The organism is Bacillus sp. FSL E2-0195, assembly GCF_038003645.1.
In the GTDB taxonomy this organism is placed as follows: Bacteria; Bacillota; Bacilli; order Bacillales; family Bacillaceae_G; genus Bacillus_A; species Bacillus_A mycoides.
The window spans coordinates 2208160-2669532 of the sequence record NZ_JBBOPN010000001.1 but is presented as its reverse complement, the minus strand read 5'-3'; the positions used below and the strand labels follow the sequence as shown (position 1 = coordinate 2669532).

The 461373-nt window shown below is 33.3% G+C and carries 404 protein-coding genes, 32 pseudogenes, 3 riboswitches and 3 other annotated features (2 of these 442 cut by a window edge); of the genes and pseudogenes, 168 read left to right on the top strand and 268 right to left on the bottom strand.

From position 1 onward, the window contains the following. The 6 genes in view from MHH59_RS13605 to MHH59_RS13580 are tightly spaced (at most 26 nt apart) and all read left to right on the top strand, a layout consistent with a single transcriptional unit that may run on beyond the window. A protein-coding gene (locus MHH59_RS13605; RefSeq protein ID WP_340851471.1) for a hypothetical protein crosses the window boundary here: on the top strand, window positions 1–109 show its 3' portion. 86 nt of this gene lie to the left of the window's left edge; 109 of the gene's 195 nt are visible here — the last part of the coding sequence; the start codon falls outside the window, past its left edge; the stop codon is at window positions 107–109. Between the two features lie 16 nt (window positions 110–125). Continuing rightward, the gene (locus MHH59_RS13600; RefSeq protein WP_050000408.1) at window positions 126–404 is read left to right on the top strand and encodes an AbrB/MazE/SpoVT family DNA-binding domain-containing protein; all 279 of its coding nucleotides are present in this window, start codon (window positions 126–128) and stop codon (window positions 402–404) included. Then, a complete protein-coding gene (locus MHH59_RS13595; RefSeq protein ID WP_340851468.1) occupies window positions 397–756 on the top strand; it encodes a cell division protein SepF in 360 nt (119 codons plus the stop codon). The genes MHH59_RS13600 and MHH59_RS13595 overlap by 8 nt, the downstream gene beginning before the upstream one ends. An 18-nt stretch (window positions 757–774) precedes the next feature. Further along, on the top strand, window positions 775–942 hold the full coding sequence (locus MHH59_RS13590) for a DUF3954 domain-containing protein (protein ID WP_000717825.1): 168 nt from the start codon (window positions 775–777) through the stop codon (window positions 940–942). Between the two features lie 26 nt (window positions 943–968). Then, window positions 969–1442: a sugar ABC transporter substrate-binding protein gene (locus tag MHH59_RS13585; protein WP_340851466.1), complete on the top strand. Its 474-nt coding sequence runs from the start codon at window positions 969–971 to the stop codon at window positions 1440–1442. A 26-nt stretch (window positions 1443–1468) separates the two neighbouring features. Then, window positions 1469–1924 (top strand): nucleoside triphosphate pyrophosphohydrolase family protein, encoded by a 456-nt coding sequence (locus MHH59_RS13580; protein ID WP_340851464.1) that lies wholly within the window; start codon window positions 1469–1471, stop codon window positions 1922–1924. A gap of 71 nt (window positions 1925–1995) precedes the next feature. On the opposite strand, the gene MHH59_RS13575 is transcribed toward MHH59_RS13580, so the two are convergent. Continuing rightward, the gene (locus MHH59_RS13575) at window positions 1996–2406 is read right to left on the bottom strand and encodes an S-Ena type endospore appendage (protein ID WP_340851462.1); all 411 of its coding nucleotides are present in this window, start codon (window positions 2404–2406) and stop codon (window positions 1996–1998) included. Between the two features lie 73 nt (window positions 2407–2479). Next, a complete protein-coding gene (locus tag MHH59_RS13570) occupies window positions 2480–2812 on the bottom strand; it encodes an S-Ena type endospore appendage (RefSeq protein ID WP_002088126.1) in 333 nt (110 codons plus the stop codon). Between the two features lie 214 nt (window positions 2813–3026). On the opposite strand from MHH59_RS13570, the gene MHH59_RS13565 reads away from it, so the two are divergent. From MHH59_RS13565 to ltrA, 3 genes are all read left to right on the top strand, one after another. Beyond that, a complete protein-coding gene (locus MHH59_RS13565; RefSeq protein ID WP_201052823.1) occupies window positions 3027–3626 on the top strand; it encodes a hypothetical protein in 600 nt (199 codons plus the stop codon). A 205-nt stretch (window positions 3627–3831) separates the two neighbouring features. Next, window positions 3832–4230, top strand: a complete 399-nt coding sequence (locus MHH59_RS13560; RefSeq protein WP_215599581.1) for a hypothetical protein — start codon at window positions 3832–3834, stop codon at window positions 4228–4230. 1135 nt (window positions 4231–5365) lie between these two features. Then, a complete protein-coding gene (gene ltrA, locus MHH59_RS13555) occupies window positions 5366–7165 on the top strand; it encodes a group II intron reverse transcriptase/maturase (protein ID WP_340851458.1) in 1800 nt (599 codons plus the stop codon). A 460-nt stretch (window positions 7166–7625) separates the two neighbouring features. Here ltrA and MHH59_RS13550 read toward each other — a convergent pair whose 3' ends face one another. Then, window positions 7626–7913, bottom strand: coding sequence for a hypothetical protein (locus tag MHH59_RS13550; RefSeq protein WP_016092208.1), 288 nt, complete (start codon window positions 7911–7913; stop codon window positions 7626–7628). A gap of 452 nt (window positions 7914–8365) precedes the next feature. Beyond that, entirely contained in the window at window positions 8366–9058 is a 693-nt protein-coding gene (locus MHH59_RS13545) for a BclA C-terminal domain-containing protein (RefSeq protein WP_340851455.1), read from the bottom strand. A 394-nt stretch (window positions 9059–9452) separates the two neighbouring features. On the opposite strand from MHH59_RS13545, the gene MHH59_RS13540 reads away from it, so the two are divergent. Beyond that, window positions 9453–9626, top strand: a complete 174-nt coding sequence (locus tag MHH59_RS13540; RefSeq protein WP_002088119.1) for a hypothetical protein — start codon at window positions 9453–9455, stop codon at window positions 9624–9626. A gap of 120 nt (window positions 9627–9746) precedes the next feature. Here MHH59_RS13540 and MHH59_RS13535 read toward each other — a convergent pair whose 3' ends face one another. After that, window positions 9747–9962, bottom strand: coding sequence for a spore germination protein (locus MHH59_RS13535; protein WP_002066656.1), 216 nt, complete (start codon window positions 9960–9962; stop codon window positions 9747–9749). A 254-nt stretch (window positions 9963–10216) separates the two neighbouring features. Here MHH59_RS13535 and MHH59_RS13530 point away from each other — a divergent pair, with 254 nt between their 5' ends. From MHH59_RS13530 to MHH59_RS13505, 6 genes are all read left to right on the top strand, one after another. After that, window positions 10217–10339, top strand: a complete 123-nt coding sequence (locus MHH59_RS13530) for a DUF3983 domain-containing protein (protein ID WP_085960919.1) — start codon at window positions 10217–10219, stop codon at window positions 10337–10339. 113 nt (window positions 10340–10452) lie between these two features. After that, window positions 10453–10623: a hypothetical protein gene (locus MHH59_RS13525; RefSeq protein ID WP_329764323.1), complete on the top strand. Its 171-nt coding sequence runs from the start codon at window positions 10453–10455 to the stop codon at window positions 10621–10623. Window positions 10624–10651: 28 nt separating this feature from the next. After that, window positions 10652–11134 carry an ArpU family phage packaging/lysis transcriptional regulator gene (locus MHH59_RS13520; RefSeq protein ID WP_033729031.1) on the top strand — a complete coding sequence of 161 codons (483 nt, stop codon included), beginning with the start codon at window positions 10652–10654 and terminating at the stop codon, window positions 11132–11134. Then, complete coding sequence (locus tag MHH59_RS13515) at window positions 11134–11676, top strand: site-specific integrase (RefSeq protein ID WP_002066661.1); 543 nt, start codon at window positions 11134–11136, stop codon at window positions 11674–11676. The genes MHH59_RS13520 and MHH59_RS13515 overlap by 1 nt, the downstream gene beginning before the upstream one ends. Before the next feature lie 273 nt (window positions 11677–11949). Next, a complete protein-coding gene (locus tag MHH59_RS13510) occupies window positions 11950–12825 on the top strand; it encodes a hypothetical protein (protein WP_098403607.1) in 876 nt (291 codons plus the stop codon). A 397-nt stretch (window positions 12826–13222) separates the two neighbouring features. After that, the gene (locus MHH59_RS13505) at window positions 13223–13417 is read left to right on the top strand and encodes a hypothetical protein (RefSeq protein WP_098403608.1); all 195 of its coding nucleotides are present in this window, start codon (window positions 13223–13225) and stop codon (window positions 13415–13417) included. A 4-nt stretch (window positions 13418–13421) separates the two neighbouring features. Here MHH59_RS13505 and MHH59_RS13500 read toward each other — a convergent pair whose 3' ends face one another. Beyond that, a complete protein-coding gene (locus MHH59_RS13500; RefSeq protein ID WP_098403609.1) occupies window positions 13422–13946 on the bottom strand; it encodes a hypothetical protein in 525 nt (174 codons plus the stop codon). A 94-nt stretch (window positions 13947–14040) separates the two neighbouring features. Between MHH59_RS13500 and MHH59_RS13495 the strand changes: the two genes are divergently transcribed. The 17 genes from MHH59_RS13495 (at window position 14041) to MHH59_RS13415 (ending at window position 32221) form a co-directional block, all read left to right on the top strand. Continuing rightward, on the top strand, window positions 14041–14247 hold the full coding sequence (locus MHH59_RS13495; RefSeq protein ID WP_097997751.1) for a hypothetical protein: 207 nt from the start codon (window positions 14041–14043) through the stop codon (window positions 14245–14247). Window positions 14248–14362: 115 nt separating this feature from the next. Next, on the top strand, window positions 14363–14698 hold the full coding sequence (locus MHH59_RS13490; RefSeq protein WP_098403610.1) for an HNH endonuclease: 336 nt from the start codon (window positions 14363–14365) through the stop codon (window positions 14696–14698). Window positions 14699–14822: 124 nt separating this feature from the next. Continuing rightward, a complete protein-coding gene (locus MHH59_RS13485; protein ID WP_340851450.1) occupies window positions 14823–15134 on the top strand; it encodes a P27 family phage terminase small subunit in 312 nt (103 codons plus the stop codon). Then, window positions 15131–16798, top strand: coding sequence for a terminase TerL endonuclease subunit (locus MHH59_RS13480; protein WP_340851448.1), 1668 nt, complete (start codon window positions 15131–15133; stop codon window positions 16796–16798). Before MHH59_RS13485 ends, MHH59_RS13480 begins: the two co-directional genes overlap by 4 nt. Window positions 16799–16806: 8 nt before the next feature. Further along, window positions 16807–17958, top strand: coding sequence for a phage portal protein (locus tag MHH59_RS13475; RefSeq protein WP_269481492.1), 1152 nt, complete (start codon window positions 16807–16809; stop codon window positions 17956–17958). Then, window positions 17958–18701 (top strand): head maturation protease, ClpP-related, encoded by a 744-nt coding sequence (locus tag MHH59_RS13470; protein WP_340852949.1) that lies wholly within the window; start codon window positions 17958–17960, stop codon window positions 18699–18701. Before MHH59_RS13475 ends, MHH59_RS13470 begins: the two co-directional genes overlap by 1 nt. A 3-nt stretch (window positions 18702–18704) precedes the next feature. Next, the gene (locus tag MHH59_RS13465) at window positions 18705–19856 is read left to right on the top strand and encodes a phage major capsid protein (RefSeq protein ID WP_340851446.1); all 1152 of its coding nucleotides are present in this window, start codon (window positions 18705–18707) and stop codon (window positions 19854–19856) included. 12 nt (window positions 19857–19868) lie between these two features. After that, window positions 19869–20162, top strand: a complete 294-nt coding sequence (locus MHH59_RS13460; RefSeq protein WP_340851443.1) for a hypothetical protein — start codon at window positions 19869–19871, stop codon at window positions 20160–20162. A 1-nt stretch (window position 20163) separates the two neighbouring features. Further along, window positions 20164–20514, top strand: a complete 351-nt coding sequence (locus tag MHH59_RS13455) for a phage head closure protein (RefSeq protein ID WP_340851442.1) — start codon at window positions 20164–20166, stop codon at window positions 20512–20514. A gap of 1 nt (window position 20515) precedes the next feature. Next, the gene (locus MHH59_RS13450) at window positions 20516–20860 is read left to right on the top strand and encodes an HK97 gp10 family phage protein (protein WP_340851437.1); all 345 of its coding nucleotides are present in this window, start codon (window positions 20516–20518) and stop codon (window positions 20858–20860) included. After that, on the top strand, window positions 20857–21189 hold the full coding sequence (locus MHH59_RS13445) for a hypothetical protein (RefSeq protein ID WP_002088092.1): 333 nt from the start codon (window positions 20857–20859) through the stop codon (window positions 21187–21189). Before MHH59_RS13450 ends, MHH59_RS13445 begins: the two co-directional genes overlap by 4 nt. After that, window positions 21190–21783 carry a major tail protein gene (locus MHH59_RS13440; protein WP_002088089.1) on the top strand — a complete coding sequence of 198 codons (594 nt, stop codon included), beginning with the start codon at window positions 21190–21192 and terminating at the stop codon, window positions 21781–21783. Window positions 21784–21789: 6 nt separating this feature from the next. Next, entirely contained in the window at window positions 21790–22152 is a 363-nt protein-coding gene (locus MHH59_RS13435; RefSeq protein WP_016095495.1) for a hypothetical protein, read from the top strand. Between the two features lie 230 nt (window positions 22153–22382). Next, the gene (locus MHH59_RS13430) at window positions 22383–26018 is read left to right on the top strand and encodes a DUF2207 domain-containing protein (RefSeq protein ID WP_340851433.1); all 3636 of its coding nucleotides are present in this window, start codon (window positions 22383–22385) and stop codon (window positions 26016–26018) included. 41 nt (window positions 26019–26059) lie between these two features. Further along, window positions 26060–27517: a distal tail protein Dit gene (locus MHH59_RS13425; protein ID WP_340851431.1), complete on the top strand. Its 1458-nt coding sequence runs from the start codon at window positions 26060–26062 to the stop codon at window positions 27515–27517. Next, window positions 27514–31836 carry a phage tail spike protein gene (locus MHH59_RS13420; protein WP_340851428.1) on the top strand — a complete coding sequence of 1441 codons (4323 nt, stop codon included), beginning with the start codon at window positions 27514–27516 and terminating at the stop codon, window positions 31834–31836. The genes MHH59_RS13425 and MHH59_RS13420 overlap by 4 nt, the downstream gene beginning before the upstream one ends. 16 nt (window positions 31837–31852) lie before the next feature. Then, window positions 31853–32221 (top strand): hypothetical protein, encoded by a 369-nt coding sequence (locus MHH59_RS13415; RefSeq protein ID WP_340851427.1) that lies wholly within the window; start codon window positions 31853–31855, stop codon window positions 32219–32221. A 298-nt stretch (window positions 32222–32519) separates the two neighbouring features. Here the strand turns inward: MHH59_RS13415 and MHH59_RS13410 are convergent, their stop codons facing one another. Further along, entirely contained in the window at window positions 32520–32858 is a 339-nt protein-coding gene (locus tag MHH59_RS13410) for a hypothetical protein (RefSeq protein WP_340851423.1), read from the bottom strand. A 248-nt stretch (window positions 32859–33106) separates the two neighbouring features. On the opposite strand from MHH59_RS13410, the gene MHH59_RS13405 reads away from it, so the two are divergent. Genes MHH59_RS13405 through MHH59_RS13395 form a run of 3 tightly spaced genes read left to right on the top strand, consistent with a single transcriptional unit; the run spans window position 33107 to window position 34643 of the window. Next, window positions 33107–33343 (top strand): hemolysin XhlA family protein, encoded by a 237-nt coding sequence (locus MHH59_RS13405; protein WP_078180707.1) that lies wholly within the window; start codon window positions 33107–33109, stop codon window positions 33341–33343. After that, window positions 33343–33582 carry a holin gene (locus MHH59_RS13400; protein WP_340851419.1) on the top strand — a complete coding sequence of 80 codons (240 nt, stop codon included), beginning with the start codon at window positions 33343–33345 and terminating at the stop codon, window positions 33580–33582. Before MHH59_RS13405 ends, MHH59_RS13400 begins: the two co-directional genes overlap by 1 nt. Beyond that, complete coding sequence (locus tag MHH59_RS13395) at window positions 33579–34643, top strand: N-acetylmuramoyl-L-alanine amidase (RefSeq protein WP_340851416.1); 1065 nt, start codon at window positions 33579–33581, stop codon at window positions 34641–34643. The genes MHH59_RS13400 and MHH59_RS13395 overlap by 4 nt, the downstream gene beginning before the upstream one ends. Window positions 34644–34691: 48 nt before the next feature. On the opposite strand, the gene MHH59_RS13390 is transcribed toward MHH59_RS13395, so the two are convergent. After that, window positions 34692–35858, bottom strand: a complete 1167-nt coding sequence (locus MHH59_RS13390) for an S-layer homology domain-containing protein (RefSeq protein ID WP_340851413.1) — start codon at window positions 35856–35858, stop codon at window positions 34692–34694. A gap of 542 nt (window positions 35859–36400) precedes the next feature. Next, entirely contained in the window at window positions 36401–37129 is a 729-nt protein-coding gene (locus tag MHH59_RS13385) for a hypothetical protein (protein ID WP_340851410.1), read from the bottom strand. Window positions 37130–37733: 604 nt separating this feature from the next. Between MHH59_RS13385 and MHH59_RS13380 the strand changes: the two genes are divergently transcribed. The 4 genes from MHH59_RS13380 to MHH59_RS13365 all read left to right on the top strand — a co-directional run bounded on the left by MHH59_RS13380 (window position 37734) and on the right by MHH59_RS13365 (window position 41846). Continuing rightward, window positions 37734–39407, top strand: a complete 1674-nt coding sequence (locus MHH59_RS13380) for an RNaseH domain-containing protein (protein ID WP_340852947.1) — start codon at window positions 37734–37736, stop codon at window positions 39405–39407. A 210-nt stretch (window positions 39408–39617) separates the two neighbouring features. Beyond that, a complete protein-coding gene (locus tag MHH59_RS13375; protein WP_002013140.1) occupies window positions 39618–40385 on the top strand; it encodes a DUF3959 family protein in 768 nt (255 codons plus the stop codon). Between the two features lie 1101 nt (window positions 40386–41486). Continuing rightward, window positions 41487–41669: a hypothetical protein gene (locus MHH59_RS13370; protein WP_033708104.1), complete on the top strand. Its 183-nt coding sequence runs from the start codon at window positions 41487–41489 to the stop codon at window positions 41667–41669. 39 nt (window positions 41670–41708) lie between these two features. Beyond that, window positions 41709–41846, top strand: a complete 138-nt coding sequence (locus tag MHH59_RS13365) for a hypothetical protein (protein WP_002168260.1) — start codon at window positions 41709–41711, stop codon at window positions 41844–41846. A gap of 38 nt (window positions 41847–41884) precedes the next feature. Here the strand turns inward: MHH59_RS13365 and MHH59_RS13360 are convergent, their stop codons facing one another. From MHH59_RS13360 to MHH59_RS13350, 3 genes are all read right to left on the bottom strand, one after another. Then, on the bottom strand, window positions 41885–42067 hold the full coding sequence (locus MHH59_RS13360) for a hypothetical protein (RefSeq protein ID WP_201057148.1): 183 nt from the start codon (window positions 42065–42067) through the stop codon (window positions 41885–41887). 171 nt (window positions 42068–42238) lie between these two features. Continuing rightward, window positions 42239–42694 (bottom strand): MarR family winged helix-turn-helix transcriptional regulator, encoded by a 456-nt coding sequence (locus tag MHH59_RS13355; RefSeq protein WP_340851404.1) that lies wholly within the window; start codon window positions 42692–42694, stop codon window positions 42239–42241. Between the two features lie 237 nt (window positions 42695–42931). Further along, complete coding sequence (locus MHH59_RS13350) at window positions 42932–43144, bottom strand: hypothetical protein (RefSeq protein WP_002127657.1); 213 nt, start codon at window positions 43142–43144, stop codon at window positions 42932–42934. A gap of 286 nt (window positions 43145–43430) precedes the next feature. Between MHH59_RS13350 and MHH59_RS13345 the strand changes: the two genes are divergently transcribed. The 6 genes from MHH59_RS13345 (at window position 43431) to MHH59_RS13320 (ending at window position 48790) form a co-directional block, all read left to right on the top strand. Next, window positions 43431–44435 (top strand): DUF1835 domain-containing protein, encoded by a 1005-nt coding sequence (locus tag MHH59_RS13345; RefSeq protein ID WP_002013147.1) that lies wholly within the window; start codon window positions 43431–43433, stop codon window positions 44433–44435. Between the two features lie 155 nt (window positions 44436–44590). Then, window positions 44591–44995, top strand: coding sequence for a hypothetical protein (locus tag MHH59_RS13340; protein WP_002127656.1), 405 nt, complete (start codon window positions 44591–44593; stop codon window positions 44993–44995). 160 nt (window positions 44996–45155) lie between these two features. Beyond that, window positions 45156–46391 carry a cytochrome P450 family protein gene (locus tag MHH59_RS13335; protein ID WP_002168262.1) on the top strand — a complete coding sequence of 412 codons (1236 nt, stop codon included), beginning with the start codon at window positions 45156–45158 and terminating at the stop codon, window positions 46389–46391. 267 nt (window positions 46392–46658) lie between these two features. Beyond that, window positions 46659–47942, top strand: coding sequence for an MFS transporter (locus MHH59_RS13330; RefSeq protein WP_003189501.1), 1284 nt, complete (start codon window positions 46659–46661; stop codon window positions 47940–47942). Next, window positions 47932–48561: a Vat family streptogramin A O-acetyltransferase gene (locus MHH59_RS13325; protein WP_002127653.1), complete on the top strand. Its 630-nt coding sequence runs from the start codon at window positions 47932–47934 to the stop codon at window positions 48559–48561. The genes MHH59_RS13330 and MHH59_RS13325 overlap by 11 nt, the downstream gene beginning before the upstream one ends. A gap of 73 nt (window positions 48562–48634) precedes the next feature. Continuing rightward, window positions 48635–48790: a DUF1540 domain-containing protein gene (locus tag MHH59_RS13320; protein ID WP_000046089.1), complete on the top strand. Its 156-nt coding sequence runs from the start codon at window positions 48635–48637 to the stop codon at window positions 48788–48790. A 102-nt stretch (window positions 48791–48892) separates the two neighbouring features. Here MHH59_RS13320 and MHH59_RS13315 read toward each other — a convergent pair whose 3' ends face one another. Both MHH59_RS13315 and MHH59_RS13310 read right to left on the bottom strand, forming a co-directional pair. Next, on the bottom strand, window positions 48893–49297 hold the full coding sequence (locus MHH59_RS13315; protein ID WP_087973865.1) for a PadR family transcriptional regulator: 405 nt from the start codon (window positions 49295–49297) through the stop codon (window positions 48893–48895). Window positions 49298–49515: 218 nt separating this feature from the next. Next, window positions 49516–50037 carry a DinB family protein gene (locus tag MHH59_RS13310; protein WP_000568385.1) on the bottom strand — a complete coding sequence of 174 codons (522 nt, stop codon included), beginning with the start codon at window positions 50035–50037 and terminating at the stop codon, window positions 49516–49518. Between the two features lie 256 nt (window positions 50038–50293). On the opposite strand from MHH59_RS13310, the gene MHH59_RS13305 reads away from it, so the two are divergent. The 8 genes and pseudogenes from MHH59_RS13305 (at window position 50294) to MHH59_RS13270 (ending at window position 59720) form a co-directional block, all read left to right on the top strand. Beyond that, on the top strand, window positions 50294–50596 hold the full coding sequence (locus MHH59_RS13305; RefSeq protein ID WP_000717620.1) for a hypothetical protein: 303 nt from the start codon (window positions 50294–50296) through the stop codon (window positions 50594–50596). A 93-nt stretch (window positions 50597–50689) separates the two neighbouring features. Continuing rightward, window positions 50690–51556: pseudogene (locus MHH59_RS13300) on the top strand (cytochrome P450); the annotation flags it as partial. 112 nt (window positions 51557–51668) lie between these two features. Next, a complete protein-coding gene (locus MHH59_RS13295; RefSeq protein WP_033713750.1) occupies window positions 51669–52247 on the top strand; it encodes a cysteine dioxygenase family protein in 579 nt (192 codons plus the stop codon). Between the two features lie 177 nt (window positions 52248–52424). After that, entirely contained in the window at window positions 52425–53276 is an 852-nt protein-coding gene (locus MHH59_RS13290; RefSeq protein ID WP_016127076.1) for a Cof-type HAD-IIB family hydrolase, read from the top strand. 353 nt (window positions 53277–53629) lie between these two features. Beyond that, window positions 53630–55417 (top strand): PAS domain-containing sensor histidine kinase, encoded by a 1788-nt coding sequence (locus MHH59_RS13285; RefSeq protein ID WP_002127645.1) that lies wholly within the window; start codon window positions 53630–53632, stop codon window positions 55415–55417. Between the two features lie 219 nt (window positions 55418–55636). Continuing rightward, entirely contained in the window at window positions 55637–57763 is a 2127-nt protein-coding gene (locus MHH59_RS13280) for a peptidoglycan D,D-transpeptidase FtsI family protein (RefSeq protein WP_201056575.1), read from the top strand. A gap of 77 nt (window positions 57764–57840) precedes the next feature. Then, window positions 57841–58285, top strand: a pseudogene (gene lepB / locus MHH59_RS13275) (signal peptidase I). Window positions 58286–58541: 256 nt separating this feature from the next. Further along, complete coding sequence (locus MHH59_RS13270; RefSeq protein WP_002168270.1) at window positions 58542–59720, top strand: macrolide family glycosyltransferase; 1179 nt, start codon at window positions 58542–58544, stop codon at window positions 59718–59720. A 49-nt stretch (window positions 59721–59769) separates the two neighbouring features. On the opposite strand, the gene MHH59_RS13265 is transcribed toward MHH59_RS13270, so the two are convergent. Beyond that, window positions 59770–60453, bottom strand: a complete 684-nt coding sequence (locus MHH59_RS13265; RefSeq protein ID WP_002127641.1) for an aspartate/glutamate racemase family protein — start codon at window positions 60451–60453, stop codon at window positions 59770–59772. 150 nt (window positions 60454–60603) lie between these two features. After that, window positions 60604–60719, top strand: a riboswitch (SAM riboswitch). Between the two features lie 139 nt (window positions 60720–60858). On the opposite strand from MHH59_RS13265, the gene MHH59_RS13260 reads away from it, so the two are divergent. The 4 genes from MHH59_RS13260 to MHH59_RS13245 all read left to right on the top strand — a co-directional run bounded on the left by MHH59_RS13260 (window position 60859) and on the right by MHH59_RS13245 (window position 64145). After that, window positions 60859–61407 (top strand): ECF-type riboflavin transporter substrate-binding protein, encoded by a 549-nt coding sequence (locus MHH59_RS13260; protein WP_002168272.1) that lies wholly within the window; start codon window positions 60859–60861, stop codon window positions 61405–61407. A gap of 10 nt (window positions 61408–61417) precedes the next feature. Further along, window positions 61418–63118, top strand: a complete 1701-nt coding sequence (locus MHH59_RS13255) for an ABC transporter ATP-binding protein (RefSeq protein ID WP_003189528.1) — start codon at window positions 61418–61420, stop codon at window positions 63116–63118. After that, complete coding sequence (locus MHH59_RS13250; protein WP_016127074.1) at window positions 63111–63911, top strand: energy-coupling factor transporter transmembrane component T family protein; 801 nt, start codon at window positions 63111–63113, stop codon at window positions 63909–63911. The genes MHH59_RS13255 and MHH59_RS13250 overlap by 8 nt, the downstream gene beginning before the upstream one ends. Window positions 63912–64046: 135 nt before the next feature. After that, window positions 64047–64145, top strand: coding sequence for a YjcZ family sporulation protein (locus MHH59_RS13245; protein ID WP_000007808.1), 99 nt, complete (start codon window positions 64047–64049; stop codon window positions 64143–64145). A 99-nt stretch (window positions 64146–64244) separates the two neighbouring features. Here MHH59_RS13245 and MHH59_RS13240 read toward each other — a convergent pair whose 3' ends face one another. Both MHH59_RS13240 and MHH59_RS13235 read right to left on the bottom strand, forming a co-directional pair. Further along, on the bottom strand, window positions 64245–65564 hold the full coding sequence (locus tag MHH59_RS13240; RefSeq protein ID WP_002127637.1) for a sensor histidine kinase: 1320 nt from the start codon (window positions 65562–65564) through the stop codon (window positions 64245–64247). 46 nt (window positions 65565–65610) lie between these two features. Next, window positions 65611–66492, bottom strand: a complete 882-nt coding sequence (locus MHH59_RS13235) for a serine/threonine protein kinase (RefSeq protein ID WP_340851399.1) — start codon at window positions 66490–66492, stop codon at window positions 65611–65613. Between the two features lie 126 nt (window positions 66493–66618). Between MHH59_RS13235 and MHH59_RS13230 the strand changes: the two genes are divergently transcribed. The 15 genes and pseudogenes from MHH59_RS13230 to MHH59_RS13160 all read left to right on the top strand — a co-directional run bounded on the left by MHH59_RS13230 (window position 66619) and on the right by MHH59_RS13160 (window position 82181). After that, the gene (locus MHH59_RS13230; RefSeq protein ID WP_340851398.1) at window positions 66619–67128 is read left to right on the top strand and encodes a GrpB family protein; all 510 of its coding nucleotides are present in this window, start codon (window positions 66619–66621) and stop codon (window positions 67126–67128) included. Window positions 67129–67247: 119 nt separating this feature from the next. Continuing rightward, entirely contained in the window at window positions 67248–67778 is a 531-nt protein-coding gene (locus MHH59_RS13225; protein WP_002085249.1) for a hypothetical protein, read from the top strand. Window positions 67779–67790: 12 nt separating this feature from the next. Further along, a complete protein-coding gene (locus MHH59_RS13220) occupies window positions 67791–68465 on the top strand; it encodes a response regulator transcription factor (protein WP_002032425.1) in 675 nt (224 codons plus the stop codon). Beyond that, a complete protein-coding gene (locus MHH59_RS13215; protein WP_033729364.1) occupies window positions 68462–69880 on the top strand; it encodes a HAMP domain-containing histidine kinase in 1419 nt (472 codons plus the stop codon). The genes MHH59_RS13220 and MHH59_RS13215 overlap by 4 nt, the downstream gene beginning before the upstream one ends. A gap of 144 nt (window positions 69881–70024) precedes the next feature. Further along, on the top strand, window positions 70025–71014 hold the full coding sequence (locus MHH59_RS13210; protein WP_002127633.1) for a zinc-binding dehydrogenase: 990 nt from the start codon (window positions 70025–70027) through the stop codon (window positions 71012–71014). A 273-nt stretch (window positions 71015–71287) separates the two neighbouring features. Continuing rightward, window positions 71288–71887, top strand: a complete 600-nt coding sequence (locus tag MHH59_RS13205) for an undecaprenyl-diphosphatase (protein ID WP_002127632.1) — start codon at window positions 71288–71290, stop codon at window positions 71885–71887. A 237-nt stretch (window positions 71888–72124) separates the two neighbouring features. Beyond that, window positions 72125–74263 (top strand): penicillin-binding protein, encoded by a 2139-nt coding sequence (locus MHH59_RS13200; RefSeq protein ID WP_340851396.1) that lies wholly within the window; start codon window positions 72125–72127, stop codon window positions 74261–74263. A gap of 190 nt (window positions 74264–74453) precedes the next feature. After that, window positions 74454–74711, top strand: a binding site (T-box leader). Between the two features lie 65 nt (window positions 74712–74776). Next, window positions 74777–76015: an MFS transporter gene (locus MHH59_RS13195; protein ID WP_033734007.1), complete on the top strand. Its 1239-nt coding sequence runs from the start codon at window positions 74777–74779 to the stop codon at window positions 76013–76015. Between the two features lie 111 nt (window positions 76016–76126). Continuing rightward, a complete protein-coding gene (locus MHH59_RS13190; protein WP_016120294.1) occupies window positions 76127–77152 on the top strand; it encodes a serine hydrolase domain-containing protein in 1026 nt (341 codons plus the stop codon). Window positions 77153–77216: 64 nt separating this feature from the next. After that, window positions 77217–77342: pseudogene (locus tag MHH59_RS13185) on the top strand (GNAT family acetyltransferase); the annotation flags it as partial. A gap of 143 nt (window positions 77343–77485) precedes the next feature. Continuing rightward, on the top strand, window positions 77486–77953 hold the full coding sequence (locus tag MHH59_RS13180; RefSeq protein WP_340851393.1) for a DUF1453 domain-containing protein: 468 nt from the start codon (window positions 77486–77488) through the stop codon (window positions 77951–77953). Window positions 77954–78032: 79 nt separating this feature from the next. After that, window positions 78033–78539 carry a DUF3189 family protein gene (locus tag MHH59_RS13175; protein ID WP_340851392.1) on the top strand — a complete coding sequence of 169 codons (507 nt, stop codon included), beginning with the start codon at window positions 78033–78035 and terminating at the stop codon, window positions 78537–78539. 198 nt (window positions 78540–78737) lie between these two features. Next, window positions 78738–79544, top strand: coding sequence for a DegV family protein (locus MHH59_RS13170; protein WP_340851390.1), 807 nt, complete (start codon window positions 78738–78740; stop codon window positions 79542–79544). 164 nt (window positions 79545–79708) lie between these two features. Continuing rightward, window positions 79709–80932 carry a methyltransferase domain-containing protein gene (locus MHH59_RS13165; RefSeq protein WP_002168281.1) on the top strand — a complete coding sequence of 408 codons (1224 nt, stop codon included), beginning with the start codon at window positions 79709–79711 and terminating at the stop codon, window positions 80930–80932. A gap of 113 nt (window positions 80933–81045) precedes the next feature. Continuing rightward, window positions 81046–82181: pseudogene (locus MHH59_RS13160) on the top strand (MFS transporter). Window positions 82182–82231: 50 nt separating this feature from the next. Here MHH59_RS13160 and MHH59_RS13155 read toward each other — a convergent pair. Continuing rightward, complete coding sequence (locus MHH59_RS13155) at window positions 82232–82930, bottom strand: hypothetical protein (RefSeq protein WP_340851387.1); 699 nt, start codon at window positions 82928–82930, stop codon at window positions 82232–82234. Between the two features lie 506 nt (window positions 82931–83436). Here MHH59_RS13155 and MHH59_RS13150 point away from each other — a divergent pair. Next, window positions 83437–84237, top strand: a pseudogene (locus MHH59_RS13150) (GNAT family N-acetyltransferase). A gap of 46 nt (window positions 84238–84283) precedes the next feature. Beyond that, entirely contained in the window at window positions 84284–85159 is an 876-nt protein-coding gene (locus tag MHH59_RS13145) for a glycerophosphodiester phosphodiesterase (RefSeq protein ID WP_340851385.1), read from the top strand. Between the two features lie 133 nt (window positions 85160–85292). On the opposite strand, the gene MHH59_RS13140 is transcribed toward MHH59_RS13145, so the two are convergent. The 3 genes from MHH59_RS13140 to pdxR (MHH59_RS13130) form a co-directional block, all read right to left on the bottom strand. After that, window positions 85293–85706, bottom strand: coding sequence for a hypothetical protein (locus MHH59_RS13140; RefSeq protein ID WP_340851383.1), 414 nt, complete (start codon window positions 85704–85706; stop codon window positions 85293–85295). 144 nt (window positions 85707–85850) lie between these two features. Continuing rightward, window positions 85851–86318, bottom strand: coding sequence for a hypothetical protein (locus MHH59_RS13135; RefSeq protein WP_016120287.1), 468 nt, complete (start codon window positions 86316–86318; stop codon window positions 85851–85853). Window positions 86319–86525: 207 nt separating this feature from the next. Next, a complete protein-coding gene (gene pdxR, locus MHH59_RS13130) occupies window positions 86526–87959 on the bottom strand; it encodes a MocR-like pyridoxine biosynthesis transcription factor PdxR (RefSeq protein ID WP_340851382.1) in 1434 nt (477 codons plus the stop codon). 152 nt (window positions 87960–88111) lie between these two features. Between pdxR (MHH59_RS13130) and MHH59_RS13125 the strand changes: the two genes are divergently transcribed. The 14 genes from MHH59_RS13125 (at window position 88112) to MHH59_RS13060 (ending at window position 98934) form a co-directional block, all read left to right on the top strand. Further along, window positions 88112–89023: a DMT family transporter gene (locus MHH59_RS13125; RefSeq protein ID WP_002185732.1), complete on the top strand. Its 912-nt coding sequence runs from the start codon at window positions 88112–88114 to the stop codon at window positions 89021–89023. Window positions 89024–89306: 283 nt separating this feature from the next. Next, the gene (locus tag MHH59_RS13120; RefSeq protein ID WP_002127616.1) at window positions 89307–90230 is read left to right on the top strand and encodes a nucleoside hydrolase; all 924 of its coding nucleotides are present in this window, start codon (window positions 89307–89309) and stop codon (window positions 90228–90230) included. A gap of 76 nt (window positions 90231–90306) precedes the next feature. Next, entirely contained in the window at window positions 90307–90771 is a 465-nt protein-coding gene (locus tag MHH59_RS13115) for a GNAT family N-acetyltransferase (protein ID WP_002168287.1), read from the top strand. Between the two features lie 183 nt (window positions 90772–90954). Beyond that, the gene (locus MHH59_RS13110; RefSeq protein ID WP_000665071.1) at window positions 90955–91524 is read left to right on the top strand and encodes a DUF4256 domain-containing protein; all 570 of its coding nucleotides are present in this window, start codon (window positions 90955–90957) and stop codon (window positions 91522–91524) included. 372 nt (window positions 91525–91896) lie between these two features. Further along, the gene (locus MHH59_RS13105) at window positions 91897–92343 is read left to right on the top strand and encodes an NUDIX domain-containing protein (protein ID WP_000836819.1); all 447 of its coding nucleotides are present in this window, start codon (window positions 91897–91899) and stop codon (window positions 92341–92343) included. A 199-nt stretch (window positions 92344–92542) separates the two neighbouring features. Further along, the gene (locus tag MHH59_RS13100) at window positions 92543–92818 is read left to right on the top strand and encodes a heterocycloanthracin/sonorensin family bacteriocin (protein WP_001001869.1); all 276 of its coding nucleotides are present in this window, start codon (window positions 92543–92545) and stop codon (window positions 92816–92818) included. Between the two features lie 113 nt (window positions 92819–92931). Next, window positions 92932–93960, top strand: coding sequence for a serine hydrolase domain-containing protein (locus MHH59_RS13095; protein WP_002127614.1), 1029 nt, complete (start codon window positions 92932–92934; stop codon window positions 93958–93960). 31 nt (window positions 93961–93991) lie between these two features. Next, a complete protein-coding gene (locus tag MHH59_RS13090) occupies window positions 93992–94135 on the top strand; it encodes a hypothetical protein (RefSeq protein ID WP_002013225.1) in 144 nt (47 codons plus the stop codon). Window positions 94136–94413: 278 nt separating this feature from the next. Further along, the gene (locus MHH59_RS13085) at window positions 94414–95622 is read left to right on the top strand and encodes an L-lactate MFS transporter (RefSeq protein WP_078179189.1); all 1209 of its coding nucleotides are present in this window, start codon (window positions 94414–94416) and stop codon (window positions 95620–95622) included. A 180-nt stretch (window positions 95623–95802) separates the two neighbouring features. Continuing rightward, window positions 95803–96219 carry a GNAT family N-acetyltransferase gene (locus MHH59_RS13080; protein WP_002085307.1) on the top strand — a complete coding sequence of 139 codons (417 nt, stop codon included), beginning with the start codon at window positions 95803–95805 and terminating at the stop codon, window positions 96217–96219. A 184-nt stretch (window positions 96220–96403) separates the two neighbouring features. Continuing rightward, window positions 96404–96847 carry an NUDIX hydrolase gene (locus MHH59_RS13075; protein ID WP_002085308.1) on the top strand — a complete coding sequence of 148 codons (444 nt, stop codon included), beginning with the start codon at window positions 96404–96406 and terminating at the stop codon, window positions 96845–96847. 30 nt (window positions 96848–96877) lie between these two features. After that, entirely contained in the window at window positions 96878–98008 is a 1131-nt protein-coding gene (gene dnaN, locus MHH59_RS13070; protein WP_002127610.1) for a DNA polymerase III subunit beta, read from the top strand. Window positions 98009–98030: 22 nt separating this feature from the next. Beyond that, entirely contained in the window at window positions 98031–98546 is a 516-nt protein-coding gene (locus MHH59_RS13065; RefSeq protein WP_340851379.1) for an NUDIX hydrolase, read from the top strand. Window positions 98547–98688: 142 nt separating this feature from the next. Then, complete coding sequence (locus MHH59_RS13060; RefSeq protein WP_340851377.1) at window positions 98689–98934, top strand: hypothetical protein; 246 nt, start codon at window positions 98689–98691, stop codon at window positions 98932–98934. Window positions 98935–98992: 58 nt separating this feature from the next. On the opposite strand, the gene MHH59_RS13055 is transcribed toward MHH59_RS13060, so the two are convergent. Continuing rightward, window positions 98993–99955 (bottom strand): MBL fold metallo-hydrolase, encoded by a 963-nt coding sequence (locus tag MHH59_RS13055; protein ID WP_002127606.1) that lies wholly within the window; start codon window positions 99953–99955, stop codon window positions 98993–98995. 629 nt (window positions 99956–100584) lie between these two features. Here MHH59_RS13055 and MHH59_RS13050 point away from each other — a divergent pair. Further along, window positions 100585–101542: pseudogene (locus MHH59_RS13050) on the top strand (hypothetical protein). A 140-nt stretch (window positions 101543–101682) separates the two neighbouring features. Further along, window positions 101683–102078: a RidA family protein gene (locus MHH59_RS13045; protein ID WP_340851375.1), complete on the top strand. Its 396-nt coding sequence runs from the start codon at window positions 101683–101685 to the stop codon at window positions 102076–102078. A 720-nt stretch (window positions 102079–102798) separates the two neighbouring features. Here the strand turns inward: MHH59_RS13045 and MHH59_RS13040 are convergent. The 6 genes from MHH59_RS13040 to MHH59_RS13015 form a co-directional block, all read right to left on the bottom strand. Continuing rightward, entirely contained in the window at window positions 102799–103614 is an 816-nt protein-coding gene (locus tag MHH59_RS13040; protein ID WP_340851373.1) for a YwqG family protein, read from the bottom strand. A gap of 78 nt (window positions 103615–103692) precedes the next feature. Beyond that, on the bottom strand, window positions 103693–104100 hold the full coding sequence (locus MHH59_RS13035) for a DnaJ family domain-containing protein (protein WP_003189604.1): 408 nt from the start codon (window positions 104098–104100) through the stop codon (window positions 103693–103695). A 21-nt stretch (window positions 104101–104121) separates the two neighbouring features. Then, complete coding sequence (locus MHH59_RS13030) at window positions 104122–105318, bottom strand: alpha/beta hydrolase-fold protein (protein ID WP_340851370.1); 1197 nt, start codon at window positions 105316–105318, stop codon at window positions 104122–104124. A gap of 87 nt (window positions 105319–105405) precedes the next feature. Then, window positions 105406–105768, bottom strand: coding sequence for a hypothetical protein (locus MHH59_RS13025; protein WP_002127600.1), 363 nt, complete (start codon window positions 105766–105768; stop codon window positions 105406–105408). Between the two features lie 270 nt (window positions 105769–106038). Further along, on the bottom strand, window positions 106039–106410 hold the full coding sequence (locus tag MHH59_RS13020; RefSeq protein ID WP_002127599.1) for a YxiJ-like family protein: 372 nt from the start codon (window positions 106408–106410) through the stop codon (window positions 106039–106041). A 12-nt stretch (window positions 106411–106422) separates the two neighbouring features. Further along, window positions 106423–107274: a patatin-like phospholipase family protein gene (locus MHH59_RS13015; protein WP_002013252.1), complete on the bottom strand. Its 852-nt coding sequence runs from the start codon at window positions 107272–107274 to the stop codon at window positions 106423–106425. Between the two features lie 179 nt (window positions 107275–107453). On the opposite strand from MHH59_RS13015, the gene MHH59_RS13010 reads away from it, so the two are divergent. Further along, window positions 107454–107831: a PH domain-containing protein gene (locus MHH59_RS13010; RefSeq protein WP_002065713.1), complete on the top strand. Its 378-nt coding sequence runs from the start codon at window positions 107454–107456 to the stop codon at window positions 107829–107831. Window positions 107832–107952: 121 nt separating this feature from the next. Here MHH59_RS13010 and MHH59_RS13005 read toward each other — a convergent pair whose 3' ends face one another. The 5 genes from MHH59_RS13005 to MHH59_RS12985 form a co-directional block, all read right to left on the bottom strand. Further along, on the bottom strand, window positions 107953–108477 hold the full coding sequence (locus tag MHH59_RS13005; protein WP_002085328.1) for a GNAT family N-acetyltransferase: 525 nt from the start codon (window positions 108475–108477) through the stop codon (window positions 107953–107955). Then, a complete protein-coding gene (locus MHH59_RS13000; protein ID WP_002013255.1) occupies window positions 108417–108938 on the bottom strand; it encodes a YfiT family bacillithiol transferase in 522 nt (173 codons plus the stop codon). The genes MHH59_RS13005 and MHH59_RS13000 overlap by 61 nt, the downstream gene beginning before the upstream one ends. Window positions 108939–108961: 23 nt before the next feature. Further along, a complete protein-coding gene (locus MHH59_RS12995; RefSeq protein WP_016127055.1) occupies window positions 108962–109483 on the bottom strand; it encodes a GNAT family N-acetyltransferase in 522 nt (173 codons plus the stop codon). A 63-nt stretch (window positions 109484–109546) separates the two neighbouring features. Continuing rightward, window positions 109547–110869, bottom strand: a complete 1323-nt coding sequence (locus tag MHH59_RS12990; protein WP_002013257.1) for an FAD-dependent oxidoreductase — start codon at window positions 110867–110869, stop codon at window positions 109547–109549. A gap of 80 nt (window positions 110870–110949) precedes the next feature. Then, on the bottom strand, window positions 110950–111729 hold the full coding sequence (locus MHH59_RS12985) for an undecaprenyl-diphosphate phosphatase (RefSeq protein ID WP_002013258.1): 780 nt from the start codon (window positions 111727–111729) through the stop codon (window positions 110950–110952). Between the two features lie 156 nt (window positions 111730–111885). Between MHH59_RS12985 and MHH59_RS12980 the strand changes: the two genes are divergently transcribed. Continuing rightward, window positions 111886–112092, top strand: coding sequence for a hypothetical protein (locus MHH59_RS12980; RefSeq protein WP_016127054.1), 207 nt, complete (start codon window positions 111886–111888; stop codon window positions 112090–112092). A 126-nt stretch (window positions 112093–112218) separates the two neighbouring features. Here MHH59_RS12980 and MHH59_RS12975 read toward each other — a convergent pair whose 3' ends face one another. The 8 genes from MHH59_RS12975 to MHH59_RS12940 all read right to left on the bottom strand — a co-directional run bounded on the left by MHH59_RS12975 (window position 112219) and on the right by MHH59_RS12940 (window position 122869). Further along, the gene (locus tag MHH59_RS12975) at window positions 112219–112599 is read right to left on the bottom strand and encodes a nucleotide excision repair endonuclease (protein WP_002013261.1); all 381 of its coding nucleotides are present in this window, start codon (window positions 112597–112599) and stop codon (window positions 112219–112221) included. A gap of 77 nt (window positions 112600–112676) precedes the next feature. After that, window positions 112677–113240: a GNAT family N-acetyltransferase gene (locus tag MHH59_RS12970; protein WP_016127053.1), complete on the bottom strand. Its 564-nt coding sequence runs from the start codon at window positions 113238–113240 to the stop codon at window positions 112677–112679. A gap of 68 nt (window positions 113241–113308) precedes the next feature. After that, the gene (locus MHH59_RS12965) at window positions 113309–113881 is read right to left on the bottom strand and encodes a hypothetical protein (protein WP_016127052.1); all 573 of its coding nucleotides are present in this window, start codon (window positions 113879–113881) and stop codon (window positions 113309–113311) included. Window positions 113882–114078: 197 nt separating this feature from the next. Then, the gene (locus MHH59_RS12960) at window positions 114079–115509 is read right to left on the bottom strand and encodes a PQQ-dependent sugar dehydrogenase (protein WP_016127051.1); all 1431 of its coding nucleotides are present in this window, start codon (window positions 115507–115509) and stop codon (window positions 114079–114081) included. 91 nt (window positions 115510–115600) lie between these two features. Further along, window positions 115601–117319: an alpha-keto acid decarboxylase family protein gene (locus MHH59_RS12955; RefSeq protein WP_340851365.1), complete on the bottom strand. Its 1719-nt coding sequence runs from the start codon at window positions 117317–117319 to the stop codon at window positions 115601–115603. 744 nt (window positions 117320–118063) lie between these two features. After that, on the bottom strand, window positions 118064–118258 hold the full coding sequence (locus MHH59_RS12950; protein WP_002099904.1) for a hypothetical protein: 195 nt from the start codon (window positions 118256–118258) through the stop codon (window positions 118064–118066). 493 nt (window positions 118259–118751) lie between these two features. After that, a complete protein-coding gene (locus MHH59_RS12945; RefSeq protein WP_340851364.1) occupies window positions 118752–120626 on the bottom strand; it encodes an ABC transporter ATP-binding protein in 1875 nt (624 codons plus the stop codon). Continuing rightward, complete coding sequence (locus MHH59_RS12940) at window positions 120623–122869, bottom strand: ABC transporter ATP-binding protein (protein ID WP_078422418.1); 2247 nt, start codon at window positions 122867–122869, stop codon at window positions 120623–120625. The genes MHH59_RS12945 and MHH59_RS12940 overlap by 4 nt, the downstream gene beginning before the upstream one ends. Before the next feature lie 368 nt (window positions 122870–123237). On the opposite strand from MHH59_RS12940, the gene pssA reads away from it, so the two are divergent. Beyond that, the gene (pssA, locus tag MHH59_RS12935) at window positions 123238–123729 is read left to right on the top strand and encodes a CDP-diacylglycerol--serine O-phosphatidyltransferase (RefSeq protein ID WP_002085344.1); all 492 of its coding nucleotides are present in this window, start codon (window positions 123238–123240) and stop codon (window positions 123727–123729) included. 446 nt (window positions 123730–124175) lie between these two features. On the opposite strand, the gene MHH59_RS12930 is transcribed toward pssA, so the two are convergent. Further along, a complete protein-coding gene (locus tag MHH59_RS12930) occupies window positions 124176–125291 on the bottom strand; it encodes an NAD(P)/FAD-dependent oxidoreductase (protein WP_340851361.1) in 1116 nt (371 codons plus the stop codon). 126 nt (window positions 125292–125417) lie between these two features. Then, window positions 125418–126071, bottom strand: a complete 654-nt coding sequence (locus MHH59_RS12925; protein ID WP_002085348.1) for a YdeI/OmpD-associated family protein — start codon at window positions 126069–126071, stop codon at window positions 125418–125420. A 143-nt stretch (window positions 126072–126214) separates the two neighbouring features. Between MHH59_RS12925 and MHH59_RS12920 the strand changes: the two genes are divergently transcribed. Then, window positions 126215–126397, top strand: a complete 183-nt coding sequence (locus MHH59_RS12920; RefSeq protein ID WP_201052212.1) for a hypothetical protein — start codon at window positions 126215–126217, stop codon at window positions 126395–126397. A 19-nt stretch (window positions 126398–126416) separates the two neighbouring features. On the opposite strand, the gene MHH59_RS12915 is transcribed toward MHH59_RS12920, so the two are convergent. From MHH59_RS12915 to MHH59_RS12905, 3 genes are all read right to left on the bottom strand, one after another. Next, the gene (locus MHH59_RS12915; protein WP_078214381.1) at window positions 126417–127184 is read right to left on the bottom strand and encodes an arylamine N-acetyltransferase family protein; all 768 of its coding nucleotides are present in this window, start codon (window positions 127182–127184) and stop codon (window positions 126417–126419) included. A 190-nt stretch (window positions 127185–127374) separates the two neighbouring features. Continuing rightward, entirely contained in the window at window positions 127375–127743 is a 369-nt protein-coding gene (locus MHH59_RS12910; RefSeq protein ID WP_002127579.1) for a DUF4180 domain-containing protein, read from the bottom strand. 171 nt (window positions 127744–127914) lie between these two features. Next, window positions 127915–128592: an HAD family hydrolase gene (locus MHH59_RS12905; protein ID WP_002168307.1), complete on the bottom strand. Its 678-nt coding sequence runs from the start codon at window positions 128590–128592 to the stop codon at window positions 127915–127917. Window positions 128593–129056: 464 nt separating this feature from the next. Between MHH59_RS12905 and MHH59_RS12900 the strand changes: the two genes are divergently transcribed. Together MHH59_RS12900 and MHH59_RS12895 are read left to right on the top strand one after the other, a co-directional pair. Further along, window positions 129057–129722 carry a response regulator transcription factor gene (locus MHH59_RS12900; RefSeq protein ID WP_000800741.1) on the top strand — a complete coding sequence of 222 codons (666 nt, stop codon included), beginning with the start codon at window positions 129057–129059 and terminating at the stop codon, window positions 129720–129722. Further along, on the top strand, window positions 129715–131187 hold the full coding sequence (locus MHH59_RS12895; RefSeq protein ID WP_002168308.1) for a sensor histidine kinase: 1473 nt from the start codon (window positions 129715–129717) through the stop codon (window positions 131185–131187). The genes MHH59_RS12900 and MHH59_RS12895 overlap by 8 nt, the downstream gene beginning before the upstream one ends. 57 nt (window positions 131188–131244) lie before the next feature. On the opposite strand, the gene MHH59_RS12890 is transcribed toward MHH59_RS12895, so the two are convergent. Continuing rightward, window positions 131245–132537, bottom strand: a complete 1293-nt coding sequence (locus MHH59_RS12890; protein ID WP_340852945.1) for a hypothetical protein — start codon at window positions 132535–132537, stop codon at window positions 131245–131247. A 469-nt stretch (window positions 132538–133006) separates the two neighbouring features. Here MHH59_RS12890 and bla (MHH59_RS12885) point away from each other — a divergent pair, with 469 nt between their 5' ends. Further along, window positions 133007–133942: a class A beta-lactamase gene (bla, locus tag MHH59_RS12885; protein WP_016127046.1), complete on the top strand. Its 936-nt coding sequence runs from the start codon at window positions 133007–133009 to the stop codon at window positions 133940–133942. A 240-nt stretch (window positions 133943–134182) separates the two neighbouring features. On the opposite strand, the gene MHH59_RS12880 is transcribed toward bla (MHH59_RS12885), so the two are convergent. The 5 genes from MHH59_RS12880 to MHH59_RS12860 form a co-directional block, all read right to left on the bottom strand. Further along, window positions 134183–135343 (bottom strand): Ger(x)C family spore germination protein, encoded by a 1161-nt coding sequence (locus tag MHH59_RS12880; protein ID WP_340851354.1) that lies wholly within the window; start codon window positions 135341–135343, stop codon window positions 134183–134185. After that, window positions 135330–136808 (bottom strand): spore germination protein, encoded by a 1479-nt coding sequence (locus MHH59_RS12875; RefSeq protein ID WP_016127044.1) that lies wholly within the window; start codon window positions 136806–136808, stop codon window positions 135330–135332. The genes MHH59_RS12880 and MHH59_RS12875 overlap by 14 nt, the downstream gene beginning before the upstream one ends. A gap of 56 nt (window positions 136809–136864) precedes the next feature. After that, window positions 136865–137944, bottom strand: coding sequence for an endospore germination permease (locus MHH59_RS12870; protein ID WP_340851351.1), 1080 nt, complete (start codon window positions 137942–137944; stop codon window positions 136865–136867). A gap of 441 nt (window positions 137945–138385) precedes the next feature. Continuing rightward, on the bottom strand, window positions 138386–139063 hold the full coding sequence (locus tag MHH59_RS12865) for an ABC transporter ATP-binding protein (protein WP_003189466.1): 678 nt from the start codon (window positions 139061–139063) through the stop codon (window positions 138386–138388). An 11-nt stretch (window positions 139064–139074) separates the two neighbouring features. Next, window positions 139075–140505: an ABC transporter permease gene (locus MHH59_RS12860; protein ID WP_340851349.1), complete on the bottom strand. Its 1431-nt coding sequence runs from the start codon at window positions 140503–140505 to the stop codon at window positions 139075–139077. A gap of 513 nt (window positions 140506–141018) precedes the next feature. Between MHH59_RS12860 and MHH59_RS12855 the strand changes: the two genes are divergently transcribed. The 3 genes from MHH59_RS12855 (at window position 141019) to MHH59_RS12845 (ending at window position 144682) form a co-directional block, all read left to right on the top strand. After that, window positions 141019–141480: a GNAT family N-acetyltransferase gene (locus tag MHH59_RS12855; protein ID WP_340851347.1), complete on the top strand. Its 462-nt coding sequence runs from the start codon at window positions 141019–141021 to the stop codon at window positions 141478–141480. 394 nt (window positions 141481–141874) lie between these two features. Then, the gene (locus MHH59_RS12850) at window positions 141875–142876 is read left to right on the top strand and encodes an alpha/beta hydrolase (RefSeq protein ID WP_016120263.1); all 1002 of its coding nucleotides are present in this window, start codon (window positions 141875–141877) and stop codon (window positions 142874–142876) included. A gap of 849 nt (window positions 142877–143725) precedes the next feature. After that, on the top strand, window positions 143726–144682 hold the full coding sequence (locus MHH59_RS12845) for an alpha/beta hydrolase (protein WP_002127565.1): 957 nt from the start codon (window positions 143726–143728) through the stop codon (window positions 144680–144682). Between the two features lie 88 nt (window positions 144683–144770). Here MHH59_RS12845 and MHH59_RS12840 read toward each other — a convergent pair whose 3' ends face one another. The 7 genes from MHH59_RS12840 to MHH59_RS12810 form a co-directional block, all read right to left on the bottom strand. After that, on the bottom strand, window positions 144771–146225 hold the full coding sequence (locus MHH59_RS12840; protein WP_003189459.1) for a pyridoxal phosphate-dependent decarboxylase family protein: 1455 nt from the start codon (window positions 146223–146225) through the stop codon (window positions 144771–144773). A gap of 55 nt (window positions 146226–146280) precedes the next feature. Further along, window positions 146281–153291 (bottom strand): amino acid adenylation domain-containing protein, encoded by a 7011-nt coding sequence (locus MHH59_RS12835; RefSeq protein ID WP_340851343.1) that lies wholly within the window; start codon window positions 153289–153291, stop codon window positions 146281–146283. Between the two features lie 32 nt (window positions 153292–153323). Then, entirely contained in the window at window positions 153324–154301 is a 978-nt protein-coding gene (locus tag MHH59_RS12830) for a SagB/ThcOx family dehydrogenase (protein WP_016101928.1), read from the bottom strand. 870 nt (window positions 154302–155171) lie between these two features. Beyond that, window positions 155172–157742 carry a type I pullulanase gene (pulA, locus tag MHH59_RS12825; protein WP_340851341.1) on the bottom strand — a complete coding sequence of 857 codons (2571 nt, stop codon included), beginning with the start codon at window positions 157740–157742 and terminating at the stop codon, window positions 155172–155174. Between the two features lie 516 nt (window positions 157743–158258). Then, window positions 158259–159962: a M4 family metallopeptidase gene (locus MHH59_RS12820; protein ID WP_016127039.1), complete on the bottom strand. Its 1704-nt coding sequence runs from the start codon at window positions 159960–159962 to the stop codon at window positions 158259–158261. A gap of 686 nt (window positions 159963–160648) precedes the next feature. Further along, entirely contained in the window at window positions 160649–162595 is a 1947-nt protein-coding gene (locus MHH59_RS12815; protein ID WP_002032306.1) for a bifunctional metallophosphatase/5'-nucleotidase, read from the bottom strand. A gap of 556 nt (window positions 162596–163151) precedes the next feature. Beyond that, the gene (locus tag MHH59_RS12810; protein ID WP_003189443.1) at window positions 163152–163667 is read right to left on the bottom strand and encodes a DinB family protein; all 516 of its coding nucleotides are present in this window, start codon (window positions 163665–163667) and stop codon (window positions 163152–163154) included. Window positions 163668–164203: 536 nt separating this feature from the next. Between MHH59_RS12810 and secY the strand changes: the two genes are divergently transcribed. After that, window positions 164204–165508 carry a preprotein translocase subunit SecY gene (gene secY, locus MHH59_RS12805; RefSeq protein WP_002069884.1) on the top strand — a complete coding sequence of 435 codons (1305 nt, stop codon included), beginning with the start codon at window positions 164204–164206 and terminating at the stop codon, window positions 165506–165508. A gap of 98 nt (window positions 165509–165606) precedes the next feature. Here the strand turns inward: secY and MHH59_RS12800 are convergent, their stop codons facing one another. The 4 genes from MHH59_RS12800 to MHH59_RS12785 form a co-directional block, all read right to left on the bottom strand. Next, the gene (locus MHH59_RS12800) at window positions 165607–165837 is read right to left on the bottom strand and encodes a hypothetical protein (protein WP_232294824.1); all 231 of its coding nucleotides are present in this window, start codon (window positions 165835–165837) and stop codon (window positions 165607–165609) included. A gap of 162 nt (window positions 165838–165999) precedes the next feature. Next, entirely contained in the window at window positions 166000–166665 is a 666-nt protein-coding gene (locus MHH59_RS12795) for a TetR/AcrR family transcriptional regulator (protein ID WP_003189440.1), read from the bottom strand. A 24-nt stretch (window positions 166666–166689) separates the two neighbouring features. Next, a complete protein-coding gene (locus MHH59_RS12790) occupies window positions 166690–167853 on the bottom strand; it encodes an FAD-dependent oxidoreductase (protein ID WP_340851336.1) in 1164 nt (387 codons plus the stop codon). A gap of 217 nt (window positions 167854–168070) precedes the next feature. Then, window positions 168071–168988, bottom strand: a complete 918-nt coding sequence (locus tag MHH59_RS12785) for a DMT family transporter (protein ID WP_340851334.1) — start codon at window positions 168986–168988, stop codon at window positions 168071–168073. A gap of 148 nt (window positions 168989–169136) precedes the next feature. On the opposite strand from MHH59_RS12785, the gene pdxR (MHH59_RS12780) reads away from it, so the two are divergent. Beyond that, on the top strand, window positions 169137–170576 hold the full coding sequence (gene pdxR, locus MHH59_RS12780; RefSeq protein WP_340851333.1) for a MocR-like pyridoxine biosynthesis transcription factor PdxR: 1440 nt from the start codon (window positions 169137–169139) through the stop codon (window positions 170574–170576). Window positions 170577–170913: 337 nt separating this feature from the next. On the opposite strand, the gene MHH59_RS12775 is transcribed toward pdxR (MHH59_RS12780), so the two are convergent. The 4 genes and pseudogenes from MHH59_RS12775 to MHH59_RS12760 form a co-directional block, all read right to left on the bottom strand. Then, window positions 170914–171336 (bottom strand): DUF3995 domain-containing protein, encoded by a 423-nt coding sequence (locus tag MHH59_RS12775; protein ID WP_340851331.1) that lies wholly within the window; start codon window positions 171334–171336, stop codon window positions 170914–170916. Between the two features lie 158 nt (window positions 171337–171494). Further along, window positions 171495–172028, bottom strand: a complete 534-nt coding sequence (locus MHH59_RS12770) for a TetR/AcrR family transcriptional regulator (protein ID WP_061690182.1) — start codon at window positions 172026–172028, stop codon at window positions 171495–171497. Between the two features lie 242 nt (window positions 172029–172270). Then, window positions 172271–172768: a DUF421 domain-containing protein gene (locus tag MHH59_RS12765; protein ID WP_002085380.1), complete on the bottom strand. Its 498-nt coding sequence runs from the start codon at window positions 172766–172768 to the stop codon at window positions 172271–172273. Continuing rightward, a pseudogene (locus tag MHH59_RS12760) lies at window positions 172752–173024 on the bottom strand (hypothetical protein). Before MHH59_RS12760 ends, MHH59_RS12765 begins: the two are co-directional and overlap by 17 nt. A gap of 127 nt (window positions 173025–173151) precedes the next feature. Here MHH59_RS12760 and MHH59_RS12755 point away from each other — a divergent pair. Further along, window positions 173152–173393: pseudogene (locus MHH59_RS12755) on the top strand (hypothetical protein). Between the two features lie 35 nt (window positions 173394–173428). Here the strand turns inward: MHH59_RS12755 and MHH59_RS12750 are convergent. Continuing rightward, window positions 173429–173632, bottom strand: coding sequence for a hypothetical protein (locus MHH59_RS12750; protein WP_000290880.1), 204 nt, complete (start codon window positions 173630–173632; stop codon window positions 173429–173431). A gap of 398 nt (window positions 173633–174030) precedes the next feature. Here MHH59_RS12750 and MHH59_RS12745 point away from each other — a divergent pair, with 398 nt between their 5' ends. After that, a complete protein-coding gene (locus tag MHH59_RS12745) occupies window positions 174031–174684 on the top strand; it encodes a CPBP family intramembrane glutamic endopeptidase (protein WP_340851330.1) in 654 nt (217 codons plus the stop codon). Between the two features lie 82 nt (window positions 174685–174766). Here MHH59_RS12745 and MHH59_RS12740 read toward each other — a convergent pair whose 3' ends face one another. The 3 genes from MHH59_RS12740 to MHH59_RS12730 form a co-directional block, all read right to left on the bottom strand. Continuing rightward, window positions 174767–175645, bottom strand: coding sequence for an SDR family oxidoreductase (locus tag MHH59_RS12740; RefSeq protein WP_002168316.1), 879 nt, complete (start codon window positions 175643–175645; stop codon window positions 174767–174769). Window positions 175646–175779: 134 nt separating this feature from the next. Then, window positions 175780–176196: a VOC family protein gene (locus MHH59_RS12735; protein WP_002127537.1), complete on the bottom strand. Its 417-nt coding sequence runs from the start codon at window positions 176194–176196 to the stop codon at window positions 175780–175782. Between the two features lie 243 nt (window positions 176197–176439). Continuing rightward, window positions 176440–177810, bottom strand: coding sequence for an aminotransferase-like domain-containing protein (locus tag MHH59_RS12730; RefSeq protein ID WP_016127033.1), 1371 nt, complete (start codon window positions 177808–177810; stop codon window positions 176440–176442). A 124-nt stretch (window positions 177811–177934) separates the two neighbouring features. Here MHH59_RS12730 and MHH59_RS12725 point away from each other — a divergent pair, with 124 nt between their 5' ends. Together MHH59_RS12725 and MHH59_RS12720 are read left to right on the top strand one after the other, a co-directional pair. Beyond that, complete coding sequence (locus MHH59_RS12725; RefSeq protein ID WP_000185903.1) at window positions 177935–178873, top strand: DMT family transporter; 939 nt, start codon at window positions 177935–177937, stop codon at window positions 178871–178873. A 17-nt stretch (window positions 178874–178890) separates the two neighbouring features. After that, window positions 178891–180582: a M3 family oligoendopeptidase gene (locus MHH59_RS12720; protein ID WP_340851329.1), complete on the top strand. Its 1692-nt coding sequence runs from the start codon at window positions 178891–178893 to the stop codon at window positions 180580–180582. A gap of 70 nt (window positions 180583–180652) precedes the next feature. Here MHH59_RS12720 and MHH59_RS12715 read toward each other — a convergent pair whose 3' ends face one another. After that, the gene (locus MHH59_RS12715; RefSeq protein WP_003189417.1) at window positions 180653–181729 is read right to left on the bottom strand and encodes a helix-turn-helix domain-containing protein; all 1077 of its coding nucleotides are present in this window, start codon (window positions 181727–181729) and stop codon (window positions 180653–180655) included. Between the two features lie 325 nt (window positions 181730–182054). On the opposite strand from MHH59_RS12715, the gene MHH59_RS12710 reads away from it, so the two are divergent. Continuing rightward, window positions 182055–183032, top strand: a complete 978-nt coding sequence (locus MHH59_RS12710; RefSeq protein WP_340851327.1) for a phosphotransferase enzyme family protein — start codon at window positions 182055–182057, stop codon at window positions 183030–183032. A gap of 114 nt (window positions 183033–183146) precedes the next feature. On the opposite strand, the gene MHH59_RS12705 is transcribed toward MHH59_RS12710, so the two are convergent. The 8 genes from MHH59_RS12705 to MHH59_RS12670 form a co-directional block, all read right to left on the bottom strand. Next, the gene (locus MHH59_RS12705; RefSeq protein WP_016127029.1) at window positions 183147–183602 is read right to left on the bottom strand and encodes a cupin domain-containing protein; all 456 of its coding nucleotides are present in this window, start codon (window positions 183600–183602) and stop codon (window positions 183147–183149) included. Window positions 183603–183849: 247 nt separating this feature from the next. Continuing rightward, a complete protein-coding gene (gene lpdA / locus MHH59_RS12700) occupies window positions 183850–185229 on the bottom strand; it encodes a dihydrolipoyl dehydrogenase (RefSeq protein ID WP_078179184.1) in 1380 nt (459 codons plus the stop codon). Between the two features lie 203 nt (window positions 185230–185432). Beyond that, window positions 185433–186029: a TetR/AcrR family transcriptional regulator gene (locus tag MHH59_RS12695; protein WP_002127527.1), complete on the bottom strand. Its 597-nt coding sequence runs from the start codon at window positions 186027–186029 to the stop codon at window positions 185433–185435. 156 nt (window positions 186030–186185) lie between these two features. Further along, a complete protein-coding gene (locus MHH59_RS12690) occupies window positions 186186–186893 on the bottom strand; it encodes an aminoglycoside phosphotransferase family protein (protein WP_003189412.1) in 708 nt (235 codons plus the stop codon). A gap of 116 nt (window positions 186894–187009) precedes the next feature. Next, entirely contained in the window at window positions 187010–187804 is a 795-nt protein-coding gene (locus MHH59_RS12685) for a VOC family protein (protein ID WP_003189410.1), read from the bottom strand. Between the two features lie 117 nt (window positions 187805–187921). Beyond that, on the bottom strand, window positions 187922–188755 hold the full coding sequence (locus MHH59_RS12680; protein ID WP_003189408.1) for an alpha/beta hydrolase: 834 nt from the start codon (window positions 188753–188755) through the stop codon (window positions 187922–187924). 136 nt (window positions 188756–188891) lie between these two features. Continuing rightward, on the bottom strand, window positions 188892–189644 hold the full coding sequence (locus tag MHH59_RS12675) for a class I SAM-dependent methyltransferase (protein WP_003189406.1): 753 nt from the start codon (window positions 189642–189644) through the stop codon (window positions 188892–188894). 287 nt (window positions 189645–189931) lie between these two features. Beyond that, window positions 189932–190270 carry a winged helix-turn-helix transcriptional regulator gene (locus tag MHH59_RS12670; protein ID WP_033713746.1) on the bottom strand — a complete coding sequence of 113 codons (339 nt, stop codon included), beginning with the start codon at window positions 190268–190270 and terminating at the stop codon, window positions 189932–189934. Between the two features lie 194 nt (window positions 190271–190464). Here MHH59_RS12670 and MHH59_RS12665 point away from each other — a divergent pair, with 194 nt between their 5' ends. Beyond that, the gene (locus tag MHH59_RS12665; RefSeq protein ID WP_002085411.1) at window positions 190465–191181 is read left to right on the top strand and encodes an SDR family oxidoreductase; all 717 of its coding nucleotides are present in this window, start codon (window positions 190465–190467) and stop codon (window positions 191179–191181) included. A gap of 85 nt (window positions 191182–191266) precedes the next feature. Here the strand turns inward: MHH59_RS12665 and MHH59_RS12660 are convergent, their stop codons facing one another. From MHH59_RS12660 to yqeK, 13 genes and pseudogenes are all read right to left on the bottom strand, one after another. Then, a complete protein-coding gene (locus MHH59_RS12660; RefSeq protein WP_033713794.1) occupies window positions 191267–192073 on the bottom strand; it encodes a MerR family transcriptional regulator in 807 nt (268 codons plus the stop codon). 63 nt (window positions 192074–192136) lie between these two features. After that, window positions 192137–193588: a serine hydrolase domain-containing protein gene (locus tag MHH59_RS12655; protein ID WP_340851324.1), complete on the bottom strand. Its 1452-nt coding sequence runs from the start codon at window positions 193586–193588 to the stop codon at window positions 192137–192139. Next, window positions 193588–194098, bottom strand: a pseudogene (locus MHH59_RS12650) (hypothetical protein). Before MHH59_RS12650 ends, MHH59_RS12655 begins: the two are co-directional and overlap by 1 nt. Next, complete coding sequence (locus MHH59_RS12645) at window positions 194095–194436, bottom strand: PadR family transcriptional regulator (RefSeq protein WP_002032268.1); 342 nt, start codon at window positions 194434–194436, stop codon at window positions 194095–194097. The pseudogene MHH59_RS12650 and the gene MHH59_RS12645 overlap by 4 nt, the downstream one beginning before the upstream one ends. Window positions 194437–194893: 457 nt before the next feature. Continuing rightward, complete coding sequence (locus MHH59_RS12640; RefSeq protein WP_016120250.1) at window positions 194894–198064, bottom strand: ATP-binding cassette domain-containing protein; 3171 nt, start codon at window positions 198062–198064, stop codon at window positions 194894–194896. Between the two features lie 79 nt (window positions 198065–198143). Beyond that, on the bottom strand, window positions 198144–198623 hold the full coding sequence (locus MHH59_RS12635) for an SRPBCC family protein (RefSeq protein ID WP_199662806.1): 480 nt from the start codon (window positions 198621–198623) through the stop codon (window positions 198144–198146). Window positions 198624–199039: 416 nt separating this feature from the next. Then, window positions 199040–199603 (bottom strand): class I SAM-dependent methyltransferase, encoded by a 564-nt coding sequence (locus MHH59_RS12630; RefSeq protein WP_033708111.1) that lies wholly within the window; start codon window positions 199601–199603, stop codon window positions 199040–199042. 192 nt (window positions 199604–199795) lie between these two features. Next, entirely contained in the window at window positions 199796–200644 is an 849-nt protein-coding gene (locus MHH59_RS12625) for a GNAT family N-acetyltransferase (RefSeq protein WP_002127510.1), read from the bottom strand. Window positions 200645–200671: 27 nt separating this feature from the next. Beyond that, the gene (locus MHH59_RS12620; RefSeq protein WP_340851322.1) at window positions 200672–201412 is read right to left on the bottom strand and encodes a class I SAM-dependent methyltransferase; all 741 of its coding nucleotides are present in this window, start codon (window positions 201410–201412) and stop codon (window positions 200672–200674) included. A 14-nt stretch (window positions 201413–201426) separates the two neighbouring features. Next, window positions 201427–202062: an SDR family oxidoreductase gene (locus tag MHH59_RS12615; protein WP_016120249.1), complete on the bottom strand. Its 636-nt coding sequence runs from the start codon at window positions 202060–202062 to the stop codon at window positions 201427–201429. A 16-nt stretch (window positions 202063–202078) separates the two neighbouring features. After that, window positions 202079–202789: a 5'-methylthioadenosine/S-adenosylhomocysteine nucleosidase gene (mtnN, locus tag MHH59_RS12610; RefSeq protein WP_016127019.1), complete on the bottom strand. Its 711-nt coding sequence runs from the start codon at window positions 202787–202789 to the stop codon at window positions 202079–202081. A gap of 24 nt (window positions 202790–202813) precedes the next feature. Beyond that, window positions 202814–203488 (bottom strand): DUF3885 domain-containing protein, encoded by a 675-nt coding sequence (locus MHH59_RS12605; protein ID WP_016127018.1) that lies wholly within the window; start codon window positions 203486–203488, stop codon window positions 202814–202816. A 13-nt stretch (window positions 203489–203501) separates the two neighbouring features. Further along, window positions 203502–204110, bottom strand: coding sequence for a bis(5'-nucleosyl)-tetraphosphatase (symmetrical) YqeK (yqeK, locus tag MHH59_RS12600; protein WP_016127017.1), 609 nt, complete (start codon window positions 204108–204110; stop codon window positions 203502–203504). 193 nt (window positions 204111–204303) lie between these two features. Here yqeK and MHH59_RS12595 point away from each other — a divergent pair, with 193 nt between their 5' ends. The 3 genes from MHH59_RS12595 to MHH59_RS12585 all read left to right on the top strand — a co-directional run bounded on the left by MHH59_RS12595 (window position 204304) and on the right by MHH59_RS12585 (window position 207344). Next, window positions 204304–204999: a response regulator transcription factor gene (locus tag MHH59_RS12595; RefSeq protein WP_033713793.1), complete on the top strand. Its 696-nt coding sequence runs from the start codon at window positions 204304–204306 to the stop codon at window positions 204997–204999. After that, window positions 204989–206146: a sensor histidine kinase gene (locus MHH59_RS12590; protein WP_016127015.1), complete on the top strand. Its 1158-nt coding sequence runs from the start codon at window positions 204989–204991 to the stop codon at window positions 206144–206146. Before MHH59_RS12595 ends, MHH59_RS12590 begins: the two co-directional genes overlap by 11 nt. A gap of 181 nt (window positions 206147–206327) precedes the next feature. Beyond that, on the top strand, window positions 206328–207344 hold the full coding sequence (locus MHH59_RS12585; protein WP_078214426.1) for a D-alanyl-D-alanine carboxypeptidase family protein: 1017 nt from the start codon (window positions 206328–206330) through the stop codon (window positions 207342–207344). A 58-nt stretch (window positions 207345–207402) separates the two neighbouring features. On the opposite strand, the pseudogene MHH59_RS12580 reads toward MHH59_RS12585, so the two are convergent. The 4 genes and pseudogenes from MHH59_RS12580 to MHH59_RS12565 form a co-directional block, all read right to left on the bottom strand. Continuing rightward, window positions 207403–207636: pseudogene (locus tag MHH59_RS12580) on the bottom strand (DinB family protein); the annotation flags it as partial. Window positions 207637–207656: 20 nt separating this feature from the next. Beyond that, entirely contained in the window at window positions 207657–208217 is a 561-nt protein-coding gene (locus MHH59_RS12575; protein ID WP_002127500.1) for a hypothetical protein, read from the bottom strand. Window positions 208218–208266: 49 nt separating this feature from the next. Next, the gene (locus MHH59_RS12570; RefSeq protein WP_078179295.1) at window positions 208267–208779 is read right to left on the bottom strand and encodes a GNAT family N-acetyltransferase; all 513 of its coding nucleotides are present in this window, start codon (window positions 208777–208779) and stop codon (window positions 208267–208269) included. 124 nt (window positions 208780–208903) lie between these two features. Beyond that, window positions 208904–209260, bottom strand: a complete 357-nt coding sequence (locus MHH59_RS12565; RefSeq protein WP_002032241.1) for a hypothetical protein — start codon at window positions 209258–209260, stop codon at window positions 208904–208906. 494 nt (window positions 209261–209754) lie between these two features. Between MHH59_RS12565 and MHH59_RS12560 the strand changes: the two genes are divergently transcribed. Then, on the top strand, window positions 209755–209988 hold the full coding sequence (locus MHH59_RS12560; protein ID WP_016127012.1) for a hypothetical protein: 234 nt from the start codon (window positions 209755–209757) through the stop codon (window positions 209986–209988). Window positions 209989–210095: 107 nt separating this feature from the next. Here MHH59_RS12560 and MHH59_RS12555 read toward each other — a convergent pair whose 3' ends face one another. Together MHH59_RS12555 and MHH59_RS12550 are read right to left on the bottom strand one after the other, a co-directional pair. Beyond that, window positions 210096–210476: a hypothetical protein gene (locus tag MHH59_RS12555; RefSeq protein ID WP_002127497.1), complete on the bottom strand. Its 381-nt coding sequence runs from the start codon at window positions 210474–210476 to the stop codon at window positions 210096–210098. Window positions 210477–210642: 166 nt separating this feature from the next. Next, entirely contained in the window at window positions 210643–210813 is a 171-nt protein-coding gene (locus MHH59_RS12550) for a hypothetical protein (protein ID WP_002065532.1), read from the bottom strand. Window positions 210814–211142: 329 nt separating this feature from the next. On the opposite strand from MHH59_RS12550, the gene MHH59_RS12545 reads away from it, so the two are divergent. After that, window positions 211143–211511, top strand: coding sequence for an FtsB family cell division protein (locus tag MHH59_RS12545; RefSeq protein ID WP_078179235.1), 369 nt, complete (start codon window positions 211143–211145; stop codon window positions 211509–211511). Window positions 211512–211708: 197 nt separating this feature from the next. Next, window positions 211709–211765, top strand: a pseudogene (locus MHH59_RS12540) (exosporium leader peptide-containing protein); the annotation flags it as partial. Window positions 211766–211782: 17 nt separating this feature from the next. Here MHH59_RS12540 and MHH59_RS12535 read toward each other — a convergent pair. Together MHH59_RS12535 and MHH59_RS12530 are read right to left on the bottom strand one after the other, a co-directional pair. After that, window positions 211783–212049 (bottom strand): hypothetical protein, encoded by a 267-nt coding sequence (locus tag MHH59_RS12535; protein ID WP_340851312.1) that lies wholly within the window; start codon window positions 212047–212049, stop codon window positions 211783–211785. A 45-nt stretch (window positions 212050–212094) separates the two neighbouring features. Continuing rightward, window positions 212095–212310: a hypothetical protein gene (locus MHH59_RS12530; RefSeq protein ID WP_000237377.1), complete on the bottom strand. Its 216-nt coding sequence runs from the start codon at window positions 212308–212310 to the stop codon at window positions 212095–212097. 431 nt (window positions 212311–212741) lie between these two features. Between MHH59_RS12530 and MHH59_RS12525 the strand changes: the two genes are divergently transcribed. Beyond that, window positions 212742–212939, top strand: a complete 198-nt coding sequence (locus MHH59_RS12525; protein WP_002032231.1) for a hypothetical protein — start codon at window positions 212742–212744, stop codon at window positions 212937–212939. Window positions 212940–213381: 442 nt separating this feature from the next. Here MHH59_RS12525 and MHH59_RS12520 read toward each other — a convergent pair whose 3' ends face one another. From MHH59_RS12520 to MHH59_RS12460, 13 genes are all read right to left on the bottom strand, one after another. Then, on the bottom strand, window positions 213382–215322 hold the full coding sequence (locus MHH59_RS12520) for an AMP-binding protein (protein WP_002168340.1): 1941 nt from the start codon (window positions 215320–215322) through the stop codon (window positions 213382–213384). A 48-nt stretch (window positions 215323–215370) separates the two neighbouring features. Further along, window positions 215371–216912: an acyl-CoA carboxylase subunit beta gene (locus MHH59_RS12515; protein WP_016127009.1), complete on the bottom strand. Its 1542-nt coding sequence runs from the start codon at window positions 216910–216912 to the stop codon at window positions 215371–215373. Window positions 216913–216914: 2 nt separating this feature from the next. Further along, complete coding sequence (locus tag MHH59_RS12510; RefSeq protein ID WP_002017012.1) at window positions 216915–217703, bottom strand: enoyl-CoA hydratase; 789 nt, start codon at window positions 217701–217703, stop codon at window positions 216915–216917. Window positions 217704–217707: 4 nt separating this feature from the next. Further along, complete coding sequence (gene mvaB, locus MHH59_RS12505) at window positions 217708–218619, bottom strand: hydroxymethylglutaryl-CoA lyase (protein WP_340851308.1); 912 nt, start codon at window positions 218617–218619, stop codon at window positions 217708–217710. 21 nt (window positions 218620–218640) lie between these two features. Further along, window positions 218641–218856, bottom strand: a complete 216-nt coding sequence (locus MHH59_RS12500) for an acetyl-CoA carboxylase biotin carboxyl carrier protein subunit (RefSeq protein ID WP_001985297.1) — start codon at window positions 218854–218856, stop codon at window positions 218641–218643. Between the two features lie 26 nt (window positions 218857–218882). After that, complete coding sequence (locus tag MHH59_RS12495; RefSeq protein WP_340851305.1) at window positions 218883–220220, bottom strand: acetyl-CoA carboxylase biotin carboxylase subunit; 1338 nt, start codon at window positions 220218–220220, stop codon at window positions 218883–218885. A 15-nt stretch (window positions 220221–220235) separates the two neighbouring features. Then, window positions 220236–221381 (bottom strand): acyl-CoA dehydrogenase, encoded by a 1146-nt coding sequence (locus MHH59_RS12490; RefSeq protein WP_002032227.1) that lies wholly within the window; start codon window positions 221379–221381, stop codon window positions 220236–220238. Between the two features lie 216 nt (window positions 221382–221597). Next, window positions 221598–222566, bottom strand: coding sequence for a YbgA family protein (locus MHH59_RS12485; RefSeq protein WP_002127490.1), 969 nt, complete (start codon window positions 222564–222566; stop codon window positions 221598–221600). A gap of 4 nt (window positions 222567–222570) precedes the next feature. Continuing rightward, window positions 222571–223224 (bottom strand): TetR/AcrR family transcriptional regulator, encoded by a 654-nt coding sequence (locus MHH59_RS12480; RefSeq protein WP_002032224.1) that lies wholly within the window; start codon window positions 223222–223224, stop codon window positions 222571–222573. Window positions 223225–223248: 24 nt separating this feature from the next. Continuing rightward, window positions 223249–224268, bottom strand: a complete 1020-nt coding sequence (locus tag MHH59_RS12475) for an ABC transporter permease (RefSeq protein ID WP_016127006.1) — start codon at window positions 224266–224268, stop codon at window positions 223249–223251. Then, window positions 224265–224990 carry an ABC transporter ATP-binding protein gene (locus MHH59_RS12470; RefSeq protein ID WP_016127005.1) on the bottom strand — a complete coding sequence of 242 codons (726 nt, stop codon included), beginning with the start codon at window positions 224988–224990 and terminating at the stop codon, window positions 224265–224267. Before MHH59_RS12470 ends, MHH59_RS12475 begins: the two co-directional genes overlap by 4 nt. 184 nt (window positions 224991–225174) lie before the next feature. Beyond that, window positions 225175–225426 (bottom strand): hypothetical protein, encoded by a 252-nt coding sequence (locus tag MHH59_RS12465; protein ID WP_002017002.1) that lies wholly within the window; start codon window positions 225424–225426, stop codon window positions 225175–225177. Window positions 225427–225642: 216 nt separating this feature from the next. Next, a complete protein-coding gene (locus tag MHH59_RS12460) occupies window positions 225643–226485 on the bottom strand; it encodes a metallophosphoesterase (protein ID WP_002032218.1) in 843 nt (280 codons plus the stop codon). Between the two features lie 600 nt (window positions 226486–227085). On the opposite strand from MHH59_RS12460, the gene MHH59_RS12455 reads away from it, so the two are divergent. Both MHH59_RS12455 and MHH59_RS12450 read left to right on the top strand, forming a co-directional pair. Next, entirely contained in the window at window positions 227086–227655 is a 570-nt protein-coding gene (locus MHH59_RS12455; RefSeq protein ID WP_016127004.1) for a hypothetical protein, read from the top strand. 421 nt (window positions 227656–228076) lie between these two features. After that, the gene (locus tag MHH59_RS12450) at window positions 228077–229492 is read left to right on the top strand and encodes a phosphatidylinositol-specific phospholipase C (RefSeq protein WP_016127003.1); all 1416 of its coding nucleotides are present in this window, start codon (window positions 228077–228079) and stop codon (window positions 229490–229492) included. A gap of 154 nt (window positions 229493–229646) precedes the next feature. Here MHH59_RS12450 and MHH59_RS12445 read toward each other — a convergent pair whose 3' ends face one another. Both MHH59_RS12445 and MHH59_RS12440 read right to left on the bottom strand, forming a co-directional pair. Further along, a complete protein-coding gene (locus MHH59_RS12445; RefSeq protein ID WP_002168344.1) occupies window positions 229647–231023 on the bottom strand; it encodes a lytic polysaccharide monooxygenase in 1377 nt (458 codons plus the stop codon). 289 nt (window positions 231024–231312) lie between these two features. Next, on the bottom strand, window positions 231313–231888 hold the full coding sequence (locus tag MHH59_RS12440) for a TetR/AcrR family transcriptional regulator (protein WP_002085457.1): 576 nt from the start codon (window positions 231886–231888) through the stop codon (window positions 231313–231315). 147 nt (window positions 231889–232035) lie between these two features. Here MHH59_RS12440 and MHH59_RS12435 point away from each other — a divergent pair, with 147 nt between their 5' ends. After that, entirely contained in the window at window positions 232036–233163 is a 1128-nt protein-coding gene (locus tag MHH59_RS12435; RefSeq protein WP_016127002.1) for an alpha/beta fold hydrolase, read from the top strand. Between the two features lie 210 nt (window positions 233164–233373). Here MHH59_RS12435 and MHH59_RS12430 read toward each other — a convergent pair whose 3' ends face one another. After that, a complete protein-coding gene (locus MHH59_RS12430) occupies window positions 233374–233601 on the bottom strand; it encodes a helix-turn-helix domain-containing protein (RefSeq protein WP_404476175.1) in 228 nt (75 codons plus the stop codon). A gap of 1067 nt (window positions 233602–234668) precedes the next feature. Between MHH59_RS12430 and MHH59_RS12425 the strand changes: the two genes are divergently transcribed. The 4 genes from MHH59_RS12425 to MHH59_RS12410 all read left to right on the top strand — a co-directional run bounded on the left by MHH59_RS12425 (window position 234669) and on the right by MHH59_RS12410 (window position 240285). Continuing rightward, on the top strand, window positions 234669–235712 hold the full coding sequence (locus MHH59_RS12425) for a Fic family protein (protein WP_340851298.1): 1044 nt from the start codon (window positions 234669–234671) through the stop codon (window positions 235710–235712). Between the two features lie 850 nt (window positions 235713–236562). Then, the gene (locus MHH59_RS12420) at window positions 236563–238071 is read left to right on the top strand and encodes a spore germination protein (protein ID WP_002185801.1); all 1509 of its coding nucleotides are present in this window, start codon (window positions 236563–236565) and stop codon (window positions 238069–238071) included. Next, window positions 238058–239161, top strand: a complete 1104-nt coding sequence (locus MHH59_RS12415) for a GerAB/ArcD/ProY family transporter (RefSeq protein WP_016127001.1) — start codon at window positions 238058–238060, stop codon at window positions 239159–239161. The genes MHH59_RS12420 and MHH59_RS12415 overlap by 14 nt, the downstream gene beginning before the upstream one ends. Then, window positions 239158–240285, top strand: a complete 1128-nt coding sequence (locus MHH59_RS12410; protein WP_016127000.1) for a Ger(x)C family spore germination protein — start codon at window positions 239158–239160, stop codon at window positions 240283–240285. The genes MHH59_RS12415 and MHH59_RS12410 overlap by 4 nt, the downstream gene beginning before the upstream one ends. Window positions 240286–240923: 638 nt before the next feature. Here MHH59_RS12410 and mgtA read toward each other — a convergent pair. The 5 genes and pseudogenes from mgtA to MHH59_RS12385 form a co-directional block, all read right to left on the bottom strand. Continuing rightward, the gene (mgtA, locus tag MHH59_RS12405; RefSeq protein WP_340851296.1) at window positions 240924–243617 is read right to left on the bottom strand and encodes a magnesium-translocating P-type ATPase; all 2694 of its coding nucleotides are present in this window, start codon (window positions 243615–243617) and stop codon (window positions 240924–240926) included. A 228-nt stretch (window positions 243618–243845) separates the two neighbouring features. Beyond that, window positions 243846–244385, bottom strand: a complete 540-nt coding sequence (locus MHH59_RS12400) for an undecaprenyl-diphosphatase (protein WP_033729449.1) — start codon at window positions 244383–244385, stop codon at window positions 243846–243848. Between the two features lie 22 nt (window positions 244386–244407). Continuing rightward, window positions 244408–245520 (bottom strand): annotated as a pseudogene (locus MHH59_RS12395) (FtsW/RodA/SpoVE family cell cycle protein). Window positions 245521–245609: 89 nt separating this feature from the next. Then, window positions 245610–246938, bottom strand: a complete 1329-nt coding sequence (gene mgtE / locus MHH59_RS12390) for a magnesium transporter (RefSeq protein ID WP_002185814.1) — start codon at window positions 246936–246938, stop codon at window positions 245610–245612. Window positions 246939–247149: 211 nt separating this feature from the next. Further along, window positions 247150–247326: riboswitch (M-box (ykoK) riboswitch) on the bottom strand. A gap of 563 nt (window positions 247327–247889) precedes the next feature. Further along, window positions 247890–248738 (bottom strand): annotated as a pseudogene (locus tag MHH59_RS12385) (S-layer homology domain-containing protein); the annotation flags it as partial. A gap of 697 nt (window positions 248739–249435) precedes the next feature. On the opposite strand from MHH59_RS12385, the gene brnQ reads away from it, so the two are divergent. Together brnQ and glsA are read left to right on the top strand one after the other, a co-directional pair. Continuing rightward, entirely contained in the window at window positions 249436–250761 is a 1326-nt protein-coding gene (brnQ, locus tag MHH59_RS12380) for a branched-chain amino acid transport system II carrier protein (RefSeq protein WP_003189324.1), read from the top strand. Window positions 250762–251312: 551 nt separating this feature from the next. Continuing rightward, window positions 251313–252242, top strand: a complete 930-nt coding sequence (gene glsA / locus MHH59_RS12375; protein ID WP_078214540.1) for a glutaminase A — start codon at window positions 251313–251315, stop codon at window positions 252240–252242. Window positions 252243–252829: 587 nt separating this feature from the next. On the opposite strand, the pseudogene MHH59_RS12370 reads toward glsA, so the two are convergent. The 6 genes and pseudogenes from MHH59_RS12370 to MHH59_RS12345 form a co-directional block, all read right to left on the bottom strand. Next, window positions 252830–252973 (bottom strand): annotated as a pseudogene (locus MHH59_RS12370) (ABC transporter ATP-binding protein); the annotation flags it as partial. A 154-nt stretch (window positions 252974–253127) separates the two neighbouring features. Then, window positions 253128–255608: an RICIN domain-containing protein gene (locus tag MHH59_RS12365; RefSeq protein ID WP_016126993.1), complete on the bottom strand. Its 2481-nt coding sequence runs from the start codon at window positions 255606–255608 to the stop codon at window positions 253128–253130. 36 nt (window positions 255609–255644) lie between these two features. Beyond that, on the bottom strand, window positions 255645–256298 hold the full coding sequence (locus MHH59_RS12360) for a DUF11 domain-containing protein (RefSeq protein WP_002204241.1): 654 nt from the start codon (window positions 256296–256298) through the stop codon (window positions 255645–255647). A 103-nt stretch (window positions 256299–256401) separates the two neighbouring features. Then, the gene (locus MHH59_RS12355) at window positions 256402–257127 is read right to left on the bottom strand and encodes a DUF11 domain-containing protein (protein ID WP_016126991.1); all 726 of its coding nucleotides are present in this window, start codon (window positions 257125–257127) and stop codon (window positions 256402–256404) included. A 44-nt stretch (window positions 257128–257171) separates the two neighbouring features. After that, window positions 257172–258836, bottom strand: a complete 1665-nt coding sequence (locus MHH59_RS12350; RefSeq protein ID WP_016126990.1) for a DUF11 domain-containing protein — start codon at window positions 258834–258836, stop codon at window positions 257172–257174. A 63-nt stretch (window positions 258837–258899) separates the two neighbouring features. Next, window positions 258900–260936, bottom strand: coding sequence for a DUF11 domain-containing protein (locus MHH59_RS12345; RefSeq protein ID WP_003189311.1), 2037 nt, complete (start codon window positions 260934–260936; stop codon window positions 258900–258902). Between the two features lie 675 nt (window positions 260937–261611). On the opposite strand from MHH59_RS12345, the pseudogene MHH59_RS12340 reads away from it, so the two are divergent. Continuing rightward, window positions 261612–261914 (top strand): annotated as a pseudogene (locus MHH59_RS12340) (hypothetical protein); the annotation flags it as partial. A 275-nt stretch (window positions 261915–262189) separates the two neighbouring features. Here MHH59_RS12340 and MHH59_RS12335 read toward each other — a convergent pair. Next, the gene (locus MHH59_RS12335; protein ID WP_078178614.1) at window positions 262190–263380 is read right to left on the bottom strand and encodes a serine hydrolase domain-containing protein; all 1191 of its coding nucleotides are present in this window, start codon (window positions 263378–263380) and stop codon (window positions 262190–262192) included. 293 nt (window positions 263381–263673) lie between these two features. Between MHH59_RS12335 and MHH59_RS12330 the strand changes: the two genes are divergently transcribed. Beyond that, entirely contained in the window at window positions 263674–265467 is a 1794-nt protein-coding gene (locus tag MHH59_RS12330; RefSeq protein WP_201056477.1) for a helix-turn-helix transcriptional regulator, read from the top strand. Between the two features lie 557 nt (window positions 265468–266024). On the opposite strand, the gene MHH59_RS12325 is transcribed toward MHH59_RS12330, so the two are convergent. From MHH59_RS12325 to MHH59_RS12230, 20 genes and pseudogenes are all read right to left on the bottom strand, one after another. Then, window positions 266025–267452 carry an IS4 family transposase gene (locus MHH59_RS12325; protein WP_340851287.1) on the bottom strand — a complete coding sequence of 476 codons (1428 nt, stop codon included), beginning with the start codon at window positions 267450–267452 and terminating at the stop codon, window positions 266025–266027. Window positions 267453–267688: 236 nt separating this feature from the next. Then, a complete protein-coding gene (locus MHH59_RS12320) occupies window positions 267689–267919 on the bottom strand; it encodes a DUF2187 family protein (protein WP_087944776.1) in 231 nt (76 codons plus the stop codon). A 609-nt stretch (window positions 267920–268528) separates the two neighbouring features. Next, entirely contained in the window at window positions 268529–269974 is a 1446-nt protein-coding gene (gene bglA, locus MHH59_RS12315) for a 6-phospho-beta-glucosidase BglA (protein WP_016126986.1), read from the bottom strand. A 13-nt stretch (window positions 269975–269987) separates the two neighbouring features. Continuing rightward, window positions 269988–271867, bottom strand: a pseudogene (locus MHH59_RS12310) (beta-glucoside-specific PTS transporter subunit IIABC). 296 nt (window positions 271868–272163) lie between these two features. Then, window positions 272164–272403, bottom strand: a complete 240-nt coding sequence (locus MHH59_RS12305; protein WP_233156266.1) for an NUDIX domain-containing protein — start codon at window positions 272401–272403, stop codon at window positions 272164–272166. 151 nt (window positions 272404–272554) lie between these two features. Next, window positions 272555–274384, bottom strand: a complete 1830-nt coding sequence (locus MHH59_RS12300; protein WP_340851282.1) for an ABC transporter permease — start codon at window positions 274382–274384, stop codon at window positions 272555–272557. Window positions 274385–274400: 16 nt separating this feature from the next. Next, a complete protein-coding gene (locus MHH59_RS12295) occupies window positions 274401–275162 on the bottom strand; it encodes an ABC transporter ATP-binding protein (protein WP_016126981.1) in 762 nt (253 codons plus the stop codon). Between the two features lie 256 nt (window positions 275163–275418). After that, window positions 275419–276498, bottom strand: a complete 1080-nt coding sequence (locus MHH59_RS12290; RefSeq protein ID WP_016126980.1) for a HAMP domain-containing sensor histidine kinase — start codon at window positions 276496–276498, stop codon at window positions 275419–275421. Continuing rightward, window positions 276495–277181 carry a response regulator transcription factor gene (locus tag MHH59_RS12285; protein WP_016126979.1) on the bottom strand — a complete coding sequence of 229 codons (687 nt, stop codon included), beginning with the start codon at window positions 277179–277181 and terminating at the stop codon, window positions 276495–276497. The genes MHH59_RS12290 and MHH59_RS12285 overlap by 4 nt, the downstream gene beginning before the upstream one ends. Continuing rightward, entirely contained in the window at window positions 277171–277758 is a 588-nt protein-coding gene (locus MHH59_RS12280; protein ID WP_003193211.1) for a class I SAM-dependent methyltransferase, read from the bottom strand. The genes MHH59_RS12285 and MHH59_RS12280 overlap by 11 nt, the downstream gene beginning before the upstream one ends. A 160-nt stretch (window positions 277759–277918) precedes the next feature. Further along, window positions 277919–279070, bottom strand: a complete 1152-nt coding sequence (locus MHH59_RS12275) for an ABC transporter permease (RefSeq protein WP_003193210.1) — start codon at window positions 279068–279070, stop codon at window positions 277919–277921. A gap of 26 nt (window positions 279071–279096) precedes the next feature. Beyond that, a complete protein-coding gene (locus MHH59_RS12270; RefSeq protein WP_016126976.1) occupies window positions 279097–279771 on the bottom strand; it encodes an ABC transporter ATP-binding protein in 675 nt (224 codons plus the stop codon). Continuing rightward, window positions 279768–280871, bottom strand: coding sequence for an efflux RND transporter periplasmic adaptor subunit (locus MHH59_RS12265; protein WP_340851275.1), 1104 nt, complete (start codon window positions 280869–280871; stop codon window positions 279768–279770). Before MHH59_RS12265 ends, MHH59_RS12270 begins: the two co-directional genes overlap by 4 nt. Window positions 280872–281078: 207 nt before the next feature. Next, entirely contained in the window at window positions 281079–282155 is a 1077-nt protein-coding gene (locus MHH59_RS12260; RefSeq protein ID WP_016126974.1) for a sensor histidine kinase, read from the bottom strand. Continuing rightward, complete coding sequence (locus MHH59_RS12255; RefSeq protein WP_002147746.1) at window positions 282152–282838, bottom strand: response regulator transcription factor; 687 nt, start codon at window positions 282836–282838, stop codon at window positions 282152–282154. Before MHH59_RS12255 ends, MHH59_RS12260 begins: the two co-directional genes overlap by 4 nt. A gap of 1135 nt (window positions 282839–283973) precedes the next feature. Further along, a complete protein-coding gene (locus MHH59_RS12250; RefSeq protein ID WP_340851272.1) occupies window positions 283974–286223 on the bottom strand; it encodes a transglycosylase domain-containing protein in 2250 nt (749 codons plus the stop codon). Window positions 286224–286647: 424 nt separating this feature from the next. Continuing rightward, a pseudogene (locus MHH59_RS12245) lies at window positions 286648–287514 on the bottom strand (serine hydrolase). 411 nt (window positions 287515–287925) lie between these two features. Next, a complete protein-coding gene (locus MHH59_RS12240; RefSeq protein ID WP_016126970.1) occupies window positions 287926–288189 on the bottom strand; it encodes a hypothetical protein in 264 nt (87 codons plus the stop codon). A 619-nt stretch (window positions 288190–288808) separates the two neighbouring features. Further along, window positions 288809–290245, bottom strand: coding sequence for an MBL fold metallo-hydrolase (locus MHH59_RS12235; RefSeq protein ID WP_340851269.1), 1437 nt, complete (start codon window positions 290243–290245; stop codon window positions 288809–288811). A gap of 66 nt (window positions 290246–290311) precedes the next feature. Then, complete coding sequence (locus MHH59_RS12230; RefSeq protein ID WP_016126968.1) at window positions 290312–291511, bottom strand: NAD(P)/FAD-dependent oxidoreductase; 1200 nt, start codon at window positions 291509–291511, stop codon at window positions 290312–290314. 511 nt (window positions 291512–292022) lie between these two features. Here MHH59_RS12230 and MHH59_RS12225 point away from each other — a divergent pair. Continuing rightward, entirely contained in the window at window positions 292023–292289 is a 267-nt protein-coding gene (locus tag MHH59_RS12225) for a DUF5065 family protein (RefSeq protein ID WP_087944691.1), read from the top strand. A 681-nt stretch (window positions 292290–292970) separates the two neighbouring features. Here MHH59_RS12225 and MHH59_RS12220 read toward each other — a convergent pair. The 4 genes from MHH59_RS12220 to hblC form a co-directional block, all read right to left on the bottom strand. Then, window positions 292971–295178, bottom strand: coding sequence for a M60 family metallopeptidase (locus MHH59_RS12220; protein WP_016126967.1), 2208 nt, complete (start codon window positions 295176–295178; stop codon window positions 292971–292973). A 511-nt stretch (window positions 295179–295689) separates the two neighbouring features. Continuing rightward, window positions 295690–296823 carry a hemolysin BL binding component B gene (hblA, locus tag MHH59_RS12215; protein WP_002016983.1) on the bottom strand — a complete coding sequence of 378 codons (1134 nt, stop codon included), beginning with the start codon at window positions 296821–296823 and terminating at the stop codon, window positions 295690–295692. A 31-nt stretch (window positions 296824–296854) separates the two neighbouring features. Then, window positions 296855–298084, bottom strand: coding sequence for a hemolysin BL lytic component L1 (gene hblD, locus MHH59_RS12210; RefSeq protein ID WP_142396323.1), 1230 nt, complete (start codon window positions 298082–298084; stop codon window positions 296855–296857). 62 nt (window positions 298085–298146) lie between these two features. After that, a complete protein-coding gene (gene hblC, locus MHH59_RS12205; protein ID WP_340851265.1) occupies window positions 298147–299466 on the bottom strand; it encodes a hemolysin BL lytic component L2 in 1320 nt (439 codons plus the stop codon). Between the two features lie 607 nt (window positions 299467–300073). Between hblC and MHH59_RS30840 the strand changes: the two are divergent. After that, window positions 300074–300160 (top strand): annotated as a pseudogene (locus tag MHH59_RS30840) (undecaprenyl-diphosphatase); the annotation flags it as partial. Between the two features lie 7 nt (window positions 300161–300167). On the opposite strand, the gene bla (MHH59_RS12200) reads toward MHH59_RS30840, so the two are convergent. Next, a complete protein-coding gene (bla, locus tag MHH59_RS12200; RefSeq protein WP_340852938.1) occupies window positions 300168–301094 on the bottom strand; it encodes a class A beta-lactamase Bla1 in 927 nt (308 codons plus the stop codon). Window positions 301095–301376: 282 nt separating this feature from the next. Further along, window positions 301377–303512, bottom strand: coding sequence for a peptidoglycan D,D-transpeptidase FtsI family protein (locus MHH59_RS12195; protein ID WP_003189299.1), 2136 nt, complete (start codon window positions 303510–303512; stop codon window positions 301377–301379). Between the two features lie 410 nt (window positions 303513–303922). On the opposite strand from MHH59_RS12195, the gene MHH59_RS12190 reads away from it, so the two are divergent. After that, window positions 303923–305683, top strand: coding sequence for a peptidoglycan D,D-transpeptidase FtsI family protein (locus MHH59_RS12190; protein WP_002127461.1), 1761 nt, complete (start codon window positions 303923–303925; stop codon window positions 305681–305683). Window positions 305684–305694: 11 nt separating this feature from the next. Here MHH59_RS12190 and MHH59_RS12185 read toward each other — a convergent pair whose 3' ends face one another. From MHH59_RS12185 to MHH59_RS12080, 22 genes and pseudogenes are all read right to left on the bottom strand, one after another. Next, window positions 305695–306522, bottom strand: coding sequence for an SH3 domain-containing protein (locus MHH59_RS12185; RefSeq protein ID WP_002127459.1), 828 nt, complete (start codon window positions 306520–306522; stop codon window positions 305695–305697). Then, window positions 306512–307045 carry an RNA polymerase sigma factor gene (locus tag MHH59_RS12180; protein ID WP_002127457.1) on the bottom strand — a complete coding sequence of 178 codons (534 nt, stop codon included), beginning with the start codon at window positions 307043–307045 and terminating at the stop codon, window positions 306512–306514. Before MHH59_RS12180 ends, MHH59_RS12185 begins: the two co-directional genes overlap by 11 nt. Window positions 307046–307248: 203 nt before the next feature. Next, entirely contained in the window at window positions 307249–307929 is a 681-nt protein-coding gene (locus MHH59_RS12175; protein WP_078214580.1) for a lipoprotein BA_5634 family protein, read from the bottom strand. A gap of 35 nt (window positions 307930–307964) precedes the next feature. Next, window positions 307965–309902: an FtsX-like permease family protein gene (locus MHH59_RS12170; RefSeq protein ID WP_078179072.1), complete on the bottom strand. Its 1938-nt coding sequence runs from the start codon at window positions 309900–309902 to the stop codon at window positions 307965–307967. Then, window positions 309877–310647: an ABC transporter ATP-binding protein gene (locus MHH59_RS12165; RefSeq protein ID WP_003189289.1), complete on the bottom strand. Its 771-nt coding sequence runs from the start codon at window positions 310645–310647 to the stop codon at window positions 309877–309879. The genes MHH59_RS12170 and MHH59_RS12165 overlap by 26 nt, the downstream gene beginning before the upstream one ends. A 128-nt stretch (window positions 310648–310775) precedes the next feature. After that, window positions 310776–311762: a sensor histidine kinase gene (locus MHH59_RS12160; RefSeq protein ID WP_002017026.1), complete on the bottom strand. Its 987-nt coding sequence runs from the start codon at window positions 311760–311762 to the stop codon at window positions 310776–310778. A gap of 2 nt (window positions 311763–311764) precedes the next feature. Further along, window positions 311765–312469 carry a response regulator transcription factor gene (locus tag MHH59_RS12155; protein WP_016120219.1) on the bottom strand — a complete coding sequence of 235 codons (705 nt, stop codon included), beginning with the start codon at window positions 312467–312469 and terminating at the stop codon, window positions 311765–311767. Between the two features lie 483 nt (window positions 312470–312952). Next, complete coding sequence (locus MHH59_RS12150; protein WP_002168360.1) at window positions 312953–314926, bottom strand: penicillin-binding transpeptidase domain-containing protein; 1974 nt, start codon at window positions 314924–314926, stop codon at window positions 312953–312955. A 451-nt stretch (window positions 314927–315377) separates the two neighbouring features. Next, entirely contained in the window at window positions 315378–315971 is a 594-nt protein-coding gene (locus MHH59_RS12145; RefSeq protein ID WP_002127450.1) for an SGNH/GDSL hydrolase family protein, read from the bottom strand. A 169-nt stretch (window positions 315972–316140) separates the two neighbouring features. After that, complete coding sequence (locus tag MHH59_RS12140; RefSeq protein ID WP_050001359.1) at window positions 316141–317172, bottom strand: VanZ family protein; 1032 nt, start codon at window positions 317170–317172, stop codon at window positions 316141–316143. A 162-nt stretch (window positions 317173–317334) separates the two neighbouring features. Then, window positions 317335–317466, bottom strand: a pseudogene (locus tag MHH59_RS12135) (Fic family protein); the annotation flags it as partial. 89 nt (window positions 317467–317555) lie between these two features. Then, on the bottom strand, window positions 317556–318665 hold the full coding sequence (locus MHH59_RS12130) for an acyltransferase family protein (RefSeq protein ID WP_002127447.1): 1110 nt from the start codon (window positions 318663–318665) through the stop codon (window positions 317556–317558). A gap of 190 nt (window positions 318666–318855) precedes the next feature. Continuing rightward, complete coding sequence (locus MHH59_RS12125; protein WP_016126958.1) at window positions 318856–319371, bottom strand: transglycosylase SLT domain-containing protein; 516 nt, start codon at window positions 319369–319371, stop codon at window positions 318856–318858. A gap of 754 nt (window positions 319372–320125) precedes the next feature. Then, window positions 320126–321439 (bottom strand): D-alanyl-D-alanine carboxypeptidase family protein, encoded by a 1314-nt coding sequence (locus MHH59_RS12120; RefSeq protein ID WP_078179186.1) that lies wholly within the window; start codon window positions 321437–321439, stop codon window positions 320126–320128. Window positions 321440–321960: 521 nt separating this feature from the next. Further along, a pseudogene (locus MHH59_RS12115) lies at window positions 321961–323043 on the bottom strand (HAMP domain-containing sensor histidine kinase). Further along, a pseudogene (locus tag MHH59_RS12110) lies at window positions 323040–323726 on the bottom strand (response regulator transcription factor). Before MHH59_RS12110 ends, MHH59_RS12115 begins: the two co-directional pseudogenes overlap by 4 nt. A 343-nt stretch (window positions 323727–324069) precedes the next feature. Further along, window positions 324070–325236: a hypothetical protein gene (locus MHH59_RS12105; protein WP_340851260.1), complete on the bottom strand. Its 1167-nt coding sequence runs from the start codon at window positions 325234–325236 to the stop codon at window positions 324070–324072. A 538-nt stretch (window positions 325237–325774) separates the two neighbouring features. Further along, window positions 325775–327621, bottom strand: a pseudogene (locus MHH59_RS12100) (FtsX-like permease family protein). Between the two features lie 16 nt (window positions 327622–327637). Continuing rightward, a pseudogene (locus tag MHH59_RS12095) lies at window positions 327638–328398 on the bottom strand (ABC transporter ATP-binding protein). 722 nt (window positions 328399–329120) lie between these two features. Continuing rightward, on the bottom strand, window positions 329121–329780 hold the full coding sequence (locus MHH59_RS12090; protein ID WP_078179313.1) for a CatB-related O-acetyltransferase: 660 nt from the start codon (window positions 329778–329780) through the stop codon (window positions 329121–329123). A gap of 712 nt (window positions 329781–330492) precedes the next feature. Beyond that, on the bottom strand, window positions 330493–330642 hold the full coding sequence (locus MHH59_RS12085; protein ID WP_002069316.1) for a hypothetical protein: 150 nt from the start codon (window positions 330640–330642) through the stop codon (window positions 330493–330495). 359 nt (window positions 330643–331001) lie between these two features. Next, window positions 331002–332471 carry an aminoacyl-histidine dipeptidase gene (locus MHH59_RS12080; RefSeq protein ID WP_002127427.1) on the bottom strand — a complete coding sequence of 490 codons (1470 nt, stop codon included), beginning with the start codon at window positions 332469–332471 and terminating at the stop codon, window positions 331002–331004. Window positions 332472–332722: 251 nt separating this feature from the next. Between MHH59_RS12080 and MHH59_RS12075 the strand changes: the two genes are divergently transcribed. After that, on the top strand, window positions 332723–333112 hold the full coding sequence (locus MHH59_RS12075) for a YxeA family protein (protein ID WP_078214330.1): 390 nt from the start codon (window positions 332723–332725) through the stop codon (window positions 333110–333112). A 20-nt stretch (window positions 333113–333132) separates the two neighbouring features. Here the strand turns inward: MHH59_RS12075 and spoIISB are convergent, their stop codons facing one another. The 5 genes from spoIISB to MHH59_RS12050 form a co-directional block, all read right to left on the bottom strand. After that, entirely contained in the window at window positions 333133–333309 is a 177-nt protein-coding gene (gene spoIISB, locus MHH59_RS12070) for a stage II sporulation protein SB (RefSeq protein ID WP_003189253.1), read from the bottom strand. A gap of 75 nt (window positions 333310–333384) precedes the next feature. Next, on the bottom strand, window positions 333385–333510 hold the full coding sequence (locus tag MHH59_RS12065; RefSeq protein ID WP_000588712.1) for a hypothetical protein: 126 nt from the start codon (window positions 333508–333510) through the stop codon (window positions 333385–333387). Between the two features lie 112 nt (window positions 333511–333622). Further along, window positions 333623–334363 (bottom strand): type II toxin-antitoxin system SpoIISA family toxin, encoded by a 741-nt coding sequence (locus tag MHH59_RS12060; protein ID WP_002017051.1) that lies wholly within the window; start codon window positions 334361–334363, stop codon window positions 333623–333625. A gap of 339 nt (window positions 334364–334702) precedes the next feature. Then, window positions 334703–335440 (bottom strand): 2,3-diphosphoglycerate-dependent phosphoglycerate mutase, encoded by a 738-nt coding sequence (gene gpmA, locus MHH59_RS12055; RefSeq protein WP_002032137.1) that lies wholly within the window; start codon window positions 335438–335440, stop codon window positions 334703–334705. Between the two features lie 153 nt (window positions 335441–335593). Beyond that, on the bottom strand, window positions 335594–336070 hold the full coding sequence (locus MHH59_RS12050; protein WP_002017049.1) for a MarR family winged helix-turn-helix transcriptional regulator: 477 nt from the start codon (window positions 336068–336070) through the stop codon (window positions 335594–335596). A 273-nt stretch (window positions 336071–336343) separates the two neighbouring features. On the opposite strand from MHH59_RS12050, the gene MHH59_RS12045 reads away from it, so the two are divergent. Continuing rightward, entirely contained in the window at window positions 336344–336976 is a 633-nt protein-coding gene (locus MHH59_RS12045) for a type 1 glutamine amidotransferase family protein (protein ID WP_002017047.1), read from the top strand. A 176-nt stretch (window positions 336977–337152) separates the two neighbouring features. Here MHH59_RS12045 and MHH59_RS12040 read toward each other — a convergent pair whose 3' ends face one another. The 12 genes and pseudogenes from MHH59_RS12040 to MHH59_RS11985 form a co-directional block, all read right to left on the bottom strand. Further along, window positions 337153–337566: a VOC family protein gene (locus MHH59_RS12040; RefSeq protein ID WP_002012925.1), complete on the bottom strand. Its 414-nt coding sequence runs from the start codon at window positions 337564–337566 to the stop codon at window positions 337153–337155. Window positions 337567–337684: 118 nt separating this feature from the next. Next, the gene (locus tag MHH59_RS12035) at window positions 337685–338395 is read right to left on the bottom strand and encodes a class I SAM-dependent methyltransferase (protein ID WP_002127421.1); all 711 of its coding nucleotides are present in this window, start codon (window positions 338393–338395) and stop codon (window positions 337685–337687) included. A 105-nt stretch (window positions 338396–338500) separates the two neighbouring features. After that, window positions 338501–339262 (bottom strand): ABC transporter ATP-binding protein, encoded by a 762-nt coding sequence (locus MHH59_RS12030; protein ID WP_002127420.1) that lies wholly within the window; start codon window positions 339260–339262, stop codon window positions 338501–338503. A gap of 12 nt (window positions 339263–339274) precedes the next feature. Next, entirely contained in the window at window positions 339275–341614 is a 2340-nt protein-coding gene (locus tag MHH59_RS12025; RefSeq protein WP_078178767.1) for an ABC transporter permease, read from the bottom strand. A gap of 6 nt (window positions 341615–341620) precedes the next feature. Continuing rightward, window positions 341621–342869, bottom strand: a pseudogene (locus MHH59_RS12020) (MFS transporter). Between the two features lie 64 nt (window positions 342870–342933). After that, window positions 342934–343569, bottom strand: a complete 636-nt coding sequence (locus MHH59_RS12015; RefSeq protein ID WP_002032119.1) for a TetR/AcrR family transcriptional regulator — start codon at window positions 343567–343569, stop codon at window positions 342934–342936. 251 nt (window positions 343570–343820) lie between these two features. Continuing rightward, window positions 343821–345173, bottom strand: coding sequence for a DEAD/DEAH box helicase (locus MHH59_RS12010; RefSeq protein ID WP_002012917.1), 1353 nt, complete (start codon window positions 345171–345173; stop codon window positions 343821–343823). A 73-nt stretch (window positions 345174–345246) separates the two neighbouring features. Then, window positions 345247–345516 carry a hypothetical protein gene (locus MHH59_RS12005; protein ID WP_002127415.1) on the bottom strand — a complete coding sequence of 90 codons (270 nt, stop codon included), beginning with the start codon at window positions 345514–345516 and terminating at the stop codon, window positions 345247–345249. A 423-nt stretch (window positions 345517–345939) separates the two neighbouring features. After that, window positions 345940–346141, bottom strand: a pseudogene (locus MHH59_RS12000) (N-acetylmuramoyl-L-alanine amidase); the annotation flags it as partial. A 66-nt stretch (window positions 346142–346207) separates the two neighbouring features. Then, complete coding sequence (locus tag MHH59_RS11995) at window positions 346208–346945, bottom strand: exosporium leader peptide-containing protein (protein ID WP_340852933.1); 738 nt, start codon at window positions 346943–346945, stop codon at window positions 346208–346210. Window positions 346946–346987: 42 nt separating this feature from the next. Further along, window positions 346988–347996: pseudogene (locus MHH59_RS11990) on the bottom strand (N-acetylmuramoyl-L-alanine amidase); the annotation flags it as partial. Next, window positions 347950–348204 carry a hypothetical protein gene (locus tag MHH59_RS11985; protein ID WP_002127412.1) on the bottom strand — a complete coding sequence of 85 codons (255 nt, stop codon included), beginning with the start codon at window positions 348202–348204 and terminating at the stop codon, window positions 347950–347952. The pseudogene MHH59_RS11990 and the gene MHH59_RS11985, both read right to left, overlap by 47 nt. A gap of 217 nt (window positions 348205–348421) precedes the next feature. Between MHH59_RS11985 and MHH59_RS11980 the strand changes: the two genes are divergently transcribed. Beyond that, complete coding sequence (locus MHH59_RS11980) at window positions 348422–348751, top strand: YkvA family protein (protein ID WP_002127411.1); 330 nt, start codon at window positions 348422–348424, stop codon at window positions 348749–348751. Window positions 348752–348998: 247 nt separating this feature from the next. Here the strand turns inward: MHH59_RS11980 and MHH59_RS11975 are convergent, their stop codons facing one another. Then, window positions 348999–349211 carry a hypothetical protein gene (locus MHH59_RS11975; protein ID WP_000416118.1) on the bottom strand — a complete coding sequence of 71 codons (213 nt, stop codon included), beginning with the start codon at window positions 349209–349211 and terminating at the stop codon, window positions 348999–349001. Window positions 349212–349554: 343 nt separating this feature from the next. Here MHH59_RS11975 and MHH59_RS11970 point away from each other — a divergent pair, with 343 nt between their 5' ends. Further along, window positions 349555–349692 (top strand): DUF3956 domain-containing protein, encoded by a 138-nt coding sequence (locus MHH59_RS11970; protein WP_002127410.1) that lies wholly within the window; start codon window positions 349555–349557, stop codon window positions 349690–349692. A gap of 127 nt (window positions 349693–349819) precedes the next feature. Here MHH59_RS11970 and MHH59_RS11965 read toward each other — a convergent pair whose 3' ends face one another. The 7 genes from MHH59_RS11965 to MHH59_RS11935 all read right to left on the bottom strand — a co-directional run bounded on the left by MHH59_RS11965 (window position 349820) and on the right by MHH59_RS11935 (window position 356194). Further along, window positions 349820–351403, bottom strand: a complete 1584-nt coding sequence (locus MHH59_RS11965; protein ID WP_340851256.1) for an aminotransferase class V-fold PLP-dependent enzyme — start codon at window positions 351401–351403, stop codon at window positions 349820–349822. A gap of 69 nt (window positions 351404–351472) precedes the next feature. Then, window positions 351473–352021 (bottom strand): glycerol-3-phosphate 1-O-acyltransferase PlsY, encoded by a 549-nt coding sequence (gene plsY, locus MHH59_RS11960; protein ID WP_016126939.1) that lies wholly within the window; start codon window positions 352019–352021, stop codon window positions 351473–351475. A gap of 135 nt (window positions 352022–352156) precedes the next feature. Further along, window positions 352157–353056: a BadF/BadG/BcrA/BcrD ATPase family protein gene (locus tag MHH59_RS11955; RefSeq protein ID WP_016126938.1), complete on the bottom strand. Its 900-nt coding sequence runs from the start codon at window positions 353054–353056 to the stop codon at window positions 352157–352159. A gap of 18 nt (window positions 353057–353074) precedes the next feature. Beyond that, window positions 353075–354226 (bottom strand): anhydro-N-acetylmuramic acid kinase AnmK, encoded by a 1152-nt coding sequence (anmK, locus tag MHH59_RS11950; RefSeq protein WP_340852931.1) that lies wholly within the window; start codon window positions 354224–354226, stop codon window positions 353075–353077. A 22-nt stretch (window positions 354227–354248) separates the two neighbouring features. Next, window positions 354249–354515 carry a hypothetical protein gene (locus MHH59_RS11945; RefSeq protein ID WP_016126936.1) on the bottom strand — a complete coding sequence of 89 codons (267 nt, stop codon included), beginning with the start codon at window positions 354513–354515 and terminating at the stop codon, window positions 354249–354251. 78 nt (window positions 354516–354593) lie between these two features. Further along, window positions 354594–355877: a PTS sugar transporter subunit IIC gene (locus MHH59_RS11940; protein ID WP_001032306.1), complete on the bottom strand. Its 1284-nt coding sequence runs from the start codon at window positions 355875–355877 to the stop codon at window positions 354594–354596. A gap of 11 nt (window positions 355878–355888) precedes the next feature. Further along, on the bottom strand, window positions 355889–356194 hold the full coding sequence (locus MHH59_RS11935; protein WP_000865895.1) for a PTS sugar transporter subunit IIB: 306 nt from the start codon (window positions 356192–356194) through the stop codon (window positions 355889–355891). Window positions 356195–356420: 226 nt separating this feature from the next. Between MHH59_RS11935 and MHH59_RS11930 the strand changes: the two genes are divergently transcribed. Further along, entirely contained in the window at window positions 356421–357980 is a 1560-nt protein-coding gene (locus tag MHH59_RS11930) for a glycoside hydrolase family 10 protein (RefSeq protein ID WP_340851250.1), read from the top strand. Window positions 357981–358036: 56 nt separating this feature from the next. On the opposite strand, the gene MHH59_RS11925 is transcribed toward MHH59_RS11930, so the two are convergent. The 3 genes from MHH59_RS11925 to MHH59_RS11915 all read right to left on the bottom strand — a co-directional run bounded on the left by MHH59_RS11925 (window position 358037) and on the right by MHH59_RS11915 (window position 360949). After that, complete coding sequence (locus tag MHH59_RS11925) at window positions 358037–358870, bottom strand: DUF3974 domain-containing protein (RefSeq protein WP_078178961.1); 834 nt, start codon at window positions 358868–358870, stop codon at window positions 358037–358039. A gap of 24 nt (window positions 358871–358894) precedes the next feature. Further along, entirely contained in the window at window positions 358895–360007 is a 1113-nt protein-coding gene (locus MHH59_RS11920) for a toxic anion resistance protein (protein WP_078214337.1), read from the bottom strand. Between the two features lie 348 nt (window positions 360008–360355). Continuing rightward, on the bottom strand, window positions 360356–360949 hold the full coding sequence (locus MHH59_RS11915) for an O-methyltransferase (RefSeq protein ID WP_002085565.1): 594 nt from the start codon (window positions 360947–360949) through the stop codon (window positions 360356–360358). Window positions 360950–361254: 305 nt separating this feature from the next. Between MHH59_RS11915 and MHH59_RS11910 the strand changes: the two genes are divergently transcribed. Further along, window positions 361255–361413, top strand: a complete 159-nt coding sequence (locus tag MHH59_RS11910; protein ID WP_042983742.1) for a hypothetical protein — start codon at window positions 361255–361257, stop codon at window positions 361411–361413. 35 nt (window positions 361414–361448) lie between these two features. Here MHH59_RS11910 and MHH59_RS11905 read toward each other — a convergent pair whose 3' ends face one another. The 3 genes from MHH59_RS11905 to MHH59_RS11895 form a co-directional block, all read right to left on the bottom strand. Beyond that, window positions 361449–362318, bottom strand: a complete 870-nt coding sequence (locus MHH59_RS11905; RefSeq protein WP_340851246.1) for a sigma-70 family RNA polymerase sigma factor — start codon at window positions 362316–362318, stop codon at window positions 361449–361451. Continuing rightward, window positions 362296–363606: a phytoene desaturase family protein gene (locus MHH59_RS11900; protein WP_078214338.1), complete on the bottom strand. Its 1311-nt coding sequence runs from the start codon at window positions 363604–363606 to the stop codon at window positions 362296–362298. The genes MHH59_RS11905 and MHH59_RS11900 overlap by 23 nt, the downstream gene beginning before the upstream one ends. A gap of 94 nt (window positions 363607–363700) precedes the next feature. Beyond that, complete coding sequence (locus tag MHH59_RS11895) at window positions 363701–364006, bottom strand: luciferase domain-containing protein (protein ID WP_340851244.1); 306 nt, start codon at window positions 364004–364006, stop codon at window positions 363701–363703. A 205-nt stretch (window positions 364007–364211) separates the two neighbouring features. On the opposite strand from MHH59_RS11895, the gene MHH59_RS11890 reads away from it, so the two are divergent. Beyond that, on the top strand, window positions 364212–365600 hold the full coding sequence (locus tag MHH59_RS11890) for an HD domain-containing protein (RefSeq protein WP_002185873.1): 1389 nt from the start codon (window positions 364212–364214) through the stop codon (window positions 365598–365600). Window positions 365601–365893: 293 nt separating this feature from the next. Next, window positions 365894–366526, top strand: coding sequence for a cupin domain-containing protein (locus MHH59_RS11885; protein ID WP_002085579.1), 633 nt, complete (start codon window positions 365894–365896; stop codon window positions 366524–366526). Window positions 366527–367145: 619 nt separating this feature from the next. On the opposite strand, the gene MHH59_RS11880 is transcribed toward MHH59_RS11885, so the two are convergent. After that, the gene (locus MHH59_RS11880; RefSeq protein ID WP_340851243.1) at window positions 367146–368420 is read right to left on the bottom strand and encodes an exosporium glycoprotein BclB-related protein; all 1275 of its coding nucleotides are present in this window, start codon (window positions 368418–368420) and stop codon (window positions 367146–367148) included. Between the two features lie 477 nt (window positions 368421–368897). Between MHH59_RS11880 and MHH59_RS11875 the strand changes: the two genes are divergently transcribed. Further along, window positions 368898–369188, top strand: coding sequence for a DUF4183 domain-containing protein (locus MHH59_RS11875; protein ID WP_002031992.1), 291 nt, complete (start codon window positions 368898–368900; stop codon window positions 369186–369188). A gap of 62 nt (window positions 369189–369250) precedes the next feature. On the opposite strand, the gene MHH59_RS11870 is transcribed toward MHH59_RS11875, so the two are convergent. Continuing rightward, complete coding sequence (locus tag MHH59_RS11870) at window positions 369251–369721, bottom strand: DUF4183 domain-containing protein (protein WP_340851242.1); 471 nt, start codon at window positions 369719–369721, stop codon at window positions 369251–369253. Between the two features lie 323 nt (window positions 369722–370044). Between MHH59_RS11870 and MHH59_RS11865 the strand changes: the two are divergent. Then, window positions 370045–370477: pseudogene (locus MHH59_RS11865) on the top strand (BclA C-terminal domain-containing protein). Window positions 370478–370800: 323 nt separating this feature from the next. On the opposite strand, the gene MHH59_RS11860 reads toward MHH59_RS11865, so the two are convergent. Beyond that, the gene (locus MHH59_RS11860; protein ID WP_016120192.1) at window positions 370801–371358 is read right to left on the bottom strand and encodes a helix-turn-helix domain-containing protein; all 558 of its coding nucleotides are present in this window, start codon (window positions 371356–371358) and stop codon (window positions 370801–370803) included. Between the two features lie 118 nt (window positions 371359–371476). Between MHH59_RS11860 and MHH59_RS11855 the strand changes: the two genes are divergently transcribed. The 3 genes from MHH59_RS11855 (at window position 371477) to MHH59_RS11845 (ending at window position 374059) form a co-directional block, all read left to right on the top strand. After that, window positions 371477–372061: a LysE family translocator gene (locus tag MHH59_RS11855; protein ID WP_016126928.1), complete on the top strand. Its 585-nt coding sequence runs from the start codon at window positions 371477–371479 to the stop codon at window positions 372059–372061. A gap of 142 nt (window positions 372062–372203) precedes the next feature. After that, the gene (locus MHH59_RS11850) at window positions 372204–373016 is read left to right on the top strand and encodes a glycosyltransferase family 2 protein (RefSeq protein WP_002127363.1); all 813 of its coding nucleotides are present in this window, start codon (window positions 372204–372206) and stop codon (window positions 373014–373016) included. Between the two features lie 182 nt (window positions 373017–373198). After that, window positions 373199–374059: a hypothetical protein gene (locus tag MHH59_RS11845; protein WP_002127362.1), complete on the top strand. Its 861-nt coding sequence runs from the start codon at window positions 373199–373201 to the stop codon at window positions 374057–374059. 709 nt (window positions 374060–374768) lie between these two features. Here the strand turns inward: MHH59_RS11845 and MHH59_RS11840 are convergent. Both MHH59_RS11840 and MHH59_RS11835 read right to left on the bottom strand, forming a co-directional pair. Beyond that, window positions 374769–375299 (bottom strand): hypothetical protein, encoded by a 531-nt coding sequence (locus MHH59_RS11840; protein ID WP_003189202.1) that lies wholly within the window; start codon window positions 375297–375299, stop codon window positions 374769–374771. Window positions 375300–375570: 271 nt separating this feature from the next. Beyond that, window positions 375571–376668 carry a YheC/YheD family endospore coat-associated protein gene (locus MHH59_RS11835; protein WP_002165834.1) on the bottom strand — a complete coding sequence of 366 codons (1098 nt, stop codon included), beginning with the start codon at window positions 376666–376668 and terminating at the stop codon, window positions 375571–375573. Window positions 376669–376791: 123 nt separating this feature from the next. Here MHH59_RS11835 and MHH59_RS11830 point away from each other — a divergent pair, with 123 nt between their 5' ends. Then, window positions 376792–378012, top strand: coding sequence for an ATP-grasp domain-containing protein (locus MHH59_RS11830; protein ID WP_016120191.1), 1221 nt, complete (start codon window positions 376792–376794; stop codon window positions 378010–378012). A 262-nt stretch (window positions 378013–378274) separates the two neighbouring features. Next, window positions 378275–378562 (top strand): tyrosine-type recombinase/integrase, encoded by a 288-nt coding sequence (locus MHH59_RS11825; RefSeq protein ID WP_370458391.1) that lies wholly within the window; start codon window positions 378275–378277, stop codon window positions 378560–378562. 65 nt (window positions 378563–378627) lie between these two features. Here the strand turns inward: MHH59_RS11825 and MHH59_RS11820 are convergent, their stop codons facing one another. The 6 genes and pseudogenes from MHH59_RS11820 to gabT form a co-directional block, all read right to left on the bottom strand. After that, entirely contained in the window at window positions 378628–380424 is a 1797-nt protein-coding gene (locus MHH59_RS11820) for an ABC transporter ATP-binding protein (protein WP_002165835.1), read from the bottom strand. Next, the gene (locus MHH59_RS11815) at window positions 380417–382171 is read right to left on the bottom strand and encodes an ABC transporter ATP-binding protein (protein ID WP_340851238.1); all 1755 of its coding nucleotides are present in this window, start codon (window positions 382169–382171) and stop codon (window positions 380417–380419) included. Before MHH59_RS11815 ends, MHH59_RS11820 begins: the two co-directional genes overlap by 8 nt. Before the next feature lie 262 nt (window positions 382172–382433). After that, window positions 382434–383030, bottom strand: a pseudogene (locus tag MHH59_RS11810) (DUF1349 domain-containing protein). 33 nt (window positions 383031–383063) lie between these two features. Next, window positions 383064–383948 carry a GNAT family N-acetyltransferase gene (locus MHH59_RS11805; protein WP_078179104.1) on the bottom strand — a complete coding sequence of 295 codons (885 nt, stop codon included), beginning with the start codon at window positions 383946–383948 and terminating at the stop codon, window positions 383064–383066. 262 nt (window positions 383949–384210) lie between these two features. Further along, on the bottom strand, window positions 384211–384900 hold the full coding sequence (locus MHH59_RS11800) for an MOSC domain-containing protein (RefSeq protein WP_078179071.1): 690 nt from the start codon (window positions 384898–384900) through the stop codon (window positions 384211–384213). A gap of 14 nt (window positions 384901–384914) precedes the next feature. Beyond that, window positions 384915–386206 (bottom strand): annotated as a pseudogene (gene gabT, locus MHH59_RS11795) (4-aminobutyrate--2-oxoglutarate transaminase). A 129-nt stretch (window positions 386207–386335) separates the two neighbouring features. On the opposite strand from gabT, the gene MHH59_RS11790 reads away from it, so the two are divergent. Continuing rightward, window positions 386336–387238, top strand: a complete 903-nt coding sequence (locus MHH59_RS11790; protein WP_340852926.1) for a LysR family transcriptional regulator — start codon at window positions 386336–386338, stop codon at window positions 387236–387238. Window positions 387239–387546: 308 nt separating this feature from the next. Here MHH59_RS11790 and MHH59_RS11785 read toward each other — a convergent pair whose 3' ends face one another. Next, the gene (locus tag MHH59_RS11785; RefSeq protein ID WP_016120187.1) at window positions 387547–387849 is read right to left on the bottom strand and encodes a heterocycloanthracin/sonorensin family bacteriocin; all 303 of its coding nucleotides are present in this window, start codon (window positions 387847–387849) and stop codon (window positions 387547–387549) included. Window positions 387850–388522: 673 nt separating this feature from the next. On the opposite strand from MHH59_RS11785, the pseudogene MHH59_RS11780 reads away from it, so the two are divergent. Then, window positions 388523–388761 (top strand): annotated as a pseudogene (locus tag MHH59_RS11780) (hypothetical protein); the annotation flags it as partial. Between the two features lie 109 nt (window positions 388762–388870). Here the strand turns inward: MHH59_RS11780 and MHH59_RS11775 are convergent. Next, window positions 388871–389914 (bottom strand): aspartate-semialdehyde dehydrogenase, encoded by a 1044-nt coding sequence (locus tag MHH59_RS11775; protein WP_078214613.1) that lies wholly within the window; start codon window positions 389912–389914, stop codon window positions 388871–388873. Between the two features lie 129 nt (window positions 389915–390043). Between MHH59_RS11775 and MHH59_RS11770 the strand changes: the two genes are divergently transcribed. Next, window positions 390044–390913: a LysR family transcriptional regulator gene (locus MHH59_RS11770; RefSeq protein ID WP_078214612.1), complete on the top strand. Its 870-nt coding sequence runs from the start codon at window positions 390044–390046 to the stop codon at window positions 390911–390913. A 113-nt stretch (window positions 390914–391026) separates the two neighbouring features. Here MHH59_RS11770 and MHH59_RS11765 read toward each other — a convergent pair whose 3' ends face one another. Together MHH59_RS11765 and MHH59_RS11760 are read right to left on the bottom strand one after the other, a co-directional pair. Then, on the bottom strand, window positions 391027–391632 hold the full coding sequence (locus tag MHH59_RS11765; RefSeq protein WP_016126915.1) for a PRK06770 family protein: 606 nt from the start codon (window positions 391630–391632) through the stop codon (window positions 391027–391029). Window positions 391633–391734: 102 nt separating this feature from the next. Continuing rightward, window positions 391735–392508 carry a Cof-type HAD-IIB family hydrolase gene (locus MHH59_RS11760; protein ID WP_016126914.1) on the bottom strand — a complete coding sequence of 258 codons (774 nt, stop codon included), beginning with the start codon at window positions 392506–392508 and terminating at the stop codon, window positions 391735–391737. Between the two features lie 383 nt (window positions 392509–392891). Here MHH59_RS11760 and MHH59_RS11755 point away from each other — a divergent pair. Continuing rightward, window positions 392892–393083, top strand: a pseudogene (locus tag MHH59_RS11755) (hypothetical protein); the annotation flags it as partial. 36 nt (window positions 393084–393119) lie between these two features. Here MHH59_RS11755 and MHH59_RS11750 read toward each other — a convergent pair. Together MHH59_RS11750 and MHH59_RS11745 are read right to left on the bottom strand one after the other, a co-directional pair. Further along, window positions 393120–393779: a chloramphenicol acetyltransferase gene (locus tag MHH59_RS11750; protein WP_340851237.1), complete on the bottom strand. Its 660-nt coding sequence runs from the start codon at window positions 393777–393779 to the stop codon at window positions 393120–393122. Further along, a complete protein-coding gene (locus tag MHH59_RS11745) occupies window positions 393779–394675 on the bottom strand; it encodes a CPBP family intramembrane glutamic endopeptidase (RefSeq protein WP_340851236.1) in 897 nt (298 codons plus the stop codon). The genes MHH59_RS11750 and MHH59_RS11745 overlap by 1 nt, the downstream gene beginning before the upstream one ends. A 383-nt stretch (window positions 394676–395058) precedes the next feature. On the opposite strand from MHH59_RS11745, the gene cspD reads away from it, so the two are divergent. Continuing rightward, entirely contained in the window at window positions 395059–395262 is a 204-nt protein-coding gene (gene cspD / locus MHH59_RS11740) for a cold-shock protein CspD (RefSeq protein ID WP_002012849.1), read from the top strand. Between the two features lie 86 nt (window positions 395263–395348). Beyond that, window positions 395349–395534 (top strand): cold-shock protein, encoded by a 186-nt coding sequence (locus MHH59_RS11735; RefSeq protein WP_000286202.1) that lies wholly within the window; start codon window positions 395349–395351, stop codon window positions 395532–395534. 43 nt (window positions 395535–395577) lie between these two features. On the opposite strand, the gene MHH59_RS11730 is transcribed toward MHH59_RS11735, so the two are convergent. Further along, window positions 395578–396129, bottom strand: coding sequence for a GNAT family N-acetyltransferase (locus MHH59_RS11730; protein WP_002031946.1), 552 nt, complete (start codon window positions 396127–396129; stop codon window positions 395578–395580). 230 nt (window positions 396130–396359) lie between these two features. On the opposite strand from MHH59_RS11730, the gene MHH59_RS11725 reads away from it, so the two are divergent. After that, the gene (locus MHH59_RS11725) at window positions 396360–396908 is read left to right on the top strand and encodes a hypothetical protein (protein ID WP_063226654.1); all 549 of its coding nucleotides are present in this window, start codon (window positions 396360–396362) and stop codon (window positions 396906–396908) included. A 65-nt stretch (window positions 396909–396973) separates the two neighbouring features. Here the strand turns inward: MHH59_RS11725 and MHH59_RS11720 are convergent, their stop codons facing one another. The 4 genes from MHH59_RS11720 to MHH59_RS11705 form a co-directional block, all read right to left on the bottom strand. Then, a complete protein-coding gene (locus MHH59_RS11720) occupies window positions 396974–398374 on the bottom strand; it encodes a protoporphyrinogen oxidase (protein WP_201056426.1) in 1401 nt (466 codons plus the stop codon). A 158-nt stretch (window positions 398375–398532) separates the two neighbouring features. Then, the gene (locus MHH59_RS11715) at window positions 398533–398682 is read right to left on the bottom strand and encodes an aspartyl-phosphate phosphatase Spo0E family protein (RefSeq protein ID WP_002012842.1); all 150 of its coding nucleotides are present in this window, start codon (window positions 398680–398682) and stop codon (window positions 398533–398535) included. 241 nt (window positions 398683–398923) lie between these two features. After that, window positions 398924–399874 carry a hypothetical protein gene (locus tag MHH59_RS11710; RefSeq protein WP_016126910.1) on the bottom strand — a complete coding sequence of 317 codons (951 nt, stop codon included), beginning with the start codon at window positions 399872–399874 and terminating at the stop codon, window positions 398924–398926. A gap of 486 nt (window positions 399875–400360) precedes the next feature. After that, window positions 400361–400978 carry a helix-turn-helix domain-containing protein gene (locus MHH59_RS11705; RefSeq protein ID WP_002031957.1) on the bottom strand — a complete coding sequence of 206 codons (618 nt, stop codon included), beginning with the start codon at window positions 400976–400978 and terminating at the stop codon, window positions 400361–400363. 114 nt (window positions 400979–401092) lie between these two features. Here MHH59_RS11705 and MHH59_RS11700 point away from each other — a divergent pair, with 114 nt between their 5' ends. After that, window positions 401093–401983 (top strand): DMT family transporter, encoded by an 891-nt coding sequence (locus MHH59_RS11700; protein WP_002168408.1) that lies wholly within the window; start codon window positions 401093–401095, stop codon window positions 401981–401983. Between the two features lie 201 nt (window positions 401984–402184). Here MHH59_RS11700 and MHH59_RS11695 read toward each other — a convergent pair. The 5 genes and pseudogenes from MHH59_RS11695 to catA all read right to left on the bottom strand — a co-directional run bounded on the left by MHH59_RS11695 (window position 402185) and on the right by catA (window position 406477). Further along, window positions 402185–403036 (bottom strand): annotated as a pseudogene (locus MHH59_RS11695) (DUF2935 domain-containing protein). Between the two features lie 360 nt (window positions 403037–403396). Next, a complete protein-coding gene (locus MHH59_RS11690) occupies window positions 403397–403909 on the bottom strand; it encodes a GNAT family N-acetyltransferase (RefSeq protein ID WP_016126908.1) in 513 nt (170 codons plus the stop codon). A gap of 186 nt (window positions 403910–404095) precedes the next feature. Continuing rightward, window positions 404096–405040, bottom strand: coding sequence for a GNAT family N-acetyltransferase (locus MHH59_RS11685; protein ID WP_179957901.1), 945 nt, complete (start codon window positions 405038–405040; stop codon window positions 404096–404098). A 37-nt stretch (window positions 405041–405077) separates the two neighbouring features. After that, window positions 405078–405602 carry a GNAT family N-acetyltransferase gene (locus tag MHH59_RS11680; RefSeq protein ID WP_016126906.1) on the bottom strand — a complete coding sequence of 175 codons (525 nt, stop codon included), beginning with the start codon at window positions 405600–405602 and terminating at the stop codon, window positions 405078–405080. Window positions 405603–405826: 224 nt separating this feature from the next. Next, window positions 405827–406477 (bottom strand): type A chloramphenicol O-acetyltransferase, encoded by a 651-nt coding sequence (catA, locus tag MHH59_RS11675; protein ID WP_002127330.1) that lies wholly within the window; start codon window positions 406475–406477, stop codon window positions 405827–405829. 201 nt (window positions 406478–406678) lie between these two features. Here catA and MHH59_RS11670 point away from each other — a divergent pair, with 201 nt between their 5' ends. Next, the gene (locus MHH59_RS11670; RefSeq protein ID WP_016120182.1) at window positions 406679–406861 is read left to right on the top strand and encodes a DUF4021 domain-containing protein; all 183 of its coding nucleotides are present in this window, start codon (window positions 406679–406681) and stop codon (window positions 406859–406861) included. Between the two features lie 48 nt (window positions 406862–406909). On the opposite strand, the gene MHH59_RS11665 is transcribed toward MHH59_RS11670, so the two are convergent. Then, entirely contained in the window at window positions 406910–409141 is a 2232-nt protein-coding gene (locus MHH59_RS11665) for an MMPL family transporter (RefSeq protein WP_340851232.1), read from the bottom strand. Window positions 409142–409263: 122 nt separating this feature from the next. On the opposite strand from MHH59_RS11665, the gene MHH59_RS11660 reads away from it, so the two are divergent. Then, window positions 409264–409887, top strand: a complete 624-nt coding sequence (locus MHH59_RS11660) for a TetR/AcrR family transcriptional regulator (protein WP_002127328.1) — start codon at window positions 409264–409266, stop codon at window positions 409885–409887. Window positions 409888–410013: 126 nt separating this feature from the next. Here the strand turns inward: MHH59_RS11660 and MHH59_RS11655 are convergent, their stop codons facing one another. Then, complete coding sequence (locus MHH59_RS11655; protein WP_002012823.1) at window positions 410014–410667, bottom strand: MBL fold metallo-hydrolase; 654 nt, start codon at window positions 410665–410667, stop codon at window positions 410014–410016. A gap of 82 nt (window positions 410668–410749) precedes the next feature. Continuing rightward, complete coding sequence (locus tag MHH59_RS11650; protein WP_050000738.1) at window positions 410750–411157, bottom strand: GNAT family N-acetyltransferase; 408 nt, start codon at window positions 411155–411157, stop codon at window positions 410750–410752. A 684-nt stretch (window positions 411158–411841) separates the two neighbouring features. On the opposite strand from MHH59_RS11650, the gene MHH59_RS11645 reads away from it, so the two are divergent. Next, entirely contained in the window at window positions 411842–412282 is a 441-nt protein-coding gene (locus MHH59_RS11645) for a MarR family winged helix-turn-helix transcriptional regulator (RefSeq protein ID WP_078214544.1), read from the top strand. Between the two features lie 45 nt (window positions 412283–412327). Beyond that, on the top strand, window positions 412328–413149 hold the full coding sequence (locus tag MHH59_RS11640; protein WP_002189563.1) for a class I SAM-dependent methyltransferase: 822 nt from the start codon (window positions 412328–412330) through the stop codon (window positions 413147–413149). 376 nt (window positions 413150–413525) lie between these two features. Here MHH59_RS11640 and MHH59_RS11635 read toward each other — a convergent pair whose 3' ends face one another. From MHH59_RS11635 to MHH59_RS11615, 5 genes are all read right to left on the bottom strand, one after another. After that, window positions 413526–414029, bottom strand: a complete 504-nt coding sequence (locus MHH59_RS11635) for a GNAT family N-acetyltransferase (protein ID WP_050000736.1) — start codon at window positions 414027–414029, stop codon at window positions 413526–413528. A gap of 154 nt (window positions 414030–414183) precedes the next feature. Continuing rightward, the gene (locus MHH59_RS11630; protein WP_098632283.1) at window positions 414184–414654 is read right to left on the bottom strand and encodes a DMT family transporter; all 471 of its coding nucleotides are present in this window, start codon (window positions 414652–414654) and stop codon (window positions 414184–414186) included. Window positions 414655–414673: 19 nt separating this feature from the next. Continuing rightward, complete coding sequence (locus tag MHH59_RS11625) at window positions 414674–415366, bottom strand: Crp/Fnr family transcriptional regulator (RefSeq protein ID WP_002127320.1); 693 nt, start codon at window positions 415364–415366, stop codon at window positions 414674–414676. A gap of 18 nt (window positions 415367–415384) precedes the next feature. Then, entirely contained in the window at window positions 415385–415810 is a 426-nt protein-coding gene (locus tag MHH59_RS11620; RefSeq protein WP_340851231.1) for a DMT family transporter, read from the bottom strand. A 181-nt stretch (window positions 415811–415991) separates the two neighbouring features. Beyond that, window positions 415992–416477 (bottom strand): hypothetical protein, encoded by a 486-nt coding sequence (locus MHH59_RS11615; protein WP_002185892.1) that lies wholly within the window; start codon window positions 416475–416477, stop codon window positions 415992–415994. A gap of 229 nt (window positions 416478–416706) precedes the next feature. Between MHH59_RS11615 and MHH59_RS11610 the strand changes: the two genes are divergently transcribed. The 3 genes from MHH59_RS11610 to MHH59_RS11600 all read left to right on the top strand — a co-directional run bounded on the left by MHH59_RS11610 (window position 416707) and on the right by MHH59_RS11600 (window position 419071). Next, on the top strand, window positions 416707–417309 hold the full coding sequence (locus tag MHH59_RS11610) for a DUF2441 domain-containing protein (protein WP_050000734.1): 603 nt from the start codon (window positions 416707–416709) through the stop codon (window positions 417307–417309). A 33-nt stretch (window positions 417310–417342) separates the two neighbouring features. Continuing rightward, window positions 417343–418284, top strand: a complete 942-nt coding sequence (locus tag MHH59_RS11605) for a nucleoside hydrolase (RefSeq protein ID WP_050000733.1) — start codon at window positions 417343–417345, stop codon at window positions 418282–418284. Window positions 418285–418420: 136 nt separating this feature from the next. Beyond that, window positions 418421–419071 carry an SMI1/KNR4 family protein gene (locus tag MHH59_RS11600; protein ID WP_033728062.1) on the top strand — a complete coding sequence of 217 codons (651 nt, stop codon included), beginning with the start codon at window positions 418421–418423 and terminating at the stop codon, window positions 419069–419071. A gap of 97 nt (window positions 419072–419168) precedes the next feature. Here MHH59_RS11600 and MHH59_RS11595 read toward each other — a convergent pair whose 3' ends face one another. The 3 genes from MHH59_RS11595 to MHH59_RS11585 all read right to left on the bottom strand — a co-directional run bounded on the left by MHH59_RS11595 (window position 419169) and on the right by MHH59_RS11585 (window position 423718). Beyond that, the gene (locus MHH59_RS11595) at window positions 419169–420035 is read right to left on the bottom strand and encodes an MBL fold metallo-hydrolase (protein WP_340851230.1); all 867 of its coding nucleotides are present in this window, start codon (window positions 420033–420035) and stop codon (window positions 419169–419171) included. Between the two features lie 660 nt (window positions 420036–420695). Then, window positions 420696–422051 carry an RNA-guided endonuclease TnpB family protein gene (locus tag MHH59_RS11590; RefSeq protein WP_050000731.1) on the bottom strand — a complete coding sequence of 452 codons (1356 nt, stop codon included), beginning with the start codon at window positions 422049–422051 and terminating at the stop codon, window positions 420696–420698. Between the two features lie 353 nt (window positions 422052–422404). After that, window positions 422405–423718 (bottom strand): hemolysin family protein, encoded by a 1314-nt coding sequence (locus MHH59_RS11585; protein ID WP_002189551.1) that lies wholly within the window; start codon window positions 423716–423718, stop codon window positions 422405–422407. 525 nt (window positions 423719–424243) lie between these two features. Between MHH59_RS11585 and MHH59_RS11580 the strand changes: the two genes are divergently transcribed. Together MHH59_RS11580 and MHH59_RS11575 are read left to right on the top strand one after the other, a co-directional pair. After that, window positions 424244–424591 carry an ArsR/SmtB family transcription factor gene (locus MHH59_RS11580; RefSeq protein ID WP_002109853.1) on the top strand — a complete coding sequence of 116 codons (348 nt, stop codon included), beginning with the start codon at window positions 424244–424246 and terminating at the stop codon, window positions 424589–424591. Window position 424592: 1 nt separating this feature from the next. Then, a complete protein-coding gene (locus MHH59_RS11575; RefSeq protein ID WP_340851229.1) occupies window positions 424593–427094 on the top strand; it encodes a heavy metal translocating P-type ATPase in 2502 nt (833 codons plus the stop codon). Between the two features lie 166 nt (window positions 427095–427260). On the opposite strand, the gene MHH59_RS11570 is transcribed toward MHH59_RS11575, so the two are convergent. Continuing rightward, entirely contained in the window at window positions 427261–427959 is a 699-nt protein-coding gene (locus MHH59_RS11570) for a DUF7003 family protein (RefSeq protein ID WP_002200539.1), read from the bottom strand. Window positions 427960–428395: 436 nt separating this feature from the next. Next, a complete protein-coding gene (locus tag MHH59_RS11565) occupies window positions 428396–429100 on the bottom strand; it encodes a class I SAM-dependent methyltransferase (RefSeq protein ID WP_340851228.1) in 705 nt (234 codons plus the stop codon). A 370-nt stretch (window positions 429101–429470) separates the two neighbouring features. On the opposite strand from MHH59_RS11565, the gene MHH59_RS11560 reads away from it, so the two are divergent. Together MHH59_RS11560 and MHH59_RS11555 are read left to right on the top strand one after the other, a co-directional pair. Further along, window positions 429471–430208, top strand: coding sequence for a ZIP family metal transporter (locus MHH59_RS11560; RefSeq protein WP_098632280.1), 738 nt, complete (start codon window positions 429471–429473; stop codon window positions 430206–430208). Window positions 430209–430290: 82 nt separating this feature from the next. Beyond that, complete coding sequence (locus tag MHH59_RS11555) at window positions 430291–431991, top strand: pyruvate oxidase (protein WP_016120175.1); 1701 nt, start codon at window positions 430291–430293, stop codon at window positions 431989–431991. 45 nt (window positions 431992–432036) lie between these two features. Here the strand turns inward: MHH59_RS11555 and MHH59_RS11550 are convergent, their stop codons facing one another. The 5 genes from MHH59_RS11550 to MHH59_RS11530 all read right to left on the bottom strand — a co-directional run bounded on the left by MHH59_RS11550 (window position 432037) and on the right by MHH59_RS11530 (window position 438061). Continuing rightward, window positions 432037–433038, bottom strand: a complete 1002-nt coding sequence (locus MHH59_RS11550; protein ID WP_142333412.1) for an ABC transporter permease — start codon at window positions 433036–433038, stop codon at window positions 432037–432039. Window position 433039: 1 nt separating this feature from the next. Continuing rightward, entirely contained in the window at window positions 433040–433906 is an 867-nt protein-coding gene (locus tag MHH59_RS11545) for an ABC transporter permease subunit (RefSeq protein WP_002185902.1), read from the bottom strand. A 224-nt stretch (window positions 433907–434130) separates the two neighbouring features. Beyond that, window positions 434131–435162, bottom strand: a complete 1032-nt coding sequence (locus MHH59_RS11540; protein WP_340851226.1) for an alpha/beta fold hydrolase — start codon at window positions 435160–435162, stop codon at window positions 434131–434133. Window positions 435163–435396: 234 nt separating this feature from the next. Then, a complete protein-coding gene (locus MHH59_RS11535) occupies window positions 435397–437280 on the bottom strand; it encodes an ABC transporter permease (RefSeq protein ID WP_340851225.1) in 1884 nt (627 codons plus the stop codon). A gap of 13 nt (window positions 437281–437293) precedes the next feature. Beyond that, window positions 437294–438061 (bottom strand): ABC transporter ATP-binding protein, encoded by a 768-nt coding sequence (locus MHH59_RS11530; RefSeq protein WP_002127303.1) that lies wholly within the window; start codon window positions 438059–438061, stop codon window positions 437294–437296. A gap of 389 nt (window positions 438062–438450) precedes the next feature. Here MHH59_RS11530 and MHH59_RS11525 point away from each other — a divergent pair, with 389 nt between their 5' ends. Next, window positions 438451–438933, top strand: coding sequence for a DUF2975 domain-containing protein (locus MHH59_RS11525; protein ID WP_002127302.1), 483 nt, complete (start codon window positions 438451–438453; stop codon window positions 438931–438933). Window positions 438934–438943: 10 nt separating this feature from the next. Then, entirely contained in the window at window positions 438944–439162 is a 219-nt protein-coding gene (locus MHH59_RS11520; RefSeq protein WP_002127301.1) for a helix-turn-helix domain-containing protein, read from the top strand. A 165-nt stretch (window positions 439163–439327) separates the two neighbouring features. On the opposite strand, the gene thrS is transcribed toward MHH59_RS11520, so the two are convergent. The 6 genes from thrS to MHH59_RS11485 all read right to left on the bottom strand — a co-directional run bounded on the left by thrS (window position 439328) and on the right by MHH59_RS11485 (window position 445400). Beyond that, window positions 439328–441247, bottom strand: a complete 1920-nt coding sequence (thrS, locus tag MHH59_RS11515) for a threonine--tRNA ligase (RefSeq protein ID WP_144512331.1) — start codon at window positions 441245–441247, stop codon at window positions 439328–439330. A 44-nt stretch (window positions 441248–441291) separates the two neighbouring features. Beyond that, window positions 441292–441514 (bottom strand) — a binding site (T-box leader). A gap of 37 nt (window positions 441515–441551) precedes the next feature. Then, window positions 441552–441775 (bottom strand) — a binding site (T-box leader). A 121-nt stretch (window positions 441776–441896) separates the two neighbouring features. Then, complete coding sequence (locus tag MHH59_RS11510; RefSeq protein ID WP_002085707.1) at window positions 441897–442604, bottom strand: pseudouridine synthase; 708 nt, start codon at window positions 442602–442604, stop codon at window positions 441897–441899. Between the two features lie 444 nt (window positions 442605–443048). Then, window positions 443049–443414, bottom strand: a complete 366-nt coding sequence (locus MHH59_RS11500) for a VOC family protein (RefSeq protein WP_002031902.1) — start codon at window positions 443412–443414, stop codon at window positions 443049–443051. Between the two features lie 99 nt (window positions 443415–443513). Beyond that, window positions 443514–444143, bottom strand: coding sequence for a YdbC family protein (locus tag MHH59_RS11495; RefSeq protein WP_002085712.1), 630 nt, complete (start codon window positions 444141–444143; stop codon window positions 443514–443516). A 24-nt stretch (window positions 444144–444167) separates the two neighbouring features. Beyond that, the gene (locus MHH59_RS11490; RefSeq protein WP_078178853.1) at window positions 444168–444425 is read right to left on the bottom strand and encodes a PhzF family phenazine biosynthesis protein; all 258 of its coding nucleotides are present in this window, start codon (window positions 444423–444425) and stop codon (window positions 444168–444170) included. A 156-nt stretch (window positions 444426–444581) separates the two neighbouring features. Then, a complete protein-coding gene (locus MHH59_RS11485) occupies window positions 444582–445400 on the bottom strand; it encodes a hypothetical protein (RefSeq protein WP_002168437.1) in 819 nt (272 codons plus the stop codon). Window positions 445401–445835: 435 nt separating this feature from the next. Next, window positions 445836–445955, top strand: a riboswitch (glycine riboswitch). Between the two features lie 107 nt (window positions 445956–446062). Between MHH59_RS11485 and MHH59_RS11480 the strand changes: the two genes are divergently transcribed. Next, window positions 446063–447430 carry an alanine/glycine:cation symporter family protein gene (locus MHH59_RS11480; protein ID WP_002012784.1) on the top strand — a complete coding sequence of 456 codons (1368 nt, stop codon included), beginning with the start codon at window positions 446063–446065 and terminating at the stop codon, window positions 447428–447430. Window positions 447431–447479: 49 nt separating this feature from the next. Here the strand turns inward: MHH59_RS11480 and MHH59_RS11475 are convergent, their stop codons facing one another. Together MHH59_RS11475 and MHH59_RS11470 are read right to left on the bottom strand one after the other, a co-directional pair. Then, window positions 447480–448010, bottom strand: coding sequence for a DinB family protein (locus MHH59_RS11475; protein WP_002085719.1), 531 nt, complete (start codon window positions 448008–448010; stop codon window positions 447480–447482). A 14-nt stretch (window positions 448011–448024) separates the two neighbouring features. After that, window positions 448025–448792 (bottom strand): DUF3891 family protein, encoded by a 768-nt coding sequence (locus MHH59_RS11470; RefSeq protein WP_002168438.1) that lies wholly within the window; start codon window positions 448790–448792, stop codon window positions 448025–448027. 204 nt (window positions 448793–448996) lie between these two features. Between MHH59_RS11470 and MHH59_RS11465 the strand changes: the two genes are divergently transcribed. Then, on the top strand, window positions 448997–449269 hold the full coding sequence (locus tag MHH59_RS11465) for an HU family DNA-binding protein (protein WP_002012780.1): 273 nt from the start codon (window positions 448997–448999) through the stop codon (window positions 449267–449269). Window positions 449270–449347: 78 nt separating this feature from the next. Here MHH59_RS11465 and MHH59_RS11460 read toward each other — a convergent pair whose 3' ends face one another. The 7 genes from MHH59_RS11460 to MHH59_RS11430 form a co-directional block, all read right to left on the bottom strand. Further along, window positions 449348–449890, bottom strand: coding sequence for a hypothetical protein (locus MHH59_RS11460; RefSeq protein ID WP_002012778.1), 543 nt, complete (start codon window positions 449888–449890; stop codon window positions 449348–449350). A gap of 36 nt (window positions 449891–449926) precedes the next feature. Then, window positions 449927–450676 (bottom strand): 4'-phosphopantetheinyl transferase Sfp, encoded by a 750-nt coding sequence (gene sfp / locus MHH59_RS11455; RefSeq protein ID WP_340851224.1) that lies wholly within the window; start codon window positions 450674–450676, stop codon window positions 449927–449929. A 64-nt stretch (window positions 450677–450740) separates the two neighbouring features. Then, on the bottom strand, window positions 450741–452183 hold the full coding sequence (locus MHH59_RS11450; RefSeq protein WP_002185912.1) for an MDR family MFS transporter: 1443 nt from the start codon (window positions 452181–452183) through the stop codon (window positions 450741–450743). Further along, window positions 452183–452407 (bottom strand): MbtH family protein, encoded by a 225-nt coding sequence (locus MHH59_RS11445; RefSeq protein WP_000184075.1) that lies wholly within the window; start codon window positions 452405–452407, stop codon window positions 452183–452185. The genes MHH59_RS11450 and MHH59_RS11445 overlap by 1 nt, the downstream gene beginning before the upstream one ends. Then, complete coding sequence (locus tag MHH59_RS11440; protein WP_098632273.1) at window positions 452404–459564, bottom strand: amino acid adenylation domain-containing protein; 7161 nt, start codon at window positions 459562–459564, stop codon at window positions 452404–452406. The genes MHH59_RS11445 and MHH59_RS11440 overlap by 4 nt, the downstream gene beginning before the upstream one ends. A 33-nt stretch (window positions 459565–459597) precedes the next feature. Further along, window positions 459598–460491, bottom strand: a complete 894-nt coding sequence (locus MHH59_RS11435) for an isochorismatase family protein (RefSeq protein ID WP_002012770.1) — start codon at window positions 460489–460491, stop codon at window positions 459598–459600. Window positions 460492–460515: 24 nt separating this feature from the next. Continuing rightward, window positions 460516–461373 carry the 3' portion of a (2,3-dihydroxybenzoyl)adenylate synthase gene (locus MHH59_RS11430; protein WP_340851223.1) on the bottom strand. It continues 759 nt past the right edge of the window, so the window shows 858 of its 1617 coding nt (coding positions 760–1617); the start codon falls outside the window, past its right edge; the stop codon is at window positions 460516–460518.

Genomic DNA, 461373 nt, shown 5'->3' with positions numbered 1-461373 from the left:
AGCAAAGCAACAGCAAGCAGAAAATGATAATCGTTGGCAAGCATGGTTAATAAAATTCGAATCAATGAAACAAGAGTTACAACGTAATAAACAACAAAAAGTTAGTTAACAAGGGGGAGAAAGCTATGAAAAATACAGGTGTTGCAAGAAAAGTGGACGAGCTAGGGCGTGTAGTAATTCCGGTAGAGTTACGCAGAACCTTGGGGATTGCTGAAGGAACCGCACTAGACTTTCATGTTGATGGGGAAAACATCGTTTTAAGAAAACATGAAAAGTCATGCTTTGTAACGGGTGAAGTTTCCGAATCAAACATGGAATTGCTTGATGGTCGAATGTTTTTAAGTAAGGAAGGCGCAAGTGAGTTGCTGGTCCTCATTCAGAAGAGTGGGATGACACATGCCTAAGCAGCTAAATATATTCGATGTAGAGCCAGCAATTTGTGAGTTCGATGTGATGAAAGCAAATGTGAAGAAAGGAACTGGACGCGTTACATATGCTGATGTACGTGTCCAAGTTCCAAAGAGTGCAAAGGGTACGGATGAATTACCTCGCACTACTAAACAAGATGATCGCTATGACATCTTTGAACAATATGTAATGGCAATTTGGCGATTTCAGCGCGCGTTAGATAAGTTCTTTAATTGGGATACAGCTGAAGAGTTGTGTAAGGCAGCAAGGGATAAAAAAGAAGCTATTCCTATAAGGATTTATTTAGGAAGTGGCTTTAAACCTGATGTTGTCGAGTACATGCGGTAGTAAAAGGGAGAGGGACATATGAAAAAAATAGAAATCGATGTTAGTAGCAACAAACTTTTAATAGTGAAGGACGGAAATGTAACAGCAGTAAATCCACCAATGAGCGGATTTGGTGAGCAAGTCGCTGTATGGATTAACGGTAAAGTGGATCGTGTGGATACTAAGTTTACTGAAAAGATAAAATAATTATTTTTGTGTAAGGAGTGTACCAAATGAATGAATTAAATATTCGTGTGGTATTGGAAGAAGTAAATTTTCTTTGGGACTTAAGAAAGGTATTTCACTTTCGTGAGCTATGGAATAGCAACTGTAGTTTTGCTGAGATTGTAAAAGAACTTAAAAGAAAACCAATTGAAATTGCAGTGCTTATTTTAGATCAAGTGGATAAGTACAAGATTCATAAACGCTCTATTGGATTAGGGGAAATTGGTACCGGAAATGTAAGGAGCAAATCAAATAGTGAGTTACCTCCATATGTATATATCACTTTAGAGGAAATGGACTTCCTTTGGAAAGCGACAGATATAGAACGTTTCAAAGATTTATGGGTGAAGCGGTTCAGTATTGAAGATATAGCAAACAGGCTAGGAAGGCATCAAATTGAATTAGCAGCGTTAATATTAGACCAGTTTGGTTTAGAGTACATGCTTAATAGTTTGATAAAAACAGAAAAACGGGTTTCTTAATTAAATTATTGAAGGAGCGAGTAAAAATGAAAGCAATGGAAAACGGTGTATATGTAACAGCTAAATTAGTTAGTGAATCAAAGGGTGGACAAGCTGTAATGAATATCAATCAAATTTGTGAATTAGATCAATATCAAGAAGCCGCATTACGTACATGGAATACAAATAACGATTTCGGTGGACGTGTTTTAAATGCAGCATTAGGGCTTACGGGAGAAGCTGGTGAAGTTGCTGATATTGTAAAAAAAGCAATTTTCCATGGTCATGGATTTGATCCGGCTCATTGTCCAGGAGAAGAAGAAGGGAATACGTATAAAATCGCTTTAGAGCTGGGGGACATTTTGTACTACATTTCAATCATGTCTCACGAAATGGGATACACCCTAGAAGATATCGCTCAAATGAATATATCTAAACTAACAACAAGATACCCAGACGGATTTAGTCGAGAAGCTAGTCAAAAACGTGTTGATGTGAAGTAAGACCAAATTTGAATTTTATTAAGAAACAAGGAAGAGATTTGGAGGGATATGTATAAGTCCCTTCATAATATTCATAGGGACTTTATAGTGAAATTTATATCTAAACAAAATTTTCCGCTTGCACTACCGGGTTCGGTGAGAAGAATGGTAACTACTTTGATGTCTCCAATTGTTTTGGAAATCGAATTTCCAGGAGGGATTGTGAAAAGAATTGAGTTACCAGTGTTTTGTTGCACATTAACTTCAATAAGTGAGCTTTGTATACTGTTAAAAATCGTGACAGTAGCAGTAACAGGTTGATCAATTCTCTTTTCCCAAACTTCTAGAAAGGTAATGTTGTCACTAAGTAAAAAGTTACCACAAATGTCATTGCATACAATTTTTCGTTCTTCTTGTGGTTTGGGTAATACATCACAGACTGGGATAGGAAAAGCACAAGGGACTGTAATGGAGTATTTAAAATCCCTAAATTTTTTTTTCATATATAATGCCTCATTTCTATAAATTGAAAAAGATATTAACCCAAAAATGAATTAATATCTTTTTCTTTAAAAGCTAAGCTACTTGACGGGCAGCATCAACACAAACTCTACCACTAACAGGTTGGCCAGCGGTACCAGAAAAGGCATCCAATGTTCCTATGTTTGACACAAAAACAGTTTGACTATTTCCTGGAGTTATTGGGCCAATAATGTTTGTACCATTATTCGCTAAAAAAGCAGTAATAGTACCACTTGTAGGATTATTAGTTAAAGTAACATAGCCAGAAAGGACTGGACCTCCAGTATTATTAAATACTACAGCTCCACCCACTTCATCACCTCCAGTTGTAGTGAAAGTATTGCATGTAGAAACAGATACAAATTGTGGGTCTGGACAACAACACATATACATCATCCTTTCATTTATTAGATGGTGATTATTGGAATAATAAAGATCCTTTCATTTATTAGATGCTTGTTTTTAATATAGGTCACGGCTCTTAGGAAGTTGGTTCAAATACAAGGGAAGTTACGTATTATATTGATTGCAACAAGAAGTGACTTATTACGAGTGACTTATAACAAAAGCGTTATTTGAATACAAAAGGGGGAAATGAGAAATGGAATACATTGAAAAAGCAACTAAAGATATTAGAGAAAATTGGTTTGAAGATCATGTAGCTGAAATTCAAGGTGAAGAAGGATTGCAGGTTATTTACTGGGGCAAGCCTGGAACGAATATGTATCGCACTAAATTTGTTCTTTCAGGATACAACGTGTTCGTTTCTGGTGATATTGGAGAAGCGGTGTATAACCTTACATGTCCAGCGACATTAGCAAACATCAAGGGATTCAATTTAGGATATTTCACTGAAAAGTTAACAGCATTTTGTGAGGAACGTTGGAATTTCGATGAAGAAAAGGCTAAAAAGGAACTTGATGAATATTGGAAAGAATACAACATGAATGAAACGGAAGATGGACAAGAAGTATATGACGGCATTATTTCAGCAATCGGTGAGAGTTCATCTATGGAAAGTTACCACTTTTGGTTGAGTGATGTCTATCATAATAGCTCATTAGATTCTGACACGATGGAAGATGTTTGGAATTTCGGTGAAAGGTTACCACGTCGCTTAATTGGTTATTGGTTAGGGCTGCAAATGGCAATTGAACAATTAGAGAAAAACAAACCTGCAGCAGAAGAAGTGACTTTATAACAAAATAGTTATTTAGTTATAAAAGAATAGAACACACAAATATGTGTGCTCTTAAAATGATAAGTGGTGTAAGTAAAGTGTTTTATGAGTAAATTCTTAATAGTGTATGCCTTACTTTGGAGTTATGAAGCTTGTCACTAAAGAAAATGGTTATGTGAAATCTAGAATTAATTTAAACAAAATTCTTATTTTGGAGGGGAATGGAATGGAAATTAAAGTGAACGAGCAAGCTCAACGTTTTTATCTAGCGTTTGATGAATGGGTACCTGCAGTTGGTCATGAAATTAAAGTGGGGAAATATCGTTTTTGTGCTATTCAATTAAGTGATTCTATCAATATTTCGGAAGTAACATCAGGTATACATGCTATAAGCATTCCGATTGATTCGAGGATTTTGATGGCAACAAGTACTAAAGAAGATACAATGAGGGTTTTAGCAAAAGCTGGTGAAGGTTTAAGACGAATCCTTGAGAGACAAAGCAATTTAGATGAATCACTTGCAAAAAAGAAAAAGATAGCATTTGAGCGCTTGGGAGAAATGCCACCAATTGAAGATGTTGATACTGATTGGATAACTGCTGATATCAGTGACGTGACTCATTAAGTAGTACAGAATCCTTATTTTAAATGAAAAAGCCCTAGAGTTAGGGCTCTAGGGCTTCTTGTGTTGGTATGTCTCACACGATTTTATGAAAAGAATAGAACGTACTGAAGATAACACATGAATGTTTCATAAATGTATCAAAAAAGTGAAAAAATAGTTATTTCATAACAAGCGAAAAAGAGCACACATAGTAAGTATGCTCTTTGACAAGAAAGATAGATTTCTATGAGCGGAGAGTCTCCATACAATAACATATGCTTGTCCAGTTAAAAGGTGACAAGTTTTTAATAAAAACGTTATTTTATCTTAAATAAAAAAGAGCACACTTATATGTGTGCTCTCAAATGAGAAAGGTAGAATGCTATGAATGGAAAGCTTCCATACAATAACATATGCTTGTCCGGTTTAAATGTGAGAAGTTTTTAATAAAAACGCTATTTGCGCGACACGTTTCCTTATAAGTGTGCAAACACGAAATAGGAGGGTTATCAATTTGATGACAACAACTGATTGACTGAAAGTAGGAATGAAAGCCGTCAGGTTGAGCTGAAACTACTTATCTGATACTCCTACATGCAAGGCGTGATAGTAGTCACAAATTGTATGAAGCTAGGTGAAGTTGGCTGAACAGAACCTAAGTGAGAAATCATATGGTAATGGATAGGTCGGGATGCTACAAAATATCTATGGTGAGAATGTCCTAACGGACTGGCGAACTTGCGAATGTACGGGTCTAAACGTTTAATACATCAGAAATGTGTATGTCGTCAACGACGGCGTTATCTACCGAGAAGTAAGATTAAATAGTATGAAATTCGGAACATCTAACGATGAGGATGTAAAGATAACAGGCTTAAAGCAAGCACTTAAGGAGATATGTATAGCTAAGTCAATCGGAACGTGGTAAGCAAGAAACTGTCACCAACGTCTACTAGCGGACAGATGCATATAAGGTTCTAACGAACCGAAATTGCTTAATTCTTGTGAAGGTGGGGACACAGTACCTACGAAGCATATAACAAATGTGGAGGGATAGTCCCTAGTCTTGTTCTTTGAAAACTAAATTAACTAGATGTAACTCACAGGATCGAGTAAGATGATGGGACTTTTCGTAAGAAAGGGGATTAATACATCGGTGAGTACAACATTACGACACGCAGAATATTACGACATGCAGAAAGTGTTTGATGATTTATATCAACGTAGCGTAAATAATGCCACTAAAGGTATAAATTTATATACACACATCATATCAAAAGAAAATATTTTACTGGCATATAGAAACATAAAGGCTAACACTGGTTCTAAAACTGAAGGAACAGATGGTATTACAATCGACCACTATAAAATGGAAGATGTAAATTCTTTTGTTGATAACATAAGAAAAGCTCTTGTAAACTACAAACCAAATACGGTACGTAGGGTAGAAATACCTAAACCAAATGGAAAGAAACGTCCATTAGGAATCCCTACAATGAGAGATAGATTGATTCAACAAACGTTCAAACAAGTTCTAGAACCAATATGCGAAGCAAAATTCTACAAGCATTCATATGGATTCAGACCCAACAGGTCAACACATCATGCAATGGCTAGGTGTCAATTCTTGATTAATAGAGGGGGATATAATCACGTAGTAGATATTGATATACAAGGTTTCTTTGATAACGTAAACCATTCCAAATTATTAAAACAACTATACAGCATAGGTATAACTGATAGAAGAGTACTGACAATCATCTCGAAAATGTTAAAAGCACCAATCAAAGGAGTAGGCATTCCTACAAAAGGGACTCCGCAAGGAGGAATCCTAAGTCCATTACTTAGTAATGTTGTATTAAACGATTTGGATTGGTGGATATCTAGTCAGTGGGAAAATATCAAAACAAGAAAACCACATACAGTACAAACTAAAAACTACCGTTTATCAAAAGCAAAACTGAAGAGAATGTATATAGTTAGGTATGCAGATGATTTTAAAATATTTACAAACAATCAAGAATCTGCAACTAAAATATTCCATGCAGTGGAAGGTTATCTCAAAAATCAATTAAACCTTAATATATCTAATGAAAAATCATCTATAACTAACCTGAAAAGAAAATCTTCAGATTTTCTAGGATTCTCTATCAAATCTGTTAAAAAGCGCAAAAGATATGTGGCAAACACACATATAAGTGAGAAAAAGAAAAAGGATATCCTTGAAAAAGCAAAAACAAGGATTAAAGCAATTCAAAAGAGTCCATCAGCAAAAGCAGTACAGGATTATAACTCTTATGTGCTTGGTATTAAAAACTATTACAGAATTGCAACACATGTGAATATAGATTTTGCTGAAATAGCCTTTCGTCTCTCGAAAACCTTATTTAATCGTCTAAAATCAATAGGGAAATATGAAATTCCTATCAACGCTAATACATTATACAAAAGAATTCACAGGAACAATTATAGAACCTTTGAAGTAGCGGGTAATCATGTATATCCACTAGCGGACATACAAACACGATTTCCTCAAAGTTTTAGTCAAGATATATGTAATTACACTAGAAAAGGAAGACAAAAACTCATCAAAAGCTTAAAAGGTAACATTGCCAATGAAATACAAAAAATGTTGCTATCCTCCACCAAAGGGAAAAGCATGGAGTATACAGATAACAGAATGTCGAGATATTCCATGCAAAACGGAATATGTGCTGTAACTAGAATCTTTTTGCTAGCTGATGAAGCACACTGTCATCACAAAGTACCGAAAGGTATGGGAGGAACTGACGAGTTCAATAACCTAATTATTGTACATGAATTTGTTCACAGACTAATTCACGCTACAAATGAAGAGACGATTAGAACGTATATGAGAATACTTCAGTTGAACGATAAACAATTGAAGAAAATAAACAAACTTCGTAAAGCTTGTAATCTAGTTACTTTAGTATAGAAGAATAAGATGGGGCGCTGTATGCGATGAAAGTCGCACGTACAGTGCTAAGCGGGGGAAAAGATGGAGATAACTTCAAAGTCTTACCTATCGCAACTAGTAGAAAACATTAAAAAAAGGACCCACATTGAGGGGGTGAGTCCTTTTAATAAAGCTAAGCATATAGAGATTACGTATATATTACCAAAAATGGAATCTGATTTCTATATGTTAGATGTTGAGAAAAAATCACTTGGCACAACAAAGTAGCCAGCTTAATCAGCTAACCACTTGTTGTACAAAAGAAAATTAGGCCCTACAAGTTAGTATGTGTAACTTTAAGTTACAGTTATAGTGTAAACCAGATTGGAAATGTTATAAGGAAGTGAACTTAATAAATACTTCATTTTGTAGAAATTCTCCGTACTCAAAAGAGCACTATATAGTAATGCTTTTCAAATTAAAGACTTTATTAATAACTTTAGTACGGCGTAGGAAGTTGAGTCCCTGGTGGTCTCCACCAAGACTCAACGGTTTTCCAAGCGGTATTATAATTGTAACCTCTTCCCATCAAGTATCCTATGGCAACAGCTTCTGTTAATGCATGTCGATAGCCAAGATGCTGGGCTTCTCGTAACCCATGACTAACAGCTGGAGTTATTATAGTAAGAGTTTGTTGTTGAAGGTTATGTGATTGTGGATATAAGGATTGCTGAGGCTCTCGATAATAATCAATAGGGGTATAAGATTGTTGATTGTTGATGTCCATATTAACACTCCTCTCTTTTGATTAAAATAATGATCAATTATGGATTTTAGATACTTAATAATTTATACGGGTATGGGTTGTTTGAGGAATGGGCAATAAACATGTGTTTTTAATCTTCTAAAATAAATTTATTAGAAGGTAAGTTATAGGATATAGCTATATTAAAATGAATTGGCTAAAAGAAGAAGACAAGAGGCGACATAATTGCTATAACACTTGGTGAGGATTGGTATAAAAATTTCATTTTGTAGAATAGATGAAACTAAAAAAGAGCACTTACTTACGGTGCTCTTTAGGGGAAAAGTGAAATGTTGAAAAGTAGATTAGGGTTTCTTGCTTCGAAAGAATATATGACCATTTCAACGTAATGTGAAAATGAATCACTAATGCTAAATACTTGTTGAAAAAAGAATCCTTTCTAGATTATTGACTGCCAGAGCTTCAAGGAATAATTAATTTAACTTTTCAATTACAATTGAAGCATTTATATTGGTTTGTGTTCCACCCGCTAAAGTCTGCAAAGTAACTGCAGCAGCGGAAGTATGATTATTAAGGGTAAGAATATCATCTGCGGCTAAAGTGAGAACTGTTTGCCCATTGTTTTGTTGAGTTCCTGCACCTGATCCATAAACGGAGTTGGTAACGGGAGCCCCGTTTAAAAAGAGTGCAAATTGATTAGGTTCAACTCCTGATACAGAAAAAGAAATTTTATAATCTCCCGCATTAATAACTGTCATCTGAGAAGTTCCAAGAGTATGAGTAAAACCGGATGTGATTGTGCCGTGTGAATTAAAAAGAATAGGTGCTTCTAAGGCAATAACTTGAGCTGCTGTATTGAAAACATAAGCATACTGAGATAAACCAGATGTTGTAAGCCCAGAAGGCCCGGTTGGCCCTGAAGATCCTGTCGCTCCAGTTATTCCGGTCGGTCCCGTAGGTCCTGGAGGTCCACCGGAAGATCCTGTCGCTCCAGTTATTCCGGTCGGTCCCGTAGGTCCTGGAGGTCCACCGGAAGGTCCTGTCGCTCCAGTTATTCCAGTAGGCCCTGAAGGTCCTGTCGCTCCAGTTATTCCAGTAGGCCCTATTTGAGGCAAAGGAAAGGCACATGGAAAGGGTATGTGACAATTCTTTTTAAATTTACTCATTTTTACACCTCCCTCATAAATGAACTAACGATACTATAACAACTTATGAGTAAACCGACACACAGGTGTAAGGAAAAAAACTATGAAAATCAAAATAGGCCTTAAGAGTAAGACTCTATTTCGCATCCCATACCAAAAAGAGCACTAAACATAAGTGCTCTTCGAACCAAAACTCTTAATGTAAAAGAGTACGTGATACCATATGTAATTTTTTCATGGGGCGTGAAGTATTTGAACGAAATCGCTATTTTAATTTCAAACAAAAGAGCAGCTAGCAAAAGCTAACTGCTTAATACAGAGAAGAGAAGAACTACAGGGACAGTTAAATGAGTTCTGGCTTATTGCCTGTGTATAGCATTTGCGAATTATTAAATTTTATTCAGGAGGAATGGATTTGAAAAGATATCGCGTTGAATTTAATGAAACTAAATCTTATGAAGCATTTGTGGAAGCACCTGATCTAGATAAAGCAATTGATAAAGTACGTAATGGTCTTGTGGAGGATGAAGAACTAATTGAAAAAGATGTAATTATAGATGAGATGTACTTACAGAATAAGAGCAGCTAGCAAAAGCTAACTGCTTAGTCTTAAAGAAGATCTAAATGGTTACAGTACATTAAAGATGGGTTATCTATAGTATGGACGGGATATTGAGTTTTATTCAGGGGGAGAAGGGAGTGAATAAATTTAAGCTGTCCCAACTTGATTTTGGTCTGCAACATCAGCATCAAATGTGTTTGTTGCGCTAACACCGCTAAAGGTATTGACAACAAAACCAACATTTGATGCCCCTGAACCATTATAAGATTTTGTATTCTCTTTTGGAGAAACGTTATAAAAATCGCCTAAGTTGAAAGAACCAGCACTATTTTGTACGACAAGGTTTGCTACAACTGAGGGCATAGTATTCACCTACTTTCCTAAAAAAATATTTAAATTAGCATATGGTGTATTCGTCTAGAGGTTCATTTGGATCTAAGAATTCGAAGTTATGGCTTGTGAAGATTTTAATAAAATAATCCTTTTGTGGGGAAAAGGCCTTTATAAAATAGGTACAATTCACGTTTAGATTATTTTTGAATGTAATATAGGTATCAAGAGGAGTGAAACGCTCCAAAATGGAATTGAGAGACGTTTGCATGAAAGGGATGAGAGGAATGGCAAATGCAAAGAAAAAGAAAATAAGAAAAGCTATCGCTCGTCGTGCGATAGACGTTGATAAATACCAAGTTAACAAAGCTTGGAGAAACATCTTTGTGCAGGCTGGTATTATCAAATAAATGAAAACAGAATACAGTCCGGCTAGAAAACTAGAGGATACCAATTTTTAGAGCAGCAATAGAGCTGTTTTAAGAAATGGTGTCCTTTTTATTTTGAAAAGGGAGATGGAGAAATGAAGGTGCTAAGGGATCAATTGCGTGAGTGGAATAAGCAATCAAAACAAGCGAAGAAGAAAAACAAGAAAAAACAAAAAGAGAAATTAAGCACTCGTGAAATTGAAGATTTAATGGGGATTCGTGGACCACGTTATGAACGTAGACGTGGAGCTTTAAGACAAAAGTAATTAAAAAATAAAAAGGGGTGGTCTTTACATGACTAAACAATTATCTTTCTTACCAAAAATCGATAGAACGGCAACACAAGAGGAATTAGAAGGCGTGTTGGAAAGTGTACGTATACATAGACAATTTGGGATGATGCGTAAAGAAATGAAAGTCACTCCTTCTTATGAAATGCGCGAGCACGGTCCTACACATGTAGTTGGTAAGCCATTAGAAGATGTTGCCATAGCGAATATTCAACAAAGTAAACGTGAAGAATGGCTCGAAAGAATGTCATTACGTATTGATCAATTTCTAAATCGATTAGGAAACGGACGTGCAGGAAGTATCCAAAGGGATATTATTTGTAAACGTTATTTAGAAGAAGAGGATGTATGTGATTACATGGTTTATAACGAAATCGGAATGTCAGAGCGTACTTACCGCCGTTGGAAGTCTAAAGCATTTTATAAACTAGCTTTTGCACTTGGATTAGAAGTTTACGAGACAGAAGAGACTGGAGGTAATGAATAATGAATTTTGTTCAACCAATACGTAATCCAGAGCAAATACAACAGATAAAAGAATATTTGAAAGAAAAGAGTGACCGTAATTATATCTTATTCGTGATGGGAATTAATACAGGGTTACGTATAAGTGATATTTTAAAACTAAAGGTTGGAGATTTAAAAAGCAGCCACATCTCAATGCGTGAAATGAAGACAGGTAAGCAGAAGCGTATACAGATTACAACAGCACTAAAGAGAGAGCTTAAATGGTTCAATGAAAATAGAGAAGAGGATGAGTACCTATTAAAAAGTAGACAAGGGAAGAATCGTCCGATTGGTCGCAGTATGGCATATAAGATATTAAGTGGAGCTGCAGCAGAGTTTGGATTAGATGAGATAGGGACGCATACGTTAAGAAAAACATACGGGTATCACATGTACATGCAAACGAAAAACATAGCATTACTCATGGAGATATTCAATCACTCATCAGAGAAGGTCACGTTACGTTATATAGGTGTAAACCAAGATGCAATGGATAAAGCAATGAGTAGATTTAAAATCTAAGCATTGTTTTTTCTTTTTAATCTATACAGTTACGCATAATTTTCTTACTGTGTAACTTAAAAGAGAAAGTGTTATAAAACTATGAATAGCAAGGGCTGTAGCGTTTGACTCAGTTACACAGAATATAAGATATGGGTAATTCGATTAAATATAAAATTGTTATTTGGTCTATAAAGAATACAAGAGTGAAAATGTAATATTCTAATTTTCAAAAAAAAATATTTCAACAAAGAAAAGTAGGAATTAAAACATTAATGTATAAAGAGATAAAGCATGAAAAATAAAGGAGTGATTGAATTGAGTTTTGACGGAATTATGGGGAATCTTATTGCAAGTGCGATTTATACGTTGTTGGGGATTATTGTGATTTGGATTTTTCGAACACCCAATAAAAAAAATGAAGTAGCTGCTACCACTATAAATAATTCAATTAAACACATTCAAATTATTAATCTTCCACCAAAAATTATGGAAACAAGAAAAGTAAATAGCGACATATCAAGAGAATGGTTAATTATCCATATAATAGCTTCTCTTATTTTGATTTATCTATCTTTAGTTTACAAGAATGAGATAATAGATTTTGGGTATATAACATTTTCTTTTGGCCTTATTATTACAATACTAATAATCTACGGGGTACATAAAGTAGCAATATTGCAAGAGTTACCTACGAAAGATAAGATGGGATTGTTTTTTCCGCTTGTTTATTGGTGTATGTTTCTTATAGTTAATATGAGTTTGAGTTCTCCAATAATAAGCAACTCTAATATTGATAACGCAGAGCAGTTTATAAAAACTGGAGGATGGAATGGATTGTTAGGAAGATTCTTTAACGTTTCAAGTACTTATCATCAGGAATTTATAACAATTATGTTTAAATTTTTTGGGATTGGATTACTTTATATAAGTTTGATTTGGATTATTAGATTCCAGTTGTTCTTTGTGTTAAATTGGATTGTTAATGTAAAAAATAAAGGGAATGCAAATAGCTTTATTATGTGGATGTATAGAAGGTTGTTTATTTATAAATTTACTAATTATATTATCGCGATTACATGTATGTTATTGATTTCTTTTATATTAATAAATGGATTTTTATATTTAGTAGTGCCAGACATAAATAAAATCACATTAGCGGTGTTCTAAGAAATTTAATTGTGGCAGAGTTGTGACCGCTTTTTGGCAGTAAATGCGCCGGTTGTTTTGGAAGTATCGTGTTATATTTGTATTGTGAGAAGTGGCGGAAAACACAACTCACTATGTCGTTTCTAAAATTCTAAACGGTTCGTAATGACGGCACATAAAATCCGAAACCAGCAGATGGTAGTGATTGAATGATACCGTTATTAAGGAGAGCTTTTGCTCTTCTTTGAGCTAACAACATCCTAGGTAGACAGAATGAGGGGGACCTGATAAGTTCGCCAAGAGTGTCTGTCGTGGTTGTTAGCTGAGAGAAGGATAAAACTTCACATATCGTAATTGAAAAACAAATAAGTAAATGATAGCAAAGCATCCATTCGGGTGCTTTTTATTTTGGAGGAGGATGAAAAAAGTGAAAGGTAATAATTTTAATAAAACGAAAACAAGTTTTAAGATATTGTTGCCTGTAGGAAATAATGAATCAATAAAAGAGGAAATTCAAAAATGCCTTAGAGAAATTCAAGACGTTCCTGAGTTATTAATAGAAAGTCTTGAATTTGAAATTAAATTAAATAAAACGTATGTAAGTTATTTGTAATAATTTACATTAAATGTTTGATTAAAGATTGAGCGGTATTTTGCATAGTATTTGCTGTACTATCGAGGCCGGACTGATTGACAACTTTGTAAACTAAATCTTTAGAATATCCAAAGTTGATGGTGTGAGTCTCTTTAAATAATTTTTTATTGGCATCTTCGTATGTAATTGTTACATCAATTATGTCATTCATTTGAGACGGTACGACGGTCATGAATTTTTGATTTGGTACAATGGTGGTATTAATTATTGAATCTATACTACCATTACGCCCAAGTTCGGTTAACTCTTTATTAAACTCAATGTTAATGATTCGAGCACTTGTTTTTCCGAAATTTTTAATAATGAAATATTTCGCTAAAAAACCTGTGTCTATTGCAGATATAAAGCATGTAATATAAGGTCGATTAGCATCTTCGATAGATTTTTGAGTTAATTTGAGTGATTTTACTGCAATAATAATAGATGAAATCGAAATAATTGTTGATGCGATTATTCCGGCAATTTGTATCCAATCTGTGAGTTTCATAATTTCACCTCCTTCATTCGGTATATTTCGACTTCGTGGAAGGAATTTCCTGCGAATTTGTCGAAATATGGTATGTTAGAGAGGAGAGATGGTCATGGAATATAATTATTTATACTTGATTGAAGAAGGAGAAAGAAAAGATGTTGTTTCTGCAAAAAGTTCTGTAGAAGCAATTAATCTGTGGGCAGAACACAAGCGATTAGAATGGGAAGAGGAAGGTAAGAGAGTGCGTTTTAATCCCGATAATTTTTCAATAACAAAATTAAAAAGAAAAGATTTAGTAATTAATGCATCCGAATAAAAAACGGGTGCTTTTTATTTTGAAGGAGGATAATTTGTGAGCATAAGTATGAAGTGTATTGAAATTAGATATTGGGTGAAGCGGATTGATCCAAGTGTGATTGAGGTAAAGAATAGTGAATGAATACAAAACCAAACAACAGAAGCGTAAGTTTTATGACAGTGGCGAGTGGAAGAGCATACGTGAACAAGTAAAGAAGCGTGACAACTATGAATGCCAAGAGTGTAAACGAAACGGTCGCGTTCAAATTGATACAAACGAATACAGTGAGAGTGCCAAACGTAAGAAGATACAGCTCGTTGTCCATCATATAAAAGAACTCGAACATCATCCATCACTTGCATTAGAGATAGATAATCTCGAAACAATCTGTGTGGATTGCCACAATAAAGAACACGGTAGAACATTCAAAAAGAAACCGAATAAATGGAAAGACGATGAAAAGTGGTAAAAATGATTCAGAAACAATACCCCCCCTTAAAATATTTCATCAGAAAATGATCTAAGGGGCACCGGAGGAGGGGGTTAACTGTCAGGTTTTTTTCGGAAATACGCACGTAAGGGGGGGGGGGTAGATGGCTGTTAGTATTGTAAGGTTAAAGGAACAGCTTATGAATAGTATTGATACGACAGATTTAGTTGAAGTTGAAAAAGTAGAACGCTATATTGATCTAGTTAAAGCATTTCGAAAAATTAATAAAACGATAACTAAAGAAGGGGAATCCGTAACAATTAAAAATGGAACTCAAGTTTTCGTTAAGGCCCACCCTCTTATAAGTGAGAGGAATAAAATTAACAGTTCTTTAATTGCATTAGGGAGAGATATAAAATTTGTTGTTAAGAATAATACCCCTAATGCAGGTTATAGCAAAAGTGATCTTACATGATTAAGCAAAAGTATGTGGAAGAATATACTGAACTTTATCGAAGTGGGAAAGTAAAGTTCAATAAAGAAAGAGAACTGTTAATTGAATATCTAGAAAAACATGTTTTAAACAGAGACGATTTGTATTTTGATGATGAAATGATTGAGGATTGTATCAACTTCGGTGAGAAGTGGTATTTTCCATTGCAGCCATTTCAAAAATTATTAATAGCATTCGTCTTTTTATTTTATAAGAAAAATGGACGTGTATTTTATCGAAAATTCCTATGGATGTTAGGTCGTGGCGGCGGTAAAAACGGTCTGATTTCTGTTATTATTCACTTTTTAATTAGTGAATTACATGGCATTCCAGAGTATAACATTTCAGTTGTAGCGAATAGTGAAGAACAAGCAAAAACAAGCCCTGACGAAGTTCATAAATGTGTGAAGAAGAATGAGGTCTTGAAAAGAGCCTTTAAAACAACGTTAACTCAAACAGTTTCAAAGGCTACTGAAAGTGTACTGAAATTTAGGACTTCAAATGGAGATACAAAAGATGGTTTGCGTGATGGTGCGGTTGTATTTGATGAAATACATCAATACGAAAGCAATAAAGATGTCCGTGTTCATATCAGTGGTTTAGGGAAAAAGAAAAACCCACGTGAATTTTACATTGGTACAGATGGATATGTTCGTGACGGTTTTTTAGATAAGCAAAAAGAAAAGGCAATGAAGGTATTAAACGGCGAAGCACGTTCGAATGCTGTCTTTCCTTTTATTTGTAAATTGAATGAAGAAACTGAAGTAGATGATCTTGATAATTGGGAGCTTGCGAATCCCATGTTATCTAAGCCTTTAAGTGAGTATGCTGAAGGGTTACTTGAAACAATTAAGGAAGAATATGAAGATTTAGAAGACGACCCGAGTAATAGAGAAGAGTTCATGACAAAGCGTATGAACTTACCTGTTACTAATTTAGAACGCTCTGTTGCAAAGTGGTCAGAAATTCTTGCTACAGACCGACAGTTTCCAGATTTACATGGACAAGAATGTATTGGTTCGTTGGACTTTGCAAGTATCCGGGATTTCGCAGCGTGTGGTCTTTTATTTAGGCAATCTGGTGATTATCTTTTTAAAACACATTCCTTTGTACGAAAAGAATTTGTTGATATTTATTATGGATATTCCAAAAAAGCAGGTGAGTTCAAAAAACAGAGGTTTGCGCCCATAAAAGAATGGGAAGAACAAGGTTTATTAACTGTTGTGGACGAGCCAACTATCAATCCTCAACACATCGTTGATTGGTTTGTAAAAATGCGTGAACAATATGGTGTTAAGAAAATTATTGCCGATAACTTCCGGATGGAAGCGATCAGACCTTTATTAGTTGCAGAAGGATTTGAAATAGAAGTTATAAGAAATCCTAAAGCAATTCATAGTTTATTAGCACCGCGGATTGAAATGGCATTTGCAAATGAGCAAATTGTTTTCGGCGATAATCCTCTTATGCGCTGGTATACACAAAATGTATTGGTTGTAATTAAAGGTGACGGAAACAAAATGTATGAAAAGAAAGAACCGGTGCGAAGAAAAACTGACGGATTCCAGAGCTTTGTGCACGCTCTTTATCGAGCAGATGAAATACAAGAAGCAACTGACTTTATATTAAGTGATATTAAGTTCTAATAAAGGGGGTGATAATCATTGGATGGTTAGGCTTAGGTTCAGTATTTAAAAGAAATAAAGAATTAGAATTTATGGTTGATCTGGATTTGATTGCTGATACAGCAAACAGGGTTCATATGAAACGATTAGCACTTGATACATGCGTATCTTTTCTAGGAAGAACGATTAGTCAATCTGAATTCAGAGTAAGAAACGGTAAAGCATTTGAGAAGAATGAGCTGTATTATCGATTAAACGTTAGACCGAACAAAAACATGACGGCCAGCACTTTCTGGGAAAGATTTATTCGTAAACTTATTTATGATAATGAATGCTTAGTTATACAAGCAGATGATGGCGATTTACTTATTGCCGATGGATTTCAACATAATGAGTATGCTGTGTATGAAGATACTTTTACTGATGTAATAGTAAAAGACTACATGTTTAAGAGAAGTTTTAAGCAAAGTGAAGTTATTCATTTAAAGTATCGAAATGATAAATTATCTCCGCTTATTGATGGATTATTTGCAGATTATGGGGACTTATTTAGTAGGATATTAAACTCTCAAAAACGTAAAAATCAAGTTCGTGGCACGGTCGATATGGATATGATTGGTGCCAAAACAGAAGAACAAATAACGAAGTTACAAGAGTTTATCGACAATATGTATAAGGCGATTGGTACGAAAGATATCGCTATTGTTCCACAACAAAAGGGTATTAATTATAACGAAATATATAATGGTGTTGCGAATGGGCCGAGTGTGGAAGAAATAAACAAAGTAACCAGTGGTTTTTTAAATCAAGTAGCAATGGCCATCGGTATTCCGACAGCTTTATTATATGGAGAAATGGCTGATGTAGAGAAGCAAACGAAAAATTATATGCTTTTCACAGTAAGACCGTTATTAAAAAAGCTATCTGATGAAGCAAATGTTAAATTCTTTGAAATGAATGAATATCTTTCAGGACAAAAGATTATAGTTAAGGCTGTTTCTTATCAGAGTATATTTGACCTTGCAACAAGTATTGATAAGCTTATTTCTTCAAGTGCATTTACAGGAAATGAGATTCGTTCAGAAGTAGATTATGAAGATTCTGATGATCCAAACTTAAATATCCATCATATTACAAAGAACTATAAGAAACTAAATGAATCTGAAGGAGGTGAGAAATGATGGAACATTTGAACATGAATAAACTTTTAAATTTAAAACGAGATATTCGTTTTGAGGCAAAAGGTGAAAATGAGTACAAATTAACCGTTTACGGGTCAATCGGTGGATGGTTTAGTGAAAATAACGCTGAAGCAGTAAGAAGAAAGATTCAAGATGTAAAAGCAGAAAAAATTCACGTTCATATTAATTCGGGTGGAGGTTCAGCGTTTGATGGTGTAGCAATTTGTAATCAGTTAAAGCAGCATGATGCCGAAGTTATAGTTCATATTGATGGTTGGGCAGCAAGTGCCGCATCTGTAATTGCAATGGCAGGTGATAAAATCATTATGCCTAGTAATACTATGATGATGATTCATCAAGCGAGTACCTTTGAATATGGAAATGCAGATCTATTTGAAAAAACAGCACGAGATCTACGGAAGATTGATTCAGCCTTAGCAGCATCTTATAAGAAACGGTTTGTTGGAACAGATGAAGAATTAAAACAACTTTTAAAAGATGAAACCTGGCTAACGGCAGAGGAAGCAGTTGCTCTTGGTTTAGCTGATGAAATTGCTGATGAAATTGAAATAGATGATACGCAGGAAGAGGAAGAAGAGGAAGTTGTAGAAAATTTTAAAGAAGATTTAGTAGCTAAGTATACGAAACAGCCAAATAATCAAAAATCAAAAGAGCTTATTCAAGAGCCTGTTAAAACAAAACAGAATCTGAGTACGCTCTTTTTAAATTTAGGAGGAAAATAAATTATGGTAATTAAATTTAATAACTTTGAAGATAAAAAACTAGCTTTTGCAAAAGCAACGCAGGAAGGAACGCCAGAAGAACAAACAGCGGCTTTAAATTCCATGATTGAAGCACTTGCTACAGATGTTCGTTCGGATATCTTGAATCAAGTCAATGAATCTATTGTAGACCGTTCTATTATGCAGTCTCGTGGTTCTAACGTATTAACGAGTGAGGAAATGAAATTCTTCAATGCAGTCGTTCAAGATGGTGGATTTAAAGATTCTGAAACATTACCTAAGACAACGCAAGAACGAATTTTTGATGATTTAGTTCAAGGTCATCCGTTGTTAGAACATATCGGATTAGAAAACTTAGGTGCTGTGACAGAATTTATCTATGGAGATCCAGAAGGTGCAGCTGTATGGGGACCATTATTCGGTGATATTAAAGGACAACTAAATGCTACATTCCGAAAAGAGTCTATCTCCCAACTTAAATTAACGGCATTTATCCCATTGGCAAATGACATGCTTAAACTTGGTCCAGTGTGGGTGGAACGATATGTTCGTACAATGATTTCAGAAGCTATGTCTGTAGGTTTAGAACGTGGATTTGTAATTGGTACAGGTAAAGATGAGCCTATCGGATTGTTAAAAGATCCAAGTGGAAGTGTTGTTGGAGGAGTATATCCAGATAAAAAAACAGCAGGGACTTTAACGTTTGAACCAGGTCGCAAAACAATCAATGAATTAAAAGGCGTTGTTAAATTACTGGCTAAAAAGCTAAATCCTGATGGGAAAACTGATGCAGACAGACCAAAAAATATTGCTGGGAAAGTCGTTATGGTAACAAATCCGTTTGATACTTTTGATATCCAAGCAAATGCAACAATTCAAAATGCGGCTGGAGTGTATGTGACAAGCTTACCGTTCAATCCAACTCCTACAGAATCAGTATTTGTACCTCAAGGTAAGGTCCTGTTTTTTGTTAAAGGAGAGTATATTGCAGCAATGGGTGGAACGGAGCCAATTAAAAAATATGAAGAAACATTAGCTTTAGAGGATGCAACGCTTTATATTGCTAAACAATATGCTACGGGTAAGCCGAAGGACAAATATACTTCACAAGTTTACACATTAAGCCTTGAGGAAACACCACCAGCAACTAAATAAGGAATGATGTAAATGGACAAGGTAATTTCAAATGAAATATTACAGCAATTCAAAGATAGGATGCGATTAGGTGATGATGAAGATGATAACCTAAGACGCATCCTATTTGCATCTAATAAAGATTTAGTCAGAGTTTGTGGCGATTATGATCTTAATAATGACGAGGTGTTCAAGGAGTTAGTCTTTGAACGCTCTCGTTACGTTTACAACGATGCTTTAGAGTATTTTGACAAGAATTTTTTAAGTCAGATTAATAGTTTGAGCATTGATAAAGCTTTAGAAGAAATCAAACTGGACGGTGATTAAGATGCGTCCTTTTCAGTACAAAAAACCACTGAATACAGGTGATTTTCGCAATCGAATTATTATCGAACAACCTGTAGTAACAAAAGATGAATTAAACCAGGTAATCGAAACATCTTGGCCAGAAGTAAAAAAGGCATGGACGATGATAAAAACGGTGAAAGGTTCTGAGTATATTGAAGCTTCAGCTTCACAGGCTACACGGGTGTATCGTTTTGTGATGCCATATACTTCTGGTATTACGGAAGAAATGCGAATTAATATGAAAGGCCGTATCTTTGATATTATCGAACCGCCAATGAATGATGATGAAATGTATCAAACATTGACTATTATCGCAAAGGAGCATACTTAATATGAATGATTTTGCGAGTGATCTTGCTAGGGAGTTGCAAAGGTATGCAAAAGTTGTAGAAGAAGATTTGGAAAATGAAATCGATGAAGTAGCAGATATTGCTGTAGGTAAATTAAAGCAAAATAGTCCTAAAAAAACAGGTGCTTATCGTAAAGGATGGCGTAAGAAAAAAGAAGGTAATGGTGTTGTCCTTCATAATACGCAAGGACAATTAACGCATCTTTTAGAAAAGGGACATGCGAAAGTCGGTGGTGGTCGAGTTCCAGCACAAGTTCATATTCGTCCAGTTGAAGAGTATGTAATTGATGAATTGCCAAAACGTATCGAAAGGGCGGTTCAACAATGACATTAGGAGAACTAACAAAAATTCTTGAAGCTACAGGTTATCCTGTGGCTTATTCGCATTTCACAGCAACACCAACTAATCCTGTTCCAGCACCACCTTATATTTGCTTTCTTGTGGACGGTTCTGCCAATCTCATGGCTGATAATAAGGTCTATCACAAGATAAATGATTTAAATATAGAGCTTTATACAAATAGAAAAGATTCAGTTGCAGAAGCCAAGCTTGAACAAGTCCTGGACGATCATGAAATACCTTATGATTCGCCATTCGAAGGGATTATTGAAACAGAAAAAATATATCAAAAATTTTATGAAACGAGGTTGATGTAAATGAACGAAAATAAGGTAACATTCGGTTTGAAAAATGTACATTATGTGCCATTAGATACTAAGGATTTTTTAGTTAAATTCGGGACACCAATTCCATTACCTGGTGGAGTTGAACTAACTTTTGAGCCACGCGGTGATTTAATTGAATTCTATGCAGATGACATGCTCTATTACGCGGCAAGTAATAACCAAGGTTACGATGGAGCATTAAATATTGCTACTATCCCAGAGCAATTTGCTATTGATGCACTTGGTGAGGAATTAGACGAAACGGATGGCGTATTAAATGAATTAGCTGATGCAAAAGGAAAACCATTCGCCTTATTATTTGAGTTTGATGGTGATGTGAACGCAACCCGTCATGTTATGTATAACTGTTCAGCAAGTCGTCCAACGATTGCATCTAAAACAAAAACAAGTTCTGCTGAACCAAATACAAATGAACTGAAGTTTGTTTCTAGCCCAATTGTTTTAGCGCCTGGTGGAAGACCAATGGTTAAAACGAAAACGACTGCTAAAACAACACAAGCAATTTATAACGACTGGTACAAAAAAGTATATGTAAAAACACCGGCAGCACCAAAAGGGGCGTAATTATAAATGGAAAAGACAATTACTATAGATGGAAAACAAGTTCGATTAAAAAGCACAGCGGCAACAGTTAAACGATATAAAGCACAATTCAGACGTAATTTATTTGCAGATATGATGGGGTTAGGAGCAATTAATGCGTTAACTACGCCAGATGGATCAGAACAACCTATTGATATGTCTAATGTTGATATAAGTAAAGTGGACTTTGAACTTATTTATGACTTGACTTGGTTATTTGCTAAAACGGCTGATTCAAATATTTCTGATCCTATGACGTGGTTGGATGAATTTGAAGAATTCCCAATTGAAGAAATCATGCCAGAAATCATGGAATTAGTTCAAGTCACTATGGGAGCAAAAAAAAAATAACAGGAAATGATGAAAAGCAAGGGACTTTCAGTGATGAAGAATTAACCACTGATACGTTCCTTGCTCTTTGTTATAAAGCGAAATTAACAAGTTGGGATTTAGAAGACATGACAATTGGCGATTGTTTTGATTACATTGCTGAATTCGCTGAGATGGAAAATCCAGATAAAGAAAAAATAAGAAAAGCAAATCAAAAAGACTTTGATTCATTCTAAGAAAGGGGTGAGATGATGGCAGGAGGGAAAATCAAAGGGATTACGATTGAAATCGGTGGGAACACTCAACCATTACAAAATGCCTTAAAAGATGTGAATAAACAAAGTGATTCTTTGGCTAAAGAATTAAAAGATGTTGAACGTTTATTAAAGTTTAATCCTGGTAACGTTGAGGCACTTGCTCAAAAACAACAGTTGCTTACACAACAAATTGAAAACACTACACAAAAGCTCGATAAATTAAAAGCAGCGGAGCAACAGGTTCAACAGCAATTTCAAAACGGAAAAATTTCAGAAGAACAGTACCGCTCATTTAGGCGTGAAATTGAATTTACACAAGGGTCACTTGATGGTCTGAAGAACAAGCTTGGTAATATGAAAGCCGAACAGGAGAATGTAGCGAGTTCAACACGACAACTAGAAACTTTATTTAGTGCTACAGGAAAAAGCGTTGATGATTTTGCAGGAGCATTAGGTAATCGTCTTGTAAATGCAATTAAAAGCGGATCAGCTACAAGTCGACAGTTAGAACAAGCAATTGGTCTTATTGGTCGTGAAGCATTAGGAACAGAAGCCGATATTGAAAAGTTACAACGTGCGCTTCGTTCTGTGGATGCTGGAAACTCAATACAACAAGTACGAAATGAATTAAGAGATTTACAACAAGAAGCTGGTAGAACAGAGAAGAAGTTTGAAGGTCTAAAGGTAGGATTAGAAAACGTCATAGGTGGTATGGCTGCCGGTGGTGGTATTGCAACTGCGATTGAAAAAGCAATGGATATGTCAAAGTTGAAAACTAAGATTGATATAACATTCGATGTTCCAGAGTCCTCTAAAAAATCAGTGGAAGAAGCAATAAGAGGCGTAACCGCTTATGGGGTGGATGCTGAAGAATCGCTTGCTGGTGTACGTAGACAATGGGCTTTAAATAAAAATATAAGCGACGAAGCGAATGCAGCAATTGCCAAAGGAGCAGCTGTTATATCTCAAGCTTATGAGGGTATAGACTACACAGAGTTAATTCAAGAAACATACGAAATAGGAAACGAATTAGGGATAACTCAAGAAAGTGCTCTTGGTATGGTTGATGCGTTGCTAAAAATGGGGTTTCCACCAGAGCAACTAGATATCATTGCCGAATACGGAAGTCAGCTGACTCGTGCAGGTTTTAAAGCTGAAGAAGTCCAAGCGATTATGGAAGCAGGCGTTGAAACGGGTAGTTGGAATATTGATAATCTCTTAGATGGATTGAAAGAAGGACGAGTAAAATTAACTGAATTTGCACAAGGAGCGGATAAAGCCTTAAAAGAATCGCTTAGCGGATCTGGTATTGCTACAGAACAAATAGAAAAGTGGGGCGCGGCTGTCGCTAAAGGTGGAAGTGACGGTTCTAAAGCTATGGTAGAAGTAGCTAAAGCGATTGAAGGGATAGAAGACCCGGTAAAAAGAAATCAAGTTGGGGTTAAAGTTCTAGCCACAATGTTTGAAGATCAAGGGCAAAATTTAACCAATACTTTAATAAGCGCTTCGGAAAAAACTGTAGACTTCCAAAAGAATCAGGATAACTTAAATGAATCCATAAAAAAAATGGATGCAAACCCAGCTATCAAGTTTCAAAAAGCAATGCAGGATTTACAAGTTGCGCTTAAGCCAGTTCTTAGTGTTATAGCGGATGTTATTTCCAAAGTGGCCGAATGGATTTCAAATAATCCAAAATTAACCGCTACATTGGTAGCTATCGCAACAGCTATTGGCATTATTTCAGGTGCTATTTTAGCACTCGCTCCAATAGTTTCAGTGATAATGAGTATAGTAGGGGCTGTGGAAACAGCATTAGGAGTTGGAACACTTGTTGCAGCTGGAATTGTCGCCATAGTTCCTATTATTATTGCGGCCGTAATTGCTTTAGGTGTCGTTATTTATAAAAATTGGGATGACATCAAAAAATGGACGATAGAAACATGGAATTCTATTAAGGAATATTTAATAGAACTTTGGGATGGTATAACCCAATCCTGTAGTGAAGCCTGGTCTTCATTTTTAGAAACGATGCATTCATTTTTTGATCCCATTGGTCAGTTTTTTAGCGATTTGTGGACGGGTATAGGTGAAATATGTAGTAGTACTTGGAATTCTATTGTTGAATTCTTTTCTGGGGCTTGGGCCTCGTTCAATGAAATGATGCATAGTTTCTTTGATCCGATAGGTGAATTTTTTAGTAGTTTATGGTCTGGAATTGTTGAAACAGCATTCTCTTGGTGGTCTTCTTTAGTTACAACAGCTTCAGAACTGTGGGGGACACTAGTACAGGCTTGGCAGGAAACCTGGAATACAATTCTTACTGTATTAGATCCAATTATTTCGGCGGTTTCTACCGTTTTAGAAGCGGGTTGGCTACTTATTCAAGCTGGAGCGCAAATTGCCTGGGCAGCCATTTCTCAATTTATTATTCAACCGATTCAAGAAGCTTACGACTGGGTAAGTACAAAAATCGGTGAAATGGTCACTTGGCTTGGTACACAATGGGAAATTGCAAAAGCTGTGGCACAAGTTGCGTGGGGATTATTTAAACAATATATTATTCAACCAGTCCAGGAGATTTGGATCTTGGTGAAAGAAAAGTTCAGCGATTTAGTTTCTTGGTTAAGTTCACAATGGGAGCTGGCTAAGTCTTATACGTTGGCAGGATGGAACCTGGTAAAACAGTATGTTATCCAGCCAGTGCAAGAATTGTGGAATACAACGAAAGAAAAACTTGGAGATTTAGCAAACTGGATATTAGGAAATTGGGAAAAAATAAAATCCTATACACTTTCAGCTTGGAATTTAGTGAAGCAATATGTAGTTCAACCAGCTACAGAGGCTTATAATTCAGCTAAAGAAAAGTTTGAGAGTTTGTATAATTCTGCGCGTGAGAAATTTGATGCTGTAAAGAATGCTGCACAAGAAAAATTTGAAGCAGCGAAAAGATTTATTATGGACCCAATAAGAGATGCGGTTGACGGGGTAAAGGGATTCATCGATAAAATCAAGGGATTCTTTGAAGGTTTAAAGTTGAAAATCCCAAAACCTGAAATGCCACCTCTTCCACATTTCAGCTTGGAAACAAGCACGAAAAACGTTTTAGGTAAAGATGTTACTTATCCTTCTGGAATCAATATTGATTGGCGTGCAAAAGGTGGTATTTTCACTAAACCAACTATCTTTGGAATGAATGGTGGAAACTTGCAAGGTGCTGGAGAAGCGGGACGAGAAGCAGTGCTTCCGCTGAATAAAAAGACGCTTGGAGATATTGGTGCAGGAATTGCTGCCACTATGGTTGGCACGACTGGAACTATGAATCAATTAATGGGCGATATGAGTCGTATGATGGCTAATTCTATGAGTCAGTTATCAGGTTTAAAGAGCGTTATGAGTGGTGTATATGGAAGTATGTCAAACAGTAGGCAAGCAATGACAGCTAGTGGTGCAAATCAAGTGTTTAATTATTCGTCAGGATCATCTGGCGGTAATGGAGTAATCCCAATGCTTGGAGGAGATTTAGTGGTTGAAGTACCTGTTAGTTTAGAAGGACGAGACGTGGCACGTGGTACTTATAGATATACAACTGAATATCAAGAAAGAGAAGCACAGAGAGATTCAGACTTTTAAGTTTGAGTCTCTTTTATTTTCAAACGAAATGAGGTGTCAACGTGAGCTCTTTTATATTTAACAAAATACGTAAAGATTATATTCAAATAGAAAAGGGATGGAGTCCACCAACATGGGCACCTTTAAAGCGTAATTTTTTAAAAGTACCTGGATATCCAGGTGCAAGATTATTAGGTACAGAAACGGACCCTCGTCCACTTCCTGTACCTGTAGGAATTATTGTTCCAGATGAAACGAATTTAGAAACGTTAAAGGAAGAAATATCAGCTTGGTTAATTACAGAAGAAGCGGTCGAGCTAGTTTTTGATGCAACTCCTGATAGAACATATATAGCTGTTATTGATGAAGATTTTAATCTTGATGATTTCGTTACATTAGGCAAAAGTACTTTGAAGTTTACTTGTCCTATGCCTTATAAATTAGGACCTACTCGAACGGTAGAATTTGAAATGGATGGACGCGGATTAATAGCAAATGTTCAAAACAAAGGAAGTGTGGAATCCAATCCGATTATAGAAGTTGAAGTAACGAAGCCTTCCACATTTCTTGATGTATGGAATGGAACGAATTATTTTCGCATTGGATATCCGCTTAAAGCTGATCAAATTCCTGTTGAAAGGAATCAGCGTGTATTGTGGGATGAAATGTCCACCACTGTAGGATGGACGAATGTAGCTAAAACAGAAGATATGAAAGGTGGAGGAAAGTTTAAAACAGACGGATATCGTTTTATGGCTGAATATCTGGGCGAACCTACAGTAAAAGGGTGGCATGGTTGTATAGCCAAAAAAAACATTCCACAAGGACCATTACAGGATTTCATCATGCAAGCTTATGTACAAATTAATAGTCATCATTGGGATCAAATGGGACGTGTGGAAATAGGTCTTCTCGATGAAAATAGTGATTATGTAGCTCGTATATCGATGAGTGATGTTCAATGGGAAGCCGAGCAGAATAGTGGATTTGCTAGTGTTGGGAATAGTAAAAAACCGGGTGGGCAAGTCTTTATCAACGAGCATGGAGATCATCCAGATACTTGGACTAACTTCAGAGGTCGCTTATGGCTTGCAAGAACAGGGAACAGATGGGAAGCATATATTTCTAAATTTATTTTAGGTACGGAGACTGATGACTCAGAGCGCTTTGTAGTGTGGATAGACGAAAATAACGTCAACATGAATAAAGTCACTCAAGTACAAATCAGTATTTCTCAGTTCTCTAACAACATGTTTTGTTCGCAAATGAGTATTGATGATTTGAAAATATGGAAAGTCAATATGAATACACAAGATAACCCACCGTATATTTTCGATGTTGGAGATAAAGTATCCATTGATACAGAGAGAAGCCTTGTAACGATAAATGGTAAGAGTGCTATTAATCTAAAAGATATATTTAGTGATTATCCGGTTGTTAATAAAGGTTCAAACACACTAGAGGTTATGCCTTCAAACGTAGGAAAAGCAAAGGTAATATACAGGGAGAGATTTAGATGAGAACACCTAGCGGAACACTTCATGTTGTCGATTTTCAAACAGAACAAATCGTTTCTACTATCCAATCTAAAGATTATTGGGATGATAAACGGCATTGGGAAATCAAGAACAATATTGATAAGTTTGATTTTACAACGGCTGATGGTACAGAACAAGCAGCTACACTCATGCAACAAAACTTAGTGTTAAAAGAGGTGCGTAGCGGTGTTATTGTACCGTATGTAATTACTGAAGCTGAAAAACTTTCTAATGATAGATCCGTAATTACTTATGCATCTGGTGAATGGATTTTATTAGCAAAAGCAGGTGTTATCAATCCTCAACGAATTGAAGGGAAAACGGTCAATGAGTTTATTGACATAGCTTTAACAGGGACAAAGTGGAAACGAGGTCGTACAGAATACTCTGGTTTTCATACAATGACTATCAATGAACCTATCGACCCGCTTAAATTTTTAAAGGATATCGCTTCTCTTTTTGATTTGGAAATTGTGTATCGTGCTGAAGTTGTTGGTAATCAATTCGTTGGTCGTTATGTGGATATGGTTAAGAAGCGTGGTCGAGAAATAGGCAAAGAAGTAACTCTTGGTAAAGATTTAATGGGAATCAAACGTATTGAAAACTCTCAAAATATCTGTACAGCGCTTATGGGGTTCGTTAAAGGTGAAGGAGATAAGATAATTACAGTTGAGAGTATTAATAACGGTTTGCCGTACATCGTAGATAGCGATGCGTTCCAGCGCTGGAATGAAAAAGGGCAACATAAATTCGGCTTTTATACGCCAGAAACAGAACAAGATATTACTCCAGAACGTTTAATGACTCTTATGAAAACAGAGATAAAAAAACGTGTTAATACATCTGTTTCTTATGAAGTTCAAGCGCAAAGTATCGGGCGAGTTTTTGGATTAGCGCATGAGCTAATTAATGAGGGTGACACAATCCGAATTAAAGATACAGGTTTTACACCTAAACTGTATCTAGAAGCTCGTGTTATTGCTGGTGACGAATCATTTACTGATCCTACACAAGATAAATATGTGTTTGGTGATTATCGTGAAATCATTGATCCAAACGAGGAATTACGTAAGCTCTACAATAAAGTCCTGGCTTCTCTTGGAAATAAACAAGAAATTCTAGATCAGCTAGATGAGTTGGTTAAAGAGACTGCTGAAACAGCTAACAATGCTCAAAAAGAATCTGAAGCCGCGAAGAAACTTGCTGAAAAAGTTCAGGAAAATCTAAAAAATAATACGGTTAATATTATCGAATCTAAAAATCCACCGACTGATAATCTTATAGTGGGTAAGACATTATGGCGTGATATTAGTAATGGTAAGCCGGGTGTATTGAAAGTATGGAATGGTAAGGGATGGGAATTACTTATCCCTGATCCAGAAACTATCAAGAAAGAAACCCTTGAACAAGTTAATAAAGATATTGCAGCTACAAAAAAAGAATTAAATAAAAAAGTAGAAGATGCACAAAACGAAACTTCTGGACAATTCAAGGAAGTGAAAGAAAATCTTCAAGAGGTTTCTCTAACAATTAAAAATGTACAAAACTCTCAAGGTGAAATTAATAAAACTGTCTCTGAAATGAAACAAACCAACGAAGGTTTTACTAAATCTATTGAATCGTTAACAAAAAAAGACGGTGAAATTACTGAAAAATTAAATACAGTAGTAGAGACTTCCGAAGGCACAAAAAAGATAATCTCTGAGGTACAGCAAACAACAAATGATCTAAAGAAAACCACAACTGAAAGTACAGAAAAAGCTGGGAAGATCAGTGAGAAATTAGAGAGCGTAGAAAAGAAGGTTGATAACGATAAAGCAGGAGGGCGTAACCTTCTATTAGATTCAAATATTGAATATGAAAAAACGGATTATTTAATCAATCAATATACTCTATCTGAAAGCTTTTCTGCAGGTGAGGAATATACTTTTGTAATTAAAGGTAGTGTTCCACAGGGACAGAAATTTGGCATTTGGCAGAATGGTGGTTCGAATAATGTCGGGTATGCAACAAGTGTTTATGCTAGTGGGATTACTTATGTGACATTTAAAGCTGTTGCAACGACGGTAGGTAACGAGAAGAAATTGTCTTTATACAATGCCCCTCAAAACACAACGAAAGCGATAGTTGAATGGGTTGCTTTATATAAAGGGAATAAACCGCAAGACTGGACGCCAGCACCGGAAAATCAAGTAACAAATGATGAATTCACTAAGAAAACAACTGAGATTACAAAAAGTGTGGACGGTATTAAAGAAAGTATTAAAACAGTTGAACAAACACAAGGAAAATTTAGTGAACGTGTTAACACTGTAGAAAAGAATGCAGAAGGAACAACTGCAAGTGTTAAGAAATTACAGGAAACACAAACTGAGCAAGGAAAGACGCTTAGCGAGGCTACTACAACAATAGGTCAACATAGCGAAGCATTGAAGTTAACAATGAAAAAGAAAGATGTTGAGGATTATGTAGGTGGTTTAGGTACTGTCAATGAGTTGCGTGATACTGATTTTAAGTTAGGACAGAAATACTGGATTTGGAATAATGGTAATGGGGCTGTTGGTTCTGTTGATACAAATTTAAAATACAAAGGTATGAATACATTCTCAATTACCGTTACTGGACAGACTCAAGATCGTTGGTGGGGTCTAACAAGTCAATTCATTGAGTGTCAAGTTAACGAGGAACTTGTTGCATCAGGTTATTTCAATACTGACGGGAAAACACCTATTGATAGTGGCGGTGCATTTATTGAAATTGAATGGTGGACTGCTGACAAAAAAACTCGTGTTAAAACAGCTAGAACTAATGTCAAGGTTGTAAATAATACGTGGGTTCGTGCTGTATGTACAGACCAAGCACCTGCTAATGCATCGTTTGTGAGATGGCGTTATTATGTTACAAGAAATGGGCGTTTGTGGTGTGCCGCACCTATGTTGCAACGTGGCACTATAGCAAGTGAATTTTGGTTACATCCGAAAGATCAAACTGATGTTGACAAGATGTTGGAAGATATAGCTGATAGAGTAGCAACTGAGGATTACAATAAAAAAGTAACGGACATTGAGAGGGAAATAAAAGCTACAGCAGACGGCATTGAAATAACCTCGAATAAACAAGAAAAATTTATTAATGAGACTTATGCTGCTTATGTAAAAGAAACGGGATCAAAACTTGAAGTTCTGGATGAAGGTATTCTATCAGAAGTAAAAAAAGGAAATATTATCTCAGTAATCAATCAAACAGCAGAGAAAATTACAATTGATGTCGCTAAATTAAATATTACCGCAGATACAATGGTGAAATGGTTAACTGCAAAGGGTATCGATACGAATATCATTAACGTTAATGGTGATAAAATTACCATTGATAAAAATGGTGTAACCGTTAAAATGCTAGACTTCCTATTCCAAGACGAATGGGGAACAAAAACAACTGCGGTATCCAGACGAAACTTAATAGCAGATTCCGATTTTTCTAGTGTTGGAAAGAAAAACATTGGGAATGCAGATTACTATGGGTTTGAAGGTGGATATGGTTTAACTTGGAGGTCGCAGGGCAATGTAGTGATAGAAAAAAATACATCTGTATTTGATTACGAACAAATGGTTAATGCGGCAAGGGTAGATATGTACAACTATCCAGAAGCAGTGGTTAACAATGGGATACATCCAGGAAACGAATATACATTATCTGCACATTTTAGAGCATCTATGATAAATGGTGTACGTAAGACAGCGAAACCACGCTTGCACGTATGTTGTGTGAAGTTTAGGGACAATGTTTCCTATGACATATGGAATGAACAAAAAATGGATTTCCCTGAGCCATCTAAATTCTATGGAGAAATCAGAAGATACTCATTTACATTCAAAGTACCAACAAACTATAAACCACAAGAACATGCATTGATTATTAAAGTCTGCTCTGCAAATGGACAAATAACTGGTGCACAAACAGCGGTTTGTGTTTCAGGTGTAACACTATACAGCGATAAATATGCATCTATGTATAACTGGGATCGTGCAGCAGCAGAAAGAGCCGCTGGTCTTCAGCCGTTTAATGCAATTGCTATAGGTGGTATAAATAACATATTGCAACCAGCAGCAGACGGGCAAACGTTTGATATAAATACAGAAAAAGATGTTAAGTTTTTTAGTAATATACGAGCAGTACAAGGTGTAAATCTCGGTGGGAATGCATATCAAGGTTGGGGGCATATTCGCTTTACGGATGGTAATCTCGGACCAGGTTTTTATGTTAATACCCCGAATGGTTGGAAATTTAACGCACTTGGATAGAAAGGAAGGATTGGACATGGATATTAACTATATGAAGCCTTTTCAGGAAGGTGCAACGCTTCCTTATATGGGAAGAATAGTAGACATAAAGCGAACTGAAACAGGCGTTTTTATACAAGTACCTGTTGATATGTTAGATAATGCAGGGATTGCCAATGATACTAGTAAAGTCGAGGTCTGGAGGGAAATGAATGACGGAGGAACTGTTTGTTTTAGAGTTTTAACAAAATGTGAGTTATGCGGTCGTGGATCCAGACTGTATGAATTAGATTTAGGAGTTGCTAAAAGAAACATTTGTGCAGATGATTATTTCAAACTTACAGGAAAAAATCCACCGCAAGAACCACTAGCAATCGAAAATACAACGCGAATAGAGCAGCGATAGCTGGTCTTTTTTCTTTTGAACAAAATACGGCTTTTAGAGATAAGTGTGCGATAACATGCTTTTTTATTTTTAGAAAAAGGCGAAAAAGTTTATGTTCGGGGTTTTATGATGACATGATAGGAACATGTACTGAGTATAAAGAAAAGGCGACTGTAAGTGTAATGTATATGGGCTCTAAATATTAACGAGCGGATTTGATGCAGGGTAAGTTATCTTTGTAAAAGAACTAAGGATTAAGATTAATAAAAAGTGATTTAAAAAACGTTACTCTTGATGTCGATTAAATCACTAAGTTAAATTAATCCTGTGAATCTGCGTTGTCATGATTCGCTGAATTCGAATCGTGATTATTACCTTCCGAATGATCCTGAGCGCTTTTCATAGATGCTGTAATAAAGGCTGTTGTCGTCACAGCATTCATCCAGCTTGCTTCAGCATCATTAGCATTGGTTCCTGGATCGTTCTGATTACCAATTTCTTGTGTTGAGGAATGATTTTTTAATTCTTTTTCAATAGATTTTTTATGTTTTTTCTTCCTACCAAAAATCTTCATGAATACTTGTAATATAAAGCATACAATGAAGACTATTAGAAGAAAGAAAAAGAAAATTAAAGATAAATCAATGATCTCTTCCATATGCATACCTGCTTTCTACTTTAAGTGACAATAAATATCCTTAATTGAATGAGCATTCTATATTTTTTAAATCAGTGTACCAATTAGCGAGATATATGTACTACTAAACGATAACAAAAAACGCAGTACTATAAAACATTAAGAGCAAAATAAACAATAGTAAAATCATGCTGAATAAAATATGGCATTTATTCCAAAGAGGGACGAGCAATCGTCTCTCTCTTTTTATTTTGAAAGGAGCTGAACCAATGCAAGAAATTCAAGATTTAAAGCAAGAAATCCAACAGATAAAGTTAGATCAAAAAGATATGCAACGAGATATCCGAAACATAGAAACACGTACCACTGTCAATGAAAAGGACATTGTGAATATAAACAAACAGCTTGAGAAGATTAGCGCCAATACTACCTGGATTCTCCGTATCATTATTGGTGCAATCGTAACAGCGCTTATCGGTTTATTGTTGAAGGGAGGTGGTATGTAATGATTGAGATTACTGTAATGATTGGAATTGTAGTTGGTCTTTCACAGATTGCAAAAACAATTGGATTACAAACAAAATATGCTCCGTTATTGAATTTAACGCTTGGCATTGTGCTAGGCGTTTTATTTTTGGCCGGAGATATCAAAGCAAATGTATTTCAAGGAATCATCATTGGACTATCAGCAAGTGGATTATTTGATCACACAAAAATTATGAAAAAGGATGTTGATGCTAAATGAAAAAGACAATGAAACATGTTACCTCATTTCTTATGATTCTAGCACTTGCTGGTTCTTTTGCAACAAGTGCTTTTGCCGATAGAACGCTTATTATTCCTGATTTACCAAAACAACCATACCGTTATGGTGTAGGTGCTTATGAGGGCGTTGTGGCGCATAGTACAGCAACTCCAGAAGCTCCGGCTATTAACATTCAAAAATATGAGTCTCGTACATGGAGAAATGCATTTGTTCACTATGCAGTCGATTGGGACGAAACAATCCAAATTGCTGATACAAAATACATTGCTTATGGTGGCGGTCCTGCTGCTAATAAACGATTTGTACATGTAGAATTATGCGAAACAGCGGACTATACAAAATTTAAACGCAGCTATGGCAAATACGTTAAGTTACTAGCTAAAATCTTACGTGACCGTGGGTTATCTGTAGAAAAAGGATTGTGGACACATAGCGATGTAACTCATTATCTTGGCGGTACGGATCATGAAGATCCAATTGATTACTTAAAGTCTCATGGCGTTTCAGAAGCTCAATTTAGAGCAGATGTACAACGAGCATACAATAATTCTAGTGTAGATGTTTCTGTTCCTGAGAAGCTATCTAAACCATCGGAAGTACCAACAGCAGTAACAGACGGTATCGCCTATATTGAAGGTTACAACGTTAACTTACGTAAAGGACCAGGTACAAGCTATTCTAAAATTCGTCAACTAAACAAACCAGAATCTTATATTGTGTGGGCGGAAAAGGATGGTTGGTTAAATCTTGGTGGAAATCAGTGGATTAAGAACGATCCATCTTATGTGAAGTTTAATAAGAAAAGTACAGTAGATTCTTCTATTGTTGGAAAGCGTGTTGTTTCTAAAGTTAATAATCTACGTTTCTATGATGCTCCATCTTGGCAGGATAAAGATGTTGCTGGTTCTGTTGATGCAGGATTAGGGTTCGTAATTGATGCAAAAGTAACTGTCAATGGATCGTCACAATATAAAGTGCACAATAGTAAAGGAATCACATACTATATCACAGCAAGTGAAGCCTATGTGTATGTGAAATGAAAAAAAACAAGGTCTCCAATGAGGGCCTTGTTTTTTGTTATCTATCAATTATTTTCTTTTAACGTTTATGTATATTGCTTCATAACCGTTTGATGCAGGGTTTGTGCCTAGCTCCATTTTGTAGTTACCCTTATCTAAGTAAGTATGATAATCCCGCTCGCCCGAGTTTTTGAAAGGTAATGCTACAATATCGTCAATTTCTTTATCTAGATTTAAATCTTGATTTATTAAAGTAATCCAATTTTTTGCTAACTCTACAGTGGCTTTATCAATTATAAATATAATTTTGAAATGATTTTCATTCTCACCTGTTACAAATAGTTGCCCATGTCCATAATCATAAATCTTTCCTAAATTAGGGTTAGAGGTAAGTAATTCTACCCTTTCACCATCACCCATCTTACCGCCGCTGATATATACGCTTTCGTATTTAAAATCCTCATTATAATCCTTGTTTATTTTATTAATTAGATTTTGAGCTTCATTAGATACAGAATTTTTTAGCAACGGTGAACTAATTAACCAGTTACTACTGTCGTAATGAAAATCGTTTGTAATCATAGAGCTAGGGAGATCAAACGGTGGTAATTCAGGTTTTGCTTCTACCATATTAATTGTATTATATAGAAACATTGCATATTGTTCACGAGTTACAATTTTTTTGGGTTCAAACATATTATTTCCTGTTCCAACAACAATTTTATTGTCTTGTAATGCACTGATTGCGTCAGTAGCCCAATAATTTTTTTCAACATCTTTAAATGTAGTTATAGATGTTGTTCTTAATTTGAAGGCCTTTTTTAATACAGAAGCCAACTGTTCACGAGTTAAAGTATCATCCGGGCCAAATTTACCATTACCATATCCATTCATAATTCCAGCTTTTACAATCGCTAAAATTTCTTTTTCAAACATAGTATCTTTTACATCATTGAATGGATTTTTGAAAGGAGGGGCAGTAGGATCCGTCACTGGTTCTATATAAACATATAACAATCTAGCAACTTGACCGCGTGTGATGGGATCACCAAAACCAAATATACCATTTCCATAACCAACAAAAATCTGTTTCTCTTTTAAATCCATAATTGCTTTATAAGACCAGTGATCTGAAGGAACATCGCGAAATCCAGTCTCAGCTTGTGCATTTGTTAAAGAGGTAAATGTTGATGTAGCAAGAACAGCGCCTGCTAAAATAATTTGTTTGAATTTCATTAGTAATCTCCTTTTAATTAATTTTTTGCAAATTAATTTATTTATTAATAAAAATATAACAATTAATATTATATTTAAGTTTACAAATTAAATCAATATTTAGTGATAATTGGATATTGAGATAGATGACAAATAAATTTCGATAGCTATCCATAACAGCCAGCAAAAAAATACTATGTAACAACAAATGAAGCCTATGTGTATGTGAATTGATTTTCAACAAAAGAATAGTTTTATGAATAAAAATGTTATCTGATACTATAAGTAGGTATTTATATATTGATTTTCATCTTTATAGATGTTAATGTAAAGGTACCGTTTCTTATTTATCTATGAACCAGTATCTGTAGAACGAATAGATTAATTTGAAAAAATCCCCTTCCGCACTCAGATGCAGAAGGGGATTTTTATTTTTATGAGATTTAAAATTTACTTTTAGATAATGCTTTAAGTACGGGTTTTACAATTAAACCTATTAAACGAAATCCTTTGAATATAGAGCGTACAACCTTCATAATATACCCTCCCCAAAAATGGTAATTCTATTTATTCATTTTATTTAAAGCTTTATCCATTTGGCGTTCATTTGCTTGTGTAGCACTACTTGTCGCATTTTCTACACCGCGGTAGTTGTATTTAGAGTTTTGCCAAAAATCGAAAGCGAAATCTTTTAATGGCTTTTCTAATGCGTTTTTATCGACTACTTGTGACTTGAAAAGATTAGTTAACATATATTCATGATTAGATACATCTTTAATGTAATTTTTATCTTTATATTCTTTAATAATTTCAGTACCAAAAGTGTTTACTTCATCATTAGATGGTTTGTAGCTATTAGCGTACTTACTCACTTCATCAAATTTTTCGGTTGTAGATTTATCACTTGACGCTACTTCTTTAATTTTACTTTCCCAAGTTGTTTCTACTTTAACTGTCTCTTTTGCGACTGTGTCTTCTTGTTTAGGTTGTTCTTTCTTTTGCAATAATCCAAAGTCTAAAATAACATCTACATTGCTATCGCTAAACAATATGTAAACATAACCATCTTCTTCTACACCATCTGATGCAGGATATTTATATTCAACAAGTGATGGATTGTATTGATTAACGTTTTCTTCTCCTTTTCCGCCTACAATTTTCTCGACCTCTTCCATACTCATTCCTTTTTTAATCTGTTTAAATTCTTCTTTGGAAATTTTTCCATCACCTGTGCTGCATGCTGAAAGCACAGATACTATAACGAGTAGTAATGCTATGAATAATTTTTTCAATGTTAAACCTCCTAGTTGATATTAATAACTGTATCATTATATCAAATTTTAAGGATTTTTGTATTATGCCTATTATTTAAATAAAAAAGAGCTAAATGGAAATCCAACTCTTTTCTTAACCACTGGCCACCAAATTGACCACACACTTAAAATAAATTAAATGTATTCAATGTATCAAGAAAAACGTTACATTGAATGATGTGATATAACTTTATACAGCTCATGTAAAGATGAATTTTAGCTTAAATAAAAACAGCCACAAAATAATCAAGTAGTGATATCACAAAAAACTTTATCAGATAAACGTTTTTTTGTGATGCATGAAATGTAATGAAACGAAGGTATATTTTCCGCACAAAAGTACGATGTTTTTTTAGGTATAGCAAATAGAAGAAATATAAAAAAGTGCTAACAAGTTTGCAAACGAACTTGCTAACACATTTAAGAAATAGATATAAAATATCGCTGATATGTCGTCTTTAAAAATAGACTTAATCAGTTAAATCACACTTATACGAAATGCTCATAAAAGCAGTCTTAATATCAACAATATAATCATAAAGATATCCCTATACTTTTAGGGCGAAAGCGGAGCCAAATACTGATTTCAACTCCTGAATTTGAATCAAATAATAAAAAGCAAAGATTTGTAAAGTTAAAAGTACAACAAGCTGTAAAAGGAATAAAGTGGATTAAACGTTTTAGAAATTTAAAAGATGATTATAGGATAGGGGGAGAAGTTAAATTAGAGAACATTCTCCAATGTCCGAAAGAGTATATTAGAGGAACAAAGATAAGAGTGCTTCTTCCATATAACGAAAATATATATAAAGTTCAAGGAACAAAAATAAAATTTGGTATAAAAGTAAGAGAAAAAGAGGAACTTTTTAATGAATTCCAACGAATATGCCCATATTTCACGTTACTTCCAGAATGTGAAAATGTATTAACTAATAATGAGAATGAGTTATTACCTTTATTTGCCCCAAAGGGATTAGACTCAATTACGTTAGAAGTATGGTCAGATGATATAGTAATAGAGATAGAACAAGCGTTATTAGATAGCAAAATAGTTTTAGCTCAAAACGGAGATTCCTCCTATGTATTAAATGCAGACAATCCGGTGTTGTTAAAAATAGTAAGATATAACATTAGGAAATTGTTACAAAATCCATATAGAATGCAATATAGCCATAAAAACAAAAAGAAACTAGTAGACGATGTCGTAAAAGCTGTACATGCTACGGCAGGTGAGCAAAATGAAATGAAATTAGCATTAATTGCAATAAAAAATTGTGATGGTCGCGAAAAAATTAATCCAAAGCAAATTATTCGGGAAGGATTCGCTCAAACGGAACGTATTTCAGCATTTATTAATTTATTTATCGGACAAAGTGTATCTAAAAAAGAAATTATTAATGCCATTCTTAGTTTGTTAGAACAAAAGGGGTTCTTAAAGTGTAGTTGGAATAAGATAAAATTACCGGGGATAATTGTAAATTTATCAATTGAGAAAATGTCTAAATATGATTTCTTACCTATTTTTTCAAAAATAAATGGGAGAGAAATATTATATAAATTATATGGTCAAGAAGAATGGGGCACAATTGATCATACTTTATTAAATATAGGTAATAATAAAGTGTTTTTACCACAACCATCAAAAAGGAATGATATAGGAGTCAGTTTTAAACAATTTATGTCAGAAACATTAGTTGAAATTTCACAAGATGCACATAAACAAAATAAAGAAGTTTATTTTATTGTAGATGCCAATATGAGGAAATATTGGATAGAGGAATTGCAAAATAAAAGCGTTAATATTGGGGTTTCACCTGAAATAATCTCAAATTTAAAAGAGGATATAAACATAATTAGAATTAATACTAACTCAGATGTACCGAACTATATTGTTAGAGACCAAGAACATGTTATGAATGAAACGAGATTATTTGTAGATCAAATGGGAATTTACTATAGCACGGCTGCATACGAATTAGATTGTAATGAGATAGTACAGCAGTACATACTCGAAGTTATCCCGCTTGGTGTAAAATCTGAAGAGAGAGAAGAAATCGCCAAAATGATACATTACATGTGCTGTAAATCAACCTTGCTCTCAGAACAAAATATTCATAATACGTATGTAATGCATATGGTTAAATTAATTAAAAATTATACTACCGATATTGATTCAAGGGAGTTTAAAGAATTCAATGACGAATTAGATGAAGATGTAATAATTTTAGAAAAAGAAGATACATTGATATTAATATAAATAATAGTGTACAAATCCTGCTAGTAATAATGAGCAGGATTTGTCATTTTTTCATGTAAATAAGGCTATCCTTTGTCATGTATCTTTTCTTTTACGTATTTACTTTATTTACATACAGGATTAAGATGTTTTTTAGAAATACAAAAACTACATCATATGGAAAAGCGATTTTTATTAATTGAAAAGAAAATTTGAAAGGAATGGGGAATTGTGAAGAAATTAGATGTATTATTAATGCTACTGAGCGGCCTCTTTCCAATTGCAGGAATGTTAAAGCAAATCCCTCTTGAACAATCTTTATTTATTGGAGGACTTTTATTTTTTACTAGTTTCGGTAGTTACTTTGCGAAAAAGATATATTCACGTATATGTAGCTGGATAGCGTATGCACCATTTATAACATTACTGTTAGTCATTTGGAATCAGGATATTTCAATAAGTTCAATAATAGCGAACGCGAAAATCGCCGCTTGCATTGCGTTAATTCCGTGTTTATTCCGGTTTCGTACATACGGGCTTACTTTGGGCTTATTCTCATTATGGACCGCCTTACTATGGGATATAAAAGAAGTACAGTCGTTAGTCATACTTGAGCGTATGACTAGTTTAATGACAAGCCATTACTTATATATTCTCCTTTTAGTTGGAGGACTTATATTAGGTGGATTACTTGCGATGTTATTACATCGAAAAGAAAAAGATAATAAAGTTGAAAATACAAATATATTTAAACAAAAAAAGAAACGCAACAAACCAACATTTAAAATTCGTATTCCTAGATTACCAAAGTTTAAGATAAAATTATTAAAGTTTGGTGGGAAATCTTCTAAACGAAAAACACCAGAAACAATTTATGAGCGTAATTATGATGAACCGGCTCAATCAAATCAAATGATAGAGCAAGAACCGCAATATAAAGTAGAAGCTATCCAAGGACAAACAAGGATGGAACGTCGAAGAAATAGGCATAATGCATAGTAAAATTAGTTAACCCCTTAATGATTTATCGTAGAATTGATAAATCATTAAGGGGTTTTATATATTCCTCTGTGTGCTTTTTTATCTCTCACATGTTTATTAGCAATTATCCAGTGAAATATATAAACTACTAGTAGTTACATAATACATTTTAGTAATGAGAAGAAATTAATACTTAACAAATCTTTATGTATGGCGGTTTCTGGGTAATCAGAAACTGCCTATTTTATATGGTTGCAAACATCGACTATTTGGAAAATCCCTTTGTTTTATTTGATGGAGATATAGTACCGCATATTGGTCATTCTTATTTAGGGCTATTTATTTCGATGAAGAGGATAGAGTGATTCGAAGCAGTCAAAAAAGAGCGTATGAAATATAAATAAAAAAGGACAAGCAGTCGTACCTACTGTCCACTAAAGGAGAAAAACATTTTGGTTTAGAACTACGAATAAACAGAAAATCTGCTTGTAATTATTGTTAACCTAAGTGTATTTATCTATACAATAAAAAAGGGATAAGTAAAATATACTTATCCCAAGAAAGGAAATTCAAAACACCAAAATGGCTCGTATTGGTCTACAGGTTCAAAACTAGTATATGTAAAATATAAAATCTCATACACAAAGCAGACAGCAATTTTAGTTGTCTGCCAGTTAGTCGAATGAGTTAGTCAATTGTGATAATTTGCTTTCCCATTACAAGAAGAGTGAAGTTGATAGTTCAAACAGCTTGTAGGTAGTGTTTACGATGTTTTTAAAAATATACAGAGAAAGCAGATAAGTGAAGAACCTATCTGCTTCGCTGTAACAAAAGAAAGAAGTACCAGCCGTGGATACAGCGGCTTGAAAATAGTATGTATTGTTTTTTTGAAAAGTATTCAAGGAGTGAAGTCTGGTGGAATATATTCTATATGGTGTATATGAAATCACTCAGTTAATCAGTGAAGCAAAGGGGAAAAAAATAATGAATATCACACAATTACGTGGAATATAAAAGAGGCTAACTAATCGAAAGCACTAGATATGGCGATCAAGGTAGCCTTGTAGATGAATGATATGAGACTAATAAAAGAATAACGAACTCAAGTCACATACGAAATTGACGATATCATCGAGCGAAAAGATAGACGTTGTTATTACAGTCATTCAGCTAATGAATAAAGCGTGCCCAACTGGTGAAGAGTTACACCAGTTGGATAGATCCCTTGATATACAACCGAAAAAAAGAGGTGGACAAGAAAAAATACCGATTTGGGAAGATAAAGAAGAAGTGGACAAGTGAAGGGAAACGGTATGAGAGAAATTAAATAGGATGAAGAAAATGCCTGAAACCGTTGACGTGAAAGTTATGTCGGATGATGAGTTTCTAAAGAAATATAAGGGCATATTTAAAAAGGAAAGACACCAATTCAAAAACTACTATAAAGATTGCAAGCAGAAACATAACGGTTTGTTATAGAAATTTCATTTTGGTCAGATAGATTTTTGTTTGGAGTTTTAAGACTGTTGCATTTTTTTTGTTCCCAAAACACAACTAATAATTGCAAGTAATGCACTTGAGGAGATGAAATTTACGGTCCAATAAATTCCTGTTCCAGTAATTAAGTCGATAATTACAAATTTTTTAATTGCCGAACTTTTTATTGTATGAAAAACAAATTGATTGTTATTGTTATCCAATGTTGTCACGTCCCTTATCTTTTTTAAAACATATGACAAGGTATGCTTGTTCTAGTCATTTAATCTCAAGAGAATGATAAAGAACCATAAAAAGAACAGCTAGCAAAAGCTAGCTGTTTCATAAATCAAAAACAAAAAATCAGATTGGTTTTGAAAAATGATTGAGACGAATTATTTAAAATGTTGTAGAGAATTTAGTAAGTCATTATGGATACGTAATAAGATTTGGATATCTTCTTCAGACAGTTGTTCTAGTGCTAGTTCCATTGCTTTATAAGAAGTAGAGTTTTCAATGGATCTCTTAGATATTTCTTGTCCTTTTGTTATTACTTTTAATTGTATTTCTCTACGATCTTCATGTGATTGTTTTCGCTCAATTAATCCTAAATTAACTAACTCATCTACATTTACACTCATTGTGCTTTTAGGAACTGAAAGGCGTTCTGAGATATCTTTAAGAGTAGTATTAGGAGTTGCATAAATTGAATTTAAGATGCCCATTTGTTGAACTGTTAATCCTAACGTAGAAGCGTTTTGATGAGTAAACTTTATAATTTCTTTGTTTATTTTTACAAATGAATGGACAATTTCACTGGCTTGTTTGATACCTTGTTTATGTAGACTCAAAGTAATAACTTCCTTTCATTTTAAAATAATTCAACTCGAAATTGTTCATTGATGAACTATTTTATTTTGAATCAAATTGTAGGGAAAGTCAATAAACGATATTGATAAAAAACCTAATAAAAAATTCATTTTGTAGAAATAAAAAAAGGTGATGAACGTCGCATCACCTTTTGATAAAGCAGAGCACTTTCAAAAATAAAGTATTCAAAATTAAAACAGAAGTTATCATAAATTTCTTTAATCTTTGACTTGAAACTTATCTTTAATATTAATAAATAATAAAAATAATATTATGGCAGATATTAAATTAGACAAGTAGAAATCTTGGTGGAACAGTAGTTCAAAGATGACATCGAAAGTGTATAATAAAGCAACAGCAGGTAATATGCAAATGAACATAAATCTCCAATTTTTTAAATAATGTTTGTAATAAGTATGTACTTTCTCCATAGATATTGCTCCTGTAATTTTTATTTTCTATATAAATATACATTTAAATAAAAGAATTTACAAAGCGTTTTAAAAATAAATAAAAAATATCGTGAAAGTGATGTGTAATAGAAGAAGTGTACTGAAATGTTAACATCTATACGAAATAAACATAAATTAACGCTAATATATCACTGTACTAATATGAAATTATAATTAGATATAATCTATAAAAAACTTTAAAACACCGTTACTAAAATGATACACTATAATCTACGTTATTTTAGTAATGAATAGAGGGATTTACATGATAGATAAAATCAAAAATGTTGTAGAGGATATGTACGAAGATGAAGCAAAACATTTACTGCAAAGCATTCTTATACAATTAGATTTATTAGAAGAGAACTATAGTGAAGATACGATTAAACACTTGATAAGTATACCTAAGCAACTAACGAGTAATACATCTTATAAAAAGAATGTAAAAGAAAGTACACACATTCATATCGCTTTTGATGATTCAACAACTGGGTGTTTAAAATATATGTTAAGTCAAGAAGAACTATTTGAGGAGAGTGTTGTTGCATTCTCTGAATTCTTTTCAATTGGACCGATTAATCAATTACATACGAATAAAGGGCAACTCGCAAGACAGCAATGGTTATTAAACAACTTAACTTCTTATGATAGTTATTTTGAAGAAGAATATTTACCAAAATTTATGGAAACTTTAGAAGAGCTACATTCTATTCCTAATGAAACACCGATTACCATTTGGAAGGCAGATAACGCACATGAACATGTAGGCCTTTGTTTTGTAATGGCGCAATTAAAAGGTAAGAAAAATATTCGAATCATTAATACATCTGAAATGAGTAGAGAAATATTAAACCAAGAGTATGATATACGTGGAACGGGAGAATTATCGCCCGAAAGTTTAGCTACTTTCCAAAATAGTTTTGCAGAATCACCGTTTTTAACTAAAAAAAGTAGAGTGAATCTTGAACACGAGTGGGATAGTTTATCGAATAGCATGGAATTTTTAAGAGTTTGGAAAGACAATGAAGTGCATTCTGTACAAGAAGAATATTTTGACCAATTCATTATTGAGTGTGCGAAAAAAGTAGGTGCTGATAAAGACTTCCTTAAAGCTCCGAGAGTAATTGGTGAAGCGCTTGGCCTTGTAGAGCAATTAGTTGGGGATACTTTCTTAGAGTATCGCTTGAAAGTATTAATTAAACAAGAGGTATTTGAATTTGAAGGTTTATTAGAGGAAATGCGTTTTTATAGTGTGAAGTTGAAAAAATAATAATATATTCCGTTTATAAAAAAGCTCGTATTTTTGAAAAAAAGATACGAGCTTTATTTTTTTAGTTTAATTTGGGCTATACATAAGCTTCCGATAGGTGTCATATCACATATGAATGTTAAAGGTAATGAATGAAAAGAAGGTGATTTGTTAATATGTATAACGAACAAAATTATCCATATGATCAAACGATGTATTATAATCCACAACAATACGGATATGAACCTGATATCGAAGTTAGAGAGGTTGAACTAGAAGATTATAGACCAGATGATGCGGAAGATGCTCCAACGTCACCACCACCGTCACAAGCTCCGTCTTTACCATCCACATTTGCTTCTCCAGCACAAGCAGGGAATATGAAATCATGGATGTGTAACTGTCTAGGAAGATGGGGCTATTTACGTTTGCATCGTCCTGGACCTTTCGGAAGAGACTTATGGTTTTTTCCGACAGAAGTAAGAAGAAGTGGGGTATCCGGCTACACTTGGCAAGCTGGTCGCCGCCGTAAAGTAAGTTATCGATATCAACAAATTAGTAATTTTATGTGCTTTGCATAATGGGAAGTGAGAGGGTAGAATGATTTTACTCTCTCACTTTTTTATTTTTCAATATTAGAAGTAAGATTTTAATTGAAAATTTACAATTTTTCAGTTCTTATTGAAGTATAATTCAAATATTGGGTTGATTTTTAAAAATAATTGAGAGTGAGGGAATGTAATGTCAATTAAAAATAAGGTTGGCCGAAAAATAGAAGATGGCATTAATTTAGCTTCTGCTCAGTTTAAAGAAGATGCATATGAAATTTATAAAGAGTCACGAAAAATGCAACCTATATTATTTGTAAATGAAGTTGAAATCGGTAAAGAATGGCTCATTACAAGATATGAAGATGCTCTGCCACTTTTAAAAGATAATCGTTTAAAAAAAGATATGGCAAATGTGTTTTCTCAAGATACAAAGAACATGTATCTTTCTGTTGACAATAGTGATCATTTAACAACGCACATGTTAAATTCAGATCCACCTAATCACAGTCGTTTACGATCTTTAGTTCAAAAAGCTTTTACACCAAAGATGATTTCACAATTAGACGGAAGAATTCAGAGAGTAGCGGATGATTTAATAAATGAGATAGAGCGAAAAGGTACATTAAATCTTGTGGATGATTATTCATTCCCATTACCGATTATTGTAATAAGTGAGATGCTTGGAATTCCAAAAGAGGATCAAGCGAAATTTAGAATTTGGTCTCATGCTGTCATTGCATCGCCAGAAACACCTGAAGAAATAAAAGAAACCGAAAAACAACTATCTGAGTTTATTACATATCTCCAATATATAGTTGATGTAAAACGAAAAAATCCAAAAGAAGATTTGGTTAGTGCGCTAATACTTGCAGAAAATGAAGGGCATAAACTTAGTGCTCGAGAGCTATATTCAATGATCATGTTATTAATTGTAGCAGGACATGAGACGACAGTGAATTTAATAACAAATACGGTATTAGCACTTCTTGAAAATCCGAAGCAATTACAGTTATTAAAAGAGAATCCGGAATTAATTGATTCAGCTATTGAGGAAGGATTGCGTTATTATTCTCCAGTTGAGGTGACAACTGCAAGATGGGCGGCTGAGCCGTTTCAAATTCATGACCAAACAATCCAAAAAGGAGATATGGTTATTATCGCATTAGCTTCAGCAAACCGTGATGAAACAGTATTTGAAAACCCAGAAGTATTTGATATTACACGAGAAAATAACCGTCATATTGCCTTTGGGCATGGTAGCCATTTCTGCTTAGGCGCTCCACTTGCTAGGTTGGAAGCAAAGATTGCTATTACTACTTTGTTTAAACGGATGCCATCGTTACAAATAAAAGGTGAGCGTGAAAAAATTAATTGGCAAGGTAATTATTTAATGCGTTCTTTAGAGGAATTACCATTGTCTTTTTAGAATAGTTATATTGAGACATGCATACATGACAAATGATTAACATAGAGTATGTATGTGTTATTTAAATTCGAAACGGAAGGGTGAAAACATCCCAATGATCAACTAATTCTATTTGTAAGAGATCTTCGTTAAAAAACGAAATATTCTTCTGAATAGGATTAGTATGTGCATGTATAGAAAAGGGATGTGTTTCGCACTGCGAATATATAGTCTTTTCATATGATTTGTGCTGCCTCCTGTTCAGAACACGAAATAGGAGGATTTTTTATGTCGACGACTGCAGAAACGAAACAAAATCATGGGGTATCACAAGTATTAAAAAATCGATTTGTGCAAGGGATTCTAGCATCAGCATTATTTTTACAAGTTGGTATTTGGGTTCGTAACTTTGCGATATTACTTTATGTTATGGAAATGACGAAAGGTGATGCTTTTGCTATTTCGATGATTTCGGTTGCTGAATTTGCTCCCATTTTTATTTTCTCATTCATTGGTGGAACTTTTGCTGATAGGTGGAAGCCAAAGAAGACAATGATATGGTGTGAGACGTTAAGTTCTATTTCCGTATTCGCTGTATTAATTACTCTTATGTTTGGAACGTGGAAAATCGTGTTTTTTGTGACGCTTATTTCTGCAATCCTTTCGCAGTTTTCTCAACCATCTGGTATGAAGTTGTTTAAACAGCATTTATCAACGGAACAAATTCAATTAGCGATGTCTATATATCAAACAATATTTGCGATTTTTATGGTGTTAGGACCGATTCTTGGAACATTTATTTTTCATAGTTTTGGAATTTATACTTCAATCATCATAACAGGTATCGCTTTTTTACTTGCAGCAGCTGTGTTGTTATTTCTTCCGAAAGATCTTGAGAATGATAATGAGAAGAAAGAAATTACGCTGTTACAGGAAATGCTGGATGGTATTAAATATGTAAAAAAGAAAAAAGCATTAACTTTGCTAGGGTTTTGTTTTATGGCAGCTGGACTAGGTATAGGTTTAATTCAGCCACTAGGCATTTTTATTGTGACTGAGCAGTTAGGGTTATCAAAAGAGAGTTTACAATGGTTACTAACAGTAAATGGTGCGGGAATGATTGTTGGCGGGGCTTTAGCGATGGTATTTGCGAAAAACGTTGCTCCCCAAAAGATGTTAATTGTAGGGATGCTCGGTCAGGCAATTGGAATTGGTATTATAGGCTACTCCACAAATTTATGGGTGACACTTACGGCACAACTTTTTAGTGGTTTAGCTCTTCCATGTATCCAAATTGGTATTAATACGCTCATTATTCAAAATAGCGATACCGATTTTATTGGTCGCGTGAACGGCATTTTAAGTCCACTATTCACCGGTTCAATGGTAGTAACGATGAGTATAGCTGGTTCCTTAAAGGAGATGTTTTCATTAGGTACGATGTACGAGGGGACGGCTCTACTATTTATAATTGGATTATTGTTTATTTTACCTATATACAATTTAAAGCCAGTAATAGCAGTAGAAAGTGAAATGAATGGTAAAGGAAGTGCTGTGCAACATGAATCCTAATCCAAATGTTAAATATCCTATTGAAGGAAATCAAAACGTTCATTTTATAAAAAATACAATAACGAAATCTAATATATTTGTTGGTGACTATTCTTATTATGATGCGAAAGATGGAGAAACATTTGAAGATCGAGTATTATATCATTATGAATTTATTGGGGATAGGCTTACCATTGGAAAGTTTTGTTGTATTGCAAATGGAGTTACCTTTATTATGAACGGAGCGAATCACCGGATGGATGGATTTTCGGCATATCCATTTAATATATTTGGAAATGGGTGGGAGAAATATACACCTAGTTTGTCTGATTTACCTTACAAAGGTGATACAGTTATAGGAAATGACGTTTGGATTGGTATGGATACAACTATTATGCCCGGAATAAAAATAGGGGATGGTGCAATCATTGCAGCTAAATCTGTTGTGACTAGAGATGTCGTACCATATACAATTGTTGGCGGAAACCCTGCAAATAAAATAAAGGAACGATTCACAAATACAATAATAGAAGAATTATTGCAAATTCAATGGTGGCATTTTGACATTGAAAAAATAACCGAAAATATAGATGCTATTGTACAAGGAGATATTGAACCATTAAGAAAGTTAAAAAGGTAATAAAAAATGCATGACAAAGAGTATCATACCTCCGAATTTTGTTAATGATAATAGAACAAGGAGGTGTGATACTATGGCACAAGACGTTTTATGTGAAGTAAACAACTGTAAATTTTGGGCTAACGGCAATAAATGTAGTGCAGATGCAATTTATGTAGTAAGTCATAAAGGTAAACATGCATCTACAACTGAAGAAACAGATTGCAAAACTTTTGATCCAGAAGTATAAATTTTTGAAGGGTAGCCAAATCGTGGTTGCCCTTTTATTAATTATAGTATTGATAATAAATCTCATTTTCATTCATTGTTTTTAACTTTTCTTTTTATTTTTTCATATTTTCTTCATAAGTGATGCAATCCAGAGCAATTCATGTTCAATACGTGATTTACTAAATTCAATGACTTCTGTAATAAAAGATGAGCTAACATGTAAAGATTGAATAGCAGTAAGTTGTTTATGTAGTACGTCTTGGCGTATTGTTAAAATTTCTTTTCTAGCTTCGTAATCAAGTTTTTCAAATAGCGCGATACGCACAAGGAACTCAGCGTTATTTGTCGCAATCTTTTCGGGAAACTCTCTTAACATTTCAGAAAAAATTTCTTCTCCTGTTTCAGTTATGTCGTACATATTTCGATTCGGCTTTCCGACTTGTTTATGTATTTGTTTAATTATAGCCCCCATATTTTCGAAGCGCCGAAGAGCGGGATACAGTGTATTATGGGGTTCAGCCGAGATACGTGTAAAAACGGGTCATAAGCTGCAATATATTTCCATTATTGGTTTTTTAGTTAAAAATATCTACCTCATGATTAACAAAAAGCTGATTACCTATGCGCTATAAATGAACTGCCCCCAATTGTTAAACAAAACCTAGCAATTGGGGGCAGTTCATAGTTATCATTTGACTCTTCTAGTGACTTTCTCAAGTAAAGCACCCTTTGGTTGAATAAGATTTATTTATTCATTCCCATCAATCGCTTAATTGTTCTTATTTGTCCACGATGATTAATTTCGTCTTCCATAACGTGAAACCACAAGTAGTAATTATTATAAGGCACACCATTATCCCACTTGTTTTCCTCGAATAACCAGCTATCTTGTTTTGATTTCAGATATGTTAGTGTATTTTCTCTAACTTGTGATAATTCATTCAAATAATAATCTAAAGATTGCTTTTTTATTCCTTCCCTTGCTTTGTCTCCAAGTTCTAAAGAAATTCGCCACTTTAGATATTCACTTTCAGTTAAATCTCTTTTTTCAAACGAGATAACTTGATGAACAAACTCCATCGCTGCAATATGTGATAAGAGAGAACCAATAGTGTTTGAACTACCGTTTGGTAAGAAATCTAAATCACTTTGGTTTAAATTGGAGATTTCGCTCAATGTAACATCTCTTGTATGTTCAAGCATTGTTACAAGCTCTCCAATCTTATTTGAATAGTTTTCTCTTGAAATTATTCTATAATCTATCATATATATCCCTCCAATTCATGCTAAGCATAAGTTTACCAATAAAATAAAAAAACAAAGTCTGAAAATTCATGTAAAATAATGATATAATTTAATTGAATATAAAGAAAAAGGAAACCTGTTTTTATCAGTGTTACCTTATCCAAGACTAAATTTTACCCATACATCATTTTTTTGATGTAGCTCTTGAAGATAAAAACTATTTAATTTTCAAGGAACAGTTATTAACTTAAAACTTATTATACGAGGAGGGTGTATCATGAAAAAAATATGCTTTGTATTAATTGTCGACGCTGGTATAAATTATGGTTCAATATTTTCTCTACCATTTTTAAGGAATCAGGATGATTTGAAGGGATATTTTTCTAAGTATTATGATGTTTCAATTAATTATATTAGGGATAAAAACTCAGTTGACTATTTGGTAGTTCCCAAACCGTGTCCACCTTTTGATAATGAAAATAATCTTCCAATAATTGAAGTACCAGCAATCTTATTTATGGAAAAGGATTTTGAAAAAATAAAGACTTATATAGACAATTATTTTTCTAATAACTCATAAAGAAAATAAAAGTACAGTAAAAAGAAGTCCGATAAAAAACGAGTGGCGTAGAATATTTCTATTAATCATTCGTTTTTTATTATATTTACATATCAGTCTATCGCAAATGAACTTGTACAACATATCAGAAAATATAGTGAGGTTAATATCGTTGAAGAGTTTGCTGCACCTTTACCTGTTACCGTCATATCCGATTTATTAGGAGTACCAACAACGGATCGTAAAAAGTTTAAAGAATGGTCTGATATTTTATTTATGCCATATAGTAAAGAAAAATTTAACGATTTGGATGTAGAAAAAGGAATTGCGTTAAATGAATTTAAAACGTACCTGCTTCCAATTGTTCAAGAGAAAAGATATCATTTAACCGACGATATTATTTCAGATTTAATACGAGCTGAATATGAAGGTGAAAGATTAACCGATGAAGAAATAGTTACTTTTTCTATAGGCTTATTAGCGGCAGGTAATGAAACAACTACAAATTTAATTATTAATAGCTTTTATTGCTTTTTAGTGGATTCACCTGGAATATATGAAGAGTTAAGAAAAGAACCTACATTAATTTCAAAAGCGATTGAGGAAGTATTACGCTATCGCTTTCCCGTTACATTAGCTAGGAGGATTACAGAGGACACAAATATATTTGGACCTTTTATGAAAAAGGATCAAATGATTGTTGCATGGGTAAGTGCAGCAAATGTAGATGAGAAAAAATTCTTACAAGCTTCTGAGTTTAATTTACACAGAATAGGAAATGAAAAGCATTTAACCTTTGGTAAAGGTCCTCACTTTTGCTTAGGGGCACCACTTGCACGTTTAGAAGCTGAAATTGCATTAACTACCTTTATAAATGTCTTTGAAAAAATAGAGTTATCTCCATCGTTCAATTTAGAAAAATGTATATTGGAAAATGAACAAACATTAAAATATTTACCTATTCTTTTGAAAACTAGGTAAAACGTTCAGCAAGGTACAAAATTACTGTACCTTGTTTTTAATTTCTCAATTGTAAATTTTAAGCAGGTTATTTAGTATGGAAGTGTGCGAAAAAGAGCAGAGGAGGATGTTTATGTTAATGTGTAATGGAAGTAAAACGTTTCAAACATTTATTAAAGCTGTAACGGATTTAATTGATAGTAATTTATTAGAAGATCAAATTGTTTGTGCGATTGAAAAATTATTAGAAGAACTTTTAGAAAAGAAAACATGGCTTCCACTAGAAAAACAGAAGGCGAATTCGGCTCAATATGCACGACATTTATTATATGAAGATCCTTTAAAGCGATTTGAAGTATTAGCTCTTGTATGGAAAGATGGACAATCTACACCTTTACATGATCATGATGGTACATGGGGAGTAGAAGGCGTTTTTACAGGAAGGATAATGGTGCAGAATTTTATACAAACTAAGCAGCTTGAAAATTCACTTGTTTATTTAACACATACAGGAAATCTTTATTTGGGAGAAGGAAAAACAGATAAAGTCATTCCACCAGCTGATTGTCATATTCTTGAAATAGCCGAAAATGAAAGCGTTGTCACGATTCATATTTACGGAAAACGTTTAGAAAAGTTTAAAGTATATGTCCCAACTGAAGAAAAGAATGTGTATATGTGTGAGACGAAATATATTAGTTATAGTTCATAGTTTAAAATCAAAAACTTTTCTTTAAAAAGAAAAGTTTTTGATTTTATTATTAATTATTTCTTGACCTGAAACGCTTTTCATAAATTATAAATAAGGAGTACTTCACGAGATCAGTATGAAAACGATACCTATTGTTTATAATGAACTCGTGTATTTATAGAAAGTGGTGAAGAAATAATGAAATTAATCGCAATTGATTTAGATGGAACTCTTCTTTCGGGGAATAAAATGATTAGTAAAGAGAATGCAGAAGCAATTCGAAAATGTCAGGAAGCGGGCCATGTTGTAGCAATTTGTACAGGACGTTCTATCGTCGACATTGAACGATTATTGTTAGAAGTTAATTTAGAGTGCCCAATTATCGCTGAGAATGGTGCACTTATATATAAAGATAAAAAAATGATGAAGAGATATCCAATTCAAAATATGCAAGCACTTGAGATTGTAGAATATCTTGAAGAGAATGGCTTATATTATCAGCTTTATACTAATAAAGGTGTATATGTACCAGATTATGGGGTAGAGAGTGTGCGTAATGAGATCGAATATGTGAAGAATTCAAAAGAAAATTTTGATTTGAAAGAGTTAGAAACGATTGCAGCATTATATCTCGAACATACAGCATTTCATAGTGCGGAAAGTTGTAAACCAATTGTAGAAACTGATATACATGTGCATAAGCTTTTACCATTTTCTTATGACATAGAAAAGTTAAAAAAGTTAAAAGCAGCGTTTCTGCATAATACTGATTTAGCAATTACATCTTCATATTGGCATAATTTAGAGATTAATCATCGAGATGCTCAAAAAGGAAATGGATTATATACTTTAGCAGAACATCTTAATATTCCAGTTGAAAACACTGTAGCAATAGGCGATGGCTTAAACGATGTTTCTATGATGGAGAAAGCAAATATATCAATTGCAATGGGAAATGCAGTTGAAGAAATAAAAGTGATGTGTCAATACGAAACGTTAACAAATGAAGAACATGGTGTCGCACATGCTTTATATAAATATGTAATGTAATAAAAAAAGAAAAAAAGAATCCAAATAGATTCTTTTTTTCTTTTTATTAGGGGTAAGGTATTCTATGAGATTCATAGAAGCCTTATTACAACTCATTATATAGAATATATTGGAATAAATGTTTATATTTTTCATGAAAGTTGTGAAACTTTTGTGAATTTTACGGTTATTGTATTTTTATACTGCTACTAGCAGCGCGTAACAATCCCATATTATTTTCTGTTTTTAATTGAAAAATAGAATTTGTTTGAATAATTATTCTACAGCTATATACCTAGGGGCACTTTCTTCGTATAATGAAGAAGTATGAATTTTGAATTTGTATAAATTTTACATATCGAGGTGAAAAAGGAATGAATGCGCGGCTAATGGAACTTATTGATGTGAGTACAATAGAAACCATGGCAGAACAATTTTATAAATTAACCAACATATCACATCAACTTCTTGATGCTGAAAACGAATGTATATTTTCATTTGGAATTAATGAAATGAAAGTATGTAAACTTCCCAAAATCGAAATCCCCCTTTTCTTATACAATCAATATTTAGGATCTTTTGTTGTATGGTCCAAACGAAGCGAAATTTTCAATTGCCAAAAATATTTTGAAATGCTTTCTAACCTCATTATAGCTGGGGTGAAAAAAGCAGTTCAAAGTAAAAATACATCGTTACTTTCTCGAAAAGAGGAAGAACTACATACGATCTTACAAAACATGCCTGTTATGGTTGATGCGCTTGACTATAATGGAGATTTTGTTTTGTGGAATCGAGAATGCGAGATTGTAACAGGTTATACTGCTGAAGAAATAATTGGGAATCCAAACGCTCTTCAATTACTGTATCCTGACCATAATTATCGCCATCAAATACAAAATAAATTTTTGACTCGTGGAAAAAATTTTAGAGATTGGGAAATGAGTTTAACATGTAAAAATGGTGAAATTAAAACGATAATGTGGTCCAATATATCTGAGCAGTTTCCTGTAACAGGATTTAGTTACTGGGCTGTTGGGGTAGATATTACACATTTAAAAACGATAGAAGGGCAATTAAAACAACAAACCTCTGAATTAGAATTAATTTTTAAAGCTTTACCAGATTTATGTTTTTTAACAGAAGACGATGGGACAATTATAGATTATAAAGCAGGATCTCCTACAAAATTTTACGTACCCGCAGAAGCTTTTATGGGAAAAAAGTTTTACGAAATATTACCGTCTCCAGTAGCACAGCAATTTCAAGAAGCAATTCGCCAATTGAAAGAAGAAGGAAAGAATGTAATTGTAGAATATCCTCTAACAATTAATGGAAGTATCGATTTCTTTGAAGCTAGATGTTTACCATTATTACAAGATAAAATTATGATCATTGTCCGCGATATTACAGAGCGGAAAAAGGCAGAAGAATTGCTAAATAAATCAGATACACTTGCGGCAATTGGTCAATTAGCAGCCGGTGTAGCTCATGAAGTGAGAAACCCATTAACGGTAATTAAAGGATTTATACAGTTATTCCAAATTAATAAAGAAGATCAAGAAAAATATTTTGACCTTATGCTTTCCGAAATAGAAAGAATAGAAGCAATCCTCCAAGAGTTTTTGTCGATTGCTAAAACTGATGAAATAAATACAGAAAAGAAAAATATTTATCAAATTTTTAAAAATGTCGTATCATTAATTAATACAAAAGCAATCATGACAAATATTCAAGTTGAACTATTTACAGATTCCAAAGAGATAATCATTGAATGCTCAGAAAATCAATTGAAACAAGTATTTATTAATATTTTGCAAAATTCAATTGAAGCAATGCTAAATGGGGGGGGAATTTCAATCCATATAAAAGAAATACATAAAAATGGTGTCGTTATTAGTGTAATAGATGAAGGAATAGGAATACCTGAAGAAAGAATTAAAAGATTAGGTGAACCTTTTTATAGTACGAAAGAAAAAGGTACCGGTATTGGATTGATGTTAAGTTATAAAATTATTGAAAGTCATCAAGGAACAATAAGTATAATGAGTGAGGTTGGCGTCGGGACAACTGTAACGATGTACTTGCCGAAAATTCAGAGTAAACAATCTCTATCAAATTGTGATGATAGATGTATTTCAATACGTTCTAATATTAATTCCTAAAATACCTAATACCCAATAACAAAGCTAAGCTTTTGTTATTGGGTATTTTTATATTTAATTTAGTAAACTTTACTTTTTCTTTATATTTGTTTTAATTTCTATTAAGTTTTAAACGTTATATTAATATACGTACAAAGTAATGTGTGGAAATTGTACATTACTTTTAATATAGAGAGCTAAAAAATATTTAAAATGTTGTAAGGAGGAGATTATGACAAGGTGAAAAAGAAAGAGAAAAAGAGTGGTAGAACACTACCTATACGGTTAAATATTTTATTCTTTTGCGTATTTTTATTATTTTCTGGAATTATAATCCAGTTAGGTAAAGTACAAATTTTCGATGGAGAAACATATAAGAATGAAGTAGAAAAAAGAGAGAATGCAACTGTTAGTCTTACAGTACCACGCGGCAAAATTTATGACCGTGAAGGGAATCCAGTAGTGGACAATAAGTCTTTACGTACGATTACATATACAAAGGTGAAAGGTGTAAAATCGGAAGAAATGCTAAAAACTGCAAGACAACTTGCAGAAATAATTGAAATGCCGCAAGAAGATATAGATAAGTTAACCGAGACGGATAAGAAAGATTTTTGGATGCAGTTAAATCCAAAACTTACTCAAGATTTAGTATCTAAAAAGGAAATAGATAAGTTTAGAGAAAAGGATATTAACGGAAAAGAGTTAGACAGAAAAATAGAAGAGTTAAAAAGAAAGCGAGTTACAGAAAAAAATCTTCAAGAATTAACAGCAAAAGACATAGAAGTGTTAGCTATTAAAAGTAAAATGACTTCAGGTTATCAAATGGCACCTCAAATTATTAAAAAAGATGTTAGTGAAAAGGAATATACTGTGATTAGTGAAAATTTAGCAAATCTCCCAGGTGTAGACGCATCAGTTGATTGGGAAAGGCTCTATGTAAATGATGGCTTATTCCGTTCAGTTCTTGGAAATGTTTCGAATGCTGATGAAGGATTACCACGTGAACGATTAGATTATTATTTAGTGCGTGAGTATAGCCGGAATGATCGTGTTGGGAAAAGTTACATCGAACAGCAATACGAAGATGTACTTCATGGTACGAAAAAAGAAGTAAGAAGTATTGCTGATAAACAAGGTGATACAATTAGAACAGAAACAGTTTCTGAAGGGAAAAGCGGCAAGAATTTAACGTTAACAATTGATATGGAATTACAGAAAAAAGTAGAAGAGAGCATAGAAAAAATATTAAAGGCCTATAAAGGTTCAGAATCGATGTTGGACCGTGCTTTTGTTGTAATGATGAATCCGAAAAACGGCCAAGTATTATCGATGGCTGGGAAAAGACTTGTAGAAAAAGACGGAAAAATGGAAGTAGAAGATTACGCTTTAGGTACGCTGACAAGTTCATATGAGCTTGGATCAACTGTTAAAGGTGCTACAGTATTAACCGGATTTGAAACAAAAGCTATAACACCGGGAACACATTTTTATGATGCACCTATGAAGTTTAAAGGAACTAAGGAGAAAAAGTCATGGAAAGATTTTGGAGATATAGATGACCTAAGAGCTTTACAAGTTTCCTCTAACGTTTATATGTTTAACACAGCATTAAAAATTGCTGGTGTGGATTATGTAAAGAACAGTTCACTAGATATTAAACAAGAATACTTTGATAAGATGAGATATTATTTCAGACAATTTGGTTTAGGTGTTCCAACAGGCATTGATTTACCGAATGAAACAGCGGGGCAAATTGGGAGAAAAGATAATCAGCCAGGTTTCTTATTAGACTTTTCCATTGGCCAGTATGATACGTATACACCACTTCAGCTTGCACAATATATTTCAACTATTGCAAATGGCGGGTATCGTATGAAACCACAAATTCTTCAAGAAATTAGAGAACAAACCGTTCAAAAAGATGAGGTCGGTAAAGTAGTACAATCAATAGAACCCGTTGTTTTAAATAGAATTGATATGAAAGAAGAATATATCAATCAAGTAAAAGAAGGCTTTAGGAAAGTATTCCAAGAAGGGGATGGAACGGGAGTAAAGGCGTTCCAAAAAGCACCCTATAAACCAGCTGGAAAAACAGGAACTGCACAGACTGTATACGGTGGAGAAAGTGATATTGGGAGAAATGAGAAAGGCGATCGTAGAGAATGCTATAATTTAACATTAGCAGGATATGCGCCATATGACGATCCAGAAGTAGCATTTTCTGTTGTTGTGCCATGGGTTATAAATGATAAATCAGGTATTAACTCTGATATTGGAAAAGATGTTTTAGATGCTTATTTTGATTTGAAAAATAAGCGATTAACTGGCGAAGCACCAAAAATAGATGACTCTAAAGAGAATTAAAATATACGAAACGTCTCTAGCAATTATATGAACTAGAGACGTTTTTTACATACGAATAGATTAGAAATGAGGTATCTATGAAGCAATTGATTCTAAAAGATTGGAGAAAAATATGTAGCTATATTTTAATTATAATAGGAATTATTTTTATTAATAAGTTATTTTTCTTCTTTTCATCATGGTGATGTTGTAATAATAAAAAAAGAAGACTCGCCTACATACTACGTGAAACGAATTATTGGATTACCAGGGAATAACATACAATTAAGAGACGATGAGGTATATATTAACGGTAAAAAGCGTGATGAGTCGTATATACAGTTAGATATGTCACAAGTATCAAATCGTTTTTCAAACTGTAGAGAAATGAAAGTTCCCACGCATAAATTATTTGTGTTAGGTGATAATCGAAATCATAGTAAAGATAGTAGGAATACGCTTGGACTAATTGATGAGTCAAATATAATAGGTAAAGTGAAAATGGTATATTATCCATTTGATCAAATAAAATGGATAAAATAATTCTATTAGATTTGCACGTTTTATAAAATAAATCATATATTGATAGCATAGGACAAGCAGAAAAGCTTATCCTAACCTCACAGAACACTCCTTATCACAGTTAGGCATCTACATTTTATGTAGATGCCTTTTTCAATGCCTGATAATTATTTATCAACCTAAAGTAGTAAGTATATTGGGACTATTAAGGGAAGGTTGCTTGTAATAATAACAGTACGATTAATAAGAAGATTGAATTGTAAGGAGTGAGAAATAAGTGATGAATATTTTAATAGTTAATTTCCCTGCAGAGGGACATGTAAATCCTACATTAAGTTTAGTAAAGGCCTTTACTGAAAGAGGTGATAACGTACACTATATTACAACGGAAAGCTTTAAGGAAAGGCTTGAAGTTTTGGGAGCCATTGTACATACTCATCCGGATTTATTAAAGGAGATTTCTATTGATAATGAAACTTCATATGGATTAAAATCTTTCTTTCATGTACATGTTCAAACTTCTTTATACATATTAGAAATTACGAAACGATTATGTAAAAGCATTAATTTTGATTTCGTAGTTTATGATATATTTGGTGCTGGAGAGTTAGTAAAGGAATATTTACAAGTTCCAGGCATAGTTTCCTCTCCTATATTTTTAATTCCACCAGTATTATTGGAAACCTTGCCTTTTCATCCAAATGCAGAAATACAATTCCAACCCGATGAACTCTCTGAAAAGTTACTGTATCAAATGGAACATGAATTTGGAGTAAAGCCCAAAAATAATCTTCAATTTATGCATAATAAGGGAGATATTAGTCTCGTGTATACAAGTCGTTATTTTCAACCTAATAGCGATTCGTTCGGAGAAAACAATGTTTTTATTGGACCGAGTATTATAAAGCGCAAAACAAATGTAAAGTTTCCACTTGAATTGCTTTCAAAAAAGAAAGTTATTTATATTTCAATGGGAACACTTCTCGAAGGGCTCGAACCATTTTTTAATACTTGTATTGACGCTTTTTCAAATTTCGAAGGGATTGTAGTAATGGCGATTGGTGATAGAAATGATATTTCAAAAATTAAGCAAGCGCCAGACAACTTTATTATAACCCCTTACGTACCTCAATCAGAAATATTAAGTGAAGCAGATGTTTTTATTACACATGGTGGAATGAATAGTGTGCACGATGCAATCCATTATAATGTCCCATTTGTGATAATACCGCATGATAAAGATCAACCTATGATAGCGCAAAGATTAACTGAGCTTGAGGCAGCACATAGATTATTGAAAGAGCATGTTAATGTGCAAACTTTAAAAAAGGCGGTAACAGACGTTCTTTCAAATGAAAAGTATAAACATGGCATTCGAAAACTGAATGAAAGTTTTTTAGAGTGTGGTGGTTCCAAAAGAGCCATTGCAGTTATTGATGCTCTTTTAAATAAATAGTTCGGATAATATAAAAGCATAGAGGCTCTACCTGTATGCTTTTATATTATTATCCAGCAAATTGTACAGCAGTATTCGCATGTAAATAAGCAGTATCAAAAACAGGAACAGATAGATCATTTTGGGAAATGAGCAAAGGAATTTCCGTACAGCCAAGTAGAATTCCTTCAGCCCCATTATTAATTAATGAATTGGTAATTTGTATTAGTTTTTCTTTTGATGTTTCTGAAATAATTCCTCTACTTAATTCATTTAATATGACGTGATGGATAAAAGTTCTTTCTTCGTCATTTGGGATAATTGTCTCAATGTTATATTTTGCTAGTCGTGATGTATAAAAATCTTCTTCCATTGTTTGTTTCGTTCCTAATAATCCGATCCGTTTTATATTCTGTTCTACCATTTCTTTAGCACTTACATCACCGATATGAAGAAGTGGGATTGATATTGCTTGTTCTACTTCCTCAGCAAATAGATGTACAGTATTAGAACACATTAGTAAACATTCAGCTCCAGAGTGTTCTACTTTTTTTGCTACTGCGACTAATTCATTTTTCACTTCTTCATATTGATGATTTTGTAATAATGTAGTTACTTCACCAAAGTCCATACTATATAAAACAAGCTTCGCATTTTGATCATATTGAGAGAGAGTTAGTGTATTAATATGTTTATAATATAACGATGTTGATTCCCAACTTAGTCCGCCAATTAAGCCAATTACTTTCATCATGCATTCCTCCCGTAACAATTTTGAATTTATTATTTCATAATTCCGATAAGAATACAATGATTTAGTTGAACTATTTATCGAAAAATAAAAATAGTAAGAAAAGTATTGAAATTATTTATTGTTAGTGCCATAATACAGATTACAAATACATACTTATCCAGAGAGGTAGAGGGAACGGCCCTATGAAACCTCAGCAACCCCTATGTAATTACATAGGAAGGTGCTAATTCCGCAGAGGACACTATGTGTCTTTTGAAAGATAAGGGGATTCTTGTACGTGAAAGAAAATGACCTCTTATTAAAGAGGTCATTTTTTGTTGTATAGAAAGGAAGTGTCGATGCATAATTCATTTTCAAAATAAATATAGAGTATTAAAAGTTGAATAATACGAGAGGGGAATTGTAATGAACAAATTAACGACAAAGCTAGTAGTAGCTATTGGAATTGGAGCAGCTCTATACGGGGTATTAGGGCTTTGGGGATTTTCTATCGCACCGAATACATTTATTAAACCCGCATTGGCTATTTTAACAGTTTTTGGAGCGTTATTTGGCCCGGTAGCAGGGCTTTTAATAGGACTCATCGGTCATACCGTTACAGATACGATCGCTGGTTGGGGTATTTGGTGGGGATGGGTTATTAGTTCGGGTATTATTGGTTTTGCAATGGGACTCATACAAAAAAGATTTGGTTTTAGTGTAAAACATGGAACGTATAATAACCGTGATATTTCTTATTTTGCAATTGCAGGGTTAATTGGTATTGTCATAGCTATTATATTTGCTGGAGCATTCGATATTATTGTGATGGGAGAACCGTTTGACAAAATAGTTATACAAGTACTAGGCGCAACAATTGCAGACGTTATCGTATTTTTAGTTCTTGGCTTACCAATCACGATCGGCTTAGCGAAATCAAATAAGAAACATACACATTTAAAAATTGAAAAGTAGGGATGAATACATGCAACCAATTATTTCTTTTGAACAATTTACCTTTCAATATAGGCATGCTACGCAGCCTACTTTGAAAAATATTACATTTCAAATATATCCTGGGGAAAAGGTACTTATCGCTGGACGAAGTGGTTCAGGTAAGTCAACATTAGCTCATTGTATAAATGGGCTAATCCCATTTTCTTACGAAGGGATAAGTACCGGTAACATTTTAATAGCTGGAAAGGATCCGAGAAAAGGTAGTGTTTTTGAACAGAGTAAACACGTAGGGACAATATTACAAGATCAAGATGCACAATTTATAGGCCTTACTGTCGAAGAGGATGTAGCATTTGCATTAGAAAACGATTGTGTAAATCAAATAGAAATGAGAAAGATTGTTACGGATTCTTTAAAAAAGGTAAGCATGCAGGACTTTCATACACAAAGTCCGCATGAATTATCAGGAGGTCAAAAACAGACAGTCTCTCTTGCAGGTCTGCTAACGACAAATGCAGATATATTATTATTTGATGAACCGTTAGCTAATTTGGATCCTGCATGTAGTTTGAATACAATAGAACTCATTAAAAATATACATGAGAAATATAATAAAACAATTGTAATTATTGAACATCGAATAGAAGAAATTTTAAACCTTGATTTAGATAAAATTATTTTAATAGATGAGGGAGAAGTTATTGCCGTTGGTTCACCGGATAGTATTTTAAATTCTGATATATTACCAAATATCGGACTAAGAGAACCTATTTATATAGAGGCGCTAAAGAAATTAAATTTTGATAGTAATAATGTTAAGGTATTTCCAATTGAAAATCTTCGTAATGCAGGCGTTCATATCCTATTAAAGAACTGGATGCATAAGCAAGTTTCATCAAAAAACAAATATATTAAAAAAGCTTTATGCAAGATAGAAAATTTATCATTTACGTACAATAACAAACATACAGCCTTAGAAGATATCAACCTTTCAATAGGAGAGGGAGAAATAGTAGCGTTATTGGGTCATAATGGAGCAGGGAAATCGACATTAGCTCATACTCTTATAGGAATAAATAAAACAAAGAATGGGAGAATAACATTCGATGGAGAAAATATAAATTCTTGGTCTATTCGTAAACGCGGGGAAGTTATTTCTTATGTTATGCAAAACCCAAATCAAATGATTACACAGCCTACTGTTTTAGAAGAGGTTTCATATTCATTAAAATTAAAAAAAGTTTCTAAAGATGAGATTGAGACAAGAGTCGAAAAAGCTTTAAGAATTTGTGGATTATATCCATTTCGTAACTGGCCAATTCAGGCATTAAGCTATGGACAAAAAAAGAGGCTTACTATTGCATCTGTACTTATAACAAACCCAAAACTTATTGTATTAGATGAACCGACAGCTGGACAAGATTATTACCATTACAAACAGTTTATGTCGTTTATTAGAAAACTGGCTGAAAGGGGCATATCCTTTATTATTATCACACACGATATGAATCTTGCTTTAGAATATGCAGATCGAGCGGTAGTTCTGCATGAAGGGAAAATTATTGCGGACAATACTGTATCTGCTGTTTTAGGGGATCAAGGAACGTTACAAAGAGCTAATCTACGGGAGATTTCATTAATAAAACTAGCTAAATTAAGCGGAATTCCAACTCCAGAAACATTTGTGAAACTTTATATTGAAGCTAATAGGAGGGAGGAATATGCATAATACGTATTTTTATCGTATGGATGGTGCAATTAAATTATCTTTATTTATATTTTGTATGACACTTACTTTTTTATTTTTTGATTTTCGTATATTGCTAATTTTATTTATTGTTGGATGTATTGGCCTCTTAATTGCAAAAATTCAATTGCGTAAAATTATAGTTATTTTCAGCGTTATATTTACATTTAGTTTATTAAATTCCGTTATGATTCTTTTCATTACGCCCACCCATGGATCGGAATTAACGGGATCGTATACCTCTTTTTTTTATATAGGTTATGCAACAATTACATATGAAACTTTATTTTATGCAGCTACACTTTCATTGAAATATTTTACGTTATTACCATTTACACTTCTTTTTATTTATACAACTCATCCAAGTGAATTTGTATGCAGCTTAAATAAATTTGCTGTTCCTTATAAAATTACATATGCAATAAATATTGCACTGCGTTATATACCAAGCATTCAATCTGAATATATAATCATTAGACACGCGCAGGAAGCAAGAGGCGTACCTTTTGAAAAAGGAGAAGCGAGCTTGTGGATTCGTATGAAAAACCGTGTTTTAATTTTTTGGCCACTTATTATTCATTCATTAGAAAGGATTGATACTGTTTCAAATGCAATGGATTTAAGAGGTTTTGGAAAAAAGGATATACGAACGTGGTACTATGCAAAAGACGCACAAAAGGAGGATTACATCACACTTTTTGTTGGTATTATTATTTTGATTATTGCAGTTTACTTAAAGCTGAATGTATTCCAAAGCTTCTGGTACCCATTTTAAAGCACTCTCAATAGAGTGCTTTTACTAATTTTTATGAAGACATGCTCAAAAAAGGGAGATATACATACTGTATAATACGAACCAGTTAAAATGATCAACTACCTATTAGTTTTCAAACCAAAAGGAGGAGAAAATATGAGTTTCGGCGGTTCTTGTGGTTTTGGTGGAGGTTTCGCTTTATTAGTTGTGTTATTTATTTTATTAATTATTGTTGGATGTAGCTGTTGGAGCTAAGGGTACTAATTTCTAATTAGTCTCTTCTAAATGTAAATTAAAAAAACATAGCAGATACTTTTTGTATCGAAATAAAAAAGGAGCCATTATGCTCCTTTTTTATTTATTATGCAACGTGCTCTCATTATTATATTTTGGGAATGTAATAGTTAAAGTAGTTCCTTTATTAACGATACTTCGGATTTTTAAACTGCCTCGCATCGTTTCAATAATTTTAACAGCAACCATCGTTCCTAAACCCGTACCTTTCGTTTTTGTACTAAAATATGGTTCGCCAAATCGATTAATTTGCTCTTGCGACATTCCAATTCCACTATCTTGAATCCGTATTATAACTTTATTATTACTAACAGATGCAGAAATAATAAGATCACCGCCACATGGCATTGCTTCTATACTGTTTTTTATTAAATTTAAAAAACATTGATGGAAGTGCTGTGTATTACCAATAATTGTTCCCTCTGAGAACTCTTTTGTAATATTAATATTATTCATGTTACAAAAAGGTAACATCATATTAATAACTCGATTTAACTCGTGCTCCACTGAAATATGATCTAGTTTTTCTGAAGCCGGTTTGGCAAAAGTTAAGTAATCATCAATAATTGCTTGTGCACGATTTAACTCTTCAAGAATATGTTCAATATACTCATCTTTGGATTGTTGAGTTATATTGGGTGTTTTTAAAAGTTGTGTAAATCCTTTTACAACAGTCAATGGATTCCTTACTTCATGTGAAATACTTGCAGCGAGTTGGCTGACAATCTCCATTTTTTCGACTTTTATTAATTTTGATCGCATAAATATTGCATCTTTTAAAACCTCATTAAAATAGACCATAAATAATATTAAAATAGTTGGTAATAGAATGAAATAAATAATGTACAAATTATTCACTTCAAAATCTGATAGAGTTAAAACAATTACTGTTGTAAATATTGCAAGGAAAAAAGTTAAAAACATAGATGAAGTTACTTTTATTTTCCTATTGTATGTATTAAATTTTGATGATGCGAATGCTGTAATTATTAACATCGTTCCATAAACAATGATTGTTAACAGGCTAAAACCATAAAACATAAAACGTATTATTAATAAAATCATGAGTAATGCAATACCGACTGGAAATCCACCATAAAGTGTACCAATTAAAAAGGGGATTTGTCTTAAATCGTGAATATAATTTTCATCCATATAGATGGGATACCGCATACATAAAATTAGTGGGATACTCGTACAAAGAATGATAAGTAGTTTCTTATATTTCTTCCCGAAGTACCCACTATCATAAATAAAATAAAAAACAAATATACTGCTTAAAATATAAAGAAGATTATTTAAAACATTTTGATTAATGTAAACAAAGTTCATAATACATGCCCCGTTATCCTGAATTTCAATCCCATATGTATTATACATTATAAAAGTACAAGTTTTACATGCACTTTTACAATGTATGTAGTTTTTATAGATTTTCAGTGTTATAGGCTTTTAACCATGCATTATTAAACTCTTCCATTGACGCATAGCGCTCACTACGATTTTCATTTACAGCACGGTATGCTACTTCATATAAGCCTTCACTAGCTTCCCATTTCATAAAGGAACGATCTTGCCCGCCACCTAGTAGTGCAAAAGCCATAGCCCCCATATTAAATACATTTGTTTTTCCGTCTATTATAGAGTTAAGTTGAAACTCTTCAGGTGACATAAAACGAGATGATCCCCACATTCGTCCCATCTTATTTACATACGGCTTGTTACTGTATAAATCAATATCACAAATTTTTGTTTCATTAGTTTTAAAGTTGTACAAAATACTACCGTCATAAAAATCAATAGCTACATAGTTTTTGTGTTCAACGTAAGTATGGAAATTAAAAATAGAATTTAATGAAATTAGCCTATTTTTAACGGATAATTTCTTATATTTATAAAATGGTGAGTTAGGATCATTGTATTTTGCTGGGGGTGGGAAACTCCAGTGCGGGTGAAGACATTCACTGTCAAACCAATCGAAAATTAAAACATATCCATGTTGTACAGGGTAGTGATCAATTAAACTGATAAGAGAAACGTGTTTTAATTCATTGTATATAGTAACTGAGCTTTTTAATCTTTGTATTGCTTCATTTGTAGAAGCATTATATGCGAGTGTTTGTGCCCCTGCATATTTTATAAAGTTCTTTTTCCCATTCTTTTCAACACCAAAACTTATATTACCGGAATCTTGTTGGTCAAAAACCGCAAATACTGTACCTAGTTTTGTAAGCCAATCAAAATTATGATGTTTTTTTAGTTGGAATGTTATAGTATCTAACTGAATTTTAACTGGAATATCTTTCATAATTCACCTCAAATTTAATATAATTAAGTTGTCCATTACAGTATTCGACATATTTTGTGAAATCCCTATATTTATAAACTTAAATTTTATAAATATAATAATATGCAGTTATAAGGAGGAAAGCAAATGGATGGAAAAATCATAATTAAACCGTACCAACAATATTGGCATACAGAGTTTTTAAATGAAAAAAATAAAATTGTGCCGTTACTCCATGAAGAAATTATTGCTATTGAACATATCGGAAGCACAGCCGTAGAAGGGTTAGGGGCTAAACCTCTTATTGATATGATGATCGGCGTAACAAATTTACAAATTACCGAAAATTGGTGGGAAGCCCTAGAAGAAATTGGCTATGAATATGTTCCTAAAAAAACACCTAATTGGCGTTTTTTTAGAAAAGGTAAATGGAGAGCTGGTACCCACCATTTACATGTTTATATTTATAATAGCGAGGAATGGAGGAACAACCTTTTATTTCGAGACTTTCTAATAAATCATGAGTGGGCACGTGAAGAATATAGAAAATTAAAAGAGATGATTGCTGCTACCTATCCTTTTGATCGTGTTTCATATACAAATGCAAAAGCACCGTTTATTCAAAATATATTAGAAATGGCTAAAAAAGAAAATTAACTTACTATAAGTGGTTTACAAATTTTCATTTTATTTTAATCTTTCTTTCATGTTCCTTTCTTTTTCACTTGATACACTGCTGATTATAGAGCTTTTGAGTCAAAAGGAGATTATATAAAATGGAGAAAATACTTAGAAATAAATATTTCCATATATATGTTAAAATAATTGGTATTACTATTATTGTTTGTAGTGTAGAATTGCTATTTATTAATGTTTTGTACGGGAATGTATTAAATGTACAATGGCTAAATAAGAAATTAGGTTCTTTAGGTGAATACGGGGTAATTATAGCTGCATCATTATGGTTCTTACGTCATATATGGTTATTTTTAAAGAAGAAACATATTCACGGATTTAAAATAATTAAAGAGCTATATCTTTTTATAAAACATTTTCACGTATTAATTGGATACGCTGTAATAGCTGTTGCGACTACTCACGGTGTTTACTTTTTAATAAAAGGAAGTCGTCATATAATACTAATATACAGTGGTATATTTTCTCTTTTAACCTTAATAACATTAGGGGTTGCGGGATTTGTTTTACAGAAATCTAATCAGAAAACAAAATTGAAGATGTATCGAAAAGCACATCAAATTATTGCAGTCATATTCGGAATAGGATTACTTATTCATTTAATCGTATAGGAGGAAGTATCGTTGCAACATATACTAATTATTGAGGATGAGGAAAGCTTAGCAGATTTTTTAGAATTAGAATTAAAGTATGAAGGATATATAGTAGATATACAACTTGATGGAAGAAAGGGATTAGAAGCAGCACTTGAAAAGAATTACGATCTCATATTACTTGATTTAATGTTACCAGGATTAAACGGACTGGAAGTATGTCGTCGATTAAGAGCAACTAAAAGTACACCTATTATTATGTTGACTGCTCGTGATAGTATTATGGACCGTGTGACAGGGTTAGATAGTGGAGCAGATGATTATCTTCCAAAACCGTTTGCAATTGAAGAACTTTTAGCACGTATGAGAGTGATTTTTAGGAGAGAAGAAAATACAGAGCAAAAGCACGCATCATTTCTTTCGTTTAAAGATCTACAGCTTCAGATTGAATCTCGAACTATAACTAAAGGAAATGAAGAAATTGAACTTACAAATAAAGAATTCGAGCTACTGCTTATGTTTATGAAAAATATTAATCGAGTTCTTACCCGTGATATTTTACTGGACCAAGTATGGGGTTATGATGCAATGGTTGAGACGAATATAGTCGATGTATATGTTCGTTATTTACGTAATAAGTTACATAGTGTGGATAAGGAGGAGTATATCCAAACAGTCCGCGGTGCTGGATATATAATGAAATGATAAAAAACATTGTGTACCGAATTCGAAATTTACCTATAAAGTGGAAATTAACACTTTGGTCCACTACACTAGTATTCATTTTGTTTATTTTGTATAGCACGTTACAATTCATTGTAATTAATAAGTGGACTATAGATTATGAACAGAAACAAATAAACAGACAATTGACAGAAATAGCGGCATATTTTCAAGATAAAAACGAAACGCTCTCGAGCAAAACATTTGAAAATAGTAAAGAATTTCTAAATAATATGATTGATAAACATCAAATGATTCGTATTATCGGAAATGATGGAAAGCCCATTGTTACTGTTTCTCGAGGTTTTAATGAAGCTTGGATAAAACCAAAACAGGTTACCCAAGATGAATCCTTAATAAAAAGACATATAGAAGATCGAATATTAGTTGAGCGCATACCAATTCAAACAAAAAAATTCACGGGAACTATTGAACTTACGAAAAACTTAGAGACATTTGATCATTTATTAAAAATTATCTTAGTGGTAATGGTCTTTGCAGGGATATGTGGATTAGTGTTTAGTTTTTTAGGCGGAATACTTATAACGAAAAAGCTTTTATCAAGTGTTCAAAACATAACGGATACGATGAAGCGTATTAAGAAAAACGGACTAAATGAAAGAGTTCCAGTACGAGAAAATAATGATGAACTCGCAAAATTATCGATTCTTTTTAATGAAATGATGGATGAAGTGGAAACTTCTTTTACACAGCAAAAACAGTTTGTAGAAGACGCATCGCATGAATTAAGAACACCATTAACAATTATTCAAGGGCACTTATCAATGCTGAATCGATGGGGGAAAAATGATCCAGCTATATTGGATAAATCTCTTCAATCCAGTTTAAAAGAAGTAGATCGATTAAATAAATTAGTTTCAGAATTGCTAGAGCTATCAAGGGCTGAATCAGAACAGATATATCCAATAGCAGCTGAACGAGTCCATGTTAATAGCGTATTAAAACAAATTACACAAAACTTTGCAATACTGCAAACTGACTTTCAATTTGATATGAAATTGGATGCAGATGAAGCGTATGTTTCAATACCATCATCTTACTTAGAACAAATAATTATTATTGTAATGGATAATGCAGTGAAATATACAAAAGAAGCTAATAAGTATATTTGCATTGAATCAAGTATACGGTCAGGAAAAATTAAAATCCGAATAATAGATCATGGGGCAGGAATACCTGAAGCAGATTTACCATTTGTTCTTAACCGTTTTTATAGAGTTGATAAAGCGAGAAGCCGAAAACAAGGTGGAAATGGGCTAGGCTTATCAATTGCAAAAAGGCTTGTAGAAAAATATAACGGAGCTATTCAATTAGAGAGTAAAGAAAACGAAGGAACAATTGTTGCAATTACATTTCCGGATACTACACATGAATAGTTAAAGGTAAAAAATTCTTTTTGAAAATACTATTTAAAAGGAGGAATACATTTTGTATTTCCTCCTTTTTGATGCTTAGTAATCAAATTATTTTATTTATTTCGATATTTAAAGTACATTGAAAGGATTAAGGGGGAATAATTAATGAAAGCTATTGTACATCAACATAAAAAAGGATTAGAAGGTTTAGAATATAAATTATCACCTGAGATAACTCCTAACATTGGAGAGGTTAAAGTGAAATTAAAAGCAGCAGGTTTAAATCATCGTGATTTATTTATAATGAATAATAGAAAAGAAATGGAACTACCATTAGTTTTAGGGTCAGATGGTGCAGGGATTGTTATAGAACTAGGAGAAGGAGTTTCAAATATTTCACTACATACCGAGGTTATTATTAACCCTAGTATTGGATGGAATAATACTCATGAAATACCAGAGTTACCTGAAGTACTAGGCGGACCAGCAGATGGAACATTTGCTGAATATGTTATTGTACCAGCAGAAAATGTAGTGGAAAAGCCATCATATCTTACGTGGGAAGAATCTGGCGTTTTATCTTTATCGGCATTAACTGCATATAGAGCGCTTTTTACAAAAGGTAGATTAAAACCTGAAGAACATGTCCTAATTCCGGGAATCGGCGGTGGTGTAGCTACTTATGCTATGTTATTTGCTAAAGCAATTGGAGCAAAGGTGAGTGTTACTTCAAGGATAGAGGACAAAAGAAAGGCTGCTGAAAAATATGGAGCAGACTTTTCTTTTAATAGTTCTGGTAATTGGGACGAGTGCCTACATGGAGAAAAAGTGGATTTAATTATAGATAGTATAGGTCCGGCGACTTTCTTAAAATATTTTGATATATTAAAACCAAATGGAAGAATCGTTAACTTTGGTGCAAGTTCAGGAGATAAAATCGAATTACCGTTACGAGCATTATTTTATAATCAAATTGATATTATGGGAACATCAATGGGAAGCCGTGAAGAATTTAATGAGATGGCTCATTTTATAGAGAAACATAATATTAAACCAATTATTGATAAAGTATATCCATTAGAAGAAGCAATCCAAGCTTTAAATCGAATGAAGCAAGGAGAACAATTCGGTAATATTGCCCTTCGTATGGAATAAGAATATGATTTCGTAACTAATATATTTAAATGAATATGTTATGTATTATATCCATGCATAGAGTGTTCACCATACTATTTAAAATGGTTTACAACCTTTATACATATTTAGCTCGTGTAAATAGTTACACCATTGTCAAATGAATAGTAGCAAAATGAGAATTTGATGAGAAAAGTTTAAACCCATTTTCATATTGATGTTGTATACTGTGTAAATCAAGAACGCTTGTATCTTTATTTAAAGTACAATGAGAAAAAATAAGGAGAGAGTAATATGAATTACACAGTATTTCAATGGATTAATAACTTTGCTGGATCATCCAAGCTATTAGATACGCTAATGATCGCTATTACAAATAGTGCTGCATATGTAGCTATTCTATTTATGCTTATCCTATGGTTCAATAATGGAAAGAAGGAGAATGCAATTAGAAAACAATATACAGTGTTATATACGACACTTTCAGTTAGTATTGCATTATTAGTAAATGTTCTTATACATGCGGTATATTACCATCCGCGTCCTTTTATAACACATCATGTCAATCAATTAGTACCGCATGCAGCAGATTCATCATTTGTAAGTGATCATTCTGTACTCGTATTTTCGATTGCTTTCGTATTTATTCTTAGAGGAGAAAAACTTAAATATATCGCGTTAATATGGGCAATATTAGTCGGTGTATCACGCATGTACGTAGGCGTTCATTATCCTCTAGATATACTTGGTGCTGCGTTCTTAACATTTATTACAAGTGGATTAGTAATGCAAAGTGCACGTATATTTGAACCGTTAGTTCGTTTTATTTTCAAAATGTATGCACTAGTAGCAAAACGAGTTCCTTTTTTAGCGAAATATAACCATATAGCTTAATAAAAAGAACCTACAAAAAGTAGGTTCTTTTTATTTGAAAATTCTTAAATTTCACTTACCGTATTTTATATTAAAGAACATAGAATTAATAAAAAACAAGTAGCAACAGAACTGGTTTTCTTATTGTTATAGAGGAATTAGTAAAAAAACTTCGAAAAATATAGTATCTACTATATTAAAGAACATATTTAGTAGCGCATCTTCGCATTAATGCATTGTAAAGGAAAGGAGATTAGTATGCATAAACTTCAAACGAATAAAGGCGCTCGATATATGATGATTGCTTTTATTGTTTTGTTTCTTACTATGCTTTTACGTATGTTTTATATTCAAGCGGTAGGAGTCGTGCATAATGTTAATGTAAAGGATCTTGCGAAGGAACAACAAAACAAAAATGGAGTTTTAGAGGCAAATCGCGGGACAATTTATGATCAAAACGGTAAAGTATTAGTCCAAGACTCAACGACATATCGCATCGTTGTAAACCTAAAAGGAAAAGATAAATTAAAAGATAAAGAAGATACCGCACAACGTTTAGCAGATGCGCTTGAAGTTGATAAAGAGGAGATCATGAAAAATTTTCACGAAGGACGTACGCAAGTTGAAATTGGTAAAATTGGACGTAACTTATCTAGAGAAGCGAAGGAAGAGATTAATAATTTGAAAATACCAGGTGTATCTTTCACAACAGAAAAAGCCAGAGTATACCCAAATGAAGATTTCGCCTCGTATATACTTGGTTTTGCAAGACCAGACGATAAAGGTAATGCGGTGGGGAAGTTTGGGCTTGAAGAAAGTTTGGATAAATATTTGCGCTCTACAAATGGTAATGTTTCATATGTAGGTTCAAGAAAAGGAATCCCACTTACAAATGATATAGGAAAAGTAGAACCTGCTAAAAATGGAAATAACGTATATCTTACGCTTGATAAACAAATTAATAGTTTTTTAGAAGACGCGATGAATAAAGCGGCGCAACACTATGATCCTTCTATGTTAGTAGGTATTATTGCGGATCCAAAAACAGGTAAGATTTTAGCAATGTCTAGTAAGCCTAGTTATAATCCTAACAAAGGAGACATTGAATATTTTTTAAACGATCCAATTGCGAATGCATTCGAACCAGGGTCTACAATGAAAGTTTTTACATTAGCTGCTGCAATTAATGAAGGTGTATATAACGGGAAAGAATATTTCCAATCAGGAAAATATGCAGTTGGTTCAGCAGAGATTAAAGATCATAATGGCGGCTATGGATGGGGTTCAATTACATTTGATGAAGGGTTTGAACGGTCATCGAACGTTGCTTTTTCTATTTTAGAAGATCAGTTACTGAAACCAAATAAATTCAAGCAATATATGAATTTATTTGGTTTCAATCAAAAAACAGGGATAGATTTGCCTGGAGAAAGTAAAAATACATTATTGTTAAATACTCAAATTCAACAAGTTACTACATCTTTCGGCCAAGGCTCAACTGTAACTCCTATTCAAATCGTACAAGCGGCCACAGCTATAGCAAATGACGGGAAACTGATGCAACCTTATATTGTTGATAAGGTTGTAAATCCAACAAATAAACAAGTTATTATGGAAAATCAACCTAAAGAAATAGGGAATCCGATTAAAAAAGAAACCGCAGATAAGGTAAGGAACTTAATGGAGCGTGTTATAACATCATCTAAAGGAACGGGAACGATGTATAAAATTGATGGTTATCCGATTGGTGGTAAAACAGGGACAGCGCAAATTCCGAATCCTGAAAATGGACGATATATGGAAGGGAAAGATAATTATATTTTTTCATTCTTAGGAATGGCTCCAATTGATGATCCGCAATTAGTCGTATATTTAGCCATTAAGCAACCTAAATTAAAGGGGAATGAATACGGTGCTCAGCCTCTTGCTGAAATTTTTAAACCAGTTATGAAAAATAGTCTAGAATATTTAAAAGTGAAACCATATACAGAAAAGAAAATGGCAGATGCAACAAAGCAATCTGAAATAAAAGTACAAAATTATGTAAATCAAACAATGGATACTGTAAAAAATATTGCAGAAAAAGAGAAACTTCAGCCGGTATTATTAGGAGAAGGAAAGATAATAAAACAATATCCAGAGACTGGCGAAGTAATGAGTGAAGGAGATCGCATATTTCTAGTAGGAAGTAATGTGAAAATGCCTAACCTAAAAGGTTGGTCAATGCGTGATGTTATGTATTTCTCTAAGTTGTTGAAATTAGATTTAAAAACAACAGGTACAGGGTATGTAACGAGTCAAAGCATTGAAAAGGGAGAATATATACAAGAAGGTGATACTTTAAAACTAGATTTGGAACCGCCTCTAGAACCATTAGCAGAAGCGAGTACAAATTAATATCGAATTTTGTAAGAGTCTATAGTATAATAGGCTCTTTTTTTTAGAGTTACAAGCAATTTCACGCACCGTATTTTTTAATAAATAAAAAATCAAGTTACAAAATTATAAAGGATGCTCACTTTTAAAAAAACTGATTATTCTTTTTAATTATTTACAATATAAAACCTATGTGATAATATGGAAAAAACCAAATGCAGTGAAGAGAAGAGTAAATAAAATGAATTTTTCACAGAGAGCTCTATTTAGCTGAAAAGGAGCAAAAATTCTTTATTGAACCAAGCCTCTGAGCAGCACATCGGAACCTTTTAAAAGTGGATGGTGTGACGGGAGCTCCCGTTATAGGGATAAGGTATAAGCATGAAAATAGTGCAGTACCTGATAAGGTTAATATGGTGACATATTAACAAACTAGGGTGGCACCGCGATGATAAATCTCGTCCCTAAGACTAAAAGTCTTGGGGGTGAGATTTTTTTATTGTTTTAAAACAATTTAGAAAGCGGGTGCCTAAAGTGAAAAAATTACTTGAAGATTGGAAATATCCTTTATTACTATTGTCCGGAGTTGGTATTGCGAATTTAGGTGCATGGATTTATTTAATCGCACTGAATGTACTTGTCTATAATATGGGTGGCTCAGCCTTAGCTGTCGCTACTTTATATGTGATAAAACCATTAGCCACTTTATTTACAAACGCTTGGTCAGGAAGTATGATAGATCGTTTAAATAAACGAAAATTAATGATTCACCTCGATATATATCGAGCAGTATTTATCGCTATTTTACCCTTGGTTCCATCCCTTTGGATTGTCTATCTCTTAGTATTTTTTATAAGCATGGCCAGTGCGATTTATGAACCAACTGCTATGACATATATGACGAAATTAATTCCAGTAGAGCAAAGACAACGTTTCAACTCACTACGTAGTTTAATAGGATCTGGTGCATTTTTAATTGGTCCAGCAGTAGCGGGGATATTATTAATAACTGGTACACCAGAGTTTGCTATATATATGAATGCTATAGCATTTTTGCTATCAGGGTTCATTACATTACTTTTACCTAATCTTGATAAAAAAGACGATTCTAATACATCCAATGATAAATTATCACTAACTGTATTAAAGAAAGATTGGAACATAGTTTTAAATTTTAGTAAAAAATCTATGTATATTGTTTGTGTTTACTTCTTATTTCAAGGGATGATGGTATTAGCTACCGCTATTGATTCACTTGAATTATCATTTGCGAAAGAAGTTTTATTGTTAACAGATAGTGAGTATGGCTTCCTAGTTAGTATCGCTGGAGCGGGTTTTATTTTAGGAGCCATAACAAATACAATTTTATCAAAAAAATTAGCACCTTCATTTCTAATTGGGATAGGATCATTATTCATTGCAATCGGATATTTGATTTATGCTTTTTCAAGTGAGTTTTTAATAGCTGCTATCGGATTCTTTGTTTTATCTTTCTCTATGGCATATGCAAATACGGGATTTTACACATTTTATCAAAATAACGTTCCGGTTCATATGATGGGACGAATCGGGAGTATATACGGGCTCGTTATAGCTGTTTTTACAATTTTTATAACGATTCTGTTCGGCGTTGCAACTCAATTCACTTCTATACAACTTGTAGTCATTGTAGGAGTATTGGTAATGCTACTTATTACTATCATATTGTGCGTGTTTACTTTATTACCATCGCGGTCTAAGGTATATTCCGCTGAATCAATAAATTCGAAATAGTTCCCTTGGTTTTTATTTGAAAATTAGGGGGTTGAATAGGAGGTTTCTTTCCCCTATATATGGAAAAATAATAAGAGGAAAGAACAATACCAATAAATAAGGGTGGTTATTATGATAAAAACAAAAGATCAAATAGAGAAAATTGTAAAAGAAATACATCGGAATATAGATTTTTCTGGGGTAGTCTTAATAAAAAAAGATGATGATATTATTTATGAAAATTCATTTGGATATGCTAACCGAAGTGAATGTATAAACAATACACTACAAACAAGATTTGGAATTGCCTCAGGGTGCAAATTATTTACTGCTATCAGTATCTGTCAACTTGTTGAAAGAGGTGTAATTACTTTTCATACAAAGTTAAAAGATTGTCTACATATTAAATTCCCAAACTTTAATGAAGATATTACAGTACATCAACTTTTAACGCATAGTTCGGGTATTCCAGATTATTTTGATGAAAGTATCATGGATAACTTTGAAGACCTTTGGAAACAAACTCCTATGTATCTATTAAAAAGTTTAAAAGACTTTTTACCATTATTCCAAAACAGTAATATGATGTTTACACCAGGAAGTAAGTTTTACTATAATAATGCAGGTTTTATTATACTTGGATTAATTATAGAACAGCAGACAGGACTTGAATTTACGGAATATATAGAAAGAAACATATTTGTTCCAGTTGGTATGAATGATTCAGGCTATTTCTCTTTAGATAATTTACCAAAACATACTGCTCTCGGATATATAAAGGATGTAAATAGTCAAAAATGGAGAACAAATGCATACTCTATACCCATAAAAGGAGGTTCTGATGGCGGTGCTTACATTACTGCACCAGATATGGTGAAATTTTGGGAAGCTCTATTTAACAACGAAATATTAAGCCGCGAATATACGAAGTTACTTTTAACTCCTCATATTTTGGTGAATAATAGCCAGTCTTACGGCTATGGAATATGGATTGAGAAAAGACAAGAAAATATTTTTAAATATCATGTAATGGGATATGATCCAGGCGTGAGTTTTCGCTCGGCCGTATACCCGGAATTAGGAATTACATTAGTTATTCCATCAAATAAAGGGGCAGGACCTGAAAAACTAATGGTGGAAATAGAAGGAGCTTTTTAATTACATGGATATAAAAATTAGAGCATATAAAAAAGAAGACGAAATAGGCTAGGTACGTTGCCGTGTGTTATCTTTTTTAGATACAGCATATTATGACAATGTACTTAGAGGGAAAGAAAAATATGAAAATCCCGCAATTGAACTAGTTGCTATACATGAAGAACAAGTAGTAGGAGACGTACGAGTAAAAAGTACGTCTTTTTACTTTTATAAATAATGCTTAAGGCTGATGGGAAATCACATTCCATATTATACAAATTAAAGTAGCTATCGTATTTCAAACAGAGACGAATATAATTTTCAAAGGTAAACAAGTATATAGGAGGACTCTAAATGGATATTCTATTTGTTATTCTACTTGTTATTCTTATAATTGTATTAATTCAAGGTAAGGAATACAAAGTGAATATTAATCGTATTTGGCTCATTCCGGCTTTGCTGTGCTTTGTAACAATCCAGTCCATTATTCATATGGGACAATTAAATATATTGCACGTACTACTATTCGTTGCAATGCTCGGAATGGGATTGGGTCTAGGAGTTATTAGGGGAAAAGCTTTAACATTTCGATTAGATAGTGAAACAGGTCATGTATTACGAAAAGGAAATTGGTTAAGTACAATTATTCTCCTTGTTATTTTAGGTGCAAAGGTTTTGATTAAGCAAAGTATGTTTTCTGGCAGTACTCACCACACATTAATGGTTGTAACAAATGCCTTTTTATGTATCACATTAGGTACCGTAATTAGTAGACGCTATTATATTTGGAAAAAATATAATGAATTAACACAAAAAGCGTAAATACATTCGTCCCTTGTTTAACAACGTTGTGAACGGTAATACTAAATAATATTGAACTTTTACAACAAGGGATGATAATATGATATTCATTTACACAGATTTCGGTGGAACGCATACAACCTCGCTAGCTGCAGCTTATCATTTGAATAAATTACCAACGGATCGGAAGTTAACGAAAGAAGAAATTTTAAATGTAGAGTACTTTAATAAACTGAAAACAGAAGATATGGGGAAAATTATTTTTCATGGACAAGATGAATATGGGAATCCAGTATATACAATTGGATGCGGGGCATCAAAGGTCGTTGTACCTGCCATGAAGCATTTAGGAGAGATTCTGCAAAAACATTATCAAAACAATGATAAGATTATTTTTTCTAATACATCACCAACAGTTCCATTGCCAATGACTTTAGGCGGTTTGTTTTCTAGAAGATTTCATATTGATTTTATTGGTGTACCGTTACTCGTATGGGGAGCAAAAATTTGCTGTGATAACATCCAGCGGCTTGTCAGTTATACGAAAGAAGCGGGGCGAATGACGAATGATTATGTTGTTTTTTTAGATAACGAAACATTTAAGTAATGTAATGTTAAAAGAAGGCCGGAAAATTTTGTGGTTTTCTTTTTTTTTTGATAAATAGACAAAAAACATTCACATTTATTATACATCTACTATAGCAAAAATAATAAAGTCCTGTTACTATTACAGGGGATATTCTCTTTTCGTAAGATAAATATATAGAAAAGTCAGAAAAGAGGAACAGAATAAGGGAGGAACAACATGAAGCGTGTTGCTTGGTTTACTGATAGTACAACTGCGAGTTTTACAACAGATGGTGATAACTTTGTTATCCCAATTGAAGTTATTATTGATGGAGTGTCTTATAAGGATTGTGAAGAAGGAGTTCATAAACGTCTTTATGAAGCGTTAAATGATGGAAGAACAGTTACTACTTCGCAACCTAACATAGGGGAAATGGTAGAATTATTTACTAAATGCAAAGAAGAATATGAAGAAGGCTTTGCAGTTGCTATTAGCGGAAAAGTAAGTGGGACCTATCAAAATATGAAGCTAGCTGCTGATATGGCAGGTTTCCCTTTAACTGTATTAGATAGTGAAACGACAAGTTATCCAATGGATGAACTTTTGAGAAAAGCTAAAACGTTATACAATGATGGTATGACTTTACAAGATATACATAAAACATTAGTAGATGAAAAAAGAAGGCCTTTTTATGTATTTCCAAAAAGCTTAAAAGGTTTATATGCAAGTGGTCGAGTAAAGGGAGTTCAATTTTTACTTGGAAGTTTATTAAGTGTCAACTTAATCTTAGAAGTAAAAGGCGGAGAACTTTTACTTGAAAAGAAAGTGCGTAAAATCCAAAAATGTAGAGAATACATTAAAAATGAGCTTGAAAAAGAATTACCAAAAGTACTTCATATGTTCTATGCTAACGATAAAGATGGAGCTGAAGAATGGGTTTTAGATATTAAACAAGCATTCCCTGAAATGGATTTCAAGCTTTATCCATTGCCGATTTCATTTGCTGTACATGCAGGTGAAGGTACAATAGCAATTAGTTATTAAGAGGAAAACCCGTGAATAATTCGCGGGTTTTTTATTTTTTTCTACAACAAATATGAAGTATCCATTGAATCTACCCCATACTAGATAATTATGTATAGATAAAAGGATTTCCTACTATTAGAAAAGAAGTATTTATAAACAAATACTAAAATGGTAGTGATATTATGAAAATCGGTAAATTTGGAGAAAAAAATAATTTAAGTATAGATGCGATTAGACATTATATGGATCTCGGGCTAATTATCCCCGAAAAGAAGGGTGGCCATTATTTTTTTGATGAGTATTGTCAAAAAGATGTAGAGCTTATATTAGAGTACAAATGGCTAGGATTTAGTTTGAATGAAATTAAAGAACTTTTTCTTTATAAAAGTTTAGCAAAATCTATAAATTATGAAAAAGATACTTTTTACCAATCTTTATTTAAATTGAAATATGAAAAGGTGGAACATGAAATAAAAAATTTAAAGGAAAGAAGAGATAAATTAAAGGCAGCGTTAAATGATTTATCTATAACAACTCAGATTTCTAATTCAATTTTAGGGATAGATTTAAGGGTACTTAATTTTCTTACATGTTTTAAGTGTAGCGGGAATTTAATTCTTCAAGATGGAATTATTAATAGCAATCAAATTACGGAGGGGAAATTAACTTGTAATTGTGGCGAAGAGTATGTTATTAATTCAGGGATTTTAACAGCAGGTAAATCGTTTGAAACGTCTGACAGGGCTTCTTTTGAAGATCCTATTTCAAATTATATCCATGAAACTGATTCTTCTTATTTGGAGAATATACATAGAGTAGGAGAATGGGCGAAAAAGAAACTAAAACAACTAGATTTAAATGACAAGGTAATACTTGATATAGGATCAGGTCTTGGATTCTTTTTACGAAATATTTATGAAGAGCTGCCAGAGGATTGCTTATATATTGCTGTTGATCGAGATTTGAATAAACTTCTATTTTTAAAAGATGTAATTGAAAGAAGAAATTCCAAAAGAAACATTCTTTTTATTTGCGCTGATTTTTTAAGTATACCTATTCAGAATCATTCTGTTGATATTGTAATTGATCAGTCTGGTACAAGTAATTACAGTTTTGAGCATGAAAATTTTTTATTACATGAATTAAATTCCCTTTTAAAACCTGATTGTTATTTATTAAGTTCATTTATTTTATTTAAAAATTTCAGCATAAATAGCCAAATTACAACTAGATTTCGAGATAATTTTACGTCTTCAAAAGTGAAGAGAGAAATCCAAAAGCTACAGTTTAATTCCATAGATGAAAGAACTTCAGAATATATAGAACGAGGAGGAAAATACGAGGATTTCTTTGTTCAAGGAGAAGAAATTTATACATATTCATTTTTCGGAAAAAGATGGGGTTAACCCCATCTTTTTTAATTTTTCTTTTAAAAGTTTTTAATACTAGCATATTGATATTGGGTTGACCCGAGAACTTACACTATACGTAATACAAAGTTAAGTGGGAGGGAAAAGTTATGGAGAGTTTACGAATACATTTACAAAATGAAAAAAGCAATCAAGAACTAAGAAATATTTGTCTCTATGTAATTGGGAAAACAGTATCAATATTTGGTAGCTCTATTTATAGTTTTGCATTAGGATTATATGTTTTACAAATAACCGGATCAGCATTAAATTTCGCAATTACACTCATTTTAGGAACGATTCCAATGATTGTTATGAATCCATTTGCCGGCGTAATCGCAGATAAGGTTGATAAAAAGAAGCTGGTTATTTGTATGGAAGTATTAACTCTATAAGTAAAATTATCGATTCTGTATCTTTGATTCTCGGTCCTATGTTAGGTGGCATCATTTTTGCTGTATTAGATATAAAAACTTTTATAATTATAAATGGTATTTCATATATTCTTTCGGGCATATCCATATTGTTTATTCACTTTAAATTGTTCGAGTACAACATAAAAGATGGATGTTCAAAAAGAGAAATTAATTTTATTAAAGATATAAAAGAGGGGTTTTCTTACTTAATTGAAAGGGAAAGCTTAAAAAATACGTTTCGTATTTTAACTGTACTTAATTTCTTCCTAGGTTTTGCTGTAATCGTCCCATTACCATACATAATAAACACAGCTCTCAATCTTAGTTCGAAGCAATTTGGCATGATTCATGGGACTTTTCCAGTAGGAATGATAGTTGGTGCAATATTAGTAAAAAAGATAACTGATCGTTTTTCTTATTCCTATCTTTTAAAAAAATCAAGTTTTATGTTGGCAATTTTTATGATAATTTCAGGGATTCCAATTTCATTCAAAAGTATTGAAGTAGATAATTTTGTATACGTTACTACGTATTGCATTATTATGTTCTTTTTAGGGCTAATGATAGCACTAATTGATATTCCTTTAACTTATTTCATGCAAAAAGAGATTCCCGATGAATATAGGGGAAGAGTGCTCAGTATTGGATTAAGTATAGGTAAAATGATGCAGCCAATAGCACTAGCATTATCAGGTCTATTATTAAATTATATTCCAGCCTACATGCTTCCAATTGCAGGAGGGATAGTATTTCTTATTTTAAATAAAGCTTACTCAAATAAGTTGAATTTAGAAATTCATTCAAAAGATTATAGTGTTTTGCGTAGCTAAGTGATATTGTTAAATGTTTAAAAAGCACAGGAACATCATCCTGTGCTTTTCTATCGTAATTCAGCTGTCTTTCTAATGACAATCTTATCAATATCATCATCTTCTTCACCAATAAATAACCCGCGCTCTTTTAAATATGTTTCAAAGTATAAATCTGCTTCTGCACGTTCATCATATGGCTTTACAGATAGAACGAAACCTAATTTATTTTGCTCCTCTAAATGAGAAGTGGAGATGTAAGCCGGTACATTGTGGCGTAAAAAGAGCTCTTTAACAGGAATGATCATATCTTTCATTAACTTCGTTAACATACCCATTTCAAACTCAAAATTAAAGCGATCTATACTAGATAAATCCGCGAATACTACACCAATAAAACCTGTATTAAATACTTCTTGATATTCTACTTCTTCGTTACCGTAAAAATTCTTTTCAATTAAATAATTTATAAAATAAGAAACACCATCACTTTGTTCAAAAGGTTTTGTTGAAAGAACGAAGCCGATTTTCTTTTGTTTATGTAAATACACACATGACATGTATGCAGCGGTATTATGTTCTTTAAATAATGCACTCGTTGCTCCAGATAGACCATCTAGTACGTGATGCACAATTTGAAGTTTTTTACGAGCGAAATAATAGGATTTCTTTTGTAACTCCAATGTATCAATAAAGACAGAGCCGATAAAGCCTGTATTTGAAATAATAGGTGTTTGCTTTTTTCTTCCTCTGCGCTTTGCTTGAGTCATTGTTGAAATCATCCCTTCATGTACAAATAAATTAAAAAGAACATTTGTTCGTATATTTATATTTTACTATTAAAACGCACTAAAGTAAAGGGTTTTTGACGAAAAAACAATAAAAAAGACACCTATAAAAGGTGCCTTAAACGTTGCAGGGAAGAGGTTTCATCCCATTATTTATATTAAGATACAGATACAATCTCTTCTGTATCTTCTACATCTAAATGACAGTCCATAGTACGAACATCTTGATCTTCATGACTTCCGAAATAAATAGTAATTTTCATATGTATCGCTCCTTTATTCTAGGAATACCTAAAATAATTACTAGTAATGTTAATATTTATTATATACCACTTTTTTCATTCCGACAACGTTATATCATTTTTAATTCTTTTAGGGCGCAAAGAGTGATTTATAGAGATATTTTTATAGAAATAGGTACATTTCTTATATGATATATTTAATACTGAAGGATTCGAATACGAATTTTTATGAAAGGAGCAAAATGAATGAATTATAAACAGTTACTAATAGACAATTTTACATATAAAACCTCATATATTGCGCGGCAGGTAAATGGAATGGATGTAAAAGAAACGAAGGATTACATTACTGTCGACTGCGGATTACCTGCAGATACATTTAATATTATCACACTACTAAATAGTAATGTAACGGAAGGAATCGAGAAATTATATAAGGAGGTAGAATACTATAATCAAAAGAAATTTCCAATGAGTGTTTGGTTTTGGGATGATAAGCAAGAACAGACTATAAAAAGCGAATTAATCAAACTTGGTTTAAAAGAAGCTGAAAAGAATATCGCGATGGTAGCAGAATTAAAAACAATTCATCCAAGAATAAACATGCCAGTAGGTTTTACGATACAAAAAGCATCTTCTTCAGGACAAATCAAAAAGTTTGGAGAAACGTTAGCTAATCTATTTGGTACATCAGAGGAAGGTAAAAATGTACAAGCATACTATAATCAAATTTCTTCTTTAAATTTATGGAATAGCGATAACATGAAACTATACTTAGGTCTTTATAAAGGTGAGGTAGTATCTGTTGGCTCTTTAGTATGTACGAAAGATAGTGTCGGTATTTATGATATAGCGACTAAAGAAGAAATGAGAGGACAAGGATTCGGCTCTACTATGTTTAATTTCTTGCTGCAAGAAGCTGAACAACTAAAAAATACGTATTGCGTATGACAAGCTTCACCTGATGGAATAAATATTTATAAAAAATCCGGCTTTCAAGTTGTAGGACAAATGACTGTTTTTGAAAATCGGCATTTATTTGAGTAAATCATCCAAGTCAAATTGTTTTAAATATAGGAGTTAACATACCGTTATGAAAAAAACAGCTATAATTACAATCATTTGTTTCTTCATAGTAATAAGCATCTTTGTTTTTCAACAAGTAAATGAACATAATTATATAAAAGCTACTAATCAATCAAATCATCTAAAAAACATTGCGCATAGAGGTGCTTCTGCATATGCACCAGAACATACAATAGTTGCTTATACATTAGGACAACAATTAAAAGGTGACTATATAGAAATAGATCTCCAAATGACAAAAGATGGACATTTAATAGCTATGCATGATGAAACATTAAACCGTACAACAAACGGTGCGGGCTTAGTAAAAGAGCATACATTAGAAGAAATAAAGAAACTAAATGCAGGATCTTTTTTCAATAAAAAGTATTCTAATTTAGCAAAGAAAGAATTTGAAGATGCTACAGTTCCAACAATAGAAGAAATTATTGAAACGTTTGGACATAATGCTAACTATTATATCGAAACAAAATCGCCAGATAAATATCCTGGAATGGAAGAAAAACTATTAGAAATTATTAATCATTACCAAATAAATGATAAAGTTATTATTCAATCATTTAGTGAAGAAAGTCTGCGAAAGATTCATAATTTAAATGCCAATATACCGCTAGTACAATTATTATCACATAAAAAAGCAGTTCAATTAACAGAATCAGAAATAGAAAAGTATAAAACATACTGCATAGGTCTTGGTATGAATTACAAATATATTGATGCAACCTACGTAAAAAAAATAAAGAATTATGGATTAGAAGTTCATCCATTTACAGTAGATAATGAAAAAGATATGAAAAAGTTACTAGTATGGGGTGTAGACGGCATGTTTACTAATTATCCGGATCGTTTACATTCAATATTGGATTTGAAAAATCATAAATAAAAAGAATTACCCGATAGGAAATGATGTACGGCTGTTTTCCTGATGACAACATACTTGAATACATTGAGCCGAAGTTTAAATAACTATGCAAAAGAGAAAACAAAAAGAATCCAATAAAAATATTGGATTCTTTTTATTTAGTTCTATGCACCCATCGTGAAACAATAGGATAATGAAATTCTTTATTTTGTAATTCATATAAAATCCCTTTAAGTGGTCCTAAAATTACGGCGGCTAAAAGTATTATATATAGTGGAATTGTTCCAAAAATAACAAATAAGGAATTTGTACTCAAGTCAATGTGTAATAAGGAAAGCATGATCGTACGGTTTACTACGAAGTTCCAAAGAAATACAGCGAGCCATACTCCAAATTGGAAAAGGGCTGATTCTAGATTCATCTCTTTTATACTTTGTGATTTGAAAACGAAATAAAGTATGAGCGGTATAAAGAAAAGTGTATTACCAAAGAGGAAAAAGGCCAAGAAAGATAATAAAGTAATTGCATGTATCACTAGTTTAATGTTTTTATCTTGTGATAGTAGCATTAAAATCCTCCTATATTTAATTTAGATGGTAAAAAACAATATAACCCATTATATCATAGGAAACATGAAATCTAAATAATCATACTATTCTCTGTATTGAGCATAATTTTTCATAAGATTACTCAGAAAGTAATCAAAATGCAACTAATTTTCCCTCTGTTTTTTATATTTTTTTGATACACTGGCTACGAGAGGAATGCCAATTAAGGTAGGTAAAAACCAAAACCATATAGGCGGCAGTAAATTAATAATTGGAATATGAATTCCGACGTTTACTAAAAGTGCGGTTACGGCACCGATATAGGAGCCTAACATACCTCTAATATGGTGATGAACCCAATTTTTCCAACGCTTTTTTCCTGCAAGATAACCATAAATCGCAAATGAATAAGAGAAAATTGCTACATAAAATAAATATGCGATTTTATCCCAGTTTATAATGGACAATATAATTGCAGTAAGAGTTATTACAACGTAAGATGCATGATATATTTCTCCCCATTCTGTATGTTTCCCTTTCTTTTTTTGAGCAAGCATCGCTACAATTCCCGTAATTAAACATATGGTTCCAAATAATATGTGAATGGTCAAAAGGATATTGAAAATGCTCATATTAATTTCTCCTTTTTATTCTTATAGTATTGCAGTATAGGAGAAAAGTTGAATATTATTGTTAGTTCGACTTAATATATTGAAATAAGGGTATCCGCTAAAGATTGACGGTGATTCTTATGAAGAACTCATTTTATTAGGAAACGAAATGCGATTGTGGTAAATAAGATATAACAAAAATCCTCTTTACATTAAAGAGGATTTTTGTTATTCCATCAACCCACGGATCAATTCACTTAATATATAAATTCCTCGATTGATTTCTTCAGGGGAAGCATATCCATACGATAAACGTATATATTGATCTGATTCTTCTTCATAAATACGTCCTGGATTTAAAAGAATGCCCTTCGATAATGCTTCTGAAAATAGTTTTTTCATCGAAATGTTAGGCACTACCCTTAGCCATATAAAAAATCCACCTCTAGGAATATCCCATGTAGTAATGTCAGCACAGTACATATTTAATGCTTGTATCATTATTTGTCTTCGTTCTTTTAGATGAATCCTTACATTGGCTACGTGCTCCTCATAAAAACCTCTACTCAACCATTCTGCAGCAACTCTTTGAGATAAAGAACTTGACCCATAGTCAGTTTGCATTTTTATGTCTGATAATCTCTCAATAACAGGCTCTGGTCCGATAATCCAACCAATCCTAAGTCCTGGGCTAAGTGTTTTAGATAGACTACCGATATATAAAACATGTCCATATTTATCCATCGACTTTAAAGGAGGGGGCGGTAGTTCATCCATCCATAACTCACGGTAAATATCATCTTCAATGATAGGCAATTGTTCTTTTTCGCATATTCTTAGTATTTCTTTTCGTCGATCCTTGGACATTAATACACCCGTCGGATTTTGAAAACAAGGAATCGAATATAAAATATTTTTCTTTTGACTATAATTAATTCTTCTTAACAAATCATTAGGGATAATTCCATGTTGATCCATCTGTATTCCAGAAAGGTGAATATTAGCCGATTGAAATACGTGAAGAGAATATAAGTAAGAAGGTCGTTCAAGTAAAACAGTTGACTCTCTATGTAAAAGACCGATTGATATTAATTGTAATGCCTGTAATGCACCAGAGACTATTAATATAGAGCTTGGTGATGTATTTATTCCAAATGATTTTACATAATTACTTATTGCTTCACGTAAAGGGAGATATCCTTTTTGTTCTTCATATCCGAAATAATCTAGTTCCTCACATACGTTACGCATAATGAATTGCATAGTTTCTAACGGGAAAAGATGAGGTGCAAGTTCTCCTTTACTAAGATGAATCAATTTTTTATTTGCTTCTGCTTTATTTATTTCTCGTACCATTAACTTGCTTGGTTTATGAATACCAGCCTTTACATATTCACTCCAATCGGGCGGGGGATTGGTGGCTAATAATGACCATGTATTATTCGTTACAATTGTTCCTGATCCGATTTTCCCTTGAATTAAGCCATCTGCCATAAGTTCTTCTAGTGCAATTATTACAGTACTACGATTTACATGAAATAATTTCGCTAACTGCCGCTGGCTAGGAACCTTACTTCCAATCGGCCATTCTCCGTATTCAATTTTTTCTTTCATATAGTCTATTATCTGCCGATATTTAGGCAGTTTTTTATCAGTAGACATATTAAAAACTCCCTCATTCATTTTAAAAATGCAAAGTGGTTGGTTTTTTCGAGGATTAACTGGTTGAAGACATTGTATCAACTATTAAATATGATGAAAAGAAATAATTGGTAATTAGAAAATGGCTGGTTTATTGGAGAGGGAGAGAATATATGCATAATAAAAAATGGGATTTTCGTATTGTATGTGCTCACGCTTTTACGATTCTTATATGGGGAACAGCTTTTCCAGGAATTCGGATGGGGCTTGAAGCTTACACCCCTGAACACCTTACTTTGCTACGATTATTAATCGCTTCTTTGATTCTTTTTCTGTTTTCACTTATATACAAGTTACGTTTACCTGATTTGAAAGATATTCCAGTAATTTTTATATTTGGTGCTCTTGGATTTACAATTTATCATATTGCACTGAACTACGGTGAAAAGAGTGTGAATGCTGGACCTGCTAGTTTAATTGTATCAGTAACACCTATATTAACGGCAATTCTTGCTTCTGTTTTTTTGAATGAAAGAATGAAATTAAATGGTTGGATCGGTGGTGTAATTAGTTTTGTAGGAATTGCTTTTTTATCGTTAAGTCAAGGAGATTCCATTCAATTGAATAGTGGGGGATTACTAATATTATTGGCGGCAATTTCAGAAAGTCTATTTTTCGTTTTTCAAAGGCCATACTTAAAAAAGTACGGTTTCTTGCCATTTACAATATATACAATTTGGTCTGGTACTGTATTTATGCTTATTTTTTTGCCAGGGATTTATCAAGAAATCGTAACAGCTCCTATAGAAATTACTTTGAGTGTTATATATTTAGGTGTGTTCCCGACAGTACTACCGTATATTGCATTAGCATATATTACATCCCATGCCAGTGCTTCTGAGGCAACAAGTTCTCTATATTTAACACCAGTAACTGCATGTATTATCGCTTGGATATGGTTAGGTGAGGTGCCAACCTTTGTTTCGATAATTGGAGGGGGAATTACTATACTTGGAGTTGTGATTGCTCATTTAACATTTAATAAAGATGATTATAAGCAAATTGAGAGTGAAAAGGTATGGTAAGACATCCCTACGAGTATTTGCAATTTGAATGCAAAATTTCGGATTAATAACAGGTTTTCAATTCTATAAATATAGTGAAAAAAATCTATATTAAAATCAGTTAGTCCAATATTTGTACGAGATTTAATTAAACTGGTAGATTATTTATCTGCAAAAGAACTAGCATAATGCTAGTTCTTTTTTATCAATACATTACTCACCATTAATATTTGCTTAGAACTGTATAGATTTAATTTTTTTCCACATATACATAATTATCTTACCTATGAAAGGAGTGCATTTCTTGGAGAAGGTTTTATTTTTTGGAGACCCAGGTATTGATGATTCGTTTGCAATTATGTATGGCTTACTGCATCCTGAAATTGAAATTGTTGGTATCGTAACTGGATATGGAAATGTTGAACATATACATGCCGCTCATAATGCCGCATATATTTTACAGTTAGCAAACAGACAAGATATTCCTGTAATTAGCGGTGCAACAGGCCCACTTACAAATGAAATTACAACGTATTACCCTGAAATCCATGGACCAGAAGGATTAGGGCCCATCCATGTACCGGAAAGTGTGTTATCTATTCCTATATACAATTTTGGTAGTATTGCTGCGATTCTTGTAAAGTATGGAGAAGATTTAACAATTGTCGATGTAGGAAGATCTACCTCGTTAGCGATTGCTTTTAATTTATGGAACGAATTGATGTTAAATATAAAAGGAATTTATTTTATGGGTGGTGTCTTTTTAGAAGCAGGGAATGTTACTCCATTAGCAGAGGCAAACGTGTACGGAGATCCTATAGCAAGTCAAATTGTATTTCAGCAAGCGAAAAATATAACGTTATTCCCTTTAAATGTAACAAATAAAACGGTTTTAACCCCAAGTGTATTTACTTACATTTTAGTTAATACACAAAATCCATTTAAGTCGATTATGAAACCCATGTACGATTATTATTTATCAGCATACCAAAAACTCAATCCATCTATTGAAGGGCCATTATTACACGATGTACTTGCTATAAGCGGTTTAGTGAATCCTACATTTTTAAATTATACATCCCGAAAAGTGACTGTGGATATATGTGGCGAAACGAAGGGACAAACTTTTGCTGATTTTCGCCCACACTCTAAATCTGAAGGGGCGCGTATAGCGTTACAATTAGATGAGGAAAAATTTATTCAGGATTTTATGAAAATCATGTTATAAGTTGATGTCGAAAAAGGGAATCATTTCACTCCGTTGAATATAAAAGATAAATTCTCTTTTAAAGGAGCTTAAAATAGTGAACGTTCAATTAAAAATTGTTACGAGAGAAAATTGGGAAGACGCATTAAAGTTACGAGTTAAAGAAAATCAAATCCATCTTGTTCCCGCAGTGGCAGTATCACTTGCTAAAGTATACATAAAACCAGATGGTGAAAATGTCGAATATATTCCATTCGCTATATATGATGGTGACCTTATAGTTGGTTTTATTATGCATGCTTTTGTACGAGAGTCAACAGATATGTATTGGATTAACGGATTTATCATTGATGAAAAAGAGCAAGGAAAAGGATATGGAAAAGCAGCATTACAGGAAATCATTAACTTAATAAAAAATAACTTTAAAGAGTGTGAGGAAATTAGATTAACTGTCCATAAAGATAATATTTCTGCAAAGAAACTATATGAATGTTATGATTTTAAACCATTAGGAAATGTATATGACGGTGAGGAAGTATATCGCTTATTGTTGTTGAAATAAAGATGTACTGTTTTGAAACAATAAGTTGTTCCGTTAAAGGGTCATATTGCGGAGAATTGGTTGTACTAATTCATATAAATTATCGCAAACTCAATTCACGCAATTATTTAAACATTTTATTATAAAACAGTATTTATATATACTTAAACTATCATTAACAAAAACATCAATGGAGGAACTAATATGAAAGAAAGCAATAAAAAAGAGTTGTCACTAGAGCAACGTGAAGAATTACTACAAACATTGAAAGATCGTTTTGAGAATAATATGAACCGTCATAAAGGTTTAGAATGGGCTAATGTTCAAGAAAGGCTGGATGCTAATACTGAAAAGTTGTGGTCGCTCAACGAAATGGAACGAACTGGTGGCGAACCTGATGTTGTTGATTTCGGTAAAGAAAAAGGCGAATATATTTTTTATGATTGTTCAGCAGAAAGTCCTAAAGGTCGTAGAAGTGTTTGTTACGATCTTGAAGCGCTAGAATCAAGAAAGAAACATAAACCAGAAAATAACGCTATTGATATGGCAACTGCCATGGGTATTGAACTATTAACGGAAGAAGAATATCGTACATTACATAATCTTGAAAATTTCGATATGAAGACGTCGAGTTGGGTGCAAACACCTTCTGATATTAGAGAACTTGGCGGTGCCCTTTTTTGCGATTATCGCTTTGGACATGTCTTTGTGTATCACAATGGAGCAGAATCCTACTATGCCGCAAGAGGTTTTCGGGGTTCGTTAAGAGTCTAAAATTTGTACAGGCAGGTAAATTTGAAGTAGAGAATAGATTTGCTTAGGGAATAGTAGTGATTGCATACTTTAGCTACGGCTTCGATTTTGAGGCCGCAAAGAATAGGGCTAATCAAACCTTATTGTAAAAGAATGAATCAACTAAAAATATTAAGAGTATGTTTTGATAATTTTTTTCATAAACATACTCTTTTTTAGAATCATTTATCAAAATTATTAGTTTTAATTAACGTATAAACGAGAACTTGTAAAAGGTACTCTTGCAATTATCAATGAAATTCACCCATATGAAACACCTATGATTTATATTATCCCGCTTTTAAATGAAAATTTTCGAGCAAGTATAAAGTGAATGATTAGGAGGAATACAAAATGAAAAGTAAATTCCATCATATTGTACGAGCTATCATGATAAAAGATGAAAAATTACTAGTTGCTGAATACATAGGCCATCACTATTTTTTACCCGGTGGTCATGTTGAAATTGGCGAATCAGCAGAGAATGCACTAATAAGAGAGTTACGAGAAGAACTTGGAGTAACTTACAGTATAAAACAATTTTTAGGCGTCATAGAAAATCAATGGCAAGCCAAAGAAACCCTCCACCATGAAATTAACCACATTTTTGAAATAGATTCAAATGAGTTAAAATCCGATTTCACTCCAATATCTAAAGAGTCCCATTTAGCATTTCACTGGATTGATTTTAATAAAGAAAATATAAATTCCTATACAATAATGCCGACACCTTCAGTAAAAGAATTACTAGAAAAAAAATTAAGTGATGAACTATTAACTTGCTGGATTAGTAATTTTTAATTGTCTCTATTTATATTAATTCCGTCCACTAAAAGAATATAAAGAAAATAGGCTCATAAACAAGGTACATCACCTAGTGTAAAGTCATATTTTGTTGATGTACGCATTTAGTCTATAGCCTTATTTCTACTTTATTTTTAAAAGTAAATAAACTCGAAAATTTGGACGGAATTTACATTTGTAAATGGAGGGTTTCATAATGAATGAGTTTCAACAAGAACTACAAGCGTTAAACCTTAATGCTTATCAACCTGGTAATGTTGTGTATTGGGATCAGCAACAAAATCAATATCCATATTACTACATTCAAGACGATGCACGTCGTTGTGGCGGATGCGGTGGCGGCGGACGTTGTGGCGGTTGTGGTGGTCGCTGTGGTGGTTGTGGCGGCGGACGTTGTGGCGGTTGCGTAGGTTGTGTAGGCTGTGTTGGTTGTTTCAGCTGTTCTAATTGCTGGAACTGGTGGTTTATTTAAGTATTATAGATCTATAATATTTCACATGAAAGAAAAGTGCAGATGCAAAGTTATAATGTATTGAAACTTTTCTTTCATGCTGTTATTTTTATATGTTTTAGGGGGATATTTATTTGTACAAATATGAAAAATTAATTTCATGGGTAGAAAGCATTAAAGAGACCAATCAAAGTTCTGCGGCAGCACTTTGTATTATTAAAGATAATAAGATTGTACTAGAGCATTATAGTGGAACGCATTCAAATACTCCTACTAGTAAAAAAGTAACTATATCTTCACAATTCAATGTCGCTTCCGCAAGAAAAAGCTATTTAGGATTAATGGTAGCTTATGCAGTTTATGAGGGGAAAATAAAATCTCTTGATGACGAGGCTGTAAATTATTTTAAAGAATATGATCCTTCATTACTTGGAAAGACAACGATAAGACATTTAGTAACTCATTCACACGGTTTAAATGAAACCGATGATGGGACAGCTTTTCGTGAATTTGAGCCGGGACAAGCTTGGGCGTACAGAGATATTAATGTAAGAATGGTGACGCAGCTTATTTATCAACTGTATAATAAGAGTTTTCCTGAACTATTAAAGGAGCGTGTATTCACACCTGCTGATTTCAAAAAAACTGGATGGAGAATAAAACAAGATGATAATTTAGTTAAGGTTGTTGTAAACCCAGATGAAGATGCAATAAGTAGTGTTGGTGCAGTAGATGATGGCTCCGAGAAAAATCTTTTTGTCTCTGCGAGAGAATTTGCATTTTGGGGTAACCTTCATTTAAATAAAGGGTTTTTAAATGGTAAACAAATTGTGCCAAAAGAAGTTATAGCACTTGCTACGAGCTTACAAAGTCCAGAGTATACAAATAAAGAACTACCTCAAAACGGGTTGTTTTGGTTCGTTCAAAATGAACCTGCTTTATTTAGCGAACTTGGTGAGCGAGTTCCTAAAGGTTCCTATCAAATATTAGGAATTACAGGACCAACGATATTAGTCATTCCAGAATATAATGTCGTCGTTGCTAAAATGTACAATAAAAGATACAACTATGGTGGGGATAATTATTTATATTATTTACGTGAATTTAGCAATTTAGTCGCTGATACATTTAGTAGCAGTAAAAATACTATGGTTAGGGTATAACTACTCCTATAATAAAAAGGAGTGAACTTTAATGAAAAATGAAGTGAATAAAAATAAAAAGCAAAATATAAAGGATGTAAACACAGAACAAAACGCGATTTATAGCGATCCGAAAGATGCAGCTAATATGCAAACTGTACCGCAGCCGAAAGACTTTGAGGAAATTGAATATTAATTTTCTCTCCGACTTATTTATGAAAGAAAAATACGTCTTAAGTCTCATCACTTTCAGCAAATTATTTGATAACATATATACATAAGCATTCGAAAATGTCTTATCTTAACAAAGCTTTCTTTAAATGCTGTATATAACCTACAAAAAGGCACTTCTTGATGAAGTGTCTTTTTGTGTAAGCTAACTCAATTTCCATTTTCCGTACAGTATCTTGCAATTTATCATGGATATACTAACTGTGAAAATTCATGTCATGATAAAAGAAGGGGACAGTTAGCATGAAACAAACATCTATAAATCCATTGCTAATTGTTCTAGGTACAATCATTGTTCAAATTGGCCTAGGAACAATTTACACATGGAGTTTATTTAATCAACCCCTTGTAAGTAAGTTTGGATGGAACCTCAATTCAGTCGCGATCACGTTCTCAATTACGAGTTTTTCTTTATCATTCTCAACTCTATTTGCAGGAAAGCTACAACAAAAATTTGGACTTCGTAAACTTATCGCTACTGCAGGAATTGTTTTAGGACTCGGTTTAATACTTAGTTCACAAGTTTCCTCATTACCATTACTTTATTTATTAGCCGGTGTTGTCGTTGGATACGCTGATGGAACAGCATATATTACATCACTATCTAATTTAATTAAATGGTTTCCAAACCGTAAAGGACTTATTTCTGGTATATCTGTTTCGGCATATGGAATGGGAAGCTTAATCTTTAGATATGTAAACGGAAATCTTATCAACAGTCTTGGAGTATCACAAGCATTTTTATATTGGGGTATTATCGTCTTACTATTAGTGTTGATAGGATCATTCTTCTTACGTGAAGCAATTGTAAGTAACACTGCAACTGAAACATTACACAATGATTATACGCCGCGTGAAATGATGAAAACGAAACAAGTATATCTCTTATTTTTCATGTTATTCACATCATGTATGGGCGGACTGTATTTAATCGGTATGGTAAAAGACATCGGGGTGCAGCTCGTTGGTCTTAGTGCAGCGACGGCCGCTAATGCCGTCGCAATGATTGCAATCTTTAATACAATAGGTAGAATTATTCTTGGAACGTTATCAGATAAAATAGGTCGATTAAAAATCGTCTCGGCTACATTTATTATTATTGGATTATCCGTCTTCACTTTAAGTTTTATTCCACTAAATTACGGAATTTATTTTGCTTGTGTAGCAAGTGTTGCCTTTTGCTTTGGTGGTAACATCACTATCTTCCCAGCAATTGTGGGAGACTTCTTCGGATTAAAAAATCACAGTACAAACTACGGGATTGTTTACCAAGGTTTCGGATTTGGTGCACTTGCAGGATCATTCATTGGAGCACTACTTGGCGGATTTCAGCCAACCTTCATTACAATCGGTGTTCTATGTGTTATATCTTTCGTTATCTCTATAGTAATCCGCCCTCCAAATGCAGAAAAGAAGAAGGAAATCAAATCGTTAAATCGAAAAATAGCTTAATGCTAAGAAAGAGTCCTTATACTAGGGCTCTTTTGCTTTACAAAAAAATGTATAAACAATGAATGACATTCAAAAAATCTAATTTTTTCCCTGTACTTATTTCATAATCTAACATTAAAGAAGATAGGAAATTCCGATTATTAAATTGAATAAATAATGTAAAGGGGCGTGATAGTTAAAATGCAAATAGTAAAGCAATGGGTACAAGAAGATAGTGATTACATAAGAGAAAAAGTAATTGAATATAACCAAAAACAACTTTCAAATGAAGAAAAAACACCTTCAGAAAAGATTAGTTTTATAGTGAAGAATGAAAAAGAAGAAATAGTAGGAGGGATAACGGCAATCACATTTTGGCACCATGTATATGTTGACTTCCTATGGGTTTCTGAAGAATACAGGCATGAAGGTTATGGAAGCAATTTAATGAATCTTATTGAAGAATTTGCAATAAAAAAAGAATGTAGGCTAATCAAATTAGATACTTTTAGTTTCCAAGCCCCTAATTTTTATAAGAAGCATGGATATAAAGTGATAGGGGTAAGTGAAGATTATCCTAAAGGGCATAATCATTACTATTTAGAAAAAAGGTTATAAATGAATCATTAAAGAGTGTATTATGATTAATCTTTTTCAAAATATGCTCTTTTCTTTTGTGTGTCTATGAACACGATATCGTTTCGTATTAGTTATTTACTCAAATTACTTTTTATGAATCAAAACAATTTAATGATAGAATAAAATAAAGACAGAAAATTTTCACCATTCAAGGGGGTTACATATGAAAAAAGTAAATGTTACATACGCACTTCTATATGATGAAACTCATGAAAAGCTATTAATGGTTAAAAACAAAGGGGAAAATGGTTCTTATTACACTTTACCAGGTGGAGCAGTTAAATTCGGGGAAACGTTAGAAGAGGCAGCAATTCGTGAAGTGAAAGAAGAAACAGGGCTAGACATATCCGTAAAAGGGGTTTGTTCCATTAGTGAAGCCTTTTTTGAGGAGAGAGGACATCATGCAATCTTCTTTAATTTTTTAGGAGAAATAACCGGAGGGGAAATCTGTATATCACGGCCAAAAGAGATTGAGGAGATTACCTGGATGGAATTAGATTCAGCAGAACCTTATTTACGTATACCAGAACACTTAAAAAGCCTTTTACAAAAGAAAGAAACAGTTCCTTATATTTTTAATGGAACTATTATTCATCAATCTTCATAAAGATAGTATTTCATGTAAGGCGGGGGAAAAATGGAGTTTATCGTTAATCACAAACAATTTACACAAGCTCTTTCAGAAGTAAGTAAAGCTATCTCAACAAAAACTTTAATTCCTATATTATCCGGAATAAAGATAACAGCAGATCAATCTGGAATTACTTTAATCGCAAGTAATTCGAATATTTTCATTGAAAAATTTATACCTATTTCAATTGAAGACGAACAAATTACAACTATTTTAAAAGCAGGAAGTATTGTTGTACCAGCAAAGTATTTCATTGAAATTATTAAGAAAATGCCAAGTGAGATTTTAATAAAAAGTATGAATGAGCAGTTGATTACAATTCAATCAGATGAAATTACTTTAAACTTAAATGGACTCTCGGCAAATGAATTTCCTAATGTACCATTTTTAGACTCACATACAGAAATACAAGTAGAAACGGAACAGCTGATTGAGGTATTCAAACAAACTGTCTTTGCAACTGCTAAAAATGAATCTAGACCAGTTCTTACTGGCGTACATTTCGTTATTGATCATAACAAATTAATTTGTGCTGCTACTGATTCGCACAGACTGGCTTTACGTGAAATACCCATTTCTTCACATGCGAAATTAAATTGCATTGTACCAAGTTCCACTATTAGTGAACTACTAAAATTAATGAGCAGTAATTCAAATTTAGTATACATATATCTTTCAGAGAGTCACATTATTTTTAAATTCGGTACAATTACGTTGTATTCAAGGCTTATTGAAGGGAAATATCCTAATATATCCGGCCTAATTCCAAATGAATCCCAAACGATTATTAATATAGATAGAAAAAAGATTTTACAAGGTGTAGATCGGTCAAGTTTATTGGCTAGTGAATGGGCAAACAACAACGTTAACTTAGAAATCATCGACGAATGCACAATACAAATTTCTTCCAACGCTTCTCAAATTGGTAAAATATCCGAGACACAACAAATAGATGCGATTCACGGAGAAAAGCAATTAAATATATCTTTCGACGGACGATATATGGTCGATACTTTAAAAGCAATAAAAGAAGATAGAGTTACTTTAAGTTTTGGCGGTTCCATGAGACCGATATTAATTGAAGCAGGTGAACAATCTGCAGCAGTATATTTAATATCGCCTGTTAGAACTTATTGAGAACAAAGGAAGGAATTAAATTATGTACAAGCACACTTTATGTTTTATAAAAAGAAATGAAGAAATACTTATGCTAAATAGAGAATATGATCCTGTAAAAGGATTATGGAATGGTGTAGGAGGGAAGATAGAAAAAGGAGAAACACCGTTAGAAAATGCAATTCGTGAAATAAAAGAAGAAACAAATATAGATGTTGAACAAAATCAAATTCAATTTAAAGGCATTATTAAATGGGAGGATTCCTCATATTCTGGTGGCATGTATGTCTATTTAGTAAAGCTACTTAATGAATTTACATATCACACTCCAAAAAAAGTCTCAGAAGGAATTCTAGATTGGAAAGAGGTATCTTGGATTCTAAGTGACTATAATTACGGCGTAGGAGAGATGATGCCTAAATTTTTAACTGAAGTACTTTATAATGAATTAATATTAGAGCACTCTTGCGTTTTATCAAATCATAAATTAGTAGAGTATAAGAATAAAGAATTAGCTAAGCAGACCAGCCCAATAGATTCAATACATAAATTAGTGTAAGCAGTAACAGAAAATAGCTAATGTAGTCGAAGTGAAACTAAAGATAAAATTTAACGTGAGGGAGAGTATTTTAAATAGCAGGAAAGCAAATATAGTAAAGTAGTAATTAGGGGAGATTAGTATGTAATAGAAGGAGGAGCTCATGAAAAAAGGAAATCAATTATTTTGGATATATATAACTAGTATTACTTTTATAATACCTTTAATTATTTACTTAGCATTGGCAGCCTCTAGCGAAAAAGATACTCTTACTCAAGTGAAAAAAGCTCCCAATATCCCATCGGCTATTCAAGATTCAAACGATATGGAAGACCCTACAGGATATTGGACAACAGAAAAGATGAAAAATGCAATTCCAGTAGATAAAACAAAGAATTTTAATAGATGAGTCATAAATGAATAAAAAGCGAACCATCAATATTAAATTGGTTCGCTTTTTATTATACTTACACTTCTCGCCACCAAGCAGCCGTAGGATAATCTTTAGATTGTAACGTAATAGCTTCACCGATTTGTGGCGTTGCAATATTAACCCCTAAACGATTTGCTTCTTTCGTAACACGTTCAATTGGATCACTCCATTCATGTAATGCTAGCGTAAAAGCACCCCAATGAATAGGAACAAGCAATTCTCCTTTAACGTCAATATGAGCTTGTACTGTTTCTTCTGGCAACATATGAATAGCAGACCATCTCGTATCGTACTGCCCGCATTCCATTAAAGTAAGATCGAATGGACCATATTTCTCACCAATTTCCTTAAAGTGAGGCGCATAACCGCTATCACCGCTAAAGAAGACTTTAGTTTCTTGACCAAGAATAAGCCATGAACACCATAAAGAACGATCTTTATCTGTCATACTTCGTCCAGAGAAATGCCTTGCAGGAGCGCAAACTAACTTAATATTATCAAACGTAATTTCATCCCACCAATTATGTTCACTAATTTTATTAGGTGAAACACCCCATTTAATAAGATAACGCGCAACTCCAATCGGGACATAAAAATGCTTCGCATAATCTTTTAACCGCATAATACTTTTGTAATTTAAATGATCATAGTGATTATGAGAAATGATAATCGCATCAATTTCTTGAAGTTCATCATGTTCTAAAGAAAAAGCACCACTATACCGCTTACTATTAAACACAGGAAATGGGGAAGAGGCATCTCCAAACATAGGGTCTAATAACAATTTTTTACCTTCTATTTTCAAAAGAGAAGCAGAGTGCCCAAACCATGTCACACTCTCTAAAGATTCATTATTTTTATTCGATAAAACAATAGGTAAATTCTTTACAGGACGTAGCTTTGTTTTCATTTTAAAGTAATCAGTCATTAAACCGATAATATCTTTCGGATTAAAACTTACATCAGTCGGAATTTGATTCATATATTTCTTTTTCATTAGTTCTCCTTTTTACGTTTAACAATATACGTATGTTGTTATTGTAGCTAATTGTAGTTTAAACGAAATCATTTTACCTTTCATCTTAAATGCAGTACATTTCATAAATTCTTCAAATTTATTATTTATATATAAAAAATAGAATTCATTTAGCAGCAGCTAAAACTAATATTATGTATTTGTGAATTGTTTTGTTTAAGTACATTCTTTCTTATAAACAACAAAGACCGTATGTTTCTTTATATGTTATAGAAGCAGATAGGTAACTAATTATCCACAGGAAGGAGAGTCTATAAATGCTAGAAGAAAGAAAAAAGAAGTCTAAATGTAAACTATTAAATAGCAATAATTAAATAAAGAATTCTAGATAACCTTAGTATAGGTATCAACATAGCTATACTAAGGTTTTTTATTTGAAATCATTAAAGGATACTAATTTTTATTTATAGAACATAGTAAATACATAGGTTTTACAATTAAATTACTAAAAAAGAAGGTATTTTAAAATGCTTGCTAATTATACTCCGGAGAAAATACTTAAAACAACTTATGAGACAAAAATGATTTCATAAGTTGACAATTATCCAACTTTAAAAATAAGCGGAACAAACCTTCAATATTTACTTGTAATGCTCCATCTGGGCATAGAATCAAATACTATAAAAACGAAGCTAAATTGGACTAACGAGGAATTCGAAAAACAAATGCACGCATTAGAACTAGGAGGTTTATTGAATGAGACAGAAGGGAGTTACTATCCAACATGTATGGTTATAACAGCTAATGAAGGAGAAAAACTGTATAACCTATGTGAGCCTCTAATTAAAACTGCACTTAACATAATTGAAAAGCATTCTAATCAAATTGATGCTATGTCTAAAAGAATCGAGACATTTAATCATTTACCTAAAGAATCGTATAGTCTTTTACTATATAGTGGTGTGTTATTAGATTTTGGACAAATAATTAACATTGAGGAAAACTATTTAGAAACAGAACGGCCTTTGAGAAACAATAAAAGATATTATTATGCGATTATAGAACAAGAACAAACAGACAAAGAGTCCTTTGGAATGTATGGTAATACGTATTTGGATTTAGGAGAATATCAAATTGGTCTTTATGGAAACACTCGATATACAACTTTGAATTTAATAACTGCGAATAAAGAAACGTTTGAAGAAAATTTCACGATGCTATTACTGATATTAATTATACAAAAAACAATTAGTTAAAAATTTTGTAGCAGTAGATAGACAAGTAGACTTAAATTCAAATGTATTATACGAAAAATTAGGCTTATATAAAAATTCGCAATGAATTATCCCAGTGTTTAAAGCTAAAGATTTATCTATACTTAACGAAATCGCGAACACAATCAGTAAAGATTTGATCTTATTATGTAAAGAAAATGAGAAACCTTTAAAAGAATACTTTGCAAGCAGCAGATACGCAAAAGAAATAACTTACGAAGAATTTTTTATTTGGTGGTATCACTTTTTCTATACAAAAATAACTGAAGAATTAATAAAACAAGGCATAATTAGTATCAGCACTCAAGAAAATCAAACATATATAATCTATTAAATACCTAATTTTATAAATATAAGCAGCGTATTATAACTCCACATATGTAGCAGAAGGATATGTGAAAAATCATTTGTAAAATAGATATTCATCTAAAATCAAACATGAAGAAAATACGATATAAATAGGGGAGATGCACCTTGCAAAAGAAATTTATCAACCCGGAAACTATGCCAGCAACTTTTGGATACTCACATATTGTTGAGGTTAGTAACGCTACACGGACAATTTACATATCAGGACAAGTAGCGATTAATGTTGATGGTCATATAGTTGGGCATGGAGATTTAGGTACACAAACGCGCCAAGTATTTGAAAATATTAAAGTAGCATTAGAAGCTTCAGAATTAAATTTTAATGATGTAGTAAAATTAACATTTTTCTTAACAGATATTTCTCAAATGGCCATTGTTAGATGTGTTCGAGATCAATACATTGATACTAAGAATCCACCAGCAAGTTCAGCTGTAGAAGTTAGAAAGTTAATTAACGATAACTTATTAATTGAAATCGAAGCAATTGCTGTAGCAAACTAATTTTAAAAACTTATTCTTAATCATGTCAACGCAATTCGTTCACTTTAAACGAATTGCGTTTTTTATTAACTAAAATATAAATTATACACGGAAACATTCTTATCAATAACACAACATAAATAACTTAAATAACTTAAAAAACAAATAACCACACAATCTACAACACATTATGAACCAAATTAAAAAGGGGAGCCTAACAACCATAACTAATATATAATAGGTTTATTACTTTTTACTAGTTAACATAATATATATTATACGAAGTTATATAGAGTAAGTGTTTATCTGTATCAAAAACCAAGTAAACTATACTTAATGAGACGAAACGGGGATTTTTAATGAGATTCACATAAAATCTTATCTAAATGAATTTCTACAGTTTTTATCGTTTATTTTGCTATAAATTAATCACAGCAAATCTTAATCGATTAATTATCGTTTAACGAATCAAAAATAATTTTGATTAGCACGGAATTTTTTTTATGCGAAATAAATTTTTCTATACAAATGATAAATTTCATTTTATGTTTTGCTTTATAGATTTATTGCTAATTACATATGTTTTATTATTTTATATTTTTGTTGTTATTTCTTTTATTTACGCTTGACTTTCATTGTATTCTTCATTCTAGTTAACATAACGTTTATTTTTAACGTAAAAAAATCCTCCTCACCTTCAGGAAGATTTCTTTTGCTAGCTAGTAATCCATTTATCTATTTTTAGTAACAATCCCAATTGTAAATAACATTGGAAAAATCTAGATTTAATAAATCGTCTTTCTTTATAAAGAAATTAGCAACACCAGAATCTCCCCACATAATATTTAATGAATCATCTGTATCGATTTGCAGCAATAATATATCATGTTGCTGGTATTTTTCTTCCCATTCCCTTGGATCTGTCTGTGTGAAAAATGGATAACCACCAATTTTATGCCCTTGATCTTTACATAAATCATCATACAGTTCGCCTAATTCTGTATTATTTTCTTCATCAACAATTTCTTCCCAATCAATTTCCTCACTAAACATCTTTTCAAATCGATAATCCCTTGATGTTACGGGCTGATAACCCAATTCAAACTTTAATTTCGCTGCTTCAGGTATGATAAAGTCCTCTAATCCTGAAGTGTTTAAATAACTAAAATCAGTAATAACCTTATTTAAATCTTCTATAATTGTAGAATGATAAATAATTCGAAAGTCTTTTTGGATTGTTGGATGATCAAAATCTGCTCCGTAAAGCTCATCTTCAGCACTTACGAAAAACTGTAGCATACCCTTTTGAGGCATATATTCAACATGCGGCATTTCTTCAAAGTTTAGCTGCGCAAGTAACATCATAGGTTGTCCATTTGAATCTTTAGGATGCTCTTGATTTATAGGTACATACGGATAGCCACCAAACTTACTTTCAAAAAGAGTTGTTTCTGCTTGCGTTCCAGACACTTTAATATACGGTTTCACACTTTCTTCTAAAATACTACGATACTGCTCTAGTTCTTTCGGAATTTGAAGTTGATACGTATTCTTCATTACATTTGCCTCCCCTTAATAATGAATTGAAAATGCCCTACTTAATTATATAGCAACAGATAACTTCATTGAAAATCGTTAAATATCCGTTTTAACCCTCATTTTTTGCGCACTTGGCGGACAAAGTAAATTATGTTCTGAGACCTTTTTATTAATAGTTGTAATTAACATAGCTGCTTCTACATTATCCGTTAGTTCTTTTAAATTTTCTTTTAGATGATCTATTTCCTTTGAAAGTTCAATCCACCTAGGCAAAACATGATTATTTTTCAAAGTTCTATAAAGTTGCTTGTCAGGATTATACGAAAGATTTTTATCAAGATTAAGAGGTTTCCCTTTCCCAGGTAAATCATTAAACGCTCCTGTCTTTTCTGCCTGTTTAACGATAGAGCTAATATGATCCTCATACGTGAACGACCAAACTTTTTCATCTTTAACTAAAATTTCTTGTTTTTTAAGTTTTTTATCTAGCTCATCTTGATTCATAGATTCTCTCTCCTTTTTATTTTATAGTGTGGTTTTTGTATGTTTTAATGCTTTCAACCCATCAAATAACTTTTCTCGCCACCAAACACCGTCATGACCGCCTTGAAACTCTTCATAAGTAATTCGGTATCCTTTTTCTTTTAAAGCTTTATACAGGCGTCTATTAGCCGTTAAAAGAGGTTTGTTTTCAAGTTCTCCTGCTGCTATGTAAAAATGAGGTTGACTCGTATTAGAATCTATAGATGAAATTTGATTTTCAATCCAAGGAATTTGATTTTCATAACCATCCTTTTTCCAATGCACGGATCCAGACATTGACAACACGTTTCCGAAAACATGTGGATTTTGAAGCGCTGCATAAAAAGCTGCTAAGCCACCAAGACTGAAACCAGCAATTGTTGTATGATTCTTTTCTTGATATACGTGATACCTAGCTTGAATCCATGGAAGTAGTTCCTCCGTTAAAAATGTATTCATTTTATCGTTATAAGTTAGCTCTTCTAGTCGATCAACGGGTTCTATTGCAACAGCAATACAAGATGGGATTTCTTTTTCGTATATTAAATAATTGAGTGTTCTTGCGATTGAAAGGTTATTAATGAATGAATTCCCATCAAACACAATGAGAAGTTCTTGAAGATGTGAAGTGTGAGAATAGTCATGAGGCGTATAAATATAAATTTTACGTGTGTCATTTAAAATCGTACTATGAAAAGAATATGTTTCAATTTTTCCAGATGGATAATGATCTGAAGGAAAACGACTGCTATACTGTACTTCCATTCCTATGTTTAACACAGACGCTTTATTGGCATCTTCTCCAAATGTATTTTTATTAAATCGATCTAGTTGGTACTTTTCACTGCGCTTTATCCAATCATTTTCGAAAAAATCGTTTACTGAAAAATAGTACGTTGAAATAAAACTCTCATCCGTCCTAAACGTTACATACCAAATATCTGTCTGTAACAACCGTTGTAGTTGATTTACAGACAGATCCCAACCAGGAAAACTACCGAATACATAAACGTTTTCAGTTTTTTGATCCCCTAACCATATATACGTTATAAGCTTATACTGATTTTCTACAGGACATTGTTCTATTAGTGGCGTATTATTTGACTTTATTTCATGCAAAAAAGTATAAATTGCTTTCTCGTTTCCTTTTTTTAATTGATTATTAAGCTCCTCTAACTTAGGACTAATTATTGAAGTCACCCATCTGCCTCCTTTGTATTTCTTTCTTTTCACTAGATTGCTTTTATAAAATTTAGGATTAGTATGTTATGTATTTAGATGAGTTATTTATTTAGAAGGTTTATCAATTGCCTGAATAGAAAGTTCCAACGCTTTTATTCTTCTTTCTAAAAGTGTTCTTTGAGGACTACCAGCCTTAGACTTATCATAGGCTCTCTCAATTGATGGAAGCAAACCAGCAAGGATATTACGAGCTTCTGCTAACTCTTCTTGGCTATACCGATGACTTTCTTGATTCCACACGTTCTCTAACACTGCTAGCCCTATACAAACGGCTTTAAGCCTTTTTTTCACTAAGGTAGTATTTGCTCCCTTTTGAGTCATCTGTGAAAAAGCATTTTCAAGTTTACGAATTGTCGATTGTAAAGATTTTATTGATTCCAATTTATCTATATTTGACACGTTTTCCATGTTACTATTGTTCCTCCTGGCTTAACTTATTTAATACTGGATATAATAAGTACTTGATTTCACTCGAAATATTTTATCATAAATAACTAACTATATTCGAATTGGATAATGGATTAAAGGAAAACGGTATCTAAACGCCTCTCCCTCCTTTACATCATTCTATATGTACTTCTTTCTTCGTATTAGAATCCCTATATAAACAAGGTATTAAAATTGTATTTTTTATGAACAAAAAAACGCACAAGCAGCATAACTTGTACGTTTTTATTTTTATTCAGTAAGATAATACAGTAATAGTTTCCGGGCCTTCTCATAATTCATGAAATCTCTATACAAAATGGGATACTTCACAATTTCTGTTTCTATAAAACGATATTGCGGAAACCATTCAAAAAACGATTTCTTTAGCCACTTTATTTGATCAAACACAATCTCCTTTTCGTTGTTATTAAGTATGTAACTTAAAGTACCTGCTGTATGCATCCAATAATAATTTAAATCAGCGCTTATGCAATCATCTTCTGTAAACATATTATTAAAATCTTTTCGTATTTTTCGAAGGTCACAATTCGGAAACGGTTTAAGCAGCGGACTATGCATTTTCTGCAATTCATTAAAAATAACCTTTTTACCTAATAGCAACTTTCCACCCCTTTATTTCTCTATCCAATTTAATAATTTTTCATAATGATATTGAGCATCTGTATAGCCGAGATTATATAGGTTAACAAGTTTCTCTTTATTTCTTTCTATTCCGCTTATAGGAAGCTGTGCGCTTGGCTGAATTACATAAAAATTATCTTTTTGTTCGTTGTGATTCATATAAGATACAGTTTCATTATAAAAACGATAATGTTCTACTAAATGCTCTGCGATTTTTGGATATCTTCTATATAAAATTTTAGCTAGTCCAGAAAATTTATTACGCTGCTTCTCGTATCCTTCTGGCTTTGTCATTATAACAACGTTTTTTAAATAACCATCATTTTGCGCTTTAAAAACTGGAATAGGATCTATAATCCCTCCATCTAACAATTTTCGATTATCATATTCTACAGCAGGTGCTATAAACGGCACAGAGCTTGATGCACGAATAATTTTTAAAATATCATTTCCATGTTCTGTTTTATTATAATAAACTGCCTGTCCTGATTCACAATCAGTCGTTCCGATTACAAACTGTTCATTTGAATTTAGGAATGTTTGAAAATCAAACGGTACAATTTTGTTTGGTACTTCATCAAATAAAAAATCCATTCCAAATAATTCACGTTTTTGAATTAAGTTTCGATAAGATATATACCTGTGATCTGCTACTAGCTCTGTATTCACTTTTTTATTTCTTCCTTTTTGACGTGACAAATATGTTGCTCCCATACACGCTCCGGCGGATACACCGACTACATACGGAAAGAATAAGTCCCTTTCCATAAAATATTCGAGTACTCCTGCAGTATATAATCCTTTCATTCCGCCGCCTTCTAATACTAAACCGATATTTTTCATGCTATATCCCTCTACTTCTGTTTTCTTAATTATATGTTAGCACAAGATTTTAGGATGAGGTTATATAAATTGGTTGCAATAATAACAAAAAACTATTGAAGCAATGTCATAATCTATTAGCCATTCGCATGGTACAATATAAGAAACTCATTCCACATATTATAAAGGAGGAATTTCATATGGGTTTATTTAGTGGTATTTTAGGAAATGCATCAAGTGCGAGTACAGAAAGCGTTGAACGTGATTTAGAAAAGATTATGCTAGACGATGAGAAAGTTGAGCATGCTTATAAATTAATTCGTGATTTAATCGTATTTACAAATCGTCGTCTTATTTTAGTAGATAAACAAGGAATATCAGGTAAAAAAACAGAGTATCATTCTATTCCTTATAAAAGCATTACACAATTTAGCATTGAAACAGCTGGGCATTTTGATTTAGATGCAGAGCTTAAAATTTGGGTATCTAGTATGGATGATCCAATTACGAAAGAATTTAAAGGTGACGATAGTATTTTAAGCATTCAAAAAGCGTTAGTAACATATACGACGAAATAACGCCTTTCCGCATATTTATTCATTATCGAGATTACTAACCCGAGTATTTTGGAAGAATATGCGTTGTTTTTGTATATTTAATCTAAAATAACATAAAAAGGTAAAGCGTATTTCAAATGCTTTACCTTTCTTTTTTGTAATAAATAAGTGTAGTTTTATCATTTAATTTCTTTATTACTTCTGTTCTTTTATACCCCATTTTTTCGTATAGAAAACAATTTCTTTCTTCTTCTAAAATCGTAGCAAGTTCAAAACTCCGTGCTTCTGGAAACATCTCTTCAATTAAAATAAGTACCTTCTTAGCGATTCCTTTCCCTTGATAGATTGGATGAATGAACATTGGACTGATCCAAAATTTATAAGGTCTTTCTTTTTGGGATATACATATCGCTCCAACAAGGTTCGAATCTATTATCATCTTATAAAAGTTGTTGCTCGGATTATTTATTCTTAAAATAGTTTTTTCAATAGATTCATTTGCTGGATTTGTTTCATAGTCTTTATATTTATTTAATAAAGGACTAAATGAGTCTATTTGCATTTGAAATAAAACTGCTGCATCAATTTCTGTCGCCTTCTCTAATGTTACCAATTTAAACGCTCTCTTAAAGAAGTAATATGAGCTGTATGATGACGACCGTGCCATGCATATAGTCCAATTGCAGCAGCAAGTTTTGTTTCTCCTGATTCAGGATGATTAAATGTCTTTTCTAAATCTGCCGGTTCTAAAGAATATAATAAGTTAATCCATCTTTTATGTAATGAATCTAGCATTACAAGTGAAACATCTACTGGTAATTTCGAGTCAGGTAGCTCTGCCCATTTTTCTTCTTTGTACGGTTTAATAGTTGGATTCTTTTCTGTCAGTGCTAATTTAAAGCGTATGTAGCTATTCATATGACTATCAACAACATGATGAACTACTTGGCGAACAGTCCATCCACCGACGCGATACGGTGTATCTAACTGCTTCTGATCTAAATCTTTTATCGCTCTTGCTAGTTCATTAGGTAAATCCTCTATTTCTTGAATCCATTTATCAATTATTTCTTCTGTAATAGTTCCTACGTAAGTAAATTGACCTATTGGATAACGTAAATCCTTCATGTACATGTCCCTCCCTATTATTTTTAACCCTTAGTAGTCCTCCAAATATAATGTACGAAATTTACGTTTTCTCCGTTTAAATCTACAGTAGTTGTCTCCGCTTGCTTTTCACGAGAAAATCCGTTCTTTTCTAATACAATTTGTGAAGCTATGTTATTTGTTGTTGTCATAGCATGTATTTCATTAATTTCATAGACTCTTGCTTGAGCCAAAATCAATTTTACAGATGCTGCTGCAACTCCTTTTTTAGTAAACTTCTCTCCAACTCGGTAGCCTAACGACCCAATTCGTTTTTCCTTATCTACATCAACTAAATTGATACGTCCTACAATTTCTTTTTCTGTATTACGTATGAGATGAAAATAAGAAATCCCCTCAGTTTGTTCTTTTAATAGTTCGGCAAGTTGCTTTTGAAAGTATTCATACACGTAATAATTAGAGCCACGACTTGGTACCATTGTTTCAAAAAATGATTTGTTCGTGAGTTCAAAATTAAATAAATCTTCAGCGTCTTGATTCTTTAATTGTTCTATGTATATTTCCATCCCATTTACCCCTTCTTGATTTACTAACTGTTATACATTCTTTTTTAAACGATAATTTTCCTGCTATTTCTTTCGTCTGAGTAATACAGTAAGTAATACTCTAGGATGAAAAAGATGAAATGGACTACGAATTAAGTTCATAACTCTGACTAACCGAATATAAATATCAGAATCACTTGCAGAAAGTTGATATATTTGTTTCGTATACCATTGCTGAAATTTTTGTTTCGTAGTTAATTCTTTCTGTAACTTAGGATGACGTGCTATCTCCGTTGTGGTCATTTCCCAAGGTGTTTTGATAATCATAGCAGTCTTCCTATAAAACTCTCGAGTTAATGTTTTATCAAGCCTTTTTCTCCCTTGAAGAATTAGTTGCAATTGGTGAGCTTCCATAGCTGCAACTGAAACACCTTGTCCGAAAACTGGATCAAAACGACAATGCGCATCTCCAACTACTAACAATCCTTCAGGCAAATTATTAACTAGATCAAATCGCCTGCGTACTTGATATGGAATTTTGTACGTTTTTATATCGGTAATCGCCTCAGATTTGTTTAGAAACTCTGTAACATTAGTGATTGATAGGTTTTCAGCAAAATCATAAAATTCATCATCTGTTTGCGGTGCTTTTTCATTCGCATATCCACTAAAAGTAACAAAATAACGATCATCTTCAATCGTTTGAATTAGAACACCATAAGGATTCTCAGGAAAACTTGGAGACATAAGCATATTACAGCAGTCTAATTTCTCTTTTTCTTTGAGCCTAAACATTCTAGTTGCGTAAAACAAATCAATTCTTACTTTCTCTTCTTGTACTTCGAAATTGTATTCTTGTAACCAATCTATACTTTTCGAACCAAATCCACTTGCATCAACAACAAGATCTGCATGAAATTCTTCTTTCATTCCTGTTTTCAAACATTTAGCTGTTATTCCATAGACTTTATTAAGTTTGTTATCTACTAGTAATCCTTCAACCAACATTTCATACTTCGAAGTAACATTTGAAACTTGTTCAATTCGTTTTTGAATATGCGATTCTAACAGAAGACGACTTTGTTGAATCATATTTATTTCGCCTTTGAAAGGCTGCTTCCATAGGCCGAACTGATGCCATTTTAAATCGCGAGTAAAGTTATTTACGATGCTACCCGCTTCAATTAATTCATTAGTAATGTTAGGAAACAACTCCTCAAGTGCTTCTTCGCCGCCTTTTAATAACACATGCGGATGATTACTTTGCGGAACTCTTTTTCGCGGACCATTTCCATCCCATTCTTCACCAGCTTCTACAATGATTACTTCTTCAAACGTATTTGATAAAGCCTTTGCGGCGAGTTTTCCTGCGATACTTCCACCAATAACAATAGCCTTAGTAAACATTTTTTCCCCCTTAATGAAAAGAGATCCTGTCGTGTATGAATGGAAAAGGATCTTAACTAATAATTCCTTGATAATTATATTTAAAACACCTGTGTGAATTGCAACATTAAAATTAAAATACCTAATCCCCATACGTAATACGCGAATACTTTTAAAGAATGACGTTTTAAATATTGAATCATCCATGAAACTGCTATGTAACCAAAGAACGCTGCTGATAATGTTCCGACAATTAGTGATGTACTAGAAATAGATTCAGCTTTCCCTTGAAAAACATCTGCAAATTGCAAGATGATAGCTCCGACAATAGCTGGTGTTGATAATAAAAAGGAAAAGTACGCCGCTGTTTCGCGGTCTAACTTTCTCCATAATGCAGCGACAATTGTCATTCCAGAACGGGAAATTGCTGGAAATATAGCTACTGCTTGAAATGAACCAATTATGAATGCATCTTTATATGTAATATCATTCATTTTTTTACGACCGTTCTTTTGTTTATCGGCCATATAAAGAAATAAACCCGTCACTAAAAACTCCCAACCTATTGTTATACCTGTTTTTGAAATATCTTCAAAAAAGTCTTTAAATAATAAGCCGATTACAACCGCAGGTATCGTCCCGACAATAAGTAATAGCATAAGCTTTGAAAATGGATTTTTTATTAAATAAATAAATTCTTTTCTATAATAAATAAACACCGCAAGTAACGTCCCTATATGCAGCATCGTATCTAAAAACAAACCTGCCTCATCTAACTGAAAAATATGTCGCCCTAAATATAGGTGACCTGTACTGCTTATAGGTAAAAACTCTGTCAGCCCTTGAATAATTCCTAAAATAAAAGCTTCTAGCCAATTCATGATGATCTCCTTTCTCATTTGCTTGTACCAATATATGATGCTTTAATTTTTGTTATGAAAGAAAATATATTTCTCTTGGGGATTTACTTTAACCTTTATTTAGAAGTTATGGATTGCGATAAAGATGGATATATATGTAAAAAAAGGAGGGTTTACATGGAGAAACACACAAAATTAGGCAACATATTACTTTGGATTGGACCAATTCTTGTGTTCTTAGGCTTATGTATGACAAATGTAATTACAGACATACCTTTCTTCGAAGGAAAGCATAAAACTTTTGGAATTATTATGTTATTTATAGGGGTACTTTGTTTAATTACCGCTCATTACTTTAAAATACGAAAAAATTCTGCCGATTAAATAATCTATTCCCTTATAAGGAGGAACAAATGCGAGGAAAATCATTACGGACAAAAATTACAAAGCTATATAAATAAAAACAATCCTAGTGTATGTACTAGGATTGTTTCATTTCGCTAATGTTGTTTATTTATAAAACACTTTATCAACGTTATATTTCGCTTTGTACTTATTAATGATGTATGTTTCGTAAATTTCTCTTTCAGTTGGATCTTCTACGATACATGCATCGATACGGTATACTTCATCACGATTATTTTTGATTGGTGAAACATTATCTTCAAAATGCTTTTTAATACGTTGTCTAATTTTACGAGCTTTACCTACGAAAAGAAGTTCGTCATTAATATTGTAAAACATAAAAATGCCGCCTTTATCTCTAGGGAACAAGTGGAAATCGATAAAACCGTTAATTGGAGTAATTAATGGCTCGTCTCCTTTAATAACTTGGTTACGTTCAGTAATTGAAACATCAGCTTCAGGAATATTAATTTTAATCAAGTTCATTCACGTCCTCTTTTATTATAAAGATAAATAATAGCATAAGTATGTAAGAAAAGCTATGTTAAGAGAGATATTTCATTTTATAATTCAAATATTATAGGTATATCATGTAAACTTTTTTTCCAAATCATATGATCGTTTGATTCGCCCCAATAATCCTTCAGCACATAACTAGGTTTTCCAAACTTTTTTGTCCATATACTTTGTGCTTTTTTGTATCCACTATCTAAACAGCATTCGATTATTCCTCTGCTAAGTAATGTAAGATACATTGTATTTAGTAGTAAACTCCCTATACCTTTTCTTTGATACTCCGGAAGTATAAATACAGTTCCTATTTCATACAAATCCTTAAGTACACCGTCTGTACAACTATTAATCAATGCACTTGCTGGACCGATTTCAATCGTTCCAATGATTTTATCGTTACTTGTATCTATTGCTAATAAAAAGTAACGACTTTCTCCATTACTATCAAAATCATTTTTTAAATATTTCTTTTTCGAGTTAATTTCATTTTCTATGTCATCTAATAGATGTGATAACCCTTCGTTTTTAAATGTATTAGTAATAACAAGACGAAAAAACAAATGTAATTCATCTAAATCATTCGAATTCGGCCTTCTAATTTCAATGTTATACATGGCTTACATCTCCAATTTTTAAAAATATATGAGAAAGTGTATTTGTTCAAAAAGATTTTATGCAATTGCTAAGACCACACTTTATATACTCTATTCATTATTATTCTACACAACTCTGCATAGATCCAGCAGTATAAAAAACTCAGTATAAATATTAATGTAATAACTTTTATATCCATAGTCGTATGAATAGTAGGACCAAGTACAGGAAAACGGAAGATATCGAGAATGATCATAATTCCTATAAGTAGACATATCGCTGAAAAGGAAATTACCCAAATCCTCCTCTTGAATTGTAAAAAGGATACTCCTAACGCTACACCTAATAAGCCTGTAGTAAAGGGAAAGACAATTAGTTCACTTGGCTCAATAATGAATAATAGGAAAATAGTAAGAATATAAGAAAGTACTCCCTCACGAATAGAATAACAAATAGCCAGAAAAATCGGTAGCGTCGCGAAAGGACTAATAAATAACCCAATTCCAGGGATTAAGTTCCCCGCAGATTGAAAAATAGCAGCAAATGAACCGAGTAATGCTGTAATGACTAACCTACTTGCAGGCGTCACCTTTCTTTTATGAACAAAATTCACATCCTGCTCTATCATCCATTGATACCAATAGCTTCTAAAGCGATTCATCAAATTCCCCCTAAAGAGACTTAATTCACCACTTTCTATTTTTATTCAAATACTTATTGGTTATGTTTTACTTTCTGCTTGTTAGGAATCACTATACAATAGATGTTTATCCATAGAAGGTTTTTTAAGAGGCGCTAAGTCGTGCGTTTGAAAAAGTATGAATTCCATATATTTTTAGACTAAGAGTTTATACCGTATCATGGAACAATTTCAAAAATAGTACCTTTGTTAAATTCAGTTACTTTCATAGAACCATAAACTCCTAAATATAATCTAGTTTGATCTAAGTTTGTTCCTAAACTAACATAATAAGCTGCTTGAGTCCCAAAATCATAAGTGGTTTCAATAACATGAAAATCATTACGTTTCCCGTCTAGAGCTGCTCTAGTAAAAGCTAACACTCCCTTTACTGGAGATTGAAATTCTTCTTTCTTAGCAAGATCAGTAAACACGATACTACCAGTTAAACTAGGAATTGTAGTTCCCATATATGGTTGTACTCCTGTAAGTGAGGTTCCTCCAAACTTATCTGCTCTGGAATCTTTATGAAAATAACTAATTAGGGGCTGTATGCGCCTCACTGATGTTTCTATTGTTTCATTATAATAAGCCATTGTTCTCTCATCCAAAGTAGGATTCTCAGAACAGTGCCTTATAAAAGAAGTAGGAAATTCTCCTTCCCATCCTCGCCAACCAAAATTAATAAATCCATCTTGATTGGGAGTGGATCTCATTAAATGCGTTTGAACAAGTTCGGTAACCGGTATGGGTTTATAATAAACAAACGAAAAAATAGACTCTACAATATCCTGCCCGACATTTCCAGCATATTTGATATATTGATTATAAAACCTTTGAAATGAAATACCTGTTATATTCCGAACTCCTTTCGCAATTACTGTAAGTGTTTCTTGTATAGATAAAGGAAACTCATTAAAGCGTGTAACTACTGGAGGGTTATTTATGAATGTATTTTTACTTACATCAATTTCAATTATTTTGCCCGCTATTTCTAAATCATCCTGGCTTAAATTAAATGGATCATAACCCGATCCACCATCTCCATTTGTAAAAACAAGTTTTCCACTCTCAGGTGAAAAGTTTAAACTATTGACTCCGTTATGATTAAAAAAGGGCCTTCTTATGTTAAGTAATGTCCGTCGTTTTTGAGGTTGACTATGTGATTGTAAAATCCATTCCTCAACCGTATCAATATGATCATATTGAGTATCTCTATTTACCCACTTTAAGTTTAAAGTTTTCGGATCACACGGATTAGGTTTAAAAGGTTCAGAAAGGGCACCCGGACCTTGAGTGCCAGCTACTGAATAATGAAGGTAAAATAAACCGTTTTGATAAAATTGTGGATGAAACGCTAGTCCTAGCAATCCTCGTTCATCATAACCGCTACTAGAGACACCTTCTTCAAACGTGCCTAATTTGATAATTCGCGGGCGAATATCTAAAAAAGTCCTTATAACTCCGTCTCCTATGTAAAAGATTTCTCCTACCTGGGTTGCAATAAATAACCTTTCAATTGAGTCACCTGGTAGTATAGTTGTTTTCAAAACAGTAGGTAAATTGAACTTACTTGCAATGGGTCGTAAACTAACCTTAACTTTTGTCAACTTACTTTACACCCCTTTAATTGCGTTTTATTAAAAGAATATGATTAGAACTGTTCAATTAGTATCCAATTAGGGACTAGGGAATTGGATACTAGTTCTGACTGCGCTGCTTTTCCTGCTTCTCCATATAACTACGCATCCGTCGCATATATTCAGGTGCGTCCATTCGATTCCCTGCGATCATTTCAATAATACAGAGTCTTTTGGCGCTTTCCTTTTCAGAATGGATTATAGCCTGATCAAGCTCTCCATAGGTCCGGACCGTAACGGTAAACGCGTTACCTCCAAAAGCTTCGGCTAGCTTGGTGTAAGACCATTGAGGGATTTCGTTGTACTTTTGATCCTCTGTTTTGACATTTAAATATCTCTCGATTGTATAACCATCGTTGTTCAAAACAAAGATTATAGGCTTGCAGCCGTAATAGAGCATAGAACTGATTTCCTGTGCCGTTAGCTGCAGGGCACCGTCACCTGTAAACACCAATACTCGGCGTTCCGGCGCGGCCATAATAGCACCAAACGCCGAAGGGATTGCGTAACCGATGGACTGCCATCCACCTTGTCCAATATATGTTACATTGCCCGGCAGTCTGACCTCTCCCATTCCATAATAAAGCGTTCCGGTCTCGGCGATTACAATATCCTCCTCTTTCAGCATGCGCTGAAAACGTGGATAATAGCCGTCCGCCATTAGAGGTCCGTCGGCAATAGTTGTGAATTGCTCATAAGGGAATGACAATTTTTTTGTCAAACCTTTGCCTGTATAACTCAACTTCTGCACAGCAAGTAGCATGTCGGCTGCAAGAACATTCGGATATTCCGCCTCAGCGATTTTAACTATATCTGGTTGAATATTGACAGTTATCAGTGGGTTCAGCTTTGCGGTAAAACTTGCGGTGTTTGTATCCGCCCATACCATACCAATCGCAATGATACAATCTGCATTCTCCACTGTACTTTGGACTTCAGTCCTCCCGAAAGAGCCTAAATACATTCCGATATAATTTGGATGGTTCTCGTCGAATCCGCCCTTCCCGTACATCATCGTTACAACAGGCACATTCATTGCATCGGCTAGCTGCCGAGTCGCTGTCTGAAGGCCGAATCGCATCGTTTTCACATCCACCAAGATAACTGGTCGGTGGGAACGTTCCAAAAGCAGACGGACATTATTCACTGCAGCCTGAAGGGTATTCGGGTTGGATGTTGGACGTGGTGGTGCCGGTTCTGTCCAGACTTTAATCGGCTTGATCACTAAATCATTAGCCACAACCAGGTATACCGGCTTTTTCTTTTCCTTAGCAATGCGAATCGCAGTCTGAATCTCAATCTTGGCATTTTCTGGTGTAAGCACGGCAGTATAAGCCGTTATCTGCTCATACACCTTGCGAAAGATGTCAAAATTTCCATCCATTAAGGTGTGGTGCATCAGCTTATGCTCTTTTTGATCCTTCTCAGGAGGGGCACCCACAATGTGTATTATTGGCACATGCTCGCTGTTGGCTCCCGCTATCGCATTGCATGCACTGAGCTCCCCGACCCCAAATGTCGTAATAAGAGCCGATATTCCTTTGATTCTTGCATAGCCATCTGCAGCGTAGCCCGAGTTTAGTTCATTTCGTCCTTCTATAAAACGGATGCCGTTATAACACTCCAAAGTATCAAGAAGTGTAAAATTATAGTCCCCTGCGACACCAAAAATTTCGGTTATGCCCTCCAGTTTCAGGCAATCGAACAAATACTGGCCAACCGTTTTTTGATCAGGTCCCCTTTGTAAACCAAAGCTGCCCGTATTAATCATGTTGTCCATCGCTTGCTCACTCCTTATCTATTTCTTTGGCTTGTTCTATTTTATAGTACCCTTTTTGATAATTCCCTTTAATTAAACCGGTTATCCGTTGTGCAACAATTAATGGAGAAGAAATAATCATTATCTCTGGAGAAAGTCATAAAACAGGAGAAGGAGAAGAAATACTAAAACATTACAGAATTTACGATACGGGAAAGCCCACGCAGGACTTTAGTCCGTCTTTAGACGTGGGATGAAAGCATCGTTTGTACATAGCAAAACATGGTATACTTTATTCATAGTCATGCAAAAGACGTAAAAACATTTGAGAACCTACAATCTGTACGGTATGGTAACAGTACCGTAGCCCACGAACCTATATGGTCTGTTGTGGGAGTGGTGATGACACACCGCAATCTTGCACGTCAACGATACCAGAAATGGGCTTCGCCTTTGGCCTTTGGTAGCAAGAATCCCGCTGACGTTAGTCAGCTGGCCCCTTTAGGGGTGGGAGTGTCAAACTGGACAAGATTCCTTACATCGGTGAAATCACCTCTGGTCAAAAGAATGTATTAATTAATACTCTAATGCTTTCTTTAACTCTTCTCGATCACTTTTAGCCCACTTTGTTTTACGGTGAAGATTTTTGTACAACCATATATTACAACTACATTCTTCGTATTTTATATATTATCAATAAAGAGTTCAGAAAACCCATAAATAAAAAAACGAGTGCTGTGAAGAAACGCACTCATTGAAAGAAATTTACCAATCTCGACGATTATCGCAATCACAGTCACGATCATGATTACGTCTACGACGACATTCATCACAATCACAGTCGCGGTCACGTCTACAACGACGGTTATCACAATCTCTATGTCTGCGTCTGCAAAACATTAAATCATCCCAAAATCTATCACAATCTCGGAAACGTCTGAAATTACCATTACATCCCATAAATATGATTACCTCCTCTTAACTTTAAGATTCATCATATTCTATGCTAAAAAACAAAAATAGCTTGTTTACTAGCCTGCTTTCTGCATTTTAAAGTAATAATATTATTATCTAATCTTTAAGTTTCAAATCTATTTCATCCCTTAACAACAAACAAGACGCTAAACCGATCACGGCAGCGCCTAAAACAGTAAATATAAATTTAATCAAAAATCATTTATCCTCGCATTTACTTATTCCTTTACTTCCATAGCTCATTCATGAGGTCAGCTGTATTACTAGGAACGCTATATTTCTCATTCTTTTGCTTAGCCTTTTTCTTCAGCCTTTTCTCTTCTTGAAAAGCTTGCAAATATCATGCTCCTCACTCTGTTTTGCAAATGTCTAGCTTACTTTTAAAAACTTTGTAACAGAACCTTAAAAATGATAAAAACCCACGAAGAAAATGCATTTTCTTCGTGGGTTTAGTTATTTAAATGGACTTTCACCTAACTCAAGAAGCATCCGCACCTTCAAACTGACTATTATAAAGCGAAGCATAGAAACCATCAGCTTTCAATAACTCTTCATGATTACCTTGTTCTACAATATCTCCGTCTTTCATGACAAGGATTAAATCTGCATCACGTATTGTTGATAATCTATGAGCGATAATGAAGCTTGTTCTACCTTCCATAAGGTTTTCCATCGCTTTTTGAATCAGTACTTCTGTACGAGTGTCAATGGAGCTTGTTGCTTCATCGAGTATTAATATTTTCGGATCCGCTATAAGGGCACGTGCAATTGTTAGTAGTTGCTTTTGTCCTTGGGATACGTTGCTTGCTTCTTCGTTTAGTTCCATTTGATATTTATTTGGTAATGTTTTTACGAAGTTGTGAACGTGAGCTGCTTTCGCTGCTTCAATTACTTCTTCGTCTGTAGCATCGAGTCTACCGTAACGTATATTTTCCATGATGGAGCCGTTAAATAGCCAAGTGTCTTGAAGTACCATACCAAACATGTTGCGCAGGTCTTCTCGCGTGAAGTCTTTTATATCGTGACCGTCGATACATATTGCACCGCTGTTTATGTCATAGAAACGCATTAATAGTTTTACAATCGTTGTTTTACCAGCTCCGGTTGGTCCGACGATTGCTACCTTTTGTCCAGGTTTAATGTTAGATGAGAAATTATTGATGATGATTTTATCTGGATTGTATCCAAATTGAACATCTTGGAAGGTAACTTCTCCTTGAACTTTTTGCAGCTTCACTGGATTTTCTGCTTCTGGCACTTCCTCTTCTTCTTCTAAAAATTCGAAGACTCTTTCTGCAGCAGCTGCAGTAGATTGAAGTACGTTCGCGATTTGTGCTACTTGAGCGATTGGTTGCGTAAAGCTTCTAACATATTGCACAAAGGCTAAAATGTCTCCAACTGCGATGGTTCTCTTTACCGCAAGCCACCCGCCTAAAATAGATACAGCGACGTAACCGATATTACCGATAAATGTCATAATCGGCATCATCATTCCAGATAAAAATTGAGATTTCCATGCGGAATGGTAAAGGGTATCATTTACCTTTTCGAATTTTTTCACTTCTTCTTCTTCTTTGTTGAAGGCTTTTACGATATTGTGACCACTATAAATTTCTTCGACCTGACCGTTTACGTGTCCTAAATATTCTTGCTGGGATTTGAAGTATTTTTGTGATCGTTTTACGACTGCCATGATGAGAATCATCGATACTGGCAATATTAAAAGCGCCACTAATGTCATTTGCCAGCTGATTGATAACATCATGATAAGTACACCGATGATTGTAATAACGGATGTGATGATTTGCGACATACTTTGGTTTAAAGTTTGGCTCACCGTATCTACGTCATTTGTAATTCTCGATAATACTTCGCCGTGCGTTGTTTTATCAAAGTATTTCAGCGGCATACGGTTAATTTTTTCATCGATTTCTTTTCTGAAGTTATAAGATACTTTTTGAGCTACTCCAGAAATAATGTACCCCTGGATAATACCAAACACAGTGCTCAGTATATATAATCCAAGGAGTAAAATGACAATGTTTCCGATATAGGTAAAATCAATGGCCGCACCGGGTTCTCCTGATACTTTGCTTACGAGTCCTTCGAAAAGTTTTGTTGTCGCGTTTCCTAAAATTTTTGGACCAACGATTGTAAAGGCTGCACTGCCGATTGCGAAAAGGATAACGATTAAGATTGATAATTTATAGGGCTTCAAGTATTGAAGGAGTTTATTCATCGTTCCTTTGAAGTTTTTTGCTTTCTCAATCTTTCTCATGCCGCCGCCCATAGGACCGCCACCGCCAGGACCAGGGCCGCTTTGTTTTCTATTTTCTATTTTTCTATCACTCATGATGACAACTCCTCTCTTGAAAGTTGTGATAAAGCAATTTGCTTATAAACTTCACAGTTTTCCATAAGCTCTTCATGAGTACCAGTTCCAATTATTTTTCCTTCGTCAAGTACAATAATCTTATCGGCATTCATGATTGTACTGATTCTTTGGGCAATAAGTAAAATAGTACTTCCTGTAATCTCATTGTTTAAAGCTCTGCGCAATGCTGCGTCTGTCTTAAAGTCAAGAGCTGAGAAACTATCATCGAATATGAAGATTTCCGATTTTTTCGTAAGAGCACGCGCAATAGAAAGTCTTTGTTTTTGACCACCGGAAACGTTCGTACCACCTTGTGATATTTCTGTGCGGAAGCTTTCAGGTTTCGCGTTAATAAATTCCATAGCTTGCGCGATTTCCGCCGCTTTTTTGAGTTCTTCTTCAGTCGCTTCTTTTTTACCATATTTCAAATTACTCTCGATTGTACCCGAGAAGAGAACTCCTTTTTGCGGTACATAACCAATTTTCTCTCTTAATTCCTTCTGAGATACTTCTCTAATATCCGTGCCATCTATTAATATTTGGCCACTTGTGACATCGTAAAAGCGTGGAATTAAGTTGATTAATGTTGATTTACCACTACCTGTACTTCCGATGAAAGCTGTCGTTTCACCAGGTTTTGCAGTAAAGGTGATATTGGAAAGCACATCTTCTTCTGCACCTGGGTATCTAAAGCCAACATTTTTAAATTCAACGTAACCTTTCTTGTCTGAAGCAAATGTTTTCGGCTCTTTTACATCACTAATGGTAATGTCAGTATCTAAAACTTCTGCGATACGTTGTGCGGAAACTGAAGCACGTGGAACCATAATAGATACCATTGAAATCATTAAGAAGGCCATGATGATTTGCATTGTATATTGCATAAATGCCATCAAATCACCAACTTGCATATGTCCCATATCCACTTGGTGTGATCCAACCCAAATAATAAGTACAGTAACGGCATTCATGATAAACATCATCATTGGCATCATAAATGACATTAAACGGCTTACAAATAAATTTGTTTTTGTTAAATCTTGATTTCCTTTTTCAAATTTCTTTTCTTCATGTTTTTGAGTATTAAAAGCACGAATAACTAGCATACCGGTTAAAGATTCACGAGTGATTAAGTTAATTTTATCTACTAACTTTTGGATACGCTTAAACTTAGGAATCGCGATGCTAAATAAACCAATGACTAGGCTTAAAATCGCAATTACCGCAACTGCGATAATCCATCCCATTGAAAGGTCTGTAGTAAGTACTTTAATAATGCCGCCGATACCTAAAATTGGTGCATAGAATACAATGCGAAGCATCATAACCATAAGTGTTTGAACTTGTTGGATATCATTTGTACTTCTTGTGATTAGAGATGCAGTGGAAAACTTATCAAACTCCGCATTCGAGAAGTTTGTAACTTTCCGGAATACTTTCTTTCTAAGGTCTCTGCCGAGTCCTGCAGCTACTTTTGCAGCAAGTAAACTCACGATAACGGTAGCTGCCATACTTACTAAGGATAAAAGTAGCATTTTCCCGCCGGAAGTAAGGATGAAATTGGATTGAAGCTTATCTATATTGATACCGATCTTTTTATACTCATTCTCAATGAATGAAACGGCTGATTGCGTTACCATGCTGCCTGGCATATTCTTAAACTTTTCATCTGCCTTTTCTTTCATTGCATTGATTTGATCTTGAGGAAGTTTCGCAATGATTGCAAAAGGATCTGAATTTGGCGGAAGTTTCGCTGGTGTGTTGTTGTCACCTGTCGCAGCAGGAGAGAAAGCAGATGAGCCACCTTTTTCAATTCCTTGTGTAATTAACATTGGTTTCCCAAAGATATCGTTAAGTTCGTTAATTATTTTTTTATCTTCTGTATGTAACTTATAAAGTGGCTCTTTATCAAGCTGCGGATAATCTTTTAAGTCATTTTTTAGTTCACTTTGAGAGAGGTTGTTCTTATCTAAAAGCACATAGTTGTCAGCAACTTTTTTCTTCTCATTTTCATTCATAAAGAGCGTAAGTTTATCCATTTCACTTTTACGAATAACCTCAGGTACTGCATTTTCTACACCTTTTTGTTGAATCCCTACATTGACAATGTTAGACATGTAGTCTGGCAGTGATAAATCGCATACTGCCTGTACAGTTAAAAGACATACAACTGCAATGATGGAAGCAATAAATGGTTTTAAATGTTTGATGATCTTTAACATTTAGTTCATCTCTCCATTTTCTTTGTCTAATTTTTTTAGTTTTTACTCCGCTTCTCTCCTTTATTCTTCGTATTCTCAGTAATTCATTCTAGCAGCTCTTTACGTATTTTCGACTACAGATTAATTTTATGACTATATGAAGATATGATGCACCGAAAATAGGCTCTTTTTTTCAAAAACGTTTTTTATATTCGGCAAATTAGCAGTAATAGACTTACCTTTGATCAAACATGTTTATAAACCAACATAACGTACAGGAAATCGACTTTTCTCTTGTCGAAATTTACTTAGCATACAGTGGTCATATATTTTCAAGAATAACGGAAGAATATATAGAAAATGCTACGATCAACTTAGGGGGGACAACCTTGTTCAATCAAATAGTAAAAGCTGTACCCAATTTATTTACGATTGGAAATTTATTGTGCGGTGTTTTTTCAATTACCATGAATATGAGTGACTATTTGGAAGTAGCCTCCATTTTTATTTTCTTTTCAGCTGTTTTAGATCTCCTTGATGGAAGAATTGCGAGAAAATTAAAAGTGAACAGTGAGTTTGGTGTACAATTGGATTCCTTAGCTGATATTGTTAGTTTCGGAGTTGCTCCTGCACTTTTATTTCATTCGATAGCAACACCATCTATTTTAACTTCTTTGGCATTTATCCTTTTCCCAACGATGGGTGCTTTAAGATTAGCTAAATTTAGTGTAAAACCAACCATTGGATATTTTAAGGGATTACCTATTCCAGCTGCTGGATTACCATTGGCCGGTATGGGATTGTTTTCATATAGCAATGCATGGATTACATTAATCCTCGCTCTCTTAATGGTAAGTCCAATTAGGTTTAAAAAACTTTAATTGGGATCCCGTCTATCGCTTTAATTTCATTTGTGGAACGTTTCGCTAATATCCATCAAGTTGAGGGTTTCGATGTTATTCATCATTTTACGAATGCAGCGATGGGACAGACTTTAAAGAGCTTACCTATTGTAATTGCTCATAATAGATTGTGAAATTGAATAGCCTCCAGTTTTTGGGGCTATTGTTTATATTTCTGATATGTATTTTCGCCTCTATATTGAACGAATCAATCTTTCTTCTCTAATACCTCAAACGATAAAAATGCACTTCGTTGCTATAAAGGGCAAAAAATTTTCGTTTTGTGGATTATCTATTTTCTTAGCTTGGTAACGATGTGGTGGTACCCCTTGTTTAAAAGAATTCCTACCTCCCAAAATACTTAGTTACGCCCAAATAACATAACAAAAAGATTAGGAAATCACTCCTAATCTTTTTGTTTATTACTATTCCATTGCCCCAGCAACATCATAATCATTTAAATCTAATTCAATCGGTTGCCCTAACGCAAGTTTCGCAAGTTCTGATCCTAAGTATGGACCTGCTGTTAATCCTGAAGCACCTAATCCGTTTGCAATGAGTATGCCTTCAAAATTAGGGAGTGGGCCAATAACAGGTAAGAATCCTGGCGTAAATGGCCTGAAGCCAACTCTAGTTTCAAACATTGTACCATCTTCTAAACCAGGCGCTACTGTTAACGCTTTATGGAATACTTCATGTAAACCACCAGCTGTTACACGGTGATCGAAACCAGTATCATTCTCATGCGTTGCACCAATTACGACATGGCCATTGTCAAATGTTAAAATATATTGATCGTTTGGCGGCATAACAACTGGCATATTTTCTGTTGCTGTATTTTCAATTTGCAAATGAACAATTTGTCCTTTTTGGAACGTAACTAAGAAATTAATTCCTAATGGATTCAAGATTTCGTTCGCCCATGCGCCTGCAGTTACCATTACCTTTTCTGCTAAAATTATTTCATCGTTTACTGTAACTCCAGTAATACGATTCCCTTCACGGACTAATACTGCATCTCCTTTTATAAAAGTAGCACCATGTTTTTTCGCAGCACTTATTAATGCGTTACGTAATGATCTTCCATTTACTCGTGCAGCGCCACTAATATGAACAGAACTGTATTCTTCTGATAATGCTGGGAATAATTTTTTCGTTTCTTCAGCTGATAAGCGAGTGATTTCACCGATCTCTGGTGCATCTTCACGTCGTTTATACGCTCGTTCTTCCATTTGATCTAGTTTTTTCTCGTCAGTATGTAAACTAATTGCACCTACACGGTTGTAACCTGTATCCGTTTCACCGTCTTCTTCTAATTGCTGAATTAACGAAGAATAGTAACGTGCACCGCCCTTAACGATTTTATACCATGCTTTATTACGACGTTGCGACAGCCACGGACAGACAATACCTGCTGCTGCATCAGTTGCTTGACCTAAATCTTGACGATCTACAATAGTAACCTTCGCACCAGCCTTAGCAAGATGATAGGCAGTAGATGCCCCTAAAATTCCAGATCCAACTACAATATACGATTTCATTTCAAACACCTTTTCTCTTTTGCTAATTATTTAAATATAAGAACATACTTTAGTATACTGAAAGGAATCCTTTTTTCAATGTGCAAAGTGTAATTAATTGTTGCATCATTGTGACGTTCCTAATCATTATTTTTTCTTCTTACGGAATAATTCAATTGTTTTATAGCCTTGTGAAAGGATTTCAATCATTTTCTCAAGACGTTTATCGCGTGTTTTTTCTTGTTTCACAGAAAATAAATTACGTGCCCAATCTTTTTGATAACCAGGAGTTAAACTTTGATAAAACTTAAGTTCAGCTGGATGATTAGCCAATAATGCTTCAACATCTTGAATACGGTCTGCATAATCAGCAACACATTGACTCGCTGCAGGTGTTTTCTTCGCTTTTTTCTTTTCACGTTTTAAACCTACAACTGTAAAGACATCATCCATACTTACCATTCGCGCAAATTTAATTTCGCTTTCCCCCACATATCCATCATCTCCAACGTTTAATGCCGGAAACATCTCATCACGGTGAATAAACGTACTGTAACGAGCATTACCTTTTTTCGGATATGCGAAAAACACGTAACCTTTTTCAATTAGTAATTCTTCATTACTAATAATAAAATTCGTTTGTTTCACCATTTCATCAAGTGTTTCAACAAAAATAAAAATAGCATCATGTTCTTTTGAAAATGAGGTTTCTTTACCTGTGAAAATGTCATAATCACTTGGTTCGTTAATTACGACCATATTTGTATACTTATTTAGTTTCAATTTATCAATAACTGACATTATAATCTTCCTTTGCATCCAATATTCATTTTATATACTTCTTTATACTGTTCTAGTGTATTATATCTATTAAGAAAATTAAACTTGAAATCGTATCATTCTGTTTCAATAGACCATAATTTTTTACTATAAGGAGTGGTTTTATGCCGTATGTAATCCGAGATGAAGGGCTAGTTTTGCAAGGAGATAATGGAAAAGAGCCAGTCTTTCATACATATGAAGAAGCTGAGGAAACGTTAAAAACGTTAACTATACCGCAGTTTCCGAAACATATTAGTCGAAAACCATTTAAACCAAAAATAATAAAAATAGCCGATTCTGAATAAGAACCGGCTATTTTTATATTCACAACTCAATAGCAAATAAAGTATATAAAAGCTCTTTATATTGATTTTCTGTAATTTCACGCTTCGTTTTTTCTCCATAAATAATTTCAGTTAAAATAGTATTCGTTAATGAGACATGGCCAAAGTTCGTCAATTTTACTGCAATGGGTCCTTTATTGAAAATAGATTTCTCATCTTCTATCACTCTTCTTTGAACATCGTTTACTACTGTCTCATCAATAATATGTTTATAAAAAGCATGACAAACTTTCCATTCTCCATCAACATCTATTCTTTCTAGAACATAGTTTCCTTTACTCGTATCTTTTTGTCTTACTCGATACGAACCGTTTTTAGAAGAAACAAGTTCGCCAGTAAACGGTACTGGCACAAGAGGTACTAATGAAGCAATACCTACATCAATTAAGTACCTTACGTTTTCGTAATTTAAAATAATTGTTATATGCCCATCTTCAAGTGCCCAAGCGTTTATATCATTTTTATATACGGTACCAAGTGCGAGTTGTACATCATAACCACTATCTTTTAAAAAATAGTAAAAAAGAGTATTTAATTCATAACAAAGCCCACCTCGAGAACTAGTTAAAATTTTCTCTTGTAAGTTTTTCATAGAAATTGTATTCGCATTACTTGCTATTACATTTAAATTCTCAAACGGGATTGTGTGGGCAAATGCAAAGAGTATTGTACTTAATTCTTCAAATTTTATTTCAATACGTTTTTCAAGGTTTAATCTTGTGAAAAGTTGATCTTGTAACTTTGTCATATTCAGCACCCCTTAATAAGTTATAAATTAAAATAATATATGCTGATTGTAAATTTGAAGGGATATAGTAACAATGTACATTTGCAGTTACTGTACCGGTACAAAATTTAAATATGAAAAACATATTTATATAAAAATACAAATAAGAGGCACCTTCACGGATGCCTCTTTCGAATTACATTTTATATCTTTATTTCAATGAGCTTAATTTTTCAATTGCTTGTTGCTCAGTTGCTAAGAAAAAAATATCCTTACCTTTATTACATTCATAAATGAAATCTTTTAGGCTTTTACTAGTGTACATAGAAAAATCCCCGATGATAGCAATTTTCACGCTGTAATTAATAAACTTTTGAAGAATATCACCCGCAAGACGTGTTTTTAAGTCAAAGAAACTTTCACTTATTAATGATTTATTGATAGCAATCCGCTTTGAATCCGCTTCATATTGAACTGTTGCCATGAGATCTAATGCAGATTGAACGTCGGATATTAATACTGTATCGTTTCTGACGACGGCAATATTTATTCCGCCAATTACTACTTTCTTTATTTCCATAGTCTCACCCCTCTATAATTTATAAAGTATATATTAAACATGCTGTGTAGATCTTCATTAACACACATAAATGATTTGCCCCTGGTTCGATAACCTCTATTTCATCGTAAATAAATATTGTTTTAAAACTTCTCATACGGTCAATGAAATTAAGGGTAATCTACCTTTTTACTATTTTTGGAAATTTATTTCTCCACAATAACTTAATAAATTATCAAAAGAAGTAATCTCGGCATATGGTTTAGTGTCGGTATTATTCTTAATCATATTAGGATTGAACCATATGCCCTTTATATTTGCATTTTGACAACCAGCAATATCCTTTTCTAAGTCATCTCCAACAAATAGTACATCTTCTGATTGTACATTTAGCTTATTTAATGCTAATTCAAATATGAGTTTGTCAGGTTTACTAAATCCCGCTTCTTCAGAAATAATGATTGTATCAAAATAACGATTCAAATTCGTGTTAATTATTTTTTCTTTTTGCCTCTGAGTTGAGCCATTTGTTATAATTCCAACTTTAATATGTGACTTTATAGTATTTATGATATTAATAGTTTTTTGGTTTATAGAAAAACATTTCGGGAAATTATTATTCCAAAAGTCTTGAATGCAATTGCGTGGTAATCTATATTTCGGTGGGAATTCATCAAAAAACGATTCCAAAACCTTTACTTTATCACTATGACCATAGCTTTTTTTATCATATCCCTTGAATTTCTGTAACATTTCGTTTTTTACTGCATGTTGTTCAACATCCCCATAAAACTCCTCTAAAATAATGGAAAACAGTTTATCTACTGCCTTATCCCTATCAAGTAACGTATCATCTAAATCAAATAGCATAGCTTTATAACTCCTCAAATAATTTCACAACCTTTCTCACATGATTTAAATAATCCCTTGTTCGCACCTTAGGCCTTTACTAAATTAGCAAAAAAACTACAAAGTTTGTGGCGTACGCTCTAGAATTTCGCTGGCTTCTTTTATATTTAAATTCATCTCCCTTTCCCCTTCTAGTAAAGTATCGAAAGTATATTATCAAACAGTTAAAAAAAAACTACATACAATTTACATTATTATACATTATTTTTTTGTAAATATTAATCGTTCAGCTTTTTATATGATAAGTTTTTTCAAGCACACAAATATTTCTCCATAAAAAAGGAATATGGGTAATAATCCTTTTTTACGGAGAATACACAATCTTGAAAATGGAGTTAATACGTTAAACGTCCTATGAAGTTTCCTACTGTATCTCCACATAAACTCCAGATAGTAAGGCTATAATGACTACCAGAGGTGATATTATGAAAAACTATCATATTCTCGTGGTAGAAGACGATCAAGAAATTCAGGAATTAATTAAACAATTTTTAATGACACAACAGTATACAGTTGTAGTTGCATCAGATGGATTAGAGGGTATGACACAATTTAATAAGCAATCCTTTGATTTAATTCTTCTAGATGTAATGATGCCCAATCTTAATGGATTTGAAGTATCCAAGATGATTCGAAGTCAGTCAAACGTACCAATTATTATGCTAACTGCATTGGAAGAAGAGGAAGATCAAATGAAAGGGTTCGATCTTGGAATCGATGATTATATAACAAAACCCTTTTCGTTTCATGTTTTGATTAGACGAGTCGAAGCTGTACTTAGAAGAAGTTATGATAAAAATGTAAATAATCATTTGGTATTTAAAGAAGTGCGTATCGATGTTGATGCATATAGAGTATATGTAAATGACGTTGAAATTTTATTAACGACAAAAGAGTTTGAAATTCTACAACTACTATTTCAAAATGAGAGAAAAGTACTCACAAGAGAAAATATCGTAGAAAAAGTTTGGGGGTACGATTATTTTGGAGAAACACGAATAATTGATACACATATTAAAAACCTACGTAAAAAGTTAGCTATCCCTTATATTAAAACAATAAAGGGTATTGGTTATAAAATTGATGAATAGTATTGTGAAAATCATGAAGATGAAGCAAATTACTTATAAACTCTTTATGACTACCTCTCTCATTTTGTTATCCTTTGCAGTATTGATTTATTTAACTTTATACTTCTTTCTCCCTACGTTTTATGAGCAATACAAAACAGATCAACTTCAAACAGGGATAAAAGAAATCATTGATAAATCTAAAGATCTTACGTTTCAAGATGCGATACCACTTTTTGATGAATATGCAAAAAAAAATAATGCGATGCTTTATCTTCAAAATAATGAGGGAATAATTAAATACTCTCCTTCATTTTCTTTTACTCAAAATGGTTCGCAAACAACAGTAGTTACTAGAGCCACACGGTTCGAGAATGCAGGTACCCTTAGCAATTCATATAACGTTACGAAACCAATTCAATTCCAAGATGGTAGTTTAACGCTTATAGTCTTTGCTACATTTCAACCAATTGATGAAGCTTCACAGGTTTTAGTACGCTTTCTCCCCTATATTAGTATCATTGTACTCATAATTGGTGTAGGGAGTGCTTATTTCTATTCCAGGTTTATTACAAAACCACTTATTTATATTAATGAGGGTGCACAAAAGATGGCAAATTTAGATTTCTCCGAAAAAATTGAGGTTCGCTCTACAGATGAGTTAGGAGAATTATCTAATAGTTTGAATGACATGTCTATTAACTTACAACAAGCTATGTTTGATTTAAAAAAAGCAAATCAACAATTAAAAAATGATATTGAAAAAGAACGAGAAATAGAAACAAAACGCAGAGAGTTTTTTGCGATTGTAGCACATGAATTAAAGACCCCTCTTACTGTAATGAAAGGATACTTAGAAGGGATGATATACAATATTGGCCCTTATCAAAATCGTGATCAATATTTAAAGAAAAATCATCAAATTATTGAAAGTATGGAACAATTAGTTCGTGAAATTTTAAGCATGTCGAAATTAGAACAACACACCTTTAAACTAAAAGTAGAAGAAGTTAATCTTTCGAAGTTAATAGATACAATCACAAAAGATCTCGAATTTTTTGCTTCTCAAAAAAGCATCCAAATAATAAAAGAAATTGATTCTGATCTTTCTGTTTATACAGATCGTGTTCTTTTTGAAAAAGCATGTAAAAATATTATCCATAATGCGGTTATGTATTCACCACATAATGAAAAAGTCTATATAAAGTTAAGTGAGGATTCTAAACAAGGTCAAATCAAAATGCAAATTATGAATACAGGTGTCAATATTAAAGAAGAGGATATACAACAAATTTTCAAACCATTTTATCGAATTGAAAAATCAAGGAATCGAAATACTGGAGGAAGTGGTTTGGGGCTATATATTGTTAAACAAATTCTTGAAACGTTAGATATAAAGTATTCTATAAAGAATATGGAACGTAGTGTACAATTTAGCATGAACATTCCATTATCTAAACAAAAAACAAACAAACTCCCCTCTTAGTAGGACGAGTTTGTTTGTTTTTTGTAATTTTAGTATTGATATTTTTCGAGTTACTTTTTAAGCAATATTGGGATTAGCTTTTTTACCAATCCACATACCTAAGCCCACCATGCCAAGCCAACAGCAAATTGCTAACATAAACATCAATCGTTGTACGGATAACCCTTCAATCTGCATTTGACCCTTCCCAACAATTGTTTGGAAAAGTTGCGACCATTCGACATCGTAAAACACCCCTACTCCCACAATCACAATCAATATAAAAAATTGTAAAAATATATTCCCCATATTTCTCCATGTTGTGTAAATGAGTAAAGAAAGCTCTCTATGTGTAGCATTCACCATATATACTTTCATATTATTTTGAGAAGAAATACTATTAATGGCATAGCTTCCAAATGTAACGCTAAGGACTATAAATATTGGAGAATAAAACCCGAATATCATGATTAAAGTACTTACTAAAAACAAATGGATTGGATTAACTTTCTTAGCAGCTTTGATATCTAAAAATATGGACATCAAAATCCCTAATAGGTATGGTCCAACTACAATGAAAATACAGGTTAACATGTTATAGAAAGTAAAACTATAAAAAATACCCATCAAAAATAAATATCCATTTCCTAATCCAAGTAAAAATGATTCTGCCTTTAAGCGGATTGGTAAAGAAGATGAAAGTTTATGAAAGAACTTTCCTTTCAACAAACTCAAAAACATGAAACAAATAAGCGCTATAGAAAGTAGAAAAAAATAAAAAATATATTGTTCATTATTTATGTTACGACTTGTTCGAATCAAAAGAATAAGCATTGAGACAAAAATAAACTTTCCTACAACCGATACGATGGAGATAGGTAAAAGCCCTTTGGCTAACTCTGTTCTCGGCATTTTTTTTATAGCAAAAAGGATACTGATTAAACAAATCCCATATATGCATGTTATCAGCGGCGGCGATAAAAAACTAATCGCTAACAAAACGATTATTAGTAAAAGAAAAACGATACCAATAATAATCGCTTGTTGATTTTTATTATAAACCTTTCCCCCGCCTTCCACATGTAGAAACAATAAAGTACTCGTCAGGGTAGAAATTGTACTAACTGCAAAACCAGAAACTAACGCACTTATTTCTAGCCATCTTGAACTCCATCCAAAGAAAGTAACACTAAGTAATGATACTATCAGAATAGAAACAGTCCAATATAAGGAGCGGTGAATCCCAGCCTTATTCACAATAGGTATCCAGATAAACACACCCGTCATATAAGTTGTATAAAACAGGATTGATGGCCAGTATCCCTCAAAGCCTTTCGAAATCTGTAATCCATAAACAATGTAAATAAGCATGGGTGTAAAGATAGTCGTTATTAGTAGACTAAATGTAGTTATACTTTGCACCACAAGTCTTTTTTGCTTTGTCGTATGTATCGTATAACACCTCACTTAAAATGAAATCAGTAGTTGTTATTACTTATTCTGTCCGGAACGAGGTTGTTATATATGCGCAATCCAATTGAAATTCCCATTACGAGGTAAACTCAATCTAAATCCACATTAAATTAAGTGGCGTGCAAAAAAGATGGATTTTGTGATTCTTATAAATAAAATTAATGGATATATTCAAAACCTTAATCATAAATGGAACAAATGTGTTACTTAGATTGTCTATTACGTATAAAAAAGGTGCTTTTGGTAGTTCTCTCATTTTGTAATGCAAGAAACACAAGATGAGTGCTATCCTGTGCATTTGTTAATTGTATAGGTATGTAAAATACCTATACAAAATCCATATATTCTTGAAAGAGGTTGAAAATGTATGATAGTTTCAAAGAAGTTTTTTCACATCGCACATTATAAAAAGATGCTCCCTGTAGTATTACTTTCATGTGCAACGCTTATAGGCTGTTCCAATAGTAATATTCAATCCGCACCACCGAAACAAACCAAACAAGAAAATACAAGTAATCATTCTTTTGTAAAGCTGGAAAAAGAATATGATGCTAAACTTGGTATTTATGCATTAGACACAGGTACGAATCAAACCGTTACTTATCGTTCAGATGAACGGTTTGCATACGCATCTACCCACAAAGCCCTTGCTGTGGGAGCACTGTTACAAAAGAAATCAATAGAAGATTTAGATCAAAGAATTAAGTATACTAGCAAAGATCTTGTGAATTACAATCCAATTACTGAGAAATATGTAGATACAGGTATGACTCTGAAAGAGCTTGCGGATGCTTCCATTCGATATAGTGATAATACTGCACAAAATCTTATTCTTAAACAATTAGGTGGGCCAAGTGAATTCAAAAAATCACTGAGAGAAATAGGAGATACTGTCACAAATCCTGAACGTTTTGAACCAGAATTAAACGAAGTGCAGCCAGGAGACACTCGTGATACTAGTACCCCAAAGGCATTAGCTACTAGTCTTCAAGCATACGCGCTAGGCGATATACTTTCAGTTGAGAAACGGAACTTTTTAATAGATTTGATGAAAAGAAATACAACGGGGGACAACTTAATTCGTGCTGGAGTTCCAGGAGAATGGGAAGTAGCCGATAAGACCGGCTCTGGGTCTTATGGAACAAGGAATGATATTGCAATCATTTGGCCACCAAATAAAAAGCCAATTATTCTTGCGATACTTTCTAATCATGCGAAAGAAGATGCGAAATACGATGATAAACTTATTGCAAATGCAACTAAAATAGTGTTAGACGCTTTAAAAGTAACAAATAAATCATAGTAATGAATTTAAGCTGCTCCTACTTTACGGCACATATAGTTTTAAATACTTGTACTTAATCTAAACGCTAAGAAATGTAAGCGTGTTTTCAGGCAAAGAAGGAGGCAAAAGCCTCCCTCTTCTCCTAATCGAACTCTCATCCCATTCCTAAAGAAGACGACGCCACATCGTAGTGGTCTTTCAAGTTCGAATCTCCTATTTAGAGTTAATATTTTACGTTTCCTTTTATCTTCAACCATTCTAATGCTCAATCATATTACGCATATTTTTAGATTTTCCATTTGTAGCTATATTAATCGAGACATTTAAATCTAATTCTTTATTTTGAAGGGGTATCCCCCCCTCTTTTTTATATTGTTTCCACAATTTAGAATTCTGCCGATATAAGGAATGTGATAACTGATACGTGTCAATCCCTCTTTCGATTCCTTTTCGGTACGTTTTTTTAATTTCTTTTTCAACTTGGTCCTCTGCAATTTTTTTAATATCATTTACAGGCATAGAATTTATTAACTGAAAAATATCAGCATCGAAATGGATGTTCATAAGCATACGTAACTTTCCATTTTTAATAAAATGCTTTGTATCTATCTTTGGATTTTTTAATACAATATGTCCAATGATTTTCTTGTTAAATTTTAATAGTAATGGAGCTCGTTTGGTATTTTCATCCGTCCATCGAACCCCAGCAATATCATGGCTGTTTAAATGATTTATATAGGATTTATCGTTTATAAAACCATAACCACTAAATTTTAACATTGGAAATGATGTATGTCCTTTTTTCCAATATGTTTTAGTCGTAGCTAAGAATGGAATGCGAGTTGTCATCCCAGGTTCATAATAATTTCTTTGGAATTTATATAAAGGTAAAGGATCTATTATTGTATATTGCTTGGTTATCTCTTTTGGTAAATTAATGATTGTATATAATTGAGAAATATTTAATATATTATTGTTCGCTAATATATTTTCTAAAGGCTCCTTAGTTCCAAATATCCACATAGTATCTCGAAATTGAAAAAAACGAGAAAAAAAATCATTAAATTGATTTAAGTCACCATGTTTTAGAAATCTCTCTGTTACAACAATTGTTTTGAGATGCTCCCATGAGATTTCTTGTTGAGCACCCTTATAAAAATCAAATGCTGCCTCATCTAAAATGGGGCCTTTTCCCTTTCCGATATAGGCCTGGCTATAACTACGGGTAGTGTTCCCTTCTTGTTTAGCTATGTTAGAAAAATTAATAAATTGCGGACGGATGATATAGTTATTATCTTTAAAATCGATACCTAGACTATTTATATACAAAACGTGATGCAACTCTCTTTGATCCCAACACCCTGTTAGAAACGTACACATCATAAAAAGAAATATAACTATTCTTTTATTTTTCTTCATCGGTACTCTCTCTTTTCCTTGTATTATCTTGCGTATGCAATTCTTTAGGTCTTTTTTTCATATACGTGAAAGGAAGTCTAAATGTGGCTGCTAGCATACTTTTAAACACAGGGGGTGAATATGGTGTAAAGAATGGAACTCCAAAAGAGCGTAAATTTACTACATGTATCACCATCACAAGGACACAAAAGATAAATCCTACTATGCCTAATAAAGAAGATACTAAGAATACTACATACCGCAATATACTTATTATTCCTGTTACTGACTGATTAGTTAAAGCAAATGTCGAAACAACCGAGATTGCTATTATAATGACCATAGATGCTGAAACAATTCCTGCACTAATAGCAGCTTGTCCAATAATTAATCCCCCTACAACAGATAATGTTTGACCGAATACGGCAGGAACACGCAATCCTGCTTGTCTCAAAATTTCAAATAAGGTCATCATAATTATCCCCTCTAAAGGAGCTGGAAAAGGAATCCCTTCTCTTGATAAGCTTAATGTAGCTAGCAACGTATAGGGAATCTGATCTGGATGATATGTAATTAGTGCTATCCAAATTCCTGGAAGAAATATAGAAATTGCTATCCCCAAAAGACTTACAAGTCGTACAAAGCTACCGAATATGTAGAAAAGATCTTGATCTTCAGATGTATTCACAAAAAAAGGAAATGTAACTGGTGCAATTGTCGCTGTTGGTGACCCTTCAACCAGTAAAATAAAACGCCCATATAGCAAACAATTCACAGTATAATCAGGGCGCCCTGTATATTCAACTAAAGGAAATACACTAAATTGATTGTTTGTGATTAACTCTTCAATTTGTGCACTTGAAACAACCCCGTCTATTTTAATTTGTCTTAATTTTAATCGAACTTGATTAATGATATCTTGGGATGCGACATCTTTTAAATACAGGAGTGCTACTTTAGTTTGTGTTCTTTCTCCAATAATAAATTCTTCATAACTAAGAGAACTCGTTTTTAGTCTTTTTCTAATTAATCCTATATTTGTGTTTAACTCTTCAACAAATCCATCACGTCCACCACGAATGGTCATCTCTGTATTTGTTTGTTCAACCGATCTGGTAGGTATTTGGGCAATATCAACTATATATCCATGTTTAGATTCTTCAAAAATAATAAGGAGGTTACCTTCAAATATAATCTGAGAGATAGTTTCATTCGAATTTACCATATCTAATTTCTTTACTGATAACTGGGGAATTAATGTTGAGAGGTTAAACTCTTCTATTGAGTTACTTGAAAGCTCTTTGCAAACATGGGATGATGTGGCTTGTTTTAATTTTGTATTGTCAATTAAGTTTTGACAATACATAAACAATACTGAATTCCTTTTTTCTTTCTCATCCAATTCACGCTTTATTACTTTTACATCGTTGCATCCTTCAAACCACTCTAGTATTATCTTCTCATTTATTTCTACTTGTTTGTTCATCTACGTTGTCTCCTTCAAACTCAGCAACCTTATATAAAATACATCCCCATACTCTTTTAAGAGCTTTTCTTAAATTTAGCAACCCATACAAACACTATTAGTAAGATAGAAAACAAAAATAGCCCTAAAGCTGAAACTGGTAAAATAATTTGAGATACAAACCAATAGAAACTAGAGTCACTGATGGGTAGTATACTTATTAATAAAATACATGAAAGTATTGCAAACATAATCCCATTTCTCGTTTTTTGATTTGTAATTGATAACAAATCTGGTATAAGAAAAACAACAAGTGATAGACGAATAAAGATCCCTACAAGCCACTGATACACGGAGAGAAAGTCTAAATTTTCAATGTACCTTCCTATTGACACAAGTCTCCATTCTTCAAATGCCGGATACCGTTGGTTTGCTGCTACGAAAGGTCCAAATTCTATAATAGCTGCCATAACTGGGCCTATTGTGATACCGATAATAACCATTCCCAAAGCGATCAGTTGATATAATTTGACTTTTGAACAAATGTGATGCTGTAAGAAAAGAATAAAAATCAACTCTAAAAATCCTGCTGCAGGATAAACCATTCCCTTAAATACTGGCTTCATTCCATTTTCCATCATTGGCTGAAGTAAAGAATAATCTTTATGCGGAACATTTGCAAACATTACAAAAAAACCAAGTAGGAATACAATAGGTAACAAAACACCTGTTGTAAGTGCAATAGATTGAATTCCTCTTGTAGCATTATAGAGACAAATCATTGAAAAAAGTATTCCTAATACAAAGTGAGGTGTTTCTGGTAAATAAAAAGAGAAAAAGGTTAATGTTTCTTTTAGTGCAACGACACCAATTGTTATTAAATAAATCACAACTATGAATATGATTGGATATACACTGAGTTTCCCAAAATTATTTTTTAACCACGAAAACAAGTGTTCATTTTTTATGTTTCTATATATGATGAATATTAATAAAATCCAAATCAAGTATATAATGCTTACTAATATGATAGAGATCCACGAATCTCTACCTGAGGTATCTAATAACATAGGAATCATAATGACATGATTAATTATCCCAATACTACCAATGAGTATCATAGAAACTTGAAATAAAGTAATTGTTTGCTTAGTCATACATACCACCATATTTTGTAATGAATAAATATTACATAGTATAACTGATACATTGCATCTTTATTCCAAATGGTTAGTGCTTAGAGCCATGGACAATTAAACGCTCTTATTTATAAAATCTATCACATGAGATGTAAGCTAGTTCCTTTTTACAGATAAATAATTAAACGGGACAGTATTTAGATCATACACCTAAATACTGTCCCGTTTTTTATACGCAATTCTTCAATGATATAGTAAACCGATCATAACAAAAAGAACCTGTAGAATATACTACAAGTTCTTTTTCAAAAATTGTTAAAAAGGGAATAACAAACTATCTTAACATTCAATACAGGGAGACCATTTTAATTATGGCTTGGTTATATTGTATATCAAATATAAATATTTGAAGAAACTAATTTCGAAAATTATGTGAATTAAAAAAATAGGGTGTTTATATTAAATTTCGTTTACTACCAACTTCTTCTTACTTAAATAGACTGCACGGTCTGATTTTTTAGCAACTTCCTGTGAGTGCGTCACAACAATAATACATTTATTTTCTTTATGTGCAAGTTCTTGAAACAGTTCTATTATATCCATTGCCGTTTCTTCGTCGAGGTTTCCTGTCGGCTCATCCGCAATCAGTAAATCAACATTACAAGATAACGCTCGAGCGATTGCAACACGCTGCTGTTGCCCGCCACTTAGTTGCAGAACATTTCGTTTCGCTTCTACTTCTGTAAGTCCTACTTTCTCTAATAATTCTAATGCCCTTGCCGTTTTATTTTGCACTTTAACACCTGTAATTTCCATTGCTGTTAAGACATTTTGAAGAGCACTCATATAGGTAATCAAATTATAAGATTGGAAAATTACCGATACATTTTGATTACGGTACCGATCCAAACCAATTTTTCGAATATCCTTTCCATTAAATAGTACATAACCATTTTTAGGTATATCTAGCCCACAACCCAAGCTAAGCGTAGTGGTTTTACCAGATCCGGATGGTCCTAGAATCGTGTAGAAATGTCCTTTTTGAAAAGAAAAGTTAACATTTTCTAGTATCGCTACTTTTTTTCCGTTACTTTCATAATAATAATCTAAGTTTTTAAATTGTAAAATCGTCTCCATATCGAGCCTCCTTATTCATCTTTTAAAAGAATTTGTTTTGGATTCAGGCGTAGAATAGATAATGCTGGAAGAAGCGTTGCTAATATAGCAATAGCTAGTCCAATCCCCCCCATTTTCCCTACATCTTCGCCTGTTACACTTACATTAATTCTATCAATTGGATCCTCTTTTTGATTTTGTACAGTTCCACCAGGTCCAGCTACCATTACAGTTCCATTTTGTGAGGTGTTTGTTTCTTCTCCTGCTGTAGCAATTTCACTCGAAAGTAAATTATTCCCTATGAATTGAGAAATTTTTGCTCCTGTTGTTATGGATAATCCAAATGCTAAAATAGCGATACATACTACTTCTACTACGAACTGCGCCATCAGTTTCCACTTTTTCTCTCCAATGGACAATAGAATCCCCATTTCCTTACGACGTGCTTTAATCGATAACATAATGATTAACCCTAAAATAATCGCACCTGCAATTGATACAATATAAATAATCATTTGAGAAGTTGATGAGATATTTTCGATAGGCCCAATCATTTGTTTATACAACGAATCATGTGCATCTAATTTATAATAATTAAAATCAATATCAGATTTTTTTGCTTCTTCTTTAAATGCTTCAATGTTTTGTGGATCTTTCAAGAAATACACGACTTGAATGCTACTTATACCTTGATCTATTTCTAATTTTTTCATAGTTGAATGCGGCATATATAGTTTATTAGCTGGATCCATTATAGGAGGAGCTTGTTGCCCCATTGCTTGCTCATTCGTTTCGTAAATACCGATAATTTCAACCTCCAGGGTTTCCTTCTTATCCCCTGATTGCACTTTAACTTTGTCTCCTACTTTCAAGTTGTTTAATTCCGCTAATCGTTTTTCCATTAAAGCTACATTCTGATCTTTCATCTGTTCTGTAATTGGTTTCCCATCAGTGATTTTACTTTTTCCATTCTTAAAGCTTTCTTGTAATGCAGTTTTGCGAACTCCCTCAATCATAAAAGAAGAATTCATATCTATTTCTGTACCGGAGCCTGAACCGCCTCGTACAGCCGCCATTCCCGCCTTACCTTTTCCTTCTTCTTCTCCTTCTGAAGCTCCTACTAGTTTAAGTCCGTCAGAAATTCCGAGAGTGCTAGTTATGTAATTATAGTCTTTTACATACTTTGACTTCGCTAATTGATCTGCTTCTTTTGTATTAAGCTTCGGTGGATTAGGCATCTCTCCAGTTTCCCTAGCTTGTTGACCTAATTTGTCAAAATCAAGACTTAAAGTAACATCTGCACCGAGTTTTTTTCTTGCTGCATCAGCAGCTTTTTTTGATGCATTTTGGATTGTGAATCCTGCCAACACCAAATTTGTAACAATTAGGAAAACCGCCATCAAAATTAATGATGTTCCTACTCTTTTTTTCATACTGAGAATTGCTCGTTTCATAAAGTTCATTTTTTCTTACCTCCTTGATAACTTGTATTCTATATAGGTTATCTAGAGTCTATATGGAGCTAATCGGTAGTTTATCTAGAGATATAAGGAGTTTATGTGTAGTTATTCATTGACCTGGTCAAGAAAGATCGGAACACATATTCAAAAACGTAATCGTTTTTGAATATTGGCAAGGAAGTTATGGCTTTAGATAGCATTGAATGAGAGCATACAAATCCATGCTTATTACGTAATTTCTATACAACAAATAAAAACCACCCTATTTGAATGGTTCTATGTGTGCTTGTTAAATATGAAAATTCATTAAAGAATATGGAGGTTTTTTGAAGTTGGTCGGATTTTCTAATAATAATATTGTGTTAAAAAGCCTAAATTATAATTTTATAAGTTAGGCTTTTATGCTATCTATAAGAAAAAGTTATAGAGACTCATAATATTTTATAATTTAACCTATTGTATTTAAACAAGTATAATAAAAGTAACAAGTGCATACATTAAGGAGGTTTTTTGATAGTGACAGAAACTATAACATTTAGGATTGCAACGGCAGATGATTTAGATGAAATTGTAAAAATGCTTGCTGATGATGTTTTAGGAAATAAAAGAGAGCGCTATGAAACACCACTCCCTGATAGTTATATAAGAGCATTTCATGCTATTGATTGTGATCCAAATAACGAGTTGATTGTAGCGTGTGATGGGACGGAGATTGTCGGTATTCAACAAATTACATTTACGCCTTACATTGTACGTCAAGGGTGTTGGAGAGCTACAATTGAGGGTGTACGGACAGCCTCATCAAAACGTGGTAAAGGTATAGGAAGTAAACTTATTAAATGGGCTATTCAACGTGCTAAATTACGGGGATGTCATTTAGTACAGTTAACAACAGATAAAGAACGACAAGAAGCTTTACACTTTTATAAGAAATTAGGTTTTAAAGATTCTCATGAAGGATTAAAACTCTTTCTCTAATGAATATAGCTATTTATATACCAAAAAGACGTATATTGTAAGGTTAATTAACTATAGGCTTCGAAAATTATGGTAACTATCACTGTATTAAATATACAAATTGACACATTGTCTTTCATATAAATTACGTCACTTCAAAAGGTGTACCTTTTGATACGAAAATAAGCAAGTTAATGTTCTCTTTTATGAATGAGAATATTAACTTGCTTTTTAGGTTTTTGTAAAAGATATTTATAGTTTTATTTTATTGATAGCTTTATAATATAATATACAAATTCCCCACCTGTTTTATAATTCAAGCATCTACTATTAGGAAAAGAGAATATTTTACAATTAATTTACAGCATAAATTTTGTCCATCTTTTAGACGATATGTATTTTGGAGGAGGTTAATTTGATTTTTTCAAAACTCATTGATCGATACGCCTTGTATGATTTGCACAAAAAAAGAAGTGTAAAGTTTCAGTATACTTCTCTTTCTAACACCTCACTATATATAAAGGACATAGAATTTTTTTATAAAGTAAAACCATCTCATATTCATTTTAACATTAAGCATTTAAAACAAGAAAAGGAATACATGGTTGGACAATTCAAATATAAAAGCTCGGTTCAATCTGGTGATTCACGCAACGATTCTGTCACTGGAGAATTATTTTTACATAAAAATGAAAATGCACCTCATGTCATCTTTGTTCACGGTTGGAGAATGGATTCTAACGAACGTGTAAAAAAAATATTCCACGACCATATGACCAACTTGAAGTGGAATATGTATTATTTCACTTTACCATATCATTTTGACAGAAAACCGAACCAATCCCTATACAGTGGAGAGTACATGGTAAGTGCCAATGTTGAACGAACTGTAGAAGCAACTAGACAAGCGGTAGCTGATTTACGAACTTTGATCAAATGGATAAAAGAAAATAAAAATGGTCCCTTGATTTTAATAGGAATCAGTTTAGGTGGAGTTATTACTAACTTAACATCTCTTGTTGAACCAGAAATTGATGTGTTAGCATCCATTTTCTACGCGAATCGACTCTCATATTCAATTTGGAAGACAAATCCAGGTAAATTTATTAGAGAAGATTTGGAACATCATGGTGTTACGTATGATGATTTAATAGCTTATTGGAAAATCACTGAACCGAGTCAAGCGTTACCAAAAGTAAAAAAAGAAAATATTTTATTAATTTCAGGTAAGCACGATCTATATGTGCACTCTGAGGATACGGACTATTTGTGGGAATCCTGGGAAAGACCTACGCGATATATTTATACATGCGGACATGCCGGGATTGTTCTTAAACGTAAAAAAATTGCAACTGATACTATCAATTTTATTCAGAATCGATTGAACTCCTCACACTTCCCCAAAGACATACCTTAAAGTGAGGGATTACTAAGTATAGAATCTTATACTTGTAATCTTTCATTTTATACCAAGTTCATTTCATATGGAAAAGGGTTACTCATCATTTTCACCAGGGGCTTATTTTTATAAAAAGAAATTATTGTTGTTTACCCTTTATATGCAATATTACATATAAAAATCTTTAATTGTTCTGTTATAATTTTAAGAGTAAATTATGCATCCATTAATTTACACCATCCATATCTACAGTTATGGAAACCCTAATTACATATAAAAAAGAGAAGAACTTTGGTGAGTTCTTCTCTTTTTTATATTTTTTTAAGATTACTATCCAAAGTAATTATTGCAATTACTTTAAGCTGGCTTTTGAATTATAAATTCTGATTTTCATACTTCTTCATGAGTCTAGATAAGAAAAAAGAATCTACTCCTTTTCTAGCCAAATAAAAGAAATTTTTTTAAACAGTTATTTTAATTTGTACTGTTTTCCTATATTAATGCCTGCCCATGAGTATTTCCCTGAATTATATATTAAGAAATGAAAATGGATTAATTCTTTCCGAGTATGAATTCGAATAGGTATCACTTGCAATATGTCATTAAAATAAAAAGGATTATCACTTGGTTTAATTAGAAGACTAAGTGTACATAAATACAACGACATGAAAACACTTTGCTCCTAAATCCACTACTTGTATTATTGGTTGTGTGAAACTCCTTCTTGAGAAAGGCTTTAATTTCCGAATATTCTGTTGACTGTTATCGCATATCCAATTTACAATTTAATTGTGATATTTTTTCACAATTAAACTACTTAGAATACACTTCATTTATTCGAAAACAATTACAAATAGAGGTGCTAAAATGAAAACAAGAGTAAATCCAGAGTTATTACAAGGGTTAGAGATGTTTCCAAATCTCGATTTACACCCGGAAAACTTGCAATCAATCAGAGAAGGAATAGCTCAAATGAGACCACCTACCGTTGTTGATGAATCCCTTTCGTTAACAGATGAAGTCATTGTTGGACCTGATGATAATCCGTTACCATTAAGAATTTATCGTCCAAAATCAAATAATGAACCTTTACCTGTCTTATTATGGATACATGGTGGTGGTTATATCTTAGGGTCTATAGATGATAACGATGATACTTGTATGAGGTTTGCAAAAGAAGCTGGCTGTGTGGTCGTGTCTGTAGACTACCGCTTAGCACCTGAACACCCTTACCCAGCACCAATTGAGGATTGTTATTCAGCTTTAAAATGGATTGCTGATAATGCGAAGTCATTAAACATTGATTCGAATCGAATTGGGGTTGCAGGAGTAAGCGCTGGAGGTGGACTAACAGCAGCATTATCATTATTAGCCCGAGATCGAAAATATCCTTCAATTTGTTTACAGATGCCACTCTATCCAATGATTGATGACCGAAATAATACACCTTCAGCGAATGAAATTAAAGAAGGATTTGTTTGGAATCAAAAGGCAAATGAAGCCGGTTGGAAAATGTATTTAGGAGAAATGTATGGAACAGATCAAATCCCTGTCTATGCAGCGCCTTCTCGAGCAGAGGATTATAGTGATTTACCATATACTTACACATTTGTTGGTCAATTAGATCCATTCCGCAGTGAAACATTAACCTATGTAAGCAAACTAGCGCAAGCTGGTGTTGATGTCGAGTTTCATTTATATCCAAATGCCTATCACTGGTTTGAAGGGTTAAATCCAAATGCCGATGTATCTATTTACGCTGTAAACGAAATGGTACAAGCAGTAAAGACTGGTTTCAAAAGAGTCTCTAAGGTTGAGGCTTAATCCCTTTACAAGAAAAACACTCGTAAATAGTATAATAGCCGATTCTCATTTAGAATTGGCTATTAATATGTAAAATTCACCTAATATATCAAGGTTGAGAAACAGATATAAGATGTTTAGGCGATGTGTTTATTTCCTCTGCCAACGCCTTAATGCTCATCATGATTTGAAGTATTTCTTCTAATGTTGTCCTCGGGTTGATAGAGCAAAGTCGAATTACTACTTTTTCTTTTAATTTAGTCGTACTTAGCATAGCAAATCCTCTTTGATTAATTTCTTCCACCAGTTTTTTGTTTATTTCATGAATTGTTTCTGTAGACGTTCGCTTACAAGGAATATAACGAAAAGTAACAATTCCTAATTGGGCAGGTGTTACTACTTCCCAATCTTTTTCTTTCCTTAAAAACTCTTCAACTTGTTCAGCCAACATAATGCCATGATCTATTGCCTCACGAAAAGCTGTGACTCCAAATGTTTTAAAAGAAAGCCATACCTTTAATGCCCTAAATCTACGAGAAAGTTCAATTCCACGCTCCCCAAAATTCACTTTTTCTTCTATATTAGTTTCCGTATCCTTAATATACTCTGGGATCATACGGAACGTTTTACTTAAATATTGGCTATTGCGAATGAGTACACAACCAACATCATAAGGCTGAAAAAGCCATTTATGCGGGTCTAACGTCAAAGAATCAGCACGATGAATTCCTCTTAACACCTCCCTTCCTTTTTCACTGAGAATTGCTGCAGCCCCATAAGCACCATCCGCGTGTAGCCATACATCTTCATCACCACATAGATCAGCCAATTCATCGAGGGAGTCCACCGCTCCGCAATTCGTTGTCCCTGCATTAGCAATAACACAAAATGGTTTTTTCCCTTTTAATCGATCTTCTTTTATTTGCTTTCTTAAAGTACTAACTGAAATTCTTAAATCTTCATCTGTTTCAATTCGGCAAATTTGATGATGTTTAAAACCTAATACTTTAAGTGCTCGATCTACAGAAAAATGAGTTTGGTTAGAAAAATACACAACCGCATTTTCTATGTCATTATTCAGCTTGACCTGTCTCGCTACAGTAAGTGCAGTCAAATTAGCCATGGAACCGCCACTGACAAATAGCCCTTCAGCTGAATCAGGGAATCCTAGCATTGATTTTAACCAGTTGATTGTCGTTAATTCAATTTGTTCAGCACCTGCACCTACTATCCAAGCTGTAGGAAATACATTAAACCCACTTGCTAAAAAATCTGCTATTACACCAACATAATTATTAGGACCTGGCACAAAAGCCATAAAATGAGGATGATCCACATGAGTAATTTGATTAAACACATTGTTATTAAGAAAATGAAGTAACTCTTTTGGATTGGATCCGTTTTCTGGAATCGTTTCAATTAGCTTGTCTCTAAAAATATTACTATCAATCGTTTCCGAAACTGGTTTACTTTTTAAATGATTCATATGATCAACAATCAAGTCCACCGCTTGATATCCTAACTGACGCATCTCTTCGGCTGATAACTGCAAGTTTTTTGTCATTTGGTTTACTCCTATTCTATTTAAAAAGGCGAGTTCTTGCTCGCCTTTTCATTTTTTATAATTTGTAATCACCGATTGCCTGTATTGGATTTTGAAGAATCATGTTGATTAACTGATGGATGTGATTCAATATTTCCTGTATTTTCTCCGCTTCATATACGGTTTGATCATATCCAAACTTTATTGTAAGTTTCTCTTCAGGGAAGCACATAATTCCATACTTTACATGAGGCTCATCAACAACTTCGTAATCTGTGATGGCAAAATTTCTGTTTTCATTTGAAGAAAAGATAGCTGAGTTAGTCGGATAGTTTTCAAAAACCCAAAGATGGTCAGTCAACTCAGTTTTTAATTCACTTTGTTTTTGTATATCAACAAATGAATAGTATGCATACTCATTACATTTCAATGTTTCTAGTTGTACTTTTTGCAGGAAGTCCACAAAAGATTGCGTTTCTGTCCATGCTAGTCGGATAGGCAAAATATTTGTGAACAGACCGAACATATTTTCAATCCCTTCTACTTCGGGAGGTCTGACTGATACTAGATTAGGTAATACTACTTCTCTCATTCCGTTGTATTTGCCAAGCAATATTCCCCATACAGCTAGTAATGCCGAATTCATAGTTATATTGTTTTTAGTTACAAATGTCTGTAACTGATTAGTCAAATCCTTATCTAATGTTAAATCCATAAATGTGAAATTTAACCCTTCACTTTGAGTTGGTACTTTCTTTTTAGGAATACTAATTTTCCGATTGTATCCTGATAAATAATCCCGCCAAAAATGACGTGCTTTCTCATGATCTCGTGCTACAGTCCAATCTATGAATGTCTCAAAAGGTTTCACTATAGGTAACTCTGCCGTAGTTCCCGCATTTATTGTTTCATAGAGCTGGAATAATTCGTCTATCAAAATGCTGACGCTCCAACCATCACATAATAGATGATGGGAACTCCAAACCACCCTATGCTCGTTATTTTCTAGTTGGAATATACAAAGACGGGTCATGAGTTCATCATTTTTGAATCCTTGACTTAAATTTTCATTCATCCACTGGTCTAGGAATTCTTGCTGTTCTTGTTTCGTCATCTCAATCAAGTTTTTTATCTCTGAAATCATTTGAACATCATGTAGAACAGCTTGCCAAGGTTGTGCTTGTTCATCTTGCACAATTATCGTTCTTAAAGAATCATGACGATCAACTAATTGTTGGAAACACTGAATAAAGAGATTAATATCCAGCTCCCCCTCAAGTGCCCAAATTGTTTGTTCGAAATATGCATTTGTATCAGGTTCAGTCGCAGCATGTTCATAAATAACTTCCTGGAAAGGTGCCAATGGGTAAATACGTTCTATTTTTATTTCTGGCATTTTTTCTTGTATTTTGATAAGTGTATGTTGATTAAGTTGTTTATCTTTAACATTTAGTACTGTAACTTTATTATCGTTCATTTTGTTTACATCACTTGTTTGCGAATTTGGAAGATGATCAAGCTTTTTAACAAATTGAACCATGTCTCCTAATATAGGAAATGAAAATAAATTTTTTGGCTCCAGCTCAAATCCTTGTCTATACAGTCTGACGGAAACTTGAATCGCTTTTATCGAATCTCCACCTAAGGCAAAGAAATGATCATTTACTCCAATCCGATTTACTTTGAGTACTTCTTGCCAAACACTAGTTAATATTTTTTCCATTTCCGTTTTTGGAGCAATAAATACTTCATTTGTTTGTTTCTCCGGAGTAGGGAGCGCTTTTCTATCTAATTTCCCGTTTGGAGTCAAGGGCAATTGTTCCAAATAAACAAAATAAGAAGGAATCATGTAACCTGGCAAGTGATCTCGCAAATGCTTTCGAAGTTCTGTTGTGCTAATATTTTTCTCAGTTACCACATATGCGACTAAAAACTTTATACCATACTCATCTGTCTGATCAATCACTACTGCATGTTCGACTTGTTTGTAAGTGAGAAGACAATGGGCGATTTCTTCTAACTCTACTCGATATCCTTGAATTTTGACTTGATAATCTTGGCGGCCTAAAAATTCAATATATCCCTCAGGATGCATTTTTCCACAGTCTCCTGTCTTGTAAATAAGACCAAAATCAGGATGTGATACAAATGCTTCATTTGTTTTCTGTTCATCATTTAAATATCCTTTAGCAAGGCCCACTCCCCCGATATATAAATCTCCAATTACACCAACAGGGCACATTTTCTTTTCATAGTTCAACACATAATACGTTTGGTTTGCCAAAGGAATCCCGTATGGAATACTTTTCCAATGCGATTCCACCTGTTTGACCGGATAATAAATTGACCAAATCGATGCTTCTGTTGCTCCTCCGAGTGAAACTACTTCCGCAATCGGAAAATGTCGTTTTATTTTTTCTGGTAAAGAAAGTGGAATCCAATCTCCACTATGTAAAACTAAACGCAAGGAAGAATGTTCAAAATGAGAACCTACTTGATCTAATGCCAAATCCATAATTGCAGGTACTGTATTCCAAATTGTAATTCCTCTACGTTCGACAGTATGGATTAATTCTTGCATGTCTCTTGGGTCACGAATCATTACCAACATTGCACCTGTGCTTAACGTTCCGAAAATATCGTATACAGATAAGTCAAAACACATAGAAGAAATACCAATAATACGATCATCTTCATTTACCTGATATTTTTGATTAATATCTTGAATGGTATTTGCAACCGCTTGGTGAGTAATAATTACTCCTTTCGGTTTTCCTGTACTTCCTGAAGTGTAGATAATATAGGCAAGATCTTCCGGACCAGCAATAGCAGGCATATCTTCTGTTGTGTATAATGACAAGCGGTTTTCTGCATAAAGACTAGGTTCTAATAAAAGTTTGCATGAGCTATTTTCTAAAATATATGTTTGGCGATCTGAAGGATGGTCGGGATCAATCGGAACATAAGCGGCACCTGCTTTTAAAATACCTATCATATTAACAATTGTGTCAACTCGTCTTTGTGCTAAAAGACCAACCTTGTCACCTAGACCAATTCCTTGTTCTTTTAAAAAGTGCGCAACTTGATTGGAGCGCTTATGAAGCTCCGAGTATGTTAAGTAGTCTTGTTCAAAAACTACTGCTACTTCATCCGGTGTACGTTTTACTTGGTCTGTAAATAATTGATTTAAAGTAGTCGACGGTATTTTTTCTGTTGTCTCATTGTATTGCTCAATTAAAGCATGGTCTAACTCTTTCATCTGCAAAGATGTTACGTCACTTTGTTTCACTAATTGTTCCAATAAGTCAACAAATTGGTGAAACATCGCTTCTATCACATCAACATCAAACAATTCTTCAACATAGTTCCAGCTAATTAATAACTCTCCATTTTTTTCAATTACCACATTATCCAAATGCACTTGTGGAGTCCGAGCATGAATATGGCGAAGTGAACCAAGTTGTTCCCAAGCAAAAGCCCCCGCACCTGCTAGCATCGAAGTGAAAACAATTGGCATAACTGCTTTTGGCGTCATTTGATGATATCGAGTAAAATCTCGAATGAAATTAACTCCATCGTAATGGCGATGTTCGAGACCATCTAATAAAGTAGATTGCGTTTCTTTTACTCTAGTAAAGAAAGATTGATCTGGATTCACATCAACATCCAACAAGATGAGTGAAGTGAAATCTCCCACAATTTGCTCTACTTCTTCATGAACAGGATAACGGTTAAATACAGTCAAATTAATTGCCAATCGACGTTGATTACTCCAATATGCCAATACATCACTATATATTGTACAAAGCAGAGCCGAAGGAGTTACTTCTTTCTCTTGTGCTAACTTTCGTAGCTTTGTCCATATTTCATTGTCCAGGATCTTATTAAGTGATTGGAACTTAGGAGTAGCAATCTCTGCCGGATCCTTTTTTAACAGCAAAGAAGGCGCAAACGGAAAGTCAGGAAGCTTACTTGTCCAATAATCTTTTGCTGTTTTATATTCTGTACTTTGTTCCAGTTCATCATAGATAAACATGTAATCTTGAAAATCAAAAGATAGAGGTTCTAACCTTTGCTCTGGTTTATAATAATAATGAAACAAATCCTGTCCAACGATGTTCATGCTTGCTCCGTCCATTAATAAAGCATCGTATCGAAAACATAATAAATACGTGTCTTCTTTTAAAAGAAAGGCTTTTAATTCAAACAAAGGCCATTGCCCTAAAGGAAATACATGATTAGTCATTCGAGAACGTTCTTCTTGTAAGCGAGCATTTTGATTCCTATCATCTAAATCTATGAGACTTACTATTTCAATCTCGTAATCAGGAACGCTTTGTAATATTTGCTGTTCTCCCTCTGGTAAAATTACAGCTCGTAACATCGGATGACGTTGAATTACCTTTTGAAAACTTTTTGAAAGACGATTGATATTCAATTCTGTTTCATATTCAAAATAAGTTTGAGGTGAAATACCACTTAATTCAAACTGTGAATTCCGTCCTAACATGTACGCTGTCTGAACCTCTGTTAAGGGAAATGGCTTAGACAAATCTTTAACATGGGTTGGTCTATTTTCAAAGTTTTCCGTTTTATGCTCTAACTTTACACAAGTACTAAGTTGAGCAATCGTGGGATGCTTAAAAAAATCTGTTGTACTTATTTTTAAGCAGTCTTTTCTTAATAGATTAATTACCTGAAGTGCTTTAATCGATTCTCCTTTTAAAGCAAAAAAATTATCATGAATACCGATTCCCTCAATCTCCATAACTTTTTCCCATGCATGCACCAATTTTTGTTCAATTTCATTGCGCGGGGCAACGTATGGAATTGATACATAATCTGTTTGTGTTATATCTAATAACCTTTTCCTATCTACTTTCCCATTTGGATTCAACGGAATCTCTTCCACCTGAATCATTTTTTCAGGAATCATAAACTCAGGTAATTTATCACTTAAATATTTTCTGATTTCATCAAAAGAGACCTTATTATCCGATACATAGTACGCAGCTAATAATTTCCTATTTCCATATACTTGATCAACAACGATAGCTTGGTTTATTTCTGGATATTCCCTTAACTGGCTTTCGATCTCTCTTAATTCAATCCGATATCCCCGAATTTTTACTTGATGATCCATTCGACCTAGATATTCAAGTTCTCCATTAGGCAACCAACGAACGAGATCACCCGTATGATACATCATTTCTCCTGCCGTAAAGGGACTCGGTACAAACTTTTCATCTGTCAGTTTAGATTTCCCAAGATACCCTCGTGCTACCGCCACGCCACCAATGCAGAGTTCACCCGGAATTCCAAATGGTTTTAATTGACCATACTTATTCAATATATAGGAATGATAATTCGGGTTGGGACTTCCAATCGTAACTTCTTTGGCAGAGCTCAAATCCTTTACTGTTGCACAAATGGTTGTTTCTGTAGGACCATAAATATTTAAAATTGTCGCTTCACTGATGCATCGGATTTTTTCAACCAAATCAATGGAAAATGCTTCTCCTGCTAACAAAATAGATTTTAAATCTTTTAGAAAATTTGCCCCTTCTGGATCACTCAAAATCACTTCCATTCGCGATGGCGTTGATTCCCATAAATCCACCTTATGTTCTTTGACCAAATAAGCTAATTCTTTTGTTGCGAACTGATCCTCTGTAGCAATAACTACTTTCGAACCTTGTGTTAAAGGCAGACATATTTCTAACAAGGAGATATCAAAAGATACACTAGCAAGAAACAAGAATGACTGATTATCTTTTACTTTTTCTCTCATTACACTTAAAAAATGGACAAGAGATTTCTGTTCTACCATTACCCCTTTTGGATTCCCTGTCGATCCCGATGTGTAAATAACATAAGCTAAATCATTAGGATAACTTTCTCGAACTAAATTACTTTCCTCACCTTGGAAGAGATATTCCTCATCAAGATACAGCACTTCACCCGCAAATTGCGGCAATTCTACTTCTGTTCGCTTGCTCAGTAAACATTTCGCTTGACTATCTTGTAACATATATTCAATTCGTTCATTTGGATAGTTAGGATCGATTGGTAAATACGCTGCTCCTGCTTTTAAAATCCCCACCATGCCAATGATCATTTCCAATGACCGATCTACCATAACCCCAATAATACTTTCTTTGGAAACACCTTTACTTTGAAGAATAGAGGCCAATTGATTTGCTTTCTTATTCAATTCTCTATATGTCAAAGATTGATCATTACAAACAACAGCAATTTGATCTGGGGTTTTTAACACTTGTTCCTCAAACAAATTTTGAAATGATTGAGACAATTCTATGTCCGCCTGACCTTGATTCAATTCTTCTAGCAACTCTTTCTCTTCTTCTGAAATGATACAAATATCTTTCACAGCCAAATTCGAATTTGTTGACACTTGCTTTAAAACATAAAGATATGAATTTGCAAACTGTTGCAAAGAAGAGAATGAATGAGACTTGAAAGAAATTTGAATTTCAAATTCATTATGTATTTCATTCCATTCTCTTTGTATCCAGATGGCTAAATTATTCTCTGCATATTCTTCTATCAAATTTTTATTATGTAATCCTTCCATCCCAATAACAATTTGAAAAGGAGTTAAATGGTGTTTCGCTAATAATTCAGAGAGTGGATAACTCTGATTGTCATACCCGAATAAAGTCGTTTGTTCAATCTGATTTACTACTTGTTTAAAGCTGTGATGCGGATAGATTTCACTTCCTAAAGGAATCAACTTATTAAGATTCTCGCTTTGTTCAATATTCTTTTCAATTACAGGAATACCAATAGTAATCCTTTCTTGATCTGTATAGTGTGCCAAACAAATCCTTAACGCGGCCTGTAACCAGCTAAATAATAATAAATCTTGAGACTTAATTACTTTTTGTATACTTTTACTAAACTCTACATTCATTATGACTTGAACGTGCTCGTAAGGATTTTCTTTATTTAGTTGGTAACCGCTATTAAATACAGAAAAATCGAGAACCTCGGAAGATAACTGCTCTTTCCAAAACGCCTCTACCCCTTTATTTTCATGAATCGAACTTCGATCTTTAATGTGCATTTTTATCTTTATCCCCCTAATATTCATTTCATCTATTCGTTAATTTTCAAGCCAACTTCAAGCCCATGGAGAAATACTTGATGGTTATCCAAACATAAAAATTGCTGAATCTCTTCAAATTTCATATGACCAACTGAACAAACGCCTAAATTCAATGTCTCAGCCACCATATTTAAGGTAGCAGTGATAATACCAGACTCAATACAAGCAAATAAATATCCATCTGAACCGTATTTCGGGATGGAAGCGTTCGCATTATAAACCAAATAAACTGAAAAGGCAGACTGAGTAAATAAATCTTGGTTAATTAACTCATGATCACTTTTGATTACTTGATCAATATTATTTACAATCACAAGACAGTTTTTTGCTGGGTTATAATAATAAAACCCAGCTTTCATACCTTCTATACGTTTTGGTTTTATATAAATAAAGATATCAATAGGGTAGAGTCCGCCTGCACTTGCGTAATGATAGTATATATGTTCTTTCCTAACCTGTTTTAGAGTTGATATGAATTGGGAAAATTCTAAAAAACTAATATGTTTTTTCATATCAAATTGGCGACAAGACCTACGTTCCTTGATTATAGTGGGTAACTCATTTGTTGTTTCAAGTTGAATTTCGGTTGACCGCACAGCATGGTGTGTTCGATTCAATTGTTCACTCATATACTTATCTAAATCTTCTTTAGAAAAGCGAATCTGGTTGCTATATGGATTCGGAAAAATCTTTTCTTGTGTGGAAAATACTTCTCTTGGGTGTAATATGTTACTTACTAACACACGATTTTTTATCATAAGCTCTACTGTTTTTTGTGTCTCTTCTACATTTCCTAACGAAAAGTGCTCTACTAGTTCACTAATTTTCACACCTTTTTGAGTAAAAAAATAAAACTCAGGAAACCACTCAGACAAAACGCCTGTAAATCTTGTTTCTCCTATCAAAATTTCATTATGCAACTTCTCCCAATGCTTAATAGGAGACCAGTAATAAATTTGCTCGCTCATATAACCCTCCATAAACGTTTTACTTATTTTTAAAATACAATTTTCTAATCTACAAAAATAGTCCTTAGATTCTGCCCTTTGTTTCATAGTGATTATAAATACATGTACTTCAACGTAACTTGAGAATAATGAAATAACTTTTTCTTCATTGAAATTTTTTATTTCGTCATAAAAAATGATTTTTTATTAGACATTTTACATCCTTTACCATAGTAATCCTATAAGGTATAAACCATTTGGAACATTGAGAATTTCCATGTATTTTCAATGTGAAATTATTGTAATGGATTGGAAAGCAGATGGAAATAGTTATTAAACAAAATAATATTGAGAAAGTTTTATTTGTTATAGCGATAAAATTTTCTAATGAGATTTATTACAAATAGATTAAGAAAAGAATTTGAAATTTTTCTTTAGAAGTTAGTGTAAAAATGCACATACTATTACATACAAGTGAGTTATTAACATATCGTATTTAAAATAGAGAAAAGACACCATTTTAGGTGTCTTTTCTCTATTTTAATTCCATATACTTTTACGCCTTTGTTATTTTTCGAACGATTTGTAGGAATTAATATAACTCGAACATCTAGCTCGTTAGATGTTCGAATGTATATTAAAAATTATATAAATTAAGAATGTATTTCAGATAATTTTATAAATAAATACAAAGGTACCTCCTCCCCTACTGTTACAATAGCAATAATCTCTTGTCTATTTCCGTTATTAAATTGTAATATAATTACAGTATGTGAAATTATACTACATTAACTTTAAAAGCGAAGTGAAAACAACCTTCACTTCGCTTTTTTCATTTGTAATCCCTATTCAATTTGCTCAATTCAGTATATACTTTCACATTATTTGCTTTTATTTAATCGGTTTCTCTGTTTTTAAAACTAGTGAACTTAATGCAGGAACTTTAATTTTATTGTCATGGACAACGTAAAGTGTTTTACTTCCCGCCTGATTCTCGTTTACTAGCACTTTCCATGGACCTTTCGATGGAAGTGTTATGTCAACGGCTTCCCTATTTGCATTGTGAGCCACCATAAAGTATTCGCTTTTATTCCCACTTCCCTTTCCATCTATTGTATAAGCTACAACATTTTTGGGAACATCGATAAAAGCTACATACTTTTTAATTTGCTCTGCAGAAGTCATACGAAAAGCTGGGTTTTTTTTTCGTAAATCTATTAAGCCCTTCATATACTCTACTTCATTATTAAATGCTGCACGGCGTAACCAATCCATCTGGTTAATAGAATCAGGAGATTTGTAACTATTATGATCACCATATTTTGTGCGCATAAACTCTTGTCCTGCATGTAAGAATGGAATACCTTGTGATGTTAATAAAATAGAAGAAGATAATTTATGCATTTGTTTTCGCATTTCTTCACTGTCACCTGAATTAGTCAACTCAAGTTTATCCCATAAAGTATGATTGTCATGTGCTTCCACATAAGTTAGCACCTGCTCCGGATCTTGATAAGTAGACGAATTTGTATCATAGTCAATACCGGCTGTAATGCCTTTTTTAATACGGTCTTCCATGTTTTGCTTTCCATTTACAAAACCATTTTCTTTCTCCTCAAATACACTACCTTTCAATCCATCACGAATATTATCGTTAAAATGAGCAATCCCTTTCATTTTCTCCGCATTTTTTTGATTTGCTTTCAATTCAGCTGCAAGAGGTGTATTTAAATCCCAGCCTTCTCCATGCAGAATAATAGAAGGATCAATTTGATTAACAGCTTTACGTATCTCATTCATCGTTTCATAATCATGAATACCCATTAAATCAAAACGGAACCCATCTAAATTGTATTCTTTTGCCCAGTATGTGACGGAATCTACCATAAATTTTCTCATCATCTTTCGTTCTGAAGCGGTATCATTCCCTACTCCAGTTCCATTTGCTAATGTTCCGTCTTCATTGTAACGATAATAGTAACCTGGAACTAACTTATGAAAATTTGATTCAGCGGCATTATACATATGGTTATATACTACGTCCATCACAACACGAAGATTATTATCATGCAATGTTTGAATCATTTGCTTTAATTCAGTTATTCGAACAGTTGGCTCAAAAGGATTTGTAGAATAGGAGCCCTCTGGGACGTTGAAATTTTCCGGGTCATATCCCCAGTTATATTGTGGTTCATTTAAATTCTCTTCATTTACTGAAGCATAATCAAATATCGGTAAAAACTGAACGTGAGTAACACCAAGATCTTTCATATGATCAAGTCCTGTTTTTACACCTTCAGGCCCTTTTGTTCCTTTTTCTGTTACACCTAAATATTTTCCTTTTTGCTTAATACCACTTTCAGGTTGGATGGAAAGATCGCGTACATGCAATTCATAAATAATAGCATCTTCCGGATTTTTAAATTTCGGTTTTTTGTTTGCTTTCCATTTTTTCGGATTTGTTTCTTCTAAATCAACAACTGCACCTTTATCTCCATTTACAGAAGCAGCACGCACATACGGATCAACCGCTTCAGTCCACTTATCCCCAATTTTCACCTTATACGTATAAAAGAGACCTTTTTGGTTCCCTTTAAGTTCTGCTTTCCAAGTTCCCTTTTCACCTTGTTTCATGTTTATTTCAGTACCTATTTTATCGCTCCATTTTTTATATGTAACTAACTTCGCTTCACTCGCAGTAGGAGCCCATAAACGGAACTTTGTATGTTGCGGAGTATATATATTCCCTAAATCATTACCACCATAATAAAATAAATTATCAAATTCCTCGCTACGAATGACTTTACCGATTTCAGTATTCGCATCAGCTAAGTTTGCTATTTTAACTTTGTATGTTTGTTTTAAATCAATTTTCTGTTCCGTAATTATTTTAACCTTATTAGTAATATCTCCACTATTTTTATCATAAGGACTAATTCCCTTAATTTTAACGCCTTCAATTTCAATTTTCTGTTCCTTACTATTAAACGGAACATTAGTCGTTACAGTAATTTCATTAAAACTATCAATAGTAGCTTTTTGAATTGAGAGATCCGAAGAAGGCTTAGAATCATATACTTTTTCATCACCCGAAAGGATCCATACTTCAGCACGACCATCCCTTATATTTTCAACCCAGTGATCACCTCCATCTTTTTCCCATTCATTGGTACGAACTATAAACCCTACACGATTATAGTCACCATCTATTTTTATCTTAGCGTATTTTCCAAATTCATCTTCACCAGTAAATTCATAAGATTTACCGTTTGCATTTTCTCCCCATACCCAAAGATTCCAGTCTTTTGTATTTCCAGATTTCTCTTTGTAATGAATGATAACTTCAGTTGTTTTCGAATTTGAAACTGCCTTCACACTCTGAAAAGAGAAAACAGATGATAACATAACGATTATGGTAAGTAATAAAAACGATTTGTTAATTAATTTTTTTGTAATTTGCACCCCATACACCCTTTCTTTAAATATTACGAACAATTTATTATGCTCATACTACGAAACACGGTTTAAATTAATCTAGGAATCTCTTTTACTTCACCTCCATATTGGCTATTTTTACGTATGTATTTCAATGATCTTTTATACGAAAATCAAATATAAGATGGAAACAACCCTTACGAAAACGTTTGCATTAAAACTCAAAAAAATAGATTTGTTTATTCCTTCTTATATTTGTAAATACTATAAGATCAGGGAAATCATTTTAAAGCAATCGTTTGTTATCGCTTTCATTTTATAGCACTTACTATTAAAAGGTCAATATATTATTAATTTTCTGTTTTTATATCCTTGAAATCTTATATATTTGTCGTAACTTATTGAAGATAGATGCCTGATTATTGCTTAGTAATTTTATTTTCACTAATACATTGCTACGTAAAAAATCAGCTAATATCCTTAAAATGACATTAGCTGATTTTCATAATGTATTAATATATGAATGAAAACTATATTTCTAACTTACTTAATTTTTGCTGCATCAAATGCTTTTTGCACTGCTTGAACTTCAGCTGTATTCGCCCCATATTTATTAGTTGCCACTCGAATACATGCTGATTTCAATTCTTTGAAATTAGATGTCATGTTTAATTCATCTGTATTTGCATAATAGAAAATATCAAACATTTTATCTTCACCAATTCCTTTAACAGTTACTCCGTTATGAGTTCCACCTTTTGCAATGAGATACGCAACTTTATTAATAATACTTGAATTAAAATGAACGCCGCCTTGATCCCATCCATTAAAATCGTTAAATTCACTGTAATCATCTGGATAAGGTACTCCAAGTGAAGATGGAACAGAAGCTGGGTTTTCCATATCACGGAAAACAGATCCAGTTTGTTCTCCCATTGTCCAGTTAAAGCTTCCATTATTTACGTATTTCTCAATAGATGTTCCCATAATATCAGATAGCGCTTCATTAATCGCACCAGGTTCACCGTAATATTCAAGATTAGATTCGCTAGAAGTAACAGCATGTGTAAATTCATGTCCAGCTACGTCATATGCCTTGACAATAGGATCGCCATATACAAGCATACTTCCATTATTAGCACTTAATGCATTTTGCCAATTTTTCGGATCGTTCGTATCTTCAGAATCCCAAGCATGTACAACTGAAACTACCTTTTGTCCCTTATTATCAAAACTATTACGCTTATATTTATCTTTATAAAAATCAAATACCTTTGTTGCTAAATAATGAGCACTTACTGCTTTTGGATCGTTAAATGTTGTTGAAGTGCTGGTTGCTAGTGTACCAGGATAATAGCTTTCTTCTTTAGTAATATCTCTGTAATTCACATCATATGTTTCAATTCCTTGCCCTCTTGTATAATCAGCAAGTGCATATTTACCATTACTTTGTTTAGAAATACCAAATGAACGAGATATACCTAAATCATCTTTTCCTGTTCCAGTTAATGATGTAAGACTACTTTTTTTACTTTCCTTTAAAGCTCCAACTAGTTTTTCACTTGCTTTTAAGTTAGATTCTTGTACCATATTTTTTAACATATCACCATTTTGTGCATTTACTAAATAAGTTCCAGAAACATAGTTTGGTGTTGCCGCTTCAAATGTAACTTGATATGCATTGCTAGCTTGTCCATTATTTTCATCAACAAAAATAACTTCCTTAACTTCTGGCTCAGAAATAAACTTGATATCGTTCCCGTATTTCGTATAAATATATTGTTTCGCTTCATCTTTTGATAGATTAATAGGCTTTTTCAATTCTTCTTGTTTTAAATTTTGCGCGCTATCGCCTGAAACACTTTTAATAACACCGTTATTATCTACGTGTGCAGTTAATTGATGGCCATATACTTCTTTTCCTTCGTATGTTTGCTGCATACGCACAAGTGTTGTTCCATCATACGAACCACGTTTTTGAAGAACTTTATAATCTACTCCTGTTTCTCCATTGACTTGATTTGGAGAAAGAGCTTGTTCAGCTTTCTCCTTAAGAGCATCTTTTACTACATTCTCTGGTGTTTTTTGTGACGGTTGTGTAAGTTCACCTGAACGGAATGAGTCCTCCTGAATTTGAACTTGAAGTTGATCTGTTTCCTCTGCATGACCTATTCCGTATGGTGCCACAGCTGTTAAAGCTAATCCTGTTGTTAATGCTACTTTAGTTAATGTCTTTGTGTTTTTCATTTTTTCACCTCGTATAATTTTTGAAATAGAAAGCTTGTACAAAGTATACTGTCTATTTATGTCGAAAAAAAGAGAAAATACAAAATTTATGTAATATTATGCAAAATTACATATATGTGGTCGATAAAATAAAAAATGAGCCCTTTTAGGTGCTCATCCAATTGGTTAGTCGTTAATTATCTATATTCATTCTAATCAAAGTACACTTATATCTTATTAACAACATAAAAAACCACTCTTTACTATTTTAAGAATAGTAGATAAATACTTTAGTGAGGCAACGCATATACAAGTTAGATTTTTCAATATAATTTTGTTATTTATGTCTATAGCTGCATGGATTGTAACGTTTTGAGACTGCTGAAGTCTTATATGAGTTTCAGGCTTTTTTATCTTGTCAAAAATATCTTTCAAAGATATTTTTGTCTCCCCATTTAAATATAGAAAAGGACATATCTATTGCATGTTATTAACTTAAGGTATGTTCTTTTAAAGCATATTATAAATATACATAGTGAGAAATGAAACAATAATTATTCAAATGAAAAATCCCCTAAATTTTTAAAGCGATTCAGGGGATTTTTTACCGATGATTCTCTATATTTCCATACCGATCACAAACTTTTTTAGGATAATGGTATGTCCAAGTTTAATAGTTTTTTGCACGAGAGCCATCTTTTTTATATTTATTTAATTATCCTACTAAGTTTTTTGTAAAATTCACCTTTTCTTTTTACATGATTAAACTGATTTGGATTAATATTAGCTTTTTGTGAGAGTGCTACAATCTCTTCTTTTGTAATTGAATCTTTAGTATTTATAGATGCTATATTTGTATATTTTCCATCTTCTGTTTTTGGGATTTCTAAAATCCCTTTATTTACAAGATCAACTACAGCCTTATGCTCTGAAGAATGTGTATCTACACCAGTAATTTTCCAATTATGCATAACTTTTGGCGTGTATACACCGTTCTTTACCTCTTTTAAATATGTAATAGCAAGGTTACGAATGGTTCCACCTGTTTCTCCGAATGCATTCTCTTGTTTAGATGACCAAGTTTGTTCAAATTTACGTCCCTCTAAAGCTCCCCCTTTTGCCTGAAGAGCCTCCATTCTATACGCATTCATTCCTAGCGTCATAACATCGCTCATTTTGATTGGTTTATTTGTACGAATAGAGCGTAAATTTGTAATTCTACTACCATATGGTTTTGTTAAGTCAATTTCGTATTTTACGCCTCCAAAGAAATCGTTCGTACTGTATTTAGACGCACGACGATTTTTATCAAAGCTAACTGTTACATCTCCGGCACGAGATGAGTTAAAATATCCTGCTGCCCATTCCATATAGTCTTTTAAATCTTTTCCAGTTATCTTATATACTGTAATTTCTCCCAAAGCATATTGATAATTATAAGCAATATCTTTCTTCTTTATAGGACCTATATCCAAACGGGCATAATCATTATCAATTTGATGGGCTACTACATCCGCCTTACTGTAATGGAGCATGACTTCATGAAAGAAATCTGATAAAGGTGTCTCTTGAATCTGCACACTTGGAATACCCTTTATTTCATTTTCAGGAACAAGGTTTCTACCCTTTAATTGGGCGACTACAACATTTGCATCTCCTCTCGCATACTCATGAAAAGGTGTTAGTGTTTCTTCAAGTGTAGAATCAGATAATACTGTAGTTCCATCAGCATTTTTTACAGGTATAGCGGTAGCTGTTTTATCTTTTAAAACAAGCTTCCCATCTTGCTTTGTAAAAGTAAGGTCAATACGTGAAATATGCGTTCCGTATTTATCTGGTTCTGTAATAATTACGCCATTTACAACTTCTTTTTTTACAAGTTTATGCATATGAGCCGCAAAAATAGCGCTTAGTTCCGGACAAGCATTCGCAATATCTTGAACACCAGTACCTGGGATTCCATTCTCATTTTCTAGTCCCATATGCATAACCCCTACCATTACATCTACTTTATCTTCTAATTCTTTAATAGCCTTTTTTGTCTCTTCTACTGGATTTTTCACTACTAAACCATCCAAATGATCTGTCCCTTTTTCAAAATCACTAATCATTGGTGTATTCATACCAATAATCCCGACTTTAATTCCACCTTTTTCAACAATCGTATATGCAGGAAGAAAACGCTCTCCATTTTCCTTATAAATATTTCCTGCTAACGTCTTTCCCTTGTATTGCTCACTAACTTTTTTCAATGTATCTAATCCAAAGTTGAATTCATGATTTCCAAATGCCCAGGCGTCATATCCCATTGTATTCATTGCTACCATCATTGGCGATTGTGGCTTATCGTTGAATAATTCTACTGAGTTTCCTTGAATTGTATCCCCGGCATCTACTAATATGGTATTTGGATTTTCTTGACGTACCTTCTTTATAACCGTATAAAGCTGCGTCAAACTTCCACTCATATTTGCTCCATCAAGCGCATAATCCCAAGGCATAAATCTACCATGAATATCTGCAGTACCTAACAATGTAATATTAACATTAGATTCCTCAGCCTTAGAAATAGCTGGTTTGACTGTTACTGCTGTTACAAGAAGCATAAGAATAATAAAATTGCATACATAGTTCTTCCATTTCATTTTTTGCATAATAACAATATTTCTCCCCTTTTTGTACTGTCATAAAGTTGCTTGAACTTTAAAATTTAACTTATTATTCAGAGAAATTCAACTATAAAAGATAATTTTGTAGTTGGTTTTGCTGTGAAAATATAGAGAATAAAATGCATATATCCCCTAACAGAATAGTATTTTATCATTTTCTAATAAAATACTTCTTCCTCCAACGTGTGAAGGGCGCTAAACCAACGGTAGATGTATATGTACTTTCAAAATTTTGGACATGCAACTCATTTTCGGATTTTATTTCTAATTTTTTCCTTCTATATGAAAATACTGAGATCACTTCCAAAAATAATAACCCCGCTCTTCATTTAAGACGGGGTTACACTTATACAGCAAATCGGATTCAGATTTTTTTCAAATGTTCGTTTCCTCTTCAGGAGTAAAATCTGCTAGTTTCGTATTTTTTTTCTGCTTATTGGTTGCTTTCAACTAAATTCATCATAATTTTAATCAGGACTTGTATTTTATCACTCGAACCCTTGATGCTATCCCAAATCGCTCAATAAATAGATAATGATTTTTACTTTTCAACTCCACAAAGCAATTTTATCTCTTTAATTTGTTCTATATGACGCTGTTCATGCAAATAGATCAGTTCTATCCACTGATCAAGAAGTAATTCTCCAAGAGCTGGATGCGTCACTGATTTTTTCGCTAATATAGATTCATCTTCTATTGTACTCAGGAAACGCATCAATTCTTTTCTAGAGTCGTTTAACAAATCAACCATTTGCTGCACTTCAAATGGTTCTATACTTGGTTCAATCATTTCTGGGGCTATAAATTTTATCGATCTATCTAATAAAATAGTGTGAATTTCTTTACGCTCATTTAAGATACTATCCATCTTTTTTAATCCCGATGAAATAACTGTTATAACTCTCTCATCTAATAAAACTAAGTGATGACAAACTTGTGCTATACTCCATTTATCCTTATCTGGTTTCCTATTAAATTGAGCATCACTTAACAAAGTAATTTCCTCAAATAATTGATTTCTAGTTTCATAAAACGTGTCATTTACAAATGTATTCATGTGAATTCCCCTTTCGCTAGAACCTACATACTTAAATTCCTACGCTAGAAATATTCTCTATGGAAAAAAGATTTTCCTTCACTATTATTCCAATCCAATCTTTTCTTTCTTTAGTAGGTTCTCTAATTCATGCTGAAATGTATGAGTTCTCTCAACATCCTTGAAGATTTCCTTGAGGTTATTATGCGCTACAGCTACATCATAATACTTTCAACGGAATCCTTTCAATATAACTACATAAAACGTTCCTAATTATCAATCTAGCATTAAATATATGTAAAAAATCAACCTATTCATTCATTTTTAATGCTTATGTATGTACATTTGTTAATTTATTAGTTATATTATGGGTATTGAATGATTACGAAAAGTTAATAAATCGCTTGTATAACACCTTATATTTTTATATCCGTGAAAACTACAAAATGTATAAAATTCCATTTGTCAAATGAATTTAATGCGGAAGGAGGTTTGTGGTTACTTCATCGGGATATAATAATCAGTTTTGAACTGATAAAAATATAGGAGGCGACATAATGTTTCGTACGATTTCAAATTTCATGAGAGTAGCTGAGATAAGAAACAAAATTCTTTTTACACTAGCGATGCTAATTGTTTTTCGAATTGGCACGTTTATTCCAGTTCCTCATACTAACGCAGAGGTATTAAAAGTACAAGATCAAGCCAACGTTTTAGGTATGCTGAACGTATTTGGCGGAGGAGCACTGCAACACTTCTCAATCTTTGCTGTAGGTATCACACCATATATTACAGCTTCTATCATTGTACAATTACTACAAATGGACGTTGTACCTAAATTTACAGAATGGGCAAAGCAAGGAGAAATGGGCCGTAAGAAATCAGCTCAATTTACTCGCTACTTTACAATCATTCTCGCATTCATACAATCCATTGGGATGTCTTATGGTTTTAATAATATAGCAGGTGGACAATTAATTACAGATCAAAGCTGGACTACATACTTATTTATTGCGACAGTTTTAACTGCTGGTACTGCATTTTTACTTTGGTTAGGTGAACAAATTACCGCTAATGGCGTTGGTAATGGAATCTCAATGATTATCTTCGCAGGACTTGTTGCGGCGATTCCGAATGTCGCTAATCAAATTTATTTGCAACAATTCCAAAACGCAGGCGATCAGTTATTTATGCACATAATAAAAATGGTTTTAATTGGACTCGTAATTTTAGCGATAGTTGTTGGTGTTATTTACATTCAACAAGCTGTTCGAAAAATACCGATTCAATATGCAAAAGCTGTTTCAGGAAACAATCAATATCAAGGAGCAAAAAATACTCATTTACCTCTTAAAGTAAATAGTGCAGGTGTAATTCCTGTTATCTTTGCTTCAGCCTTTTTAATGACGCCGCGTACAATTGCGCAGCTCTTCCCTGATTCAAGCGTATCTAAATGGATAATTGCGAATCTTGATTTTGCACATCCATTTGGAATGACACTATATGTGGGTCTTATCGTTGCCTTCACATATTTCTACGCGTTTATTCAAGTAAATCCTGAACAAATGGCTGAGAATTTGAAAAAGCAAAACGGATATGTCCCGGGTATTCGCCCAGGTAAATCTACAGAACAGTATGTAACAAAAATTTTATACCGTTTAACATTTATCGGTGCGATTTTCTTAGGAGCAATTTCAATATTACCACTTGTATTTACAAAAATCGCTACATTACCACCATCTGCTCAAATCGGTGGTACAAGTTTACTAATCATCGTAGGTGTTGCATTAGAAACGATGAAGACGTTAGAAAGTCAACTTGTGAAGCGTCATTATAAAGGTTTTATAAAAAAAGTGAATTAATTACAAAAACACACTAGGATATAAAGACCTAGTGTGTTTTTTATTCTATAAAAATAAAACCCTCATTTTCTCGCTTCATATTTTTATCTTTATTTTAATTACCATAAAAGTAGCTCCTTTCTCTCACCTTCAATATATCCCTCGGTGGTTATAAAAAGTCTCAGCATGAATTTATCTATAATTAAATAGTCTGGTACAAAATCTTTTAATGTTATTACTTGCTTTCTAACAATTCTTTTGTCACCTTTTATTCCAAAAACTTTAGCTTCTAAATAATCAATTTCACCTAAAAATAAATCTATCCTTTGACATATAGGGATTCCAACCAATTCTTTAACTTCTGGTTATATTGTGTAAGTTGTCTATTACTATCGTGTAAAAAGAGATATTGAAATTCATTAACAATGTAGTTTGTAGACACAGGTATCATATTTTTCTTTCAAAAAAAACAGAGTGCCGCTCAACTAGCTCTCTGTTTTAAACTAATTATATTATTGCGTATGTAAAATACCTTGCAAAACAACTTCTAATCCCCAGCGGAATCGTTCTTCTCCACCAGATAACATATCTTCTTTTAGACTTACAATCATTGGATACCTTGCTGTATCTAAAGCCTCATACGAAGCACGAATTGGGTCAAGAGTGGTACCTTTTTCTTTGCGAGCTGTTTGTTCATATGCGACCGAAGCAGCATATAACAGTAAAATATCTACTCCCCATGCTGATGCTCTTGCATTAACTCCACCTTCATGTAATTGACGCAAAATCTGTTCAGTAAGGGCTAAAGAATTTGGCCCAATTGGAATTGTCATTAAAGCTAATTCTGCCATTCCAGAAGAGTCGAATAAAATTCGAAAATATGAATGTACAAGTGTAAATAGTTCTTTTTTCCATGGTTCATTTTTCTCATCTGTTATTTCAATTTTCCCTAGACCATAATCTAATACATACGCTCTTAATTCATCAGCATTTTTTACGTATACATATAAAGAAGACGGACCTGTATCTAATACTTTTGCAATTTTACGCATACTAAGGCCAGAAATACCTTCAGACTCTAATAGGTCATAAGCAGTCTTAACAATGATTTCCTTACTTAACGGTTCTTTTGCTGGTCGTGAACGACGACTAGTAATTGTATTCGTTTGCTCTTCCATAGTTCTCCTTTAGTAAATATATTTTTATTGTTGCTCATGAAGTTGATTCATAAGATTATACATTTTCATAGTAGCATCCTCCGAGAAACAAATCTCAAGATTATCATTTGACACTTCAGCGGATTGAGAAGAATAATCGTACATTTTTTCTTCGTAATTTTCAATTGCCTCGTTCAAATTATCATGTTTTACAATAGATAATGCAAGTTCTGCCGCATCACGCATCGCTAGATTCACACCTTCTCCAGCAAATGGAGACATTAAATGTGCAGCATCACCAATTAAAGTAACACCAGGCTTACTTTTCCAAGTTAGTCCAACAGGTAACATATAAATTCGTCTAGGAAAAATCGCACCATCTGCACATCTAATATAATTTTTAAGTGTTTCATCCCAGTCTTCGAAATATTGTAGAAGTTGATGTTTTGCTTCTTCTAAATTTTTAAATGGAATTCCACAATTATCAAGCCATTTTTTATCTATTCTAAAACTTAAATACACGCGAATACTGTCATCTCCATTTAATTGCGCAAGAATTCCTTTATGCTCCGCAAGTGCAAATACTTTGCCACGTCGATTAAATTTCGCCATCTGAGGATGATTTTTCGTTACATTTTTCAAATTCAATTCTACCATGCTAATACCAGTATATTGCGGTATAGAATTTGTGACAAGTGGACGAATTCGAGAGAAGGCACCATCTGCTGCTACCACTAAATCAACAGTGTCTACATGTCCATTTTCAAAATGAAGTTCATGTATACCATTTTCTACAGGAATGGCTTTTGTTAAGTTATAGCCCCAATGTATACATTGCGGATCAACAGAATTTAAAAGTAACTCACGTAAAGTGCCTCGATCAATTTCTGGACGATCTCCGCAATTAGGATCCGCTACTTCATCTAAATATATTTTCCCGTTCTTATCACATAAACGAAAATCTTCTCCCTCATATCTAGCAAGTTCATTAAATTGTTCTAACAATCCTGCTTCTTTAAGCGCCTCTTGTCCGGAATCATGATGAATATCTAATGAACCTCCTTGTTGCCGAATCCATGGTGATGTTTCTCTTTCATATACGACACATTTTAAACCATGTTTCTGTAATATACGAGCTAATGTTAAACCTCCTGGTCCAGCACCTATAATTGCAATACGTTTTTCTCCTTTATTTTTTCTTTCCATCATTTATCACACCTTATATTTTATTGAATTACTTGTTTTATTTATAACATAACGTACACTGTTCGTAAAGTACATCGTTCGTTAATTACTAAGCAAATTATGTTAAACTTAATGTGTAAAAATAAAAAGCATGTTACAAGTCAGTAGTAACATGCTTTTTAAGTTGATAAAGTAATAAACTTTTATTAACTTAATAGTCCAATGATTCCATTTGTATTATTTACATTTCTTTCTTCAATAACTTCCCTTGCTTAAAATAAACGCCCAGCGTAGAACGATTCGCTAAAAATACACCAATCAAGATTAAACAAGCTCCAATTCCCATTGCAGGATTTAATGGTTCTCCTAATACAAAATAACCTACAATAACAGCGATTAATGGAGATACATACAACCATGTTGATGGAAATATTGGATTTGTTTTTGATAAGAGCCAATAATATAAACCGTGCCCACCGATTGATCCTACAAATATGAGATATAAAATTGGCCATTGTACATTCCAAGATGTTAAGACTGTTAGATTAGGCTGTTCCATTACGATAGATACAATTAACAACAAAACTCCTCCATAAAACATTTGAATGCCGTTAATGAGAAATGGTGATACGTTAGGTAAATCTGAAAGTATCACTTTAGAACGAATAGAACCTATTCCATAAAACAACTCTCCTACTAATATAACAAGGCAAGCGATACTCCATATGAAAGTAAGTTCTTGATGCATGCCAGGTAAAGATATAAACAAAACTCCTGTAAGTGCTATAACTAAAGCAACAAGTTGTTCTTTTTGCAATTTTGTTTTATTTCTCTTTGATTGTAATAGCAAAATCATCATTGGGGCTGTTGCAGATAGAACTGCAGCTAATCCAGAAGAAATATATTGTTCAGCCCAGTAAAGGGTCGCGAATGTCATAAATGTTAAACAAAAACCAGCATATATAATACGTTTCGATAATAAGTAAGGCATAATATCCTTTCGCTTTAATTTAAAAATAATAATGAGAATAAGGCCCGCCAAAAAGAAACGAATTCCAGCTGAAAATAATGGTGGTGCCCCCGCTTCTATTCCAATTTTTATCGTTAAAAATGTCGTTCCAAAAATAATACATACTAAAATATAATTTAAAATGACCATTTTGCTTCCTCCTTTTTACTCTTGAAATGAGTATAGAGGATATGGTGTATAACAGTGTATCCGAGCATATAACAGTTGAATAAAAATATAGTTGATTGTCAGACTATTTTTCGCTTTAATTAAATTAAAAAGAAAAACAGGTGATTCTATGAAGATAGTACTACGTAAAGAATCCAACATACCATATTACCAACAAATTTATATGCAAATTGTTGAGAGAATTCAAAGCGGGATGCTTTCACATGGCGATTACCTCCCTTCTTTACGTTCTATGGCCGATGATTTGCAAATTAGTTTATTAACTGTTCGTAAAGCTTATAAACAGTTAGAAACGAAAAGTTATATACGAATTGAACAAGGAAAAGGTGCCTATATACATAAACGTGTGAACAAAGATTTCAAACCAATTCCATATCAATGGCAACAAACGAAATCCATTAATGTTATGCGTTCTCAATATGTAATGAACCAACATCGTAAATATTTTGATTTTTCACAGGCTGTCCTTTATCCACGTTTATTACCAAATCCGTTTCTTTCAGATGAAATGCACAAATTACTTAATAAGGATCAAATGATACTGGCAACATACGGACCTGTTCAAGGTGACAAAGAACTTAGAGTGGAAATAACAAACTACTTAAAAGAACACCAACAAGTAGTTACAGATCCATCTCAATTATTAATTACAAGTGGTGCCCAGCAAGGAATCGATTTAATCGCCCAAACATTATTAAAGCCTGGAGACATAGTGTTAGTAGAAAGTCCGTGTTATGGAGCGTCGCTTGATGTATTTGTTAATAAAGGAGTTCAAATTATCCCTGTTAGTCTTGATAACAATGGCATTCGCTCAGATTTAATCGATGATATTTGTCAAAGAAAGAATCCTGTTTTGTTATATGTGAATCCTACTTTTCAGAATCCAACGGGCACAGTAATGAGTAAAGAAAGAAGAATGGAACTTGTAGAACTAGCAGAGCTATATAACTTCTTCATTATTGAGGATGATTCTTTCGGAGAAATTTATTTTGAGGATTTTAAAATTCCCCCTCCAATAAAAAGCTTTGATACAAATGGTCATGTTATATATTTAAAAGGATTTAGTAAAACGTTAGCACCAGGTCTTCGCATCGCGGCACTTGCAGCTGAAGGACATATCTTTGAATGGTTATACGCTGTGAAGGCTTCGATGGATATTGGTAGCCCTTTATTAACGCAGAAAGCACTACTTCCTTTTTTACGAGCGGAACGAATGAAAAATCATTTAGAAAAATTACGTACAGCTTTACAAATTAGACGCGATTTAACAATTGATATATTATCTCCATTAAAAGAATTAGAATTTGAAATACCTAATGGAGGATTTAACTTATGGATTACACTCCCTCAGTTAATCGATCCTTTTACATTATTACAAAAAGCGAATGAAGTAGATGTTTCTTTTTTACCCGGCACAGCTTGTTTGTTAAGCCATGAAACTCAATATAATCATTTACGAATTAGTTATTCAATGTTAAATGATAAAGATATGTTGATTGGATTAGAAAGATTACATGATACCATTGCTAAGTTTAAATCAATGATTTAAACTCCAAAACAACAACTAACCTATTATTCACACAATAAAAAACCAACACTTTAAAATTTTATTAAAAGTCAAGATATAAGCTGAACCTATTATTAATAGTGAATTCTTATCTAATGTCATACATTAGATTTATAAAAATTAAAAGGATAGAAGAGCTTGAATAAATTCGCCCTATCTATCCTCTTTTTAAACACAAATGACTAATCATAGCGGACTTCGCTGTCACCAGAACCTGTATTGCTCTATTGCTATGCTCAAACTTTTTATTACTACTTGTTCAATAAGAGGTGTTTTCTTCCTGCATAAAATTTATTTTATAGGGAATTCATTATACTTATTAAAACAACAACATGATATAGACAAAACCAAAGAATAAACATAATGGACTATAGAACCAAGTGTCATATCTAGCAAACTGCGAATGTTTAATTTTTTTGAAAAATCCAACAAACTTAAAATCACCAATTGCCCTAACAATGAAAACTAAAGCACAGACAATACTTCCGATTTTAGATAAACTATTTGCTTTGAACCCCTGCAAATAACCTACTTGAACAACAATAATGACACTAGCTAATAGAATAAGAATGGCTACGAATAATGTTCCCCATATTCTCGGAGTAAAAGCAGGCTTATGTTCTCCCTCTTTTACTGGGATAACAGCAGCAGAACCCCATCGACCTCCAAAAGCCCAATAAATATGCAAAAAACTGATAAACCACAGAAGCCCCACAGCTACTACTATTAATAGTAATTTCATTTGTTCGCCCCCAATTTCGTAACTTCAAAGATAACATACACTACCGTATGTTATAGTGAAAGTATTGTCCCTTCAGGTTTTATAACCATATTAGGGACATTTATTATCGAATAATCAATTATGCCTCAGCATAATTGCGTCCGGAGGCTTTACTTTTTTCAGTGGATGTTTGGACACCCGCTGAAAGAAGTTAAAAGCTCAACCATTTTATCAATATCAAAATTAAGATTTGCTTCAAACCTTGTCATCCAGCCTACATACGTTAAATAGGCAAGTCTCGCTCGATCAACTGATTCAGTTTCGTCTATGCCCATTTTTTCATACAATTTTGCAACACAAGAAATTCTTTGTTCTTCTATATCTACTAAACGTGCTGCCACAACAGGATCGTATTTAGCCCAAGCATAAATACCATTCTCAATTTTTTTATCTCGATTAAAACTAATCTGTAATAGCTGTTCTAAAGAGGCATCCTGTTGCTCCATACTTTGAACAATCAGCTTTGTTGCATGTACTTCCCAAAAGTCGAGCATAGAATCTAAAAGCTCTTGATGGTCACGAAAATAGTGATAGAAGCTTCCTTTGCTTATTTTTAGCAATCGAGCAAGTGCTTCAATGCGAACTTTATGTATACCTTCATTAGCTAATTGTTGTAATCCTACTTTTATCCAGTCTTCTCTCGTTAATTGCATATTATCTCCCCAATAAAATACGGTAGCGTATGTTTTACGTTAGATTACTACTATTCTCATTTTTTGTCAATTATTCATTCTGTTTATTTTTATGAACTGTAATGTTGTTGTTAATCGTAATATTGATCGTCATCACCCTCGGTAAATTAGATAACACGAAAATCCCTTCAGGATTACTGAAGGGACTTTTACACGTTTGTGAAAAGTGCCTTTATGTACAAGAAGCGCTTTTCAGTCTAAAACTATTTTTTCAGATTGCATTGCTCTAGAAGCTTTTCTAGCATTTCCAAAGTAACTGGTTGTGCCTTAGTAGTTAGTTGATACCCAATCCGTCCATTCGTTTCTACAGTTGCTTGTTGTAAATTCTTGATTTCATGTATACCTTTTTCTCTCAGATGCATAAATAATTGTTGTTCTGACATTTTCGCGCGTAATAAATTCTTTTTTAAGATTTCTCCGTTTTCTATAACAATAATGCTATTTCCATTTAGAAACTTTTCTACTTTTCGTGATTTCAATTCAAAAAAATGAATAATAAGTAAAACACCCGCAAAAATAAACGCAGCAAAAATAGATGGGCCTACTTTCCTACTTAATATAGGTTCTACAATAATACGTCCTATAGAAACCACAATAATAATTTCAGCTCTCGTCATTTGGCTAACAGATTTACTACCTGTCAATTTTAAAACAATGATTCCAGTGAGGATTAAAATAATGCTTTCAAAAAGTATATTCATTACAGTCCAATCCTTTAATAGTGAATGTTACTAGTATTCCCATTAAAGGATTTTTATGATATTTTAAAGTATCCATTCACTTTACGTGCCTTATTCTTTGAAGCACCTCTCTCCCAGCTAGTAATGGTAAAGCATCAACTTTCTTCATTGCTTCTACTTGTGATTCGTTACGAATCATTGCATACACAGTATGACCTTCTTTTATTAGCATTGGTATTAAAGAACGTGCTGTTGCACCTGCCACAAAAATTTCCATATGTGTTTCTTCTTATTTTGAATATCATAATTGAGACGAGACATATATAAGCTATGTACAATAATCAATATGAAAGATTCATCTAAAATTAAAGCTATAATGTTGGCTAGCAACCAATAGTGATAACATGATAATTGAATTTGATGGATATGGAATTAATGAGTATGTTATTGGTCATAACTGTTCTATCAGTAAGTTAAAAAAATGTATTTTAACGTAAAAAATGAAGAGTTATCTAATGAGGAGTTTATAAATTTATTTTGTTTACGTTATCATTTTGAAAACATTCCAAAATCATTACAAGAAGACATTAAGACCGATGTCGTCATTGACTTAGATACGGACTATATTTATATCCCTAATAGATAACAATAACCCAGTAAACTAAAATGGTTTAATGTAACTTACGATTCAGACAAGAATTTAATAAAATAAGTAATTGCCCAAATAGAAGTCGCGAATTGAGTGACAAAATACATTGTCCATTCGAAAGAAGTCAGTTTTCTCTCTCGTTTAATCTTCTTTAAGTATCTGTAAAATATTAATGTACTCAAAAACATAAGTAATAAAGAGAATTGTTGTAAATCATCGACTATACGTACCGCCATAGACTCCATCACCCTCCTATACAAAATATAGACTATACTTTAAGGATATCATTTTTTTGGTAATGATTCCCTATATATTTAATGAAGTTAAAAAATGTTTTATGCGATATATGTGTACAGATAATAAAGTTGTTTAATTTTGTTCTTAGAAATACATTAATCGCCTACTCATAAATTTGATGGGCGATTATTATTTTTGTTTAATAATTGCTTTATTTCAATCACGACATTAATAATAGGTTTTGGTCTAAATGATTCTTGCAAGGAATCTCCTAATCTTGGACTTACTGATTTGGAAAAATAAAATTATTATGATCGTCTCAATTACCATTATTTTGGAGAACAATGTGCTATTATATATTCGTAATCAATGAAATAATAAGAAAGAAGGGGTAGTTGTGGAAACAAAGATTATAGAAACAGAGATGAAAATTGATTCGAAATCCCTTTTGGCTTTGGGATTATTAATTATTTCCGGGATTGTATATCAACTTTTCGCAGTGTTAGGAGATAATATACCTGAAGTATTGAGGATGATTTTTGAAGCTTTATGGAATCTTGTATTATGTGGAATTATAGGATACTATTTTTTAGGAAAAATATCATTAGAGCAATTTAAACATTTTAATTTCAAGACATTACTTTGGGGTTTGCCTTTAACAATTATCGTAGGTATGGCTTCCAACTTAATATTCAGTTACATTTTTGAACCTGCAACTAAAAATTCCGTTGCTGAAGTAATAAGTATTTCTATGATTTTATTCCGTGTACCCTTTATGTTAATGGGTGAAGAGTTGATTTGCACTAATATAATTATCGCATTACAAAAATTAGGATTAAAATTTGGCACGGCATCATTAATATGTAGTTTGTTGTTCGCTTTGTGGCATATTCCAGCTTATGGTTTTGTGCCAATGCAGTTATTACTAACTATAATCCCAATTAGATTAGCACTAAATTATATATGGAAAAATTCAAAAAGTATTTGGGTAAGTTGGATTTGTCACTTTATTTTTGACTGTATTTCATTTGTACCAATGCTTTTTAAATAACCATTTTATTTTTAAAAGGACTTTATTATTTGCGTATTGTATAAAGAACAAGAGCACTCAGCTATTGAGTGCTCTAAAAACATTAATTTTGATTCAAAACATTCTCCTCAAAATATTTCCCCCAATCTGGGCGTCTTCCATCCATATCTGTAAATCCATACTCTCTTCCTAATTCCCATGAACTTAACGCTCGTCCCGTTTTTTCATGAACATTTGGATCACTTGCTAAAGCTGCTACTGCTCTTCCAACAAAGAAAGGAGTTTCTGATGCGATAAAATGAGGGTCTTGTTTAGCTCCTTCTCGCCAATTCTCCTCTGTTACACCAAATATATCTAACATCGCTTCTGAACGAAGGAATCCTGGACTAACTGCGACAGCTGTAATATTGTGTTGTTCTAAATCTTTCGCCATAGCTTCTGCTAAATGAATTGTTGAGACTTTTGCTAAACTATAGTACAAATTACCTCGATATTGATAATCGACTCCATCTGTAATTTCAATAACAAGTCCCATTTTATTTTTCACCATTAATGGTACACCGTAATGGCTTGTCATTATATGAGAATGAACAGCTCTTTGTTGCATAAGTAGTCCGTTATGTAGGTTGTGTTCCCAGAAAGGTTTCTCCCATTCTGTTAAAGGATCGCCGCCCCAAACATCGTTTACTAAAATATCAAGCTGTCCATTTTGTTCGTCTTGAATCTTTGTAAATAATGCTTTAATATCTTCTTCTACCGTATGATCAACACGAACTGCGATTCCTTTTCCGCCTTGCTTTGTAACAAGCTCTGCCGTTTCTTCAATCGTTTCAGTTCTTCCCATACAGGATAAATTCCCTTTTGTACTTCTTCCTGTTACATATACAGTTGCACCGGCTTCACCAAGCATCATCGCAATACCTCTTCCGGCGCCTCGTGTTGCTCCGGCCACAACTGCTATTTTACCTTGTAATGGTTTCATGTGATTCTCATTACTCTTTATAATCAAGTATAATTATTTTCGGTACCCCGTTCTGATTTTAAGAAGGGGTTAAAATAATATTAATTAAATTTGATTAGCATTGCACCCTATGCCTCGTTGTGCAGCAGCGAAGTTCATGCTTTTTTGTTCGAAATTAGCACATCTAAATAGTGCTGATTGTACATAACGCCTAATATGTTTCCGAAGGGATCAACTACGGAAGCCGTGATGAATCCCACGCCGCGCTCTGTAGGTGCCTCATACTCTTTTGCTCCCATAGACAGTAGCTTATTGAAAGTTGCTGTTACATCATCAACATGCCAGTACACTATAGAGCCAGATGGGCCAGTCACTGAATCAGCTGGCGCATAACGGCTATCGATTAAACCTAGCTCGTGTTGGTAATCGCCAATGCGAAATTCGGCATATCCTGGACGTTCAAAGTATGGTTCACTTCCTAATAGGTCAGCGTACCATTTCTTTGCGGCTGCTAGATTATCTGTCCAAAAACTAACTGTAGTTAGCCCTCGTAATGTCTGTGTATTGCTCATAATCGATCTCCTCCATAAGGTTGAGTAATATTTCCACATACTAAAACGAAATAACACCTTCTGAATTACCTTTAATTCACATATAAATAACCCATTCTCTTATCCATATTCAAGAAAATGCCCTTTTAATGGCAGATCATGAACGTAACGATTTTTTTGTAATTAAACAATAATATTGTGAATCAATAAGAGCAATACATACAAACAAGGCTATTCTATTCAAAACACGCCCCCTCATAATTTTTATTCTTTTTTAAACTGAAAATCCACACGGTTCGTTCGTTTTATTTCCCCAATTACTTTGCCAATCCCTTCTTCAATCTTTTCTTCTTTTACATTAGATACATTTAACTTTAACAATCTCTCTTTATGAAAGTTACTTAAATAATTTTTATCAATAGAATCTATGCTTATTTGACTCTTGCTTAAATTTTTAATAAATGTGTCCGTGACTATATTTTTTTTCAACTGTAAACAAGTGTGTATTCCAATTGGATCTACTGTTCTAGAAGTAAACAAATGTGGATTTTCATTTTGAACACCTTCTACTACTGCCGCTAGTTTTTTTGACCTATTGTAGTAAGATGCTTTTATTTTATGTTTATGCCGATCAAACATTCCGCTCTTTATGTAAATTTCTAAAGCAGCTTGCGAAATCATAGGACTATCGATATCTAAAATCTTTTTATACTTATAAAAGGCATCTGCAATGGATTGCGGGATGACTGCAACACCGACTCGCAAACCAGGAAAGATGATCTTCGAATAACTTTTTAAATATATAACATGATTACAATTATCTTGGCTGTAAAACGGATCTACTTTTGAATCAGTTTCTAAATCTGCTAAATAGTCGTCTTCTACTATAAATACATTATATTTCTTCGCAAGTTTAATAATCTTTTCTCTCTCTTTTTTAGAATACGAAGTTCCAAGTGGATGATGAAATCTTGGAGTTGTATAAAAGAATTTAATTTTTTCTGTGCTGAATATCTTCTCTAGTTCATTTAAATCTATCCCTTCATGTGTACGCTTTATTCCGATCACAGAGATCTTATTTATTTCTACATATTCAATATATAAATGATAACTTGGCTGCTCAATTAGTATCGTTTCGTTTTCATTCGGAAATGGTATTGAAGTTAATATAGCAAGCGCCTGCTGCACACCTGACGTTATAAATATATTATCTTCCTTTGTGAAAACTTGATAGTTTGCTAACTGTTTTTGCACAACCGAAATTAAAGATGGTAACCCTTTCGGTGTTCCGTATATAAACAAATCATTCTTATAGGTATCAATCGCTTTATTAATGCAATGCTGAAAATCTAAGTATGGAAAAACATCTGGATCTGGGGCCGAAGAAGCGAAATCAATAATCTCGTTACTTTCTACGTAACTTCCAGATTTCTTAACAACGTAGTATCCACTTTGAGGTACAGAATAAATAATATGACGCTTTTCCAATTCATGCAGCGCTCGTATTACAGTCGCCTTATTACATTCATATTGTGTAACAAGCGACCGTATAGACGGTAATTTCTTTCCTTCTTTTATCTCACCATTTTGAATCATACTTTCTAAGTCGTTCAAAACATGTAAATATTTATACATCATTACACCTCCTATTTTTTTGTACCGGTACAGTTTGTATTTGTTCACATTGTAGCACTAGATCAGAAGGATTACTATGTACGTATACTGGCCAGTAAGAAATCAACTACTATGAGGTGGAATTATGACAAATACAACAAAAGCATATATATCAGCATTACTCTATTCATTTATTATTGGGTTTTCATTTATGTTTGTGAAACTAGCACTAACCATTACGAGTCCTCTTGATACTCTGGCTCACCGTTTTACAGTTGCCTTCATAGCAGCAACCATTCCGGTTATTTTCGGTTTTGTAAAGTTAAATATATCATTTAAAAACATACTTACACTTTTACCACTCGCAATATTTTATCCAGCATTGTTCTTTGCTTTCCAAGCATTTGGCTTAGTATATACAAGTTCATCTGAAGCTGGAATTATACAAGCAGCGATCCCTATATTTACGATGATACTAGCTTCCTATTTTTTAAAAGAATATACGAATACATGGCAAAAAACATCAGTATGTATTTCTGTCATAGGTGTCATTTATATATTTGTTATGAATGGTATAGGGGCTCATGAAACGAGCTTTATCGGTGTTATTCTCATTTTATTATCGGCATTATCATCTGCTTGCTACAATGTATTAGCTCGAAAAATGACAAAGAAATTCAAGCTGATGGATTTAACATACACAATGACAGCAATCGGTTTTATTAGTTTTAATTTCATCGCAATCATTGACCATATGAACAAAGGTACAATAACTGTATACTTTAAGCCATTTACGAATGGAACATTCCTTATCTCCATTTTATATTTAGGATTACTATCTTCCTTACTGACAGCATTATTATTAAACTATTCACTATCTTATATTGAAGCAGCCAAAATAAGTGTTTTTAGCAACTTATCTACACTTATTACCATTATCGCAGGCGTTGTATTCTTACACGAGCAAATTGCCTACTATCATATTGTCGGTACACTTATGATTGTTCTTGGAGTAATAGGCACAAATTTTCTAGGAAAAAAAGGAATCATAGCGAAAAAGAAGAATACCTCCTTGAGTAAATAAAAAGTGAGGGGTAAATAATGCAGAACTCTAATACGATGGATATCCGTAATATACATGAGCTAGAGAACGAATTATCTACTTTATTAAGTAAACCCATTTCTTCAGGAGAAGATTTAGAAAATTGGCTGAAAACACAGTCGAAATTAATATGGGAAATCGAAGAACAATTGAGATCACACTATATTGACTTTCAATGTAATACAGATAACAAAGAAATAAAAGATACGTTTGAATATGATCAACAATATGTAAGGCCTCTTTTGAAACGTTATCAAAATTCCTTTGATAATAAATATTTAGAGTCACCATTTCGAATGCAACTTGATCCAAAAACTTATAGCTTACTAGATAAAAAAATAAAAAATGCGCAAACATTATTTTGTGAAAAGAACATTGATTTAGAAGTAAAAGAAGACAAATTAGTAACCGAGTACTTCGAAATTACAGGCAGTTTGACTGCACTATGGGATGGCGAAGAAAAAACAATTACTGAACTACAGTCTTACTTACAAAATCCGAATCGTGATATACGAAAAAAAGCAAAAACGCTCATTTCTGAAAAATTCTTATCTGTTGAAAATAATTTACAACAGATTTTAAATGAATTAATTGCAATCCGTCACCAAAAGGCAAAAAACATTCAATTAGATAATTATCGTGATTATATGTTTAAAAAACATGAACGTTTTGATTATACGGCTGATGATTGCTATGAACTTGCAGAATCCGTTCGTAAATACGTTGTGCCACTTATTGATAATATATTTAATGAGAAAAAAGCTGAACTTCAAGTAGATACACTTCGTCCGTGGGATCTAAAAGCAGCCGCACCAAATCAAAAAGTATTAAAACCCATTGAAGACGAGAGTGATTTAATCGAAAAAAGTTCTCATATTTTACAAAAACTAGACCCAGAATTTTCTGCATTATTGAGCCGTATGCATAAAAATGATTGCTTAGATTTAGAAAGTCGTAAAGGAAAAGCACCTGGAGGATTTTGCGAACACTTACCTGCTTCTCAATTATCTTTTATTTTTATGAATCTCAATCATACACATTATGATGTTACTACTTTCCTCCATGAAATGGGCCATAGTATTCATAATGAATGTATGAAGCAGCTAAAGCTACAAAAATATTTAGAAATCCCTTCAGAATCAGCTGAGCTAGCCAGCATGACAATGGAATTGTTTTCGATGGAGTATTGGGATACATTTTATGAGAATACAGAAGAATTTATAAAAGCAAAATTAGATTTCTTTAAAGATATTGTTAAGTATTTACCACAAATGCTTATCGTTGATCAATTCCAACATTGGATGTATGAAAATCCAAATCATACTGCTAAAGAAAGAAATGAAAAATATTTAGAATTACATAACACTTACCAATCGAATGTGGTAAATATTGAAGGTTATGAAAACTGGATAGCAACTGGCTGGTTACCTGTACTACACATATTCGAAATACCCTTCTATTATATTGAATATGCAATCGCGCAACTTGGTGCATTGCAAATGTATAAACAATATAAAAAGAATCCTAAACAAACACTACAAAATTACAAAAAAGCATTATCTCTAGGTAGCTCTGAATCCTTACCAGAGGTATATGAAGCAGCTGGAATTCGTTTTGATTTTTCTAGTGAGACAATAAAAGAATTAATGGCATTTGTAGAAGAGGAATTGGAATTACTTAAACAAATATAAGTAAAAAAGATGCACCTAAAAGGATAGGTGCATCTTTTTTACTGTATTCTCTTCTAATTAGTTTCAATTTTCATCTCGCTTTATTAATAAGCTCTATATATTGTACGTCCCCATATCCTATTGTTGGAAAAAGATTAAATAACCTTTTTAATAACTCTTGTGTTGGTAAATCTTTATTTTTGGAGATATACTTTACTACTACATTATTTTCTTTTAGCATCTCTAAATATAAATCTATCGCCTGATACATTACAGGTAGTATCTCATGAGATGGCTTTTTTTGATTTACTAGAACTTGATTATAAACTGAAAAATAGTTTCCTAATTCAAGTTCAATTTGACTTACTTTAAATCCATCCTCTCTGAAGCTATTTAAGTATACTTTTCCCTTATAATCAGACTGTTCAAGATAAGAAAGTACGGTAAGTAGATTCATTTGGCAAAACATATCCTCACCAAACCATAAAACGATACATTTATACTCTTTCTTAAAAAGATTCTCTAAAGGATGAATAACCTTTTTTATATAATTTTCTACAGTACCTTGATGTCCTTCTGCCCTTGTTTTAATAAACTCATCATCAAAAATCTGTGCAGTAGTCGCATTTACACACATAGCTTCATTAAATGGAGCGTAATCAGATTCCCCCATTAGTCTTTCACTTTTAAATTCTTCATACATAAATTGACCATTTAATATGTTTAGTACATCTTTATCAAACAGCTCACTCTTCGCATTTCGTAACTGATTAACTTCAACTTTTCTAGAAAAATTCATTCTATCCCACTCCTTGCCATCATTGATTGAGAGTTTAATAAATGATTGAACCGGTATTTTGTTAAGTTGGAATTTCCCTGGGGTTATACCAAAAACAGTTTTAAATGCTCTACTATAAGCCTCTTGCGAAGAGTAATCGTAATCAAATGCGATATCAATTATCTTTCTATCATTCGTCAAATCTTCCGTTGATAAATACAATCTTCTAAGAAGAATATATCGTCTAATACTTATCCCTGTTACTTGATGAAATTTAAACGAACAGAAGTAAGGAGAATACCCCATATAATCAGATAATTTATCTAATGAAAACTCCTTTTTTAAATTGCCCTCAATCCATTCAATCATTAGCTGTATATGTTCATTCATTTATCTCCCTCCTCACTAAATATTATAAGAAGTATCCACTTCTTTCTTTTGATATTTCTTGTGGTTTATAACATTAACCACCCTCTAGAACCTTTAAATATCATATGTAATTACTCATTTCATATTTTTTCAGCTATCTTATTTTGTCATACATTTACTTTTCAATAAAGTGAAACTTTAATCAGTGGGGAGCTTGTTCCTCCCCACTGATTATTATCCCATACTAATCGGACTTTTACGGGATAAATCTTTTTTAAAGGATTCTACCAAATAAAACACGAAATTTGTAAGTTAATGAACTAGTAGTTTTGTGAGTGGAAAATTTATGTTTGGAAAGGAAGTTAAAATGAATAATATAGAAAAAGAGATACTTAAACTAATTAATAAACTATATCCATTGGATTTTATTGAAATGAAACCAATAACAAATGAAATGTATCAATGTCTCACAGCACAAGGTACTTACTTCGTTAGAATTACAAACTATAAAACATATGAAGAGCAATTAGAAGAAGTTACATATACGAAATTTTTATATCAAAAGGGCTTAGGAGTCCCTCCCATAATACCTTCTTTAAAGGGGAATTTAGTAGAGAAAATAACATTAGACAAAGAAGTTTTTGCTGTATTATATAAAGCTGCTCCTGGTATACATTTACCAAGAAACGAATGGAATTCTAATGTATTTAAAAAGCTTGGTCAACAAATTGGCAAATTACATCGTGCATCTAAAAATTTTGAAAGTATTGAACCAGTAAAACATATAAACGACTGGTATCAAAATGATGAGTATAATTTTCTTAACTATATCCCAAAAGAAGAGACTACTATAAGAGAAATTGCATCTGACGTTTTAACTTCTATAAAGGAGCTGCCAAAGTCCACTTCAAATTACGGCTTAATTCATGGAGATTTATGGTTAGAAAACATATTAGTGGACAATGATTTAAATTTAACAATGATTGATTTTCAAGACTGTGAAAAACATTTTTACATATTCGATTTAGCTGTTCCAGTCTATAGCGCGATAGAATATTCTTTCGTTGGGAATGGCAACATAGTCGACTATGAGAATTCTATTACAAAAGCAATAATCGACGGATACCAGGAGGAAAATGATCTACCTACAGAAATGATAGAGCAGCTTCCATTGTTTATTAAATTAAAGGAGATATTCGAATATAGTTTAATGCATATGTATTGGAATAAAGAAGAGTTAACTGAGGAACAAGTACGGATAATGAACCTTTATAGAATAAAGATTGAAAAAAGCCATTCTTTAAACACAGTTGGTTTCCTATGAAGTACACCCAATTGTTACATTAAGTTTAACAATTGGGTGTACTTTTCTATAGATAAGTTTTCTTCAAAAGACAAAATACAAGGAGCGAAACGATATTTAATCGTACAGTGGCACCTATTTTTCAATCCATTCAACGGATTTATCTAACTTAATACCATCCTCGATATTACTTTCTTCCAAAGTATTTGCCCTAGCTTGAATACAAATAAAATAGAGAGGTTCACTTGAATTGTTACGCCAAATTCTTTCCCCCTCTTGTGCCACCCTTATGACAGTACCCTCTTTGATTTCAAGAATTTCATCATCAATCTTGAATTCCCCTTTTCCTTTGACGAAGATATACAGCTCTTCATTTTCTCTATGCTTATGATAAAAGGGCATTGAAATGCCTGGAGGGAAAACATTTAGTGAAACTTCCATCCCTGTACATTGTAAGTCATCTTTAAGAAATACCTTTCCAGGAGCTTTAAATGGATTTCCATTTTTATATTGAAGCAGATCCTCCCACTTTCCTACTTGAACAGCACTAAAATTTTTACCTTCCATTGTTGAATTAACAAATTGACTCATTTGTATTCTCCTCTCATAATTGTTTTCCATAATTCGACTTTTAATTCTCTAATAAATGAATAAATCCTCTCACAAAAAGAAACCGAATAGTCTCTTTTTCACGGTAAAAAAAACGGCTCAATTAGCCATAATATGTTATTAAGAAGTTTATTAGTAAAGATTGTTTTTTACATATTTATTTATCTCTACATTTATTTTATTTAGAATTTCTAAAAAACGAAGTAATCCAATTTTTATTAATTAATATTTATTTAAAATTGTAAATTAAGGCCTCAGCAGCTTCCATCACAATCTCACTTAAAGTTAGTTGAGCATGTGGTGTTAATGCAATATCTTCAACTGTCATGCCTGATTCAATTGCTAAACCCATTTCGGCAATTATTTCTGATGCACCATTACCCACGATTTGAGCACCTACTAATACACCATCTTCTTTACGCACCAATAGCCTCAAGAACCCTTTTCCTTCATTTGATACAAGTGCACGACCGTTTGCTGAAAATGGGGATTGAATCACTTTTACTTCCATGCCTTCTGCCTTTGCTCGCTCTTCAGTATAACCAACTGTAGCTAATTCAGGATTTGTGAAACAAACTGCTGGAATTGCCAAGTAATCAACACATGATAGTTCACCAGAAATAGCTTCAACAGCTACTTTTCCTTCGTAAAATGCTTTATGTGCAAGCTGTGGACCAGCAATAATATCACCGATAGCAAAAATGTTCGGAAGGTTAGTACGGCATTGTTGATCAACTTTTAATAAACCGCGGTCAGAAAACTCAATACCGATTTTTTCAAAACCCATATTTTCAGTATTAGGACGACGGCCAACCGTTACTAATACGTAATCAGCGTCAACTTTCTTTTCTTCACCACCAATTTCGTAGGTAACAATTACACCATTTTCAACTTCTTCAACACCTTTAGCGGATGCATCTACTATTACTGTAACACCTTTGTTTATAAGGTCTTCTTTCACAATTTGAGTCATTTGTTTATCGAAGCCAGTTAAAATATCTTTACCTCCTTCAATAATTGTTACTATAGAACCGAGGGAAGCGTAAGCAGAGCCCAATTCAGTACCAATGTAACCACCACCGATTACAACCAATTTACTTGGAACTTCAGTTAAACTAAGTACACCTGTAGAGTTAATCACACGTTTTGTAAATTTAAATGTTGGAATTTCAACTGGGCGTGATCCAGTAGCTATAATTGCATTTTTAAATGTATATGTTTGAGCTGCATCTTTATTGGTTACTCGTATAGTGTTAGCATCCATGAAATAAGCTTCACCTTTTATCACTTCTACTTTATTGCTTTTTAATAACCCTTCTACACCACCTATTAATTTCTTTACAACGTTGTTTTTAAATTCTTGTACTTTTGCAAAATCAACATTTACACCAGAAGAAAAAATACCCATATTTTCTGAATGCTTTGTTTCCTCAAAACGATGACCTACAGAAATAAGTGCCTTAGATGGAATGCAGCCGACGTTAGCACATACGCCACCAAGATTCTCTCTTTCTATAATTGCCACTTGTTGCCCTAATTGTGAAGCTCTTATTGCAGCAACATATCCTCCAGGTCCAGAGCCAATTACGATTGTTTCTATTTCTCTCATATCCTTTTTCACACTCCTCCAAAAATTAGAAACAGGTAGGCCGAAATTGTTCATACTCTACACATTTTTCAATTTACTATTTTGTATTAGTACCATTCTTCTCTCAACCGTTTTTTCATAGTTCCATCATGGAATTTCTATTAAGTGATCACCCCCTCAAAAAAGAAACCGAACAGTCTCTTTTTTGCGATAAAAATTACGGCTTACTTGGCCGTAATTTGTTTTTCCAATTCATCTAAAAGTCGTGACGATACTGTATCAATATAGACTGTATCTTGGTATAAGCGTGACAAGGCAAGTGCTCCTTCAAGAGAAGAAATCCAGATGATAGCAATCTGCTTTGCTTGAGTATCTGATCTTAACTCCCCTTGCTCAATTCCATTCGTAATAATCTTTTCAATCATTCCAAGTAATTGATTCATCGCTATCTGTGCTTGTTCTGCCATAAGTGGGTGGGAATCATCTGCTTCTAACGTTACATTCATGATTGGACAGCCTCCTGGAAGAGGATCATTATGAACGAGAGATGTAAAAACTGAGATAAAACTTTTTAACTTATCAAATGTAGTGGATGCTTTTTTTATTTCTTCAATATAACGCACTCCCATTTGTGAAGTTGCGTGCTGAAAGGCTTGAACAGCCAAGTCATCTTTATTTTTAAAGTGACGATAAATACCACCCTTCTCTAGCCCAGTCTCTCGCATAATATCAGAAATTGAAGAACCACTATACCCCTTTATATTAAACAGAGCAGAGGAACGATCAAGAATCATTCTTTTTGTTAATTCACCTTTACGCATAGTGTCCTCCTAAAAGAAAACATTTGGTCTCTTTTTAGTATATGACAAACCGAAAAGAATTAGCAAGAAAAATAACGGAGAGAATCAATGAGTAAAAAAATAAATGATTCACTATTTTAATAGGGATCAAAATAAATACTTGAAAACATCTTTTATTTACAGAGGTGTACTCTCTGCCAATCTAGCTGCGCTAATAATAGGAGCCCACTGGAAAATTTCATCTCTTAATAAACCTGTTTTTTTGCAATATATATGTAAATACATTTCAGCTAATTCCTCTGAATTCTGTGAATACAATAAGTATGTCCGAAACACATCTGCACGAATATCACCTGAACTAGCATCAACCCAATCTATAATATTCACATCACCATTACTCATAATTAAATTAAACGGATGAAAATCACCATGACATAATCTAGGTTCAAATGTGATTGAATCTAACTTTTTTAATATATTTCCCTTTTGTTTTTCATCCAGATCATGTACGGAGTTAATTTGACGATAAAGCCTCTTTTCCATCAGCTCTATTTCATCCGATCTCACATAGATCGCATGAATCTTTTGTTGTACACTAACACATATACTTATGTAATGCTCCGCTTTACTCAAATTATTAAGCAAAAGCTCACCCACACTTTCCCCTTCTACATATTCCATAATAATAGCTTGTCTACCTTGTATCTCTGTAACTTCAAATACTTTAGGAACGTGTAAACCACATGAATATGCATACTTTTGTTTTCGTGCTTCGTATAGAGATTCTGTATTAGGGAGGTATTCTTTAAACAATTTCACAACTTTATTATCACAAAGATAAATTTCAGCCGTATTTCCTTTGGCTATCGGATTTCCTAGATTCAATTCATTTCTCTCCTTACAGTAAATTAGAATAACGCCTTATAGTCCTCTATAAATTCAGTGTAATTATACTGAAACCCTTCTTCATGAAAATGAAAAAAACTTACCCCTCCCTATAATTATATAGAAAGTGGTAAGTTTAATTTTCTAGGAATATCGGAATGAAACTCCGGTGTATGCAAAACAGAAAATGAATACCCTTGTTGAATAAACAATACTTCAGTATGTTTACTTTCAAATGGAACACCATTTTTCTTAAAGTTATTTTGGATTTGTTGTAAAAACGCATGATCCGGTGTTCCGAATGAAACATGTACTTTCGGTGGTAAAGCTTTCATCGCGATTGGAATCCACGGTCGCTGCCACCAGGTTGCAACGATATATGCAGTGCCACCTATTACAAAGTTAAAAATATCCCCATCTTCCTTCGTTTTCATGTCTAGATTTGATTTCAACCATTCCGTAAATACAGGTACACTTTTAACCGGAAGACCAATTTCCCTTACGTATAAAATGTTTAACGGTGAATGCGGGACTAATACATCTTCTTTAACATAACTATGTGCAATAATTTCGAGAAGATTTCCATCACCATCTTTAAAGTATAAATTGAATAGACCATTCTCCTCACCAATTGTATGACCATCTTTCCATTTCACAATGAGTAATCCAGACTCTTTAAGCCATTTTGCCGTTTCATGAAACTTTGAATATGGGATCTCAAAAGCGAAATGCGCAGGTGCAATTGGTTCATATACTTCTTGAAAACTAATTGTTGTATACGGTGTTACTTCAAATTGAATATATGATGCGATTTCTTTTTTTATTGGAAAAGATAATATGTCTTTATAGACTTGTTTTACCCCTTCTATAGAAACCGTTTGTAGTTTTATATCTGATATATGTGTAATCACTTTACATTCCCCCTTGTTTCTTATTATCTATTCTTATTGTATTACACTTATAAATAGATAAAATCAAACCGAAGGGTGGATTTTTCATGTAAAAACTACAACTTTAGTATGAATATGTTAGCTCCAATTACTTTTTATTTCCTCTATAACAACTTCTGGTTTATCCCAGTGTAACAAATGTGTAGTATCAGAGATTAATTTTACTTTCGCGCCAGTTTTTAACTTGAAAATCCTCACTGTTTTATCTCTATATTCATCCCATATTTGTGGAACTGTAGCTCGAAGCAATATAATATTAGATGGTAACTTCTCGTAAATATCTATCGTTTCATCTTTATGCATACCTCTTATTATATTACCAGCTGTTGTACCTCTCGCATGCCAACATACTTTATTATCCATTTCAATCCCTAGGTCTTTTACAGCAACTTCTAATAATGGAGACCACCTAGTATATGCTTCTTTTTCACTTTTGAAAAATCCACCCCAATTATTAAAAATATATTCTTCAAAATCCTTTTCGTAATACGCGATTTCCTCTTCAAGCGTTTCTTCTTGAAGCCTTTTTGTTTGATATCCACCATCAATAAGAATACTTCCTAGTACTTTTTCTGGATTATTTAATAAATAAAATAGTGCTACAAAACTTCCCCACGAATGTGATAAAAAATAGAAATGTTCAATTCTCAGTTCATTTATTATTTCATTTAACCAGTTTGCTAAATTCAGCATCTCATAATCTTCCGTTCTTTCAAAGGGCGGTGTTTTACCATGCCCAGGTGCATCAATGGAGATAAATCTATACTCTTCCTTTAATTCCTCTGCAATTTCTATAAAACTTAAACTCGTACTACCTAACCCATGTAAACAAAAGATAACGGACTTTTCATTATTTCTCCACTCTGTAATATGTGCGTTTATTTTTTCGTTGTTAATATAGTAACGTTTCAAAATAATTATCCCCTATATTTCAATTTTTAGATTACCACTTTACCTATTTCTATGATTTTTAAGTTTTCCCTGCATTCTTTTCCACAAAAAAAGCTGATTTTCTTTTAAAGAAAATCAGCTTTTACGTTAAAATACACTATGATTTAACAGCAATAATCATAAACCTTTTTGAATTCGTACGAATACCTTTTTCGGAACTATTAGCGTCAATGAACTTTTGTAAAATATTAAAGTCCTCTTCTTTTTCTCCAAATCTAGGAATAATAGGCGTATGTTTTAATAAGAAAATAAGATCCTCAGGAGTACTGTAATAATCAGTAACATCATATTCACGTACTTGTACGAGTTCAAATCCTGCACTAATAAGTTCACCCATATAATTATCTTTTAACGTACCATCTCTTTCACCTAAACATTGCCCTCTACCAAATGCTTCTTTAAGATTTAATTTATCATGTTCGCTAACTTGTTGTGTTAAGAAAAAAGCACCTTTTTTCATTACTTTTGCCAATTCAGATGCTACAAACGGCGCATGACAACTTGAAGTAATATCAAAATGAGCATGCGGAAACGTTAAAAATTCCGAATCCATTTGAAGAAATTCAACATTTTGTATACCTGCTTTATTCAAATTGGAATGTGCTGTTTTGATCATTCCATTAGAATTATCTATTCCAATCAGTAATGCAGCTGAAGATGCTATTTTTAATATATTCTCTCCTCCACCTGTGCCAACATCAAGTAGAATATCTGATGGTTTACATCTTTCTTGCACTTCGCCATAAAAGTCCCAAGTGTCACCTACAGTTTCACACTTTAGCTTACTAAAGTCCCACCCATTTAATCGTCCCACTTTATCATAAAAACTTTTATACTCTAATTCATTCATTTTATTATTTCCCCTTTGTAAAAATGCATTAACTGTTTAGATGATTCTCGAAATAGACTCATAGTTGATATTATCGTGAAAGGGCCTACGTCTTCTTTTATATCTGCTACGCATTTTTTCAGCCCCGAACAACTAGTTACTTCGAACGATACAGCATTTCAGCTATATCACCTCATCTGGAAGACTGCATATATAATAACCTATAACACTACTTAATTATATATTATAAAATACAAATTATTAAAACGATATGTTTCGACAAATTCCATTTAGTTTACATAATAATGTTATATTTTATTTTTATCAATATATTCTAAATGTCCTCTTCCCCAACCACACATACTATCTAAAACAGTACTAACTGTTTTTCCATGCTCAGTTAAGCTATATTCCACTTTAGGTGGTATTTCTTGATAAATTTCACGTTGTATTAGTTGATCTTGTTCTAATTCACGAAGCTGCTTCGCTAATGTTCCTTGAGAAATGTCTGGTATTAATCGCTTTAATTCACCAAACCGTTTCGTTCCATCTGTTAATAATATAAATAAAATAAGTGGCTTCCATTTCCCACCGATTATTTGTAATGTCGCTATTACCCCTTTTAATTTCGGTTCCTCTAAATTCACTTTCCTCACCACTCCCTCAAATCATAAATTATAATGAGTAATTTTTTATATTATGTATCCATATAACAAGCGATTAGTACGAAATTTGCGACTATGTACATATAAAGTGCGTACTTTTCACTTGCAATCTTTTAGCGAATAATAAAAGCATAGCAGTTTTATTTTAAAGTTTTTATTAAAGGAGGGGCTAAAATATGTCTATTACTACATTAAAGGATACTCGTATCGTTATCATTGGTGGAAGCTCTGGTATTGGATTAGTAACAGCAAAACAAGCAATCGAACAAGGCGCACATGTTATTATTGCAGGACGCTCGGAAGAAAAATTAAAAATTTCTCGAGAATTAATAAATAACAACCATCTTCAAACTTATGTATTGGATAATCAAAATAAAGAGCAATTACAAGATTTTTTCAAGACAGTTGGGAATTTTGATCATTTATTCACACCGGGAGCCTCTTACACACTTGGACCAATAACCGCTACAGAGGAAATTGCTGAAAGCAGCTTTATCGGAAAGTTTTGGCCACAATATTACGCCGTAAAATATGCAATTCCTTTTCTTTCAAAATCTGGATCTATCGTGTTAATGTCCGGTGCATTTAGTCAAAGACCACTTAAAGGTGCACCTGCTTATGGCGCTTGTAATGGTGCTATTGAAAGCTTAGGGAAAGCTTTAGCTGTTGAATTAGCTCCTATTAGAGTTAATGTTGTTTCTCCTGGAACGATACGAAGAGAGAATGAACAAAATGAGAAAAGACTAGCTGCTTATGAAGATTATAAATCTCTTTCTCTTGTACAGAGACCTGGGTATAATGATGAAATTGCACATACTGTCCTGTATTTAATGCAAAATGGTTTTACTACAGGTAATGTATTATTTCCTGATGGAGGATACACATATCATTAATTTATAACAATTCAATGCCTCCTTAGATTAACTAGTATTAAGGAGGCTATTATGGTTAATCAACGAGTCCTTTTTACTTTATTGTTTATTTGTTTATCCGATAACAAACCTCTGTAACCCACTTATTAGGATCTGATTCCATCGCTGGACTAACGTGATAAATATTAAACATCGGTCCAGCTAATTCATAACCTTCCGTTTCGATCCATTTTGCTGCCGCCTCATTTACAGCTGTCATTTGTTCATAACTTCCGTTAACTGTTATTGAAGCTACATAGGATGGATCTATCTTTTTGAAATTAACATCTTTTGTATTTTCATGCTCCCCTAAAATATTTATCTGTATTTCTACATCCACATCATTTTCCTTATATTCTTGATCATGGAATGTAGCAATACTATAAATCGGATTAGCTATACTAATATTTTTAACATTAATTTCTTGCATCAATATACTCCATAAATCCCCTTCGCAATTATACGATGGAATAACCTTTCTAACACTTGCTACATTTCTTTCTGGAATTTCTTTTAATGAAACATGATAGTTCATTTCAATAACATCCTCTCTCATCGTTTTCATTGAGTCTTCGAGGAGACGTAATTGTTTTTTGAGATCGTCCATTTCTTCCTTTATTTGAGCACTACGATTTTCAAATTGTGACTTTATTACTTCAATATTTTCACTCTCTACTAATTCTTTAATAGTGGCAATATTAAATCCCATATCTTTTAACACTTGAATTTGATTTACTTTCTTTAATTGGGCTGCTGAATAATATCGATAACCACTTTGCTCATCGACTTTTACTGGCTGTAATAGCTCCAATTTTAAACGTGGTTTCCTCCTAAAAATTCTAGATACCTCGAATCTCAACTTTAGCTTAAACAATGACATTGTGTGAGAGTCAACTATTTTTAACAACTTTAATTATATTTCTTTAATTATTTATCCTTATACTTTCTTGCTCCTCAGGGCTATAAATATTGATATTAGTCCGTTCACAGCTAATAATATTACTGTAATACTAGCGAGTAAAGCTACATCTGCTGCAAACAATTTAATCGTATGCCACGGTGAATTTGTGCAATAAATAAGAAGTGGGATCAAAATACTAGATAATAGTAGAAATATACTCCCAACGAACAGCCAAGTTTGTTTTTTACAAGTTTTCTTACGTTTATACTTTTTCATTAACATAATTGATGTAATAATGAGTGAGAGTGTGACTATCGACATAACAATTTGTGTGAATGGTATGTTTTTAGGGATATCACCAGGTTTTTCCCCATTCAAAATACTAATAATCCCCTTTTTCAATACCGTTAGTGCTGTTTCTTCTAATACATGATTTTTATTCGTTAAAATCACACCAGCCCAGCCACCTTTATTTAAAATAAACATTTCTGCACGAGCATCAGGCGTTGATCCTGAATGCCAAACCATCGTTTCGCTTACATTTATATTTGTTGTTCTTAATCCAAACCCATAACTTTTTTCTGAATTTATTTTATAAAGCGGTGATAGATAAAGATCCATGCTTTCTTTCTTTAAAAATTGAGTGTGGTCTTGGTGATTCAAAAACATTATAAATTGAATCATATCTTCCAAATTCGCGGTAATATAACCATACGGTGCTCCAGCATTATCATAAGACACTACACTTTTTCTTGGTATACCAAACAACGACTGGTAACCTGTTAAATAGCCTTTTTCATATGCACTTTCTTTATTTGCCGCTGCGCCATTCATTTTTAAAGGCTGAAAAACATGCTTTTCTATATATGAAGAATATGTTTCATTTGTGACTGCCTCAATAAGGGCACCAAGTATCATATAATTTGCATTACTATATTGATATTTTTCCCCTGGTGGGGCATTTAATTTTATTTTTGAAAGTTTCATTACATTTTCCTTTAATGCTTTAGAACTCTTCAATTGTTTATCTGATAATGCTAAGCCTTCATATGTGTTTATTCCACTTGTATGAGTTAGTAGATGTTGGATTGTTATATTTGAAGTTGATTGTGTATCTTTTAGTTTAAACGAAGGAAGATGTTGTTGAACTGAATCCTCTAATTTTATTTTTTTATCTTCTATTAACTTGACTATAGCTAAAGCTGTTAAAGATTTACTTATTGAGCCAATCGCAAATGGGGTTTTACTAGTTACCTTTTTTTCAGACTCCCCAGTAATCCCCCATGTTTTTGTAAAGAATACATCTTTATGATGTACAATTGCAACGGAAGCTCCAGGAATGTTCTGTTCCTTTATAAATTTTTCAATATACTTATCTAATGTAACTTTAATATTTTGCTGAGCATAAACTTTTGGATGTACGATACATAATATTAATACATTACAAAGAATACAAATTTGAAATAGTTTATAGATAGTTTTCTTCATTATACTTTAGATAGCTTTCTTTTTTTATAACTTACTAGGCTAATAAATACTAATATAGAGAGCGTAAAACTAAACATTATTAATACATAGTTCCACCATTGATTCTCTGCTATACGATATAAAAGATTATAATTAAATGTATTTTTGATTAGTTCCGTTAAATGATTCCGTTAAAAATAGTGAAAGTGTAGTTTGTGAGATGAGGTAAGTAATAACTGCGATGAATATGCCACCTAAGATAAATGTGCTCGAATTTCCCTTTTCATTTTGAAGTTGTCTCATTTTAACTTGTAGGTCAATTTCATTTATTTCTAAAAAATCTTGAACAAATAATTGAGGCGTAACTAGATCATTTATACTATCCTCCCCATTTTCACGACATTCTTGAATATGCTCTAAAATTTGTTGTTTAATATTTTCCCTTTCTTCTAAGCTGATATCGTATTGCTTTAATTCCTTAAGTACGTCAGTTAAAAATTGATTTTCTTTACCGTTTAATTCATTCCTCATTTCAGAAGGTCTCCTTTCAAACCACTTTTTAATAATGTTTGAATATCAGATTGTAATTCTAACCACTCATTAATTTTCTTCTCAAGACGTATTTTCCCGTTTTCATTAATTTCATAATAGATTCTAACTTTACCACTGTCTGTTACTTCTTGATAAGTATTTACCCACTCTTGATTTTTTAACTTAGTTAAAATAGGGTAAATACTTCCTACTCCTTTCAATTTTAAATTGTGTACTTCAAGTTCTTTCATAATTTCATAACCATAACTTTTCTTTTTCGACAAAATAGATAACACACACATTTCTAAATGACCTTTAATTAAACTTGTTTTGTCCATAGGATAAATTTAACAGAAATATATACTTCATTCAAGTATATATTTCTGTTAAATTTAAAAATTCTAATAATTATACAATCACTAAAAAAGTAGCATATTCCTTTTGTGTTATTATCCAAATAACCTAAATTATTATCCAAAAAAAACATTTTTATACGTCAATAATTATATAATAAATGATCATAATTAACGATTTAAAACTAACTCTCACAGATAAATGGTATTTACATCTTAGAAAGACTAACAAAACTTAAACATAAATGCCAACCTGTAATACCTTTCAGTTTAAAATTTAAGAATAATTTATATTGGTATTACAAATAGATTTTTCTTGCTCTATTATCTATCCACCTTAACACGTTTAAAGAAACTCTTCTTCAACATAAAAACTCATTTGCAGATTATTGCAAATGAGTTTTTAATCCCTAACTGACCACTATTTTTTATTCTTCTTAATTTAATTATTTTTCTCAAGACATTCATAAACTGCCATCATTTCTCGCTTATTCAACTCACGAATTCGATTAAATATTAGAATGTCTGGAACATCCTCAGTTCGTAAGCTTTCATCCACAACATCACTAACTTTTCCAGTTAACCATGTTTGTACATCTATGCCATCAACAATTTCTTTAAGCCCTTCATCATTAATACCACTTGCATTACAAGTTATACATGGAATTGTTAATTTAAACACGCCATCATGTAGATTATCCTCGGTTATAACTTTTTTTCCGTTACAGAATGGACATGGGTTGCTTTTTTTAATTTTATTAATTTGGGTAACTAATTTTTTATAACCAAATGCTTCATACACATATGTTAATTTTTTATATTTTCCATTTGTGAAATACTTATCTATGATAGTTTCTCTTGTTTCATTGATATTTTGGAAATCACAAATAGTCACCTTATTATTATTGCTGATTGATTCGATATTACCTTTAATTTGGCTCCAGAATGGTAAAACATTTTGTAACACCATTTCATAGTTTGAAAAGCTTGCTTGTTCTAATTCAAACATTTTCAGTGCAACTTGTGTTTTCCTAGGCAGTAACGAGACATCTTCTGTCATAATCATATTGTCACCTACGATAGATTTCAATTTGATGAGTACAGGTAAATCTCCTACAATTTTTATTATTTCATTAAGCGGCTGATTGATAATTTCACGAATATCTGTATCTCCAAATTTAAGCGATTTTTGGTGATTTAATACAGTTGCCTCACAAATTGGACATGTCATCATTTCTTTAGAAGTCTTAATATCTTCTTTAATAGCTGCTTTTGAAATAACAATATATCCGCCAATAATTGTATTAAATCCTACCCATGTTCTACGTGTCTTTCCTTTCTTATCATAAAAGGACTTATCAAAATAGCCGTACCAGAATGTATGTTTTTCTTCCTCAGACATATCATTATAGCTCTTTGACAAATCATGACCAAGCTCATTTTTAATTTCTTCAAATAGAAATTCTATTTTTTCATATTGATAAAATTTTAATACTTTCATGATTTCCGGATCGAATAGACCATCCCAAAATGGAACATTTTTATCTTGAATTGTAATTTCTTTATCAAAAACTTCAATTTGAAGACGTCCCGAACATGATGGGCAATGATTATCCTGAGAATAGAAATCGAAGCTTCTCGTATCTTTATTAGTCGGATGAGCAGCTACAATATGATTGATCAATCCACCAATTTCATATAAGAAACTATATTGACTATACAAATGTCTTTCGAGATCAATAGCAACTACAGGTGCAATTGTATCAGATTCGTATTCACCGTAAATTAAACGAGCCATTGATGATAAGCTTTTTAATATGCCACCCTTATAGATGTTTTCTGCATTTTTAAAATAATCAATATGATTTTCTTCTAAGTAATTAATTCCATTTTGTTGATTCAGTGTTGAAGAAATATGTATTTGCTCAGCATTATTCACACTGCTTTTTTGACGATAATAATCATCATGACTTACTACATCAAGATGCTCTATAGATTCAAGCTGTCTTTTTCCAAAATCGACAATATAATCAGAACTTTCTAGCATGTAACTGTTATGCTCAATCATTATGATAGAGACTGATTCATCTTGTAATATCCCTCTAACACTATCTATAAATTGATTTAAAATATTTTGCGATAAACCTTTTGAAGGCTCATCAAAAATAAACAATGTATGTGGATTTCTTGTTTTTGCAAATAACTCAGAAACTAAATGAACACATTGAAACTCACCCGTTGATAATGTTTGTGTTTTTCGTTCTAATGTTAAATAGCCCAGTCCTAATTTGATTAGTAGGCTCAAGCGTTTATACGCAATATCTTCGTTTGGAATTTCATCAATAATATCCTCAATTGAGCGCTCAAAAATATCATCAATTTCTTCACTATACTTTGTCAGTTTCTTTTTAATATCTAAGAAAGTTGCTACAGTTGATCGACTTGTAATCGATTGGTTTCGATCTTGCCCTACCATAACTAGTTTATCTTTTGGATATCGTTTCAAGAAATCTGTAGCTAAACACTCATTGACAAGTGTAGATTTCCCGCATCCAGACTCTCCTGTAACAGTTACAAGTCTATTTTTAGGAATCTGAAACTCAGTCATTTGGATATTTCGGCAATATAATTCATGGAATGTATAATATTCTGTTGGCATTTTGTAATTTCGTTCCGATAGTATTGGCTTTGGCCTTGGTGATTCTTTTACGATTTTTCCACCATATTTTCCACTACCAGGTCCGAAGAACATTTGCTCATCCGTTGTATCCAGTACTGTATCTGAATGATCAATGAGCCAAATTTGATTTTTGTACCCTAATTTTTCGATCTCTTCTAATATTTGTAATAATGTTTCGTGATCAAGCCCCACGGAAATTTCATCAATAATAATTACAGCATTTTCACTTACTGCCATGAATTCAGCTAAGTAAAGTCGTGTTAATTCTCCACCTGACAACGTACCCATAATTCGATTTAATGTTAAATAACCAATGTTCATATTGATAATATTTTGCAGTATATGTTGTTTTGCTTCACTAATATTTAATTCTTCTGCTAGTGAAAGAATAGATTCAACACTTAAATCGTTAATATCCGAAATTGTATGTGATTCAGCAAATAACTCAATAGTACGTTGTTCAACTTCTTCACTATAACGTTTCCCCTTACATTTTTTACACTCAATATTTTTAGTAGTACCACGCCCTTTACAGCCAGCACACCAACCTAATTGATTATTAAATGAAAAGACTTCAGGAGAAAGATTAAATTCTTCCGCTAATTTTTCACGAATCTCTTTAAAAACACCTGTATGAGTACCAATCGTCGAACGCGGATTGGAAGAAATTGATGATTTTCCTAAAAAAAGTACTAAAGGCATTTCCTCCATCTTAATGGCACTAAAATTAGTTTCCATAATATTAGGAAATAAATATTGATATTCAGCCTTTGGCAATAAGGAAACTAGACGCTTCTTTGATTCTTCACCAATTGTTTGACAAAGAGTTGTTTTTCCAGATCCAGATAAACCAGCAATACCAAGTGATTTATTAAATGGAATAACAGTATCAAGTTTATTTATGTTATTAGCAATTAATTGATTTACTTTCATATTAACCTCTATTCTTATTGTTTTTAAAAATCATTTTTATAAGATAACAATTATATAATAAATACCATGAATTTAATCCCTAATCTTTCACCTCATCAACCTTAACCTTATAATTATCAAACCAATATTCCCACTCATCTTTTGAAAACACCTTCTCTTCTCCTTCTAAAACGGAAGAAAAAAGATCTAAACAAATATGCCAACCAGCTATATCTTTCGGTGTATGATCAGTTAATTCCTGAATGTATTCTTTAAGAAGTAAAAGAGAACCATTTTCCTCTTTATGTATTTCAAATCGGACACGATCTTTATCCCATGTGAATTCAAGTACTGAATTTAGTTGGCACTCTAAAATATCAATATTTAAAAATGAACCATCCATCATGTCGAACTTTATAATTCCACCTGTTTTAAGATTTTCAATCTGTAAATTAGACATCCATTTTTTAAGCTTGCTGTTTTCAGTTAAAACAGACCAAACTTCCTCTATTGTATAAGAAAATTGGCGTTCAAATTTCACAATATAGCCGTCAGTTTGTTTCTCTATTTCAGCCAACATATTTATTGCCTCCTACTTATATATAGAATATATGTTCTTATTTTACACGAATTTATGTATAAAAGAAATCTCTATGGCAATGAAATATTAATTTAATGTGTGAATGGTATCTTGAACATTGATTGATTTATCATATATTCTCTCCATGTGTTTATTACAATAGGCGTACCTCAACATTTCCGCAAAAAAATTCAACATGAGAAAACGTTGATTTATTTACTTTATATGATATTTCCATTAAATATTTAAAAGCAATTTCCTTTAAGATAAATGGTGTTAATAAGAGCTAATATAGTATTCAAATCAAGTTATGTATGTCTAATTCCTTGCTAAACGTAGGTTTACAAAACAAATAAAAAAAGCCGCATTTGCGACTCATGAACTGATAGAACTAACACCTATTCTAGGTGAATGACTTACCTTTTAATCGCGTCAACAATTAGCGATGGAAAACCAAGTTTATCGCCTCGATTTCTAGAATCATACCTTTTCGAACGGAAAATAACACCATCGTTTGCATCCCATTCATTGTAATAAAATTGACCATTTTCATCACAATGTTCAAGTAAAACTACCTCTAATCCAGCGGTTTCAAACATTTTCGTTAATGTTTTATAATTATGAACGATTTTATGACTTGCAGCTGGGTGGTCTTTCGGGCCAGGTCCGCCTATTTGAACTATATTTTGGTAGGTTTCATCTCGGAAAAATGCATCTGGGACTCCGCACCGAATATGACCTGATGGCTTTAAAAATTTATAACAAATTTCAGCTGCTTTTACACCTTCTTCAAAAGTAAGATGTTCCCATACATGCTCTGCTAAAATAGCTGAAATGGAATTGTATTCAAATCTTTCTTCCCAAGTGGTATTGTCTAGTAAATTAAGTTCATCTTCTTGCGTTTGAACCCAACCTGGATTATTATTAAATACTCCAGCTCCGACTACTACTTTAATTTCGTCTTGCTTAATTGCCATCACTTTCACCTCATAAATCTTTTAATGTATTAATATATTCTATGTTTACTATACATTTTCCTTTTTCAACTAAAGTGCCAGTTAGCTCAATAAGATTGGTAACAAAACTTCTGTTGTTTTTACTTATCCTCCCACATACAGCAAAAACGTTTATAGTGCAAAATAAAAAGCGAAAAGAATAATTCCTTCCGCTTTTTATAGCAATAAATACATTTCATATTGTGCTAAAGAATTCTTTTCAAATCCAGATTTCTTTAAAAACCCTTCCAGTAAATTGTTGTTTGGAAACCCAATTGATAAACTTGATAACTTTAATTCTTCACTTGCTACCTGTAATAATTTCGTCCCAACACCAATATTTCTATAGTCTTTGTCTATGAAAATAAAACTAATTTTACCTTGTTCATTTATACATACAGTACCTTTTAGATCATTATCGAAATATGCACCGTAAAATGTATGATTTGTTTTTTCGATATAATTAATATCATTTTGCCAATTTATATGGAAGTTTAACCATTTCTGAATCTCAACTTTAAATGTTGGAAATTCTAATTGTTTTACTTCAATATTTTTATTACCTTTATTCATTATTTTAGTTAAATCATTTAAATTATAATAAGAAAGATCATATACTTTTTCATAACCTAATTTGTTATAAAAATGAATCGCCCGATCGTTTCCTACAATAACTTCAAGAAAAAGCTGCTTACATTTATTTTGTGTCGCTTCTTCTTTATGTAACCCAAATAACTTTTGACTTACACCAATGCCTCGAAATTCTGGATGAACAGCTAATGTTCCGCAGCGCATTGTTTTTATACTTTCATATACCTTAATACCACCAAGTATTACACCAACACATTCGTCACCGTCTAAAGCAAGAAAGGAGTGTTCTAGCGAATTCCCTTCTGGCCCAAAAAATCTTTTTATAAAATCTTCTTTTGAAACTTCCAGTTTAATGATGTAATCTGAAAATCCATCCTTAAAAGCTTTATACACTAAATCTATACTTACTTCACTACATCTTTTGTATTGAATCATATAAGTATAATCCCCCGCTTTGACTTGTTATAAACTGCATTCAAATACATGAAATGAATTACCTTCACCATATCCATCTTTTATTTCATGAACAACAATTTGACTAAACCCATTAGTAATAAGTATATTTTCAAATTCTTTTAAATCATATAGTCTTATAGGAAAATCCATAATCTCAGTTTCTTTTATTTTCTCATCATGAATGATTTCATATTTCAGTATAATATTTAGAAGTTTTTGCGCCTTATCATATGAAACTTTTCTATACTCAACAATTAATTCATTGTTAATTTCTTTTCTATTTGTCTCTATCCAATCTAAAATTTGTTCTGTCTCACTTCCACCTTGTACAATTGTCAGAAGTAATTTGCCATTTTCCTTTAAGTTGTTTTTCATATTTTGAAGACTATTGTCTACTAAATTATTTGGTAAAAGTGAAAATGAACCGATAGGAATCATAATAAGATCGTATTTTTTATCACTATGATATTCTTCTATTCTTCCTTGTGACACAACCGGTTTTAAGTTTAATTTTTCTGCTTTAACTTTACAAACTTTAAGCATATCTTTCGAAATATCAAACCCTTCTATATTCACACCATTTTGCATAAAGGGAATTAACATTCTACCATTTCCGCACATTGGTTCTAACACATGTATATTTTTATCTTTTGCAAAAGAAAGATAAAAATCCAATTCTTTTCCGGCTGCAATTGATTTATCACTTTCATATATCTTTGTACAAAGTTCTCCATAATACGTATGCAATTATAATTCACCTCTTAATTTGAAATGAGTGGACATTTTCCTACATATGTCTCACTATTTATTTGTTTTATAACAAACGGTGCAATATCCCCATTTTGAATTTTGATTCCTGGCATATCTACTAAACTCTCTTTAATATCACCAGTACCATTTCCTTCTATAACAAAGGGTAATCTAACAATTGTCCAATCTACTTCACTACTTTGTATAATTTGCAATTCTTTATATTTATCCTGCATCATCTTTGGAAGAAATAATTGAAACAAATTAGCCCCTATTTTATTTGTAATTCCCTTCTGATCCCCTTTTACATTTAAGGATCCTCCAGAAATAAGAATATAGCGCTTCATTTCATATTCCTTCATTACTTTTAAAATATGCTTCGTAACTGTACTAAAAATATAAGGTTCATTTTTCGGCTGACCCACCGCATTAATCACAGCTTTACACCCTTGAAGTAATTCCTGTATGACTGAAAAATCGCGGGCATCCCCACTGATAGTCTCTATATTTTCATTAGTTATCGTCATATTTTTAGAATTTCTCGTTAATATTCGTACTTGATAGCCCTTTTCTAACACTTGATTTACGAGGTATTTTCCGACTTTTCCATTCGCACCAAGAATCGCTATTTTATTTGTAGCTTTCATCACTATACTCCTCTTACTATACATTGTTAACTACAGTAATCTCATAAACACGTAAAAAAGTAATTAAATGCTCACACGCTCGTTCACATGCTAACATTTTAAAAACATTTTGTTCTTCTTTCGTTTTGTCATTCGCTTGATCTGAGGCAGCTTTTAAACATAGAAATGGTTTGTTATTTACACGACATACATAAGCAAATGCTGCCACTTCTTGATCAACGGCTAAAGCACCGTATACAGTATGAAGTAAATACCTCATTTCTGAACTTCGAATACGTTGATCTCCAGATAGAAATGTACCAAAATGGACCGGGTCATACGAACGCAATTTCTTCATTCGTTTTACGAGTGATTTAGTTGTTTCAATAGGTGCTGTTCTACCATCATATAGATTAAAACTATCTTCTCCTGAACCAGCCGCTGTAACATCATGCTGCAAAGTATTAAGAGCTACAACGATGTGTCCATTTTTCACCTTATCTGATAAACTCCCGCAAATCCCTGTCATAAATAACTGGTCTGGCTGGAATTCACTTATTAATAGTTGTACACAACTAGCACAACTTACTTTACCGACACCAGTTACAACTGAAATAACTTCTAATTCATTAATAGAATGAAAATGAAATTCCCAAGCTGCTATTTTTTCTACACGCTCACTTGGATAATGTTGATGCAAATACGTAAGCTCTGGTTCCCATGCAGATACAATTGCGATCCTTTTCATTACACACTTCACTTCCTCCTAATTTCATGTAAATAAGTCATCTATACTCTCTCGTTCATATTCTGGTATCCATTCTTTATACTTCTCATATAAATCCCGTATCTTTTCTTTATTCTTCGCAATTACTTCACATCCTCTATCATCATAAATAAACATGATAATATCCTTTGTTACATTTATAAAAAATACATCTGGATGTGAAATTTCTTTTTTTCGCCCTAGACGTGGACGTAGGTCAGGGAAATCTTCATGATTAGCTGCTTGAATAAGCGGTTCATATTTAATATCTTCAGCAAGACATTTTAAAGAAAATTGATATGTACAATATAAGTCAGCTTCTTCATCTTCAAATAGAAAAGGGAATGTTTCTTGTCTTATATGAAACTTTAAATCCCTCTTTTTAATAAACCTATTGTATACATTTATTTTCTGCGCATTTTTTATATTTTCCTGTTTAAATCGATAAACATTTGTGACTAAAAAGACGGTATCTTCTTTTGAAAATATATCTTTAAATAGACTTTTATTATACCTATATAGTTGTGTAAAATATTTCATATTATACGTGTTACCATCTTCTTTGAATTGATATTTATCTTTCCCAAAATCAAAATGAAGATGATTTTCCCACTGAAAGTATATGGACGGTACTAACGTAACTCCTGGGAATGTTTGATTCATATATTCTTTAAATTGCATTTTCATACCCTTTCTACTCTACAATTTCTTTTAAATACCAATATGCTTCTTCTAACCACGGGTGTATGACTTTTAATGTATCTTTTCTTTCCCACAAATATGAAATATATACAAAAGCAGCATGTTCTAAAGAGTTTCCTAAAGCTTTTTTTACATTTATTAAATATGGAGGTGTCCCTATTTGATCCCATTCTAATTTATCAGCAACAAATAGTACTAAATCCATCTTTGTAGCATGTTTACGCAAAGTAGTGTGGCAACAGATAGCATTTAAAACTTCTTCATCCTCTATTTTAAATATCTCTTTTGCAATTACTCTCGATAATTTTTGATGAATAATCATTGGGAATTTTCTTTCTTCTTGTAATATTTCTATTCCAAATTTTTCAGCAACTGCAATCCGCTCCTCGTTCGGAAAGATTGCACTAATATCATGTAAATATCCTGCAATCGCTGCTTTTTCTTCATCTTCATAAAATATTTCCGCAATTTTTCTCGCCTCATTTGCAACACGAATTGAATGTTTATATGTAAATTCTTTATTGTATTTTAATAGAAAAGCTTTAATATCATTTTCTATTTTTCCAGTTGAAGTAAATGAATATATATCATTATATAACATAGCAAGTCCCCCTTATAACTGACTTTCAATATAATGTGAAATTTAAATCTCCTTCTTATTTTGTATTCGTTATAATTGTATTAATTCCTTTTTAATACGTTACGTGAAATTTAATGTAGAAACATTACTACAAAATACATAAATGTTTGATATTATAGTAATATTGATGATTCGCAAGGAAAGGAACTATATGATGAATAAAAACATATTAATTATTGATGATGATAAAGATATTGTAGAATTACTCGCTGTTTATTTGCGAAATGAAGGGTATAACATTTATAAAGCTTATGATGGTGATGAAGCATTACAAATGATATGTACATATGAAGTTGATCTTATGCTTTTGGATATTATGATGCCAAAACGAAATGGATTAGAAGTTTGTCAAGAAGTGCGTGAAAATAATACTGTACCTATCCTTATGCTTAGTGCAAAAGCTGAAGATATGGATAAAATATTAGGACTTATGACCGGTGCAGATGATTATATGATTAAACCGTTTAATCCACTAGAATTAGTTGCTAGAGTGAAAGCATTGTTACGTAGATCATCTTTCCAAAACGCTGCCACACCAAAGAATGAAGATGGTATTATTCGCATTCGTACAGTTGAAATTCATAAACATAATCATACGGTTAAAGTAAATGGTGAATATATTAAGCTCACCTCTATCGAATTTGATATTTTATATTTACTAGCGAGTAATACTGGAAGAGTATTTAGCTCTGAAGAGATATTCGAACGAGTTTGGAATGAAGACGGTTATGGTTCTAATAAAACGGTAATGGTCCATATTAGTAATTTACGCGATAAACTTGAAACCGTAATGAATGGTGAAAAACTAATTCATACGGTTTGGGGAGTAGGATATAAAATTGAGAAATGAAGCATTTGATATATTAAAAGATATACCAAAGTGGAAGCTTATTTTTTGGCTTTTATTAGCTATCACTCTTACACCAATTACCGAATTAATTATATTTCGCCTCGTAACGAGTGTAATTGAGAGTTCACTTACTCTAAGCGAACTAGGAAAAGAATTCATTAGAATTTTTGGCCATGAAAAATATATTGGATTAAAAGAGTCTTTATGGATGATGATTGTATCTTATTTGTTTTTATTTTCTATTTTCTCATCCTATTTATACATTTTTTATCGTCATGAAAGAAAGGTTTACTATGAAACTTGTATAAAAAAAATGATTGAAGAGATTCGGTATATTGCAAGTGGAAACTTTAATCATAAAGTTTCCATCGTACACCATAATTATTTAGAAGAACTGGCAACTGGGGTCAATCAAATTATTGAGCAATTAAAAGTTTCGATTGATGAAGAAAGACGGGCAGAACAAGCAAAAAGCGAACTTATTACAAATGTATCACATGACTTACGAACCCCTCTTACATCTATAGTTGGATACGTAAATTTAATCCATCATGATAATTATAGAGATGAAGTAGAATTACGATACTATATTCAAGTCATTTACGGTAAAGTAACTCGTCTTAATGCATTAATGAATGACTTGTTTGAATATACACGCGTTCAAAATAAAGAGTTAAGTTTATATTCTGTTCCTATTGATATTGTAGAATTGCTTGGACAATTAACTGTCCAATTTCGGATACAGCTTCAAGAAGCTAATATTGAATGTCGCCCTTCTTTCCCATCTCAAAAGCTAATGGTACTAGCTGATGGGGATAAATTAGTACGTGTGTTTGAAAATCTAATCATAAATGCTATTACTTATGGAAATGATGGAGATCATATTGATATTACTGCTTACGAAAGCAATAACATGATTACAATTGATATAACAAATTACGGACAACCTATCCCTAGTACTGATTTACCTCATATTTTTGAACGTTTTTATCGTGTTGAAAAATCACGTTCAACAAACACTGGTGGATCTGGGCTCGGATTAGCAATTGCAAAAAGTATTGTTGAATTGCATAAAGGAACAATTGAAGTATATAGCGATGATAAAAAAACAACTTTCACTGTAAAATTACTCCCTTATAAAGCTTAATACCACATATTTATAGGTTCAATTTTTTATCATATAAGAAATTGAACCTTTTATATTCCATCAATATCCAAAATTAAAGAATTCCTTAAAATTCTTTAGAAATTCTTTACCTTTTCTTTCTTCCTAATTAAGCATTCCTTTTTACAATAATATTATTGATGTAATAGTAGGAGGATCGCTAATGCAATTCTTGAAAAAAATAACAATTTTATTATTATCTTTTCTTATTACTGCACTTATCGTTTTATATTTTTATCTTTATGTAAATGATCCAATTATTCAAGCTAAATCAGCTATTTTAATAGATACTAATTCTGGTGAGATTGTTTATAAAAAAAATGAAGAAACTCCTATACAATCAGCTACTTTATCTAAATTAATGACAGAGTATATCGCACTGGAACAACTGAATGAAGGAAAAATACAGTTAGATGAATTAGTAAAAATAAGTAACGAAGTTTTCCGAACAGAAACGAGTCCTATACAAATAACTTCGAAAGATAAAACGACGGTTCGTGATCTACTTCATGCATTGTTTTTGACAGGGAATAATCGTTCCGCACTTGCCCTTGCAGAACACATTGCTGGAAACGAAGATAACTTTACACTTTTAATGAATGACAAAGCAAAACAACTAAAGTTATCACAACCATCCCCGTTTCAAAATGCTACTGGAATTAATAACGATACGAATAAACAATCAACTACAACATCGATAGACGTCGCTAAACTAGCAACACAATTAGTAAAAGACTTTCCAGATGTATTGAATGTTACGAAACTAACCTCTTACCAATTTACTTTCAAAGATTCAAAAGTTTTCAATACAAATAAAATGATATATTCCCTTAATAAAAACATTAAACTCCAAGGTGTTGACGGCTTACAAACTAGTTTTTCAACTAATGGTAATTATAGTTTTGTCAGTACAGCCACACGAGGAGATACTAGACTTATTTCAGTAATATTAGACGCCGGTGATGAAAACAGTACTTTTATTGAAACAAAAAAGTTGCTTCAGTACGGTTTTGATCCTTCCTCGTACTCTGCACTCCAAGCTTTTAAAGATGCTGTTACATCTTGGACAATATTGTTTCAGTTTAAAAATTTAATCATACAAACGATTATGATCTTTTTCATCATTACAATCTTAATGTTTTTATATATACGTCAAAAAAAAGCCGAGGATTTTAATTAAGAAATCTTCTTATATATAAAAACCGACTTGCGTTTACACTGCAAGTCGGTTTCTAAATCTACAATCCTCTTCCAACTAAATTCGCTGAAACGGGCTGAAGATTTAATTCTCTTGCCCATATTGATAGCTGACCTATATGATGAATTTCATGTACAATTACATGCATTAAAACTTCACCGTATTTATATGTTTTATCTGTCCATGAAGCTTTCAATATTTTTGATTCGAAGTCGCCAGACCATAACTGCAAAAAGTTATCTAATTCTCGTCTATATAAATCAGATAATGACTTGTACATATCGTTTTATACATTTAACCATTCACAATCACTTCTCTTCGATTAAGTTCCTCTATTATTTGATCAATTATTTCACTTATAGATAAAGATCCATCCAATACAATATCCGAATTCGGCTTAACAGTATGAATTGCCTCTAAATAAGCTTTTCTCGCATGTGTCATGTAATGTTTCAAATTATTATGTATTTCACTCATTGTATCTTCTTTAAAATCTCTCAAAATTCTTCTAGCCATCGCAATATCTAAAGGTGTATCGATAAATATAGTTACATCAATGAATTGTCCCACTTCTCTATTTAAGTATGCAAAAGGATAATCTACAATAATATAATCTAAACTACTATCTTGTATAGAACGCTGAATATCATTCATTAGCGGTGTAAGTACCCATTCATCGTAATTAGCTCCATCATCAATCCATTTGCAAATATCAACCGGACAGTTATCAAATTTATATCTATCAAAATATAGAGCCTTTGATTTTTTCAACTCATGAGCTAAACTTTCTGTAATGGTAGTTTTACCGCCCCCTGAAACAGCTGCAATTGAAATTATTTTTGTTTTTTTATTCACGATTCCCACCAAACCCCTTTTGTTAACATAATATAATTATAAAATACTATTATTTATTGTTCCATTCATATTCTAACATACTCATTTCCCATAAATTCCAATACGTTTCTCCTACTCTTTTTGACTCTCTTAATAAACCTTCTTTTACAAAACCTATTTTTTCGTAACAAGAAATAGCTGACTTATTAAAGTCATAAACACCAAGAGTTACTCTATGTAGTTTTAATTCTTCAAAAGCAATACGAAGTACGGCTTTCATCATATGTTTTCCTATAGAACGCCCTCTCATTTTCGTATTACCAACTAGCACTTTTCCAATTCTAGCAGACTTATTTATATTATCTATTTGTCCAAGAGAAATATGACCAATAACTACTTTAGTCTCTTCATCCATTATTTTGAATGCCAGTGTGTTTGCACTTTCTGTATATTTCTCTAATTGCTGTTCATTTAAAGGAAATGTAAATGCATTTCCCGACCATTGTATTAAAAATTCTTCGGAATTAATCCAATTTATTAATTGTTTGAAATCAGTTCTTGTAAATTGTTTCAGCTTGATCACTCTCATTCTCCTTTCACACAACCTTTTATACACCTTCAAATTTATTTTTATATGAAAAATATATTCCCTTTTAAACAAAATAAAAAGCCATTCATAAGAATGGCTTTGCATCAATAAAGCATAATTAATCTTTATTTGCTACGTCAACACCGTTAAAATCAAACTCATCAGTAACAGTTGTAGCAGGTGGTAAAATTGCTTCAATTTTACAAAGAGATATAATTGCTGCAACTGAACCAGGAATAGCAGCTAGCTTAACAACATCGCAAGTTACCGAAGAAACAGTACCTATATAAGTACGTCCTTCAGTGTTAATTCGCACTGTTTTATTAATTAATTTTTTAAGCTCATCTCTAATTCCTTGTACACAAGAGCTGTCACATTTCTCATTCTTTTCCTTTTTACACTCTTCAAAAATGTCCCAACAATCATCATGCTTACACGTACATTTCTTTCTACAATTATTAAATCGAGAACCCAAAACCTCACCCCCTAATCCTTTCTACTAGTAGAGTATGTCCAATAGCTTAAAAGTGTACGAGACAAAAGCATAGAAACAAAAAAACAAACACTTGTACTAAACCTTCTTATTTATACTTTTAATAAGCCGGCTCCTTGAATAGGGACCACCTTTTCCTATTACTTCACATATACATAGGCTTTGTTCGCAGTGATATGGTGTATTTTTCCTTTACCATTGTGAAATATACATTCAGAAAAGCGTACTCCAAAATAAGATATTATTTAAAATCTTAACGTTTCCTTCAACAAGTGTTTGTTGATTAATATCATAACCAGTAGTTCTCTCAACTATCTCTTGAAAATTAGCATAGTTTGTATGAATTCTATATCTAGTAGAAAGCACTCTATCATATAAAGGTAAAATAATAGGTTAATAAACAAGCCATTCTTTTACTAAAACATAGAATAGTATGAACCCTATTAAAGGGAGGTATAAAAGAATGTCCTGGAAAAATGATTGCTGGAGTTCTAAGAAAAAGCATTGTTGTGATGACTGGTGGAAATCTAAAGAAAAGAATCATTGTGATGATGATTGGAGTTCTAAGGAAAAGCATTGTACTGATGATTGGTGGAAATCTAAACGAAATAAGTGTCGTTGTAAATGTTTCTTTATTTGTTGTCATTGTAAAAGAAAAAATTGGTAATATTTTTAATATCGACTTAAAAGAGAGAACATGTCTTTTGTGACCGATAAATACTAGAATGTAATATACAAAAAGCTGACTAAGTATAGTCAGCTTTTTGTGAATGAACACGTAGAGATTTATTTTAATATAGTTCTTATTAGAAAAGGATTATTTTATATAGATTACTATAAGCATCCATAAAGCCAAGGCGCCAATGATAGCGAGCGCTATACGTGTAGATAGTACCCTTAATTCAAAGTCTGTTTTCTTGGAGGGTTCAGGATATGCAATTATGTAGATTCCCTTTAATAATGCAAGCCATGCAATAACCGTTAGGAACCCCTGCCAATTGAATACCCATACATTATGTAGGATTACACTACCTAACCCTAGGAAAATCGATAGAAAACCATACATAATACCAAATCCTCTGTCTTCAACCACTAATTTTTTCAATTCACGTAGTACCGATGGACGTACGAAAAGTATTCCCGATACGATAACCGTTATCCATCCCCAAAACAATCCTAAAAAAGTACTAGTTTCCATTATTAGTTCACTCCCCTCAATTATTTATATTTCAGATATTCCCCTCTTTAGAACAATTCCAAAATCTTTATATATAGGCTAAATTCTGCTCTTTTTTAATACAAACATGGCATATTCTATGCCTATCCTTAATCACCTCATTTCTCTACAAAATGAAATTTTTATATCATTCTTCATCATCATCTATCCGAATCAACCGAAGTCGCTTTGTACTATTACCGCACACTTTTTCATAGCTTGGAGCTAACATGCACCAAAGCCAATATAATGATTTATTCGCCTTTTCACTAACCTCTAAAATTGTCCCCTCTGTAATAAAATGATCACCTTGATACAATGTATACTCGCTTGTCCCATGGAATCATCATTATTCCCCTCCCTATTAAAATAGCGTTTTTGTTTCAAATAATGCTCTCATTAATTTGGACGCATTTACCAGTATATTTACCAAAAAATTCATGATATCGTTAACTAGTCGAGTACGTCATTACTTGACGATTACCCTTAGGGGCCCCGCAGACAATCGGGGTTCCTTTTATTTAAATGAGGATTTTGTTTAAACTTTACAAAACTCACCTATATTAAAATATCTTCTAAAATTCCCATTAAACATTTATAATACTTTTAAGCGTTTTAAATTCTACAATCAGTAATGGAGGCATTTTAATGGGAAACATCCCAAAAGTATCATCACACCAATCAAATCCTAATATACCCTCACAGCAAGTGAACGCTAACACCAAACAAGGTAATAATAAAAAAACAAGACGCCGTATTATAACTACTTTAGCTTTTATATTACCTATAATTTTTGTCCTTCAATATTCTCTTAATAACCAGCAAGAAATGATTAAAGAAAAACAAATCACGCTTAATACGGAGCAACAAAAATTATCTTCTTTAAAGAAGGATGGTCATACCCTTAAAAATGATGTTAAAGTTTTAACAGGTAGTGAAGAAGAAGTTTTAAAATTCGCAAGGAAACTGTATGGATTTTCCAAACCGAATGAAACTATATTTCAAATAACTGAATAAAATTACACTGCATTATCCAAAAGGCGATATGAAGATAATCGCCTTTTTATATTTAATTTCTAAAGTAATCATACTAATCTCTCTTTCTATCAAATAACTATTTTGTTTAATTTATTAAAATACAGCCACTTGTCCATTTCACTTTGCTCTATCATTACATTTACTATTAGTAATACGATTTTTAGAGGTGATATATAATGGACGAGTTTTTATCTTTTGCTGCACTTAATCCGGGTTCTATTGGACCTACACTTCCACCTGTTCCACCTTTTCAATTCCCTACCGGTCCTACTGGTTCTACTGGACCAACTGGACCAACCGGACCAACCGGACCAACTGGACCAACCGGACCAACCGGACCAACCGGACCAACCGGACCAACCGGACCAACCGGACCAACCGGACCAACCGGACCAACCGGACCAACCGGACCAACCGGACCAACCGGACCAACCGGACCAACCGGACCAACCGGACCAACTGGATTTAATCTTCCTGCTGGGCCTGCATCTATTACCTTGACTTCTAACGAAACCACAGCATGTGTATCCACTCAAGGAAATAATACTTTATTTTTTTCGGGTCAAGTATTAGTAAACGGTAGTCCTACTCCAGGAGTAGTAGTCAGTTTTTCATTTAGTAACCCTTCTCTTGCTTTCATGGTTCCTCTTGCTGTCATTACCAATGCTTCAGGTAACTTTACCGCTGTATTTCTAGCCGCTAATGGGCCTGGAACAGTAACCGTTACTGCTTCACTTCTTGATTCTCCTGGAACAATGGCAAACGTCACTATTACCATTGTGAATTGTCCGTAACGGTTTTATTTTTAAGGACTAAGCAATTTCTGATAAGATGAGCACAGATTTACAGTGCTCATCTTATCATTGGGATGTTCCTTTCAAATGAAATTTCGTAGCATCCAACGAATGGGATCTAGTTACCACTAATAGAAATGTTCAAGTAACCCCCATTCATTATCTGTTGTCCTTTTTGAAAGGACTTGTTCCGTACAACAGGTCCTATTTAATCTACACCCTACTAAAATAACGCTTTTATTAAGAACTAATGATCTTTATATTTCTTAAGCTTGTCAGCACAAGTAATTTTTATAATTAGTTAAATTCTCAATATAGTTTGTGTATATAATTCCATTCAAAGATACATAATACCCACGTAACTATTTAAAAACACTTCGTTTTTATATCTAAGTTCAAAAAGGAGCTACATAACATGGATAAAAAAGATTTATTAAGTCAACAACTTGATCCTGTGTCATTAGATGCGCTGAATACCCCTAGTAAGGCCCAAGAACAACTGCAAGAAACCTCTCAGGAGGCACATAATTCAAACAAAAAGGACAGTACTCAAGCTTTACATGGCGAAGATTTACCAATTTCAGATGTATATAGAACAACAAATAATCAGTAAATTTAAAAGGGAAAAAATCTTAAGAACGAGTGAACTTAATTCTTTTCCCTTTTCCTATTTAAATAACATTTTTATATGAAACCCGTACACATTTTTGACACATCCACTATCACAATCTCCTGAAAATTCGTGATAATATTAATTTGTCGGATACGCCAAATTTCGACATTGAACGACAATAATATCTCCCTTATTGAATCCCTGTCCCCAGGGATTTCTCCTTTTATTCATTACTTTTTTCTTCACTAAATTTTCATTCTTAACAAAATTCATTCACTCCATTGAATAGACAGCCACAGTATCCTATTTTGATAAAAACTAAAAACAAACAGACATACTTAACACTAATAGTAGATTTTTTAACTTCAAATTTACTTTTTCTCTCTTATCTTTTTGTAAACATTAAAAATGAGCTCTATTTACATAGAGCTCATTCGTAATTTTATAGTTTGCTAGACTGTAGTCCTTGAATAAAGGGTACCACTTCAGGATTTACAAGTGACGATAAATCTCCTAATTCTTTTCCTAAGTAAGCAGCTTTTATGACACGTCGCATTACTTTAGAATTTCGTGTTTTTGGTAAATCTTCTACAACGTGGATGTCTTTTGGACATAAAGCTTTACCAATATGAGAGTTTACTAAACTCATTAATTCTTTCTTTAATTCTGCTGTAAATATTACACCGTCTCGTAATACTACAAAGCAATGACAAACCTCACCTTTAACATCGTCAGGTACACCAATTGCAGCTGCTTCTATTACATTATTATGTTTCACAAGAATAGATTCATATTCAGCAGGTCCAATACGTTTTCCAGCAATGTTTAACGTATCATCTGAACGGCCTGTAATGATATATTGTTCACCGTCATAAATGACCCAGTCACCATGAACCCACTTATTTTCAAAACGTGACCAGTAAGTGTTTACATAACGCTCATCATCTTCCCAGAAACTTTTCGTCATACCTACCCAAGGTTTTTCTAAACATAATTCTCCGACTTCATCTCGAATTGGTTTACCTTGATCATCAAGTACAACCGCTGCCATTCCTGGTAAAGATGCGTTAAAACTAATCGGTGCGATCGGCTTAATTAGGACATTCCCGAAAATCCCACCTGAAATTTCAGTTCCACCTGAATAGTTACAAATTGGTACTTTACCTTTACCAACTGTATTAAATAACCACATCCATGGGTCTGGATTCCAAGGTTCTCCTGTTGATGCGAATACTTCTAAACTCTTTAACGAGTGTTTATTTACATATTCATCACCTTTTGCCATTAATGCACGGATTAATGTTGGTGAAATACCGAGATGAGTAATTTCATATTTATCGACTGTCTCCCATAAGCGGTCTGCTTCTGGAAAGTCTGGGACACCTTCATACATAACCATTGTTGCGCCATTAATTAAAGAGCCGAATAGTAAAAATGGTCCCATCATCCAGCCCATATCAGTTACCCATAATACTCGGTCGCCTTGTTTTATATTCATTCCAAATCCTGCATCAAATGCAGATTTTAGCGGGAAACCAGCATGTGTGTGTACTGTCCCCTTCGGCTTACCAGTCGTTCCAGATGTATATATAAGCATTAATGGATCATCACTGTTCATTTCTTCAGCATGTATAAATGGTTTTTCTTTTTCTAACGTACTCCATGAAAAATCATAATTATGCGGTGTAAAATCATTTCCTGCATGACGAACAATTACCACCTTTTCAACAGTTGGACAATGTTCACAAGCTTTATCTACTTCATCTTTTAATGAAACAATTTTCCCACGGCGTGAAAAGCCATCTGCGGTAATAACCATTTTTGAACCAGCTGCTTGTACACGTGTCATTACTGCATCAGCAGCAAAACCTGAGAATATTGGTGAAATAATCGCTCCAATTTTCATTACCGCTAACATAGCAACAACTGTTTCAGGAATCATTGGCATGTAAATTGTTACACGATCACCTTTTTCAATACCAGCATGTTTCAAACCGTTGGCAACACGGCTTACCCAGCTGTCAAGCTCTTCATATGTAAATGATTTCGAAGTTCCGTTTTCCCCTTCATACATAAGTGCTGCTTGTGTTTTCGTTTTATCGTCTGCAAGCCAGCGAGATAAAGCAGATTCTACAACGTTACAAGTTCCCTCAGTATACCACTGTGCAAACGGTGTACCATTTTCTAAATCTAACACTTCTGTATATGGTTTCATCCACTGATAGCCAACTGCTCTCTCAGCTTCTCCCCAAAACCAAGCTGTTTCTTCAATTGACTTATTATAAAAAGCTTCGTAATCTTCATAGCCTAATGATTTCATCCAACCAAATAAACGCGTTTTTTCTTTATATTCTTCTGTTGGAAACCAAACTGCTTGTTTCATGTTTTCCCCTCCTTGATTTTTTGAGCAAGAAAGCCCTAAATAGGGCTTTTAAACTGGATATACAGGATGTTTACGATCCGTGAATACTTGATATTTACTCATATACATTTCGAATCGTCCTTTTAGCTCTTCACGTAAATTGTTTGGATGAACAATACCATCAATCACCATCTCAGATGCTAAACGGTAAATATCAATATCTTTCTTATACTCTTCTCGTTTTTCAGCAATAAAGCTTGCACGCTCTTCTTCTGGTAAAGCTGCTATCTTATTTGCATATACAGCATTGACCGCTGCTTCTGGACCCATTACTGCAATAGAAGCTGTTGGTAATGCTAAGCAGCAATCTGGTTCAAACGCTGGACCTGCCATTGCATATAAGCCAGCTCCATATGCTTTTCGAACGACGATAGAAATTTTCGGTACAGTTGCTTCACTCATTGCAGAGATCATTTTTGCACCGTGACGAATAATTCCGGCACGTTCTACTTTTGTACCAATCATAAATCCAGGTACATCTGCAAGGAATAATAATGGAATATGGTATGCATCGCATAAATTTATAAACTTCGCTGCTTTATCAGCTGAATCGTGGAATAATACGCCGCCCTTCATACGCGGCTGATTTGCAATAATGCCAATTGGCTTACCATCAATGCGTGCTAAACCTGTAATTAGTTCTTGAGCAAATAATTTTTTCACTTCAAAGAAAGAACCTTCATCAATAATTCTGTTAATGAGATCTTTCATATTGAAAGGAGCATTTTGATTTTCTGGAATGATTTCTTCTAACGTTTTATCGAACTGTTTCGGTTCTTGAGGTGTAATCAAAGGAGTCTTTTCTAAATAGTTACTTGGAAAATAAGAAATATATTGTCTTGCTTGCGTAATTGCATCTTCTTCTGTTTTACATAAAACATCCCCGCATCCTGATACTGAGCAATGCATACGTGCTCCGCCCATTTCTTCTAAAGTTACCTTCTCACCGATAACCATTTCAGCCATACGCGGAGACCCTAAATACATAGAAGCATTTCCTTCAACCATCATAACAACGTCACAAAATGCTGGAATATACGCACCACCAGCTGCTGAAGGTCCAAATAATAAACAAATTTGTGGCACTTTTCCAGATAATTTCACTTGGTTATAAAAAATTCTTCCCGCACCGCGGCGTCCAGGGAACATTTCAACTTGATCTGTAATACGCGCTCCAGCAGAATCAACTAAATAAAATAACGGTACACGTAATTTTTCTGCTGTTTCTTGAATTCGTAGAATTTTTTCAACTGTACGTGCTCCCCATGATCCAGCTTTTACAGTCGAATCATTTGCCATTACGCACGCAGTACGACCATGTATTTTACCAGTCGCAGTTACAACACCATCAGCTGGTAATCCAGTTTGTTCACAATTTGCAAATAATGCATCTTCCACATATTCACCATTATCGAATAAAAGAGCTAAACGATCTCGAACAAAAAATTTCCCTTTTGCTTTGTTTTGTTCATGATATTTCGGTGCCCCGCCTTGCTTAATTGTTTCAACTCGTTCTTCAAATGAATTAGATTGTTGTTTTTGATCTAACATATTTACTCCCCCTTATACATTGGTTTGCGTTTTTCCTTGAATGCCTGTAATCCTTCTAATCTATCTTTCGTATGGATTACGCCCTCATACGCCTGTTTTTCCATTTGTAAGCCGGTATGTAAATCTACTTGAATTCCATTTGAAATTGCTTCTTTTGCTAATCGAACAGCAATTGGACCATTTTTAGCAATTCGATCTGCAATTTCAATTGCTTTCTCTTCTAGTAAATCAGCTGGTACTACGAATTCTACTAAACCATATTCTTTCGCTTCTTGCGCCGAAATACGTCTTCCTGTATAAATTAATTCTTTCGCTCTACCGACTCCAATTAATCTCGGTAAACGCTGCGTACCACCTGCTCCAGGTATAATTGCAAGAGAAGTTTCAGTAAGACCTAGACTTGCAGTGTCAGAAGCAATTCTAAAATCACAAGCTAAGCTTAATTCAGTACCTCCACCAAGTGCGATTCCATTAATAGCAGCAATAACTGGTTGTGGTAATTGTTCCACCATCTCCATAGTAGAACGAATCATACCCACAGCATGGCGAACTTGTTCTTCACTCATGTTGGCACGCTCTTTTAGATCAGCACCAGCGCAAAATGCTTTTTCGCCATCCCCTGTTAAAATAACAACGCGCGTATTTGATTCTTCGTTTATTTGAGTTAATATAGTTTGTAATTCTTCTAATAATGCCAAAGATAATGAGTTTGCTTGTCTTTCACGATTTAACGAAATTTTTACAACGTGCGGTGTAACATAGTCAACTGAAATGTTTTGTAATTGTAGCATCTTCTCACCTACTTATCGTTTTATGTTGAAGCGCTCTATACACATGACTCGGTAATTGGATATTTAACTTACTTTGAATAAACTGACTAGCTCTCAATAACTTTTCTTCATCAATATTAGTTTGGACTCCCAGCTTATGGAGCATATGCACTAAGTCATCAGTAGCAACATTACCCGATGCTCCTGGTGCATAAGGACATCCTCCGAGTCCACCACAAGAACTATCAAACGTTGTAATACCATATTCTAAAGATTTAACTACATTCGCCAGAGCCATTCCATACGTATTATGAAAATGCATTGCAAACTGCGAAGCATCATACTTCTTTAATAGATGTTCTAATACTTGTTCTACTTGTAATGGATTCGCTACACCAATCGTGTCACCGAGAGAAACTTCATAAATGCCGTATGAAAATAGTTGATTACATATTTCGTCAACTGCTGTGGCACTTATATCCCCTTCATAAGGACATCCAAATACAGTAGAAACATAGCCTCTTACCTTTTTACCTTCGAACGTTGCCTGTTTTGTTATATCTTCAATTACAGCTAATGCTTCTTTAATAGATTTATTAATATTACTTTTATTATGAGATTCACTTGCTGATAAAAAAACATTCACCTCATCTACATTTTGCAAAAAAGCTCGTTCCAAACCATTTTGATTTGGAACAAGCGCTGCATATGTAACATTTGGATCCCTTTTTAGCTCAGAAAATACATTACTTGCATCTGCTAATGCAGGAACCCATTTAGGGTGAACGAATGAGGAAACTTCAACGTACGACAATCCCGCTTCTGTAAGTAGTTGAATCCATTTTACTTTATCTTTTGTGCCAACAATCTTTTTTTCATTCTGTAAGCCATCACGTGGCCCGACTTCTTTAATGACAGCAAAATTAGGTAGTTTCAATTCGCTTCCCCCTATATCTCCCTATTCAATTTCTAGTAATACATCTCCTTCATTTACAAAATCGCCTTCTTGTACGTTAATTTTCATAACAGTTCCGGCTTCTTCTGAAACGATTGGAATTTCCATTTTCATAGATTCCAAAATGACGACATCCTGCTCTTCCTCTACTGTATCTCCTACTCCTACAACTATCTTCCAAACATTTCCTGCCATCGATGCATATACTTTCGTCATCATTTTTTCCCCCTTAATATTCATAAATCTTATTTTTTAACAAGTTGTTTCGTTACGAAACCCGTTGTATAAATACCACTTTTGAACACATCGTCTCCGAGCACTTGCAGTAGCATCGGTGTATTTGTTTTAATACCTTCAATTTTCAACTCTTCTAGAGCAATTTTTAATTTTGAAATCGCTTCTTCACGAGTTTCACCATGTGCGATTACTTTCGCAATCATTGGATCATAGAAAGGTGTAATCGTTACTTGATTCTCCAAAAAGTGATCAATACGTATATTTGTCGGTAACGTTAAATCTGTAATTTTCCCAGGTGATGGGAAGAATGTTTTCGGATCTTCTGCATAAATACGAGCCTCAATGGCATGACCACTACGTTTTACATCATCCTGTGTAAATGATAGCTTCTCACCATATGCGATAAGTAATTGTTGTTCAACTAAGTCTAACCCAGTAATTTCTTCTGTAACTGGATGTTCTACTTGTAATCTCGTATTCATTTCTAAGAAATAAAAGTTCTTTTGATCATCTACAAGAAACTCAACTGTACCTGCATTTGTATAACCAAGTGCTTTAGCAGCTTGTACAGCAACTTCTCCCATAGCCTTTCGTGTACCCTCATCTAAAAATGGTGAAGGTGCTTCTTCAATTACTTTTTGATTTCGGCGCTGCACTGAACATTCGCGTTCCCATAAATACACTGTATTACCATGTGTATCTGCTAAAAGCTGAATTTCAATATGATGTGCATCTGCTATATAGCGTTCTAAGTACATTTCTCCGTTACCAAAGAAATTTTGCGCTCTTGTTTTATTACTTTCAAATGCTTTGGTGAGCGTTTGCTCAGTTTCCATCAACTGCATTCCAATGCCTCCGCCGCCCGCGGATGCCTTAAGCATTAATGGATAACCAATTTGTTTTGCAATTTCAATTGCTTCTTCAGCAGTTTCTATATTTGTAGTAATGCCTGGAACTACTGGTACATCTGCTGCTTGCATCGCTATACGTGACTCAATTTTACTTCCCATCTTAGTAATGATTTCTTCTGAAGGACCGATAAATACGATTCCTTCTTCTTTACAGCGAATCGGAAAAGATGAATTCTCTGATAATAATCCGTACCCCGGATGGATTGCTTCAACATTTGTCTTCTTAGCTATTTCAATAATTTTTTCAAGGTTTAAATAGCTTTCTTGGACACGTGGACCGCCTACTAAGTAAGCTTCATTTGCCAATTTTACATGAAGGGCATTTTCATCAGCCTCAGAATAAATAGCAACGGTACGAATGCCAAGTTTTTGACAAGTTTTCATAATGCGAACTGCGATTTCCCCGCGATTAGCAATTAATATTTTTTGAAACATAGTGACTCCTCCTTTTTATCTACATCCTAAATGTCTTGCAATTACGAGACGTTGAATTTCAGAAGTTCCTTCACCAATTTCTAAAAGTTTTGCATCACGAATATATCGTTCAACTTCATATTCACGCATATAGCCATATCCACCATGAATTTGTACTGCATGATTTGCTATACGACTTGCAGCTTCAGATGCAAACAACTTTGCCATAGCCGCTTCTTTACCGAAAGGTTTATCGTTATCTTTTAACCAAGCTGCTTTATGTACTAAATTACGCGCTAATTCTACTTCAGTCGCCATATCAGCCAATTTAAATTGAATCGCTTGGAAATTAGAAATCGGTTTTCCAAATTGTTGACGTTCTTTCGCATATTGCAATGCACGTTCAAATGCAGATTGTGCAATACCTACTGCTAATGCTGCAATTGAAATACGTCCTCCATCAAGTGTATATAAGAATTGTTTAAATCCTTTATTTACATCACCAAGAATATTTTCTTTCGGTACACGTACACCATCAAGTACGATTTCACAAGTATTAGAAGCACGAACACCCATCTTATCGTAAGGGCTTGAAATCGTTAATCCTTCACTAGTAGTCGGTACGATAAATGCAGAAATACGTTTTTTACCATTGTCTTCAAAACCGTTGATAGCGGTTACAATAATTGTATTTGCATACTCTGCGTTTGTAATCCAGCACTTTTCACCACTAATAACATATTCATCGCCATCTAAAATTGCTTTCGTTTGTGTGCCCCCTGCATCAGATCCAGCATTTGGCTCCGTTAGTCCGAAAGCACCTAACGTTTTACCTGACGCCATTGGAACTAAAAATTTCTGTTTTTGTTCTTCTGTACCGAAATAATAAATTGGAGAAGCACCTAATGAAATTGTTGCAGCATAGCTTAAACCTGTTCCACCACAAGCACGACCAATCTCTTCAACAGCTAACGCGTACGATAACGTATCGCCACCTGAACCTCCATACTCTTCCGGGAATGGGATACCTAATAATCCTAGTTCGCCCATTTTTTGAAATGTTTCATATGGAAATTCCGCAGTTTTGTCATAATATACAGCTTTCGGTGCGATTTCCTTTTCAGCAAAATCACGTACCATTTCTTTAATCATTTGTTTTTCGCGAGTTAGAGTAAATTCCATTCCGCTACACACCCCTTATCGAATATTGAGTTTCGACAGCGTGCGAGTTTCTACTACAAACATTACTTCTTAAAAGACACGAATATTAGTTAGACAATTGCTATAATTCTGTCATAACTTAATTTTAAAACAGATTCTGTACCAATGCACAAAAAAATTCCTACATTGTTCTACAACAACATAGGAGTTTTTGTGTCGAATTATGTAATTTATTGTTTAATAATCTCTACCTTTTCCCGAATCAGAAATTTCTACTAACCCTTCAGGGTATGGTTCGAAATATGTTTGTCTTAATAAATACTTTTCATCAAATCGAATGGCCCATGTTTTTAAAATGACAAGTAAACTACTAAGTGGGATTTTCTTTTCAGAATACTTCTGTAACAGCTCTAAAAAATGATCTTTTTCTTGTTTTTTTAGCTTTGTTTTAAAATATCCGAAAATGTGCTCACATACATTTACATTCGATGTATAGCGAGGCGCGCGAATAAATAATTCATATAAAGTCTTCTCATAGTTATCAAATACGACTTCAATTGTTTCATTTTTTTGATTTGCAATAATACGCCCTAATTCTTTTTGTTTCACCTGATTATATGCCATAAATAAATACTTATAATCTGATTGAAACGCTACGAGTTCTTTTATGTTTTTAGTATGTTTAATCATTTTGTAATGCGCGATTGTAAACAATCTTGTAAAGAAATGCTCTCTAATAATAAAATTCGACAATCTACCTTCTTCTTCAATTGGAAGATGCGAAAATTTTTTTATTACTGCTCCGCCAAATAATCCAGTTCCTTTTCCTTTTACTGGCCCTTTTTCAAAACCAGAATAGATTTTCACATCACGAGTTCCGCAACTTGGCGAACGATTCTTCAAAATAAAACCGTCAACTTCAGGTAATGTTTGTAAAAATGCATTTGAAAATTCATTCATTTTTTCAGTTACATCTTCTCGTATTGACGGTTGTACAAGCCTATTCGCACCATTTTTTTCTACAATACGTATCGTTTCACGAGGAGTCCCTAAACCAATTTCTACTTCAGGACATACAGGTATAAATGTAACAAATGGCTGCAAGTTTCGAATTGTTAAATCTGGAACCATCTCTCCATTATAACGACAGGCATCAAATTCTAAACATTTACTTACAACAATTATCGGTTTAGCAAATTGTCGCATCACATTACCTCCGTGGAGTTAGTCCATACAATATAAATTGAATCGTATTTTCAATTTCCACTTCATCGTCCCATTTCTCTTCCGGCAATAATAAAAACCTCGTTAAGAGCAACCCTAATACAGCTGATAAAGTAAGACGTAATACGGAAGATGGTGGAAGTTCAATAATTTCCCCTTCTTCTTGAAACTTTGCAATCAGCTTTTTAAAATGTACAAGCAGTTCTGTTTCTATTAATTGTTGTATTTCACTTTTTAGTTCCGGCTGAAATGGTACTTCTTGAATTAATATTTTTATCATTGGAAAGTGCTTTTTAGCAAATTCAAATCTATTTTGAATTATTACTCTTAAAAGCACTTCATACGATTCATACTCTGTTTTAAATATTTCTTTTGCAAAGGCTTGTACGAAAAATGGTGCAGCAAACTTTGTTAAGGTCGGCATCACGACTGCAAACAATAAATCTTTTTTCGTTTTATAGTAGCGGAAGATTGTTCCTTCCGCTACACCAGCTCGCTTTGCAATTTCACTCGTTGAAGTTGAGGCGTACCCTTTTTCTCCAAACATATCAACAGCTGCCTCTAATATACGCATTTGACGTTCATTACGTTTATCAGCATTCGTTGCGGCAACTAATTCTTCCAGCCAATCCTTCTTCATTTATTGTGCTCCTTTTTATCATCATTATATTTTGCGATGTTTCTTTAATGCAAATACATTTCCTACTGCAAATAATAGTGAAAAAAGTAGTAATACAGTAAGATCTAATGCAATCTCTGTAAACCCTTGATTCCGAATCATTACTTGTCTCATAGCGTCAGCACCATATGTGAGTGGAAATAATTTACCTAACATTTGTAACCATGTATTCATGGATTCCATTGGAAACAACCCAGAAAAGAAGACTTGTGGGACGATAACAAGCGGTATAAATTGAATCATTTGAAATTCATTATTTGCGTATGCCGATAAAAATGTGCCTAATGTTAGTGCAGTTAAAGAAAGCATACATGTTATAAGTAGCGTTAGCCATATTGAGCCAGCTACATATAAATCTAAAATATAAACTGAAAAACTTACAATTATAATAGATTGTATAAGTGCAAAGATTCCAAAACCAATAATATATCCTAAAACTATTTCCCATCTTCTCACTGGTGTGGACAATAACCTCTCTAATGTACCACTTAAACGTTCTCTTACAAAAGATACTCCGGACAATATAAATACAAAGAAAAATGTAAAGAAACCAATTAATACGGGACCAAGCCCATCGAACATCGTAATGTCTTTAGAGCCATGTAAATAATCCACTTCAGGCTTCATCATTGATACATTATTCTTCTCTGTACTCTTTTGCAATACTTGAAGTACTGCACGGTTTTTTGATGAATCACTGCCTTCTAATAGAAGATTCATTTTTCCATTTTCTAAATGAATTACTGCATCTACCTTTTGCTTTTCTAATTCCGAAATTGCTTTGTCTTTACTATATTCATAAATTGATGCTTCTTGATTTTTCATTGCTTTTACTAAAGGAGCAGGTACATCGACTACAGCAATATGCGGTGTATAGTCTTTTTGTGTAAATATTAGCGATAATAACCAAAGTAATAACATTGGTGCCCCAAACATCATTGCTAAAGAACGCTTATCTCGAAAAAATTGACGAATGATACGGATGACTACACCATTAACTCTCATGATTCAATCACTCCTTCTAACATAAAGACATCTTCAATTCGTCCAGAAGATGTTTGTTTTTTCAATTCCTCCGGTGTGCCAATCGCAACTAAATTCCCTTCTCTAATTAGCCCTAGACGTTCGCAAAACTCAGCTTCATCCATAATGTGCGTTGTTACAATAATAGTTGTTCCTTTCTTTTTAAGGTCATAAAACTTCTCCCAAATCGATTTTCGAAGTAGAGGATCTATCCCAACTGTTGGCTCATCTAAAATTAATATTTCTGGTTCATGAAGGAGTGCTATCGCCAATGATAAACGTTTTTTCATTCCACCTGAAAAATGCTGTACTTGCTTTTTCATATGCTCTGATAATTGCAAAAGTTCAAAAACTTCTACGATTCTCTCTTTCTTACGCTTACCTTTTAACCCATACATCGTTGCAATAAAATCTGCATTTTCATATGCCGATAGTTCTTCGTATAATGCATCAGCCTGAGCCATATAACCAATTCTTTTCATTTCATTTAGATTAGGCATGTTTGTATTAAAAACAATTACATCCCCTGTAGTTGACTCATTAATACCTGCAATCATTTTAATGAGTGTTGTTTTCCCTGATCCGGAAGGTCCAACCAAGCCAAAAATTTCTGCTTTTTCTACTTGCAGCGAAAGGTTATGCAAAACTTCTTTTTTCCCAAATTTTTTTGATACATCTCGTAAAATAATTGAAGGTTGCTGCACTAAAAATCCCCCTTTTCTTTAAAATGAGTGAGTACTCACTTTTATTTTACTCTCGAATTATTATATGTCAAACTTTTCAAACATATATTTTTTCTGTTATTTACTAAATCAATGAAACAGAGTCGACATTAGAATATCTTTTCTTAAAGTCGACTCTGTTTCATTGTAAATTATTTGATTTTTGTTATGTTTTTAAATTTAAATACCTTCTAATTCTAGCAACATCTAATGAATATTCGATAACTATTTGCTGTATTGGTAATATAACCGTTTCCGGATATAAATGTGCATATTGTAACGTTTCTGCATACTTTTCCAACCGTTTTTCTAAATACTTTACAATTTGCTCAGGATGACTTACTAATAAAGACGTACTATAATAATGAATTTGCTCCTCAATCGCCGTATATTCTTCAATTTCAAATTCTTTATGCATTTGTACACCCCTTTATATTTTTAATATTGCTTAATAATAACTATTTTAACTCGACTAATTTTTAAGTTTTTTGATTATTTACACTATAACAAACTCAATAGGTCAAATTTTGTTACTTTATGTAACGTTGAAAAATTTTAACAAAATTGTAATGGAAACTTGTACTCAAGAAAAACTACCTTTAAATTATTCTCCTGAACAAAAAAGCCGTACAGATTAATTTAACTGCACGACTACAATCTCAGGTCTATTAAAAACTCTTTGCGGAATGATACTATTGCCTAATCCTCTACTAACTATCATAGACGTATTTTGTTGTTCATATAAACCCGCTGTATATTTGGGCAGTATTCCTTGATTAGGAGCAACTAATCCCCCGATAAAAGGTAACCGAACTTGCCCCCCATGTGCATGACCCGATAACACTAAATCTACTTGCTCATCAGCATATGCTTCTAAAAATTCAGGCCTATGGGATAATAATACATTATACCTATCTGGCAGCGTTTCAATTTTTGCTTTTACAATTGCATCTTTTACAATACTTCCTTCATCAATATCTCCAGTATTAAATTCCGGATCATCAATTCCTAACAAGTTTATTTCGTGTCCTCCCTTTTGTATTATTACATGTTCATTTCTTAAAACAGTGACATGCTGTTTCTTTAATTTTTTTTCTAAACTGTTATATTTCCCTGACCATTTTTCATGATTTCCTGTCACAAAATATACCGGATATTCCTTCACAAGTTCTCGTATTACTTGCATACTCATTTCTGCATCGTACGATTTACTGTCTATTAAATCACCCGTAATAGCAATAATATCTGGATTTATGCTTTTTACTTTTTGAATTAAAACGTCTTGATTATCACCAAATTTTTTATTATGTAAATCTGAAATTTGTAGTATTTTATATCCTTTAAAAGAAGAGGGAATTTTACTAGAGGTTATTTTAACCTCAGTTATACTTATTAAATTGTTTTGTAAATATAAAAAGATACTAATGCCTACTAATATACCAATAATTAATATGATTCTTTTAATCTTCTTGTTCATACTTCCTCCTAAAATCTTAATCAGTACTACAGTTCACAATAAATATTACGTGCCCTTCGCATTCAGAATAACTGAAATTTTTTAATTGATTTGTAGTATTTGTTATAGTTTTATACGCCACTTATAAAATTTTTCAATCGCATGCGTGTATGATGTCATGCTCATTTCTTAGTAATTTTATAGCAGATCACTGGAATCTCTTCATAATATTAACATTTATCTTACTTAGTTTGATAACTATATCATGATAATTCCTATAGTTTTTTATAAAAATATTGTGTACTTTTCTCGAAGTATATACGACATTTGATTACAAATATATTATTACCACTACGATTTTAATTTGTTTAAAACGTACAAAGAGAGAATTGAAACACTAAATTGCCTTATGAAAAGGTATTACTGTATTATTTATTAGAAAATTGAAAAAACATGTGTAGATAGCTATCATTGTAAGTGCATATATAATTAACTTTAATTTTCTGACATAATTCCACATAATTCTTAAACTATTTTTTTGCGTGCATTATGAAATAAAATATTGTCCCATGTCAGTCTTTAAAAAATTATATATCATAACTTTAAGGGAGGAAGAAAACTATGAAGATGAAAAGAAAAATCATGATGACGACAGCACTTGCAGCTACATTGGCTACAGGTGCACTACCAAGTACATCGGTGTTTGCTGCTGAAAAAGAGGCTCCTATCCAACAAGAAGAGACACAGATGAGTATTCAACCATTTGCACAAAATAATTTGGAAACAGCAGTTAAAGCTGCCTTAAATGGTCCAGAAGTTAAAAAAATTAAAGTATTTGAGCATGAATTTAATGTAAAACCAATTGAAGTAGTAAATTTAGGTGGCGGTAAAACATATGTTAAGGGACAAATTTCTCATCATTTAAGTTTTCGTCCAGATGATCAATTTTATTATGAGTTTATAGTGCAAGATGGAAAGGTAATAGATAAGCCTGTATTTAATATTGATAGAGGTGGTTGGACACCATTTACTGCTCCACTTTTATCAATTCTTGCTGCGTATAATGGGATTCCAGTAAATCCAAATGATTTAAATGCACTTGGTCAACAAATTGGGAAAGTTATAGATGGAAGCTGGGAACATGCAGCCCAATCTATCGCAACTGTAGTTAGTTTAAGTTTTAATGAATAGAATTTTTAAATTTTTATTAGCATTGTAGAGATCCACTTTTCCTAAGTAGCCTTGTTATAAGAAATTCTGAAACAGCTATAAATAGATTTTTACCACTCAGTCACATTATCTTGATTTGTTAACCACCTTATCATTCATTATAAGTCACAAAATAGAAGTCTTTTTTAAGACTTCTGTTTTGTTTGTATACAGTACAGCGGAAAGTTTGTTTTTTACCTATCTATGCTTCAATTCTTTAAGAATCCGTTTGACTATTAGATACAATTTATTACAACAAACTATTAAAATCTCAAATAACTTCCTACCCTATTTTGATTTTTTCAAACACAAAAATTCATTACTTTAAGAATGAAAACAATAGATGTAGTAAAAAATCATCTTGTTTTATTATATCTATTGTTTAAAAGTCAGGAGAGATAAAATGAACAAAATAAAAATGAGGAATTTTTTTAAAATTAGTATCCTTACTTGTTTCACACTAGCAAGTTTAAGTACACCATCTACTATTTTTGCTGATAGTCATCCAGGTTATTCCTATGAATCCAATATAGGCTATCAAAACCCAGCATGGATGTCGAAAGTAGCAGATTCAACAAAATTGAGTGAAATATCTATTCCAGGTACTCACGGTACAATGGCTTTACATGGAGCAAGTTTTCTTGATGAAAATTTGACAAGAAATCAAACTATGAATCTACCACAACAATTAAATTCCGGAATTCGATATGTAGATATGCGTGTTAAACGTGTAAAAGATTCTTTTGCAATGTACCATGGGATTGTAAATCAAAAAGCAATGTTTGAAGATGTATTAAAAGAGGCAATTCAATTTTTAAAAGATCATCCTACAGAAACAATTTTAATGCGCTTAAAAGAAGAAACTACTCCTGAAAGTGGCTCACTATCATTCGAGGAAATACTTAATAAATACAAAGACCTTAATTCTTCCTATTTTTGGGATCCGAGTTCTGTACCAACTTCAAAAAGAAATAATCCTACTCTAGGAGACATCCGAGGGAAAATTGTAATCTTACAAAACTTTACAGCCTCTCAGCAATATGGTATTAATTACGATTGCTTAAATATACAAGATACATTTGAAATTGAAAACGGACCCGACGGAATGTATGAAAAATGGAATGCGGTGAAAACCCACCTTCAAAATGCAAATAATAATTTTAATAATGATAAAATCTATCTTAACCATTTTAGTGGCACAGGTGGTGCTGCTGCATTATTAAATAATGTTTATCCTTGGTTTGTTGCAAGTGGTAAAGAGAGCAGAAATACTGATAGTAACCCCAAGATGATTCAAAAAGCTACAACTAATGCGTGGGAAGATTTCCCTCGTGATATAAATGGTCAAGTATTTTATGGTGGAATGAATACACTTGGAACTGAGTTCTTACAACAAGGTGGAATGAAACATACTGGTATCATTGCAGCTGATTTTCCTGGACCAGGTTTAATTGATAGTATCATTAAATTAAATGGTATACATTCGTATGAAAAAGAAATATTAATTTCGCAAATTTCTTCCGAATCTAGTCCTTTATCCGGTCAAAAAAATCGATCCAGTCAAAACTTTAAAATTGATAGTTTACCTGTAGGTACTAAGGAATTAAAATGGATTATTGAGCCTTCAGAAAAAGATCATCCTTCTACTATTTCTTTCAATGTAATGATTGATGTTTCCCTAGGTACAGATTCTATTCGTTGGAAAAATATTTCACATGGATCTAGGACTGAAGCTTATACGAATACTAAATATTATATTGCAAGCCCACTTGGTGCCACTAACAAATTTACAGTGAAAATATACGCTATTACAAATTAAAAAATAAAGAACCCCCAATGGAATTCCTTTTTGATGGAATACCATTGGGGTTCTTTAATAATTTCATTTCGTATATATTGGGATGAAGAGTAAAAATTGCACCCCTGTTCCGGTATTGCACATAGAATAAGTGATAACTACCCTTTTCCACTTATCATTTATTTAAAACTGGCTTCCAAATCGATAGTGCAAAAATCCAATTTGGATCGCCGTTCCCTTGATAACTTTGAACCGCTTCATACACTTTTCCCTCATGTACTACTTTATCACCTTTATTGTATGCTTTTCTTGCATCCCATTTTTCATAAGTAGAGCCATCTAGTTTTGTTGCTACAGTTAAAACATCACTTCTACTAGACTCATTTCTAGCTAAATCAACCGCTGTCACTACATATTTGTACGATGTATTTGCCTTTAAATTTTTATCCACAAAGGATGTATTATCCGTTGTCCCAATTTTATTCATAACCCCTGCGTTTTCTCTATATACAACATAATGGTCAACACCTACATTATCTTCAGACGGACTCCACATCAAATCAACAGTTGTCGCTGTTGTACCCATACTATGTAATCCTTTAGGTTGAGTCGGAGCCTCTATATCTGGGATTGCATTTGTTGTCTTAACCTTTAGTTTTTCACTTTCTTTTGATATATTTCCAGCAGAGTCTAATGCCTTTATTGTATAGGTATATTCCGTATTTGCTTTTAGTTTTTTATCAATAAAAGTTGTACCTGGTACCGTATCAATTACTTCTCCATTGCGTAACACTTGATATTCTTTTACACCTATATTATCAGTAGAGGCCTTCCATGTTAGTTCAACACTATTGGCAGAAACTTTAGACGCATTTAATCCAGTTGGTTGACTTGGAGCTACTGTATCGGGAGCTTCATTATTTACTAGATTTACATCAATTACATTATAAAACGCATTTGACGTATCTGCTACATCCCATACAGCTAAAATAACATGATAACCATTGCGATCAGTTGGTACATTAATTGTATGTGTTAAATTATTTGATGCTGCCGAACCGTCATGTTTCACAGTTCCAATTGGTTCTAATTCAGCACGTGTTAATGGTTTATTAGGATCCCATCCCTTTTTGGTAATGTAATAATGCCATTTACTTGTAGAATGTGCCGCTGTGTATTTCCATGTAAATGTATTTGCTCCCCCCTTTATTGTGTTTTTGAACCAGCGATTTGATGTTTGTTGGTCAAGAATCCCTCCAAACAGTCCTCCTGCCGAAGCGATTTTCCCATCAATCGGTCCACCATCTGGGAATCCTTTAGGTGCTTCTAGACTTTGAGGTTCGTACATTACATTTCCACAATTTAAATTTAATGCTCCATAATTCTGACTACATAAAGCAGCACGACTACTCGGCTTTTCAACAAACCCATGTGCATATGCACTTTGAGGAATCATTGTAATTGCCGTCACCCCTGCAGCTAAAACACAAGCACCAATTCCTTTTTTACTTTTTCTTAATCTTTCTAACTTAGATGTTAATTTCAAATTCATACTTGTCCCCCCAATATATTGTTTATGCTAATATAATAGCAATATAGGGATAAACGAACAAATCACCTACTAATATATTAATAGTTCAATAACATAAACACATTTAGTTTATTTATTAACCTGATATGGGGATAAATTAAGCAAATTAATTCTATTTTGTAACATTATGTAGTAAAGAGTTTATAAAAAACCAATAAAGATTCACAAAAAATCCAAATATCGATTACTTAATTTTTTACAACCACACCCCCACACGATAACTACATTATTAAGCAGGTTTCATGATTTATTACATTCTCTCGCCACCTGACAAAATCAGATCAAAAACATATCCCTGCATATTATCGATTAGTTCAACCACATCTGGATTTTTATCGTTGCTCAGCGACCAATTGATTGACACCATTGCGTTTGCTGTATACAACTGAGCTACAAAGTCAATCGGCACACTTACTTCAACCTGCTGCTCTTTCAAATAGGAATAGCAGGCATTATATAAAATGGATTCTAATTCTAAACGTAAATCCGCTGAGGGAACACGTACATGGAGTAAAGTTGCAACCTCTTTTTTTCGCGCTGAGATCTTATCAGTTATCATATTAATAGCTTGAGCCACATTTCCATTCTCTATTAATGCGAAACGAAATTCAATTTCTTCCTTGAACCAGCAGACATAATTTTGCACTAATTTTTCCAAAAGATCATATTTATCTGCAAAATGGCTGTAAAATGTGGACTTACTCACCATAGCATGTATGCAAATATCTTTAGTTGTAATTCGCCCAAACTCTTTTTCGTTCAAGAGGGTAATAAGTGTATTAGAAATATTTTTCTTCGTTTTATAAACGCGAACATCCTCTCCCATTAATAATCAATCTCCTTCCCAAAGTTGCTTATCAAACCATTTATATCCTTATGGTTCGATTTCGTACTTCTTACCCTTTCCTGCTTGTTGTTTCTTTAATATACTTCTCTTATCCTTACCTTGTAGTCAAATATAAGGAGGGATTTTATGTTTAAACAGTATGTAAACAACGAACAGTTCAATTTGCAAATTAACCGTTTTTTCAACGATTTCTATCAAGACGATGAGCGGGCAAATCAGGATTTGCAAGCCATCATCCCAAGACTTACAGACACGGACAGCTGGTATAACACTTGGATAGAATATGCAGCAATGCGGGAGCATCAGAAAGACTTCGATCTGGCTTCGGTTTATTATCAGGCTGCCGAGTTTTATATGGAATCATCCGATCCAAAAAAAGAAAAAGTGTACCAAAAATACCGTGAAACTTTTTATAAGGGCTTTCATGACTTTGAGTATGAAACCTATAAAATTCCTTATGAAGATTCCTATCTTCCTGCAATCAAATTCATGACACCAGGCGCATGTAATACACTACTTTTCTTTGGAGGCTACGATTCCTACATGGAGGAAATGATGAAGATGATGAACTACCTCATAGGAATCAATTATAATATTATAGTTTTTGATGGACCTGGACAAGGAACAGCACTGAAAAACGGCTTAAAATTCATCCACAACTGGGAGAAGCCCGTTTCCACAGTCATTGACTATTTCAAACTTGACCGTGTTAGTATTCTCGGAGCTTCTTGGGGCGGCTACTTGGCAATGCGTGCCGCCGCTTTTGAAAAACGAATCGACAAAGTCATCGCCTTTAATATTTTTTATAGTGGCCTTGATGCACTCAAGATGCGCATGCCGGATAATATCTGGAATAAATTGACCACGCTTCTGGCTACTAATGAAGCTGACAAAATTAATACCATGTTTAAACAAATGATGGCCACCAGCATCGACCTGAACTGGAAAGTTAAAAAAGGTATGGAAAATACAGGTGAAAAAACGCCATTTAACTTACTCAAAAACTTTGAAAAACATACGATGGCAGGAATCGGTCAGTTCATAAATCAAGAAGTATTGCTCCTGGCTGGTGAAGACGATCAGTACGTTCCAATTAGCCGATTACCGCAAATCGAATCGGAGCTATGTAATGCAGCCTCCATCACTTCTGTAGTTTTCACTAAGAAAACTGGTGGTGAACAACATTGTCAGGCTGGTCATCGTCACTTAGCTTTTGATGAAATTAAAAGATTTTTGCGACATAAATTATATTGAGAAATATGAAGCGTTTTAGCACTTTCAAAATTTTTATTTTATTAGCACATTAGAACATGGTGACATTCTTGCCCTTCTTATAGTGTTCATGGTGACCATCGTGTCACTCCTCAAAAAGACTGATATTATTTTCATAAAAGAAATCCCCCACGTATTTGTGGGGGATTATTCTGCGTTTTACTTATAATGAAATATGTGAAATTTTGTTTATTACAAACCTAAAATTCCAACAATCTGACTCGCCTTTAGATTAGTAATATAATAGTACATCTCTAAACCCTTTTTTTCAGCCTTTAGCACCTTCCCCCTCATTTTCGATAAATGTTGGGAAACAGTGGATTGTGGAATTTTTAAAAGCATCGTCAATTGTGTAACATTACATTTTTTATACTGAATTAACTCGTTTATAATTATTATTACTAAATCTAACAAAAAAATTTGAGTAGCCCCCCTATTAACTGTACTAATTATAACTAGAGCTAGCCCTTTTCTTTAAATTCCTACTTTAACTAGACCATACGGAGTTAGTGATATGAGTTCGAAAATTTTTTCACCTTTTCTAAACAACTTATTATATTATTTTTATCTAATAAGGCACAGAAACAAATTAAAAAACTTTAGTGCTCCTGAAAATCTCTTGAGGAAAAACGTTTTTAGGGTGAAACGTTTTTCAGGGTACTTTTATACTGACTCTTTTCCTTAAAATGTTTCTGTACCTAATATTTAAATTAACTTATGTCAAAATATTTCGCAATACAAGCGCTAAATGCTACATGGATATATAGAAAATGACACTTTTTATGAGCATACCCCATCAAATACTTATATTAAATATAGAAAGTCACCTTAATATTATTAAATTTGTTAAATTAAATAATGAAAATGGAGAATACTAACTTTATAATTGTCACAATTTAATTTATATATCTACTCTTTTATTACTCGTAAAAATCATTTGATAATTCCTTCAATATTAATTTATGAAATGCAGAGACCATCTAAAGCAACAATTTTCTTACATTAGATTGTTTTTCTATTTAATTTATTTTGTCGAAAAAAGTCGATATTTTCATATTTTTTTCATTTAATTATTGTACATTTGCACATTTAGTGTTAGGATTATGCCTATTCAAATTAGATCCTATTGATTCCTCTTTAAGATTTCTTTATTTTATTTGTGAAAATTAGTTACTTTCTAGTAAATTCCCAGCAATAATACAGCAAACTACACTAATAATAATTCTAAAATTATATTTTCATCTCGTAAATTCATAAAAAGGAATTTACGTCAAACTATATTTTCTATCTGTGTATATTCATTCTTTATTCAAACATGATTAATCATAAGTTCTAACTCGTTAATCAAATTTAAATAACAATTTTGATTCTAAAATAAGTTCAAAATCAAAATAAATATATTGTTATTTCAAAATAATGTTGTAAACTATCTTTAGAATGGAAAGATTTATGTAACAGCATGTTAAGGGGTTACAGGGGGAATAAAAATGAGAAATTTTTTCGATGATAAGTATAAAAATATTGAATTAAAAAGGAGACTATTAAATATAATCAGTGAAATTAGTGAATTAAAAGGAAAATTAGCTGCTTATCAGGAACAAAATCCTGATATATTTACTAGCTTAGAAAAAACCATACCACTTCATTACATAAAAAACTTTACTACTACCTATGAAGATATAAAAGTCCCAAATAAAAGATTAAAAGAACTTATTTTAGATGATATAGTACCTCAAAATATTTCGGAAGATGCTATCTTTTGTTTTTATCAAACACTTACTTTTGTACATAAGAATTCCTGTGATTTATTAATCAATCCAGAGACTATACAGGAATTACATTTTCAATTAATACATTACATTACCTCTGACAGTGCCAAATGGCGCGAAAAACCGTTTACTATTCCAGGTATTCCTGAAAACGGAATGCACTTGAATAGTTACCGCATTCTTCCACATGAGCTTATTCCACAAGTAATGGAACAATTATGTGATCAATATAACTCATTAAATTCTAGTAAGGGCCATCATTCACTTTTATTAATAGCTCGTTTTATATTTAATTTTTATTGCATAGTCCCTTTTAATCAGGGTAACGGCAGATTGGCACTTATGTTAATGCAATTGCTATTAATTAAGAGTGGAAATACATTTGTAAAATATGTATGTCTGGATAAATACATTAAGAAAAATGAATCTGAATATTACAATTCGATTTATAAATCTTCGGTAAATTGGTACTGCGAGGAACATAATAGTAGCTTTTGGTTAAAAACGTTTTTAACTATTATATTAGAGGCGTACAAAGATCTTCATAATACAGTTCTAGATTCTATATGTAAGCATACTAAAGTGGAGAGAATTCAGGATTTTATCCTTAAACAAAAACAACCCTTTACTAAGGAGTGTATTCGTAACACATATCCCGACATAGCAGAGAGTACAATCAGTAAGGCTTTGAATTCCTTGCAATTGTTTGGCCAAATTAAGCTAGTGACAAAAGGAAGAAATGCTAGTTGGATTAAAGTTTAACTATACTTGTAAAACACTTACAGTTCAAAAAAGAAAATTATAACTTTATCATTTAAATTCATGCCTTTGGACTCTTATTCATTGAATCTCACTTTAATATATTAAGCTATTATTACTAATTTAGTTATTTCTAATTCCTACAAAACACAAAACGCTTTATAGGAATATTTGTCGAAAAAAGTCGCATTTTAATATTTTTTCTTTATTTTCTGGTTGTAAACGTTTCATTTTCGTGTTACCATCTTAATCAAACAATAGATGGTAATAAAAATGAAAATATTTCTTTCCCTTAGAAACATATAAACGTACGGTCATATCAAGAAAATAAGGCCAAAGAAATATTTGATACCTATCCAAATTACCAATAGGAATTTTGCCGCATTAACTTTCTGTTATTTCAGAATAAAACTTCACATTTTGTCCCTAAACAAAATTTGTTAGCGTGCAAAATTCAAATACACTAAAACACCCAAATAAATGAAATGTCCTTTTTTATTGAGCATTGAGGTATGAAAAAATAATTCTTCCTACAAAATTCAGCTGAGTAACATAAAGACATCTAAATTACTACCTTTATCGCCATCTATTGTTGACAACATATTTACCAACTATTAAAAAGAACCTATCAAGGGTTCTTTTTTATTATAATCATTCAAATTTCACTTCTATCTTGATACTTAGATTTCTACACAAATTACATCTACTTTTTTACTCTCAATTATTGAATTTATAATATAGTACTTCAATTTTAGTTATTCTTGATCTCAATCCGTTTAAATTAGTGAATAAAATTCAAACATATAAAAATAATAACTACAACTAATCGTTATATATTAAAGAGGTGTCAATTTTGTCCTTAAATGAAAAGACCCTAGAAACAAAGACAGATAAAACCATTGAAAAAATCCAAACAAGTAACTTAAAAGAACTTAAAAATACATTAGATAACATCTTTGATATTAGTGCAGATTTGATTGAACATCCTTTGCAATTAAAAACAAACACGAATATTTTACTATATTATTTTGAAGGCCTTACAGATGGTGTTGCATTAAAAGGAAATGTTGTTACACCATTATTACAAGAAGTGAATGAAGACAGTCAAATATTTAATTCTAATATTATTGCTACTCATACCAAAATAGTATATACGTGGAATGAAATTAAAGAAGGATTACTTGAGGGACAATGTGTACTGTTTATGGAAGGAGAAAAGAAAGCCCTTCTCATTAATACAAAGGGATGGGCAGAAAGATCAATTCAGGAACCTATTTCAGAAGTTACCATTAAAGGTTCTCATGATGGGTTTATTGAGAATGTCACTAAAAACATAGGTCTGATTCGTCGATATATTCCTTCTACTGAATTGAAAATTAAAAAAATGACAATCGGAGAACGGGCCACTACTTTTGTATATTTACTTTACTTAGGCGATGTAGCTAACGAAGATGTGGTACAGGAAGTGGAGACAAGAATCTGTAAAATTAAAACTGATACAGTATTGAGCGTAGGAGAATTGTCCAACTTTACAAAAGATCAAAATTGGACTCCCTTTCCACAGGCTTATTTAAGTGAACGCCCAGATGCTATTTCTAATCATATTCTTGATGGTAAAGTAGCAGTGTTAATTGATAGATCTCCTGGTGCAATGATCGTTCCAATGAATTTAATTGGATTTTTTCAGACTCCCGATGATTATAATGTACATTGGCTGATTGCATCATCTTTTCGCTTATTACGATTTTTAGGATTTATTATAGCTATATTTTTACCCGCAATATATATTGCAATGGTTTCATTCCACTTTGAAATCATTCCTTTAGATCTATATACTTCTATTGCAACGTCAAGAATTAAAGTCCCTTTCTCGCCTTTACTAGAAGCATTTATTATGGAAATCACATTAGAAATGCTTCGTGAAGCTGGTATTCGTCTACCACAACCAATTGGACAAACCATTGGAATTGTTGGAGGTATTGTAATTGGACAAGCAGCTGTTCAAGCAGGGCTTGTGAGTAATGTTATGGTTATTATCGTGTCTATTACTGCCATTGCATCATTTGTTGTTTCTAATTATGATTTATCAAGTTGTATTCGGCTTATTCGTTTTCCAATGATGTTATTTGCCTACTTTTTTGGAATTGTAGGTATTGTTAGTGGATTAATGCTCTTATTTGCTCATTTTGTTTCACTAACTTCCTATGGTTCACCATATGGATTGCCAATTGCACCATTTCGTCTCCAAGAGTTAAAAGATTCTTTTGTAAGATTTCCAATTTCTATGATCACCACCCGCTCGAGTACAGGACAGCCGAAACAAAGAAAGAAAAAAGAAGGTGGTTCACATGGGGAATCTTAAATTCCAAAACATAACTTCATTCGAATATATTGTTTTCATTCATTCACTGCAACTAGCATCAGGTATGCTAATTATGCCAAGCCCTCTTGCCACTACCGCTGGTACAGACGGCTGGATTTCTATCATTCTGGGATGGATAATTACTTCTATAATTGGCGTAATTATTATATTAATGTTACAAAAAAATCCTAACAAAAATTTCTCTCAGATCTTAAATGCATACTTTGGTAAATGGCTAGGAACAATTTTTCTTCTTTTATATGCCTTTTATCTATTTTTTGCTGGTTTTAATACTTTATTAAAGGCAACTGATATTATAAAAGTGTGGATATTCCCCTCCACTCCTGCTTATCAAATCTCCATATTATTACTATTGCCTTTTATTATTTTAGCCCTGAGTGGGTTAAGGGCTCTTACTAGTTATTCTATGCTTGTTTTCTTCTTCACTACTTGGATGCCACTATTTCTTCTTTTTTCACTAAAGAGTAACTACAATCCTTTACACCTACTACCTATTTTTAAAGATGGCTTATACCCTATTGTAAAGGCAACAAAAGAAACCATTACTCCTTATGCGGGCTTAGAAATTGCATATTTTATTTATCCGTTCTTACAAAAAAAACAAAAAGCCATAAAAGGAATACTAATAGCGAATACTGGAACCATGTTTTTCTATCTATATGTGACTATTCTTTCTTATATATACTTTAGTCCGGAGGGGATAAAAGACGTAATTTGGCCAGTATTTCATCTGTTAAAAGGAGTTCGTTTTTCTTTCATAGAACGATTAGAAATTTTATATATCGCTTACTATTTGATTGTATTTTCCACTACAATATATCCGTATTTATTTTTCAGTTTCGAATCTGTGACCATTTTATTTCAAAAAACCGTTCGCAATTGGGTGCTGGTTGGTTTTATGCTTTTAATAGTCGGCTTATTCGTTTTTCTAAATCCCGATGTGGATCAATATTTATTTATATATTCTCTTATGGATATCTTAAATATCCTTTTCTTTATTCTATTACCAATCTTCTTTTTCGCTTACAGCATTGTTTTTACTTGGTTTACTAGGAGGAAACAGCTTTGATTCGAAAATGGATATGGATTGTAATCTGTTGTGTATGTTTAATTGGTTGTGGTCAGAGAATTCCTCTTGAAAAAGTTTCTTTAATCCTTTTAATCGGCTTAGATAGTACTTCTAATGGAAACATAAAAGTGGGCACAAGCATACCACTCTTTCATCATAAACAGCAAAGCAGTACTGTAGAGCATTGGGTTCAGGCGTCAACCATATATGATGGATTTAGCAAAATGGATACGAAATTAACAGGGTATGTGACATCATCCAAAGCTGAAGTTATTTTAATTGGGGATAAATTAGCACAAGAAGAAAATTGGATACAGGCGCTCGATTCATCTTACCGTGATCCTTACGCTACCATTAATGCTAAAGTAGTGCTTGTTGATGGACCGGCAGAAGATATGTTTAAAGTTAATAGGCCTGATAAGCCATCACTTCCATCTTATATAAATGGTGTAATCGAGTCTTCAATTCAAAATAATCAATCCGTCTCTTCTACAATTCAACAATTAATGAGAGAAAAAAATGAACAGGGAATGACGCAAACTGTTCCCATTATCAAGAAAACAAATAATGAAATTGATACGGTAGGAATTGCATTTTTAAATCATCAAGGAAAGTACTTAACGAAGATTCCTAAAACCGATGTGAAGTTTTTCAACCTTATTAATAAGTCAAAAAATACAGGTCGGATGATACTACACCTTGTTCTTTCTCCAAAAAAATCTGATAAAAAGCCAAATGCGTCTGTTTTCGTACAAAATGCAAAGAGAAAAATTAGTGTTGATTTCCAAAAAGGTAAATTTATTTTTAATATAGATGTAAGTATGGATGTATCCTTAATTGAAAAAACCAACGGAAACTTAACTAAAACTCGTTTACATGGTAATAAGAATATAGGTAGATTGGAACATGAAATCCAGGAAGAGTTCAATAAAAAATTACAAGGCATGTTACAGGATATGCAGAGAAATAAAATTGATCCAATTGGTTTATCATTACACGCTAGAGCTTTTCAATATAAAGAATGGAAAAAGGTAAAAGAAGATTGGTTACGCGCTTTTTCAAAAGCTAAAATACGTGTGAATACACACGTTAAAATAAAAGATACAGGAACAATTAGAAATTAAACTATCTAGATTATTTTTAGCCAAGAAACCTTCCCCCTCAATTTGTGTGAAGGTGCATAGCACCAATAAGTTAAGTGGAAGATGAATTCACCTTTCTTGTAGGGAAACATGTGTTTCTAGGGTATATATGGTTCTGGTGCAAAGTTTCTCAAGAGATAAACAGAGGCATGAATATATGAGGAAATATTATGAGGCTACTAGTAATTCCTGTAATTCATGATATACCGAAAAGGCGAAGTCTCCAAAGAGACTCCGCCTTTTCAACGTACAATGAACTTCAACAAAATGTTTTAGTTTTAACGAATTCCCCGAAATAATTCTCCTTCCTCAAGCGTGTGAAGGGCGTAGCCCAACGGTAGGTGGGAGAGGAATTTCGGTTTGGCATAGCCAAAAGCTTTTGATAAACTAGCTATATGAAGTTCTTTGATAACTTGATATATGAGGTTGCAGGAAGAAGATAGAGTGCGAAAACCAAGCCATTCGGTTCCTGCGTAAAATATCAACCGTACCAAAAGAGCGTCCAAGCGTTGGACATCTAGGGATGGAACACCCCGAAGTAACGCTCAGGGAGACGAAAGGTTGCTTTCATCGTGGAACTGAGAAGCTCCCACTTCAAGCTTTGCTAAGTGGCGAGTAGTTCACAGCCATCGATTAAACTTCCTGATGTATATTTTCTTTATAATTTCAGTAACTAGAGCATATATTGTTAAAATTCCAAATAACCACGGGAAATAATACAACGGAAGTGGAGTTAAGCCAATTTGGGTACTTAACCTGGTAAATGGAAGGGAAATCCCTATAATCATAACTAAACCTGTAAGTATCAAAACAGGTCTAGCAGCCGTACTTTGTAGAAAAGGAATATGTTGAGTACGAATCATATGCACAATTAATAATTGTGTTAGTAACCCTACTACGAACCAACCCGTTTGAAATAAGGATTGCATTTCAGGAATATTTGCACCAAATATATTCCACATTACGATAAAAATGATTATATCAAAAACACTACTTACCGGCCCAATAAAAATAATAAAACGAAATAAATCTTTTGTATCCCAACTTCTTGGTTTTACTAAAAATTCATTGTCTACTTTATCCCACGGAATTGAAAGTTGGGATAGATTATATAGTAAGTTTTGACATAATATTTGAATTGGTAGCATTGGAAGAAAAGGAAGAAATGCACTAGCAATTAATAAACTTAATACATTTCCAAAATTTGAACTTGCTGTCATCTTAATATACTTCAGTATATTTCCAAACGTTGTCCGCCCTTCCACAATAGCATCTTCTAATACATGTAAATTCTTTTCTATAAGTATAATATCTGAACACTCTTTAACGATATCATCTGCTGTATGGATAGATACACCAACGTCAGACTGTTTTAAAGCAAACACATCGTTAATTCCATCCCCCATAAATCCAACTGTATGGCCATTCATTTGAAGTGCCTTAATAATACGAAATTTTTGACTAGGATTTAATTTTGCGAACACACTTGTTTTACTTGCAAGTTTTACTAATGCTTTATCAGGAAGACTATCAATTTCATAACCCAGTACTGGTTCTCCTATATACAAGCCCATTTTCCTACATACATTTCTTGTCACGGACTCATTATCACCAGTTAAAATTTTCACTTGTACCCCTTTCTTTTGTAGAGTATGAAGTGCAGCCATAGCCGATTGTTTGGGTGGATTTGAAAAACCAACATATCCAACAAGTATCATATCTGATTCATCATCAATAGAGTAACTCCCCACTTTATCACTCTTTAACTGCTTATATGCAACTGCAACAACACGCATCCCCCGTTCCTGCCAGAGTTCAATTAAGTGTTTATTTTTACGTTGGATTTCATCTGTAATAGGAATTATCTTATTATTTTCTTTTATATAACTACAAATTGATATAACTTCTCTAACAGCACCTTTACATAGTATTATTCGTTCGTTAGCATTTGTTTCTACAACAACTGAAACTCGTCTTCGATTAAAATCAAATGGGCATTCATCTATTTTTGAGTATTGAGATATATCATATTCACTACTATCTCTTACATAACGCATAACCGATAGATCAATTTCATTTTTATATGCTGTATGAAAGTAGCCATTTAAATACGCTAATTTCAAAACCTCATCCGACTTCTCTCCATTAGTATCTGTATGGCATACCAGGTCCATTTTATCTTCTGTCAATGTGCCTGTTTTATCGGTACAGAGAATATCCATAGCTCCAAGATTATGGATAGAAGATAGTTGTTTTACAAGTACCTTCTTTTTACTCATATTAATAGAACCTTTAGCCAAATTAGCGGTCACAATCATTGGAAGCATCTCTGGAGTAAGTCCAATCGCTACAGCTAAAGCGAATAAAAATGCCTCATACCAATTCCCATTTATAAATCCATGTATTATCATAACAATAGGTGTCATGATAATCATAAATTTAATTAATAGCCAGCTAACTTTGCTTACCCCTTTATCGAATCTAGAATCAGATTTCTTGTTCAGTTTAAACTGATTCTTTGCTATTGAACCAAAGTAAGTATCTGTTCCAGTACCCACAACTATTGCTTTTGCGGTACCACTTATAATATGAGTTCCCATAAAACAGAGATTTTCCAATTCGATCAAATTTTGGATTTTTCTAATTTTACGTTTTTTGTACATATGGAAATACTGATTTGTTTTAACAATGGGTAATGCTTCCCCTGTTAGTGATGATTGATTTACAAGTAAATTTTCCGATGAGATGATTCGTACATCTGCAGGTACAATATTCCCGGCAGATAATTCTATAATATCCCCTGGTACAAGATTCTCAAGAGCAACTTGTACCTTTCCACTTTCTTCTAATACCGCCCTCTTATTTTCCTTATATAAAACATCTCCCCCCCTGAGGGCAGTTACCTTTCCATATACAAGATTTTTTAATTTTTCTATAGACTTCTGAGAACGAATTTCTTGTATGAACCGAATTAACACACTTACAGCCACCATAATCCCTACAATAATAGTACCCTTTATATCATTAGTAAGAAAAGATAACATCCCTAATATGATTAGAAGAGAAATAAACGGACTTCTAAAAGAATTAAATAATGTTATATACCATTTTATTCTTTTTTGATAAATCACTTTATTTTCCCCATATACTTCAAGCCGCTTAGTAGATTCTTCCTGAGAAAGTCCATGAGACGATGTTTTAAAAAAAGCTAACGTCGACTCAACATCACTTTTTGCAATTTCACTTAGCATTTTATAATTTTTTCCTAGTACTTCCTGATTATAAAAAGATTTTTTTTTATTAGATCGCAACAACTTAACCTCCTACCCATTAAATAAAATCCCCCTGTTTTTTCAAAATATAATTTTAAAGCTACATTTTTATAATCACCCTGAATTTTTAATCAAATTTAGAAGTGCAATCGCACTTAAATAGTATTATTCTCACCGTAAAAAGTAATTTTTATTTATAGGTTTCCTCTTATTAGCAGCAAAAATTTTGAATATAATGTGGTCTGTCGCAAGTATAATAGTGTAGATGCTTTATTTATTATTTTTGAAGTTAGTTTTAACTATATAATGGATTATGAAGGCCCATAAAAATCCTAAAACAGCTCCTATTAATACATCCAGCGGATAATGTACTCCTACCCAGACCCTTGAAAAAGCAATTAAAAAAGCTAACAATAAAAATGCTTTCCCTAAACGTTTTTCATATAAGCATAAAGTTATAGCTATTGCGAAGGCACTTGTAGCATGATCACTAGGAAAAGAGGCATTAGCGCTATGCTCAACAAGTTGTTTTATATTCAACTGAGAAACAAATGGTCGTTCTCTATAAAAAAACAATCCAATAATTCTATTCAACACAAAAGCAAAACAGCATGCTATAATAGCTTGAATTACACAGGTTCTATTTTTATATTTTTTATTTAACCAAAGAATCATAAATAATAGTATGAACATATACTGAGCATATTCAGCAAAAAAGATCATTAAATAATCGATGTATACATTTCCTTTCACATGCTCATTTATATACCGAAATCCATTATAATCTAGATTGTTTATTAAATTTAACATTTCTCCTCCATAAGCAAATATATTATCTTTTTTTATTGAAAATTGAGATATTTATTAAAAGTCCCATTACTATTAAATTAGCCATTAAAGAACTTCCACCATAACCAATAAATGGAAGGTGGGGTGCCTGTAAGAGAGAACATTCCCCTGACACCTCCTAAATTAACAATAGATTGAAGACCTATCATACTCCCGATTCCTATTGATATTAGACCTCCAAATTGACTTTTACACTCTTGAGCAATCTTAAAAGAGCGAAGTACTATAGTTAATAAACCAGTTAATATGATTAGTACCCCTATAATTCAAAGCTCCTCAGATACAATTGACATAATAAAATCAGTATGAGGCTCAGGTAAAAAACCTTCCTGTTGAATACTATTTCCATACCCACGTCCACTAACTACACCAGATCCTATGGCAATAAATGAATTTACAAGTTGGTAACCATCCCCTTTTGCATCAAGAAATGGATTGAACACCGTTGTAATACGTGCCATTTGAACATCAGATAAACCAAACCTAAAAAGAAAGTATAAAGTCGGTACCCAAACAATTGAAGTAACAGTTATCCATTTCATTAAAATAGAAATGTTTATTCCAAAACATATAAACATACTTACCCCTATTCCTGAAATTAATAATGCAGATCCTAGATTGGGTTGTTTGTATATCAAAAAGAACGTAAACATTAAAAACAAAATAACTTTACCACTGCCTTACCAATATGATTTTTGCACCTCTTGACGCTTTGAAAAAAAAACTGCTAGTACAATAATCACACCCAGTTTAATAAATTCTGCAGGCTGTATTCCAAATATCCAAGATTGTGCATTATTAACAACTTTCCCTTTCCATAAAACTAAAAATAGTAATATAATACTTACAATTACAATACACACGGAAACGATGCGTTTTTTCCATATATGTAAAGGTAGTCCTATACAAATTATTAACCCTATTACTCCTAAAAAAGTTTATTTAATTGAGAGCGAAAAAAGAAATCACCACTATAACCATAATTTTTTACTGCAACAATTGAGCTAGCACTATACATCATCAAAATTCCAAATATAATTGTAACGATAAGCGAAAACACCAACGGATAATCCAGTAACTTGAATATTTTTTTCATTTCTATTCTCTCTTTCTCCATGCTTCCAAGAATCTTGTCTACAAACTTTACGGGAACGAAACTAGGTATAAAAACTTAGTATAAATTTTTTATAAGCCTAATAACATTTTTGCAATGGTAAAGTACAGAATTAACCCCGTCCCATCGACTAATGTCGTAATGAACGGACCTGAAATAACAGCTGGATCCAACTTTAACTTATTTAGAATCAAGGGTAATACAGATGAAACAATAGACGACCAAATAACAATGAATAATCCAGTTATAGCTACAACTTGTGCGACTTCTGTACCTACGCCTAAAGTGTACGCACGAATTAATGCCGCCACGGCTAATGTAAGCCCAAGTAAAATACCTACTAATGCTTCTTTTTTCATAACACGAAATATATCTTTAAATTTCACCTCATTTAGAGCTACAGCACGAACCAATGTAGTTACGACCTGTGTACCTGTATTTCCACCAGTTCCAATTAACAATGGAATAAAGAAAGCCAGTGCTACTACATGAGTCAAAGTTTCTTCATAATGTCGAAGTACAGAACCAGTATATGCTTCCGCTACAAACAGAAGTAATAACCAACCTATACGTTTACGGTATATTTGCCAAATAGAGGTTTCGAAATATGGCTTATCTAATGGGGTGCTCCCTCCTAATTTTTGAATATCTTCAGTTGCTTCTTCTTCGAAAACATCCATTGCATCATCAAAGGTTATGATACCTATCATCCGATTATCCATCGTTGTTACAGGTATAGCAGATAAATCATAATCCATTAGCTTTTGTACAGCTTCCTGTTGGTCTAGATCCACTGAAACTGAAATGACATCTGATGCCATTATTGATGATAAAGTCTTATCATCTGAAGCTAGCAATAATTCACGAATAGAAACAATTCCATTAAGCTGACCACGCGTATCAAGAACATAAATATACGAAATTGATTCTACCCCTGCACCAATTTTTCTAATATGCGACAGCGTATCTTTCACTTTCCAATTTTCCCTGGCGGCAATATAGTCAATTGTCATCAGACTGCCCGCTGTTCCAGATTGAAAAACCAGCAGACTTCTAATTCTTTGTTGAGATTCTTCAGACATAAGTTGTATCAGCTTTTTAGCCTGAAGTGCATGAATTGAAAGAATTACATCAACAAGGTCATCGATAGATTGCCTTGCTAATAGCTCTTCACCTTTATCCAAAGGCAAATTGGTACAAATATTATATTGCTCCTCTGGAGTAAGGTAACTAAGAATTTTCGCACCTTTTTCAGTAGGAAAATATTTCATTAAAGATATCTGATCTTTATGATGAAAATCTTTCATTTCCATTGCAATATCATAGGATTGATTTTTTATAAGCTCTCGCACTAAATGTATGTCTTGTGTCTTTAATAATTGTTGCAAACATTTTTTCATCGTAATTCCTCCTTAAGGACAATGGCACTTGTTATCATTTTCCCACTTCTGGGAAAACAAATTTCTTAATAAATATGGGATCAATATCATCAATCATTAGTTTTCCCCCCTTTTATAAGAGATTTATTACAAATAAAATTTTGCATATAAAAAACCTCCCCTAGTGATTCAACTAAAGGAGGTTGATTTAAAAAAGACATAGCTAAATAAAGCTCATTCCCCCTAGTTGAGTTTTGGCACTATACAACGTAAAGGATGAATCTTTCATCACTTAGCTATCTTAAGAAGAGCCTTAATCCGACAATTCCTGTTCTACCCATTGGCATCTTTCGATATTTTTGGGCAATAGCCTGTGTTTGTATAGGAGCCTCACCTAACAGGTTATAAATATTTTAAATTTTTTATTCGTTTCGTGTTAAAGCATATCCACTATTTTTGAGCTTGTCAAGTAATAATAAAACTTATTTCTTCATTTTTTGATATCATACCATTCCCAACTCATAGATATAAACAGCTGTATACTGATTTATATTTATACAACGAACTTTACAATTTATGCGCTAAATTTTCTAAACTATAAACTATTAAATTAATTTTTTTTATTATTACACGTGTCCTGACGCTTTATAATTGAAGAATGGTGTAAAAATAAAATATTTAACGTATTATCCGAAAGAATGCTCCTTCCTCAAGCGTGTGAAGGGCGCTAGCCCAACGGTAGGTCGGAGATGAATGATTGCTTTCTTCGTGGAACTGAGAAGCTTCCACTTCAAGCATTGCTAAATGGCGAGTGGTTCACTGTATTTTATTTCAAACAAGATTTATACAAATGAAATGATTTATAGATTTCCTTATATAAATCTCTCGAAATATTTGAAATTTAAATATAAAAAAGTAGAAAGCATTCTTGCTAACAAAAATGCTTTCTGTTTTACACGATTTTTCTAGTATTTATTTATTTTTATTAAAAAAGATATAACTAGGGTCATAAAATAACCATTGATTATCACCAATACTTAACCATCCATTTTGTTCCTTATATACAGAATATGATTCATTTTTATTTAGTTTACGAATTACTTCATAAGTCGTCCCAGGTCCCTTGCGCAGATTTACACCAGAACCAGTTATGGTAACAACACCTATTGAATTATTGTTATCATTATTTAATACATGTAGCATTCTATTCAGAAAGGCAGCAGCTTCTCCGCGAGTGGCTGTACCTTTGGGCATAAATTCGTTTTTTTCATTTCCTTTTACAATCCCTAGTCCATAAACACGTTGTACAGCCTGTTTATCATACGCTAAGTTCTGATCAGTAAAAGGCAAGTCTACTAGCTTTCCAATAATATTTTTATACTGTAACGCTCGATCAATCATAATGACCACTTCATCACGCTTAATTGTGTCATTTGGAGCAAAAATATTATCTCCCCTACCACTAATGATTCCAGCTGCTGCTGCACGATTAATCCCATCTATTAATGAGGGGTGTGCCGTATTAAGATCAGTAAATTTTGAAGTGCCCTCAGGCAACTTTAAGGCTCTAGTAATAAATGTTGCAAATTCTGCTCGAGTAACAAGACGATCCGGCCAATATGAACCTTGTCCATCTCCTACCATAATCCCTTGCGATGCTAATTCACGAATATCTTTTTCATACCAACCACCGGTAATATCATCTTTATTGTTAGCGTTATAATAGTTTTTTGTACCAACTAAGAAATCATTCCAAGCATCTCTTTTAATCATTTTTGATGGACAAATTTTCCCGCTCCAATTTTGATGTTTAACCACATGATATTCATATTTCTAATAATTACACGCATTTTAGAGTAGCGTATAAAAAAAGAACTACAATGATAAAGAATAATTTACCTCTTGAATTTCAGAGTTTAACAAAATTTTATGCAGTGAATATGGGGAAATTATGTCCGTTATTTGAATTCAAATATTTATCTATAGTAATTATATATTCAAAATAAAATTAACTTATTCAAAACAGGTCTGTTTTCTCACGGACACCAATAAACAGCACGTTCCATCGGTGCCTGTTCCTGTTCATGTCCCTTTTCTTTTTTCTTTGATTCTACTATCTGTAGAATCATAGGAAAGGATGACTTATTTACGATTGAATTTATACCGGGTCTATTTAATTGATATGGTGAACCTCATTATAAAAACTAAAATAAATTACACTTCGCAGCAAAATCAATTCATAATAATTAATCAAGAGACGCTTATACAAATAGCTGCTGATCCCTTCATTCTCTTTTAAATTTCAATATAATAATTTTTGGTATAAAGATATTTCTATATTTAGAGTAAGACAGCACAATAAATTTGAGTATTTATATCATTTTATTTATTTCAAATAGTATTTCAAGTAAAATAAGGGATTTTTTTCATTTTTATTTTTCTGTATTTTCTAATTTCATATGTTATAATGAAAAAAACTTAAATTTCGACATTTTTCGTCAAAAAAGGAGAGTGCTCTATGAAACAATCGTTAACTTTTAAAGAAACAATCCCTATTGGACTTATGCTGTTTGCAATATTTTTCGGTGCAGGTAATATGATATTCCCTCCATTATTAGGATATTCATCTGGAACGAATATTTGGATATCGATTTCGGGATTTGTTGTGAGTAGTATTGGACTTCCATTACTAGCCATCGCTGCTATTTCCCTTTTTGGTGGAAATGTTAGTACCCTTGCTAGTAGGATTCACCCCGCCTGTGGTGTTATTATCCCTCTTATCATTTATTTAGCAATTGGCCCTTTTTTCGCCATTCCTCGTACAGGCACTGTTTCATATGAAATGGCAGTTGCCCCCTTTTTAAGTAACACCATGCAAAATCAATGGTATATATTACTCCTATACACATTTGCATATTTCGCTATAACGTATTATCTATCTTTAAATCCCTCTAAATTAGTAGATAGAATTGGAAAATATTTAACCCCGCTGTTACTAATCATGATTAGTATTATTATTGTTAAAGCAATTTCTTCACCAGTTGGATCTATTTCAACACCCTCTGATTCATATCAGGAAGCTCCTTTTTTCAAAGGATTTATTGAAGGGTTTTTAACAATGGATGCCCTTGCTGCTCTCGTATTTGGAATTATCGTAATTAACGCTATAAAAGAAAAAGGTGTTACAAATAAAAAATCCATTGCTAAATCTACTATAGTAGCAGGGCTTATAGCCGCACTTGGATTATCTATCATATATATATCACTTGCTTATATTGGAGCTACTTCTCAAACATTTGGCACATTTGAAAACGGAAGTGTGTTATTAACAAATTTAGTACAACATTTATTTGGGCAATATGGTCTTTCCTTATTAGGAATTACAATGTTATTCGCATGTTTAACTACATCTGTAGGACTCGTTTCAGCATGTGGGAGATTTTTCACAACACTATTTCCAAAGATTTCTTATAACAAAATCATTTTAATTATTTGCTTATTTAGCTTTGGAGTATCAAACCTTGGTTTGTCTATGCTAATTAAACTTTCCCTACCTATCCTAATTGTTATCTATCCTGTAGCAATTGTGCTAATTATCCTCGCTTTTTTTGATCGATTTATAAAAGATAAGCAGGCTGTCTATGTTGGATCAGTTTTAGGAGCATTACTGATTAGTATAGTACAAGGATTAGAAACAGCAGAACTTGCTAGTGACTCGTTGCTTACTTTCATGCAATACGTTCCTCTATATAACGAAGGAATGGGATGGATTTTAATAGCCTTACTTGGCAGTTTGATTGGTTTGATGATTTCAGGAAGAACTAAACAGTGTTCTACTACGTAAAATCATTAAGGCAATTGTAATCATTGGAACAATGTAACTCTAAAGGGGCGTCTGATTCGTGTACAAAAAGAAAATATATAAACGAAAATAGTATCGGGATTGGATTTTTCCTGGTAATAACATTATGTTAGCTTCTTTGAACTCCCCCCACTTAACACTCTTACGAGATGTTTGAAGTGGGGGATTCCTGCGAACACCGATGTATCCACCAGTTATCTTAGCAGGCTCTGCCCGTAGTTCCTACGGTAAGAACTGAAGTGTCTTGTACGTTGACTCATCACGCTTCCTACTTTAGCTTGGTTTTCGCAACTTCGGCAAGCGTGGGACGATGGAACGTTGAAGATTTTACGATTGCAACGATTTTTCTGCAACCAACCTCATTTCTTCAGTTTTCAAAGAGCAATCTGTACAAGTATATGCTAGCAAACATTTTGACTTACGCCATCCGACATTCATCTGCCACCTATCTGCTAGTGCTATCACACCTTCACACAAATTGAGGAGGAAGTCTTCTGGCGGAAAAAGATAAAAAGGAAAAGGACGTATTAGTTATGCACTGTATTCAAACAAATAACCTAGAACAGTTACTAGACCAAGTACAATCATATACAAAAAAAGGTAAACTGGCTACTTATATCCCTGAACTAAGAAATGCAAATCCAGATGATTTAGGGATTGCAATTTATCATAAAGAAACAGATTATATCCATGCCGGGAACTCCCAAACGCTTTTGACCCTTCAAAGTATTTCAAAAGTAATTACGCTTGCACTTGCACTTTTAGAGCGTGGCGAAGAGTATGTATTTTCTAAAGTTGGAATGGAGCCAACTGGTGACCCATTTAATTCTATTATTAAACTAGAAACAGCTAACCCTTCTAAACCACTCAATCCAATGATTAACGCAGGAGCACTAGCGATTACAAGTATATTAACAGGGGATAGTAATGACGAGAAGATGGAACGGATTCTTTCCTTTGTGCGTGATATTACGGTCAATCCTACAATTAATTACTCTTCAAAAGTAGCCGGCTCTGAATTAGAAACAGCTTACTTAAATCGTTCTCTTTGCTACTATATGAAACAAAATGACATTATCAATGGCGATGTAGAGGCGTTAATGGACTTATACACACGTCAATGTGCAATTGAGGTAAACTGCATTGATTTAGCACGGATTGGTTTGATTTTTGCAATGGATGGATATGATCCATATAGAAAAAAACAAATCGTTCCGGAACATATAACAAAAATTTGTAAAACATTTATGGTCACATGCGGCATGTACAACGAATCTGGTGAATTTGCAATTCGCGTCGGAATACCCGCCAAGAGTGGGGTTGCCGGTGGGATATTCGGATGCGTAAAAGGAGAAATGGGAATTGGTATTTTTGGACCCGCTTTAGATGCTAACGGAAATAGTATAGCTGGTTTTAAAATGCTAGAACTACTTTCCGCACAAGAAGGCTGGAGTATGTTTTAACGAATTCCCCGAAAGAATTCTCCTTCCTCAAGCGTTGGACATCTAGGGGTGGAACACCTCGAAGTAAAGCTCAGGGAGACGAAAGGTTACTTTCGTCGTGGAACTAAGAAGCTCCCTCTTCAAACTTTGCTAAGTGGTGAGTAGTTCACATTCATAAGTTATTATCTAACTGCTGGTGTTCACCATCCAATAAAACCAGTAACTACATCCAAAAAAGTGCCCCTAGATTTATCTAGGAGCACTTTTTTAGGAAATACTCTGCTCTCCATGCTTTACCTCACACCCAAAAATAAGGGAGCAGATTCTACTCTATAGGTTGACTGTGAATTTGTCGATTCATGGTAACCCAAGTGGTTGTAAACAATATCATTAATAGTATTACAATGATATATAATCCGGTTTGAGGTATCATGGTACCAATCATTACGCCCATCAATAAGAGGGTTGGAATTTGAATAGTCTTAAGTTTTTCTTTTGGAATCACTTTAGGGATGATTGGCTTTACATTCCATTATTAATACATTTTCGAACAGTTTTTATTTTCATACATCTAAAGAATCCACGATACCTCTATAAAAGTGAATTCATTACTCAAAAACCTCCCTAAACAACTCATGTACTGCTTTACCTTGATGAAAACGAATTTCCTCTACGTTTTCATGTAATACAATATTTCCGTCTTTTAAAAAGATTACCTCATCAAATGTATTTTCAATTGCTTCTATTAAATATTTTTTACACCATAACACAAAAAAGACATGAGTCTATACTTCTCAATGACTCATGTCTTTTCTTTTTAAAGTTTATTCTACCGTTTTTATTAAAAGCAAATACTTCTACTTTGTGCTACTATATCGAAACACATACTTTATTTTATAAAAAGTATTATTTTAATTTTGTCAATTCCCAACATTGAGCATCTGTACCATTGTCTGGCCATTGTTGAATATTAGCACCATTGTTTTGTATACTACTCTTCAGATCAAGTAATTGGCCGCTATGCTTAGCTATCAATTTAAGCGTTCCATCCGAATTTTTTTCGATTTTCCATTTTTGATGATCTCCACCAATGTCTTCCCATTGTTCTACATTCGCACCATCACTGTTTGAAGCTCCGGACACAGTAAGCAATTTTCCACTATGAACTGCTTTGATTTTATAATACCCATCTGCCATCTTCTCTAGTTCCCATTTTTGATGATCTCCGCCGTTATAATCCCATTGTTGGACGTTTACACCATTATCCTTTGAGGCGCTAGATATATCTAATACTTTTTGACTTCCTTTATTTTTGATGATATAGACACCACTGTAGTCAATCCCTTCAATACCATCGCAACAAAGTATTTTTGCTTTTTGCAATGTATCTTGTTGCAATTTTTCGTCTAAAATTGTTTTTGTTAGTTTGTGGGTCAACTGTTCATTCTCATTGAGTAATTCTTCTGCACTCTGCTTCCCTTCGTTGAAGGCCCGAATTGCATCTTGTATTTTTAATTTTTCTGCTACGATTACTCCTGCAGCCGCTAACTCAGCTTCTCCAATACCTGTCACGATTTTCTTCTGTGCTTCTTTACAATTGCTTTCGTGAATAGCTGTCACTTCATTCGTCATTTCTACTTTACGATAAATTTGTCCATCAGGAATAAGCTTATATTTATAATCAACTTTTGCTTTGTTTGTCACTTTCTTAGGCACTGGGTTATCAATCAACACTTGGAAGGTGACTCTTGTCGTCGTCCCGGGCTCTACCGTACCAATATTCACGCCACTTTCTATATTGCCTGAGAGAGGGCGCCCATCTATCTGCAAACTGCCTGGAACCAACTTCGTTCCATTTGGAATTTGATCCTCAATTACGACATCGGTCAGTTGTGTATCACCTGTATTAGCAACTTCAATGGTATAGGTTATAATGTTACCTGCCTTGACATAAACTGACATGTCTTGCCGTTTCACTACCTCTACCTCTACTTTTCGAATGACCGTAATGGCTTCATTACTATCTGCTGTACCTGAAGAGACCGGTAAGCCTGGGGCACTTTGGAAATCATACACGACAGTAGCTTTATTCACCGCTCTATTGTCTGGTGGCACTTTTAATACTAAGGTTTGAAAGGTAACTTCCGTCGGGCCTTCGATAGATATGGAACCAATGTCTACTCCTTTTGTCGGATCTCCACCAGGTATAGGAACGCCATCGATCTGTAAGCTGTCTTCAACAAACTTTAATTCTGGTGGAAGAGTGTCTTTTAAAATAGTTTTTTGTGCTTCGGTCATTCCACTGTTTTCAATTAATAGAGTGTAAGTAAGGATTTCACCCACGATAGCTGCTTCTTTATCTACTTCTTTATTAATTTTGATTTCTGGACTATTCACATCAATTTGGACACCCAGACCTGTCACTATATAACCATCTGATTTCGAAGTCAGTTGAACTAATGCCTCCGTTTGTGAATTCTCCATAGCTGTAGAAGCGTCCACATTGGTAATATCCCAATTATAACGAACTGCTGGTCCGGCACTTCCTGGTATGACATTTACATTCCCATAGGTACCACTCGTATCTAGATTCCCTGCATCATCATTAATTTGTGAAGCAAAGAAGTTGTCAATCGGATTATTGGGACCTGAAATGGGCTTTAAAGAAGAGGCATCTTTTCCAAAAAGTAACTGATCTCCTGGAATCTTTGAATCTCCTTCCATTGCGGTTAGCAACAATCTTGCTTTGACATCACCAAGTTCAGGCGTAGAGAAGCCAGAAATTTTCTGGCTTACTGATCCCGTTTTCTCAATCGATGCAGTTCCGACATGAATGTTCATATTTCGAAGAGGCAGTGTAGGATCTTTATAAACCACAGATAAAGTCCATCCCCCCACGTTGTTCCCTTTATATCTTTGTACTGTCGCTGGTACACCACTGACAGTATAATTACCAGCCCCACCTGCATCTATAAAACTAGTAACATTGGCAGAGCGAACATAAAATATTTGGTTCGCCTGAGCTACTTGCTGACTCGTAGTCGGATCTGGCGTAATGAGGGTGCTCCCTTTTGGTGAGATTAACGTTATGGCCCGATCTATTTCACTCGTCACATCCTCGGTACTCGTTTTTGTTGATCCACCCCAAATTAGCTCTGCATATAATACTATGCTTCCCGTTGGTAAGCGAAGCTGTGCAGCAGAAGCATTTTCTTTCCAATCTAGTGTGGTACCTGCAGGATATCCTGGTACCTGCTTAGACAAATCTAATGTGATAAATGCACCAATATCTGTATAACTGATATTTATATTACTTAGACCCAGTGTGTTGCCAGTAAAAGTAACCGCCCCGTTAGTCGTGGTTGAATATCGCTGAATAAACGCCATGATTCTCACCCTTTCTCTATTTATCTATTCCTATCCCTACTTACAACCACAACATAGGTCTTTAACTTGATCTAACTTTTTCTTCAACTCTTTTTCCAGATTAGCAATTTGCTGAACTGCTTCCTTTGCACTCTTGTTAATTGCTAGCAAATCCGTCACTTTAATCCGGCCACCTCGGAATGAATTAATTGCTGCTTGAATCTTTTCGCCTTCCATGTAAAGAATCGTGGCTAGGCCTTTTTCCTCTTGTGCGATGGAATGAATGATTAAGTCACGTGACCATTCACAGGTTGTTCGTCCTGCTGGCACATTGGTTTGTACTTCGTTACTGACCGCATCTACATAACCACCTGAATACTGAGAGCCCATGTAAGCTTTATTCCTAATCACTCCACTAGAATGGGGTTTAATCACTTCAACTTTAAATGTAATGATGATAGGCCCTTCAATGGATAGTCTATCAAGTACAATCGTTTTCGTTGGATCTTCACCAGGTTTTGATTCACCGTCAATTTCCACACTATTCGGGACAAACTGCACCTCTTCTGATAGAAAATCCTTAAAATGACAATTAGTAACATCAATTAGACTATCATTGGAAATGGTAAACGTATATGTTAGAATATCTCCTACCACCGCATCAATTTTGTCTACTTCCTTTTCTATACTCACTTTCGGAAAATTAGACATGTGCCTCTCCCTTTCTTTTCTGTAATTCATACCTTATTAGTGATGAATCAGATTCCCTATTTTTCAAAAGCATCTGAGGAAAAGTAAGACATCCTCTTCTTCTCTACTTACAACCACTACATAAATCCTGAATCGTATTTCTCTTGTTCTGTAGTTCTTGTTTCAATGTAGATAATGTTTGAGAAACACTATTTTCACTCTGAATAATCAAATTCTGTTCATTTTTTGTAATCCTGCCACTATTAAAGGCTTGATTTGCCGTCTTTATTTTTTCTGCTTCTGCATCCAGTAACTCCTGAATGGCCTTCTCTTCCTGTTTAATTGAAAATTCAATGGTACTTTGATTGTTCTCACAGTTAGTAGGAGGACGCACAATCACTTTTGTCTCTGTTATATTACTGGCTGCTTCTCCTTTTTTGATAGGCGATCCAGAAGCACTTTCAAATTCATAATTTAAGGTGGCTTTATTTTTCACTAGCTCATCTGGAGGAATATTGATTACTTTCGCTTGAAATGTCACTTCAATCAGTTCTCCTGTTCCTACCATTCCTAGCTTAATCCCATTATTTACATTCACACTAGGTTGAGGCACACCATCCACAAAAACACTACCTGGAACAAACTTCAACTCTTTTGGAAGGATATCTTTCAAAAGAGTGTTTTGTGCGTCAACCGGATCCATATTTGTTACAAGAACGGTATAAGTCAAAATATCTTTTACTTTTGCCTCATTTTTGTTTACTTTTTTATTTATTTCCATCTTCAGACTATCCTCCATTAATCTATTCGCCTCAGTTTTCATATTTACATACCCCCGACTTTGAGACATATTTCATCACCCTTTCCATCATCGAATCAAATTATATATGGATGTTATGAGCAAAAATCACAAATTTCTTGGGTAACAGCGAGTTTATCTTTAAGCACTGATTCTAGTACGATTAGGCTGTCTAACATATCCTCCACACTTTCATTGACAGCGATGAGATCTTGGACTCCTATTTTCTTATCTCCAAACGCACGAGCAGCTACTTCAATTTTTTCTGCTTCTGCCCGCATAATCCTAGCAATGCTTTGTTCCGCCTCAGCAATCGTTTGGATAATCTGATTTTTCCCTTCTTCACAGGTAGGTGGCTCAATCACTTCAATCCCAGGTTTGTTACTAATACTCGTCGCTGTCGAAATAGGTAAATCTGGTCTACTCTGAAAATCAAAGATCATCGATGCTTGATTATGCACCACTTTATCATCAGGCTCTTTCATGATTTTCGCTTGATACGTGATGAGGACTGTTTCTCCTACATCCAAAGTACCAATGTTCACACCCTTAGCAATATCTTGTCCTGGCCATGCCGCACCTCTGATTCGTAAACTATCTGGTAAATATTCAAGTTCTGGATCTAAGTAGTCCTGAAAAATCACATTAGTCGCATCTACATAGCCATCATTTTTTACTTCCAAAGTGTAAGTTACTATTTCACCTACTACAGCTTGTTTTTTATCCCCCGACTTATTCATTTTTACGATTGGGCTATTGGCGTCAATCTGTACTCCATATCCACTCACCAAATAGGTATCTTGCGCCGTCGCAATACGGGCGATTGCCTCGGTTTGACTATGATGCAACGTGTGAGAAATATCTACATTCGTGATATCCCAACCCGATCGTACGCCAAATCCGTCTGATCCAAGAGGCTTATTGAGCGTTCCAGCAGTTCCACTAGTATCTAAATTTCCTAGATCATCGTTAATCTGCGACGCAAAAAAATTATTTCCAGGATTATTCGGCCCAGATATCACCGAAAGCGACGAACGATTGGGACCAAATTCAAAGCGATCGCCAGGAAGATTAGAGTTTCCTTCCAGTGCCGTAAGCATGACACGTCCCTGGATATCCCCACCTTCTGGGGTTTTAAAATTATAAATCAACTCATCCACTGGAGGATTAGACATAGAAATCACTTGAGACCCAACATAAATATTCATATTTCGAATTTTAAGTAATGGATGTTTATAAGCGACAGCCAACGTCCATCCCACTGTATTGGTAGAAGCTAGAAAAAAAGTACAATCTCTTACCGTTCCGGGAATACCACCTACTATATAAGTTCCAGCTCCACCTTTTTGTACAAATTCAGTTACATTCGCAGAGCGAACATAGAAAACTTGACCGCCAAAGACGGACTCTTCTCGTGCAGTGAAGGCATCTGGTGCGATGGATACAGTAGCAGCTGGGGTGGTAAAAGTAATCGAAGTATTGATAGCTGAACGAACATCAGTATATTGATCTTTAGTCGATCCACCCCAGATCAACTCGGCATACAATATTTCACTGTCTGCAGGGATTCTCAGCATAGCCAAAGAGGAATTTTCTTGCCAGTTCATTGTACTTCCAGCTGGATAGCCTGACACTTGTTTAGAACTATCTGTTGTCAAAAAAGCCCCGATATCTGTACTTCCATCTGCATAACCTAATGTATTTCCTGTGAATGTAATCGCACCATTGGTTGTTTGGGTGAAACGATGAATAAATGGCATATTCTTCCCCCTTTTCAATCTAAATAAAGCTATAAATTCTTGTGCTTCTTTCTCATTAATCTACTAACAACAAATCTGCTTAGCAATTTCTAATTTATCTTTTAATAATTTCTCCAACTGTGTAGCTTTTTGGACTACTTTTTCGACACTCTGATTAATCCTAGCAAGTTCTTGGGCAGAGATTCTTTCTTCTTCAAATGCCTTTACCGCTTCTTGTACCTTTACACTTTCTGCTTGAAGGATTTTCATCAAACCGAGCTCTTGTTGTGCTACTGATTCAAAAATCTGATTTTGTGCTTTTTGACAATCGGTCTCCAACCACGCCGTAATTAGGTTACTTGTTACTATTTCCTCACGCACATTGCTACCTGGTTTCAGCTGAAATTGATAAATTGCCTCTGCTTGGTTATCTACTTTCACTGGCAACGGACTTTGTAACGCTACTTGAAATGTAATCACAGCTGTTTGGTCAGGAATTAATGTACCAAGAGGAATTCCTGTTGTTAAATCATCAAGCACCGGTGCACCATTTACTTTTAAACTCCCTGGAACGAGTACCGTTCCTGTAGGTATGACATCTTTAATAGAAAGTGCATTTACTGAAGTATCTCCATTATTGGTAATATCGAGCGTGTAGGTGATAATACCTCCCCTTTTATCGTAAACCGAACGATCTTCACTTTTCACGAGATCGACTTGTACATGCTTAATGATAGTATTTACTTCATTTGAGCTACTAGATCCTGATGTGAGAGGTAAACCCGCTGCACTTTGGAACTCGTAATCCAGCTCACCCGTATTAGTCACCTTTCCATCTGTAGGGACTGCAATCACTTTCACTTTAAATATGATCTCGACTGGTCCTTCTATGCTTACAGATCCGATATTGACTCCTTTAGCTGGATTTTCTCCGGGTTTGGCTTGCCCATCGATAGTTAAGCTGTTCTGCACAAATTCTAACTCATCTGGAAGAATATCTTTAAAAATGGAATTCTGTGCTTCTACTAGTCCACTATTTTCTACTAAAATTGTGTAAGTTAACTCGTCTCCGACTATTGCTATATCTTTATCCACTTGTTTGTCTATCTTAAGTTCCGGACTATTCACATCAATTTGAATCCCTAATCCAGAAAGGATGAATCCATCCATATCTGTTTTGAACCGAGCAATCGCTTCAGTTTGTGAGATTTCCATGGCGTTTGAAATATCCACATTCGTAATATCCCAGCCATAGCGCTGTGTAGACTGTTTTTGCCCTGGGGTTACATTACTATTTCCCGCTGTCCCACTAGTATCTAAATTTCCACCATCATCATTAATCTGTGAAGCGAAAAAGTTATCCACTAAGTTATTCGGTCCAGAAATGGCTTGTAATTGGCCTGGGGATGGACCAAATAAAAATTGGTCCTTAGAAATGAAACTATCGCCTTCGATAGCATTCAATAAAGCTCTTGCCTGAAACGGTTTGGATTCAGGTGTCCCAAAACCTTTAATTTTTTGATCCACTACATTCCCTCTTTCAACAGATGCCACACCAACATATAAGTTCATATTTCGTGAAGGTAAAGAAGGATTTTTATATATAACAGCAAGCGTCCATCCTGCTGCATTACTTTTACTTGGCCGTTGGATTGTGGCTGGTACCCCACTTACAGTATAAGAACCTGCCCCACTCGCCTTTATTAGTTTAGTAACATCAGCTGTACGAATATAAAATGTGTGATTTTCATGCACTACTACTTGGGCCGTTGTAGCATCAGGAGATATTGTTTGTATTGAACCTTGTGGGTTAGTTAAGGAAATGGGAACGTTAATATCTCCTGTAACATCCACTGCATTAAATTTTGAGGTACCTCCCCAAATCAACTCTGCATACAGCACTTCACTAGCTACAGGAAATTTCAGAAATGCTTGAGAAGCATTCAATTTCCAATTCAATGTACTACCTATTGGATAACTTGGGACTTGTTGGGTAAGATCCAACGTAATGAATGCTCCAATGTCATTATAGCTAGGATTATTCGAACCAAATCCTAGCGTATTACCTGTAAACGTCATCGCACCATTTGTAGTCGTTGTATAACGCTGAACTATTGACATTCTCTTCGTCCTTTCTATAACAACTAGAATAATAACTATTATTTTATTTTTTAATAAAACTTAAGGGGGGATTTTAATTCATATATTTGCCTCCTATGTAAATATTTGATAACACAAATTATATTTCACTCACTGAAAAACTATATCTATAATTAAATGTTCTTTCTATTTATCATTATTTATCTGATTTTTCAGGTAAATGTATTTCAAATCCAGTTCTGCTGTGAAAATCATTTAATAGGAATACCACCACATCTCTATTAGGCTAATAATAAAAAAATGATATCATTCAAATTTTTCAGTTAACAATTATAAAGATTTTGATATTTGGACAGATTGTAACTCCTAGCATTTATCGTTTGAAGGTTGAAACAAAACATACTGATGATAAAATAGGAATATTTTACACTGATCCAATCGAATTGAAGAATAGGGATTGGTGGAACAATACAGACAAAAAAGCAACTAATTGAAATTGGTCGCTTTTTTGTCTTCTATTTACTTGGCCTCTTATAGGGAACAGCCGAGATACGTGTAAAAATAGGTCATAGACTTACTTTTATGGTTCTGGTGCAAAAACTATATGACTTATGTAACTAATCTCTGAAACTTGGACATACTGATACTAGTACTCTAAAAAAGGACGTGATTAGTATGGAAAAGCAAAACCTATTCAAGTGGAAACAGATTATTCAGTATTTTCTTTAGGGGATTGAACAGGCATGCACGATTGCCCAAACTGTTCAATTGAACAAAACATTGGAGGAATGGCCTGGTGAAACCCCGGGCGGTGTGCTACGCAATATTGCATCTCACAACTCCTACCATTTAGGAGAAATTGTGCTGATTCGCAGATTATTTAGCGCTTGGCCACCGCCAGCATTTCGGAAAAAAACCATGCTAAGAGCATGCAAGGTTTTATACAGTTTTTCGGCTAATCCAGTAACAAACAAGAACCCTAAAACCGCGCCAGGATAGGAATGTATAAAAAAATGCATAGATCCGTAGAACAAAAAAAGGAGGTTCCCTTGTGAAAGTAGGGATCCACCTTTTTCTTTCTACCCATAATAGGACTTTATGTTAACTTCTATGAATACAATATACATCCATCTCATAAGAAAAACCGCTAGGAAAACATCTTGACGGTCCTTTTGTGTATAAATCCCATGAGGAGTGATAGATATGATCCGGCACTCGTAACCATGTATAGATCGGTATGTTTTCGTTTTCCAAGCAGGTCAAACATATATAATTCACTGTCTGTTTAGACTTGCGTAATGGCTAAATTCCTTATTGATTATTTTATCGTGAGCTGGCGCTACTTGTGGACCTACCGAGTTGATGCACGTTACCAGAATATGCTTCCCGTCTAGAGATCCGACGGCTCTCGATTCATATCCGAAAGTACCTCCGGCATGCCCCCAGTAAGATTGCCCGTCCGCTGTTTTAAATTCATAAATCCCTAGTCCGACTTTACCAAAAGGTCCATCTACTGTTGTGTGCATCTGGTCCATCATCTCTTGAGTCAGAAGCTTCCCGCCCAACAACGCACTGAAGAAGGTAGTCAAATCATTAACTGTTGAGACTATATCTCCCGCCGCATTTGCCCATGATTGATTCATTTCTGTTAAATCATACAAATGACCCGATCTATCCATATTATATCCTGTGGCATGCTTACCCGGAATTTCGTGACTATTTCCCATCACAAATGTCCCTTTCATTCCAAGCGGTATGATAAACCGTTTCCTGATCTGCTCCGCATACGTTTCTCCTGTTACCTTTTGAATAATTTGACCGGCTAGTACAGTATTCATATTGGAATAATTCCAGCCCTTCCCTGGTGCAAATACAGGTGGCTTTGAAAGTCCAAGGTCGATAAGCTCATCGACGGAATAGTAACGGTATGGATTTTGAGGCAAAGTAATATCTCGGAAATCCAAATCTGTATAGCTAGCAAGCCCACTTGTATGATTCAATAACTGACGGATCGTAATTTTGTTGCCATCATACCCTTCACCTTTTATGACACCTGGCAGCCATTTTTCAATCGAATCATCCAGATTCAATTTTTTCTCGTCAGCCAACTGTAATACAACGGACGCTGTGAAAGTCTTTGAAATACTTCCAATCCGGAATGAAAAATTGGACTCCACCGTGTGTGGTACTTCATAACTGGCTGTACCTGTAGCGTAAGACCAGCGTTTCCCGTTCTGTAACCCGCCAGCTATGACACTTGGGACTCCTTTGATGGTTACCACCTCATCAATGACGCGTTTGACTTCATCCCGATGCTTGCTTTTCTTTTCCTTCTCTGTCTCCACTTGTACCGCGCCTTCAATCTGTACCGGGTTTACAGACCCATAAGCAGAAAATACCAGTGTACTCGCCGATATAGCTGTTAATGCAAGTACAGCTCCTTTTTGAATCTTGAGTAATTTCATAACGTATCGCTCCTATTATTTTGGAATGTTGTGTTGCTTTACATCCTCACCTTATCCCCAAAATTGTTAAATCGGATAGTGATGAAACCGCCAAACTTTTGTTGACACTCGGAATTGGACTTGTCACATATACCATATGACAAACTGTCAAATATCTCATGTGACGTGCTTGTTACAGTAAATTCTAACTGTTTACCCTCTTTTTCGCTTGACGGATCAGAAGTTTATGGTGCATGATAGGTTTGATTTATTCAGAATTTATTTTAAAAAATACAAGTAGGTGTGCATAATCCGTGTTCTCTATAATAAAAAAACGGTTCTGGTATGATTGGATATTTGTGGCCATACGAACGCTTTGGATGGTCATTCTCATAAGCGCTAGTTTTATCAAACCGTCATTAATCGATGCTTCTTTTTGGGTCTTATTTTCTTTTGCTTTCGTCGTTTATCTCGTTCCATTAATCGCCTGGTGTAGAAATGCAGATTGGTATCTTGCAGTCGACGTCATGGCAGCGGGGGGTTTTCATCTTTATTTAGCCTATACAGCACCGGAGTTACTTTGGTCTTTCGTTTTACTTGTGATGAATATCGGCTTGGCCAGCAATCGAAGAACCTATGTATGGACAGGTATCCTCTGTGGAATCATATTGCCGGCATTGAACGGTTGGATCGCTGGTCGTCTCCCGTATGAATTTATCGTTAGCAACGGTTTTGGATTCGCCATCGGCTTCACGTTTAATATATTAATTCAGTCCCATAAGCAAGCCCTAATTATTCATGAGCAAAAGCTATTGCTGGAGCAGCATATTGAGCGGATTGAGGAACTTACGCTGATGGAGGAGCGCAGCCGGCTGTCACATGAGCTGCATGACACGATTGGCCATACGCTTACCTCACTCATCGTCGGCGTCGAATCGCTGCGATCGTCCGTACCGAATTCACAGATAGAGAGGATCGATTCGCTTGTCGGAATCGCCCAACACAGTCTGGTTGATATCCGAAAACATCTGCATCAGCTCTCTCATACTCCATTGAACCATTCGTTAAGTGAATCTCTACGGCAATTTACCGAAGATTTTATGAAGTCAACAGGTATAATGGTCAAATTCCGTGTGATCGGCAGCGAGACTCTCGTTATGCAAAAAATAAACTTTTGTCTATATCGTTGCCTTCAAGAGTCTCTGAACAACGCGGTTCGGCACGGTTCGGCGAGCTTGATATCCGTTCAGTTGTATTTCGAGAGTCAGCAGCTCAGGTTACAGATCGAAGATAACGGCATCGGAATGGAAGAAATCCAATTTGGATTTGAACTTAATGGGATGAAGGAACGACTTAAGCTATTTCACGGCACGGTGTCCGTGCATTCCGAGCCAGAACAAGGAACTTTCGTCATATGTAATATTCCGTTGCAGACAGAGCCTGCACATGATACAATCCGCCTGCTGCTCGTTAACGACCAGGTGATCATTACCGACAGTTTGAAGCAAATTTTGGATCAGCATACTGATTTTAACGTAGTTGGTACAGCCAGGGACGGTGGCGAAGCATTAGAACATTGTGAGCGGTCCCAACCGGATATCGTGCTAATGGATATTAGTATGCAGGGAATGAGCGGGATTGAAACTTTACTTGAGATGAAACAACGATGGCCTGATATGAAGGTTGTGTTCATGACAACGTTTGAGGATTCCTTGCAGGCAGCAACTGCATTGGAGCACGGGGCGGAGGGCTACATGCTGAAGTCGATTCATCCGCGAGAGATGAAGGAAGCCTTGAAACTAATTTATAACGGAGGAATCTGGATCGATCAATCGGTCGCTACGCGAATTTTCGAAGAGATGAAAAGTCAACGCGAGCAATTGGAGAAGATCGGTTCAAGTCAGGAAAACTTCCCGTACGGGCTTACGAAACGTGAAATGGAGATTCTGGAGCATCTGTCAGGTGGACTGCGTTATAAGTCGATCGCCGCCAAATTATTTTTATCGGAGGGAACGATCCGCAATTATTGCTCGACTCTCTACTCTAAGCTCAGCGTCAACAACCGCGAAGAAGCAATAAAAAGGGCCCGAAAGGAAAATATTGTGTAGATGGTACTCAAGATATAATCATTTTTCCGTATTCGGGGCACGGCAACGATTACTATTTTTTGGGCCACTCATTATTTTAAGTAACAGAATTAGAGTTCCGTTAACTTTTGGAATGAATTTAACAAAATTTGTTTACAGAACACCTGTAAATATTGCTGGAAAATAAGTGGACGGAATACATTTAAAGAAAATCTTCTTGAAAACTTCAAATTTAATTACCTTAAAGTCATTGTTTTATCATACCTTTCAAAGTTTTTTACAAGTGGTCCGAAAAAGAACGAATCGTTGTTATCCCCCATGCCCATCAACCCCCCAAAAAAACAAATACTCTAAAACGAGAAAATTGGCATCTTTAGGTGAAAATGTACAATTTTTTTGTTTTTGGGGCGTTATAAAATTCTTAAGTTGATGGGCATGTGGTGCTACCCCATCGCTATCAAGCTAAGCTTATGCAAAGTCAATTTTAGGCGAGATTGTTTCTTTTTTCTAAGGGGCAAGTGTAGGTGATTGAAAGATTTGCATACGAAATAAACCCTAATGGGTTTCACTTTTTTGAATTAAGCGGCTTGATTATCAAACATGGAATTGTAAACGACACCTAATATATCAAAGACCGTTTTTTTCTCATATCGATGAGATTTCCGCCCGTTTTGCTGTAGGAGATTGAACAGACGAAGTAACACCTTTGATAGCTCTTGGGTGTTTTTTTGTATAGTTTGGAATAGAAGAAGAAAATAGTCTTTAATCATATATATGGCTTTATACTCACTAAGCTCTCGTTTTTTCTTCATGAGGAGCAATTGGCGCATTTGAAACATGATAGAAGAACAGAGTAGAATGGCAATCAACTGACCATATAAATGGCACTCCAATCGTTCTGGTTTTATCTTTTTACAATGATGAATTTGAAAGAATGACTTCCACGTTTTAAATAAAATTTCGATTTGCCAACGCAAAGAATACCAGTCATGTACCTGTCCCATCGGGACAATATCTGTAGGGGTGTTTGTCATATATACATTGATACCACTGAGTCGTTTACTACGAGGAGAATACTTCATTCCTTTCTTTTTTTCTCTTACAGCTTGATCTTGTAATCGTTTTTGTTGCTGTTGTTTTGTTAATCGATGAACAATTACACGAGCTGGCACTTTATCAATCATTCCTACATAAGCATCAGCTATTTCACATGTTTGTCCTGGTTGAAGGGAGCTCATTAACGTCTCCATATCTATCTGTATATACTCTGTACCTTTCTTAATTCTTCCGTCTTGAAAATAATCAGGGTTAGGATTTTTTTGATAAATACGTGTATTCGACTTGATACGAGAGATATAGTAGGCCTCTTTATCTTGTATATATTGAAGGTCTTTTAAATGAAAATAACCTAAATCTCGGATACATAAATCATTCGCTGTCACAGTTGGGGCACACAGAGAGCCGTAAGTGCGATCATGTTGTTTACCTGGACCTGTATGAATATGTAGGAACTGTCCACTTAACAAATCATACTCAAGTTGAATTTTTATCCCAGCTGTATGGCTGCATCCTCCTGCACCTGGATAAACCGATGAAAATACATCCGGGAGTTGAAATGCAGTTGAATCTAAAATACGAATACGCTTGAAAACAGAAGTATATGGAGAAGAAATCGGCATAGATGAGATCAGTTTTTGGTTTAGTAGTTCAGCTAGTATGTGTTGTAAAAGTTGGACGGCCGCCTTATTAAATCGTTGATTCAGTCCTTCAGGACTGATAAGCACTGCTGTTAATGCTTCTAAACAGCTAGATAACTGAGTTAAAGAAGTCATAGCTACATTTTGGCTCACCCATACACATAAAGCGACTAAATCTTTTGCTTGGTACTTACTGGTTCGTTGTACAAAACCAACATCTCTAGCAAGATCCCGTAAGGTATTTGGAGATAAAAAACTTTGAATCTCTTGAGCAAATAGTTGTAATTCGTCAGACACAGAAACAGACATAAAAAACGCCATCCTTTCCTATGATTCTACAGAAAGAATAGCGTATTTTTTCATTCTAGGGGGCATTTCTTTTTATTAGCTTGATAGCGATGTGGTGCTACCCCTAAAAGTAAATTATATAACAGATATAAGATATACATAAGAAATAGAGTCCCTTATTATTAGGACTCTATTTTTATGATTGCTCATGTATTCTTTCATGAGATTCACACTTCCATTAGCAATTGTTTAAGTTTTTAGGAAGCCTGTTTTTTATAAGAACGAATTTTTTTATAGCGACCATGTTTTACAACATGACGAACGTCTAATTCTTTATAACCCTTATTTTGGATAGTTTCTGAAACATCTACGATAATTGTGTTAGTTAAAATATTTACTACATAACCATTTAATTTTAAAGAAGGATTCTTACGATTTGAAAATTGTACATAGTCACCAATTTTTATTGTTGGAACTGAAATCCTAATTCATCAACTTTACGATTTATACCAGTAGTTTTCATTTTTATTCTTCCTTAAATAATCCAATCAATGCTTTTTTGCTGTGGTTTAAAATTCAACTTAACAGTGGATTATACATTACGGAAAAGATAATTACCTTAAAATCACAATCTCGGCGACTATCAATATACAACCCCCTTTTTTATATAAATCCCAAATAAAACAAAACCACTCACGAGGCACAGCGAGTGGTTTTTCTCTTTACGTAAAGAAATTAATTATATCTCGCAACTTATACATCAATGAAAAGCAATGATAGCTTAACAAACTTCAAAATTGAATTTACTAGTGTTTTTTCACGAGAACGGGAAATCTTATAATTAAGTTCTTATATTTTCCAATAACTATTTCCCCTCATCTCTTCGGTCTCGAATCTTTTGTAAATAATCAAATATACAACTACATATCATTATAAACAACACTGCTCAAATAATCCAAACCCATAATTTCTTTAATCAGATAGAAAGCTAGGGGAAGTACATTTAAATTTTATGCAATTGTAAGTAATTGCAGTAATTCATTGTACGTTGAAAAAGCAACGCTTACAAAAGAACCTTTAATAGTCTAAAATAATTTTTATCGAACATTAATTTCACCATTCGTTTGAATTACATATTTATACCAATGAAACGAATCTTTTTTGTATCGTTTCATGGATCCATTACCTTCATTATCACGATCCACATAAATCATCCCATAGCGTTTTTTCATTTCGCCTGTAGTAAATGAGACAATATCTATAATTCCCCAAGGTGTATAACCAATTAAATCGACACCATCGTAGGTTACTGCTTTTTCTAATGCTTCAATATGTGATTTTAAATATTCTATTCTCTTCTGGTCATGGATTGCCCCATCTTTTTCTAGAATATCCGCATCTCCAAATCCATTCTCTACGATAAATAATGGAATTTGATATCTGTCATACAATCGATTTAATGTATATCTTAATCCAGTTGGATCAATTGCCCATCCCCAATCAGTAGATTTAATATATGGATTTTCCACACTTTTAGCTAAACCACCGTTTACAATATCTTTTGCACTACTAATTTCCACATCATTTTTTACTGTCGTGGACATATAATAACTAAATCCTAGGTAATCTACTGTACCATTTTTTAATGTCTCTTCATCACCTTCTTCGAAATTAATAACGTACCCTTCCCTTTCAAATTCTTTCAACGCATATTTAGGATAGTAACCACGAATTTGAACATCAGGGAAGAAGTATTTTAGTCTTAGTGATTCTTCGGCTAGCATAACATCTTCCGGGTTTGATGAATAAGGGTAAATAGGTATATACGAAATCATTGCCCCAATTTGGAAATCAGAATTAATTTCTTTTCCTTTTGCTACAGCTAATGCACTTGCAATTAATTCATGATGTCCTACTTGATACATTACTTCTTTAGCATTTTCTCCTTCTTTTACAACCACTCCTGAGTTTGTCCATAAAAATAGAGGGTTATTTACATCCATTTGGTTATTGATTTCATTAAAAGTCATCCAGTATTTCACTTTATTTTTATATCGTTTAAAACAAACTTCAGCAAATTTTACAAAGAAGTCTATTACTTTTCGGTTTCTAAATCCACCATATTCTTTGGCTAGATGCAATGGCATTTCAAAATGAGATAATGTGATGATAGGCTCAATACCATATTTAAGTAATTCATCAAATACATTATCATAGAATTGTAGTCCTTCTTCGTTAGGCTCTGTTTCATCACCATTTGGAAAGATTCTGCTCCATCCGATAGAAGTTCTTAAACACTTTAATCCCATTTCACCAAATAAAGCGATATCTTCTTTATATCTATGATAAAAATCAATTGCTTCATGGTTAGGATAAAACGTATTAGGTTCAACTGTATCTGTTATTTGTCTTGGCACTCCATGTTCACCTGCAGTTAGTACATCAACTACACTAGGTCCTTTATTCCCTTGATTCCATCCACCTTCGAATTGGTGGGCAGCTAAAGCACCACCCCATAAGAATTTCTTTGGCATTGTTTTCATTGTTTATTCCTCCTTATTTTACTACTGTAAATAATTTCTGATATAGTTTGGTTTCAGAAATATCTTCTACAATAATTTCTTTATAAGTATTCGAATTTGTTATGATAATAGGTGTAATTGTTTTTAACCCATGTGTTTGAATTAATTCTTTATCAAATTCAATTAATAAATCCCCTTTTTTGATTTTTCTACCATCTTCTACATGTATAGTGAAAGGCTTTCCAGCTAATTTAACTGTATCTAAACCAATATGTACAAGCAATTCAATATCAGATTCTGAGCGTAACCCAATCGCATGTTTGGTAGGTGCAATCATGACAACTGCTCCATCAAATGGGGCATATAATTTATGATCTGACGGATCTACAGCTAAACCTGTCCCCATAGCACCTGAGCTAAATACTTCATCAGGTACTTTTGAAAGTGTGATAACATTACCACTAAATGGAGCACCGATTGTTTCTTCATTATTCTGTTGGATATTTGTCTCGCGTTCTTGTTTTGCTGTTAAGTTTTCACCTTCTATTTTTTCTGCTGTATCTTCACCGAATCCAAATATTTGAACTAAAATGATAGGTAAAATAATCGCAACCCCAGAACCTAATAAAATTCCCCAGATAGACATTGGGTAGTCAGCATTTATACCATTTACAATCGTTAATGGACCTGGTAACCCCGCATAGGCAAAGTAGTATGGATTAAAAAAGCTAGCTGTAATTGCACCTATAGTGCCTGAAATACATCCGAATATAAATGGCTTTTTAAATCTTAAATTCACGCCATAAATAGATGGTTCTGTAATACCAAAAAGTCCAGTAATACCCGCTGAAACTCCAACTTTGCGCACTTCTTGACTTTTCCCTTTTAAAACAACACCCAGTACGGCACCAACTTGTGCAACCACTGCAATTGTTTGATAGGCTTGGAATTAATCTCTACCATACAAATCAAAATTTGCTAACACCATAGGAGTAGTCCCCCAATGAATACCGAAAATAACTATTACTTGCCAGAACCCTCCTATAATAGCTCCAGCTAATGCGGGTACATTTTCCGCTAAGAAATTATAACCATTTGCAATTCCTGTTGCTCCCATTGTTGTAAGAGGTCCAATCAGCAACAATGTAAGCGGAACCATTATTACCATACATAAAAGCGGTACAAATAACGGCCTAATTACCTCATTGATTCGCTTATTTAAAAATCTTTCAAGATAGGACAAAGTCCACACTAAAAATAGTGGTGGTAACACTGAAGATGTATACACTGTTTCAGTTAAGGAAATACCTAGAAAAGTAATACAATTTGCGCCGCCATTTCTGTCCATAAGGGACTTACTAATGCAACACAACACGCCACTGCTATGTACATGTTTGTTTTAAAGTGCTTTGATGCTGTAATTGCGATAAAAATCGGTAAAAAAGTAAATGGCGCCCAAGAAATAAAGTTTAGAACTTGATAAGTTCCAGTTTCTACAAAGTTATCAGAGAGTAATTTTATTAATATTAGTAAACCTTGTAAAATGCCAGCTGCGGCTAAAATATAAACAAATGGGGCAAAAACCGCTGAAATGGTTGCGATTATACGGTTTAACACTATTCTTTTTTCTGCTTTTGTTTCACTAGGAATATCGGTGTTTATTAAACCTGCAAATTCTTCATAGACTTCTCCTACATGTTGCCCAATAATAACTTGAAATTGCCCACCATTTTCTACAGCCGCAATAATCCCGGGTAAACTTGCAACTTTTTCTTTGGCTTTTGGATTAGATCTCTTAAGTACCAACCTAAGCCTTGTAGCACATCGTGTAGCATTAATAACATTCGTTTCTCCGCCGACAGCTTCTAAAATATCCTTTGCAAGTTTAGGATAATCTCTAATTTTTTTTGACAATCTAACTCCCTATCTTTTTTTATTTGTGGATTTTTGATACAAAAAGAATCCTTATCATAAGGGAGTACGGCAACAAAACGCGAATTTCGTATATTATCAAGACCTAAATTAATAAATGCTTAAAATTAAAAGGCCTACACATACTAGATATTACTAATATGTGTAGGCCAGCATTGTTTTGTCTATGTTCTCTTTATAGTAACTAGTCCCTCTTGATTTTTTTCGTGATCCCATTCCACTTAAATTTCGAATGTTACTTCTTCAAAGAACAAAGGGAATCTTCTACGAATGGATTTCTACATAGGAAGATTGTAAGCTTCATTGATATTCACCCAAACAGCTTTTCCTTCTGGTGAATCTTTTAGTAAATCCCCCTTAAAGTCTTTTGTAAAATAGTTAAATATCATATATCGGTCTTTGACGATCGGATTAACATATTCATAAAGTCCTTTATAAACAAGGTTGCTAACTTCAAGATCAGTTTCCTCTTTAACTTCTCTAATGGCACTATCAACAATACTTTCCGGAAATTCCAAAACTCATTACTAAAAACACAGTATCATACGGAACATTAAACACCGTTTATGGATTGTAGTGCTAGTCCATTTATTATTTCCAAACCCATTTAGAATGATCAATAAATGGGGGCAGATTATGTTGATATTTCGTATAAATAATATCATTACATTAATTTTCTTTCGGAAGTACAATTCTTTTATACAATTGAACTGTAATAAAATAGTAAATCGAGTAAATCACTACGAAAATAATAATTGGTACCCAAATACGATTGTACGGATCAGGCAAAAGAACTCTGAACATGTTCATACCAACTAATACGTGAACAATACCCACAATTGCTGGGACTAAGAATACAAAGAATAACTCCTTATAAATTGATTGTGCTAATAACTCTCGGCGAACACCGATTTTACGAAGCATTTGATAACGTGTACTATCTTTGGATGCACCGGATAGAATTTTAAACATTAAGCAGCTTGCCATCATTGCTAAAAATGCAACTCCAACGAAAAAACCCATAAACATTAGTCCGCTGGCAAAATCATGACTCACAATATACGCTTGATACTTACTATCCAATTCTTCCGCTTTCACATTTTTATATTTTGATATCTGTAATTCATCAAGTTTTTTCCATTCTTTTATGTATGATCCAAAATCATCTGTTTTCCCCATAAACACAGTACTTTCTTTACCCTTCAACCCATCGTATATGTTTTGATCTACAATTTTCATTTCATAATCAGGATATAAATAATTTGGCTGGATCGTTCTGAAAGCCTGGATCCATTGTTTTGTGTCGGTCTCTCCTTTAACCCATTTTATTGAAAATGCACCAATGGGTAATCCCTCTGAAACTTTTTCTGTTTTCATAACTTGCAAGAAAGGGCGATTTTTTTCTAAATCTTCTTTAAGATAATAAACATACCTATCATCAACTTTGTAATGATATTCAAGTTTTTCTTGAAATAAGATACCACCCAAAATTTTCTTTTCTTCCGCTGTTGGATTATGAATGACTGAATCGTAAATTCGCATTTGATCTGTCATTTTTAGGATGTTGTTTTTAAATGCCATACCACAAGCAATTCCACCAGCACCAAGAGCTACTAAGATTGCTACTGTTGCAAGCACATTTGTTAGGCCATTAATGCGGAAATTTAATTGTGCAAAAGTAAAAGCATTGAGGCCTTTTTCACTACGTTTTTTATTACTCTTTAACTTGTTAATCATAACTGGGAGAAGTGATCCAAATAACATGTAAGTACCAACGGTTGCTGTGATTAATCCAACGGCCATTAATCCCAGACCAATTAGCGGGTTTGCATATTTCATATAGATTAGTGATGCATAACCAATACCCAATAAAATCACACCAAGGATTGCAACTACAACTGTCATTTTTCCTTTTATGGCGACACGTTCTGTTTGTGTATCTGCATGTACAAGTTGTAATACAGAAAAACGCGCTAGCTTAATACTACTTATACTTGCTGATAGTACAAATAATGCAAAGAAAAAGATGCAAGTAACCGTCATAGATGGCATGTAAAATGCTTGATAACCACTAACAGGAAGTTCTAATTGTTTCATTAGTAACTGACCGATACCTTCTGCGAGCCCTACACCAACTGTAATTCCAATCACAAGAGATGCGGCACCTAATATAATTGTTTCGATAAACATAAGTAAGGTAACTTTATGCTTTTTTGTTCCTAACATCATATACATACCAAATTCTTTTTGGCGAAGAGATGATAAGAAAGAGTTTGCATATAAAATATAAAAAAATGTGATAAACGCTAACAAAAAGGACCCAATTTTAAATACAGACACAATATCCCTAATAGAAGAGTTAGATTCAAGGAACGCCTTATTGAGTGCTAATGTTTGAAACATATAAAAAGTTGAAATAGAGACAATAAGACCAACAAGTAAGACAATGTAATCTTGCAACTTACTTTTTAGGCCTGACATGGAAAGCTTAAATAACATGATTGAACTTCCTTCCTTACGCTTTTTGTGTACCTAAGTTTGCAAGCACGTCTAAAATTTCTTTATAGAACTCTTCACGTGTACCACCGCAATAAATTTCTTTATATAGCTCACCATCTTGAATGAATAAAATACGCTGACAGTAACTTGCACTATATGGATCATGAGTAACCATCATAATAGATACCCCTTGCTCTTTATTTAAGTTTGTCATCGCATCAAGTAAACTCGTTGCATTTTTAGAATCCAGCGATCCTGTTGGCTCGTCCCCTAAAATAATTGCTGGTTCATGCACTAACGCACGTGCTGCTGCTGAACGTTGCTTCTGTCCACCAGATACTTCAGATGGATACTTTTGAAGTATTGCTGAAATGCCTAACATATCAGCTACTTTTTCTACTTTCGGTCCAATATTTCGTGATGAAACACCTTGAAGTGAAAGTGGAAGAGCGATGTTTTCGTAAATAGATAAGTTCTCTAATAAGTTAAAGTCTTGGAAAATGAACCCTAACTTTTGTGAACGGAAATCAGAAAGCTCACCTTGTTTCATTTTCGTAATATCCGTTCCTGCAATTTCAACAACGCCGCCCGTTGCTTTATCTAACGTTGAAATTACATTTAATAATGTCGTTTTACCAGAACCAGAAGGTCCCATAATTCCGACAAACTCACCCTCTTGAATTGAGAATGAAACACCTTTTAACGCGTGTGAGTGATTCTCACCTTTTTTACCGTACACTTTTTGGACGTTTTTCACATCTACAACTGGTTTTGTCATATATATCCTCCTACGTTTGTTTTTTCATTTCTTTAAAATAAGCTGCTATTCTTATTTACTTTTAATAAAATTTTCATGTTGCATCCACCTTAAAGCTAAAATGAAAACTTTCTTCTTTATCTACTTCACTCACCTCATCGCTTTCAATATATACATGATAAACTATGAAAATTAGAAAACACCCCGTAAAAACCTTAAGAATTCTTAAGATTTTATAAAAAAAAAGCTTATGGAACCTGTAATTCCATAAGCCATTCTATTTGATTGGATGTTCAACAATAAAGGACATCCAGCCGTCTTTATACTCTGCATGTATATTACCATGATGAAGTTCAACAATTCTTTTTGAGATAGCAAGTCCTAGACCATTTCCCTGGTCATCTTTTCTTGCCTTATCTCCCCTGAAAAACCTTTCAAACAATTTATTTGGATCGCTAACAGGTGGCTTCTCGACTTTATTTGATACTTTTAAAATTGCTTTGTTACCTATTAGTTCAAGACTTATTGATAATTCGGATGGTTTCATGCTGTACTTTATCGCATTCATAAACAGGTTTTCATAAACACGTACCATTTTTTCTACATCCATGAAAATAGGTATTGTTTCTTCCGTTATTGATTTTTGAACGATTAAACCTTCCTTTTCAAATATAGGTATGTATTCTCCAACTATTTGCTCCAACAAACCTGATAAATCAACTTCATTAAGGTTTAACTTAGCATCGAGGTCTGATAAACGGGTATATTCAAACAGTTCATCAATTAGATATTTCAGTCTCTGTGATTTTAAATAAGTGGTTTCGAGGTATTCCTGTAATTGTGTTTTACTGTCGTATTGCCCTCTTTTTAATAAATCTACATATCCGATAATAGATGTCAACGGTGTGCGTAAGTCATGAGATACGTTGGTAATGAGTTCATTTTTTGTACGTTCTAATCGTCTTTCCTGTTCAAATGTATTCTCCAATTCCTTGGACATATAATTAATATTTTGAGCAAGTTGGGTCAATTCGTCCCTACTTTCTATTCTGATTGTTAAACCAAGTTTTCCATTAGCAATATGGTGAACGCTCTCGGTAATAAGTTTCAAATATAATAATTTTTTCCGCACCATTAACAAAAATACTGCAATAAAGATAAAGATTATGATTGAAAACAAAATTAGCGTATAAATATAACCTGTAACTAGAGTAACTTCGGGCAGATAATTTTTTACGGATAGATGATAAAGCAATTTACTGAAGAGAAATATCGCACCAAGTGAAACAAAAAAACTAATTGCTACCGCAATAAGAAGTTTTGCAACTAACTTATTTCTAAGTTTAAACATCCTCATATTTTATATCCTACTCCCCATACTGTTTTAATGTAGATGGGATGTTTGGAATCTTCTTCTATTTTATCTCTAATTCTTGTAATGTGTACCATTACATTATTATCCGATTTGTAAAAATTCTCCTTCCAAACAGCTTCATATATTTTTTCAATGCTTAAGACCATCCCTTTGTTACGAGCAAGAAGTTCAAGTATATCGAATTCTTTAGGAGTAAGCCTGGTTTCCTTTCCCCTTACCCATACTTGACGTGCATCTGTATTCAAGGTCAAATTACCAATTTCAATAATATTTTTATTCTTGTTCGTTTCAGTATTATATTTTGTATATCTTCTTAATTGAGATTTTACTCTAGCAATTAATTCTAATGGGTTAAACGGTTTTGACAAATAATCATCGGCACCAGAAGTAAGCCCCTGAATTTTATCCATATCTTCGGATTTTGCAGAAAGCATGATAATGGGAATAGTTCGTTCTTCCCTAATCTTCATACATGCTTTAATTCCATCCATGTTAGGCATCATAATATCCAAAATAATGAGATCAAACTCTTTTTCTTCCAACTGTTTTAAGGCCTCAATAGCATCTTCAACCTTTTGAGTTTGCAAACCTTCATTTTCCAAATAAATAGAAATAAGATTTCTGATTTCTTTATCATCATCAACAATAAGAATTTTAGCTTCCATATTTTTCTCCCTTATTTTTTGGTGTTGAACAGCTAAAAACAAAAGCAGGTGGTACGTTTCTAGGCTCCCATTTCTCATCTATTGTATCAAAAAACTGATTAAGGAACTTCTTTTTAAATTTTGTATATTGAAAAGTAATAAATACCCCATCTTTCTTTAAAATTTTTGTGGTAGTTAATAAAATTTCATCTGAAACATTTTGGGGCAAACTAGCAAAAGGAAGACCAGAAACAATATAGTCTGCATAAGGAATAGAGAAGTTTTTTAGATACTCGTCGATATTTTCCGCAGACCCCCATACAATGAATAAATTTTTCTCTTTTTTAAATTTTTCTTTCAACATTAAATAAAACTCTCTATTATTTTCCACTAGCATAAGAGTGGTATTCGAATTTCGTTTTTTAAGTAATTTCTCAGTGAATACACCCGTACCTGGCCCATATTCAATAATATATTTAGCGTTCTCAAAATTAATGTTTTCCATCATTTTTTCTGCGAGAAACTTTGAACTTGGAAGTACTGCACCAACGTTTCTTGGATTAGTTATACATTGAGATAAAAAAGACAAATGCTTCATATTTAGTCACTCCAATAGATTAACTTTACAACCATAGTTTAAAATCCAAACATGAAGAAACTGGAGTGAAAATCCTTAAGAATCCTTAAGATTTAAAAAAACTGTTAAAATTTCTCGGCTTCAACAGAAAAAATGCAGGAGTTTACACTCCTACGTTTTTTTACTCATATCGTAAACATTCAATTGGATCAAGTTTTGCAGCTTTGTTAGCTGGTAGTAAACCAAATGCAATACCGATTAGCATTGAAATGCCTACTGCAAGAAGTCCAAGTTCTGTTGAGACAACGAGAGGCCATCCGGCAAAGATTGAGACGATCCAAGCGAAGAAAATACCGAGCATGAATCCGATGAAACCACCTAGTCCAGTCAAAATACAAGATTCAATTAAGAATTGTGTTAATACTTTACCGCGTGTTGCACCAAGTGCTTTACGAATACCGATCTCACGTGTACGTTCTGTTACGGATACAAGCATAATATTCATTACACCGATACCACCAACAAGTAAGGAGATAGCAGCGATACCACCGAATACCATTTTCATCATACCGATTGATTCGTCTAATTGCTTCGTAAATTCACCCATATCTTGAGCTTTAAATTTATGCTCAAATTTAGGAGCTTTCATCTCGTTCAAAATAGAAACAGCTTGTTTTTCTACACTTTTACGTTCTGTTGGTGAAGTTAGTGTTAATTTTACAGAGTCATACTCAGTTACTCCTGAAATGACAGGAGCATTTTCAAGTGATGTATAACCTGCTGACATAGCCATTCCGGAATCATTTTTTGCTTCATAAACACCGACTACTTTATACGGTTTTCCTTTTATGTCTGTATATAGATTTGGTTCCCAACCATTAAATAATTTGTTGAAAGTTTCTTCATTTAAAATAACTGCAGAGATTGCTTGTTTTAGTTCACTATCGTTTAATTCCCGACCGTGAACTAATTTTATTTTCGCATCTGTCATAAAGGCGACTGTTCCACCTTTTAGATTAAGAGAGACATCTTTTGAACCAGAAGATGCTTTTACTTTCATACTCACATCTGGATCAACATCTTTAACGCCTGGCACAGTTTGAAGACGTTTGAGCATATCAGTTGTGATTTTGGCACTATCTGTTCCATAATCGGGGTTGTTATAGTAAATGGTTACTTCCGTATCTTTTCCTTGCCCTAATTCTTTTTTAAACTTTGCGTTTGTACCATCACCCATTGAAATGATGGTAATGATGGCGCTAATACTGATAATAATTCCTAGCATCGTTAAGATAGAACGCATTTTATGAGCAAAGATAGAGGAAAGGGCCATGCGTATAGTTTCACTCGTGTTCAAAATTAACCTCTCCAATCTTGGACGATATTTCCGTCACGAATTACAATTTGGCGGGCAGCCGCTTCACCGATTTCACGATCGTGGGTAATCATAATGATTGTTGAGCCTTGCTTGTTTAATTCATAAAAGAGGTCCATAATTTGTGTACTTGTTTTCGTATCAAGTGCACCTGTCGGTTCATCGGCTAAAATAAATTTCGGGTTATTTACGATTGCACGAGCAACCGCAACACGCTGTTTTTGTCCACCTGATAATTCATTTGGCAGGTGAGTAGCACGATCAGCTAAACTTACTTTTGTTAAAGCAGCTAATGAGCGCTCACGTCTTTCTTTTTTATCGACTCCAGCGTAAATAAGAGGTAATTCAATATTTTGTAGTGCTGTAAGTCTTGGTAGTAACATGAAGTTTTGGAATACGAATCCGATTTCTTTATTACGAACATGTGCAAGTTCTGTTTCAGACATGTTTGAAATATTTTGACCAGCTAGTTCGTACGTACCTGTCGTTGGTTTATCTAAGCAACCGATAATGTTCATTAATGTTGATTTACCAGAACCAGACGGTCCCATAATAGAAGTGAATTCTCCTTGGTTCAGAGTTACGTCAATTCCGTGTAATATTTGAACGGCTTCTGCACCATTTTGGAAGGATTTCGTGATGCCTTTTAAATTAATCATTCAACGACAACCTCCATACCATCTTTTAAATCTTTTTCAGGTTTAGAGATAATTTGTTCTCCTTTTTTCACTCCAGAAACTTTTGCTTCGCTATCTGTCTCGAATTCAACAGTAATCGCTTGTTCTTTCGCTTTACTGTCTTTTACAACGAAGACAACATTTTTGTCACCTTTTTTCACAATGCTGCTTTTCGGAACAATCGTACCAGTTGCTTCGCCAGATTTACTCGTTACGTATACATGGAAGCCGTTTTGTAATTCTTCACTATTATCTAATGTGACAGTGAATTGATAATTAGAAACAGTTTTATTTTCGTCCATACTCTTTAATGGTGTAGAACCGATTTCTGTTACTTTCCCTATCCAATTCTTACCAGTGACAGTTTTTGATGAGACAGTTACTTCTTGCCCAACTTTCATGCTAGCAAGTTCATGTTCAGAAAGTTGACCTTTTACTTTAAATGGACCAGCGTGACGAAGTGTAATGCCACTCATACCTGTTTTTTCATCAGCAGTTTTTACGATATCATCAATTACACCATCAGCAGGACTCGTTACAGAAAGTGTGTTTACTTTCTCTTTTGCTTCTTTAATCATTTCATCAGATTTTTCAACTTCAAATTTTTTCATTTCAAGTTGTGATTCTAATTGTTGCACTTCGATTTCCGATGCTTTTAATGCTTCCTTAGGAAGACCAGCATTTTTATCTTTTTGTAATTTTTGTTTCGCTGCATCAAGTTGTTTTTGATACAATGTTACTTCTTTTTGTGCGATTTTCTTTTGCATTTCTGCTTCCGTTACACCTTGTTTAGCAGTAGGGGCATTATATTTAAACAGAAGCTGACCTTTTTTCACTTCATCGCCTTTTTTAACAGCTGATTCATACGTACCTTTTGTTGGATCGAATGAAATTGTTTCAATTCCATTTGGAATAACTTCACCGCCAAATTTTTGTGCATTTTCAATTTGTTTTTCTATAACTTTATAACCGCTATATTCCATTGCTACTTCCGAACCGCCGCCAGCAAATGCAAAATATGATCCAGCAGCAATTCCAATTGCTACTACACTAGTAATTAACACTTTATTTTTCTTCTTCATCTATTTATCACCTTTTCAATGAGATTGTCACTATGTATCCACCTGAAAGCTACAAAGAAAATTTTCTTTTTTAATTTCTTCACTCTCCTCATCGCTTTCAATACATACATGATAAACTATGAAAATTAGGAAACACCCCGTAAAATTCTTAAGAATTCTTAAGTTTTATAAAAAAAGCTTATGGAACCTATAATTCCATAAGCCATTCTATTTAATTGGATGTTCAACAATAAAGGACATCCAGTCGTCTTTATATTCTGCATGTATATTGCCATTATGAAGCTCAACGATTCTTTTTGAGATAGCAAGCCCCAGACCATTTCCCTGGTCATCTTTTCTTGCCTTGTCCCCCCTGAAAAACCTTTCAAACAATTTATTTGGATCGCTAACAGGCGGTTTCTCGACTGTATTTGACACTTTCAAAATTGCTTTGTTATCCATTAATTCAAGACATACGGATAATTCGGATGGTTTTATGCTGTACTTTATCGCATTCATAAAGAGATTTTCATATACACGTACCATTTTTTCTACATCTATGAAGATAGGTATTGTTTCTTGTGTGATTGATTTTTGAACGATTAAGCTTTCCTTTTCAAATATAGGAATGTATTCTCCAACTATTTGCTCCAACAAACTTGATAAATCAACTTCATTAAGATTTAACTTAGCATCTATGCCTGATAAACGAGTATATTCAAACAACTCATCAATTAAATATTTCAGTCTCTGTGACTTTGAATACGTGGTTTCAAGGTATTCCTGTAATTGTGTTTTACTGTTGTATTGCCCTCTTTTTAATAAATCTATATAGCCAATAATAGATGTTAACGGTGTGCGTAAATCATGAGATACATTGGTTATAAGTTCATTTTTTGTACGTTCTAATCGTCTTTCCTGTTCAAATGTATTTTCCAATTTCTTGGACATATAGTTGATATTTTGAGCAAGTTGGGTTAATTCGTCCTTCCCGTTAATCCCAATAGTCAAACCCAGTTTTCCATTGGCAATATCATTCACATTATCAGAAATGAGCTTCAAATATACTATTTTCTTTCGAACCAATATCAAAAAAATTACTATAAAGTTAAAGATTGCGAACGTGAATAAGAGCAACATTGCGAATCTGAATTCAAACATGCCAAAATCTTCGTGTTTTATAAATAATGGATCTATGACGTATACCAAAATGAGGATTGTTAAACCAAATGAAACAAAAAAACTAACTGCAACAGCACCAAGAAGTTTTATAATGATCCTATTTCTAAAACTAACATTCTTCATATTTTATACCCAATTCCCCAAACAGTTTTAATATAAATGGGATGTTTAGAATCCTCTTCAATTTTGTCTCTTATTTTTGTAATATGCACCATGACGGTATTATCTGATTTATAAAAAACCTCTTTCCAAACTGCTTCATATATTTTTGCAACACTCAGGACAATCCCTTTGTTACGGGCAAGTAGTTCGAGAATATCAAACTCTTTTGGAGTTAGCCTTGTTTCCTTTCCCCTTACCCATACTTGACGTGTATCTGTATTCACGGTTAAATCGCCAATTTCTAGGATGCTTTTATTATGATTTATTGACGTATTGTATTTTTTAAACCTTCTTAATTGGGATTTTACCCTAGCGATTAATTCCAATGGATTAAACGGTTTTGTTAAATAATCGTCTGCACCAGAGGCTAGACCCTGAATTTTGTCTATATCCTCAGATTTTGCAGATAGCATAATGATAGGCATATTGCGGTCTTCCCTAATCTTCATACACGCTTCAATACCATCCATATTAGGCATCATAATATCTAAAATAATAAGATCAAACTCCTTTTCTTCTAACAGTTGTAAAGCTTCAATAGCATCTTCAGCCTTTTGAGTTTTCAGACCTTCATTTTCCAAATAAACAGAGATAAGATTTCTAATCTCTTTATCATCATCAACAATAAGAATTTTTGACTCCATATTATTCCTCCACTTTTTTTCTAATATTGAACAATTAAAGACATTTGCAGGTGAGACATGTCTATCGTCTCTTTATTGTTAACTTGCAAACGGAAAACAAGAAATAACATAATGAATATAGTGATATCAATCCCCTAATATATTGTTCAATATATACTGCTAAGCCATATTACAATTCATAAGATTCCTTCTTCTTATAATTAATTTCCCTTTTAATACACGTGTGCTTGGCCCATATTTGACAATGTAATTTACTTTCTTCAAATCAATTCCTTCAATCATTTTATCTCCAATAAACCTTAAACTTGGAAGGGCTGCACCAACTGATTTTTGGCTCATTATATACAGAAATAAGAAAGTGAATTGTATTCATACTTAATCACCCCACTGGTAAGAATTCTTACTCATACTCTAGAATCCAACCCTTAAGAAAAAGGGGCAAAAGTTCTTAAGAATTCTTAATCTTTCTACAGCAGTTTGTCTTAAAAATATATAGTCACTCTTGAAATGTCCACTATTAGCTTCTCATTGTAATAATATTTATTAATAACACCTAAAAAATAAAGTAAAGTATTAGATTCAACTTCCAATAATCCAAGAGGGAGTCCATAGTAATTTATAGAAGATTCTGGGGTAGGCATTACATTAAATAATATCGTAAAGAAATTCGTAAATTTAGTAAGATATATACGCTAGCCCAAAAGGAGACTGGTGCAAATTTTCTTAGCAGATAAAAAGTTGGTATGATTGCAGATGGATTTTATGCGATCGTTAGTAATTGATGTAATTCATCGTACACTAAAAAAACGAAATTTCGTTGTTGCAAAAGGATTATGAATATCTAATCCAATTAGAAGAATACAATAATCAATTATCCGAAGTTAACTTCATACAAAACTAATAACAAGCATTAAAAAACTTTGCCTACTCTTTAAAATGGAAACATAATCTATTTATCAAGTAGTCAATAATGAATAGAAATTTTGGGGCGCTTTACAAAGAGACTCCGCCTTTTCAGCGTACAATGAATCTCAACAATTACTAGCTACTTCCTAAACATTGTTTCTCATTTATCAACCTGTTTATGCTGGTTATAAAATTTGCAACAGAATCAACAATTTCTTTATATTACTTATTAACCATTAGTTGCTGGATCTTCTCCTGTATTCCCATCATAACTTGGTTGCGTTGGCGTTCCACGACCATCCCCATTGTTTGGCGGCGCTGTATTTCCTTGACCACTACCGTTGTTTGGCGATGTTGTATTTCCTTCGCTTCTACTATTGTTTAGCTCACTTTGCTTTTGCTCTTCTGGTTTCTTTTGCTTTTCTTGTTGCTTATTTTGATTATTATTACTTGGCTGTTCAGTCATATTTGAGGAAGAATCACGTTTCTCACCTTTAATACGTAATTCGCTACCTTCTTGAACTACACTGTTCGGCATTTTAAATTGCGACTTATCTGTAGCAAACTTACTCATCATTTCTTTAAAAATTAACTGAGCAATTTTCGTATTTTTACTACTAATATAATCGTCTTTACTATCTTTAATATATCCAGTCCATACTGCCATCGTATATTGTGGTGTATAACCAGCAAACCAACTATCACGAGTTGCACTTTCTGGTAGATTATATTGTGCTATTTGTTCTAAAGAATAGTTTGTTGTCCCTGTTTTACCCGCTACATCTAAAGAACCTATATTAGCTGCTGTACCCAACCCAGAAGAAACAAAAGTACGAAGCATATCAGTAATCATATATGCTGTAGAATCCTTCATAACTCGTTTGGGCTTTTGCTCAAAGCTTTTTGATTTACCATCTGAATAAACGACTCTCTTAACAAAATGTGGCTTCGTATACTTACCATCATTACCAAATGCCGCATAGGCACCTGCAATTTCAGTTGGTGACGCTTCATTTGTACCTATCGCTGTTGATTCGGTCGGTGCTACATTAAATGTAATACCTAGCTTTTCAGAGAAAGCTTTTGATTTATTCATTCCTACTTCTTTTGCAGTTTTAATTGCCGGGATATTTCGGGACGTTTTCAATGCATCACGCATTGTAATTGGTCCTAAATGCTTTCTATCTGCATTTCTAACTTCTTGTCCTGTTGAATACTTAAATGGAGAGTCGTCAATTTGATGGTAAGTAGCCCATTTTAAATATTCAATTGCAGGAGCGTAATCAAAAATTGGTTTCATCGTTGAACCTGCTGAACGATTTAATTCAATCGCTATATTATGTCCTTTAAATACAGCTTTATTTTCACCACGCCCGCTACCAATTGCACGAATTTCTCCTGTTTTCGTATCCATAAATGTGAAAGCCCCTTGGAATTTCTCATTTGGATAATTTATAATGTTTTCATTTAAAAGCTTGTCCGCAAAATCCTGTGCCTTTTGGTCTAATGTAGTATAAATTTCTAAGCCGTCAGATCCAATATTAGCATCTGGCAACTCTTTTTCAACCTCTTTCACAACCGCATCCATAAACGCAGGATATGGCATTTCTTTTTGTTCAGTTGCTTTCTTAAGTCCTTCTGTTACTGGAACTTTTGATGCTTCTTCCATTTCTTTTTTTGTAATATAACCATGTCGATTCATTAATTCAAGTACAACATTTCTTCTTTCTGTTGCTTTTTTGATATTTTTTTCTTTTGTTGGATCATAGTTATTAGGTGCTTTCATTAAACCAGCAAGCATCGCAACTTCTGGTAGTGTTAAATCTTTCAATTCCTTACCATAGTAATTTTGTACTGCTGTTGCGATTCCGTATGAACGGTTGCCTAAGTAAACTTTATTTAAATACATTTCTAAAATTTCATGTTTTGAATACTGTTGTTCTAGCTTATACGCTAAAAATATTTCTTGCGCCTTTCGCTTTGACGTTTTTTCCATCGATAAGAAGTAATTTTTAATAACTTGCTGAGTAATCGTACTTCCACCTTGAGAGCCGTAATCACCTTTTAGGCTGACTAAAACTGCACGTGCAGTACCTTTAAAGTCTACGCCACTGTGCTCGTAAAAACGTGCATCTTCTGTCGCTAAAAACGCATTTTCTACTAATTTAGGAATTTGATCATACATAATATTCGTTCGTTTTTCTTTCCCATATTCATATATCAATTTTCCATCTTTATCATAAATTTTTGAGGATAACGGATTAACAAGTTTTGCTTTCTCAAGTTTTGGTGCATCCTTGATCATAACGAAAAAAGTAGCAACTCCTGCGACTAACCCTACAATACCAAGTAGTAAGCAACTGATTAAAAATTTGCGAAGAAACAATGTTTTACCTTGTTGTTTTTGTTTTTTAGAAGTTGGTTGTTTTTTCTTTTTAACTTGTCGTCGCTCCTCTCGAGAACGATAATTTTCTGACATGTTACTTTCTCCTGCCTTTCAATTCTCCCGTTGATTTACTTAAAACTATTGAGGTCACCTTTAGAAATATACTTATATTAAAAAAGTATGGTAATCGAGATTAGTAAATATTTTTCTAATCAGCAGATTATAAAACTTAGATTAACTCTTGAACAAAATAGTTTCATATCTATTCTTTATAATAATGCTGCCCTTTAAAGTAAGGGAATTGTGAGCTGTTCCTCACCTCTTTGTACTATATCTAATGTTTGTAATAGTGAGTTCTTGAATTACTCGTCTAATTTAATGGTTCTTGTTAGCATAATCATAATGAAAAGAATGTAAAAAACGATTCTTTTGATGTAAAAAAGAATCGACTTCTAATTTTATCCTATAGATGGTATGGAATATAGGGAATCAGAAAGCAAAGGTAAAATCAATACCCTCACTTGAGAGCATCTATTGTAACCTTGGCAGTCTGCGCGATTAGCTCAGTATCATATATAACATCTTGACTGGACAGAATTGCAATGATAATCGGTTCTCTGGTTCTCTATTCGGTGGCTAAACGATGGCAATATCATTAGGTGTTCCGTAGCTTCCGGCTCCAGATTTATCATCGACTTCCCAATCTTTTGGTACACCAGCATGGATGAGTTCGTCTCCTGTAGCGTTTCCACGCATCCAATCCGTAGGGATTTTACGTTTATCAGTTTGGAGTGCATCTCTGACCGTGAAAGCCTTAAGATTGGTAGCAAGTGTTTTTGCTGTACTTGTATCACAAATGTCTCCCGGAATAGCTTCGTTCAAATCCTTTAGGTCCGTCTAATTTCTTGAATAAAGTGTTCCCCGCAGTGTTATCACTGTAACGAATAGCAGCCTCCGCAATTTTCCCAAGAGTCATACCGCTATCCACATGTTTCTCTGTAATTGGTAAATACTCTACTAAATCATCTTTTGTATAAGTGATAACTTCGTCTAATTTGTCAATTGGATATTGTAGTAACAATACCCCTGTAACCAGAGCCTTAAAGGTAGATGCGTAAACAAACCGTTCATTAGGTGATCGATAAGTAACTGCCCCGTTTGTACTGGTGTCGATTTCATAGACACCCAGTCGAGCGTCAAACTTTTTCTCGAGTTGTGCGAATTCTCAATGAGCCGCATGATTTGTATGTTTAGTTTTCTCTACTTTTTCTTTTGCTTCCACCTACAATGGTTCACCTGTAAAAAGTTTTACACTTGCAAGACTTAAACTTAGTATTCCAACACACATCCCTATTTTTAACATCCTTGTACTTTTCAAGATAATCAGTCCTTTCGTATTTTGCAGTACTTAAAATAGATGTCAAACCAGATTCAGTGTATCAAGTTTGGGCACTAAGTTTTTAGGATTACACTTAATAGACAATCTAAGTAATAAATTTGTTCCACATTTACAAATAAATTAAATTTAAGATAAAATAAAATCTTTGGTTTGTATAGTAACGGAACAGAAATGGTAATAGGGGTACGGCAATATCGCCATTAAGCTAAGATTTTAAAGTACCCCCTAAACGAAAATTTTCTTTCTCTAAAGGTAGTTACTTTGAGAAGTCAGATCACTTTTTTCGTTTTTGGGGCTAATTAGTTTTTTAACTTGATACGTTATGGTGGAACCCAATATGTAATTATAGTTATAGATAATTGTAATTCTTAAATACAGTTATCATGCTGATATTCTTCACAAATATTTAGATGTTGATAGTAGGATACTAAGGTATGTTATTTTGAAAGTATAAGATACGGATATTGTCTTATGATTTCTACTAATTTTTATCCAATTTCCTTCTGTTTTCCCAACTCTATTAATATTTATGTTTATAGTTAAAGAAATAGGGGATTTCCCTTCTAGAAGCGCTTCAAAAACTACTGTTCCTTCTGGCTTATCATGATTAGCCAGAGCGGTTTCAAAGGCCTTTTCTGTTGCATCAGTTAAGTAAAACATACCTTTATCCTTTACACCTGGATTGCCAATACAATCCTTTTGATAGCTGTCTAGATTATTGTTACTAAGAAATATGAATTTCGTACATTATCAAGAATTTTTTTCTAAAAAATCCTTAAGAGAAAAAACATTTACAAGTTAAAATATAACTAATATGAAAATGCCTTTATTTAATTCCTTGTTTTTGAACTACCCCCACTTAACGACTTTGCGGCCTTTTTGAAGTGGGAGATTTCTGTGAACATCGGTGTATCCACCAGTTATCTTAGTAGGATCCGCCCGTAGTTCCTATGGTGGGAACTGAAGTGTCTTTTACGTTGCCTCACCACGTTTCCTACTTTAGCTTGATTTTCGCAATTTCGGCAAGCGCGGGACGATAGGACGTTGAAAATTTTACGATTGCAACGAATTTTCTGCAACCAACCTCATATCTTCAGTTTTCAAAGATCAATCTGTACAAGTATATGGTTAAAAACATTTTGGCTTACGCCAACCGACATGCATCCCCCACTTAAAATTGACGTTTTACACCTTCACATTTTTAAGAAAGGAGTCTTTTGTCAGAAATCGATAAAATCGCTCCAATTCCTATTCATATAAATTAGTAAAAAATATTTTCCTATACCTTGGAATTAAATGTATCATAAGGCAGTCCTGCTTTTTTCCATGCAAGAAATCCTCCCTTTAAATTAACTACTTTCTTTATATCAGCTTTTTGTAAAATGCTAGCTGCTATAGCGGAACGTAACCCCGTTCGACATTGTAAAACTATTGGACAATTTTTCGGTACATCATCTAGCCGTTCAAGTAGATTACCTAAAGTGATATGTATTGCATCATGAAGATGTCCTTCATCCCACTCTTTTTTACTACGCACATCGATAACCTTTACACTTCCATCTTTTATTAACGGATATAATTCATTTGATGTTTTTTCCTTATAAATCTCTAAACTATGGAATCTTTGAATTACCTTTGAAGGTGCAAAAGCAATAATATTATCTAAGCCAATGGACTCAAAGTCTCTAATAACTTCCTCCACTTTAACATTTTCCGCATCTAAAATTATTAAAGTTTCTTTTTTATAATCTAATATCCCCCCACACCAAGTTGTGAAAGAATTGTTATAAGGTATGTTAATTGACTTCTCGATGTGGCCAGCAGCAAAACACTCTACATCCCTTATATCAACTATTTGCTGAACACCCCTCATCACTTCTTGAAGTTCTTCTATTATATAAATAGCAGTAATCTCTCTCTTCTTACGAGTTGGTGGACCATACTTATTTAAATGCTTCATTAATGGAAAATACTTTGGAGGCTCTGGCTGTCCCGTCAATAAATTCGATATAAAATTATCTTCATCATTACATTGAAACGCCCAATTAAACATCTTTTCATAACCTAATGTGGAAGTTGGAATTGCTCCTAATGCTTTTCCACATGCACTTCCTGCACCATGTGATGGCCATATTTGCAAATAATCGGGGAGTATTTTTATTTTTTGTATAGAATCAAATAATTGTTTCGCTCCTATTTTTGCGGTATCTTTAATACCAACAGCAATTTCTAATAAATCGGGTCTACCTATATCTCCTACAAATATAAAATCACCTGTGAATATTCCTATCGGTTTATCATTCATATAATTATTTTGACTTGTATCGGTTACTAAAAAGGAAATACTTTCAGGCGTATGCCCTGGGGTATGAATGACATTGAATTTTATATGACCAACCTTAAACTCTGTTCCCTCTCTAACCAAATTGTATCGGCCCTCGTTAAGATTTTGATATTTCCAACCACTATCTCCTTCATCTGATACATATAAATTTGCATTAAAAAGAAGGGAAAGTTCTCTAGACCCAGATAGAAAATCTGCATGAATATGAGTCTCAGCCGCAGCAATTACTTCCATTCCCTCTTTCTTAGCAAATTCTATATATTGTTCTATATAGCGGCTGGGATCAATAACAATTGCTACGCCTTCCTTCTGACAACCAACTAAATAGGAAGCATGAGCTAATTTTTCATCATAAAAATATTTTAAAAGCATAGCTATTCCCTCCAAATGCTTATTTCAAATTACTTCTCGGTTGTTACAACAACTCTCTATCTTTCCTTATAGAATCCCTTTCAACATTAAATTCCAATACATATAGGGCAACATATACCTTTTAAGTAAAAACATACTATACCGTTCTTTCGCTTGATTAAACGGAAACGTTTCTTGAGGCTCATGTTCATAGTTAAATTCAGCGAGTATAAGACTTTTATATCCTGTAACAATCGGACAGGATGTATACCCATCATAATTAGCCTGCAAGTCTCTTCCATTAAGTACGTCCAAAATATTTTGTTTTAAGACAGGTATTTGTTTTCGAATTGCCGCTCCAGTTTTAGATGTAGGTAAATTGGTACAATCTCCAAGTCCAAAAATATTCTTATATTTTACATGCTGCAAAGTATAAGGACTTATATCTACCCACCCCTGATGATCACTTATCTCACTTTCTTTAATAAAGTTAGGTGGCCCCATTGGTGGAACAACATGTATCATACTATATGGTACTGTTTCTCGTTTCAGTGTTTGCGTATCTTCAAAAATTGCTTCTCTCTTTTCAGCGATAATTTCTACTAAGTTTTTATTATAGTTCGTTATAATTTGCTTTCTTTCTAGTACTTGTTCTAATGTTTCAGCATAACGCGGTACCTGAAATATGTTAGCGTTCGCAGAATAAAACATTACTTCACTTCTGTTTTTCAAACCGCTATTACAAAAATACTCTTCTGCTAAATACATAATTTTTTGTGGGGCGCCACCACATTTAATAGGAGTATTGGGGTGGGTAAAAATCGCATTTCCTCCTTTGAATTTTTCAATTTCTCTCCAAGTAGAATCAACATATTTATAAGAATAATTGCTACAAACCCCATTAGTCCCAATAGACTCCTTTAAGCCTTTAATACCACCCCAATTTATTTGTATACCGGCTGCTACAATAAGAATCTCATATTCAAGTAGCATTCCATCATCTAAAAGTATCTTATTTTGATCTGGAAACAACTTAACAACACTTTTAGGAATCCACGTTGCTCCTTTTGGAATAAGTGATTCTTGATCACGCATCGTACATTCCTTTGAAACAATTCCTCCCCCAACTAAACTCCATAGTGGTTGGAAGTAATGTTTTTTAGATGAATCGATAATAGCTATACTTTCTTTCAATAGGGATACATTTCGTAACAAATGTGCAGTAGAAGATAGTCCTGCAGTCCCAGCGCCAATCACAATAATTTTATAATTATCTCTGGTCTTCATTATCCTCTTCCTATCTGAATTTAATTTTTAAGTTAACTAATTATTAGCCTTATTTCATCGTAGTAACAATATTATAAGATAAAAATACTATTATTTTATCTTATTAAAACGAATATTCCGTTAACTTTATCCGTCGACATTACTATATGCGTAAATCCCTTATGTTACTTCTTTAATTTGTTTCAAACTCTACAAACTTTACATTTCTCAATATTAGCCTGTATCCTATCTCACTTTAATGACATTACACTTCTATAGATAATGAAATGCAAGTTTCTTTGGTATGGTTTGTCCATCCTCCTTTTCAGGAGATAGACAAAAACAATCTTATTCCAATAGCTATATTACCTATTCTTTTTTGAATCTTTGTTATAAATATCTATACATGCATTTGAGAACGTCTTTGTTGTTTTTCCAGTCCCTCAATAATGTGAGAATTGCTATTACCATATTTCCCGTAGCCTTTGATTTATAGGGAGCTGAAAATAGTACATACCAACCCGACTGGAATATTGAACACCTCATAACAGGAGATACTTTCTACTTAACTCAACGTTTTGGTAGAGCGCATTTTGGTGCCAAAATGAAGATTTTCAAGGTTCACCCTGACGGCACTTTACAACGCTTTATTACAATTGAACCAGAATTTATTACTACGCCTAAAGGGTTAGAAATTTGGAGAACACCAATTACAAATGTATATACTAAAGGGACATATATTGCAGTAATTAAGTATAACGGAGAATTTACCTACTCAAATCATTTTCAAATTAATTAACTCTTTCCTACTCAGTAGCTAGAATTGATTAATTAGGTAGCTATGAAGAATTAAGATCTTAACCAGCTTCAATTTGATTTTAACTTTTTTAATATAAACACATTTTACTTTTAATAGAAGTAAGTTAACTATTATATCCACCTACTCTTCGTATGCAATATTGCATACGAAGGGCCTTAAATATTTTGGTATACTATGCATGTGGATTTTTCATCCAAAATTCCACTCAAACGCATATTTATGTATATGCCGACCCTAATTGCTAAAAGTGAGAAGAATGTTATTCATTCTTCTCACTTTTTTTATTTAAAATGTGTGCTTGTACTTAGGTCTTTAGATATTTTACATTTTGAATCTTAATACTAATCCACGTATGTGAATTTCCTTATAAAAATAAACTCCAAAATAGAATTAATCTTCCAAATTCCACCTATGGAGTCAGTTGTTTTCTAAAAAACATTCCAGCGTTTTTATCAATTGATTTTAGAATAGTCAAATAATAACACCGTATACAAGCTCTGCATAAATTATTCATTTTCTTTTATATAATACCTACCTTTTTACTTCTAATAAATCATTAAACATTGGATTATATTTCACTTTTATATAAATAAAAGCCAAATAGCCGTTCATAATGAACGACTATTTGGCATCTTACTAATAATTTGAAGTTTATTCATATTAATCTATTTTGCTTAATCCCGTAGAAGTAACTTGATAGGTTCTTTTTTTACCTATATATTCCTGTTTACTATTCTCAAGGTTAATAAGTGTAGCCCGTGTCTTTTCCTTTACTGCTTCCCCTTCTATATGGGTAAACTCGATATAATCTCCCACTTTGACTGGCACAGTTTGTCTTTCAGCAGTTTGCTGTCTATTTCCCACTATTTCCTTATTGTACACAACACTACCGGATGAATTCTGTACTTTGATACTTGCATACGTATTATTAAAATAAGAATGTGGTACGCCTGCTTCTAAATTCACCTGTATTTTCTCTGTTACCCTATTATAATTTACTTTTGCAATTTCTCTATCACTATATCCTTTTAAAGACCAACCAAATTGATTTCCGTCTAAAACCGTTGTTTCTGGCATTTTTTCTACTTTCTTCAGACCTTCTTTTGTAACTTCGTACATTGCTTTTTTTCCAAAGCTTTCTTGTTTACTATTATCTACATTTGTGAAAGTAGCTCTATGCACACCTTCTAGATGTGTTAACTCAATATAATCCCCTACTTTAACTGGAACTTTTTGCGATTCAGCATTTTGTTGTTTGTTTCCATAGATGTCTTTATTGTATACTACTTTTCCTGATGCATTTTGTACTTTAATACTCGCATATGTTTCATTAAAATAATGATGCGGTACGCCTGCTTTTAAGTCAATATGCACTTCTTCTGTCGACTTATTGAAATTGATTTTAGCAAATTCGAAATCACTAATCCCTTTTAATGACCATGCAAACTTGTTTCCTTCTAAAATATTATTTACATTAGGTATATCTGGTTTAATTGGATTAGAATCCGTCCCCTTCCAAATCTCTGCTGTTAAAGTTGGATACCCTAATACAGCCACTTTTTGAATGGTATCGTTATTTGGACGTAATCCCCACTTCTCAAAGAAAGGTATCAAATTTTGTTTGGCTACTTTTGATGCCGAAATCATAAATAATTGTTTTTTATTTTCATCAGTTTGTGGAAGTTCACTTGAAGACATTTCTCTATACAATTGATGCAATTGAGGATAGAAGTCCTCTCCATATGCTAACTGTAGTTGCCAAAGCATAACAAGCTTAACAAAAACATCACTAACTTCGTCATAATTTTTATTAGGTTGTTCTAAGTATTGAAATGCCTTAGTATAAGCGCCCTCCTGTTGCAATCTAAAAGATTGATTAGATGTAAATGCTTTTTCTACAGAAAGGCTGTAAATATTATTTTGTACTTCTGTCATATTATAAAACTTCCAAGGTGATTGCTGTCTCAAATGCCCTGCCTCATGCCAAGGACCCCAGCCATCTTTTATAAATTTATTAATATCTAACACGTATTGGATTGCATCTCCTACATATGCGGTTCGATAAGAAGTTGCATACATATAATAATCGGGAGAATGATTTTCTTCTACGTAATGAATATAATGTTTATCTACTTGTTCCTCGGATAAACCAGCTACTTTGTCTTGAATTCGAGTAGCTTCATCCATCTTTTTTAAGAGTTGTACAGGATCTGTATTAGAACCTAACAAATATTTCTTAACACGTGCAGGGCTGGCCGTAATTAATACACGTTCTCCTTTTAACTCCACTGCATGTGCATTGGGATATTGGTCCAGCATGTTTATTAAATCTTGTTTCGTATGCTTTCCTAGTTCAAAAAAAGGAGTAGTCGTTCCACCTGTTGTGACTGTTGTTCGAATGGTACCACCTTGTTGTTTATTATAAAAATAAATCATCCCCCCATTTGGAGATTGGATTGTGTTTATACCAGGTTTTAATGTAAATGATTTTATTTTAGAATCTTCTCTCCAAGAAGCATCATACGAATACGTTCCAATATATGCTTGAATATTTTGATTTCCTTCTACATTAATCGTTATTTGTTCATTTGGCTTTGCATATAAACCAGTGGGTTCATATGGACTAAATGCCATACTTTTTCTTTCCTGTTGTTTCAGTACCTCAACATCCCCTTTTCCTGGGACTGTATATATTCTGTTTTCTGATTTAACTGACTTTTCCTCTTGCAGTGATGTCGATATTTTTTTTTGCTGCTTTGTTTCCTCTGCAAAGACATCTGATGAAGAAACCATTCCAGTCGTAAGCATAGTTACTGTAGCGGTAGCTGCAAGTATTTTTCTAGTTTTATATTTTGAGTTATTCCCCATATTATCTCCCTCATTTTCCCTTAGTACATTTAAGGATTATTATTTTATTTATTACGTTTTTACACCAAAAATTTTTTACGCTATTTATGTTGTATCTAATACTCTATTTTTTCTCATAATAGTCTCCTTTTCTTTATTTCTAATTGTTTATAAATGTTATTTGATGACACATAAAATAACAACTTTACGATAAACTCATCAATAACAACCTATTATGTTTTGATTTAGTATTCTTAACTTCCATCTAATTGTATAAAAGTATTCTATTAGGAAAATAAGAATATAAAGCTCACTAATCATAGATTAGGTTTTATGAAAAAATTCATAAAAATCATTCACCTTAAAAATTCAAACTTGTATAACTACTTTCTACATATAGGATGGAATTATAAAAATATTTCAATAAAATAAAAGACAGAGGCCTGATGATACCTCCGTCTTTTCAATTTATAAAGAACAAAAAATCATTTTATAACTGTATAAATGCCCTTGCAACAAATACTGTATTCCGCTATTTTTTTGAAGAAACAGGATCCATTTTTAATGTTTTTATCCCTTCTTTTAATGTAAACGCATCCGCTCTCAATGTTTTCCAACTATCTTTCGCTGCATTCAAATTAGGTTTTAGGAATTTGAATTTATTTTGATCCGCTTTTTGGGATGCTTTATCAATATGACTAAGCACTCCCGAATATTGAGAATCTAAATCATGCCATTGTGCAGACATATAGGTAAGTGCATTAATAGCCGATCCAATCGCATTGTGCATTTCATTAATATTATTATACGCAACACCAACTACACGATTTAATGTTACTTTATAATCTATAGTCTGACGTAATTGTGCTAACAACGGCTCTAACGTACCTAAATTATTTCTTGCTACCCCTATCATTACACCACCAGCAATCCACGTAGGAATTGAGGGAATTGATACAGTTATTATTCCATCTGATTCTACTTGTTTAAAATGTCTTACTTGCTCTAAAACTTCATTTAGGCGCTTTTCATCTTCATCAATTCCAGATGCTTGGTTTTTCAGAATCGAATGCAAAATATCTTTATGACCTGCAAATGCTCGGACATCTTCTCCAATACTATCTCTTAACTTAGCTAGTTCTTGTATTAAATTCTGTGTATATGCTTGATTTTGTTTAATCTCACCTTGTAAATCTGTCATGCCTTCTTTTAATGTGTCTGCATCCCCTTCATTAATCGCTTCTACTAATGTGTCATAATAATTGTCGAATTTAGTATCATACTCTACAATCCCCGTCAGTGTATCTAAAAGTTGTTTTTTTATGTGTGAATCCCATTTCGTAGCATGCTCTCTTGCATTCTTTTGATCTTGTAGAATTTGACTAGGTAGATTTGTATATCCTTTAATGTCAATGCCTTCAAAGTTAACATCTGGGTTTTTAATTAACAAATAAGAGTAATCATTCATGGATTTTGCAAATACCCCAGCATCTTGCAAAGCTTTTTTCATCTTTTCGCTGTTTACAGAAAGAGATATATCTTCGGTACTAGTTTGTTCCATTTTACTTTCACTTGCGAAGGCTGCCACTGGAGAAACTACAGTAGTTGTTGTCAGAGTTAAAAACGTCGATACAGCAAGTAGTTTATAAGGAAAGTTTTTATTCATTTTAATTCCTCCTATACATATATATTGATTTTTAATTTGTTTTTTCTTGTTTAAAAGCAATGTCTTTTGAAATGAATTCTGCATCCTTATGAATATCATTCCAACTTTGTTTTGCAGCCTTTAAATCATCAGGTATTAAAGAAAGTTTATGTTCTTGCATTTGGTCGATATTATCATATAGATCTTTATAATTCGCTCCCATCGTATTCCATTGTTGCTGAATACTTGTTAGAGACATAATTGCTTGATCAACTGTTTGATACAAATATGTTAAAGTGTCTTTTGTATTAGTAAGTGAAATAACTGCTTGGTTAGCTAAATCAGCTTTCATACTTAATTCTCCAATTTTATTCGAAATTTCATTATAGGAGTTCATATGATTAGATGCCTCAACACCAGCTGCTGTTCCTAAACCGATACCAGCTGCCCCTAGAGCTGTTAGACCACCAACAACAGCTGGTGTCGCTGTGCCACCGGTCACAACAATTACTACCGCTCCTGCAATCGTTCCAATAACTAAAATAGCTGCTCCTAATCCACCACCAATTGACCAGGCTAATACATTATCAAAATGTGCTTTCTGCGTAGAACGTAAATTCTCAATTTCGGCCTGAAGTTGTGGGAATAGTGCTTGTTTTCCCGCTAATATAGCCGTTAATCCCCCTTGTCCATCTGGACCTCCAACATTATTTTTAAAATCTACAGTATTTGTATACAACTTTGTTTTGAAAGCTTCTAACATCTTAATAACTTCCGTAACTTCATTTGAATTTGTATGAATTGTACCGATTAAATCCCCTATTCCTTCTTTGAGGCCCGCCTTATCTTTCTTTTTTACAGTATCTACTAGTGTGTCGTAATAATTTTGAAATTGTTCATCATAATTTACAATATTACGTGCTGTCTTTTGAATGTTTGGCTTCGCTGTATCTAGCCAGTAATTTGCATTGATTCGTGACAGTTCCTGATTCAGGTGAATGTTTTTGATTAATTCTCCCCCTCCTGAACCTAAATCAATGTTGGATAAATTTACATTCGGTTGCTTAATCATTGTTTTTGCGTACAAATCCATTACAAGAATATGAGAGCCTGTTTCAGCCAACACTTTCTTTAACCCTTCAGGTCCTAACGCATAATTTTCTATTTTCTGTTCTTGTGCTGTCTGTTCTTGTGCAAGTGCGTGAATAGTACTACCATTCGTAGCAGTTATAACCGTTGCTAAAGTGGCCAACGTTATGACCTTAAATGGAAATTTCATTATTTGATTCTCCTCCTTATTTTCAATTGAGTTATTATCTTTTTATTAAACCTAAATTCTTAATATTAAAATTTATAAACTTGTTCTTCGAGTTGATTTGTTACATTTTTTAGTCGTCTTAATGTATCTTTTTGAGACTGAGTGTTACTAGTATCAACTTCAGTCAATAATTTTGTAATACTATTATTTATTAGATTCAAATCCTCTTTATAACGTTTCATTAGCTCAATTTCTCCATCTACTTGATTAGCAAATGTATGCAAATCATTTTGCATGAAAAGAATCATTGATTTTTGTAAATCTGCTACTGTTAATTTAGTTGTTAAGTCATATAATTTCTGATTTTGTTTCTCTAAATCATTTAAATATACTCTTTGCTCTGCTGTTAGTTTATTAATTTCGGCAAAGGTACTATATATTTTTTTAATTTTTTCAGGATCAATCACTTTCATAAGATCATACTCTTTCGTTTTTGTAACTGCAGCTGCAGCAATTTCACCTTTTTTACTTTTCTCTATCGCTTCACGTGCTTCTTTTTTGGCAGCTTCAATTTCTATAGCTGATTTTCCCTTTTCTGTTGCTTCCTGCTCTGCTTTCTTCTCTGCTTCTACAATAGTATTATTTATTTCTTTTCCTTTGTTATACGCTACTACCGCTGTTTGAGCAGCCGGTTCAATGATATCTTTTGATAGGCTATAAATCTCTTGGAATACCTTTAGCCCTTGTTCATTTAAAGCTCCTGGTAATAATGCTATTTGCTCTAAATCATTTTGAATTGATTTTTTTGTATTTAGCATTTCATTTTTTAACTTGTCTATTTTTCCTGTTCCCTCTGAACTAAGTACACTCTGTGCTTTTACCACATCTGTATCAAGATTTTTCAGTTTCTTATCTACCTGTAGTTTAAGATCTGTTAACTCATTAATCTGACGTTGCACGTTTTCTTTGTTTGTTATAGTCATATCTTGAAGAACTTCCAGTCTATCTATAAACCCTTCTTTATCTTCCTTATTATCTACAAATCCTTTTAATGTTGGATAATAGCTATTAAATTTGGTTGCAAATCCTTTACTTTTTGAATTTAGTAGAATTAATTTTGGATATAGTTCTGATGACCACTCTTTCATATCTTGTTTAATTAGAAATTGAGTTGTATTTAAAGATGGAACTTCTTCAAGTTGCACATTCGGACTTGCTAAGGCTCCATCTATAAAGGTTTGTGTTAATTTGGAGTGTGCACCTATTTTTCGTAATGCTGAGGAAATATCTATATTATCTTGTTTCGTTTCTGCCTGAACGATTCGCATTGCGAGAGTATTGATAGGAATAGTCGCTCCAGTAACGATTGATGTTATTAAAAATCCTGTCATAATTTTATTCTTCATTCCGTACACCTCTTCACTATTGTTTTTTACAGTTTTAATCGTAAATTTTGTACAACCTAACGTTAGGATTTCATCACACACACTTGAGGATAGAAATTTTTTCGATAGAGTAATCGTATCTCGTTTTTTATTTATTTTTGATAGAATATAAGGACCTTACTTCCCCCTCATTTTAAACACTATGTTTTTCATAAGTAAACCTGAAAATCACATTGATTAAATTTAATTTTCCAGATATTTATTATTCGAATTTAAAAATATTATATTTAAAAAAGTTAAATACAAATTTCATTTCATAAAGTGAAATAATTATACTATGATAATTAAACATAAAAATTCTTTGATTCCCTTAAATCTATATGAATCCCTTACTTAAAAATGATTTCAATATAATTTAATAGTGATTAACACATATGTGTCTTTTATATGGATATGTAAAATTACATATCCATATAGGAGTATCTAGCTTAACTACTCCAAAATATTATTATCGTATACATAATAATCATATTGCTACGAACACCACAGGAGAAAATTTCCCTCATGCACTTTAGGGGATAAATTGTCCATGAAATAATAATTTTCGCTTATATACTTACTATTCATTATAGGAATACAAAAAAGCGATTCTTTTCACAGTAAAAAGAATCGCTTTCTAGGTTCCTATTTTCAATTACATTACATAAAGAATTGAGAAATTATCATTTAAGAGCCTTAACTATAACTTCAGCTGCATCTGCAATTAATTTATTATCATAGGTAGCTTCTTTCTCATCTTTACTAGATAAGATTGCAATGATAATAGGTGCCCTGTTCGGTGGCCAAACGATAGCAATATCATTTCGTGTCCCATAACTTCCAGCTCCTGATTTATCTCCAACTACCCATTCAGTTGGTACGCCTGCACGAATAAGTTTGTCTCCTGTAGCATTTCCTTTCATCCACTCTGTAAGAATTTTACGTTTATCAGCTGGAAGTGCATTTCCGACCGTAAAAGCCTTAAGATTGGTAGCAATGGCTTTCGCTGTACTAGTGTCACGAATGTCTCCTGGAGTAGCTTCGTTTAACTCTGGCTCAAAGCGATCAGCCATAGTAACCCGATCACCCATCTGTCTAAGTGCTTTTTCATATCCTTTAGGTCCGCCTATTTTATTAAATAAAATGTTCCCGGCGGTATTATCACTAGAACGAACAGCCGCCTCTGCAATTTCCCCAAGTTTCATGCCTGTATCTACATGTTTCTCTGTAACGGGTGAATATTCCACCAAGTCGTCTTTCGTATAAGTGATAACTTCATTTAATTTCTCAGTTGAGTTTTGCTGTAGCAATACTCCTGCCGCTAATGCCTTGTAGGTTGATGCAAAGGCAAATCTTTCGTTAGGTCGATAAGCAATTGTTCGATTTGTACCAGTATCAATAGCATATACACCTAATCGAGCATCAAATTTTTTCTCAAGTTGAGAGAATTCTTTATACGTCGCATGATTTTTATGTTTAACTGGTCCGGTCTTTTCTTTCGCTTCAACTTGCAATGCCCCTCCTGTAAAAGCTTCTAGGCTTGTAAGACTTAAACCTAATATACCAACACATAAACCTATTTTTAACATCCTCTTGTTTTTCAAAATCATCATTCCTTTCAAATTTTCAATACTGAAAACAAGTAGTAAATTCAATACACTGTATCCTATTTGAAAACCTGTTTTTATACGTACACATAATAGACCATCTAAGAAACAAGTTTGTTCCATAAATTTAAAACCTTTTTAACTAGTAGCCAAGATATTAACAAAAGTAAGAGATAGCAACTATGATAGCCGCTATCTCTTATTTCAAATCTTCCTTTTTCTTTAACTTATAAAGGCTTTTATATAAACAGGGTCTCTTCCCCTGAGAAAAGTGCACAAATTTTACTATCTTTGATTCGAACTATCTGTACTAGCAGCTTCACCATGTATACGTTGCTTTTTTAAATCAAAGTATACATCTAAAATTTCCTTTCCAATTATAGAATTAATTCCATTTTTATCATCATGAAGCCATGGGACTACTACAGAAAATGCTACTTCTGGATTATCATATGGAGCATATCCAACTAATGTTAAGTTGTAACATTCCATACGTTCTCCTTTTGCATTTCTACCAATTGGATCATCTCCACCATATACAGTTTGAGCTGTCCCTGTCTTTCCTGCTGGTTTATATGGCGCATTTTTGAAATACTTCACGCCAGTTCCATCACCTTCTTGGAATACCCATCTAAAACCTTCTTTTATCCGATCAATATGTTCTTTCTTCATATCAACTCGATTTAATACGACAGGCTCTATAGAGCGTATAACTTTACCGACCTCTTCTTCTTTTATTGATTGCTCTCGTATTTCTTGTACAATTTGGGGTTGCATTCTATATCCACCATTTGCAATAGTTGAAATATATTGTGCCAATTGCAATGGCGTATACGTATCATACTGACCGATAGAAAAATCTAGTAAAAACCCAGGTTGACTATCTACTTTTCTCGTTTGCCCAATTATTTCATTCGGTAAATCAATACCTGTTGGTACCCCTAAACCAAATTGTTTAAAATAATAACGCATTTTATCAAATGCTTCTTGTTTAATATCCAATGAACCATTCGGTACGTAATTAACTCCCGCAATTTTTAAAGCTGTCTGGAACATGTATACATTCGAAGATACTTGTAAAGCTCGTAAATCATTAATATTACCAAATCCGGATACATTCCATGATTTCTTGGCTTGTGTACCTTTAAATTTCATCGGTGCATCATAAAATTGATCTCCTGGCTGTATTGCCCCTGTCTCATATCCAGTTAATAATGTTGCGCCTTTTACAGCTGACCCTAGCTCATACGAAGTTGTCATGTTACCTAATGCCAAATCCTCAATCTCTATTTTCCCTTCTTTTTCTACAATCTTTTTGCCTGCCATAGATAAAATCTGTCCGTTATTTGGATTTGTCATGACGACAAACGCTCGGTCCAACAGTGGCTCTGAACTCTTAAAAGCTCTCAAATTTTTCTCTATACTTTCTTCCACTTTCTTTTGTAATTCCATATCAATCGTTAATGTTAAACTATTACCACTTTTTCCTTTAGAGATTATTTCTGTGTTTATAATGTTTCCTGATTTATCAGTAATGTTTTTCACTTCTTCTTTTGTGCCGTGTAATACATCTTCATATCGTTGTTCAATATAACTTTTTCCTACACGATCATTACGGTTATATCCACGTACCAAATAAGAATCTAAGTTTTCTTTCGGTAATCCTTCTTCACTACTTGTAATATTACCTAACACGGAACGAAATAAATTACCATTTACATAATTACGTTCCCAATCAACTGTTGTATCTACTCCTGGAAACTCCGCAAGTTTTTCACTTATCCGCGCATATTCTTGATCTGTCACATCTTTTTTTATAATTTGTGGTGTCAGTTGATAACCTGAACTCATTTTACTTTTAATAGCTAACACCTTTAAATCTTGTGCTGTTAATTCTGCCAATTCTACTTCTGTAACGCGACTTCGTCTTAAGTCTTGAATTTTTTTGTCTAGTTCTTTTCCCTCTATTCCCTTTTCTTTAAAATTTCCTATGTCTTTTTTAGTAATCTTTGATTCCGCACGTTTCGTATTCAATTGCATCCAAAAATCTTTTTTATCGATATCGGTTAATTTATTTATATCTTGCTCAGGCATTTCAAGTACCTTCGCCAAGTCTTTTGCTGTTTTTAAAATATCTTCACTCGTAATCCCCTTCACCCTTGTATACGTAATTGTGCGAAGAGATTTATTATTAACGACCGTTTTCCCTTCTCGATCTAGAATCTGTCCACGTGGAACTGGTATACTAGTTGTTTCATTTTGACTGTTTTCCACTTGGTTCTTATAAGCCTCTCCCTCAACGATTTGTACTTTTCCTAGCTGCATAATAATAGCTGAGAATAGTACAAATATGCAAAGGAACATTATATTCAATCGAATAGATATATATGTCTTCTGTTTCTTTACTTTTTGTTCTTTCATAAATCCTCCATATAATTCTTCAGGAAATCCTCACTAATACTTAGTAAATAAATATACTAAAAGCGTTCCCTATATATTAGAAACCACTATTCAGTTATAATAGTGTCTTATCTTTTTTGTTAAATCCTTGTAGGCATCCATTCCTTTTGGTTTAGCCGTGTAATTGATAAATCTCCCTTCCTGTTTTTTTCTCTATTTTTTTGTCGCCTGCATTAGAAATGCTAAACTGTATAATGACTCATATTAAACTTACACATAGACTTACTATTAACATGTACTTTTTTTCATACTGATTGTTCCTTTCTTCATGCTGTAATACTTAATAGACAATCTAAATCATAAAGTTGTTCCACATTTACAAAAAAAATAATTAACTATAAGATGGAATAGGCTACATAAGGGAGGGTTATATGTTACATACGAAAAGATGGAGATTTTTTGCGGTTCTTTCTATTGTAAGTGTGATTTTACTAATTTTATTAAAAATCAACTTCATTTCAATTACTATCGCAACTTCTTCAGCTGAAAGAGGAAAAATTCTTGATCAAAATGGTGTAATACTAGCTACAAATAAGAAAGTTAAGTCTCTATATTGCACTTCTAATGATGAAAAACTATCGAATAAAGATACATCAAACACATTAGCTTTTTTCAATCAATTTTCAAACGAGTTTCAACATGACATTTCTACAGAGGACATAAAATCTCAATTACAACAATCCTGTAATAAGCAGACTATGAATGAAATATCCTTATACTCTGATATAAGTGAAAATGAAATTTCATTCATAAACAAGAATAAACCTAAAAATGTAGTGATCAAAGACGAATTCATTCGATATTATCCAAAGAACGAAATTGCTTCACAAGTAATTGGGTATGTAGAAAATGACCTTAATTCTAAAAATGTACCTGTTGGTAAAAGTGGGATTGAGTTTCAATATGAAAATGATTTAAAAGGAAAACCCGGAAAAACTCTGATTTTTAAAATGAATAATAAAAAGTTCTTATGGAACATTCAAAAAGTACAAAAAGGAAAAGATGTCCGGCTAGCTTTAGACTCTAAATTGCAGCAAAAAACAGAGGAAGCACTAAGATCTCAAATTAAGAAAGTACCTGATGCTAATGCTGGTTATGCAGTAGTAACCGATGTAAAAACTGGCGCAATATTAACTATGGCCAATTCGGCAGTTTTTGATCCAAATATATTAAATACACATGTATCATCTAAAAAAGAAAACATTAAATCCCTTTCGCAAAATAAAGCAATTCAAAAATTAAAATATGGTGAATCTTATGTAAATATGGCCTCTACTATAAAGCCACTTACTATTTTAATCGGATTAAACGAAAAGCTTTTTCAACCTGAGGATACATATTTGGATAATGGTAGTTTTCAGTATGATAATCAAAATAACATCACCAATGCTCCTGGAACACCAACAGGTGAAATTACACCGAGTCAAGCTATCATTAATTCATCAAATACATTTATGACAGCAAAAGTAGCTCTCCCCTTATTCAACCGAAATAATGGGAATATAGAAAAAGTAGCAAATATATGGACAGATTATTTAAAGCAATTTGGCCTCCGCTCTAAAACTGGTATTGATTTACCCTTTGAAGAAGACGGAGAATATGAATTTCATCCATCTAATAAGTTTGAAAATGGAATCTCTGCTTTATTAAATGCATCTTGGGGAGGAAATGAAGTACACACCCCTCTACAACTTGCTCAATATGCAGCAACTTTGGCAAGTAAAGGTGATAAATATAAACCTCAAATCGTAAGTGCTATTATTGGTCAAGACGATAAGGAAACAAAAAAGTTTAAACCACTCTTAGAAAGTTCAAATCGTTATCCTATGAAATTTTGGAGTGTCGTGCAAGGTGGGATGAGTCAAAATATAGAGGAGATTAAAAACTTGCCCTTTCATGTCGCGGGTAAAACAGGGATAACTGGCTCTCCGAACGAGCAAGAAAGAATGATAAATCATTCTCTTTTCATTGCATATGCTCCTACCGAAGATCCAAAAATTGCTATTTCTGTCGTTATTCCTGGTAGTAATTCGGAAAAAAATATTGCTGCTCTCGTTACATCAGAAATTTTAGAGTGCTGGAATTCACTTCAAAAAGAGGATAAAGATAAAGAGGAAGGTTCATTAAAGTGAACCTTCCTCTTTTACCATATAGAATCTATATTCGTTATTTCCCATATACCTTCATCATTCTTTTCAAATATGAAAGAATATTTAATATCAGTTAAAACATACTCTTTTTGTACATATCCAGTATAACCGTTAATTGTCGATACTTTTATAAATCCATCATTCTGTACTTTTTCTGGAATCAAAGCTTTTACCATTTCATTAGATACTTCATATAAAACTTGTGATTCTCGTTTTGGTTCAGCTAAAATTTTCGTTTTATTTCCAGTAACAGTTGCATATATAAAATGCGATTGCTTTGGTTGGTTACTTTCTGTCAATCCACTTGGTACTTTGTATGCTTTCTTTGTATCATTTGCAAATTCTCCCCCCATTGTAAGAGCGACTTGCAACTCATGAAAAATATCCTCATCAAACTTCAATTCATCCTTCTGATAACTTTTCCCTTTAAATAGAACTTCATCATTTAACGCTCTATACAGGTCATTTTCATTTTTTGAATTTGTACTTCGATATAACTCATTCATAAATTGTTTTAATGATGGATCTTGAGCAGACTCATCTTTTGTTTTAGGCTTAATTTGAGTACTACTTTGTACCGGTGATTTATTATCATCAAGCCAAGGTTGTTGAACAATAAAAAATAACATTGTACAAACCAAAACAACTACAATAGGCAATGCTTTTTTACGAAATGGTCTCTTGTATGGTACAGAGTCTACTTCACTATTTTGGTATATCGATTGCTTTATTTTATAAATAAATGCTTCTTCATCTTTACGACGCTCCATTGGTCCATTTTTTAATTTGCTATACCAGTCAGGATTTTTTTTACTGTTCATCACTTCTACCCTCCCCTATTAATTTTGAAACTTTACTTCTTGCTCTGCTTAACCTAGATTTGACTGTTCCAATGGATACACCTAATGTTTCAGCCATTTCTTCATAAGATAATTCATATTTCGCGTCCAATATTAGTATTTCGCGGTGTTTTTTAGGTAGTTTTAATACAACATCCCACACATCATTCATTTCCTCTTGATTAAAAAATTCTTGTTCTGCCGATGGAGATTGCTTATCGTCACTAAAAAATCCCACTAAAGATATCCTTTTAAAATAAGAGGATTTCAAATAGTTTATTGCCGTATTTCTTGTAATTTTTAATATCCACGTTTTAATAGATGACTCCTTTCGAAACGAATTCCAATGTTTAAAAACCTTAATAAATACATCTTGTGTGATGTCATCTGATAAGTGTGGATCTTTCGTAATAATAAATGAATAATTCCATACATCTTGCCAATAGTCTTTTATAACATAGTCAAGCTCATCATGATTACATTTTTCAATAAACTTCTGTTCCATTTCCACACCTCAAACTTATTTGAATAAACATAAAGCTGCCCTCACTTTTAATATGGTTTCAATATATAGACATGATACAAGTTTCATTTGTTCCATTGTTTATCTTTTTTTTCGACAGATGATATTTCTAAAAAAATGTAATAAAAAAGACCAGGATAAATTCTTAAAATCATCCTGGTTTTTCTGTATTAAATATATTTTCATTATTTTTTTATAATAGAAACCGCATCTAATACATCCACTTGACTCCCCATAGTTTTAGTGAGTTTTTTCCATTCAGTTTCTGCTTGTACAGCCGTAACATCATCTGTGTTATATGGTCTATCTTCACCATACGATTTATTGAAATGAAGGATTTCCATTGATGTTTCATTTACAGGGATTTGATTGAAAGTAGTATTGTCAACAATTACAATCAGCTCCTCATAATCTGAATTACGATAGTGACCAAACCAAGTATCGCTAGCATACTGGACTTCTATTTTCTTTTCATTAATTGTTAATTCCTTAATTTTTTTATTTTTCTTACTAGCCAATAATACAGCATTACCTTTTGGAGCTGAAGGTAATGACTTTATTGGATCTGAACTCCATACTTCATTATCATTATCTGATTCTCTCAACACACCTATCTCAACCATTTTCTCTGCAGTTTTTCGTTCCATAATTAATAGTTGTTTACCGCCAGTTTCTGCTTTTTTCACTTTATATAAAGTGTTGGTCTTAATTTCACTTTTATGTTGACTTACTATTTCTTTTAATGATTGTTCTTCCCCAATCAATAAAGCGGCATTCCTTGGTTCTTCTTTCTTTCCAAAAGAACAAGCCCCTAACATAGAAATTGATACAACTCCTGCCATACACACTTTCATTACTTTTTTCATTTCTTTTTCTCCTCTTTGCTTGTTTTATCAATACGTTACATGATTTTTTTATATAACCGTTGTAAATAACGCCAACGGACAGTGAAAAAGTACACACTTTGAATGGATATAAAGGCTAGTATAATTAAAATGGACATCTTTAAAACAGAGAAGTCAATTAGCTGTTGCAAGGCTATAAAAGCGACACCACTATGAATAATCGCTATAATTAAAGGCAAGAAGAACATTAACGTAAGCTGACGCGTTACGATTTTCTTTAGCTCTCTTCTACTTAGACCGACCTTCGCAATCATTTCATATTGTTGTTGTTCCCTTTCTAAATCTGCATATAGTCGGAAATATAAAAGACTGGCTGCGAACGTAAAGAATACGATCCCTACTAATACACTGACAATAAGTAAAATACCGTTCTCTTGTTTCGAAAAAATCCATTCAGAATACAATGCTTTAAAATAATGATGTGCTTGCACCGAATTATTATTACCCATTGTTGCTTCTAATTTTTTTGTAACCACTCTTGATTTCTCCCAATTTTCCACTACAAATCCATATTGACTTTTCATTACGTAAGAATCATCTTCTGTCTTTCTATTCGGGATTGTATCGTACAAAGAATCCGAAACAACAATAATAGCTCCAATTGTATTTGGGAGAACTATATACGGGACTGCCTTCTTGACCCCAAGGGACATCTCTAAGTTTTCCTGTACTACATCTATTTTCTCGGGTATATCTTTTCCTCTTGCATACTTTTCTTTTTGCGAAATTATTGAGGGTACTATAATCGCTTCTTGATCATTATCTATCTTTTCCATTTCATACCCGAAGATTTTTGCAAACTTGTTATACTCTGATACTTTGATTAGCACTAAATTATTTTCCGTGAATTTAGGATTCGTAACCGCTACCTGATAAGAAAAATTTGAACGAGTGAGTTGTTTTTTTATTTCTGTAATGTGCTCTCCTTCTTGGGGATTCTCGCCTAACGAGGTATAGGTAAATGCAAATGGATTGATCATCTCCGTTAATCCCTTATTTCCCATTGCTAAACATGTACCAATTCCTGTGAAAGCCACAGCGGAAACAATCGCTAGCATAAAGAACATAGTTGCATTATCCTTCATACGATAAGCCAATTCAGATATAGTAAGTAGGTTCGTTTTATTAAAAAATACAGTGTCTTTTTTCTTTAAGACACGTATTACATACACGCTCAACTGTGAAAATAGAAAATATGTCCCTATCACTACAAAAACTACTCCTCCAAGTAAGTAAGGCATAATGAAGTTTCTTTCTAGTACGAAATAGAACACACATCCATACCCTAACCCAATTAATAATACGGAAAGGAATGCTAATGCTTTTGATGCCTTTGGCTCTGGTTTTGGCTTTTCCTCTGATTTCATCAAATCAATTAACTTGTTTGCTTTTACCATTTTAGAAGTAAACAACGAAATGACTAGAAACAGAATCAAAAATGCGCCAATTGTCGTAAAGACAGCTTTTATAGGAACGTAAAAAGGAAGACCCTTATCAATCGCTAATATATTTTCACTTGCCAATAAATTGAGCTTTGAAAATATCAAACCAATTAAGATACCAAATGTAATTGAAGCGACTCCAATTAACATATTTTCTAAAAAAATTAATTTATTTAACTGCGCCGGTGTCATACCATGCATGATTAAAATTCCAAATTCTTTTTTTCTTGTTTTTAAAAAAGAACTCACCGAATATAAAAGAAAGAAGAATGAAAATACAAAAATGAGATATTGAGAGATTTGCATCCCCATTGTTCCTAAAAGGCTCATTGTTTTACTTGTGGAGGCTAGTTCTCCTTGTAAATCAGGATGAAAAAGTAAGAGTGAATATGTGAAAAAAACCATAACTGAAAATGAGCTACTTAGAAAGTGTGCAGCATAAGTCCGCTTACTTCGAATGATATTATTAAAAGCGAATCTTTGAAAAGTCATGCTTACGACCTCCTAGTAATGCAAGTACATCTATAATTTTTTGATAAAACATTTGTTGGTTTTCTCCGTTATAAATTTCGTTATATAATTTTCCATCTTTAATAAATACAACGCGATCACAAAAACTTGCAGCCACTGGATCGTGCGTAACAAGCATCATTGTTGCATCTTGTTCTTTATTTAATCGTTTTAATAACTCCATTACATCATTAGCCGCTTTTGAATCTAAGTTTCCTGTCGGCTCATCTGCAAGTAATAATTTAGGTTTATGAATTAGAGCACGTGCAATTGCTGTTCTTTGTGCTTGTCCGCCCGATATTTCATATGTTCGTTTATTTAATATATCTTGGATGCCTAATTTTTCTGCAATACCTTCTACACGCTGATTCATATCCTCAACTTTAGTACCATCTAACGTCAGAGGAAGAACAATATTTTCTTTTACAGTTAATGTTGTAAGAAGATTGAATGCTTGAAACACAAAACCTAATTCACGTCTTCGAAATAATGCCAGTTCATTTTGAGATAATTGATATGGATTTTCTCCATTAATCAATATTTCTCCTGATGTGGGAGAATCAATAGTAGAAACCATGTTCAACAAAGTAGTTTTTCCACTTCCTGATGGTCCCATTATTCCTACAAACTCCCCTTTTTTCACACTCAAATTAATTTCGGCGAGCGCTTCATAAGATACCTTTCCTGTATAGATTTTACTCAGTTCACAGACCTTTAATATTTCCATATCGTTTTGCTCCTTTTTATCTTTTAATAACCTAAGTTTATCTAAGCGTCCCTTCTTCTCATATCGATTAACCTTTCATATATCTAACAGGTCTGTAATATTTCTGAAAATTCAAACTAAATACCATTCTAACGATTTGCATAAGGGAAAATAATACAGATTGTTGTTCCTTTTCCTACTTCCGACTTTATTTCAATATCATGTTCCAATCTTTTTATAATATTTTTCACAAGATATAATCCCATCCCAGTAGATTCCTTAAATTTCCGACCGTTTATTCCCGTATAAAATGGGCGGAATACTCTTGGGAGGTCTTCTTTTGGAATTCCCACACCATGATCGTGTATTTCAAGGATTACTGAGCGCTCTTCTTCTAATGTAGTAATAGTAACGTTTTTTCTACTTCCTGCTGAATACTTAATGGCATTGGATATCACTTGATGAATAACAAACCGAAGCCACTTTCTATCGGTTTCTACCATAATAGTTTGTTTTACTTTTACTTCTGGATAAACATAGCTACGGATAAACAGACGTTTATTTTCACGGATTACTTCTTGAACGATTTCCTGTAACGAAACTCTTTCCACATAAAAATCTTGCTCAAACGTTTGTAATCGCGCCATATATAAGACCATTTCTAATCCGTACTGCATTTGATCTACTTCTTCCACAATACTTTCAAAAACCTCCCCATTCTCTTCTTGTGTGATCAGTTCAATAACTGATAGAGGCGTTTTCATCTGATGCACCCATTGATTAATAAATGTAAGGTGCTCTTTTTGTTTATATTCCCAAGTCTTTAACTGTTGATGATATTGACTGTATTGTGTCTTTAACACACGCTGAAGTGCTACTGATAATGGAGTGGAATCGAGTTCTTCTAAGGAGTCCTCTAATGTTTCAGAAGGGTTGGATAATTTGTTATAAAATCTACGATGGCTAAAGTAGCGATAAAGTAAAAACGCAATTAAAAAGCATCCTCCTAAAAACACACTATATAACGCAGTAGATAAGTGGTTATATCCATCCAGCCAATAAACAGTTAGAACGACAAATAGCTGAATGATTGAGAAACAGATGAAAGGGATATGTTCACGTAAAAATAAATTCATTATTATACCTCATCATTCTTCCAAGTTATTTTCAAACGATATCCAGCACCACGAACTGTTTCTAATGCATTTTTTATTCCGATTTCCTCTAATTTTTTTCGGACACGTGTAACATTTACACTTAACGTATTATCATCTACATACGTATAGTCATCCCAAAGTTTTTCTAAGATTTTCTCTCGACTAACAATACTAGGAGATTGTCGTAAGAGAGTTTCTAGTAAAGCAGTTTCTTTTTTTGACAGTATACACATGCTATCATTTAGCTTTAATTCCATTTTTTCTGGATAAAGTATTAAACCGGATTGCTGAACAACTCTTTCTTCCGCTTTCGGTGCGTATTCTCCGTAAATTCTTCGAAGATGACTTCGGATTTTTGCCATTACAACTTCATAATGAAACGGTTTAGTGATATAATCGTCTGCACCATGTTCAAGTGCCATAACTTGCTCCATCTCTCCACTACGTGCTGATATAAATATAATGGGACAAGTAGAGACCGTTCTAATTTGTCGGCACCAGTAGAAACCATCAAAACTCGGTAAATTTACATCTAATAAAACTAAATCAGGTTGAATTTTTTCAAAGTTAGCCAAAATATTTTCAAAATCCTCTGTAATATTCCCTTCATACCCGTACTTATTAATATGGGATTGAAGTAGTTTAGAAATTTTTTGGTCATCTTCTACAATCATAATTTTATACATATATTAAGCTCCTTTTATTTATCTTTTCCGACAAAAGACTCCCTTCTCAGTGTCCGTAGGAATCTCCCTCTTCAAACATGCCGCAAGGTCGTTAAGTGGGACTAGTTAAAGTATATGTTTATTATCTGTAAGAATATAAAATATACTTTTATCTTTTAGTATAAAGAAATTCCCCTCTTACTTATATTGAATAACCTTACTTCAAACTAACAGCTTTGTAATATTTCTGAAAATAAAGTTAAGTATAATAGCTCTTATTTTTTAAATTTCAATTATCTAATTTAACATTTTAAAATTTGTTGTTTTATAATTTTCAAATAAAAAATAATCATATTTAATTGTGTAAAAAACACGTAATTAAATACGATTATTAAAATCATAAAATCTGCGTTTAGACATAAATTAACCGATTCCTAATATAATCTTGAATCGGTAAGGTTTGTATATTTACTAAAGGAGTAAATTTCACCTTCTAATTAAGTATTATTTCTGAAAAACATGTTTTATTTTTTCACCTGGAACGTTGCTCCCGCCTCTTCCTTTTACATCTTCAATCATCATGGTAACAATCATGTTTGGCGCGCTTGCATCGAAAGCTGCAAACCAACCAAGTTCTTTACCCTCTGCTTCTTTCGATTCTTTCAGTTCTGCTGTACCTGTCTTACCAGCGAGAGTTACACCATCAACTTTAGCAGTTCTCCCAGCACCATCAGGATCATTAATAACCTTTATTAACGCACTTTTTAATATCTCTTGATTCTTGGTAGAAATCACATTTTCTTTCCAATTTCCCGCTGCTTTTGTTTTTTTTATAAGATGCGGTGACGGAATGTTACCCTCATTGACAATCGGTGCATAAGTCAATGCTAAATGAAGAGGTGTCATTAATACTTGTCCTTGTCCGTACCCCGTGTCTGCTAGTTGAATATCATTTTTTATCCCATCTTTTGCAATGATTGAAATAGGGAATTCGTATTCAATTGGTAATTTTTCATGAAATCCGTATTTCTTAAATTCATTTACATACTGATCTTTTCCTATTTTCAAAGCTTGTTGAGCAAAATAAATATTATCAGAGTACTTCATTGCCTTATCAAAATCAACTGGACTAGCATCCTTCACACGTGTTACATAATAATTTCCCCAAGATGAATCTTTTGTCCACTTTAATCCTTGAATTTTAAATTCTTCCTTAGGATTTATTGTGTTTGTTTCCAAACCAATTGCACCTGTTATCGTTTTAAATACGGAACCTGGTACAAATGCTTGTGTGAAGCGATTCATCATTGGCAGTTTCGAGTCATTATTCCATGCTTCCCGTTGAGCTTTTGATGCTCCTCTAACTATTGTATTTGGATTATAAGCAGGGCTACTTACAAGTGCGATTGTTTCACCCGTTTTAGGATTGACCGCTGCACTAGATCCTGCTTCATTTTTCATCTCATTAAAGATTTTTTCTTGAATTGCAGCATCAATAGTTAACGTAACATTTTCCCCTTTTTTTGCTTCTTGTTTTGCTACGTTTTTAATCTCTTTCCCGTTCTCATCTTCCATAAATACGCGTCCACCCTTTTCACCACGCAATTTATTCTCTAATACTTTCTCTAAACCTGTCTTACCCACTAAATCATCTGCTTGATAACCTTTTTTTTGAAGCGATTTTAACTCCTCTGCATTTACCTTTCCTATATATCCCGTTAAGTGTGCCGCTGCTTCTCCTAATGGATACGTACGAATATTTACTGGGCGAGATGAAACTCCTTCTAATTCAATATAATCATTCTGTCTGGTTCCCTCTTTTAAAATACCAATTGGTACAAGGGAATCTGGTTTTATCCATTTCGCTGCGAGCTTTTGATTGATCTCTTCTATAGACATATCAAGTAATTGTGCTACTATTTCTTTCGTTTGCGCTGCCGTTTCACCTAGTTTCTCTGGAATAATTCCAACTTCAGTCGCTTTACCATTCGTTGCAAGCCCTTTTCCATTTCGATCATATATTTCTCCGCGTTTTCCTTGCTCTGTTTGCATACGTACTTTGTAATCTTTTTTCATACCTGGGAAAATGAAGTCTGGTGTCCAATCTATTTTCCAAGATTCCTTATCTTTATCTTTCACGAGTTTTGCTTCATGGATGAATGAAACTGTTCCTCCATCCGTATCCATATTAACTTCAAAAAGAAAAAGTTCTTTATCTTTAGTATTCTCTCCTTTCGTTTTAATTTTTAAATTCTTAACTCCAATACCCTCATAAATTTTTTGATATTTCTCTGTGAACTCCTTTTTAGAAATCGTTTTTTTTGCATGTTCTGATAAATAATCATACATATTTGTAAATTTTTTATCATTCCATAAATTGATATATTCTTCAAATGCTTGTTTTGGCGGCTCATCTTTATTGCATCCTACCAACATAACTCCAAAACAAAAGAAAAGCAGCATCCATATTTTTTTCAATTCAATCTTCTCCCTTAATTAAAAATGATTATTCCTTTCTAAATATGTTAAATAAAAAATGTTTTAACGCTTAATAGACAGTGTAAGTAATGAAATAGTTCCACATTTACAAAAAAATTAAATTTATGGTTAAGCTGCATTCAAAAAGGGAAGATTTTAAGATTCTTACAAACGACGAATATATTTAGCGAACGTTATCATTATTAGTGTTGTTTTAACAATTCATTTAAAATACCTTTTAGTTCATTTTCGCCAATTTCATCTTTTTTCTTTATAGATTATTGATACAAAAAAAGAATCCTTATACTAAGGATTCTGCAACAGAAAATAACAAAAATATAAACAATAAAAAGAATTACTTAAAGTATAATTTATAGGCACTCTATATCCTTCTTTTTCGCACCAAAAACCCCTGTACAGCATGCGACAGGAGTTTAGGTCATTCTACAGCTTATTTAAAAGAGTCATGTACAGGCAAACTACTAAAAATCAATTCAGCAACTTTTACATATCCTTTTGAGTTTGGATGAATTAAATCCGTAGACCAAAGCGTATTGTCATTAACTAAATGATGATTCCAAAAGTCAACATGATGAAGCTTATACTCTCTACTCAGTGAAAGTATAACTTCATTTGCCTCTAATAATTGTTCTTTTAATACTTGTTTTTTTTCAGAAGGAAATGGAAGCCTAACAGTAAAATCTGGAAGGTTTGCTATAATAATATCAGCACCTGCTTTACTTAATGTATCTATCATAAATTCCATATCGTTCTTATATGCATGATGATTCCAACGTCCTTTTAAAACATCGTTTGCACCTGCAATTAGACTAACCAAATCTGGATTAAAAGTTAATGCCTGTTCCAATTGCTGTGAGCGAATTTCTTTAGTTACTAACCCACGTTTTGCAAAATTAGCATATTTTAAATCATCTACACACAGTTGAACAAAATGATCTACCCAGCTTTTTAATGCTATTCCCTCAACTTCATCCCCTATCCCCTCTGTAAAACTATCACCAATCGCTACAAATCGCTTCCACATATATAGTCCCCCTTTTTTGTTATTCATATCTACACTATACAATAGCCCACAGCGTAATTGTTCTTCTTAAATGTTTTTCAATTTCAATTAAATTCCATAGGAGATTTTTCAAATGAGCAAGACAACTCGATTAAACTATTTCACATGAACAAAAACATGAAAATCTACGTTATCTTCTCGCAGAAATAGGTTGAGACCAACTATCTTTCCCATTATCATTTAAGTGTACTTGAAAAACATATATAGGTTGAGAAAAGCCTTTTGTATCAGCGTAGTAATCTATATTATAATCTGTAATGACTAATGTATCACCTGCTTTGAAAGATATTATAGGATCAAAGTCTCCTTGTTTTAGTTTTTGAAATACTTCTTTGGGAGACAGAATTTCGACATCTCGAATATGTGATTTTTTTGTAACTGGCTCATTGTCATTAGGCATTTTTGTAATTTCCTCTTTGTAAACAGGCATTTTATTACCTTCGTCTTTTAACTCTATTGATGTTTTTATAGTGACATCAGTCATGTCTGTTTTTGTAATGGGATCTAAAGGCATATTCCCAAATTCCTTCATTTGATACGAAATCATTATTCCAAGTGCAACAAAACTTACTGTAATCGGAAGAAATAAATATTTGGTCATTTGTGTATCTGTTTCTTTTTTCTTCAACAATATAAGAACTATATTTAACATAGAATATCCTAGCATCATTCCTAAAGTATTATGAAGTAAATCGGCTAGTTCCATACTTCCACGTTGCATTATAAATTCAAGGATTTCAAGCAATAAACTTGCTATAATTGAGCTGATTAACATCCATTTTGTTTTTTGAAAAACATTACTAAATAAAGGTAATAAAATTCCTAACGGAAAGAGCATACCTATATTCACAATGATATGGAAAAAAGAAGAAAATGAAAAGGTATTCCATGCTTTTTTATAAACACTAAGTACATCAAAGTCAATTGTTCTTGCGAAAGTTATATCATCTGGACGACCAAATGAAGTAGCTGATAATACAAGGGAATAATATCCTATTATCAATATAAACAATATGACTTGTTGTACGGTAAATTCCCCCCCTCCTTTACATACCTTTTTGTATACTACAAAGTAGCTAAAAACAAAAATGAGTAGTAACAAGAATGTGAGTTGTATTGTAGGAATTGCAAAGGTAACAAGTAGTTCGGAAATAAAATTCATTTTACACCTCTGTTTTTACGAATAAAATATTCAATAGTTTTATATAACATTTTAGATATAGATAGCGATGTGTTGTTACCCCTAATAATTATTAATACAGAATTAAACCTGTATACATTGAGCATTTCTTCCTCTTGAAACTAGCTTTATTTGACCAAGCAGCTACAAGGAAACTAGCTTTTTACTAATTGTACTTTCGGCTATGTCTGGAAAAACGTTACGAAGATTCTCTTTAGTAAGAGGATTTTTGGAGTTAAGTATAAAATTAAAAATTTGTTCAATTTTAGTATATTTATATAGAATCCGTAATTGACCGATTCCTAATATACTTAGGAATCGGTCATATTCGTATATTTACTAAAGAAATAAAATTCCTTCAAGCATTACACTTTTTTTCGAAAATTTGTTGTTCTTTGTTTTGCCCAGTTGATACATTTCTTTTCAATTAAATGATACGAAACTATAGAAAAAAGTATTGTCATTGAAATACACAAAGCAAGAAGGAAAAAGATAGGTATCTTTGTATACAAAAGTTTAAATAGTACCATCATGATTGGAAAATGACACAAATAGATACTGTATGAAATTTCTCCTAAGTATACAAATACACTCTTATTTAAAAATGCTTTCACTTTTAGGTTACTCATGGCCATTATTATAAATATACTAACACCGATTACGACACCCCAATCTTTTAATAAGAAAGTAGTATCATTACGGGAAAAACCATAAATTAAAATGGAATATAAATATAGAATAATCCCTAATGCAATAAGAAATCCTTTATTAAATTTTTTCATATTCCTATATAAGTAGATAAGCTTTTCCTGATGCTTAAAAAGTAACATTCCAACCATAAACATCGATGTGAAATGCAGTGTATCGGCATAACCATTATAAAATCCCTCTGCTTTCCCTATATGCAACATATTAAGGAAAACACTAATTAAAGAAAAGCTCAAAGCAAATAGTATCGTTTTCTTCCAACTCAGTTTATAAAAAAGAAGGAATAACAACGGAAACACAATAGATATACGCATTTCTTGAGCCAATGACCAGATAACTGGATTATAATTTTCCGTAAAAAAGTTATTAAGAAGCACAAAATGGTTTATAATATCTATTTTTGTTATAGACCCTTGCCACCTATCATAGAACCAATCCCGTAGTCCAGCCACTTCATACGGCGAGAACAAAATAAATAAAGCAAAGGTAATGATTATCCAAAAATAATAAGGAATATAGATTCGTACAAATCGCTTAATTAAATATCCCCAATAATTTGTTTTTGAATGATAAAGTGCCATAGATAACACAAAACCACTGAGTACATAAAAAACGATTACAGCTTCCCCGCCAGCCCATAAAAACCTAAGCGGAGAAAATTTAATAGAATTAGGCAACGATGGTAGCATTAAACAAAAATGTCCAAATACCACTGTCAGTGCCGCTAACCCTCGTATGGAATCTAATTCTTTTATTCTCTTACTCATAAAATGTTCTCCTTATAAATTGTAGATTTTGCTGTTAATAAAGGCCACTATACTATTGTAGTGGGAGAATTATACATATTGTTTCTTTAAATTCCTAATATAAGCAGTACAAAGTCAATCTATGTATCTGTTTTAGGAAACTTTCGTATTTAGGCGTAAGTTATATAATAATAGAAAGAAAAAAGAAATTTCATTCTATAAAATCGTATTGTCGTTTAGAAAACATTTTAAAACTGTTTTCTAACCCCTCGTTATAGTCTGTCTGCTTATTTGTCCATTGAACACCCTTATTCCCAGGCCACCCTGAGGTATTAGCAACATGTTTTAATAGCTCTGGTCCTTTTAAATTTTGCTGTAAACCACGGTTATATGCATTTTTCATATTAGATATTGCAATTCGAGTATTAGTTTCTATATTTTTCAAATCTTCGTTCGTTAAATCTTTAGGTGCTAGTCCACCTCGATGGAGCTGAAACAGTCCAAATGATGTGCCCTGATCTCCGACTGCATTTTGATCAAACTTACTTTCATGGAATGCAATAGATAAAGGAATCCATGGTGGTATACCATGCTCTATTGATATTTGTTGAATCGTGTCTCTTACTTTAACTCGGTTAGTATGATGGTCATATGCGTATTTTGTAAGATATAGCCCTCCTGTTAAAACTAAAATAAATACTCCACTTTTTATTAATGGCCCTCTCATCGACGTCACCTCACTTGTCAGTATCAAAGATTGTCACTAGTAATCCTATCTTTTTGGGATATTAACTCGTAATCATGTATCATTTTGTTATTCTTTGTTTCATTAATTACCGATTTTCAGGTGAAATTATTAGTGGGTTCCCTCCATATAACATTCGCTTTTATCACTTTCGGTACAATTTACTTTTGTATGGGAGAGCGTTTTCTCTGTATGGTACCGTACTTTTTTCTCGAATACCTTGCTTTTTTATTCGATTGAAATTAAAGAATAACTATATACATAGGGATACACGCTATAAAGAGATACTTAAATTTCTTTAAAAAATTCATTTTCTGGCCTCCATTTCTTTATATAAATAATTTAAAACAAAATATTTAATAGAAAGAAAAGATTTTATTAAATTTTTATAAAATTTAATAACAGGAATAAGTACCAGGTATTTATTTTTATTGTCACTTGATGGAATAATGAATGTGTTTTCATCATGTAACTTTATTAAACTAGCCTTGCACCAGAACCCTTTGAATCGAACAATTCATAATAAACGCCATCCTTTCTGTATATTTCTACAAAAAGAATAGCGTTTTTTGATTATATGGATACAAATTTATCTTAGCTTGATTGCAATACCGAAAGTTCCGAAGAACCAGATTTGAGAATTAATGCAATCTTCCATTCCAAGCCATCCACATAAGAATCTATAATACTTTGAAACCTTTTATTTCAGGCTAATATTTAGTTTTATCCTACAAAATTAGCCTTTTACTATATCAACCGCACTATTCCACATACCGCTAAAGAAAGATCCTATTTCGCGCATAAAACGTGTAAACCAATTTGCTTGTTCTACTTCAGATTTTGTTACAAGGTCTACTTGTAATGATTTACCTGATAAGAACCCAGGATCTGTAATATCTTTAGGCGATATAATCATTTGACTAATTGTTACACCTTTTTTAATAGGCGCTTCTTGTTCTTTATTCGATACTTTAAATTCTTTTTTATAAACATCTTTGTTGCCCTTTGGCATTGGAAGTAAAACAGCTCGCTTCGTTTGAACAACTATATCTTTGTCCTTTGCATTTGCTACTCGCACTGTTTCATGACCTTTTACTACTGAATCTTTTCCATAGACCTTCTTCACTTCAAAATTCGCAAATCCATAATCATATAATTTCTTTGTTTCATCAAAACGTGCTGTATGAGAGTTTGCTTTTATAACTACAGAGATTAGACGCATACCGTTTTTTTCTACTGTACCAGTAAAACAATCTCCGGCTTCTGGAGTAGTTCCTGTTTTTAACCCATCTACACCTTCGTATTGCTTAATTAAGCCTTTTAACATCCAGTTAAAGTTCGTCATATCAATCGGATACTTGCCACCCTTTTGGAATGTTTTTTTAGGGATTTTTGCTGTATCTAATATTTTCGGGAAATCTTGAATAAGACGATGTGCTAAAATCGCACAATCTCTTGCGGACATTTTATTTTTCTCGTCTGGAGTTGTCCCTTCTGGGTGATGTCCTTTTAAATCATGGTTTGTTAAACCTGTAGAGTTTACAAATTTATAATTTTTCATTCCAAACTCTTTTGATTTATCGTTCATCATTTTCACGAAATTGACTTCTTTTCCAGCAATCTCTTCAGCTAAAGCAATTGTTGCACCGTTTGCAGAGTAAATTACCATTGCCTCATATAACTCTTTGACCGTATAAGAGCCACCATTTTCTAATGGAACGTTTGATAATGAGCGATCTTGCGAAATCTTATATGCATATTCAGAAATTTTAACTTTTTGATCCCATTTAAGTTTTCCTTTATCCACCGCTTCATGAACTAAGTATTCACTCATCATTTTTGTCATACTAGCAATTGCTAATGATTCATCTGCATTTTTTTGATATAAAATTTTCCCGGAATTTGCTTCTACTAAAATTGCTGATCCTGCTTCTACGTCTATAGCAGGAACTGTTTCCGCTGATGCTCTTCCAAATGTAACGGCCATGCTACAAAATAGTGTAAGCACTGTTACTATTGTAATAAATCTCTTGCAAAACATACTTTTCACTTCTGTTACCTCCAATATCTTTGTACTCAAAAAAACGTTATTTTAACATAATCCTCCAAAAAATAGACAGCGTTATCAAATTCTATATACATATAAGACATTAGAACCACTTTCATATAGACCATCTCATCCCACCCTTTTAGGCACACTGACACTTAGTGTTCCCACACATATCCCTCTTTTTAATACCTTTGTATTTTTCGAAATGATCTGTACTTTCATATCTTTTAGGATTACACTTAATAGACAATCTAAGTAATACATTTGTTCCACATTTATAAAAAAATAAAACCAGTGTGCCCCGGTTGAATACCGAAACACACTGGTTGCTAAATTTACTATCGTCTTTTCCATTGTTCATATCAATGAACTTTCCCTCTATTCTGTTAATTACTTTATAATAATAAACAAATTAATTTGTCAGTATCATGTCTACTATGAATGGCTTACTTGAATTATTAACTTAAGAAGTTTCTTAAGTTTTAAAAAAGCTTATGGAACCTTTCATTCCATAAGCCATTCTATATGATCGGATGTTCAACAATAAAGGCTATCCAACCTTCTTTATATTCTGCATGTATATTACCATTGTGAAGTTCAACAATTCTTTTTGAGATAGCAAGTCCCAGTCCATTTCCTTGATCACCTTTTCTGGCCTTATCACCCCTGAAAAATCTCTCAAACAATTTATTTGGATCGCTAACAGGTGGTTTCTCAGCTTTATTTGATACTTTCAAAATTGCTTTATTATCTATTACTTCAAGACATATTGATAATTCGGATGGCTTCATGCTGTACTTTATCGCATTTATAAACAGATTTTCATAAACACGTACCATTTTTTCTACATCCATAAGAATAGGTATTGTTTCTTCCGTTATTGATTTTTGAACAATTAAACTTTCCTATTCAAATATAGGAGTGTATTCTCCAACTATTTGCTCCAACAAACCTGATACATCAACTTCATTAAGGTTTAATCTGGCATCGATGTCTGATAAACGGGTGTACTCAAATAGTTCATCAATTAGATATTTCAATCTCTGTGATTTTAAATAAGTGGTTTCGAGATACTCCTGTAATTGTGCTTTACTGTCGTATTGCCCTCTTTTTAATAAATCTACATAGCCGATAATAGATGTCAATGGTGTGCGTAAGTCATGAGATACATTGGTTATGAGTTCATTTTTTGTACGTTCCAATCGTCTTTCCTGTTCAAATGTATTCTCCAATTCCTTGGACATATAATTAATATTTTGAGCAAGTTGGGTCAATTCGTCTTTTCCCTCAATCTCAATTGTCAAACCCAGTTTTCCATTGGCAATATCATTCACATTATCAGAAATGAGCTTCAAATATACTATTTTCTTTCGAACCAATATTAAAAAAATGATTATAAAAGTAAAGATCGCTAACGCAAATATAAGAAATGTAAGTATATTATTTTCAAATGTACTAAGATCATCAAGATAGTGATTTAGATTTAATGGTATTATAATATATATAAAAGTGAGGATTGTTAAACCAAACGAAACAAAAAAACTAACTGCAACAGCACCAAGAAGTTTTATTATTATCTTATTTCTAAAACTAACCTTCTTCATATTTTGTACCCAATTCCCCAAACAGTTTTAATATAAATTGGATGTTTAGAATCCTCTTCAATTTTGTCTCTTATTTTTGTAATATGCACCATGACGGTATTATCCGATTTATAAAAAGCATCTTTCCAAACTGCTTCATATATTTTTGCAACACTCAGAACAATCCCTTTGTTACGAGCAAGTAGTTCGAGTATATCAAACTCTTTTGGAGTTAGCCTTACTTCCGTGCCTCTTATCCATACTTGACGTGTATCTGTATTTACGGTCAAATCACCAATTTCTAGGACACTTTTATCATTATCTGTATTTGTATTATATTTTTTAAACCTTCTTAATTGGGATTTTACTCTAGCGATTAACTCCAACGGATTAAACCGTTTTGATAAATAATCATCGGCACCAGAGGCTAAACCCTGAATTTTGTCTATATCCTCTGATTTTGCAGAAAGCATAATGATAGGCATATTTCGTTCTTCCCTAATCTTCATACACGCTTCAATGCCATCCATATTAGGCATCATAACATCCAAAATAATAAGATCGAATCGCTTTTCTTCTAACAGTTCTAACGCTTCAATAGCATCTTCTGCCTTTTAATTTTTCAGACCTTCATTTTCCAAATATACAGAGATAAGATTTCTAATCTCTTTATCATCATCAACAATAAGAATTTTTGACTCCATATGATTCCTCCACATTTTTCTCATATTGAACAACTAAAAGCATAAGCAGACGGTACATTTCTATCCTCTTTTTTGTAAACCTGCAATTGAATGACCAAAAGTAACATAATCGATATAAAAGATAACGTCTTAAATATTGTTCAAAATTTTCTTTAGATCCATTTACAATTAATAATTTTTCTTCTTCATTAAATTTAGCTTTTAATAAAAAAAATTATTTTGAGATTCCTTCTTTTAATTAATTTTTTTGATTACACCGGTAGTGTATATAACTTATAAAATGAAAAAAGAATCCTCTTCAATACGCTCTTTAAAGAAAATTCTTTTTCAAATCGTATTTTCTTTACTCGTTACTTATTTTCACCAGTTTTTCTCCTTGTTCTAAAAGTGTTTCATAGTCATTGTTCTCTTTAATTTCTTTGATTTTATTTTCAATTGTGGGCGTATTATTTATATTAAAGTACTTATTTAATACTTCATATGGTGTCTTTCCTTGTTTGATTGCACTATCTTCAATAGCTTCTTTCCATGGAATATTTACTTTGTCCATGCTTAATTCAAGGGCTGAACCAGTCTCATATCTCATATTCCGCTCTAAAAACCTTGGAGATTCTGCCTGTCCATTAGCAATGAAGTTGAACGCCTCCATAAAAGTAACATGATATGGCTTCTGTTTCTTTGCAAGTACCATAAGATTTCCACCAGTTAATTTACTATAACGATACTCTAAATATCGTGCTGAACCTTCTATTGCTTCAGTTTTTGTTTCTCCAATTAATTGAGGCCATTTTTTATAGCGATAGTTACGTACAATTGTCCAATCATATAATGCCTGATTAATACTTTCTGGGTTCGTATCAATCATTGCTTTATCTAATAGCTTAAATTCTAATCCCATTAGCGCGTAATTTTCTTTATTAATCGGATATTCGTGAATAGACTCTCCACCATTTGCATCATATGTCCAATCTTTTTGTTTATAAGCATGAAAACCTTCATGTAATAAGAAAGATGAAAAATCAAAATATAAATCTGGATTACTAAACATTTTAGGATGATATTTTAAATAAAATACATCCATATCGTTAATATTTATTGTCCCAAAGTTCCAAGGAATCCAGGTAGAAATAGTTCTAAAATCAAAACGAGTTAAGCGATAGACTTTAGATAGATGCAGAGAATTTGAGACTTTTATTTCCTTTGCAAAAATACTATTTTCTAATCCCGTTACATTAACTGCATAAGCTTCTTGTCTAAAGAATCCCCCGTCTTTATTACTACGTATCAGAACCAATGGCATTTTTTCGAAGCGATAATCTTCATTCCAAAGTTTATCACTCGATTCTTCGAAGCTCTTATAAATAGAAGATAATTCTTTTAACATGTTTTGATCCGTGTTATCTAAAGACTTAAACTCTGTATGATATGTTTTATTTAAAATTATGCTTCCCAACATAATTCCTATAAATATTACTAATAAGATTAAAATTACCTTTAAAAATTTTTTCAACACACACTCCTTTTCTAAAACGATAATCCTTATGATGAATAAAGTTTACAAGTTTTATGTTTATTTACACTCTTTTGGTGCAAACCCAATTTTAAATAATAGCTATAATAGACACAATGAATACAAGATATTTTTTTAAAAATTGTTCTATCCTGTCAAAATTCCGATAATAGTTAACAATTAATATTGGATGATTATTCAATTTTATTGTAAGGGGGATAGTGCAAGAGTTCCTACAAATAAGGTTAAAGTAGTACTCAATGTAGGAACGATGCTATTTTCCCTCTTCTTTTCCCTTCATTATTAAGATATAGAAAGAATAGTATTTTTCTTTTTTAATTGCTCATACATATCTTCTTGTAAGTTATACATGAAATGCGCCCCTACTTGTATTTACTTTTTTTCTAACACTTTCTGCCGCTCATTGCTGCATATTTGTATCTCAAATCCACTTTCTATTTTGCTTACATGATATTTTTTCACTTCATCATAACGGGGGCCAATTATGATGATACTTAGTATACATAACATTATTACATTAACCTTCTTTCGGAAGTACAATTCTTTTATACAATTGAACTGTAATCCAGTAGTAAATCGAGTAAATCACTATGAAAATAACAATTGGTAACCAAATACGAAAATACGGATCGATTAAAAGAGGGCCAAACATATTCATACCAACTAATATGTGAACAATCCCGATAATTGCTGGGACTAAGAATACGAAGGATAACTCCTTATAAATCGATTGTGTTAATAATTCCTGGCGAACACCAATTTTACGAAGCATTTGGTAACGTATACTATCTTTAGATGCACCAGATAGAATTTTAAACATTAAGCAACTTGCCATCATTGCTAAAAACGCAATTCCAACGAAGAACCCCATAAACATTTGTCCGCTGGAAAAACCTTAATTTGCAATATATTGTTGATACTTACTATACAGCTCTTCAGATTTCACATTTTTATACTTAACTACCTGTAATTCATCAAGTTTTTTCCATTCTTTTAAATATGCTTCAAAATCATCTGTTTTCCCAATAAACACAGTACTTTCTTTACCTTTCATACTATCGTATATGTTTTGATCTACAATTTTTATTTTATGATCAGGATATATATAATTTGGCTGAATTGTTTCGAAAGCGTCGCTCCATTGTTTTGATTTTGCATCCTCTTTACCCCATTGTCTTGACAATGCAAATGCATCCATGGGAATCTCTTCTGAAACTTTCATTATCTTCTCATTTTTTCTGTCTGTTACTAAAGGATGATTGTTCTCTAGCTCTTCTTTTATATAATAAACATACTTATCATCTACTTTGTAACGATATTCAAGTTTCTCTTGAAATAAAATACTACTCAAAATGTTCTTTTCTTCTGCTGTTGGATTATGAACTACCGAATCGTAAATTGTTCCTTTATCAGTCTGCTTTAAAACGTCATTTTTAAATGCCATACCACACGCAATTCCACCTGCTCCAAGGGCTACTAAGATTGCTACCGTCGCAAGCACATTTGTTAAGCCATTAATGCGGAAGTTTAATTGAGCAAAGGTAAAAGCATTAAGCCCTTTTTCACTACGCTTTTTATTACTTTTTATTTTTTTATCATAACTGGGAGAAGTGATCCAAACAACATGTAAGTACTAACAGTTGCTGCGATTAATCCAAGAGCCATTAATGTAGGAACGGTTCCTAGATTTTTTGCCTGTGGTATATAGAGCAATGATGCATAACCAATACCTAACAAAATCAGACCAAGTAATGCAACTACAACTGTCATTTTTCCTTTTACCGCGCCACGCTCTGTTTGTGCACCTGCATGTACAAGTTGTAATATAGAAATACGTGACAATTTAATACTATTCATACTTGCTGATAGTACAAATAATGCAAAGAAGAAGATGCAAGTAACGACCATTGATGGAATGTACAAAGCTTGGTAACCTTCTCCAGTCAACTCCAATTGTTTCATTAATAACTGTCCGATACCTTCTGCAAGTCCTACACCACTTGTAATCCCAATCACAAGTGACGCCGCACCTAATATAATTGTTTCAAGGAACATCAGTAATGTAACTTTATACTTTTTTGCTCCTAACATCATATACATACCAAACTCTTTTTGGTGAAGAGATAATAAGAAAGAGTTTGCATACATAATGTAAAAAAATGTTACAATCGCTAATAAAGAGGAACCTATTTGGAATATTAATACAATAGGACCAATGTTTGCATTAGATTCAAGGAACACTTTATTTAGTGATAGCGTTTGAAACATATAGAAAGTAGAAATAGATACAATAAGACCAATAAGTAATACAATATAATCTTGCAATTTACTTTTCAACCCTGACATGGAAAGTTTAAATAACATGCCCAAACCTCCTTTCTTACACTTTTTGTGTGCCTAAATCTGCAAGCACGTCTAAAATTTCTTTATAAAACTCTTCACGTTTACCACCACGGTAAATTTCTTTATATAACTCACCATCTTGAATGAATAAAATACGCTGACAGTAACTTGCACTGTATGGATCATGCGTAACCATCATAATCGATACGCCTTGTTCTTTATTTAAATTTGTCATCGCATTAAGTAAACTAGTTGCATTTTTAGAATCAAGAGCTCCTGTTGGCTCGTCCCCTAAAATAATTGCAGGCTCATGCACTAACGCACGTGCTGCTGCTGAACGCTGTTTCTGTCCACCAGATACTTCAGATGGGTACTTTTGAAGTATTGTTACAATCCCTAACATATCAGCTACCTTTTCTACTTTCGGCCCAATTTTTCGTGATGGGACACCTTGAAGGGATAATGGAAGTGCAATGTTTTCGTAAATAGATAAATTCTCTAATAAATTAAAGTCTTGGAAAATGAATCCTAACTTTTGCAAACGGAAATCAGAAAGCTCACCTTGCTTCATTTTCGTAATATCCGTTCCTGCAATTTCAATAACGTCACCTGTCGCTTTATCAAGAGTTGAAATTACATTTAATAATGTCGTTTTGCCAGAACCAGATGGCCTCATAATCCCAACAAACTCCCCCTCTTGAATCGAGAATGAAACACCTTTTAATGCGTGTGATTGATTCTCACCTTTTTTACCGTACACTTTTTGAATGTTTTTACGTCTACGACTTGTTTTATCATATATATCCTCCTACGTCTCTATGATTGATAAGCTACCGTTTGGGTTGTTTCTTTTTCTTTTTCGTTTCCACTTGCAATGCCTCATCTGTAAAAGTATTAAACTTGTACCCCACCAATATATATCCTTTTATTTTTCAAAATAATAAGTCCTTTCATATTTTTGCAATACATAAAAATAGATATCAAACGGGATATATTGTATTCAATTTGGACATCCATTTTTAGGAATACACGTAATAGACCATCTAAGTAATAAATTTGTTCCCCGTTAAGATAAGAAAGCACTACGTATTTTGTTAAGAAAACAAAATGAATTGCATAAAAAAATCCATTTTCGCTATCTCAAAAAAAGAATCATTGCTGCAGATTTTATAAACTGTATAATGGCCGGCTCATGCACAAGTACACATGTTGCTGCCCACTAGATACTTCAGGTGGATGCTTTTAGAGTATCGCTGAAACTTCTAACATATAAACTACCTTTTCTACCTCCGGGCGAGTAATTCGCGATGGAACACCTTGAAGGGAAAATGAAGAAACAATTTTGTGCAATCATTTGAATTATAAATAAAACATATTAAGAACTACTGGTTATATTTCTTAATTTTTCTTAAGATAATTTATAAAAACTAAACCATAATGGGGAGATTATTTCATAATTGTTTCTAGTACAAATAATAAAAAAACTACATCCTATATTGAATGTAGTTTTTCTAGCTGATTTATTTATTTTTTACTTCATTTTTATAAAAATCAAATAATGGTTCAATGGCTGGACTAGATAAAAGAGGAATTGCCTTCTTAATCAATTCTCTATCCCAATCAAACCAACGCATTTCCATTAGCATATTAATTTCTGTATCAGTGAACCGTTTTTTTATTTCCTTAGCAGGATTACCGCCCACTATTGTATATCGCGGAACATCTTTACATACGACAGATCCTGCCGCAACAATTGCACCTTCACCGATTGTAACGCCAGGCATTATTATAGCATTCATACCAATCCAGGCATCACTTTTAATGACTGTATCACCCTTTGGTTCATAAGATTGTCCGATTTGCTCAGCGAATGGATACACTGTAATCCATTCTGAGTGATGATTATGATTACCACCCATTAAAATGATAACGCCACTTGCAATACAAACATAATTTCCAATAATAAGTTTATCAAGATGCCAACCCATCTGTTCAATTGGATTGAAAAGTGCTTGGGACTTAGCATCGCCCCATAAATACCTTACACAACCATCTTCAAAATTTTGATTTCCATAATACCCTGAATAATAGGAGTACTCTCCTACTTCAATGAGTGGATTTGTTACTATATCTTTTAAATACTTTGTTTCAGACCAATGATTAAATAATGGATGCTTCATAACTATATTCCTCGCTTCTAAGTATTGTAGATTTTTGCAATTTACTTAGAAGCTTAATACGACAGCGACATTTTTAAACTTTTTCAAACGACGAATCATTATCTTCAAGCCTTTCAGTTATAATGAAAAATCATAACGTAATAAATTACACAAGTCAAATTAACCAAGTTATAATAAATCCGAGAATGCGGACAAGAAAACCATTTTATATTTTTTTGAAACTCTTTATTTTTTTATTTAAATTACGGTACATGAAATTCACATGACACTTGTGTAGTAATACTTTCTCCTTATCAAGAGGATATAATATTACAGCAGAACTTTTACATAGGTGTAGCTTTTGAATAAAGTTTGATTAAATTAACTTAATAAACCTTGATAAAAGAGCGAATAGAAAAAAGTTTGATGATTTTGTGAACCTTACTCAATTAAAGCGCCCGACTGTGGTAGATACATTATCCTCAATTACTTCTTGGGGTAGCGTCAGGAAAATGCGGATTTACAACGCTAAGGAAATGTCACTTATTAAAAAAGCCGATTTCCATCTCAAGGAATCGACTTTTTAGTTATTCTTAATGAACTAACGCATACGTTAGTTCATTAAGTAAGAGGTTTGAAAAAATAGCCTGTATATATTTGAACGATGAATAACTTACCTATTTTCTTGTGTTAGTTTGCACTATATACAGAAAATCCAGAAAAACTTAACATATTATTTATCTGTTTGTTTTTGCTTCTTTTTCAAATACTCCGCACGCAATTTTTCAAGTTGCTGCTTTTTATCAAATTTGGCAGGCGTCTGTTTTTCATGAAACTTTGCCACAGCTGCCTGTCCTTTGTAATCCAATTGATATTTCCCCACTTTGTTCACCTACTTTTCTTATCTTTAAAGAGAATCTATTCAACAAATATAATATACCTTATTTTACTTAAGTAAACCTTATTAGTCAAAGGAACTTAAAGTAAAAAGCTTGATAACAAGGGGAAAATCAATCTAAAAAGTCGCTTTCCTTAGGTAAGGGAAAGCGACTTTTTGTGTAGTCTTATTCAATTAAATGGCCCGATTGTTGAAGAAAGAGATACTCTGCAAAATAGATCTTTTTATCAAACTTTATTTTAAATCAACAATAGGTAAATTTCTTGGCCATTATTTTGCTTCACATAAAATTCTATACAAAAAAGCGACCTATAAATTTAGGCTGCTTTTTATTCCGTCTTTTATTACTTAGCTAATTCTTTCGTTCCCTGCATTACATCAACGAAAAATCCCCAGTTATTCACAACAGAAGAAATACTAATATGTTCATCTGGAGTGTGAACATTAAAGATATCTGGACCGAATGAAATAGCATCTAACTCAGGCATTTTTTGAACAAATACACTGCACTCAATTCCTGCATGTACTGCGAAGATTTCAGCATCTTTGCTGTATTTTTCTTGGTGCACTTTTTCGAATAAATTACGGATAGGCGAATTAGGATTATATGGCCACTCTGGATATTCAGACTCTTTTTCAAATGTTGCCCCTACTAATTCCGCAATATACTTAATTTCATCTACAATATGTTGTTTTAAGCTACTTACAGAACTTCTCACTTCGCTTCGTAATTTAATCTCATCTTGCAGTGTTTGAATAACTCCTAAATTAGTTGAGCTTTCTACAAGACCTTTAATATCCATGCTCATACTTTGTATACCATTTGGAATTAAGAATAATGAAGAAATAAGCTGTTTTTGTGTTTCTTTAGAAAAGACTTTTCCCGCCTTTTCTTCTACTTTTGTAAGTGAAACATGAACATCCGGATCAACAGCACGTAGCTCTTCTTGTAACATACGTGTCCATGATTTTAGTTTTTCTTCTACTTGCTGTACATCTTCTGCACGTAATAAAATTGTAGCTACACTTTCACGCGGAATTGCATTTGTTTTTAAGCCGCCATGAACTTCACTCATATTAAACTGAATGTGAAGTGATAAATCACGTAAAACTCGTCCTAATACTTTATTCGCATTACCGCGTTGTTTATCAATTTCCAAACCAGAATGTCCACCTTTAAGTCCCCCAACATATAGTCGGTATGTGTCCATATCTACTGACGCTTCATCCCAAATCACTGAAATCGTTTCAACTGCTTTCGCACCACCTGCGCTACTCACTAGTAATTTATGATCTTCTTCAGAATCAATATTAATAAATATTTTTCCATCAAAATGATTTGAATCAACAGCGAATGCACCGCCCATTGTCGTTTCTTCTTCAGTTGTAATAACAACTTCTAAAGCTGGATGCGGGATGTCTGTTGAATCTAATAATGCTAATGCATATGCAACGGCAATACCATTATCAGCACCTAAAGTAGTTTCATTTGCATATAACATATCTCCAATAATTCTTAATTCAATTGGATCTTTCTCAAAATCATGAACTGTCGCTTGGTTTTTTTCACACACCATATCAGAGTGCCCCTGAATGATAATAGCTGGAACATTCTCATAACCAGAAGTAGCTTCTTTTTTTATAATGACATTTAACGCTTCGTCTTGAATAACTTCTAAATTACGTTCCTTTGCGAAACTCACTAAGTAATCACTAATTTCTTTTTCATTACCTGATCCTCTAGGAATCTTTGAAATTTCTGCAAAATGATAAAATACAGGGTGCTTTGTTAATTGTTCTAAAGTAGAATACATTTTTAAGCTCCTCTCCAATTGACAAAATAATATGTACGTCCTTTATTATTATACCATGATTCATTATTTTACTTTTATTTTAAGATTTCAAAAATTCATTATAACCTATTCATTCCATCCTCATATTTTTTAATTTAGTGTAAATAAGCTATACTCTTACAAGATTGTAAGAGTGCTGTAATCAAAATCGATTTTTCTATTTAAAAAATAACCGCATACTTTAAATACATAATTTAAAGGAGATAATGAAAATGAAAAAATTTTTATCTGTTATTACACTAAGTTTATTATTTTGCAACTTAACTATCGGGTGCGAAAGAGCTTCTCTAAATAGAATCGGTAAGGATGTATATTACGTACAGATAAAAGGTGAAGGGTTTATTGAAAAGATAGAAGGTAGAAACTTACGGAACTACACATTGCCGGCATATGATGAAGATGGAGTAAGAAAACAAATTACATTTAGAAATAAAAAACAATCAAACGATCAAAAATTAAATGAAAAGGCATTTTTGTGCATTTATGTAGACCAAGAAAATAAAGATAAAAATGAAATATCATCGATTGAAGTAAAATCCTATGAAGAAATTCAAAAAGCGGATTTACCTTCAAAAGTAAAAGAAAAGTTTAATGCAAAATAAAAAAATACAGGAAAATGCTCTTATGCATTTTCCTGTATTTTTTTCACTCGAGCATATTTCGAACTATTACTATCCATAAGTTTTTCTAAACGATTTATATTTTCTGTTAATGCACCTTTCACAAGAGAGAAATCTGTATTTGATTCTTCTTTTTTAGTTTTAAAAAACGAAGATTTTTGAGCATTTACTTCTGCCATCTCTTCTCCCCCTTTTCAAAAAGATACAACCTTTTATTTATATTATATAGCAAATGCAGACAGAGTGTACACGTATCATTTTCTTTTTAATTCTTCTTCTAACTCTTCTACTTGCTGCAAAGTATCTCCTTTTATTAAAGAGAAATCTGTTGTATCTTCATTATCTTCTTTAAAAAAATCATTGTCATAATCTTTTATCACTACAATCACCTCTACGTGCTAGTGTAGGAATGATTGTCCAATTTTATACAAGCTTGTCTGAATTTGTTCTCCCTTTATGTATAGGTGAAAAGGACAGAAAAAGATTCTGTCCTTATTTACTAAAATAACTATGATGAATTGTTAAATTATATACATTTTCAAAATCTCGATCTTGAAGGTTATTTTTCTTCCCATCAATAACAATGAAAACATCACTAACTATTTTTGCTGGTATAATTCCGACATTTTCTACTTGCACCGCTTTCTGCTCATTCAATTGCTCGATGTGTTCTAATGGAACAATAATACTAAATTGAGAGCGGATACCACGAAAGTTTGTATTTAATTCCTTCACCGCTTCAAATACAACAATTTTCGCACCAATCTTTTCCCCATATGAATCTAAAAATGTGTTTAAGCTTTTTGTATATTCCTCTTCCGTATGCCATTCCATTGTCCCAAAGGCTGTTGGATTCACATTTTGAATAATTGTCGTATATATTTCTCCTCTTGCTTTTGAAGCAATTAATGACCTTTTAATTGATTGGACCGTCTTTCCAATATCGCTGAATTTTGCGCCCCATATTTCTGAAATATTTGGTGTCAAAATGAATGCAATATCAACGAAAATTACCATCGCAGTAAACATTAAAAGATTTTTCCAGAGGGTTAAATCTATTCCTTTTATCATGAAATAAACTGTGACTGATGTTATGAACAAACCGTACCACGTTTTTCGAATTCGTTGTTTCTTCTCCTCGTACAACTCTTCATTTCTCCAATAAAAGAAAACAAGAACAATAAAGACGATTGCTAAAATAAATAAGCCAATTCGAATGTTAGAGATCGTCAATCACATCACCCTCCATTCCAAAACTACTCACGATACCATTACATGCACAAACAGCTCTCTTTATGACAAAAGACGTGGACAACCTTCTAAAGTTAGCACCATCGCATATACATTAGAAGCAGGCCACGTCTTTTATCCCGCATTAACGGGCAGTAAGACCCCCCACCTCAAAATTCAGCGAAAGCAAAGACGTTAGGTGAGGGATCAACTGCCCATAAAAAGCCCGATTGGTGAAGGCTAATAATCAGTGCGGGATGAACACCCTCCACTGATTAAAGTTTCACTTTATCATGAATCTACATTGTATATGTAGACAAGCATGCGTTTCAAATTTTCATGTTAAAAAGAAATATGTTTCGGAATTTCCCCTTCAGGTACTTCTCCATCCATACTTAAGTAATAATGACGAATCGGACGTAATTTTTCATCTAACTCATAAACAAGCGGAATGCTAGTTGGAATATTTAATGAAACCACACCATCACTTGAAAGATTGTCTAAGTATTTCACTAGCGAACGAATTGTATTACCGTGCGATGAAATAATTACTTTCTCACCACTTTTTAATGACGGTGCAATTTCTGAATGCCAATAATCAACTACTCTTTTCTCCGTATCCTCTAAACATTCAGTCAATGGGAATTCATCTTTTTTTAACGTTTTATATCTTGGATTGTTCGCCTCATATCGAGGATCATCTTCAGTAAGTGCAGGCGGTCTCACATCTATACTTCTTCTCCAAATATGAACTTGTTCATCTCCATATTTTTTTGCAGTTTCGTCTTTATTCAATCCTTGTAGTGCACCATAATGGCGTTCATTCAACTTCCATGAGTTATGTATAGGGACCCAAGTGAGATCCATTTCATGCAGTACAATCCATAATGTACGAATTGCTCGTTTTAGTACCGAGGTATACGCAACATCAAATGTATATCCATTCTTTTTTAATATTGTTCCTGCTTCTCTCGCTTCACTTAATCCATTCTTTGATAAATCCACATCTGTCCATCCTGTAAATCGATTTTCAAGATTCCACAAACTTTGTCCGTGACGAATGAGTACAAGTTTTATCATTATAATTCCCCTCTCGGAAATATGAATTTTAAAATTTCAATACGTACACATATAAAGTTTTTGGCAATGTGAATTTTTTATCCATAGTTGCCAAATATACAGATAAAAATTTATGATTTTTCAAACTACAAAACAAGATACTGTTTCTATCTTTTATTCTACTGGTATTTCACGCTTAGACGTCCATGCATCAAATCCTGAACGGCTATTTGCCATTTCATTCATAACTTGATGCCAATTTTCTTCACATGATTCGCCAAACTGTGAGAAAATAGCTCCCATTTGTTCTCTTTGAACATCGCTCAGTTTTTTCTCTAAGTCTGTTCCTTCTTCTGTTAAAGACAGCTGTTTCACACGACGATCATGTGCAGCTTCATTACTCTCAATAAGTCCTTTATCTAACAGTTGGCGCAACGGTCCGTGAAGAGCTTGTTTACTTATTTCTAAAAGTGATAGCAGCTCATTTACACTAAGCCCTGGAAAACGAGCGATAAAAAACAGAATTCTATGATGTACACGCTGTATACTATACTCTTTTATTATTTCATCTGGTTTTTCTGTAAAAGTTTTATATGCAAAGTAAAATAATGCTAATGCCTCATTCATTTGCTCTTCTTTATGTTGTGTCATCTACTTTCCCCCTGTATGTAAATTATACCACAACTCAATTATGAATAATTAAATTGGTATATTGAGCCTAATTTCTTCATTCTAAAACCAACAAATTTCAACTATTATATTTTTGAAGGTTGTTTAATTCGTAAACCATACCTTCAAATAAAGTATCCAAATTATTTTTTAAAGAATTCTTAAGGAAATAGGTTAAATTCAAATGATAAATATTGTAAAATTTATTTATTAATATTTTTTTGAAAAACTCAATTGTGATTGGAGTGTTATTGTATGCAAACAAAAAAAGTTTATCTTTATGTATTTAATACGATGTCAGACTGGGAATATGGACATTTAATTGCAGAACTAAACTCAGGAAGATATTTCAAAAAAGAGTTAGCCCCTTTAAAGGTAGTTACAGTAGGAGCTAATAATGAAATTATTACTACGATGGGAGGACTGAGCATAAAGCCAGATATTTCCCTGGATGAATGTACTCTTGAGAGTAACGATCTTTTAGTTTTACCTGGAGGGACTACTTGGGGGGAAAGCATTCATCACCCTATCTTAAAAAAAATTGGTGAAGCGTTAAAACTCGGCACTATTGTTGCTGCCATTTGTGGTGCAACTGAGGGGTTAGCGAATTTTGGATACCTAGATTCTAGAAAACATACAAGCAATGATTTAGAATATATTAAAATGGTTTGTCCTAATTATAAAGGAGAACAACTTTATAAGATGGAACCTGCAGTATGTGATGAAAATTTGATTACTGCATCAGGAGTAGCTCCTCTGGAATTTGCAATGGAAGTATTGAAAAAAATTGATGTATTTGCACCAGATACGTTACATTCATGGTATAACCTAAATAAAACTTATAAGCCTGAATACTTCTTCCAGTTAATGAATTCAATTACTAGATAAGCTGAAAAATTAAATTAGCAGTTTTATATTATATAAAAAACTTAAAGAGCACCCCTAAAGTCGTTATAAATACAACCGATGACGGTTGTAAAACAAAAAATAAAAGGGATGATACATATTTATCTTGTATCATCCCTTTTATTTTTTATAACATTAATATCACCATATTATTTTAATTATTCATCTCCAGCAAGAGTTAACTGCCAAGACACACCATACTTATCATTTAACCAGCCAAACTTTTTACTAAACGGATATGAACCTAAAGGCATAAGAACTTTTCCATCTTGTGCTAGTTTATTAAAAACGGTTTCGATTTCCTCTTCCGTATCACAAGTTACATAAAGAGACATAGCTGGGGTGAATGTAAAATCATGCTTTACATAACTATCAATACACATGAACTCTTGTCCATTTAGCGTAAAAGTTGCATGAATTACAGTTCCCTCTTTACCTGGTCCATTCTCATCATAACGAGAGATACTTACAATTTCTGATTGATTAAATAGCGATGTGTAAAAATTCATCGCTTCCTCAGCTTTGCCCTCAAACATTAAAAACGTAGTGATTTTTTGATTTGTGTTACCCATTTAGAGACATCCCCTTGTTATGTATTTATGCAAAACATACATCGGACAATAAAACCGAACGTATATTCTCATAAGTGTATTGTCTATAAAAACGATGAGTTTGTCAATTATCTATGTTTTATTTCTTCTTAAATAATGCTGTCCAAAGAAATGATTCTCCAAACATATTATTTGGTTGTTCAATTTGCTTCATTTTTCTAATTTCAATTACTTCAAATTCTTTAAATATCTCTCTTAACTTTTCTTCTGAATATGCAAGACCACCTTGTAAACTCCATCCTCTATACACATCCCAGTCCGTTATTTCCGATCCATTTCGCTCATTCAAATCACCTGCTGCAAAACATGTTAATCCGAAATAACCACCCGATTTTAATGAGTTTTTAACTAGATCAACATAATTCATTCTTCTATGTGGTGGAATGTGATGCAAGCAACCGGAATCATATACAAAATCATATTCATCTTGAAAATCCAAATTAAAAATCGATTCACAAACAAATTGTATTTCTATTCCGTTTTCTAACGCCCTCTCTTTGGCCCAATTAATTCCTTCTATAGACAAATCTACGGCTGTTACATCAAACCCTTGTTTCGCTAAATAAATTGCATTTCTTCCTGGACCACATCCAAGCTCTAACACTTTCTCTTTTGAAATCCATTCTGTTTGTATATATGAAACTAAATTCTCATCTGGAACATTTGCAAAAAAAGGAACATCCTTTTCTCTATTCGTGTAAAATTCATTCCAAAATGGTACTGCGGGTCTTAATAATGAATCAAGCATTTTTAATATATCTTCTTGAGTGTGTAACGTTTCACTTTTCATTTATACCCCTCCATAATCAATAGTCAGAAAATTATTATATCTCTTTTTAAACTTTCAAACAAAGAAAAACTCCTATATTCAATAGGAGTCAAAAATATTATCTCTTTAAAATCCAAGTACAGTTAACCATTTTAACAACTGCTCTTCTCGCACCTTCAAATCATCGTTTCTATACTTACCCATCTGTATTTCGCTAACAATTTCTCCGTCCACCATAAAAAGAACTCTTTCTGTTTTAGCTGCTACCTTTACGTCATGAGTAACTAGCAAAATTGTAGTTCCCATACGGTTTATATTTGCTAAAATATCCATTACTTCTTCTGTCGCTTTTAAATTCAAAGCACCCGTTGGTTCGTCAGCAAAAATAATATTAGGTTTATTTATGAGTGCTCTACAAATAGATACCCTTTGCAATTCTCCTCCTGATGCTTCAGTTATATTATTAGTTGCAATTTGACTAATTCCCGTTTTCTTCATCAATTCAAGTGCACGTTTATTTATTATTTTCCTGCTCTCAACTTTTGCTAAATACGCAGGCAAAACTATATTATCAAAAAGATTCAAATTTCTAAGAAGATTGCTCTGTTGAAAAATAAATCCCATTTCGCTGAGTCGTAATTTTGCTAACACTTCTTCTTTCATACATGTTATTTCTTTACTATCAACTTTCACACTTCCTGATGACATTTGATCCATTCCGCTAATATTATATAGTAACGTCGATTTCCCTGAACCAGAAGGTCCCATGACCGATATAAACTCTCCCTCATAAATCTCTAAATTTATATTTTTTAACATATGGCAAGTTTTATTTCCATCCATTGCGTATTTTTTATTTAATTGTTTTACTTCTAAAATTTTTTTCAAATTACACACCTCCTACTCCCCATTTAGCTTTAAATCATTTTTTTGTTTCACTGTAAAACTACTAAAAAGTGTTGCTACGGTCACAGATATAAATAAAATAGCTGGACATATTACATAAGAAATGATTGGATTAACAACAAACTTTATGTGAGCTGCTCCCATAAATGAACCTAACCAGCTTATTAGTGTTTCTCCAAACGTAGCAGCTATAAATGCCCCTGTTAAAATACCTACTAATACTATAGCAATAGAACGAGTAACATATTGTATACGAATATCTTTGTAGGAAAAGCCGATACTTTTCATAATTAATATTTGCGAAGAATCTTTTACCAATAACATTTTAAAAAACATCGCAGTTATTAAAACCGATATCAATATAGCAATCAAAATTGCCACTTGTGTCACCAGTCTTAATTGTTTGATTGTCTCTCCTAAAGTTTGAGATAAATAATTATCCGTATCTGTTATTTTTGCAGAATTTAAATTTTGTTTATACTCCTTCACTTTTTCTTGTAGATTCACTTTGGGTTTCATATCTACATTTACTACGTACCATAATATATCTTCTTTATTGTAAGAAAAACTCGCTTTAGCTGTTTTTCCTCCATTCGTTACATCTTGATATATACCACTAATAGTTAGCATTTTCTCTTTTCCTTCTACAAATAAAACGATTTCATCCCCTATATTCTTTTTTAATTCATTTGCGTTCATATAAGAGAGAGCGATCTCATTTTCATTTTTTGGTGCCATACCTTTAACATATTCTATTGGAAATTGGGCGAAATCTCCCACTTCTACATTTAAATTTCCATTTGTACCATCAGCTTTCACCATTTTAAATGTACTCGTTACAAATGCTGCATATTTTTCTACCTCTTCATCGTTTCCGATATACGATATAACGTCATTAAACCGTTTTTCTATATTTTCAGATTGCTGTAAATCTATTCGCATATCACTCTTTCCTGTTCCCATATAATTAACAAATTGCGGTGACTGAATCGTGTACAAAAAGTTAACTGGTACAACAATCATGAACACTGCAATAATTAAAACGATACTTAATACTCGATATAACTTAAATCGTTTCACTACATCTTGTATACCAATAAATATATTTACATTTGTAATTTTAGTTTGATAGAGAGAAAAAAATCTTCTAATCTTTCTTTTTCCTAGTTTATCTCTTGATCGTAAAGCGTCTATTGCTGTAATTCTCCTAAAATTCCACAAAATGATGCGGCAAAAAAGGATAACGGCTAGAAATAACAATGTTGTGACTATCAATGGCACAACATAATATAAAATACTTTTATTAGCTGTCCCCATATAAAGTGCGATGTTAGAGGTAAATATTTTTGTAACAAATAACGAAAGGATATATCCACATATACATCCGATAGCGGAAATAACAACATATTTTGTTACATATAGTTTTTGAATATCTTTACTTTGAATGCCGATAGCTTTCATAACACCAATTTCCCGATAATCTTCTTCCATTGAAGTAATAATCGTAAATCTAATACATAAAATCGCGATTAGCATTAATAATGCACTTATTATGATAAGTACTGCAGCTATTATTCCATCTGTTAATGAATTGAGTGTTTTAAAGAGTGAATACGTAATAGAGGGACCTTTTTGAGGTAAGTTTGATGACTGGTATAAAGTTTCAAATTCATTTATTTTATTTAAATCTGTTAGCTGGAATTCAATAAGATATTCACTTTCTCCAAAATTCCCCTTTATTCTTTCGAAGTCTTCATCGCTTATTACAAATCGTTTTGAACTAACAAGTGATGGGTTCATTTGAACATCACGAACAAATGCCGAAATAGTAAATTCTAGCTCATTATTATTTTTAACAACCCAAATTTTATCTCCAATACGCAAATGATATTTTTGCATATAATAAATTGGTACACCTATTTCTCCTTTCCTAACATCGATCAATTCATTATTTAAATCTAATAAAAAGTCAAAAATAGTATTTTGCTTAACAAAGCTAATGTCCATTACACTATTATGTTCCGCTTGATTTTTCTTCTTTATAAAAATGTTAGATCCGCCTATTTGAACCATCTCTGCTGTTTGTTGTTTTTTTACAAAAGGAGTTTGCGCTACAAATGAATCAATTGACTTTTGGTTTATTTCTCCGGCATGCATTTGTACGAAGTGCGGTGCGTTTGATACTTTAAACAATTGATCCGTTGAGTTCAATAGATTTATAACGTTACTTGAAGCACTTGCGATTAAAAGACTTGATAACATGATAAACATAAATAGAATGGTAATTATCATTTTATTTTGAGAGAAATCTCTTTTTAACATTCTCCTAATCATATGGAGCTAGTTCCCTTCATTCCATAATATTTTCTTCGTCACTATCGCTATTATTATCATTATGAAACTAATAAATAATATAGGTAAATAAATTTTCATACTGAATCCTTCAAACATAAAACCATAAATGACTTGCCCAATTGGTGCCATACATTGAGATACCGCTGTTATAATTGCCATTACTTTTCCTAGGTTTTCATTTGGTGTTTTCTTTTGGACTACAGTAATCACATAGATGGATACAATTGTCACGATCATTGCAATTAGAATAGAAGAAAGTATAAAGAGGATAAATGGTGGATAGTATCCTAAATTAAGAATAACTGGCGTAACTGATAGTGCCATTGGTAGTACTAATAAAGCTATTAAAAGCATCCAGTAATACAATGTTTTCATCTGTAGCTTTTTCGCAAAAAAACCTATCGATAATGCACCTAAAATAGTAGCAAAATCGATCAATCCCATTCCAATTCCGTATAACGTGTCGCTACTTTCCATTGTTACTCGTATAATAATTGGAGCGCCAACAACAAATAGCGGTGTAAGTATTAAATTTAGTAATGCAGCTAAAAGCATAGATTTCAAAATAAATGGTTGTTTTAAAACATATATAAATCCTTCTTTCATATCCTTTACAATTGTCGGTATTATATGGCTTTCTCGCGCTCTTTTTATAAAAGGTATTTTAATAAACATTTCTAAAATCGCAGATAAAAAGAAAGCAAGACAACTTATTATTACGAGCATTTTCAAACCAATTATGCCGTACAGTATTCCTCCTAATACAGGAGCAACTATATTCGATAATGCTTGCACACCATTTACGATACCGTTCGTTCGCTTGCTCTAACTTATTCTCTGGAACTAATTGCGGAATACTCGCCATTACAACAGGTGAATACATTGCACTAACGACTGCTAGTAAAAACATAATTGTTCCAATTAATATAATAGATACAGGTCCAGTAAATAACAAAATTATAAAGCTTAATACAATCGCAGCGTTGATAAAATCAAAAATAACCATTAAATTACGGCGATTGAAACGATCTGCTATCGCTCCGCCAAGAGGGGCTAGCAAAAACGGAATACTCGTTACCGCATATAATCCTGCGAATATATCAGCACGCCCTGTTATATCTAGCACATATAATGACAGGGCAAAACGTAAAAGTGTTGAACCTAAAATAGTAATAATTTGTCCACTCACCATTAAGTGAAAATCTTTCATCGAAGACCTTATACTAGCTGACATCCTTATCACACCTTTCATTCGATTCAGACCGACTGTCGGTCGATAATATCCAAACAGAAAATTACTATTTCTGTTTGATTAAAACCTCCACCATGTAATCAAAGGCTCCCTCTTTCGCTCCAACAGATGCTTCCATCATTTTGATATAAGCTTTAGCTCTCCTCATCATTTCTTCCGGCTTCCACTGGAATAAACCCTCATCAAATATGACTTGTGCTGAAGAGAGTAATAATTCAATCGTTTCTTGTGGGTATGGAGTAGAAAATATGCCTTCAGCGATTCCTTGTTCTAAAATCTCTGCTAAAACAGGAGATAAATGAATAATTGATTGTACTATACTTTTTTGATGCATTTCCGCATTATTTGGCTGATGAAATTGTTCAATCATTTTATCTTTTACATCTCCTGATTTTGGTGATTGTTCCATTAAAACTCGAAATAACTTATCCAAAACTGGGATATTAGGGTTAGAGACAATTGCTTTCGCTTTAGCAACATCCGCTTTAATAATCCTCATAATAATTTCATCCATTACTTCTTCTTTCGACTTAAAATAATGATAAAACGTCCCCTTTGCTATACCAATCTCTCTTAAAATGTCATTTACTGTAGTTTTCGTATACCCTTTTGTAACAAACAAACGTTCAGCAGTTTCTAAAATTTCATTTCTACGCTCCCCATATTCTTTTACGATCCTCATTCATGTACTCCTTCCTACGGACCGACTGTCGGTTTATTTAAAGTATATGTTTAGTATGTGAAAAGTTTCCTGTTATCGTACATATACAACAACCTACTTTATATTTCCTTTATGAATTTTAAATTATTTAATACGGTAAATGAAATTTCAAAGGTTGTTTTTATGCAATCACCCTTGTACTTATATCGACTTCGTTGTATAAAAACTAAAAGAGCCGCAACACTTTGCGACTCTTTTTGAATAATAACTATTTAACGGCCACGTCTTTGCTGACCTTGTTTTGTACTACTTTTCTTATTACTTGGCTTATTAAATGATCGATTGTTATCATTTCTCGAACTATTTCTTGAATCGTTTCTTGGACCACCTTTTGAACCACTTCTTGAACCTTCACGGCTATCTCTTTGACGATATTGACCTGATTTCTTTGGAGCCGGCTTTTGTACCGGTTTTCCATTTTCATCTACATTTTTTATCATCGGTTGTTCGATTATTTGTCTTTGTATTGGTGCACCAAGCGTTTTTTCAATTTCTTCTAAATGTTTTTCATCTTTCGCTGCAACGAACGTAATTGCAAGACCTGATCCACCTGCACGTCCTGTTCGGCCAATGCGGTGAATATAACTTTCTACATCTTCAGGGATATCAAAGTTAAATACGTGCGTTACACCATCTACATCAAGTCCACGAGCTGCTACATCAGTCGCAATTAAGTACTGAATTTTAGCTTCGCGGAAACTCTTCATGACTCTTTCACGTTTCGCTTGAGGTATATCACCATGAAGTTCAGCACAATTATAACCTAGTCCTTTTAAATTATCATACAGCTTACTTACTCTAACCTTTGTACGACAGAAAATAACTGCCAAAAATGGCTGATCACGATCCATAACAAAACGAAGTGCATCTGGCTTTGCACGATCTGTCGTCTCAATGACACGCTGCTCAATTGTATCTACCGTTACTTCTTCACTTTGTACTTGAATCATTTGCGGCTCTTCCATATAACGTTTCGCCAATTTTTTAATATCTTTTGGCATCGTTGCTGAGAATAACATCGTTTGTTTACTATCAGGTGTCTCATCTAAAATATCTTCAATATCATATAAGAATCCGAAATAAAGCATTTGATCCGCTTCATCTAGTACAATTGTTGAAAGATTACTTAAATCAATTGTTTCACGACGTATATGATCTAATAATCGTCCTGGTGTCGCAACAACTATATGTGTATTACCTTTTAATTTTCTTAATTGTTGTGCTACATCTTGTCCGCCATATATCGCTAGTACATTAATATCTTCTCTTTGAACAAGCATTTTTTTAATTTCAGTTGTAATTTGCAGTGCTAGTTCCCTTGTTGGTGCAACAATTAAAGCCTGAACATCACTAGACTCTGGATCGATTTTTTCTAAAATCGGTAACACGAATGCTAACGTTTTACCCGTTCCTGTTTTCGCCTGCCCAATAATATCTTTACCTGACATAATAACAGGAATTGCCTTCTCCTGAATCGGTGTTGCTTCTGTAATTCCATTTTCACGTAATGTATGATTAAAAGTTTCACTAATTCCTAATTCTAAAAAGTTTTTCAAATAGACCACTTCTTTTCCTTATTTTTCACATTAGCTTTCATTGTACCATTTGTTTCGCCAAATATGAAAAATAAAAAAATTCTTATCTTCTTTTTTTATATTCATCCTGTACTAGATGAACAAATTCTTTTTGTTTTTTCTCGGAATTTATTATTGCTTCCATATTTGTAGAATTCAAAATATACTTCTTGATTTTCCTATTACTCCAAATTAAACTTGTATACTTTGTATCTTCGTGTAACTTTCGAAACCACTCAAATTCGCTTAATTTGGCAATATGGTGTTTTAATTTCATGTCATTTCGAGGATAAAATAAAATAACATTTGCTATTACATCAAATAATGAGTCCAAGTTATTCCCTCCTATAACTTCTTTAATGAAGATATTAAAGGAATGTTAAAAATCATTGTTTCACCAATTCAAAATAAATTACACCAATATGTACATCAAGGAACTAAGTTCTACAATTTAATATGTAATACGAAAGCATTATATAACCTTCATTTTGATTTAGCATATGAGCTTATCTTTTAGAAAGAAGATTTGCAATATAGAATGGAAAAATCCTAATAGTGCATTAGAGATATTTATTATTTTTCATTATAGTTTTTATAGCCTTACCATATCAATTTGGGAATTTTGTCCGTTTAGAAAACCATTTAGATACATTTAGCCATATATTGTACGCCAATAATATAGTAGTAAGAAATTTACAAATGAAAGATATAGAAAGAGTAAGGTGGCATGGTTAATTACTCATGAAGGTATAGTGCGTTAGATGAATAAATAGGCTTCATTTGCAATAACATAGTATGTTTTCCCTTTACTGCTGTGTGCTTTGTACTGTGGCGAACCATTGACACTCACTTTTGCATCAATCATAAATCCCTGCATCTACAGAACCAGCTCCATCTTTATATTTCCAAGATGGAGCATCCTAGAAACGTAGATTGTCCACTTTGAAAACAATACGTTTTCAAGGTGGACAAATAAACTGTGCTTTTCTTATCGAGTAGCAACAGATACTTCTGAAAGAAATAGACTACATCATAATAGGGGTTATATTCACAGCTGTAATTTTACAAGTTGAAATTGCAAACCTAACGGTTGTAGTTGGATTTATAGGTAATGTCCCTAGTACTATCCCAAGTCCTGTTTGTTCCACGCTAAAATCTGCTGCAATAGAACCATTACTTGCTAAAAGACTTACTGTAGATCCGATAAACGCATCCAGTAATTGTCTAATTGGTCGTTCACGACATTCACACTCGCATCCTACATCAGTAGGTGGAAGTAATGTAATAGGTGGTCCTGGTGGTAAAAAACCTACCCCTGTTACATCAGATATATTGACCACAAAGGTTGTGGTGCCATCTGTAACTGTAACTAAAAAATCATTCACAGAAGTGATAGTAAATAGAAAGAAAAGCGGGGGCGTGTTGGGTGTGTCTGCAATAGTGCCAAGAATAACAGTTTCTCCAATAAGTTGTTGTAAAACGCTTTGCATAGGTAAAACACAGCAATCACAAAGACAACCTTCAGTTCCTCCTGTTGGACCCGTTACTCCCGTTGGACCCGTTACTCCTGTTGGACCCGTTACTCCTGTTGGACCCGTTACTCCCGTTGGACCCGTTACTCCCGTTGGGCCTGTCCCTCCTGTTGGACCTGTGGGTAAAGTAAATGGTGGGATTGGGGGAAGTGTAGGGCCAATTAAATTTGGATTTAATGTATTAGCTTGAAGTATCCCATTTATCTTTTGTATTTCATTTTTATCAAACACATAACTACCTCCTATGAGTGTACTATACTGTAGTAATACAGTTACAAATACATAAACTTCATTGATCGTAATATAATATGTTTTCCCTATACTATTGTGCACCTTAAATTGTACTGAACCTTCCATATTTAACTTCCTAAAAATTGTAAACGCCTCACCTACATCTACAAAACCATCCACGTCTTTATCCTGCCAAGATCGAGCATCATAGAAACGTAGAATGTTAACTTTAGAAACAACACGCTTTCCTACAATAGAAGAATCTACTGTACTTTTCTTACTAAACTTCACATAGGATGGATTGTTCTTAATCCATTGCTCTCCACCAAGGTTTAACCAACCAGGCTTTTCGCCCCATTCAACATAAGCTTCTGATTTATTTAGTTGACGAATCTTAGAATAGCTTGTGTCTGGTCCTTTACGTAAATTAACGTTGTAGCCTTCAATATAAGCTATACCATCGGTTACAGCTGTTGGTACTTCTGTTGGTTTAGGTGGCTTTCAGGTACAGAAACATCCACACTAGAATTATTGTATGCGCGTTGTACATCAGCACGGGATTGAGCTCCTGATCCCCCATGAGATTTTAAATAATCAAGTTGATCTTCATGATCTGTACCGCCAAGATATTTAATCACATCGTAGTGAATCCACAATCCTTTTCCTACAGATAACTTGTTATCTTTTAAGATTTCCGCTAAAAGTTTTACGTATTTTTCATATGAACGCTCGAGCTTTGTATGGTCTGCTGTTTCACATAACTCTACATGTACAAATCGTTTATTAGCAGCAGGTCCACCGCCATATGTAATGTATTTTATATTAGCGATTTGGATTGTTTCATCTCAATCAACAGCATATTGAACAAATGCGTTTCTTCATGTACGAGATTCATACTTTTGAATATTTCAGAAGTCGCTGTACTATGAGCTACTACGCCCTCATAAACACCTACGCCAAAACGATATGGTTGTTTTGGTAAATTAGGGATAAAAAACGTTCTATCAGCAAAAATACTTGTAGCAAATGAACCAGCAAGTACTAGAATCATAAGGAACGAGGTAATTAGCTATATTAAAACCAGCTAAAATTGGAATGAATGTAAGTGATTGATTATTTATATCCTTAATTCCTTTCAATATTATTGTTGTATTCGGATTCATATACGCTATAAACAATCTAATAATTATTGTCAAGATAGCTGATATTAAGAAATCAAAAGTTTTTTCTGCCTTCGTTGCAGAACGCAAATAATTCATTGAAACCTCTATCGGAAACTTATTTGCTTTCCAAAACAGATTTTCTCTTCATCCATCTCCATATTCGTATCCGCTTAACAAGCATTGTTTTATTTTGAACAGGTATTCGCTTATAAATATCGAAATATACAATAAGAAAAAACAATAAAATTGATTATTCTTTCGCTTCTTTGTCCATCCTTTTAAAAAATCTATTTTTTGGAAAAGGAGTGTTTATATGGAGAAACAGACACTTTGGAAAAAATTCAAAAAAAGCTCAGTAAACCTCGGTAAATCCAGCGTATATGAAAGTATTATTTTATTTTACACAATGAAAAAGAAAGAGTTACCTACTAAAGCGAAACTCATTATATTAGCCGCTTTATCCTATTACGTATTAACAATCGATTTCATTCCAGATATAGCTGCTATTATTGGGATTGGCTTATTAGATGATGTTTTAGCAATCGCTGTAGCGCATAAATATGTTATGCGACATGCGGATGCTGAAATTCGAGAGAAGAGCAAAGTAAAAATGGAGTCATTATTTACTTCAGCACACATTTAACGAAGAAAGATAGGCTCTTACTTGTCTTTTCTCACTGCCTAACCATCATCTATAGCTTTTAAACAAATGATTTGAACAGTGTTAATACAGAAAAAAGAACTAAAATAATCTTTTAGTTCTTTTTTGTCAACTCAATTTATTTTTGAACAATAGTTAAAAGAGCCTATTTTAATTTACCAACTAAAACAGGCTCTTTACTAATTTAAATTTACAAGATCATCATCATTTTACGCTATACTTTGCTACTTCAACAACATTTCTCTTTCATCGCTTTCATCATAGACATAGTAGTCTTCATCATTTCATCACATTCATTCATTTTCACCATCATTGCCTTATCCATTTCTACATCCATTTGCATCATGTTATTCATCATCATTTTCATACACTTCATTTCACACATCATTTTTTCCATAGACATCATCATGTTTGTTGTTTCTACCATCATAGTTTTTTCCATATTAACATCCCCCTAGAATTTTTATGTTACAAGTATAAAAATTCCTTTTCGTTTTTCTAAAACCTTCTTAGTTTACCTCATACAAATATTTATCAATATATTTCCCTCTCAATTCGTCATTGATTAACTTTATTTATTGTCACGCTGAAACGTAAATATAATAAAAAGCATCTTATTATAGATGCTTCCTTGTCTAACAATTAAATTATTAACACTATGAAACTCCATTTGTTTCGTAAACATAGGGTAAATCTATTATTTTTATAAAATTCATAAATCCAACTATAACGTATTACAGTTTCATTCATATACTGTAGTAGATCACTAGAAAGGAGGCGTATATATGGAAAGTTGTATTGTGTTCGTAAACGGCCAACCTTTTTTAGTACTCACAGTTGCTGGCATCGAAATTGCTAGATTGGAAATTACTCTTCAAGTAGCACTAGCTTTGAGAGTTCTCGGTATTCCAATCTGTGGGTAATTCATTTAAGTAAGTTTAAAAGAGAGCTTTCGCTCTCTTTTAAACTCTTGTCAAAGAATGCACTTCTATACACTTAGCAAGTGTGACTCATAGCCTTGTAGAAATTATATAATAAATATACAAGCATTTACGTTAAAAGAACTTTCTTTAACACACACATCTGCAAACAATTTAACATCCTCTTCATATCACGTTCTTTATAGTGATTCAGACATGCTATTTGAATCCAGTTATTCTTTTGTAAATATGCTGATTCATAATGAACAATATATCCTTGTAATGCTAATGCATCACCTACTGCCTTAGAACACTGCCCTTCGTTTAATTGAATGGTAAGAACAATTTGAGCGGCATGATCTTTAGGTGAAACAAGCTTTAAACCCATAGTATTAATAGCTTGTTCAATATAAGCATACGCCTCTTTTATTTTTTCAAATGCCTCTTCATCTTCAAGTCGCTTCAATGCTTCTTGCAATGCATAAATTAAATTCCATGAATGGGAGTATGGGATACTTTCATTTTCTTCGTACATACCAATGTCCATATAAGCAGGTACTGCCTCGTTTACTTTTACAATGTGGTTATGAAAAACGAAAGATAATCCTGTATATGATTTAATCCCTTTTCCGCTAACACCACTTGCAAAATATACATCCTTCAAATTTATTGGTATTGCTCCAATTGAGCTTATACAATCTACACATAGTTTCATTTGATATTTTTTACAAAGAATGTTTAGTTCTTCTAAATTATTTAACATTCCAGTTGATGTTTCATGGTGAACAAACCAAAGCCATTCATAATTTCCAGTTGCCATTATTTTTTCTAATTCTGTATAAAGAAACGGCTCTGCCATTTCTTTTTTATGCGTATCATAATGTAATTGCGCACGTGTTGCATGTCCCACTAACCTATTTCCAAATTCCCCATTTGTTAAAACTAGTCCTTTCCCTTTTAAAGAATTCAACTGTAAAGCAATGGCATCATTCGCTAACGTCCCTGTTCCTAACATTATTTGCACACGTTTTGCTTTTGTTATTTGCAGTAAACGTTTTTTTACATTTTCCATTGTCACTTGAAATGACTTAGAACGATGCGAAATAGGCTTAGTAGAAAATGCCTTTCGAACATTTTCTTCAATATCCACTGGACCAGGTAAAAACGTATATTCTTTCGTCATAATACCCCCAACACTCGACTCTTCAAACATAGCTGGGGTAACATACATTGGCTGGAAGGCTGCTTCTTCAGTACCAACTAACGTATGGAAAGATTTGAATCCCATTTGCTCATATAAAGGTAGTTCACGTGTTGTAGCAGAAATGAGTGCCAATTCATATCCATTTAGAAGCAAATAACGATGTAAAAAGCGAATTAAACCTAACAATGCTCTTCCATTTCGATATTCACGTTCTACTGAAAGTAAACGAATTTCATATACATTTTCTCCATGTTCTTGCAAATAAAAATCTAGATTTGGAATTTTATAATCTAACGAGAATGGTCGTTTTCCTCGCAATGCAACCATACCTACTAACTTATCGTCATCTAAACAAATTAAATATGTATTTTCTTCATGGAAACGATCTATACGAACACGATCTTTCGTTTCTTCATGTTGCGGAATTTCTTCTACAAATGTTTTATAATTCAATTTTTGTATACTTTCAAATTCCCAAGCTTGATCAGCAACTTTATAAATTAACCCCATGTTGTATCTCCTTTATGTATTTAATAAAAATTATAAGTGGAGATTAACTCCACTTATTAAAAGTTCATTTCATTCTCGATTTACATATAAAATAAGTACAATGATAAGTGCACTTAAAATAGTCGTAACAATAGAGTAAGAATACAAAATCATGCAAACTGGTAAACAAGCGATTGTAATTAGTCCGGGCTTAGTAAATCCTTTAAAGATTAAATAAAATATAATGAAAACAGTAATAAGAGTAAGCGCTATCAAATAATCAAATGCAATTAAACCTCCAATAAATGTTGAAATGCCTTTTCCGCCCTTGCCTTTAAATAAAATTGGGTAAATATGTCCAAGTATAACAGCCAGTAAAGCTAACATTACAAATGTAGAATCTTCGAAAAGGTATTTTGCAATAGAAACTACGATTGCCCCTTTGATCGCATCACCTAAAAATGTAGCGACGAAAGACCCTTTTCCATATACGCGCCCCATATTTCTTGCGCCAGGATTACCACTTCCTTCTTCACGAATATCAACATTATGTTTCCATTTCGTTACTATATAAGCGGTCAATATGTTTCCAAATAAATAAGAAGCCACCAAATACAAAAATTGCATACTATTAATCATGTAATCATTCACTTTCTACATGGGAGTACTTATACAATATTCAATGACTATGTATATTGTACTTTTTCTTGCTTTACATCCCTTTGTATATTTTAACATCATATTTTTACAAATCATACAAAAATTCTCATACTTCTATTTTATAAAATATACACCCTTCATTAAATGATATGTTCCTTTCACTGCCATTTCTGATGGTGATACGAATATAACTTCTCCCATACTTTTCTCACAGCATTTCTTAAATTCAGCATATATTTCAGGTACTGAACACAATATACTACCACTAACTGCAATTAAAGGTGATAAATCAAACTGCATCTTGTTGTAAATATTCACCGTAATTATCGTTAATTCCTTAGCCGCTTGCAGAATAATTTTATGTGCATCATCATTCCCATTCCTCGCTTCCTCTATAATTAATGGTGCAATTGCTGCAACTTTATCTTTTGAAGAACTATATACTAGTCTTTTTATATGAGATGATGTTAAAAGTCGAAACTCGTCTTGAATCCTTAAGCTTAATGGACAAAGTCTAACTCCTTGATCAAATTGATTTGCCATTCTCTTTAAACCTTGTAACGCAATCCAATAACCGCTTCCCTCATCCCCTAAAATATGTCCCCATCCACCGCTATACTCGTACACTTCGTCTTTCTTTCCTATACAAATTGCACCTGTACCGCCAATCGTTAAAATTCCATCCTTCCCTTTTAAAGTAGCTGCATGTGCAAGCATTGCGTCATTTAAAACTTCAATTTGTGTTTGGTACTTCTTTTTTAGACGTACTGTTAATTCATTTGTATTTGCTCCACTTACACCCGCTAACCCTAAACAAATACAAACGCAATGCCCATTTAATACACCTTTCCGGCATTGATCAATCGCTTCCATAATATGCACAAGAGCTTCTTCAAAATCTATTAATATATTTCCAAAACCACTTGTAGCTCTTACAAGTTCGTTTCCGTCTTTATCAAATGCAATTGCTTCTGTCTTTGTTCCCCCACCGTCTATTCCTATCATATACTTCATATGTTCGCCTCATTTTCATCATCTTATTGGAGGGAATGTTATATTCCCTAAAACTACAGATTGCTTTGCACCTGTTGCGCTTGGCACATTACTCGGATTACGATGATGCGTTTCGTTTGCTAATATCGCAAAGGCGATTGCTTCTTTCGCCTCTGAAGAATAGCCTATATCTTCTTGAATGAATATCGCGCACTTTTCTTCCTTCAATCCATTTCGTATCATTTCAACAAGTGTACGATTATAACTGCCCCCACCACCTAAAATTACTTCATCGATTTCATAATACGGCAGAATAAACTCCTTATAATGATGAACAATTGAACTTGCTGTAAACATCGTGACAGTCGTCAAAAGATTTTCTTTACCATGCTTTTCAAACCGCTTCGATAATTCACTTCCAAACTCTTCTCCAAACTGTTCTCTACCAGTTGATTTCGGTGGATTCATTTTCAAAAATGGATGGTTCATACAATATGTCAAAATTTCATCTACAACTACTCCTTGTTTTGCAATCCTACCATTTTGATCATATGGCAACTGAAATAATCTTTGACATACATCATCGATTACCATATTTCCTGGGCCAGTATCAAAAGCAATAACGCTCTTATCACTTAGATGACTTGGTATTACTGTAACATTACCGATTCCGCCAATATTTTGTAGTAATCTATTTTTAGTTTGATGACGATACAAAATGACCTCTGAATATGGCACAAGTGGTGCACCATGTCCCCCTGCTGCCATATCCATCGTTCGAAAATTAGAGATAACCGTAGTGTTCGTTTCATATGCTATAACTGCTGGTTCTCCAATTTGCAATGTCGAAGAAATACTCTTGCCTTCTTGCTTTGGCTGATGATAAATCGTTTGTCCGTGAGAACCAATTACATCTAATTGTCCCAAAGGAAAATTGGCCTCTTTACAAACTTCCTTTACAGCATTGGCGAAGCATAAACCGAGTTTGAAATTTAAACTGCATATGAGTTGTACATTTGAATTTTCTATTGATAATGCCTGCTGGATCTCATTTTTCATATCATTACTAAATGGCACAGTAGTAAAATGGATGAGTTCAACTTTAGAACCTACACCGCTTCCTTCTATATGAACGAGTGCTACATCTATTCCATCTAATGAAGTACCGGACATAATCCCTGCAATATACATAGCATGCATGACCTCCCCTTTACTAAAAAACAATCATGTAAGTTACAAACGTACAACCGATCGAAAATAATATAAATCTATAAAATAACTGAGCTTTTGATGCAAACGATCCATCAATAAAAGAAACAACTACTGTAAGCAAAATACTTGCCGCAATGCTTGTAACGAGCCATATACTATGCATTTGTGATAGATGTAGCATTCTTAATAAAGGTACGAAAAGGAAATTCGCACATATCACTCCAAATAATAATAAGAATACACCTTTATAACTAAATTTTATATTCATTCCATTTCACCCTCTCTGGACTTCATGTGAAAGAAGTGATAGACAAAATGCCTATCACTCAAAAACAAAATATTAAACTTACGGATTAACAGATTCCCCATCACCATTTTTCTCAATTTCAAGCATGTTTTTGTCGTACATTTTAAAGAATGGTAAATAAATAAGGAATGATATTGTTATGTTTATAAATACGAGTACAATCGCTCTCCAATCCCCACCTGTTGCTAAATATGCACCAATTGGAGCTGGTAATGTCCATGGAGGCATTATATGTGTTGGTGTAACAAACCCCATCGCAGTTGCTGAGTATGCAATAGTTGCTGTTACTAGTGGTGTAATGATAAATGGGATAATTAATATCGGGTTTAGTACAATTGGCAATCCAAAAATAACAGGTTCATTAATATTAAAAATACCAGGTACAATACAAGTTCTTGATAATGCCTTCGAATATTTTGATCGACCAAATACAATCATAGCTAATACAAGTCCTAACGTCGCACCAGAACCACCAATCCATATAAACCATTGGTATAATGGTTCTGGTGAAATGAATGGTAATTGATTTGCGCCACTAGCAACTGCTTCACCATTTTTCCCTAAATATACTTCCCATAATGGCCGGGCAACAGTTCCAACAACCGACACACCATGAATTCCGAATGACCAAAAAAATGTAATTAAAAATACTGGAATGATTACACCGAAGTAACTATCACCAGCTTTTACTAACGGTGCCGCTAATTTATCAACTACATGATGTAAATCAATACTAAAAACGACAGTTACTAAACTCATTAAAATAATAACGAATGCAGCAGGTATAAGTGCTTCAAACGAACGTGAAACAGACGGCGGTACTTGTTCTGGCATTTTAATCATTACATTTTTCGTCTTACAAAATCTTAAAATCTCAACTGATAAAATAGAAACAATCATTGTCACGAATAATCCATGACCTCCGAGATTTGTCATCGGAAGCATAAACCCTTTTTTATCAATTAATTCAGGCGTTAATGTTAATAGTAATGAACATACTGCAAGCTGTGCTCCTGATAAAGCATCTAGCTTATAACTTTTCGCTAAATTATACCCTATTCCAAATGCTATATATAAAGACATAATAAACATCGTTAAACGATATGGTATTAATATACTTGTTTGATTTTTTAATGCCCAAACAGATATGAAACTATCTTTCGGTAATGGTGGAAATGCTACGATTAAAAAGAAACTTCCTACAATAATAAATGGTAACGCTGAAATAACTCCATCACGGATTGCTTGTAAATGCCTCTGTTCAGAAAGCCTTGCCATCGGTCCAGATAAGTTTCTATCAAGAAACGTGACAAATTTATTCATAACGCTTCCCCCTAACTAATTAAATCATTTACAGTTTTTAATAAAGTCGGTCCGCCAAGCGGCGTGTATGCTTGTGGCGGTATGATACCGCACGGGATAGATTCCTCTTCTGCGAATTTTTTAACAGAGTCAAATCTATGTCTTACTTGAGGTGCAACCATTACAACGTCCCAGCCATTCTTTACTTCTTCCTCTATCTCACTTGTTCCAATGGCATGGACTTCCATGTTTACACCTTTTTTCTCCGCCTCTTTTTTTAAAGCGTTTACAACAATTGCGCTGGACATTCCTCCAGAACAAACGAATAAAACTTTCATTATTGAATCCTCCTATACTTATAAATTGTTTCTTTCAAATGAAAGAAAGTTTCACTTTACTAACAAGCATATGAAGAAATGAAACGATTTAGTTATACTGAAAGTAAATTTCACTAAAAATTTTTTTCCTATTAAATTAATGTTTCAATACTTATTTTTCTCAATTGCAGGGCCAACCTAACATCATATATTATTTTAAATAATCGTATAATAGGGAGGCGTATAAATGATTATGAAACGTTTAGTAATGATGTGCTGTATCGTCATATTGTTTACTCCTTTCTCTTTCATTTCCCCTCACTCTACTTATGCTGAAGTAAATACTACTTACAAAAAACATGAATTACGCGCTGTATGGCTAGCATCTGTTCTCAATATTGATTGGCCTTCAAAAACTGGCTTACCTATTGAAAAGCAGAAACAAGAATTTATAAGACTATTAGACGATGTAAAAAACACTGGTATGAATGCAGTCGTTGTACAAATTAAACCGACTGCTGATGCTTTCTATCCTTCAAATTACGGTCCTTGGTCTGAATACATTACGGGTACACAAGGAAAAGACCCTGGATACGACCCGCTCGCATTTATGATTGAAGAAGCACATAAAAGAAATATAGAATTCCACGCATGGATTAATCCATACCGAATAACGATGAATCACACTGATATAAATCGATTATCAAATAATCACCCTGCAAGACAACATCCCGATTGGGTTGTACCTTACGGCGGGAAGCTATATTACAACCCTGGTATTCCAGATGTGAAAAACTTTATAACGGAAGGCGCTTTAGAAATTGTACAAAATTACGATGTTGATGCATTACATATGGATGATTATTTTTATCCATATAAAGTAGCGGGTGAACAATTCCCCGATCAAAAAACGTACGAAACGTATAATAACGGTAGATTTACTAATATAGAGGATTGGCGACGTGACAATGTAAATGAACTTGTAAAAGGTTTAAATACAGCTATAAAACAAGAAAAATCATACGTAAAGTTTGGTATAAGTCCGTTCGGCGTATGGCGAAATATAGCTGACGATCCAACTGGCTCTAACACAACTGCAGGTCAAAGAAACTATGATGACCTTTATGCCGATACACGTGAATGGATACAAAAAGGATATATTGACTACATTACACCACAAATTTATTGGAATATTGGTTTCACACCAGCTGCATATGACATATTAGTAGATTGGTGGGTAAAAGAAACAAATAATAAACCGATTCACCTATACATCGGTCAGGCGGCCTATAAAATTAATAATAATTCTGTCCCCGCTTGGTCTAATCCTGAAGAATATCCAAGACAAATTGCATTAAACCGGTTATATCCTGAAATAAAAGGTAGTATGCATTTTAGCTTAAAAGATATGAATAACAATCCACTAGGGGTTAAAGATAGACTCGCAAAAGACATATATAAACATCCTGCATTAATCCCATCTATGCCTTGGCTTGATCATGATCCACCAAAACAACCGGCTTTAAAAGGGGCCATTCCAAGAGAAGAAGGTATTGCTTTAGGCATAATTGATGATAGAGATAATGACTCTGCTTATTATGCGATATACCGTGTGAATGGAAAGAATGTAGTTGATATTCAAGATCCGAAGAATTTACTTACTACTGTAAGAAAAACAAAACTTGGAGAAATTTACGTAGATAAACCGGCTATTTCTGGAGAAACGTATACGTATGTGGTAACTGCAGTTGATCGATTGCATAATGAAAGCATTCCTTCTAGTTTTACTACCGTTAAGGCAAAATAAAACCTCAAAAAAAACGCCTTAAAGCTGAGAAATACTTAGCTTTTAAGGCGCCTTTTTTATTTATTCTTAAACTTCTCAGTCGCTGCTCTCATCTTCACATTCAAATCATGATCAATGGAGTCGCGAATATCACGCTCTACTACTTCCATTTCTTTTTGGAAATTTTGCAAGTATATTTTTAGTTCTTCTTCTTTTTCAGGACGTTGTGATGGTGGTAATTGTACCACTAAAGATAACATTTCAGTTAAATCTTTCATTAAAAACGTTTCAAGTTTATGTTGTTGTTCAAACATACGCTGCTCTTGATAGTACGGCAATGCATTTAATACTGAAATTGTAATGTCATCAACCGTTCTTTGTAGTGAAGGATTAATCGAGCGTTTATATGCTTGAATTGTATTTAATGCATCTGGATATCGATCATAGAAATACAATTTATAAAACGATAAGTCTGTCGGTTTTACAGTTTGCTGTGATTCTTGTCTCAAGAAATCTTTCACTTTCATCGCGGCCACATCGATATCTTCATTTGTAAGCTTTTTCGTTGTTTTTGCCATTACATGCACTTTTTTCTGTTTTTCTTTCGGTAACATTGAAAATACTTGTTCTCTCGTACGTTGACCTGATGTACAGAAAAGAGTATTCAATGTATGTTTTTCTTTCTTTCCTTCCGTACGAATCCAGCGATAAAAGAGTGGATGTTGCGTAAACTCTTGTAAAAACGGTGTCGATTTGTTTGATAATTTCTCAATGGAATCTTGTGCTCTCTTATATGGTTTCGTCCATGAAAAATAAAGTTTACGTCCGAAGTATACAACTAAAACAACGACAGTAAATGCGATTAAAAGTAATGATCCTAATAGTAATAATACTCCTTGAATGAAACTCATTTTTTCACCTCCTCTAAAAGTCTGTTATTTCCTTGGACGCTGAATGAGTTTCTGCTTCATCTCATCATTAAATGTATCTAGTTCAATTACAAATTTCTTACTAGACTCAATAATACGTTCTGACGATCTCTCAGATGCTTCAATAGCAGCGAATACATTTTGGAATGATTCACGTAATTTATCCATGCTAATTGCAGGATTTTCAAGGAGTTTTGTTGTTTCTTCTGTATTTTGTTTTAATGCTTGTGAATTGCTTAATACCATTGATTCAATCGCTTCATTTGTTGCATTAACAGCATCAATTGTTTTACGTTGATTTGTTAATGCGAGCTGAATTGCAGCTGAAACCGTTATAACGTTTTGCGTCATCGTAATTGCATTACGAATTGCCTCTGATAGCTTTTCATTATTTTTCTTAATGATGTCTACAGATGCGATAGATTGTAATAATACACTTTTCGCTTGTTGCATATTACGAGTACGCACAAGTATCTTTTCTAATGCATCATTTATTAACGGAATATCCCTTTGACGTTCTGGATTTTGTTTCTCAGCTTCAAGCATACCAGCAAGTTTTCTTCCTAAGTATACTTGTTTATCAAGAGCGTGAATTTTATCGTGTGATTGCTCTTTTAACATTTCAAGACCAACCGTATCCTCTTGCAAGTTATCACGGCCAATGAGAAGTGATCTTATAATCTCCTCGATTTGCTTATCTATAGATTGATATTTATGCACGTAATTTTCAAGCGGATTTTTCTTAAACACTTTAAACATAAGTTTCTTCATACCAGTTGCTTTTAATGAGTTTGGATCAAGTTCTGATACCACTTTTCGTAATTCTAACAATGTATTTGGAATTTCTTCATTCTTTCCATTCATCATCGCTGTCACAGGACGTTTTAAAGCTGATAGCGTTTGTCCTGCCGCCTGCTGCTCTTTATCCCCTAAGTCTCCTAGCTGTGACAATACTTTTGATAAATCTGTATTTTGCTCGCTATTTAACTTTTGTACATAAAGATCTGCTTCTTTATTCAGTTCTTCAAGCTCTGCATCTTTTATTACTGTATCCACTACTACTTCTACATTAGTATCTTTCACAATCGATACAGGTTCTTTTTTCTCGAGTTCAGTCAACAAAATCGCTCCTTTATTTATATGTGCGAATTTATGTGCACTATATTTCATCTAATATATCGTATTTCATATACATTTTTGCTTGCTTGAAATCGATTTTTCAAGAAATACCTGCTTATGCAGTCATTCCCTGTTTCATAGTATAAGTATACCTGTTCTCGTCATTATTTTCCTCAGACTTAAGACCTAGAGAACAACATGCTGAAGACGGATTCTTCACAACTTACCTTACTTATCACCACTGACTATTAATTTGAAATTCCATTTAGTTACCTTCTTAAATTCATACAATGCTCTATCTTTTGACATATACTATCTTTCAATGTGATAATTATATTAGGTTCACTTCTAATTATTCTTCCGCGCAACAAATGCTCCCTTTTGAAAAGCTAATAACACGGTTTCAAACGTAACGTCTTCTTCAATCATCTTTATAAATCCAGCTAATTCCCCCGCATGAGAAGTTGCATTATCAATTACAAGAAAACCTTTTGGCTCTAAAATGCGTTTTATATGTTCCCACCACCACATGTATTGCGTGCGCTCTGAATCTAGGAAAATAAAATCAAATGAACGATCTACTTGCGAATCTAAAAATGCCCCAGCCTCTTGATTATGAATATCGATTCTCTGTGTAAGATTTGCCCTTTCAAAATTTCCAAGTGCCTCTCCAACCCGTTCTGAAGAAAGTTCTACAGTTATAACATTTCCATTTGTTTCTTCTACCGCATTTGCTAGCCACAATGTAGAATAGCCATTTGAAGTTCCAATTTCTAAAATTTTTTTTGCATTGCACCCCTTTACTAATACTGATAAAAACTGCCCCATTTCACGAGAAATATTTCTTAATTTTTCTTCTCTTTTTTCTTTATGTCGATCATGCTCTTCTCCATATTGTTCAAGTTGCAATAATAATGAATCTAGAGTATTCATTTTCTCCATCGCCTTTCCAAGCAATATGATGAAAAAGTACATGATGCCCGTCTACTTTTCATTATATGCGAAATGCACACCTTTTTCCTGTTATACGACAAAGAATTAAAATTTTTTATAGCATATTGTTTCGTTTTTTGGTAAAGTTAATTTCTACGTGCAATTATTTAATTCACATTATTTTACAATCAGTTTTCAATTATAAGATAATCTAAACCCCATTTAAATGAATCGGTATTTCTAATTCAACTAAGCGCCCTTTTCGGACGCATTTTCTTTTGTTTATATATTTCTGTAAGAAAGGATGCTTACACATGAACGTGATTAACTTAGATGCTGCTAGAAGACGTAAACAGCATAAAAAACTAATGATAACTATACCGATTATTAAACGCATTTATGAAGAAAACGGGGAAATTAAATTCGAGGTAGCCGGCGAAAAAGATGTACCTCTTGAAATGTTAGAAAAATAAAAAAAAGACGCACTTCTAAAGAAATGCGTCTTTTTTTATACTGTTACATTTAAGTGCATAAGTTTTTCAGGATTAGCCATCATATAAATGTTTGAAATTTTCTCATCCTCAAATATGAATGAAAGTACATACGTCACTTTATTATTTATTGTAACTATAACGCCTGGTGCACCATTTACTATTTTGAAATCAACACTATACTTTTCTGGCAATCGTTTTGCAATTCCAAAGAACAAACGTATAATTTTATCTGCAGAATAAATCGGATTAATTGCAGTTGTAACTTTACCACCACCATCTGCTTTAAATATCGCATCTGTTTTTAATACCTCTAACATGCCTTGCGTATCCCCACGCTGTAATGATGATACAAACTTTTCCACATAGGCAGCCATTTTCTTCGTACTTAATGTTGATTGCTTCGGCTTATCTAAAATACTTTTTCGTGCGCGTTGAAAGATCTTCCGGCAATTCACACTACTTTTATCAACAATTGAAGCTATTTCCTCGTAGTCATAACTGAAAACCTCTCTTAATATGAAAACAACCCTTTCTACCTCAGACAATTGTTGTAAAAGTAATAAATATGCCGTAGAAATTGATTCTTTCATTACAAATGACTCTGCTGGCTCATCAGACTCTTCCACAAATGGCTCTGGTAACCACATCCCTACATATACATTACGTTTACGCGCTGCCGAACGTAATGTATCAATTGAACGATTTGTCGCCATTTTACACAAATATGCTTTCATATTTTCTATAGATTGAACATCCTCTATATTATTTACCGCGATAAATACGTCATGAACGATATCTTCAGCGTCCATAACACTCCCAAGGATTCTATATGCTAATGAAAATAATAATGGTTGATACGCTTCATATAATTGCTCCGTTTCCATGATGAACTGCCTCACTTTCTAATTGCTTTAAAATGTGTAACGCTGCACGTTTCCCGCTTGCTACCGCAGCATCAGCTAATATTTCATCATGCCCAGCCCAATCTCCTGCAACGTAAACACCTGGCATTTCAGGTATATTAGGGCCCGGTTTTTCAACACGGTCAATATGAGGAAAATCATGTACTACCGTTATTTTCGGTAAATATTGCTTTGCAACAACTTCTCTTTTCCAATTAGGATGTAGCAATTCCATCGTATTTTCTAACTGTTCTTGATCATCATGAAAATGATTTATCTCAAGCATAGGATTATGGTACTTAATTAAACTCACTACAAGTGCTCCATCTTCACTTAATTTAGCTGCTCTTGATTGATTCGTAAAAAATATGGGTTGGTCTAACCCCAATGCAAAATGATGCAATGGATTCGGTAATCGTTTCAAACCAATATCTAACGCTGCCACAGTCACTTGTATTGATTGTTCACTCCATTTTTGCAAACTTGTTCCTTCTGTACCTTTTATAATTTTACATGCCTCTTTCGGTGGAGTTGTTACAATAACTGCCCCTGCTTCAAATACTTCATCGTCAAAACAATGTATTCTTTGTTTTCCTTCACAATGCTCTATTTTTAAAACATGCTTTTTAGCCAGAAATTGTACACCACTAGTATTCGCTATTCCTCTTAAATTTGTTATTATCGTCTCCCAACCACCATCTACATAAAGTACTCCTTCTTTCATAGAAAGCTGTATTTGCTTTAGTACGGAAGATGCTAATTGCATTGTAGGAGCATATGTGTATGTCGTTGTTCGGCATAACGCATAAAACATATTTCGTACCATAGGATCCTGTATTTCTTTTTCTGCCCATACAGAAAGACTCATTTTTGGAATCATATTTATATCCAATTTCCCTAAATGAATCATAAGGCGAGAAAATTGTATTTTAGCTGACCATGAAAGTAACGGCGTTGATAAAATGGAGCGAAAATCCGTTGGGATAGTATATACGTCATCTTTCCATATTCCGTGTGCTTTCGTGGACGGCATTCCTCCCGTAAGATTCATACCAAGCTCGTTAAATGTTAAGAACGCTTCTCCTCCGCGGTATAAAGCGTGTGCTCCAAGGTTCATATATATGCCATTTTTATTTATTGTCATCGCTCTGCCACCAAAACGGCTTGATTTTTCTAATACAACAACTTTCCTTCCTTCTTTCGCTAAATATATAGATGCTGTTAATCCAGCAAGCCCACCACCAACAATTGCTACATCAAAATGTTTCATAATAAAATCCCTCCTTATCCGTTCTACATACGAGACGAACGATTAAGGAGGGATGTGACATGAAAATATATTTTTACTTATCTATTTTATTTCATTATTTTGTTATTCTGTCATATTGCATACGAAATAACTCAATTGCAAATGGAATATCCTCTTCACTCTTTATATAATAACTTATCCATCCTGATTCAGGTAATACGTGATGTGGTTTCACCAATCCTTGGCTCACTAATTCATCCCGCTTTACCTTTGGAAATGGTAAATCAACTAACTTATCGCCATGCAAATGACCAAGTTCTTTCTTACCATAATTTATTTCAATACTACCAAATCGATGCGGTTTTTCAGAAACACCTGCCCAGCCAAGTTCTTCATTTCTAATCATTTCACTAAATGACATGAACCTTCACCCCTTTTTAATGATTGATGTAATATTAAATTAACACGTTCATTACTTTTTTCCATCAATCCAAAGTATGAATGGATATACGAATATAGTTTAATCTCAATATCTTTATTTTTTTACACACTTAAAACAATTTCAAAGGGTATTTATTCTATTATATAGAATTATTATTAAAAATAAATTTAAGGGATGGATATATATGAGCAAGGTATTATTACAAAAGGCAAATTATCTACGATCTGATGAATTAAAGCTTTTGAAAAAAGCTATACATTTTGCAGAGCAAGCACATGATGGACAATACCGTCAAACTGGAGAACCATATATTATTCACCCTTTCGCGATTACAGAAATACTGCTAAATTATAAAGCTGACATTACAACAGTGATTGCTGCTTTATTACACGATGTTGTAGAAGATACCGAATACTCTCTAGAAGAAATTGAATCACATTTTGGTGCGACTATTCAATATATTGTAAATGGATTAACAAAAGGAAAAAAACTACAAGATCAAAATAAAGTATTATACGAAGCAATTAATTTTAAAAAATTACTAGTATCCTCTCAACAAGATATACGTGTTGGCATTATTAAAGTTATAGATCGCCTTCACAATATAAAAACATTGAGTGTTAAAAAACCCGCAAAACAAGTAGCTTATGCGAATGAAACATTAACACTATTTGCGCCGCTTGCAAAGCGATTAGGGTTATATACAATCCAGCATGAATTAGAAAATCTTGCTTTTCAATATCTACATAAAGAAAGATATACTGAAGTACATAAATTTTTAACCGAATATGTGCCACACCTTCAAAAAAATATAACTCATTTAAGAAAAGGGATACATTCTTTTTCTAATACAAACCTTTCATTTGAAATAAACTATGAGTTTCCCCCAGTATATACTGCGTACTCACAATTACAAGAAATACAAAATGTATCAGGTATTTCACAAATTTGTATTACAACTACAAGTGTACTAGATTGCTATAAAATTCTTGGAATAATACATCAATTATATAAACCAACTATAAACTATTTTGAGGATAATATAGCACTTGAAAATAGCCATTTTAATAACAACTTAAAAACTAAAGTCAATATGAATGATGCTGAACAAACAATTATCATTCAAACACAAATAGCAAAAACGTTGAAAGATAACGGTATTTTTTCTTTATTGAATGATAGAACTGCAAATATTCAAGCAATATCTTATAAAATAATGGATGATACAATTGTGAATAACAATTTATTAACTACAGATCCAATCACTTTCCGTAGTTTAGTATCGTATGAACTATTTGAAAATACTATTACAGCTTATACTACAGATTTACAACCAGTTTATTTACCTGATGGTGCTACAATCATTGATTTTTCTTTCTCTGCATTTCCAAAAATTGCACATAGCATGAAAAAAGTAAAAGTAAATGGGATGCCTGTTCCACTTAAAACAAAGATATCTCATTTAGACGTAATTGAAATCCATTTTGATTCAAAACAAAACTTGGCAATAGAATGGCTAAATTACGCCAATACTGCTAAAGCACAATTAATGATTCATCAAAAACTATCTTAAATAAAAGGCCAATTCCTTTCTATAAGGCATTGGTCTTTTCATATAACGTAACCATTAAAATATACGAAATAAATTTCAATATTTTTACTCCTAACCTAACATCAATAATTCCGACTTTCATTAGTTCGCTCTAATTTTTATCCGTATTTACATTATGAGAAATAAGAAGCACAACCTATATTCTTTATAAAACAGGTGAATTTATTATGATACAGACAAATGCACATAACTAACACTAGGCACATATCCTAAAGTTGTATCCATACTTACCTATAGAAAGGCGGGTAATACAATTGACTTCTAATATCGACTACACTTCCCCCTCAACTAATTTCACTCATGATTTAAGTAAAAGTAATTTTTTTAAGAAAGATGCCCAAAATTATATAAATGTACTTGGCATGAAACAATTAAATACTTTAGAAAATACTTCTTTATTAGATATTTATTTAAGTACAGGGAATGTTGTAGAACCACATATTCATCAAAATGCAGCTGAACTCGTTTACTGTATTTCAGGATCTGCTGTTGTTTCTTTACTTAATCCATTTACGAATCAAATATTAAACTTACCGATAAAACCAGGGCAAGTTGCCAACATTCCACAAGCGTGGTGGCATTATGAAATTGCTTCAGCAGATAATACTCATTTATTAGCTATATTCGACGCCCCAACCCCAGAAGTTATTTTTGGTTCTGATATTTTAAGATTAACTCCCGCTAATATGATGGCTCATACTTATTGCCTCAATGAACAACAATGGAAACAAGCCGTATCCCCAATTCAATCCACTACGGTAATTGGTCCTCCCGGAAACTGTAATCAAAACCGCGACATGATAAATCAGTCAACTCAGCCCCCTACTCAACAACAAAATCTATATTACCAAGATTCTTATTACTTCCCTCTATACTGGGGGTATTAATTAGTATCATTTTAATAGAACCACCATTTATCTCCTCGGAAAATATCGAGGAGATTTTTTATCGTAACAATTAATAGAGTACATACATATAATATTTATATATTTAATTGGAGGTGATAGTACTATGAGTAATTATAACTATCGAAAAAACTACTCTAATAATAAAAATAGTAGCTCTTCAGCATCCTCTCAATCTTCGAACTCTCAATCTTCCGATTCCCAGTCACAAAGAGATTTAGCCGAGCAAGGCTATGTAAAGAAAAAAGGATGTAACTGTAATAAAAATAAATAGTTTATTACTAATTTGAGCAATGACATTTCACCGCTCATGATTAAAAATTTAACCCACTAGTATATAGTTTATTTAATGAATGAATTCTGTTTTTAATAGAATTCATCTTTTTTGTTTATATGTAATTTTTCAAACCATATAACTTATTCCATAAACAATAAAGTGTAAATCATAAATTTTGATTTTTCTTATATACCAACTTAACAAAGAGTAACTTTTCAATTGATTTATTTCTAATTTCCCACAAAAAATATAGCCCCACCTAATAAAATTAGGTGGGGCTATATACAAATGCCTGTTTAAATTTCAAACAAACATTGTAACAAGTTAGACGATATTAATACCTGCACTTACAAATCCAGCAACTGCAGCTATTGGACTAGCAGCTGTTAATGAAACATATAATAATACTTTATCCCCAGCGGCTACCGGAATTGCTTCAGGTATGATACCTGATGCTGTAGCACCAATCGCTATTACGGCAAATGCTGGTGCTAATAATAAAGGTGCGCCCTGTACTGTAAACGTATTACTTGCTGCAGGTGCAGTTAATATTTGTATCTGCACTTGAACAGGTGTTAATGGAGCTAATGCAGCTGTTGCACTAAAGAAACCTGCTAACGATGTAATAGTCCCTGCGCGTGGTGCTACAAATGCATAATCACCTATCCCTAACGCTAATGTGATACTTGTTCCACCCGTTAAAGCTATGCCAGGCTGACTAAATCCAAATCCAAGAAGAGTTCCTGTATTAGCTATTATCGCGTTAACTAACGCAGATGGTGTTGTACCTGAAGCAAACGGAATAATAGCTCCGCCACCAGTTGCTCCTGTTGCTCCTGTTGCTCCTGTCGCTCCTGTTGCTCCTGTCGCTCCTGTCGCTCCTGTTGCTCCTGTTGCTCCTGTTGCTCCTGTCGCTCCTGTTGCTCCTGTCGCTCCTGTCGCTCCTGTTGCTCCTGTCGCTCCTGTTGCTCCTGTTGCTCCTGTTGCTCCGCCTCCTGTTGCTCCTGTTGCTCCTGTTGCTCCTGTTGCTCCTGTCGCTCCTGTAGCTCCTGTTGCTCCTGTCGCTCCTGTTGCTCCTGTCGCTCCGCCTCCTGTTGGACCTGTTGGACCTGTTGGACCTGTCGCCCCTGGAGTAGCATTGATTAATTGAATTAATAAATTAAAAAGAAGTTGTAAAGTTGCAGAATCAACATTTGAGTTGCAGGATATAGGGATAAGATCTAAAGCGAAGAAGAATTGTGCAAGGGCGCTATAAAATTGTTGCAATAATGTTGACAATTGTCCTAAATTAGGTGCTGGAGATTGTAATAAAACTATAATACTTTGAGTTAATTGTTTCAAAAAATTAACTTCTGGAGAAGGTAATAAGGAATTTAAGAAAATTAAAAATTGATTAAATAAATCGAGTAACGCTAATCTGTTTGCATTACTTGGATTTGCAAAAAATGCTGAAATAGCTGATACTAATGAGTTTAGTAAAGTAATTAATTGACTTAATTGTTCCCTAGTAATAGGAACTGACTGTGGATTTTTACAACAATCTGCTGAAAAAACAATTGGATTGCAGTTATTATGACCAAAACAATTATTATTTGACATTTATTTCCTCCTTACTTTTCTTATAGTTGAGTGTTTTCCTATTCTAAGAACTATAAAAGATGCGATTGTAAAAAGTAGTTGAGTTATATGTTTCTCTTAAAATAGGAAACATGAATTATAATCAAACTTGAAAACGTAATTTAATTATGTTCATGACTCACATATTAATTATATGTTTTTAATAATTGACTGCTTAGATTAAACACCTAAACTTAAGAGTTTATTTTATTTTTCCACGTTTATCTATTAGGTCCAAAAGCACATTTTCATTTAAAAATTAAAACATAAATAAATCATTAGCATATATTCTACAAGTAACAACATCATTCTTTCAACTAATTAAAAATGATACCTTTACTAATATTGTGTTCCTTCTATAATCATGAAGCCGTTTCTATTATAAAAAACTTTCATACAATATAGTGGACAAGTTATTCTATACTTCGTTCAAAAAATAATTAAAGGAGTGAAATTTAATTGCCAATTATTCAACCATTTATCGCTTCTAGAAGATTTACATCTACACTAGGAGCTGGAACAGGAACAGGTGCAGCTTTTGCAATTGCTGCAACAGCTTGTTTAAACGATGCCGGTACTACTGCAACTGCCTTTCCGACTTTTACGTATTACAACCTCTATGTAAACGGCATAATTCAACCTAGCGTGAACTCCAGTGTCACCACAGGTCCTACTGGTGCTATTACAATTCCTGGCGGAGATGTATTAGACGGTGGAATTCCAATTACAATTGAATTTATCGTCACTTAATTTTAACTAACCAAATTTAGAACAAAAAGGACAGATTTCTCTTTATAGGAAATCTGTCCTTTTTAATTGATAATAATAAATTGTAGGATAATTGAAGATCCTTGTGAGGGTGGTTCAGCATCTAATAAAGTTAACTGACCAGCTGTAACTTCATAAAAAGGTTGTGGTTGAAGAATTCCATTTATAAATAGATTAATATAAGAAACTTCACTCGGTGATAAGATTTGTGTTGTACCGTATTGTGCTATACCATCTGCATTAGTATATATAAGTTTTTCCCCATCTGAAAAAGTAAAATATAATAGGTTTGTTGTTGGGATTGTTCCCGGTATTCCCGTTGGACCGGTTATTCCTGTTGCCCCTGCTACTCCCGTTATTCCTGTTGCTCCTGCTGCCCCTGTTTCTCCGGTTGCTCCGGTCGCTCCGGTCGCTCCGGTTGGAAAATTAATAGACGGAAGAGGTGGAAATGTAGGACCAATATTTTTAGAATCCATAACTTCCTTAGACATTGGTAATTTGTCATATCGATTCAAATTTGCATCTCCCTTCTATAGTATTTATTAAATGTTAGATGTTCCGAAATGTTAAAAGAATTATCTAAAAAAACACTATTAATCTCTCGATTAAAATCTTTGTACAAAATCAAATTTAATGTAACTTACTAAAAATGAATGTATTTTAAACAGCATGCCGTTACTATAAAAAATATTATTAATAGAATATATGAAAAGTATCTCCTTTATCATAAAAATGAGGTGATTTTAATTAAAAATAAAGATAGAGAAAATCCCCAAAATAATGACGTACAATTATCCTTCCTTATAGACTAACTAGTCCTACTGGTAGTACTGGACCCATGAGTAATACCGGCATAAACGTTACAACAAATTCTATGTTTGCAAATAATACAGTGGATGGAACAGTTTCAGTTGTACTAGGGTGGTACTAACATACTACTTTCAAACAATCAAAGCCTTGATAGCTTTGCAGTCAATAGTGCGAATGATTTATTTACAGTCCCTGTAACGGGACGTTATTATCTTTCTTATCAAATTAATACTACAACTGTACTTCTTGCGGGTTCAAGACTAATTTTAAACGGATCTACATCACTTCTGGGCTCAATTCTATCTCCTGCCTTATCTACTTCAAGTTATAATAATAATTTAATTACAATATTAAATGCAGGTAATACTATTTCTCTTCAATTATTCGGTCTCTTATCAATTGTCAATTTAGTCGGTGGTGGATCAACTGGCGCCTCTCTAACAATTATACGAGTTGATTAATAAATGATTCATTTTTTCTTCTTAGCTTTAAATGCCATTCCCCTATATAGATAGTAGAAACTATCTATACTAAATATTCCGGATAAACATTATCAATTTACTCTATACGCTATCAATGTTAAGTTATTTATGAAGACAGTTTCTCCTTTACTAATCATCTCAATATGTATTTGAGAAACATTCTCCAATCCTATACGCGAGAGAAATACTGTGTTGACACTCAAATGAGTGTCTTTTTTTTGTATTTTTCACATAATAAAAACCACCTTGTATAGATGGTTTTATAATTACGCTTCCCTTATATTTTTTATGTACATAAAAACTTATGAAGCTGGATAATAAATTGTCATACTCAACCGAGTTAACGTACTTCCTGAATTATAATAAGCGTGAGGTCTATCCGCCTTAAACCTGATTGAGTCTCCACTATTTAATCTATATTGACAATTATTTACCTCAATTGTCAGTTCACCATCAAACACAGTTATAAATTCCTCTGTTCCTTCTTTATGCGCTTCAGCATATAACTTTCCTTCTGTTTCAATTTCAACAGTATAGATTTCAAAATGTCTATCATCTTGAAAAGGAAAAGAAGGATACACTTTATATCTCCCATTGTCTTCTGATAATACTTGAACATCGTTTCGTAAAACCACTTTCGTATCAGGCTGTGGATTATTAATTAAAGACGTAAAAGACACTTTTAAACCATTCGCTATCTTCCATATTGTTGTTAGTGTCGGGCTTGAATCTCCTCTTTCAATTTGTCCAATCATCGTTTTACTCACACCTGTTAATTGGGAAACCTTTTCTAAACTTAATTTTTCTTTCTCACGTATTGCCTTTATATTTTTCGCCAAAATAAGTTGAATTTCTTCCATAAAAAAACACTCCTACACTATATACAATATAACGACCGTTATGTATAATAAAAAGCACACGTTATATTGTTCTTTTCGGTCATTATAACATACAAAAAAATACTTAGGGGGTTTTGAAATGCCTTTATTTTCTTTTTTATTATTTGTTTTTATTAGTAGCTTCACACCCGGTCCTAACAATTTTTTAGCTATGACATACGCAAATCAACTTGGTTTGAAAAGGAGCATGCAATTTTGCTTTGGAGTAGCTTTCGGTTTTTTCCTCCTCACTTCTTTATGTAGTTTCTTTAATATAGTACTAATTAATATTTTACCTAAAATCGAATTACCTTTAAAAATTTTAGGAGTAGCATACATGTTATATTTAGCTTTTAAAATACTCACTAGTAAAGGCAGTACGGATCCCGATGAAAAAGATAATAAAAACTTATTTACAGTGGGGATTTTTCTTCAGTTTGTTAACCCTAAAGGGATATTATTCGGACTGACTGTAGTTTCTACTTTTATTCTCCCTTACTACCATTCATATTCTAGTTACCTATTCTTTTCATTGTTTTTAGGCATAGTCGGTTTAATGAGTACATTTAGTTGGTGTCTATTCGGGTCGATGTTTCAAAAACTTTTATTAAAACATAACCGAATATTTAACATTATTATGGCAGTTTTATTAGTGTTTAGCGCTATTTCAATTGTTATCAACTAGCTCCATAACCATCCTAATTCTTAATTTAACAGTCAATCTGAAATAAATAATTATCCTTCCACCTATCATCTTTGTTTTTTTAGTTTTAAGGTGGGAACCTTCTAACGATAAGATTCCCACCATATCATACTAAATAAGAAGTGTGTTATATAAGGAGGAGGTTTTCATTAAGACTACTTTAATTTCTCATTTTTACAATGAAGAATATTTACTTCCATGGTGGTTAATGCATCATACAAAACTATTTGATCACGGTATTCTAATTAACCGAGGATCTACTGACCGTTCAGTGGAAATATGTAAGTTATTTGCACCTCATTGGGAAATTCGCAATTCAAAAGTATTAGAATTTGATGCCTATTTAGTTGATCAAGAAGTTATGGAAATTGAAAAAGAAGTTACTGGATGGAAAATGGTATTAAATACGACAGAGTTTCTTTGTTGTTTTAATAAAGAACAATTTTTCACTTCACTTAACTCTAATGGAGGGAACATGTTTTCCATTAGAGTTATAATGATGATCGATGAACCTTCTCACGGCTATTCTAATCCAAGATACAGTATTCCACTAGTCAAACAACGTTATCACGGTATTTTAATCCAACCCAGTCCCAATCTGCTTTATCTCAACGGTAGATTAATTCACAATATTTTTCATGGTGACTACAGAGTCGGCAGACATGGCTCACATTATCCATATAGCATTTACATGCAGCCTGCTTTCGTTTTAAAATTTTTTTATAGTCCATGGAACGAGGCTATGAAAAAAAGAAAATTACAAATTGGACCCACTCTTTCTAAACATAGTGTACAGCGTGGTTTAGGTTCTCATCATTTAACAACACTTGAAAAATTAGAAAAAAACTATACGCACTATGCGACCTTAACTACTGATCTTCGGTTAATCCCAGAATACCAAACTGTATTTCCCGATCTATGCTTTCCTAACTATTAATATCGTAAAAAGGTTAGCTATACATTTCTTATATTTGGGTTAACTGAAACAAATTCTACAGAACATACATCTAAAATTCTTTCTCTTATTCTCCTAAATAGAACTTTTTTCTACCTTGTACAAACAGTTCTTATCCTCATTAAATATAATATATAGACAAATAGAAGATAGGAGATTAAAGAATGGCTGATTTTTTTTATAAACATGGTAAAAAGTACTATAAAAACTATTCATATTCTCACAATAAAAAAGAGAACTGTTTCACTAAAACGCATACGATTGCTGGCTCAAATATACCGTTAGATATTATTGTACCAGCTAACACTTCAAGAATAGTTTTTGAAGATGCTACTAATAATCACAATAAAACATTACTGCAGTTTCATGTTCCTGGTACTTCTGCACCAATTGTTGTAACTATTCGTACAAGAAATTCTCGTAGACCGATTACCGCTACAATAGCTTCAGGTGAAACAAGAATTCTTCAAGTAGAAAATTTTGAAAGCCTCACTCTCACAAATAATAATAATACAAGTAGCGACATTGGTGTTTATATCCAAAAAACGTTTTGCATCTGCTGCAATGAACAAAATGATTATTATAAAGAGCATTCATATTCTATTAACGAAGATAGTAACTGTTTTGTCGAAACTCACACGATTGCTGGTTCGGGAACTACCTTAGCTGGAAATGTACCTCTCGATATTATCGTACCCCCTAATACCTCAAGAACAGTATTTGAAGATTTTACTATTAATCACAACAAAACTTTACTTCAACTATCTGTTCCTAACGATTCCGGTCCCATTGAAGTAACAGTTCAAACAAGAAGTTCTAACATACCAATTAATGCAACTTTAGTTCCTAATGAAACAAGGATCTTTCAAGTAGAAGATTTACAAAGCCTTACTCTCACAAATAATTCCGATACATTTGATTTTATTGATATATTTATCAATAAAACATTTTGTATTTGCTGTGATGACCAGAACAACCCTTGCGATGAATGTAACCATGAATACGACAATGATTATGATTGTTAATTTTAATGAAAAAGAAACCTTTTTATAAAGGTTTCTTTTTCATTAAAACAACTAACATCCGATAATATACGTACTTACTTATCTACCGTTTCTCGTTTCTTAATAAAATAGCATTTTTGTTTATAAATTTTACACATTTAAAGTAGACAAGCATATGTTATTATATGGAGATTTCCTCCACTCATAAGTTTCTTATCTTTCTAAGAGTACGTTTATAGGCGTGCTCTTTTGATTTTTTATCCAATAACGATTTTTATATCCACACGCTTCTTACTAAGCTTCATTGCTAAATAAGGTTGGATATATTTTTTCTATTTTTGAATGTATAATCCAAAACTTATTACTAGAAACTGTACAAATACTAATAGCTCTTCAAAAAAAGAAGCACATGCTTCTGTGGCAAAAGACAATTCGAGTTGACGAATTTGATTTTTCGCATCATCAAAATCAGAAGCTACAACTTTTTATTAAATACAACTTCAGCCTTATGACCTTGCAGTATATATTGAAAATACTTTAGCTAGTCATAGAAAACCTTATGGATCAATCGCAGTATATAAAAATCCAAATACTTCTCAACGGATAGGATTATGGACAGTATATGATCCATCAAGATATTTAATATATTCCTAATTTGGTTGGGTAAGTAATAGACCAATTAATCCATAATAAGAAAAAGAGGCTGCGAAATAATTACAGCCTCTTTTCTTTAATCGCATTTTTCTATTTGGTCGCCTTCTTCACCTGCATTTTCTGCCGAACTATCCGTTCCGCCTCCTACTGCATGTTGCTGTTTAGTATTAGAACTTTCGATGGCAGCGTTGGTTCCCGCTGCACTGTCTTCTCCACCACCACTTGCCACTTGAGTAGCACTAGCCTGTTCCTTACGGGTTTTATTAATTTGATTATTAATGATAAGTACAAATTCTGCCTCTTCATCCGAAGTTTCTTTTTTCATTTTATGCGGCTCAATCTGGTCCCCACTAATTCCTTTATTTATGGCTTCGCCTCCAGCGCCCACCGTTTCTTGCTGTCGGGTATTCGATGAATCGATTGCTGCATTACTTCCTGCTGCACTATTTTGTCCGGCTCCACTGGCAATTTGTGTTGTATTCGGTGCAAATGTAATCTGATTATTAATGACAATGACAATTTTTCGTTTATCAGCAAGATTTCCCAAATTAATTTCTTCTCCATCTTTTTTTACAAATCGAAACGTGATTTTTTCATTGTTTTCCATATTCTCCCCCCTTTGTAGTATTAAATGACTGGAGAATGATAATGGATTGGACAAGCGTATTTTTTTATAAATATGTGACCCCGCCCACAATGAAGGATGTATTACCAGGTTCCGGTATTTACCTCATATTAGGTACGTTGGCTTGGCGACAGTCCAGCATCCGCCGAATTTCGGAATGCATGGAGAAAAACCTTATAGGAGATATAGAAAGAGAGATTAGTAGAAACATTGGTATATAAAGGTTTCTAGGTTTCATTATATTTTCCTTTTCTTATTTATATTTATCAGCCAAATATCTAGCATAGTGAACTAAATTTCTAGCTACATCTAATTCAAGATTAAATATATTAGGTACCCCTGGTCTCCAATTCACCTCAAATAACCACAATTTTTGATCCTTATCAATCCCTACATCAATTCCTAACTCATCAAATAGTATATCCTTATATAAAGAATTAAAATGGTTAGAAAAAGTTACTGCAAATCGTTCTAAATATCTTTTAATATTATACCAATCGTTATCAAACTCCGCTTTTAAAAAAACATCTAAATACGTACTATAACCACCCTTAGCCATATTTGATACAATACTTCCTAATGGACCTATTCTCGGGAATATAGAAGTAACAACCCACCTGCCTTCCCCATTTCTTTGAACATGCAATCGAAAATCATAAACATGACCAGATTTCATTTGACATGAAATAAACTGTTGAATTATGTAACCTTGCTCTTGAATCTTATCAGATATAAAGCTCCGTAATTGTTTTTTATTAATAGATGAAATTTGTTCTGACTCATTCATACTGTAATTCATCCCATTTTTTTCAATGAAAATAATACCACTACCTTGATGTCCAGAAATTGGTTTAATAATAAGTTTTTCATAACGATTAATCATGTCAAAAAACTTATTAACATCATTTAATTCATAAAAAGGAATAAGATATTGCTTAAATTTTTTCGCTCTATTTATTCTGTTATATACACTTAATTTATTTCCAATTGAATGACTTGTAAAAGGAACTTTTTCATGTAGATAATCATAGATTTGCTGATTTTTATCACTAACATGAACACTTGCATTGTAAATAACATCTGGAAAAGAAAATTCTTGTTCAATCCACTTACCATTTTCATAAGTTTTACCTAAAATCTTCTTCGTTTCTATATTTACTTTTCCTAAAGTAAAATAAAAAAATTCCACACCTTCAGCTTTAGCTACAGCAGCATAAGTATATGCTTTCTTTACGTCATTCGGATCTTTCCGATGATGAAGCATACCAATTATAGTCATGTTAGTTCTTCTTCCCTTCTTTCTAAAGATTTTTTTCAAAACAAATATCAAATTCATTATATATATATTCATGTTCTTCCTCATTCAACCATTTTTCGAAAAATCCAGAACAAGCTTAACCTCATTTTAATATTCTACCTATAGAAATAATAAACCTGAGATTTTATAAAATGATAAAGGTTAAGGTGACATAAAATGGATACTATCGTTTTCATTGAAACAAATAAATCTGGATCAAGTAGGGAAGCAATCAAAGCAGCTGAAAAACTTAATTTCTTTACTGTTTTATTAACTAAAAAAACAAAATTTATTAATGAACGCACTATATTCCCTGATGTACATCAGATGATTTTCACTGATATAAATGATTATGATAATATAATTACAACAATTGAAAAATTAAATACATCAGGAAAAAACATAAAAGGGATCTTTAGTTTTATTGACCCTTTTGTTTATGTGGCTGCACGTTTATCAGAAAGATTTTGCTCAAATATTGTATCTACTAAAGCTATCCATCATATGGAAAACAAAATATTAACTCGTAATGTACTTAAAGAATTACCAATCTCACTCAACTATTTAATTTACAAACCAACAGAATCATTATCATCTTTTCTTGAAAAAACTAAAGAAATAAATTTCCCTCTTATTGTAAAATCCCCTAAATCAACAGGATCCAAAGATGTATTATTAGTAAAAAATAAAGATCAATTAATCTTATCTATACAAAGTCTTTTAAAAAAACTACCTAATGAAGAAATTCTACTTGAAGAATATATAGATGGACCTCAGTACTTAGTTGAAATTTTAGTTCAAGATGGAAAAGTCCATATTATAGCAGTAATTGAACAAGAAATTACACTTTTTGAACGTTTTATTGTTACTGGTTATTCTTTACTAGGACAGGTAGACAAAAGACTATATAATAGTCTTTTCAATGCAGTTAATTCTGTTATTCAGGCCTTTAATATGAAAAATGGAGCGTGTCATCTAGAACTCCGGAGAATAAAAGATGTTTGGAAATTAATTGAGATAAATCCCAGAATATCAGGTGGAGCAATGAATGACATAATTGAAATTGGACATGGAATCAACTTAGTGCAAGAGACTATTCAGTTAATGTTAGGAAATAAACCTTCACTAAATAAAAAACATTATAAATATGTGTACGCTCATTACCTAACAGTTAAATTTAAAGGAAAACTAATTCGAGTTACAGGGAAAAACCGTAGTTCTAAATATCCTGGTGTAGAGAAAGTTTATATAAAACCTAAAAAAGGAACTATCTTAAAACCACCTACATCAATGGGACATCGATGTGGATACGTTTTAGCTGCAGCCTATTTTAAAACAGAAGCTAAAAAAATAGCTTTAGAAGCAGCTAAAGAAATTTCATTTGAAATCCAAAAATAATAAATACGACATATATACACCAACTGATGAAAATATACTAAAAATCATATTTCTTATAATTTTAATTTCTTTACTAAATAGACGACTCCAAAATGTTTTAATTTATATATGATAAAATATATCCATCGCCGATATGTCCAAACATGTAATTTTCATAGCAGCAAAATTACAAATATACTTTTACAACATGATTCAAAAATCAATGAAGGAATGTTTTAAGTGAAAGGACATATTCGAAAAAGAGGAACAAAGTGGTGTATTATTGTCGATATCGGAGCTGATTCAGAGACAGGAAAAAGAAGACAAAAGTGGTTTTCGTGATACATTTAAAGCCTATTTGAAAAAATCCGAATTAAAAAACATTAGATTTCATGATTTACGCCATACTCATGCAACGCTTCTTTTAAAACAAGGAGTACATCCAAAGATTGTAAGCGAACGATTGGATCATAAGGACGCTTTCATAACCTTAAATCGCTATTCACATTTTTCACCTAGTCTGCAAAAGGACGCTGTTAAAACATTTAGTGAAAGACTATTCGGATGGTAATGTTTGCAAATATAAAAAATGAGGTTTCTCTTTTCTAGAGAAACCTCACCACATCAATGTTTTTGTTAAATTTTAAACTGACTCGTATACAAATCAAAGTAAAACCCACCATCTTCCATGAGAGTTTCATGATTTCCTCTCTCTAAAATACTTCCATCTTTTATTACAAGTATTTGATCTGCTTTTTCAATCGTTTTCAGCCGATGAGCGATTACAAAACTTGTTCGCCCTCTCATTAAATTATTTAATCCAGATTGAATTTGTAATTCTGTTCTCGTATCAATATTAGATGTTGCTTCGTCGAGAATTAATATATCTGCATCTGCTAAAATCGCTCGTGCAATCGCAAGGAGTTGTTTTTGTCCTTGACTTAAATTCGAACCTTCTGAAGCAATTTCCGTTTCATATTGATTCGGTAGATGTTTTATAAAAGAATGTGCTGATGCTGCTTTTGCTGCTGCAACTACTTCTTCATCACTTGCATCTAAACGTCCATATCGAATATTTTCCATAATCGTTCCTGCAAATAAATACGTATCCTGTAAAACAACCCCTATTTTACTCCGCAAAGAATTAATATCATAATCCTTGATATCTTTTTCATCAATGCTAATTTGCCCTTTTTGAATGTCATAAAAGCGAGTTAACAAATTAATAATTGTTGTTTTTCCTGATCCAGTTGGACCGACTAAAGCGATTGTCTCCCCAGGATTCGCCTCGAGACTCACATCTTTTAAAATCATGTTGTCCTGTGCGTATCCAAATGAAACTTTCTCAAGCCTAACATGTCCTTGTAAATTTTGTACAAGTACTGCATCTTTTTTATTTTGAATTTCTGGTACTTCATCCATAATTTCAAAGACACGTTCTCCTCCAGCAACTGCCGCTTGAATCGTATTCATTAAAGTTGCAAATTGACTAAGTGGTCTTGAAAATTGTCGAGAATAATTAATAAAAGCTGCAATGACACCTACTGTTGTCATTCCGTTTAATACCATTACCGATCCAGTTCCAATTACAAGCCCCATTCCTAAGTTATTAATAAAGTTCATACTTGGAAAAATAAATGCTGAAAACGTTTCAGCCTTCGTTGCTGAAATTCTTAGCTGTTCGTTAATTTCATTAAAGTTATGTACGGTTTCTTTTTCTTTTCCGTATAACGTAGTTACGTCTGCGCCTGTAATAGCTTCCTCAATAAATCCATTTAATTCTCCTAAATCCTTTTGACGCTTCGCAAAGTTTTTCCCACTATAAGCAACTAGTTTTTTCGTAACGAAAAACATAATAGGTACTGTAATTAAAGTTACAATCGCTAAAATCCAATCTAATGAAAACATCGCAATTGTTACACCTATAAACGTTAACGCTGATGAAATGATTTGCACAACACTTTGTGTCAAAGCTTGATTTAAGTTATCAATATCATTTGTCACACGGCTCATTAAATCACCTTGAGAACGTACATCAAAGAATCGTAGAGAAAGTGTTTGGATTTTTTCAAAAATATCTTGTCGTATTTTTTGTATAGTCTTTAATGCAACATTAATCATTACAAATGTTTGTAACCATGTTAATAATACGGTTATCCCATATATTGCAATGAGTAGCATGCACATTCTGGCTGTCCCGCTTAAATCCTTCGGTACAATGTATTCATCAATGATGACCCCCATATAATATGGCCCCAGTAAACCTAGTAATGTCGTGATAAATACAAGAATAATAACGAACATAAGAGATGCTTTTTGATACCCCATATAGTTCCATACTCGCATTATAGTTCCTTTAGTATTCTTAGTTTTTCCCGTTTTCGGATTGTTACGTCCACCTTTATTTCCAAATTGTCCTTGAAAATTACGCACGCTCTTCCCCTCCTTCTTGCTGCAGGCTACCACCTTGGGAAAGATAAATTTCCTGATACACTTCACAAGTTGCCAATAAATCCTCATGCGTACCATTTCCAACTAATTCACCGTTATTCAAAACGAGGATTTTATCAGCATCTATAATAGAAGATATTTTTGATGCAATTAAAAATATCGTTGTGCCACTATATCTTGTCCTTAATGCTTCCTGTATTACAGCTTCTGACTTCGCATCAACTGCCGATGTAGAATCGTCTAATACAAGAATAGATGGCTTTCTCACTAGGGCTCTTGCAATAGATATACGTTGTTTTTGACCACCAGATAGATTGGTTGCACCTTGTGTTAAGTTATATTCATAAGAGTCTTCCAGCTTATTGATAAACTCAGTCGCACAAGCAGATGAAGATGCTAATTCCAATTCATCATAAGTTGCATCTTCTTTGCCATAACGTAAATTCTCTTCTATACTGCCTGAAAAAAGAAGTGCCTTTTGTGGAACGAAGCCAATGGAAGCACGAAGTTTTTGCAAATCGTATGTTTCCACATTAACATCATCTATACATATTTCACCTTGATCAACATCGTAAAGTCGTGGCAATAGTTTCGCCAATGTAGATTTACCACTTCCGGTCGATCCAATAATCCCTATTTTTTCACCTTTACGTACAGTAAAGGAAATATCTTTTAAAACATATTCATTATTTTTCGTATAACTATAGCTAACATTTTTAAACTCTACATTACCACCCACTTGCTTTGGTTCATATACGTCGCCTTCAGTTGTAATATCAACTTCAGTATGTAAGACTTGTTGTACACGATCAGCTGATGGAAAAGCACGGGCAATTTGAATAAATACCATACTAATAGACATAAGTGACATTAAAATGATATTTAAATAGTTAATAAAAGCTAAAATGGCCCCTACTTGGAGTGTACCGTTAAAAACTTTCTCGCCACCAATCCATAAAGTTGCTACAATTCCGCTATTTACAACTAGCATAATAATTGGCATCATCAATGAAATAATTTGTATTGCACGAATATTTATTTCAGTTAAACTTGTATTAACTTTCTCAAACTGTGAGATTTCATATTTTTGTCTTACATATGCTTTTATAACACGTACACCGGATAAATTTTCTTGTAGCTTTGTGTTTACTTTATCTAATGCTTCTTGTACTCGCTTAAATGAACCGCTCGATTGACCTGCAATCAATACAATTGCAACTAATAATACGGGTACCACAACAAGTAAAATTGGAAATAGGTCTCTCGCTGTTACAAAGACTATAATGATACTTCCAATAAATAATAACGGTCCACGGACAAGTACACGTAACGTCATCGTCATTGCCGATTGAATAGATGTAATATCATTTGTCACGATTGTTAATAATTTACCTGTTCCAAATGAATCACGATTTTTGCTAGAAAATGTTTCTATTTTCGCAAACACATCTTTTCGTATGTCTGTAGCGAAATTAACAGCAGCTTTTGTAGAATACATCATACAACCAAGTCCTCCAATTAAACCGATTGCTGCTGCTCCTATCATAAGAAGCCCCATTTTTATTACATAATTCAAATCCCGGTTTGCAATTCCAACATCAATAATATGTTGCATTATTGTCGGTTGAATTAAGTCCATCGCAACCTCAAGTACCATAAATAGCGGTCCAATAATAGCGAAGAACATGTATGGTTTTAAATACTGTAACAACTTGCGAAATGATTTCATACACAATCTCCTTTTTTCATGAAATTACCATCGAATAATTTATAGTCCTCCTTATTTGAGCAATATAGTCTGTAATTTCTCCATTAGTCCTATTATATTAGGTAAATTAATATTTAACATTATTAAATGATAAGTTTTAAATCATTTTTAGTCAATAAAATGGAACTTTAATCTACCAGGCATTTTCACTACCAGTTGATGTGAATACTCTTTAACTTAATAAAAACCGCATTCTCATTTAGTAAGAATGCGGTTTTCCCATCTATATTTGTTCAATTTTAAAATCGAAAACCTCGGTCTCGAATCCATTATTTTCAGAAGGACTACACGTATAAAAACCAATTTTAACAGGCTCATTACCTATGTCCTCCATCAAATGAGCGATTCTTATTTGTTCCCATCGCTGACTCGTTTTCACATATATTGTATAATCGCCAAGTTTTCGAATAATTCAAAAACGTAATTGTTGCTTAGCAAACTCATTTGGATAGTCTTGCGTTGACCAATCAGAATAGCCATTATTCGTTACGACAGCACCTAAATGTGATGGGCCCTCAGGAATATATTCTAAAGATGTTTTTAACCAACACTTCTCAGAAATCATAACAAATAAACCCGCTTGATCGTATGTCGCATTTGGATTCATGCGCAATTGAACCTCAGCCTGAAAATCTGTCATTATCTCATCATAAAATACATGGCCATTCATTACTTCAAAACCATAATGGGTTTTCAGCCAAAAATCTGTTTCTTCTTTCGAATGGACAATGAATGTATCATTGTCTTCAAGTTTGTAAAATTTAGGTGCGTTCATTACAGTAAGTTGCTCAATATGATTTGGTATATATGATGTTTTCATAATTCCTCCATAAAAAAGCATTTAAATTAATATTTAAAACTCAGTTAATACCGGGAATTTATAACCTTTAAAATCTAATTCTTTATTACTTCGAACCATTAAATACTTACTAGTCTGTAATTCTGTATATTGTACATCATCAATTCCTAATTGATCTGGGTAGAAATAAAATTCAATCTCCGTAAATTCCCCAGAGATTTCCTCACATAATTCATCTAAAATCGGAATTACCGGCGCAAATACTCCAAATAATTTTAGTTTTTGATTTTCTACTGTAAAAACAATCAGCGCATCTAATTTCTCTGAATAATAAAGGTTTTCATTCCATGTTGAATCATACATATTTAAATAAAACGAAGAGCGGTAATTTAACGTTGAAAATTTATTAGAAAGCCTTTGGCCATTTTCAATAATCTCATGTATTAATTGTCTATCCTCTTCATTATAAAAATCTAACTTTTTAAGTTGAGAATCTTTGTAACCTTTATTTTCGTATGATACTGTCATCAAATATTCTTGCACAATTTGAAAACCAAATGGTTTATATAGTTCCGGATTTTCAGTAAACAAGACCGCACACTCGCATTGCTCATCAATTTCCTCTATCATCTTACTAAACAATTGTTTCATTAATCCTCTTCTACGATAATTCGGATGTGTCATTACTGATTGAATACCCGTTGCATTTATTTTTTCACCATTAATTAAAAGCGGAAGTGAAAATGCCGCAACATTTGCAATCGCATTATCATCTTGTAAAAATGATAATGCTTTATATGTATAATCCCAATACCCTTTCTCTGAAAAATCCTGCAATGTTTGGCTCGTAATCCCAAACACTTCTTCAAATAAAGGAAATAACTGTTCTCTTCTCGGTTCTTCTAATAGCAAGTTTGCCATTTTTTCAACATTCCCCATTTTGTCCCTCCATACGTCGATTCCATTAATTTAGATATACTTATATGACCTACTCTCAAAAAATAGGCCTTTCAAATCAATATAGTATCATAAAACTTTTAAAAATGGTTTAATTTATTTTATGTTTTGATTATTAAAAAACAAGTCGAATAAACTAGTATTAAGATTTTTGAATAATATCATGTTTATTATATAACAAATGGTGCTTCCTACTTATCTTTCCGATAATAGAAATACACCATTTTATGCAAATATAATTCACCTATTCTTTGGTTCCCTCAAGTCGCTCCTTCGTACTAATTTCTTCTCCCTTCACTCGCTTTTCAAACGTCTTTCTCCAACTAGTAGACAGTGCATTTACTTCTAAAATCCTTTTTAATCCTTCAGAGTTTTGTTTTTCTTTATGCATTATGCGATTCGCAAACAAAATTGACACACCTTTTGGATCAGGCTTCAACAATTTTAAAGTATCTACCGGTAATATCCACCCTTCTTTTAATACTCGAAAATAAAAACCTGTGTATCCTGTATCTTGAAAATATAATGGCAACTTTGGAATATTATATTTCTTCGCTAATTTAAAACAAGGTTGTCTTGGCTGCGTTACTTGTACAATCGCTTCTCCGAGTTGAAACGTGTCACCAATACAAACATCTTCTTCACGCATTCCGCTTACTGTTATATTTTCACCGAAAGCCCCATATACAAGTTCCTGATTCAATTCTTTTTCCCAGTACGGATAGTGATCACCAGTATAAACACAAACCGCTTTATCTACCCCTCCATGATGAACTAAATCCGCCTGTCCATCTCCATTAAGCTTTAAAAATGATAAAAAAACAGGTTCCTTTACTTGCTTTTTATTTATCCCTGTTTGAATTAACTTCCCACCATACATAACCTCTTTTGGCAGTCCTATATTTAGAGATAGGACTTCATATGCTTTAGTCATTCAAATCCCTCCTCTTACTTGCGGCACAACTTTTCAAAAGACTCATTTATTATTTCAAATCCTCTATCTATTTCTTCGTTTGAGATAACTAGAGGTGGTAAAAAGCGTAGTACATTATCAAATATCCCCGCTCCAATACTTATAAGCCCATTCTTCCAAAAATCTTCAATTAGCTTTACTGTTAGTTCTTTTGCAGGTTCTTTCGTTATGCGATTCCACGAACATCACCAATCACTTCGTACTTTAATTGCATTTGATGTAGATGTGACATTATTCTATTTCCAATTTGCTGAGCCCTTTCAACTAGATTTTCTTCTTCCATTATTTCAATTACAGCAAGACCGGCTGCACATGATAACGGACTCCCGGCAAAAGTTCCACCAATTTGTCCTCTCCCAGGAATGTCCATCAACTCCGCACGACCGACAATAGCACTTAATGGTAAACCGCCAGCAATTGATTTTGACAAAGTCATTATGTCAGGTTCTATATGAAAATGTTCCGTTGCAAACCATTTCCCTGTTCGGCCAAATCCAGTTTGCACTTCATCCATTATCATTAAAATACCGTATTGATTACAAATTTCTCGTAATCGTTTTACAAATGAAATGGAAGGAACAATAAACCCACCCTCTCCTTGTACTGGTTCCATTACGATCGCTGCTACTTTTTCAGGTGATACTTCTTCTAAAAACTTTTCAAACTGATAGATGACTTGAGAATCCACTTCTTCAGGAGAAACTCCTTCTTCAGCTCTGTAATAGTACGGATACGGCAATATATGCATGTCTGAAACGAACGGACCAAATCCTGCTTTATATGGAGTTTCTTTGGTCGATAGAGACATTGTCATTAATGTTCTCCCATGAAATCCTCGTTCAAACGAAATTACTTTACTCCTCCCTGTTACTTTACGTGCGATCTTTACAGCATTTTCAATCGCTTCCGCACCACTATTGGCAAACATCGTTTTTTTCTTACTTGTACCTGGCACTTTCTCATTAATTTTCTCCGCTAAAGTAATATAATTTTCATATGGAGTTACATGAAAACAAGGATGTATAAACGATTCTGCTTGTTTTTGTACCGCTCTTACAACTTTCGGATGACAATGTCCAACATTTTGCATACCAATTCCACCAGCAAAATCAATAAACTGATTTCCATCTACATCTGTTATTATCGCTCCCCTTGCTTCTTTTACATATAAAGGCGTTAAATGATATATTCCTGTCGGTACGGCCTCCTCATACCTTTTTTGAAGTACTTGTGAATAACTGCCCGGTAATACACTAGATTTCAACAATTCTTCTTCACCTCATCTAATTTTTTAATCAATCCATTTCTGATAAAGTGATTATATATCCCACAAAACCATTGTTCAATTCAATTATTTATATAATAATGATAGGTATATCCTATGATTAAACTTGAGGTGATTTCAATCGAATTACGACAATTAGAATACTTTTTAGCTGTTTCGAAAGAATTACATTTCACAAAAGCAGCCGAGAAATTAAATATTTCACAACCTTCACTAAGCCAACAAATACGTGCATTAGAACATGAAGTAGGCATGCCACTTTTCGATCGAATTGGTAAAAAAATATCTTTAACTGAAGTAGGAAGAGTTTTATTATCGCACAGTAAAACAATCTTTCACGAAGTCGAACAAGCTCGTTCTGCCATTCAAGACTTAAATGGATTACATCATGGTTCCTTAACAATAGGATCTTTGTTAACCGTAGTAAATTATTTACTACCACCAGCTATATTAGATTTCAATAAGCAATATCCAAATATCGAACTCTCTGTGTTGGGGCTTCGTACAGGAGAAATTCGTGAAAAATTATTACAAAATGAATTAGATATTGGTATTACATTTCTCCCGGTGCAAGATAAAGAGATTGTTTCTATCCCACTATATAAAAGTGAACTTACATTAGTTGTGCCAACCAGCCATTCTTTAACTGAACGTAAGTATGTATCTATTGAAGAATTACAGGACTATCCTTTAATTCTTCTACCTAAAAATTTCTATTTAACAGAACTAATTACATCTCATTGCCAAAACTTTAACTTTAAACCAAAGCCAATTTTAGAAATTAGTACAATGGAATCTTTAATTCAAATGGTCGCACAAGGTATGGGGATTACCGTGTTACCAAAACCGTATATAGACTTTTTGCAAAATGAGCACATACAAGCTATTAAAATTGAAAACCCCACTCCAACAATAGATATAGGACTTATTTATAGAAGAGATAAATATATGTGCGCTGCTACCCGGAAATTTATTGAGCAACTCAAAATAACAGTACATTCTTTACAAAAATAAGCATAAAAAGAGATTATCCTATGCAGCCGTTACACAACGACCTATTAGAATAATCTCTTTTTATAATGATATAAAACATTACATTTTATGGTTTCTTTTCTAATAACCTATTATTCATTATAAGTGCTAAATTATTATCGTATTATTAAGCTACACATCAGCGATATTTTATGTCTATTTCGTATAGGTGTTAGCAAGTCCGTTTGCAAACTTGTTAGCACATTTTTATAAAAATTATATAATGCTTCACAAAGTAGGAATCCGTTTCGATCAATCTTTTTTCAAAATGGATTCCTTTTTGTCTCTTATCAATATTCAAATGTTACAGTAGTACCATTAAAACCATCAAAACAATTAGAGCAATTAGAGCAACCACCACAACCAAAACAACTAAAGCAACCGAAGCAACCAAAACAACGGAATCCACCACAACGACCACCGCCACAACGACCACAACCACCACAACGACCACCGCCACAGCCGCCACAGCGACGAGCATCATCTGTAATATAGTAATATGGATATTGGTTTTGCTGGTCCCAATACACAATATTTCCAGGCTGATAATCATTAAGGCTTAACGCTTGTAGTTCTTGTTGAAAATTATTCATCTTCATGACCTCCGTTTATAAACTAAAACCCCATCGATACTTTCCTATATTTCTGTTCGTTAAATCTAAGTAGAAATAGCGCTATAAAGTGAAACTTTAATCAGTAGGGGTTTTGTTCATCCCCACTGATTATTAGCCCGCACCAATCGGGCGTTTACGGGCAGCAGGGCTCCCACCTAACTTCTTTGCTCCAGTTGAATTTTGAGGTGGGAGTTTTACTGCCCACAAATAGCGGGATAAACTAAGTTCAATACGTACACCAACAAAATATGACCTATCACTAGATGATGCACCTTGTTCATATGCCTATTTTTAGGTTATTTTTACTATGGGCTCATTTTTATAAAGTGAAACTTTAATCAGAGGGGGTTTACGGGCAGTTAATGCGGGCTAAATGGACATTATAAAATATGAATTTAAACAATAATATTTAGATTTATGTCATCATTTTCTAGTTCTATAGTCGTATATTCCATAATTTTGTTTGGTCATCTTCGTATTTCCAATATGCACTCCCATCTTTATTTTTCTTCGCTTCAATATCTGCTATATCAGAGCTAATTTTATAAGTATTTATAATTAGTGATTTCTGCTAAGAAAAGTCTATTTTTATGAATGGCAAATCAGCGATGTTTTATGTCTATTCCGCATACGTGTTAGCACTTTTTTATATGAGAAATTCCCTATGATGTGTAGTATTGATATTGAAAATAATGAGGTATTAATTAGTTCCATTGTTTTTATAACGAAAAAGAAGATGAGTATATTGCTATAGAAGATGTAGTGAAAAAGGTTGAAATGCCTTTATCACTTAATATTAATCTCACAATTAACGGAGAGCCTAGATTTTTAAAATTCTCTGCAGATAAAGTTGATATTTATAAAAACACTATAAAAACTAACTTAAATTAAATTTTAATTGAAGTAAGAGGAAAATACTCATTAAGTAAAAAACAGGAAACCATTATAATTAACGGTTTCCCAAATATCCTTCTATTTTCAATATTTATATAAATCCATACTAAATAATCCCATTTTCCACCAATGTCTCTGCGATTTGAACTGAGTTCCAAGCAGCACCTTTTAATAAATTATCAGAAACGATCCAAAGATGGAATCCTTTTGATGTATCAGGATCTTTACGTATTCTACCTACAAATGTATCTCTTTTACCCTCTGCATATAATGGCGTTGGATAAATTTGTTCACTAGGATTATCTTGTAAAATAACACCTGGTGCATTCAGTAGTACTTCTTTAATTTCTGCAACGGTCGCTTCTTTTTCAAGTTCAATATAAACTGATTCAGAATGCCCCGATACAACTGGAACTCTGACGCAAGTAGCTGCCATTTTCAGATTTGGATCTTCTAAAATTTTCTTCGTCTCTTGAATCATCTTTACTTCTTCGAATGTGAAATCATTGTCTGTAAATATATCCACTTGCGGCAATACATTAAATGCAATTGGATAATGTTTTTTATCTTTTTTCACTGGTAATATAGTGCTCTTCACTTCTTCACCTGTAAGCATTGACTTAGCTTGTTCTTTTAATTCATGAATCGCATGAATTCCTGAGCCTGATACGGCTTGATACGTTGAAACAATAATTCGTTCTAAACCAAATGATTTTCGAATTGGCTGAAGAGCTGTTACCATCTGTAGTGCTGAGCAATTCGGAACTGCAATGATCCTTTTATGTTCCCTTAAAGTATGTGCATTTACTTCTGGAACAACGAGTGGTACATTGTGCGCCATCCGGTACTCACTTGTGTTGTCAATTACGATTGCACCACTAGAAACTGCATGATTTACATATTGTCTAGAAACTTCTCCCCCAGCGCTAAAAAAGGCAATGTCTACACCTTCAAAACTAGTTGATTTTGCCTCTTGTATTTTAATCTCTCGTCCTTTAAATTGTACTATCTTACCAGCAGATCGTTTTGACGAGAGTAATGTAATTTCTTCTATATTAAATTTCGTTACTCTCTCTAACAATGCAATGATTTTTTGCCCTACTGCGCCTGTAGCTCCAACTACAGCTATATGATAGCTCTTTTCACTCATTTTTTCTCCTCCAATTTCAATTGAATGAATTTCTCCACAACTTAATTTTAAAAGAAATTTAATGATTTAAAAAATTGAAATACATGATATAATCATCCACAAATCATGATAATAAAAGAGGTATCATTTATGGAAATGAGACATGTTAAAACATTTTGTGCCATTGTTAAATATGGTAGCTTTTCTAAAGCTGCTCATGCATTAGGTTATGTGCAATCTACTGTGACAGCCCATATTAAATCATTAGAGAGCGATTTAAACATTCCTCTATTCGATCGATTAGGAAAAAAAATACTTCTTACAAAAGCAGGTCATCAATTTCATCCGTACGCATTAGAATTACTTACTATTTATGATAAAGCGCAAGAAATCCCTCAAAACAGTGACCATTTAGAAGGAACATTAACTATTACATCTAATGAATCATTGGCAGTGTATCGGTTACCACAATTATTACGTACTTACAAACAGGAAAATCCGAAAGTAAATATCGTACTTGAGACAAATACCAATGAGCAAGCATTGAAAAAATTACATGAAGGAGAGACCGATGTTATCTTCATAATTGGAGAAAGTATAGAGCATAATGATTTTATTACGTGTAATTTATGTAATGAAACATTTGGATGGATTTTCCCTGCTCATTTCCCTTCAAACACTGATCCACTCCTTTTATTACAAAATACTCAATTTATATTTACTGAACAAAGCTGCGGCTATAGACCAATGGTAGATCGTTTTTTACGTCAAAGTGGGAATATTCCCGCTAAAACATTCGAAACTTCCAATGTTGAAGTCATTAAACAATCCGTTATGTGTGAGTTAGGAATTTCAATTCTCCCTTACATCGTTGTACAAGAAAGTTGTCAAAAAGAGCAACTCTGTTTTCAGCCCATCGAAACTCCAGCAGTCATTCAAAGCCATGTAATCTATCATAAATCTAGATGGATATCACCCGTTTTACAATCGTTTCTTACATTATTAGAGAGTATGGAATAGAAAAGTAAGCAAGTAATAACAAAAATGAGTAACTGCTCTAAAAAGCAATTACTCATTTTTGTTAAAACATTTGTGTTCATAACAGTAAAGGTGTTTCAAAATCAATATGTATATTATTTATTAGCTTGTACCTCACCTGCAATTAATTTACTACCTGAATATGTACCTTTTTGTATAAAAACTTGATTAATTAATTCTTTTTGCTCCTTTTCTGACATTACTCCTTTCCCTTCTCCTAAATTCCCACTTTGTAATTTCCAAATCTTGTTGTGGTCCACATCAACCTTTTCATATTTTCCTTGTTTCCATCGTTCTAAAATATCCACATATGTACTTTTTTGTGCAACATCATTACTATTTATAATTTCAAGTAAACTTTCAATACGTTCTTGTGTAATAAAAATATAGCCCCATTTTTGATCAGCTTTCGCTTTTTGATGTGCCATTTCATGTAATGCTGTCTGTATGTTCTCATCTGTCCACTTAAAATTTTTATTAAAACCGCTATTCGGTAATGAATGATTGCCATTTTCTAAAAGCTTTGCATCTTCAGCTTTTACATTAATATCAGCTAACACTTCTATTGCGGGGGCTGCTGGTGTTGTCTTTTTCGCAGCTGGTTTACTATTATTTAAATAATACAGCATACCATATGTTAAACCTACTCCAATTACTGCCATACCAGCTATAATTCCTATTATTTTAAATAATGTTTTCATCTTGCCTATTTCCTCCCATATTTCCCTTTTCATAATATCTATTTATCAAAAACAGATGTAGCTTCTCTTTTTTCGCAACTTGCTGCGATTCATTTTTCCATACTAATTAACATAAATATAACTATTACTTTCCAGAAATGTAGCAACTCCATCCTCATCATTACTTTTGGCAATAAATTTAGCGACGGATTTTAATTCTTCAACAGCATTGCTCATCGCTACGCCAATCCCACACTTCTCTATCATTTCCATATCATTGTAGTCATCTCCAAATGCAATTACTTCAGATACATCTCGATTTAAGTGCTGTAGAACATGCTGAATACTATTCCATTTTGAAACATCCGTATGCATAATTTGACACAATGTTCCGTTATCTGTAATGACTGCCTTGCACTCATCAGGCAACTCCTTAGTGAACTCCTTATTTATTGAGCCATTAGTACAAACAATTACTTTAGAGGCTTTTTCAAAGTTTAATTCTCTTATATCCATGACTTCACACGGCACATTACCAAAATAATCAGTAACATCAAAATTTGAGTACAGCTTATCATTTATTTCAAGACAAATCTGATGAAGATTATACTTTTTTGCTATTTCTATGATTCCTAAAATATCATTTTTAGAAATCTTCATTTCATATAAAATATCATTACCTTTAAGAACTAGAGCTCCATTATAACAAATGATAATCTCATTCTTTAACACGTTGGGAATATACTGATTTATAGCTCTTGGAGGCCTTGCCGTAGCAAAAATCAATTCGTCTCCATTATTTTTACATTCCCTCAAAATATTAATAGATTTCTCTGAAATTGTTTTATCACTTCTTAATAAAGTCCCATCAAGATCTGAAATAATAATCTTTTTCATGCTTATATTTATTCCTCCTTCACAAGTTATAACTCGAAGCATCGATTATTTGTTGAACCAATCGAGCTTTTACGGGTAGTAGACCTCCGCCTAATTTTTTGTCACAGCTGAATTTCGAGTCTTATTTCCCGCAAATAGCGGGATACATTTTCATTTATTACATATTTTCTATTTCCTGAATCATATATGCATTTCCTTATATTGTATTTCTTTTCTTTATAAATTGAAAGATTATTCCGTCAAAAAGTGCAGTCTTTTTCAAATGCTAATTCCACTCTAAGCATTTCGTTTTAAATTTATAAAAATATATGCTAGCCTAATAATTTATAGTAGCTGCATAAATATGAGCTTATTGTATGATGGTTTAACATCTTCAAACTTTGATGAAACTATCTACACTTTTAAAATGTATTCATTCTCTCACTATGAATAATTCTGTTTATGGTATCGATGTTTGTAGTGAACTACCAGTTTCTCCTTCTCAACTCTTTCTACCTAAATATACAAATACTATTAAGAAAAATGAAAAATCAAACTTACAACAATATATAAACTCACATATTCAATATGCATAAAAAACAACGAGTACCTTATAAGGCACTCGTTGTTTTTTATGCACGACTCTCTTTTAACCACTTCGTAATAGCTTCTAACCTCGAAACATCAAACCGTCTTTTTTCACACACGTTCAAGCTGTTTAAACTTTTCACAATTTCTAATTCATTCGACTTTATACTTTTTGCTTCAATCAATTTACAGTACCCGTCTGTGACGGTATTGAGATTTTCATAATAACGCTGAAATGCTTTAGATATATGTAAATGTTTTTCAAAGTTTCTTCTTTTTTTCTTCCCATCAAACTCTTTCCGTTTTCTAAGCTCTTCATCACTTGTATATAAATAAAAATATTGATCTGGAAAACCAATTTCTCTATTTATCATCTTTTCTTTATAAAAGTTTTCTATTAAAGATAACGGCTGATTAAATATATCAAAACGAAAACACCAATTATAACTAAGTGGCTGATATATATCCCCATCGAGTATTACTAATTCATATTGCTGAGACTTCTGTATTGCTATTTTCCAGCGCTCTACGTGTTTTTCAAAATACCATGTTCTATGTTCATTTTTTGGTCTTTCAAATAATAGATTAACTTCAGGTATAATAAATGCACCGTAATTTTTTTCTAATTCACGACATGTTGTACTTTTACCAACAGCGCTCGCTCCCTCAAACGCTACAATCCCCATATTTTCTCCCTCTTTCATTAGCTAATATCTCGTTGTTTCACTTTTCGCCCCCATAACTGTTTCCATAAAACGATTGAAGCGATAGAAAGCATTATTGTTGTAATGATACTACCTTCAATACCAAATGAGCCTCCATGAAGCACTTCTGACCCATTTGTTACAGGTTTAAATAGTGGTGTTGAATATATCGTCATGCCACTAACTGCAAAACCATAGACATTATATTGTGCCCAATTCCAAATGGAATGCCATGCACAAATCCCCCAAAGACTACTGTCCTTTAATACGTAAAAAGCTGCAAATACACCAACTAATATTATATTCGATATTGAAAGAATTGTAATACCTGGATTAAGTAAATGAAGAAAACCAAATAAAAAGGACGTCACTATAATCCCAACCCATATACGACTTCTAACAGAAATAACTGGAAACAACCAGCCTCGTACAATAATTTCTTCCGTTGCACCTTGTATTAAAAAAGCAATTAAAGATCCTACAATACCAAATATGGCGGTTGCCGTAATTTGTTGCATTTGTAGTTTTACAATACCTGTTAATACAAGTACAATTACTGGTATTGAAATGAAGACAAATCCTATTAACGCACCTCTCAAATACTGTCTCATCCATTGCACTTTCCAAAAACCAATAGATGAAAATGACCTTTTCTCTACAAACCTAATCCATAAAAAAATAAAAAATATAGCCCCACCAAACGTTAATATCATCTCAATATTACTATAAATTGCCTTTACAAATGATGTAGCTGCTTTCGGTAAAAAAAGCATAAACAACATGAAAAATTCACCTAAAGTTAAAAATACAATTGCAAGTATAACAGCGAAAATAGGATGAACTTTTCTTCTTCCTTCTTTTGCTGCTTCAATTATTTTAAATTGTTTATTTAGCAATATTCTATCCTCCTTATTATTGTAATCATCTGTATTCTTAAAATATATATCGTTTCCCTTAAACATATTTTTTAAAATAAATGATTTCTGTTTGGAATAAATTCAGATTAGGAATAATATATAAATAAAAGAGATGTCTTCGTGCCTTTTACCAGTATCACCCAATTCATTCACTGGTATTACCAGCACTTGCTATTTCCCACCATTTGTTGTAAGATAGTAATTAAGGTCAATTTAGCACTATACTTTCTTTGCATATTATCAAGTATCAATCAGGAATATTTTGTACTCCTTATGGATTTTTGATAATATGTGAACTTTTATTTTCAATCGAATAAGGCCGATCATATTGTATATCTTTTTAAATTTTAGGAGGCATTACCATGACATTAACAGGTAAAGTAAAATGGTTTAACAGCGAAAAAGGTTTCGGTTTCATCGAAGTTGCAGACGGTAGCGACGTATTCGTTCACTTCTCAGCTATCACTGGCGACGGCTTCAAATCTCTTGACGAAGGTCAAGAAGTTAGCTTCGAAGTTGAAGACGGTAACCGTGGACCTCAAGCTAAAAACGTTGTAAAGCTATAATTCAATCAATAAAAAGGTTGTTACCAGCTCGGTTAACAACCTTTTTAATATATAACTAAAAATTTTTACATAAAAGGAGTGGTTACATGTATCGCAATCGAAAGAACGATGTAGCAGAAGTACCACCAGAACAAACCCCTGTTTGGGAATGTGAATCAGAGGATTGTTTAGGATGGATGAGAAAGAACTTTTCATTTGAAGAAGAGCCTAAATGCCCTTTATGTAAAAGTAGTATGAAAAGCGGAGAACGTTTATTACCTAAAATAGGTTGATTTTTACAAGCCCCTCTTATTTTAAATAAGAGGGGCTTTTTTATTAATAATGAATATCCTCTACATCTGTTCGTACAATAGAATACATTAATGCATCGTGTTGTTTATTTCCTTGATGAATGTATCCACGTAACAGCCCTTCTTGTTGAAAACCTAATTTAGATAACATATTACACGAAGTTATATTTTCAGGATATGTAATAGCTCCAATTCTAAATAAGCCTAAATCTCGAAATCCATAAGTAATAATTTCTCGAGCAGCTTCAGAAGCATAACCATTCCCCCAATAACGAGGATGCAAATCATATCCAATCTCTGAGCGTTTACTCCAAAGTTGTAAATTATTTAATCCAATTGTTCCTACTAAGTTATTTGTGTCTTTTAATACAATCCCCCAACGCATTGCCTTTTTCTCAAAGTAATTTTTTGAAAAAGATTCAATCATACGTGAAGCTTGTCCAAACTCAGTAAAAGAATTCATACCGTAATAACACGTTACCTCATCTAATGAGAATATTTCATATATTTTTTGACAATAAGATTGTTCTATTTCAACTAAGCGCAAGCGTTCTGTTTCTAACATAGGAAATACCATAGGATCACTCCTTTCTCTCTACTCATTTATTATAGCAGAAAAAGTATTTATAATTAGGAAAGTCCTTAATGTCCCACAAATCAAATATTTCTAGCGATGTTTATCCTATTAATAATATATAACTTCGTTGTATTTATTTATTCCCCTCTAAAAACCACCCCTAATTTACACCCTCTCATGTTAAAATATAGAAAAACAGTAACTATTTCTTACGGAGGTGCTTAAACTTTATGTATATTTTCATTGGCTTATCCCTCTTGCTCATTTTACTCATTTTTTTATTCGCAAAAAAATTCACACCAAACTCATTTATGATGACAAGTTTTAAAGGAAATAGCTTTAAGACATTTTCAGTTGGTATATTAATCGCTGCCACACTCTCTCTTTCATACGGAATGTATCACGCAGCAACATATCAACCTAGATATTTAGATATTAAATTGCAAAATCAAAATTTCACTGTTTTTGGTAATGTTGGTGAGTTTGGTTATTTCTCAGAAGAATTACTAAAAAAAGATGCAGAAGTTGAACTGTATTTTGTCTCTTGGGAAACAATACAATTAAATAATCCAGAAATAATAGTAGACTACCCTTCAGGCAAACAGGAAACATGGAAGCCTAATATAACATTAATTCCTACAAATAATTTAAAAGAAAAACATAGTATTAAAGAACTTTATCGGCTCTCACCGTATTCCTTTGAAGAATCTGGAAAAATAACATTAACTATTAAAGAGAATAAAGCCAATCATAAAAAGATTGTAATTAATGTTAAATAATTACAAATAAAATGTCCCTCCATTATGTTGGAGGGACATTTTATTTACATATGTATTCAATATTATTATTTTGACTGTTCATTCAATGTCGTAATTATTTCATTGGCAGTATTCTTTCCGTTTCCAATACAAGCACCAATTCCTACACCGTAATATGAAGCACCAGCTAAGTATACATTAGGATAAAGCACGGCCAATTTTTCTTGTAATGATTGAACAGCTTGATTATGTTCTAAATGATATTTCGGCATTAAATCTTTCCAATTTGTAACTTCAATTACTTCCGGTTCACCTTTAATTCCGAGGCTCTTTTCAATATCATATAAAGCAACTCGTACTAATTCTTCTTCACTATAACTTTTGATCGTTTCATATACTGGATTAGTGCTCTTATAAAACATTCTTACTAATAGCTTTTGTTTACCAGATGTATGTTTCCACTTCCTGCTTGTCCATGTGCAAGCATCACAATGTAAATCACTGTTTTCCGTTACGATAAAACCTGTGCCGTCAGCCGGTAGTTGTTCATCTAGTATGTCAAAACCTAAGTAAATACTTATAAGCGATGAATTTTTAAATTTATTAAAATGCTCATTTAACTCATTAGACTGTAATAACGTTTGTGCGATATCATGTGGAGCTGCTAAAACGACATAATCAGCTTGTATTGTCTCATGATTTGCAAAAGAAACCTCATACCGATCCCCTTTTTTACTTATCACTGTTGTTACAGCACCTTTATTAATGACAGTCTCCGTCAGCACTTCTTCTAAGCGATTAACAATCGTAGATAGTCCACTTTTAAATGATACAAACTTTTTATTTCCTGCTGACTGAAATTGTTTTTTATTCTCTTCAAAACCTTTAATAATACTTCCATATTTATTTTTATACTCAAGTAAATATGGTAACGTAGATGCCATTGTAAGCTCCTTCAATTTACCAGAATATACACCTGAAAGCACAGGTGCAATTTGTCTTTCCACTAATTCTTTCCCTAAAAAGCTTTCTAAAAATACAGCAAGTGATGTATCCTTTGTAAACTCCTTATTTTTCGTAATAAAATCTTTTAAAGCAACGATTTTCCCTTTTTTTGAGACTAGCGTACTGCTAAATAATGATTCAACACTCATAGGAATCCCAAATATAGTGTCAGCAGGAATTGGATGTAATATGTTATCAGAGTATATGTAAGAAATACCTGTTTCGTTATATACCATTTCATTTTCTAAATTTAAATCTTTTACAAGCGGCAAAACATGTTCATTACGAGCTACAATAGAATCTGCTCCAGATTCCATAATAAAATCATTTTCTTCCACACTGTGGATTTTACCACCTAAATACTCTTCTTTCTCAATAAGGATTAAATTTAAATCTATATTATAATCCTTCTTTAATTTTTCTAAATAAAACATAGTAGAAAGTCCAGTAATACCTCCACCGATGACAACGACTGTTTTCATATTTGCTGCGCCCCTAACCGATACAATTAATAATTCCTTTATTATTATAACCAAAAATTATCATAGTCGACTAGCAGCTTGCGCATTCTGTAAGAAATTAGACAATATATATGAATAAAAAAGAACTATAACATATTCAACTCACGTCATAGTTCTTTCTATTTTAAAAACATAAACCAGTTTATTAATTTGTCAATTTCTTGGCTGAGTGCTATTACTTTTTCATGTTGAAGTCCATAATTTGAGACTAGATTCAATAATTCTTCTTTTTTCAATTCAATTATTTTTTCTAACTTCACTAATTCCATATCGTCTTTATTCGCTCCAATTTCAAAATATATGTATTTTAGTATAGCCTACTTACATAATAAGTAAAAGTCTCATGCTAATGTAAAATCTTACATATTTGAAAAAACAATATACTACTAACAAAAAAAGAGACTTAAACTAAGCCTATTATTACAGGTCATTATAATTTTCTACCATTTTTTATAAATATGTTAGTTTATGAATGTGTACCATTTACTATTAATTTAAAGTTAGACACTTTTACTCATTAATAATACAACAGAATTTCTCAAATGTTTTATCTTTATATTCTGGAACCCTTGTTAAGTGATCAAAATAACTATATGAAAATTTAAATATGTGCCCAAAATCCCAATTAAATTCGCTGTAGTCTTTAAGCCAGAATGCATTATCTAGCGGAAGTGTATCAACTTGTTTTGCTTTTGTAAGAGGTAAACGATCTACAGGAGAATTCAATATTATTTGGGCATTCGGCATTAAATTGCGACTTTTTCTAAGTACATAAACTAGCTTTAATAGTGGTTTTATTCCTCGTTGAAATAATTCTATATGCCCTAAGTCATATAATATATTAATCGCATGTGAGAAGGTAAGCATATGACCAATTAAATCTTGATGTGATTCTGCCTTATATATAACATTAAATTCAGATAATTCATTTAAAATAAATTCAGATAATTGCTTTGGGTTTTTAATTTCGCTTTGAATCTCCTCATTATTTATAATTAGTTGCTTTACTTCTTTAGTTGTAAAACCAATCCAAGATCTACCGGGAATTGTTTTTTGAAACGATAATATAAGGTTTGCTATATTATTAATATCTTGCTCACTCCCCCAATGACTTAACTCCTTAATGGCTAGTAAACTTAAAGAAGCGTAAATTACATTATGACCAACCCAATGGAGTTCATCAATCGTTTGTTCCAAAGATTTAATTATCGTTTCTTCAGCACTTTGATAATCGACACCTTGTTTATTATCAATTGTTTCGCCTAACCTTTGCTTATGGAGCATCATTTTCGCTTGAGAATAAATGTTACAGATAGTTTTTTCATCAATGTTATTGTTTTTCGTAAAAAAATAACTAGCAATGGCAGCTGCTCCGAAATGTGCATGCCAAATATCATTTGTTTCTTTTTTACATTGAGATATAATTGAAAGCCCATCTTTTAATACACTTATATTTTCCATCTCTCTTATCCCCTCTAAACCCTAATAAAAATGGTTTTTTAGCATCTACAAAGTCGGCAAAAAGCCAGGTGAAAACTCTTGAAAAGTTTCCTCCTTTACAGTTATAAATTAAAATTGCCCCTGTCGCTCAACAAGAATTAAATTTGCTACTAATAATATTTTGAGATGATACTTATTCATCCCTAATGCAGTCTCAATCTTCCACAATTGTGATTGTTTTGATTATGAAATACATAACGAACAATTTCTCGTTTTACTCCTGCCAAAGCCTTAAAAATTTCCACTCTTTGTTTATCTGAATTATTTGGTTTGATAGTCATGGAACTATCTTATTTTTTTGTCAAATCTCTCATCTTCTTAAACATACAAAGTGAAAATCAAATGTGTATGTATTTATAGATAGTTGTTTTATTATACACGCGAATCTTTATGTAATTGATACTTTCTATTATGTTACCACTTAATATGTATCCTTAAGCTACTTCCTTAGCTTAACGAAGGTGTTAATACAAATAAGATGTGATTCATTTCATCACTCTTATTCAAAAATCTATGTTTCACGTTCGGTGGAATACGCACAACATCTCCTTCTTCTAAAAAATATTCATTCCCTTCCAATTCCACATACACTTCCCCTTTCATTACAACTGCAATTTCTTCCTTATCTTCGTGGGAATAGTGACTTTCTGTTGTATTTGCATATCCGTTTAAATCCATCATTAACATTTCAATGCGAGCTTTCATAAAATCTGGTGTTAACACATCATAAACAATATGATCATTATTTTCTCGATATACTTTTTTCCGATCTTTCTTCTTAGAAATAAGTGAGTCTGTATCGATATCATTAATAAAAAGAGTAAACAGCGGTACATTTAATGCTTTCGCTATTAATTCCAATACATTTAAAGAAGGATTGGCATGTCCTCTTTCAATTTGACTAATAAGTGAAGTACTGATTCCTGCATAATCAGCAAATTCACGAATTGTCATATTATTTTTCTTACGATAACTTAAAACAGTTTGACCTAGCCGATAATGAATCATTGTTACAACTTCCTTTCGTCCATCATAATACATCTTTTGTCCCTTTTGTGCTGACATACTAAACAGTGGCAATTAATCCTTCCTTATTTCATCTTAGGCTTATATACTAACTTTTGTACATTATATTACATACAGTTCATTATAATAAACAACCAATCGGAGGGACAAACTTTGAAATCACCTATTCTTTCATATTTCATCTTATTTTTCGGCGTGTTCGCCTTATCTACTTCAGCTATCTTCGTAAAAATAGCCGATGCCCCTGCAGCAATCACTGCTTTTTATCGATTATTGTTTGCTACGGTAATTCTTTTACCGTTTCTAATATTTAATACAAACAATCGAAGCGAACTTCGCTCATTATCAAAAAAGCAATGGGGATTTGGACTCTTATCTGGATTATTTCTAGCAGCTCATTATGTACTATGGTTTGAATCATTACAGTATACTTCCATAGCAAGTTCTACAGTTATCGTAACGTTGCAACCTTTATTTTCAATGGTCGGTGGTTATTTTTTATTTAAGGAACGGTTTACGAAAGGTGCGATTATAGGCTGCCTTATTGCAATTTCAGGAAGTATCGTGATTGGGTGGCAAGATTTTCAAATTAGTGGCGAAGCTTTATACGGCGATATTTTAGCTTTTATTGCTGCTGGCGTCATAACAGCTTACTTTTTCATTAGTCAATATGTTCGTAAAGACCTATCCCTAATACCGTACTCGGTAATTAGTTATGGCAGTAGTTCACTCTTTCTCGGTATATTTGCTTACACACAGCAGTCATCTTTCTTCAATTACACTGCACAAACATGGTGGTCCTTTATAGGTCTTGCATTCATTGCAACGATTTTAGGACAAACAATTTTTAATTGGTTATTAAAATGGATGAGCGCTACTGTTATCTCGATGAGTATTTTAGGAGAGACAATTGGAACTTGTATTTTAGCCTATTTCATTTTAGATGAAACAATTTCTTTACAGCAAGGACTAGGAATTCTACTTATTTTCATTGGATTAGCATTATTTTTATTACAACCGAAACAATCAAATCACAATTTATAAAGTGAAACTTTAATCAGTGGGGGTTTTGTTCATCCCCCGCTGATTATTAGCCTTCACCAATAGGGCGTTTACGGACAGTTTTTCTCCCTCATAACTTCTTTGATCCAGCCAAATTTTGAGATGGGAGTTTTACTGCCGACAAATAGCGGGATAAACAAGAAAAGCATGACATTAGTTTGCCATGCTTTCCTTGTTTATTTATTATTGCGGAGATTGTTCCACCTGCTTTTGCTTTAGCCTTTGCTCCAATACATGAATCATGAAGAGGAAATGCTCTGCCTCTCTTGTAACATGATCAGCAAGCAATGGATTTATGACATTTCGGATTTGACATGTTTGAATTAACTCTAATCCTGCTTTTTTGAAATCCCTTAACTCAACAGTGGCATTTTCACTATCTTTATTCATTTTTCCTATAATCGGGTATGTCGGTTCTTTTTGATATAACATCGATTCAACATCTCTAGCTTGGTTAAGCAAAATTTCGAAATCATCACCGAATTTCAACGCTGTATGAAAAAGATTTCTTTCCGATTGATCCAGTAATGATCCAATAAAACGTGAGTGTTCCATCATAATTCGTAACCAGAAAACATTCTCGCTAATAATCGCATCTTGAATAGGATCCATCTTGCCTTCATTAAACTTTTGAAGTGTCCGCATAAAATATTCCGCTTCTCGTGCAACATGATCCACTAAAAGTGGAAAATTAAACCCTTTCACTTTACAATTGATGATTAAAATTAGTAAGTTTCTTTTATAATTACGAAAAGCATACACTAACTGAATACTCTCTTCATTTAATTGCCTTACCGCTTGAACAGTTTGTGGAATAGTAAATGCTTTTTGCAGCTGCCTATCAAACTGATTATAAAACTGTTCTACTTACTGAATTAAATTTTTATCGTTACGATTAAACCCCTCACCAAGAAACAAAGCATGCTCTTTCATAATACGTAACCAAAATCTATTTTCAGTTATAGACCGTTCAATAAATAATTGTTCTGTTAATGATTCAGATGGAGCTGCTTTCAATTCCGGTGGCAACAGCATAGCTCACTGTGGGTCCATAATAAAATGTCCAGGAATAGGTTGGTCTGTCGACATTACAATCACTCCTTGTTCCTGGAATGCTCAATTATACTATGTATGAAAATAAATAAAATTTAAATATACTTATGCAATCGTTTTTTCAAGGTTTTTGAAATTTCCACATATGCATTCCCCTTGCACATAGAAATAGATTCTATTAAGTCATATGCTTTCCGGATTGAGATGATTCCTAATGCTTCATCCTTTAAAACATCCTTTAAATAAAAATTGTTCTTTATTTTTAATAAACTGAAAAAAGCATGGCGTCCTTTTGCCATACTTTTTTCAAAACAAATCGATATTTCTGTTCAATTTACACCCCTATTTATTATGTACAATCAAACCATTTGGTCTAAAACGACTCATCATGATTTCGTTAACAAAATTCCCATGAGCCTTCAAATTCCCAACCTTTACACCCTCTTCGATAAATCCAAATTTTTCATATAATACTTTGGCTCTAGGATTCGTTTCTAATACACCAAGTTCCACTCGTTCTAACATTAGCCAATTATCAGCTAAATCAAGCATTTTTGTAAGAAGTGCTTTTCCAATTCCTTTATTGTGATACTCACTATCTACTCCGATGAATAAATCACCCGAGTGAGATCTTCGCCCTGGACTTTGGGTTAAACCGACAAATCCAACAACTTCTCCATCACATTCTGCTACAAATTCAAATTGATTCTGTGCTAAATTTCGAATTCTATTCTCCATTGCATCTACACGCATACTAGGTAAGAAAACCATATAAGGTAAAACATCATCTTGTATGCATATACGATGAATTGCTCTAGCATCTTGTATTTCTACCGCTCTAACGTTAATCTCCATCTTTCTCCCCTCCATTCAAATATTCATATTCTAATATCCCATATTAAAATCCTGCCAACCCTTATTTCTTTGTGTTATTTTCATATAATTATTTCGATATAATATTCGCTTTTTGAACATCATCTCTTATATTCCCTCTCGTTCAAAATGAAAAAATCACTTAGAATATGCTAAGTGATTTTTTATTTAATTTTTCACCCTATTATACAACTCAAGCAGTTCTTCTACTGAAATACCATTTATTTTCATACCGGTAATATCACAATTTTCTATTTCAATATTTTTCAGATTACTACTACGTATTGTAGTACTTTCCAAATCACATCTATCAAATGAAATAGGATCTTTATCCTCTCCAAGGCTTGTATCTCTAAATTGAACTCCACCTAAAGTCACAAAATTAAATTTACTGCCAGAAATATTCAAATCTGCATATGAGGAATTTCTAAAATTAATATTTCTAAAGGTTGATTGACTTATATTACAATTACTCATATTCATATGCATTATATTACTACCAACAAATGCACTATTTTTTAAATTTACTTGATAATATTCTGTATTAACCAAATTACAGTTTTCGTATTGACCATTTTTCATATCTTTATTTTTAATTAGGTTCTCTCCAACTGCATCTACATTTTTTCTTTTTACATAGCAATACTCATCTTCAGATTTAAAAATTATTTCATAGCCCATTTTTTTATAAAAATGATGATTATTAATTTGTCTACTAGATGTTTCAAGATCCCAAATCCTTATGTTCGGAAATTTTTCTTCTATTAACTTAATAACCCGCGATCCAATTCCTTTTCCTTGAAGAAAAGGCTCTACAAAAATACGATCGATTCTTCCGTACGATTTACCAGAGATCGTAACTATAATTCCCCCGATTACTTTTTCATCCATTATCACTTTGTAAGTATCCAATTCTTCAATTGAATATTTCATCATTTCAACTGAAGAATATCCTGGCGGTTGAATGTTATAATCAATTACATCACCTTGGCCGTATAACCATCGCTTTGCTTCTTCATCAAATGTTCTTTTCATTATTTCTGTTAACTTTTCAGCATCTAAAATTGTAGCTTTTTCTATAGATATTATTGTCATTTTTATTTTCCCCTTCATTGTTATAAACCGATAACTTTTGTGAACGATATAGTTATTAATTTACTTTTGTCTTTAATATTTTTCCCATTATTACATATGGGGCATCACTTTTACTTGGGTGAAATGGCTCTAATACATCCACCCAATCCAATCTTTTATATAAAGAACGCGCTTTTTCATAGTTTATTTGTGTTGTTAAAATACTCGTTCTATTTGAAATCCCTTCTAATAATTCATTATGTAATTTCATTCCAAGACCTTCATTTCGATATTGTGGGTGAACTGCTAACTCTACAAATTCAAAACAATCTTGTAACCATTCGTCTGCTTGTTCTAGATTTAACGCTTCTCTCATTAATTGATTATAGTACTGCCCTTCTAATGAGCGATAACCATAAGTAAAACCAACTACCTCATTTTCATCATTTATTGCTACTATACCTTTAAAATCTGCATATTCTATATGTCTTTTCATTCTCTCAATCATTTCAGTAAAATTTGTTTTCTCAAATGCTTTACAATACAATTTTGCCATATTATTAATTAGGATTTCATCTTTTTCAATACGTATGAATTTCACTTTACTTTCCCCCTATTAAAACATTTGAACCCTTAAATAATTATAAAATAAAGAAATTTAAAACTAATCACTCTCTTTACCATTAAACTACAAATCAACCTATATTTTCCACTGTTACTTAATATGAATGAATAAAAAGAAGAGAATATGTAATATACATATGTTCTCTTCTTTTTATTTTAACGCTTATTCATTTTCAATTTTATATAATTAATAATTAGATATTACTTAAGCCACTCGTTACAAGTATTAGCTAGCTCCTGTAAATCCTCTATAAATCGACTCGCATGATATCCATCACAAACCGCATGATGTACTTGCAATGAAACAGGTAGCATAACCCTGCTTCCATCATTGAAATATTTCCCACAAGTAATAATTGGTAATAAAGAATCACCATCATTATTAATATTTAAATTAAATCCTGTAAAACTAGTCCAAGGTATACCAGAAATCGGAAAAATATTTGGCGGAATATTTTCTTTCGGGAAGAAACCATGAACATTAGCATAACATCTCATATCCTCTTCATAGTTTTTATAGAAAATGTGGAAATCGCTAGAATAATCCGTCCATATACTTGAAAAAGATTTATCATCTTTATGAAAGATTGTATAACTAGGTATCATTTCCTCCCAATACCCTAAAACTCCTTCATCATTAAAACATGTTCGAAATTCTGTATGTTTATTTATCACTCTAGAAATTACATAAATAGAAGTCGGATAAAATTTAATTTCCTTTTGATGTATTTCCTCTAGCATCATCGTAATATCAACATTCGCTGTCATACTAAACGAACACTTTAATTTTAAATAATGTTCAAAATACTGCTCTCTATTCCAATTTTCTCTGTCAATTACATGAAACTTCATTTTAATAGCCTCCTAAAATTTTATTTTTATTTTAGAAGGCTAACTTTCTTGTTTTCACCACACTTGTTCACTCCTTACAGTTTAAATTTAATACTAAGCTTTTTATTTAACTATATAACATCTGCAGAAATTCGTTCACATATTTCTGGAAATCCATCCACATACTATTAATAAATCAAATGACGTTTGGAGGATTCAAACATGAATGACAAAAATGTAAATAAAAAAGAAAATGTTATCGAAAACACTACATCTATTCAAAATAATAATACTGCAAATCTTAATATCGAAGAACAAGCAATGAACGGCTTATATGGAATGCCCGAAACAACCATTGAAGATGCTGATCACGTTGTAAATGATGATTTGACTTCAAAAAATTAATGAACTACATAGAAAAGAGCCAAGGAAAATATCCTTGGCTCTTCTCTATTATATATCCAATTTTTTTACTTTTTCTCTCTTTTTAGAAAGTTTCCCTGGCCAAAAAGCAAAGCGGCCTAAAACGACTGTAATCGCAGGTACAAGCAGTGGTCTTACAATAAATGTATCTAGCAATACACCGATTGCTGTCACAATACCGAATTGAACTAAAACTTGAATTGGCAATGTACCTAATACTGCAAATGTTCCTGCTAAAATTAAACCTGCGGATGTAATTACACTACCTGTTTGTATAACACCATTTTTAACTGATTCTAAATGATTTTGTTTCTTTTTATTCTTCCATATTTCTGAAACCATAAAGATATTATAATCTTCCCCTAAGGCAACTAAAAATACGAATGCATATAACGGTATCGCACCTTGTATCGCGGGAGCTCCCATACCGAAATGCAGTAAAATCCAGCCTGCTCCTAATGCAGAGAAGAAAGATAAAACGACAGTTACAATTAAGTAAATCATCGCAACGATTGAACGTAAATACACGAGTAAAAGTAAAGCGATGATACTAATCATAACCGGAATAATAACCGCTTCATCCCGTTCAGTAATTTGCTTTGTATCATATAAGGAAGCTGTTTCTCCGCCAATCCATAAATGATTCTCAGCTTGACTAATTCCTTCATCTTTTAATACCTTTTCTACACTATTTTTCAATTTAGGGATTTGATCTAATGCTTCAATTGAGTATGGGTTTTCCACTAAAGAAACTTCATACATTTGCAATTGATTATTTTCTTTTCCCTTCATTGGCTCTTTCACTTTATTAACAAAAGATAATTTCTCTATTTCTTGTTTAATAGGTAAATCTTTTCCCTTTGAATCAACTACAATCTTTACTGGCGCTAATTCTCCAGCTGAAAAATGATCCGTAATTAATGTAAATCCTTCGCGTGATGGCATATCTTTCGGGAATGATTCTAATAAGTCGTACGTGTATTGAATACGCGGTACAAATGAAGCCAAGCCTCCTAATAAAAATACGGTTAGCATAATAATTGTCCACGGTTTACGTACAACAATATCCCCAAGTTTTTGACTAAAGAACCCTTTAGTATTTTTTACTTTTACTACTTTCTTTTTCTTTCTTGCAAACTCTTCATTCATTTCAGCTGTTCTCGGTATGAACGGGAAAAATGCAACTCTACCGAAAATTAATAATAATGCTGGAAGAATCGTTAAAGCAGCGATTCCCATAATGAAAACAGCCACACTAAATGGAACTGCGAATCGATGAAAAGCTCCATAATGAGCAAGTAATAACGTTCCTAACCCTAATACTACAGTAAGTGCACTCATTATAATTGCTCCACCTGATGCTTTTATCGCAAGTTGCAATGCTTTATACTTACTTTCTTCTTCTAGCAAGTACTCTTTATATCTTGAAATAAGAAATAAACAATAGTCCGTTCCTGCTCCAAACAGTAAGACAGTCATAATCGATATAGCCTGTGCATCTACTTTAATCCATCCATTGTCTGCTAAACAGCCCAGTGTCGGACTGATAATTCCGTATGCAAAACCAACAACGAGTAAAGGTAAAATTGCTAAAATTGGTGAACGGTACAGTAAAATTAATAAAACCAATACTAGTAGTACAGTAGCAACTAATAATTTCACATCAGCTTGACTAAATAAACTTACCGCATCCGTTTGAATACCTACAGGTCCAGATAATCGAACATGTAAACCAGAGTCGGTAATTTTTTGTTTGAACGGATCTTCATCCACTTTACTATTCACTATTTTTCGTAACTCTTCTAAATTACCTTTTAATATATCCGTTCCAGCAGATTTATTAAAAAATATTGGTGTGACAAATGATGTACCATCTTTTGATCCACTTTTTGATAATACTTGCTCTGGAATTGTATCAAATGGTGGTAACAATGATTGTTCTTTTAAAGGGTCCGTTTTTAACTCTTTATAAACGTCCTGTATTAATTTGTAGTCTTTTGACTCTAATCCACCATCCCGATGCCATACAACTAACAACGGGTTTCCTGCATTATTAGGAAAATCTTTTTTCATAAGTGCTTCAGCTTGCTGTGACATAGCTGTTTCAGGTAAATTTTTCGGATTCGGTTCTTTCGTACTGTTTACTTGTGGTAACGTAAATGAAAGTACTAATGTAATAAGAATCCATACCGATAAAGTTATCCATTGCGTATTCTTCCCTGCTACAAGCCTCCCTAACATATGTAACGGGTGCTTTTTCATAAAACCCCACCTTCCTTTTTTCCTCCAATATTAATTATATATACTGGTCGGTTAATTAATCAAGAATGATTAAAAAATTATGTTATAATTATCTCAATAATAAATGTCAGGAGCGAATGTATTTGGATCAAAAACAACGTCCTCTCGGAAGGCCTCGTCAAAATAAAAATACAAAGTCTACAAAAGAAATCATTTTAGAAGTTGCAACTAGGTTATTTCTCACTCAAAGTTATCAAGTTGTTTCAATGGATGAGGTCGCGAAAGAATGTGGAGTTACAAAAGCAACTGTCTACTATTACTACTCAACAAAAGCTGATCTATTTACCGCTACTATGATTCAAATGATGGTGCGCATAAGAGAAAATATGGATCAAATACTCTCTACGAATAAAACTTTGGAAGAAAGATTATTGAACTTTGCTACAGTATACTTACACGCAACGATGGATATTGATATGAATAATTTTATGAAAGATGCAAAACTTTCTTTATCTGAAGAGCAATTAAAGGAATTAAAAAATGCCGAGGATAACATGTATGAAGTGTTGGAAAAAGCGCTAGATAACGCAATTCTCCTTGGAGAAATTCCTAAAGGAAATCCTAAATTTGCTGCCCATGCTTTCGTCGCTTTATTATCAATCGGGAATTTTAAAGATGAGAATCACAATCCTACTCTTGCAAATATAGATGAATTAGCAAAAGAAATCGTTTCGTTTTATTGGAATGGATTAAGTCATCAAAATTAAATTGATTATATTTAATAAAGAGCACATTTGAAATTCCTTCAAACATGCTCTTTATTAATTTAAGGGTTTTATTTATATACTAGCAATTAAATTATACTTTAGCACTGATTAACAAAAAATTCTTATCTATAGCTCTTGAATTTGTGCATTTATATTCCCCTTACTTAATCCACCATGGTAACAAACTACAGAATCAATTTCTAGATTTAAATACTTCTTCAAAGAATTTTGCGCTTCTTTTATATCCAAAGTAGTTGGGGCATGAATTCCACCTAAAATTCCGTTTACGCTATACATTGAATCCCCAGCGATAAGAGTTTTACTTTGTCTCAAATATAAACTAATATGACCAGGAGTGTGCCCTGGGGTATGAATAATAAGAATACCACCGCAATATGGAAGTTCTTGGCCGTCAACCAAAGTATCATCCACTTTTCCTTTCGGAGGATTCTGTACTTGTGCATCCTTCAACAAAGGTAACTCCCCCTCGATATACGGCTTATCTAGATCGTGAGCATAGACTTTTATATTACTTCCACAGTTTTGTAATAGTTCAGGAAGACTACCTATATGATCTATATCTTGATGCGTCAAAATCACGGCTTTTAGTTTATCAAACGATACTCCAACCTTCCCCATCTCTATTCGTATATCTTCAATTTGTCCAGGAAATCCAGTATCTATTAAAACTGCCATTTCATCATCCCATAAAAGAATTGGGTGAATAATATACTCTTGAAATTCAAGATGTAACATCTCTACCCCTTTAGCAATCTCCATAACATTATTCTCCTTTATAACGAAATTTTTGAAATCTAAAAATTGGCCTGATAAACAAGTAATTCTAAATTACAAAGCCCCGCTATCGTTTAATATGTTTCGTCATACCAATCGAAAATCCCTCAAATCCAATTGATTCATAGTAAGATTTTAAATCTTCAACACACATAAGTTGTGGAATAACTCGTTTTTGTTCACAGTGCCGGATTAATCGTTCCACTATTTCCTTTCCAACGCCCATGGACTGATACTCTGGCATTACACATACACCGCAAATAATGCCCGTTATTACACCATCTGATATTACTTGTCCCATCCCAATTAATTGTTGCTCTTTAAAAGCATATATCACATACCAACTTTGTTTACACATTTGCTCTAACTCATTAACCGATAATTCAAGAGAATTCCATCCTAAAGATTCATACATAGTTAATAATTCATTGAAATCTTTAGGGGGTTCAATCGTGTAATTTAAAATAGTTTTCATGTAAATACTCCTTATCATCCTTTTTGTTTTTATTCCATAAAATTTTTGACCGTCGTTAAACTGACTAGAACAATACTTCAATAAAAAAAAATGAAACTCCTTCTCTTTAAACACATAAGGAACTTAATAAGATTGGTACCATATATATTTCTCTATTTAATATTTGTTTAATATTTGTTTAATATATCAACTAATGGTGAGTATAAAATATATACATTTCAACCATCACCAAATACTGAATCTAAATTACAATTATACGAAAAAGAAGGTATCTCATCTTTGTGAGATACCTTCTTTTATATCAATCCATCATTATATTATCAACCAAAAATCATACAGCTACATACGATAAGAACAAACAAAACTAATAAACTATTTGAGAAATAACCCATAGAATACTACCCCTTTATTTCATTATGTAAAAGATTTTACCATAAAATTATTAATAGTATAATGACTGAAAAAGACATTGGCTTCATTAGTTTTTTATGTATAAAGTAATATTTTATAATCTTTCTACTCACCGCTCATAAAAAACTTTAACTTTTCCTCTACTGCATCTCTCACGATTTAAATAACATTGATATTAGTAAATAAACAATTACTAATATCAATGTTATTATTTGATTTTAAGTGATAATAGTAATAAAATAATTACTAAATTGATAAAGGACACGAAAAATAATGACTAATAAAGAATTAATAAACGAATACATGAATTTATTATTAAATATGTCAGGTACTTTCAAATTATTATCAGAGAAATCCACTGAATTTACACATTTAGAGCAACACATAGTTGAGTATATTGCCCAGCAAAAAGTCGCTGTAAATTTAAAAATGATTGCTAGTTATTTAAACATACCTAAACAACAATTAAGTGTAACCGTTCGTAATTTAGAGCAAAACGGATACATTGTAAAAAAACAAGATACAGTAGATAAACGAGCTGTTTTAATTTCCTTAACAGATAAAGCTGAAAAAGTACATTATGAAAGATGGAAACAAATTTATAATAATTTCACTAATAATCTTGAAAAACTCAGTGAAGAAGATCAACGTGATTTAACTTACGGACTGTATAAAACAAATAAAATGCTATCAAAAATGCTAAATAACGACTAATCATATATATATGATATTTTTTTATTATTAAATGGAGGACGTTTCATGGTTAAAGAAATAGATTTACAATCAGTTCAAAGTACTATGCTTATTCCACTATGGGGACGAGCATATGGTAGTGAGAAAAACAAGGATATTTTAGATGATACGGAAGCTATTCGGATTATTAAAGAATGCGACTTTGATTTCTCTAAAATAGCAGATACATTTGGCGAATATGGATGTATCACTTACATTACCCGTGCAAGAAAAATAGACGATACTATTAAACAATTTATTAGAAAACATCCGAATGCTACTATAGTAAATATCGGTTCTGGACTAGACACTACTTTTTCAAGAATTGATAACGGTACCCTACAGTGGTATAACCTTGATTTGCCTGATGCGATCGCTTTCCGCAAAACATTAATTGAAGATACACCACGAAATATAAGCATTGCCAAATCATTTTTTGACACTTCTTGGTTCAACGATATAAAATATGATCCAAAAGACAGTATTCTTTTTATATCAGCAGGTGTGTTTTATTACTTTAAAGAAGAAGAACTGAAGGAGATATTTGTCGCTATGGCAAAACGTTTTCCTGGAGGAGAGTTATATTTTGATGCCGAATCAAAGTTCGCACTGACACTTTCGAATGCTACTGTAAAAAAATCTGGTAATAACGGCGCTATGATGTATTTTTACGTAAATAATCCAAAGACAATAGAAAAGTGGTCTTCTAACATAAAAATATTAAGCTGCTCCCCTTTCTTTAAACATATACCTACAAATAAAGATTGGGATGGAAGTACACGAATTATGATGCGGATTGTAAATTTAATAAAGATGTTGAAGTTCGTTCATATACGGTTTGAAAAATGATAAATCTATAGCTTATATATTAATCATATATAAAAGAAGACCTCGATTTTATTAAATTCATATAATAATCTATAGGATAGTTAGTCCATTATGAGGGCTAACTATCCTTTTTTATTTACATAATGAATGAAATAAGTAAACAATAAATATTTAGTTTAATCAGTATAATAAAGATATATAACTTGAAACGTTCGATTGGTTTTTGGGGGAGGGCATAGCCTCGGTGCGAAGGCAACACTCCGCTTTCGAGGACATGCTTCAGTTATAGTTTGTCACTATTTGAATTATAAATCAGTTATTTTATCTTTATCTGGATTCTTGCCCAAACTAATGACCTCTTCTCCTTTTCAATAGTTTCGAGTTAGGTCCGGGATTTCTAAAGGTCGCGTACGTTCCAAACAATCTCACCGCGCTCGTCCCACGTACTGTGATGCCTCTTAAATCCTATCTTTTCTAGCACCCGGAAGGACGCAACATTCCAAGCGCCTACAGTCGACCAAAGTCTGTGGCGCCCCGTAGCAATCGCAGCGTCCAGCACAACAGATGCTGCCTCAGTCGCATAGCCTTTGCCATGAGCACTGCGGAACAACTCGTATGCGATCTCCGGCTCTTCCAGTGTGGAACGACCGATAATCAAGCCACAGTATCCGATGAAATCACCTTCGTCTCGTCGGCGAATAGTGAGAAGGGAAATGCCATTTTCGCCTGCTCTCTTACGCATCTCTATAAGCATGCTACGAACGGCGTCAAGGTTTGGCATATCCACACCACGTTCGCCAATTAATTTTCTCATCCAGACTGAATCGGATTCCTCCCACATACTCAGATCAAGTCGTTCAGTTTTCAGCTGGAACTCCATAGCTTTAAATAAAGCTGTCATAGTGGAAACCTCCTAGTTATGTCACTGCACTCATAATATAATGTACACCATCTTCCAACATGTACTGAATCACTTATTTTCTCTCCTTATCGCTCATTTACTACCACCTAAATGTATATGTTCTAATTATTAACACCTTTTTCCTTTAAATTCTTTAGGCCCTATCCTCATTTATAGTAATAGCTTTCTTATTCGAAAAAAAATTTTTAAAAATTCCTACCCCTACAATTAATAGACCTATACCAATTAATTTATTTATTTGTATAGGTACTCTCTCCATTCCAAACAATCCAAATGTATCAACACATAATGCAACAACTAATTGAGTAATAAGGCTAATGAGCACCGTATAAGCTGGACCTAAACTCTTTATTGCACCCATTATACAAATAATTAATCCGATACCAAACAATCCACTTATATAAAATAAATAATTTGCAGTATAAAAGTTAACGCTTATACTTTTCTCTGTAATGATATGAAATAAAACAGAACTTATGAGACCTATTCCAAGAACACATGCAGTTGTTAACCACTGTCCTACAATTTCCTTCACTTTCGTATTAAAAACAGATTGTAAGCTAATTAATATTCCAGCTAATATAGCTAAACTAAATCCAATCATAACCCTTCTCTCCCTTTCATTACTCATATATATTATCTTTAGCAACTTCCTTCATTCTAGAAAAATCTTTAATTACAATAACTCCATTATTCTTTTCAATTAATTTTTCACTATAAAATTTTTGTAAAACTCGAATTACATGCCTATAACTTACACCTATAAAATCTGTAATACTTGATACAGAAGTTGAATCTAAATCCTCTTTATACATATTCCCATTACTATCCGTTGAAATCGAAAGTAAATAACTAGCTACACGTACTTCTACCGGATAAAGTAAATTTAGAGCTGTAAAACGAGTCGATATTTTTAACGTGTTCGCAATGTTTTCAAGCAAGAACTTCATAAATATAGGATCATGTAATAACTTATTTCTAATAACTGTATTAGAAATGGAGATTGCTACAACATCTGAACAAGCTTCAACAACATTATGTGCTTTGCTATTTTGTATTAATTCAATATCACCAACAATTGCTAATGGATTGATAAAGCGAAGGATTAGTTTCTTTCCTTCTGGTGTAATCGTGTAAACTTTTACTTTTCCTTTAATAACAAAATATAAACGATGAATTTCATCATCTTTATCGCAAATAAGCTTGCCTTTTTCAAAATGATTTACTTGAAAATTGTCAGTACTTATTCCTGAAAAAATTTCAAGTATATTATAAGCTTTCAAATATTGAATAATTAAGTCTGATTTATTATCCACTTACAGTCCCTTCTTTCCTTACATATTAAACACAAAAATACCTAAAATCATTACTATTGTCCCCACAATATGGTATCTCTCCATTTGTATCTTTTTTATATGAAATAATCCTTTCATTTCAATAACAGTAGCTGTTAATAATTGAGCAACCATAAGTGTTCCAGCTGTTAATGTAACTCCCATTGAATATATCGCCATTGTTTCCGCACAAATAATCAACCCACCAAGTGCGCCAGCTGCTAAATATACTTTTTTTACACCCTTTAAATCCGTTACTTTCTCTTCTTTCTTTAACAAAAATATAGTTGTTGCAATAAGAAACCCAATTAAATGCATCATAATACTCGTCGACCATATACCGATATCTGAACTAAGTTTCGCATTAAACGTACCTTGAAGTGTAATGAATACTCCTCCAAAAACTGAAAGTAAAATACCTTTCAAAAAAATCATCTCCTAATCTTCTATCTATGATTTAATTAAAAGCTACAATACTACAACGACAAAAGGACAAATGTCACATCAATATGAAAATAATTAGTAATGTACACGAAAAAACACATCTCAAAATATGTGAGATGTGTTTAAAAAACTTTATCCGTATATAATATTTTAGTAATTAAAACTATGCTACATTAACAGCTTTATTCTTCAAAACAAACTTTCCAAATAAGAAACGTACAAGAGGTCCCATTATTATTAATTGAAGTGGGTACGCCATAATGAAATTTTTAATGAAAATCGAGAAATAAATTGAAGCGAATGAGTCACCATGTAACCCATTATGTAAATACATCATAGCCATTCCGTAAAATGACATAAAGAATACCATTCCGATTACCATTGTTGTTGCCATCGCAATAATCATGTTTACTTTTTTTGATTTATCAAATGGTAATGCAAATACAATCTTTTTCGCACACGGTCCTACGATACATATTTCAATTAATAGCGCAATAATAAATCCAATTATTAGTTCTAATGCGATCTCCTTAATATGAATTGGCCCTCCTGCTCCATTCATTAATAAATTGTAAAACGTCATAACGATAACCATCCCGAGGCACATCATCATACCAAATTGGAGGTTTTCCTTTCTTGTTGTTGGCAATTTTCATCATCCCTTCTCTTTGAGTCTTTGTCATTATATCGATATTGGAAACTCCTTCGTAAGTGAACATTTTGTGAACATTTTTAAAGCGTTTACGTGCATTTCTTCCACTCTTCACTCCAATCCTCCCACTTTATAACTTTTTACTTACAAAGGTTTTATATATTTTAATGTTGAATTATTACATTTAATATTGAATTATATGATAATTACTACTAGGAGGATAACCATGAATAATGCAGAATTTTACGCATATCACATCGTTACAAGGAAAATAATGAGTATTGGACAAATCATTCACTTTGACAAAAATCAAACTAATACCCTCTATCACTTCTTTTTTGAAAGAGAACAATTAAATTCTAATGATGAAGACTCCATTCAAATTTTAAAAAGGCATTATATCAATGAAGAATTACATATAAATAATGAAAATGCTAAAGTAGTTCTGAATTATATAGATCAAACAATTAGAGCAGTTAGAGAAACGATTGTGGAAATGGTTAGGCTGCAAGAATTTCCTGAATACCCGTCAAGGTTGTCTTGCTTATATGCTGCCAAAAGCTATGAAGATGCTTTGAAATGGAAAGCTTTATTTGATTCTTATAATCGAGATGTTTTACAGATTGTTAAACTACGAGTGATCGGTAGTTCTTTTGAAGGTGACGGAAATCTTTTACCGAAAGAAGATGGTATTCCTTTCGCTCAAAAAATGGAACAAGCTAGAGAGTATTGGAAAGGAAACGTTAGAAATGAACTTCCTGAGTTACTGATTAATGGGAGAATTGAAGTGGTGGAAATTATTGATGATTTTTCATCAATTAAAATTTAATTCCTGGTTAAATATTAAAGAATGGAGATTAAAATGATGAAAAAAGTGTACTTCAATCATGATGGTGGTGTAGATGATTTAATATCACTATTTTTACTACTCCAGATGGAAAATGTAGAACTTACAGGTGTTTCAGTTATTCCTGCAGATTGTTATTTAGAACCAGCAATGTCTGCCAGTCGTAAAATTATAGATCGCTTCGGCAAAAATAATATTGAGGTAGCAGCGTCCAACTCTCGTGGAAAAAACCCATTTCCAAAAGAATGGCGGATGCATGCATTTTATGTAGATGCTTTACCAATTTTAAATGAGTTTGGGAAAGTTGTTACACCTGCATCAAAAAAACCTGCACATCATCATATAATAGAGACTCTTCTACAAACTGATGGAAAAACAACTTTATTATTTACAGGGCCCCTGACTGACCTTGCTCGTGCACTATATGAATCTCCAATAATCGAAGATAAAATTGAACGTCTCGTTTGGATGGGCGGTACATTTCGTACTGCAGGCAATGTACATGAGCCAGAACATGACGGAACAGCCGAGTGGAATTCATTTTGGGATCCCGAAGCAGTAGCTCGTGTTTGGAATGCTAATATAATCATTGATTTAGTAACTCTAGAAAGTACAAACCAGGTTCCGCTAACTATAGACATACGTGAACAGTGGGCAAAAGAGCGTAAGTATATTGGTGTTGATTTCCTTGGTCAATGCTATGCAATGGTTCCCCCTCTCGTTCACTTCTCAACGAACTCTACTTACTATTTGTGGGATGTATTAACCGCTGCCTTTGCTGGGAAAGCTGATCTTGCAAAGGTACAAGCGATTAAAAGTATTGTTCATACATACGGACCTAGTCAAGGACGTACAGTGGCAACTGATGATGGGCGACCTGTAAATGTCGTTTATGATGTAAAACGTGATGTATTCTTTGAATATATTACTGAATTAGCTAAAAAAGCTGCTACTTGAAACCTCAATTTTACGAAAAATAACTTTTAAGATTACAATACATATATTCTGAGAAATCACTCCTAAAAGTTAGAAACCCAAACGAAAAGTATATTAAGAATGATATACTTTAATTAATATAACATGGGGTGATATGATGGATTACGAGTTACTAAAAGAAAGAATAGAAATAATAACTTCTAGAATTAAAGAAATAGGCGGTGAAGTTCAAGAAGTTTGTATAGATGAACCATCTTCTCTTGAAAAGATAATCCAAGTGGAAAAAAAACTTGGTGTTAAATTACCAAATAGTTTCAAAAAAGTACTTTTAGAGTTCTCAGGAAATTTTAGCTTACGCTGGTTTTTACCTGACGATATGGAGCTACCAAATGAATTTCGTGAAATTTTTTGCGGAACACCCCACTGGAGTTTAGAAAGTCTTTCTGAGTTTGAAAAAGAACGAAAAGACTGGATTGACACGGTTTTTCCAAATCCTGAAGATGAATATGATATAGTGTGGCATAATAAATTAGCATTTTGTGAAGTGGGCAATGGGGATTATTTAGCATTTGATATGCAAGATAATATAGATGCTCCGATAATTTACCTAAGTCACGAGGATGGAGAAGGACATGGATATAAGATTGCGAATAATTTCATTGAATTCATTGATAATTGGTCAAGAATAGCTTTTGTAGGATGCGAGGATTGGCAGTGGTTACCGTTCACAACCAGTCTTGAAAGTGGTGTAAACCCAGATGATGAGCCAGCAAAAAAATTTAGAAATTGGTTGGGACTAAATATTTAATTATTAAAAAGAGTATTGAATTAACTTTCAATACTCTTTTTGTACAGTTTAATTATATTCAAATCAGAATAAGCTTCAATCTGGTTTGAGTTAGGTTTTACAGATTAACCATTTCATAACCATTTACAAAGTACGTTATTGTTTCTAGCTCATCTTCATTTAATTCTCTATCTAGTTCTTGTTTATATGCTGCCTTTATCTTCTCTTCATCGCCTTTATGAGTTTCCGTATAAGTTCCTACTGTTTTTAATAAACGAATCTCTCGCAAAAATCCATTTCGATCTATAGCTTCCCCATGTGAAAGAATATAGGTCTCGGCATCAAATTTCTCTAACTCTTGTATCAGTTTAAACGTTCGTTTCGTCGTATAGTTCCACTTAGAAGAAAAAATATCTGCATAAATACAATCTCCTAAAAATAAAATCTTTTCTTCTTTAATATAAATGACAACAGAGTCATGTGAATGGTTCCCGCCCACATGCTCTAACACACATGTCACATCACCAAGGTCTAATTCAAGTTGTTTCTGAAAGGTTAAGGACGGCGGAAGAATTTGAATATTTCTTGGTTTTTCACTGAACTCTTTTTTTATACAGTCCGCACAAAATTCAATTTCTGTACCTTCTTTCACTCGTGTGTCCAATGCCTCATCCGACCACTCATAAGAAACAAGTGTGTTCATCTCTTTTTTTGTTTCAAAATGTGCGATAGACAATGCATTTTGTAATACAGGCAATCCAAAAATATGATCCCAGTGCCAATGCGTTAATGCTACAAAATCAGGATTTGAGATATTTTGCTCTTTTAGCATTTCTAAAAACAATTGTGTATGTGCTTCTGAATTACCTGCATCTATCATCAAAGTCTTTTCTTTTCCAACTACCATTCCTAAGATAGGTCTATCAGTCTCGGAAACAGGTGTCATGTACCAAAATGCGTTTCCTATTTTTTTAATTTGCTGCATAACTATTGCCTCCATTTTATGAGTATGTAACAATTTCCAGCCGAGAAAATTCTTTATTTTGTATTTTGATTACTATTAAATAACAATGTCAGAAATAAAATCATTCTACATTTTTTATTATCTAGTGAAATACAAATACTAATTTTGACAAGGGAATCCTTTCTCAACATTTGTTACTTTTAATCTATTTTACGCTACGAATTTACATTTAAATTATATTACAATTTGTATAAATGAGATACATTTTACAATATCGAAGGAGTGTTGAACCTGGAATGCAAAGGAACCAATCATTCCCTATTTCGGTAATGTGTTAACAGGTAAAAAGTTGATCAATGAATTTAATAAGGAGGGCTACCATGTTATCAGCTGAGTCAACTATCCCCACTGAGATGAAGCGTTTCAGTGGGGGCTTGAGTTAGAACGCTAGGTCTTTTCATCTATCACTAGACAGTTGACGCTCTAGCATTCATGCCACCTCACAGTAACACCCCAAGTATGTTTTTGGTTGGTACTAGAAACGAATAATCGTTTCCCCACTTGCACCACCCTTTCGAAAAAGAGCAGTTCTTCCTTATAGAAGAAGCCACCACTCAGATGAATCCGGCGTGTGCTACAGGCCCCGACAAGTCGAGTACACATGGATGGTTGACACACCCACTAAGCTATGCGCGAAGCAAAAGCCCTACGTTTTTGCACTTTTAATAGAATCGGCGTTTTCACTTTGAGATTGTCATCCAATTGTACAATTTTTGATTTTTCCAATGTATTCAATGCACCATTAATATCAGCATGGATACATGTTCCTGATTTACTTTGATACAGACCACGAGTGATTCGTTTGCCACTAAAGCGATAATGAGTCCTATCCTCCTTAGACCAAACTGGAATCTTATCTTTATCAAGAAAACTAGCTTTTGAAGTATAGCTTTCTTCTTGTTTTAAAAATCGTATACCTTCTTTTATACATTTATTCTCAATCGCTGCAATCAGTTTATGAAATGGGATTTGAACAAATTTTTGATTATTCTTTTTCCCCATATCAGATTTTTGTTTCCAACCAGTGTTATACCCTACGACAACCATATCTATGTTACATGCTTTCACTTTTTTGAACAACAAGCCGACAGTTTGTGAAATGTAACCATTTATTTGTCGTTCCCGTTTATGCCAAAGTGCAGCCATTTTGTTCGTTACAACTCGTTTAGAAAGTCCATTTTCCACATTTTTCAGTTGGAGATTACGTATCATTTTGTTGAAGTACTGGTTAATAGATTTTAGTTTTTTTCCATCAATTAAAAATGCATCACCTGTATTTGTTACGCAACTTAATAATCTATCTACACCTAAATCGCAACTCAAAGCGTTACTAGTAGTCGTGGATGGTTTCTTCATTTGAGAAACGTGCATTTCATATGTGTAATGCACCTCAAAGAACCGACCTTTTTGCTTCGGTACAATCTCAATGTAGGAGATTTTTTTATTTCTTACATTTTTAGGCATACGTATTTTAATGGAACCGAATTTTTTCCTGAATGCAACATTCATTGGAATCATCCAATACCCGTTATCATCCACTTTTGGAACTTGATAGATTTCAATAATTCGTTTGTCAGTTGAACCAGAATAATTCGGAAACTTAGGACGACCTGCGAAGGTTTCAGGTTTTTTCTTCCACTGTTCCAATCCTTTAAAAAAGCTTTTTACTTCTGTAAATAAGGATCTACGAATCGCTTGAACAGAGTTTGATTGAATGCCCCAGTAATTCATATCGGCTTGCATGGCAGTGTCCACTTCTTTTACAGTAGCCATCTTGTTATTATTCAAGTAACTTTGTTTAATTGTGTATAATCCAACATTTCGCAACGCTTTTGAACTATGTGACATGCGTTGCAGTAAGCGAAATTCTTTCGCAGTAAGGCAAGCTCGTCCGATATTCTGTTTCTGTGTGAATCGTTGTATGTTTTCTCTTTTCTTTTGTTTACGTAATACTTTCACTGCTTTCTTTCTAGCCATTGTTTTCACCACCTTTCTCAGAGGGTTTATTAAAATCATTAGTTACTTTTAACAAATCAATACTTGGAACAAAATGTGAACATGGTCTTCATCGTAATTCCTTTTAGCGCAAGTAACCGAATGATTATTATTATCCAATTTCGTTGTCTTACGATATATTCCCTCCTTATCTAAGGGCAGATTATATCGTAAGACAAAAAGAAACAAATATTCGCCCTCAAAAAATTGTTATGAACGAAACAAAAGAGTTCAGCCTACCTTCTGACGGCAATTCATCTACACCTGAATTGTTGGGTTTCACCCGTAACACAAATCAGATGGAGTCTTCTTGCCAAAAAGGATAAAAGCAGCAACTATACAGTTGCTGCTTCCAACATTTCTTTTTGTATTTCAACACGTTTGATTTGGTGAGGGTCTTTAGAAAGAATTTTAAATGCATATCCTTCGCTATTCACTGTTTGCCCTTCCTGGATATCATAATTCTGCATCAGAATCCAACCACCAATCGTGTCAACATCACTATCATTCATATGTAATCCTAGTAAATCATTTAATTCACTAATTAATACTTTACCTTCTACGACAACATGACCTTCCTTCATTTGTTGGATGGGAGGACGCTCATCTTCATCGTATTCATCACGGATTTCTCCTACAATCTCTTCCAGAATATCCTCAATGGTTACAATACCAGCCGTACCGCCGTATTCATCATATAACACAGCCAACGGAATACGTTTCTTTTGCATTTGTAGTAAAAGATTATGTATTGGTATGGTCTCAATTACTTCAATTACTGGACGCGTATACGATTGAATAGAACTGAATTCTTTTGCTTCCTTATTCATATAACGGATAAAGAAATCTTTCACATTCACCATACCAATGATTTCATCTTTATCTTCCCCAAATACTGGGTAACGTGTGTACTTTTCATCACGGATTATTTTCATATGGTCTGCTAAAGAATTATCTACATGTAGCCCTATAATTTCTGTACGAGGGACCATGATTTCTTTCGCAATACGATTATCAAATTCAAAAATATTATTTACATATTTGTATTCAGCTTGATTAATTTCTCCACGTTCATAACTTTCAGAAAGAATCAATCGTAATTCTTCTTCTGTATGTGCTACATCATGCTCTGATGCAGGTTTTAAGCCGAACATTCCTGTTATCATCCTTGCAGAGCCATTTAACAAGCGAATAAACGGATACATGATTTTGTAGAACCAGATAAGCGGAGCCGAAAGTAATAAAGTAACCTTCTCAGCCTTTTGAATCGCAAATGTTTTTGGTGCTAACTCACCAACTACAACATGTAAGTACGTCATTATAGTAAAAGCAATTCCTAAAGATAATACACCTGCAATAGAAGGATTAATGTTCCACTTATCAAATAAAGGATGTAAAAGTCTCTCAATCGTTGGTTCACCTAGTGCCCCGAGGCCCATTGCTGTAACTGTAATCCCTAATTGACAAGCTGACAAATATTCATCCAAGTTTGATGTCACTTTCTTAGCTGCCAGCGCACCCTTCTTTCCTTCTAATACAAATTGATCAATCTTTGATCCTCTTACTTTTACAATAGCAAACTCAATTGCCACGAAAAATGCAGTACATGCGATTAAAACCGCTACCATGATTAAATTAAATATGTCCAACTAATTCCCTTAGCTTCCTTGAAACTAAAGGATTCACCTCCTGATATATTTTCTCTTTCCATACCTACAATTTCATACACATTAACATGAGATTGTATACAATCTACATTCTCAAAATGATGAGGGGTACTCTGAGAAAATCGAGGTCATTTAGCCACCTATCCGAGTCAACATCTGAGTCCAATATATTTCCACCGCCTTGATTAAATTATCTATATGTTAGCATGAGAAATAAATCCCAGTCAATGTTTACATTTGAAATACCCTGAAAATTAAACAAAGAACTTCTCTCCCCTGTTTCCTAAAATTTCTTAATGCGTGCACCAAACACTATAACATACCCTTCGCTTCCACTAACTATATTATTTTTTATTCATTATTTACATTCCTTCTCACAGCAAAAAACAAAGCTCAGTAATTTTTATCAGACTTTTCGAAAACATTTTGACACACATATTAGCCAATGCTAATATGAATAAAGAATAAACATATTAGTTATTACTAATACGAATGGAGAGGATACGATTGTGTAACTCAAATGACTTAGATATAAAAGCCAAATTTATTCGAGGCTTTGCTGATAAAACTAGACTTCAGATTCTTCAATGTATGTTAGATGGTGAAAAAACGGTATCCGAAATTGTAGAAATCACTAAAGGAAATCAGTCAAATATCTCACAACACCTAAACTGTTTAAAAGGATGCGGCATCATCCTAGGTAGACAAGAAGGAAAGTATGTCTACTATTCTTTACGCAGTACACAAATTGAACAGTTACTTACAATGTTCGATGTTGTCTTTCATGAGGTGCAAAATGAAGTAGCATCATGTGATAAAAACGATGGTTGTTTATCTCAAAAAGGAGAGAACTGATATGACAGATAAAAAGGAGAGCGAAAAACAAACAAATTGCTGTGAAAATTCTTCCATAGCATCCACAAAAGAAGAATTAGCAACGGAAACTGCATCTTGTTGCTCTTCCAAAAAAGAGATTCCTATTGTGCCAATTGTTAAAAACACTTCTTGTTGTAATGGTGAAACCAAAACTGAAAAAGAAAAAACTACAAAAGAAACATCGTCATGTTGCTCTTCTAAAACAGAGATTCCAATTATCCCTATTACTAAGGAAACCTCTTGCTGTAGTAGTAACAACAATTCTATTAAAACTGAAACTTGTTGTTCAGCTGAATTAGCCCTACAAAAAGAATCAATGACATCAAAATCTTCTTGCTGTAGTGATAGCTCATGTGAAGATCCATCACCTCTTCTTAATACTCAGAAAATATCAGGAGATGGCGTACAAACTTATCTTGTAGAAGGTATGGATTGCGGTGCATGCGCTTTAACAATCGAAAAGCATCTACACAACGTTTCTGGCGTAGAGGAAGTTCGAGTAAACTTCGCTACTGGAAAAATGCATATTCGTCATGACCGAAATGTGGATGACATTATAAAAGAAGTATCTAACGCAGGCTTTGAAGCCACTTTAGCTGGAGCTCGTAGAGGATCAACACCTGTTTCAAAATCAAAAAATACAACTTTGATTCTCTCAGGATTATTTTTAGCTTTAGGATTTGGAGGAAACTTTACAAACATATCCCCTCTTCTTATTACACTTCTCTATGCGGTGAGCATTAGTATTAGTGGTTATAAACCTGCTAAAAGTGCCTTTTATGCAATTAGAAGTAAATCACTCGATATGAACGTTCTCATGATATCAGCCGCTATTGGTGCCGCATTAATTGGTCAATGGCTAGAAGGCGCAACAGTTGTTTGGCTATTTGCATTAGGGGCAACGCTACAAAATAAATCTATTGAACGCACAAGAGAATCTATTCGTGGATTAATTGATTTAGCCCCATCAGAAGCTTGGGTAAAAATTGGAACTGAACTTATAAAAAAATCTGTTGATGATATTGCAGTGAATACAACGATTGTTGTAAAGCCAGGTGAAAAAATCCCATTAGACGGCACAGTTATAGGAGGTACTTCTACTGTAAACCAAGCGCCAATAACTGGTGAATCTATCCCAATCGATAAACAAATTGGCGATTCCGTATATGCAGGAACAATCAATGAAGAAGGTTCGATTGAGATTACAGTAACTAAACTTGTTGAGGATACTACATTATCTCGAATTATTCATCTTGTAGAGGAAGCACAGGAAAATAAAGCACCGACAGAAGCATTTGTAGATCGTTTCGCAAAAATCTATACACCTATCGTTTTTGTATTAGCAATTGGTGTCATAATTATCCCTCCCCTTCTTGGTATGGGCGAATGGATGGAATGGTTTTATAAAGGATTAGAACTTCTTGTTGTTGCGTGTCCTTGTGCTTTAGTTATCTCAACTCCTGTTGCTATTGTATCTGCAATTGGAAATGCAGCAAGAAACGGTGTACTCATTAAAGGTGGTACTGCTCTAGAAATCGCAGGTTCATTAAATGCTATTGCGTTTGATAAAACAGGAACATTGACTGAAGGAAAACCAAAAGTAATGCATGTACGCAGCGTAGATTGTACTGAAGATGCGTTATTATCCATCGCAGCAACAATTGAAGAATACTCTAATCATCCCATTGCCAAAGCAATTACAGCATATGCGAAAGAGCATCAAACTTCTATCCAAAGCGGAACAGACTTCCGCACCATTGTAGGAAAAGGTGCGCAAGTAACGATAGATGGCGAAACATACTACGCTGGAAATAAAGCATTATATGAAGGTTTTGGAGTTTCACTTCAAATGTGGAACGAACCGATTCAGGAGATGCAAAGAATTGGTCAAACCGTGATACTTGTTGGAACGAACAAAGTCATTTTAGGAATGATTTCAGTAGCAGATTCCATTCGTTCTACTACTTATGGAACAATTCAAGAATTAAAACAATCAGGTATTCGGGAAACTGTTATGTTAACAGGAGACAATGAAGGAACCGCAGAACACATTGCACAGAAAGCAAAAGTAGATCGCTATTTTGCTAACTTACTTCCAGAAGATAAGGTTCATTCTGTCAAACAACTTCAATCTGAAGGAAAAACAGTGGCTATGATTGGGGACGGCATAAATGATGCCCCTACCCTCGCTACTGCAAACCTAGGGATTGCAATGGGCGGTGCAGGAACTGATACCGCAATGGAAACGGCAGATATTGTATTAATGGCAGATAATCTTGAAAAACTTCCTTATACAATGAAACTAAGTCGGAAAGCATTGCACATCATAAAACAAAATATTTGGTTCTCATTGATTATTAAATTTATCGCCCTTGCCTTTATCTTCCCAGGTTGGCTTACTCTTTGGATGGCTGTCCTAAGTGATACAGGCGCTGCACTTATTGTAATCCTTAACAGTATGCGTTTATTACGGAACAAATAATAAGATAAGGAGCTACTGAGTAGCTCCTTATCTTATATACAAATTGGATTAGGATGTAGAAATGTTATCATTTAGTGGACGTTTACAAAAATAAGCGTTACTGCGAGAACAGCTGATTTACTATGAACCTATACCAACACATTCTATCTTTTCCTCATCTTCTGATTTAAAGATCATCCTCTTCTTGTTTTTCAAAATCACTCCATGTCCAATTGGTCCAATCATTATTTACTTTCCCTACAGTTATCAAATTCACATTATTTAATTCAATCGCTTTAGCTAAACTTTGAAAGAATATGCTCTCACTCGGTTTTTGATCATCACTAACATCAGGATGTTCCCATTCTTCTGTTTGATAAAATAGATTTGGTTTAAATTCTGCATTGATTTCATCTAACATGTCCGAGGGCTTTATCCAGAATTTCTCCTTATATACAGAAGTTAAATAACGAATAAGTTTGGTAGGATGAAATGAATCCGTTTCAATTCCTAAACGCTTATACTCTTCTACCGTTGGTGTTAAGGTAATATGTTCTCCTTTCAACAGTAGCTCCATATGAAAAGGATCTACAAGGAAACGATCTTCATCATCGTACCAATACTCTTCATTTACCAGCGTTAAGATTTCATCAAAACATGAAAAAAACCCTTGCTGTCTCATGCTATTACTATACACATAGAAGTTATTCGATATCTCAAGGTTTGCATCAACGCCCACAACCTCAAATACAATGAACCACTTGTCTTCCTCTCGAAAAACAGATATTCTGGATTGTGCTAAGTCAAAATTATAGTTATCAAGTACTGGAAAATCAAACTCCCCCGCGTACCTATCTAGTGTTTCAAGTATTTTTTCTGCTTTCATAACATTACTCTCCATAAAGTTAGTATAGTAAATTTTTATTACATTCGTTTTTCTTTATTTAACTCATAAACATTATCTAAATACCAGGACATTTTTTTATGTCCCTCTAAAATGGCAAATATCCAGTTTTGTTTATTTGTATATTATATAAAACTCTAATAGCACAGTAAACAACATTTGATTATGACGCTATCCTTCATTTTCTCTATAATTGTATTTTCACAGTCCCCACCGTAACACCCCACTGCAGCTCCTCTTATTCTTCCTTACAATAAAAACAAAGACACATAGTCTATTGTTAATGTGAAATACAGTTTGATCATTTTTTCTAATAACTTACTATATAAGAAAAGACGCGTTTCTATATAAACGCGTCCGATTGTTATATTCTTAGGAGCACTTCTTTATGTCACTTATCAACTAATACTCAGCATCCCTATCTTTTCTTCCGGCAAACTACCACCATAGAATAACAATCCTCCTGCAACTCATTCCCATCCCAATCATTGTATATATGTAACAATTCAAATCCATTCTCTACTAGCACTCTTTCTAACTCCTGCGGATACGTATAGCGAAGATCAATCGTTGTCTTCAATTCCTCTACTAGCGTATTATCCTCATAAAACCTTCTTGTTGTTATGTAGTGCTGTATTTGCTGAATTGAATCATAATTCAGCTCAGTATATAAATCACATCTTCTTCCCTTTTCATCTGTAATAGTTGTCCAATATTCTTCTGTAGATGGTTGCATTAATTCTTCTTTTGAAGGAAAACGTGTATCTAATATAAATATACCATTCTCAGCTAATGCATTATGAATAGATGTTAACAACTGATTTTGATGTATATTCGTAAGAAAATGCTGGAATCCATGGCCAACCATATATGCTAACGGAATTGTTTCTTCGACGCTCAATTGCAAGCAGTCTTGTTGTAACCACTTTATATTCTTTAAACTCGCAGATTTACTCTTCGCTTCAGCAAGCATTCCTTCATGTATATCTATACCAATCATTTGATATCCGTTTTCTATGAATGGAATTGTAACTCTCCCTGTTCCACAGGCTATATCTAGAATCCATTCATTTTGTATATTTAGTTTTTGCACCCATGATAGTAAGAACGGAAAATCTGACAAACTTTTATTTTCTACATCATACCGTTCTGGATTCTCACATTCGGATAAAGTGAAACTTTAATCAGTGGGGAGTGTCCATCCCCCACTGATTATTAGTTGAACCAATCGGGCTTTTACGGGCAGTTGACCTCCCGTCTAACTGCCTCGTATTCCCTGACTTTTGAGATGGGAGTCTTATTGCCCGTTAAAGCGGGATAAACTCCATTTTGTTTGCAATCTTATTCCCCATTTCGCATCTTCTGTTAAATTCGATATATAGATTATAACGAGTTGATAGATTTTTCTCTATAATCAAACATAATTATTTGGACTAATCTCCCTCCCCCATCAGTAAGCTGAAATTAAGGGTATAGAATCGGAGTGTGATAATATGGAACGTCTATGGATTCCAATAATCGTTACGTTTTTTTCGTTCGGTGGATTACTATTAGGAGGTGCTGTTGGAGTAGTAACACGCCAACTAATTGAAGAAAAGATGCATCGTTTATACGCATTATGTGGTGGGATTTTACTTGGATTATTATCACTTGAAATTATTCCTGAAACATTTTCAAGCTATGAAATATTTGGGCCTATGCTCGGTATAGCTATCGGTATTTTAGTTATGAGCTTATTAGATAACTATTGCCATCATCCGATTATACATAAGAAAGATCAACAAGCATGGCAAACCTTCCTTTTTCTTTCTTTCGCTATATTCATTCATAATATGCCGAGTGGATTTGCGTTAGGAACAGCGTTTATAAATCATAATGACTCTGCCATTCCTTTCTTACTTGCGATTGTCATTCACCATATTCCAGAAGGGTTAGCTTTAATTATTCCATTTCTCTTTACAAAACATAAATACATTTCATTTTTATTAACAACTTTATTACTTTCTCTTATCCTAGGGACCGGTACTGTTTTTGGCATTATGATGGACGGGAAAGCTCTCCATTTACAAGGACTTATTATGGGAAGCGCAATTGGTTCTCTTGGCTATGTCACAATTCACGAAATGCTTTGGAAAGCAAAAAAACAGCTACCTTTCCTTCCGTTTCTATCGTGGTCTATTAGTGGATTTTTACTAATAACAGTCTTCACTCTTTTCACTGGACATCACTAAAACAAATAAGTTATATTACTTGTATATTTTTCCTTTTTCTCCAAAACATAATAGTATCTACCTATTATAAGGAGGAACGATTATGTTTGGTAAAACAGCCGGTGAAGCATTAGTGGATCTTTTAATTGACTGGGGTGTAGAACACATATATGGTATGCCAGGAGATTCCATCAATTCTATAATTGAAGCTTTAAGAAAAAAACAAGATAAAATTAAATTTATTCAAGTTCGCCATGAAGAAGCTGGCGCGTTAGCAGCGGCAGCCTATGCAAAATTAACAGGAAAACTTGGTGTTTGTATGGCTATTGCAGGACCTGGGGCTATTCATTTATTAAACGGTTTATACGATGCCAAACTCGATCAAGCTCCCGTACTAGCAATTTCAGGACAAGTAGAAACCGATTTACTCGGAACGGATTTTTTCCAAGAAGTAAACTTAGAAAGAATGTTTGATGATGTTGCCGTTTATAACCAACGAATAATGTCAGCTGAACAGTTACCTGCTGTAGTGAATCAAGCTATTCGAATGGCATATACAAAAAAAGGTGTATCAGTTCTTACAATTCCAGATGATGTTCCGAAATTCGAAGTGAAAAATGGTGCACGTATTACAAACTCTTCCTTTACATTACCTGAAATATTTCCGCAAGAAGAAGATTTAGCTATAGCAAAACTCGCACTTAATGAAGCTAAAAAACCTGTTATTTTAGCCGGGAAAGGAGCTAAACATGCAAGAGAGTCTTTGCTTGCATTTGCAGAACATATCGGTGCTCCAATCGTACTTACATTACCAGCTAAAGGGATTGTTCCTGATGAACACCCTCTTTGTATCGGTGGATTAGGATTAATTGGAACGAAACCTTCTTATGAAGCAATGAAACATGCAGATACTTTAATTATGGTGGGCACTTCTTATCCGTTCACTGGTTTCTTACCCGAAAAAGCAAAAACACTTCATATTGATACAGACCCCGCACAAATCGGGAAACGTTATACGACAGATATCGGCTTAGCTGGTGATGCTGATAAAACATTAAAATGGTTAATTGAAAATGTAGAAAAACACGAGGACCATTCCTTCTTAGAGCATCATCAAGAAATGATGAAAAAGTGGGAAGAAAAATTACACAATCAAGAAGAAGATTCTTCGACTCCAATTAAACCACAGCGAGTTATGCATGCACTGCAGAAAGTAGCAGAAGATGACGCAATTCTTTCAGTCGATGTCGGAAATGTAACAGTATGGACTGCAAGGCACTTCCGTATGACAAACCAGAAATTTATCATTTCTAGTTGGCTTGCAACACTTGGCTGCGGTTTACCTGGTGCACTTGCTGGAAAAATTGCTTTCCCGGATAAACAAGTGTTTGCAGTTTGTGGTGACGGCGGATTCGGAATGACAATGAATGACTTCGTAACAGCTGTTAAATATAAACTGCCAATCGTTGTCGTTGTATTAAACAATAATAAAATTGCTATGATTAAATTTGAACAAGAAGTTATGGGAAATATTGAATTTGGTACAGACTTAACGAATCCTGATTTCGCAAAATATGCTGAGGCGTGCGGTGGTATTGGATACCGTGTAGAACAGTTAGATGACTTACTTCCCGCCTTTGAAAATGCAGTAAAACAAAGTAAACCATGCATTATTGATGTAGTTGTAGATGTAAATGAAGCACCAATGCCAGCAAAAATCACATTTGGTCAAGCAGCCGGTTATACGAAACATATGATAAAAGAATTATTTGAAGAAGGTAAGATTGATTTACCACCACTTTAAATAAAAAAAGATAGCTGAAAACAATTTGTCTTCAGCTATCTTTCTTTATTTTTGTACCTCTCTATGAAATGAAAAATCATTCACGGTAGGCTGTATTTGTTTCTCTACTTTCACTTCTTCCTTCTTCCGATTCGCTCTTCTAACATTCCCTAGCTTAATCGCATCTTGCATACTATTACTAACTAGATTTCCCGCTAAAATTGTCATGCTATAAAAAGCAATTGGTATAAGTACAATCCATGTATGTGTGGTTAAATGACGGAAGTTTTGACCAATTAGGCCAGTCCATTCTTTTGTTACACTATCTGCTTCTGTACCAAAAATTATTGTTCCGCCAAAAAATAATTCTAACAAACCAAGATGCAAGAGGAGTAATAAAGTACTTACAAATTGCTGGGCTACTAATAAAAGAAATGATGGTAGCATATGCGGCCATACATGGCGTTTCAACCTCTGCCACTTACTCCCGCCGAGCACAGTGGCCGCCAACATAAATTCTTCATTCTTAATACGTTTTACTTCTTGCGCTACATACAACATAACAGTTGGTACAGCAAGGCACGCAAGAACTATAATTTGAAACGCAACCCGTAAATGAAACGGAGCAGCAGCCTCTCCACTTTCAAACGTTAAAACTGCATTTAACATAAAATAGGAAATCATAATCATTGGTACAATACTAAACGGATCAAAAAAAGATGAGATAACTGGAAATGAGCGTTTACTGTACATACCAAGTAATAAACCAATAGCTCCTCCAATTACTACACGTAAAACTGCGATAACGATACTTGCACCAACTGTCCATTTCGCTCCTTCTATTATTAACTGGAACAGGTCACGGCCTTTCTCATCAGTTCCGAACCAAAATTTACTCGACGGTGAAAACGGAGCAGCCTCTAATTCTCCTTTTTCGTTATACATCATCGTTAGTTCACGAATATTCCCATCGAAAAACAGCGTATTTCCAATACTAACAATCATTAGTACACTCAAAAAAGTAACACCTAGCCAAAATCTCACATCTCTTTTTACAACTTGCCACATGTTACACACGCTCCTTTATAACATTTTGTAAAAGCGTATGTAATAAACGAAATAGTATAAAAAGCGGTACGTATAATAAAACTAAACTCACTGTAAATATTTCTAATTTCGAATTTTCTTTCACGAAAACGAACATACCGTACGTATTAAACAGCCATTCAATAATATATAAGTTTGATAACATAAATAAAATATTCGTTTTTGCGTAATAGACTGTTGTTAACAGGACATTTCTTGAAATATGGTGCATCAAAATATGTCTTAAACTTAGCCCTTTACTCTTAGCAAATATACTATAATCTTTCTCTAATTCTTCTCTGAAACGTAATAGTAGTAACTTAATAAATAATAATGTTGTAGGTAAAGTAAGGCATATTATTGGTAACAGGCGAGCCCTTTCCTCTCCAAGTCCTGCAAATTTCACTGGCATAAAACCTGTCTTTTGAAAGATTATTACTACTAGAAGTTGAGATAATAAAATTAATAAAATGTCCGGAATACTTTCAAGTGCGACGAAAATCCCATTCCACATACGTTGCTTTGATTGAGAGCGCTGTAATACCCACACAACGATAAGATACGCAATGAGTAAAGATAGTATAAATGCCGAAATAAATACAAACATTGTTTCTACATAATGAATCCATATTTGTGGAAATAACTTTCTTGAATTCCGAAATCCATACGTAATTTCACCTGGTTGAAGTAACTTCTCTCCAAGAAACACAACTGTGTTCCAAAAACCGATTAAATCAATTTGTAATCCCTTAAATAAACGCGGTAGTGCCCCTAAAAATAGAATACAAATAAGCGCCGCAAATAATTGTAAACATGTAACCCCACACCACTTACCAATTCGAATGAACATAACTATTACCCCTTCTGTTTAAATGAATATTCAGAAATTAAAACTATGTATAGTACCTATACCTTTTAATAAAATAACTCCTCTCTCGACAAAACATATCGATTCTCGTCATTTCTCTGAAGTTGTATTATATCTTTCGACTATTATCCAACATTTTCCTTCTCGCTCGATTATATACTATAAAAAAGCACTTATTTTTAAAATAAGTGCTTTTTTATTTAATTTCATTTTACGAATGTATCACACAACCACTCATAAAACTTTTCCTTCTCTTCAAATTGAGGGTAATGTGCTGAGTTTTCAAAAGCTATAAATTCTTTTTGATTCGCCTCAATTCTATCAAAATACTGTTGTGCTGCATGAAATGAAGTATTATAGTCATATTTACCCATAAGAAAATAAAGCGGTAGATTCAGCTTAGTTACTTTAGTAGATAATGGATTCCTTAAATCTTTTTCTAATAAGACAGTTTGAGAATGTGATAATCCAACGTTATAACGAATTACGTCTAACAAGTTATATTCATTACTAAATAGCATCCTCATGTTATCACCATCTGGATTTTCAATGAGTCTTGATGTTCCACCATATTTCGCAACATAATTTCGCGGAGTGTATGTATCGCCATTTTTAATTTTTTCGGTTAACCCTTTTAAATAGCAAACCTCATCTGTATTCCCCGCATTTTGTGCCTGTTCAATAACATAGTTTAAGCTATCTATTTCACTTTCTACTGTATCACTCATCTGCCCTATTCCAACATATGCATCATATTTTTCAGGGGCTTTATTGGCAGCTTGCATTCCAATATATGTACCGTAAGAATGACCAACCAATATTACTTTTTCTTTGCCAAGACGTTTTGAAATATAATCTGTCATAGCTAATAAATCTTCTACAAGTAGGTCTGATGATAGATTCGAATAGTCTTCAAAGAAATGATACGATTTCCCGCTTGCCCTTTGATCGTAATTAACAACTGTGAATTTCTCTTCCAATAAGTCTTGGTATTTTTGAGCATATGGTATTTCCGAAGAACCTGGTCCACCATGAACAAAGATAATAACTGGATTCTTCTTATCTTTTCCGCGTATCATAATTTCATGACCACTTCCATTTATCTCTACTTGCTCTAATGTACTTATACTGTTTTTCCCTTTTATTTGCGAGGTCCATGTAGGAAATACTAAAGCCATAATTATTAATAGTATAATAGTGACTGCAATACGTTTTACTAATTTTTTTATCTTCTTCATAAAACGTTTCCTTTCTTTTAAATTTATAAGAATATCAATATACATCAATTGCACTTTCCAATTTCATCTTGATTTTTTGTACATTCTTAATATCCCATACACTTCTTAACTTTCCGCTATATAAACCCTTAATATTTTCTTAATTTTCAATACATTAATCATAGAAAGACTTGGTCACAATGTATTACAAATAAAAAGAGTCCTTGTTTTCAAAACAAGGACTCTTTTCTTAAACTATTTCGCTACTTCCTCTTTCGGCATTACCATACCTTTATAAAGTTGGACAGTAATCCAATAATAAATGAAATAAATTACTATGAAGATTCCTATTGGCATCCACACTTTTACAAACGGGTCAACTAATATAAAGCTGAATAAGTTAAGCCCTACTAACACGTGGGAAATTCCAATAATTGCTGGGAATATAAATAAATATGAGATTTCTTTATATATACTTTTTGTTAACATACTACGTCTCACACCGATTTTTCGTAGCATTTCATAACGGCGTACATCACGAGAAGCTCCTGTTAATATTTTGAACATAAGAGAACTTGCCATCATTGCTAAAAACGCAATTCCAAGGAAAAATCCCATAAACATTGTTCCGCTCATGAAACTGTTCATAAACTGATAAATTGTCATTTTCGTATATAATTCTACTTTTGTATCTGTTGTTTTTTCAATTTGTTCTTTTTGCCTCTTATCAATTTCTGTCAATAACGGTTTATATTTTTTCATATCATCTACTTTTGCTAATGTTACAGTATGTTCTGTTCCTTGAATTCCTTTGTAATGCTCTTCATCTGCAATTCTTACCGGTTTTCCGTTAAATTGATTATGTGTAATTTGTATCTCTCTTACAACCGCATCTTCCCAATCTTTTGGCATACGAGGAAGCTTATTCGCTACTTCAGGAGCTTCCAAAGCAGAATAGACAGGTTCAGTTAAAGGTGTAGCCACACGTTTACGAGCAGGTTCTTTTAAAGTCTTTGTATCAAAATGATCTGAAATAAGTGGTGGTTTTTCAGTTAAGTCGTTACGTAAATAATAAACCGCTTCTCCATCTACTTTATACTTATACTTGCTTTCTTCAACAATTTCCATTTCTTTTAATGCCGCTTTATCTTGTTCATTTGGATCATGAATTACGACATCATATACACGTGAGAAGTCTGTCATAATGCCTACATTCTTTTGAAACGCCATACCTGCTGTCATTGCACCTGCACCTAATGCAATTAACATCGCTACAGTGCCTAGTACCCTCGATAAACTAGTTACTCGAAAACGTAACTGTGCATAAGTAAAACTATTTAATCCCGTTTCATTTCGTTTTTTATTCCCCTTAATTTTCATTACAAAAAGTGGGAGCAACGAGCTAAAAATGAAATACGTTCCTACTGTCGTAACAATTGTCGCTATTATAAATCCTAGTTCAGCAAACATTTTTATATTCACCATAAAATAGTATCCTGTACTTACTAGCAATACACCTAGTACTGTCATAATAACAGTGCGAGTCTTACTTTTCTTCACCTCATCTTGCGTTTCATCTTCACGTATTAACTCTAATTCTGTTTTACGTAATAATCGGAAACTATTCATTAAACCAGTAATGAAAAATAATATTAAGAAGAAAATAGATGTAACTAATATAGCTGGTGTGTACACAGATGCGTAATTACCTTTTGCTGAAATTTCCATTCCATTCATTAAAAAATTTCCTGCTACACTAGCAAGTACTATTCCTACTAAAATACCGATAATAATACTGACAATCCCCATACCAAAAGTCTCAATAAATAATAATTGCGCTACTTTTTTCTTTTTCGCTCCAAGCATCATGTACATACCGAGTTCTTTTCTTCTTAATGTAAGTAAAAAAGAATTGGCATATATGATATAAAAAACTGTAATGAAAGAAAGCAATATTGCACCAACCCAGAAGACGAGCCTAATACTACTAATAAGACTATTATCTTTTGTAAATTCACTATTCATCGCCATCGTTTGGAACATGTAAAAAATACTAATACTAATGACTAGACCAATAAGTAAAACCATATAATCCTTTAACATTTTTTTTATACTATGACGTGATAATTTGAATAACATAGTCTCGCCCCCCTTACTTCGACTCAGTTGCTGAGCCCATTTGGGCAAGCACACCTAAAATATCTTGATAGAAATTTTCTCGTGTTCCTTGACGTTTTAACTCTTTATAAAGAAGTCCATCCTGTATAAATAAAATACGTTCACAATAGCTCGCACTAAATGCATCGTGTGTTACCATCAAAATACTTACATTGTGATTTTCATGTAAATCTTGCATCGCTTCTAATAAACTTTTTGCATTTTTACTATCAAGTGCTCCTGTCGGTTCATCTGCTAATACGATTGCCGGATTATGTACTAAAGCTCGTGCTGCCGCTGTTCTTTGTTTTTGTCCACCAGAAACAGCAGTCGGATATTTTGTTAAAATTTCAGTAATCCCTAATTTCGTCGCAACCCCATTTACTTTTCCAGTAATCTCACTTGACGGTACGCCTTGCAGGGAAAGTGGTAAAGCGATATTTTCATAAATTGATAAATTTTCTAGTAGATTAAAGTCTTGAAAAATAAATCCTAGTTTTTGAGAACGAAAATCTGATAATGCATTCCCCTTCATAGAAGTAATATTTGTGCCAGCTATTGTTACACTACCACCTGTCGCTTGATCAAGTGTACTAATCACATTTAATAATGTCGTTTTACCAGATCCAGAAGGACCCATAATCCCTACAAACTCTCCTTCTTTAATACTTAATGAAACACCCCTTAATGCTTTTGACTGATTCTCATTTCTTTTCCCATACGTTTTTTCTACACTTTCTACAGTAACTACATTTGTTGACATCTCTTTCACTCCATCCCTTTTGTATAGTATAAATTTCCCATATATTTCTTATATTTTTCTCATAAAAATTCTTAAGAATTTTTAAATTTTCCAAATGCAGATTGAGATACATAAGAAATACAAACGATTTCTCTGCTTAATATTCTCACTTTTCTAAAATCCTTTCATTCGATTTCCCTTACATTTACCTTACATTTTTGTAAGGTTAAAAAAAACAAACCACTTCATAAGAGCATTTCTTTGGAATGAGAAATGCTTTTTATTGTTATCAAAATTTAAAAGATATTTCAATAAAAATAATAACGCAATAAAAAACAATATATTTTTATTGCAAAACGATAAATCGCATGATAAAATCATGTTGTTATTACATAAGTGAGGTGCTTTTTATGAAACAAGTTACGACACTCTTTTTAAAGCTAGCTATTATTTTTATAGGATTCCCAGTTCTTGCATTGTGCATATTTTTGGTGCCTAAGATTGGGAATTTCGCTGGAGAATTGTATCCAGATATTGCTTATATGAAATCTCTCGTTTTAATCGATATGTACGCGGCAGCGATACCTTTTTACTTTGCTCTGTATCAAGCTTTTAAACTTTTAAGCTATATTGATAAGAACCAAGCGTTCTCGGAATTATCGGTAAAGGCTTTAAAGAATATAAAATACTGTGCCATCACGATCAGTACCTTGTACTTGCTAGGTATGCCACTCTACTATCTCATGGCGAAAAAAATTGATCCTCCAAGTTTCATACCAATCGGATTGACCATCATTTTCGCCTCTATGGTGATTGCCGTTTTTGCTGCTGTTCTCCAAAGGCTTTTACAAGAAGCTATTAATATAAAATCAGAAAATGATTTAACGGTCTGAGGTGGAGAATATGACAATTATTATTAATATTGATGTGATGTTAGCAAAACGAAAAATGAGCGTAACGGAGCTTTCGGAGAGGGTTGGGATTACGATGGCGAATCTTTCCATTCTGAAAAATGGGAAAGCAAAAGCGGTTCGTTTTTCAACATTGGAAGCGATATGTAAGACTTTAGATTGTCAACCAGGTGATATTTTGGAGTACAAAAGCGACGAATACACTCAATAAAAACAAATAACAACTTTCTTCAACCAATGGGATTAGATTGTGAAATTAAGATGAAGGGATAGCAATTAAGCTATCCCTTCTCTGCGTTTATTATTGTTATTTAATATACCTTTAATTACTTTAACTTCAGTATTACATATTAATGGTGTGTTTTATTATCAATCTCTATTTCCTATTTTTAATTTCCTCTTTCATACTTTCCACAAACGCATCTAGTTCAACAACTTCTGACTTCTCTTCACCATATTTCCGTACATTTACAGCTTCGCTTTCCATTTCCTTATCCCCAATAACAAGAACATACGGAACTTTTTGCATTTGCGCTTCTCTAATTTTATATCCTAACTTTTCATCTCGTATATCTCGTTCGACACGAATTCCGGCTTGTGCTAATTTATCTGCAATCCTATTTACATATTGTTCATGCACTGCATTTGAAACTGGAATTACTTTCACTTGAACTGGTGCCACCCATGCTGGGAACGCGCCTCCAAAGTGCTCAATTAATATTGCTAAAAAACGGTCTAAAGATCCTAAAACTGCTCGGTGAATGACAACTGGTCTTCTTTTTTCATTATTTTCATCTATATAATTTAAATCAAATTTTTCTGGCATTTGGAAATCAAGTTGGACTGTTCCGCACTGATGACTTCTATTTAAAGCATCTTTAATATGGAAATCAATTTTCGGACCGTAGAATGCACCGTCACCTTCATTTAATCTATATTTATAATTTAATGACTGTAATACATTTTCTAATGCCAATTCTGCTTGCTCCCATAATTTATCATCACCCATTGAATCTTCTGGACGAGTAGAAAGCTCTACTTCATACTCGAAACCAAAAGTTTTATACACATAGTCAATTTGCGCCAACACTGATTTGATTTCATCTTCAATTTGTTCTGGTGTTACAAATAAATGAGCATCATCTTGGCAGAAAGTACGAACTCTTAATAATCCGTTTAAAGCGCCACTAAATTCATGTCGATGCACTTGACCGAACTCACACATACGAATCGGTAATTCACGATAAGAATGTAATTTATTTTTAAACATAAGCATATGGCCTGGGCAATTCATCGGTTTTAACGCAAAACTTTTATGATCTACTTCTGAGAAATACATATTGTCTTTGTAATGTCCCCAGTGTCCTGACTTCTCCCATAATTCTTGATTCATCATAAATGGAGTACGCACTTCTTGATAATTGTACTCATTTTGAATTTCTCTTAAAAATGCTTCTAATTCATTGCGAATAATCTGTCCTTTTGGCAAGTAAAAAGGCATTCCCGGAGCCTCTTCCGAAAACATAAACAATTCAAGTTCACTACCTAATTTCCGATGATTTCTCTTTGCGGCCTCCTCAACAAAATGTAAATACTCTTCTAATTTTTGTTGAGAAGAGAAAGCAACACCATATATACGCTGAAGCACTTGATTGTTACTATCACCTCGCCAATATGCACCAGAAACATGAGTTAATTGAAATGCTTTCAAATAACCAGTAGATGGCAAATGTGGTCCTCTACATAAATCTACAAATTCACCTTGTTTATACAGTGTTACACTTTCTCCATTAGGAATTGCTTCTAAAAGCTCTAATTTCAAACTATCATTCATTTCTTGAAACAATTCTTTTGCTTCTTCTCGAGAAACCTCAACTCGCTCTATCTTTACATTTTCATTTATAATATTTTTCATTTCTTTTTCTATTTTCGGTAAATCTTCTACGTTTACACTACTTGGAAGATCCATGTCATAATAAAATCCATTTTCAATGACTGGCCCTACACCAAGGTTTACATCACCATAAATTCTTTTTACAGCTTGCGCTAATATATGTGCCGCAGAGTGTCTTGCAATTTTTACCCCTTCATCTGAATCCATAGTAATGATTTCAACTTTCGCACTTTCTTCAATGTTTCGTCGTAAATCAAAAGACTGATCATTAACTTTTCCTGCGACTGCTTTCTTTTTCAAGCTACTACTAATTGCCCCAGCAATTTCTTCTAAAGTAATGCCTTTCACAAATTCTTTAACGCTACCATCTGGAAATTTAATTTCGATCATCTGTTCTTTCATTTTTCATCTCTCCATTTCATAATAAAAAGCACACTCATCCCTAAAATAGGGACGAGTGTGCTTTTACCCGTGGTTCCACCCAGATTCCCATCGCAAATATACAATGGCTTCTTTTACGGTAACGTCGTTTACACGGCACTAGATACTTGATTTCCCCAGTGCAGCTCTAAGGTGGTAAGTTATTTTACTGCGTTAGGAAGTTCTCAGCTTTTCTTCCTTCTCTGTATAACCGTTTAAAATAACTCGTGTCCTTTTCTTCGCTTATTATGAAATAAAATATAAAAAAGCATATTCATCCCTAGTAAATAGGGACGAATATGCTTATATTCGTGGTTCCACCCAGATTCCCATCACAAAAAACATAATGGCTTCTTTTGCGATAACGTCGCTTACACGGCACTAGATACTTGATTTCCCCAGTGCAGCTCTAAGGTGGTAAGTTATTTTACTGCGTTAGGAAGTTCTCAGCTTTCCTTCCTTCTCTGTATAACCGTTTAAAATAACTCGTGTCCTTTTCTTTGCTTTTGTAACAAATACATTTATTGTTATTTAATATATCCTATTCATTTTATTTTTACAAGTGTTAAAAATATATCTTTTATTCAAAAAAAAGAAACCAAAAACATTTTTTGGTCTCCCCTTCTCTTTTTTACCAATCTTGTGGTTCGTAATTTAAGTCTGAAAATAGGCGTTTTTTCTCTTTTTTCGATAAATCTCTCCACTGTCCGACTGGTAAATTATTCAACTCAATATTCATAATTCTCGTACGTTTTAACGTGTATACTTGATAACCCAAAGCTTCACACATACGGCGAATTTGACGATTTAGCCCCTGTGTTAAAATAATTTGGAACTCATATTTTGATAACTGTGTTACTTCACAAGGAAGTGTTTTTGTATCTAAAATTTTAACACCTGCTGCCATTTTCTCTAAAAACTCCGGTGTAATCGGCTTATCTACTGAAACGATATATTCTTTCTCATGTTTGTTTTCAGCACGTAAAATCTCATTAACGATATCGCCATCATTCGTTAACAAAATTAAACCATCTGAGTCTTTATCGAGACGTCCGATGTGATTAATTCGTAAAGGATGATTCACTAAATCGATAATATTACCTTTTACGGCTTTTTCACTTGTACATGTAATACCTACTGGTTTATTTAAAGCGATATACACATGGTCTCGAGCAATACGAAGTTGCTCTCCATTTACTCGTACGTCATCACCTGGATTTACTTGGTCACCAATTTTTGCAACCTTACCGTTAATAATTACTTTTCTCTCGTTAATTAACTTATCTGCTCCACGTCGAGACGCTTTTCCAGCTTCACTAATAAATTTATTGATACGCAAGTTAGGCACATCCTTTTCATAAAAAATTTCAAGCTCACACTGCTTCTACCGTACAATACAAAAGGGTAAGCCTCCTATTATAACTTAAATATATTAACATGAAAGGGTATATGACGTCTTCACTTAATTACATGTTTACACGAAAATAATTGGTCCTCTTTTCCTTTTCACCTCAAACTGTTTAGCAGTCAATAGATTAACCCTTGAATATAACATCATTTATTTACTTTTTTCATAGATAATATACCGATATAAGTTTGATTAATCATGCCTAAATAACTCACAATATGTGAAAAATAAAAAAGAACCCTTTTGAAAATAATCAAAATGGATCCTTCTTCAACTAAACGAATACTAGTTTTTATACAAAAGTGTTCAATAATTATAATCTTTGATAGAAAACATCGTTCAACAAACAAAATAATCTCGAACTCCCCTAATTTTTTACGCTTCACTATTTTCTTCACATACTCCAAAAAGAAGCCCTTGATTATCTATACAATAAGCAAAGTAACCCATATTAGGAATAGCAGTTTTAGGTACAACTACTTGTCCACCATTTTCAATAACTTTATTTATGTACTCATCAACTGAAGGTACTTCAATCGAATTAGTTGTCCTAGTAGCACCATCAGGTGATTTCATTAATCCACCATCGATACCAGGTCTATCACTCTCACCTGTAATTATGAACCAATAGTCATGTGGCCCAGGCATTTTTTCAAACTTCCATCCAAAACTATTTGTATAAAATTGAATAGCTTCTTCAGGGTTTGGGACTTGCAATTCAAATCTTAAAACTCTACTCATTTAAATATCTCCCCTCTTATTCTTGTACAAAGTAATTATACAAGAACTAATGTTCTGTATCGAATTTTTCGAAACTAGCTACTTTAATAAGTTCTAACTTTATTTAGAAGCGGCAACAGACCATTCTTCCTCCCGAATAACTCTCTTCCCATTTATATTTTCAACATACTCATTTACATTTGCTAACTGATATAACTCTGGGAAAATTTCTTTCATATAGAGTTCATGTGCTATTTCATCTTGCCAATACGTTAATACTATGTAACGATTTTCAGTCTTTAAAGACTTCCCAACAACTCCACCTAACATTCCTTTTGCATTTTCCATTCCTTTATTCCAAATTGTTTCTTGCGTATGTAAAAAATACTTTTCTTTTCCTTCTTTCACATCGCAAATTGCAACTCTTACAAATGATCCTTGTGCAGTTACGTCTTTCAAAGGAGTTTCTGTTATATCATACAACGTTTGAAACATTTCAATATTACAGGAAATATATGTGCCTTCTTGATTACTATTTAAAAAAATTGTATCATGAGCATCATTCATGAATGATTGATATGCATTTCTATCTTCCCATAAAGTATATACACACGCTTCCCCTTCATTCCACCCACCAAATTGTCCATAGAATCCGTCTAAATACTGTAAATCACGCCATTTTTCTTGCGCATCAGAAAACAATTCCCTTTTCTCTTCTTCCACCTTGCAAAATATTGTTTTTAATAGCATTTCTAATCCCCCTTATGATACGGTTCATTTCCCACTTGCAATACTTTCTATTTTTCCACCAACGCAAACATTAATTTTACTCTCAATCACCTCTGCTTCTATATGTATTAGAGAATGGCGATTTATCTCATCCCCTTGTCCAACATGCATATTTATCTTTTTCGTTCCAAGATAACGATATTTTATAAGATACGCCGCTAAACATCCATTTGAGCTTCCTGTTGCCACATCCTCTGTGATTCCATAATAATCTGCAAAATCACGGACATTAAGATCATTGATTTCCCAACTAGAAAATCCCTAATTTTCCATAAATAACGCAAGTTGATTACCTGAATACTTGCCTTGCGAGAATACATCCACAATGTAAAAATCCCAATATCTCTCCTCTCTTCTATTCTTCAACATAATCTGTTTACATAACGAAATTATAGTTTATTAAATTTGTATATTTTTCAAAGAATCCTCTGCTTTTTCTATCAACCAATCACCAAACGTATCTAAAAATGATAAGATTTCTTCTATATCTTTTATCGGTTCAATTACATATTGTAGTGCTTTCCTCATATTTTTTTCTTGTTCGGGAAAATGCTTACTAAATAACTCATATGCTGGATATAAGTCCCTGGAATACAGCCCTTCTCTATCAATTGTTAATGCTAGACCTGCCCTGACTACAATCTTCATGATCCAACGACAACAATCCTCTATATCATCCACGTCCTTATTATGAATTAACTCTTCGTGTGTTTGTTCAATTTGTTTCCGCAAATGAATGAGATGTTCATACGCTATCTCCTGACTTACTTTATATTTAGGTAAATATAATTTTACGTCTTCACCTAATATACATACACTATGTGTCTGAATCATAAATCCTATAAAAGAAAAATCCTCTGAGTTTATTACTTCTTTTTCACTATAAAAACTTAATTCCACTCCTGATATACAATTAAACTGCTGTGTAATTTGGACTTCTAGCTCCTTGCTCCAGCTTAAGTCAATTACTTGAGGATTCTTTCGAACTAATATAATCATATCTACATCTGCAACCCCTTCTATCCCAATCCCTCTTGGAATAGAACCCCTTATATAAACACTGTGCAAATCATCCCGCAAAAATTGACAACAAGTATCCTTTATTTCTTGTATTACCTCCAAAAACACAGGCTGAATTTTATTAAAATGTGCATCGTTTATAATAAATCCTTCATCATCCACAGGACAAAAACGCCCTATTTTTTTTATTCTTGGCAATTTATCAACTCATTTCCCTATAAAATATTGGTTTATTCCACACATACAACAATTATAATTCAAATAATTCAGAATTGAAAATTTGAAAGTAAGACATAAATAATCCTACATTGTTACGTCCTATCTCTTTTATCACCATTCATTTTTCGAATATATAATAAGTAATCTCTCCTGAGATCATAAAATAGAAGATAAATTAGGAATACCAAAAAAATAAGTTTATTTACTATTTCAAAATAAAAAATGATTGCATTTCACTAATTGTATATCTATAATGTTTTTATTGATTCTATACAGAATCAATGCGTTTAAGTTTTTAATTTTATAATTCGGATGAACCATTCAGGAGAAGGTCTATTGATCTACCGACGGGGCAAAAAGTTGCTGAACCAACTTTGAAACTCTCAGGTCTTGTTTACAAGTAGAACTGCATGGGGACGAATCTCTGGAGAGACTCCCTCTCGCTTAATATAGCGCGGAGGAAAACGAGCACCGAAGGAGCAAATCCGCTAATCTAGCGGATAATCTCTCAGGTAAAAGGACAGAGACAAGCGAAAGAAAATGCCGATTTGTATCGGTTTATTTTTCTATCCCTTGTTTCTCCAGAGACCATTTCATTTCCTTGAAGTGGTTTTTATTTTTTCTAAAAAAGGAGAATACAGATGGAGACAGTAAGTAAAGTATTAGAACAAATTAATCAGTATGTGTGGGGGTTACCAACTTTGTTGCTACTTGTTGGAACTGGTATCATTCTCACAGTGCGCTTAAAAGGTTTACAATTTAGTAAACTAATATACGCTCACAAACTAGCTTTTAAAAAATCAGAGGATACATCATCTTCTGGAGATATTAGTCACTTCCAAGCACTGATGACAGCTATGGCTGCAACGATTGGTATGGGAAATATAGCAGGTGTCGCAACTGCTGTGACAATCGGTGGACCCGGCGCAATCTTTTGGATGTGGATTACTGCTTTATTTGGAATGGCAACAAAGTATGCCGAAGCAATCCTTGCGGTGAAATACCGTGTTAGTAATGAAAATGGTGAATACTCCGGTGGACCAATGTATTATTTAGAACGTGGTTTAGGGAAAAAATGGCTGGCTGTTTTATTCGCTATATTCGGCACAGCTGCTTCTTTCGGTATCGGTAATATGGTTCAATCTAATTCGGTTGCAGAGGCAATGCGAATCAATTTTTCTTTCCCTCCTGCATTAACTGGTATACTCATGTCATTCTTAATCGCTATCGTTATTTTGGGCGGTGTAAAAAAGATTGGTAGAGTTACTGGATATATCGTTCCTATTAAAGCATTCTTTTATATAATCGCTGGCCTTATTATTATTTTCTATCACTTTGATCAAATTCCAGAAGCATTTTCACTTATTTTTTCTGGTGCATTTCAAGGTACTGCAGCTGCTGGTGGTTTTATCGGAGCAACAGTTGCATCTGCAATTCAAATAGGAATGGCACGTGGTGTATTTGCTAACGAGGCTGGTTTAGGAAGTGCTCCTATTGCTGCGGCTGCTGCCAAAACAGATTCACCTGCAAAACAAGCTTTAGTTTCTATGACTGGTACTTTTCTAGATACATTTATTGTATGTACAATTACGGGGCTAGTATTAATTACTACAGGCGCATGGAAATCAGGTAAAACTGGTGTTGAAGCTACAACATTAGCATTCCAATCCGTATTCGGTACTGCTGGTAGTATGATTCTCGGTATCGCCATTATATTATTCGCCTACTCTACTATTTTAGGTTGGTCGTATTACGGAGAGAAGTGTGTAGCTTATTTATTTGGACAAGGTGCTGTACGATATTATAAAGCAATCTTTATCGTTATGATTGCAATAGGTGCTAATTTAAAGCTAGGTGTCGTATGGACATTTGCCGATATTGCAAATGGACTTATGGCGATTCCAAACTTAATTGGTCTAATCGGATTAAGTGGTATTGTTGTCGCTGAAACGAATCGCTTTTTACAAGCAGAGAAATTGAAAGAAAGTCATAAAAAACAGGCAAGTTAATCACTAAAAAAAGGAATGGCTCATTTATAATAAGCCATTCCTTTTTTCTCTATTTCAATTCCTTTCCCTCCTGAACCATATGTAAATAAAGTACAAAATCCATCATTGTAGATGAATAACCAAGTTGACGGATCATTGCTGTTATATTCCCTCTATGATATGTACCATGATTTACGACGTGTTGCACTAACTCTAAAATGGAAGTGTCTAATGCACCTGCATATGGGTTCTCAATAACAAATACAGTATTTACGTCTTGTATTCTACTTAAAAATTCTTTATATTGATTTGCCATGTTTTCAAACATTTTTTCTAATTCATGTAACGATTTAGTTTCGATTTGTTTTCGTAATTTTTCTCGGTCTTGTATTACTTCACTCATACTTTTACCATGCAATATGTGTAACCACACTTGATCTGTAATATAAATATGTACAAAAGTATCCTTAATTGATGGGAATACACTCTGTATCTGTTCATTAAAAATTGTCTCATAGTTTGGTAACTCTTTTAGTCGGTTGAATAATCGTGTATTAGCCCAAGCATGGTAATCAAACTGTTTTAACATGTAATCTTTCAATCTAAATCTCCTCCTTATTGTATGAAACGAATGTTTTGCTTCTTCATTTCCGATTCTCTATCAGCTTTTACAATCCCTTTTTCTTTAACTTCATGTTTATTTATAGTTTTATATTTTACATATGTATAAAATTCCGTTTTAAATGGAAACGATGTAATTTGAATTGTTTCTTCATCCACCCATTCAGCTTGAATAGGCTTCTCCCCCTTACTATTAAACATTTCTGTTCCTTCAAAACCATCTTTAAATAAATCAATTTCATCTTTCTTTTTTACACCAGGTTTATTCATACATACATATAAAGAAAGTTCATCACAAAACTTTAATAATCTATAATGTTTATCAAACATCGCATATTGTTCTTTTGTTAACGTTTTCAAAATTCTTTTTTGTCGTTCCAATTCATTTTTATAAAAAGACATCATCTCTTCATCTTCCTCATTTAATGAAAATGATAAAAAGTGCTTACTACAAAGTAGCGCCCCGTATGGATTTGACTCTTCAATTGCATTCAAACCAATCGTATAAAAAACAAAGCGTAATGAACTTGGACAATCCATAAATGTATATGGAATATTTTTAGTATCATTCAAAATTGGTACTTTATCAAGCTCTATCCATCCTCTATCATGCTCATATATAGCATCAATTGTCTCTTTTAAGTATATTTTATCTTCAAAAAAATCTTCTATTATATGTCTTGCAATTTCACCAGCTAAAAAACCATGATCATGTTGACGAATTAATATACTTTCTTTCTCATTCTTTTCACGAAAAATCATCCGTATATTCCCCCTCATCCTCATATTACAGCTTGTTGTATGCATCAATTCTTAATTAATCCCTAAATATTAGCAGGGATTCAGTTTCTTTCAACGAAATTAACATAAACATACAGCATTCTTTCTAATCACAAAGTTAGCTTTATCTTTACTAACCATTATACTAAAACATTCATTCTAAAAAAATTTTTATGAGGTGAAAACATGAACAAAACAGAATTAGTTAAAAATGTAGCACAATCAGCTGATATTTCTCAAAAGGATGCTTCTGCAGCTGTACAATCCGTATTTGACACAATTGCTAATGCATTACAATCTGGCGATAAAGTGCAACTAATCGGCTTTGGAACTTTTGAAGTGCGTGAAAGATCTGCTCGTACAGGGCGTAATCCGCAAACTGGAGAAGAAATTCAGATTGCTGCTGGTAAAGTTCCAGCATTTAAAGCAGGAAAAGAATTAAAAGAAGCTGTTAAATAAACAAGAAACCAGCCATTTTATAGGCTGGTTTCTTGTTTATTATTTATTGTTTATTATTTATTGTTTATTGTTTATTTCTTATTTAAGCAGTTCCTTTATATTCTCTGCATGATACACTTCACAAATATAAAATACACATTTGCAGTTACTTACAATTTGATATTTTCTAGTTGGATAAACATTCGCCGCAACAGAACATCCATCAAACAATTCGATAATATTTCCAGATGGCTGATATCCTTCATATAATACGTTTCTTCTTACTTCCATCTTTTCTATAAGGTTTTCAACAGGAATATTTCCACTCTCTAATTCACTCTTTATTGTATCCGGTAAAAACGAAGTGTCTGCAAAAATTAGATTTTCAGATAACACCTTACCTTTATAACTAACATTAGATACGCGATAAAGAAATGTTCCGTTTTTATCAAAGAAATTCTTTGCTTCTTTCGGAATGTATTGTCTATCGAGCGCTTCCTGTTCAAGTACATCAAACTGAACTGTATCTTTTACAAGTTTTTCTAAAGCTAGAATAGATGACGTATTTCTAGAAAACAACATATCTTTAATTGCCTGTACATTATAAGTTAATTCAGTTTTTCTATTTTCCGCTACTAACATGAGGAACACCTCTTCTATAAGAAATTTTATTAAAAATTAACGATGATTTAATAGCAATCCCGCGTCTAACTGCGTAATTTCAGTTACTTCTTTACTAAATATTGCAATGGAAGCCATATAATCTAAACTAGGTCTTACATCTTCCATCATTGTATTTTCTGCTAACTCTTGTCTATCTTTAAAAATCAACAATTTTGGAGGGGCATTTGGAGCTGATACTGTAATTTCTACTGGTGGGATCAATAGTCCTTCACCTGTCGCTTTCAGCACTGCTTCTTTTCGAGTCCAATATGTTAAAAATCCTTCTAGTCGCTGCTCATCAGGTAATTTCATAACTTGTGCTATTTCAATGTCTGTTAATACGCCCTCTGCCATTTTCATAACATCTACATTTGGATTCATTTGCTCAACATCAACACCCACAGGTGCAGATTTAGTAAATGCAGCAACAACCCACTCACCCGAATGTGAGACTGATATTTGCGGCATCCCTTCTGGTAACTGTGGTCTGCCATGTTGTAATTTACATACTGGGCACATTCGATCAATTGGCACTTGAACTGGCGACATAGAAAGTACCTTTCCAAGTACTAATCTACTAATTACACAACCTATTATAAAACGCGCACGGTCTGCCGAATGATGATATGAATTTGCTTTCTCTCGCTCTACATCATTTAGTAAATTGCAATGCCATGATTGTAAATCTGAAATTCTTGCCCACCATATTTGACAACTATTCTCATTAAGGGTTGGTACAGAATCTACAACTTTACTCTCTATCATGTAAACTCTCTCCTTTTAAATGCCAATATTACTTTATTTCAAAAGAGTATTAGCATGCTGCAACTCATTCATTTACAACTTCTTTCTCTTTTTGTAATACAGATAACGGCTTTTTATTCTTCTTTGACATTACCTCTTTATCAGAAATACGTAAAGAAAATAGTAATGCTATGAGTAAAAATATTGCTGATCCAATTAATGCTGCTTGATATGGTAAAAAATCTGATTGTGCATTATTCTGTACGTTATTACTTCCAAAACCAGATAGTATACTAGCTAAAACAGCAACTCCTATTGCAGATCCTAATCGGTTTTGCACATTGAATATAGTAGTTGCTCTCCCCATAGAAGGTGGTGCAATATTGTTAAAAGCAGAAAATTGAACCGCACCGACAGATTGACCTAAGAAAATACCAATGCCAAACAATAGTGCCCGAATTTGCCATGGATTCGTATCATGATTTACAAAACTTAATAAAATAAAGATAACCGCTGTACTTACTAATCCAATAGAGATTACCTTTCGAGCTCCTAATTTCTTATATGACCATGGTATAATCTGCGAAGAAATCATTAATCCAATCGCCTCTGGGAATGTAGTAAGACCCGATTCCAGCGCGGAAACTCCTATTACATTTTGATACATAAGCGGAAAAATAAATAACATTCCTAGTAAACCAGCTGATGAAAACAACGAAATAAGACTCATTTTTCTAAAGACCGGTTCTTTTAATAAGTGCAAATCTAACATCGGTTGCTTTACTTTAAGTTCTACAATAATAAACAATGTAAGTAATACAATCCCAGCTATCCCAATACTAATTATTTCTGGAGAAACCCAACCTTTTGACGGGCCTTGACTGAGTGCATAGATGAGCATCGCAAAACCTGGTGCTGAAAGAACAAAACCGAGAGAATCAAAACGACCAGCCGATTTTTCAATATGCTCTGCTAAAAATAGAAGTCCAAATAGCAACGCAATGATACCAAACGGCAGATTAATATAAAATGCCCAGCGCCAAGACATTTGATCTACAAAGAAACCGCCAATAATTGGTCCGATCGCTGGTGCTACAGCAATTGGAAGTACAATAAATCGAGAAATTTTTGGTCTTTCCTCTGGTGAAAATGTTCGGAATAACATCGCCATCCCGACTGGTGTTAAAAGTCCGCCACCAGCACCTTGAATGATACGAAAAATATTTAATGAAGTAATATCATTAGCAATTCCACATAGTGCAGATGCAATTGTAAAAACGAAAAGGGCAGTTAAAAATACTTTTTTCGTACCAAAGCGATCTCCTAACCAACCAGAAATCGGAAGGAAAATAGCTAAGCTAACTAAATACCCAACATTTACAGTCCCCATTGCAGATGGGGGCACTTGCAGTTCTTTGCTTATCGTTTGCAGTGCTACATTCACAATCGTTGCATCCATCGCAGCCATAAACATCGCTGTTATATAAACGATGCTTACAACTACTTTTGGATTTATTTTTACTTTCATTATTGTTTTCCTACTAATATTTTTTCGCTAATTTGATTTTTTTTCGGCTCTAAATCATTCCAGTTAACTTCAACGTATTCTAAGCAAACTTGTCTGCTAGCTTCTTCATGTACGACATTCCATCCAATTGGTACATCGAGAAAGGCAGGCCAGAGAGAATACTGGCCCTCCTCATTCATTAATACTTTATATGTGTAATTATCATTTTCAAATGGATTCGTCATACTTTACTTACCCCTTTCTTATTCTGCAAATATTTCGCTAGCACTTGTCCAATTTCTGTAAGTGGACCTGGCTGACATAAATCTTTATGTCTACAATCAATGTCATGCTGCACGATTTCCCCGTCTAAATAATTTAGCCACGTATTTGGAGAAATAGGATCAAACCAGTCTGGTATAACAGTAGATCTAAAGAATAAAATATCCCCGTTATAAACTTTTGGCACGTATTTCCCTAACAACCCTACTGAATTTACATATGTTTCTTTCAAGTTTAAAATAGTCTCTTCCTCAAGACTTGCTAATGCACTTCCATCTTTGCGAAGTATTGCAACCGCACTTTCCATAGTAAGTGGTTTACCATCCATGTTATCTGGATCATATCCACCTAAAGCAAGTAATGCGATTAACGCTTCTTCTTCAGTAGGTGCTTCCGTATTCGGTAAGAAGTGACCAGGATACGAATCCAGCATAACGAGTAATTCTACTTCTTCCCCTTCATTTTGAAGTTGCGCCGCCATAGCATGAACAACATTTCCTCCAAGCGACCATCCGAGTAAACGATATGGTCCGTGAGGCTGTATTTCACGAACGTGTTTTAAATAATCCGCCGCCATCTCCTCTAAGCTTTTTGGAAGTTCTTCATTTTCAGCGATACCACGTGCTTGTACACCATAGATTGGATAATCTGTTCCTAAAGATTTCATAAGTCCTGCATAGCACCAACTTAATCCACCTGCTGGATGTACACAAAATAGTGGTAATTGATCTCCGCTTGCTCGTAATGGAAGCAACACATCAAGTGCACTTTGACCATTCCCCATTTCAAGTCTTTCAGCAAGACCTGCAACAGTAGGTGCTGCAAATAAAGTTCCGATATTCAGTTCAACCCCAAGTGCCTCTTTAATACGGCTCATCAGCTGCACTGCAAGAAGTGAATGACCACCAAGATCAAAGAATCCGTCATCAATTCCAATTTGAGACACACTTAAAACTTCTGTAAACAAGTCGCATAACATTTCTTCTTGCGGTGTTCTTGGTCCGCGGCTAGAAGATGATGCAATAAATTCTGGAGCTGGCAATGCCTTTCTATCTAATTTACCGTTTGGAGTTAAAGGTAACTCATTTACTACTACAAAAGCGTACGGAACCATGTAATCTGGTAAACTACCTCCTGCATGCTGACGCATTTCATTCGTATCAATCGTTTCATTATTTGATGCGACTATATAAGAAACTAATCGTTTATCCCCTGGTTGATCTTCCCGTACAATAACTGCTACTTGTTCAACTTTAGGATGTTTCATTATTACCGCTTCTATTTCCCCTAATTCAATTCGGAATCCACGAATTTTAATTTGATGATCTGCACGTCCTATATAATCTAACGTCCCATCTTGACGCCAGCGCGCTAGGTCTCCTGTACGATACATTCTTGTACCTGGCTTCCCAAATGGATCTGCGATAAAACGTTCAGCAGTTAATCCTGCTCTTCCTAAATATCCACGAGCCAGTCCTGCACCTGCAACATACATTTCTCCAACTACTCCAGGTGGCATCGGTTGTAAATAGTTATCTAATACGTATACTTTAAGATCCGGTATACTGCACCCGATTAAACTATTTGCTCGTAAAGAGACGATGCTCTCATCTAATTCAATATAACTAACATGTACCGTCGTCTCCGTTATACCGTACATATTAATAAGCTTCGGTGAGTTATGAGGATGACGACTATACCAATCTTCTAATCGACTTAGTTCAAGTGCTTCTCCTCCAAAAACAACATATCGTAAAGATAATTTTTGACCAATCTCTTCATTTTCACGATCTGCTTGCATCAATTGATAGAACGCTGATGGAGTTTGGTTTAAAACAGTCACCTTTTCCTTAACAAGCAGTTGTAAAAATTCTTTCGGCGAGCGACTTACAGTATGTGGTACTACAACTAAACGCCCTCCATATAATAAAGGTCCCCAAATTTCCCAAACCGAGAAATCAAAAGCGTATGAATGGAACATCGTCCACACATCGTCTGCGTCAAATTGGAACCAATGATCAGTTGCTCCTAAAAGTCTTACTACATTTTGATGAGGTATCATAACCCCTTTCGGTCTACCTGTTGAGCCTGACGTATAAATAACGTAAGCAATATGTGAAGGAGATAACGGCTTCATGCGCTCCATTTCATCTATATTGTCTTCACTATATTTCTCAATTTCTTCTATTACGTTCACATCATCAACTAAAATCTTTAGTGCTTCATCACATTCAATTTCCACATCTGAATTTGTTAAAACACATGATGGTTTCGCATCGTGTAGCATAAATGAGATACGATCTGACGGATAATCCGGATCTAACGGAAGGTATCCCGCACCAGCTTTAAGAACAGCAAGTAAGCTTACAACCATATTTAAAGATCTCGGCATCGCTAAAGCAACAAGTTGATCAGGACCGATTCCTTTCGCTATTAACAAACGAGCTATTTTATTCGCTTTTCTATTTAACTCTTCATAAGTTAGCTTTTCATCTTCAAAGACGACAGCAATAGAATTTTGATTTACATGAGCCTGCTTTTCAAATAATTGTGGCAATGTCATTTCAGGTACAATTTGAAAACCACCATTCCACTTTTCTAAAACTGTATTTCGCTCTGCTAAAGTTAATATTTCTAATCTACCAATTGATTGATCCGGATGTTTCTCTGCATCATCTAATAATAGAATGAATCGTTCTATTAGTTTTTGAACCGTTTCACGTTTATATAAATCGGTACTAAACTCTAACAATCCGTATAAGCCGTTTGGAGTACCATCAACTCTGTTACTCTCGCTAATTTCAAATGTTAAATCAAATTTTGCAGAACCAACACTTTGAATTTCAAGGCTTGCTTCTAAATCCGGTACATTAAACGTTGCTTCTGGCGTATTTTGGAAAGCTAACATAACTTGAAACAGCGGATGACTATTTCGAGTTCGTACTGGGTTTAACACTTCAACAAGTCGTTCAAATGGAACATCTTGATTTTCATAAGCTGCAAGGTTTACCTGTTTCACTCTATTTAATAATTCTTTAAAACTTGGATCTCCTGATGTATTTGTGCGTAACACTAATGTATTTACAAATAAACCAACTATATCCGTGAGTACATCGTCGTTTCTTCCAGCAATCGGACTACCTAATGGTATATCAGTTCCAGCACCTAATCTTGTAAATAAGGCACTTAGTCCTGCTTGCAACACCATAAACAAACTAACTCCATTTTTACGAGCGAGCTCCACTAACCTACTATGCATACCTTCATCTAAATGAAAATGAATTGTTTCCCCGCGATAACTAGTTTCAATTGGGCGCTGATAATCTGTAGGTAACTCCATTTGATCTGGTAAACCTTTTAACTCTTCTTTCCAAAAATCTAATTGTGTTGAAATAATACTGTCTGGTTTTGTTTCATCACCTAATAGCTGTTGTTGCCATAGTGAATAATCTGCGTATTGAACTGGAAGGGTTTCTAGTTGAACACTATCACCTTGACATCGTGCTTTATAAGCCGCTGTAAAGTCTCTCGTTAACGCTTGTAATGACCATCCATCTCCTACAATATGATGCAAAAGAATTAGTAAAACATGTTCGTTTTCACTCACTTTAAAAAGTTGCAAACGAATTGCTGGTTCGATATCAAGATTAAAGCTATATCTTACAGCTTCAGACAGTGTACTTTCTAATTCATCCTTACATGTATTTGTTATAATCATTTTTAAATTCAATTTATCCATTTCTAGAATTCTTTGATATGAACTGCCAAGTGAATTCGGGAAAATCGTTCTAAGTGTTTCATGTTTCTCAACTACATCATAAAAGGCACCTTGCAGTGCTTCCTCATTCAATTTTCCAGACATACGAATGACTAACGGAATATTATAAGTAGGACTTGGACCTTCTAAACAATTTAAGAACCATAACCTGCGCTGTGCAAATGAAAGTGGAACTTCATTTGGCCTACTTACTTTCTTAATAGCTGGTCTTGCGCTTTTTGCACGATCCAACTGGTTCGCTAATTCAGCAACAGTTGGTGATTCAAATAGCTTTCCGATTCCTAATTCTACACTTAACGTTTCACGAATTCTTGCCATTAAACGAGATGCAAGAAGCGAATGGCCGCCCATTTCAAAGAAATTATCATCTATACTAATTCGCGAAACACCAAGTACTTCTGCAAATAAATCACATAGTATTTCTTCTTTCGGATTTCTAGCAACTCTCTCATTGTTCATTCCATTAAAATCAGGAGCAGGTAATTTCTTTCTATCAACCTTACCATTTGGTGTTAATGGTAATTCTTCTAGCACAACAAATGCTGATGGTACCATATAATTCGCTAAACTTTCTGAAACATAAGAGCGAATTTCTGAAAGATGAATCATTTCCTTCTCTTCGGCAACGATATACGCAATGATTCGTTTATCATTTGGACGATCTTCTCGTACCATTACCACTGCTTGTTGTATATTTTCATGTCGTTGTAATACCGTTTCAATTTCAGCTAATTCAATTCGGAAACCGCGAATTTTAATTTGATGATCTGCGCGACTAATGTACTCTAACACACCATCCTTACGCCATTTCACAAGATCACCTGTGCGGTACATACGTGCTCCAGCTTTTCCATAAGGGTTTGCAACAAACCGTTCAGCCGTTAACGCTGGTTTTCCTAAATATCCGTTCGCAAGTCCTTCTCCTGCAATATATAATTCACCGATAACTCCAGGTGGAACAGGCTGTAACCCTGCATCCAAAACGTACACTTCTGTATTCCAAATTGGTCTTCCAATAGGAGGTATACCATTTTCACTGTCATCAATATTCATGAAAGTAGACCAAATAGTCGTTTCAGTTGGTCCATATAAGTTAGTTATAGAGCAACCTAATTCTTTTAATTTATTTGCTAAATGTGCCGGAAGAGCTTCACCGCCAACGAGTACGTTTAGCCTTTGTAACCTCTCTGGATATTCAGTTATTAACGCCTGCCAGAGCGTCGGTGTAGCTTGCATAATTGTCGCTCTTTCTTCTTGTAACAATGTCGTTAATGCAGAAGGCTCTTGGATTACCTCTTTTTGTGCAATTGTTAAACTTGCACCACTAATAAGAGGTAAATAAATTTCTAGAGCAGAAATATCAAACGCAAACGTTGTAACTGCTAATAAATGATCGTTTTCATTTAATGAAAACATATCTTTCATAGCTAATAAGAAGTTACTTAAACCTTTCATAGTAACAATTACACCTTTTGGATTTCCGGTTGATCCTGAAGTGTAAATTGTATAAGCTTGGTTTAAAAGTGATTCATCATTTTTAAATGGTAGATTCATATGAGAATATGTTTTTAACGCTATTTTCGTTTCTTCGCTATCTAATATGATTTCTTTAATATCATTTTCTATAACTAAAGTAGATGAAACAGATGAATGTGTTATGATACAAACTGGATTTGCATCATTTACTATATAATGAATTCGCTCGGCTGGGTATTCTGGATCTATCGGTAAATACGCTGCACCAGCCTTTAGAACTGCTAGCATACTAACTACCATTTCTATTGATCTTGGAAATACTAAGGCTACAAACTGATTTACTTCTATTCCTTCTTCTAATAAATAGTGTGCTAGTTCATTCGCTCGTTCATTTAGCTCTTTATACGTAAGTTTTATCCCGTTACAAGTAACTGCTATTTTATTTGGATTTTTTTGTACTTGTTTTTCAAATAATATAGGTAGATTAATTAGCTCTTCAGCTTTCTTCGTTTCATTCCATTCCAATAAAACTTTATGATTTTCTTCAGGAAGAGTAATGTTTATTTTTCCAATCGGCTCGTCTTTATGATAATTATTTATCACTAATTCTAATAGACTCATAAATCTTTCTTTATGCAATGCTAGTTCCGCGCCGTTATATACTTCCGGATTCGCATCAAAATGAATCATTAACTCATTTTCATCGAAACGTTTATATACATTTATCGATAAATCATCAACAGGTCCTGCTGATAAATTATGTGTAATACCACGATTCCCAGCAAAGTTAAGCCCATAATCAAAAGGCATAACATTCACTAACGGCCCAAACAACCTTTGATTTTCACCTAGTAACTTTAAGTCTCTTCTTAATTCCTCATGACGATATTTATGATGACGACGTACGTCTCGAATTTCTTTAGAAACTTGCTGTATTAATTCTGCAAAAGTTATATTTGGAGTTAACTTTAGACGAAGTGGAACTAAATTCATTACCATGCTTGGTGTATGAATAGATACAGAACCAAGACGCCCCATCATCGGTAAACCTAAAACAATATCATTTGCACCTGTTAATTTATGCATGTAAATACTCGTTACGGCTACAACAAATTCGGGCCAACTCGTTAACGAAATATTAATATCTTCTAGTAAAGTTTTTGTACTAGCATTTGATAGATAAGCAGTTTCTCGTAAAAATCCATTTGATGTTCTCGGCGCTCGTTCTGCTAAACTTATAACTTCCGGTTCATCTGCAAACTTTTCTAGCCAAAAAGTACGATCTTCCTGAAATTGTTTAGATTCACGATACTCATTATCTTCTTGTACAATTTTTGCAAGAAAACCAAATGGCTTTTCATTCTTATTTGTTTCTTCTATAAGTGATGTATACTCATTCGCTACCTTTTGGCTAAGAAGTGAAAATCCATAGCCATCCATCACAATGTGATGGATGCGCTGATACCAAAAGAAACGATTATTTTCAACTTGAATAAGTGCTTCAGTAAATAATTTATCTTCTTTTAAATCTATCGGTACAGATAAATCATTTTTCATCCATACTTTAGCAGCTTCTTCAGGATTTTCTTCTTTACGAACGTCAATAAAATGCATATGAAACGTTGACGATTCCTCAATAACTTGCCATGGGCCAATTTCATCCTCTTCGAAACGAACATGAAGTGCTTCTGCTTCTTTTACCACTTTACGTACAGCTAACTCGAAAATTTCATGATTAATATTTCCGTTTATTTCTATATATTCCCCAGTATTATAAATCGGATTAAGCGGATCTAATTGTTGCGCAAACCACATACCAGACTGCGCAGATGATAACGAATGACGAATCTTTTGACTATTAGGCATTCTTTACTACCCCTTTATTATGTAGTCTATTTGTTACAGCACTTGTGCTGCTTGTGAAGATAGTAAACGGTACCAATCATCAACAGTTGGACGTTCTGCTAAATCTGCAAAAGTGATTTCTTTCCCTTCGCGACGCCATTTCTCTACTAAACTCATAATTCTGACCGAATCAAGTCCTCTATTTAATAAGTCTTCATCAACTTCAATACTCTCTACTGGCTCACGGAGTAGTTGTGCAACTAGTTCATGTACTTTCTGTAAAGTGATTCCTTCACTCTCATCGCTTTTTACACTTTGTAAATCTTTTAATAGTAAGTTTGTTGATGTCGTTACTGCACATCTATTTGATGCATACTGCAATGCTTGTTTATGATGCTCTAGTGAAAAATCAGCAACTGCATCTGCTACAAAAAATGGCTCTATACCATCCATAAATGCTTCACAAGCTGTTAAAAGGCAGCCAATATGCGCATAAATACCGCAAATAATAAGTTGATCTCTTCCCTGCTCATTTAAAATTTCTAATAGATTCGTCTTTTTAAATGCACTATATCTCCATTTGGTTAGGAATATATCATCCTCATCTGGAGTAAGCTCATCGACAATTTTCTTTTTATCTGGTCCAGCAGGAATACCGTCACCCCAAAAGTCTTGTAATAACCCTCGTTGTTCTAACGTTTGTCCACCAGGTTGTGCTGTATAAACAACTGGTATACCAAGTTCCTTGCATCTTTCTCTTATCACCTTAATATTTGAAATTAGTTCTACTTTTGGCGATTCTTTATCGCTATATGCATCAAGAAAATATTCTTGCATGTCATGGATTAGAAGAACCGCACGTTTCGGATCTGGCGTCCAATTCACTTTATTTTTTGGTAGTTCTGATTCAATTGGCATTTTATATACTGAAATAGATGGGATAGCCATCTAATCACTTCCTTCCGATTTTTATTATTGTTTTACTGTAATAAGTTTTTCAGCAATGACTTTACGTAATTCTTTTTTGCTTACTTTTCCAACACCTGTTTGTGGGAATGATTCAATAAATTCAATTCGATCTGGAATCTTATAAGCTGCTATACCACGTTCTCTTAAGAACATTTTTAATTCGTTTGCAGTTAGGACTTGTCCACGAGCGATAACAAAAGCGCAAGTGCGTTCTCCTAAATAATCGTCAGGCATAGATACAATTGCTACATCATGTACTGCATCATGTGCTAATAGATGATTTTCAACTTCTTCCGCAGCAACCTTCTCACCACCACGGTTAATTTGATCTTTATCTCTTCCTTCTACAATGATGTAACCTTGTTCATTTACTTTTACAAGATCACCTGTGCGATAAAAACCATCTTCTGTAAATGATCTTACATTATGCTCTTCCGCTTTATAATAGCCACGAATTGTATATGGCCCTCTTGTTAATAAACTACCTACTTCACCAGGCTTAACATCATTATCATGTTCATCAACAACTCGAACTTCATCAAATGTAGACATCGGTCTACCTTGTGTATGAATAATGATTTCTTCTGGATCATCTAGTCTTGTGTAATTTACTAACCCTTCCGCCATACCGAACACTTGCTGTAACGTACATCCGAATGTAGGGCGTATACGCTTCGCAACTTCGGCACTAAATTTCGCACCGCCTACTTGAATAACTTGCAGGCTTGATAAATCGTTATTACGGGAAGATACCGCATCAAGCCAAATCATTGCTAATGGTGGAACGAGCGCTGTAATCGTAACTTTTTCTTTTTCTATAAGAGCAAATGCCTCATCTGGACTACCTCCAGTTGCCAATAC

What these genes read in the sequence shown, in the direction of transcription:
- MHH59_RS11770 (WP_078214612.1), top strand. Translation starts at nt 390,044, where the DNA reads ATGGAAATGAGACATGTTAAAACATTTTGTGCCATTGTTAAATATGGT.
- MHH59_RS12435 (WP_016127002.1), top strand. Translation starts at nt 232,036, where the DNA reads ATGTTTAAACAGTATGTAAACAACGAACAGTTCAATTTGCAAATTAAC.
- MHH59_RS12890 (WP_340852945.1), bottom strand. Translation starts at nt 132,537, where the DNA reads ATGCTTATTTACATTGTTTATGGATTACAGATTTCGAAAGGCTTTGAG.
- MHH59_RS13570 (WP_002088126.1), bottom strand. Translation starts at nt 2,812, where the DNA reads ATGTGTTGTTGTCCAGACCCACAATTTGTATCTGTTTCTACATGCAAT.
- MHH59_RS13520 (WP_033729031.1), top strand. Translation starts at nt 10,652, where the DNA reads ATGACTAAACAATTATCTTTCTTACCAAAAATCGATAGAACGGCAACA.
- MHH59_RS12075 (WP_078214330.1), top strand. Translation starts at nt 332,723, where the DNA reads ATGAAAAAATTTTTATCTGTTATTACACTAAGTTTATTATTTTGCAAC.
- MHH59_RS13545 (WP_340851455.1), bottom strand. Translation starts at nt 9,058, where the DNA reads ATGAGTAAATTTAAAAAGAATTGTCACATACCCTTTCCATGTGCCTTT.
- MHH59_RS11940 (WP_001032306.1), bottom strand. Translation starts at nt 355,877, where the DNA reads ATGAATAAATTTGTCACGTTTCTTGATAGAAACTTATCTGGACCGATG.
- yqeK (WP_016127017.1), bottom strand. Translation starts at nt 204,110, where the DNA reads ATGTTATATAATGATATATATTCATTTACTTCAACTGGAAAAATAGAA.
- MHH59_RS12440 (WP_002085457.1), bottom strand. Translation starts at nt 231,888, where the DNA reads ATGGGAGAGGATGTTCGCGTTTATAAAACGAAGAAAAATATTTCTAAT.
- MHH59_RS11500 (WP_002031902.1), bottom strand. Translation starts at nt 443,414, where the DNA reads ATGAGTAGAGTTTTAAGATTTGAATTGCAAGTCCCAAACCCTGAAGAA.
- MHH59_RS13390 (WP_340851413.1), bottom strand. Translation starts at nt 35,858, where the DNA reads ATGAAATTCAAACAAATTATTTTAGCAGGCGCTGTTCTTGCTACATCA.
- MHH59_RS11650 (WP_050000738.1), bottom strand. Translation starts at nt 411,157, where the DNA reads ATGAAAACTATTTTAAATTACACGATTGAACCCCCTAAAGATTTCAAT.
- MHH59_RS13225 (WP_002085249.1), top strand. Translation starts at nt 67,248, where the DNA reads ATGGAGAAAATACTTAGAAATAAATATTTCCATATATATGTTAAAATA.
- MHH59_RS12555 (WP_002127497.1), bottom strand. Translation starts at nt 210,476, where the DNA reads ATGGAAACTAGTACTTTTTTAGGATTGTTTTGGGGATGGATAACGGTT.
- MHH59_RS12640 (WP_016120250.1), bottom strand. Translation starts at nt 198,064, where the DNA reads ATGAAAGTAAATCAATTAATTGCTAATAACATAAATAAACTTGATACT.
- MHH59_RS13430 (WP_340851433.1), top strand. Translation starts at nt 22,383, where the DNA reads ATGGCAGGAGGGAAAATCAAAGGGATTACGATTGAAATCGGTGGGAAC.
- MHH59_RS11570 (WP_002200539.1), bottom strand. Translation starts at nt 427,959, where the DNA reads ATGAAAGCAGAAAAAATACTTGAAACACTAGATAGGTACGCGGGGGAG.
- MHH59_RS11765 (WP_016126915.1), bottom strand. Translation starts at nt 391,632, where the DNA reads ATGAAAACATTATTTAAAATAATAGGAATTATAGCTGGTATGGCAGTA.
- MHH59_RS13255 (WP_003189528.1), top strand. Translation starts at nt 61,418, where the DNA reads ATGCAACCAATTATTTCTTTTGAACAATTTACCTTTCAATATAGGCAT.
- MHH59_RS12475 (WP_016127006.1), bottom strand. Translation starts at nt 224,268, where the DNA reads ATGAGAGTTAATGGTGTAGTCATCCGTATCATTCGTCAATTTTTTCGA.
- MHH59_RS13525 (WP_329764323.1), top strand. Translation starts at nt 10,453, where the DNA reads ATGAAGGTGCTAAGGGATCAATTGCGTGAGTGGAATAAGCAATCAAAA.
- MHH59_RS12045 (WP_002017047.1), top strand. Translation starts at nt 336,344, where the DNA reads ATGCAAACAAAAAAAGTTTATCTTTATGTATTTAATACGATGTCAGAC.
- MHH59_RS11785 (WP_016120187.1), bottom strand. Translation starts at nt 387,849, where the DNA reads ATGAATAATTTTCAACAAGAACTACAAGCGTTAAGCCTTAATGATTAT.
- MHH59_RS11955 (WP_016126938.1), bottom strand. Translation starts at nt 353,056, where the DNA reads ATGAAGTATATGATAGGAATAGACGGTGGGGGAACAAAGACAGAAGCA.
- MHH59_RS12250 (WP_340851272.1), bottom strand. Translation starts at nt 286,223, where the DNA reads ATGTCAGAAAATTATCGTTCTCGAGAGGAGCGACGACAAGTTAAAAAG.
- MHH59_RS11930 (WP_340851250.1), top strand. Translation starts at nt 356,421, where the DNA reads ATGATTATGAAACGTTTAGTAATGATGTGCTGTATCGTCATATTGTTT.
- MHH59_RS12645 (WP_002032268.1), bottom strand. Translation starts at nt 194,436, where the DNA reads ATGGACAAAACAAGTTTAATTAAAGGTCATTTAGAAATGTGTGTGTTA.
- MHH59_RS11715 (WP_002012842.1), bottom strand. Translation starts at nt 398,682, where the DNA reads ATGGAATTAGTGAAGTTAGAAAAAATAATTGAATTGAAAAAAGAAGAA.
- MHH59_RS12350 (WP_016126990.1), bottom strand. Translation starts at nt 258,836, where the DNA reads ATGCCATTTATTCATCGTTTCACCCAAACAACCAATGGTGCGATTACA.
- MHH59_RS11630 (WP_098632283.1), bottom strand. Translation starts at nt 414,654, where the DNA reads ATGATTGGATTTAGTTTAGCTATATTAGCTGGAATATTAATTAGCTTA.
- MHH59_RS13290 (WP_016127076.1), top strand. Translation starts at nt 52,425, where the DNA reads ATGAAATTAATCGCAATTGATTTAGATGGAACTCTTCTTTCGGGGAAT.
- MHH59_RS12955 (WP_340851365.1), bottom strand. Translation starts at nt 117,319, where the DNA reads ATGGACAACATGATTAATACGGGCAGCTTTGGTTTACAAAGGGGACCT.
- MHH59_RS11915 (WP_002085565.1), bottom strand. Translation starts at nt 360,949, where the DNA reads ATGGAGAAAATGAATACTCTAGATTCATTATTATTGCAACTTGAACAA.
- MHH59_RS12845 (WP_002127565.1), top strand. Translation starts at nt 143,726, where the DNA reads ATGAAAACAAGAGTAAATCCAGAGTTATTACAAGGGTTAGAGATGTTT.
- MHH59_RS11975 (WP_000416118.1), bottom strand. Translation starts at nt 349,211, where the DNA reads ATGGAAAAAACTATGATGGTAGAAACAACAAACATGATGATGTCTATG.
- MHH59_RS12530 (WP_000237377.1), bottom strand. Translation starts at nt 212,310, where the DNA reads ATGGTAATAGTGACGTTTGCCATTGTTCCAGGAGAATCAAGAAGTGAA.
- MHH59_RS12835 (WP_340851343.1), bottom strand. Translation starts at nt 153,291, where the DNA reads ATGCACATTAAAGATCGAAGTTCGATTCATGAAAATAAAGGGGTAGAG.
- MHH59_RS11760 (WP_016126914.1), bottom strand. Translation starts at nt 392,508, where the DNA reads ATGAAAAAGATTATTATTTCAGATCTTGATGGGACTTTATTAAGAAGT.
- MHH59_RS12655 (WP_340851324.1), bottom strand. Translation starts at nt 193,588, where the DNA reads ATGAAGAAAACTATCTATAAACTATTTCAAATTTGTATTCTTTGTAAT.
- MHH59_RS12995 (WP_016127055.1), bottom strand. Translation starts at nt 109,483, where the DNA reads ATGGAAATATACATAGAACAATTAAAGAATCAAGACGCTGAAGATTTA.
- thrS (WP_144512331.1), bottom strand. Translation starts at nt 441,247, where the DNA reads ATGAAAGAACAGATGATCGAAATTAAATTTCCAGATGGTAGCGTTAAA.
- MHH59_RS12145 (WP_002127450.1), bottom strand. Translation starts at nt 315,971, where the DNA reads ATGTGGAAGCGATTTGTAGCGATTGGTGATAGTTTTACAGAGGGGATA.
- MHH59_RS13510 (WP_098403607.1), top strand. Translation starts at nt 11,950, where the DNA reads ATGAAAAATAAAGGAGTGATTGAATTGAGTTTTGACGGAATTATGGGG.
- MHH59_RS11520 (WP_002127301.1), top strand. Translation starts at nt 438,944, where the DNA reads ATGACAATTATTATTAATATTGATGTGATGTTAGCAAAACGAAAAATG.
- MHH59_RS11685 (WP_179957901.1), bottom strand. Translation starts at nt 405,040, where the DNA reads ATGAAGGGGAAAATAAAAATGACAATAATATCTATAGAAAAAGCTACA.
- MHH59_RS12455 (WP_016127004.1), top strand. Translation starts at nt 227,086, where the DNA reads ATGAAGATGAAAAGAAAAATCATGATGACGACAGCACTTGCAGCTACA.
- MHH59_RS13495 (WP_097997751.1), top strand. Translation starts at nt 14,041, where the DNA reads ATGGAATATAATTATTTATACTTGATTGAAGAAGGAGAAAGAAAAGAT.
- MHH59_RS13530 (WP_085960919.1), top strand. Translation starts at nt 10,217, where the DNA reads ATGGCAAATGCAAAGAAAAAGAAAATAAGAAAAGCTATCGCTCGTCGT.
- MHH59_RS13090 (WP_002013225.1), top strand. Translation starts at nt 93,992, where the DNA reads ATGAAAAATGAAGTGAATAAAAATAAAAAGCAAAATATAAAGGATGTA.
- MHH59_RS12950 (WP_002099904.1), bottom strand. Translation starts at nt 118,258, where the DNA reads ATGGGATGTAATGGTAATTTCAGACGTTTCCGAGATTGTGATAGATTT.
- lpdA (WP_078179184.1), bottom strand. Translation starts at nt 185,229, where the DNA reads ATGAGAGAAATAGAAACAATCGTAATTGGCTCTGGACCTGGAGGATAT.
- MHH59_RS11815 (WP_340851238.1), bottom strand. Translation starts at nt 382,171, where the DNA reads ATGAAATCATTTCGCAAGTTGTTACAGTATTTAAAACCATACATGTTC.
- MHH59_RS13190 (WP_016120294.1), top strand. Translation starts at nt 76,127, where the DNA reads ATGATAAAAACAAAAGATCAAATAGAGAAAATTGTAAAAGAAATACAT.
- MHH59_RS12615 (WP_016120249.1), bottom strand. Translation starts at nt 202,062, where the DNA reads ATGAAAGCTACAAATAAAATAGCGATTCTTGGTGCGAATGGAAAAGTC.
- bla (WP_340852938.1), bottom strand. Translation starts at nt 301,094, where the DNA reads ATGATTTTGAAAAACAAGAGGATGTTAAAAATAGGTTTATGTGTTGGT.
- MHH59_RS13345 (WP_002013147.1), top strand. Translation starts at nt 43,431, where the DNA reads ATGATAGATAAAATCAAAAATGTTGTAGAGGATATGTACGAAGATGAA.
- MHH59_RS13575 (WP_340851462.1), bottom strand. Translation starts at nt 2,406, where the DNA reads ATGAAAAAAAAATTTAGGGATTTTAAATACTCCATTACAGTCCCTTGT.
- MHH59_RS11605 (WP_050000733.1), top strand. Translation starts at nt 417,343, where the DNA reads ATGATGAAAAAAGTGTACTTCAATCATGATGGTGGTGTAGATGATTTA.
- MHH59_RS11445 (WP_000184075.1), bottom strand. Translation starts at nt 452,407, where the DNA reads ATGACGAATCCATTTGAAAATGATAATTACACATATAAAGTATTAATG.
- MHH59_RS13015 (WP_002013252.1), bottom strand. Translation starts at nt 107,274, where the DNA reads ATGAAAAATATCGGTTTAGTATTAGAAGGCGGCGGAATGAAAGGATTA.
- MHH59_RS11435 (WP_002012770.1), bottom strand. Translation starts at nt 460,491, where the DNA reads ATGGCTATCCCATCTATTTCAGTATATAAAATGCCAATTGAATCAGAA.
- MHH59_RS13055 (WP_002127606.1), bottom strand. Translation starts at nt 99,955, where the DNA reads ATGAAAAAGAAATATATGAATCAAATTCCGACTGATGTAAGTTTTAAT.
- MHH59_RS12945 (WP_340851364.1), bottom strand. Translation starts at nt 120,626, where the DNA reads ATGAGTGATAGAAAAATAGAAAATAGAAAACAAAGCGGCCCTGGTCCT.
- MHH59_RS11860 (WP_016120192.1), bottom strand. Translation starts at nt 371,358, where the DNA reads ATGGAAGAAATTCAACTTATTTTGGCGAAAAATATAAAGGCAATACGT.
- MHH59_RS13395 (WP_340851416.1), top strand. Translation starts at nt 33,579, where the DNA reads ATGAAAAAGACAATGAAACATGTTACCTCATTTCTTATGATTCTAGCA.
- MHH59_RS13340 (WP_002127656.1), top strand. Translation starts at nt 44,591, where the DNA reads ATGTATAACGAACAAAATTATCCATATGATCAAACGATGTATTATAAT.
- MHH59_RS12810 (WP_003189443.1), bottom strand. Translation starts at nt 163,667, where the DNA reads ATGAATACATTTGTAAATGACACGTTTTATGAAACTAGAAATCAATTA.
- MHH59_RS12490 (WP_002032227.1), bottom strand. Translation starts at nt 221,381, where the DNA reads ATGGAATTTACTCTAACTCGCGAAAAACAAATGATTAAAGAAATGGTA.
- MHH59_RS13480 (WP_340851448.1), top strand. Translation starts at nt 15,131, where the DNA reads ATGATTAAGCAAAAGTATGTGGAAGAATATACTGAACTTTATCGAAGT.
- MHH59_RS13200 (WP_340851396.1), top strand. Translation starts at nt 72,125, where the DNA reads ATGCATAAACTTCAAACGAATAAAGGCGCTCGATATATGATGATTGCT.
- MHH59_RS12870 (WP_340851351.1), bottom strand. Translation starts at nt 137,944, where the DNA reads ATGACTAAGCAAACAATTACTTTATTTCAAGTTTCTATGATACTCATT.
- MHH59_RS12235 (WP_340851269.1), bottom strand. Translation starts at nt 290,245, where the DNA reads ATGCTTTTAAAATATTTTTATGATGAAAAATTAGCTCATGCTTCCTAT.
- MHH59_RS13335 (WP_002168262.1), top strand. Translation starts at nt 45,156, where the DNA reads ATGTCAATTAAAAATAAGGTTGGCCGAAAAATAGAAGATGGCATTAAT.
- MHH59_RS13455 (WP_340851442.1), top strand. Translation starts at nt 20,164, where the DNA reads ATGCGTCCTTTTCAGTACAAAAAACCACTGAATACAGGTGATTTTCGC.
- MHH59_RS13515 (WP_002066661.1), top strand. Translation starts at nt 11,134, where the DNA reads ATGAATTTTGTTCAACCAATACGTAATCCAGAGCAAATACAACAGATA.
- MHH59_RS13085 (WP_078179189.1), top strand. Translation starts at nt 94,414, where the DNA reads ATGAAACAAACATCTATAAATCCATTGCTAATTGTTCTAGGTACAATC.
- MHH59_RS12750 (WP_000290880.1), bottom strand. Translation starts at nt 173,632, where the DNA reads ATGGCGGTACGTATAGTCGATGATTTACAACAATTCTCTTTATTACTT.
- MHH59_RS11450 (WP_002185912.1), bottom strand. Translation starts at nt 452,183, where the DNA reads ATGAAAGTAAAAATAAATCCAAAAGTAGTTGTAAGCATCGTTTATATA.
- MHH59_RS12705 (WP_016127029.1), bottom strand. Translation starts at nt 183,602, where the DNA reads ATGAGTCAATTTGTTAATTCAACAATGGAAGGTAAAAATTTTAGTGCT.
- MHH59_RS11535 (WP_340851225.1), bottom strand. Translation starts at nt 437,280, where the DNA reads ATGTTATTCAAATTATCACGTCATAGTATAAAAAAAATGTTAAAGGAT.
- MHH59_RS11935 (WP_000865895.1), bottom strand. Translation starts at nt 356,194, where the DNA reads ATGAAAGTTTTATTCGTTTGTTCTGGAGGAATGTCCAGCGCAATTGTT.
- MHH59_RS12260 (WP_016126974.1), bottom strand. Translation starts at nt 282,155, where the DNA reads ATGAAGAATGTTAGTTTTAGAAATAGGATCATTATAAAACTTCTTGGT.
- MHH59_RS12990 (WP_002013257.1), bottom strand. Translation starts at nt 110,869, where the DNA reads ATGTTTACTAAGGCTATTGTTATTGGTGGAAGTATCGCAGGAAAACTC.
- MHH59_RS13585 (WP_340851466.1), top strand. Translation starts at nt 969, where the DNA reads ATGAATGAATTAAATATTCGTGTGGTATTGGAAGAAGTAAATTTTCTT.
- MHH59_RS13060 (WP_340851377.1), top strand. Translation starts at nt 98,689, where the DNA reads ATGAAAAAAGGAAATCAATTATTTTGGATATATATAACTAGTATTACT.
- MHH59_RS11905 (WP_340851246.1), bottom strand. Translation starts at nt 362,318, where the DNA reads ATGGAAACGGAGCAATTATATGAAGCGTATCAACCATTATTATTTTCA.
- MHH59_RS11895 (WP_340851244.1), bottom strand. Translation starts at nt 364,006, where the DNA reads ATGTCATTTAGTGAAATGATTAGAAATGAAGAACTTGGCTGGGCAGGT.
- anmK (WP_340852931.1), bottom strand. Translation starts at nt 354,226, where the DNA reads ATGTATATTGCAGGGATTATGTCCGGTACTTCATTAGATGGAATAGAT.
- MHH59_RS12300 (WP_340851282.1), bottom strand. Translation starts at nt 274,384, where the DNA reads ATGTTATTTAAGCTTTCCATGTCAGGCCTAAAAAGTAAGTTGCAAGAT.
- MHH59_RS12460 (WP_002032218.1), bottom strand. Translation starts at nt 226,485, where the DNA reads ATGAACAAGAAGATTAAAAGAATCATATTAATTATTGGTATATTAGTA.
- MHH59_RS12360 (WP_002204241.1), bottom strand. Translation starts at nt 256,298, where the DNA reads ATGTCTAATTTTCCGAAAGTGAGTATAGAAAAGGAAGTAGACAAAATT.
- MHH59_RS12735 (WP_002127537.1), bottom strand. Translation starts at nt 176,196, where the DNA reads ATGAGCAATACACAGACATTACGAGGGCTAACTACAGTTAGTTTTTGG.
- MHH59_RS12500 (WP_001985297.1), bottom strand. Translation starts at nt 218,856, where the DNA reads ATGATGACGAAAGTATATGCATCGATGGCAGGAAATGTTTGGAAGATA.
- MHH59_RS13180 (WP_340851393.1), top strand. Translation starts at nt 77,486, where the DNA reads ATGGATATTCTATTTGTTATTCTACTTGTTATTCTTATAATTGTATTA.
- MHH59_RS11460 (WP_002012778.1), bottom strand. Translation starts at nt 449,890, where the DNA reads ATGTTAGTAGCGGAAAATAGAAAAACTGAATTAACTTATAATGTACAG.
- MHH59_RS11545 (WP_002185902.1), bottom strand. Translation starts at nt 433,906, where the DNA reads ATGTTCATTCGAATTGGTAAGTGGTGTGGGGTTACATGTTTACAATTA.
- MHH59_RS13165 (WP_002168281.1), top strand. Translation starts at nt 79,709, where the DNA reads ATGAAAATCGGTAAATTTGGAGAAAAAAATAATTTAAGTATAGATGCG.
- MHH59_RS12335 (WP_078178614.1), bottom strand. Translation starts at nt 263,380, where the DNA reads ATGAAATTACTCAAGATTCAAAAAGGAGCTGTACTTGCATTAACAGCT.
- MHH59_RS12840 (WP_003189459.1), bottom strand. Translation starts at nt 146,225, where the DNA reads ATGACAAAAAACTTGCAGTTATCAGCCGAAGAGATGCGTCAGTTAGGA.
- hblA (WP_002016983.1), bottom strand. Translation starts at nt 296,823, where the DNA reads ATGAATAAAAACTTTCCTTATAAACTACTTGCTGTATCGACGTTTTTA.
- MHH59_RS12400 (WP_033729449.1), bottom strand. Translation starts at nt 244,385, where the DNA reads ATGTTAAATTTAATAAACAATCTAGATTATAATGGATTTCGGTATATA.
- MHH59_RS12220 (WP_016126967.1), bottom strand. Translation starts at nt 295,178, where the DNA reads ATGGGGAATAACTCAAAATATAAAACTAGAAAAATACTTGCAGCTACC.
- MHH59_RS11525 (WP_002127302.1), top strand. Translation starts at nt 438,451, where the DNA reads ATGAAACAAGTTACGACACTCTTTTTAAAGCTAGCTATTATTTTTATA.
- MHH59_RS13285 (WP_002127645.1), top strand. Translation starts at nt 53,630, where the DNA reads ATGAATGCGCGGCTAATGGAACTTATTGATGTGAGTACAATAGAAACC.
- bglA (WP_016126986.1), bottom strand. Translation starts at nt 269,974, where the DNA reads ATGAAAACAATGCCAAAGAAATTCTTATGGGGTGGTGCTTTAGCTGCC.
- MHH59_RS13250 (WP_016127074.1), top strand. Translation starts at nt 63,111, where the DNA reads ATGCATAATACGTATTTTTATCGTATGGATGGTGCAATTAAATTATCT.
- MHH59_RS12980 (WP_016127054.1), top strand. Translation starts at nt 111,886, where the DNA reads ATGGAGAAACACACAAAATTAGGCAACATATTACTTTGGATTGGACCA.
- MHH59_RS12785 (WP_340851334.1), bottom strand. Translation starts at nt 168,988, where the DNA reads ATGGTCATTTTAAATTATATTTTAGTATGTATTATTTTTGGAACGACA.
- MHH59_RS12595 (WP_033713793.1), top strand. Translation starts at nt 204,304, where the DNA reads ATGAATAAAAACATATTAATTATTGATGATGATAAAGATATTGTAGAA.
- MHH59_RS13170 (WP_340851390.1), top strand. Translation starts at nt 78,738, where the DNA reads ATGAAGCGTGTTGCTTGGTTTACTGATAGTACAACTGCGAGTTTTACA.
- MHH59_RS13325 (WP_002127653.1), top strand. Translation starts at nt 47,932, where the DNA reads ATGAATCCTAATCCAAATGTTAAATATCCTATTGAAGGAAATCAAAAC.
- MHH59_RS13580 (WP_340851464.1), top strand. Translation starts at nt 1,469, where the DNA reads ATGAAAGCAATGGAAAACGGTGTATATGTAACAGCTAAATTAGTTAGT.
- MHH59_RS13005 (WP_002085328.1), bottom strand. Translation starts at nt 108,477, where the DNA reads ATGGCACGGTCGTCATCATACAGCTCATATTACTTCTTTAAGAGAGCG.
- MHH59_RS11555 (WP_016120175.1), top strand. Translation starts at nt 430,291, where the DNA reads ATGTTTGGTAAAACAGCCGGTGAAGCATTAGTGGATCTTTTAATTGAC.
- MHH59_RS12160 (WP_002017026.1), bottom strand. Translation starts at nt 311,762, where the DNA reads ATGAATTTATTTTTACGTGAACATATCCCTTTCATCTGTTTCTCAATC.
- MHH59_RS12920 (WP_201052212.1), top strand. Translation starts at nt 126,215, where the DNA reads ATGCCGTATGTAATCCGAGATGAAGGGCTAGTTTTGCAAGGAGATAAT.
- MHH59_RS11980 (WP_002127411.1), top strand. Translation starts at nt 348,422, where the DNA reads ATGGAGAAACAGACACTTTGGAAAAAATTCAAAAAAAGCTCAGTAAAC.
- MHH59_RS11830 (WP_016120191.1), top strand. Translation starts at nt 376,792, where the DNA reads ATGGATACTATCGTTTTCATTGAAACAAATAAATCTGGATCAAGTAGG.
- MHH59_RS11775 (WP_078214613.1), bottom strand. Translation starts at nt 389,914, where the DNA reads ATGAGTGAAAAGAGCTATCATATAGCTGTAGTTGGAGCTACAGGCGCA.
- MHH59_RS11655 (WP_002012823.1), bottom strand. Translation starts at nt 410,667, where the DNA reads ATGGAGATTGCTAAAGGGGTAGAGATGTTACATCTTGAATTTCAAGAG.
- glsA (WP_078214540.1), top strand. Translation starts at nt 251,313, where the DNA reads ATGCACTGTATTCAAACAAATAACCTAGAACAGTTACTAGACCAAGTA.
- MHH59_RS12285 (WP_016126979.1), bottom strand. Translation starts at nt 277,181, where the DNA reads ATGGAAGCTAAAATTCTTATTGTTGATGATGATAAAGAAATCAGAAAT.
- MHH59_RS11925 (WP_078178961.1), bottom strand. Translation starts at nt 358,870, where the DNA reads ATGAGTTTCATTCAAGGAGTATTATTACTATTAGGATCATTACTTTTA.
- MHH59_RS13105 (WP_000836819.1), top strand. Translation starts at nt 91,897, where the DNA reads ATGAAAAGTAAATTCCATCATATTGTACGAGCTATCATGATAAAAGAT.
- MHH59_RS12545 (WP_078179235.1), top strand. Translation starts at nt 211,143, where the DNA reads ATGGGAAACATCCCAAAAGTATCATCACACCAATCAAATCCTAATATA.
- MHH59_RS11690 (WP_016126908.1), bottom strand. Translation starts at nt 403,909, where the DNA reads ATGGAGATTAACGTTAGAGCGGTAGAAATACAAGATGCTAGAGCAATT.
- MHH59_RS13500 (WP_098403609.1), bottom strand. Translation starts at nt 13,946, where the DNA reads ATGAAACTCACAGATTGGATACAAATTGCCGGAATAATCGCATCAACA.
- MHH59_RS13000 (WP_002013255.1), bottom strand. Translation starts at nt 108,938, where the DNA reads ATGAAGGATTTACGTTATCCAATAGGTCAATTTACTTACGTAGGAACT.
- MHH59_RS12970 (WP_016127053.1), bottom strand. Translation starts at nt 113,240, where the DNA reads ATGTATAACATTGAAATTAGAAGGCCGAATTCGAATGATTTAGATGAA.
- MHH59_RS13470 (WP_340852949.1), top strand. Translation starts at nt 17,958, where the DNA reads ATGGAACATTTGAACATGAATAAACTTTTAAATTTAAAACGAGATATT.
- MHH59_RS13295 (WP_033713750.1), top strand. Translation starts at nt 51,669, where the DNA reads ATGTTAATGTGTAATGGAAGTAAAACGTTTCAAACATTTATTAAAGCT.
- MHH59_RS11705 (WP_002031957.1), bottom strand. Translation starts at nt 400,978, where the DNA reads ATGTCAGCACAAAAGGGACAAAAGATGTATTATGATGGACGAAAGGAA.
- MHH59_RS12820 (WP_016127039.1), bottom strand. Translation starts at nt 159,962, where the DNA reads ATGAAAAACACAAAGACATTAACTAAAGTAGCATTAACAACAGGATTA.
- mtnN (WP_016127019.1), bottom strand. Translation starts at nt 202,789, where the DNA reads ATGAAAAGGATCGCAATTGTATCTGCATGGGAACCAGAGCTTACGTAT.
- MHH59_RS13075 (WP_002085308.1), top strand. Translation starts at nt 96,404, where the DNA reads ATGAAAAAAGTAAATGTTACATACGCACTTCTATATGATGAAACTCAT.
- MHH59_RS12270 (WP_016126976.1), bottom strand. Translation starts at nt 279,771, where the DNA reads ATGATTAATTTAAAAGGCATCACGAAATCCTTCCAAAATGGTGCAGAA.
- MHH59_RS12015 (WP_002032119.1), bottom strand. Translation starts at nt 343,569, where the DNA reads ATGAGGATCGTAAAAGAATATGGGGAGCGTAGAAATGAAATTTTAGAA.
- MHH59_RS11880 (WP_340851243.1), bottom strand. Translation starts at nt 368,420, where the DNA reads ATGTCAAATAATAATTGTTTTGGTCATAATAACTGCAATCCAATTGTT.
- MHH59_RS12035 (WP_002127421.1), bottom strand. Translation starts at nt 338,395, where the DNA reads ATGAAAAGTGAAACGTTACACACTCAAGAAGATATATTAAAAATGCTT.
- MHH59_RS13435 (WP_016095495.1), top strand. Translation starts at nt 21,790, where the DNA reads ATGGAAAAGACAATTACTATAGATGGAAAACAAGTTCGATTAAAAAGC.
- MHH59_RS12415 (WP_016127001.1), top strand. Translation starts at nt 238,058, where the DNA reads ATGGGGAATCTTAAATTCCAAAACATAACTTCATTCGAATATATTGTT.
- dnaN (WP_002127610.1), top strand. Translation starts at nt 96,878, where the DNA reads ATGGAGTTTATCGTTAATCACAAACAATTTACACAAGCTCTTTCAGAA.
- plsY (WP_016126939.1), bottom strand. Translation starts at nt 352,021, where the DNA reads ATGATTAATAGTATGCAATTTTTGTATTTGGTGGCTTCTTATTTATTT.
- MHH59_RS13230 (WP_340851398.1), top strand. Translation starts at nt 66,619, where the DNA reads ATGGATGGAAAAATCATAATTAAACCGTACCAACAATATTGGCATACA.
- MHH59_RS12790 (WP_340851336.1), bottom strand. Translation starts at nt 167,853, where the DNA reads ATGATGGAAAGAAAAAATAAAGGAGAAAAACGTATTGCAATTATAGGT.
- MHH59_RS11595 (WP_340851230.1), bottom strand. Translation starts at nt 420,035, where the DNA reads ATGCAGCAAATTAAAAAAATAGGAAACGCATTTTGGTACATGACACCT.
- MHH59_RS13210 (WP_002127633.1), top strand. Translation starts at nt 70,025, where the DNA reads ATGAAAGCTATTGTACATCAACATAAAAAAGGATTAGAAGGTTTAGAA.
- MHH59_RS12720 (WP_340851329.1), top strand. Translation starts at nt 178,891, where the DNA reads ATGCAGAACTCTAATACGATGGATATCCGTAATATACATGAGCTAGAG.
- MHH59_RS11540 (WP_340851226.1), bottom strand. Translation starts at nt 435,162, where the DNA reads ATGAAGAAGATAAAAAAATTAGTAAAACGTATTGCAGTCACTATTATA.
- MHH59_RS13310 (WP_000568385.1), bottom strand. Translation starts at nt 50,037, where the DNA reads ATGATAGATTATAGAATAATTTCAAGAGAAAACTATTCAAATAAGATT.
- MHH59_RS12465 (WP_002017002.1), bottom strand. Translation starts at nt 225,426, where the DNA reads ATGCATAAAGAATTTGAAATTGAAGAATATACGGCGATTGAGGAGCAA.
- MHH59_RS12815 (WP_002032306.1), bottom strand. Translation starts at nt 162,595, where the DNA reads ATGCAAAAAATGAAATGGAAGAACTATGTATGCAATTTTATTATTCTT.
- MHH59_RS12895 (WP_002168308.1), top strand. Translation starts at nt 129,715, where the DNA reads ATGAATAGTATTGTGAAAATCATGAAGATGAAGCAAATTACTTATAAA.
- MHH59_RS12860 (WP_340851349.1), bottom strand. Translation starts at nt 140,505, where the DNA reads ATGAACTTTATGAAACGAGCAATTCTCAGTATGAAAAAAAGAGTAGGA.
- MHH59_RS12865 (WP_003189466.1), bottom strand. Translation starts at nt 139,063, where the DNA reads ATGGAGACGATTTTACAATTTAAAAACTTAGATTATTATTATGAAAGT.
- MHH59_RS13080 (WP_002085307.1), top strand. Translation starts at nt 95,803, where the DNA reads ATGCAAATAGTAAAGCAATGGGTACAAGAAGATAGTGATTACATAAGA.
- MHH59_RS11890 (WP_002185873.1), top strand. Translation starts at nt 364,212, where the DNA reads ATGAGCAAGGTATTATTACAAAAGGCAAATTATCTACGATCTGATGAA.
- MHH59_RS12635 (WP_199662806.1), bottom strand. Translation starts at nt 198,623, where the DNA reads ATGTTGGCTGAAATAGAGAAACAAACTGACGGCTATATTGTGAAATTT.
- MHH59_RS12910 (WP_002127579.1), bottom strand. Translation starts at nt 127,743, where the DNA reads ATGGAAATAAAGAAAGTAGTAATTGGCGGAATAAATATTGCCGTCGTC.
- MHH59_RS12480 (WP_002032224.1), bottom strand. Translation starts at nt 223,224, where the DNA reads ATGAAGAAGGATTGGCTGGAAGAATTAGTTGCCGCAACGAATGCTGAT.
- MHH59_RS13140 (WP_340851383.1), bottom strand. Translation starts at nt 85,706, where the DNA reads ATGCTACTATCACAAGATAAAAACATTAAACTAGTGATACATGCAATT.
- brnQ (WP_003189324.1), top strand. Translation starts at nt 249,436, where the DNA reads ATGAAACAATCGTTAACTTTTAAAGAAACAATCCCTATTGGACTTATG.
- MHH59_RS12985 (WP_002013258.1), bottom strand. Translation starts at nt 111,729, where the DNA reads ATGAATTGGCTAGAAGCTTTTATTTTAGGAATTATTCAAGGGCTGACA.
- MHH59_RS11730 (WP_002031946.1), bottom strand. Translation starts at nt 396,129, where the DNA reads ATGGTATTTCCTATGTTAGAAACAGAACGCTTGCGCTTAGTTGAAATA.
- MHH59_RS12625 (WP_002127510.1), bottom strand. Translation starts at nt 200,644, where the DNA reads ATGATTCAATACAAAAGATGTAGTGAAGTAAGTATAGATTTAGTGTAT.
- MHH59_RS11640 (WP_002189563.1), top strand. Translation starts at nt 412,328, where the DNA reads ATGGTTAAAGAAATAGATTTACAATCAGTTCAAAGTACTATGCTTATT.
- MHH59_RS13245 (WP_000007808.1), top strand. Translation starts at nt 64,047, where the DNA reads ATGAGTTTCGGCGGTTCTTGTGGTTTTGGTGGAGGTTTCGCTTTATTA.
- MHH59_RS12240 (WP_016126970.1), bottom strand. Translation starts at nt 288,189, where the DNA reads ATGTTTTACTTAACTGATGCAACAGAAAAGGCCTTTGAAACCGCTCTG.
- MHH59_RS12875 (WP_016127044.1), bottom strand. Translation starts at nt 136,808, where the DNA reads ATGAACAAACAAGTAGAAATAAATGAGAAGATAATACTAGAGTGGTTT.
- MHH59_RS13560 (WP_215599581.1), top strand. Translation starts at nt 3,832, where the DNA reads ATGGAAATTAAAGTGAACGAGCAAGCTCAACGTTTTTATCTAGCGTTT.
- MHH59_RS11945 (WP_016126936.1), bottom strand. Translation starts at nt 354,515, where the DNA reads ATGAATATAAAATTTAGTTATAAAGGTGTATTCTTATTATTATTTGGA.
- MHH59_RS12275 (WP_003193210.1), bottom strand. Translation starts at nt 279,070, where the DNA reads ATGGCCCTTTCCTCTATCTTTGCTCATAAAATGCGTTCTATCTTAACG.
- MHH59_RS12175 (WP_078214580.1), bottom strand. Translation starts at nt 307,929, where the DNA reads ATGAAAAAAGTAATGAAAGTGTGTATGGCAGGAGTTGTATCAATTTCT.
- MHH59_RS13465 (WP_340851446.1), top strand. Translation starts at nt 18,705, where the DNA reads ATGGTAATTAAATTTAATAACTTTGAAGATAAAAAACTAGCTTTTGCA.
- MHH59_RS12915 (WP_078214381.1), bottom strand. Translation starts at nt 127,184, where the DNA reads ATGACAAAGTTACAAGATCAACTTTTCACAAGATTAAACCTTGAAAAA.
- MHH59_RS12510 (WP_002017012.1), bottom strand. Translation starts at nt 217,703, where the DNA reads ATGCTACAATTACAAAACATTTCAGTTGACTATGTTACACCGCACGTT.
- MHH59_RS11440 (WP_098632273.1), bottom strand. Translation starts at nt 459,564, where the DNA reads ATGCCTAATAGTCAAAAGATTCGTCATTCGTTATCATCTGCGCAGTCT.
- MHH59_RS12715 (WP_003189417.1), bottom strand. Translation starts at nt 181,729, where the DNA reads ATGAATGAACATATACAGCTAATGATTGAATGGATTGAGGGCAATTTA.
- MHH59_RS12290 (WP_016126980.1), bottom strand. Translation starts at nt 276,498, where the DNA reads ATGAGGATGTTTAAACTTAGAAATAAGTTAGTTGCAAAACTTCTTATT.
- MHH59_RS13505 (WP_098403608.1), top strand. Translation starts at nt 13,223, where the DNA reads ATGAAAAAAGTGAAAGGTAATAATTTTAATAAAACGAAAACAAGTTTT.
- MHH59_RS12975 (WP_002013261.1), bottom strand. Translation starts at nt 112,599, where the DNA reads ATGAACTTGATTAAAATTAATATTCCTGAAGCTGATGTTTCAATTACT.
- MHH59_RS12775 (WP_340851331.1), bottom strand. Translation starts at nt 171,336, where the DNA reads ATGAAATTACTATTAATAGTAGTAGCTGTGGGGCTTCTGTGGTTTATC.
- MHH59_RS12665 (WP_002085411.1), top strand. Translation starts at nt 190,465, where the DNA reads ATGTCTATTACTACATTAAAGGATACTCGTATCGTTATCATTGGTGGA.
- MHH59_RS11855 (WP_016126928.1), top strand. Translation starts at nt 371,477, where the DNA reads ATGCCTTTATTTTCTTTTTTATTATTTGTTTTTATTAGTAGCTTCACA.
- MHH59_RS13215 (WP_033729364.1), top strand. Translation starts at nt 68,462, where the DNA reads ATGATAAAAAACATTGTGTACCGAATTCGAAATTTACCTATAAAGTGG.
- MHH59_RS11965 (WP_340851256.1), bottom strand. Translation starts at nt 351,403, where the DNA reads ATGGGGTTAATTTATAAAGTTGCTGATCAAGCTTGGGAATTTGAAAGT.
- MHH59_RS12560 (WP_016127012.1), top strand. Translation starts at nt 209,755, where the DNA reads ATGATTGCTGGAGTTCTAAGAAAAAGCATTGTTGTGATGACTGGTGGA.
- MHH59_RS12325 (WP_340851287.1), bottom strand. Translation starts at nt 267,452, where the DNA reads ATGTCTGTTTCTGTGTCTGACGAATTACAACTATTTGCTCAAGAGATT.
- MHH59_RS11720 (WP_201056426.1), bottom strand. Translation starts at nt 398,374, where the DNA reads ATGAAAACAGTCGTTGTCATCGGTGGAGGTATTACTGGACTTTCTACT.
- MHH59_RS12725 (WP_000185903.1), top strand. Translation starts at nt 177,935, where the DNA reads ATGACAAATACAACAAAAGCATATATATCAGCATTACTCTATTCATTT.
- MHH59_RS13535 (WP_002066656.1), bottom strand. Translation starts at nt 9,962, where the DNA reads ATGCCCTCAGTTGTAGCAAACCTTGTCGTACAAAATAGTGCTGGTTCT.
- MHH59_RS12345 (WP_003189311.1), bottom strand. Translation starts at nt 260,936, where the DNA reads ATGTCAATAGTTCAGCGTTATACAACGACTACAAATGGTGCGATGACG.
- MHH59_RS11480 (WP_002012784.1), top strand. Translation starts at nt 446,063, where the DNA reads ATGGAGACAGTAAGTAAAGTATTAGAACAAATTAATCAGTATGTGTGG.
- MHH59_RS11610 (WP_050000734.1), top strand. Translation starts at nt 416,707, where the DNA reads ATGAATAATGCAGAATTTTACGCATATCACATCGTTACAAGGAAAATA.
- MHH59_RS13175 (WP_340851392.1), top strand. Translation starts at nt 78,033, where the DNA reads ATGATATTCATTTACACAGATTTCGGTGGAACGCATACAACCTCGCTA.
- MHH59_RS12905 (WP_002168307.1), bottom strand. Translation starts at nt 128,592, where the DNA reads ATGCTATTTGATTTAGATGATACGTTACTTGATAGGGATAAGGCAGTA.
- MHH59_RS11665 (WP_340851232.1), bottom strand. Translation starts at nt 409,141, where the DNA reads ATGAAAAAGCACCCGTTACATATGTTAGGGAGGCTTGTAGCAGGGAAG.
- MHH59_RS11495 (WP_002085712.1), bottom strand. Translation starts at nt 444,143, where the DNA reads ATGCTATTAAAAACAATATTTTGCAAGGTGGAAGAAGAGAAAAGGGAA.
- MHH59_RS11970 (WP_002127410.1), top strand. Translation starts at nt 349,555, where the DNA reads ATGGAAAGTTGTATTGTGTTCGTAAACGGCCAACCTTTTTTAGTACTC.
- MHH59_RS12355 (WP_016126991.1), bottom strand. Translation starts at nt 257,127, where the DNA reads ATGTCTCAAAGTCGGGGGTATGTAAATATGAAAACTGAGGCGAATAGA.
- MHH59_RS11910 (WP_042983742.1), top strand. Translation starts at nt 361,255, where the DNA reads ATGAACGTGATTAACTTAGATGCTGCTAGAAGACGTAAACAGCATAAA.
- MHH59_RS11645 (WP_078214544.1), top strand. Translation starts at nt 411,842, where the DNA reads ATGACTAATAAAGAATTAATAAACGAATACATGAATTTATTATTAAAT.
- hblC (WP_340851265.1), bottom strand. Translation starts at nt 299,466, where the DNA reads ATGAAGAATAAAATTATGACAGGATTTTTAATAACATCAATCGTTACT.
- MHH59_RS12255 (WP_002147746.1), bottom strand. Translation starts at nt 282,838, where the DNA reads ATGGAGTCAAAAATTCTTATTGTTGATGATGATAAAGAGATTAGAAAT.
- MHH59_RS11835 (WP_002165834.1), bottom strand. Translation starts at nt 376,668, where the DNA reads ATGAATATATATATAATGAATTTGATATTTGTTTTGAAAAAAATCTTT.
- MHH59_RS12365 (WP_016126993.1), bottom strand. Translation starts at nt 255,608, where the DNA reads ATGGCGTTTATTCAGCGATATTCAACCACGACTAACGGGGCGGTTACT.
- MHH59_RS12525 (WP_002032231.1), top strand. Translation starts at nt 212,742, where the DNA reads ATGGATAAAAAAGATTTATTAAGTCAACAACTTGATCCTGTGTCATTA.
- MHH59_RS13590 (WP_000717825.1), top strand. Translation starts at nt 775, where the DNA reads ATGAAAAAAATAGAAATCGATGTTAGTAGCAACAAACTTTTAATAGTG.
- sfp (WP_340851224.1), bottom strand. Translation starts at nt 450,676, where the DNA reads ATGATAGAGAGTAAAGTTGTAGATTCTGTACCAACCCTTAATGAGAAT.
- MHH59_RS12080 (WP_002127427.1), bottom strand. Translation starts at nt 332,471, where the DNA reads ATGTATTCTACTTTAGAACAATTAACAAAGCACCCTGTATTTTATCAT.
- MHH59_RS12765 (WP_002085380.1), bottom strand. Translation starts at nt 172,768, where the DNA reads ATGAATATACTTTTTGAAAGCATTATTTTAATCCTCACTGGAATCATT.
- MHH59_RS13445 (WP_002088092.1), top strand. Translation starts at nt 20,857, where the DNA reads ATGACATTAGGAGAACTAACAAAAATTCTTGAAGCTACAGGTTATCCT.
- MHH59_RS11805 (WP_078179104.1), bottom strand. Translation starts at nt 383,948, where the DNA reads ATGGGGAATGTTGAAAAAATGGCAAACTTGCTATTAGAAGAACCGAGA.
- MHH59_RS12050 (WP_002017049.1), bottom strand. Translation starts at nt 336,070, where the DNA reads ATGACACAACATAAAGAAGAGCAAATGAATGAGGCATTAGCATTATTT.
- MHH59_RS13235 (WP_340851399.1), bottom strand. Translation starts at nt 66,492, where the DNA reads ATGAAAGATATTCCAGTTAAAATTCAGTTAGATACTATAACATTCCAA.
- MHH59_RS11465 (WP_002012780.1), top strand. Translation starts at nt 448,997, where the DNA reads ATGAACAAAACAGAATTAGTTAAAAATGTAGCACAATCAGCTGATATT.
- gpmA (WP_002032137.1), bottom strand. Translation starts at nt 335,440, where the DNA reads ATGATAAAACTTGTACTCATTCGTCACGGACAAAGTTTGTGGAATCTT.
- MHH59_RS12515 (WP_016127009.1), bottom strand. Translation starts at nt 216,912, where the DNA reads ATGTTAGATCAAAAACAACAATCTAATTCATTTGAAGAACGAGTTGAA.
- MHH59_RS12025 (WP_078178767.1), bottom strand. Translation starts at nt 341,614, where the DNA reads ATGATTAGGAGAATGTTAAAAAGAGATTTCTCTCAAAATAAAATGATA.
- MHH59_RS12605 (WP_016127018.1), bottom strand. Translation starts at nt 203,488, where the DNA reads ATGCAATTTAAAGAATATATGAATCAAACATTCCCAGGAGTTACGTTA.
- MHH59_RS12040 (WP_002012925.1), bottom strand. Translation starts at nt 337,566, where the DNA reads ATGGGTAACACAAATCAAAAAATCACTACGTTTTTAATGTTTGAGGGC.
- MHH59_RS13405 (WP_078180707.1), top strand. Translation starts at nt 33,107, where the DNA reads ATGCAAGAAATTCAAGATTTAAAGCAAGAAATCCAACAGATAAAGTTA.
- cspD (WP_002012849.1), top strand. Translation starts at nt 395,059, where the DNA reads ATGACATTAACAGGTAAAGTAAAATGGTTTAACAGCGAAAAAGGTTTC.
- MHH59_RS13040 (WP_340851373.1), bottom strand. Translation starts at nt 103,614, where the DNA reads ATGAAGAATACGTATCAACTTCAAATTCCGAAAGAACTAGAGCAGTAT.
- MHH59_RS12880 (WP_340851354.1), bottom strand. Translation starts at nt 135,343, where the DNA reads ATGAAGAAAAATAAAAGAATAGTTATATTTCTTTTTATGATGTGTACG.
- MHH59_RS13485 (WP_340851450.1), top strand. Translation starts at nt 14,823, where the DNA reads ATGGCTGTTAGTATTGTAAGGTTAAAGGAACAGCTTATGAATAGTATT.
- MHH59_RS12770 (WP_061690182.1), bottom strand. Translation starts at nt 172,028, where the DNA reads ATGCAATTAACGAGAGAAGACTGGATAAAAGTAGGATTACAACAATTA.
- MHH59_RS11670 (WP_016120182.1), top strand. Translation starts at nt 406,679, where the DNA reads ATGAATGACAAAAATGTAAATAAAAAAGAAAATGTTATCGAAAACACT.
- MHH59_RS12125 (WP_016126958.1), bottom strand. Translation starts at nt 319,371, where the DNA reads ATGAGAGGGCCATTAATAAAAAGTGGAGTATTTATTTTAGTTTTAACA.
- mgtE (WP_002185814.1), bottom strand. Translation starts at nt 246,938, where the DNA reads ATGAAAAAATGTTTGCAACAATTATTAAAGACACAAGACATACATTTA.
- MHH59_RS13415 (WP_340851427.1), top strand. Translation starts at nt 31,853, where the DNA reads ATGGATATTAACTATATGAAGCCTTTTCAGGAAGGTGCAACGCTTCCT.
- MHH59_RS12090 (WP_078179313.1), bottom strand. Translation starts at nt 329,780, where the DNA reads ATGAAGCATCCATTATTTAATCATTGGTCTGAAACAAAGTATTTAAAA.
- MHH59_RS13400 (WP_340851419.1), top strand. Translation starts at nt 33,343, where the DNA reads ATGATTGAGATTACTGTAATGATTGGAATTGTAGTTGGTCTTTCACAG.
- MHH59_RS11470 (WP_002168438.1), bottom strand. Translation starts at nt 448,792, where the DNA reads ATGATTTTTCGTGAAAAGAATGAGAAAGAAAGTATATTAATTCGTCAA.
- MHH59_RS12190 (WP_002127461.1), top strand. Translation starts at nt 303,923, where the DNA reads ATGTTACATACGAAAAGATGGAGATTTTTTGCGGTTCTTTCTATTGTA.
- pdxR (WP_340851382.1), bottom strand. Translation starts at nt 87,959, where the DNA reads ATGTCTACTGATAAAAAACTGCCTAAATATCGGCAGATAATAGACTAT.
- MHH59_RS11550 (WP_142333412.1), bottom strand. Translation starts at nt 433,038, where the DNA reads ATGTGGCAAGTTGTAAAAAGAGATGTGAGATTTTGGCTAGGTGTTACT.
- MHH59_RS13025 (WP_002127600.1), bottom strand. Translation starts at nt 105,768, where the DNA reads ATGGAAAACGTGTCAAATATAGATAAATTGGAATCAATAAAATCTTTA.
- MHH59_RS13035 (WP_003189604.1), bottom strand. Translation starts at nt 104,100, where the DNA reads ATGAATCAAGATGAGCTAGATAAAAAACTTAAAAAACAAGAAATTTTA.
- MHH59_RS13420 (WP_340851428.1), top strand. Translation starts at nt 27,514, where the DNA reads ATGAGAACACCTAGCGGAACACTTCATGTTGTCGATTTTCAAACAGAA.
- MHH59_RS11575 (WP_340851229.1), top strand. Translation starts at nt 424,593, where the DNA reads ATGACAGATAAAAAGGAGAGCGAAAAACAAACAAATTGCTGTGAAAAT.
- catA (WP_002127330.1), bottom strand. Translation starts at nt 406,477, where the DNA reads ATGAAGTTTCATGTAATTGACAGAGAAAATTGGAATAGAGAGCAGTAT.
- MHH59_RS13205 (WP_002127632.1), top strand. Translation starts at nt 71,288, where the DNA reads ATGAATTACACAGTATTTCAATGGATTAATAACTTTGCTGGATCATCC.
- MHH59_RS12450 (WP_016127003.1), top strand. Translation starts at nt 228,077, where the DNA reads ATGAACAAAATAAAAATGAGGAATTTTTTTAAAATTAGTATCCTTACT.
- MHH59_RS12495 (WP_340851305.1), bottom strand. Translation starts at nt 220,220, where the DNA reads ATGTTTCAAAAAATATTAATTGCTAATCGCGGGGAAATCGCAGTTCGC.
- MHH59_RS13065 (WP_340851379.1), top strand. Translation starts at nt 98,031, where the DNA reads ATGTACAAGCACACTTTATGTTTTATAAAAAGAAATGAAGAAATACTT.
- MHH59_RS12830 (WP_016101928.1), bottom strand. Translation starts at nt 154,301, where the DNA reads ATGAGCGAGCAAATTTATTACTGGTCTCCTATTAAGCATTGGGAGAAG.
- MHH59_RS12520 (WP_002168340.1), bottom strand. Translation starts at nt 215,322, where the DNA reads ATGAAACAAGCAGTTTGGTTTCCAACAGAAGAATATAAAGAAAAAACG.
- MHH59_RS12130 (WP_002127447.1), bottom strand. Translation starts at nt 318,665, where the DNA reads ATGAGTAAGAGAATAAAAGAATTAGATTCCATACGAGGGTTAGCGGCA.
- pdxR (WP_340851333.1), top strand. Translation starts at nt 169,137, where the DNA reads ATGAAGATAGTACTACGTAAAGAATCCAACATACCATATTACCAACAA.
- MHH59_RS13410 (WP_340851423.1), bottom strand. Translation starts at nt 32,858, where the DNA reads ATGGAAGAGATCATTGATTTATCTTTAATTTTCTTTTTCTTTCTTCTA.
- MHH59_RS12295 (WP_016126981.1), bottom strand. Translation starts at nt 275,162, where the DNA reads ATGACAAAACCAGTTGTAGATGTGAAAAACGTCCAAAAAGTGTACGGT.
- MHH59_RS13320 (WP_000046089.1), top strand. Translation starts at nt 48,635, where the DNA reads ATGGCACAAGACGTTTTATGTGAAGTAAACAACTGTAAATTTTGGGCT.
- MHH59_RS11560 (WP_098632280.1), top strand. Translation starts at nt 429,471, where the DNA reads ATGGAACGTCTATGGATTCCAATAATCGTTACGTTTTTTTCGTTCGGT.
- MHH59_RS13450 (WP_340851437.1), top strand. Translation starts at nt 20,516, where the DNA reads ATGAATGATTTTGCGAGTGATCTTGCTAGGGAGTTGCAAAGGTATGCA.
- MHH59_RS11725 (WP_063226654.1), top strand. Translation starts at nt 396,360, where the DNA reads ATGTATATTTTCATTGGCTTATCCCTCTTGCTCATTTTACTCATTTTT.
- MHH59_RS12425 (WP_340851298.1), top strand. Translation starts at nt 234,669, where the DNA reads ATGAGAAATTTTTTCGATGATAAGTATAAAAATATTGAATTAAAAAGG.
- secY (WP_002069884.1), top strand. Translation starts at nt 164,204, where the DNA reads ATGTTTCGTACGATTTCAAATTTCATGAGAGTAGCTGAGATAAGAAAC.
- MHH59_RS13010 (WP_002065713.1), top strand. Translation starts at nt 107,454, where the DNA reads ATGGGTTTATTTAGTGGTATTTTAGGAAATGCATCAAGTGCGAGTACA.
- MHH59_RS13100 (WP_001001869.1), top strand. Translation starts at nt 92,543, where the DNA reads ATGAATGAGTTTCAACAAGAACTACAAGCGTTAAACCTTAATGCTTAT.
- MHH59_RS12795 (WP_003189440.1), bottom strand. Translation starts at nt 166,665, where the DNA reads ATGGAAGAGCAAACGAATACAATTACTAGTCGTCGTTCACGACCAGCA.
- MHH59_RS13265 (WP_002127641.1), bottom strand. Translation starts at nt 60,453, where the DNA reads ATGATGAAAGTAATTGGCTTAATTGGCGGACTAAGTTGGGAATCAACA.
- MHH59_RS12180 (WP_002127457.1), bottom strand. Translation starts at nt 307,045, where the DNA reads ATGGAACAGAAGTTTATTGAAAAATGTAATCATGATGAGCTTGACTAT.
- bla (WP_016127046.1), top strand. Translation starts at nt 133,007, where the DNA reads ATGATAGTTTCAAAGAAGTTTTTTCACATCGCACATTATAAAAAGATG.
- MHH59_RS11710 (WP_016126910.1), bottom strand. Translation starts at nt 399,874, where the DNA reads ATGGAAAATATAAGTGTATTAAAAGATGGGCTTTCAATTATATCTCAA.
- MHH59_RS12445 (WP_002168344.1), bottom strand. Translation starts at nt 231,023, where the DNA reads ATGAATTTGAAATTAACATCTAAGTTAGAAAGATTAAGAAAAAGTAAA.
- MHH59_RS11840 (WP_003189202.1), bottom strand. Translation starts at nt 375,299, where the DNA reads ATGGAAAACAATGAAAAAATCACGTTTCGATTTGTAAAAAAAGATGGA.
- MHH59_RS11845 (WP_002127362.1), top strand. Translation starts at nt 373,199, where the DNA reads ATGGCTGATTTTTTTTATAAACATGGTAAAAAGTACTATAAAAACTAT.
- MHH59_RS13565 (WP_201052823.1), top strand. Translation starts at nt 3,027, where the DNA reads ATGGAATACATTGAAAAAGCAACTAAAGATATTAGAGAAAATTGGTTT.
- MHH59_RS12925 (WP_002085348.1), bottom strand. Translation starts at nt 126,071, where the DNA reads ATGTCAGTTATTGATAAATTGAAACTAAATAAGTATACAAATATGGTC.
- MHH59_RS12675 (WP_003189406.1), bottom strand. Translation starts at nt 189,644, where the DNA reads ATGAATGAATTAGAGTATAAAAGTTTTTATGATAAAGTGGGACGATTA.
- MHH59_RS11600 (WP_033728062.1), top strand. Translation starts at nt 418,421, where the DNA reads ATGGATTACGAGTTACTAAAAGAAAGAATAGAAATAATAACTTCTAGA.
- MHH59_RS13600 (WP_050000408.1), top strand. Translation starts at nt 126, where the DNA reads ATGAAAAATACAGGTGTTGCAAGAAAAGTGGACGAGCTAGGGCGTGTA.
- MHH59_RS13440 (WP_002088089.1), top strand. Translation starts at nt 21,190, where the DNA reads ATGAACGAAAATAAGGTAACATTCGGTTTGAAAAATGTACATTATGTG.
- MHH59_RS11985 (WP_002127412.1), bottom strand. Translation starts at nt 348,204, where the DNA reads ATGAATTATTTGCGTTCTGCAACGAAGGCAGAAAAAACTTTTGATTTC.
- MHH59_RS12695 (WP_002127527.1), bottom strand. Translation starts at nt 186,029, where the DNA reads ATGCGTAAAGGTGAATTAACAAAAAGAATGATTCTTGATCGTTCCTCT.
- MHH59_RS13135 (WP_016120287.1), bottom strand. Translation starts at nt 86,318, where the DNA reads ATGAGCATTTTCAATATCCTTTTGACCATTCACATATTATTTGGAACC.
- MHH59_RS12965 (WP_016127052.1), bottom strand. Translation starts at nt 113,881, where the DNA reads ATGAATCGCTTTAGAAGCTATTGGTATCAATGGATGATAGAGCAGGAT.
- MHH59_RS13595 (WP_340851468.1), top strand. Translation starts at nt 397, where the DNA reads ATGCCTAAGCAGCTAAATATATTCGATGTAGAGCCAGCAATTTGTGAG.
- MHH59_RS12485 (WP_002127490.1), bottom strand. Translation starts at nt 222,566, where the DNA reads ATGCGACAATTTGCTAAACCGATAATTGTTGTAAGTAAATGTTTAGAA.
- MHH59_RS12730 (WP_016127033.1), bottom strand. Translation starts at nt 177,810, where the DNA reads ATGTATAAATATTTACATGTTTTGAACGACTTAGAAAGTATGATTCAA.
- MHH59_RS12940 (WP_078422418.1), bottom strand. Translation starts at nt 122,869, where the DNA reads ATGTTAAAGATCATCAAACATTTAAAACCATTTATTGCTTCCATCATT.
- MHH59_RS11735 (WP_000286202.1), top strand. Translation starts at nt 395,349, where the DNA reads ATGTATCGCAATCGAAAGAACGATGTAGCAGAAGTACCACCAGAACAA.
- MHH59_RS13365 (WP_002168260.1), top strand. Translation starts at nt 41,709, where the DNA reads ATGCCTGAAACCGTTGACGTGAAAGTTATGTCGGATGATGAGTTTCTA.
- MHH59_RS12265 (WP_340851275.1), bottom strand. Translation starts at nt 280,871, where the DNA reads ATGAAGAAGAAAAATAAAGTGTTAATTACTAGTGTAGTAGCAATTGGA.
- MHH59_RS13460 (WP_340851443.1), top strand. Translation starts at nt 19,869, where the DNA reads ATGGACAAGGTAATTTCAAATGAAATATTACAGCAATTCAAAGATAGG.
- spoIISB (WP_003189253.1), bottom strand. Translation starts at nt 333,309, where the DNA reads ATGGCAGAAGTAAATGCTCAAAAATCTTCGTTTTTTAAAACTAAAAAA.
- MHH59_RS12185 (WP_002127459.1), bottom strand. Translation starts at nt 306,522, where the DNA reads ATGAACAGTAAAAAAAATCCTGACTGGTATAGCAAATTAAAAAATGGA.
- MHH59_RS12930 (WP_340851361.1), bottom strand. Translation starts at nt 125,291, where the DNA reads ATGAAATCGTATATTGTAGTTGGATCTGGAATTTTAGGGGCATCTACT.
- MHH59_RS12230 (WP_016126968.1), bottom strand. Translation starts at nt 291,511, where the DNA reads ATGAAGACCAGAGATAATTATAAAATTATTGTGATTGGCGCTGGGACT.
- MHH59_RS12900 (WP_000800741.1), top strand. Translation starts at nt 129,057, where the DNA reads ATGAAAAACTATCATATTCTCGTGGTAGAAGACGATCAAGAAATTCAG.
- MHH59_RS13125 (WP_002185732.1), top strand. Translation starts at nt 88,112, where the DNA reads ATGCATAATAAAAAATGGGATTTTCGTATTGTATGTGCTCACGCTTTT.
- MHH59_RS13330 (WP_003189501.1), top strand. Translation starts at nt 46,659, where the DNA reads ATGTCGACGACTGCAGAAACGAAACAAAATCATGGGGTATCACAAGTA.
- MHH59_RS12585 (WP_078214426.1), top strand. Translation starts at nt 206,328, where the DNA reads ATGCAATTCTTGAAAAAAATAACAATTTTATTATTATCTTTTCTTATT.
- MHH59_RS11800 (WP_078179071.1), bottom strand. Translation starts at nt 384,900, where the DNA reads ATGACTAAAGCATATGAAGTCCTATCTCTAAATATAGGACTGCCAAAA.
- MHH59_RS12740 (WP_002168316.1), bottom strand. Translation starts at nt 175,645, where the DNA reads ATGAAACCATTACAAGGTAAAATAGCAGTTGTGGCCGGAGCAACACGA.
- MHH59_RS11635 (WP_050000736.1), bottom strand. Translation starts at nt 414,029, where the DNA reads ATGACAGCTTTATTTAAAGCTATGGAGTTCCAGCTGAAAACTGAACGA.
- MHH59_RS12155 (WP_016120219.1), bottom strand. Translation starts at nt 312,469, where the DNA reads ATGTATAAAATTATGATTGTAGAAGATGACCAAAAAATTTCTAAACTA.
- MHH59_RS13305 (WP_000717620.1), top strand. Translation starts at nt 50,294, where the DNA reads ATGAAAAAAATATGCTTTGTATTAATTGTCGACGCTGGTATAAATTAT.
- MHH59_RS11590 (WP_050000731.1), bottom strand. Translation starts at nt 422,051, where the DNA reads ATGGCTAGAAAGAAAGCAGTGAAAGTATTACGTAAACAAAAGAAAAGA.
- MHH59_RS13350 (WP_002127657.1), bottom strand. Translation starts at nt 43,144, where the DNA reads ATGGAGAAAGTACATACTTATTACAAACATTATTTAAAAAATTGGAGA.
- MHH59_RS13110 (WP_000665071.1), top strand. Translation starts at nt 90,955, where the DNA reads ATGAAAGAAAGCAATAAAAAAGAGTTGTCACTAGAGCAACGTGAAGAA.
- MHH59_RS12280 (WP_003193211.1), bottom strand. Translation starts at nt 277,758, where the DNA reads ATGAAGCATTTGTCTTTTTTATCTCAATGTATAACTAATCCAAGAAAC.
- MHH59_RS13550 (WP_016092208.1), bottom strand. Translation starts at nt 7,913, where the DNA reads ATGGACATCAACAATCAACAATCTTATACCCCTATTGATTATTATCGA.
- MHH59_RS12165 (WP_003189289.1), bottom strand. Translation starts at nt 310,647, where the DNA reads ATGGAAATATTAAAGGTCTGTGAACTGAGTAAAATCTATACAGGAAAG.
- MHH59_RS12710 (WP_340851327.1), top strand. Translation starts at nt 182,055, where the DNA reads ATGTTTGGAAAGGAAGTTAAAATGAATAATATAGAAAAAGAGATACTT.
- MHH59_RS13260 (WP_002168272.1), top strand. Translation starts at nt 60,859, where the DNA reads ATGAACAAATTAACGACAAAGCTAGTAGTAGCTATTGGAATTGGAGCA.
- MHH59_RS12170 (WP_078179072.1), bottom strand. Translation starts at nt 309,902, where the DNA reads ATGACTTTTCAAAGATTCGCTTTTAATAATATCATTCGAAGTAAGCGG.
- MHH59_RS13240 (WP_002127637.1), bottom strand. Translation starts at nt 65,564, where the DNA reads ATGTATAATACATATGGGATTGAAATTCAGGATAACGGGGCATGTATT.
- MHH59_RS13155 (WP_340851387.1), bottom strand. Translation starts at nt 82,930, where the DNA reads ATGACTCAAGCAAAGCGCAGAGGAAGAAAAAAGCAAACACCTATTATT.
- MHH59_RS12140 (WP_050001359.1), bottom strand. Translation starts at nt 317,172, where the DNA reads ATGAATTTTATTTCCGAACTACTTGTTACCTTTGCAATTCCTACAATA.
- MHH59_RS11530 (WP_002127303.1), bottom strand. Translation starts at nt 438,061, where the DNA reads ATGTCAACAAATGTAGTTACTGTAGAAAGTGTAGAAAAAACGTATGGG.
- MHH59_RS11750 (WP_340851237.1), bottom strand. Translation starts at nt 393,779, where the DNA reads ATGAAAGAGGGAGAAAATATGGGGATTGTAGCGTTTGAGGGAGCGAGC.
- MHH59_RS12195 (WP_003189299.1), bottom strand. Translation starts at nt 303,512, where the DNA reads ATGAAAGAACAAAAAGTAAAGAAACAGAAGACATATATATCTATTCGA.
- MHH59_RS13145 (WP_340851385.1), top strand. Translation starts at nt 84,284, where the DNA reads ATGAAAAAAACAGCTATAATTACAATCATTTGTTTCTTCATAGTAATA.
- MHH59_RS11900 (WP_078214338.1), bottom strand. Translation starts at nt 363,606, where the DNA reads ATGAAACATTTTGATGTAGCAATTGTTGGTGGTGGGCTTGCTGGATTA.